General features: G+C 66.3%; 431 protein-coding genes, 7 tRNA genes, 6 pseudogenes and 5 riboswitches (2 of these 449 cut by a window edge). Of the genes and pseudogenes, 201 read left to right on the top strand and 243 right to left on the bottom strand.

The annotated features are described in order from the left end of the window. Both ACI766_RS11740 and ACI766_RS11735 read right to left on the bottom strand, forming a co-directional pair. A protein-coding gene (locus ACI766_RS11740) for an ABC transporter permease (RefSeq protein ID WP_412828501.1) crosses the window boundary here: on the bottom strand, window positions 1–603 show its 5' portion. It extends 201 nt beyond the left edge of the window; only the first 603 of its 804 coding nucleotides appear in the window; it begins with the start codon at window positions 601–603; its stop codon lies off the left edge, out of view. A gap of 589 nt (window positions 604–1192) precedes the next feature. Next, window positions 1193–1945, bottom strand: coding sequence for a class I SAM-dependent methyltransferase (locus ACI766_RS11735; RefSeq protein WP_003160456.1), 753 nt, complete (start codon window positions 1943–1945; stop codon window positions 1193–1195). 225 nt (window positions 1946–2170) lie between these two features. Here ACI766_RS11735 and ACI766_RS11730 point away from each other — a divergent pair, with 225 nt between their 5' ends. The 3 genes from ACI766_RS11730 (at window position 2171) to ACI766_RS11720 (ending at window position 5521) form a co-directional block, all read left to right on the top strand. Further along, the gene (locus ACI766_RS11730; protein WP_003097735.1) at window positions 2171–3145 is read left to right on the top strand and encodes a quinone oxidoreductase family protein; all 975 of its coding nucleotides are present in this window, start codon (window positions 2171–2173) and stop codon (window positions 3143–3145) included. Window positions 3146–3167: 22 nt separating this feature from the next. Next, window positions 3168–4097 (top strand): LysR family transcriptional regulator, encoded by a 930-nt coding sequence (locus tag ACI766_RS11725; RefSeq protein WP_023087236.1) that lies wholly within the window; start codon window positions 3168–3170, stop codon window positions 4095–4097. A 182-nt stretch (window positions 4098–4279) separates the two neighbouring features. Then, on the top strand, window positions 4280–5521 hold the full coding sequence (locus ACI766_RS11720) for a dienelactone hydrolase family protein (protein WP_087823720.1): 1242 nt from the start codon (window positions 4280–4282) through the stop codon (window positions 5519–5521). Between the two features lie 7 nt (window positions 5522–5528). Here ACI766_RS11720 and ACI766_RS11715 read toward each other — a convergent pair whose 3' ends face one another. The 4 genes from ACI766_RS11715 to tssI all read right to left on the bottom strand — a co-directional run bounded on the left by ACI766_RS11715 (window position 5529) and on the right by tssI (window position 12914). Then, window positions 5529–6491, bottom strand: a complete 963-nt coding sequence (locus ACI766_RS11715; protein WP_003090528.1) for a threo-3-hydroxy-L-aspartate ammonia-lyase — start codon at window positions 6489–6491, stop codon at window positions 5529–5531. 162 nt (window positions 6492–6653) lie between these two features. Beyond that, complete coding sequence (locus ACI766_RS11710; protein WP_003090543.1) at window positions 6654–6845, bottom strand: hypothetical protein; 192 nt, start codon at window positions 6843–6845, stop codon at window positions 6654–6656. Further along, window positions 6842–10795: a type VI secretion system effector Tse5 gene (tse5, locus tag ACI766_RS11705; RefSeq protein WP_023087235.1), complete on the bottom strand. Its 3954-nt coding sequence runs from the start codon at window positions 10793–10795 to the stop codon at window positions 6842–6844. Before tse5 ends, ACI766_RS11710 begins: the two co-directional genes overlap by 4 nt. Before the next feature lie 49 nt (window positions 10796–10844). Beyond that, window positions 10845–12914, bottom strand: a complete 2070-nt coding sequence (gene tssI / locus ACI766_RS11700; protein ID WP_003113401.1) for a type VI secretion system tip protein TssI/VgrG — start codon at window positions 12912–12914, stop codon at window positions 10845–10847. A 265-nt stretch (window positions 12915–13179) separates the two neighbouring features. Between tssI and ACI766_RS11695 the strand changes: the two genes are divergently transcribed. The 4 genes from ACI766_RS11695 to pfeE all read left to right on the top strand — a co-directional run bounded on the left by ACI766_RS11695 (window position 13180) and on the right by pfeE (window position 18509). Next, complete coding sequence (locus ACI766_RS11695) at window positions 13180–13896, top strand: response regulator transcription factor (RefSeq protein ID WP_003101494.1); 717 nt, start codon at window positions 13180–13182, stop codon at window positions 13894–13896. Continuing rightward, entirely contained in the window at window positions 13896–15236 is a 1341-nt protein-coding gene (gene pfeS, locus ACI766_RS11690) for a two-component system sensor histidine kinase PfeS (protein WP_003162120.1), read from the top strand. The genes ACI766_RS11695 and pfeS overlap by 1 nt, the downstream gene beginning before the upstream one ends. A gap of 98 nt (window positions 15237–15334) precedes the next feature. Continuing rightward, window positions 15335–17575: a siderophore enterobactin receptor PfeA gene (pfeA, locus tag ACI766_RS11685; RefSeq protein ID WP_003090548.1), complete on the top strand. Its 2241-nt coding sequence runs from the start codon at window positions 15335–15337 to the stop codon at window positions 17573–17575. Window positions 17576–17594: 19 nt separating this feature from the next. Beyond that, the gene (gene pfeE / locus ACI766_RS11680) at window positions 17595–18509 is read left to right on the top strand and encodes a ferric enterobactin esterase PfeE (protein ID WP_003090549.1); all 915 of its coding nucleotides are present in this window, start codon (window positions 17595–17597) and stop codon (window positions 18507–18509) included. A gap of 158 nt (window positions 18510–18667) precedes the next feature. On the opposite strand, the gene ACI766_RS11675 is transcribed toward pfeE, so the two are convergent. Continuing rightward, window positions 18668–19873 (bottom strand): NAD(P)/FAD-dependent oxidoreductase, encoded by a 1206-nt coding sequence (locus ACI766_RS11675; protein WP_003122579.1) that lies wholly within the window; start codon window positions 19871–19873, stop codon window positions 18668–18670. Between the two features lie 268 nt (window positions 19874–20141). Between ACI766_RS11675 and ACI766_RS11670 the strand changes: the two genes are divergently transcribed. Next, complete coding sequence (locus ACI766_RS11670) at window positions 20142–20666, top strand: RrF2 family transcriptional regulator (RefSeq protein ID WP_003090553.1); 525 nt, start codon at window positions 20142–20144, stop codon at window positions 20664–20666. A gap of 170 nt (window positions 20667–20836) precedes the next feature. Continuing rightward, window positions 20837–21337: an acyl-CoA thioesterase gene (locus tag ACI766_RS11665; protein WP_003090555.1), complete on the top strand. Its 501-nt coding sequence runs from the start codon at window positions 20837–20839 to the stop codon at window positions 21335–21337. 27 nt (window positions 21338–21364) lie between these two features. Here the strand turns inward: ACI766_RS11665 and ACI766_RS11660 are convergent, their stop codons facing one another. The 5 genes from ACI766_RS11660 to ACI766_RS11640 form a co-directional block, all read right to left on the bottom strand. After that, the gene (locus ACI766_RS11660) at window positions 21365–21691 is read right to left on the bottom strand and encodes a thioredoxin family protein (protein WP_009313971.1); all 327 of its coding nucleotides are present in this window, start codon (window positions 21689–21691) and stop codon (window positions 21365–21367) included. Between the two features lie 80 nt (window positions 21692–21771). Beyond that, on the bottom strand, window positions 21772–22875 hold the full coding sequence (locus ACI766_RS11655) for a DUF1615 domain-containing protein (RefSeq protein WP_023087234.1): 1104 nt from the start codon (window positions 22873–22875) through the stop codon (window positions 21772–21774). A gap of 113 nt (window positions 22876–22988) precedes the next feature. Then, on the bottom strand, window positions 22989–23882 hold the full coding sequence (locus ACI766_RS11650) for a helix-turn-helix domain-containing protein (RefSeq protein ID WP_003119473.1): 894 nt from the start codon (window positions 23880–23882) through the stop codon (window positions 22989–22991). 169 nt (window positions 23883–24051) lie between these two features. Continuing rightward, window positions 24052–24333 (bottom strand): XapX domain-containing protein, encoded by a 282-nt coding sequence (locus ACI766_RS11645; RefSeq protein WP_003101509.1) that lies wholly within the window; start codon window positions 24331–24333, stop codon window positions 24052–24054. A gap of 56 nt (window positions 24334–24389) precedes the next feature. After that, window positions 24390–25070, bottom strand: coding sequence for a hydrolase (locus tag ACI766_RS11640; protein WP_023087233.1), 681 nt, complete (start codon window positions 25068–25070; stop codon window positions 24390–24392). 607 nt (window positions 25071–25677) lie between these two features. On the opposite strand from ACI766_RS11640, the gene ACI766_RS11635 reads away from it, so the two are divergent. The 6 genes from ACI766_RS11635 to ACI766_RS11610 all read left to right on the top strand — a co-directional run bounded on the left by ACI766_RS11635 (window position 25678) and on the right by ACI766_RS11610 (window position 31614). After that, window positions 25678–27516 (top strand): amidohydrolase, encoded by a 1839-nt coding sequence (locus ACI766_RS11635; protein WP_003101513.1) that lies wholly within the window; start codon window positions 25678–25680, stop codon window positions 27514–27516. 48 nt (window positions 27517–27564) lie between these two features. Continuing rightward, on the top strand, window positions 27565–28872 hold the full coding sequence (locus ACI766_RS11630) for an OprD family porin (protein WP_023087232.1): 1308 nt from the start codon (window positions 27565–27567) through the stop codon (window positions 28870–28872). A 2-nt stretch (window positions 28873–28874) separates the two neighbouring features. Further along, window positions 28875–30464 carry an MFS transporter gene (locus ACI766_RS11625; protein ID WP_023087231.1) on the top strand — a complete coding sequence of 530 codons (1590 nt, stop codon included), beginning with the start codon at window positions 28875–28877 and terminating at the stop codon, window positions 30462–30464. 146 nt (window positions 30465–30610) lie between these two features. Then, window positions 30611–31087, top strand: a complete 477-nt coding sequence (tse2, locus tag ACI766_RS11620) for a type VI secretion system effector Tse2 (RefSeq protein WP_003119469.1) — start codon at window positions 30611–30613, stop codon at window positions 31085–31087. Between the two features lie 9 nt (window positions 31088–31096). Then, window positions 31097–31330, top strand: a complete 234-nt coding sequence (tsi2, locus tag ACI766_RS11615) for a type IV secretion system immunity protein Tsi2 (RefSeq protein WP_003114383.1) — start codon at window positions 31097–31099, stop codon at window positions 31328–31330. 155 nt (window positions 31331–31485) lie between these two features. Further along, window positions 31486–31614 carry a DUF6434 domain-containing protein gene (locus tag ACI766_RS11610; RefSeq protein WP_308706248.1) on the top strand — a complete coding sequence of 43 codons (129 nt, stop codon included), beginning with the start codon at window positions 31486–31488 and terminating at the stop codon, window positions 31612–31614. An 8-nt stretch (window positions 31615–31622) separates the two neighbouring features. Here the strand turns inward: ACI766_RS11610 and ACI766_RS11605 are convergent, their stop codons facing one another. From ACI766_RS11605 to ACI766_RS11585, 5 genes are all read right to left on the bottom strand, one after another. Then, window positions 31623–32642: an AraC family transcriptional regulator gene (locus ACI766_RS11605; protein WP_003101519.1), complete on the bottom strand. Its 1020-nt coding sequence runs from the start codon at window positions 32640–32642 to the stop codon at window positions 31623–31625. Window positions 32643–32755: 113 nt separating this feature from the next. Beyond that, window positions 32756–33937, bottom strand: a complete 1182-nt coding sequence (locus tag ACI766_RS11600) for a vWA domain-containing protein (RefSeq protein WP_087823974.1) — start codon at window positions 33935–33937, stop codon at window positions 32756–32758. Between the two features lie 48 nt (window positions 33938–33985). Further along, window positions 33986–34381: a GFA family protein gene (locus ACI766_RS11595; protein ID WP_003101529.1), complete on the bottom strand. Its 396-nt coding sequence runs from the start codon at window positions 34379–34381 to the stop codon at window positions 33986–33988. Window positions 34382–34445: 64 nt separating this feature from the next. Continuing rightward, a complete protein-coding gene (locus ACI766_RS11590) occupies window positions 34446–35291 on the bottom strand; it encodes an AAA family ATPase (protein WP_003090571.1) in 846 nt (281 codons plus the stop codon). A 162-nt stretch (window positions 35292–35453) separates the two neighbouring features. After that, a complete protein-coding gene (locus ACI766_RS11585; protein ID WP_003090572.1) occupies window positions 35454–36539 on the bottom strand; it encodes a DUF748 domain-containing protein in 1086 nt (361 codons plus the stop codon). Window positions 36540–36659: 120 nt separating this feature from the next. Here ACI766_RS11585 and cysK point away from each other — a divergent pair, with 120 nt between their 5' ends. The 4 genes from cysK (at window position 36660) to ACI766_RS11565 (ending at window position 40880) form a co-directional block, all read left to right on the top strand. Further along, a complete protein-coding gene (gene cysK, locus ACI766_RS11580) occupies window positions 36660–37634 on the top strand; it encodes a cysteine synthase A (RefSeq protein ID WP_003090573.1) in 975 nt (324 codons plus the stop codon). 58 nt (window positions 37635–37692) lie between these two features. Then, on the top strand, window positions 37693–38307 hold the full coding sequence (locus tag ACI766_RS11575; protein WP_003122576.1) for a LysE family translocator: 615 nt from the start codon (window positions 37693–37695) through the stop codon (window positions 38305–38307). Between the two features lie 198 nt (window positions 38308–38505). Beyond that, window positions 38506–39597 carry a polyamine ABC transporter substrate-binding protein gene (locus ACI766_RS11570; protein WP_003090575.1) on the top strand — a complete coding sequence of 364 codons (1092 nt, stop codon included), beginning with the start codon at window positions 38506–38508 and terminating at the stop codon, window positions 39595–39597. A gap of 419 nt (window positions 39598–40016) precedes the next feature. Then, window positions 40017–40880, top strand: a complete 864-nt coding sequence (locus ACI766_RS11565) for a DMT family transporter (protein WP_003119465.1) — start codon at window positions 40017–40019, stop codon at window positions 40878–40880. Window positions 40881–40927: 47 nt separating this feature from the next. On the opposite strand, the gene ACI766_RS11560 is transcribed toward ACI766_RS11565, so the two are convergent. Beyond that, window positions 40928–41407, bottom strand: coding sequence for a winged helix-turn-helix transcriptional regulator (locus ACI766_RS11560; RefSeq protein WP_003090577.1), 480 nt, complete (start codon window positions 41405–41407; stop codon window positions 40928–40930). Window positions 41408–41760: 353 nt separating this feature from the next. Here ACI766_RS11560 and ACI766_RS11555 point away from each other — a divergent pair, with 353 nt between their 5' ends. Together ACI766_RS11555 and fdxA are read left to right on the top strand one after the other, a co-directional pair. Beyond that, window positions 41761–44070 (top strand): molybdopterin oxidoreductase family protein, encoded by a 2310-nt coding sequence (locus tag ACI766_RS11555; protein ID WP_031652646.1) that lies wholly within the window; start codon window positions 41761–41763, stop codon window positions 44068–44070. Window positions 44071–44086: 16 nt separating this feature from the next. Beyond that, window positions 44087–44425, top strand: a complete 339-nt coding sequence (gene fdxA / locus ACI766_RS11550) for a ferredoxin FdxA (RefSeq protein ID WP_003090580.1) — start codon at window positions 44087–44089, stop codon at window positions 44423–44425. Window positions 44426–44439: 14 nt separating this feature from the next. On the opposite strand, the gene ACI766_RS11545 is transcribed toward fdxA, so the two are convergent. Beyond that, the gene (locus ACI766_RS11545; protein ID WP_031652645.1) at window positions 44440–45675 is read right to left on the bottom strand and encodes an NADH:flavin oxidoreductase/NADH oxidase family protein; all 1236 of its coding nucleotides are present in this window, start codon (window positions 45673–45675) and stop codon (window positions 44440–44442) included. A 127-nt stretch (window positions 45676–45802) separates the two neighbouring features. Then, entirely contained in the window at window positions 45803–46633 is an 831-nt protein-coding gene (locus tag ACI766_RS11540) for an alpha/beta fold hydrolase (protein ID WP_031652644.1), read from the bottom strand. A 232-nt stretch (window positions 46634–46865) separates the two neighbouring features. On the opposite strand from ACI766_RS11540, the gene ACI766_RS11535 reads away from it, so the two are divergent. Next, window positions 46866–47354, top strand: a complete 489-nt coding sequence (locus ACI766_RS11535; RefSeq protein ID WP_023105237.1) for a MerR family transcriptional regulator — start codon at window positions 46866–46868, stop codon at window positions 47352–47354. A gap of 99 nt (window positions 47355–47453) precedes the next feature. Then, window positions 47454–48140 (top strand): type 1 glutamine amidotransferase domain-containing protein, encoded by a 687-nt coding sequence (locus ACI766_RS11530; protein ID WP_412828500.1) that lies wholly within the window; start codon window positions 47454–47456, stop codon window positions 48138–48140. Window positions 48141–48301: 161 nt separating this feature from the next. Here ACI766_RS11530 and ACI766_RS11525 read toward each other — a convergent pair whose 3' ends face one another. Next, window positions 48302–48940 carry a DUF6348 family protein gene (locus tag ACI766_RS11525; RefSeq protein ID WP_023105236.1) on the bottom strand — a complete coding sequence of 213 codons (639 nt, stop codon included), beginning with the start codon at window positions 48938–48940 and terminating at the stop codon, window positions 48302–48304. A gap of 192 nt (window positions 48941–49132) precedes the next feature. On the opposite strand from ACI766_RS11525, the gene ACI766_RS11520 reads away from it, so the two are divergent. The 8 genes from ACI766_RS11520 to ACI766_RS11485 all read left to right on the top strand — a co-directional run bounded on the left by ACI766_RS11520 (window position 49133) and on the right by ACI766_RS11485 (window position 61215). Next, entirely contained in the window at window positions 49133–49612 is a 480-nt protein-coding gene (locus ACI766_RS11520; RefSeq protein WP_003090600.1) for a VOC family protein, read from the top strand. Between the two features lie 31 nt (window positions 49613–49643). After that, window positions 49644–50036, top strand: coding sequence for a GFA family protein (locus ACI766_RS11515; protein ID WP_003114392.1), 393 nt, complete (start codon window positions 49644–49646; stop codon window positions 50034–50036). Window positions 50037–50065: 29 nt separating this feature from the next. Then, window positions 50066–50344 (top strand): hypothetical protein, encoded by a 279-nt coding sequence (locus tag ACI766_RS11510; RefSeq protein WP_023105235.1) that lies wholly within the window; start codon window positions 50066–50068, stop codon window positions 50342–50344. Between the two features lie 74 nt (window positions 50345–50418). Further along, window positions 50419–50958 (top strand): hypothetical protein, encoded by a 540-nt coding sequence (locus ACI766_RS11505; RefSeq protein WP_023105234.1) that lies wholly within the window; start codon window positions 50419–50421, stop codon window positions 50956–50958. A gap of 76 nt (window positions 50959–51034) precedes the next feature. After that, window positions 51035–52918 carry an AAA family ATPase gene (locus tag ACI766_RS11500; protein ID WP_087823975.1) on the top strand — a complete coding sequence of 628 codons (1884 nt, stop codon included), beginning with the start codon at window positions 51035–51037 and terminating at the stop codon, window positions 52916–52918. A 1-nt stretch (window position 52919) separates the two neighbouring features. Continuing rightward, on the top strand, window positions 52920–53558 hold the full coding sequence (locus tag ACI766_RS11495) for a 4Fe-4S cluster-binding domain-containing protein (RefSeq protein WP_004344339.1): 639 nt from the start codon (window positions 52920–52922) through the stop codon (window positions 53556–53558). A 14-nt stretch (window positions 53559–53572) separates the two neighbouring features. After that, a complete protein-coding gene (locus tag ACI766_RS11490; protein ID WP_115282359.1) occupies window positions 53573–59869 on the top strand; it encodes an AAA domain-containing protein in 6297 nt (2098 codons plus the stop codon). Continuing rightward, entirely contained in the window at window positions 59866–61215 is a 1350-nt protein-coding gene (locus ACI766_RS11485) for a hypothetical protein (protein ID WP_087823977.1), read from the top strand. Before ACI766_RS11490 ends, ACI766_RS11485 begins: the two co-directional genes overlap by 4 nt. 230 nt (window positions 61216–61445) lie before the next feature. On the opposite strand, the pseudogene ACI766_RS11480 reads toward ACI766_RS11485, so the two are convergent. The 3 genes and pseudogenes from ACI766_RS11480 to ACI766_RS11470 all read right to left on the bottom strand — a co-directional run. After that, a pseudogene (locus ACI766_RS11480) lies at window positions 61446–62816 on the bottom strand (IS30-like element ISPa37 family transposase); the annotation flags it as partial. Window positions 62817–62854: 38 nt separating this feature from the next. Next, window positions 62855–63708, bottom strand: a pseudogene (locus tag ACI766_RS11475) (IS3 family transposase); the annotation flags it as partial. Between the two features lie 205 nt (window positions 63709–63913). Beyond that, entirely contained in the window at window positions 63914–65593 is a 1680-nt protein-coding gene (locus tag ACI766_RS11470) for a DNA cytosine methyltransferase (RefSeq protein ID WP_226341671.1), read from the bottom strand. Between ACI766_RS11470 and ACI766_RS11465 the strand changes: the two genes are divergently transcribed. Continuing rightward, the gene (locus ACI766_RS11465) at window positions 65586–66065 is read left to right on the top strand and encodes a very short patch repair endonuclease (protein ID WP_307753571.1); all 480 of its coding nucleotides are present in this window, start codon (window positions 65586–65588) and stop codon (window positions 66063–66065) included. The two genes, ACI766_RS11470 and ACI766_RS11465, sit on opposite strands and share 8 nt — an antisense overlap. A gap of 21 nt (window positions 66066–66086) precedes the next feature. On the opposite strand, the gene ACI766_RS11460 is transcribed toward ACI766_RS11465, so the two are convergent. From ACI766_RS11460 to ACI766_RS11445, 4 genes are read right to left on the bottom strand one after another with little or no spacing between them, the layout of a single operon-like run. After that, complete coding sequence (locus ACI766_RS11460; RefSeq protein WP_052048826.1) at window positions 66087–68150, bottom strand: AIPR family protein; 2064 nt, start codon at window positions 68148–68150, stop codon at window positions 66087–66089. Continuing rightward, window positions 68143–69114, bottom strand: coding sequence for a PD-(D/E)XK motif protein (locus ACI766_RS11455; protein ID WP_031755768.1), 972 nt, complete (start codon window positions 69112–69114; stop codon window positions 68143–68145). Before ACI766_RS11455 ends, ACI766_RS11460 begins: the two co-directional genes overlap by 8 nt. Beyond that, window positions 69101–71854: a Z1 domain-containing protein gene (locus ACI766_RS11450; protein WP_047691463.1), complete on the bottom strand. Its 2754-nt coding sequence runs from the start codon at window positions 71852–71854 to the stop codon at window positions 69101–69103. The genes ACI766_RS11455 and ACI766_RS11450 overlap by 14 nt, the downstream gene beginning before the upstream one ends. Beyond that, entirely contained in the window at window positions 71844–73325 is a 1482-nt protein-coding gene (locus ACI766_RS11445) for an ATP-binding protein (RefSeq protein WP_049955995.1), read from the bottom strand. Before ACI766_RS11445 ends, ACI766_RS11450 begins: the two co-directional genes overlap by 11 nt. 234 nt (window positions 73326–73559) lie before the next feature. Here ACI766_RS11445 and ACI766_RS11440 point away from each other — a divergent pair. Then, window positions 73560–74474 (top strand): annotated as a pseudogene (locus ACI766_RS11440) (integrase core domain-containing protein). Between the two features lie 21 nt (window positions 74475–74495). Continuing rightward, a pseudogene (locus tag ACI766_RS11435) lies at window positions 74496–74843 on the top strand (tyrosine-type recombinase/integrase); the annotation flags it as partial. A gap of 375 nt (window positions 74844–75218) precedes the next feature. On the opposite strand, the gene ACI766_RS11430 reads toward ACI766_RS11435, so the two are convergent. The 10 genes from ACI766_RS11430 to ACI766_RS11385 form a co-directional block, all read right to left on the bottom strand. Then, window positions 75219–75295, bottom strand: a tRNA-Pro gene (locus tag ACI766_RS11430). Between the two features lie 89 nt (window positions 75296–75384). Then, on the bottom strand, window positions 75385–75741 hold the full coding sequence (locus ACI766_RS11425; RefSeq protein WP_003090655.1) for a MerR family transcriptional regulator: 357 nt from the start codon (window positions 75739–75741) through the stop codon (window positions 75385–75387). Further along, window positions 75722–76024: an integration host factor subunit alpha gene (gene ihfA, locus ACI766_RS11420; protein WP_003090661.1), complete on the bottom strand. Its 303-nt coding sequence runs from the start codon at window positions 76022–76024 to the stop codon at window positions 75722–75724. Before ihfA ends, ACI766_RS11425 begins: the two co-directional genes overlap by 20 nt. A 3-nt stretch (window positions 76025–76027) precedes the next feature. Beyond that, the gene (gene pheT / locus ACI766_RS11415; RefSeq protein ID WP_003451893.1) at window positions 76028–78406 is read right to left on the bottom strand and encodes a phenylalanine--tRNA ligase subunit beta; all 2379 of its coding nucleotides are present in this window, start codon (window positions 78404–78406) and stop codon (window positions 76028–76030) included. Window positions 78407–78440: 34 nt separating this feature from the next. Continuing rightward, window positions 78441–79457, bottom strand: a complete 1017-nt coding sequence (gene pheS, locus ACI766_RS11410; protein ID WP_003090666.1) for a phenylalanine--tRNA ligase subunit alpha — start codon at window positions 79455–79457, stop codon at window positions 78441–78443. Window positions 79458–79554: 97 nt separating this feature from the next. Continuing rightward, window positions 79555–79911 carry a 50S ribosomal protein L20 gene (gene rplT, locus ACI766_RS11405; RefSeq protein WP_003099086.1) on the bottom strand — a complete coding sequence of 119 codons (357 nt, stop codon included), beginning with the start codon at window positions 79909–79911 and terminating at the stop codon, window positions 79555–79557. 23 nt (window positions 79912–79934) lie between these two features. Further along, window positions 79935–80129 carry a 50S ribosomal protein L35 gene (rpmI, locus tag ACI766_RS11400; RefSeq protein ID WP_003090673.1) on the bottom strand — a complete coding sequence of 65 codons (195 nt, stop codon included), beginning with the start codon at window positions 80127–80129 and terminating at the stop codon, window positions 79935–79937. Between the two features lie 61 nt (window positions 80130–80190). After that, a complete protein-coding gene (gene infC / locus ACI766_RS11395; protein ID WP_003119938.1) occupies window positions 80191–80742 on the bottom strand; it encodes a translation initiation factor IF-3 in 552 nt (183 codons plus the stop codon). Next, window positions 80742–82664 (bottom strand): threonine--tRNA ligase, encoded by a 1923-nt coding sequence (gene thrS, locus ACI766_RS11390; RefSeq protein WP_003090677.1) that lies wholly within the window; start codon window positions 82662–82664, stop codon window positions 80742–80744. Before thrS ends, infC begins: the two co-directional genes overlap by 1 nt. Before the next feature lie 249 nt (window positions 82665–82913). Further along, window positions 82914–83777, bottom strand: coding sequence for an alpha/beta fold hydrolase (locus tag ACI766_RS11385; RefSeq protein WP_003116601.1), 864 nt, complete (start codon window positions 83775–83777; stop codon window positions 82914–82916). 191 nt (window positions 83778–83968) lie between these two features. Here ACI766_RS11385 and ACI766_RS11380 point away from each other — a divergent pair, with 191 nt between their 5' ends. Beyond that, window positions 83969–84295 (top strand): hypothetical protein, encoded by a 327-nt coding sequence (locus ACI766_RS11380; protein ID WP_003090681.1) that lies wholly within the window; start codon window positions 83969–83971, stop codon window positions 84293–84295. Window positions 84296–84379: 84 nt separating this feature from the next. Beyond that, the gene (locus ACI766_RS11375) at window positions 84380–84556 is read left to right on the top strand and encodes a hypothetical protein (protein ID WP_003099098.1); all 177 of its coding nucleotides are present in this window, start codon (window positions 84380–84382) and stop codon (window positions 84554–84556) included. A 326-nt stretch (window positions 84557–84882) separates the two neighbouring features. Here ACI766_RS11375 and ACI766_RS11370 read toward each other — a convergent pair whose 3' ends face one another. The 4 genes from ACI766_RS11370 to ACI766_RS11355 all read right to left on the bottom strand — a co-directional run bounded on the left by ACI766_RS11370 (window position 84883) and on the right by ACI766_RS11355 (window position 86656). Then, a complete protein-coding gene (locus tag ACI766_RS11370; RefSeq protein ID WP_003090684.1) occupies window positions 84883–85170 on the bottom strand; it encodes a DUF3509 domain-containing protein in 288 nt (95 codons plus the stop codon). 198 nt (window positions 85171–85368) lie between these two features. Beyond that, a complete protein-coding gene (locus ACI766_RS11365) occupies window positions 85369–85602 on the bottom strand; it encodes a hypothetical protein (RefSeq protein ID WP_003090686.1) in 234 nt (77 codons plus the stop codon). A gap of 53 nt (window positions 85603–85655) precedes the next feature. Next, a complete protein-coding gene (gene map, locus ACI766_RS11360) occupies window positions 85656–86438 on the bottom strand; it encodes a type I methionyl aminopeptidase (RefSeq protein WP_014602757.1) in 783 nt (260 codons plus the stop codon). Next, window positions 86435–86656, bottom strand: a complete 222-nt coding sequence (locus ACI766_RS11355) for a ParD-like family protein (protein ID WP_003090688.1) — start codon at window positions 86654–86656, stop codon at window positions 86435–86437. Before ACI766_RS11355 ends, map begins: the two co-directional genes overlap by 4 nt. A 156-nt stretch (window positions 86657–86812) precedes the next feature. Between ACI766_RS11355 and ACI766_RS11350 the strand changes: the two genes are divergently transcribed. Then, entirely contained in the window at window positions 86813–87526 is a 714-nt protein-coding gene (locus ACI766_RS11350) for an endonuclease (protein WP_003099106.1), read from the top strand. Window positions 87527–87544: 18 nt separating this feature from the next. Continuing rightward, complete coding sequence (locus ACI766_RS11345) at window positions 87545–88063, top strand: thermonuclease family protein (RefSeq protein WP_003114413.1); 519 nt, start codon at window positions 87545–87547, stop codon at window positions 88061–88063. On the opposite strand, the gene ACI766_RS11340 is transcribed toward ACI766_RS11345, so the two are convergent. Further along, window positions 88038–88268 carry a hypothetical protein gene (locus ACI766_RS11340; protein ID WP_003090795.1) on the bottom strand — a complete coding sequence of 77 codons (231 nt, stop codon included), beginning with the start codon at window positions 88266–88268 and terminating at the stop codon, window positions 88038–88040. The genes ACI766_RS11345 and ACI766_RS11340 overlap by 26 nt on opposite strands. A gap of 65 nt (window positions 88269–88333) precedes the next feature. Beyond that, window positions 88334–88567, bottom strand: coding sequence for a DUF3509 domain-containing protein (locus ACI766_RS11335; protein ID WP_003090796.1), 234 nt, complete (start codon window positions 88565–88567; stop codon window positions 88334–88336). A gap of 222 nt (window positions 88568–88789) precedes the next feature. Here ACI766_RS11335 and ACI766_RS11330 point away from each other — a divergent pair, with 222 nt between their 5' ends. After that, window positions 88790–89689, top strand: a complete 900-nt coding sequence (locus ACI766_RS11330; RefSeq protein ID WP_003090797.1) for a YihY/virulence factor BrkB family protein — start codon at window positions 88790–88792, stop codon at window positions 89687–89689. Here the strand turns inward: ACI766_RS11330 and ACI766_RS11325 are convergent. Both ACI766_RS11325 and ACI766_RS11320 read right to left on the bottom strand, forming a co-directional pair. Further along, complete coding sequence (locus ACI766_RS11325) at window positions 89679–89996, bottom strand: hypothetical protein (protein ID WP_003108875.1); 318 nt, start codon at window positions 89994–89996, stop codon at window positions 89679–89681. The two genes, ACI766_RS11330 and ACI766_RS11325, sit on opposite strands and share 11 nt — an antisense overlap. 155 nt (window positions 89997–90151) lie before the next feature. Further along, window positions 90152–90595 carry a YqaA family protein gene (locus tag ACI766_RS11320; RefSeq protein WP_003099113.1) on the bottom strand — a complete coding sequence of 148 codons (444 nt, stop codon included), beginning with the start codon at window positions 90593–90595 and terminating at the stop codon, window positions 90152–90154. Between the two features lie 135 nt (window positions 90596–90730). Between ACI766_RS11320 and ACI766_RS11315 the strand changes: the two genes are divergently transcribed. Together ACI766_RS11315 and ACI766_RS11310 are read left to right on the top strand one after the other, a co-directional pair. Next, window positions 90731–91105: a DUF5064 family protein gene (locus ACI766_RS11315; protein ID WP_003090800.1), complete on the top strand. Its 375-nt coding sequence runs from the start codon at window positions 90731–90733 to the stop codon at window positions 91103–91105. A gap of 110 nt (window positions 91106–91215) precedes the next feature. Continuing rightward, a complete protein-coding gene (locus tag ACI766_RS11310) occupies window positions 91216–91545 on the top strand; it encodes a DUF883 family protein (protein ID WP_003090802.1) in 330 nt (109 codons plus the stop codon). A gap of 65 nt (window positions 91546–91610) precedes the next feature. Here ACI766_RS11310 and ACI766_RS11305 read toward each other — a convergent pair whose 3' ends face one another. Beyond that, a complete protein-coding gene (locus ACI766_RS11305; protein ID WP_003090804.1) occupies window positions 91611–91808 on the bottom strand; it encodes a hypothetical protein in 198 nt (65 codons plus the stop codon). A 178-nt stretch (window positions 91809–91986) separates the two neighbouring features. Between ACI766_RS11305 and ACI766_RS11300 the strand changes: the two genes are divergently transcribed. Both ACI766_RS11300 and eco read left to right on the top strand, forming a co-directional pair. Next, entirely contained in the window at window positions 91987–92217 is a 231-nt protein-coding gene (locus tag ACI766_RS11300; protein WP_003090806.1) for a DUF2789 domain-containing protein, read from the top strand. A gap of 347 nt (window positions 92218–92564) precedes the next feature. Beyond that, on the top strand, window positions 92565–93035 hold the full coding sequence (gene eco, locus ACI766_RS11295) for a serine protease inhibitor ecotin (protein WP_003090808.1): 471 nt from the start codon (window positions 92565–92567) through the stop codon (window positions 93033–93035). Between the two features lie 52 nt (window positions 93036–93087). On the opposite strand, the gene ACI766_RS11290 is transcribed toward eco, so the two are convergent. Both ACI766_RS11290 and ACI766_RS11285 read right to left on the bottom strand, forming a co-directional pair. Beyond that, the gene (locus tag ACI766_RS11290) at window positions 93088–93474 is read right to left on the bottom strand and encodes a hypothetical protein (protein ID WP_003114417.1); all 387 of its coding nucleotides are present in this window, start codon (window positions 93472–93474) and stop codon (window positions 93088–93090) included. A 186-nt stretch (window positions 93475–93660) separates the two neighbouring features. Beyond that, the gene (locus tag ACI766_RS11285; RefSeq protein WP_003090812.1) at window positions 93661–94104 is read right to left on the bottom strand and encodes a PACE efflux transporter; all 444 of its coding nucleotides are present in this window, start codon (window positions 94102–94104) and stop codon (window positions 93661–93663) included. Window positions 94105–94206: 102 nt separating this feature from the next. Here ACI766_RS11285 and ACI766_RS11280 point away from each other — a divergent pair, with 102 nt between their 5' ends. Next, the gene (locus ACI766_RS11280) at window positions 94207–95094 is read left to right on the top strand and encodes a LysR family transcriptional regulator (protein ID WP_003099119.1); all 888 of its coding nucleotides are present in this window, start codon (window positions 94207–94209) and stop codon (window positions 95092–95094) included. Between the two features lie 210 nt (window positions 95095–95304). On the opposite strand, the gene ACI766_RS11275 is transcribed toward ACI766_RS11280, so the two are convergent. Continuing rightward, window positions 95305–95619 carry a hypothetical protein gene (locus ACI766_RS11275; RefSeq protein WP_003090814.1) on the bottom strand — a complete coding sequence of 105 codons (315 nt, stop codon included), beginning with the start codon at window positions 95617–95619 and terminating at the stop codon, window positions 95305–95307. Between the two features lie 364 nt (window positions 95620–95983). Here ACI766_RS11275 and ACI766_RS11270 point away from each other — a divergent pair, with 364 nt between their 5' ends. Both ACI766_RS11270 and ACI766_RS11265 read left to right on the top strand, forming a co-directional pair. Further along, window positions 95984–97261 (top strand): OprD family porin, encoded by a 1278-nt coding sequence (locus tag ACI766_RS11270; RefSeq protein WP_003099122.1) that lies wholly within the window; start codon window positions 95984–95986, stop codon window positions 97259–97261. A 156-nt stretch (window positions 97262–97417) separates the two neighbouring features. Further along, window positions 97418–97789, top strand: a complete 372-nt coding sequence (locus tag ACI766_RS11265; protein WP_003160518.1) for a hypothetical protein — start codon at window positions 97418–97420, stop codon at window positions 97787–97789. Between the two features lie 42 nt (window positions 97790–97831). Here the strand turns inward: ACI766_RS11265 and ACI766_RS11260 are convergent, their stop codons facing one another. Further along, window positions 97832–98176 (bottom strand): cupin domain-containing protein, encoded by a 345-nt coding sequence (locus ACI766_RS11260; protein WP_003090818.1) that lies wholly within the window; start codon window positions 98174–98176, stop codon window positions 97832–97834. Window positions 98177–98287: 111 nt separating this feature from the next. Continuing rightward, on the bottom strand, window positions 98288–98497 hold the full coding sequence (locus tag ACI766_RS11255; protein WP_003090820.1) for a hypothetical protein: 210 nt from the start codon (window positions 98495–98497) through the stop codon (window positions 98288–98290). A gap of 269 nt (window positions 98498–98766) precedes the next feature. Between ACI766_RS11255 and ACI766_RS11250 the strand changes: the two genes are divergently transcribed. Next, window positions 98767–98955, top strand: a complete 189-nt coding sequence (locus ACI766_RS11250) for a hypothetical protein (RefSeq protein ID WP_003090821.1) — start codon at window positions 98767–98769, stop codon at window positions 98953–98955. A 14-nt stretch (window positions 98956–98969) separates the two neighbouring features. On the opposite strand, the gene ACI766_RS11245 is transcribed toward ACI766_RS11250, so the two are convergent. Then, window positions 98970–99161: a hypothetical protein gene (locus ACI766_RS11245; protein WP_003099127.1), complete on the bottom strand. Its 192-nt coding sequence runs from the start codon at window positions 99159–99161 to the stop codon at window positions 98970–98972. Window positions 99162–99509: 348 nt separating this feature from the next. Here ACI766_RS11245 and ACI766_RS11240 point away from each other — a divergent pair, with 348 nt between their 5' ends. Then, the gene (locus tag ACI766_RS11240; protein ID WP_003119904.1) at window positions 99510–100205 is read left to right on the top strand and encodes an alpha/beta hydrolase; all 696 of its coding nucleotides are present in this window, start codon (window positions 99510–99512) and stop codon (window positions 100203–100205) included. A gap of 47 nt (window positions 100206–100252) precedes the next feature. Here the strand turns inward: ACI766_RS11240 and ACI766_RS11235 are convergent, their stop codons facing one another. Both ACI766_RS11235 and ACI766_RS11230 read right to left on the bottom strand, forming a co-directional pair. Further along, window positions 100253–101152 carry a Dyp-type peroxidase gene (locus ACI766_RS11235; RefSeq protein WP_087823734.1) on the bottom strand — a complete coding sequence of 300 codons (900 nt, stop codon included), beginning with the start codon at window positions 101150–101152 and terminating at the stop codon, window positions 100253–100255. A gap of 341 nt (window positions 101153–101493) precedes the next feature. Next, a complete protein-coding gene (locus ACI766_RS11230; RefSeq protein ID WP_017002104.1) occupies window positions 101494–102075 on the bottom strand; it encodes a TetR/AcrR family transcriptional regulator in 582 nt (193 codons plus the stop codon). 87 nt (window positions 102076–102162) lie between these two features. Here ACI766_RS11230 and ACI766_RS11225 point away from each other — a divergent pair, with 87 nt between their 5' ends. Both ACI766_RS11225 and ACI766_RS11220 read left to right on the top strand, forming a co-directional pair. After that, window positions 102163–103131, top strand: coding sequence for an enoyl-CoA hydratase/isomerase family protein (locus ACI766_RS11225; RefSeq protein WP_087823736.1), 969 nt, complete (start codon window positions 102163–102165; stop codon window positions 103129–103131). 5 nt (window positions 103132–103136) lie between these two features. Next, on the top strand, window positions 103137–103619 hold the full coding sequence (locus ACI766_RS11220) for a DUF6632 domain-containing protein (protein WP_023115905.1): 483 nt from the start codon (window positions 103137–103139) through the stop codon (window positions 103617–103619). A 150-nt stretch (window positions 103620–103769) separates the two neighbouring features. On the opposite strand, the gene ACI766_RS11215 is transcribed toward ACI766_RS11220, so the two are convergent. The 3 genes from ACI766_RS11215 to ACI766_RS11205 all read right to left on the bottom strand — a co-directional run bounded on the left by ACI766_RS11215 (window position 103770) and on the right by ACI766_RS11205 (window position 105307). Beyond that, the gene (locus ACI766_RS11215) at window positions 103770–104180 is read right to left on the bottom strand and encodes a nucleotide triphosphate diphosphatase NUDT15 (RefSeq protein ID WP_003099138.1); all 411 of its coding nucleotides are present in this window, start codon (window positions 104178–104180) and stop codon (window positions 103770–103772) included. Window positions 104181–104201: 21 nt separating this feature from the next. Then, the gene (locus ACI766_RS11210) at window positions 104202–104981 is read right to left on the bottom strand and encodes a PhzF family phenazine biosynthesis protein (protein WP_003114424.1); all 780 of its coding nucleotides are present in this window, start codon (window positions 104979–104981) and stop codon (window positions 104202–104204) included. Between the two features lie 86 nt (window positions 104982–105067). Then, the gene (locus ACI766_RS11205; protein WP_003114425.1) at window positions 105068–105307 is read right to left on the bottom strand and encodes a hypothetical protein; all 240 of its coding nucleotides are present in this window, start codon (window positions 105305–105307) and stop codon (window positions 105068–105070) included. A gap of 331 nt (window positions 105308–105638) precedes the next feature. On the opposite strand from ACI766_RS11205, the gene ACI766_RS11200 reads away from it, so the two are divergent. Then, a complete protein-coding gene (locus ACI766_RS11200) occupies window positions 105639–106664 on the top strand; it encodes a diguanylate cyclase (RefSeq protein ID WP_016562042.1) in 1026 nt (341 codons plus the stop codon). Window positions 106665–106670: 6 nt separating this feature from the next. On the opposite strand, the gene ACI766_RS11195 is transcribed toward ACI766_RS11200, so the two are convergent. Further along, window positions 106671–106892 carry a hypothetical protein gene (locus ACI766_RS11195; protein WP_003114427.1) on the bottom strand — a complete coding sequence of 74 codons (222 nt, stop codon included), beginning with the start codon at window positions 106890–106892 and terminating at the stop codon, window positions 106671–106673. A gap of 263 nt (window positions 106893–107155) precedes the next feature. Between ACI766_RS11195 and ACI766_RS11190 the strand changes: the two genes are divergently transcribed. Next, the gene (locus tag ACI766_RS11190; protein WP_003099153.1) at window positions 107156–107326 is read left to right on the top strand and encodes a hypothetical protein; all 171 of its coding nucleotides are present in this window, start codon (window positions 107156–107158) and stop codon (window positions 107324–107326) included. 92 nt (window positions 107327–107418) lie between these two features. Here ACI766_RS11190 and ACI766_RS11185 read toward each other — a convergent pair whose 3' ends face one another. The 4 genes from ACI766_RS11185 to ACI766_RS11170 all read right to left on the bottom strand — a co-directional run bounded on the left by ACI766_RS11185 (window position 107419) and on the right by ACI766_RS11170 (window position 109436). Then, a complete protein-coding gene (locus ACI766_RS11185; RefSeq protein WP_003122551.1) occupies window positions 107419–107940 on the bottom strand; it encodes a hypothetical protein in 522 nt (173 codons plus the stop codon). Window positions 107941–108138: 198 nt separating this feature from the next. Next, window positions 108139–108726: a type IV secretion system toxin Tse4 gene (gene tse4, locus ACI766_RS11180; protein WP_003099160.1), complete on the bottom strand. Its 588-nt coding sequence runs from the start codon at window positions 108724–108726 to the stop codon at window positions 108139–108141. Between the two features lie 4 nt (window positions 108727–108730). After that, window positions 108731–109168 (bottom strand): type VI secretion system immunity protein Tsi4, encoded by a 438-nt coding sequence (gene tsi4 / locus ACI766_RS11175; protein WP_004344428.1) that lies wholly within the window; start codon window positions 109166–109168, stop codon window positions 108731–108733. A 191-nt stretch (window positions 109169–109359) separates the two neighbouring features. Then, window positions 109360–109436 (bottom strand) — tRNA-Val (locus ACI766_RS11170). A gap of 183 nt (window positions 109437–109619) precedes the next feature. On the opposite strand from ACI766_RS11170, the gene ACI766_RS11165 reads away from it, so the two are divergent. After that, on the top strand, window positions 109620–110903 hold the full coding sequence (locus ACI766_RS11165) for an NAD(P)/FAD-dependent oxidoreductase (protein WP_003114430.1): 1284 nt from the start codon (window positions 109620–109622) through the stop codon (window positions 110901–110903). A 50-nt stretch (window positions 110904–110953) separates the two neighbouring features. Here ACI766_RS11165 and ACI766_RS11160 read toward each other — a convergent pair whose 3' ends face one another. The 3 genes from ACI766_RS11160 to ACI766_RS11150 all read right to left on the bottom strand — a co-directional run bounded on the left by ACI766_RS11160 (window position 110954) and on the right by ACI766_RS11150 (window position 113349). After that, window positions 110954–111910, bottom strand: a complete 957-nt coding sequence (locus tag ACI766_RS11160; RefSeq protein WP_023118596.1) for a formate/nitrite transporter family protein — start codon at window positions 111908–111910, stop codon at window positions 110954–110956. A gap of 81 nt (window positions 111911–111991) precedes the next feature. Further along, window positions 111992–112921: a PA2778 family cysteine peptidase gene (locus ACI766_RS11155; RefSeq protein WP_087823740.1), complete on the bottom strand. Its 930-nt coding sequence runs from the start codon at window positions 112919–112921 to the stop codon at window positions 111992–111994. A 32-nt stretch (window positions 112922–112953) separates the two neighbouring features. Next, window positions 112954–113349, bottom strand: a complete 396-nt coding sequence (locus ACI766_RS11150; RefSeq protein ID WP_412828499.1) for a PA2779 family protein — start codon at window positions 113347–113349, stop codon at window positions 112954–112956. A 407-nt stretch (window positions 113350–113756) separates the two neighbouring features. Here ACI766_RS11150 and ACI766_RS11145 point away from each other — a divergent pair, with 407 nt between their 5' ends. Then, window positions 113757–114101 carry a helix-turn-helix domain-containing protein gene (locus ACI766_RS11145; protein WP_003115217.1) on the top strand — a complete coding sequence of 115 codons (345 nt, stop codon included), beginning with the start codon at window positions 113757–113759 and terminating at the stop codon, window positions 114099–114101. Between the two features lie 53 nt (window positions 114102–114154). On the opposite strand, the gene ACI766_RS11140 is transcribed toward ACI766_RS11145, so the two are convergent. Continuing rightward, window positions 114155–114763: a flavodoxin family protein gene (locus ACI766_RS11140; protein ID WP_071535782.1), complete on the bottom strand. Its 609-nt coding sequence runs from the start codon at window positions 114761–114763 to the stop codon at window positions 114155–114157. Window positions 114764–114917: 154 nt separating this feature from the next. On the opposite strand from ACI766_RS11140, the gene bamI reads away from it, so the two are divergent. The 6 genes from bamI (at window position 114918) to ACI766_RS11110 (ending at window position 120296) form a co-directional block, all read left to right on the top strand. Beyond that, window positions 114918–115577: a biofilm-associated metzincin protease inhibitor BamI gene (bamI, locus tag ACI766_RS11135; RefSeq protein ID WP_003124476.1), complete on the top strand. Its 660-nt coding sequence runs from the start codon at window positions 114918–114920 to the stop codon at window positions 115575–115577. A 77-nt stretch (window positions 115578–115654) separates the two neighbouring features. Then, window positions 115655–117454 carry a metalloendopeptidase Mep72 gene (gene mep72, locus ACI766_RS11130; RefSeq protein WP_023122016.1) on the top strand — a complete coding sequence of 600 codons (1800 nt, stop codon included), beginning with the start codon at window positions 115655–115657 and terminating at the stop codon, window positions 117452–117454. Window positions 117455–117624: 170 nt separating this feature from the next. Then, on the top strand, window positions 117625–118182 hold the full coding sequence (locus ACI766_RS11125; RefSeq protein ID WP_003090849.1) for a DUF2975 domain-containing protein: 558 nt from the start codon (window positions 117625–117627) through the stop codon (window positions 118180–118182). 8 nt (window positions 118183–118190) lie between these two features. Beyond that, a complete protein-coding gene (locus ACI766_RS11120) occupies window positions 118191–118409 on the top strand; it encodes a helix-turn-helix domain-containing protein (protein WP_003104033.1) in 219 nt (72 codons plus the stop codon). Window positions 118410–118523: 114 nt separating this feature from the next. Continuing rightward, the gene (locus tag ACI766_RS11115) at window positions 118524–118991 is read left to right on the top strand and encodes a GAF domain-containing protein (RefSeq protein ID WP_003104034.1); all 468 of its coding nucleotides are present in this window, start codon (window positions 118524–118526) and stop codon (window positions 118989–118991) included. Window positions 118992–119057: 66 nt separating this feature from the next. Next, entirely contained in the window at window positions 119058–120296 is a 1239-nt protein-coding gene (locus tag ACI766_RS11110; protein WP_017149136.1) for a M20/M25/M40 family metallo-hydrolase, read from the top strand. A gap of 21 nt (window positions 120297–120317) precedes the next feature. Here the strand turns inward: ACI766_RS11110 and mcpN are convergent, their stop codons facing one another. Further along, window positions 120318–121913, bottom strand: coding sequence for a nitrate chemoreceptor McpN (gene mcpN, locus ACI766_RS11105; protein ID WP_003114783.1), 1596 nt, complete (start codon window positions 121911–121913; stop codon window positions 120318–120320). Window positions 121914–122156: 243 nt separating this feature from the next. On the opposite strand from mcpN, the gene ACI766_RS11100 reads away from it, so the two are divergent. Next, window positions 122157–123236 carry a hypothetical protein gene (locus ACI766_RS11100; RefSeq protein WP_003104038.1) on the top strand — a complete coding sequence of 360 codons (1080 nt, stop codon included), beginning with the start codon at window positions 122157–122159 and terminating at the stop codon, window positions 123234–123236. A 434-nt stretch (window positions 123237–123670) separates the two neighbouring features. Further along, on the top strand, window positions 123671–124156 hold the full coding sequence (locus ACI766_RS11095) for a hypothetical protein (protein WP_025982355.1): 486 nt from the start codon (window positions 123671–123673) through the stop codon (window positions 124154–124156). Between the two features lie 88 nt (window positions 124157–124244). Here the strand turns inward: ACI766_RS11095 and ACI766_RS11090 are convergent, their stop codons facing one another. From ACI766_RS11090 to ACI766_RS11075, 4 genes are all read right to left on the bottom strand, one after another. Next, window positions 124245–124535, bottom strand: coding sequence for a hypothetical protein (locus ACI766_RS11090; RefSeq protein ID WP_023122015.1), 291 nt, complete (start codon window positions 124533–124535; stop codon window positions 124245–124247). 93 nt (window positions 124536–124628) lie between these two features. After that, on the bottom strand, window positions 124629–125225 hold the full coding sequence (locus tag ACI766_RS11085) for a hypothetical protein (protein WP_003114780.1): 597 nt from the start codon (window positions 125223–125225) through the stop codon (window positions 124629–124631). Between the two features lie 80 nt (window positions 125226–125305). After that, entirely contained in the window at window positions 125306–126340 is a 1035-nt protein-coding gene (locus ACI766_RS11080) for a hypothetical protein (RefSeq protein WP_003090863.1), read from the bottom strand. A gap of 266 nt (window positions 126341–126606) precedes the next feature. Next, the gene (locus ACI766_RS11075) at window positions 126607–127263 is read right to left on the bottom strand and encodes a GntR family transcriptional regulator (protein ID WP_003116580.1); all 657 of its coding nucleotides are present in this window, start codon (window positions 127261–127263) and stop codon (window positions 126607–126609) included. Window positions 127264–127367: 104 nt separating this feature from the next. Between ACI766_RS11075 and ACI766_RS11070 the strand changes: the two genes are divergently transcribed. The 4 genes and pseudogenes from ACI766_RS11070 (at window position 127368) to ACI766_RS11055 (ending at window position 130591) form a co-directional block, all read left to right on the top strand. Continuing rightward, the gene (locus ACI766_RS11070) at window positions 127368–128582 is read left to right on the top strand and encodes an MFS transporter (RefSeq protein WP_003090864.1); all 1215 of its coding nucleotides are present in this window, start codon (window positions 127368–127370) and stop codon (window positions 128580–128582) included. A 27-nt stretch (window positions 128583–128609) separates the two neighbouring features. After that, complete coding sequence (locus tag ACI766_RS11065; protein WP_016562049.1) at window positions 128610–129203, top strand: cysteine hydrolase family protein; 594 nt, start codon at window positions 128610–128612, stop codon at window positions 129201–129203. A 591-nt stretch (window positions 129204–129794) separates the two neighbouring features. Continuing rightward, window positions 129795–129896: pseudogene (locus tag ACI766_RS11060) on the top strand (hypothetical protein); the annotation flags it as partial. 284 nt (window positions 129897–130180) lie between these two features. Beyond that, window positions 130181–130591 (top strand): hypothetical protein, encoded by a 411-nt coding sequence (locus ACI766_RS11055; RefSeq protein WP_016562050.1) that lies wholly within the window; start codon window positions 130181–130183, stop codon window positions 130589–130591. A 158-nt stretch (window positions 130592–130749) separates the two neighbouring features. On the opposite strand, the gene ACI766_RS11050 is transcribed toward ACI766_RS11055, so the two are convergent. Together ACI766_RS11050 and ACI766_RS11045 are read right to left on the bottom strand one after the other, a co-directional pair. Next, window positions 130750–132033 (bottom strand): SMODS domain-containing nucleotidyltransferase, encoded by a 1284-nt coding sequence (locus tag ACI766_RS11050; RefSeq protein ID WP_023086084.1) that lies wholly within the window; start codon window positions 132031–132033, stop codon window positions 130750–130752. Then, window positions 132026–132646 (bottom strand): SLATT domain-containing protein, encoded by a 621-nt coding sequence (locus tag ACI766_RS11045; protein ID WP_016562052.1) that lies wholly within the window; start codon window positions 132644–132646, stop codon window positions 132026–132028. Before ACI766_RS11045 ends, ACI766_RS11050 begins: the two co-directional genes overlap by 8 nt. A gap of 1221 nt (window positions 132647–133867) precedes the next feature. Between ACI766_RS11045 and ACI766_RS11040 the strand changes: the two genes are divergently transcribed. Next, a complete protein-coding gene (locus ACI766_RS11040; protein WP_124122656.1) occupies window positions 133868–135424 on the top strand; it encodes a hypothetical protein in 1557 nt (518 codons plus the stop codon). Window positions 135425–135525: 101 nt separating this feature from the next. Here ACI766_RS11040 and ACI766_RS11035 read toward each other — a convergent pair whose 3' ends face one another. The 6 genes and pseudogenes from ACI766_RS11035 to ACI766_RS11010 all read right to left on the bottom strand — a co-directional run. Beyond that, entirely contained in the window at window positions 135526–135786 is a 261-nt protein-coding gene (locus tag ACI766_RS11035) for a hypothetical protein (protein ID WP_016562054.1), read from the bottom strand. Next, window positions 135783–136151, bottom strand: a complete 369-nt coding sequence (locus ACI766_RS11030) for a hypothetical protein (RefSeq protein WP_016562055.1) — start codon at window positions 136149–136151, stop codon at window positions 135783–135785. The genes ACI766_RS11035 and ACI766_RS11030 overlap by 4 nt, the downstream gene beginning before the upstream one ends. After that, window positions 136148–136777, bottom strand: a complete 630-nt coding sequence (locus ACI766_RS11025) for a glycoside hydrolase family 19 protein (RefSeq protein WP_016562056.1) — start codon at window positions 136775–136777, stop codon at window positions 136148–136150. Before ACI766_RS11025 ends, ACI766_RS11030 begins: the two co-directional genes overlap by 4 nt. A gap of 245 nt (window positions 136778–137022) precedes the next feature. Next, window positions 137023–137259, bottom strand: a complete 237-nt coding sequence (locus tag ACI766_RS11020; protein ID WP_003096116.1) for a hypothetical protein — start codon at window positions 137257–137259, stop codon at window positions 137023–137025. Further along, the gene (locus ACI766_RS11015) at window positions 137259–138515 is read right to left on the bottom strand and encodes a hypothetical protein (protein WP_016562057.1); all 1257 of its coding nucleotides are present in this window, start codon (window positions 138513–138515) and stop codon (window positions 137259–137261) included. The genes ACI766_RS11020 and ACI766_RS11015 overlap by 1 nt, the downstream gene beginning before the upstream one ends. Window positions 138516–138614: 99 nt before the next feature. After that, window positions 138615–139079 (bottom strand): annotated as a pseudogene (locus tag ACI766_RS11010) (site-specific integrase); the annotation flags it as partial. A gap of 142 nt (window positions 139080–139221) precedes the next feature. Here ACI766_RS11010 and dusA point away from each other — a divergent pair. Next, window positions 139222–140202, top strand: a complete 981-nt coding sequence (dusA, locus tag ACI766_RS11005) for a tRNA dihydrouridine(20/20a) synthase DusA (RefSeq protein ID WP_016562059.1) — start codon at window positions 139222–139224, stop codon at window positions 140200–140202. A gap of 79 nt (window positions 140203–140281) precedes the next feature. After that, window positions 140282–141205, top strand: coding sequence for a transaldolase (gene tal / locus ACI766_RS11000; protein WP_003090868.1), 924 nt, complete (start codon window positions 140282–140284; stop codon window positions 141203–141205). An 87-nt stretch (window positions 141206–141292) separates the two neighbouring features. On the opposite strand, the gene rssC is transcribed toward tal, so the two are convergent. After that, window positions 141293–141775, bottom strand: a complete 483-nt coding sequence (rssC, locus tag ACI766_RS10995) for an anti-sigma factor antagonist RssC (RefSeq protein ID WP_003104052.1) — start codon at window positions 141773–141775, stop codon at window positions 141293–141295. Then, window positions 141772–142956, bottom strand: a complete 1185-nt coding sequence (rssB, locus tag ACI766_RS10990) for a two-component system response regulator RssB (protein ID WP_003119890.1) — start codon at window positions 142954–142956, stop codon at window positions 141772–141774. Before rssB ends, rssC begins: the two co-directional genes overlap by 4 nt. Window positions 142957–143202: 246 nt before the next feature. On the opposite strand from rssB, the gene pilZ reads away from it, so the two are divergent. After that, the gene (gene pilZ, locus ACI766_RS10985; RefSeq protein ID WP_087823744.1) at window positions 143203–143502 is read left to right on the top strand and encodes a cyclic di-GMP-binding protein PilZ; all 300 of its coding nucleotides are present in this window, start codon (window positions 143203–143205) and stop codon (window positions 143500–143502) included. Between the two features lie 57 nt (window positions 143503–143559). On the opposite strand, the gene ACI766_RS10980 is transcribed toward pilZ, so the two are convergent. Then, window positions 143560–144264, bottom strand: coding sequence for a VacJ family lipoprotein (locus ACI766_RS10980; protein ID WP_003114777.1), 705 nt, complete (start codon window positions 144262–144264; stop codon window positions 143560–143562). 102 nt (window positions 144265–144366) lie between these two features. Here ACI766_RS10980 and ACI766_RS10975 point away from each other — a divergent pair, with 102 nt between their 5' ends. Beyond that, on the top strand, window positions 144367–144771 hold the full coding sequence (locus ACI766_RS10975) for an acyl-CoA thioesterase (protein WP_003138775.1): 405 nt from the start codon (window positions 144367–144369) through the stop codon (window positions 144769–144771). Window position 144772: 1 nt separating this feature from the next. Here ACI766_RS10975 and ACI766_RS10970 read toward each other — a convergent pair whose 3' ends face one another. Beyond that, on the bottom strand, window positions 144773–145492 hold the full coding sequence (locus ACI766_RS10970) for a UTRA domain-containing protein (protein WP_003104061.1): 720 nt from the start codon (window positions 145490–145492) through the stop codon (window positions 144773–144775). A 133-nt stretch (window positions 145493–145625) separates the two neighbouring features. On the opposite strand from ACI766_RS10970, the gene ACI766_RS10965 reads away from it, so the two are divergent. From ACI766_RS10965 to ACI766_RS10955, 3 genes are all read left to right on the top strand, one after another. After that, a complete protein-coding gene (locus ACI766_RS10965) occupies window positions 145626–146369 on the top strand; it encodes an HAD family hydrolase (RefSeq protein WP_003108944.1) in 744 nt (247 codons plus the stop codon). Beyond that, complete coding sequence (locus ACI766_RS10960; protein ID WP_003090877.1) at window positions 146366–146947, top strand: phosphonate degradation HD-domain oxygenase; 582 nt, start codon at window positions 146366–146368, stop codon at window positions 146945–146947. The genes ACI766_RS10965 and ACI766_RS10960 overlap by 4 nt, the downstream gene beginning before the upstream one ends. A gap of 73 nt (window positions 146948–147020) precedes the next feature. Continuing rightward, the gene (locus ACI766_RS10955) at window positions 147021–147284 is read left to right on the top strand and encodes a DUF4404 family protein (protein ID WP_003090878.1); all 264 of its coding nucleotides are present in this window, start codon (window positions 147021–147023) and stop codon (window positions 147282–147284) included. A gap of 66 nt (window positions 147285–147350) precedes the next feature. Here ACI766_RS10955 and queF read toward each other — a convergent pair whose 3' ends face one another. The 3 genes from queF to ptrA form a co-directional block, all read right to left on the bottom strand. Then, window positions 147351–148181 (bottom strand): NADPH-dependent 7-cyano-7-deazaguanine reductase QueF, encoded by an 831-nt coding sequence (queF, locus tag ACI766_RS10950; RefSeq protein ID WP_003090879.1) that lies wholly within the window; start codon window positions 148179–148181, stop codon window positions 147351–147353. A 117-nt stretch (window positions 148182–148298) separates the two neighbouring features. After that, on the bottom strand, window positions 148299–148916 hold the full coding sequence (locus ACI766_RS10945) for a plastocyanin/azurin family copper-binding protein (RefSeq protein ID WP_003119888.1): 618 nt from the start codon (window positions 148914–148916) through the stop codon (window positions 148299–148301). A gap of 171 nt (window positions 148917–149087) precedes the next feature. Next, window positions 149088–149279 carry a T3SS anti-activator PtrA gene (gene ptrA / locus ACI766_RS10940; RefSeq protein ID WP_003090881.1) on the bottom strand — a complete coding sequence of 64 codons (192 nt, stop codon included), beginning with the start codon at window positions 149277–149279 and terminating at the stop codon, window positions 149088–149090. A gap of 125 nt (window positions 149280–149404) precedes the next feature. Between ptrA and ACI766_RS10935 the strand changes: the two genes are divergently transcribed. Together ACI766_RS10935 and ACI766_RS10930 are read left to right on the top strand one after the other, a co-directional pair. Then, on the top strand, window positions 149405–150085 hold the full coding sequence (locus ACI766_RS10935; RefSeq protein WP_003098784.1) for a heavy metal response regulator transcription factor: 681 nt from the start codon (window positions 149405–149407) through the stop codon (window positions 150083–150085). After that, window positions 150082–151413, top strand: a complete 1332-nt coding sequence (locus ACI766_RS10930; protein WP_003090883.1) for a sensor histidine kinase — start codon at window positions 150082–150084, stop codon at window positions 151411–151413. The genes ACI766_RS10935 and ACI766_RS10930 overlap by 4 nt, the downstream gene beginning before the upstream one ends. Before the next feature lie 49 nt (window positions 151414–151462). Here ACI766_RS10930 and ACI766_RS10925 read toward each other — a convergent pair whose 3' ends face one another. The 4 genes from ACI766_RS10925 to ACI766_RS10910 all read right to left on the bottom strand — a co-directional run bounded on the left by ACI766_RS10925 (window position 151463) and on the right by ACI766_RS10910 (window position 154653). Further along, window positions 151463–152242 (bottom strand): ABC transporter permease, encoded by a 780-nt coding sequence (locus tag ACI766_RS10925; RefSeq protein WP_003090884.1) that lies wholly within the window; start codon window positions 152240–152242, stop codon window positions 151463–151465. Further along, window positions 152239–153171 carry an ABC transporter ATP-binding protein gene (locus ACI766_RS10920; RefSeq protein WP_087823746.1) on the bottom strand — a complete coding sequence of 311 codons (933 nt, stop codon included), beginning with the start codon at window positions 153169–153171 and terminating at the stop codon, window positions 152239–152241. The genes ACI766_RS10925 and ACI766_RS10920 overlap by 4 nt, the downstream gene beginning before the upstream one ends. Before the next feature lie 75 nt (window positions 153172–153246). Then, window positions 153247–153867: a glutathione S-transferase family protein gene (locus ACI766_RS10915; protein ID WP_003108953.1), complete on the bottom strand. Its 621-nt coding sequence runs from the start codon at window positions 153865–153867 to the stop codon at window positions 153247–153249. Between the two features lie 114 nt (window positions 153868–153981). Further along, window positions 153982–154653, bottom strand: a complete 672-nt coding sequence (locus tag ACI766_RS10910; RefSeq protein ID WP_003098789.1) for a transglutaminase-like domain-containing protein — start codon at window positions 154651–154653, stop codon at window positions 153982–153984. A 152-nt stretch (window positions 154654–154805) separates the two neighbouring features. Between ACI766_RS10910 and ACI766_RS10905 the strand changes: the two genes are divergently transcribed. From ACI766_RS10905 to ACI766_RS10845, 13 genes are all read left to right on the top strand, one after another. Further along, window positions 154806–157253, top strand: coding sequence for an acyl-CoA dehydrogenase (locus ACI766_RS10905; protein ID WP_003108955.1), 2448 nt, complete (start codon window positions 154806–154808; stop codon window positions 157251–157253). A 128-nt stretch (window positions 157254–157381) separates the two neighbouring features. Continuing rightward, on the top strand, window positions 157382–157762 hold the full coding sequence (locus ACI766_RS10900) for a PA2816 family glutamine-rich protein (protein ID WP_003090889.1): 381 nt from the start codon (window positions 157382–157384) through the stop codon (window positions 157760–157762). Window positions 157763–157820: 58 nt separating this feature from the next. Then, window positions 157821–158231 (top strand): PA2817 family protein, encoded by a 411-nt coding sequence (locus ACI766_RS10895; protein WP_003090890.1) that lies wholly within the window; start codon window positions 157821–157823, stop codon window positions 158229–158231. 264 nt (window positions 158232–158495) lie between these two features. Then, entirely contained in the window at window positions 158496–159221 is a 726-nt protein-coding gene (locus tag ACI766_RS10890; RefSeq protein ID WP_003108957.1) for a Crp/Fnr family transcriptional regulator, read from the top strand. 65 nt (window positions 159222–159286) lie between these two features. After that, complete coding sequence (locus ACI766_RS10885; protein ID WP_003090892.1) at window positions 159287–159880, top strand: RNA polymerase sigma factor; 594 nt, start codon at window positions 159287–159289, stop codon at window positions 159878–159880. 68 nt (window positions 159881–159948) lie between these two features. Continuing rightward, a complete protein-coding gene (locus ACI766_RS10880) occupies window positions 159949–160191 on the top strand; it encodes a RebB family R body protein (RefSeq protein WP_003090893.1) in 243 nt (80 codons plus the stop codon). Between the two features lie 30 nt (window positions 160192–160221). Next, the gene (locus tag ACI766_RS10875) at window positions 160222–160848 is read left to right on the top strand and encodes a hypothetical protein (RefSeq protein WP_003116571.1); all 627 of its coding nucleotides are present in this window, start codon (window positions 160222–160224) and stop codon (window positions 160846–160848) included. 50 nt (window positions 160849–160898) lie between these two features. Next, a complete protein-coding gene (locus tag ACI766_RS10870) occupies window positions 160899–163040 on the top strand; it encodes a hypothetical protein (protein ID WP_016253301.1) in 2142 nt (713 codons plus the stop codon). Window positions 163041–163050: 10 nt separating this feature from the next. After that, window positions 163051–163245: a hypothetical protein gene (locus tag ACI766_RS10865; protein ID WP_003116569.1), complete on the top strand. Its 195-nt coding sequence runs from the start codon at window positions 163051–163053 to the stop codon at window positions 163243–163245. Window positions 163246–163268: 23 nt separating this feature from the next. Continuing rightward, complete coding sequence (locus tag ACI766_RS10860; protein WP_003116567.1) at window positions 163269–163508, top strand: hypothetical protein; 240 nt, start codon at window positions 163269–163271, stop codon at window positions 163506–163508. 53 nt (window positions 163509–163561) lie between these two features. Continuing rightward, the gene (locus ACI766_RS10855; protein ID WP_003090901.1) at window positions 163562–164107 is read left to right on the top strand and encodes a hypothetical protein; all 546 of its coding nucleotides are present in this window, start codon (window positions 163562–163564) and stop codon (window positions 164105–164107) included. Window positions 164108–164257: 150 nt separating this feature from the next. Further along, on the top strand, window positions 164258–164578 hold the full coding sequence (locus ACI766_RS10850; protein ID WP_003108980.1) for a RebB family R body protein: 321 nt from the start codon (window positions 164258–164260) through the stop codon (window positions 164576–164578). A gap of 62 nt (window positions 164579–164640) precedes the next feature. Continuing rightward, window positions 164641–164961 carry a RebB family R body protein gene (locus ACI766_RS10845; protein ID WP_003108983.1) on the top strand — a complete coding sequence of 107 codons (321 nt, stop codon included), beginning with the start codon at window positions 164641–164643 and terminating at the stop codon, window positions 164959–164961. 209 nt (window positions 164962–165170) lie between these two features. Here ACI766_RS10845 and ACI766_RS10840 read toward each other — a convergent pair. The 3 genes from ACI766_RS10840 to ACI766_RS10830 all read right to left on the bottom strand — a co-directional run bounded on the left by ACI766_RS10840 (window position 165171) and on the right by ACI766_RS10830 (window position 165484). Next, window positions 165171–165246: transfer RNA gene (locus ACI766_RS10840), tRNA-Gly, on the bottom strand. Window positions 165247–165330: 84 nt separating this feature from the next. After that, a tRNA-Gly gene (locus tag ACI766_RS10835) sits at window positions 165331–165406 on the bottom strand. Between the two features lie 2 nt (window positions 165407–165408). Continuing rightward, window positions 165409–165484: transfer RNA gene (locus tag ACI766_RS10830), tRNA-Glu, on the bottom strand. A gap of 217 nt (window positions 165485–165701) precedes the next feature. Here ACI766_RS10830 and ACI766_RS10825 point away from each other — a divergent pair. Together ACI766_RS10825 and ACI766_RS10820 are read left to right on the top strand one after the other, a co-directional pair. Further along, the gene (locus tag ACI766_RS10825) at window positions 165702–166475 is read left to right on the top strand and encodes a hypothetical protein (protein WP_003090903.1); all 774 of its coding nucleotides are present in this window, start codon (window positions 165702–165704) and stop codon (window positions 166473–166475) included. Window positions 166476–166536: 61 nt separating this feature from the next. Then, window positions 166537–167199: a glutathione S-transferase family protein gene (locus ACI766_RS10820; RefSeq protein ID WP_003114770.1), complete on the top strand. Its 663-nt coding sequence runs from the start codon at window positions 166537–166539 to the stop codon at window positions 167197–167199. A gap of 9 nt (window positions 167200–167208) precedes the next feature. Here the strand turns inward: ACI766_RS10820 and ACI766_RS10815 are convergent, their stop codons facing one another. Beyond that, window positions 167209–167691 carry a GAF domain-containing protein gene (locus tag ACI766_RS10815; protein ID WP_003090905.1) on the bottom strand — a complete coding sequence of 161 codons (483 nt, stop codon included), beginning with the start codon at window positions 167689–167691 and terminating at the stop codon, window positions 167209–167211. After that, window positions 167688–168578 carry an ATP-binding protein gene (locus ACI766_RS10810; RefSeq protein ID WP_003143737.1) on the bottom strand — a complete coding sequence of 297 codons (891 nt, stop codon included), beginning with the start codon at window positions 168576–168578 and terminating at the stop codon, window positions 167688–167690. Before ACI766_RS10810 ends, ACI766_RS10815 begins: the two co-directional genes overlap by 4 nt. An 82-nt stretch (window positions 168579–168660) precedes the next feature. Here ACI766_RS10810 and sagS point away from each other — a divergent pair, with 82 nt between their 5' ends. Then, entirely contained in the window at window positions 168661–171021 is a 2361-nt protein-coding gene (gene sagS / locus ACI766_RS10805; RefSeq protein ID WP_003158678.1) for a two-component system sensor histidine kinase/response regulator SagS, read from the top strand. An 18-nt stretch (window positions 171022–171039) separates the two neighbouring features. On the opposite strand, the gene ospR is transcribed toward sagS, so the two are convergent. The 3 genes from ospR to msrB form a co-directional block, all read right to left on the bottom strand. Beyond that, on the bottom strand, window positions 171040–171531 hold the full coding sequence (gene ospR / locus ACI766_RS10800; RefSeq protein WP_003114767.1) for a hydroperoxide stress response transcriptional regulator OspR: 492 nt from the start codon (window positions 171529–171531) through the stop codon (window positions 171040–171042). Next, a complete protein-coding gene (locus tag ACI766_RS10795) occupies window positions 171528–172013 on the bottom strand; it encodes a glutathione peroxidase (protein ID WP_003090910.1) in 486 nt (161 codons plus the stop codon). Before ACI766_RS10795 ends, ospR begins: the two co-directional genes overlap by 4 nt. Window positions 172014–172124: 111 nt before the next feature. Beyond that, window positions 172125–172523, bottom strand: a complete 399-nt coding sequence (gene msrB, locus ACI766_RS10790) for a peptide-methionine (R)-S-oxide reductase MsrB (RefSeq protein WP_003090911.1) — start codon at window positions 172521–172523, stop codon at window positions 172125–172127. Between the two features lie 184 nt (window positions 172524–172707). Between msrB and ACI766_RS10785 the strand changes: the two genes are divergently transcribed. From ACI766_RS10785 to ACI766_RS10770, 4 genes are all read left to right on the top strand, one after another. Further along, window positions 172708–173919 carry a pyridoxal phosphate-dependent aminotransferase gene (locus ACI766_RS10785; RefSeq protein WP_003098808.1) on the top strand — a complete coding sequence of 404 codons (1212 nt, stop codon included), beginning with the start codon at window positions 172708–172710 and terminating at the stop codon, window positions 173917–173919. A gap of 51 nt (window positions 173920–173970) precedes the next feature. Beyond that, a complete protein-coding gene (locus ACI766_RS10780) occupies window positions 173971–174423 on the top strand; it encodes a hypothetical protein (RefSeq protein WP_003115276.1) in 453 nt (150 codons plus the stop codon). 133 nt (window positions 174424–174556) lie between these two features. Next, complete coding sequence (gene htpX, locus ACI766_RS10775) at window positions 174557–175432, top strand: protease HtpX (protein WP_003090915.1); 876 nt, start codon at window positions 174557–174559, stop codon at window positions 175430–175432. A gap of 140 nt (window positions 175433–175572) precedes the next feature. Further along, window positions 175573–176700, top strand: a complete 1128-nt coding sequence (locus ACI766_RS10770; RefSeq protein WP_003122530.1) for a M14-type cytosolic carboxypeptidase — start codon at window positions 175573–175575, stop codon at window positions 176698–176700. A 31-nt stretch (window positions 176701–176731) separates the two neighbouring features. On the opposite strand, the gene ACI766_RS10765 is transcribed toward ACI766_RS10770, so the two are convergent. Together ACI766_RS10765 and ACI766_RS10760 are read right to left on the bottom strand one after the other, a co-directional pair. Then, on the bottom strand, window positions 176732–177388 hold the full coding sequence (locus ACI766_RS10765; protein ID WP_003109680.1) for a thiopurine S-methyltransferase: 657 nt from the start codon (window positions 177386–177388) through the stop codon (window positions 176732–176734). A 55-nt stretch (window positions 177389–177443) separates the two neighbouring features. Next, the gene (locus ACI766_RS10760) at window positions 177444–177890 is read right to left on the bottom strand and encodes a universal stress protein (RefSeq protein WP_003106084.1); all 447 of its coding nucleotides are present in this window, start codon (window positions 177888–177890) and stop codon (window positions 177444–177446) included. A gap of 129 nt (window positions 177891–178019) precedes the next feature. On the opposite strand from ACI766_RS10760, the gene ACI766_RS10755 reads away from it, so the two are divergent. From ACI766_RS10755 to ACI766_RS10730, 6 genes are all read left to right on the top strand, one after another. Beyond that, entirely contained in the window at window positions 178020–178979 is a 960-nt protein-coding gene (locus tag ACI766_RS10755) for a LysR family transcriptional regulator (RefSeq protein ID WP_003143729.1), read from the top strand. 137 nt (window positions 178980–179116) lie between these two features. Next, complete coding sequence (locus ACI766_RS10750; RefSeq protein ID WP_003106090.1) at window positions 179117–180709, top strand: MFS transporter; 1593 nt, start codon at window positions 179117–179119, stop codon at window positions 180707–180709. A gap of 11 nt (window positions 180710–180720) precedes the next feature. Further along, window positions 180721–181785 carry an HlyD family secretion protein gene (locus ACI766_RS10745; RefSeq protein WP_009876715.1) on the top strand — a complete coding sequence of 355 codons (1065 nt, stop codon included), beginning with the start codon at window positions 180721–180723 and terminating at the stop codon, window positions 181783–181785. Beyond that, window positions 181782–183221 (top strand): efflux transporter outer membrane subunit, encoded by a 1440-nt coding sequence (locus ACI766_RS10740; protein ID WP_016562062.1) that lies wholly within the window; start codon window positions 181782–181784, stop codon window positions 183219–183221. The genes ACI766_RS10745 and ACI766_RS10740 overlap by 4 nt, the downstream gene beginning before the upstream one ends. Window positions 183222–183257: 36 nt before the next feature. Then, the gene (locus ACI766_RS10735) at window positions 183258–184229 is read left to right on the top strand and encodes a LysR family transcriptional regulator (RefSeq protein WP_073669744.1); all 972 of its coding nucleotides are present in this window, start codon (window positions 183258–183260) and stop codon (window positions 184227–184229) included. A gap of 90 nt (window positions 184230–184319) precedes the next feature. Next, the gene (locus ACI766_RS10730; protein ID WP_003452376.1) at window positions 184320–185090 is read left to right on the top strand and encodes a DODA-type extradiol aromatic ring-opening family dioxygenase; all 771 of its coding nucleotides are present in this window, start codon (window positions 184320–184322) and stop codon (window positions 185088–185090) included. A gap of 366 nt (window positions 185091–185456) precedes the next feature. Here ACI766_RS10730 and ACI766_RS10725 read toward each other — a convergent pair whose 3' ends face one another. Continuing rightward, the gene (locus ACI766_RS10725) at window positions 185457–187160 is read right to left on the bottom strand and encodes a DEAD/DEAH box helicase (RefSeq protein ID WP_003119873.1); all 1704 of its coding nucleotides are present in this window, start codon (window positions 187158–187160) and stop codon (window positions 185457–185459) included. Between the two features lie 310 nt (window positions 187161–187470). Here ACI766_RS10725 and ACI766_RS10720 point away from each other — a divergent pair, with 310 nt between their 5' ends. Next, complete coding sequence (locus ACI766_RS10720; RefSeq protein WP_003104155.1) at window positions 187471–188262, top strand: crotonase/enoyl-CoA hydratase family protein; 792 nt, start codon at window positions 187471–187473, stop codon at window positions 188260–188262. A 25-nt stretch (window positions 188263–188287) separates the two neighbouring features. Here ACI766_RS10720 and ACI766_RS10715 read toward each other — a convergent pair whose 3' ends face one another. Beyond that, window positions 188288–189037: a spermidine synthase gene (locus tag ACI766_RS10715; RefSeq protein ID WP_003119872.1), complete on the bottom strand. Its 750-nt coding sequence runs from the start codon at window positions 189035–189037 to the stop codon at window positions 188288–188290. A gap of 175 nt (window positions 189038–189212) precedes the next feature. On the opposite strand from ACI766_RS10715, the gene ACI766_RS10710 reads away from it, so the two are divergent. Continuing rightward, complete coding sequence (locus ACI766_RS10710) at window positions 189213–190559, top strand: class II 3-deoxy-7-phosphoheptulonate synthase (RefSeq protein WP_003117352.1); 1347 nt, start codon at window positions 189213–189215, stop codon at window positions 190557–190559. Window positions 190560–190599: 40 nt separating this feature from the next. Here the strand turns inward: ACI766_RS10710 and ACI766_RS10705 are convergent, their stop codons facing one another. After that, complete coding sequence (locus ACI766_RS10705) at window positions 190600–191808, bottom strand: winged helix-turn-helix domain-containing protein (protein ID WP_003110986.1); 1209 nt, start codon at window positions 191806–191808, stop codon at window positions 190600–190602. Window positions 191809–191890: 82 nt separating this feature from the next. Then, a complete protein-coding gene (locus ACI766_RS10700; RefSeq protein ID WP_003104163.1) occupies window positions 191891–192124 on the bottom strand; it encodes a DUF1127 domain-containing protein in 234 nt (77 codons plus the stop codon). 96 nt (window positions 192125–192220) lie between these two features. Between ACI766_RS10700 and ACI766_RS10695 the strand changes: the two genes are divergently transcribed. Further along, entirely contained in the window at window positions 192221–193075 is an 855-nt protein-coding gene (locus ACI766_RS10695; protein ID WP_003090936.1) for a LysR substrate-binding domain-containing protein, read from the top strand. A gap of 1 nt (window position 193076) precedes the next feature. Here ACI766_RS10695 and ACI766_RS10690 read toward each other — a convergent pair whose 3' ends face one another. After that, entirely contained in the window at window positions 193077–193826 is a 750-nt protein-coding gene (locus ACI766_RS10690; RefSeq protein WP_003104166.1) for a sulfite exporter TauE/SafE family protein, read from the bottom strand. 100 nt (window positions 193827–193926) lie between these two features. On the opposite strand from ACI766_RS10690, the gene ACI766_RS10685 reads away from it, so the two are divergent. From ACI766_RS10685 to ohrR (ACI766_RS10675), 3 genes are all read left to right on the top strand, one after another. Then, window positions 193927–194883 (top strand): LysR family transcriptional regulator, encoded by a 957-nt coding sequence (locus ACI766_RS10685; RefSeq protein ID WP_003104167.1) that lies wholly within the window; start codon window positions 193927–193929, stop codon window positions 194881–194883. Between the two features lie 85 nt (window positions 194884–194968). Next, complete coding sequence (gene ohrR / locus ACI766_RS10680; protein WP_003090940.1) at window positions 194969–195424, top strand: hydroperoxide stress response transcriptional regulator OhrR; 456 nt, start codon at window positions 194969–194971, stop codon at window positions 195422–195424. 144 nt (window positions 195425–195568) lie between these two features. Next, window positions 195569–195997 (top strand): organic hydroperoxide resistance protein OhrR, encoded by a 429-nt coding sequence (gene ohrR / locus ACI766_RS10675; protein ID WP_003104171.1) that lies wholly within the window; start codon window positions 195569–195571, stop codon window positions 195995–195997. 87 nt (window positions 195998–196084) lie between these two features. On the opposite strand, the gene efp is transcribed toward ohrR (ACI766_RS10675), so the two are convergent. Together efp and earP are read right to left on the bottom strand one after the other, a co-directional pair. Beyond that, on the bottom strand, window positions 196085–196651 hold the full coding sequence (gene efp, locus ACI766_RS10670; RefSeq protein WP_003090942.1) for an elongation factor P: 567 nt from the start codon (window positions 196649–196651) through the stop codon (window positions 196085–196087). 42 nt (window positions 196652–196693) lie between these two features. Beyond that, on the bottom strand, window positions 196694–197824 hold the full coding sequence (gene earP, locus ACI766_RS10665) for an elongation factor P maturation arginine rhamnosyltransferase EarP (RefSeq protein ID WP_087823748.1): 1131 nt from the start codon (window positions 197822–197824) through the stop codon (window positions 196694–196696). 155 nt (window positions 197825–197979) lie between these two features. Here earP and ACI766_RS10660 point away from each other — a divergent pair. Both ACI766_RS10660 and oprI read left to right on the top strand, forming a co-directional pair. Then, window positions 197980–198069: transfer RNA gene (locus ACI766_RS10660), tRNA-Ser, on the top strand. A gap of 413 nt (window positions 198070–198482) precedes the next feature. Beyond that, window positions 198483–198734, top strand: coding sequence for an outer membrane lipoprotei OprI (gene oprI, locus ACI766_RS10655; protein WP_003090944.1), 252 nt, complete (start codon window positions 198483–198485; stop codon window positions 198732–198734). A gap of 123 nt (window positions 198735–198857) precedes the next feature. Here oprI and ACI766_RS10650 read toward each other — a convergent pair whose 3' ends face one another. From ACI766_RS10650 to tesA, 3 genes are all read right to left on the bottom strand, one after another. Next, window positions 198858–199829, bottom strand: a complete 972-nt coding sequence (locus ACI766_RS10650; protein ID WP_003090946.1) for a L,D-transpeptidase family protein — start codon at window positions 199827–199829, stop codon at window positions 198858–198860. 77 nt (window positions 199830–199906) lie between these two features. After that, window positions 199907–200185 (bottom strand): hypothetical protein, encoded by a 279-nt coding sequence (locus ACI766_RS10645; protein ID WP_003090947.1) that lies wholly within the window; start codon window positions 200183–200185, stop codon window positions 199907–199909. 55 nt (window positions 200186–200240) lie between these two features. After that, complete coding sequence (tesA, locus tag ACI766_RS10640; RefSeq protein WP_003114753.1) at window positions 200241–200846, bottom strand: esterase TesA; 606 nt, start codon at window positions 200844–200846, stop codon at window positions 200241–200243. 10 nt (window positions 200847–200856) lie between these two features. Here tesA and ACI766_RS10635 point away from each other — a divergent pair, with 10 nt between their 5' ends. The 3 genes from ACI766_RS10635 to greB are packed head-to-tail and all read left to right on the top strand — an operon-like array spanning window position 200857 to window position 204599. Then, a complete protein-coding gene (locus tag ACI766_RS10635) occupies window positions 200857–201540 on the top strand; it encodes an ABC transporter ATP-binding protein (protein ID WP_023087190.1) in 684 nt (227 codons plus the stop codon). A gap of 8 nt (window positions 201541–201548) precedes the next feature. Then, window positions 201549–204041, top strand: a complete 2493-nt coding sequence (locus ACI766_RS10630; protein ID WP_087823750.1) for an ABC transporter permease — start codon at window positions 201549–201551, stop codon at window positions 204039–204041. Window positions 204042–204092: 51 nt separating this feature from the next. Then, the gene (greB, locus tag ACI766_RS10625) at window positions 204093–204599 is read left to right on the top strand and encodes a transcription elongation factor GreB (RefSeq protein ID WP_003090951.1); all 507 of its coding nucleotides are present in this window, start codon (window positions 204093–204095) and stop codon (window positions 204597–204599) included. A 12-nt stretch (window positions 204600–204611) separates the two neighbouring features. Here the strand turns inward: greB and ACI766_RS10620 are convergent, their stop codons facing one another. Beyond that, window positions 204612–204929 (bottom strand): hypothetical protein, encoded by a 318-nt coding sequence (locus ACI766_RS10620; RefSeq protein WP_003104187.1) that lies wholly within the window; start codon window positions 204927–204929, stop codon window positions 204612–204614. A 176-nt stretch (window positions 204930–205105) separates the two neighbouring features. Between ACI766_RS10620 and thpR the strand changes: the two genes are divergently transcribed. From thpR to ACI766_RS10605, 3 genes are all read left to right on the top strand, one after another. After that, window positions 205106–205654, top strand: coding sequence for an RNA 2',3'-cyclic phosphodiesterase (gene thpR, locus ACI766_RS10615; RefSeq protein ID WP_060628159.1), 549 nt, complete (start codon window positions 205106–205108; stop codon window positions 205652–205654). Window positions 205655–205849: 195 nt separating this feature from the next. Continuing rightward, window positions 205850–206785 carry a triacylglycerol lipase gene (lipA, locus tag ACI766_RS10610; protein WP_003143713.1) on the top strand — a complete coding sequence of 312 codons (936 nt, stop codon included), beginning with the start codon at window positions 205850–205852 and terminating at the stop codon, window positions 206783–206785. A gap of 49 nt (window positions 206786–206834) precedes the next feature. Continuing rightward, window positions 206835–207857, top strand: coding sequence for a lipase secretion chaperone (locus ACI766_RS10605; protein WP_115282356.1), 1023 nt, complete (start codon window positions 206835–206837; stop codon window positions 207855–207857). Window positions 207858–208023: 166 nt separating this feature from the next. Here the strand turns inward: ACI766_RS10605 and ACI766_RS10600 are convergent, their stop codons facing one another. Beyond that, complete coding sequence (locus tag ACI766_RS10600; protein ID WP_003090958.1) at window positions 208024–208458, bottom strand: DoxX family protein; 435 nt, start codon at window positions 208456–208458, stop codon at window positions 208024–208026. 98 nt (window positions 208459–208556) lie between these two features. Continuing rightward, window positions 208557–209987, bottom strand: a complete 1431-nt coding sequence (locus tag ACI766_RS10595) for a transglycosylase SLT domain-containing protein (protein WP_003114749.1) — start codon at window positions 209985–209987, stop codon at window positions 208557–208559. A 246-nt stretch (window positions 209988–210233) separates the two neighbouring features. Here ACI766_RS10595 and ACI766_RS10590 point away from each other — a divergent pair, with 246 nt between their 5' ends. From ACI766_RS10590 to ACI766_RS10570, 5 genes are all read left to right on the top strand, one after another. Next, the gene (locus ACI766_RS10590; protein ID WP_009876725.1) at window positions 210234–211037 is read left to right on the top strand and encodes a TatD family hydrolase; all 804 of its coding nucleotides are present in this window, start codon (window positions 210234–210236) and stop codon (window positions 211035–211037) included. Window positions 211038–211175: 138 nt separating this feature from the next. Beyond that, complete coding sequence (locus ACI766_RS10585) at window positions 211176–212648, top strand: methyl-accepting chemotaxis protein (RefSeq protein WP_003110283.1); 1473 nt, start codon at window positions 211176–211178, stop codon at window positions 212646–212648. 125 nt (window positions 212649–212773) lie between these two features. After that, window positions 212774–213133 (top strand): Mpo1-like protein, encoded by a 360-nt coding sequence (locus ACI766_RS10580; RefSeq protein ID WP_009313874.1) that lies wholly within the window; start codon window positions 212774–212776, stop codon window positions 213131–213133. Window positions 213134–213219: 86 nt separating this feature from the next. After that, window positions 213220–213708, top strand: coding sequence for a hypothetical protein (locus ACI766_RS10575; protein WP_003119860.1), 489 nt, complete (start codon window positions 213220–213222; stop codon window positions 213706–213708). Window positions 213709–213717: 9 nt separating this feature from the next. Beyond that, window positions 213718–215295 carry a sensor domain-containing diguanylate cyclase gene (locus ACI766_RS10570; RefSeq protein WP_003114745.1) on the top strand — a complete coding sequence of 526 codons (1578 nt, stop codon included), beginning with the start codon at window positions 213718–213720 and terminating at the stop codon, window positions 215293–215295. Between the two features lie 8 nt (window positions 215296–215303). Here the strand turns inward: ACI766_RS10570 and ACI766_RS10565 are convergent, their stop codons facing one another. From ACI766_RS10565 to ACI766_RS10535, 7 genes are all read right to left on the bottom strand, one after another. After that, window positions 215304–216101: an acyl-CoA thioesterase gene (locus ACI766_RS10565; RefSeq protein ID WP_003090970.1), complete on the bottom strand. Its 798-nt coding sequence runs from the start codon at window positions 216099–216101 to the stop codon at window positions 215304–215306. Between the two features lie 80 nt (window positions 216102–216181). After that, complete coding sequence (locus tag ACI766_RS10560; RefSeq protein ID WP_003117634.1) at window positions 216182–216952, bottom strand: CHAD domain-containing protein; 771 nt, start codon at window positions 216950–216952, stop codon at window positions 216182–216184. Continuing rightward, window positions 216949–218955: a protein-glutamine gamma-glutamyltransferase TgpA gene (gene tgpA, locus ACI766_RS10555; RefSeq protein WP_010793174.1), complete on the bottom strand. Its 2007-nt coding sequence runs from the start codon at window positions 218953–218955 to the stop codon at window positions 216949–216951. Before tgpA ends, ACI766_RS10560 begins: the two co-directional genes overlap by 4 nt. Then, window positions 218952–219905, bottom strand: coding sequence for a DUF58 domain-containing protein (locus ACI766_RS10550; protein WP_003122519.1), 954 nt, complete (start codon window positions 219903–219905; stop codon window positions 218952–218954). The genes tgpA and ACI766_RS10550 overlap by 4 nt, the downstream gene beginning before the upstream one ends. Further along, on the bottom strand, window positions 219905–220822 hold the full coding sequence (locus ACI766_RS10545) for an AAA family ATPase (RefSeq protein WP_003090974.1): 918 nt from the start codon (window positions 220820–220822) through the stop codon (window positions 219905–219907). The genes ACI766_RS10550 and ACI766_RS10545 overlap by 1 nt, the downstream gene beginning before the upstream one ends. Before the next feature lie 229 nt (window positions 220823–221051). Further along, entirely contained in the window at window positions 221052–221750 is a 699-nt protein-coding gene (pyrF, locus tag ACI766_RS10540; RefSeq protein ID WP_003090975.1) for an orotidine-5'-phosphate decarboxylase, read from the bottom strand. A 96-nt stretch (window positions 221751–221846) separates the two neighbouring features. Next, window positions 221847–222740 (bottom strand): LysR family transcriptional regulator, encoded by an 894-nt coding sequence (locus ACI766_RS10535; protein WP_003101696.1) that lies wholly within the window; start codon window positions 222738–222740, stop codon window positions 221847–221849. Window positions 222741–222785: 45 nt separating this feature from the next. Here ACI766_RS10535 and ACI766_RS10530 point away from each other — a divergent pair, with 45 nt between their 5' ends. Beyond that, a complete protein-coding gene (locus ACI766_RS10530) occupies window positions 222786–223427 on the top strand; it encodes a DUF924 family protein (RefSeq protein WP_003122518.1) in 642 nt (213 codons plus the stop codon). Window positions 223428–223449: 22 nt separating this feature from the next. Here the strand turns inward: ACI766_RS10530 and ACI766_RS10525 are convergent, their stop codons facing one another. After that, window positions 223450–224340, bottom strand: coding sequence for a LysR family transcriptional regulator (locus tag ACI766_RS10525; protein ID WP_003090978.1), 891 nt, complete (start codon window positions 224338–224340; stop codon window positions 223450–223452). A gap of 91 nt (window positions 224341–224431) precedes the next feature. Between ACI766_RS10525 and ACI766_RS10520 the strand changes: the two genes are divergently transcribed. Further along, the gene (locus ACI766_RS10520; protein WP_115759511.1) at window positions 224432–224896 is read left to right on the top strand and encodes a multidrug/biocide efflux PACE transporter; all 465 of its coding nucleotides are present in this window, start codon (window positions 224432–224434) and stop codon (window positions 224894–224896) included. An 8-nt stretch (window positions 224897–224904) separates the two neighbouring features. On the opposite strand, the gene ACI766_RS10515 is transcribed toward ACI766_RS10520, so the two are convergent. Both ACI766_RS10515 and ACI766_RS10510 read right to left on the bottom strand, forming a co-directional pair. Continuing rightward, on the bottom strand, window positions 224905–225816 hold the full coding sequence (locus tag ACI766_RS10515; protein WP_003122517.1) for a response regulator: 912 nt from the start codon (window positions 225814–225816) through the stop codon (window positions 224905–224907). A 1-nt stretch (window position 225817) separates the two neighbouring features. Continuing rightward, on the bottom strand, window positions 225818–227119 hold the full coding sequence (locus ACI766_RS10510) for a sensor histidine kinase (RefSeq protein WP_003160587.1): 1302 nt from the start codon (window positions 227117–227119) through the stop codon (window positions 225818–225820). 236 nt (window positions 227120–227355) lie between these two features. Between ACI766_RS10510 and ACI766_RS10505 the strand changes: the two genes are divergently transcribed. Beyond that, on the top strand, window positions 227356–227523 hold the full coding sequence (locus tag ACI766_RS10505) for a DUF2897 family protein (protein WP_003090984.1): 168 nt from the start codon (window positions 227356–227358) through the stop codon (window positions 227521–227523). Between the two features lie 232 nt (window positions 227524–227755). Further along, window positions 227756–228520 carry a CPBP family intramembrane glutamic endopeptidase gene (locus ACI766_RS10500; protein WP_003090986.1) on the top strand — a complete coding sequence of 255 codons (765 nt, stop codon included), beginning with the start codon at window positions 227756–227758 and terminating at the stop codon, window positions 228518–228520. Here ACI766_RS10500 and atuR read toward each other — a convergent pair whose 3' ends face one another. Then, window positions 228521–229144 carry an atu genes transcriptional repressor AtuR gene (gene atuR / locus ACI766_RS10495; RefSeq protein WP_003117641.1) on the bottom strand — a complete coding sequence of 208 codons (624 nt, stop codon included), beginning with the start codon at window positions 229142–229144 and terminating at the stop codon, window positions 228521–228523. A gap of 253 nt (window positions 229145–229397) precedes the next feature. Here atuR and ACI766_RS10490 point away from each other — a divergent pair, with 253 nt between their 5' ends. The 8 genes from ACI766_RS10490 to ACI766_RS10455 all read left to right on the top strand — a co-directional run bounded on the left by ACI766_RS10490 (window position 229398) and on the right by ACI766_RS10455 (window position 240753). Beyond that, window positions 229398–231200 carry an acyclic terpene utilization AtuA family protein gene (locus tag ACI766_RS10490; RefSeq protein WP_076938903.1) on the top strand — a complete coding sequence of 601 codons (1803 nt, stop codon included), beginning with the start codon at window positions 229398–229400 and terminating at the stop codon, window positions 231198–231200. Between the two features lie 69 nt (window positions 231201–231269). After that, entirely contained in the window at window positions 231270–232148 is an 879-nt protein-coding gene (locus ACI766_RS10485; protein WP_003090991.1) for an SDR family oxidoreductase, read from the top strand. 1 nt (window position 232149) lies between these two features. Further along, window positions 232150–233766 (top strand): geranyl-CoA carboxylase subunit beta, encoded by a 1617-nt coding sequence (gene atuC / locus ACI766_RS10480; protein ID WP_003114738.1) that lies wholly within the window; start codon window positions 232150–232152, stop codon window positions 233764–233766. A 116-nt stretch (window positions 233767–233882) separates the two neighbouring features. Further along, window positions 233883–235043 (top strand): citronellyl-CoA dehydrogenase, encoded by a 1161-nt coding sequence (atuD, locus tag ACI766_RS10475; protein WP_003101733.1) that lies wholly within the window; start codon window positions 233883–233885, stop codon window positions 235041–235043. 20 nt (window positions 235044–235063) lie between these two features. Beyond that, window positions 235064–235858, top strand: a complete 795-nt coding sequence (atuE, locus tag ACI766_RS10470; protein WP_003143706.1) for an isohexenylglutaconyl-CoA hydratase — start codon at window positions 235064–235066, stop codon at window positions 235856–235858. A 45-nt stretch (window positions 235859–235903) separates the two neighbouring features. Next, window positions 235904–237889: a geranyl-CoA carboxylase subunit apha gene (gene atuF, locus ACI766_RS10465; protein WP_023086071.1), complete on the top strand. Its 1986-nt coding sequence runs from the start codon at window positions 235904–235906 to the stop codon at window positions 237887–237889. A gap of 51 nt (window positions 237890–237940) precedes the next feature. Further along, on the top strand, window positions 237941–238765 hold the full coding sequence (locus ACI766_RS10460) for an SDR family oxidoreductase (protein ID WP_003101741.1): 825 nt from the start codon (window positions 237941–237943) through the stop codon (window positions 238763–238765). A gap of 161 nt (window positions 238766–238926) precedes the next feature. After that, entirely contained in the window at window positions 238927–240753 is a 1827-nt protein-coding gene (locus ACI766_RS10455) for a long-chain-acyl-CoA synthetase (protein ID WP_003117644.1), read from the top strand. 13 nt (window positions 240754–240766) lie between these two features. Here ACI766_RS10455 and ACI766_RS10450 read toward each other — a convergent pair whose 3' ends face one another. The 13 genes from ACI766_RS10450 to cobG all read right to left on the bottom strand — a co-directional run bounded on the left by ACI766_RS10450 (window position 240767) and on the right by cobG (window position 252653). Further along, a complete protein-coding gene (locus tag ACI766_RS10450) occupies window positions 240767–241189 on the bottom strand; it encodes a hypothetical protein (protein ID WP_003091000.1) in 423 nt (140 codons plus the stop codon). A gap of 345 nt (window positions 241190–241534) precedes the next feature. Further along, on the bottom strand, window positions 241535–242299 hold the full coding sequence (sbrR, locus tag ACI766_RS10445; protein WP_021204757.1) for an anti-sigma factor SbrR: 765 nt from the start codon (window positions 242297–242299) through the stop codon (window positions 241535–241537). Further along, on the bottom strand, window positions 242296–242880 hold the full coding sequence (gene sbrI, locus ACI766_RS10440) for an ECF family RNA polymerase sigma factor SbrI (RefSeq protein WP_031628350.1): 585 nt from the start codon (window positions 242878–242880) through the stop codon (window positions 242296–242298). Before sbrI ends, sbrR begins: the two co-directional genes overlap by 4 nt. A gap of 328 nt (window positions 242881–243208) precedes the next feature. Further along, on the bottom strand, window positions 243209–244648 hold the full coding sequence (locus ACI766_RS10435; protein ID WP_003091003.1) for a PLP-dependent aminotransferase family protein: 1440 nt from the start codon (window positions 244646–244648) through the stop codon (window positions 243209–243211). A gap of 221 nt (window positions 244649–244869) precedes the next feature. After that, a complete protein-coding gene (locus ACI766_RS10430; protein WP_003114734.1) occupies window positions 244870–245238 on the bottom strand; it encodes a hypothetical protein in 369 nt (122 codons plus the stop codon). 85 nt (window positions 245239–245323) lie between these two features. Continuing rightward, window positions 245324–245962 carry a response regulator transcription factor gene (locus ACI766_RS10425; RefSeq protein ID WP_003091005.1) on the bottom strand — a complete coding sequence of 213 codons (639 nt, stop codon included), beginning with the start codon at window positions 245960–245962 and terminating at the stop codon, window positions 245324–245326. 193 nt (window positions 245963–246155) lie between these two features. Further along, window positions 246156–246965, bottom strand: coding sequence for an OmpA family protein (locus ACI766_RS10420; RefSeq protein ID WP_003091007.1), 810 nt, complete (start codon window positions 246963–246965; stop codon window positions 246156–246158). Then, complete coding sequence (locus ACI766_RS10415; RefSeq protein ID WP_003091008.1) at window positions 246965–247324, bottom strand: DUF4398 domain-containing protein; 360 nt, start codon at window positions 247322–247324, stop codon at window positions 246965–246967. Before ACI766_RS10415 ends, ACI766_RS10420 begins: the two co-directional genes overlap by 1 nt. Continuing rightward, window positions 247321–248169, bottom strand: a complete 849-nt coding sequence (locus tag ACI766_RS10410) for a substrate-binding periplasmic protein (RefSeq protein ID WP_003091009.1) — start codon at window positions 248167–248169, stop codon at window positions 247321–247323. Before ACI766_RS10410 ends, ACI766_RS10415 begins: the two co-directional genes overlap by 4 nt. Before the next feature lie 69 nt (window positions 248170–248238). Then, on the bottom strand, window positions 248239–249918 hold the full coding sequence (gene cobJ, locus ACI766_RS10405) for a precorrin-3B C(17)-methyltransferase (protein WP_023086070.1): 1680 nt from the start codon (window positions 249916–249918) through the stop codon (window positions 248239–248241). Beyond that, on the bottom strand, window positions 249911–250663 hold the full coding sequence (locus tag ACI766_RS10400) for a precorrin-2 C(20)-methyltransferase (RefSeq protein ID WP_003091011.1): 753 nt from the start codon (window positions 250661–250663) through the stop codon (window positions 249911–249913). The genes cobJ and ACI766_RS10400 overlap by 8 nt, the downstream gene beginning before the upstream one ends. After that, complete coding sequence (locus ACI766_RS10395) at window positions 250660–251286, bottom strand: precorrin-8X methylmutase (protein ID WP_003107929.1); 627 nt, start codon at window positions 251284–251286, stop codon at window positions 250660–250662. Before ACI766_RS10395 ends, ACI766_RS10400 begins: the two co-directional genes overlap by 4 nt. Next, window positions 251283–252653, bottom strand: coding sequence for a precorrin-3B synthase (cobG, locus tag ACI766_RS10390; RefSeq protein WP_023086069.1), 1371 nt, complete (start codon window positions 252651–252653; stop codon window positions 251283–251285). The genes ACI766_RS10395 and cobG overlap by 4 nt, the downstream gene beginning before the upstream one ends. A gap of 89 nt (window positions 252654–252742) precedes the next feature. Beyond that, window positions 252743–252994: riboswitch (cobalamin riboswitch) on the bottom strand. An 85-nt stretch (window positions 252995–253079) separates the two neighbouring features. Here cobG and ACI766_RS10385 point away from each other — a divergent pair. Genes ACI766_RS10385 through ACI766_RS10375 form a run of 3 tightly spaced genes read left to right on the top strand, consistent with a single transcriptional unit; the run spans window position 253080 to window position 256145 of the window. Continuing rightward, window positions 253080–254327: a bifunctional cobalt-precorrin-7 (C(5))-methyltransferase/cobalt-precorrin-6B (C(15))-methyltransferase gene (locus ACI766_RS10385; RefSeq protein ID WP_023085379.1), complete on the top strand. Its 1248-nt coding sequence runs from the start codon at window positions 253080–253082 to the stop codon at window positions 254325–254327. Further along, the gene (locus ACI766_RS10380; RefSeq protein WP_003114022.1) at window positions 254320–255420 is read left to right on the top strand and encodes a cobalt-precorrin-5B (C(1))-methyltransferase; all 1101 of its coding nucleotides are present in this window, start codon (window positions 254320–254322) and stop codon (window positions 255418–255420) included. Before ACI766_RS10385 ends, ACI766_RS10380 begins: the two co-directional genes overlap by 8 nt. Next, entirely contained in the window at window positions 255417–256145 is a 729-nt protein-coding gene (locus ACI766_RS10375; RefSeq protein WP_003160595.1) for a cobalt-precorrin-6A reductase, read from the top strand. Before ACI766_RS10380 ends, ACI766_RS10375 begins: the two co-directional genes overlap by 4 nt. 54 nt (window positions 256146–256199) lie before the next feature. On the opposite strand, the gene mntP is transcribed toward ACI766_RS10375, so the two are convergent. Continuing rightward, the gene (mntP, locus tag ACI766_RS10370; RefSeq protein WP_003091017.1) at window positions 256200–256769 is read right to left on the bottom strand and encodes a manganese efflux pump MntP; all 570 of its coding nucleotides are present in this window, start codon (window positions 256767–256769) and stop codon (window positions 256200–256202) included. 9 nt (window positions 256770–256778) lie between these two features. Then, window positions 256779–256944: riboswitch (yybP-ykoY riboswitch) on the bottom strand. A gap of 156 nt (window positions 256945–257100) precedes the next feature. Further along, window positions 257101–257306, top strand: a riboswitch (cobalamin riboswitch). 98 nt (window positions 257307–257404) lie between these two features. On the opposite strand from mntP, the gene ACI766_RS10365 reads away from it, so the two are divergent. From ACI766_RS10365 to ACI766_RS10350, 4 genes are read left to right on the top strand one after another with little or no spacing between them, the layout of a single operon-like run. Continuing rightward, window positions 257405–259561 carry a TonB-dependent receptor gene (locus tag ACI766_RS10365; protein WP_087823890.1) on the top strand — a complete coding sequence of 719 codons (2157 nt, stop codon included), beginning with the start codon at window positions 257405–257407 and terminating at the stop codon, window positions 259559–259561. A 52-nt stretch (window positions 259562–259613) separates the two neighbouring features. Next, entirely contained in the window at window positions 259614–260387 is a 774-nt protein-coding gene (locus tag ACI766_RS10360; protein WP_003101422.1) for an ABC transporter ATP-binding protein, read from the top strand. After that, complete coding sequence (locus ACI766_RS10355) at window positions 260384–261355, top strand: ABC transporter substrate-binding protein (RefSeq protein WP_023109850.1); 972 nt, start codon at window positions 260384–260386, stop codon at window positions 261353–261355. Before ACI766_RS10360 ends, ACI766_RS10355 begins: the two co-directional genes overlap by 4 nt. After that, window positions 261352–262383, top strand: a complete 1032-nt coding sequence (locus ACI766_RS10350) for a FecCD family ABC transporter permease (protein ID WP_034022724.1) — start codon at window positions 261352–261354, stop codon at window positions 262381–262383. Before ACI766_RS10355 ends, ACI766_RS10350 begins: the two co-directional genes overlap by 4 nt. Here ACI766_RS10350 and ACI766_RS10345 read toward each other — a convergent pair whose 3' ends face one another. The 3 genes from ACI766_RS10345 to ACI766_RS10335 all read right to left on the bottom strand — a co-directional run bounded on the left by ACI766_RS10345 (window position 262384) and on the right by ACI766_RS10335 (window position 264850). Further along, window positions 262384–263250 carry an MBL fold metallo-hydrolase gene (locus ACI766_RS10345; RefSeq protein ID WP_003101427.1) on the bottom strand — a complete coding sequence of 289 codons (867 nt, stop codon included), beginning with the start codon at window positions 263248–263250 and terminating at the stop codon, window positions 262384–262386. 119 nt (window positions 263251–263369) lie between these two features. Further along, complete coding sequence (locus ACI766_RS10340) at window positions 263370–263963, bottom strand: LysE family translocator (protein ID WP_003114018.1); 594 nt, start codon at window positions 263961–263963, stop codon at window positions 263370–263372. 50 nt (window positions 263964–264013) lie between these two features. Further along, window positions 264014–264850 carry an AraC family transcriptional regulator gene (locus ACI766_RS10335; protein ID WP_003160598.1) on the bottom strand — a complete coding sequence of 279 codons (837 nt, stop codon included), beginning with the start codon at window positions 264848–264850 and terminating at the stop codon, window positions 264014–264016. 210 nt (window positions 264851–265060) lie between these two features. On the opposite strand from ACI766_RS10335, the gene ACI766_RS10330 reads away from it, so the two are divergent. Both ACI766_RS10330 and ACI766_RS10325 read left to right on the top strand, forming a co-directional pair. Then, entirely contained in the window at window positions 265061–265834 is a 774-nt protein-coding gene (locus tag ACI766_RS10330) for an SDR family oxidoreductase (RefSeq protein WP_003101432.1), read from the top strand. A gap of 50 nt (window positions 265835–265884) precedes the next feature. Further along, a complete protein-coding gene (locus tag ACI766_RS10325; RefSeq protein WP_003101434.1) occupies window positions 265885–266142 on the top strand; it encodes a hypothetical protein in 258 nt (85 codons plus the stop codon). Window positions 266143–266150: 8 nt separating this feature from the next. Here ACI766_RS10325 and ACI766_RS10320 read toward each other — a convergent pair whose 3' ends face one another. Next, the gene (locus ACI766_RS10320) at window positions 266151–267788 is read right to left on the bottom strand and encodes a methyl-accepting chemotaxis protein (RefSeq protein ID WP_003114016.1); all 1638 of its coding nucleotides are present in this window, start codon (window positions 267786–267788) and stop codon (window positions 266151–266153) included. Window positions 267789–267872: 84 nt separating this feature from the next. After that, a complete protein-coding gene (locus tag ACI766_RS10315) occupies window positions 267873–268862 on the bottom strand; it encodes a LysR family transcriptional regulator (RefSeq protein ID WP_012613913.1) in 990 nt (329 codons plus the stop codon). A gap of 100 nt (window positions 268863–268962) precedes the next feature. Here ACI766_RS10315 and ACI766_RS10310 point away from each other — a divergent pair, with 100 nt between their 5' ends. Genes ACI766_RS10310 through ACI766_RS10290 form a run of 5 tightly spaced genes read left to right on the top strand, consistent with a single transcriptional unit; the run spans window position 268963 to window position 273220 of the window. Then, on the top strand, window positions 268963–270132 hold the full coding sequence (locus ACI766_RS10310) for a M20 aminoacylase family protein (protein WP_003114014.1): 1170 nt from the start codon (window positions 268963–268965) through the stop codon (window positions 270130–270132). 59 nt (window positions 270133–270191) lie between these two features. Beyond that, on the top strand, window positions 270192–270977 hold the full coding sequence (locus ACI766_RS10305; RefSeq protein ID WP_003114013.1) for an ABC transporter substrate-binding protein: 786 nt from the start codon (window positions 270192–270194) through the stop codon (window positions 270975–270977). A 55-nt stretch (window positions 270978–271032) separates the two neighbouring features. Then, window positions 271033–271722 carry an ABC transporter permease gene (locus ACI766_RS10300; RefSeq protein WP_003091034.1) on the top strand — a complete coding sequence of 230 codons (690 nt, stop codon included), beginning with the start codon at window positions 271033–271035 and terminating at the stop codon, window positions 271720–271722. After that, window positions 271719–272432 (top strand): ABC transporter permease, encoded by a 714-nt coding sequence (locus ACI766_RS10295; RefSeq protein ID WP_003091035.1) that lies wholly within the window; start codon window positions 271719–271721, stop codon window positions 272430–272432. Before ACI766_RS10300 ends, ACI766_RS10295 begins: the two co-directional genes overlap by 4 nt. A gap of 20 nt (window positions 272433–272452) precedes the next feature. Then, complete coding sequence (locus ACI766_RS10290) at window positions 272453–273220, top strand: ABC transporter ATP-binding protein (RefSeq protein ID WP_003091036.1); 768 nt, start codon at window positions 272453–272455, stop codon at window positions 273218–273220. Between the two features lie 9 nt (window positions 273221–273229). On the opposite strand, the gene ACI766_RS10285 is transcribed toward ACI766_RS10290, so the two are convergent. Then, complete coding sequence (locus tag ACI766_RS10285) at window positions 273230–273412, bottom strand: hypothetical protein (RefSeq protein WP_009876742.1); 183 nt, start codon at window positions 273410–273412, stop codon at window positions 273230–273232. 129 nt (window positions 273413–273541) lie between these two features. On the opposite strand from ACI766_RS10285, the gene ACI766_RS10280 reads away from it, so the two are divergent. Continuing rightward, complete coding sequence (locus ACI766_RS10280) at window positions 273542–274873, top strand: esterase/lipase family protein (RefSeq protein WP_003110295.1); 1332 nt, start codon at window positions 273542–273544, stop codon at window positions 274871–274873. Window positions 274874–274924: 51 nt separating this feature from the next. On the opposite strand, the gene ACI766_RS10275 is transcribed toward ACI766_RS10280, so the two are convergent. Both ACI766_RS10275 and ACI766_RS10270 read right to left on the bottom strand, forming a co-directional pair. Further along, a complete protein-coding gene (locus tag ACI766_RS10275) occupies window positions 274925–276433 on the bottom strand; it encodes a PA2928 family protein (protein WP_034022721.1) in 1509 nt (502 codons plus the stop codon). A gap of 122 nt (window positions 276434–276555) precedes the next feature. Further along, the gene (locus tag ACI766_RS10270) at window positions 276556–277170 is read right to left on the bottom strand and encodes a LysE family transporter (RefSeq protein WP_003091040.1); all 615 of its coding nucleotides are present in this window, start codon (window positions 277168–277170) and stop codon (window positions 276556–276558) included. A gap of 65 nt (window positions 277171–277235) precedes the next feature. On the opposite strand from ACI766_RS10270, the gene ACI766_RS10265 reads away from it, so the two are divergent. Continuing rightward, a complete protein-coding gene (locus ACI766_RS10265; RefSeq protein WP_003110292.1) occupies window positions 277236–278162 on the top strand; it encodes a LysR family transcriptional regulator in 927 nt (308 codons plus the stop codon). A gap of 10 nt (window positions 278163–278172) precedes the next feature. Here ACI766_RS10265 and ACI766_RS10260 read toward each other — a convergent pair whose 3' ends face one another. Next, window positions 278173–278763, bottom strand: a complete 591-nt coding sequence (locus ACI766_RS10260; protein ID WP_003119828.1) for a TetR/AcrR family transcriptional regulator — start codon at window positions 278761–278763, stop codon at window positions 278173–278175. A 125-nt stretch (window positions 278764–278888) separates the two neighbouring features. Between ACI766_RS10260 and ACI766_RS10255 the strand changes: the two genes are divergently transcribed. The 3 genes from ACI766_RS10255 to cif all read left to right on the top strand — a co-directional run bounded on the left by ACI766_RS10255 (window position 278889) and on the right by cif (window position 282223). Beyond that, the gene (locus ACI766_RS10255; RefSeq protein ID WP_034022719.1) at window positions 278889–279998 is read left to right on the top strand and encodes an alkene reductase; all 1110 of its coding nucleotides are present in this window, start codon (window positions 278889–278891) and stop codon (window positions 279996–279998) included. Window positions 279999–280063: 65 nt separating this feature from the next. Then, entirely contained in the window at window positions 280064–281242 is a 1179-nt protein-coding gene (locus ACI766_RS10250) for an MFS transporter (protein WP_034002324.1), read from the top strand. A gap of 21 nt (window positions 281243–281263) precedes the next feature. Then, window positions 281264–282223 (top strand): CFTR inhibitory factor Cif, encoded by a 960-nt coding sequence (cif, locus tag ACI766_RS10245; protein WP_003091045.1) that lies wholly within the window; start codon window positions 281264–281266, stop codon window positions 282221–282223. Window positions 282224–282242: 19 nt separating this feature from the next. Here the strand turns inward: cif and ACI766_RS10240 are convergent, their stop codons facing one another. Continuing rightward, window positions 282243–282374: a hypothetical protein gene (locus tag ACI766_RS10240; protein ID WP_003091046.1), complete on the bottom strand. Its 132-nt coding sequence runs from the start codon at window positions 282372–282374 to the stop codon at window positions 282243–282245. Window positions 282375–282831: 457 nt separating this feature from the next. On the opposite strand from ACI766_RS10240, the gene ACI766_RS10235 reads away from it, so the two are divergent. Together ACI766_RS10235 and ACI766_RS10230 are read left to right on the top strand one after the other, a co-directional pair. Further along, complete coding sequence (locus tag ACI766_RS10235; RefSeq protein WP_034022714.1) at window positions 282832–283413, top strand: cytochrome b; 582 nt, start codon at window positions 282832–282834, stop codon at window positions 283411–283413. A gap of 155 nt (window positions 283414–283568) precedes the next feature. Further along, complete coding sequence (locus ACI766_RS10230) at window positions 283569–283817, top strand: hypothetical protein (RefSeq protein ID WP_003091048.1); 249 nt, start codon at window positions 283569–283571, stop codon at window positions 283815–283817. Window positions 283818–283872: 55 nt separating this feature from the next. Here ACI766_RS10230 and ACI766_RS10225 read toward each other — a convergent pair whose 3' ends face one another. Then, the gene (locus tag ACI766_RS10225) at window positions 283873–285402 is read right to left on the bottom strand and encodes a nucleobase:cation symporter-2 family protein (protein ID WP_003162544.1); all 1530 of its coding nucleotides are present in this window, start codon (window positions 285400–285402) and stop codon (window positions 283873–283875) included. A 428-nt stretch (window positions 285403–285830) separates the two neighbouring features. On the opposite strand from ACI766_RS10225, the gene paaP reads away from it, so the two are divergent. Beyond that, complete coding sequence (paaP, locus tag ACI766_RS10220; RefSeq protein WP_003101464.1) at window positions 285831–287441, top strand: aminopeptidase PaaP; 1611 nt, start codon at window positions 285831–285833, stop codon at window positions 287439–287441. 86 nt (window positions 287442–287527) lie between these two features. Here the strand turns inward: paaP and ACI766_RS10215 are convergent, their stop codons facing one another. From ACI766_RS10215 to ACI766_RS10205, 3 genes are all read right to left on the bottom strand, one after another. Then, complete coding sequence (locus ACI766_RS10215) at window positions 287528–288667, bottom strand: thiolase family protein (RefSeq protein WP_023088202.1); 1140 nt, start codon at window positions 288665–288667, stop codon at window positions 287528–287530. 121 nt (window positions 288668–288788) lie between these two features. Then, window positions 288789–289433, bottom strand: a complete 645-nt coding sequence (locus ACI766_RS10210; protein WP_003119819.1) for a vWA domain-containing protein — start codon at window positions 289431–289433, stop codon at window positions 288789–288791. Between the two features lie 20 nt (window positions 289434–289453). Continuing rightward, window positions 289454–290470, bottom strand: coding sequence for an ATP-binding protein (locus ACI766_RS10205; RefSeq protein WP_412828498.1), 1017 nt, complete (start codon window positions 290468–290470; stop codon window positions 289454–289456). Window positions 290471–291040: 570 nt separating this feature from the next. Between ACI766_RS10205 and ACI766_RS10200 the strand changes: the two genes are divergently transcribed. Beyond that, the gene (locus ACI766_RS10200; RefSeq protein ID WP_003114000.1) at window positions 291041–292135 is read left to right on the top strand and encodes a 3-deoxy-7-phosphoheptulonate synthase; all 1095 of its coding nucleotides are present in this window, start codon (window positions 291041–291043) and stop codon (window positions 292133–292135) included. A gap of 28 nt (window positions 292136–292163) precedes the next feature. Here ACI766_RS10200 and cobN read toward each other — a convergent pair whose 3' ends face one another. Both cobN and cobW read right to left on the bottom strand, forming a co-directional pair. Next, window positions 292164–295910: a cobaltochelatase subunit CobN gene (cobN, locus tag ACI766_RS10195; protein ID WP_023115238.1), complete on the bottom strand. Its 3747-nt coding sequence runs from the start codon at window positions 295908–295910 to the stop codon at window positions 292164–292166. 75 nt (window positions 295911–295985) lie between these two features. Next, entirely contained in the window at window positions 295986–297038 is a 1053-nt protein-coding gene (gene cobW / locus ACI766_RS10190; protein WP_003102922.1) for a cobalamin biosynthesis protein CobW, read from the bottom strand. Between the two features lie 120 nt (window positions 297039–297158). Further along, a riboswitch (cobalamin riboswitch) is annotated at window positions 297159–297350 on the bottom strand. Between the two features lie 58 nt (window positions 297351–297408). Then, window positions 297409–297559: riboswitch (cobalamin riboswitch) on the top strand. A 101-nt stretch (window positions 297560–297660) separates the two neighbouring features. Between cobW and ACI766_RS10185 the strand changes: the two genes are divergently transcribed. The 5 genes from ACI766_RS10185 to ACI766_RS10165 all read left to right on the top strand — a co-directional run bounded on the left by ACI766_RS10185 (window position 297661) and on the right by ACI766_RS10165 (window position 300888). Then, entirely contained in the window at window positions 297661–297843 is a 183-nt protein-coding gene (locus ACI766_RS10185) for a CbtB domain-containing protein (RefSeq protein WP_003091059.1), read from the top strand. Window positions 297844–297860: 17 nt separating this feature from the next. Next, on the top strand, window positions 297861–298562 hold the full coding sequence (locus tag ACI766_RS10180) for a CbtA family protein (protein WP_003091061.1): 702 nt from the start codon (window positions 297861–297863) through the stop codon (window positions 298560–298562). A 72-nt stretch (window positions 298563–298634) separates the two neighbouring features. After that, complete coding sequence (locus tag ACI766_RS10175; RefSeq protein ID WP_016562082.1) at window positions 298635–299063, top strand: cobalamin biosynthesis protein; 429 nt, start codon at window positions 298635–298637, stop codon at window positions 299061–299063. Next, window positions 299060–299812 (top strand): precorrin-4 C(11)-methyltransferase, encoded by a 753-nt coding sequence (cobM, locus tag ACI766_RS10170; protein WP_003102926.1) that lies wholly within the window; start codon window positions 299060–299062, stop codon window positions 299810–299812. Before ACI766_RS10175 ends, cobM begins: the two co-directional genes overlap by 4 nt. Window positions 299813–299940: 128 nt before the next feature. Next, window positions 299941–300888 (top strand): alpha/beta fold hydrolase, encoded by a 948-nt coding sequence (locus tag ACI766_RS10165; RefSeq protein ID WP_003091085.1) that lies wholly within the window; start codon window positions 299941–299943, stop codon window positions 300886–300888. A 72-nt stretch (window positions 300889–300960) separates the two neighbouring features. On the opposite strand, the gene fabV is transcribed toward ACI766_RS10165, so the two are convergent. The 3 genes from fabV to ACI766_RS10150 form a co-directional block, all read right to left on the bottom strand. Next, window positions 300961–302157, bottom strand: coding sequence for an enoyl-ACP reductase FabV (gene fabV, locus ACI766_RS10160; RefSeq protein WP_003102929.1), 1197 nt, complete (start codon window positions 302155–302157; stop codon window positions 300961–300963). Window positions 302158–302341: 184 nt separating this feature from the next. Continuing rightward, window positions 302342–303271, bottom strand: a complete 930-nt coding sequence (locus ACI766_RS10155) for an electron transfer flavoprotein subunit alpha/FixB family protein (protein ID WP_003091099.1) — start codon at window positions 303269–303271, stop codon at window positions 302342–302344. Continuing rightward, on the bottom strand, window positions 303271–304020 hold the full coding sequence (locus ACI766_RS10150; RefSeq protein ID WP_003091107.1) for an electron transfer flavoprotein subunit beta/FixA family protein: 750 nt from the start codon (window positions 304018–304020) through the stop codon (window positions 303271–303273). Before ACI766_RS10150 ends, ACI766_RS10155 begins: the two co-directional genes overlap by 1 nt. Before the next feature lie 320 nt (window positions 304021–304340). Between ACI766_RS10150 and ACI766_RS10145 the strand changes: the two genes are divergently transcribed. After that, window positions 304341–305996, top strand: a complete 1656-nt coding sequence (locus tag ACI766_RS10145; RefSeq protein WP_003102932.1) for an electron transfer flavoprotein-ubiquinone oxidoreductase — start codon at window positions 304341–304343, stop codon at window positions 305994–305996. Window positions 305997–306044: 48 nt separating this feature from the next. Here ACI766_RS10145 and ACI766_RS10140 read toward each other — a convergent pair whose 3' ends face one another. From ACI766_RS10140 to ACI766_RS10125, 4 genes are all read right to left on the bottom strand, one after another. Then, window positions 306045–306614, bottom strand: a complete 570-nt coding sequence (locus ACI766_RS10140) for a DUF1285 domain-containing protein (protein ID WP_004350889.1) — start codon at window positions 306612–306614, stop codon at window positions 306045–306047. Next, complete coding sequence (locus tag ACI766_RS10135; protein WP_023087171.1) at window positions 306607–307239, bottom strand: DUF4823 domain-containing protein; 633 nt, start codon at window positions 307237–307239, stop codon at window positions 306607–306609. The genes ACI766_RS10140 and ACI766_RS10135 overlap by 8 nt, the downstream gene beginning before the upstream one ends. 64 nt (window positions 307240–307303) lie before the next feature. Beyond that, a complete protein-coding gene (locus ACI766_RS10130) occupies window positions 307304–308200 on the bottom strand; it encodes a radical SAM protein (protein ID WP_023087170.1) in 897 nt (298 codons plus the stop codon). Window positions 308201–308366: 166 nt separating this feature from the next. Then, window positions 308367–309005: a TetR/AcrR family transcriptional regulator gene (locus ACI766_RS10125; protein ID WP_003091114.1), complete on the bottom strand. Its 639-nt coding sequence runs from the start codon at window positions 309003–309005 to the stop codon at window positions 308367–308369. A gap of 85 nt (window positions 309006–309090) precedes the next feature. Here ACI766_RS10125 and ACI766_RS10120 point away from each other — a divergent pair, with 85 nt between their 5' ends. Then, entirely contained in the window at window positions 309091–310224 is a 1134-nt protein-coding gene (locus tag ACI766_RS10120) for an aminotransferase class V-fold PLP-dependent enzyme (RefSeq protein ID WP_003104119.1), read from the top strand. A 225-nt stretch (window positions 310225–310449) separates the two neighbouring features. On the opposite strand, the gene ACI766_RS10115 is transcribed toward ACI766_RS10120, so the two are convergent. The 13 genes from ACI766_RS10115 to ACI766_RS10055 form a co-directional block, all read right to left on the bottom strand. Continuing rightward, complete coding sequence (locus tag ACI766_RS10115; protein WP_003091117.1) at window positions 310450–311226, bottom strand: TatD family hydrolase; 777 nt, start codon at window positions 311224–311226, stop codon at window positions 310450–310452. A 14-nt stretch (window positions 311227–311240) separates the two neighbouring features. Continuing rightward, entirely contained in the window at window positions 311241–311597 is a 357-nt protein-coding gene (locus ACI766_RS10110) for a PilZ domain-containing protein (protein ID WP_003091119.1), read from the bottom strand. Window positions 311598–311630: 33 nt separating this feature from the next. Further along, a complete protein-coding gene (locus ACI766_RS10105; RefSeq protein ID WP_003104126.1) occupies window positions 311631–312617 on the bottom strand; it encodes a DNA polymerase III subunit delta' in 987 nt (328 codons plus the stop codon). Beyond that, on the bottom strand, window positions 312610–313242 hold the full coding sequence (gene tmk, locus ACI766_RS10100) for a dTMP kinase (protein ID WP_003091125.1): 633 nt from the start codon (window positions 313240–313242) through the stop codon (window positions 312610–312612). The genes ACI766_RS10105 and tmk overlap by 8 nt, the downstream gene beginning before the upstream one ends. Before the next feature lie 28 nt (window positions 313243–313270). Next, entirely contained in the window at window positions 313271–314320 is a 1050-nt protein-coding gene (gene mltG / locus ACI766_RS10095; RefSeq protein WP_003104128.1) for an endolytic transglycosylase MltG, read from the bottom strand. Window positions 314321–314325: 5 nt separating this feature from the next. After that, window positions 314326–315141, bottom strand: coding sequence for an aminodeoxychorismate lyase (gene pabC, locus ACI766_RS10090; RefSeq protein WP_023122001.1), 816 nt, complete (start codon window positions 315139–315141; stop codon window positions 314326–314328). Beyond that, window positions 315141–316385: a beta-ketoacyl-ACP synthase II gene (gene fabF, locus ACI766_RS10085; protein ID WP_003104132.1), complete on the bottom strand. Its 1245-nt coding sequence runs from the start codon at window positions 316383–316385 to the stop codon at window positions 315141–315143. The genes pabC and fabF overlap by 1 nt, the downstream gene beginning before the upstream one ends. Before the next feature lie 128 nt (window positions 316386–316513). Next, window positions 316514–316750 (bottom strand): acyl carrier protein, encoded by a 237-nt coding sequence (gene acpP, locus ACI766_RS10080; RefSeq protein ID WP_003091135.1) that lies wholly within the window; start codon window positions 316748–316750, stop codon window positions 316514–316516. A gap of 195 nt (window positions 316751–316945) precedes the next feature. After that, the gene (fabG, locus tag ACI766_RS10075; protein WP_023087168.1) at window positions 316946–317689 is read right to left on the bottom strand and encodes a 3-oxoacyl-ACP reductase FabG; all 744 of its coding nucleotides are present in this window, start codon (window positions 317687–317689) and stop codon (window positions 316946–316948) included. A 22-nt stretch (window positions 317690–317711) separates the two neighbouring features. Next, window positions 317712–318650 carry an ACP S-malonyltransferase gene (fabD, locus tag ACI766_RS10070; protein WP_003091139.1) on the bottom strand — a complete coding sequence of 313 codons (939 nt, stop codon included), beginning with the start codon at window positions 318648–318650 and terminating at the stop codon, window positions 317712–317714. A 105-nt stretch (window positions 318651–318755) separates the two neighbouring features. Further along, complete coding sequence (gene plsX / locus ACI766_RS10065) at window positions 318756–319766, bottom strand: phosphate acyltransferase PlsX (RefSeq protein WP_071533934.1); 1011 nt, start codon at window positions 319764–319766, stop codon at window positions 318756–318758. A gap of 3 nt (window positions 319767–319769) precedes the next feature. Continuing rightward, the gene (gene rpmF / locus ACI766_RS10060; protein WP_003091143.1) at window positions 319770–319952 is read right to left on the bottom strand and encodes a 50S ribosomal protein L32; all 183 of its coding nucleotides are present in this window, start codon (window positions 319950–319952) and stop codon (window positions 319770–319772) included. A gap of 13 nt (window positions 319953–319965) precedes the next feature. Next, on the bottom strand, window positions 319966–320502 hold the full coding sequence (locus ACI766_RS10055; protein ID WP_003091144.1) for a YceD family protein: 537 nt from the start codon (window positions 320500–320502) through the stop codon (window positions 319966–319968). A 109-nt stretch (window positions 320503–320611) separates the two neighbouring features. On the opposite strand from ACI766_RS10055, the gene ACI766_RS10050 reads away from it, so the two are divergent. Further along, window positions 320612–321190 carry a Maf family protein gene (locus ACI766_RS10050; RefSeq protein WP_023086059.1) on the top strand — a complete coding sequence of 193 codons (579 nt, stop codon included), beginning with the start codon at window positions 320612–320614 and terminating at the stop codon, window positions 321188–321190. Window positions 321191–321272: 82 nt separating this feature from the next. On the opposite strand, the gene sppA is transcribed toward ACI766_RS10050, so the two are convergent. The 3 genes from sppA to rluC are packed head-to-tail and all read right to left on the bottom strand — an operon-like array spanning window position 321273 to window position 323887. Continuing rightward, on the bottom strand, window positions 321273–322253 hold the full coding sequence (gene sppA / locus ACI766_RS10045; protein WP_003091146.1) for a signal peptide peptidase SppA: 981 nt from the start codon (window positions 322251–322253) through the stop codon (window positions 321273–321275). Next, entirely contained in the window at window positions 322246–322938 is a 693-nt protein-coding gene (locus tag ACI766_RS10040; protein ID WP_023104545.1) for an HAD-IA family hydrolase, read from the bottom strand. Before ACI766_RS10040 ends, sppA begins: the two co-directional genes overlap by 8 nt. Beyond that, window positions 322931–323887, bottom strand: a complete 957-nt coding sequence (gene rluC / locus ACI766_RS10035) for a 23S rRNA pseudouridine(955/2504/2580) synthase RluC (protein WP_003104143.1) — start codon at window positions 323885–323887, stop codon at window positions 322931–322933. Before rluC ends, ACI766_RS10040 begins: the two co-directional genes overlap by 8 nt. A gap of 576 nt (window positions 323888–324463) precedes the next feature. On the opposite strand from rluC, the gene rne reads away from it, so the two are divergent. Then, window positions 324464–327637 carry a ribonuclease E gene (rne, locus tag ACI766_RS10030; RefSeq protein ID WP_031628358.1) on the top strand — a complete coding sequence of 1058 codons (3174 nt, stop codon included), beginning with the start codon at window positions 324464–324466 and terminating at the stop codon, window positions 327635–327637. A 157-nt stretch (window positions 327638–327794) separates the two neighbouring features. On the opposite strand, the gene murB is transcribed toward rne, so the two are convergent. From murB to ACI766_RS09990, 8 genes are all read right to left on the bottom strand, one after another. Continuing rightward, window positions 327795–328814, bottom strand: a complete 1020-nt coding sequence (gene murB, locus ACI766_RS10025; protein ID WP_023104547.1) for a UDP-N-acetylmuramate dehydrogenase — start codon at window positions 328812–328814, stop codon at window positions 327795–327797. Beyond that, window positions 328811–329275 (bottom strand): low molecular weight protein-tyrosine-phosphatase, encoded by a 465-nt coding sequence (locus ACI766_RS10020; protein ID WP_003106924.1) that lies wholly within the window; start codon window positions 329273–329275, stop codon window positions 328811–328813. Before ACI766_RS10020 ends, murB begins: the two co-directional genes overlap by 4 nt. Continuing rightward, window positions 329275–330039 carry a 3-deoxy-manno-octulosonate cytidylyltransferase gene (gene kdsB / locus ACI766_RS10015; protein ID WP_412828497.1) on the bottom strand — a complete coding sequence of 255 codons (765 nt, stop codon included), beginning with the start codon at window positions 330037–330039 and terminating at the stop codon, window positions 329275–329277. Before kdsB ends, ACI766_RS10020 begins: the two co-directional genes overlap by 1 nt. Beyond that, the gene (locus ACI766_RS10010; protein ID WP_003091157.1) at window positions 330039–330224 is read right to left on the bottom strand and encodes a Trm112 family protein; all 186 of its coding nucleotides are present in this window, start codon (window positions 330222–330224) and stop codon (window positions 330039–330041) included. The genes kdsB and ACI766_RS10010 overlap by 1 nt, the downstream gene beginning before the upstream one ends. A 37-nt stretch (window positions 330225–330261) precedes the next feature. Beyond that, entirely contained in the window at window positions 330262–331260 is a 999-nt protein-coding gene (lpxK, locus tag ACI766_RS10005; protein WP_031756493.1) for a tetraacyldisaccharide 4'-kinase, read from the bottom strand. After that, window positions 331260–331700, bottom strand: a complete 441-nt coding sequence (locus ACI766_RS10000) for an ExbD/TolR family protein (protein ID WP_003091161.1) — start codon at window positions 331698–331700, stop codon at window positions 331260–331262. Before ACI766_RS10000 ends, lpxK begins: the two co-directional genes overlap by 1 nt. Then, entirely contained in the window at window positions 331697–332332 is a 636-nt protein-coding gene (locus tag ACI766_RS09995) for a MotA/TolQ/ExbB proton channel family protein (protein WP_003091163.1), read from the bottom strand. The genes ACI766_RS10000 and ACI766_RS09995 overlap by 4 nt, the downstream gene beginning before the upstream one ends. A gap of 72 nt (window positions 332333–332404) precedes the next feature. Beyond that, window positions 332405–334630 carry a DNA internalization-related competence protein ComEC/Rec2 gene (locus ACI766_RS09990; RefSeq protein WP_003119806.1) on the bottom strand — a complete coding sequence of 742 codons (2226 nt, stop codon included), beginning with the start codon at window positions 334628–334630 and terminating at the stop codon, window positions 332405–332407. A gap of 130 nt (window positions 334631–334760) precedes the next feature. Here ACI766_RS09990 and ACI766_RS09985 point away from each other — a divergent pair, with 130 nt between their 5' ends. Then, window positions 334761–335294, top strand: a complete 534-nt coding sequence (locus ACI766_RS09985) for a DUF2062 domain-containing protein (protein ID WP_003091165.1) — start codon at window positions 334761–334763, stop codon at window positions 335292–335294. Between the two features lie 87 nt (window positions 335295–335381). Here ACI766_RS09985 and ACI766_RS09980 read toward each other — a convergent pair whose 3' ends face one another. The 3 genes from ACI766_RS09980 to ACI766_RS09970 form a co-directional block, all read right to left on the bottom strand. Next, on the bottom strand, window positions 335382–336626 hold the full coding sequence (locus ACI766_RS09980) for a lipoprotein-releasing ABC transporter permease subunit (protein WP_023086056.1): 1245 nt from the start codon (window positions 336624–336626) through the stop codon (window positions 335382–335384). A gap of 69 nt (window positions 336627–336695) precedes the next feature. Further along, window positions 336696–337379 (bottom strand): lipoprotein-releasing ABC transporter ATP-binding protein LolD, encoded by a 684-nt coding sequence (gene lolD / locus ACI766_RS09975; RefSeq protein WP_003091168.1) that lies wholly within the window; start codon window positions 337377–337379, stop codon window positions 336696–336698. Next, entirely contained in the window at window positions 337372–338622 is a 1251-nt protein-coding gene (locus ACI766_RS09970) for a lipoprotein-releasing ABC transporter permease subunit (RefSeq protein WP_023086055.1), read from the bottom strand. Before ACI766_RS09970 ends, lolD begins: the two co-directional genes overlap by 8 nt. A gap of 102 nt (window positions 338623–338724) precedes the next feature. Here ACI766_RS09970 and ACI766_RS09965 point away from each other — a divergent pair, with 102 nt between their 5' ends. From ACI766_RS09965 to ACI766_RS09955, 3 genes are read left to right on the top strand one after another with little or no spacing between them, the layout of a single operon-like run. Further along, window positions 338725–339324 carry a PilZ domain-containing protein gene (locus tag ACI766_RS09965; protein ID WP_087823893.1) on the top strand — a complete coding sequence of 200 codons (600 nt, stop codon included), beginning with the start codon at window positions 338725–338727 and terminating at the stop codon, window positions 339322–339324. 9 nt (window positions 339325–339333) lie between these two features. Further along, window positions 339334–339642: a hypothetical protein gene (locus tag ACI766_RS09960; RefSeq protein ID WP_003105194.1), complete on the top strand. Its 309-nt coding sequence runs from the start codon at window positions 339334–339336 to the stop codon at window positions 339640–339642. Continuing rightward, the gene (locus ACI766_RS09955; protein ID WP_003113986.1) at window positions 339639–340361 is read left to right on the top strand and encodes a glycerophosphodiester phosphodiesterase; all 723 of its coding nucleotides are present in this window, start codon (window positions 339639–339641) and stop codon (window positions 340359–340361) included. The genes ACI766_RS09960 and ACI766_RS09955 overlap by 4 nt, the downstream gene beginning before the upstream one ends. Window positions 340362–340403: 42 nt before the next feature. On the opposite strand, the gene sthA is transcribed toward ACI766_RS09955, so the two are convergent. The 11 genes from sthA to ACI766_RS09900 all read right to left on the bottom strand — a co-directional run bounded on the left by sthA (window position 340404) and on the right by ACI766_RS09900 (window position 352301). After that, window positions 340404–341798 carry a Si-specific NAD(P)(+) transhydrogenase gene (gene sthA, locus ACI766_RS09950; RefSeq protein WP_003091177.1) on the bottom strand — a complete coding sequence of 465 codons (1395 nt, stop codon included), beginning with the start codon at window positions 341796–341798 and terminating at the stop codon, window positions 340404–340406. Window positions 341799–341976: 178 nt separating this feature from the next. Further along, the gene (gene nqrM / locus ACI766_RS09945; protein WP_003091178.1) at window positions 341977–342204 is read right to left on the bottom strand and encodes a (Na+)-NQR maturation NqrM; all 228 of its coding nucleotides are present in this window, start codon (window positions 342202–342204) and stop codon (window positions 341977–341979) included. Further along, window positions 342201–343229 (bottom strand): FAD:protein FMN transferase, encoded by a 1029-nt coding sequence (locus ACI766_RS09940; RefSeq protein WP_003105187.1) that lies wholly within the window; start codon window positions 343227–343229, stop codon window positions 342201–342203. The genes nqrM and ACI766_RS09940 overlap by 4 nt, the downstream gene beginning before the upstream one ends. After that, a complete protein-coding gene (nqrF, locus tag ACI766_RS09935; RefSeq protein ID WP_003113984.1) occupies window positions 343222–344445 on the bottom strand; it encodes an NADH:ubiquinone reductase (Na(+)-transporting) subunit F in 1224 nt (407 codons plus the stop codon). The genes ACI766_RS09940 and nqrF overlap by 8 nt, the downstream gene beginning before the upstream one ends. Before the next feature lie 10 nt (window positions 344446–344455). Next, a complete protein-coding gene (gene nqrE, locus ACI766_RS09930; protein WP_003091182.1) occupies window positions 344456–345064 on the bottom strand; it encodes an NADH:ubiquinone reductase (Na(+)-transporting) subunit E in 609 nt (202 codons plus the stop codon). Beyond that, window positions 345064–345738, bottom strand: a complete 675-nt coding sequence (nqrD, locus tag ACI766_RS09925; RefSeq protein ID WP_003119802.1) for an NADH:ubiquinone reductase (Na(+)-transporting) subunit D — start codon at window positions 345736–345738, stop codon at window positions 345064–345066. Before nqrD ends, nqrE begins: the two co-directional genes overlap by 1 nt. Continuing rightward, window positions 345735–346520 carry a Na(+)-translocating NADH-quinone reductase subunit C gene (locus tag ACI766_RS09920; RefSeq protein WP_003091184.1) on the bottom strand — a complete coding sequence of 262 codons (786 nt, stop codon included), beginning with the start codon at window positions 346518–346520 and terminating at the stop codon, window positions 345735–345737. Before ACI766_RS09920 ends, nqrD begins: the two co-directional genes overlap by 4 nt. After that, window positions 346513–347724, bottom strand: coding sequence for an NADH:ubiquinone reductase (Na(+)-transporting) subunit B (locus ACI766_RS09915; RefSeq protein WP_003109478.1), 1212 nt, complete (start codon window positions 347722–347724; stop codon window positions 346513–346515). The genes ACI766_RS09920 and ACI766_RS09915 overlap by 8 nt, the downstream gene beginning before the upstream one ends. A gap of 3 nt (window positions 347725–347727) precedes the next feature. After that, window positions 347728–349065: a Na(+)-translocating NADH-quinone reductase subunit A gene (locus ACI766_RS09910; RefSeq protein WP_023129654.1), complete on the bottom strand. Its 1338-nt coding sequence runs from the start codon at window positions 349063–349065 to the stop codon at window positions 347728–347730. A 258-nt stretch (window positions 349066–349323) separates the two neighbouring features. Beyond that, window positions 349324–350733: an amino acid permease gene (locus ACI766_RS09905; RefSeq protein ID WP_003118089.1), complete on the bottom strand. Its 1410-nt coding sequence runs from the start codon at window positions 350731–350733 to the stop codon at window positions 349324–349326. Window positions 350734–350834: 101 nt separating this feature from the next. Next, window positions 350835–352301: a glyceraldehyde-3-phosphate dehydrogenase gene (locus ACI766_RS09900; RefSeq protein WP_010793199.1), complete on the bottom strand. Its 1467-nt coding sequence runs from the start codon at window positions 352299–352301 to the stop codon at window positions 350835–350837. A 139-nt stretch (window positions 352302–352440) separates the two neighbouring features. Between ACI766_RS09900 and mfd the strand changes: the two genes are divergently transcribed. Continuing rightward, window positions 352441–355887, top strand: coding sequence for a transcription-repair coupling factor (gene mfd / locus ACI766_RS09895; protein ID WP_003091189.1), 3447 nt, complete (start codon window positions 352441–352443; stop codon window positions 355885–355887). 10 nt (window positions 355888–355897) lie between these two features. Beyond that, on the top strand, window positions 355898–356527 hold the full coding sequence (locus ACI766_RS09890; RefSeq protein ID WP_003091190.1) for a CsiV family protein: 630 nt from the start codon (window positions 355898–355900) through the stop codon (window positions 356525–356527). A gap of 45 nt (window positions 356528–356572) precedes the next feature. On the opposite strand, the gene ACI766_RS09885 is transcribed toward ACI766_RS09890, so the two are convergent. From ACI766_RS09885 to psrA, 3 genes are all read right to left on the bottom strand, one after another. Beyond that, the gene (locus ACI766_RS09885) at window positions 356573–357310 is read right to left on the bottom strand and encodes an S-methyl-5'-thioinosine phosphorylase (protein WP_003091193.1); all 738 of its coding nucleotides are present in this window, start codon (window positions 357308–357310) and stop codon (window positions 356573–356575) included. Window positions 357311–357321: 11 nt separating this feature from the next. Further along, window positions 357322–358320: a beta-N-acetylhexosaminidase gene (gene nagZ / locus ACI766_RS09880; protein WP_003118092.1), complete on the bottom strand. Its 999-nt coding sequence runs from the start codon at window positions 358318–358320 to the stop codon at window positions 357322–357324. Window positions 358321–358521: 201 nt separating this feature from the next. After that, on the bottom strand, window positions 358522–359223 hold the full coding sequence (gene psrA / locus ACI766_RS09875) for a transcriptional regulator PsrA (protein ID WP_087823894.1): 702 nt from the start codon (window positions 359221–359223) through the stop codon (window positions 358522–358524). Between the two features lie 231 nt (window positions 359224–359454). On the opposite strand from psrA, the gene lexA reads away from it, so the two are divergent. Both lexA and sulA read left to right on the top strand, forming a co-directional pair. Next, the gene (gene lexA / locus ACI766_RS09870; RefSeq protein WP_003091196.1) at window positions 359455–360069 is read left to right on the top strand and encodes a transcriptional repressor LexA; all 615 of its coding nucleotides are present in this window, start codon (window positions 359455–359457) and stop codon (window positions 360067–360069) included. 11 nt (window positions 360070–360080) lie between these two features. Beyond that, complete coding sequence (gene sulA / locus ACI766_RS09865) at window positions 360081–360566, top strand: SOS-induced cell division inhibitor SulA (protein ID WP_003091197.1); 486 nt, start codon at window positions 360081–360083, stop codon at window positions 360564–360566. Window positions 360567–360587: 21 nt separating this feature from the next. On the opposite strand, the gene ACI766_RS09860 is transcribed toward sulA, so the two are convergent. From ACI766_RS09860 to fadB, 6 genes are all read right to left on the bottom strand, one after another. Further along, on the bottom strand, window positions 360588–360821 hold the full coding sequence (locus ACI766_RS09860; protein ID WP_003109483.1) for a hypothetical protein: 234 nt from the start codon (window positions 360819–360821) through the stop codon (window positions 360588–360590). Window positions 360822–361026: 205 nt separating this feature from the next. Beyond that, window positions 361027–361545 (bottom strand): DUF6586 family protein, encoded by a 519-nt coding sequence (locus ACI766_RS09855; protein WP_003113979.1) that lies wholly within the window; start codon window positions 361543–361545, stop codon window positions 361027–361029. 106 nt (window positions 361546–361651) lie between these two features. After that, window positions 361652–364258, bottom strand: a complete 2607-nt coding sequence (gene topA / locus ACI766_RS09850; RefSeq protein ID WP_003091201.1) for a type I DNA topoisomerase — start codon at window positions 364256–364258, stop codon at window positions 361652–361654. 90 nt (window positions 364259–364348) lie between these two features. Further along, a complete protein-coding gene (locus tag ACI766_RS09845) occupies window positions 364349–364612 on the bottom strand; it encodes a DUF1653 domain-containing protein (RefSeq protein WP_019371623.1) in 264 nt (87 codons plus the stop codon). A 193-nt stretch (window positions 364613–364805) separates the two neighbouring features. Continuing rightward, entirely contained in the window at window positions 364806–365981 is a 1176-nt protein-coding gene (gene fadA / locus ACI766_RS09840; protein WP_003091203.1) for an acetyl-CoA C-acyltransferase FadA, read from the bottom strand. 30 nt (window positions 365982–366011) lie between these two features. Further along, complete coding sequence (gene fadB, locus ACI766_RS09835) at window positions 366012–368159, bottom strand: fatty acid oxidation complex subunit alpha FadB (protein ID WP_003091204.1); 2148 nt, start codon at window positions 368157–368159, stop codon at window positions 366012–366014. A 427-nt stretch (window positions 368160–368586) separates the two neighbouring features. Here fadB and ACI766_RS09830 point away from each other — a divergent pair, with 427 nt between their 5' ends. Continuing rightward, the gene (locus ACI766_RS09830) at window positions 368587–369405 is read left to right on the top strand and encodes a hypothetical protein (RefSeq protein WP_003119795.1); all 819 of its coding nucleotides are present in this window, start codon (window positions 368587–368589) and stop codon (window positions 369403–369405) included. 16 nt (window positions 369406–369421) lie between these two features. On the opposite strand, the gene ACI766_RS09825 is transcribed toward ACI766_RS09830, so the two are convergent. Then, window positions 369422–369856: a hypothetical protein gene (locus ACI766_RS09825; protein WP_003109487.1), complete on the bottom strand. Its 435-nt coding sequence runs from the start codon at window positions 369854–369856 to the stop codon at window positions 369422–369424. 207 nt (window positions 369857–370063) lie between these two features. Between ACI766_RS09825 and ACI766_RS09820 the strand changes: the two genes are divergently transcribed. Beyond that, a complete protein-coding gene (locus ACI766_RS09820) occupies window positions 370064–370501 on the top strand; it encodes a universal stress protein (RefSeq protein ID WP_003091210.1) in 438 nt (145 codons plus the stop codon). A 29-nt stretch (window positions 370502–370530) separates the two neighbouring features. On the opposite strand, the gene ACI766_RS09815 is transcribed toward ACI766_RS09820, so the two are convergent. Next, window positions 370531–371217 (bottom strand): DUF6901 family protein, encoded by a 687-nt coding sequence (locus tag ACI766_RS09815; protein ID WP_003091213.1) that lies wholly within the window; start codon window positions 371215–371217, stop codon window positions 370531–370533. 149 nt (window positions 371218–371366) lie between these two features. Beyond that, window positions 371367–373289 carry an ATP-binding cassette domain-containing protein gene (locus tag ACI766_RS09810; RefSeq protein WP_003118098.1) on the bottom strand — a complete coding sequence of 641 codons (1923 nt, stop codon included), beginning with the start codon at window positions 373287–373289 and terminating at the stop codon, window positions 371367–371369. 225 nt (window positions 373290–373514) lie between these two features. Between ACI766_RS09810 and slt the strand changes: the two genes are divergently transcribed. Next, window positions 373515–375443 carry a lytic transglycosylase Slt gene (gene slt, locus ACI766_RS09805; protein ID WP_016253193.1) on the top strand — a complete coding sequence of 643 codons (1929 nt, stop codon included), beginning with the start codon at window positions 373515–373517 and terminating at the stop codon, window positions 375441–375443. A gap of 56 nt (window positions 375444–375499) precedes the next feature. Beyond that, window positions 375500–375886, top strand: a complete 387-nt coding sequence (locus ACI766_RS09800) for a lysozyme inhibitor LprI family protein (protein ID WP_003118100.1) — start codon at window positions 375500–375502, stop codon at window positions 375884–375886. A gap of 43 nt (window positions 375887–375929) precedes the next feature. On the opposite strand, the gene ACI766_RS09795 is transcribed toward ACI766_RS09800, so the two are convergent. The 5 genes from ACI766_RS09795 to ACI766_RS09775 all read right to left on the bottom strand — a co-directional run bounded on the left by ACI766_RS09795 (window position 375930) and on the right by ACI766_RS09775 (window position 382583). Next, the gene (locus ACI766_RS09795) at window positions 375930–376736 is read right to left on the bottom strand and encodes an MOSC domain-containing protein (protein ID WP_003113973.1); all 807 of its coding nucleotides are present in this window, start codon (window positions 376734–376736) and stop codon (window positions 375930–375932) included. Window positions 376737–376838: 102 nt separating this feature from the next. Next, complete coding sequence (gene yegS / locus ACI766_RS09790; RefSeq protein ID WP_019681480.1) at window positions 376839–377747, bottom strand: lipid kinase YegS; 909 nt, start codon at window positions 377745–377747, stop codon at window positions 376839–376841. 74 nt (window positions 377748–377821) lie between these two features. Then, window positions 377822–379381 (bottom strand): FGGY-family carbohydrate kinase, encoded by a 1560-nt coding sequence (locus ACI766_RS09785; RefSeq protein WP_003109491.1) that lies wholly within the window; start codon window positions 379379–379381, stop codon window positions 377822–377824. A gap of 20 nt (window positions 379382–379401) precedes the next feature. Then, the gene (locus ACI766_RS09780; protein WP_004344729.1) at window positions 379402–380982 is read right to left on the bottom strand and encodes a glycerol-3-phosphate dehydrogenase/oxidase; all 1581 of its coding nucleotides are present in this window, start codon (window positions 380980–380982) and stop codon (window positions 379402–379404) included. A 5-nt stretch (window positions 380983–380987) separates the two neighbouring features. Continuing rightward, on the bottom strand, window positions 380988–382583 hold the full coding sequence (locus tag ACI766_RS09775) for an FAD-binding oxidoreductase (protein WP_023113187.1): 1596 nt from the start codon (window positions 382581–382583) through the stop codon (window positions 380988–380990). Between the two features lie 176 nt (window positions 382584–382759). Between ACI766_RS09775 and ACI766_RS09770 the strand changes: the two genes are divergently transcribed. Further along, window positions 382760–383791 (top strand): AraC family transcriptional regulator, encoded by a 1032-nt coding sequence (locus tag ACI766_RS09770; RefSeq protein ID WP_003116474.1) that lies wholly within the window; start codon window positions 382760–382762, stop codon window positions 383789–383791. A gap of 28 nt (window positions 383792–383819) precedes the next feature. On the opposite strand, the gene glp is transcribed toward ACI766_RS09770, so the two are convergent. Together glp and moaB are read right to left on the bottom strand one after the other, a co-directional pair. Continuing rightward, the gene (glp, locus tag ACI766_RS09765; RefSeq protein ID WP_003122464.1) at window positions 383820–385037 is read right to left on the bottom strand and encodes a gephyrin-like molybdotransferase Glp; all 1218 of its coding nucleotides are present in this window, start codon (window positions 385035–385037) and stop codon (window positions 383820–383822) included. Continuing rightward, window positions 385034–385573 (bottom strand): molybdenum cofactor biosynthesis protein B, encoded by a 540-nt coding sequence (moaB, locus tag ACI766_RS09760; RefSeq protein WP_023113188.1) that lies wholly within the window; start codon window positions 385571–385573, stop codon window positions 385034–385036. The genes glp and moaB overlap by 4 nt, the downstream gene beginning before the upstream one ends. Window positions 385574–385639: 66 nt before the next feature. Between moaB and mobA the strand changes: the two genes are divergently transcribed. From mobA to ACI766_RS09745, 3 genes are all read left to right on the top strand, one after another. Continuing rightward, window positions 385640–386236: a molybdenum cofactor guanylyltransferase MobA gene (mobA, locus tag ACI766_RS09755; RefSeq protein WP_003109495.1), complete on the top strand. Its 597-nt coding sequence runs from the start codon at window positions 385640–385642 to the stop codon at window positions 386234–386236. 131 nt (window positions 386237–386367) lie between these two features. After that, window positions 386368–386589, top strand: coding sequence for a YgdI/YgdR family lipoprotein (locus ACI766_RS09750; protein WP_003091247.1), 222 nt, complete (start codon window positions 386368–386370; stop codon window positions 386587–386589). Window positions 386590–386742: 153 nt separating this feature from the next. After that, window positions 386743–386819: transfer RNA gene (locus tag ACI766_RS09745), tRNA-Pro, on the top strand. A gap of 57 nt (window positions 386820–386876) precedes the next feature. On the opposite strand, the gene ACI766_RS09740 is transcribed toward ACI766_RS09745, so the two are convergent. From ACI766_RS09740 to ACI766_RS09730, 3 genes are all read right to left on the bottom strand, one after another. Then, window positions 386877–388280, bottom strand: coding sequence for a cytochrome b6 (locus ACI766_RS09740; RefSeq protein WP_012613897.1), 1404 nt, complete (start codon window positions 388278–388280; stop codon window positions 386877–386879). Between the two features lie 367 nt (window positions 388281–388647). Next, window positions 388648–388887 (bottom strand): glutaredoxin family protein, encoded by a 240-nt coding sequence (locus ACI766_RS09735; RefSeq protein ID WP_003113967.1) that lies wholly within the window; start codon window positions 388885–388887, stop codon window positions 388648–388650. A 45-nt stretch (window positions 388888–388932) separates the two neighbouring features. Continuing rightward, window positions 388933–389490 carry a TetR/AcrR family transcriptional regulator gene (locus ACI766_RS09730; RefSeq protein WP_003103255.1) on the bottom strand — a complete coding sequence of 186 codons (558 nt, stop codon included), beginning with the start codon at window positions 389488–389490 and terminating at the stop codon, window positions 388933–388935. Between the two features lie 165 nt (window positions 389491–389655). Here ACI766_RS09730 and ACI766_RS09725 point away from each other — a divergent pair, with 165 nt between their 5' ends. The 4 genes from ACI766_RS09725 (at window position 389656) to opdQ (ending at window position 393501) form a co-directional block, all read left to right on the top strand. Then, on the top strand, window positions 389656–390252 hold the full coding sequence (locus ACI766_RS09725; protein WP_003116471.1) for a glutathione S-transferase family protein: 597 nt from the start codon (window positions 389656–389658) through the stop codon (window positions 390250–390252). A 16-nt stretch (window positions 390253–390268) separates the two neighbouring features. Continuing rightward, window positions 390269–391201 (top strand): pyridoxamine 5'-phosphate oxidase family protein, encoded by a 933-nt coding sequence (locus tag ACI766_RS09720; RefSeq protein WP_003119784.1) that lies wholly within the window; start codon window positions 390269–390271, stop codon window positions 391199–391201. Further along, a complete protein-coding gene (locus ACI766_RS09715) occupies window positions 391201–392067 on the top strand; it encodes an MBL fold metallo-hydrolase (protein WP_023104553.1) in 867 nt (288 codons plus the stop codon). Before ACI766_RS09720 ends, ACI766_RS09715 begins: the two co-directional genes overlap by 1 nt. Before the next feature lie 168 nt (window positions 392068–392235). After that, window positions 392236–393501 (top strand): porin OpdQ, encoded by a 1266-nt coding sequence (opdQ, locus tag ACI766_RS09710; protein ID WP_003091257.1) that lies wholly within the window; start codon window positions 392236–392238, stop codon window positions 393499–393501. A gap of 184 nt (window positions 393502–393685) precedes the next feature. Here opdQ and ACI766_RS09705 read toward each other — a convergent pair whose 3' ends face one another. Beyond that, complete coding sequence (locus tag ACI766_RS09705; RefSeq protein WP_023104554.1) at window positions 393686–394894, bottom strand: ammonium transporter; 1209 nt, start codon at window positions 394892–394894, stop codon at window positions 393686–393688. 469 nt (window positions 394895–395363) lie between these two features. On the opposite strand from ACI766_RS09705, the gene ACI766_RS09700 reads away from it, so the two are divergent. The 4 genes from ACI766_RS09700 (at window position 395364) to ACI766_RS09685 (ending at window position 397862) form a co-directional block, all read left to right on the top strand. Further along, the gene (locus tag ACI766_RS09700; RefSeq protein WP_003091262.1) at window positions 395364–395693 is read left to right on the top strand and encodes a DUF883 family protein; all 330 of its coding nucleotides are present in this window, start codon (window positions 395364–395366) and stop codon (window positions 395691–395693) included. Between the two features lie 3 nt (window positions 395694–395696). Continuing rightward, entirely contained in the window at window positions 395697–396077 is a 381-nt protein-coding gene (locus tag ACI766_RS09695) for a phage holin family protein (RefSeq protein ID WP_003091263.1), read from the top strand. A 13-nt stretch (window positions 396078–396090) separates the two neighbouring features. Further along, on the top strand, window positions 396091–396414 hold the full coding sequence (locus ACI766_RS09690) for a hypothetical protein (protein ID WP_003103249.1): 324 nt from the start codon (window positions 396091–396093) through the stop codon (window positions 396412–396414). A 116-nt stretch (window positions 396415–396530) separates the two neighbouring features. Beyond that, window positions 396531–397862: a deoxyguanosinetriphosphate triphosphohydrolase gene (locus tag ACI766_RS09685; protein WP_003091265.1), complete on the top strand. Its 1332-nt coding sequence runs from the start codon at window positions 396531–396533 to the stop codon at window positions 397860–397862. Window positions 397863–397872: 10 nt separating this feature from the next. Here the strand turns inward: ACI766_RS09685 and ACI766_RS09680 are convergent, their stop codons facing one another. From ACI766_RS09680 to ACI766_RS09670, 3 genes are all read right to left on the bottom strand, one after another. Beyond that, window positions 397873–400098 (bottom strand): ATP-binding protein, encoded by a 2226-nt coding sequence (locus tag ACI766_RS09680; protein ID WP_017001926.1) that lies wholly within the window; start codon window positions 400096–400098, stop codon window positions 397873–397875. Window positions 400099–400111: 13 nt separating this feature from the next. After that, a complete protein-coding gene (locus ACI766_RS09675; protein ID WP_003091268.1) occupies window positions 400112–400735 on the bottom strand; it encodes a response regulator transcription factor in 624 nt (207 codons plus the stop codon). Between the two features lie 425 nt (window positions 400736–401160). Next, complete coding sequence (locus ACI766_RS09670; RefSeq protein WP_003091271.1) at window positions 401161–401505, bottom strand: YggL family protein; 345 nt, start codon at window positions 401503–401505, stop codon at window positions 401161–401163. Window positions 401506–401813: 308 nt separating this feature from the next. Between ACI766_RS09670 and dacB the strand changes: the two genes are divergently transcribed. Next, a complete protein-coding gene (dacB, locus tag ACI766_RS09665; RefSeq protein ID WP_003091272.1) occupies window positions 401814–403244 on the top strand; it encodes a D-alanyl-D-alanine carboxypeptidase/D-alanyl-D-alanine-endopeptidase in 1431 nt (476 codons plus the stop codon). Window positions 403245–403312: 68 nt separating this feature from the next. On the opposite strand, the gene rlmKL is transcribed toward dacB, so the two are convergent. Then, entirely contained in the window at window positions 403313–405490 is a 2178-nt protein-coding gene (rlmKL, locus tag ACI766_RS09660; protein ID WP_023091164.1) for a bifunctional 23S rRNA (guanine(2069)-N(7))-methyltransferase RlmK/23S rRNA (guanine(2445)-N(2))-methyltransferase RlmL, read from the bottom strand. 460 nt (window positions 405491–405950) lie between these two features. Here rlmKL and rmf point away from each other — a divergent pair, with 460 nt between their 5' ends. Beyond that, a complete protein-coding gene (rmf, locus tag ACI766_RS09655; protein ID WP_003103238.1) occupies window positions 405951–406163 on the top strand; it encodes a ribosome modulation factor in 213 nt (70 codons plus the stop codon). Between the two features lie 87 nt (window positions 406164–406250). Here rmf and ACI766_RS09650 read toward each other — a convergent pair whose 3' ends face one another. Beyond that, entirely contained in the window at window positions 406251–407279 is a 1029-nt protein-coding gene (locus ACI766_RS09650) for a quinone-dependent dihydroorotate dehydrogenase (RefSeq protein WP_003091275.1), read from the bottom strand. Between the two features lie 56 nt (window positions 407280–407335). Then, window positions 407336–407557: a DUF2835 domain-containing protein gene (locus ACI766_RS09645; RefSeq protein WP_003103227.1), complete on the bottom strand. Its 222-nt coding sequence runs from the start codon at window positions 407555–407557 to the stop codon at window positions 407336–407338. A gap of 152 nt (window positions 407558–407709) precedes the next feature. Here ACI766_RS09645 and ACI766_RS09640 point away from each other — a divergent pair, with 152 nt between their 5' ends. The 3 genes from ACI766_RS09640 to ACI766_RS09630 all read left to right on the top strand — a co-directional run bounded on the left by ACI766_RS09640 (window position 407710) and on the right by ACI766_RS09630 (window position 411736). Beyond that, complete coding sequence (locus ACI766_RS09640) at window positions 407710–408591, top strand: DUF6685 family protein (RefSeq protein ID WP_003113960.1); 882 nt, start codon at window positions 407710–407712, stop codon at window positions 408589–408591. Between the two features lie 71 nt (window positions 408592–408662). Then, a complete protein-coding gene (locus tag ACI766_RS09635) occupies window positions 408663–409664 on the top strand; it encodes an alpha/beta fold hydrolase (RefSeq protein ID WP_003103224.1) in 1002 nt (333 codons plus the stop codon). A 167-nt stretch (window positions 409665–409831) separates the two neighbouring features. After that, on the top strand, window positions 409832–411736 hold the full coding sequence (locus ACI766_RS09630; protein WP_003103223.1) for a M14 family metallopeptidase: 1905 nt from the start codon (window positions 409832–409834) through the stop codon (window positions 411734–411736). 116 nt (window positions 411737–411852) lie between these two features. On the opposite strand, the gene ACI766_RS09625 is transcribed toward ACI766_RS09630, so the two are convergent. Then, complete coding sequence (locus tag ACI766_RS09625) at window positions 411853–412329, bottom strand: helix-turn-helix domain-containing protein (RefSeq protein ID WP_003115353.1); 477 nt, start codon at window positions 412327–412329, stop codon at window positions 411853–411855. A gap of 37 nt (window positions 412330–412366) precedes the next feature. Further along, window positions 412367–412843, bottom strand: coding sequence for a helix-turn-helix domain-containing protein (locus ACI766_RS09620; RefSeq protein ID WP_009313801.1), 477 nt, complete (start codon window positions 412841–412843; stop codon window positions 412367–412369). Window positions 412844–412968: 125 nt separating this feature from the next. On the opposite strand from ACI766_RS09620, the gene ACI766_RS09615 reads away from it, so the two are divergent. After that, window positions 412969–413199 carry a hypothetical protein gene (locus ACI766_RS09615; protein ID WP_003091282.1) on the top strand — a complete coding sequence of 77 codons (231 nt, stop codon included), beginning with the start codon at window positions 412969–412971 and terminating at the stop codon, window positions 413197–413199. A 40-nt stretch (window positions 413200–413239) separates the two neighbouring features. On the opposite strand, the gene pelG is transcribed toward ACI766_RS09615, so the two are convergent. From pelG to ACI766_RS09555, 12 genes are all read right to left on the bottom strand, one after another. After that, complete coding sequence (gene pelG, locus ACI766_RS09610; RefSeq protein WP_003091283.1) at window positions 413240–414610, bottom strand: exopolysaccharide Pel transporter PelG; 1371 nt, start codon at window positions 414608–414610, stop codon at window positions 413240–413242. Between the two features lies 1 nt (window position 414611). Then, the gene (gene pelF, locus ACI766_RS09605; RefSeq protein WP_047689118.1) at window positions 414612–416135 is read right to left on the bottom strand and encodes a GT4 family glycosyltransferase PelF; all 1524 of its coding nucleotides are present in this window, start codon (window positions 416133–416135) and stop codon (window positions 414612–414614) included. Beyond that, on the bottom strand, window positions 416132–417121 hold the full coding sequence (locus ACI766_RS09600; protein ID WP_003116464.1) for a tetratricopeptide repeat protein: 990 nt from the start codon (window positions 417119–417121) through the stop codon (window positions 416132–416134). The genes pelF and ACI766_RS09600 overlap by 4 nt, the downstream gene beginning before the upstream one ends. Continuing rightward, window positions 417099–418466: a PelD GGDEF domain-containing protein gene (locus tag ACI766_RS09595; protein ID WP_003143627.1), complete on the bottom strand. Its 1368-nt coding sequence runs from the start codon at window positions 418464–418466 to the stop codon at window positions 417099–417101. The genes ACI766_RS09600 and ACI766_RS09595 overlap by 23 nt, the downstream gene beginning before the upstream one ends. A 5-nt stretch (window positions 418467–418471) precedes the next feature. After that, window positions 418472–418990: a pellicle/biofilm biosynthesis outer membrane protein PelC gene (locus ACI766_RS09590; protein ID WP_003091288.1), complete on the bottom strand. Its 519-nt coding sequence runs from the start codon at window positions 418988–418990 to the stop codon at window positions 418472–418474. A gap of 39 nt (window positions 418991–419029) precedes the next feature. Next, on the bottom strand, window positions 419030–422611 hold the full coding sequence (locus tag ACI766_RS09585) for a tetratricopeptide repeat protein (RefSeq protein WP_003452527.1): 3582 nt from the start codon (window positions 422609–422611) through the stop codon (window positions 419030–419032). Then, complete coding sequence (locus ACI766_RS09580) at window positions 422589–425435, bottom strand: bifunctional glycoside hydrolase 114/ polysaccharide deacetylase family protein (protein ID WP_087823956.1); 2847 nt, start codon at window positions 425433–425435, stop codon at window positions 422589–422591. The genes ACI766_RS09585 and ACI766_RS09580 overlap by 23 nt, the downstream gene beginning before the upstream one ends. A 481-nt stretch (window positions 425436–425916) precedes the next feature. Continuing rightward, a complete protein-coding gene (locus tag ACI766_RS09575) occupies window positions 425917–426903 on the bottom strand; it encodes an FUSC family protein (protein ID WP_003103485.1) in 987 nt (328 codons plus the stop codon). A gap of 12 nt (window positions 426904–426915) precedes the next feature. Then, on the bottom strand, window positions 426916–427488 hold the full coding sequence (locus tag ACI766_RS09570; RefSeq protein WP_003103486.1) for an isochorismatase family cysteine hydrolase: 573 nt from the start codon (window positions 427486–427488) through the stop codon (window positions 426916–426918). A 42-nt stretch (window positions 427489–427530) separates the two neighbouring features. Next, the gene (locus ACI766_RS09565) at window positions 427531–427974 is read right to left on the bottom strand and encodes a MarR family winged helix-turn-helix transcriptional regulator (RefSeq protein WP_003109601.1); all 444 of its coding nucleotides are present in this window, start codon (window positions 427972–427974) and stop codon (window positions 427531–427533) included. A gap of 147 nt (window positions 427975–428121) precedes the next feature. Continuing rightward, on the bottom strand, window positions 428122–432984 hold the full coding sequence (gdhB, locus tag ACI766_RS09560; RefSeq protein WP_003103491.1) for an NAD-glutamate dehydrogenase GdhB: 4863 nt from the start codon (window positions 432982–432984) through the stop codon (window positions 428122–428124). 272 nt (window positions 432985–433256) lie between these two features. After that, the gene (locus ACI766_RS09555) at window positions 433257–434027 is read right to left on the bottom strand and encodes a hypothetical protein (protein ID WP_023087158.1); all 771 of its coding nucleotides are present in this window, start codon (window positions 434025–434027) and stop codon (window positions 433257–433259) included. 339 nt (window positions 434028–434366) lie between these two features. Here ACI766_RS09555 and ACI766_RS09550 point away from each other — a divergent pair, with 339 nt between their 5' ends. The 6 genes in view from ACI766_RS09550 to ACI766_RS09525 are tightly spaced (at most 10 nt apart) and all read left to right on the top strand, a layout consistent with a single transcriptional unit that may run on beyond the window. Then, window positions 434367–435347, top strand: a complete 981-nt coding sequence (locus tag ACI766_RS09550) for an AAA family ATPase (protein WP_003103494.1) — start codon at window positions 434367–434369, stop codon at window positions 435345–435347. Window positions 435348–435357: 10 nt separating this feature from the next. Further along, complete coding sequence (locus ACI766_RS09545; protein WP_003116458.1) at window positions 435358–436296, top strand: DUF58 domain-containing protein; 939 nt, start codon at window positions 435358–435360, stop codon at window positions 436294–436296. Next, entirely contained in the window at window positions 436293–436787 is a 495-nt protein-coding gene (locus tag ACI766_RS09540) for a DUF4381 domain-containing protein (RefSeq protein ID WP_003113947.1), read from the top strand. The genes ACI766_RS09545 and ACI766_RS09540 overlap by 4 nt, the downstream gene beginning before the upstream one ends. Further along, a complete protein-coding gene (locus tag ACI766_RS09535) occupies window positions 436780–437802 on the top strand; it encodes a vWA domain-containing protein (RefSeq protein WP_004350938.1) in 1023 nt (340 codons plus the stop codon). Before ACI766_RS09540 ends, ACI766_RS09535 begins: the two co-directional genes overlap by 8 nt. Next, the gene (locus tag ACI766_RS09530) at window positions 437799–439559 is read left to right on the top strand and encodes a VWA domain-containing protein (protein WP_058877039.1); all 1761 of its coding nucleotides are present in this window, start codon (window positions 437799–437801) and stop codon (window positions 439557–439559) included. Before ACI766_RS09535 ends, ACI766_RS09530 begins: the two co-directional genes overlap by 4 nt. Next, a protein-coding gene (locus tag ACI766_RS09525; protein ID WP_003113945.1) for a BatD family protein crosses the window boundary here: on the top strand, window positions 439556–440408 show its 5' portion. Its footprint extends 779 nt past the window's final position; the window shows 853 of its 1632 coding nt (coding positions 1–853); its start codon is at window positions 439556–439558; its stop codon lies beyond the right edge, outside the window. Before ACI766_RS09530 ends, ACI766_RS09525 begins: the two co-directional genes overlap by 4 nt.

The following is a 440408-nucleotide window of genomic DNA, read 5'->3' as shown; positions in this document are numbered from 1 at the left end:
AGACAGCGGATAGAACACCGGGCTGATGAATAGCAGAAGCACCAGGAGAAACTGGACGAACTGCCCTATGTCGCGAACATAGACGCCGAGCCCCGCGAGGAACCACGCCAGCCCCGTCACGCAGAGCAGGAAGGGGAGCAGGGCAAGCGGTAGCAGGACCAGTTGCCAGCCCGGCTCGACGCCGCTGAAGAGAAGAAAGATACAGAGCACCAGGTAGCCGAGCATGGCGTTGAAGAAAGCGGCCAGCAGCGGTGTGAGGGGGAGTATCTCCAGGGGAAAAACCAGCTTCTTCACGTAGTTGGCGTTGGCCTGGATGATAGTCGGGGCCCTGGACAGGCTTTCAGCGAGGATCCCGTTCAGCAGGAGTCCGGAAAACAGGGTCAAGGCGGAGGAAAGCGTGCTCTGGCTTCCGCCCCAGCGCGACTTCAGCACGAAGCCGAAGACAAACGTATAGATCAGCAAGAGCAGGAACGGCGAGACGATGATCCAGATGCGGCCCAACATGGCGTCGCGATAACGCAGTTCGACCTCGCGCCGGGTCATGACCAGCAGGAGCCTGATGCGACTGGCGAGACTGGCCGGTACCAAGAGGGAACCACTCACAGAAAAACTCTCCACGGCGAAGAAGAACAGAACCCGCTAACCATGAAGGATCGAAGCGAGCGGGGCCATCAGCCCCCACTACTTCTGGCGTAAGGTTTTTCTGATTCAAGAAGAGCCTTCAGAAGGCCGGAGCAAGCCGGCACTCTCGCCAACTCGATCTCCCATCGGCTCCGTACCTGCTGGAAAGCACGTGGGTAACCCCGACAATGGCAACGGCTCTCAAGGTGAGGGGCCGGACTGCGCGGAGTGCACCCTCGATTCAGCAGCCAGCGGCAGGGAAACCGGGACGAAAGCAAGACTCATCCTGCAATCGGGGCGATTTCTTCATAGCGCTGGAAAACCTCGCTCAGTGAAACGAAAGCACGCACTGAGCGCCCCGTACGCCAGGGACTGGCAACCTGCACGCCGACCCGGCCTGGGGCGGCATGGCGAGTTCGACGAATACGACTCGGCGCACCACCTGCCCCCTGCCCGCGCTCAAGCGACGCCGCGGCTGCCAGGGGGTTGCAGCGACCTGCGTAGACGGCAGGCGGACGCGATCGGCGCTCTCCCCGCCGTCATGGTTGAGTTTCGGATTGCGTCCGATGGCTCAGCGGATCACCCCGGCGCGCACCGTCAGCGGCCAACTGACCCGATAGCGCGTCTGCGGGTCGCCCCAGGCTTCGCGCAGCTCATCGACGAACGCGGCGCCCGGATCCTGGCCAAGGGCCTTGCCGGCCTCCTTCACCGCCGACCAGGTACCGACATAGCCCAGCAGTTCGTCCAGGGTCCAGGCCACCTCGATGGCCAGGTCCGGCAGGCGACGCTCCTCGAAGGGGAACGGCAGACTGCGGTAGCCCTCCTCCACGTGGCGCCGCTCGGCAGGCCAGTAGGGGCCGACGACCTGGTGGTAGAAGTGCTGGACCAGCGGTTCCATGGGTCCGTCGACATGCAATACGCCATAGGTAACCAGGGCCAGGATGGCGTCCGCGCGGGCCACACGCCGGACTTCCTCGTAGAAGCGCGGCAGGTCCAGCCAGTGGGCGGCCTGGGCGACCGTCACCAGGTCGGCGCTGGCCGCCGCCAGTCCGCTGTCCTCGGCCAGGGCCACGCGATACTCGACCCGCTCGCGAGCCTGCGCCTTGTCGATCTGCGCGGCGCTGGCGTCGGTACCGACCACCCGTTCGAAACGCTCGGCCAACAGCACCGTGAGCTGTCCGGTGCCGCAGCCGCAGTCCAGGGCCAGGCGGGTGCCGGGGCAGAGCGCGGCCAGCTCGTCGACCAACTGCGCCGGGTAGGTCGGACGATGTGCGGCGTAGTTCGCCGAACCCGTGGAGAAATGATCCTTGAAAGGTGCCGTCATGGGACTCTCCCGAAATGATCCCGGCGACCACAGGGACCATGGCCGTCCAGGCTGCCGCCTTACACTAGGCGAATCCTGTCGATACGGAAACACGACTTTCGGTCACCTTGGAGCACCGTCTCACTACTGCATGCGGTGCAGCAATAAACTGCAAAGAACCTACCTGGTCATCCCCGGATGCTTCATTAGACTGCCGGAACGACGAACGCAGCCAAGGAGACCGCCATGCCCAGTCGCATCACCCTCAACGCAAACGGAGGCCCCGAGGTCCTGCGCCTGGAGCAAGTCCAGGCGCAGCAACCGGGCCCCGGCGAGGTCTGGCTGGAGCAGGCCGCCATCGGCGTCAATCCGCTGGACCTCGGCCAGCGCTCGGGAGCGGTACCGATTCCGCTGCCGTCCGGCCTCGGCCTGGAAGGCGCCGGAGTGGTCGCCGCGCTGGGTCCGGGAGTCTCCGGACTGGCGCCGGGCGACCGCGTCGCCTATGCCACCGGCCCGCTGGGCGCCTATGCCAGCGCCCGGCTCTACCCCGCCGAGCGCTTGCTGAAGCTGCCCGACACACTCGCTTTCGAGGACGCGGCGGCGCTGCTGTTCAAGGGCATCACCGCGCACTACCTGCTGCACGCCACCTACCCCGTCGGGCCCGGCACACGCATCCTGCTGTACGGCGCGGCGGGCGCCGTCGGCCAGTTGATGGCGGCCTGGGCCCGGCACCTGGGCGCCTGGGTGATCGGCGTGGTGTCGAAGGCGGAAAGCGTCGAGCGGGCCAGGGCTGCCGGCTGCGACGAGGTGCTGGTGTTCGACGCGGCCAGTCTCGCCGCCCAGGTCGCCGAGCTGACCGCCGGGCGCAAGGTCGATGTGGTCTACGACCCCATCGGTCGCGCTACCTTCGAGGCATCCCTGAACAGCTTGCGTCCGCGCGGCCTGCTGGTGTCCTTCGGCGCTACCTCCGGCGTGCCGCCAGCCGTCGAAGTCGCCACCCTCAACGCCAAGGGTTCGCTGTTCCTCACCCGTCCCTCGCTCGCCGCCCACACCGCCAACCCGGAGGAATACCGGCTACGCGCGCAGGCTGTGCTGCGCGCCCATGCAGACGGTGTCATCCAGCCCCGGGTCTGGCGGCGCTACCCGCTGGCCGAGGCGGCCGTGGCGCATACCGATCTGCTGGAGGGACGCTCGCAAGGCGCGCTGGTACTCTTGCCCTGACCCACTCGCAAGAGGCGCATGCATGCAACCGTTCGACAGCCGGCAGGCCGATGAAGTCGCCACGCTCCTGGCCCTGGCCGAGCACGGTTCGTTCGCCGCCGCCGGCCGCGCCCTGCAACGACATCCCTCGGTGCTCTCGAAGCGGCTCGGCGCACTGGAGCGTCGCCTCGGCATCCGCCTGGTCGAACGCACCACCCGGCAACTGCGCTTCACCGATGAAGGCGAGCGCCTGGCGAGCCGCTTCCGCCAGGCCGTCGACCTGCTCGACGAGGCCGAGCACGAAGCCAGCCTGGGCGCCGCGCAACTGCGCGGACGCCTGCGCATCGCCCTGCCGTCGGCGATGGGCCGGCTCTGGCTCGGTCCGCTGCTGGCGGAGTTCGCCCTGGCGCATCCGCAGGTGGTGCTGGAAACCGACTATTCGGAGCGCTTCGTCGACATCATCGCGGAAGGCTTCGACCTCGCGATCCGGGTCGGCGAACTGGCCGACAGCCGCCTGGTGGCCAGGCGGCTGTGCGCCCATCGGCGCATCCTCGGTGCCGCTCCCGACTACCTGGAGCGGCATGGGGTACCGCGTATCCCGGCCGACCTGGCGGCACACAACTGCCTCGGCTTCAGCGGACTGCACTCGTACCCGGAATGGAAGCTGACCCGCCAGGACGAACAGCGGCCCGTGCGGGTACGCGGCTCGATGGTCAGCAACGACAACGAAGCCCTGCTCTGCGCCGCACGCCAGGGCCTGGGCATCTTCGCCGCCGGCGAGTGGCTGATGAGCCGCGACCTCGAAGCCGGCAGGCTGGTACGGGTGCTGCCGGAGTGGCAACTGGACGCCGACGCCGGCGTCTACCTGGTGCGCCCCTCGGCGCGCTACGCCACGGCGGCGGCCAGCGCGTTCCGCCAATGGGTGGAAGCGCGGTTCGCCGCTGGCCCGCCCTGGCAGCGCCAGCGGGCCTGAGCGGTATCCGCGAGCGGCTCGCCGAGGAGCGCGCCGCCTCCCGCCCCTCGCTCCCGGACAATCCGGATACCCTCCCGCCAGCATGCGGATAGCCAATGACCCGCCGACCGGTTCCTACTAGGCTGGTTCGCTTCGCTTTCCCGTTTTCCCACTCCAACAACAACCCGATGAGGAATCCAGGCATGGGACAGTACGTCAGCATCGCCGCGTCCGACGGCAGCGGCCGGTTCGACGCGTATCTCGCGCTCCCCGCCAGCGGCAAGGGGCCGGGCGTGGTGATCGGTCAGGAAATCTTCGGCGTCAACGCGAACATGCGCGCGGTGGCCGACCTGTACGCCGAAGAGGGCTACGTGGCCCTGGTCCCCGACCTGTTCTGGCGGCTGCAGCCGGGGGTCGACCTGGGCTACGACGAAGCGGCCTTCGCCAAGGCCATCGAGCTGTTCCAGCGCATCGACCTGGACGCCGCGGTGGACGACATCGCCGCCTGTATCGAGCACCTGCGCCAACGCGAGGAGGTGGTCCACGCCGGGATCGGCTTCGTCGGCTTCTGCATGGGCGGCAAGCTGGCCTACCTCGCCGCGACGCGCACCGACGTCTCCTGCTCGGTGGGCTACTACGGCATGGGCATCGAGGCGCTGCTCGACGAGGCGAAACAGATCAAGGGCCGGCTGGTGCTGCATTTCGCCGAACAGGACGCCTACTGCCCGCAGCAGGCCCGCGACGCGATCCTGCCCTGCCTGCGCAACCTGCCCAAGACCGAGTTGTACCTCTACCCCGGCGTCGATCACGCCTTCGCCCGCGTCGGCGGCATGCACTTCGACAAACCGGCCTACCTGATGGCTCACGAACGCAGCATCGCCGCCCTGAAGCGGGAGATCGGGCCGAACTTCGACCTCTCCGCGCTGTGGGACGAGCATGTGCGCCACGAGTTCGATACCCGCGACGTAGCCGCGACCATGGCGACCATGGTCGCCGAGCCCTACGTCAACCATGTCCCGACCCTCACCGGCGGCGTCGGCCAGCGCGAACTGAGCCGCTTCTACCGCCATCACTTCATCCACGGCAACCCGCCGGACATGACCCTCACGCCGATTTCGCGGACGGTGGGGGCGCTGCAGGTGGTCGACGAGTTCGTCATGCGCTTCACCCACAGCTGCGAGATCGACTGGCTGCTGCCCGGCGTCCCACCCACCGGGCGCTTCGTGGAAATCCCCATGCTCGGCGTGGTGCGCTTTCGCGGCGACCGCCTTTACCACGAGCACATCTATTGGGACCAGGCCGGCGTGCTGGTGCAGATCGGCCTGCTCGACCCGCAGGGCCTGCCGGTCGCGGGGGTGGAAAGCGCGCGCAAGCTGCTCGACGAAAGCCTGCCGTCGAACCGCCTGATGGCGCGCTGGGCAGCCCGCGAAGGACTCGGCCTCTAGCGGCCGGCTAGCCGCCGAGCAAGGCGCAGAAACGCGCCAGGTCGACGTTACCGCCGCTGAGCAGGATCCCGACCCGCTTGCCGCGCAATTCGTCCTTGCGCTGGCGGGCGGCGGCCAGGCCGAGGCAACCGGTGGGCTCGACCAGCAGCTTCATCCGCGCGGCGAGGAAGCGCATGCCATCCACCAGTTCGGCGTCGCTGGCGGTGAGGATGTCATCGACGTTGCGCTGGATCAGCGGGAAGGTGAGATTGCCCAAATGCTGGGTCTGGGCGCCATCGGCGAGGGTCTGCGGCGTATCGATATGCACGATGGCGCCGCTGCGCAGCGAACGCTGGCCATCGTTGCCGGCCTCCGGCTCCACCCCGTAGATCCGGCAGGCCGGCGCCAGCGCGCGGATCGCCAGGGCGCAGCCGGAGAGCAAGCCGCCGCCGCCGAGGGGCGCGAAGAAGGCGTCCAGCGGACCGACTTCTTCGAACAGTTCCTTGGCCGCGGTGCCCTGCCCGGCCAGCACGTCGGGGTGATCGTAGGGCGGGATCAGGGTCAGGCCATGGCGCTGCGCCAGGTCGCGGCCGATCTGCTCGCGATCTTCCGTATAGCGGTCATAGAGCACTACCTGCCCGCCGTAGCCACGGGTCGCCTCGATCTTCACCGCCGGCGCGTCGGCCGGCATCACGATGGTCGCCGGGATCCCCAGCAAGCGCGCCGAGAGGGCGATGGCCTGGGCGTGGTTGCCGGAGGAGAACGCCACCACCCCGGCGGCACGCTGCTCGGCGGAAAACCGCGACAGCGCGTTGAAGGCGCCGCGGAACTTGAACGCTCCCATGCGCTGCAGGTTTTCGCATTTGAAGAAGACTTCCGCGCCGAGTTCTTCGTCAAGGGTACGCGAGGACATCACCGGCGTGCGGTTGGCATGCCCGGCGATCCGCGCGGCGGCGGCGATCACATCGTCGTAGGTAGGCAGGTCGTGCATGGTCGGCTCCTCGGACCTTGGCAAAGAAGACAGGCAGGTCGCCAGGTTACCAGGCGAACGCCGCCAGCAGCGCCTGCGCGACAGCATCGGCGGCGGAAGACTGGCGGAGCCATTGACGAAGAGGCCCTGCATGGGTCGATGCTCCGCGATGCCGGGTCGGCCTCACTCGTCCAGGTAGCCGTCCCTGATGCCCTTCGAGCGGCGGTAGAGGTAGAGCCCGAGGCGCAGCACGACGAGCACGCCGAAGAACACCCCGACGGTCACCCAGGTGTTGCCGAAGAACCATTCCAGGCAGACGTAGAGCAACGCCAGCGGTATGCAGACGAGGGTCATCAGCAGGTAATGCTTGATCATTGCGGCGGACACTCCTCTTCTTCGTCCTTCAGTGGGCATTTGACGATCTGCTTGCCCGTCTGCCAGGCGGCCTGGGTGGCCACGGCCTTCTTGATGGTATCGGCATGGGCGGCCTTGCGCGCGGCCAGCTTGGCCGCGCGGTTGGCGGTGTTGGCCGCCTGTCCGGAAAGGGTCCTGATCGCCTTGGCGGACTGCACCACGGTCTTGCCGGTGCTGAGCATGCCCGGCGCCACGGTGCCGATGGCCGCCGAGGCGCCGACGTGTTTCCAGTTGATGTCGATGCACTTCCACTTGATATCGGTGAGGTCGCGATCGCTGTCCCAGTTGTCCTTCATCTGCCCCAGCACCTGCTTGCCGGTCTGCATCCCCAGCTCGATGCCGGCGCCCAGCGCCGCTCCGATCGCGGCGCGGGCGGCGAAGGCGCCGATCACCACCAGCGGGATGATCAGGCCGGTGGGATCGTAGGCCAGCGTGGGCGCGTTCAGCGCGTAGGCATAGGGGTTGGGGCCACCGCCCAGGCCGAGCGGGTCCTGGCTGGCATAGCGCCCGGCTTCCGGCAGGTAGTAACGGTAGCGGTTGTAGTAGAGGCCGCTTTCCTCATCGTGGTACTGCCCCTGGAAGCGGATCGGCTGCGCACCCGGCTGTCGTTCCGGCGCTACCGCCCGCCAGTCGTCCGGAACGCCCTGCCAACGCAGTTGGCCACGTTCGTCGCTCAGCTGCAGGGGGGTACCGAGGTGATCGGTGTGGAAGAAAGCGATCCGCGCCTCGCCCAGCGCCGGCACGCATTGCGCCGGCAGCGGCTGGCCTTCGGCGGCGAACGCCTGGCGCAGTTGCAGCAGCTCCGGGGGATCGGGCTCGCAGGCCTGCTCCAGGCGCAGCAACGGGACGAAACCGCCCGGTTCGTGAACGGTGGTGCGCAGTTCCCGCGCAAAGGCTTCGGCGCATTGGCGATCGCCGTCCCAACCGAAGCGCACCTGCTGCTCGACACCGTCGCGCAGCACCACCTTGGCGATCCGTCGCGACAGCGCGTCGTAGCGGTAGCGCGCCTCCAGCCGCGTGCCGTCGGCGTAATCGCGCGTCAGATGGACCAGGCGCTGCGCGCCGTCGTAGGCCAGGCGCAGGCGCTCGCCGTCGGCGCCGATACGCTCGACCAGGTTGCCCAGCGCATCGAAGCGATAGCGGTTGCCGGCGATCCTCTCCACGCGGTTGCCGGCCCAGCGCGCCGGGCCTTCGCCGGCCTGGCTCGCGCGCGCCTCGGAGCGACTGAAACCGGAGCGGTACAGTTCGTTCTCGGCGAATGCCTGGCGAGCGTCCTCGCGCGCGTACTCGCCGACGCCCTCCAGGCGGTTGCCGGCGGCATCGTAGCGGTAGGTGCTGGCCGCCGCGCCAGCGCGCCGGCTGGCCAGCAGGCGACCGCCGAGGTCGTATTCGTAGCGCACCGACGGATACTGGTTGTCGTCGATGCCGACCAGTTGTCCAAGTCCGTCGTAGCGATAGCCGCGCTGCCAGTCGAAACCGCCGGCCAGACGCAGGCGGCTGCGCTGCAGGCGTCCCAGCGGCGCGTGCTGGCGCTCCTGGGTGAACAACGCGTCATCCTGCCCGTCGCGGCGGGCGTCGCGACGCACCTCACGGTGCAGGGCATCGCGCTCGAAGGCCAGCTCGACCGCACCGACCAGCGCGCCGTGCAGATGACCCGGGCCATAGGTCAGCCAGGCGACCGGCGGCGCGTCGCCGTAGCGGCTGGTCTGGCGCACGCCTAGCGCGTCGTGGCTGTGCTCGACGCTGTAGACCCAACCGTCGGCATGTACCTGGCTTTCCAGGCGCAGGTTACCGACCTCGTCGTACGTGTAGCGCACCTCGCAATCCGCCCCGCCGGCGCTGGCCAGGCGGCCGTCGGCCAACCAGCGGTAACGCTCGACCAGGGCCGGTGCGTGCTCGGTGGCGGGAACCCGGATGCTCGCCAGGCGGCCGTCGCGGTCGTAGGCATAGGTGGTCTCGCGACCGTCGGCATCCTCGCGGGCGATCAGTTCGTCAGCGGCGTTGTAGCGATAGCGTTGGCGACGACCGTCGAAGCCGGTCTCTTCCACCAGACGGTCCAGCAGGTCGTAGCGGAACTGCGCCTGGACGCCGTTCTCGTTGGTCAGGGCGACCAGCCTGCCGGCTTCGTCGTGCAGGTAGGACAATTCGCCGCCGCCGGCGTCGGAAACCCGCGCCAGCAGATCGCCGTGCCCCCAGGAAAACAGCGTGGCGTGCCCCTCGGCATCGGCGATACGGGTCTGCCGCCCAAGGGCGTCGTATTCATAGCTCAGGGCGCTGCCGTCGGCCAATTCCAGGCCGATCAGTTGCCCCAGCGGGTCGTAGCGGCGCCGGGTCAGTTGTCCCAGCGGGTCGCTGCTGGCGACCAAACGTCCTTCGTTGTCGTAGTCGTAACGCCAGACCTGGCCGGAACAATCGGTCAACGCGGCCAACAGGCCGAAGCGGTTCCACTCCAGGCGCCGCTCGCCGCCGCGCGGGTCGACGATTCGCGTCGGCCGGTCGGGCAGGCGCGGGTCTTCGTAGGCGTAGCGGGTGCTGCCGGCCGGGCCGCGCACCGTCGTCGCATTGCCCCGTTCGTCGCGCTCGAAGGTCCAGCGGCGCTGCATCGCGTCCTCCAGCTCGACCAGCAGCCCGGTCTCTTCGTCGACGCGCTTGCGATAGCGCGCCTTGCCCGGCGACTCCTCCTCGAGCATCCGCCCCTGGCCATCGCGCCGGCGCCGCGTCTCCCGTCCCAGCGGATCGCGCATGGCGACCAGGCGGCCGAACAGGTCGTAGTCGAACTCGCTACGGCTGCCGTCGGCCCTGACCAGCGCGGTCCAGCGCCGCTGCCCGCCCTCGCCGGCGAACTCGTAGCGTTCGACGCGGCCGAGGCTGTCGCTGACCTCGGTGGCATCGCGCAGGTAGCGGAAGGTACGGGTCAGGCCGCCCGCCTCGATCTGCTTCACGACCCGCCCGTGCGGAGCATGGACATCCCACTCGTAGCGAACCTCCAGCCCGCCCGGTTCGCCGTGGGCGACCAGCATGTGCTCGCGCCAGGCGAATACCCGGACCACCTGGCCAAGACGGTCGCGCACGGCGATCAGATCGCCGCTGTCGCTGAACTGGTAGCGCACCAGCCAGTCGAGCCCCGGGCTCTGCGGATCGATGTAGTCCGGAGGCGGTCCGTCGTGGCTGGCCAGGATCACGCCGAACAGACGCAGGCCGTCGTCGCCCTCGCTCGGCTCGCAGGCTTGCTGGTAGACCAGCGCATAGCTGCGCCCGGCGCTGTCGCGCACGCCGGTGAGCAGGCCACGTCCGCTCCAGCGGAACTCGGTGCGGTAGCCGGCGCGGCCGAAGCTGGCCTGCAGGCGCCAGATACCGTCGGGGCAACGCTGGAAATGCAGGTAGCTGTGGCCGGACAGCACCAGCACGGAGCCCTCCTGCGTCTGCAGTTCGGCCGGCACCGCCGCCCAGCGCCCGCGCCAGGCCTGCGCTTCGCCGCCGCTCGAACCGCCGCGGCGCAGCCACAGCTCCTCGCTGCCGGAATAATGCTGGGCGCCGGGAGCCAGCGCAGGAAAGCCGATCCGGCGGCCCTGGGCGTCGACCAGCACGCAGGCGTCTTCGCTCAGTTCCAGGTGCATGCTCTCGCCCGGCAGCCACCAGCCCCGGCCGAGCCGGCCGATACGGGGGTTGCTCGACAGGTAGCCACGGGCGAAGGTGAAGGTGTCCGGCGCCGCCAGGGCGAAATCGACCTCTTCCGGCAGCAGCTTGCTGCCGAGCATCGGGTTGACCGGCTTGCCCACCAACGGCACGCAGGCGGACACCCGGTCGGCCAGGCCGACCGCGCTGCTGCCGACGTGCACGGTGGGCGAGCCGGTGGAGATAACCCCTCCCGAGACTTTCTCGCCGACATGGGAAACCGGTAGGCCGCTCATCTATCCATCCTTCCTTGGGAAAAGCCGCGACAGGACATCCGCCCGCCGCTCAACAGTTGATATCGACATTGGGCGAGAGGATCTCGATCTCCCCCGGCGTCAGGCGGATCGTGCTCTGGCCGCAGCGCAAGAGGATCTCGCGGTCGGCGGTCAGCTCGATGCGCTGGCTGCCGAGGGTGATGCTCTGACCGTCCAGGGTGATCTTAGAGCCATCGTCGCTGCCGCCCACGCTCACTTCGTAGCTATCGCCCACCGACAAGGTCTTCTTCTTCATCACCTGGGTGCTCTGGTTCAGCCCGACCACGGTGTTCATCATCATGCCGACGTTCAGGCTGTAGCCGAGCCCGACGTTTTCCATGCGCCCCATGCCGACGTTCTGCAACGAGGCCATGAGGATGGTTTCCGTCTTGTTCATGCCGATCCTGACCGTCTCGTTGCGGTCGACCGTCTTGCTGCGGTTGGCATGCACGGTGATGGTCTCGTTGTTGTCCACGGTCTCGGTGCGATCGTGCTTCACATGCACCGTCTCGTCGTGGTCGATGGTCTTGGTCCGGTCGTGGCCGACCCAGTGGCTCTCGTCGTTCTCGACCTCGATGTCCTGGTTCCTCTCGGCATGGATGAACAACTGCTCGGCGCCCTTCTTGTCCTCCATGCGGATCTCGTTGAAGTTGGCCGGCGTGCCGCCCTTGCTCGAACGGCTCTTGGTGCCGCTCTGGGTAGCGTTCGCCGGCAGCTCGTAGGGCACCGTCTGCTCGGCGTTGTAGACCCGCCCGGTGATGATCGGCCGGTCCGGGTCGCCTTCGAGGAAGCTGACGATCACTTCCTGGCCGATCCGCGGGATCTGGATCGAGCCCCAGTTCTTCCCGGCCCAGGCCTGCGAGACGCGCATCCAGCAGGAGCTGTTCTCGTTGGACTGGTCGTGGCGGTCCCAGTGGAAATGCACCTTGACCCGGCCATACTGGTCGGTCCAGATCTCCTCGCCCTTGGGCCCGACCACCACCGCGGTCTGCGGGCCGCGCACCACCGGCACCGGGGTCGACGGCAAGGGGCGGAAAGCCTGGCCGGCGTCGATACAGTCCAGCTCGCTCTCGAACTGCGCGCCGCCCCCGCCATTACCGGTCTCGTAGAGTTCCTGGACTACCCGGTACTCGGCGCCAACCACCAGGTATTCGCGGTTCTGGTCCAGGCGCGGGTAGTTGCTCAGGTGGAACAGATGGCCCGCCCCGATACCCCTGGCGCATCCCCGCAGGCGAACTCGCTCGTACTGGGTCTGGATCGCCTCGATGCGGGTCCGTGCATAGTGTTCGCCGTCCTGGCTCTGCACATACTCGCCAGGGTAGTCGTAGAGCGGGTAGTCGGCCGCGGCATGGGCGCGCCCGACATTGGAGCGCACTTCCAGGCGGGTGCCGGGACGCTGGAAGTCGTAGTCGTTGAGGCTCAGCGAGCCGGGCTGGACCTCGCGCGCCATGTGCCAGTCGAAGAAGTGGTCGCGCTCGCGATGGCCGAGGCTCGGCGGGTAATAGGGCACGCTGGTGTAGCCGGCCGGGCTGTGGTGCGCGCCGTAGGCATCGGAGAGCACCAGGATGTGGCGCTTCTTTTCGTGGCGGAACCAGTAGTAGATGCCTTCCTGCTCCATCAGCCGGCTGACGAAATCGAAGCTGGTCTCGCGGTATTGCACACAGTATTCCCACTCGCGGTAGGAGCGGCTCAGGGCGTCCTCGAAGTCGGAGAAGCCAAGGTCGCGGAACACCTGCTTGATGATGTCCGGGACCTTCTGGTTCTGGAAGATGCGGCAGTCGGAGGTGCGCGTCAGCAGCCACAGCCAGGGCCGCAGGGTGACCTGGTAGCTGGCGAACTGGCCGGCGCCGGCGCCCTGGCTACAGCGCGCGACGATGCCGTGGAAATACCGCCGGCTGCCGCCGGGGAGTTCCAGCGCGAGGCTCATCGGCTTGCCCAACAGGGCATCCAGAGGCAAGGCGGGATTGCTCGAGACCAGTTCGAGCTCGTGGCTGAACAGCCGGCCCAGCTCTTCGCGACCCTCCAGCCGTTGCAGTTGCAGGACCTCGGGTCCCAGCGGGGAGTCCACGTGTACCAGGCGGGTGTGTTGGGAGAACAGCATGGGGAATCTTCCTTGATAGTCACCTGCGGCGGGCGGCCCGAACAACGCGCCAGCAGCGCGCCAGATGATCGTACAACCCAGTGCCGTCGCGAAAGGCTGGCCAATAGCCACGACACTCCTGCCCGCCTCCTGCGGACCCGCCGACCCTAAGCCAGAACCAAAGCCGAAGCAACGACGGCTTTGTCGAAAAGTATTTCCGCTCCGAGCACGCTGCGGCGCATTGGCCCATTGCCCGATACCCGGCAAAAATGAGATATTCACGAACGTGAATCATTCTCATATTTCAATCCCATCTCCCCGCCTGCTGCTGGTCGAAGACGACCCGCGCCTACGCGAGGATCTCGACGCGCATTTCCGCCGGCGCGGCTTCCGCGTAACCGTCTGCGGCGATGGCTCGCACGGACTGGAAGCCGCCGGGCGCGAAGCGTTCGACCTGGTGTTGCTGGACATCATGCTACCCGGCCTCGACGGCCTGGCGCTGCTGGAGTCGCTGCGCCGCGAGCAGGCCACGCCGGTGATGCTGATGTCGGCCCTGGGCGCCGAACAGGATCGCATCAGCGGCTTCACCCGCGGCGCCGACGACTACCTGCCGAAGCCGTTCAGCCTGGCCGAGCTGGATGCCCGCACCGACGCCCTGCTGCGCCGCGTACGACTGGACCGCCTGCCGTCGGCGCAGCGGCGGGATACCCGGCTGGTGTTCGACGACCAGGCCCAGGATGTGCTCCACCAGGGCCTTCCGGCGGGGCTGACGCCATCCGAGTACCGCCTCCTGGCGACGCTCCGCGAACACGCTGGCGAGGCGCTGAGCAAGCCGTTCCTCTACCGGAGCGTGCTGCACCGCAGCTACACGCGCCTCGACCGCGGTCTCGACGTGCACGTCTGCAACCTGCGGCGCAAACTCGCCGCGGTCGCCGTCCGTCACCTGCAGATCCAGGCGGTACGCGGCCAGGGCTACCTGCTGGTGGAGACGGAACACCCCTGATGCGCAGGCACCCGCTGTTATGGAAACTGGCGCTGCTGCAGGTCGGCTTCTGCCTGCTGCTGACCTGGCTGATCTACACCTGGGGCCTGTCGGTGGAGCGCAGCACCTACTTCCTCGCCCCGGCCGACCGCAGCTACCTGGCGGACTACGCGCGGCAGGCGGAGGATGCCTGGCGCAGCGAGGGTGCCGCGGGCGCCGAACGCTTCCGCAAGGAACTGTCGGCGAAGGAAGATACCTGGGTGGCGCTGGTCGGACCGCACCTGGAAAGCCTCGGCAGCACGCCGCTAAGCGCCGAGGAGTCGAGCCACCTGACCTTCATGCGCAAGCTCGACTGGCCGATGAGCCGGCGCCTGCAGGACGAACTGCCGTACGTCAGCATCGAGTTCCCCGGACATCCCGAGCAGGGCCGGCTGGTAATCCAGTTACCGGAGCGCCTGCTGCCCGGCGGGCTGACCCCCTGGACCCACCTGGTCACCCACGGCATAGTCCCGACCCTGCTGGCCGCCCTGCTCGGCCTGCTGCTCTATCGCCACCTGGTGGTGCCGCTGAACCGCTTGCGCGATCGCGCCGACGCCCTGCGCGCCGACGAACTGGAAAGCACTCCCCTCGCCGCACCGCTGGCGGCCCGCCGCGACGAACTGGGCGAGCTGGCCCAGGCCCTGGAGCACATGGCCGAGCGCCTGCGCCTGAGTCTCGCCCAGCAGCGCCTGCTGCTGCGCACCCTGTCCCACGAACTGCGCACGCCGCTGGCGCGCCTGCGCATCGCCCACGACAGCGAGCTACCGCCGGAACAGTTGCGCCAGCGCCTGGATCGCGAAATCGGCGACATGCAACGACTGCTGGAAGACACCCTCGACCTCGCCTGGATGGACACCGAGCGCCCGCAACTGCCCACCGAGCCGGTGCTGGCGCTGTCGGTGTGGGAAGCGCTGCGCGATGACGCCTGTTTCGAAAGCGGCTGGGACCCGGCGCGGCTACCCTGCCGCTTGGGCGTCGACTGTCGCGTCGAGGTACACCTGGACAGCCTGGCCCAGGCCATGGAAAACCTCCTGCGCAACGCCATCCGTCACTCGCCCGAGGACGGCACGGTCAGCCTCGACGGCGAGCGCGAGGGCGACTTCTGGCACCTGCGCCTGCAGGACCAGGGCCCTGGCGTGGCGGAAGACCAGTTGGAACGCATCTTCCTCCCCTACCAGCGCCTGGACGATAGCGCCGGCGAAGGTTTCGGCCTCGGCCTGGCGATCGCCCGGCGCGCCATCGAGCTACAGGGCGGCCGGCTCTGGGCCAGCAACGGCAAGCCCGGATTGTGCCTGCACCTGTGGCTGCCGGCGGCCGCCTGAGGGCGAAGTGTTTAGAAAGTTAATGCGCTTTACTATCAAATAACAATCAATATCATTTGTGATCTCTTGCATTTCGCTGCATTGCCCGGAGATCACCGATGTCCTCACGCGCCCTTCCCGCCGTTCCCTTCCTGCTGCTGTCCAGTTGCCTGCTCGCCAACGCCGTACACGCCGCCGGCCAGGGCGACGGCTCCGTCATCGAGCTGGGCGAGCAGACCGTGGTCGCCACCGCCCAGGAGGAAACCAAGCAGGCGCCGGGGGTTTCCATCATCACCGCCGAGGACATCGCCAAGCGACCGCCGAGCAACGACCTGTCGCAGATCATCCGGACCATGCCGGGGGTCAACCTGACCGGCAACAGCTCCAGCGGCCAGCGTGGAAACAACCGGCAGATCGACATCCGCGGCATGGGCCCGGAGAACACCCTGATCCTGGTCGACGGCAAGCCGGTCAGCTCGCGCAACTCGGTGCGCTACGGCTGGCGCGGCGAGCGCGACAGCCGCGGCGACACCAACTGGGTGCCGGCCGACCAGGTCGAGCGCATCGAAGTGATCCGCGGCCCGGCGGCGGCGCGCTACGGCAACGGCGCGGCGGGCGGCGTGGTGAACATCATCACCAAGCAGGCCGGCGCGGAAACCCACGGTAATCTCAGCGTCTACAGCAATTTCCCGCAACACAAGGCCGAAGGCGCCAGCGAACGGATGAGCTTCGGTCTCAACGGGCCGCTCACGGAAAACCTCAGCTACCGCGTCTACGGCAACATCGCCAAGACCGACTCGGACGACTGGGACATCAACGCCGGCCACGAATCCAACCGCACCGGCAAGCAGGCCGGCACCCTCCCCGCCGGTCGCGAAGGCGTGCGCAACAAGGACATCGACGGGCTGCTCAGCTGGCGCCTGACGCCCGAGCAGACCCTCGAGTTCGAGGCCGGCTTCAGCCGCCAGGGCAACATCTACACCGGCGACACGCAGAACACCAACAGCAACAACTACGTGAAGCAGATGCTCGGCCACGAGACCAACCGCATGTACCGCGAGACCTACTCGGTCACCCATCGCGGCGAATGGGACTTCGGCAGCTCGCTGGCCTACCTGCAGTACGAGAAGACCCGCAACAGCCGGATCAACGAAGGCCTGGCCGGCGGCACCGAAGGTATCTTCGACCCCAACAACGCCGGCTTCTACACCGCCACCCTGCGCGACCTGACCGCCCACGGCGAGGTCAACCTGCCGCTGCACCTGGGCTACGAGCAGACCCTGACCCTCGGCAGCGAGTGGACCGAGCAGAAGCTCGACGACCCCAGCTCCAACACCCAGAACACCGAGGAAGGCGGCTCGATCCCCGGTCTCGCCGGAAAGAACCGCAGCAGCAGTTCCTCGGCGCGGATCTTCTCGCTGTTCGCCGAGGACAACATCGAGCTGATGCCCGGCACCATGCTCACCCCAGGCCTGCGCTGGGACCACCACGACATCGTCGGCGACAACTGGAGCCCATCGCTGAACCTGTCCCACGCGCTCACCGAGCGGGTCACCCTGAAGGCCGGTATCGCCCGCGCCTACAAGGCCCCCAACCTGTACCAGCTGAACCCCGACTACCTGCTCTACAGCCGTGGCCAGGGTTGCTACGGGCAAAGCACCAGTTGCTACCTGCGCGGCAACGACGGCCTCAAGGCCGAGACCAGCGTGAACAAGGAACTGGGCATCGAGTACAGCCACGACGGCCTGGTAGCGGGGCTGACCTACTTCCGCAACGACTACAAGAACAAGATCGAATCCGGCCTGTCACCGGTCGACCACGCCAGCGGCGGCAAGGGCGACTACGCCAACGCGGCGATCTACCAGTGGGAGAACGTGCCCAAGGCGGTGGTCGAGGGCCTCGAAGGTACCCTGACCCTGCCCCTGGCCGACGGCCTGAAGTGGAGCAACAACTTCACCTACATGCTGCAATCGAAGAACAAGGAAACCGGCGACGTGCTCTCGGTGACGCCGCGCTACACCCTCAACTCGATGCTCGACTGGCAGGCCACCGACGACCTCTCGCTGCAAGCCACGGTCACCTGGTACGGCAAGCAGAAGCCGAAGAAATACGACTATCACGGCGACCGTGTCACCGGCAGCGCCAACGACCAGCTCTCGCCCTACGCCATCGCCGGCCTCGGCGGCACCTATCGGTTGAGCAAGAACCTGAGCCTCGGCGCCGGCGTCGACAACCTGTTCGACAAGCGCCTGTTCCGCGCCGGCAATGCCCAGGGCGTGGTCGGCATCGACGGGGCCGGCGCGGCGACCTACAACGAGCCCGGACGGACCTTCTATACCAGCCTGACCGCGTCGTTCTGAGCCATAACGAGAAAGCCTGATGAGAACCTCCCTGCTCGTCGCCGCCCTGGGCCTCGCCCTGGCGGCGGCCCTGCCCGGCGGCGCGCCGCTGGCGCAACCGGACCCCGAGGCGACCATGGACCGCAGCCTGCTGCAACGCCAGGACCTGCCCTATCGCTTCAGCGCCGTGGACCTGGACTCCGTCGATGGCCAGCGGCATTACCGGCTGTGGCTCGGCCGACCGCTGCAGGCACCGCCCGCCGCCGGCTACCCGGTGGTCTGGATGCTCGACGGCAACGCCGCCGTCGGCGCCCTCGACGAGTCAACCCTGAGACGCCTGGCCGACGGCGACGCACCGCTGCTGGTCGCCATCGGCTACCGCACGCCGCTGCGCATCGACCGCGCCGGGCGTACCTTCGACTACACCCCCGCGAGTCCCGGCCAGGCCGATCAGCGCGACCCGCTCAACGGCCTGCCCAGCGGTGGCGCCGACGCCTTCCTCGACCTGCTGCGCGACGGCATGCGCCCGGCCGTGGCGGCGCAGGCGCCCCTGGACACCGCGCGACAAACCCTCTGGGGACACTCCTACGGCGGCTTGCTGGTGCTCCACGCACTGTTCACCCGTCCCGGCGAGTTCGCCCGCTACGCCGCGGCCAGCCCGTCGCTGTGGTGGCGCGACGGGGCGATCCTCGGCGAACGAGCGGGGCTCGAACAGCGCCTGCGCGGAAAGCGCGCGGAACTCCTGCTCTGGCGCGGCAGCGCCGAACCGGCCAGCCCGCGCGGCTCGCTGAAAGCCGAGCCGGGCCAGGCGATGGCGCGGCTGGTAGATGACCTGCGCCGGGTTGCCGGGCTCACGCTGGACTTCCAGCCGCTCGACGGCCTGGGTCATGGCGAAACGCTGGGGGCCTCGTTGCGCCTTCTGCTCGCCCGTCCGGCGGTGGAACGCCAGCGCTGAAGACGCACGCTCCCAAGAGAACCGAGGCAACGGCGGATAACCGCTTCGCGGTTATTCGCCCTACCGGAAGCCAGGCATCCGCGCGCCGCTGCATCCCTCTACGCTGCACGGCATCCTCTCCCGCCTGCGGGAGAGGGTTGGGGTGAGGGAAAATCGCCCTACGCCACCACCGGAATCAGCGGGTCGGCCGCCGCCAGCGCCACGGCGCGGTCCGCCGCCGGCGGGTAGATCCACACGCCATTGATCTCGGTCTTGATCTTCTTGCCCTCCTCGCGCACGAACCGTACCTGGCGGTCCCAGCCCTCGGTGAACACCGCGCCCCAGCCGCCGAGGTCGAGACAGGTCACGTACTTCACCTGGCTGTAGGGAATCGGCTCGACGCCGAGCAGGTCGGCGGCCACGTTATTGCCGGCCGAGCGACCCAGGGCGATGGCGTGCTGGCAGGTCATCAGGGCATGGTTGCCGAGGTCGTCGGTAGCCGCGCGGGCCACGTCGCCGGTGGCGTAGACATCGTCGAGACCGAGCACCTTGAGGTTGCGGTCGACATGCAGGCGACCCTGGGCATCGCGCTCGCCCGGAATCTGCCCGGTCAGGGTGCTGGCCCGCACGCCCACGGTCCAGACCACGGTCTTCGCCTCGATCCGCTGGCCGTCGTCGAGCGTCACGCCCTCGGCATCCACCGCCGCCACCGAACGCCCCAGGCACCACTCCACGCCCAGTTCCGCCGAGGCCTCGGCGATCAAGCCGCTCAGGTCCGCGCCCATCGATGCGCCGATGGCGGCGCCGCGGTCGACCACGATCACTCGCAGCGCCGCTTTCTCGCCGAGGATCGCCCGCAGGCGCGCCGGCATCTCGGTGGCAGTCTCGATGCCGGTGAAGCCGCCGCCGGCGACCACCACGGTGTTGCGTGCCGGCGAATCCGGCAAGTCGCGCAGGGCATGCAGGTGTGCCTCCAGGCGCAGGGCGTCTTCCAACTGGTCGACATCGAAGGCAGCGTCGATGCCGACGACACTCGCCGGACGCCACACGCCGCTGCCGGCCGCCAGCACCAGGCGGTCGTAGTCCAGTTGCGCCAGCGTGCCCTCGGCATCGCGGTACTCCACCCACTTGCCGGCCACGTCGATGCGCTGCGCGCTGCCCTGCACGAAACGCACGCCGACCGCGGCGAACAATTCGCCCAGCGGCGCCGCCATGCGCTGCACGTCAGGCTCGTAGAAACGCGGGCGGATGCGCAGCTCGGGCTGCGGCGCGAGCACCGCGACCTCGACGTCGTCGCGGCCCTGGCGGTCGAGCTGGCGCACTGCGCTCAGCGCGCTCCACATGCCGGCGAATCCGGCACCGACGATCAGGATACGTTGTTTCATTGGGGGCTCCTGGAGGGAAAGGACGGGATATCCGGAGAAAAGCCTCTCCGTAACTACGACTATATTTGTCGTAGTTAAGAAGATCAATCCCCGAAAAGCGTTCCGAGAGGCAATCGCCCCTCGCCGTGAAAGAGAGGAAAAGACGTCGAAAACATACGAAAAGGATCGGAGATAGAGCGCTTCGAGGCGGAAGACAGCGAACGACCTGTCCTTGTGAGCGACCTGAAAACCGCGCAGAATATTGCGAATATTTCTGTCGGAGTTAGTGATGGCTCTCTATAGCGCCGGCGTCGAATACGGCATCCACTGCCTGTTGTTCCTCGCCGACGAGAAAGGCGACAGCCGCGAGTCCAGCGTACGCACCCTCGCCGAGTTGCAGGGCGTGCCGCCGGAACTGCTGGCCAAGGTCTTCACCCGCCTGGCCAAGGCCGGCCTGGTGGCTGCCACCGAAGGCGTGCGCGGTGGCTTCCGCCTGGCACGGCCGGCCAACGAAATCAGCGTGCTCGACGTGGTCCGCGCCATCGACGGCGACAAATCGATCTTCGAATGCCGCGAGGTCCGCGAGCGCTGCGCGATCTTCGAAGGCAACCCGCCTTCCTGGGCGACCCGCAACACCTGCTCGATCCACGCGGTGATGCTCACCGCGCAGAAGCGCATGGAAGAAGCGCTGGCCCAGCAGACCATCCTCGACCTGGTACGCCGGGTGGGGCGTATCGCGCCACCGGAGTTCGGCGAAGAAGTGCTGCGCTGGATGGATGCCAGCCGGGAAGGACGCGGCGGCTCCCGCGACTAGCCCTTGGCGCATACGGAGCGGCGCCGCAAGCCCGTTTCGCGGAAAACACCATTGTCGACTGCGGTGCTAATCGCGCCGGCGTTTCTCCCTACCCTATCGCCAGAGGCCGCCGCAGAGCGGCCGCCGGCCCACTGCAATGGCCCGTGACCAACTTGCGTGATAGGTGAACGATGGAACCTGGCAGCTACCAACTGACCATGAGCGTGCTCATGACCCCCGACAAGGCGAACTTCTCCGGCAACGTCCACGGCGGCGCGCTGCTCAAGCTACTCGACGAAGTGGCCTTCGCCTGCGCCAAGCGCTACGCCGGACGCTACGTGGTGACCCTGTCGGTGGATCAGGTGATCTTCCGCGAGCCGATCCATGTCGGCGAACTGGTGACCTTCCTCGCCTCGGTGAACTACACCGGGCGCACTTCGATGGAGGTCGGGGTGAAGGTGATGACCGAGAACATCCACGAGCGCACCGTGCGCCATACCAACAGTTGCTTCTTCACCATGGTGGCGATGGACGACCAGCGCCGGCCGGTGGCGGTGCGTCCGCTGGAACCGGAGACCGCGATCGAGAAACGCCGCTACGCCCAGGCCCTGGCCCGGCGCGAGCAGCGCAAGCTGATGGAACTGCGCTACCAGGAGATCCGCGAACAGGTGGATCACGCGATGCCGGCCTGAACGCCGCCCGGCCCGCGGGCCGGGTCCTCAGCCCTCGCCGACCAGGCTCTCGAACGCTTCTTCCAGCACGCTGGCGCTGCCGGGGCGGACTACCCGCGCCACCTCCCGGCCGTCGCGAAGAAAGACGAAGGTCGGCCACAGCTTGACCTGGAACGAGCGCCCCAGGCGGCGCCCGGGACCGTCCTCGACCTTCAGGTGGCCGACCTCCGGATAGTCGTCGAATACTTCCGCCAGCAGCGGCTGGGCGGCCTGGCAATGGCCGCACCAGTCGGTACCGAACTCCACCAGCGTCGGACCGGCGAGCCGGTCCAGTTCGTCGCGCGCCGGTGCCTCGGCGCTGTATCGGGTCTTCATACGCTGCTTCTCCATGAGCTTGGCTGACAGGACGGCAGACTCCCGCGGCGGCGCCAGGTTCGACCCGCGCGACGATGGACTCAGCGTTTCCGCACGCGCGCCATGCAACGCTGGTAGCGTTCGTCGACGCGCTTGGCGAACCAGGCGGTGGTCAGCTTGCGGGTGATCTTCGGGCTCTCCAGGGCGATCCCCGGCAGCACGGCGCGGGGCAGCGTCTTGCCGATGGCGCTTTCGGCCAGGGCGAAGACCTTGCGGTACAGCGCGCTGTCGGCGAACTCCGGGCTGTCGCCCTGCTCCAGCGCCCGGCGGATCGCCGCGTCGCTCATGTCCAGGCGCTTGCCGAGGCTGCGCACGGCCAGTTCGGTGGAGCCCGGCGTGCGCGTACCGTAGCGGATCAGATCGCCATCCAGCGCCAGCGGAATCCCCGAGACGCGACTCACCGCATTCTGGAACGCGGCGTTGCGACTGGCATACCAGCCGGCGTTGAAGTCGGCGAAGCGGTACAGCGGCGCCGGGTAGTCCGCCGGATAGCCAAGCAGGTGGGCGATGCCGAAATACATGCCGCCGCGCCGGCTGAACACCTCGCGGCGGATGCTGCCGTCCAGCGGATAGGGATAGCCGTCCGCGTGCTGCTCGGCGAAAGCGATGCTGACCTGCATCGGCCCGCCGGTGTGTACCGGGTTGAAGCCGCCGAACAGCTTGCCGCCCATGGGCACGATGGCGATGAAATCGTCGAATGTCTCGCTCAGTTCCTTCTCCGTGCGCGCCGCGGCCAGGCGCTGGCTGTAGGTGCGGCCATCGGGCGACTTGATATTCAGCGCCGAGCTGACCAGGAACGCCGGCACGTGCAGCTTGCCGGCACGACGCTCGACCTCGCGGGTGGCGATCCTGCCCAGGCCGGCCACCGGCGGGTCGACCTGGTAGGTGGACTCCTGCTCGGTCACCGCCAGCACCGCACAGAGATTCTCGTCGCTGGGGTAGATCTGCTGGGCGGAAAAGGCCGCGTAGATATCGCTGGCCCACCCTTGGCGATCGCGCACCGTGGCCGGCATCAGGCGGACGATCTTCGCCCGTACTTCGTCGGGGTTGGGCGGCGGCGGCTCCGCCGACCGCGAACTGCACCCGGCCAGCGCCAGGAGCATGAGCAACCCCGTTACGCCGCGACCCTGGCGTACTGCTTTCATCTGCGATTCCCTGTTCCGTTGCGAAGTGGGCGGCCGATGGCGACCGCCGAAGCCAGGGCATTCTAGCCGAGCATCCGGCGGCTTCCGTACCGTCCGTCACGCACGGTCGCGGTTCACAGCGCTGCGTCGGTGCGCTGCCGCTTGACCCGACGCCAGGTCGAGGGCGAGGCGCCGGCCAGCCGGAGAAAGATCCGCGAGAAATGCGGCTGGTCGGAAAAGCCGCAGGCGACGCCGATCTGCGAAAGCGGTTCGTCGCTGCCCAGCATCAGCTCCTTGGCCCGGTCGACGCGCATGCGCATCAGCCATTCGTGGGGCGAAACACCGGTGCTGCACTTGAAGGCCTTGGTGAAATAGCTGCGCGAGAGCCCGCACTCCTCGGCCAGGCGCGCCACCGACACGCCCTCGGCCAGATGCCCGGCGATCAGCTCCTTGGCCCTGCGCAATTGCCAGGGCGCCAGGCCCTTGCCGGTGCAGACCGGGACCTGGGTCGAAGCGAAGCGATCCTGAACGTGGGTCAACAGCGCCAGCATGACCTGCTCGATGAACAGTTCGTTGCGCTCGCCCGCCCTGGCGAAGCTGGGCAGCAGCGCCAGCGCCAGGTGATAGACCACCGGATCGTCGACACCGATGATCCGCTCCGGCTCGGCGGACGCGCGTTGCCCTTCTTCGTAGAGAAACTCCTTTATCGAAGCGCGCGGCAACATGAAGCGGACATTGTCGTAAGTTGTCCGGTGCTGGCACTTTATTTCATCGCCAAGATAGGCGATGGAGATACTTTTCCGTGGATGTCCGCCATCGAAAACCAGTTTGTTTCCATTCCAGAGACGATGGGAATTGAAATCGCGCAACTGCACGATGACGGAAAACGAATCGGCACAAGGAATATGGATCACCTTGTCCGGATCGGGAGTCGCCTCACTATTGCGAATCAAGGCGTACCCCTCTCCCCTTATGATGTTCCCTGGCGTGGATTGGTCGCCCTTTGTTCTGTCTATGGCAACAGTCATGACTCCCCCTGATTCCATGCGCCTGATGATCTCGTGACACTTTTCTCTCGACGCGAAAAACGACGCACGAAAGCTCCCCCAGAGATTAATCCGAGGGAGCCGTTCCGGGGAAATCTAACCGACGAAGATAACTACCAGATTACTGCGCTGTTACTCGATGATATAACGCTCAACCCTTTTCCTTTTCCGACGGGCCAGCGGCCTGGTCGAGGCGATGCCGACCCGGTAGTTGCCCCAGCACATGGCCGACCGAACCCGCCTTGTCGCAGGCCGAGGCGAACGCGCAACCGCCGAGCAATTGCTTGCCGACCGGGATGACCTGCTCGCCGAGCAGGATGCCGAGCAACCCCACCAGCGCCACCAGCGGCGGAGCCGGCGAACGCACCTGCAGCAGGCTGTAGACGATCCCCACCAACAGTCCGGCGCCCAGCGACAATACGTAGAGCTTCATCTTCGTTCTCCTTCGCGGCCGTGCCGCCCGGCGGACCGGAGCGGCACGGCCGGCATTCACTTGGCCGGATTCGGGCCGATGCGTTCGCCGTGGGTCACCCGCTCGGGCGCCTTGTGCACCATGGTGTAGGCGTAGTCCACGCCCATGCCGTAGGCCCCGGAATGCTCCTTGGCGATGGCCATCACGGCGTCGTAGGTATCCCGGCAGGCCCAGTCGCGCTGCCACTCCAGCAGGACCTGCTGCCAGGTCACCGGTACCACGCCGGCCTGGACCATGCGGTCCATGGCGTACTTGTGGGCGTCGCTGGAGGTGCCGCCCGAGGCATCGGCCACCATGTAGATCTCGTAGCCGCCCTCGAGCATGGCGCAGAGGGCGAAGGTGGTGTTGCAGACCTCGGTCCACAGCCCGGCGACCACGACCTTCTTGCGGCCCGCGGCGGCCAGCGAGTCGCGCACGTTCTGGTCGTCCCAGGAGTTCATCGAGGTGCGTTCGAGGATCTTCTGTTCGGGGAACACCGCCAGCAGCTCCGGATAGGTCGGGCCGGAGAAGCTGTCGGTTTCCACCGTGGTGATGGTGACCGGGATGTCGAATACCTTCGCCGCCTTGGCCAGGCCCACTACGTTGTTCTTCAGCGTCTGGCGATCGATGGACTGTACGCCGAATGCCATCTGTGGCTGCTGGTCGATGAAGATGATCTGGCTGTTCTGCGGAGTTAGAACTTCGAGATAGTGGCTCATGATTGTTTCCTGACAACGAACGATGAATTCCAGCTGTTGCGCACAACAGCACGCGGGCCAACAGATAATTTCCCGTGGCCGGCCAGACTATGAAGCATGAATATTGGAAAAAACAAACTTTTCGAGAAAATAAATCACTGAACTGCGGCCCTGGATAAAGTTGAACGGCGATATTCAAAATATTCGACACATCCATACAAAAAGCGCACACAGAGACAATAAAAGAAGGATTACCAGCTAGCAGAATCGACAGTCCGCCCTATAAGAAAAAGCCCCCATGAAGTTCAGGACATGTCTCGCGCCTTACTTGCTATCGACCACCAGCAAGTTGCGCTTGCAGGAGGATGCGTCATTCGGGAAAACCGCTCTTTCGTCCCGTACGTTTTCCGCCGCACCTATCCTGTCCGGTGGCCTCTCTCGCCGCCGCCCTCGCTGACCGATTCCGCCCCGCTGCCAGGAGCACGCCATGAGCCACGATCCGCCGAGCAAGGACCGCCGCCATTTCCTCACTACCAGTTCGGTGCTGGGCGCCGCCGGAGTCCTGTGGTCCGCCCTGCCCTTCGCCAACGCCGCCAGCCTTTCTCCCGCAAGCAACCCAGGAGGTTCCATGACCGCCGACCTGATCCTGCACAACGGCCGTTTCCACACCGTGGACCGCGACAACCCCACCGCCACCGCCGTGGCGATCAAGGACGGCAAGTTCCTTGCCGTCGGCAACGACGCCGAGGCGATGCTCCATCGCGGCAGCGCCACCCAGGTGATCGACCTGCAGAAGCGCACCGTGATCCCCGGTCTCAACGACTCGCACCTGCACCTGATCCGCGGTGGCCTCAACTACAACCTGGAGCTGCGCTGGGAAGGCGTGCCCTCCCTGGCCGACGCCTTGCGCATGCTCAAGAACCAGGCCGAACGCACGCCCAGCCCCCAGTGGGTGCGGGTGGTCGGCGGCTGGAACGAGTTCCAGTTCGCCGAGAAGCGCATGCCGACCCTGGAGGAATTGAACAAGGCCGCGCCGGACACCCCGGTGTTCGTCCTCCACCTGTACGATCGCGCCCTGCTCAACCGCGCCGCCCTGCGCGTGGTCGGCTACACCAAGGACACGCCCAACCCGCCCGGCGGCGAGATCGTCCGCGACAGCAGCGGCGAACCCACCGGCATGCTGATCGCCCGGCCCAACGCGATGATTCTCTACGCCACCCTGGCCAAGGGACCGAAGCTGCCGCTGGAATACCAGGTCAACTCCACCCGCCAGTTCATGCGCGAACTCAACCGCCTCGGCCTGACCAGCGCGATCGACGCCGGCGGCGGCTTCCAGAACTACCCGGACGACTACCAGGTGATTCGCGAACTGGCCGACCAGGGCCAGCTCACCGTACGCATCGCCTACAACCTGTTCACCCAGAAACCGAAGGAAGAACTCGCCGACTTCAAGAACTGGACCGGCAGCGTCAAGTACGGCCAGGGCAGCGATTTCTTCCGCCATAACGGCGCCGGCGAGATGCTGGTGTTCTCCGCCGCCGACTTCGAGGACTTCCTCGAACCGCGCCCGGACCTGCCGCAGACCATGGAGCAGGAGCTGGAGCCTGTGGTCCGCCACCTGGTGGAGCAGCGCTGGCCGTTCCGCCTGCACGCCACCTACGACGAATCGATCTCGCGGATGCTCGACGTGTTCGAGAAGGTCGACCGCGACATTCCGTTCAACGGCCTGCCCTGGTTCTTCGACCACGCCGAGACCATCACCCCGCGCAACATCGAGCGGGTGCGGGCACTCGGCGGCGGCATCGCGATCCAGGACCGCATGGCCTTCCAGGGCGAGTACTTCGTCGACCGCTACGGTGCCAAGGCCGCCGAGGCCACGCCGCCGATCCAGCGCATGCTCGCCGAGGGCGTGCCGGTGGGTGCCGGCACCGACGCCACCCGGGTCTCCAGCTACAACCCCTGGACCTCGCTGTACTGGCTGGTCAGCGGCCGCACCGTCGGCGGCATGGCCCTGTATCCGCAGGGCCTGCCGCGGGAAACCGCGTTGCAGCTGTTCACCCACGGCAGCGCCTGGTTCTCCAGCGAGCAGGGCAAGAAAGGACAGATCAAGGTTGGCCAGCTCGCCGACCTGGCGGCGCTGTCGGCGGACTTCTTCGGCGTCGAGGAAGAGGCCATCAAGTGGATCGAGTCGGTGCTCACGGTGGTCGACGGCAAGGTCGTCTATGCCGCCGCCGAGTTCGACAAGCTCGGTCCGCCGGCGCCGCCGGTGCTGCCGGACTGGTCGCCGGTGGCCAAGGTACCCGGCCACTGGCGGCAAGGCGCGCCGCTGACCGCCCAGGTCCACCAGTGCGTCGGTGCCTGCGCGGTACACGCCCACGAGCACAACCGCGCGCGCCACTCCAACGTACCGGTGAGCGACTTCCAGGGTTTCTGGGGCGCATTCGGCTGTTCCTGCTTCGCTTTCTGACGTACCCGGGCGGGCCCTTCGCGGCCCGCCTAGCCCGGAGTTTTCCCGATGATCCGCGTTCGACCGGTCGGCCGCCTGGCCCTTTTCCTGGCGCTGGGCGGCACCTCGCCGTGCCACGCCGCGACAGAGGAAGCCAAGGCACCCGACTACCTGGAGTGGCGCCTGCTCAACCGCAACTACTTCCTCTACAACGACTATCGCCGCGCGGACGCCGGGCGCGGCTACCGCAAGGAATGGGCACACGGCCTGATCGTCGACCTGGAGTCGGCCTATACTCCCGGCCGCGTCGGTTTCGGCCTCGATCTCCAAGGCTTCGCCGGCTTCAAGCTCGACGGCGGACGTGGCCATGCCGGCACCGGCCTGTTGCCGCTGGACTCATCCGGCGATAACGCCAGCGAGTATTCCGACGCCGGCGCCGCACTCAAGCTGCGGCTCGGCGAGAGCCTGCTCAAGGTCGGCGAGATGACCGTCGAGACCCCGGTCTTCGATACCAGCGACAAGCGCCTGCAACCCCAGTACGCCAGGGGCTTCTTCCTGCAGAGCGACGACCTCGACCGCGTGCGGATCCAGGCCGGGCGCTTCACCGCCTTCAAGGAACAGGCCTCCAGCTCCGGCCATGGCGACTTCGACGGCTACGGCGCGAGCACCGCCGGCAGCGCCATCGGCTTCGCCGGCGCCAGCCTGGCGGCCAGCGACAACCTGAGCGGCTCGCTGTTCGCCGCGCAACTGGACAACGTCTGGCGCCAGGTCTATCTCAACATGAACCTGCAACGTGCCGCGTTCAGCCTGGATGGCAACCTCTATCGCACGCGCGACCAGGGCCGCAGCCGGGCCGGCGCGATCGACACCCTGGCCTACAGCCTGCAACTGAAGTACCGCGTCGGCGCGCAGGGTTTCTCCCTGGCCTACCAGCGTGTCCATGGGGATACGCCGTTCGACTTCGTCGGAGGTGACTCCATCTACCTCGCCAACTCGATCAAGTACGCCGATTTCAACGGTCCGGGCGAACGCTCCTGGCAGGCCCGCTACGACCTCGACCTGGCCCCGTTCGGCCTGCCGGGGCTGAGCTTCATGGCGCGTTACGTCAGCGGCCGCGCCATCGACGGCAGCCATGCGCCGGCCGGCGGCGCCTACAACCCGCTGGGCGCCGATGGCCGCTACCGGCCCTTGCAGGGCAGCGGCGGCAAGCACTGGGAGCGCGACCTCGACCTGCGCTACCTGTTCGCCTCGGGCCCGCTCAAGGACCTCTCGCTGAACGTCTCGCACCTCAGCCACCGGGCCAACGCGGCCCAGGCCGGCGACGACATCGACCGCCTCTACCTGATCGTCGAATACCCACTCAAAGGCTCGCTCTGACCATGACCGCACCCGCCGCCTCACCCTGGAGTCCCCTGCGCCAAGCCACCTTCCGCTGGCTATGGCTGGCCAGCATCGCCTCGAACATCGGCACCTGGATGCACGAGGTGGGCGCCGGCTGGCTGATGACCTCGCTCTCCGCCAGCCCGCTGAACGTGGCCCTGGTGCAGGTCGCCGGATCGCTGCCGATGTTCTTCCTGGCCCTGCCGGCCGGCGCCCTCGCCGATATCGTCGACAAGCGCCGCTACCTGCTCGGCGTGCAATTGTGGATGGCCTTGGTGGCCACCCTGCTGGCCAGCCTCACCCTGCTCCAGTTGACCAGCGTCTGGCTGCTGCTAGGCCTGACCCTGTGCATGGGCATCGGCACCGCGCTGATGATGCCGGCCTGGAGCGCCACCACTCCGGAACTGGTGGGCAAGGACGAACTGCCGGCGGCGGTGGCGCTGTCCAGTGTCGGGGTCAACCTGGCGCGGGCGGTCGGACCGGCCATCGCCGGGGTGCTGGTGAGCCTGGTCGGCCCCTGGCTGACCTTCGCCCTCAACGCCCTCTCCTTCTTCGCGGTGATCGCCGTGCTGCTGGCCTGGAAACGCGAGGCCGTGCCCTCGGTGCTGCCGGCGGAACGCCTGTTCGGCGCCCTGCGCGCCGGCTGGCGCTACAGCCGCAGCTCGAGGCCACTGCAATCGGTGCTGGTGCGCGCGGTGGCGTTCTTCCTCGGCGCCAGCGCCGGCATGTCGCTGCTGCCGCTGATCGTGCGCGGCGAACTGCATGGCAACGCCATGGACTTCGGCCTGCTGCTGGGCAGCGTCGGCGTCGGCGCGGTGCTCGGCGCCGCGTTCCTGCCGCGCCTGCGCGAACGCCTCGGCAGCGACCGCCTGGTGCTGCTCTCCAGCGTGCTCTACGCACTGGTGCTGGTGGCCCTGGCGCTGCTGCGCAACCTCTATTTGCTGGTGCCGGTGATGCTGCTCAGCGGCGCGGCATGGATCGCCGTGCTCTCCAGCCTGCAGGTCGCCGCGCAGACCTCCGTGCCGGCCTGGGTCCGCGCCCGCGCGCTGGCGGTCTACATCCTGGTGTTCTTCGGCAGCATGGCCGCCGGCGGCGCCCTGTGGGGTCTGGTCGCCAGCCACCTGTCGATCACCTTCGCCCTGCTCTGCGCCAGCGCCGCGCTGCTGCTCGGCCTGTTCGCGTCGCTGCGCTGCCGGCTGCCGGTCACCGAGGCCGAGGACCTCGCGCCGTCGCTGCACTGGCCGGCACCACTGGTCGACGAAGAGGTGGACCAGGAACGCGGCCCGGTGATGGTCACCCTTGAGTACGACATCGACCCGCAGGACGCCGCGGCATTCGAGGCGGCGATGGTCGAGGTGCGCGCCATGCGTCGGCGCAACGGCGCGGTGTCCTGGGGACTGGTCCAGGACAGCGGCAACCGTCGCCTGTGGCTGGAGTTCTTCATCGACGAATCCTGGCTGGAACACCTGCGCCACCACCAGCGGGTGACCCGCGGCGAGTTGCGGGTCGAGGCCGCCGCCCGGCGCTTCCAGAGCGCCGGCGTGGAGGTGCGCATCCGCCATTACCTGCACGGCGCGGCCAGGCCTTGAGCCTCCCGGGCGACGGTCGTCGCCTGCCCCTGGCGGATCCGCCCACGGCTGTTATCCTGCTCGCCGATGGCGCCACAAGGACGGTGGCCGGTAGCGATGCCGCGCACCCGCGGCGCCGCGAACGCAACCCACAGGGAAGTCCACGCATGTCCTACGACTACGAGAAAACCAGCCTCACCCTCTACCGGGCGGTATTCAAGGCCAACTACGACGGCGATGTCGGTCGCTACCTGCGTCCCGACAAGGAACTCGCCGAGGCTGCGGAAGTCGCCCCGCTGCTGCATCCGACCTTCGACAGCCCCAACACCCCTGGCGTCCCCGCCCGCGCGCCGGACATCGTCGCCGGCCGCGACGGCCTCTACGCCCCGGACACCGGCGGCACCTCGGTGTTCGACCGCGCCGGCGTGCTGCGCCGCGCCGACGGCGACTTCGTGATACCCGACGGCACCGACATCCCGCCGGACCTTAAGGTGAAGCAGGACAGCTACAACAAGCGCCTGCAAGCCACCCACTACACCATCATGCCGGCCAAGCCGATGTACCGGGAGGTCCTCATGGGCCAACTGGACAACTTCGTGCGCAACGCCATCCGCCGCCAATGGGAAAAAGCCCGCGGGCTCTAGGAGTGAACCATGAACCTGAAACCCCAGACCCTGATGGTGGCGATCCAGTGCGTCGCCGCGCGCACCCGCGAACTCGACGCGCAGTTGCAGAACGACGACCCGCAGAACGCCGCTGAACTCGAACAGTTGCTGGTCGGCTACGACCTCGCCGCCGACGACCTGAAGAACGCCTACGAGCAAGCCCTGGGCCAATACAGCGGCCTGCCGCCCTATGACCGGCTGATCGAAGAGCCGGCATCCTGACGGCCCGTGGGCAGGCCATCGTTGGCCTGCCCGCTCCAGCGCGCGCAGAGAAACGACAGATGGTCTTCGGCTGGCACGGCGACACCATCACCCGCGACACCGCAGTGTGCCGCGACTAGCGCAACGCCCAGGACGTACGGCGCTTCCTCGTCGGGCTGTGCGGCGCCGACTTCCGCTTCGATCGTGCCTTCATGGCCTGGATTGGCGACGGCGCGGCAAAATCCCTGAGTGAGGTGGCGAACGAACGGCGACGGCGCCACGCCGACACCAGCCCCTCCGCCTGAGCGAGCGCTCAGGCGCGGAAATGGCTCGGCGGCTGGCCGCTCCAGCGCTGGAAGGCATGGCGCAGGCTGGCGGTCTCGCTGAAGCCGAGTTCCTCGGCGATCCGGTAGATCGGCATGTCGCCGCTCTGCAACAACTCCTTGGCGCGGGCGAAGCGCAACTCGTCGAGCAATTGCTGGTAGCTGGTGCGCTGCTGCTGAAGGTGCCGGCGCAGGCTGCGCGACGAACAGTTCAGGCGCCTGGCCAGTTCCTCCAGGCCGGGCGGGTCCTGCAAGCGCTCGGCGAGGATCGCCCGGACCTTGTCCAGCCAGGCACGACGCGCGGCCAGGTCGATGTTCTGCCGCCGGCACTGTTCCAGCATCTCCCGGTGGGTCACCGGGTCGGCCAGCGGCAACGGGCGCTCCAGCCATTCGGCGGCGAAGCCGATGGCGCTGCGCTCGCGTTCGAAGTGCAACTCGCAGGCGAAACCCTCGGCGTAGGCCCGCGCCATCGCCTCGTCGCCGGCATAGTCGAAGGCCGCTTCCAGCAAGGGCAGCGGCTGGCCGAGCAGGTCGGCGCAGGTGACCTTCAGCGAGCCCAGGCAAAGCTCGGTGTTGAATGGCCGCAGCGCCTCGTCCTCGCCGTAGCCGGTGGCCACCAGCCAGGCGCGGCCGTCGGCGACTTCCAGCGACAGGTGGAAGTAGGTGCCGAGCAAGACCGGATAGCTGAGGCCGATGCGCAGCGCCTCGCCGAGGGTCGGCGCGGAGAGCAGCGCGTAGCCGAGCAGGCCGTAGGCGGAAATCCGCGTGCGCAGTCCCAGGCGCAGGCCGAGGGCAGGCTCGTCGCTGAGCCGGCAGGCGTTGGCGAACACCTGCTGCTCCTGCCAGGGGCTGATCAGGCGCCGCAGGTCGAGCAGGTCGGCGGGGGTGATGCCACTGCCTTCGAGCAGTTGCTCGCGGGCGAACCCTTCCTTCTCCAGCAGCGAGAGAGTGAGGGTCGACATGTGCAGCGAGTTGAGCCAGGTGGCGCGGGAGAAGGTCGAGTCGATCATGGCGTGCCCATCGTTACCGGTGGCCGCGCCGCGCTGTTACCGCGCGGACGGGATACACAGGGTAGGCAAGTTGCGTGCCGCCGCGCCTGTCGCCGGTCCCGCAGGCAGTTGGCTCAACCGCGCGAGAGGAAGCGCATGCCCTCCTCCAGGCCGCTCAGGGTCAACGGATACATCTGTTCCTTGACCAGTTCGCGGACCAGGCCGGTGGACGCCGTGTAGTTCCAGGTGTCCTTCGGATAGGGGTTGATCCAGACGAGCTTCTTGTACTTCTCCATGAAGCGCTGCATCCAGACGTAACCGGCTTCCTCGTTCCAGTGCTCGACGCTGCCGCCGGCCTGGGTGATTTCGTAGGGCGCCATCGCCGCGTCGCCGACGAACACCACCTTGTAGTCCGGACCGTACTTGTGCAGCAGGTCGAAGGTGGCGGTGCGTTCGCTGCTGCGGCGCAGGTTGTTCTTCCACACCGACTCGTAGATGAAGTTGTGGAAGTAGAAATACTCCAGGTGCTTGAACTCGGTCTTGCAGGCCGAGAACAGCTCCTCGCAGACCTTGACGTGGGCGTCCATCGAGCCGCCGATGTCCAGCAGCAGCAACAGCTTCACCGTGTTGCGCCGCTCCGGGCGCATCTGGATGTTGAGCAGCCCGGCGTCCTTCGCGGTGTGGTCGATGGTGCCGTCGATGTCCAGCTCCTCCGCCGCGCCCTCACGGGCGAACTTGCGCAGGCGCCGCAGGGCGATCTTGATGTTGCGCGTACCCAGTTCGACCTGGTCGTCGAGGTTCTTGTATTCGCGCTGGTCCCAGACCTTGGCCGCCTTGCCCTGGCGCTTGCCGGCGTCGCCGACGCGGATGCCCTCCGGGTTGAAACCGCCGGAGCCGAACGGACTGGTACCGCCGGTACCGATCCACTTGTTACCGCCGGCATGGCGCTCCTTCTGTTCCTCGAGGCGTTTCTTGAACTCCTCGATCAGCTTGTCCAGGCCGCCGAGGGACTGGATCTGCGCCTTTTCCTCGTCGGTCAGCAGGCGCTCGAACTCCTTGCGCAGCCATTCCTCGGGGATCAGCGCCTTGAGGTGGTCGTCGAGCTTCTCCAGGCCCTTGAAGTAGGCGCCGAAGGCCCGGTCGAACTTGTCGAAGTGGCGCTCGTCCTTGACCATGATGGTGCGCGCGAGGTAGTAGAACTCGCCCATGTCGGCGAACACCACGCGGTGCTTCAGGGCATCGATCAGGTCGAGCAGCTCGCGCACCGACACCGGCACCTTGGCTGCGCGCATTTCGTTGAACAGGTTGAGCAGCATGGCTGCGACCTCGTCTGTTGTCCGTTGATCCCGGCGCGCGAGCGCCGGTCAGTATTGGTGTTCTTGCGGCAGGTCGTCGGCGATGACGTACCAGTCGGCTTTCGAACCCACGTAGATGTGCCGCTGCGCTACCGATGGCAGCGGCGAGTCGAGGGTGCCGAGGGCGATAGAGGTGTACGTCGGGTCCTCGTTGCCGCCAAGCCACTGCAGGTTCGATCCGCAGTGGCGGCAGAAGGTACGGGTGACGCCTGGCGACGAGTGGTATTCGGCCACCGCGTCCGCTCCGGCGACATAGCGGAACGCCTCGCGGCGCACCTTGCCGTAGGTGGCGAACGCCGCGCCGTGGGCCTTGCGGCACTGGCTGCAATGACAATGACTGGCCGACTCGATGGGCGCGTCGATTTCATAGCTTACCGCGCCGCACAGGCAACTTCCGCTGAGCATGGGATGTTCCTCCGCTGTCTGGCGTGCCGCCCCGCAGCCCTTTCCCCGGAAAGGGCCGACGCACTCAGCGGCTGGCGCGGCGGCTCATGAACGCCAGGCGCTCGAGAAGCTGCACGTCCTGCTCGTTCTTCACCAGGGCGCCGGCCAGCGGCGGGATCGCCTTGGTCGGGTCGCGTTCGCGCAGCACCGCTTCGCCGATCTCGTCGGCCATCAGCAGCTTCAGCCAGTCGACCAGCTCGGAAGTCGAAGGTTTCTTTTTCAGGCCGGGCACCTTGCGCACGTCGAAGAAGATGTCCAGCGCCTCGCTGACCAGCGACTGCTTGATGTTCGGGTAGTGCACGTCGACGATCTTCTGCAACGTCTCGCGGTCGGGGAAGGCGATGTAATGGAAGAAGCAGCGGCGCAGGAAGGCGTCGGGCAGTTCCTTCTCGTTGTTCGAGGTGATGATGATGATCGGGCGCTGCTTCGCCTTGATGGTTTCGTTGGTCTCGTAGACGTAGAACTCCATCTTGTCGAGTTCCTGCAGCAGGTCGTTGGGGAACTCGATGTCGGCCTTGTCGATCTCGTCGATCAGCAGGATCACCCGCTCCTCGGCCTCGAAGGCCTCCCAGAGCTTGCCCTTCTTGATGTAGTTGCGCACGTCGTGGACCTTGTCCACGCCCAGCTGCGAATCGCGCAGGCGGCTTACCGCATCGTACTCGTAGAGGCCCTGGTGGGCCTTGGTGGTGGACTTGATGTGCCAGGTGATCAGCTTGGCGCCGAAGGACTCGGCCAGCTGCTCGGCGAGCATGGTCTTGCCGGTGCCCGGTTCGCCCTTCACCAGCAGCGGCCGCTGCAGGGTGATGGCGGCGTTGACCGCGAGCTTGAGGTCGTCGGTGGCGACGTAGGACTGGGTGCCTTCGAACTTCATCAGGAAATCCTCGAACGGTAACGCCCTGGCTGGAAAACCGGGCAGTTCAGTATTGTTTGAAAACCCGACTATAACGCGGGGACAAGCGCACTGTGAACGCAGACGGGTCATTCAGTCACTGAATGCCCGGCCACCTCGCGACCCGCCGTTCCGCCCGCGTCTTCAGCCGTCGTCGTCGCGCGTCGCCGGGGAACGCTCGAAACGAGCGTTGAACGCCTCGACGAACGCGTTGCGGAGAATCCCGAGGAACGCCTGGAACGCGCTGACGTCCCGCTGGTGGATATTACCGCTCAGGCTCACACGGGTTGCGAACTGGTCTTTGCGCTGGTTCTTCAGCACCGTCTCGCCACCGCCGACCAGCGCCTCCCACACCGAGCGGAACAGGTTCTTGTCGCCATCCTCCACGTCCTGCCGCCAGTTGAATACGTCCACGTCGCGCAGCAGCGGCTTGATGTAGCCATCCAGCTGACCGCGCTTAGCCTGGGCCTCCAGCACCAGGTCGCCGGTGCCGGCATTGAAGTCGAACTTGCCATAGGCGCTGGCGAAGTCGTTGAGCCGCTTCAGCTCGACGCGGGTGACCCGCAGGCGCAGGTCGAAGTCCTCGAAGTCGCTCAGCGGGTCGAAATGCGCCGCCACTTCCAGCGGCGCCTGGCCGAGTATCCGCGCCGTGCCTTCGAGACGCGCCGGCCGCTCGCCCCGGGCGTCGGCCACGTTGGTCAGGTTATAGATGCTGGCGTTGAGCGCCGAGGCGTGCAGGTTCACCGGCGGCTTCGAAGTGAAGTTGCGGAAACGCAGGGTGCCGTCCACCACCCGCACCTCGTTGAGGGTGATCGGCAGCAGCTTGTCCAGTTGCTCGCGCCAGTCGGTGCCGGCACCGGTCTGCGAGGCGTCGCGGTCGCCGCCGGCATCGACGAAGTTGAGCTGCGGACGCTCGAAGACCACCCGCGCCACTACTGCGTGATCATCCCAGAGCGCCTGCCAGCTCACCGACAGGTCGATGCTCGGCGCGTCGAGGAACGGCACCGGCACCTTGCCGTTGTCCTTGACGATGCTCAGCCCGTCGATCCGATACGCGCCGCGCCAGAGCGCCAGGTCGACGTCGGCGATGTGCCCACGGTAGTCGCCCATGTCGGCCAGCTTGCCGTTCAGGTAGTCGCGCACCAGGTACGGCAGCGCCAGGTGCAGCGCCAGCAACAACAGAAGCAGCGCCGCCAGGCTGCCCAGGGGAATGGCATAGCGTTTCTTCATCGGTACGGCCCTCCTGGACAGTGGACACGCGCGGCGCGCCGCTGGTTCGAACGCGTCTGGACGCGCGGGCGGGGGCGGAATAGGCTGATTGATCTTTCTCCATGCGACAAGGACACCATCATGAGCCGCATCTTCGCAGACAACGCGCAGTCCATCGGCAACACGCCGCTGGTCCAGATCAACCGCATCGCCCCGCGCGGCGTCACCATCCTGGCCAAGATCGAAGGGCGCAACCCCGGCTATTCGGTGAAGTGCCGGATCGGCGCGAACATGATCTGGGATGCCGAAGCCAGCGGCAGACTGAAGTCCGGCATGACCCTGGTCGAGCCGACCTCCGGCAACACCGGCATCGGCCTCGCCTTCGTCGCCGCCGCACGCGGCTACAAACTGATCCTGACCATGCCGGCGTCGATGAGCCTGGAGCGACGCAAGGTGCTCAAGGCGCTGGGCGCGGAGCTGGTCCTGACCGAACCGGCGAAGGGCATGAAGGGTGCGATCCAGAAGGCCGAGGAACTGGTCGCGGGGGATCCCGGGAAGTACTTCATGCCGCAGCAGTTCGACAACCCGGCCAACCCGGCGATCCATGAGAAGACCACCGGCCCGGAGATCTGGAACGATACCGAGGGCGCGGTGGACGTGCTGGTCTCCGGGGTCGGCACCGGCGGCACCCTCACCGGCGTCTCGCGCTACATCAAGAACACCCGGGGCAAGCCGATCCTCGCCGTGGCGGTGGAGCCGGTGACCTCGCCGGTGATCAGCCAGACCCTCGCCGGCGAGGAGGTCAAGCCCGCCCCGCACAAGATCCAGGGCATCGGCGCCGGCTTCGTGCCGAAGAACCTCGACCTGTCGCTGGTCGACCGGGTCGAGAAGATCGGCGACGACGAAGCGAAGAACATGGCGCTGCGCCTGATGCAGGAAGAAGGCATCCTCTGCGGCATCTCCTCCGGCGCGGCGATGGCCGCCGCGGTGCGCCTGGCCGAGGAGCCGAACATGCAGGGCAAGACCATCGTGGTGATCCTCCCCGATTCCGGCGAGCGCTATCTTTCGAGCATGCTCTTCGACGGCCTGTTCAGCGAACAGGAACTGACCCAGTAACCACCGACCCGCGGCGCCGCAGCGAACCGGCGCCGCCTTGCGCCAGGCGTATCGAATCATGCTGGAAACCTCGCTCTTCGTAGCCACCCTCGCCACCCTGGGCATGCTCTCGCCCGGCCCGGACTTCTTCCTGATCATCCGCAACGCGGCGCGCTACCAGCGCTCGGCGGCGATGATGACCTCGCTGGGGGTGATCCTCGGCGTGGCCACCCACATGGCCTACTGCGTCGCCGGCCTGGCGGTGCTGATCACCACCACGCCGTGGCTGTTCAACGCGCTGAAGTACACCGGCGCGGTCTACCTGATCTGGATCGGCATCCAGGCCCTGCGCTCGCGCGGCGGCGGCACGCTCGACCTGGCGGTCGGCGGCGTGCAGCGCATCGGCCACTGGAGCGCGTTCCTCCAGGGCTACCTGTGCAACCTGCTCAACCCCAAGGCCACGCTGTTCTTCCTCGCCGTGTTCACCCAGGTGCTGAGCCTGGACTCCAGCTTCGCCGAGAAGCTCTGGTACGCCGGCATCATCGTCGGCCTCGCCGCACTCTGGTGGCCGCTGCTGGTGGTGCTGATCCAGAGCGCGGTGGTGCGCCGCGGCCTGGCCAGGGCCCAGGGGGTGGTGGACAAGCTGCTCGGCGGCCTGCTGATCGCCCTCGGGGTCAAGGTCGCCCTGAGTTGAGGCAGGCGGGCGGAGCGACGCCCCGCTGCAGTGCCGGCGCCTGTCTGCGGGCCCGCAGGTAAAAGCCGCCCCTTTCCTCGCTTCCGGCAACGCGGGATAAAACCCGGGTGCCGGCCAGCGTTGCCGGCGCCCCCTGAGCGCCGGCGGCGAACCAGTCCGTCGCCGACGCTGTCGTCAGCCGACAGGACACCTACAACAATGAAGACCCGCATCGCTTCCCTCACCCTCCTCGCCCTCGCTTGCGGCAGCGGCGCAACCCTCGCCGCGGACAACCTGAAGATCTACAACTGGTCCGAATACATCGCTCCCGAAACCGTGGCGAACTTCGCCAAGGAAACCGGCATCCAGGCCACCTACGACGTCTACGACAGCAACGAGACCCTCGACGGCAAGCTGATGACCGGCCAATCCGGCTACGACGTGGTATTCCCGTCGAACCACTTCATGGCCAAGCAGATCCAGGCCGGCGCCCTGAAGAAGCTGGACAAGTCCCAGCTGCCCAACTGGAAGAACCTCAACCCGGTGCTGCTCAAGGCCCTGGAGGTCAACGATCCGGGCAACCAGTACGGCTTCCCCTACCTCTGGGGCACCACCGGCATCGGCTACAACCCGGCGAAGATCAAGGCGGTGCTCGGCGACGACGCGCCGCTGGACTCCTGGGATATCTTCTTCAAGCCCGAATACATGCAGAAACTGAGCAAGTGCGGGGTGGCGGTGCTGGACAACGGCCCCGAGCTGCTGCCCATCACCCTCAACTACCTCGGCCTGCCACACCACAGCCAGAAGGCCGACGACTACAAGCAGGCCCAGGCGGCGCTGCTGAAGGTGCGCCCGTACATCCGCTACTTCCACTCCTCGAAGTACGTCAGCGACCTGGCCAACGGCGAGATCTGCATGGTGGTCGGTTTCTCCGGCGACATCCTGCAGGCCGCGACCCGCGCCAAGGAGGCCAACAACGGCGTGGAAGTGCGCTACTCGACGCCGAAGGAAGGCTCGCCGCTGTGGTTCGACATGGTCTCGATGCCGGTCGACGCGCCCGACGAGAAGGCCGGCTACGCCTTCATGAACTACCTGCTGCGTCCCGAGGTGATGGCCGCGATCAGCAACCATGTGCACTACGCCAACGGCAACCTGGCCGCCGACCCACTGGTGGACGCCGAGATCAAGGCCGACCCGGCGATCTACCCGCCGCAGGAGAAGATGGCCAAGCTGTTCGCCCTCGAGTCCATGCCGCAGAAGATCGACCGCGTGCGCACGCGCACCTGGAACACGGTGAAGACCGGCAAGTGAAGCCCGGCGCCGGCCCGGTTTGTCGCCGGGCTGGCGTTTTAGCGCAAGGCTCGCCCACAGGCTCGTCAAATCCCGGACGGCCCGCTATAGTCCCTCTCGTTGTCTTCATCGACCGGATAGCCTCCATGAACCAGCGCTCGCACAGCTCGCTCCCCGCCCTTCCGGTAGCCACCGGCGAGGTCGGCGCGCTCCAGCCGTGCGCCAGCCTGGGCTGCGTTTCCCCTCCTGTAGTCGCCTCGCCTCCGCCTCCCCCTCCCGGTTCGGCCGCCTGCCCGCCGCCGGGCGTCAGTCCCTGACGAGCGCGGTAGCGCCCCAACTCTCTTCCACAGCCCGCCGCAAGCAGCGCCATCCGCTGCCGAGGCGTGCCGTCCGCCGCCGGCCCGAGCCCGCGGCATGCCCGACTACAAGGTGGCAGATCCATGTTTGCACTGAACAAATCCGCGCTAGCCGGCCTGGCCAGCACCAGCCTCTTCGTCCTGCTCTGGAGCAGCGGGGCCATCGCCTCGAAATGGGGCCTGGCGCACTCCTCGCCGTTCGCCTTCCTGGTGTTCCGCTTCGGCATCGCCCTGGCCTGCCTGCTGCCGCTCGCCCCGCTGCTCAGGCTGCGCGCGCCGCGCAGCGCGCGTGAGCGCGGCAAGGCCCTGCTCACCGGCCTGGTGATGCTGGGGATCTATCCGATCTTCTATATCTTCTCGCTGAAGCTGCAGGTCACTCCCGGCATGATGGCGACCATCCTCGGCGTGCAACCGATCCTCACCGCCGTCATCCTCGAACGCCGGCAGTCGCCGGCGCGCCTGTTCGGCCTGCTGCTGGGCCTGGCCGGCCTGGTGCTGGTGGTCTACCAGGGCATCGGCCTGGCCGGGATGTCCACGGCCGGCATCCTCTGCGCACTGCTGGCGCTGGCCGGCGTCACCGGCGGCTCGATCATGCAGAAGGGCATCCGCGAGAACCCGCTGGGCACCCTGCCCCTGCAGTACCTCGCCGGCCTCGGCCTGTGCCTGGCGTTCGTGCCCTTCCAGCCGTTCGAGTTCGAATGGAACGCCGGCTTCCTGGTCCCCGCGCTATGGATGGGCGTCGTGGTCTCGGTGGGCGCGACCCTGCTGCTCTACCGGCTGATCGCCCAGGGCAACCTGGTCAACGTCACCAGCCTGTTCTACCTGGTGCCGGCGGTGACCGCGATCATGGACTTCATGGTCTTCGGCAACCGCCTCGGCTGGCTCAGCCTGCTGGGCATGGGGCTGATCGTGGTGGGGCTGATGTTCGTCTTCCGCAAGGCCGGCTGAGCGAACCGAGCGGGTCGCGGCCCGCCCTTGGCAGAGCGCGCGCGGATTCAGTTCTGCGCGAGCTTGCCAGCCATCGCCGCGAACCCCGGCCCCGGCACCGCCGTCACATCGCGCGACCCCACCGGCTCGCCGCACTCCGGGCAGACCATGGTCGGCCGGAACTTGTGGCCACAGGCCTTGTGCACATACTCCACCGGAGCGCCGCGGCCCTCGTCGAGCCAGCGGTCGCCCCAATTGGCCAGGGCCAGCAGCACCGGATGCAGGTCGTGGCCCATCTCGGTGAGGCGGTATTCGTAGCGCGGCGGTCGCTCCTGGTAAGGCACCTTCTTCAGCGCGCCCGCCTCCACCAGCCGGCTCAGGCGGTCGGCCAGTACCTGGCGGGTGACCCCGAGGCTGGCCTGGAACTCATCGAAGCGGCGCATGCCGAGAAAGCAGTTGCGCAGGATCAGCAGCGTCCAGCGATCGCCGAGGATCGCCAGGCTGCGCGCCATCGAACAGGGCGTTTCGCCGACTTCTTGCCATTTCATGGGGTTCTCCCGGAAAAACCTCCGTCCATTCTAGGGGGCCGCTTCGGAGCTTGACCAGTTCCAAATTGGAACTTAGTATCCGGCCGAAAAGGTCATGGACCCGGCGCGCTCCTGCCAGGATCGGACAAACCAGCACTACGGACGGGTCCCATGTCAGCGCCCGCGTAATAAGTTCCGATTCGGAACTGTAGAAGCGTCGAGCATGAGAGGGAAAGGCCGATACGACGGGGTTCCGTGTGCCGCCCGCGCGTCGTCCTTGCAGCACAGCGTCAGGCAGTCCCGAAAGAACGAAGCCCGCACGGCTGGGGTGCGCCCCAGGTTGCGCCGGCAACGACAACAACGAGGAACACACCGTGACTACGCCGTCCCCGCAATGGAAGAAGACCGCCTGTATCCTCTGCAGCCTCAACTGCGGGCTGGAAGTGCAGACCGAGAATGGCCGCATCAGCAAGATCCGCGGCGATGACGACCACCCCGCCTCGCAGGGCTACGTCTGCGAGAAATCGCAGCGCATGGACTACTACCAGAACGGCGCCGACCGCCTGGACACGCCGATGCGTCGGCGCCCCGATGGCAGCTACGAAGCCATCGACTGGGACACGGCGATCCGCGAGGTGGCGGAGAAATTCCTCGCCATCAAGCGCAGGCATGGCGGCGAAAGCATCCTCTACTACGGCGGCGGCGCGCAGGGCAACCACCTCGGCGGCGCCTACGGCGACAGCACGCTGAAGGCCCTCGGGGTGAAGTACCGCTCCAACGCCCTGGCCCAGGAAAAGACCGGCGAGTTCTGGGTCCAGGGCAAGATGTTCGGTACCGGCGTGCACGGCGACTTCGAGCATTGCGAGGTGGCCATCCTGATCGGCAAGAATCCCTGGCAATCCCATGGTTTCGCCCGCGCCCGCGTGCTGCTCAACGCCATGGCCAAGGACCCCGCACGCTCGATCATCGTGATCGACCCGCGCCTGAGCGAAACCGCCGCCCTGGCCGACTTCCACCTGCAGATCCGTCCGGGCACCGACGCCTGGTGCCTGGCGGCGCTGGTCGGGATCATCGTCCAGGACGGGCTGCTGGCGCGCGACTGGCTGGCCGAACACACCAGCGGCTACGAGCACATCGTCGACGAACTGAACGCCATCCCGGTGGCCTACTGCGCCGAGACCTGCGGGGTGGCGGAAGACAAGCTGCGCGCCGCCGCCCGGCGGATCGCCAGCGCCAGCAGCGTATCGGCGCTGGAAGACCTGGGCATGCAGATGAACCTGCACTCGACCCTCGGCAGCTACCTGCAACGCCTGGTCTGGTTGCTCACCGGCCATTACGGGCGCCCCGGCACCAGCAACGCCTTCGTGCCCTTCCTCTCGCTGTCCAAGGCGAGCAAGGGCGATACCTCGATGGGCAAGAAGGGCGCGCCACGCGTCGAGAAGCGCAGCCCGGTGGCCAATGCCAAGATCATCATCGGCCTGATTCCCTGCAACGTGATTCCAGAGGAAATCCTCACCGACCATCCCAAGCGCTATCGCGCCATGCTGGTGGAGACCGGCAACCCGCTGCATTCGCTGGCCGATAGCCAGCGCATGCGCGAAGCCATGCGCGCCCTGGAGTTGTCGGTGGTGATCGACGTGGCCATGACCGAGACCGCGCGCCACGCCGACTACGTGCTGCCGGCGGCGAGCCAGTTCGAAAAGGCCGAGGCGACCTTCTTCAACCTGGAATTCCCGCGCAACGCCTTCCACCTGCGCGCGCCGCTGTTCCCGGCGCGCCCCGGCACCCTGCCGGAAGCGGAGATCCACGCCCGCCTGCTGGAAGCCATGGGCGTGCTCGGCGAGAAAGACTACCGGCCGTTGCGCCTGGCCCTGAAGCTCGGGCGCAAGGCATTCTCGGCGGCCTTCCTCGCCGCCGCGGCGACCCGCCCCAAGGTCATGAAATACGCGCCGGTCCTGCTCTACCGTACCCTCGGCCCGACCCTGCCCGCCGGCATGGAAGCGGCCGCGGCGATCTGGGGCATCTGCCAACTGCACGTGCTGAACAACCGCAAGACCGCTGCCCGCGCCGGCTTCGACGGGTTGCCGCCGCTGGCCGCCGACCACCTGTTCCAGGCCATGCTCGACAACCCGTCCGGGGTGGTCTTCGCCGAAACCACCTACGCCGAAAGCTGGCAGGCCGTCGCCCGTCCCGAACAGCGGATCAACCTGCACATCCCCGAACTGTTGCCGGAACTGGCCAAGCTCGCCCACAGCGCGCCACCCCACGATCCGGCCTACCCGTTCATCCTCGCCGCCGGCGAGCGGCGCAGCGACACCAGCAATACCGCCGTGCGCGACACCGGCTGGCACCGCCGCGGGCGCTACGGCACCCTGCGCATCAGCCCGCAGGACGCCGAGGCGCTGGGCTGCGCCGACGGCGAGGTGCTGCGCGTGGTGACCCGCCGCGGCGACGTCGAGGCGGAAGTGGAGATCAGCGACATGATGCAACCGGGCAATATCTCCCTGCCCAACGGCCAGGGCCTGGACTACCGCAACGCCGAGGGCGAGGTGGTGCGCCGGGGCGTGGCGCCCAACGAGGTGACCGACTGCACCCAGCGCGACTTCCTCGCCGGCACGCCCTGGCACAAGTACGTGCCGGCGCGCCTGGAACGGCTGGCGACGCCCGCCGCTACGAACGCCTGAGCCAGGGAGGACGATCATGACCTTCGTCGTGCTGGAAGAATGCATCCGCTGCAAACACACCGACTGCGTGGAAGTCTGTCCCGTGGACTGCTTCTACGAAGGCCCCAACTTCCTCGTCATCCACCCCGATGAATGCATCGACTGCGCGCTCTGCGAGCCGGAATGCCCGGTCGCCGCGATTCGCGCCGAGGACGAGGTGCCGCTCGGGCAACGGCAGTTCATCGCCCTCAATGGCGAACTCGCCGCGCATCCCAACTGGACGCAGATCACCCGCAAGAAGCCGGCGCCCGACGACCACGACGCCTGGTTCGGCCTGCCGGGCAAGCTGGCCGAACTCGACCGCAACGGCGCCTGAGGCGCTGACGGCGCTCAGGCTTCGGCGCGCGAACGCATGAGCCGCCGGTAACGGCGGGTCTGCAGCAGCGCGCCGGCCTGCTGCGCGAGCAACGCGCACAGCGGCGACACCCGTGGGTTGGTCGCCCTGCCCCGGCTCAGCTTGCGCAACTGGAACTTCACCGCGGCCATGTTCGCCAGCGAGGCCAGGGGTTTGTTCCTCCAGGTTATCGGCCGCAACTGCGGCGCCGAGTCCTTGCCGGCGCGCCAGTCGCGCGGCAGGTTCGGCTCGATCGCCAGCGCCGTGCCGATGCCGACCATGTCCACCCCGCTGGCCAGCACCTGCTCGGCCACCGGCCGCCGGCGGATGCCGCCCGTGACCATTACCGGCATCCGCGCCGCCGCGCGGATGTCGCGGGCGAACTCGACGAAGTAGGCCTCGCGGGCCAGGGTCCGCCCGTCGCGCGCTTCGCCCTGCATGGCCGGCGCCTCGTAGCTGCCGCCCGACAGCTCGACCAGGTCGACGCCCAGGCCATCGAGCATCCGTACCACCTCGCGGGCATCGTCGGCGCTGAAGCCGCCGCGCTGGAAATCGGCGGAATTCAGCTTCACCGCCACCGCGAAGCCAGGGGCAACCTCGGCGCGCACCGCCCGGACGATCTCCAGCAGCAGGCGCGCGCGATTCTCCAGGGAGCCGCCCCAGGCGTCGCTGCGGCGGTTGCTCAGCGGCGAGAGGAACTGGCTGAGCAGGTAACCGTGGGCGGCATGGATCTCCACCCCGCTGAAGCCGGCCCGCTCGGCCAGGCCGGCGCTGCGGGCGAACCGCTGGATCACCTCGGCGATCATCGCCTCGTCCATCGCCTTCGGCGTAGCGAAGTGCCTGGACATCCCGCCCAGTTCCAGCGGCACCGCCGAGGGTGCCCAGGCCTGCTGGCCGAGATTGGCCTGCAGCTGCCGGCCGGGATGGTTGATCTGCAACCAGAACTGCGCGCCGGCGGAACGCCCGATGCGCGCCCAGCGGCGGAATTTCTCCAGTTGCGCGTCGTTTTCCAGGACCACCCCGCCGGGGCCGGTCATGGCACGGCTGTCGACCATCACGTTACCGCTGATCACCAGCCCGGCGCCGCCGTCGGCCCAGGCCTGGTAGAGGCGCATCAGGCGTTCGGAGGGGGCCTGCGCGGCATCGGCCATGTTCTCCTCCATGGCGGCCTTGGCGAGGCGATTGGGAATGGTCGAGCCGTTGGGAAGCGTCAGCGTGTCGAACAGGTTCATGGGCCTACCTCATGAGGACAGTGGCCCGACGATAAGATTGAAGTCGACTTCAAGGTCAACGCTTTTTTTGCCGCGCCGCCCGGGCCCTGACCGGGTGCCGGGAGCGCGCCCCCGGCACCCGGCGCGCTCAGCCGCGGATGAAGGCCAGCAGGTCGGCGTTGATCACCTCGGCCTGGGTGGTCGGCATGCCGTGCGGGAACCCCGGATAGATCTTCAGCGTGCCGTTGCGCAGTAGCTTCGCCGAGAGTACGCCGGAATTCTCGTAGGGCACGATCTGGTCGTCGTCGCCATGCATCACCAGCACCGGGATGTCGATGCGCTTCAGGTCATCGCTGAAGTCGGTCTGGGAAAAGGCCACGATCCCATCGTAGTGGGCCTTGGCGCCGCCCATCATGCCCTGCCGCCACCAGTTGCGGACGATCCCTTCCGAGGGCTGCGCCCCGGGACGGTTGTAGCCATAGAACGGGCCGGCGGGAATGTCCTGGTAGAACTGCGCGCGATTGGCCGCGAGCTGCGCCTGGAGATCGTCGAAGACGCTCTTCGGCAGGCCGCCCGGATTGCCCTCGGTCTTCACCATCAGCGGCGGTACCGCGCTGATGATCGCCGCCTTCGGCACCGGGTCGTCGGGATAGCGGGCGATGTAGTGGACAACCTCGCCGCCGCCGGTGGAATGGCCGACATGGATCGCCCCGCGCACCCCGAGGCGCTCGACCACCGCCGCCACGTCGTCGGCGTAGTGGCCCATGTCATGGCCGTCCCAGACCTGGCTGGAGCGACCGTGGCCACGGCGGTCGTGGGCCACTACGCGAAAGCCCTCGGCGAGGAAGAACAGCATCTGCGCATCCCAGTCGTCGGAACTCAGTGGCCAGCCATGATGGAAGTAGATCACCTGGGCGTCGCGCGGCCCCCAGTCCTTGTAGAAGAGTTCGACGCCATCCTTCGTTGTCACGTAACCCATGTCGCTTCTCCCGATCGGTGTGGATGCAGGCAACGGCGCCACCCTGCGGCCGCCGTTCCCTGTGTAGAGTAGAAAGCCGCCTGCGTTGCGCCGCCTGGACGAGGAAAACGCGACCGGCGGTAGCGCCCATGCGGCCTGGCGAACCCGTCGATGGAGGCGAGTTCGTCGCCCGGCCGTGAAACCACCCTAGGCTTGAAGTAGGCTTGAAGGTCAACGCGTTTCGAGGTGCGACATGAAAATCGGCGAACTGGCCAAGCTCACCGGCCTGGCGACATCGCGCATCCGCTTCTACGAGGCCAGCGGCCTGATCCGCTCGCAGCGCAAGGCCAACGGCTACCGCGACTATGCGGCAGACACCGTGTGGATCCTGGAGCTGGTCACCGGCGCCCAGGGCGCCGGCTTCTCCCTGGAGGAGATCGCTCGCCTGCTGCCGAGCGGCGACGGCGCCTGGCAGCACGGCGAGCTGCTCGAAGGCTTGCGCCGCAAGGTGGCCGAGATCGAGGCCCTGCAACGACACCTGGAACAGAACAAGGCGCAATTGCTGGTGGCCATCGAAAGCATCGAGAACAAGCCGGACGGTCTGCAGTGCACGGAAAACACCCAGCGCGTGCTGGAGCGCCTGCGCGAGGAAGGCCCTCCACAGACGGTCGGGCGTCCACGGCAAACCCGCTCGCGGGGAGCCTCTTCCACGCCGGCGGAGCAGCGGCTTTCCGACGCTTGACCTTGAAGTCGACTTGAATCTTAGAGTGACGCCAACCCACCCGGACAGCCTGCCGAAACCGGCTGCCGACGGGATCACTCACCGAGGAAGGTCAACGCAATGACCAAGCGCATCCTGCACGTCGTCACCAACGTCGCCCACTATGCCGATCCGACCCAGCCCACCGTGCTGTGGCTGTCGGAGTTGACCCATGCCTACGAGATCTTCGCCGCTCGGGGCTACCAGCAGCGCCTGGTCAGCCCCCGCGGCGGCGAGTCGCCGCTGGAGCCGCGCGCCCTCGGCTGGCCCCACGCCGACGCCAGCGCCAAGGCCTGGCTGGCCGACGAGACACGCCTGGCGCTGCTGGCCGACACTGCCGCTCCCGAGCAGGTCGACGCGGAGGCGTTCGACGCCATCTATTTCACCGGCGGCCACGGCGTGATGTGGGACTTCCCCGACGACGCCGGGCTGCAGCGCCTGACCCGCGAGATCTACCAGCGCGGCGGCATCGTCTCGTCGGTCTGCCACGGCTATTGCGGCCTGCTCAACACACGCCTGGACGATGGCCGCCTGCTGGTCGCCGGGCGCCGCCTCACCGGCTACTCCTGGATCGAGGAAGTGCTCGCCGGGGTCGCCCGCAAGGTGCCGTACAACGTCGAGGAAGAAATGAAACGACGCGGCGCGCTCTACGAAAGAAGCCTGCTGCCGTTCACCAGCAAGGTGGTGGTCGACGGCCGCCTGGTCACCGGGCAGAACCCGCAGTCAGCCAAGGCCACGGCCGAGCAGGTGGCCGCCCTGCTCGGCTGAACGCACGGCGCGTCAGTCCTGCGCGCGCCTCATCTGGAAGTCGTGGCGCCGCTTGCCGATGAAGAACGATTCTGCATCGTCCCGTCGGCCAGGGGCCGCAGGATCGTCGCAGTGCTGGTCGTGTGGTAGGGATCGAACTCGTCGAAGGGCGACGCGGCGGCCTACGCCAGCGGCTTGAGCATGAGGAAGTTGCGCACGCTGTAGTAACCCTGCGAATCCTGCCAGTCGAGAGCGGCCAGGTTCTGCATGCCGGCCTCCCACGGCTGGTTGTCGAACAGCGCTTCCACCGTGCGCTGGTTGCCGAAGGCACAGAAGAAATGCCGGAACCAGTGCAGGCGCGCGTCCAGCGGCTCGGTGCGGATCGCTCGCTCGATGCTCGGGAACAGCCCGGCCGGCAGCGGCGGCGCCTTGCCTTCGGCGCCGCGCAGGCCGAGGTTGCCGATATGCACCTCGAAACGCCGCTCGCCGATCTCCCAGGTCTCCACCATCACCTGGTCCTCCTCGGCCTGGCCCCAGAGCGCGGAAAGCAGCACGTGGAAAGAGTTGGAGGCGAAGTTACGCAACGCGTCCTGCAAGCCGTCCTCGCCGCTGCCGATGCCGGCGAAGGCTTCCTGCAACTGGCGCTCGTCCTCCAGCAGCACGTCGACATCCAGCCGTCCGGTCTTCTCCCCCGCATACCAGGTGGCGCGGATCGCCGGTAGCCGCCTGGCTGGCGCCACCCATTCGCCGTGCACGACGCAGTCGATCCGGTGGGATTCGAACAGAACAGCCAGATGCTGCGAGACGGAGACCGCTTCCATGGGTTGTCCTTGCATGGTCGAGGGCGCGCCGCCGAGGCGCTGCCCGGAAAGCCCGGCGAGGCCGGGCGAAACGCGGCATAGGGTAGCGCAGATCGGCACTCGCGGCGCGACCTCCCGTTCGGCGCCTGCCCAGGTCGCCGCACGCCAGCCGACTAGACTGGCGGGGTCGCCCCCGCCCATGGAGACCCAGCCATGATCAGCAAGAACACCATCTGCCTCTGGTACGACAGTGCCGCCCTGGAGGCCGCGACCTTCTACGCCGAGACGTTTCCCGACAGCGCCGTGCTGGCTGTCCATCGCGCGCCCGGCGATTACCCTTCCGGCAAGGAGGGCGACGTACTGACGGTGGAGTTCCGGGTGATGGGCATTCCCTGCCTCGGGCTCAACGGCGGCCCGGCCTTCCGCCACAGCGAAGCGTTCTCCTTCCAGGTCGCCACCGACGACCAGGCCGAGACCGACCGCCTGTGGAACGCTATCGTCGACAATGGCGGCGAGGAAAGCGCCTGCGGCTGGTGCCGTGACAAGTGGGGCATCTCCTGGCAGATCACCCCGCGCGTACTCAGCGAAGCCATCGCCAGCCCCGACCGCGCGGCGGCCAGGCGCGCCTTCGAGGCGATGATGACGATGGGCAGGATCGATATCGCCACCATAGAGAAGGCCTTCAAGGGCTGAACGCCCCAACGCCTTGCAAAGGAGTCACGAAATGGATCGATTCACCGGCGGCTGCCTCTGCGGCAAGGTCCGCCTGGTGGCGAGCGGCCGCCCCTACCGGGTCGGGCTCTGCCACTGCCTCGACTGCCGCAAGCACCACGGCGCGCTATTCCACGCTTCGGCGATCTTTCCCGAGGAGGCGGTGAGCATAGAAGGCGAGACCCGCGACTATGCCGGGCGTTTCTTCTGTCCGCAGTGCGGCTCCTCGGTATTCTCGCGCAGCGCCGACGAGATCGAGGTCAGCCTCGGCGCCCTCGACGCTCCCGACCGGTTCCAGCCCACCTACGAACTCTGGACCGTCCGCCGCGAGGGCTGGTTGCCGGCGTTTCCGCTGGCACGGCACTATGAAAGGGATCGCGAAGGCGACGGACGCAGCGAAGAGTGACGTTGTTCCAGCAGGAGAAGAGAGGCAGCATGGACGAACTGCTCGAAGAGCACCTGGAGATCGCCAAGGCGCTCTTCGCGCAGCGCTTGCCGTACTGGTGCGATGTCTTTCTGCGCCCGGCCGACCAGGCTTTCAACGCCTACCTGAATGCCCGCGGCCAGGCCTCCACCTACCTGGTGCTCGAAGGCTTCGATCCGGTCTATGTTCCTCGCGGCTGCGACCTAGACGCCGTGCGCGCGACCGCCAGGGCCAGGGCTCGATTGAGGGAAGCGGGGCTGGGCGAAGACGCGCTGCCCGTACTGCTCTGAGCGCAGGCCGCCAGTATCGCGGAAGCGTCTGCTGGCAATTTCTCCCACCGCACTGTCCGCCAACGGAAGGCTACATGACCCGCCCCTACCTGCTCCGTCTCGCCGCCGGCCTGGCGCTTCTCCTGCCGGCCGCCTGCACGTCCCCTGCCCCGCCAGCACCGAACCTGACCGCGCTGTTCGCCGACGCCCTGCACTGCCGCGTCGACTTCCCCGACGCCCGCGACCGCGCAACCGCCGAGCGCCTGCGCGCCGAGGGCGTCGAAGTGCTGGATCGCGCGCCCGGCGAGACCCTCGACCTGCTCTACCGCTTCGCCACCCCGCTGCGCATCGACGGTAGCCTGGTGAACGCGGTGCGGGTACGCGGCGACAGCGGCGTGCTGGTGATGGCCTACGCCGAGGGCGACCTCGAAGACTTCGCCCGGCGCCAGGGCGCGACGCCGCACCCGGCGGAACGCGCCGCGCTGGATGGTTTCGCCGAGCTGGAGGTGCTCTACAGCCGGCCGCTGTCGCCGCGTCCCGGCCTCGACGAAAGCCCGCCGCGCCTGGTGATCGGCCGCGGGATCGAGGCGGCGGCGCAGGCGTTCCGCTGGGGCTGCCGGAGCTACGACGGTTGAGCAGGCGCTCCGCCAAGTCTGGCACCCGGAACTCGTAGCGGTTTTCGTCGCCTCCGGCGAGGTCAGGGTTGGAGACATGGCCCTCGGGGCAATATGCTGTGGCCATGACACACGCTGTGAGCGACTATCGATGCCAGGGACTGCACTGTTCGAAAAGCCACGCTGGTTGCGCGACCTCCTGCGCTTCCTGCCCCTCAAGAGTCAATTCGTCCTCTCCGGGAACATCCGCGACCTGCAAGCCTGCGAAGTGGTGCTGGGTACGGTCACCGCGCAGAGCTTCAACCAGACCCTCTGCGACGCCCTGCTGGACGCCGGCTACACCCAGGTGCTGGCCTGGGATCCGCTGGCCGGGTTCCGCGTGCTCGGCCGGCCGGGCATCGAGGCGGGGGCCACTCCGCAGGTGCTTCTCGACCTCGGCCTGACCCCGGTGGAGGGCGCCGCGCCGGCCGGCATCGACCTGCTCGGCGCGACCCTGCAACGCCTGGTCAACCGTAGCGGCGAGCCGATCGCCCTGATCGTCGACTTCGCCTCGCGCCTGGCGGTGCGCAACGACGCCCTGAGCGCCGCCGAGCATCAGTTGTTCACCCAGGCCCTGGTGCTCTCCCACCAGGCCCGCAGCCGTCCCGCCGGGGAACAGCGCAAACCGTTCTTCAACAGCGTGCTGTGGGTGGTGGAAAAGGAAGGCGACCTGCCCGACTGGCTGCTGGTGGACAACCCGCGCCTGCGCCATATCCCGGTGTCGAAGCCCGACCAGCCGGCGCGCCGGGCCCTGGCCCCGGCGCTGCTCCGCGGGCTAGGCGGCGCGGGCGTCGCCGAGGAGGCCCTGCAACAGGCCGCCGCAACCTTCGTCGAGAACACCGAAGGCCTGCTACTCCTCGATCTCAACGCCATCGTCCAGTTGGCGCGCGTGGAAGGCCTGGCCATGGAACGCATCGCCGACGCCGTGCGCCGCTACAAGGTCGGCGTCACCGAAGACCCCTGGCTGAAGATCGACCGCCAGCGCATCCGCCAGGCCGACGAGATCGTCCGCCGCCGGGTCAAGGGCCAGCAGCACGCGGTGACCCACATGCTGGACATCGTCAAGCGCGCGATGACCGGGGTCGGCGCCAGCCGCAAGGGCAACCGCCCGCGCGGCGTGGCCTTCCTCGCCGGGCCCACCGGGGTCGGCAAGACCGAGCTGGCGAAGACCGTCACCAGCCTGCTGTTCGGCGACGAGAGCGCCTACATCCGCTTCGACATGTCCGAGTTCAGCGCCGAGCATGCCGACCAGCGCCTGATCGGCGCGCCGCCCGGCTACGTCGGCTACGACGTCGGCGGCGAACTGACCAACGCGATCCGCGAAAAACCCTTCAGCGTGGTGCTCTTCGACGAGATCGAGAAAGCCCACCCCCGGATCCTCGACAAGTTCCTGCAGATCCTCGACGACGGCGTGCTCACCTCCGGGCGCGGCGATCGCGTGTACTTCTCCGAGGCGCTGATCGTGTTCACCTCGAACCTGGGCATCTACCGCCAGGGGGAAAACGGCGAACGGGTCGCCAACGTGCTCCCCGGCGAGCCCTTCGAGGCGGTGCAGGGCAAGGTCCACGGCGAGATCGAGCGCTACTTCAAGCTGGTTCTCAACCGCCCGGAAATCCTCAACCGGATCGGCGAGAACATCATCGTCTTCGACTTCATCCGCGCCGACGTCGCCGAGCAGATCTTCACCCAGATGGTCGACGGCACCTTCGCCGACCTCCGCGAGCAGCGCCTCGTCATCGAACTGGCCGAGGCGCCGCGCCAGGCGCTGCACGACCTCTGCCTGGGCGACCTGTCCAACGGCGGCCGCGGCATCCGCAACCAGCTCGAAGCGCGCCTGCTCAACCCGTTGTCGCGGGCACTGTTCGACCAGGACGCGCAGCCGGGCGAGCGCTTCCTGATCAGCGCCCTGGACGCCGACGGCCTGACCCTGGAACGCCGCTGAGATGGAACTGAGCCTGTCGCGGGTGCATTTCCCGGTGACCACCCTGGGCCCGGGACGGCGCCTGGGCATCTGGTTCCAGGGCTGTAGCATCCGCTGCCCCGGCTGTATCTCCGCCGATACCTGGGGGCCGGGACGGCGGCGCATCGCCCTGGCACGCCTGCTCGCCGACATCCAGCCATGGCTGGAGCAGGCCGAGGGCATCACCGTCTCCGGCGGTGAACCCTTCGAGCAGTTCGCTGCCCTCCTCGCCCTGCTCGGCGAACTGCGCCGGCGCAGCCGCGCCGACATCCTGGTCTACAGCGGCTACCCGCTGGAGCATCTGCACGCGCAACTGGAACAGGCCGCCGGGCTGATCGACGCGCTGATCAGCGACCCCTACCAACAGCACGCCGAACAGAGCCTGGCCCTGCGCGGCAGCGACAACCAGCGCCTGAGCCTGCTCACCGAACTCGGCCGCGCGCGCCTCGGCGGCTACCAGCGGCCACTGCGCGAAGACGACAAGGCCCTCGACCTGATGTTCGACCATGACGGCAGCGTGTGGATGGCCGGCATCCCGCGCCGCGACGACCTGCTGCGGCTACAGGACCTGCTGCGCGACCAGGGCCACCAACTTAGCGTCAGCGCCCACCGGCCGCGCTGAATGGATCGATACCGATGATACGTTTCTGCCCCAACTGCCAGAGCGAACGCTCGCTTTCGGAAATCTTCTGCGAAGGCTCGATCCAGGGCCAGCCCTGCGGCTGGGACCTTTCCGCCGAAGCCATCCATCCCGCCGGCTGGCGACCGCAACCGGTGCTGACCCAGGAAGCCATCGCGCCGCCCGCCAGCGAGCCGCCAACGGCGTCCGCCCCGCTCTGCGCCAACGGCCACCCGCTGCAACCCGGCGACCTGATGTGCCTGGAGTGCGGCGCCGCGCCGGCCGAAGGCCCGCTGCCGATGCAGGCCGAGGCCACGCCGCAGCCCGCCGTCACGGAAACCCTGATCGACGGCTGGCGTCTGCTGCGGCAGATCGCCAGCAGCGACGGCGTGCGCGAGCGCTACCTGGCCGAACACGCGGAAAGCGCCCGCCAGGCGGTGCTCACCCTGTATCGCCCGGGCGCCGAGCCGGACCCGGCGATCTACGACGTGATCCGCCGCCTGCCGCGCGAACACGTACCGGAAATCCTCGCCACCGGCCGCTGGGACGAGCGCGCCTACGAAGTGGTCGAGGAGCTCACCGGCGGCAGCCTCGCCGACCTCGGCACCGTGCTGGAGGACCGCGAGGCGGTGCGCCACGTGGTCCGCGAGCTGGGCCACGCCCTGCACGTGTTCAACGAAGCCGGCCTGCGCCACCGCGACCTGCGCCCGGCCAGCCTGCTGGTGCGCAGCCACGAGCCACTGGACCTGGTGATCAGCGGCTTCGGCTCGGCGCGCCTGTCGGAGTTCGACCTGGATATCGTCTCGCCGCTGGAGACCAGCCGCTACATGGCCCCCGAGGCGATCGCCGGCGGCGTGGCGGCGGCTTCCGACTGGTGGAGCCTGGGCATGATCCTGCTGGAGCAGTTGACCCGCGGCGCCTGCTTCGAAGGAGTCAACGCCAACGCCTTCCTGATCCACGTGCTGGCCAACGGCGTGGCGCTGCCCGACGACCTCGACCCGCAGTTGCACCTGCTGCTGCGCGGCCTGCTTGCACGCGACCGCCACCAGCGCTGGCAGTGGCCGCAGGTACAGGCCTGGCTGAACGGCGAGGCGGTGGACGCGCCGGCCTCGGCGGACAGCGAAAAGGACGACGCCGAAGGCGCCAGCATCGCCCTCGGCGCACGGCGCTTCCGCAAGCCGACGGTCTTCGCCCTGGCCGCGGCCCAGGCCGAGCACTGGGCGGAGGCCCTCGACCACCTGCTGCGCGGGGCGATCGTCACCTGGGCCGAGCACATCGGCCTGTCGCCCAGGCTGCTCGCCGGCCTGCGCCAGGTGGCCCAGCACGAGGGGCTGGAGGACGACTTCCGGCTGATGCTGGCGCTCAAGCTGCTGAACCCGGAAATCCCGCTGATCCAGCGCGGCGAGATCGTCACCCCCGGCTGGCTGCTGGAGCATCCGCTGGAGGGCTACCGGCTGATCAGCGGCTCGGTGCCCGACCTGCTCGAACAGTTGCACACCGAAAGCTGGCTGTCGCGGCTCAAGACCCGCGCCGAGAACGTCCGCCAGCGCGCCCTGCACCAGCACATCGAACTCGCCGAAGAACAGTTGCGCATCTACCTGCTGTCGACCTCGCGGGCGCGCCTCGCCGCGCAGTGGCAGGAGCGCCAGCGCCTCCTGCCGGACACCGAGCACCCCGGCCTGCTGGCCCTGGCCGAGCGCCGGGTGATCGCCGAGGAAGACCTGATCGTCCTGCTCAGCGCCAACATCGGCCAGTTCCGTGCCGCCGAGGCGATCGTCGAGGAAGCCGCCGGCCTGGCCCGCGACGCCGATGTGCACCTGTTCGACGCGGAGACCGCGCGCGGCCTGTTGCAGCACTCGCGGCAGGAGCTGTACCGCCGCGTCGACGAACGCATCAGCGGCTTCGCCCGCAGCGGCGTGCCCAGGGTCGACGAATGGGCCGAGCAGTTCCGCCTGGAGCGGCGCATGCCGTTGGCGAGGGTCCTGGTGCTGCTGGCGATCCCGCCGGAACAGTGGCTGGAACCGCAGAAGCAGCAGTACGTGTCGCAGATCCTCGATTTCTTCGAGAAGAAAGTGGTCGCCGCAGTGATGCGCGGGCCGCTGGTGCGCATGAGCATCGGCAAGAGCACTCCACGCATCGACCTCAACGAACTGGATAGCGCGCGACGCCCCGCCGCCGCTCTGCTCGACCACCTGCTGCAACGCAACGCCCGCGCGGTGAGCCTCGACCCGGACAGCTTCCTCGCCAACCCGCAACTGGAAGTGCGGCTCAACGCGCTGTCCCGGCAAAGCTCGCTGTACAAGCGTGACACCGGCATCGACGGCCTCTACCTGGGCTTCCCCTTCCTGCTCAACCGCGACCCGCGCGGCACCACCCGCACGCGCATCGTGCCGCTGCTGCTGTGGCCGCTGAAGCTGCAACTGGAAGTCGGCAGCCGCGGCCAGGTGGCGCTGGCCTTCGACGGCGAGCGCGAGGAAGTGCGCCTCAACCCGGCCCTGGAAAGCCTGCTCGGCCCCGAGCCGTGCAAGCGCTGGCGCAAGGTCGCCGACGAATTGCTCGGCCGCTCCGCGCTGCGCGCCGCCGATGTGATGGATGCCTTCGGCCTGCTCGCCACGCCGCGTGCTAGGGTGCTGGAAGGATTGCCACCGAGTTCCACCGAGGTCACGCCCTACCAGGACCAACTGGCCTGCGCCGCGGTGCTGTTCCACGTCACCTTCATGGGCCAGGCGATCGGCGAGGACCTGCGCCAGCTGAAGAGCCTGCCGCCCTCCGGCACCGGCCTGGAGACCGCGCTGCGCCTGCGCGAGAACGGCGAGCCGGAAGCCCGCGAGAGCCCGCCGGAGTTGCAGCGCTACTTCACCGTGGCCAGCGACCCGTCCCAGGAGGCCGCCGTGCTGCAGGCCCGGCAGAGCCCGGGGCTGCTGGTGGAGGGCCCGCCCGGCACCGGCAAGAGCCAGACCATCGTCAACATGGTCGCCGACGCCATCGGCCGCCAGCGCAGCCTGCTGATCGTCTGCCAGAAGCACGCCGCCCTGGAAGTGGTGCACAAGCGCCTGGTGGCCGAGGGCCTGGGCCAGCGCATCGTCATGCTCAACGACGTCAACCGCGACCGCGAACCGGTGATCCGCAACATCCGCGAGCAGCTCGAAGCGCTGTTCGCCGAAGCCGGCGGCGCCCAGGGCTGGGAGCGCCAGCGCGAGCGCCTGGCGGCGCGTATCGAGGCGCTGGAAGGCGAACTGGACCGCTACCACCAGAGCCTGCACCGCGTGGACGAGGCCACCGGGCTGAGCTACCGGCGCCTGCTCGGCGAACTGATCGAGCTGGAGAAAGGCTCGCCGCCGCTGGACTTCCCGGCCCTGCGCCAGCGCCTGGCGGCGCTGGACATCGGCAGCCTGGCGCGCCTGGAGGAAAACTGCGCGCCGCTGGTCCGCCTCTGGCTACCGGCCCGCTACGAAGGCAGCCCGCTGGCGCAACTGCGCGCCTTCGCCACCGACCAGGCCACCCTGCACGCCTTCGCCGACAGCCTGCGCGCCTTCGGCGAAGCGGAGAACGCCCGGCAGAAAGCCCTCGACGAACACCCGGCGAGCTTCGAGGTCGACGACCCGACGCCCTACCGCGCCTGGCTGGCAAGCCAGGTGGGTACCCTGCTGAATTTGCGCGAGGAGCAGCGCCAGCGCCTGGCCCACTGGCTGCCGCTGTTCCGCGACGCCACGCCAGGGCAGCCGAGCCGTGGCGACGGCCTGTTGGCGGAGGCCGAGCAGATCGAACGGCAACTGCGCCAGCTCGACCTCGAACGGCATGCGCCGCTGCTTTCGCCGGCTCTCGCCATGCTCGAAGAGAACAACCTCGAACGCTTCCAGGCCCACGCCCGCCAGGTGCTCGAGGCACGCACCTGGCTGGCCCGGCTCAACCCGCTGCGCCTGCTGCGGCGCGGCCGCCTGCGGCGCTTCCTGCGCGAGCACGGCGAGGCCGACGACGACAGCCGCCTGGCCGCCCTCCTCGGCGCCTGCGACCTGGAGCGCCAGTGGCGGCCGCTGCGCCGGCAACTGGCGGCGCTGCAACAGAGCCTGGGGCTGGCGACAGTCACCACCGATGCCGGTCCGGAACTGACCGGCCTGGCCGGCAGCGCCAGCCAGCAACTGCGCGAGATCCAGACCCTGGCTCGCGGCCTGGCCCAAGCGCCGCGCGCCGAGCAGCTCGACGCGGTGATCCTCACCGGCGAGAAACAGCGCTTCGAAGCGCTGCTCGGCGACCTCGACGCCGCGCTGATCCGCCAGGCCGCACGCCAGCTCAGCCTGGACAAACTGAAGGTGCTCGCCGACTGGCTCGGCGACGAACTGCTGGAACAGCTGCACCGCGCCATCGCCGGCAACCAGAGCAACCTGCCGGCCCTCGGCCGCCTGCGCGAGGCGCTACCGCAACTGGTCGCCTACCAGCGCTTCCGTGGCCGCGCCGGCCAGCTCGAAGCCACCGACCTGGAATTCCTGGCCCTGCTGCGCCAGCGCCAGGAACGACTCGACGCGATTCCCGCCGAAGCACTCGAAGCCACGGTGCGCCGCATGCTCAACCGCGAAGCGCGGCTGGGCTGGAAGCAGCGCCTGGAACAAGACAATCCGGAACTGCTGTTCAGCCAGGACGAAGCCAGGGCCAGGGTCGCCAGCCTCGCCGAAGCCGACGTGCAGATGCGCGCGCTGAACCGCGAACTGCTCGGCAAGGGCATCGACGCCGCGCGCCTGGGCAGCCGCAAGCAGTGGGAAGACGTCACCCGCCTGACCGGCAAGCGCTCGCGGCGCCTGCGCGAGTTCATCGAGCTGGGCGCCGAACTCGGCCTGATGAGCCTGCGCCCGGTCTGGCTGATGAACCCCGACCTGGCCAGCCGCGTGCTGCCGCTCAAGGCCGGGCTGTTCGACATGGTGATCTACGACGAAGCCTCGCAGATGCCGGTGGAGTTCGCCCTGCCGACCCTCTATCGCGGGCGGGTCACGGTGGTTAGCGGCGACGAGAAGCAGATGCCGCCGACCGCGTTCTTCTCCAGCCGCGTGGAAAGCGACGAGGCCGAGCTGTTCGACGGCGAAGCGCCCGACGAGGACGCCGACGAGGAGCAGCGCGAAGCCTACGAGGACACCTGGAACCGCCGCGAGATCAAGGACTGCCCGGACCTCCTGCAACTGGCGCGCAACGCTCTGCCCAGCACCACCTTGCAGATCCACTACCGCTCGGCCTACCGCGAGCTGATCGGCTTTTCCAACGCCTCGTTCTACGGCAACCGCCTGAGCGTGCCGGTACGCCATCCGCAGGCCAACATACTGCGCATCAAGCCGCTGGAACTGATCCAGGTGAACGGCCTGTACCAGAACCAGAGCAACGAGCGCGAGGCCGAGCGAGTCGTCGACTACCTCGCCGAACTCTGGCGCCAACCCTACGCGGCGCGGCCGTCGGTGGGCGTGGTCACCTTCAACCGCAAGCAAGCCGACCTCATCGAGGAGCGCCTGGAACTGCGCGCCGAGCAGGACGAGGCGTTCCGCGCCGCCTACAGCGAGGAGCGCGAGCGCAGCGAAGACGGCGAGGACATGGGCGTGTTCGTGAAGAACGTGGAGAACGTGCAGGGCGACGAGCGCGACGTGATCGTCTTCTCCTCCACCTTCGGCCGCAACGGCCAGGGCAGCTTCCGGCGCAACTTCGGCGTGCTCGGGCAGACCGGCGGCGAGCGCCGCCTCAACGTGGCGGTGACCCGCGCGCGGCGCAAGGTGGTGATGATCACCTCGATGCCGATCGGCGACATCTCCGACATGCTCGGCACCCAGCGCTCGCCGAGCAGCCCGCGCGACTACCTGCAAGGCTACCTGGAATACGCCCGCGCACTGTCCGCCGGCGAGTTCGCCGGTACCGGCCAACTGCTCGAGCGCCTGCACACCGACCGCAGCGACCAACGCCGCCAGCCCTACCAGCGGCACGACGGCTTCAGCGAGATCGTCGGCGAGTACATTCGCTCGCTGGGCTGGTCCGCCGCGCACGCCAGCGAAGGCGACGCCTTCGGCCTCGACTTCGCCATCGAGAACCCGGCCACCGGCCTCTACGCCATCGGCATCGAATGCGACGCCCCCTGCCACCCGCTGCTGGAACGCGCCCGCGCCCGGGAAATCTGGCGACCCTCGGTGCTGCGACGGGCGATCCCGCACCTCCACCGGGTTTCCTCCCAGGGCTGGTACCACGACGGCGACAACGAACGCGCACGGCTGCGCGCCGCCATCGAGAAGGCCCTGGCGCCCAGCGCGGAAACCCATCCCACGGCAGCAGCGGAGGCCTCCCAATGAGCGGACCGAAAGTTGTAAGAATCGTCACCCGGGAAGAAGCCATCGCCACCTGCGAGCGCGACCTGCAACGCCTGGACAAGGCCCTCGCGCGCTGGGAAAACCAGGCCAGCCGGCTCGCCCAGCTCAGCGACGCCGAGCGCGCCGCCGCCCACGCCCGCCGCGCCAGCCTGCACGCCCTGCTCGAACAGGAACGCTGGCTGGACGTGCAACTACAGGTGAAGATCGAAAGCGAATTCCTCAAGCGCGACCTCGCCGAACGCGAAGAGCGCGCCATCCGCCAGGCCGCGGAAACGCGCCAGCAACACCGCCGCCTCCAGGAAAACGCCAGCGCCCTGTTCCAGGCCCTCGACGCCAGGCCCGATGCCGCCAGCGCGACACTCCGGCAAACCCTGCAAGCGCTGGCCGACGGCGCCCTCCGCGACGACGCGGAAGCCCTGCTCGCCCAAGGCTTCGCCGCCCTCGCCAGCGCCCCCGCCGAGGAACGCCTCAGCGCAGCCCAGCACGAACTCGCCCAGCGCCTGAAGACCGACGAAACGCCCATCACCCTGGAACAGTGGCGCGCCCGCCAGCAACAGGACGCCCCGCGCGAACAGCGCCTGGCGCGCATCGACCGGCACATCGCCGAACTGCAACTGCTGCAAGGCGAGGCCAGCGCCCAAGCGTTCCTCGAGCGACTGGCCCGCGCCGAAGCCGAACAGCGCCCGGAGCGCCGCAACCTGCTGCTCGACAGCCTGGTCCTCGACCTCGCCCAGGCCGCCCGCGAACACCAGCAGCAACGCCAGCGCCTGGAACACCTGCAAGACCTCGCCAGCGAAGTCGCCGCCCTGGGCGCCGCCGAACACGCCGAACTGCTCCAGCGCGCCGCCGCCTGCCAGCCCGACAGCGATCCGCAGCAACTCGCCGAACTCACCGAGCGATGCAACGCCATCCTCACCGCCCACCTCCAGCAACAGGCCGCCCTCGCCCGCCGCCAAGCCGTGCTCCAGGGCCTCGCCAGCCTCGGCTACGAAGTCCGCGAAGGCATGGCCACCGCCTGGGCGCAGACCGGCAGGGTCGTCCTGCGCAAACCCGCCACCCCCGGCTACGGCCTGGAAGTCGGCGGCAAGGCCGACAACGGCCGCCTGCAACTGCGCGCCGTCGCCCTCAACGCCAACCGCGACAGCCAGCGCGACCGCGACATCGAAACCCTCTGGTGCGGCGAATTCCAACGCCTCCAGGCCCTGCTCGCCGCCCAGGGCGGCGAACTCAGCGTGGAACGCGCGCTGGGAGTGGGAGAAGTGGCGTTGAAGGAGATTGGCGAGGAGGAGCAGCGGGAGATGGGGGTGGCGCGGCAGAGGGGGTTGTGAGGGGGGCCGGCTGGCGCCGCGGCAAGGCATTCGATCCGGGCAGTCCATCGCTTGACCCCTGGATGTAGTGGTCAACCCATCCCGGACAGTGGGTTGAGTTTTTCTTCGGCCACTGCAGGTGGTAACCCGTCGTTGAATTGATGCGGCCTGATCCAGTTGTAGCGGTGCATCAAGTAATGACTGATGTCCCGTTGGGCCTCCTGCGCCGTCAGGGGTGGATTCAATCGGCCGGCCGTCGCAACACTGGGTTGCTGAATAGATGTTAGATAGTCGTTCAGTACCTCGGCAGGTGTTTTCCAGCCGAGCGTTTTCCTGGGTCTAGTGTTCAGCGTATGGGCTACGGCTTGGATCTCTTGGTAACTCCAACGAGACAGGTCGGTGCCTTTCGGGAAATATTGCCGTAGAAGACCGTTTGTATTCTCGTTCGTACCGCGCTGCCATGGACTGTGAGGGTCGGCAAAGAAGACTTTTACTCCAGACTCAATGGTAAAGCGGACGTGATCCGATAACTCCTTTCCACGATCCCAAGTCAATGATCGCCACAGCTGAACGGGTAAGCCAGTCACGGCCCTCTTCAATGCATTGGTCATGGTGACAGCACCGTAGCCAGCAAGAGCGGGACCGTTCTTCGTCCGGGGAGTCAGCCCGTAACCTTCCTCGCGAGGCAGATGAACGAGCATGGTAAATCGGCTTGAGCGCTCGACCAGCGTCCCGATGGCGGATCGGTTCAGGCCAATGATCAGATCACCCTCCCAATGCCCTGGTAAGGCACGATCCTCCACCTCAGCAGGACGGCTGGAAATCATGACATCCTCGCTGACATGTGCCCATGCTTTGGCCTGCGCCCTGGCTCTTGGTACGCGCAACGGCCGCCCAGTACGCAGGCAACTCACCAGTTCATGCTTGAGAGCGCCTCGCCCTTGAATGTAGAGAGCCTGATATATGGCTTCGTGAGAAATACGCATGGACTTGTCATCCGGGAAGTCGATTTGCAGCCGGTTGGCAATCTGTTCGGGTGACCAACCATTGACCCATTTACGGTCACCACGATGTGGTTTATTTCGTCCCTTGAATGGTGCCTGTAGAGGACCGGCAATCTCACGGCCATTAGCGTTATGAACCTTGCCTTCCAAGCGCTCTTGCACGTAATGGCGCAGTTGCGGGTTGGTCACCAATCTCGCCGGCTTCGGTCTCTTGGCAACCAATTCAGCCTTCCACTGCGCGACTGAAGCGCGATACTCGAGCTGGCCGCTACGAGTTGCTGCGTTACGAGTCAGCTCCCGTGAAATGGTCGACGGACTTCGTCCAAGACGGCGAGCAATCTCACGCACACCAACACTTTGCGCCCGGAGCAGCCCGATCTCTTCTCGCTCAGCGAACGACAAGTACCTTCCTGATATGTGGTTCGACATGAATAATGGCATTCCGCCGCGATGACGGAACCAGCGTGTGCCTACCGCTGACGATACGCTAATAGCCTCTGCCGCCCTTTCGCTTGTGATCCCGGTTGCGATCTGTTCCCAAAATAGCCGCTCGATCTCTCGGCGAAGTGACGGGGCACCTGGCGAGCGCATTGCCCCTCGCCCCGTCAACTCCTGCATCCACCCTGCAGGTCGCCCCATAAACACCTCCACGATCAAAGGTGTTGCAACGACCGGTTGAATCCACCCTGGCTGCCCTGGTCTGAATGGAACAGCACCTGCTGTGGCTTGCCGCGCTGTTCGTAGGCCATGTTCAGGGCCTTGATCACCAGTTCGGCATCCGGCTTGGCCGAGAACGCCCAGCCGATCACCCGCCGGGTATGCAGATCCAGCACCGCGGCCAGGTAGTGCCAACGGCCTTGCGCCCAGACGTAGGTGATGTCGCCACACCACACCTGATTGGGATGCTCGGTCGCGAATTCGCGGTTCAGCCGATTCGGGATATCCGGCCGCTCAACCGTGGCCTGTTTGTAGGCGTGCGAGCCCGGTTGCTTGCTGACCAGGCCCAGCTCACGCATCAACCTACGCACTCGGAAACGGCCGATGGTCACGCCCTCTTCGCGCAGCATGCCCAGAATGCTGCGGCTGCCGGCCGAGCCCCGACTCTGGCTGAACAACTGGTTGACCTGGCTGCGTAGCGCCACGCGGCGAGCATCGACACGCCGCCGTCGAAGACGGTGGACGTAGTAGCAAGACCGCGCCACATCGAAAGCTGAACAGACCACTTCCACCGATTCCTGCTCACTCAACTGGTCTATCAGCGCGTACGATCGAGTTCGTCCGACATCAAGAGAGCGGTAGCCTTTTTTAGGATCGCTTTCTCCCGCTCCAGCCGGTTGATCCGGGCCTCCAGTTCCTGGATCTTCTGCTGTTCGGGCGTCAGCGCCTTGCTCTTCGGGATCACGCCTTGGCGTTCCGCCTGGAGCTGTTTCACCCAACGGCGCAAGGCCGAATCCACCACCCCCAGCGAACGGCAGGCCTCGATATGGCTGTAGCCCTGGTCCAGCACCAGGGCGGCGGCCTCTCGCTTGAACTCGGCGGAAAATGTACGTCATTGCTTGCTCATCAGACACCTCTCTCAGGGCGAGGATTCTCGCCTAAATCGGTGTCCGGGATCAGTAGACCACTACAAGGCATCCACAGAGAACCAACGAATCAAATACGAGTAACAATAAGCACATTGAAAATCTGCCGATCGCCCACATCGGCAGATTTCTTCATACATTTTTTAATCGCCTACCACGCCCCCACACGCAAGAAAAATTGCTAGACTTCTCTTTTGATGCCTTTTCACACACAACATTGAAAACAATCCCCGCAATTTTATTTGCCAGAAGCGGAGGCACCGCATTACCTACCTGCTGAAATTGCTGAGTTCTATTTCCCTGGAAAAAGTAGTTATCGGGAAAAGTTTGTATCCTAGCGGCTTCACGGACAGTCAGGCTACGGCACTGTTTTGGATCATAATGGATAAAATAGTGCCCATCTTTTGAAATGTGACTAGTGATGGTTGTGGCAGGCTGATTCGCCAGTTGAACTCGAAACCTGTCGCTGAACTTTCCAGTTTCCCAGTTCTTGTGTGCCGGAGCCAACCCCTTCAGAGAAAACTGCTGATGCCCTTTAGGAGATACCCCATGAGCTCGGGCAAACAGACTTGCAAATATATAGCGACGTAGATCCGAAGGCATATGTCCACGCGCATCATGGTTCAGCCAATAGTCCAAGTCGTCATCCAGATACCACTCATCCAAAGAAGAAAGGCCCGTCCTTCCATCTTTTCCGACTCGGGCAACCCGGATATCTCCAACATCAATCGAAGCGGACAGTAGACCGCTTCTGACAATATCCATCTCTGAAGCCAGTTTCGGATCAGCTCTCTCATCGAGTTCTGATCTCAGCTCGTCCAGCTGATCTGCAACCACTCGGTACCAGGCTTCATTTCCATCGCGCTGCCGGGTCAGTCGGCTACGCAGCATCGGGAGGTCGCCCAGAACCTGTTTGACCACTACCTTCTCCTCCGCCTTTGCCAGCAGCGCATGGGATGGAATGCTGCCCTCCTCATCCAGAGCTATGCCGAGGAGAATCACTCGATGCCTAGCTTGAGGAATGCCGTGCTCCTCTGCCCTGATGACGAAAGCATGAGGATCTACCTGCTCGACATCATCCCCTGGACCATAGGTTTGCCCGCTCACGAGCGAACAGATGCGGTACTTGATGCCGGGCTCGGCATCTCCGAGAGCCTTGTTGGGATCTGAGAGATCTTTCAGTATCTGGGAGAAGATTCTCTCCCCTCCCACTTTGGACGAAAGAATACCCTTCACATTCTCCATGACGAAGACTGCAGGCTTTCTCTCCTTGATGATTCTCAGATATTCCTTGTAGAGGAAATGGCGATCATCCTCTTCGGCACTATAGTTTGCCTTTGCCTGATTACGCGCACGGCCGACAACCGAATAGGCTTGGCAGGGCGGACCACCTATCAGTACCCAGGGTCGACTGCTGTCAAGCCGTACATCGAGGATCTCATCAAGCTCTCGATCTCCCTCCTTCGTGCCAAGCGTTATGCATCGTGCCTCTGCCTCTGCCTCTTTCCACTCGGCTTCGCTCGCATCCGAGTAGGGCCGGTCCGTAGTACCGTTGCAAAAACTGTAGTAGTCGATCAGCCGCTTCGGATTCTTTGTTTTCAGAAGACGGTAGAATGCCCTCAGTCTGAGGGTTTGCCATGCCGCAAGATCCTTTTCGGCAGACACGACGATCTCGAACTGCTTGCCATCCCCAGAAGCCGAAAACCCCTCACCCAACCCCCCCGGCCCTGCGAAGAGATCGACGACCTGAATCGGCCTGGGAAGCACTGCCACAGCATCAATAGCTGTATGCTCCCTGAAAATCATGTTCATCTGGATTTCTGTCATGGATGTAGTCAGCAAAGAAGTCAGGTCTCGCATGATGGCCGGGATTCGCGGTAGCGACACGTTGCCGGAAATGAAGGTTCGGCGACTGTTGCATAGGCACGGCTTCAGGTATCGCTTGCATCCGCGGGAGCTTCCGGGCAGACCCGATGTGGTTCTCCCCCGCTACCGCGTCTGCATATTCATTCACGGGTGTTTCTGGCACAGGCATCCAGGGTGTAGGTATACCACTACCCCGTCCACTCGAGAGGACTTCTGGCGTCTGAAATTCGAGCAGAACGTGAAACGGGATCTCAGAAACCGGAACGAGCTGTTGCAACTTGGATGGCGCGTCATCGAGCTCTGGGAATGTGGAACACGCCGTCCGGAAACGGACATGCACTGGTTGCTGGAAACGATCCCGGATTGTAATCAAAAATTCGTGGCCTGGCCCGAGTTTCCCGATACTGCCCCTTCCTGACAGAGGCGGCTCGCGCGGGCTTTAGTATTCGATTTCCAGTCGCTCCAGCAGATATTTCAGCGCGCCCTTCTCCCCCTTCGAGAGGCTGGTGAGACGCCCAGCCGCAAGCTTCTTGAGCGCATCCATGTTCTTGGGCGAAGCAGCCCCGCTCTGTCGGGCCTGCTCCATGATCTCGACTGCTCTGTCAGCCAGACCGAAAAGGGCAATATCGAAATCGATCTCCTGATTCCTGATCGCTTCTCGCTGCCCCTGCCTTGTTTCGTCTGCGTATTCCTGCAGAGAAACCCCATACTGCTTCACGGCGGAGCCGGGTAACCCCACCCTCCCCTTGACATACTGCGCCCAGCAGAACTCCCGCTTGGCGAACTCGGATACGTTTCGCACGCTTTCCGGAGGCGACTTGAGAATTTCGGACACTCTCCAGGCCTCCACGAACATCCAGTCCAGGAGAGTCCGAGGAACCTCTTGCTCCCGCCAGATCCTGTCCAGATCGATCTGAAGCTCTGCAGCCCGAAACCCCTCGGCACATGCCGCAATCGTGTAGGTAACTATCTGGGCCTTGTAGCCACGGTCACTGCGATACCATTCCGATTTCTGCACAATCTCATCGAGCCGGAGAAAAAGCAGAGCCTTGGCCACGGCCCGGCGAAACCACGTCTCTGTGATCTTCGAAGCATCATCGAGCCCAGCAAGCACTGATGTAAACCTGCTGAAGCATTTCTGAGCCCCTTCACTGACATGATGGGGCTTGCCTTCAAAAGCCAACTCGTATTTGGCCAAGTCGGTCTTGGTCAGTAGCTGGGATTTCGGATAGGTCAGTTCCAGCCTGCTGCGCTCGGCCTTCGACTTGTAGGCAAAGAGATTCTTGTACTGCCCCCGGGCACGCTCGTAGAACCATTTGCTGCTGTGCAGGGCTCCTGCCCTCTGTGGCACAGATACGTCCTTGGAGAGACGCTCGATCCTGATCTGAACCGGGCTGTTGGAGGCCAGGTCGGCAAGGGAAACCTTGTTCTGGGTGTTCGCATATTCGGAGATGCAGGGAACCACCTCCTCGAGACGCCCCTCATCGACAACCGACAGTTTGACCTGAACGTACACCTGATCGAGATCCCGCCCCAGCCCATCTCTGGCGTATAGCAGGGAGGCTGTAGTCTGGCCACCATTGACGATCTGGAAATCCCTGATATGGGAGATGGCCGGCCCACCTTCTTCCAGTCTACGGATATCGACCGATGAAGCCGTGGCAGTGATTCCGTTGTTGTAGGCGAAGAACATTCCGGGTTCTTCGGCAATGGTTCGCAGAATGCCCTTGTTGACACTGGTTCTCGCCTGCAGATAACTCCTGACATTCTGCTCCAGCAGGCGATTGCCGAAAGCTGCAAATACCTTCGCCAATGCGCTGCCAGACATGGCAAATAGATAACTCTGATAGCTCTCAGCTCCGGTCGATACAGGCAGACATTCGATCGCCCCACCGAAGTCCTCATCGAAGTCAATCTCGACCGGCTCGCCACCGACGGACGAGATTCTTGCATAGCGCTCGAGATCCAAGACGTTGACGTGCAATGTCACCGAACCGACATCCCGGGTCTCGAAGAGACTTTTGCGGACACGGAGATGACAGTTGGTGAAGAGAATGACGCGCAGGCGCCTGATTCTGCTGCCGTACTGCTGAATCAGTGCAGCAAGCTGATATGCAGGGCTGGCCTCCTCCAGACTGGCCAGGAACTTCTGGCTCATGGCCGCCTTGAAGAACCGCTCGACACCATCGACGGCCCTGTCCACATCCCGGCTGTTGACGGCAGGCATATCCGCCTCCTGCCGATAGTCGCAGACTGCGAGATAGAGATCGCCGGCCTCGGAGCTGTCATCACTGAGCATACCCAGTGCGTACCCATCGACACGGTATCCTCCAGAACCTTCCTTCAGCACCGGACAATAGTCCATGTCCGGTGTATCCCCATTTTCTGCAGCCAGAGTCGAATAGATCCGGAAGAACTCGGTGATCTGCAATTCGTGACCGGCAACGCTGCCTACACGCACCTCCTCGAGCAGCTCTTCGTACTCATCCTGGAGATCAGCCATTGATGAACATCTCCAGTTCCATCTGATCTATCCGGTAGTCGTCTATGGCTTCGCAAGCGATGTCGTACTTCACTCGAACGATCCCGTCAGGAACGGTAGAAGGGACTAGCCGCGGAAACCCCTCGGCAACACGATAGACCCGTACGGCGTCCAGGTTGAACGCTTCACTGACATAGCCGGCGTCATGCTGATATCCAACGAGGAACAACTTCCGCTGGAACTCCATCAGACCAGAATGGGTACCAGAAAGCCGGAAGGATATGTCCGCCACGAGCGACGCCAGACTGACTCCACTTTCCGAAACGGTGAATCGGTGCAGAGCAACGCAGAGCTCTCGTCCATCACCGTCAAGCTGTTCCAGCGAGGACACCCTGATCATGAACGGCTGGGTCGAAAGCTGCGACTTGACTTCTATACGAACGTTGTTGAGGCCGATATCGTTGGTATCACCATCCGGCCCTCGCCACCCGCGGGTGACCACCTCTGGAGCAACCTCACAAACGTCGATCAACCACTTCACCAGACAGAGCTCACCGAGCAGGCCGAGCCGCTCCCTGAACGACATTTCCCGCGATCGCCCTCGGCGCAGCAGGTCTGCCCAGCGATTCAGCCGTACGGCGAATATGTTCGCGGCTCCGGCAGGGCTTTCCGATCGCGAAGAGGCATCCGCGAGGTCGGCACACATGATCGAAAAGAGATCCTTCAACTGATGGTCTGTCAGGCAGAGCACAAGACGGTGCCCCCCGTCGATCTCGCAGTGACGAACGGCCACATTCTCGAACTCCGGCAAGTTCGAGCCATTCAGCTCCGATGCGCTGGACTCCAGAATGAATTCTCGCTCGCCTGCACTGGAGTAGCTGATGAACAGATCGAGGAGATGATCCGGACAAACCCTGAAGCGCCCGGCGCCTCGGCCGAGATGTGCGATCTCGTCCCACTTGGCAATGAAGTCATTCGTCACCATCAAGATCCTCGTCCGACTCTGCCTCCTGACGTTGCCGCTCCATCATCTGAGCCAGACGCTTGGTCACCGCATATTCGCGCGGCTGTGGAGCCACACCCGTGTCTGGAAATGCCAGACTGATCGACACGACAGGCCTGCCAGCCTCGAAGTCGAGCTTCTTGCTCTTCTCGTCGGATTTCTTCAGCCTGAAATCCAGCAGATGTATCAACAGGAGAGGCCGTGTTCTGGCCATCAGGTACTGCATCTCTGGGCTGAAATCCGGAAATTCGCTCTCTATTTTTGCAATCTGCTCACGCAGTTCCTCTCTTTCGCCATACTGAAGGTCGGTTCTTGCAGCATCTGCGACAACGTTCTTTGCCGTTATCTTCACGACATTGGGGTCATCCGATTTGGAAACCCCGGAATGTCGTACTCGACAGTAGATATTCTTCCCCTCCCCTCGCCCGAACGGAAAATCTATTCCCGGCTCACCAGTTCGCCGGAACGGGATCGCAATGTCCCATAGTGCCAGTTCGCCGCTGGCACGATCAGCAATGTAGTCCGATGTGAGACTTCGGCCTTCGTATCCCAAAGCAAAATGCAGTTGCGGAAGCTTGAACTCTCGAAGCAGCTCCTGAACCAGAGCAACGCCAACGCCCTTCCAGACCAGAGCTCCATCATCTGACACCTCATGCTCAACCCAGCCTGTTCCAAGCTTCTCCACGAGGGACGTCACGGCAGCGAAATGCTCAGCATTGATGCTCCCGTCGTTGAACAGCTCGAACGCCTGAAGATGCTTGGTGGAAAGATCCACTGCCATCAGCACAGGCTTGGCGGCCCGCATCTTGTTCGCGGCGGTAATGGCTATACCTGTTGGACTTTGGCGGACCTTGAGACCGAACTCGTTAGGCGTGATCCCCATCCGCTCCATGCGAACAAGGTCCTCCCGCAGCTCTTCAACCGCGTTGCTTACCTCACGAAAGTCCCCCAGCATCTCGCCGGTAGCATGGATCCGACACAGTCGCTCATAGCCCGGCCGATAGCCGAACCAGCGCCCCATCTGCAGCAGTGTGTCAGCAGCACCGACATTCCTCAGTACGTACGATACCGCCAACCCCTCGAGAGTCAGTCCACGGGCCAGGGCCAGACCACCGACTGCAATCACATGCATGCCTGACTCGGGGGCTTTCGTATAGTCCAGACCACCGCCCTGCATGTTTACCAGCCGGACCTCGACAGGTGCCAGGCCACGCCGCAAGGCACCACGAACATCGTCCCAGTCGAAATCGCAGTGCTCCGCATATTCCTTTTCCCAGATCTCGTGCAGCCTTAAAAGCAGCCGCGAACTACCCCAGGAGCTGCTGGATGCCCAGGCATCAACAGCAGCCTTCAGATCCTGCAGCAGCAGGTAGATGAGATCGTGGATCTGGCGCTGAATGGCATTGAATCTGCTGACATTCACCAGCATCGATGAATGCCTGCGGCTCTCGCCGGCAAGAACCCGAATGGACCTGAATACAGTGAATTCGAGAACTGCATCCTCGAGACTTTCCGGCAGTTCACTGACCGGATCTCCGGACTTGTGGCTCAGTGGAAGCAGATCAAGGTAGTCGCCTGGTATTTCGCGGATGCAAGCCTCGAACAGCTCTCCGCCGTCGGAAAAGAGCTTCTCGGCGCCGATATAGTTTCCTGGCGGCTCAAGAGACTTGATGAAGTGCTCCGGAAAAAGGTCATCCTTGAGCATGCTGTCTTCGGTATCCGGATCGATGAAGATGTTGGCAAATGGCGTAGCCGTATAGCCAACGTAGGAAGAGCGCCGCGAACAGCTCAGCAATTCACGTATCCGAGCGTTGATGCGCGTGGTAACACCCGGATCCTTTGCGGTATTGACCGATGCATTGTCCGCTTCGTCATCGATCAGCAACATCGGCCCCTCGAGTTGCCCGTCCTGACGAAGCCCTCTCAACCAGTCGGCAAGACGAGCCAGAACCTTCTCGTTCTTCTTGGTAACAAACAGTATTGGATCAGCAAAATTGCCCTCTGTGGCACCGACACTTTTCGCCGTTTTCACACTGAAGTCAGCACTCTGCGTAGTCCCACAGAAGGGATGCCTTATCTCCCCTCCCTCCCCCTCAAGCCCCTTGAGAACATAGGAGACCGGATATATTTCCGAAACAAAATTGTCTCCGAGGGATGATTTTCCGACAAAAGTCTGATCCAGCCTGACCTGAGTCTGATATCTCAGTGAATTGGTCAGCCCAGCGAGAACCACGATTACCCGATAACCTGCATCTGCCGCCTTGGCAATCAACGCGGAATAGTTCGTGGTCTTTCCCGACTGCACATGCCCCATGACCAGACCTCGGCGCCGCCAAGAGTCGCCCTCAAGAGGGTCACCCAGATATCCCAGAATCTCGTCGGTAACCTTGTCGACGGACTGGACGACCTGAACAGGCAGGATCGAATGATCCAGCCAGTACTTCTGCAGCCTGCGCCAGTAGTAGAAGTCGACTTCTCCCTTCCGCCCGGGGTACCACTCCTGGAAATCGGTCTTGAGAACGTGACCCTCCCCCTGCTGGGTACCATATATCGTTTCCAGATGCCTGATCAGGCGACTCGCCAGCTCTTCATCAAGAATACTTGCAAGAGCAGAAACTTCCTTCACATGTGTGTCCAGAAACCCCTGAGGTACTGGAAACCGCCCCTGAATCCGTCTGTCTATCTCCACTCGCAGAAAGCTCAAGCTAGCATCAAAGTCCATTCGACATCCCCCACTTCCTGGCCGTATTTTTACGAACATAGCTTTCCGTATAGGTCCATTGGCTTGCAAATGGCTCCATTACGGCAATGAACTTCAGAAAGCCCTCGATCTCCGGGGCACCATCACAGTCCTGCAGGTAATTGATCATGCACTGGTCAACCAGCGACTCGAACTCCTCGACAGAGGTGGAACACTGATTCACCCCTGCTTCGGCATCTTTCAGAAACATGTCAGTCGGAAAATAGGACTCAAGCAGCCGGAGTACCGCATCGAAATCCGCAGAGAAGTCCGGCTGCCCCAAAAGCCGGGCCACCATTGGGTGCTCGCGGTTCACGCGATAACGAATCTGGCCGTTCTTTACGTATCGTCGCCAGACCGAATGGATCTCAAGCCGATCCAGAGCAACACCTTTATTGCGATGTACTCGAATCGAGCGTCGATTGAAACGCCTCACAACCTCCTGCAGTCTGCGCTTCAAGACTGCGGGTAGCTGAGCGTCAGACTTGTCCACAGTTATTCGCCAATCGGCATCCAGAGTATTCGGCAGATCCACCCGGACCCGCGTCAGTTGAGTGAGCTCCCCATGCGGCACCAGACGGAACCAGGTTCCGTAGATAATGAGGCGTCGATTCCGATATACATAGAACCCTTGATTTCGAACCATGCCCTCTGGCCCGCCCAGCTTCTCTTGGTCCTCGGTCGACAACTTGGAGAAATGAGGCAGTACATAGGGTTGAACCCTGATCTGCTCCCCACTGGGCATGACGATGTTCTCTGCATCCAGTGTCTGGGTTGCATCATGTGAGGTCATGAACGGGTCGATCGGGAAAAGCTGATTGCCATTGATGACTATCGTCAACCGTCGCTTGCCCTCACCGGCAAGGTAACGATGAAATATCAGGGAAAGTTTCTGAATGGCGTGGGCAATTGTGTGGGTAAGCGACTCGTCAACTGAAACACTGTGTTCCCGATCCAGAAGCCTGTCCGAGCGACTCCATATCACCTCGGTTCCCGAAGGGGTACCCGGCTTCCCGTCAAGCAAGTGCAGAGCCTCAGCTCCTTCCACGACATTCATGCTCCAGTCGTCGATATCATCGATATCCCAGCTTGCGGCAGTAATGGCGCTCTGCTGCCAGGAAACAACCGTCAAGATGCGTGCTTGGGAAAGCGATGCAGACTTGAGCCCCCATCCGAACCGGCCCAGATCATCAGGCTCACGCTCTGCCTGAGGATTGGCACTGGCTGGGCGCATAGCGACGGTCAGGGTCTCCCTGTCCATACCGACACCGTCATCCCTGATCCTCACCTGCACATCATCCGGCTTCGGAATGAAGGTAATGTCCACCCGTTTCGCCCGTGCCTTGATGCTGTTATCTATCAGGTCAGCCAGAGCTGCGGCCAAGTCATAGCTACCAAAGCTTCTGGCGGTAGCCATAAGATCCTTGGCCAAAGGCGGATTCGGGATCCTCATGTCCTCTCCTAGATTCGAACTGCGTCCTAAGACTACAAGTCGACGACAACACTAGCCGGAACACACCGGCCTAGTAAACAAATTCAAGAGCATAGTGCCATCACCTCGAGTCCCACTGTTCTCTATGAGCCGTGTCAATTCAGCACCGAGTAAGAGATGTCTATGACCTGCCCCCCCCCGATTTCAGTACCACGTCAAACTTAGTAGAGTCCGTTTTCCGAGCAGGAGACGGCAGTGAAAAAGCGTTTTACCGAAGAGCAGATTCTCGACTTCCTCAAGCAGGCGGAGGCCGGTGTGCCGGTGAAGGAACTGTGTCGCCGACACGGCTTCAGTGATGCCTCGTTCTACACCTGGCGGGCCAAGTTTGGCGGTATGACCGTGGCGGACGCCAAACGGTTGAAGGATCTTGAACTGGAAAATAGCCGATTGAAGAAGTTGCTCGCCGAGGCCCACCTCGACATCGAGTCGCTGAAAGTGGTCGCCCGGGGAAAAGGGTAAGCCCGACAGCACGGCGGGAGGCGGTGCAGGAGATGCAAGCGCGAACCGGCATCTCCGAGCGTCGTGCCTGTCAGTTGATCGGGCTATCCCGCTCGGTGTTGCGCTACCAGCCGCGAGCCAGTGTGCAAAACACCGAGCTGCAAGCCCAACTGGTGGAACTGGCCCAAGAGCGCCGGCGCTTTGGCTATCGCCGCCTGCACATCCTGCTGCGGCGTGCTGGCGCACGGTATCAGCGGCTTTCGCGTCACACGGGCGCTGGACGAGATGGCGCGGTTTCGCGGCTACCCGAAAGCGATCCGCACCGACCAGGGGCCCGAGTTCACCGGCAAGGCACTCGATCAATGGGCCTATCAGCGCGACATCAAGCTGAAGCTGATTCAGCCTGGTAAGCCCACGCAGAATGCCTTCATCGAGTCGTTCAACGGTAAGTTCCGGGACGAATGCCTCAATGAGCACTGGTTCTGTTCGCTGGCCGAAGCGAGAATCCGCATCGCGGCCTGGCGGCGGGATTACAACGAACACCGACCGCACAGCACGATTGGCAATCTCACCCCGGCAGAATTTGCTGCAAGTTGGCGAACTCGCCAGCAGCAGCTGAAGCAGGAAAAATTGATATCAACCCCAGGGCCATTAACTAGGCAGCGGTACTAAAGCTGGGGGCAGGTCAGTAACGATGGCATCCCCTCCCCCTTCCTGATCCATCGGCGACCGGATCGGAAACTGGGGCTTGCTGACCGAAAGGAGCATTGGACGAAGATCGATGAGCGTTATCTGTCCAGAGCATTCAAGGAAGCGCGGGAGGCTGCAGCCTGCTATTCAGGATGGAAAGACGAAGAGATGCCGGGCTTCCATGAGATCAGAGCCCTCTCGCTGCATCTGTATAAGAAGGCCGGGAAAGATGGCCAAAAGATCGCTGGGCATGCCAGCGCGGAGATGACGAAGAACTATCTGCGAGACCACACGGATGTGGTCTGGTCAGATGCGATTCCTGATCTGGATATCAGCCAGATCAGTAGCTAATGGTGCGGAGGCAGGGAATCAAACCCTGCAGTGTACCTCTTGGGTAGGCATGACAGCTCTTTCTCTAAGCCAACTCTCGATCGGGGGCATGTTCACCATCAGGTCTCCGCAGGGACACTACACACACCAGAACGCTTTTAATTGCATTGCTCAGTTTTGCCATGACAAATACCTCCAGATGGAATTGAAGTTGAACAACAAACCAACCGAAGACCTTGACGGAGACCCCGAGCGAGATGGTCAAAGAGAACGCCAGCCACACCTTTATTGCCAAGCCGGTGTGAAATAGTTTTGCGCGTATTTTGCGCCTGTTTTGCGCAACCGCTAAACGAAAACGGCCCAAATACTGTAAGTGCTTGAGCCGTTTCGAGAATTTGGTCGGGACGGAGTGATTCGAACACTCGACCCCTTGCACCCCATGCAAGTGCGCTACCAGGCTGCGCTACGCCCCGACTGTACTTCCGAGCTCAGTGGCTGTGCTTCCGAAGTGAGCCGCACTATATACTAAGCTTCTGATAAGTGGAAGTTTTTTTTGCTTCCGTCACTTCTTCAGGACCAGTAGGACTTCCTCCAGCTCGGCGATCATCTGGCGGATGAGCTGCTTGTACTGGGTGACGTCGTCCTTGGCCTCGTCGCCGGAGAGGCGCTGGCGCGCCCCGCCGATGGTGAAGCCCTGGTCGTAGAGGAGCGCGCGGATCTGGCGGATCATCAGCACGTCCTGGCGCTGATAATAGCGGCGGTTTCCGCGGCGCTTCACCGGGTTGAGCTGCGGGAATTCCTGCTCCCAGTAGCGCAGCACGTGGGGCTTGACCGCGCACAAGTCGCTGACTTCGCCGATGGTGAAGTAGCGCTTGCCGGGAATCGGTGGCAGCTCGTCGTTATGACTTGGTTCCAGCATATGCCTCAACCCTGGCCTTCAGTTTCTGCCCTGGACGAAAGGTGACAACGCGGCGGGCCGTGATCGGGATTTCTTCGCCGGTCTTCGGGTTGCGTCCGGGGCGCTGGCGCTTGTCGCGCAGGTCGAAGTTGCCGAAACCGGACAACTTGACCTGCTCGTTATGCTCCAGCGCCTGGCGGATCTCTTCGAAGAACAACTCCACCAACTCCTTGGCTTCCCGTTTGTTCAGGCCCAGCTCTTCGTACAGACGTTCCGCAATTTCAGCTTTCGTCAGAGCCCCCATACGCTATTTCCTTAACGTGGCATTGAACCTTTCTTCCAACGACGTGACGATGTTCTGCGTCGTGCTATTGACTTCATCGTCATTAAGAGTGCGCGATGGATGCTGCCAGGTCAAGCCGACGGCAAGGCTTTTTCTATGCGGATCAATGCCTTTACCGTGATACACATCAAACAGCCTGAGGTCCGTCAGCCATTCGCCGGCCGCCGCACGGATTTGTGTCAGGATGTCTTGTGCCGGCACGTCCTGATCCACCAGCAGCGCCAGGTCGCGGCGCACTTCGGGGAAGCGCGACAGCTCGCGGAACTTCGGCAGGTGGCCGTCGACTACTTCGGCCAGCAGCAGCTCGAAGAGGAACACCGGCTGCTCGAGGTCGAGCTTCTTCGCCAGTTCCGGATGCAGCGCGCCCAGGTAGCCGACCAGCCGCCCGTCCCGCTCGATGCGCGCGGTCTGCCCCGGGTGCAGCGCCGGGTGCTCGCCGGGCACGAAGCTGAAGTCGCCGAGGGCACCGGCACTGGCCAGCACTGCCTCGACATCGGCCTTGGCGTCGAAGAAGTCCACGCCGTCACGACCATTGGCCCAGCCTTCCGGCAGGCGCTTGCCGCAGATGGCGCCGGCGAGCATGGCTTCCTGCTTCAGGCCTTCCAGTTGACCGACGAAGCGCAGGCCACTTTCGAACAGGCGGACCCGCGACTGCTGGCGGTTGAGGTTGTGCTGCAGCGCCTTGACCAGGCCCGGCCAGAGGCTGGAACGCATCGCCGCCATGTCGGCGGAGATCGGGTTGGCCAGGGTCAGCGGCTGGGTGCCCGGATCGAACAGCTCGAACAGGGCCGGATCGATGAAGCTGAAGGTGATCGCTTCCTGGTAGCCGCGGGCGACCAGCAGGCGCCGCAGCAGCGGCAGCGCGGCGCGCGCTTCCGGCTTGTTGTTCGGCGCCAGGCGCGCCTGCGGGTAGCGCACCGGCAGGCGATTGTATCCGTAGAGACGGGCCAGTTCCTCGATCAGGTCGACTTCCAGGGAAATGTCGAAGCGATGGCTCGGTACGCCGACCGACCACTGCCCTTCCCCGTCGGCTACCACCGTCAGTTCCAGGGCTTGCAGCAGGCGCACGATCTCGTCGGCGTCCAGCGGCATGCCGAGCATCTGGGTCACGCGCTCGGCGCGCAGGGTGATCGGCGCGACCTTCGGCAGGTGCGCTTCGCTGACCTGCTCGACGATCGGCCCCGGCTCGCCGCCGACGATGTCGAGGATCAGGCGCGTCGCACGCTCCATGGCCTTGCGCGCCAACTGGCTGTCGACGCCGCGCTCGAAGCGATGCGAGGAGTCGGTGTGCAGGCCATAGGAGCGGGCCTTGCCGGCCAGGGCGATGGTGTCGAAGAACGCGGCTTCGAGGAACAGGTCGCGGGTGCTGTCGCTGACGCCGCTGTGCTCGCCGCCCATCACCCCGGCGATGGCCAGGGCGCGCTGGTGGTCGGCGATCACCAGGGTGTCGGCGCGCAGGGTGATTTCCTGGCCGTCGAGCAGGACCAGCTTCTCGCCGTCCTCGGCCATGCGCACGCGCACGCCGCCGTTGATCTCGGCAAGGTCGAAGGCATGCATCGGCTGGCCCAGTTCGATCATCACGTAGTTGGTGACGTCGACCACCGGGTCGATACTGCGAATGTCGGAACGGCGCAGGCGCTCGACCATCCACAACGGGGTCGGCCGGCTCAGGTCGACGTTGCGGATCACCCGGCCGAGGTAGCGCGGGCAGGCAGCCGGCGCGGCGAGCTCGACCGGACGGGTCTCGTCGTGCTGCGCGGCGACCGCGTCCACCGCCACCGGCGCCAGCGGGACGTCGTAGATGGCGCTGACTTCGCGGGCCAGGCCGGCGAGCGACAGGCAGTCACCGCGGTTCGGGGTCAGGCCGACCTCGATGGTGTAGTCGTCCAGCTCCAGGTAGGTGCGGACGTCCTGGCCGACCGGCGCGTCGGCCGGCAGCTCGAGCAGACCGGCGTTCTCTTCGCTGATCTGCAATTCCTTGGCCGAGCAGAGCATGCCGAAGGACTCGACGCCACGCAGCTTGGCTTTCTTGATCTTGAAGTCGCCCGGCAGTTCGGCGCCGATCATGGCGAAGGGAATCTTCAGGCCCGCGCGCACGTTGGGCGCGCCGCAGACGACCTGGAAGGTCTCGCTGCCGTTGCTGACCTGGCAGACGCGCAGCTTGTCGGCGTCCGGATGCTGTTCGGTCGAGAGCACCTCGCCGACCACCACGCCGCTGAAGGCGCCGGCGACCGGCAGGTCGGCGTCGACCTCGAGGCCGACCATGGACAGGCGAGCGACCAGCTCGTCATGGGAAACCTGCGGATTTGCCCAGCTCCGCAGCCACTTTTCACTGAATTTCATCCTGTTCTCCTAAGGAATCCGGTTGCGTTCTGGCCTAGCGGAATTGTCCGAGGAAGCGCAGATCGTTATCGAAGAACAGACGCAGGTCGTTCACCCCGTAGCGCAGCATGGCCAGGCGCTCGGCGCCCATGCCGAAGGCGAAGCCCTGGAATTTCTCGGGATCGATGTTGGACATGCGCAGCACGTTCGGGTGCACCATGCCGCAACCCATGACTTCCAGCCAGCCGGTCTGCTTGCACACGCGGCAGCCGTTGCCGCTGCAGATCACGCACTGAATGTCCACTTCGGCCGAGGGCTCGGTGAAGGGGAAGAAGGACGGACGGAAGCGCACTTCAAGCTGCTTCTCGAAGAAGGCGCGGAGGAATTCCTCGATGGTGCCCTTGAGGTCGGCGAAGCTGACACCCTCGTCCACCAACAGGCCTTCCACCTGGTGGAACATCGGCGAGTGGGTCAGGTCGGAGTCGCAGCGGTAGACGCGCCCCGGGCAGACAATGCGGATCGGCGGCTGCTGGGACTCCATGGTCCGCACCTGCACCGGTGAGGTGTGGGTACGCAGCAGCATGTTCGCATTGAAATAGAAAGTGTCGTGCATGGCACGCGCCGGGTGGTGGCCCGGAATGTTGAGCGCTTCGAAGTTGTGGTAGTCGTCTTCGACTTCCGGGCCTTCGGCGACTTCATAGCCGATGCGGCTGAAGCACTGCTCGATGCGCTCCAGCGTGCGGGTGACCGGATGCAGGCCGCCGCTCAGCTGGCCACGACCGGGCAGGGTGACATCGATGCGCTCCGCGGCCAGCCGGGCGGCCAGCGCGGCCCCTTCCAGCTCGGTCTTACGCGCGTTCAGCGCATCCTGGACCTTTTCCTTGGCCACGTTGATCAGCGCGCCAACCTTCGGCCGCTCTTCGGCCGGCAGGTCGCCCAGGGTCTTCATCACCTGGGTCAGTTCGCCTTTCTTGCCGAGGTAGTGAACCCGGATCTGCTCCAGGGCATTGACGTCTTCGGTGTGTCGCACAGCCTCCAATGCTTGAGAGACCAGCGCATCCAGGTTTTCCATGTATGGACTCCAGATACAAAATAGGGGAAGAGCGGTAAGGCTCTTCCCCTATCGGTGACGTTACGTCCGGACCGAAGTCCGGTGATTGTCGTAGGGCTTAAGCCAAGCTTGCCTTCGCTTTCTCGACAATCGCGGTAAACGCCGCTTTTTCGTTCACTGCCAGATCGGCCAGGACCTTACGGTCGATCTCGATGGCCGCCTTTTTCAGGCCAGCGATCAGACGGCTGTAGGACAGACCGTTCTGACGAGCACCAGCGTTGATACGGGCGATCCACAGTGCGCGGAACTGACGCTTGCGCTGACGACGGTCACGGTAGGCGTATTGGCCAGCCTTGATCACCGCCTGCTTGGCAACGCGGAACACGCGCGAGCGTGCACCGTAGTAGCCCTTGGCGAGCTTCAGAATTTTCTTGTGACGACGACGGGCGATAACGCCACGCTTAACACGAGCCATGAATTAATCCTCTACCTTAATAATCAGCGCAGACGCAGGGAGCGTTCTACGCGCGCAACGTCAGACTTGTTCAGCATCGAGGTGCCGCGCAGTTGACGCTTACGCTTGGTGGTCATCTTGGTCAGGATGTGGCTCTTGAAGGCGTGCTTGTGCTTGAGGCCACCAGCAGTCTTCTTGAAGCGCTTGGCCGCGCCACTTTTGGTCTTCATCTTTGGCATGTTCGGATACTCCGCATTGAGTGATTACGCATAACCGCAAGGCCTGCCAGTGCCCTGGTGGTTACTTTTTCTTCTTGGGAGCGATGACCATCATCAGCTGGCGTCCTTCCAGCTTAGGATGCTGCTCGACGGTGCCGTACTCCACGAGGTCGGCTTCGACCCGCTTCAACAACTCCATCCCCAGCTCCTGGTGAGCCATCTCACGGCCGCGGAATCGCAGGGATACCTTGGCCTTGTCCCCTTCACTAAGGAAACGTACCAGGTTGCGTAGTTTTACCTGGTAATCCCCTTCTTCCGTCCCTGGACGAAACTTGATTTCTTTGACCTGCGCCTGCTTCTGGTTCTTCTTGGCGACCGCAGCCTGCTTCTTCTTCTCGAACAGGTGCTTGCCGTAGTCCATGATGCGGCAGACAGGAGGCACCGCGTCGGCCGAAATCTCAACCAGGTCCAGCTTCGCCTCTTCGGCTAGGCGGATCGCCTCATCGATCGAAACAACACCAACCTGCTGGCCATCAGCTCCAATCAACCGTACCTCACGAGCCGAGATGTTCTCGTTGATCGGGGGTTTCGGTTGAGCTCGCTTATCCTGTCTCATTTCACGCTTAATAATGATTACTCCGAGTCTTGGCGACCACGCCGGGAAACCGCCTGTGCCAACAGCTCAGCGAACTGGGTGACGGGCATGGAGCCCAGGTCTTCCCCTTCGCGCGTACGCACCGCGACGGCCTTCGATTCAACTTCCCGATCTCCAATAACCAAGAGATAGGGAACCTTGAGCAAAGTATGCTCGCGGATTTTAAAGCCGATCTTCTCGTTTCTCAAGTCGGACTTGGCACGGAATCCGCTTTCCCCGAGGATCCGCACCACCTCGGCGGCGAAATCGGCCTGCTTGTCGGTGATATTCATCACCACCGCCTGGGTCGGCGCCAGCCAGGCCGGGAAGGCTCCGGCGTAGTGCTCGATGAGCATGCCGATGAAGCGCTCGAAGGACCCGAGGATCGCACGGTGCAGCATCACCGGGCGCTTGCGGTTGTTGTCCTCGGCGATGTAGCTGGCGTCCAGGCGCTCCGGCAGGTTCGGGTCGTACTGCAGGGTGCCGCACTGCCAGTTACGGCCGAGGCAGTCCTTCAGGGTGAACTCGATCTTTGGCCCATAGAACGCGCCCTCGCCCGGCTGGTATTCCCAGGCCAGGCCGGATTCGTTCAGCGCATCGGCCAGCGCGCCTTCGGCGCGATCCCACAGCTCGTCGGAACCGACGCGCTTGGCCGGACGGGTCGACAGCTTCATGGCGATGTCGGTGAAACCGAAGTCGCGGTAGACCTGCAAGGTCAGCTTGATGAAATCGGCCGCTTCCTTCTTCACCTGCTCTTCGGTGCAGAAGATATGCGCGTCGTCCTGGGTGAAGCCGCGTACGCGCATGATCCCGTGCAGCGCGCCGGACGGCTCGTTGCGGTGGCAGGCGCCGAACTCGGCGAGGCGCAGCGGCAGGTCGCGGTAGGACTTCAGGCCCTGGTTGAAGATCTGCACGTGGCACGGGCAGTTCATCGGCTTGACCGCGTAGTCGCGGCTTTCCGAGGAGGTGGTGAACATGTTCTCGGCGTAGTTCGACCAGTGGCCCGAACGCTCCCAGAGGATGCGGTCGACCACCTGCGGGGTACGCACTTCGACGTAGCCATGGTCGCGCTGGACCTTGCGCATGTACTGCTCGAGCACCTGGTAGACGCTCCAGCCATTCGGGTGCCAGAACACCATGCCCGGCGCTTCTTCCTGCAGGTGGAACAGGTCGAGCTGCTTGCCGATGCGGCGATGGTCGCGCTTCTCGGCCTCTTCGATGCGCTGGATGTAGGCCGCCAGTTGCTTCTTGTCGGCCCAGGCGGTGCCGTAGATGCGTTGCAGCTGCTCGTTCTTCGAGTCGCCGCGCCAGTATGCGCCGGAAATCTTGGTCAGCTGGAACGCCTTGAGGAAGCGGGTGTTCGGCACGTGCGGGCCGCGGCACATGTCCACGTACTCCTCATGGAAGTACAGGCCCATGGCCTTCTCGTCCGGCATGTCGTCGATCAGGCGCAGCTTGTAGTCTTCGCCACGGGACTTGAACAGCTCGATGACCTCGGCGCGCGGGGTCATCTTCTTGATCACGTCGTAGTCCTTGTCGATCAGCTCGCGCATGCGCTGCTGGATCGCCGCCATGTCCTCGGGGGTGAAGGGGCGCTCGAAGAAGATGTCGTAGTAGAAGCCTTCCTCGATCACCGGGCCGATGACCATCTTCGCGGTCGGATAGAGCTGCTTGACCGCATGGCCGACCAGGTGGGCGCAGGAGTGGCGGATGATCTCCAGTCCTTCCTCGTCCTTGGGCGTGATGATCTGCAGGGTCGCGTCGCGATCGATGGTGTCGCAGGCGTCGACCAGGCGGCCGTCGACCTTGCCGGCGAGGGTCGCCTTGGCCAGGCCCGCGCCGATGGATTGGGCCACCTCGGCCACGGAGACCGGGTGATCGAAGGAACGTTGACTGCCGTCGGGAAGAGTAATGATGGGCATGGCGCCTCCTCTCCTAGTGGTGACCCCTACCAAAGGCCACGTGGGTTGGGATGTGCCAGTAAGCGTCGCCCGCCGGGCCGGCCTGCCTCACAGTGGCAGGCGCCTTGCGGCACCCCTGCGCCGAAGCGCGCGGACGGAGATCACTGGGAATGGATACTGACGAAAAACGCCGGAGCTGATCCGGCGCGAAGCGCCCATGGTAAAGCATCCGCGGCGAGCTGACGAGCGGTCAGTTCGCCCGGCCTCGCTTCAGGACGTTTCCACGTCCGGCGCAACGCCATCGACGCGCGCCAGGAACTCCAGTACCGACCGGTTGAAAGCCGCCGGACGGGTGGCATTGAGGCCATGGGACGCGCCCTGGATGCGTTGCAGCTCGGCGCGCGGCAGGGCCGCCGCCAGCGCCTCGGCGGTGGCCGGGAATGGCAGCGGGCTGCGTTCGCCATTGAGGATCAGGCTCGGCAGGTCGATCGAGCGCAGTTCCGTCAGCGCCAGCGCCGGCGGCTGGTCGGCCACCTGCCCGACCAGGGTCATGGCGTTGTCCAGGGTCATTCGGCGGAACGTCGCCGACGAGCGTTTCCATACCCCGGCGCCGCTCACCGTATCGACGAACAGTTCCAGTCCCCGTTCCGCCTCGCCGCCACGGATCAATTCGAGCGCCTGGCGCCGGAACTGGTTGCGTTCCAATGGCTCCTCGGGCGCAGGCAGGCCGGCGTGGGCGTAGACCTCGGCGGCATAGTCGCCGCCGGGATCGGCCAGGCTCAGCGAACGCAGGGCGTCCGGAGCGGCCAGCGCCAGGCGCAACGCCAGGTTGCCGCCACGGGAATGGCCGAGCAGGTGTACCGGCTCGCCGAGCCGCTCGACCAGCGCCAGCAGGTCGGCGACGTGGCGGGCGCTGGTGAAGTCCGCGCCCTGCCCGTCCCAGCGCTCGGGGTAGTAGTGACGCAGGCTCGGCACGATCAGCCGGTGGTGCTCGCCGAGGCTGCGCAACTGCCATTGCCAGTAGCGGTAGTCGCACAGCGAACCGTGGACCAGTAGCACCGGCGTGCCCTCGCCCAGGTCCTGATAGACCAGTTGATACCCATCCACCTCGAACGAGGCGAGTTCGCCACTCATGCACGCAACCCTTTCGGTTTCTTTTTCGACTCAGCGCGACGAACGGTGAGCGGGCCCACAGCCCGATGCACGGCATCGCCTGGAAAAGATGGATGTTAACGGCCTGAGGTCACGCCCCGTAATGACAAATAGGTCTAGGGCCGTCTCGCCCGCTGGACTAGGCTGGAAGTTCCCTTGCGGAGGTGACGCCGATGAATACGCCGATCTTCTACGAGCTATTCCGCAACCACCCGCTGCATGCCCCGTCCGCCCGGACCCTGGCGAGCATGCTGGCCCTCGGCCTGGCACTGGCCGGGGTATGGGCCCTGCTGCTGGGCTGGGGCATCGGCCTGGGCATCGACAACTTCGCCATGTACTTCGGCTGGACCGCCCTGCTCATGACCATCCTCCTGGTCGCGCTGTTCCTCGGCGCCACGCTGTTGCGCATGGAGGCCATCTGGCTGGCTTTCCTGCTCGCCCTGCCCCTGCTGACCAGCCTGACCGGCTGCCTGGCCCTGGTCGGTGCCGGCCCCGAATGACCGCGTTTCAGACCATGGTCGAAGACCGATTGCAGTAATTCCCCTTCCCGCAGGGTCTATCCTTGGGTAAGAGGAGGACGAACCATGACTCCCGAATCCTTCGTCACATTGCTGATCGTCGCCTGGCTGGGCCTCGCCGGCGTCACCCTGTGGGCCTTCCTGCGCGTGCCGCGTCGGCGCGCACGCCTGCAACGCAAGGCACGGCAAGCCGAAAACCGGCATCCCGCACGGCCGCCACAGCCTCTTCCGCAGCGCAGCTGAAGCCGCCATGCCGACCGGTCACGGCAGGAAGGCGTGCTGGGAAACCCCCAGCAACAGATAGGCCGCCAGCACGGTGAACGCGAGAAAACCCACGACGTAACGCAGCATCCCGACTCCTGTCAGTCATTTCATCCCTGATGCTGACCCGAACGACCTTGCATCGTTCTGCGCCAGCCTGCCGAAGCACCGAACGGGCAGGCCAGCCCTGGCCTTCCCTTCCGACACGAGCGGGGGCCGGTCGATCCTCGCCCAGCCCCCTCGAAGCTTCACTCTAGCACTCTCGCCCGCCCTGCCGGAGGTCTCCGCCAGGATTCCGGACGAACCGTTCAGCCCGCCATGTAGCTCGGCAGGCCGCGCTCCTGCAGACGACGCAGGGTGCCGACCACATCCACCGGCAGGCTCCCCGCCTCCAGGGCCAGGTCACGGCGCACGGCGTTGATGAACCAGTACATGCGCTTCTCGTCGGCCAACTGGGCGGCGGACACCACGCGACGGGTCACGATCTCTTCGCCGTTGCGCAGGGTCAGCAGGGCGCCGCCGTCCGGACGCATCTGGGTGGATACGGCAAAGGTGGCCTGGAAGGCATCGAACAGCATCTTGATGGACTTTTCCATGATCGTTTATCCCCTCTTGCATGAAAACCGACCGCGAACTTCAGCGCAGCCGCAACACGGGGAAAGGTGGCAGCTTTCATGCCAGCCACATGGAAAATTAAAACCATTCAAAATCAATAACTTACGAAAAGACTCAGCGAAGCGGTCCGTGCAAACTGCAAGATCGTGCGAAATGCATCATGCGATTTGCCAGCAGGCTCAGTCGGAAAACAGCGGCCGGCCCCGCGCATCGAAGCCGCGCACCCGGTACAGCGCCGCTTCCGCCAGCGACAGCGCGGCCGCCGGACTCTCGCACGGCGGCTGGCCCGGCAGCACCAGCCATTCGGTGCGTCCGTCGTCGATGCTGGTTATCTCGATCTCGGCCAGATAGCCACTGTCCTCGCGCAACCAGGTGGCGCGCAGTTCGAACTCGCCAAAACGCCTGCCGGACACCCGCCAGCCTCCCTTCGGAAAAGTCGTCTCAGTGTAACCAGGCCGGGCGTCGATCAGCCAGCCAGGTCGGCCAGCGCCTCGCGCTCCTCGTCGCGCAGGGTCAGGACCCGGCAACCCCGCTCGGTGACCAGCACGGTGTGCTCGTACTGGGCCGACAGGCGGCGGTCGCGAGTGGTCACGGTCCAGCCGTCCTTGTGCAGCTTCACCGCGTGGCCGCCCTGGTTGATCATCGGTTCGATGGTGAAGGTCATCCCGGCCTTCAGCCGCGCACCCGCGCCAGCGCGACCGAAGTGCAGGACCTGCGGCGCCTCGTGCATCTTGCGGCCGATGCCATGCCCGCAGTATTCGCGGACCACCGAATAACCGTTGGCTTCGGCGTGACTCTGGATGGCATGCCCGATATCGCCGAGGGTGGCGTCCGGGCGCACCACGCGGATCGCCCGGTACAGGCATTCGCGGGTGACGTCGAGCAGCTTCTGCGCCTGGCGGTCGATGGCGCCGACCCGGTACATCTTGCTGCTGTCGCCGAAATAGCCGTCCTTGATCACCGTGACGTCGACGTTGACGATATCGCCGTCGCGGAGGATCTGCTGCGCCGACGGCCAGCCATGGCAGACCACCTCGTTGACCGAGGTGTTCACCGTGAACGGATAGCCGTACTGCCCCTTGCTGCCGGGAATCGCCGCGAGGGTGTCGACGATGTAGCGCTCGCAGAAGCGGTCGATCTCTGCCGTGCTGATGCCTGGCCGCACCACCTCGTCGAGGGCTTCGAGGACTTTCGCGGTGAGCGCGCCGGCCACGCTCATGCGCTGGACTTCCTCCGCGCTCTTGATCATCCCGAGATCCTCGCCGCGTCCTGCTCGCGGCGGTCGCTTTCGCGCGCTTCGTCCATCAATTGGCGTAGCACCTGCGCATAGGTCAGGCCGGGATTGGCTTCGATCAGCATGCCGATGCGCATCCAGTGCTCGGCCTGGGCATTGATCGAGCGCGACATGGCCTTGCAGGCGATGCGCGCCTCTTCGTGCAATTGCTCGGAAATCTTCACCAGGCCCACACTACACCTCGACTACAAAACATATACGGAACGCATACTAACCATCGCATGGACGCGGCGCAAACGGGAAGGTCCGCCCTCGCCTGGCCATGGACTGGCCACGATTGGCATCTCCTGCAAAATCAGTAACATGCGGATTTTTTTGGAAGTTGCCGCATGCTTTCCCGTTTGTTTGTAGGCCTTTTCGCCCTCCTCCTCGCCAGCGCCGGCCAGGCCAACGCCCCGCGCACGTTCTCCGAAGCGAAGAAAATCGGCTGGAAGCTCTACGCCCGGCAATCCGTGGAGTTCTACTGCGGCTGTCGCTACTCGGGAAATCGTGTCGACCTCGCCAGTTGCGGCTACAAGCCGAGGAAGAACGCCAACCGCGCGCGGCGCATCGAGTGGGAACACATCGTCCCGGCCTGGGTGATCGGTCACCAGCGACGCTGCTGGCAGAACGGCGGGCGGAGCAACTGCGCGAGGCACGACAGCACCTACCAGCGCGCCGAGGCCGACCTGCACAACCTGGTGCCGAGCATCGGCGAGGTCAACGGCGACCGCAGCAACTTCGGCTTCGGCTGGCTGCCGCAGAAACCCCAGCAATACGGCGCCTGCCCGATGGTGGTGGACTTCAAGGCGCGCAAGGCGATGCCACGCCCGCAGATTCGCGGGATGATCGCCCGCACCTACTTCTACATGAGCGACCGCTACGGCCTGCGCCTGTCGAAGCAGGATCGCCAGCTCTACAACGCCTGGCACAAGCAGTACCCGCCACAGACCTGGGAGCGCCAGCGCAACCACATGGTCGGCTGCGTGATGGGCTGGGGCAATCCCTATGTCGGCCCGGTGGACCTGGCGACCTGCAGCAACCTATCCTCGCGTCGACGCTGACCTCCGCCGGAGTAGCCCATGATCTTCCGCACCCTCGCCCTGTTGCCGCTCTGCGCCGCCCTGGCGTTCGCCGCCGACGCCGGGGAGCGCCGCTTCGACTGCACGGTGGTGGCGATACATGACGACGCCAGCCTGGGCTGCCGCCTGCCCGGCGCGAACAAGGCGCTGCGCATCCAGCTCAATGCCGTCGAGCTACCGGCCGCCGAGCCCTGGCGTCGGCGCGCCCGGGAAGCCCTGGAAGACATGCTGCTCGGCAAATCGGCGACCATCCGCGAGCAAGGCCGCGACGCGCGCTTCCGCATCCTCGGCGCGGCCTGGGTCACCCCGGCCGACTGCCCCACCTGCGGACATACCCTGGATGCCGGGCTGGCCCTGCTGACCATTGGCCTGGCCAGCTGGCGCGACGCGCCGGACAGCGGCCAGACGGCCGAGGCGCGCGGCCAGTACCGGTTCGCCGAGGAAGAAGCGCGGGCGCGCAAGGCTGGCCAGTGGCGACCGCGCGACGCCGCTCCTAGAGATGGATCTCCGCGAACTTGATGCCCAGCCCGCGCAGCTCCTTGACCGCGTCGTCGAGCCGGCGGAACGACATCACCTCGTCGCTCTCGTCGACCAGGAAATAGCTGCGCCCGCCGTCCTTCTTGAAGAACACGATCCATTCCCTGGCCAGGGTGGGATTGGCGATGATGTGGGTCGCCGAGATCTTCCCTGCCGCCTGCCTGTCCCGAACCTTCTCGCGCTTCATTGCCTTCCCGTCAGCTGTGTGGAAAGGCGGAATTATCGCATCATCGGTTCCCGCGGCGAAAAAACTCAGCGTGCCGCCATCGCCATTTCCATGCCCGGCACGGCCAGTTCCCGGCGGATGCTGCGGATCAGCCACTCGGTCTCCGGCGGCGCGCTGAGCTGCGGCGAGGGTATGGTGCGAGCCACGTAGCGGCCGTCGGCGGCCTGCAACTGCAACAACAGCGCGCCGTCATGGCGGCTCTTGCTGGACAACTGGAACTCGGGAAAGGCAGCGGCGATTTTCTTCAGGTCGACAGACATGGTGCGCTCCATTTCTGAGAAGTTGGACGGAGGCCCGCCGCGCGGCGGGCAGGCGCAGTCTGGCTAACGGATGCGACCGAATGATGACGCCGGCGACGAACCAATTCGCCCGCCGTGGCGTCCCAGAAAGGACGCGACGAATTTCACCCAACGGAAAATGCCTGGCGGCAAGCGGCCATCGGTGGTCGATCGTCATCGGCACGCACACAGCAAGGAGATGGAATGTTCCGTACGGCTTATCGGGAAATAGGCCTGTTCGGCCTGGTCAAGCGCACAGTGAACGAGTTCCTCGAGGACGACATGCCGACCTACGCCTCGGCCCTCGCCTATCAGATGCTGTTCTCGCTATTTCCGTTCCTGCTGGTGCTGATCACCCTCGTAGGCTACCTGCACCTGCCGGAGTTCTTCGCCTGGCTGCGCGAGCAGGCGGCGTTGCTGCTGCCGCCCGAGGCGATGGATCAGGTCAACCCGGTGATCGACCAGTTGCAGCAGCAGAAAGGCGGCCTGCTGTCGATCGGTATCGCGGTGGCGCTGTGGACCTCCTCGGCGGGCATCCGCTCGATGATGATCGCGCTCAACGCCGCCTACGACGTGAAGGAGAGCCGCCCGGTATGGAAGCGCTTCTCCCTGTCGATCCTCTACACCCTCGGCATCGCCCTGTTGTTGCTGGTGGCGGCCGGCCTGATGGTCACCGGGCCGCAGGTGATCGCCTGGATCGCCGGCCTGGTCGGTCTGGAACAGTACCTGGTGACGCTCTGGACCTGGCTGCGCTGGCCTCTTGCGGTGTTCCTGCTGATGCTCGCGGTGGCGCTGTTCTACTACCTGGTGCCGGATGTCGAGCAGCGTTTCCGCTTCATCACTCCAGGCTCGGTGCTCTCGGTGATCGCCTGGATCGCCGCGTCCCTCGCCTATGGCTTCTACGTGAAGAACTTCGCCAACTACAACGCCATGTACGGCAGCATCGGGGCGATCATCATCCTCCTGCTGTACTTCTACCTGTCGGCGGCAGTGGTGCTGTTCGGCGCCGAGCTGAACGCGGTGATCGAACACCATTCGGAAGACGGCAAGGACCCTGGCGAGCGCGAACTTCCGGACAACGACGACCCCGAACTCAAGGCTTGAGCAGGGCGTCGGCCTCGCTGACGCTGGCCTTGCCGGTGGCGCGCCGGTACAGACACAGCTCGCGGCCCTGGCGGCCCTGCATGTGCGGCTGCGGATAGCGGCCCTGCAGGAGCAGCGCCGAATAGCCCACCTCATCGTCGAAGGGCAGTACCTGCCCCACCGCGCGCACCTGGCGCAAGCCGCTGGCTTTCAGGCAGGCGGCACGCACCATGGCGTCGTGCGCCTGCCACGCCTCGGCCGTGGAAGCCCAGGCCGGCGCCGAACCGAGCAGCAGGCAGACCAGCGATCCCGCAACCACCCTCGACATTGCGCACCTCGCATCGCCGGAAACAGGCAGGAAAAGAGAAGCCCCCGGGACCACAGCGGCAACTAAAGGCCCCGGGGGCGATGAGGCGGCAGTTACACCTCGCAGCAATGGACATTGCCCCGCGAAAAATAGTTCTACGCTCGCCGACGAAGCGCTCAGCCGGCCCAGCCCAGCACCAGCGCAGCCAGGGCCAGGTAGCGGAGCGTCTTGGCCAGGCCGACGATCAGCAGGAAACTCCAGCAGGGCTCACGCATGATGCCGGCCACCAGCGTCAGCGGATCGCCGATGACCGGCACCCAACTGAGCAGCAGGGTCCAGCGGCCGTAGCGGCGATAGTGTCGCTGCGCCCTGAGCAACTGCACCTCGCCCACGGGAAACCAGCGGCGACCGCGGAAATGCTCGAGGTAGCGACCCAGCCACCAGTTGACCCAGGAACCCAGCACATTGCCGACGATGGCCAGCGCCAGCAGCCACGCGACCGACTGGCCGCCGCGCAGCAGCAAGGCGGCCAGCACGGTTTCCGACTGCAACGGCAGCAGGGTCGCCGAACCGAACGCCGAGAGGAACAGCCCGGCGTACGCGGCCCAGTCAGTCAACACCCGAACGCTCCCAGCGCCATTCGCATCCCCGCTCCAATCCGGAAAAAACTGACCTGGGACAGCCGTCCCGAGGCCGGCGAAGCATACCCTGGCAGGCAAGGGCATTTCCCCGGTTATCCGAAAAGGAGGCAGGCCATGTTCATTCCCGGCCATCTGCATCTCGCCTCGGCCAGCGAAGTCGACCGCCAGGCATTCGATATCCACCTGCGCTACCGGGTCCTGGAGGCCGAGGCCCGCCCGGTGGCCGTACACTTCGACATGGAGGGCCGGATCGACGGCCAGCCTTTCAGCGAAAGCTTCGAACTGCCGCGCGACGCCGCCGTGCATTTCGCCAGCCGTGCCAGTCGCCTGGCCCGGCGCCACGGCCTGCGCTTGCGGCAGGGACCGATCGTGCGCCAGCGCCGCGAGTACGACGCTATGTTCGACGACCTGCGCCGACGCCTGAAACTCAAGAGCGGCGAAGCGATCGACCTCGACCGCTACCTGCGCGGCGAGGCCGGGGCATCCTGAAACGGCTCTCCCGCATGCTACGGAAGCCCCCGACGCAGGCCATGCCGTGCAACTTTCAGCGAAGCGGGCGACTCCATACCTAGGTAACCATCCTCGTCAAGGAGACCGACATGACTCTGAAAACCCGCTCCGCTCGCGCCAAGCAGGCTATCCAGGACCAGGCCATGGCCGAACTGCAGGACCTGATCGCCGAGGTGGACCAGTTGATGAGCGGCACCGGCAGCCTGGCCGGCAAGGAGGGCGCGAACCTGCGTGAACAGATCAATTCCGTGCTGCATCGTGGTCGCGACGCCATCGAGCGCACCCGCCGCGGCGTGGTGCAACGCAGCCAGGCGGCCGCCGAAGCGACCGAGGAATACGTCGAGGACCATCCCTGGCAGACCATCGCCGTATCGGCCGGCGCCGGCTTCCTCCTCGGCCTGCTGGTGGGCCGCCGCTAGGGCGTTTCCGCAGGCAACAGAAAGCCCGCGCTCGGCGGGCTTTTCGGCAAGGCAAGGGCCTTGGCTCAGGCGGAGATCGCCGCCTCCAGCGGCCAACTCAGTTCCCAGGTTCCCTTCAAGGCTTCCGCCTCGTCACGGCTGGTGAAGGGGCCGGCCCACATGGCGCCGTCCACCATCAGGATCCAACAGGCCAGCAATCCCTTGCTGCGCAGCGATTCGGGAACGGACGTCCCCACCAGCACGGCGACTTCGATTCTGGACATAGGCTGACTCCGGCTATCATTAGCTTGCTAATAATAAGCGCCCGCCCCTTCGCCATGAAGCACGCCGCGCACAACAGTCTTTTTCATCTGCGACAAAATTACCCACCCCCGGCTCCCACGGCGGCCCTGCCGTCCCGCCGGCTATAGTGGAAAAACAGCGAATCCAGGAGGAACCGTCATGGACACCAGCCCGCACACCTTTTCCAACCTGTTCCGCCAGTTGGGGCTCCCCGCTGGGCGGGACGACATCGTCGCCTTTCTCGCCCGGCACCACCTCGAGGAGGGCACGGCGCTGCCCGATGCGCCATTCTGGAACCCTGCCCAGGCCAGCTTCCTGCGCGAGGCCCTGGCCGAGGACTCCGACTGGGCCGAACAGGTCGATGAACTGGCCTTGCAACTGACCCGCTGAAAAAACGCAAACTGATGCGCTGACGGCTCTATCGTGCGGAACTTGCTATGAGTTGGCGGGGAATTTCAAGTCACCGGCATCGATAGCCACTATCAGTCCAAAGCATTTTTCCCCAGCGGAGCGGCGTGAGATCGTAGCGGCGTCGGGAGAACCCCAAGTCCCCGACGCTCCTTTGAAGACCATCGCCCTCCCCCCGCAGATGGTCTTTTTTTTGCCCGCGATTCGGCCGTGCCCTGACCGGCTGGCCCAGGACATGGAACATTCCGTTACGTCCCCCACTGAACTTTTCACCCGTGCCTCGGTGTCTTACCCTGCTCGCGTTACCACGTAAGGAGAACCTCAAGGACATGAAAGCACTACTGATCGCCGCCGGCGTTGCCGCTCTTTCCAGCACCGCCATGGCCGCCAAACTGGATGAAAAGGTTCCCTACCCGAAGGCAGATGCCGGCTTCACCCGCCAGGTCATCCACCTGCCGAAACAGGACGCGGAAGACGCATTCAAGGTCGAGATCATCGCCGGCAAGACCCTCGAGGCCGACTGCAACCAGCAGCGCCTGGGCGGCGAGCTGGAAGAACATACCCTGGAAGGCTGGGGCTACTCCTACTACCGCCTGGACAAGGTCAGCGGGCCGATGAGCACGATGATGGCCTGCCCCGGCCAGAAGAAGGAGCAGCGCTTCATCCCGGTGGTCGGCGAAGGCTTCCTGCTGCGCTACAACAGCAAGCTGCCGATCGTGGTCTATGCGCCGAAGGACGTGGAGGTCCGCTATCGGATCTGGTCGGCGTCCGAAAAGGTCGAGAAAGCGGTCAGCGAATAAACGCCGCGCATGAAAAAGCCGCCCACGGGCGGCTTTTTTCGTTGCGCCGGCGTCAGCCCGGCACCAGGCCGATGTTCAGGCCGGAGTCCACGGTGATCCGGTAATGCGTGGTCTGCCCGTTCTGCACATGCACCACCTGCTTGGGCGCCTCGCCGCGGCAGATCCCATCGCCCTGCACGGATACCACCCGCAGCCCCGCCGGAAGACGGAAACGCGCGCTCTCGCCGGCCTGGATCTCGGCGGCCAGGCGGCTATCGATGATCAAGCGGGTATTGCAGACGCTGCCGAGGAACTCGCGGTCCCGGGAAACCACCAGGAAGGCGTCGCCGTCGTCACGGAACTGGTAGTTGTACAAACGCTCCTTCGGTACCTGGTCCGTCTCGTCGAGCGAGGGCGTCGATGTCGAACAACCCGCCAGCAAGACGGTCCCCAGTAGCATCCCCAAAATCCGCATAGTGACCCCAATCCGTTCATCGAAATGCCGCACCCCATCCTCGCCGGGGCAGACCTTCATGGCTTGCGGTCGTACTTCCTCCCTGAACCGGCACCACAGCGCACGTCCGTCTAAGGTAGGCGATTTGCCCCGGCCAAGGCGAGCGCGAATGGCGCTGAAGAAAAAAAATCCTCAGACGGAGGCCGCCTCGCCGGCCGGCAACGCGGAAGTCGGGAGGCCGAACAGGCGATCGAAGGCCCAGTTGAAGAGGAAGGTGTAGCACGGGATCAGGACGATCAGCGCCAGGTCCAGCCAGAACGCCTCCAGCAGGGAAATCCCCATCCACCAGGCGATCAGCGGGATCAGGTAGACCACCAGGGTCAACTGGAAGCCGATGGCGTGCGCCACCCGCCGCGCAATGCTGCGTCCGCGCACGGCCTGGCGCCGCTCCCAGAACTCGAACAGGCAGTTGTAGATGAAGTTCCAGGTCACCGCGACGGTGGTGATCACCACCGCCAGGGGGCCGGTGGTAGTGGGCGTGGAACCGGCGAGCAGGGCCAGCCCCAGGGTCGAGATACTCATCCCGATCAATTCGTAGGCGGTCACGTAGACCAATTTGCGCTTGATGCCTTGCACGTGGACCTCTCGGGCGTGATAGCGGAAAGGCGGGCAAGGTTGGATCAATTTTCTTGACAGAAAAAGTCAGCAGCTTTCAGATCTGCTGATAGGAGAATTGCCATGAACTTTTCCAGCGATACCATCGAGCTGTTCCTCGCCGTCCTCGACCGCGGCTCCTTTTCCGGCGCCGCCCGTGCCTTGGGTCGAGTGCCTTCGGCGGTGAGCATGGGCATCGCCAACCTGGAGGCGGAGCTGGGTTTCGCCCTTTTCGAGCGAACCCACCGCGAAGCCCGTCCTACGGCGCTGGCCAGGGCCCTGGCACCGCAAGCGCGGATGATCGCCGAGCAGCTCGCCCAGTTGCAGGTGCATGCGCTGGAACTCTCCCAGGGATTGGAAAGCCGCCTGTCGCTCGGCGTGGTTGCGGACATCGACAGCGGGCGGCTGTTCGGCGCCCTCCGCACCCTTTCCGAGCGCTACCCGCTGCTCGATGTCGAGGTGCTCAGCGCCGCGCAGGACGATGCCCTCGCCCTGCTCCATGGCGGCCGCATCAGCCTGTGCTTCGGATTCGCCGGCATCAGCGTGAACCCGCAGGAGCGCTTCCAGTATGTCGGCGCGGAATCGCTGGTCGCGACCATCTCGCCGCGCCATCCCGCCCTGCAGAAGCCGGGGCAGGCGCTGTACCTGGAAGAGCTGGTGAACGTGCGGCAGATCCTGGTGGCCAGTTGCGACCTGCCGTTGGCCGACACCCGTCCGCTGATCGCCGGCGCCTGCTGGCGCACCGACAGCCTGGGCACGGCGCTGGAAATGGTCGAGGCGGGGATCGGCTGGGGCAATTTCCCGTTGTCCCGGGTCGCGCCGCTGCTGGCAACGGGAAGGCTGGTACGCCTGGACTTCAGGAATACCAAGAACGAGCTGAAACTGCCTGTCCACGCTATCTGGCTGAAAAACCAGCCATTGCGCAAGGCCGCCCAGGAACTGGTTGGCATGCTGGCCACCCGTCCCGATTGAAGCGTTATGCAATGCACTTCACAGAAAAAACGAGACCCGCCACGCGAATCGCCGCACACGCCGGCTCCCCGGCCTCCAGTACTTGATCTCGATCAAGCGCAGCGCCGGCCATAGGCAGATGATCGTTCTGCGGCCATCCTCCGTTTGCGGCCGTAGAGCTCCGGACACTTCATGCTAGGGGGGCCGGAGCTCTTCCCTCTTCCTCGCGGCTCAGGAACAGGTCCTGGCCGCATCGATGAAGGCCCCGCGGGTGACCCAGGGCTGCTGATCATGGATTCGCACCAGGCTGCCACCCCTCGCCGGCTGCACCTCCAGCCACTGACCGGCGTCCGCCAGGCGATAGCCGCGGCCTTCCTCCACCAGCGCCACGCCCGGCGCCTGGCGTTGCCACTTGGGCAAGACGCACATCGCGTAATCGTAGGGAGCCTTGCTGGTGCTGGCGGCCAGCGCCGGGGCGTTCGAAGCGGGAGGCGAGGCACAGGCGGACAGGGCCAGGGCGGCGAATACAGCGATAAGAATCTTCATGTCACGTCCCTCTTTGTCGATCCGTTCACGATTCGACGGTATCACCGCCCAAAGCGAGAACTGCAGCGACTTCGCGGCATGGTACTTATCGATAAGGTTGATATTGCAGGCGCATGACGAAGCGATCCGGCAACGCCCGATTCAGAGCCTATGGAAGGGGCTTTCCTTGCACTTTGGTTATTAGCAAATGACTCGAAGCTTTCTTGGATCGAACAATGTTCTGGTATTGTTGCGCCGCCAACGGGAGAAACAAGAAACCAGAACCGCCACGCACGGTAAATGGGACAAATGACTCCCGTGCACTTCGAACCTTGCGCTTCCTTCAATTTCAGCGCACATCAAGCCAACAACCAGGAACAATAAGATGTTGAAGAAAAGGATTTGCCTGCTGGCACTGGGCATCGCGACTGCAAGCCAGGCGATGGCCAATGACCAAGAAGCAGCAAAGGGGTTTGTCGAGGACAGCCACCTCGATCTGTTCTTCCGCAATGGCTACATCAGCCGTGACTACAAACATGGCCGGCAGGACAAGGCCGAATGGGGCCAGGCCGCCACTGCCACCTTCACCTCCGGCTTCACCCAGGGGACGGTGGGCGTCGGTGTCGACGCGTTCGGCCTGTACGCGGTACGCCTGGACGGCGGCAAGGGTCGTAGCGGCGCCGCCGGTATCGACTTCTTCAAGCAGGGCGACAGCGGCTCCGCGGCGGACGATCTGTCCAAGGGCGGCGCGGCGGTGAAGTTCCGCATCTCCAACACCGTGCTCAAGTACGGCGACCAGATGCCCAGCCTGCCGGTGCTCAGCTACGACAACTCGCGCCTGCTCCCGGAAAGCTACAGCGGCACCCTGATCACCTCCAAGGAGATCGAGGGCCTGGAGCTGAACGCCGGTCGCTTCACCGCGGAATCCCGCAAGAGCGCCGAAGGGCGCGACAGCGGCGGCCTGAAGAGCATCAACGTGTTCGGCGGCAAGTACGCCTTCACCGATCACTTCAACGCCTCGCTGTACGCTTCCGACGTCGAGGACGTACTGAAGAAGCAGTACATCAACCTGAACTACACCATCCCGCTGCAGGCCGACCAGTCGCTGAACTTCGACTTCAACGGCTATCGCACCAAGCTGGACAGCGACTTCGCCGACCAGAACTTCAACGGTAACCGCGACAACAAGATCTGGAGCCTGGCGGCGTCCTACACCATCGACGCCCACACCTTCATGATCGCCCACCAGCGCAACACCGGCGACACCGGCTACAACTACGGCTGGTACCAGAACGCCGGCGGCATCGGCGACGGCGGCACCACCATCTGGCTGGCCAACTCCTACTGGTCGGACTTCAACGCCGAGGACGAGCGTTCCTGGCAGGTCAGCTACGCCCTGGACTTCGCCAAGTACGGCGTGCCCGGCCTGACCTACCGCGTAGCCTACGTGCGCGGCGACAACATCAAGACCGCCGAGACCAGCAACGGCAAGGAGCGCGAGATCTTCAACCAGGTCCAGTACGTGGTGCAGAGCGGTCCGGCCAAGGACCTCACCCTGCGTCTGCGCAGCTCGTTCCTGCGTGTCTCCAACGACGCTCGCTCGTACAACGACGACGGCAACGAAATCCGTGCCTTCGTCGAGTACCCGTTCAGCGTGTTCTGATCGAACCCACGAGCGCGACGAGAACCCCGGGCCAGTCCCGGGGTTTTCTTTTTTGCGTTTCGTGCGCCAGTTCAACCTTATCGGGTGGCGCCGTACAGCATCGGAAAGCCGGTGATAGCATTCGCTCTCGCTTGCCATTGCTTATCGATATCGACAATGCCGTTCCGGAAACACCTTCTGCTCCCCCTCCTCGGTCTTGCCCTGCTGCTCGGCGGTTGCGGCCCTAGCGTCAGTTACTCCTACATTCCGCCGACCAGCGATGCCGGCCTGCACTGCGTGAGCCAATGCAATGCCGAGAAGCGCCAGTGCAAGACCCTCGCCAAACTGCAGCAGCGCCAGGACGAGGCGCTCTACCAGGCGCAGAGCACGGCCTACAACTACTGCATGCAGAACAGCGACAAGAAGAAGCGCAAGTCCTGCCCCTACCCGCAGCGCAACTTCGATTTCGGCGACGACTGCCAGGACGAGTACCGCAGTTGCTACCAGTCCTGCGGCGGCACCATCCGCCGCATCGTCCACCAGGACTGAGGCGCGACGCCCGGCAGGGATGCCGGACGTCCGGCAATACCGTCAGGCGAAGACGAAGTACTTGCGCACCGTCTCCACCACCTCCCAGGTACCACGCAGGCCCGGCTCGATGACGAACACGTCGCCCGCCCTCAGGTGCACCGGCTGCTCGCCTTCCGGGGTGATGATGCAGTAGCCGTCGAGGAAGTGGCAGAACTCCCAGCGTTCGTAGTTCACCTCCCACTTGCCCGGCGTGCAGATCCAGGTGCCCATCAGCTTGCTGCCGTCCGCCGAGGCGTATGCGTTGAGGTTGACGGTATGCGGATCGCCGTCGATCCGCTTCCACTTGGTGGCGTCCAGCACGGGTACGGGACAGGTATCGCGCAGTACGGTGATGAAATCTGACATGGTCGCTCCAGGAAGGCAGTGGATGAATGCCTCACCATAGGGCCACGCGCGGGGCGCCGGTTGTCTGGGTTCGACATCGGCCTAGCTGAAAGCGCTAGGCAGCCCGGGCGCTCAGCGACGCCTGCCATTCAGCGCTGCCAGCAGGTCGCAGACCATGATCAGCAGCAGCATGGGTACGGCGAACGGAAAGAACGCCAGCGCCGCGTATTCGTAGGCCTGGCCCGTCCACCACAGGCAAAGGCTGGCGACCGCCACCAGCAGGAAGCTGGCGGCGACGATGAACTTGCACAAGCGCGAGGCGAACCTGAGCGTATCGTCCACGACGAATCTCCTTCGGCGACTCCCCCGCAGTCTGCCGAAACCGCTCTGTCCCGGCGGTGACGCAAGAATGACGATTCGGACAGAATTGTTACGCCTGCCGCAAAACTTCATTCCACTTTGTTAGCTGGCTAATCAAATTCCCCCTTGATATCGTCTTTTTCGCCAGATCCCCAAGGCCTGGCAAATGTCCCTTGTACAGGCCATTACCAACCCTCCCCCCGCTTGGTAATGGCCTTTTTTTCCCTTCTGCCGTAGTCCATGGAGATCGCATGCCACGCATTGCCCTGGTCCTGGGCGTGCTGCTGGTCAGCGCCTGCGCACAGCCTGTCACGCCGGACTCGATAGTCGAGGAATCGTTTTCCCGCAGCGCCAGCGAACGCCAGCTGGAAGAGCTGAACCGCCAGGGCCTTCCCTACGAGCAGTACCGGCTGCGCCGCCAGCGCATTCTCGGCCGCTGATCCCGGCCCCGCGCCTAGCGCTTCTTCGGCACCACCGCCCGCACCGCCTCGCAGACGACCAGCCCGACCATCAGCGGGATCAGCAGCGGCAGGATCGACATCGAGAGGTTTTCCGCTCCCGAGCTGAGGAGAAACGGAAACTGGCTGAGGAAGGCGACCATCGCCAGGCTGAGCAGGATCAGCAGGCCGTAGAGGCATGACGCCAATTTCAGAGCTTTTTCCATGACCGGGTAGAAAGTGAAGGATTCGGAAGAAAATCTACCCGCCCCGCTCTCCCGGTATGGCGAGAAGCAAGATTTTTTCAGATTCGGGTGCCCCGAAAAGACGCGAACCCGACCGACCGATCACCCCTCCATGCCCGTCGCGACAACCCGATCGGTCGGGTCCGGACTTGCAACATACCGCCGCGCCGATAACACGTCGCCTACCGGAACAAGGAGTTGTTCTTTTCGACGAACGTCCTCGACTCCCGCTATCGCCCGCCCATCGCGACCTCGTATGCTCGCCGGGCGATGCCTCATGCCAGCAACCCCCACCCACAAGGGAGCAACACGATGAGCAACCTGCCTGCAATCATCCTGGTCCACGGCTTCTGGGGCGGCGCCGCCCACTGGAGCAAGGTCATTCTCGAACTGAAACGCCTCGGCCACGACAACCTGCATGCCGTCGAACTACCGTTGACCTCGCTGGCGGACGATGCCGAGCGGACGCGCAAGATGATCGCGCAGCAACAGGGGCCGGTCCTGCTGGTCGGACACTCCTATGGCGGCGCGGTGATCACCGAGGCCGGCAACCAGCCGAATGTGGTCGGGCTGGTCTATATCGCCGCCTTCGCCCCCGACAGCGGCGAAAGTCCCGGTGGCATCACCCAGGAGCACTTGCCCCTGGCCGCAGCGAACCTGGCGCCGGACAGCGATGGCTATCTCTGGGTGAAGGCGGACAGGTTCCACGAAAGCTTCTGCCAGGATCTCGCTGCGGACGAAGGGCTGGTCATGAGCATCACCCAGAAGGCTCCGCTGGCCAGCACTTTCGGCGATGCCATCGGCAGCCCGGCCTGGAAGAGCAAGCCCTCCTGGTACCAGATTTCCAGCGCCGATCGCATGATTGCGCCGGAGAACCAGGAGCGGATGGCCGCGCGGATCGCACCGAGGAAGATCGTCACCCTCGATGCCAGCCACGCGTCACTGGCCTCGCGAGCGAAGGAAGTAGCGGCGCTGATCGACGAGGCCGCCGTGGCCACCGCCCACTAGCGCCGCGCAGGACGCGGCAGCAGGCCTGGCCTGCTGCCGCGGCGGGCTCAGAGGCCGAGGGCGGACAGGTCGAGGCGGCCGTCGGCCATGGGCGGACACCAGAAGTAGCTGCCGCTGATCGGCCGGGTGAAACGCAACAGGCCATCGAGCACCCCGTCTTCCACGCCGATCATCCGTAGCCACTGGACCTCGAAGGCCTCGAACGAGCGGCCGAAGGCGGCGAACAACAGCCCCGCGCGGTGCTCGTCGGACCAGGGCGCGCCGCGCCGCAGGAGGAACGCGGCGGGCTCGAAGCTTTCCTGCTCGGTGCGCTTGACGTGGGCGTAGGCCGGCGCGTCTTCCAGTTCTTCGTCGTCGGACTTGCGGCGGCCGATGATGTTGTCCATCTCCTCGCCGGGGATCGCCTGCATCCGGTCGAAGTCATGCAGCCACTGCTGGACAGCAACGAAACTGCCGCCATCCAGGCCCGCACCGCGCCCGGAGACCAGCGCGGCTTCGAGCGCCGCATCGCCCTTGGGGTTCTCGGTGCCGTCCTTGTAGCCGGACAGGTCGCGGTCCTCGCCGTAGAGGAACGCATCCACCGCGCCGGTCCGCTGGAAGGCCGGCGCCAGCGACCGTTCCAGCGCGTGCGAGCGCAGCGTCACCTCGCCGCGATCCTCGCCGCGCAGCCAGCACCACAGCGCGGAGGGCGTGGACGGCAGGTCGATGCCGGGCGCGGCGAGCACCGGATAGTCCTTCATGCCCTCGACGGTCTTGCCGAGGCTGAGCATCAGCGAATGGCCGATACCCACCACCAGCTGGTAACCATCGGTGGCCGCGGCCAGGCTGGCCAAGGTCGCGGCCACCTGCTCGGGTTGGGAAATGCTGAAAAACAGGTAGCGACCCACCACCGGAATCGGGGTGAGAATGCCTGGCTGAGCCGCGCTCATGTTGCCTCCATCTATCATCAGGCCGTGCGCCGCTCGTGGCGATGCACCTTCGATCTCGTTCTGGTTCGAGCAATGCTCGGTTTCGGAGCGCAGCGGCGGGCGACGCCAAGCGAAGCGGCTCCGAAATACCCGCGCATCCTAAACCGGTGCAACGCCAGAGACCACTCGAAGACGAGGGAAAAGCGCGAAGCCGGACCTGCGTCGCTCAGAACTCCATCGGCATGAGACCGACCACCAGGCCGGCGACGGCAAGGGCAAACACCAGCAGGGCCTTGGCGAGTTCGAGATGATGGGCGTTCATGGGCTTACCTGTCGGAGGGAAAGCCTGACGCTAGACGCCGAACATTGCAGTTGTGCAATCAGTCCCGGTCCGCTTGCGGCGAAACCGCTCCGCTCGCCGAAAGCAGGACCAGCGCATGCTCCAGCGCCGCATCCAGGACCTTGTCACGCGCCACCTCGCTCGCCTGGGCACGCGCGAGAAGCACCGCGCCGACCGACAGGCAGGTGAGCACCCAGGCCCGGTTCTCGTCGCCCATCAGTTCGGCCAGCCGCCGTTGCCGTTGTTCCAGGGCGCGTTCGAAGGTTTCCCGCACCTCGGGCCCTGCCCGGCCCACCTCGGCGGCCAGCGCCGGAATCGGGCAGCCCATGTCGGCATGCTGCGCATGACCGCGACTGAGATAGAGACGGGTGGCGCCGGCCAGTTGCTCCAGGCTGTCCAGCGGAAAGGCATCGTGCTGGGCGCTCAGCTCGCGCTGCAGGATCGCTTCGAGCAACTCCGCCTTGCTGGAGAACTGCGAGTAGAACGCCCCGGTGGTAAGACCAGCCGCCTTCATCAAGGTGTCCAGGCCGGTGCTGGCGAAGCCCTGGCGCTTCACCAGCGGAGCGGCCTTGCTCAACAACAGGGCGCGGGTGGCCTGTTTCTGTTCCGGTTTGTAGCGCATGCCGACTATCCGTTGGTTGGGGAGACGATGTCGTCACATTGGATAATGATCTTTATATAACGCTCGTTATCCAATGAGGAAGCCGCAATGACTCTAGCACCGCGACACCTGCGCATAGAACAACGAGGACGCGTCCTGCAAGTCCTGCTCGACAATCCCCCGGCGAACTTCCTCACCACGGCGGTGATGCAGGAACTGGCCGACCTGCTGGACGACCTTGAGCAACGCCAGGACATCGGCGCCGTCATCCTTTCCGGAGCGGCGGACGGGGTCTTCCTGACCCACTTCGACGTCGACGAGATCGAGCGCGCCGTCGCCCCCATCACCTTTTCCATGCCGGCCTGGCTGACACGCCTGCTGCTGGAAAGCGAAAGCCTCCTGCGCCACTTGCCTGGGGCGAGGAAGCTGCTGCGGCGCACCCTGCTGGCAGGCGTCGCCGACATGAACCTGTTCCATGAGGTCACCGCGCACATGCGCCGCATGGACAAGGTGTTCATCGCCGCGATCAACGGCCTGGCCCTGGGTGGCGGCTGCGAGCTGGCGCTGGCCTGCGACCTGCGCCTGATGGCCGAGGACGACCAGGTGGAACGCTTCCTCGGCCAGCCGGAAGTACTCATCGGCCTGATACCGGGAGGCGGCGGCACCCAGATGCTGGCGCGCAGCCTGGGCGTAGCCAGGGCCCTGGAGCTGTGCCTGGAAGGGCAACTGCTGGAGCCGCGCCAGGCCCTTGCGCTGGGCCTGGTCAACGGGCTGGCGCCAGCGGAGGAGCTACTGGAAGCCGCCGACGCGCTGGCGCAACGCCTGTCCCGGCGCTCACCGCAAGCGGTGCGCCTGATCAAGCGTTCGATCTACCAGGCGGCTTCCCGCGACTGGACGGAGGGCATGGCCAGCGAAAAGGCCGGCTTCCTCTCCGCCGCCTCCCAGGGCAATACCCGCCGCGCCATGCGCGAATACATTGAACGGGTGCGCACCATCGTCCGGGAAGAGCGCCCTTTCCGCCGTGCGGATTTTGACGACCTGACCGAAGGCAACGCCATCGACATGGCCTACAGGTGATCTGCATGACTGCCTCCTCTTCCCCGGTTTCCGCCACGCCTTGGCTGACCCTGAGCATTCGCCTGATGGCCGGCGGCTTCCTGCTGTTCTTCGGCCTGGCCCTGGCCACGCTGCTCCTGCGGCTCGACCAGTCGCTGCTCGACTCCGACGCCGGGCGCCTGCTGCTCCGCCTGGTTCGCTGGGGCGACCAGCAAGGCGGCGGACAGCACTATGAGCTGATGATCTCGACGATCTACCTGGTCTGGGGCGGATTCCTCTGGCGCGCCGCCAGCCAGCCCTTCCGCCACCGGCTGTTCATCGACTTCACCGTGGCAGCCAATGCCGCGCACTTCGGCCTGATGTTCCTGCAGGGACTGTTGATGCCCGGCGAACACATCCACCTGGCCGGCGATGTCCTGCTGGGCTGGGCCTCGCTGCTGCCGCTGATGCTGTTCTGGATACCGCAACGCAAGCGGGCAACCCCTTCGCTCGCCGTCGAGCGGAGGTGACGACAGTGGAACGGCCCCCAAAGGGGCCTAGCAGTTCGAACAGGCTCCTCTTGATGCCGTTGCGGACTGGCCTATGCTCACGGTGTGTGCGAACCCCAAGGGTATTTCCCGACCAGCTCCCCCGCGGTCGGGATTTTTTTTGCCTGTCGCTCAGCGCTTCGGGTCGAAGGGCGAATAGCCCCGCCGGCGCAGGCTCGCCAGGGGCGCGAACAGCGGCTCCGGCAGATCGGCCCAATCGAACCAGGCCCAGCCGTCGCACTTGTCCGGCTCCATGAGGCGCGCCTCGGCATCCTCCGCGCAACCGGCCAGGATGAACGCGGTGAGGTAGTGGCGCCCCTCGAAGACGTCATTGCTGAACGGGCCGTGGCGCAGTTCGCTCAGCGCCAGGCCGGTCTCTTCCAGGGCTTCGCGCAGGGCGCAGTCCTCCACCGCCTCGCCGAACTCGAGATGGCCGCCGGGCGCCGACCAGCAGCCAGCGCCATGACTGCCCTTGCGGCGCCCCAGCAACACCTTGCCGTCCCGCAAGATCAGGACGCCCACGCCTACCTGCGGTGCCGGCATCGTCGTACTCCTGCTTCGGGATCAGAGATGGAGCGTACCGCTCATGTACAACGCCGCCTTGCCGGAGATGACCACCCGCTCGCCGCGCACGTCGCATTCCAGGCGCCCCTTGCGCGCCCCGCCCTGCTCGGCGCTCAGCCGGGTCTTGCCCAGGCGCTGCGCCCAGTACGGCGCCAGGGAGGTATGCGCGGAACCGGTCACCGGGTCTTCGTTGACGCCGACGTTGGGCCCGAACCAGCGCGAGACGAAATCGAAGCGCTGGCTGCGCGCGGTCACCGCCACCCCGCGGCACGGCAAGCCCTTCAGCCGGGCGAAGTCAGGCGCCAGGGCGGCGATCGTCTTTTCGTCGTCGACCACCACGAGGTAATCGTCGGTCTTCAGCACTTCCGCCTCGGCAATACCCAGCGCCTCCAGCAGTCCGTCCGGTGTCGCGCAAGGCTCCGGACGCTTGGCCGGGAAGTCCATCGCCAGCGAGTCGCCCTCGCGCCGCACGCTCAGCTCACCGCTACGGGTAGCGAAACGCAGTACCGGGGAAGCGTCGTCGAGCTTGTGGATCAGTACCCAGGCCGTCGCCAGGGTCGCATGACCGCACAGGTCCACCTCGACCTGCGGCGTGAACCAGCGCAATCGATAGTCGCCGTCGCGGCCGACGACAAAGGCGGTTTCCGAAAGATTGTTCTCTTCCGCGATGGCCTGCAGGCGCTCGTCGTCCAGCCAGGCATCGAGGGGGCAGACCGCCGCCGGATTGCCCTGGAAGGGACTGTCGGCGAATGCGTCTACCTGGAAGATCGTCAGTTCCATGTTCCGGACTCCTGTATCGATGGGCTGCGCACCTTAGCAGCCGGACCGAGACCAGGACAATGCCGCGCCCCGCGCAGGCGCCTCGCTCAGATCTGACGGATATCCAGCAGCGCCCAGACCTGGTAACCCTGGCGCTTGGCTTCCTTCTCCGCTTCCAGTTGCGCGGTGACCTTGCTGATGGAGCGCGAGCGATGTTCGAAACGCAGCGGCAATCCCGCCCCGCCCTTGCGCACGCTCAGTTCGACGATGGTGTAGCGGACCGGCTGGCTGGCCTCGGTCCGGACCTTTTTCGGTCGCGTTTCGGCAAGGCCCAGCGCCTTGCGCATCTGTTCTTCAGAGTAGATTTCCTGCACGCATTCACCCAGATTGAATAAAACCCGCAAATCCTATTGGTTCGCGACCCCACTTGCCAGGATAGTCGGCGAAGCGGGTCACACATCGACGCGAAAATCGCGCCTACCAGATCCGGCAGCTTCATCGAAACCGCCGCCGACATAAGCTGTGGGCGCTGTACATCCCTGGATCCTTTCCCGGCCTGCTCCACGCGGCCGGGATTTTTTTTGCCCTCTTCACCCTTGCGCCGACTGCGGACGCCAGGCTGGCCTTCAGCCTGTCCGGCAGCTATAACGAAAGTCTCCACCGTGATCAGGATCCAGTATGCTCGCCTGCCCCCTCCCTCCCGACGAAGCCCTGCGCCAGCAGGCCCTGGACGACATGGCGCTGGTCGACACCCCCGCCGAACACTACCTGGACGCCCTGGTGGAACTGGCGCGGGAAACCTTCGGGGTGAAGACCGTGCTGATCAGTCTGATCGACCACGACCGCCAATGGTTCAAGGCCCGTATCGGCCTGGATGCCGATCAGACGCCGCGCGACCTGTCCTTCTGCGGCCACGCCATCCTGGCCAGCGAACCGCTGATGGTGACGGACGCCTCCAGGGATCCGCGTTTTCACGACAATCCGCTGGTCACCGGGCCGCCCTTCATCCGCTTCTACGCCGGCGAGCCCCTGCACGCCAGCAATGGCCAGGCCATCGGCACACTCTGCCTGATCGACCCGAGCCCGCGGCTGCTGAATCTCCGGGAAGGACGCCAGCTCAATCGACTGTCGATCCTGGCCGAAGGATATCTCCAGCTACGCAGCCTCACCGAGCACACCCGCTTCCTGCGCCAGGAGATCGACCGGGAGCAGCGCAAGTCACTGCTCGACCCCCTCACCCAATTGTGGAACCGGGCCGGCTTCCACGCGCTGCACCAGCATGAACTGGAGTTGGCGCGGGCCAGCGACCAGCGCATCGGCATCATCTACAGCGATATCGACCATTTCAAACGTATCAACGACACCCTGGGGCACCGGGCCGGCGACAGCGTCCTCCGCGAGGCGGCTTCGCGACTGCGCGCGGCGCTGCGGCCGGAATATCTCCTGGCGCGTTTCGGCGGCGAGGAGTTCGTGGCGATGGTCCGGGTCCGCGAGACCACGGAACTGACCATGATCGCCAATCGCATCCGCGAACTGATGGAAGCGACCCCGATCGACTGTGCCGGCACGTCCGTGCCGGTGACCATCAGTGCCGGCTGTACCCTGGCCGGCAGCGGCGAAGAACCGGAACAGGCACTCGCCCGGGCGGATGCCGCGCTGTACGACGCCAAGCGTGCCGGACGCAACCGGGTGGTCAGCGTCTGACCAGGGCTAGTCCTCCAGCCCTGCGCAATCGGCGCAGATAGAGAAACCCTCGCTATCGACTGGCACCTGGACCGCGTCGCAATATTCGCAGGAACGTCGCCTGCCGGTTCCGCAGGCATCGGGCTCGTCGAGCGCGCCGAACGTATCTTCGTCACGCTCGTCCTCGAGGTAATCGTTATCCAGCAGGTGATCGTGTTCGGGTTCGTGAATATCGTCTTCGTCGCTCATCTTCGACTGCCTGCCGGCTGCGTGAGGCGGTCTTATAAAGGCAGCGACAGCGCCCGTCAACGGCTCAACCCAGGTACAGACGCAGTTGCAGCCGGATTCGCTCCGGCTCGCCGTCGATCGGCGCAGGGCGACTGTCGAATCGCTGGGCGCCCTGGACCATGTAGAACGCTTAGGCATGCAAATCGGCTCCTCCCCCTGCCTCATTGCACTAGAATCGCCCGGCGCAGCGCCTGCGCCCTCAAGCCTCTTTCGTAGAAAACACCATGAGCAAACTGCAACATATCGGCCTGTTCCTGTTCGTTCTTCTCTCTGCCGGCCTGGCGCTCGGCTACCGAGTCGACTGCCCGGACGGCAGCCATGTCGAGACCTACCTGCTTCGCGGCCTGGGCGCGCGCCTCCTCGGCAACGATCTCTGCGAGCAGGCAGCGCCCTGACGCCGGGCGTTCCCGGATCCGACGGCGCCCGCCTATCGAGCCGGCAAGCCTCCGCCAACGCCAAGCCTTGCCGAAGCGATGGGCCACCAGCGCTAACCGGCCAGTTGCAACCAGAGCGAAAACACGCCCAGCGCACACCAGAAGCCGGCGAACAGGAACGGCACGCGTCGCGAGAACAGCAAGGTTTTCTCGAAGCTGCCGCGGTTGACCTCGCGTTCGCTGAACAATGGCGAATCATCGTAGGCCAGGCCGATCTCCGGATCGCTGTGCAACAGGCAGGACTGCTTGAACTGCCAGTGGCAGATGATCTCCGAGGATGCCTGGATGCCCGGCCAGGCATGCAGGGAATTGACGATCCCGAGCAGTGCTAGGAGCGCCGGCACCACCAGGGTGAACAGCTCGCCCCAGGCCGGGTTCAGGTTGGCCATCGACGAGGCATAGGCGATGACCAGGAACGACTGCGCCGTCAGGTAGGCGTTGGTCCGACTGGATAGCTGGCCCGTCTCGTAGTGGATTTCCCGCCGGTAGAAGTCCAGCCGCTCCTTGGGTGAACAGAAGATCCGGACATCGGATTCTTGCGACAACGGCCCTCCGGGCATGATCAACCTGGACACAAGCACGACACCTCGAACGAGTGGATGGGCTTGTTTGGAAAGAACCGATCCACGCCGGTTCGGAATCTCCGACGACCGTTCCCCGCGCCGGTAACGATTTCCGCCACCGCCCCGCTGGCCATGGAACTCAACGGAGCCCTGGCCGCCGCACGCCTGCGCAAGGTAAAAAGGGCGATCCTCCCGGATCGCCCTCCTGCATCAGAACAACGCCCCCAGGTAAGCCGCCGCGCCGCCGCCGAACTGTGCACCGACGTTGACCCCGGCCATCAACAGGGCGCCACGGGACGATTGCAGTAATTGCCGCGACATGCTGGCGCCCAGCGCGGCGGTCAATGGCGAGGCGCTCGCCAGCGCCACCGCCGCCAGCAGCTTGGGATCGAGGCCGAAGAGAATCGCCGTGCCCGAACCGCCGGCGATGACTCCCGCGCCGAGTTCGACGTACATGCAGGGCCCGGTGAAGTCGCCGCGGGACAGGTCGCGCCCCACCAGGCCGTCCGCGACCAAGACGGTTCCGGTGCTCGGCAACGCCTCCAGCGCACCGGCCCCGCCAACGCTCTTGCCCTTGACATTGAGGTTGACCTTGCCGAAGCGCGGCAGGCGCATGCCCAGTCCGATCCCGCCGCCCACCCCGCCATAGCGGAAGGACACGTTCTCACCCTCCGGCGAGAGCAACGTGATGGAGCCGCCGCTACCCGCCAGGAAGGCCACGGTCATGCCTCCGCCACTGGCCGTCACGTAGCGCCAGCGACTCTCGTTGAGGGGCAAGGGAATGGGAAGTTGCGACATGACTTCAATGTCCTTTTGAGGTCGGTTGGGAAGAACGCAGGCCCAGCAATCCCCTGAACCCGACAATACCGAAGAGTGCGCCGAAGCCGCAGAGGAAAGCGCTGGTTCCCCAGAGCGCGCCGGCATCGTCGACTATCGCGCTGGCCGCCGGCCGCCCAGCCTCGTAGAGGACGCGAACCGACTCGCCCACCTGGTAGCCGAAGATGAAGCCGCCCTGGGGATAGGAAATCCGCTCGCCGGAAACGCTGGTGAAATCGATCTGCGGATGCGAACCGCCGGCATTCAAGGCGCTGACCGTCCCCTGGGCTTCCTGCGCAGTACGCAGGAAATGGTACCGCTCGACGGTCTTGAAACCGCCGGCGAGCAGGAGACCGAGTCCGAGCAGGGAAAAAAGGGAAGCGTGAAGAAGTCCGCCGATACGCGAACCGGAAGAGGTCGTCATGAGCCTTGTCGCCTGAATCATCCGTGAAGGCGCTAGGGTCGGAAAAGACCGCCCCCGCTGTCAATAGCGGCTATGCGATGAAGCGCGAGCCCAGGCGAGCACGGGCCGAGCGGCCTTTTTCGGGGCGCAAACGAAAAAAGGCGACCCTTTCGGATCGCCTTTCTTGCCCCGCCAGCAGCGCGGGATTTGTTTGGTAGGCACGATTGGATTCGAACCAACGACCCCCACCATGTCAAGGTGGTGCTCTAACCAACTGAGCTACGTGCCTGCTGATGGCGCGCATTCTACAGACCCCAAAAACACCGTCAAGCTTTTTTTTCGCTAACTCTCTGAAAAAGTGGAATTTTTATTTTCTGGGGGTCCGTTGAAAATTTTGCACGGAGGCTAGCCGGCCGATTTCGACTCGGGTAGCATCCGGGCATCCGTAAAAAATAAAAAACAGAGGTGCAAGATGCCGCACACCCCCTACCCCTCCTCCTATTACGCCGCGTCGGCCAATCCCGCGCCGCCCCGCCCGGAACTCCAGGGCGAGGTCGAAACCGACGTCTGCGTGATCGGTGCCGGCTATACCGGCCTCTCCACCGCCCTGTTCCTGTTGGAGAATGGTTTCAAGGTCACCGTACTGGAAGCCGCCAAGGTCGGCTTCGGCGCTTCCGGGCGCAACGGCGGCCAGATCGTCAACAGCTACAGCCGCGACATCGACGTGATCGAGCGCACCGTCGGCAAGCGCGAAGCGCAGTTGCTCGGCGAGATGGCCTTCGAAGGCGGGCGCATCATCCGCGAGCGCGTGGCCCGCTACGGTATCCAATGCGACCTGAAGGACGGCGGGGTGTTCGCCGCCTTCACCGAGAAGCAGATGGATCACCTGCGCGCGCAGAAACAGTTGTGGGAACGCTACGGCCACAACCAGTTGGAGATCATGGACGCCAAGCGCATCCGCGAGGTGGTGGCGACCGACAACTATATAGGTGGCATGCTTGACATGAGCGGCGGCCACATCCATCCGCTGAACCTCGCCCTCGGCGAAGCGGCGGCGGTGGAGTCGCTCGGCGGCAGAATCTACGAGCAGAGCCCGGCGACCCGCATCGAGCGCGGCGCCAGCCCGGTGGTGCATACCCCGCAAGGCAAGGTGAAGGCGAAGTTCATCGTGGTCGCCGGTAACGCCTACCTCAACGGCCTGGTCCCGGAACTGGCGGCCAAGTCGATGCCCTGCGGCACCCAGGTGATCACCACCGAGCCGCTGAACGAGGAACTGGCCCACAGCCTGCTGCCGCAGGACTACTGCGTGGAAGACTGCAATTACCTGCTCGACTACTATCGCCTCTCCGGCGACAAGCGCCTGATCTATGGTGGCGGCGTGATCTATGGCGCTCGCGATCCGGCGGACATCGAGGCGATCATCCGGCCGAAGATGCTCAAGACCTTCCCGCAACTGAAGGACGTGAAGATCGACTTCGCCTGGACCGGCAACTTCCTGCTGACCCTCTCGCGCCTGCCCCAGGTCGGCCGCATCGGCGACAACATCTACTATTCCCAGGGTTGCAGCGGCCACGGCGTGACCTACACCCACGTCGCCGGCAAGGTCCTGGCCGAAGCCCTGCGCGGCCAGGCCGAGCGCTTCGACGCTTTCGCCGGCCTGCCGCACTACCCCTTCCCCGGCGGCAAGCTGTTCCGCGTACCGTTCACCGCCATCGGCGCCTGGTACTACAGCCTGCGCGACAAGCTCGGGGTCTAGTCCGCGTCGACAGAACGGCACCCCGGGGTGCCGTTTTTTCCATCCGCTCCTCAACCTTCGCTACGGATCTGCGCATGACTGATCAGGGCGAAGATCAGGCTACCGCCGACGATGTTGCCGCCCAGGGTAGGCAGGGCGAACTTCAGCAGGAACTCGGTCCAGCCGATTTCCCCGGCGAACGCCAGGTAGCCTACCTCCGCCGAGCCCACCACGATGTGGGTGAAGCTGCCCAGCGCCATCAGGTAGGTGACCATCGCGATGATCCAGATCTTCGCGCCCTCCGCCGCCGGGATCAGCCAGACCATGGTGGCGATCATCCAGCCGGAAACGATGCCCTTGGCGAACATCTGCGCCAGGTCGTTGTGCATCACCTCGCGGCCGATCTCGAGGAACGCCGCGTCGGCCGCTTCATTGAAGATCGGCAGATGCAGCACCGCCCAGGCGAACAGCAGCGTACCGACGATATTGCCGAACAGCACCACGCTCCAGAGACGCAACAGTTGCCAGGCCTTTTCCAGGGTCGGCTCGGTCATCACCGGCAACACGGCGGTCAGGGTGTTTTCGGTGAACAGTTGCTGGCGGGCGAGGATCACTGCCAGGAAGCCCATGGGATAGCCGAAGCTGCTGACGATGATCGCCCACTCCTGCTCGGGCAAGGCAGCGCGGAACAGGCCCATGCCCATCAACGAGAGGCCGATGGTCAGCCCCGCGGCTACCGCCGACCACCAGAGTGCCGCCAGCGTGCGCTGCAACTCGTGTTCGCCCTGGACGCGAATCACCTCGTGCAGGACAGCGGCGCGCGGTGGCTGCTTGTCGTCGATCTCCCGCCGCTCGTTGGCGGTCAGCGCCGTGGCCGAACGTCCGTCGGCCGGTTTCTCTTTCCGCTCCTCGCCGCGCGCACGCGGCTTGCGCGCGCCCTCCGCTGCACGCCCCTGGCGCTTGCCCGCCGCGCCGCCCTTGGCCGGTTGTCGGGGGCCGGGAGTCGAAGTCTGCTTGTCGTTGGCCATGCTCTGCACCTGAGTGGGGTCCTCCCAGGTATAGAGCCGTCTCGCTGGAACGGGGTTCCGACAACCTTCGGCTCGGCCGCCTCAGCGGGGCGGTGCGCCAACGGGACAGGCCGGCAGCTCGGCGCACCGAGCCGCGGGTGCGACGGCCTGTGGCAGGGCCGCAGCGAAGCGGGCTTCCCCAGGCTGCAATGCCCGCGCGCAGGCCTGCGCCTGGCGCGCCGGCGCCGCGCAACCGCGTTCCGCCAGCAACTGGGACAGGTTGAACCAACCCGCGGCGAAATCCACGCGACGCTCGACGCTGGTGAGCATGGCCTGTTCGGCAGCGGCGGAATCGCCTGCGGCGTAGCGACTGTTGCCCAGGGCAAACCAGGCGAAGGCGTCCTCAGGCCAGCGTCGCACGGCTTCTTCGTAGGCGCGCCGGGCAACCTTGGGGTGGCCGGTTTCCTCGCTGTCACTGGCGGCCGTGAGCCACGGGACCGCCGCTGCCGTGGCCGGCAGGCGGTCACCCGGCAGGGTCAGCACCGCCCAGCGCCCCGAACGCTTCCAGGTCGACTCGAAGCTGGTGAAGTCGGTAACCCAGCGCCGGGTGATGCCCGAGCGCAGCACCAGTTCGCGGCGCTCCCGATCGAAACCGACCACCACCGCGAAGTGCCAGCGCGGCCACCAGGAGAAAGCCTGGTTCTGTAACACCAGCACCGGGTTGCCCGCCGCGACCTCCTCGAGCACGCTCTCCAGTCCGCCTTGCAGCGGATAGACCAGCATGCCGTGGCGGCGCGCCGCGGCGACCATCTCCAATTGCAGGCTGCCCTCGCGACCGGGAATGAACACCTCGTCCTTCAATTGCCCCGGCGTCAACGCCAGGCCGCGCTGGCCGAGCATCGTGGCCAGCGCGGCGGGACCGCACTGGTAGGCTTCCTGGGGGAAGAACGGCACTTCGCGCAGCTCCACCCGCGCGGGCAGCGCCGCGCTTTCCGGCGGCAGTCTCGGCGGCTGCGCGCAGCCGCCGAGCATTGCGGAGACCAGCAGTGCCCCTGCCAGCCGCCTCACCGATTGATGCATTTGATGAAGCTGAAGATATCCGTGGCGCAAAGCATGTCGGTGATGATGAAGATCACCAGGAACAACACGATGATGCCGATGATGCCGCCCGCCGGCGCCTGGTCCAGCTGCTGGTTGAACTGCGCCAGCTCGGCGTTGGTCAGGCTGTTGATGCGACTCGCCACCTGGTCGCGGGGCACGCCCATGGCCTCCAGCTTCTTCTGGACGCCCTGGTCGTCGAGCATCTTCAGCAGTTGCTGGCGATCGAGGTTGTGCTGTTGTTGCTGCATGACTTCCGCAGTACCGATCATCGCTGCCTGGGCGAGCGGAATCTCGGCGAAGGTGAGCAGGTGCAGCGCTGCCAGGACGGCAGCGACACGGCGGATGCTTGTTGTTCTCATGGGAATGACCTCTGCGTGAAACCCGGCTATTAGTCCTGGAAGGCGAGGCTTGGTTCCGCAACGCCCACCTTTCCTGAGTATCGTCCCGATCGCCGTTTTCCGCCGCCTCGGCGCCGATGCCCGCCCCTCTGGCGAGACGACGACCCGCCGCCCCCAGGCGACGAAACGGCGTCCGCCTTTATGCAATTCGCATATACTCCGGCTCGCCGCGAGAAAACCGGAGCATGCGCGATCTCGGCGACATCGACGCATATCCCCGCCGCAGCCTCGTACACGGCGTCGAAACCGCGCGCCGCCCCGGACGACAGAGCCTCCGGCACGGCGAAAACTAAGGATTCCTGAGCTTCCATCTTGTCCAGATTTGCCCAACCTTGAGCGAGCGGGCCAACGGGACGGGAGTTGTATGGATGCTAGGTACCCGGCTAAAAGCCGCAAGAATCAGAGCGGGATACTCGCAGAAACAGTTGGGCATGCTGGTGGGAATGGACGAGTTTTCCGCCAGCGCACGGATGAACCAATACGAACGCGAACGGCACTCCCCCAACATGCGGACTTCCGAACAGCTGGCCATGGTCCTCCAGGTCCCCATGGCCTACCTCTATTGCCCCGAGGACGAGCTGGCCGAGCTCATCCTCAAGGTGTCCAGCCTGACACCCGAGTTCAAGAAAGAGCTGACGCGTTTCATCGAACAGTTGCTCGCGGCCCAGGGATCAACCAGCCGCCAGCCTGTACGCACAAGGAGTGAACTGTGAACAAAAGCTTGGATTCAGACTCGATAACCACCGCCATAATGGCCCTGCGTCGCCTACGCGACACGCACCCGGAGCAGTACCGGGAGCTGCTGCCGTTGTGCGCCTCGGGGCTGGTGGAGACCCTGGTCGGACAGAGCGACGGGGACGACCGCAGGAAGGCCGAGACGCAGAGCGAGACCATCGCCCGCTGGACCTGGCTGCAGTTGCTCGGCTGGGCCCAGAACAACAGCCTCAGCCAGCAGCAGATCGAAAGCCTCTACAGCATCGTCGAAGGCATCCGCAGTTGCCGGCCGCTGATGCAGGAGCGCGCCCGTCTCCTGCAACTGGCGCGAGGCTGAGGCCCCGGCGCGGCTAGAGGCCGTACCGGGTTGCCTGGAGATGAGCGAACATGCCACCGTCGGCCGGGATGTCGACACTCCATAGCCAGCGCGAGGCGTCAGCGAAGCCAGCTGGACGAACCAGGGCTTTGAGGTGGCATCGGCGAACTTCTTGAACTGCCAGGCCGGTCCGCCCATATAGGTGGGGCTGCCGTAGACGATGGCATCGGCTTCGACGAGCCGAGCAACTTCGTCCAGTTCTTCAAGCGCGAGGACGGCCAGGTGCGCCGAAGCCTTCCGCCGCGAACAGCATGGCGGCCGAACGCCAGCCTTGCCGCAGCGCACAGAGCGCACGTGACCTGGCGCCCGCAGCGCTCCGGCCTGATTCGCAGTTTCGTCACGCCGGCGCGCGGCCTGGCGCAAATGTGAACGGTTGCCGCCACGCTGGGAGAGGCTTCTTCCTAGACTCCGCGCCACGTTCACTCAGAGGAGAAACAACGTGGCCAAGACATGGATCTACGCAGCCTCGGCCGCCGCCATCGGCGGTGCGCTGATCGGCGGCTGGCTGCTCGACCCGGCTCCGCCCGAGGCATCGCCGCAGGCCCGCCAGTCCCCCGCCGCCCAGGCAGCCGCCGCCCCGACAGCGGCGCTCGCGGCGCCGGCGGCGGACGCTACCCGCATGCTCGCCCCGACCCCCGTCACGACGCCCGCGCCACGCGAGCGGGTGACGCTCTGGCAAGGCGAACTGCGCAGCCGCGAAGGCGCCCAGGGCATTCCCGAATACCTGGCGCAGGTCGAACCCGCCCTGCTCGACACGCTGGCGCTCGGCCAGGTGCTGGAAATGAGCCTGCCGGGTCGCGAGCGGCCCTTGCAGGCACGCCTCGCCAGCACCCATAACAGCGCCGGCCTGCCGGTCTGGCGCGGCGGCCTGGTGGACGGCGACGAGGCGGAAAGCCTGACCGTGGTGCGTGGCAGCCTGGAAACCCACATCAATGTCGCCACCCTCGACGGCAGCTACTCGATCATCGTCGACAACCGCAGCGGCAAGACCCGGGTGATCGACGAGAACGACATCGCCGCGCGTAGCGACCCGCACGGCGATCATGTCGACGCGCCGCTCGCCGAGCTGCCACCGATGCCGCCGCCCGCCCAGGGCTGAGCCCACCTTCCCAGCATGTTTCCCCAGCGGTGCCCTCGGGGCGCCATGGCTTCCTATTGTCCGAACACAGGCAACCCATGAAGAAATCCCTGCTCTGCTCCACCCTAGCCCTGGCGGTAGCCTCTGCCGCCCAGGCCGCGCCGAAGACCGTCGACATCATGGTCCTCTACACCACCGCGGCGACCCAGACCGCAAATGGCCGCGACATCGATGCGCGGATCGCCAGCTACATCGAGTTCGCCAACACCGCCTACGAGAAGAGCGGCGTCAACCTGCGCCTGCGTCTGGTGCACAAGCAGCGCCTGGACTGGGCCGACTACCCGACGGTGACCGGCGCCAACCTCGATCGCTTCATGCGCGACCCGCAGGTGCAGCGCCTGCGCGAGCAGTACGGCGCCGACCTGGTCAGCCTGGTCAACCGCTCGCAGAACAGCGGCAACGGCTACATCACCTGCGGCATCGGCTACATGGGCTCGGGCGATAAGAACAGCGGGCGCTTCCACGGCAACGCCAAGGACATTGCCTACAACCTCACCGGGGTCGACTGCGGGCTCAACACCTTCGCCCATGAAGCCGGCCACAACATGGGCCTGCGCCACTCCTACGAACAGGACCTGGAGTCCAGCTACTACGATCCGCGCTACGCCCACAGCGGCACCTACGAATGGAGCCGCGGCTACGGCGTGCAGGGGCGCTTCGCCACCGTGATGGCCTACCCGCATGCCTTCGGCACCAACAAGCAGGCACCGTTCTTCGCCAACCCGCGCCTGGTCAACGCCGAATGCGCCAACCAGCCCTGCGGCCGCGAAGAACACGCCGACGCCGTACGCGCGCTGAACAGCATGGCCACGCAGATCGCCGACTTTCGCCCGACCAAGGTACCCGGCACGCTCAACCCGGGCTCCGGCGGCGACACGCCGACCCCGCCGGACCTGCCATGGTGCACGAAAGCCAAGCTCGGCGGCCTGCTCGGCGATGGCGAGTTCGCCAGCATGGAAGGCTGGCGCGCATGGTCCGGCAACGCTCAGCTGAGCCTGGTGAACGTCGCCAAGGGCTGCCGCGACAATGCCTTGCTGGTCGACGTGCGTGGCTTCGATCTGCTGGTCCGCCCCATTGCCCCCCTGCGCGCCGGCAGCGGCTACCGGCTGAGCGGCAAGGTCATGCTCAAGTCCGCCAATACCCGTGAAACCGTGCGCATGGCGCTGCTCAGCGAACGCGCCGATGGCGCCCTGGCCTACAACCCGGCGCAGAGCGTCGAACTGTCGGTCAGCGGCAACGAGTTCAGTCGCCTGGAGAAGACCTTCGACTACCGTCCCGCCGCCGACCAGCGCAACCTCTACGTGGCGGTCTGGAGCGACAGCGGCGCCAGCCTGCTGGTCGACGAGATGAACCTGCAGGAAGCCCAGTCCGCGCCGCCGAGCGTACCGCCGGCGCCGAAACGCATCGCCTACGACTTCGAGAGCGGCATCGGCGGCTGGAGCGGCGTGCATGCCAGCACCCGCGCCACGCGCGTCGCCAGCGCCGGGCGGCTGGCCCTGGAAGCCTACCAGCGGCGCTACGCCGGCACCGGCGCGAGCACCAGCCTGCTGGGCAACCTGGAAGCAGGCCGGACCTACGCGTTCAGCGCGGACGTACGGGTCGGCGACGGTCGCGGCTCGCAGGCCATGACCTATGCCTACCTCTACCTGGAAAGCCAGGGTCGGCCCGGCGAATACCTGCCCCTGGGCTACAAGGTGGTCGAGAATGGCCGCTGGGCCAGCCTGCGCGGCCAGGTGCAATTGCCGAAGGGGCCGATCAAGCGTGCTGAACTGATGATCCTCAGCGGTAACCAGCAGGAGTCGATGTTCATCGACAACGTCCAGTTGCTGCAGAAGTAGGACGCTTCCCCTCCGTGCCCCCGGCAGGCACGGGGGGATTTTGCGGAGCGCTCCAGGCTGGATGCAGCGATCATGAAATTATCGTTTTACGATAATTTATTATTAAACTATGATCACTCCAATTTCCCTCGTTTCCGAGGGGCCTGCCCACCTTCCCAGGAGTACCCCCGATGACAAGCGACCGCCTGGCCGGCTACAGCCGCCTGATGGCTACCCTGACCCTGCTGTTGATCGCCGGCATGCTGCTGCTCAACGCCGCGTGCTGGATCTTCCCCGACCTCGCCAGCGAGCACGGCCTCGGCTTCGCCCTCACCGCCACCGGTGTCGCCGGCGACCTCGGCGTTGTGGCGCGGGACATGCCGCTCTGGCAGGCCCTCGGCGGCATCCTCCTGTCGAGCCTGCCGCTGCTGGTCCTGGCCAGTGGACTGCAGGCGCTGCGAAGGCTGTTCCAGCACTACGGGCGCGGCGAGTATTTCTGCGAAGACGCCGCGGCGCTGCTCGGCAAGGTCGGCCTGTGCCTGGCTTGCTGGGTGCTGGCGAACTTCCTGCTGGAACCGCTGCTGACAGTCTGGGTCACCTTCCTCCAACCCCAGGGGCAACGCATCGTCAGTCTCAGCTTCGGTTCGGCGGAACTGGTCAGCCTGTTCGCCGCCGCCTCGGTGATGGTGATCGCGCGCATCCAGCGCAAGGCCGCCCTGCTCGCCGAGGAAAACCGCCAGTTCGTCTGAGGTCCGCCATGCCCATCGAAATCAGGCTGGACGTCATGCTCGCCCTGCGCAAGGCCAGGTCCAAGGACCTGGCCCAGGCCATCGGTATCACCGAACAAAACCTGTCGCTGCTCAAGCAGGGCAAGGTAAAGGGCATTCGCCTCGCTACCCTGGAGGCCATCTGCGCCTACCTGGCGTGCCAGCCGGGAAACCTGCTGGAGTACCTGCCCGGCCCGACCGAGGAGTGACAGCCGGGCGCTTATGCGCTCGAGCGAGGGGGAGCGCACCAAAGGGTATTTAGGCCAAGCCCCCTTTCGCCGCTACAGTCGCGGTTCATCCACCAGACATGGGCGAGGCCGGGCATGGCGAAATCCTCCGAACGATTCGAATCCCTGCGCCGGGATATCGACGCACTGGCCCGCCGGCTCGACGTGCCGTCGGTGCTGATCATGCGTTCCCTGCCCCGGCACATGCGCGTCGAGGCTTCCGCCGGACGCCTGGAGGACACCTACCCGATCGGCGCCGAAGGCCGCAAGAGCGTCCATGAAGACGGCGCCAAACCCCTCTACTGCGAACGCGTGGTCGACCGCGACGCCCCATTGCACGTGCGCGACTCGCGCCAGGAGACGGAATGGGCCGGCAACGAGGATGAAGTCGAGTTCGGCCTGAGCAACTACCTTGGCTATCCGGTTCATGCGCCCGACGGCACCCCGTACGGCACCGTCTGCGTACTCGACAGCCGACCGCGCGACTATTCGGCCGAGGAACGGGCCCTGCTGGAAGAATTGCGGCGCAAGGTCGAGGCGCTGCTGGCGGAAACCGTCTCATGACCTAAGGTCAATCGGATACCGCGGCGCACAACCGCGCCGCCTCCGCCCACCAGACGAGGACCTTCCGTGCACGCCAGCCGCCTGCCCCGCCTCTTGCCGTTCGCCCTCGCCTTCCTGCTTTCGCCCCCCGCCTTCGCTGCCGACACGCCAGCCGCCGAACTGCTGCGCCAGGCCGAAGCCGAACGCCCGGCCTACCTCGACACGCTCCGGCAACTGGTCGCGGTGGACAGCGGTACCGGCCAGGCCGAAGGCCTCGGCCAGTTGTCCGCGCTGCTCGCCGAACGCCTGCAGGCGCTCGGCGCGCAAGTCCGCAGCGCACCGGCGACGCCCTCGGCCGGCGACAACCTGGTGGCCACCCTCGATGGCACCGGCAGCAAGCGCTTCCTGCTGATGATTCACTACGACACCGTGTTCGCCGCCGGCAGCGCGGCGAAGCGTCCGTTCCGCGAGGACGCGGAGCGCGCCTACGGACCCGGCGTGGCCGACGCCAAGGGCGGCGTGGCGATGGTGCTGCATGCCCTGGCGCTGCTCAGGCAGCAAGGCTTCAGGGACTACGGACGGATCACCGTGCTGTTCAATCCCGACGAAGAGACCGGCTCCGCCGGCTCGAAGCAACTGATCGCCGAGCTGGCCCGGCAGCAGGACTACGTCTTCTCCTACGAGCCGCCGGACCGGGACGCAGTGACGGTAGCCACCAATGGCATCGACGGCCTGCTGCTCGAGGTGAAGGGTCGCTCGTCCCATGCCGGCTCGGCACCCGAGCAAGGCCGCAACGCCATTCTCGAACTGTCGCACCAGTTGCTGCGTCTCAAGGACCTCGGCGATCCGGCGAAAGGCACCACGCTGAACTGGACCCTCGCCAGGGGCGGCGAGAAGCGCAACATCATTCCCGCCGAGGCTTCGGCGGAAGCCGACATGCGCTACTCGGACCCGGCCGAGAGCGAGCGGGTACTGGCCGACGCCCGGAAGCTGACCGGCGAACGCCTGGTCGCCGATACCGAAGTCAGTCTGCGTCTCGACAAGGGTCGTCCGCCTCTGGTGAAGAACCCCGCCTCGCAGCGCCTGGCGGAAACCGCACAGACGCTCTACGGCCGAATCGGCAAGCGCATCGAGCCGATCGCCATGCGCTTCGGCACGGACGCCGGCTACGCCTACGTGCCCGGCAGCGACAAACCGGCGGTGCTGGAAACCCTCGGCGTGGTCGGCGCCGGCCTGCACAGCGAGGCGGAATACCTCGAACTATCCAGCATCGCCCCCCGCCTGTACCTGACGGTGGCGCTGATCCGCGAGCTGTCCGCCGACTAGCGCCGACGCCCGCAGCCAGCCTCAGGTACGGAAGCGACCGAGCACCACGCGCAAGCCAGCCATGTGTTCCTTGACCCTCTGGTTGGCCGAAAGCACTGCGGCGGTCCCTTCGTGGGCCTGCTCGGAGAGTCCGGAGACGTTGGTGATGTTGCGGTCGATGTCCTGGGCCACCTGGCTCTGTTCCTCGGCGGCGGTCGCGATCTGCTGGTTGAGGCCGTCCAGTTCTTCCACCGTGGCGACGATGCGCCCCAGCGCCTGGGCCGCGCTGTCGGCCTCGACGAGGTTGCTCTGGGCATGGCTGGCGCTACCGCGCATGGCGGCGACCGCATCGTTGGCGCCGTCCTGCAACTGCTCGATCAACCCCTGGATCTCCTGGGTCGACTGCTGGGTACGGTTGGCCAGCGAACGCACTTCGTCCGCCACCACGGCGAAGCCGCGCCCGGCCTCCCCGGCCCGCGCCGCCTCGATGGCGGCATTGAGCGCCAGCAGGTTGGTCTGCTCGGCGATGCTGCTGATCACCGTAAGCACCTGGCCGACACTGCCCGCATGCTGGTGCAGGGTGTTCAGCGCCAGGGCGGTCTGCTCCAGTTCCTCCGCCAACGCACCGGTCTGGCTGCTGGCGTGCTCCACCAGACGCCGTCCCTCGTGGGCCAGGGCCGCGGCGTCGCGCGTGGAGTGCGCCGCATGGTTGGCGTGGCGGGCGACCTCGGCCACGGTGGCGCTCATCTCGTTCATCGCGGTGGCCACCTGGTCCAGGTCCTGGTGCTGGCGCGCCACCTGGTCGCCGGCGCCGAGCGCCTGCTCCAGGGCCTCGGCCACGTCCTTGTCGGTCTCTGCCGCGCTGCGCTTGACGTTCGCCAGCAAACCGCTGACGTCCTGGCGCATCCGCTCGTAGCCAGCGACGATGCGGCCGATCTCGTTGTCCGCATGGCCCGCCGCCAGGGCATGGGTGAAGTTCGCCGCGCCGACCTCGGTCAGCGCCACTTCCAACCCACGCAACTGCCGCATCAGCGGCGCCAGGCCGAACTGCCGGCCGAGCACCACCAGCACCAGGATCGCCAACAGGCAACCGAAGGCGATCCACATCTGGGTGTGCTGGACACTGTCGGCGCGCGCGCTCATCAGCGAGACCAGGTTGTTCAGCTCGCCCAACAGCTCGGTGGAATACTGCGAGAAGCCGCGCAGATCGACCTGGCTGGCAGGCTGTGCCACCTGGTCGAGCATGGCCCGGTAGCGGCCCCAGATCTGCGCCACCTTCTGCCGCTGGGCGGCGATCTCCGGCGCGCCCATCCGGCTCACGTTGCGCTCGGCATTGCCCGCATCCAGATCGGCGGCCGAGCGTTCGTACTGGGCGATGGTCGCGGCCAGGGCCTTTGGGTCGCCGGCGCCGAGTCGCAATTGCAGCGCCTCGCGGGCCATCTTCTGGCTGAGCATGCGCTGCGCGCCGGCCACGTTGATGGTTTCCGGCGAGATCGACATGCTCAGGTACAACGCCACCGAGGCGCAGGCGGCCAGGCCGAACATCAGTGCATAGGACAGCAGGAACTGGGCGTTCAGGGTCTTCAACCCGAGCCCCCGTAGAATCCGATCGAACACCCTGGCGACGCTTTCGTTCATTGGTTTTTCCCCACTGGACTACAGAAACCGATAACCACCCCATCGGCCCGTCGCGCCTGGGCTTGAATCGGCACTTCGCCGACTCCATCCCCGTGCGCCTCCCTCTCCAGAGCGTGGCCCCCGGCGGACAAGGCCTGAAGACAGTTTGCCGCTGCGGCATCGGGACGCGCCCTGTAAACTCTGGCAGGTACCCGGCACGCCGCGCCGGAGACGTCATGGAACCCAACCCGCAAGGACGCCCGCGTGATCCCCGTCGCCCCTCTTCCCCTGATCGTCCCGCTCATCTACCTGTCGTCGTTCGTCGCCGGCATCTGGCTGCTGGTCTGGCTATCGCTCCTGGCCTTCAGCCCGCGCGCGCGCCAGCGCTTGCGCCGCCGCTGGCCGAGCCGCGGCCTGCTGATGCTGCTCCTGCTGATCCCGTTGGGACTGCGCGCCTGGCTGGAGATCGGTCTCTGGCAGTACGAGCGCGAACGTGCACGCGAGGAAGCCGCGCACAGCGCCGTGCTCGAGCGCCCTACCCGCCTCGGAGGAATCGAGATGCCTGCCGGCACCCGGCTGAAGCTGGAACTCAAGCACCAGCCGGAAAGCTTCCGAGAAGCCGAATTCCCCACCCCGGTGACGATCCGCGGCGTCGCCACCCGCCACCTGCAACGCTGGCTGCAGAGCGAGCAGGACAACCCGCAGGACCCATGGAAAACCACCGGCGTCCATCCCACTTCGCTGCGCCTGCGTGGCGAGGGAGTCGCCGAGATCGAAGGCTGGCGTTGCGACGCCAGCCAGGAAATCGCCTTCGCCAGCGAGCGCGACGGGCGTCCCGCCGCCTTCGAAGGCTGTAGCCTGGCGACCGGCAACCGCGCCGACGACATCGACTTCCCCGCCGGTGCGCGATTGTTCGCCAGCGATGGCATGGTCTACACCGACGGCTACCGCGACGCCGAGCGCTGGCGGGTAATGCCGGAAACCGGGCAACGGGTGTCGGTGCGCGGCATCGCGCTGAGCGGCGGCGCCCTGGCCTTCGACCGCGACCGCCGCCTGTACGGCCTCGGCGGTACGGTCCTCGCCGAGGCCTTGCAACTGGGCGCCTGGCACTACCCGGCAGGCACCGAGGTCAGCCTTTCACCCCGCGCCGCCTGGCGCGCGCAACATCCGCACGCCTGGCTGTTCAGTCCTACCCGCGAAGCCGCTTCGCATGCCTCCGGCGAGCGCCTGGAACACGGCGTCTCGCTGTTGCAGACGCTGGACGGCCAGGAACTTGAGCGCCTCGACAACCGCGCGGCAGGGGTCATCGACTTCATCGAACTGGAGATCGGCGACGAACGCTGAACCTGCGCCGCGCGGTTATCTGAGGCTCAGCCAGCAGCGCGGCGGAAAGGGCAATCAGGAAATGGACGAGGCGCATGGACCCTCCGTGGCCATCACTGCGGTATGGCTAGGCATTTTCCCGATCCTGCGGGAAAAGCGATGCCGCTTCGCTTGCCGCACAGCGAAACAGGGCTAGCCTTATCAATGTGACTTTCTCCTATGGTGGTCACCAAAGCCCCGGGGGCCGCTCATCCCTCCGGGGCTTTCCCCCCGCCTGCTGCCTCTCCCCTCCTTGATACAGCAGCCCATCGCAGTTCAACGAGGAAACCCGATGAAACTCAGCATTGTCGCCCTGGGCCTGTTGTCCATGGCAGGGGTGCTCATCTGCACCTATCTGATCCTGAAATCGCTCAGCGCCATCTGATATCGCTCGTGCACGAAGCTGTGGATCGCCCATGGGCAGATCCAGCAGTCCGCGCGTAGGATGGGCAGGCCCGCTTCCTGCCCATTTTCCGCCAGGAAAAGAGAGGAATTCCTTTCCGAGATTTCCACAGAGGTCATGGATGAAAAAAAGCCCCCTGCTGATACTGAGCGTACTCCTCGCCGCGTGCGGCCCCGACAAGCTGATTTCCGACCTGCCGTCGCCGAACGGGCAATACCACGTCGAGGTTCGGAAATGCCCGGAGAAAGGTTCGATCACCTGGGGCGAAGAAATACAGGTCTCCCTCCTCGAAACCGGGAAATCGGAAAAGTGCCATGCAGTCGTGCGGTCGCTGGCGCAATTCGACCTGCGCGCATCCGCGGACCAATTGCAACTGGAGTGGCTGTCCGATACGGAACTCAGGGCCTGGCACCCTAGCTTCGAGCCCGGGAACCAACCGAACGACTCGCGCCTGAAGCGCGATGCGCCGGTGAAGATGGTCTTTGCGCCGAAGCGCTGAGCGACTCAAAGGACGCACCTGTATTCCGCCGCAGCAGGAGATGTCAAAGCAGTCCGCTTACTCGAGCTACACACCCGCGAGTGCCTGATTAAAGACTGGCAAATATGAAACAAAGCGGCGCCATCCACAGCGCCAGGTTGATCGTCCATTGCAGCGCTCTTTCGCGAGCGCTTCCCAGCTTTCGCTGCTGGAGCACGAATGCCAACGCAGTGGAATGCAGCAACAGGGCGCAGGCAGGAAAGACCAGCAGGTAGGCGATCAGCCCAGGCGCATTCATATTGGGATAGCTATGGCTGTCGAGCGATCGCCAGTACGCCACCAGGAAAGCGCTCGCGACCGCGAGGCTGAGTCCCAGGCTGATGCGGCTATACCACTTCATCGAGACCCTCCCGACGCGCCTTCCGGACCTACGCCGATCGCTCCGGAAAACGGCCCGATCCGCCTCGCCTCACCCTGCTTCAGTCAGAGCGGCTCAGGGCTTCCGGGGTTCGTTGCCGAGCAGACGATCGAGTTCGCCCATGACGCGATCGCTCTTGGCCTCTTCGAGCTTGCGCCGGGCCTCGGCGAGATTGGCCTGGGCGCGCTCCATCTCGACCATGCCGACGGCGGTGATCACCGCCTGCAATGGCACGCCCCTGCCGGTGGAGCGCATGCCATTGCGTTCGCGCTCCTGCGGCGCGCAGATGAACTGGAGGACAGCCTCATGGCTTTCGTTGGGCAGCGGGGTCCAGCCCTTGGCGAAGGTGAACTGGAGGTTCGTGGGTTGCCCGTTGTTGGAGAAGGTCTTGGCGTTGACCACCTTCACCTCTCGCGTATCGCAGCGGTACTGGTGCGCGCTGAGCAGATGGAAGGAGTCGAACAGCATGGCGATCTGCACCTGCCAGGCGTTTTCGATACCCGGCACGGGTGCCAGCGAATCGGCATCGGCCAGGAACACGTCAAGCTCGGCAGGGTCGTCGCCCTTGTGTACCACCCACCAGTCTTCGGCCCAGGCATGGCCGGATGCGGCCAGCAGCGCGGCGCACAGCCAAGTCGCGGCACTGCGGGAAACCTTGCGATATACGTTCATGTCACCTTCCTTGTGGGGAAATGCTTCCCTGCCGATCGTGGATAGGGGCGGCACCCGGCGCGCCCCTGAGCGAACACCCGCTATTTCAATGACAGCGGCACGCCCCAGACCGGGTCTTCCATGCCCTGCTTGCGCAGCGGCGTGATCTGCAGGGGCTGGAGCCTGGACAGCAGTTGCCGGTGCTTGTCGCTCAGGGCCCGCTGGGCGATCAGGGACTGGCTGAAGTCCATCGGCGCCGGCCAGGTGTAGACGGTCAGGTTTTCCAATGGGCATTCGATCTTCTTCGGATCGATCGCCCGGCACTTCGACTGCTGGTACTTGTAGCCGGGGGTCTTCAGGTGCATGCGCGGGGCCAACAGCAATTGCCCGCCCTGCACGGTGAAGCTGGCCAGCGCCTTGTCGACCGGCAGGCGCGCCTGGACCTTGATCGAGGGCACGTCGCGGGAATCGGTCTGCTGGTAATAGCCGGCCTGGGAGCCCTGGGTCGTCTGCGTGTATTGCTGCTCGCCCCAGCTCACGCAGGCGCCCGAGGCCACATGCACGGCGGTGCAGACCTTCTCGGTCTTGATCTCGCTGCCATAGGTGGCATCTTTCCAGACTTCTTCCCGGTAGTACTCGCGATACAGCTCGGGGGACAGGTACGCGGTGCCGTTGGCGCCATGGCCCGAACCGGGCGGACCGCTGCGGGCGCCGACCTGGTCGAGCAAGCCATGGATCTGGTAGTCGTCGCCGCCGGTCAGCAGGTACTTGCCGGGCGGCAGGATATGCACCTCGAAGGCCTTGAACAGATAGGTCTCGTCGGGCTTCCGCTGCAGCGCGTTGGTCTGGAACTTGCGGCCGAAGGTCACCTTCGGGTCCTTCTCGTACTCCCAGATCGCCGTTGGCGTCCACTGGGTCATGGTCAGGGCATCGCTCAGGGACTTGTGCGGCATCACGTCGGCCACCAGTACCACGGCCATGTTCCCCTTCAGCGCCTGGTCCACCAGGTCCAGCATCTGCGCGTTGCGCGGATCGTCCATGCTGCCATAGGCGCCCGAATCGAGTTCCGACACGCAACCGGAAAGGCAAAGCAGCAAGGCGGCGGAAAGGGCAAAACGCGGGCGGGGCAGTCTCATGCATCGATCCTTGATAGAGGCTGGTGCGGGTCGTCGGACGGCCCATCTTACTGGCCCCAGCCTGGATCGCAATATTTCAAATGAACTAGGTCGGCAGGGGCACACCGGCAGGGCCAGGAGCTGCCACGGCCCGCCGGCCCTCGTTGGTTCGGCTCCTCCCGATCAGACTGCCCACAACCGGCTGCAGACCTTCAGGCGTCGGAATCGGCGCCGCCTGGCATGCCCCTCCTCGGGAAACGAGACCGAATCGCCCTGCCCAGCCGGCATCACTCAGGAAGAATGGTGATTCCGCGTGCCCTGAGACTGCGCCGGTCTTTTCGGAGAGTTTCCAGCAACCGGTCCCTTGTCTCCCGGACGTGCGATTCGACCATCCCCGCGGCGCGTTCGATATCGCATGCCCTCAAGGCGGCGATGATGGCGCGATGCTCGGCCCAGCCGTGATGTTCCGGTTGGCTCTCCAACCATCTGACACGCTGGAGGCGCGTCAGGGCCTCGCCGAGCCCCCGACTGATGAATTCATTGCGGGCCAAACCGGCAATCCAAAGGTGGAATTGGCGTCCGGCAGACTCGGTCTCTTCTGCCGAGGCATTTATCGGCACCGCATCCAGTATGGCCTCCCCCTCCCGGAGATAGCTTTCTTCCGCCTCTTTTCCACCGAGGCGAACTGCCGTTACCTCAAGCATCTCCCGGTATACGAACAATTGTTCTATTTCCTGAAGATCGATGGGCGGCACCAGCCATCCCCGGCCCTCCCTCGCAACGAGACCTTCAGCCTCAAGACGAACCAGTGCCGTGCGGATAGAGCTTCGCGAGGCCCCTGTCTGCCCTTCGAGCCAGCGCTCCGTCAGGCGCTCTCCAGGGCCGATCTCCATATCCAGAATCAAGCGGCGCAGCCGCTCTTCAGCCTGCTGAATGACCGTCATTAGGTGCCTCCGATTGACAGATCCATTGGCCAACGTCAATGTATACCAAATTGGTATACCAAATTGACTGTGTGGTATCGAGTGTCTCTGATCGGAGTCTGCTGATGCAAGGCAACATGAACGAACCCGCTATCGACTGCTGGCAACGCAACCTCGCCGTGTGCTTGTTCGGAGCCTTCACCACCGTCTTCGCCATGACACTTATCCTGCCGTTCCTCCCGGTCTACATAGGTCAACTCGGGGTATCGGGCCACGCTGCAATCGTGCAGTGGTCGGGTATCGCCTACGCCGCCACTTTCGTCACCGCCGGGTTGGTAGCACCGCTTTGGGGGATGCTTGGCGACCGCTACGGTCGCAAGCCCATGCTGGTCCGAGCTAGCCTGGGAATGGCGATCACCATGTTGCTGATGGGGCTGGCCTCCGATATCTGGCAATTCATCGGCTTGCGCTTGTTGGCGGGAATCGCCGGCGGGTACTCGTCGGGGGCAACGATCCTGGTCGCGGTGCAAGCTCCGAAATCCCGTTCGGCATGGGCATTGGGTCTTCTTTCCTCGGGCGTGATGGCCGGCAATCTGTTAGGGCCGCTGGTTGGCGGCTTCCTGCCTCCTCTGATCGGCATACGAGCCACATTCTGGGGCGCCAGTGGATTGATCTTCATTGCGTTTGTCTTCACGACCTTCATGTTGCGCGAGACTGCACGCCCCTCCGTCCCCGCCGTCGAAGAACCTCCCAAGGTCGGTTGGTCGAATATGCCCAACAAGGCGGTGATCCTCGCCATGCTGGCGACAGGCCTGCTGCTGATGATTGCCAACATGTCGGTCGAACCGATTATCACCGTCTATATCGAAACGCTGCTCGAGGACTCGAGGCGGGTGACGTCTGTGGCGGGTCTGGCCATGTCGGCGGCAGCGCTCGGAAGCATCATCTCCGCGACCTATCTGGGTAAGGTGGCCGACCGGATTGGCTACGGCGTCATCATGATAGCCGCGCTGAGCGTCGCGGCCGTCCTGCTGATTCCCCAGGCTTTCGTATATGCGGGGTGGCAACTCATCGCCCTGCGCTTCCTGATGGGCATGGCGCTTGGCGGCCTGCTTCCGTGCATGGCCGCTGTAATCCGCCATAGCGTCCCGGAGCGATTCGTCGGCTCGGCAATGGGCTGGTCGCTATCCGCGCAATTCGCCGGCCAGGTAATCGGGCCGGTAATCGGAGGGTTCGTCGGTGGCCAGTTCGGGATGCGCAGCGTTTTCCTGGTAACCAGCCTGTTGATGCTGGCAGGGGCGCTATTCAACTGGCGAGCCCTTGGGCACTCCACCCGCTAGACGGTTTTCCACCACCCAGAGGTCGTCATGACTGAGCTCGTGCTTGAATCTCCCTTTAATTCCGCCCTGCTGCTGATGGATTTCCAGGAATTCGTGCTGAACAACTTCGTGCCCGCACCTCGCGCAGCCGAGGTAGTGGCCCGCACCTCCAGATTTCTTTCCAGGGTACGGCAAACCGATATGCTTGTAGTTCATGTAACGGTGGGCTACCCGCCCGATGGTCCGCCAATGGACAGGCGCAACAGGCTATTCCGCGAGCTACGTGAAAGTGGCTTGATCGAACCGGGAAGCCCCGGGTTGGCGATCACCGCCGCCTTGCAGCCGATCGAAAGCGAACCGGTCATTACGAAGAGTCGCGTCGGCGCCTTCACGGGTACGGAACTGGACGAGCTTCTCTGGGCGCATGATATTGAAACATTGCTCATCGCTGGAGCCACTACCTCAGGCGTAGTGCTGACGACGGTTCGCCAGGCGTTCGATCTGGACTACCAGTTGGTTGTGCTCAGAGACGGCTGTGTCGATGGCGATGCAGAGTTGCATGACTACCTCATGGCCAGAGTCATTTCCGACCACGCCACGATCACCGAAATCGATGAAGTGGCGAAAACTCTACGCATGTAGAGTGCGCCAGCCATACAGAAGCAACGGTCGTTCCCGAGTACCGCCGCCCAGACCCTTGGCAACTTCCCTCGCTCGATCCCACCTCCGATAAAAGCATCGGCGATGTGCTCGGCGACTCCTCGGGGCTATCGAAGCTGACCATCAGTAGCGTCAAGGCCACTCACCGGGAACGCTCCTTTGGGCTGGAACCCGCCTCCCTGCCAAAAGGCTTTCAAGATCCGGGAGCTCGATACTATCGTCGAGCGCATGTAGAGAGGCCCAGTGGAGGGTAACGACTACCTCCTCGGGTCTGGCAACCATTTTGCCTGGCAGCGCCCCAGAAAATGGCGATCGAGTCCATCCCCACGAAAGATGTACCAGGGGCGGAGATTCTGGTCAGTGACTGAAAAACGGTGGCGGCCCAGGTCGAGAGGCTGATGGAGACATCATCCGAATCGAAGTACTGATGACAGCCTACCAGCCGTGCTGGAAAGCCTCGGGTTATCGGACACCGACGCTGGGCGGGTGGAACTGCTCATTACCGACGATATGGCAAAGGCCCCATCCCTGATAAAATCCCCGCCCTGCTCCGCTCCCCCTACCGAAGTCCCGATGCGCCCAGAACCGACCAACGCCCCCGCCGCCCTCTCACGCCGCTTCTCCGTTGCGCCGATGATGGACTGGACCGCTAGTTCTCTACACCCCCATTTTTTCTAAGCCTTCAAAACACTCGCAACTTTCAACTTACCACTTTCTTACCACTAGTCAGTCTAGCTCCAGCAGCAACCCATTCCAGGGAACACCTGCGCCCGTTGCAGAATGAGCATTTTGCGGTATCACCTTCGGCCTTGACGAGCTTCTGCCGGATGACCTCGCCCGCGCACCTCTAGCACACTTGTTATTCCATCGCGTTCCTTGTATTTCACCAGTATGAACTCCCTGCTCAGACGGACATCCACCCGCCCCTCACAATTTCAAACCACTTAAGGATAAAGACGATGGCATCAGACAAGAAGAAAGCCAAAAGGGCCAAGCGAGCCAAGCTCAAAGCAAAGGAAATCAGGGTCGCACGACGTGTAATCAACGATAACGGCTCAGAGACACTGGATGCTCTTGCACGGAACATGGTGAGCTTACTGAGGAAGCTGGGCGAAGCAGAAGAGACCAGCATGGTAGAAATGTTGAAGACACTCATGATGGAGACGAGTAAGTCAGAAGTGGCTTATTTGGATGATGAAATTGATTATCAGATCGTCGTGTTGAAGGTTTACGGCAAGCGTACTGAAGGGCGGGCCGAGGATTGGATGGAACAGCCCGACTTCTTGCAGGCTTATGCTGAGGCCGCGCGGGGGGTTGGGCGCCCTGAACTCATTGAAGCTTGGCAGGATGCCTACGCGTTGGGGGACTGATCAGAATCAGCTTTTCTGGTAGAAAGCCAGAGTGCGAACGGTCAACACGAAAATTTGGGGCTGCCTCGAGCACGTCTGGTACAGACACGCCCGGGCTTTAGAACGGCTGATGTAAGGTGCGGTTGGCTGAGCCGGGCAAGCAGGGTAAGGCTCAACCGTTAGATGGGCACCACAATCCTGCCGCGGGCCACGCAAACGTTCTCTTTGACCGCATAGCATTCAACGTAGTGGTCGCCTTCAAAGTTTGAATGCTCAGTGATTTGGTTGTGACCACTGTCGATGCGGATATTGCCTCTGATCATGTTCCGCTCGATTGCCTGGGGGCCAACATTCTTGACCTTCCAGTAGATTTTGTATGGCGGCGGTACATTGATCTCTGCTATCCAGAAGGTAAGCTCTCTCTGTCTAGGGATTCGGTAGGAGATGACCCGAGACATGAGGTTGCGCAAGCGATCCTCTTCGTTTTTGATGGTGCAGTCAATGCGTAGGGTGTACTGAATATCGAGGCTGAATTTCTCGCTGATGAACTCTTCTGTATTTTTGACTCTGTTTTCGGCGATCGCTTGCTTCTTCTCTTGTTCTATATACTCAGGGAAATGTTCGCCAAATACAGTACTCCACCGCTCATGTGCAACCGCTGCATCGTCCAAGGCATCTTGCAAACGGCTCAGTGCTTTTTTTGCTTTGGGGTGGAAGTTTCCCGACTTAGTGACTATGGAGCCGCTACCCGGGGCCCTCCACTGCTCCTTATCTCCGTCAACTTGTACTAAGTAGGCAAAGAAATCTCGAGTCATCTCCCCGTAGGCAGCATAGGACTTCATGTCGTAGTCCGATGTATTTTTTAGGAACTGGTAGCACAGCGTATCGATTAGCATTCCCTTCATCGGCACGCCATGGTCGTTTTTCCACGCGCGCACCATTTTGCAGAGGCGTTTTAGATTGTGGTTCTTGTCTTTGTTAAGATTGTTAATCTCCTCAATCTCGGCTACCGGATTACAGGTTCTCCAATTCCCTCCGTCGTTGGCGTCGGGGTAAGTGTAGCTGCCATCACCCTGTTCGAATGCAGGGAGAACCTCAACAACGTAGTCGGAGAAGTCTACCGAGACGACCTGCTGCTGAGCTTTCACCGTCCGGTGGGGAAAGCGCTCCTTGAGTGCAGCTCGGATCTCACCCAGTAATGAAGATTGCCCATTGCTTTCATATCGCTGGAAGCGATCGTAAACCGACCATGGTAGCACAAAGACCATGTCCAAATCACTGACACCATGGACCGCCGTATGCCGCCCGTAAGACCCTACTTGCCGGCAGTTTTGAGTGTCCGAGACATTATTGTAATACTTTTCGTTGAGCTTTTCCGTGATCTTACGATAGCTCTTGGATATTTCATCAGCGTTCTTTACTGCTAGATTTTTTCGAAACTGCTCAAATAGATCTTTACTCATGTAGGCATTTCCCTGCTAGCACTGAAAGGAGATCTGGGTGAGTGTCGCACCATGACACTACAGCGATGGTAAGCAGAATCGTCACAAGCGTCGTATAAGCAGAGAAAGGAATCTTGTCTCTAAAAAATGAGAATTTCCGGTGCTCAGCAATCCAGTCAATCTGTTGATCCCAGAAGAACTTCTTGTGCGCTAACCAACTGGAGAAAAGGATATGCTTTCTCTGGCAGGCTGCTCTGAAATCCTTGGTGATTTGGTCCATCTCTGCTTCATTCTCTGGAGTGAACTCCCCTGAGGATTTGCATTGAACTAACAGGATCCTCAGTTTATCAAGAAGTTCGGTCAGCACGTTACCTGCTTGGAAGTACTGTTCTTTCGTATCTGAGTAGTAAGCTATGTACAGACTGCAGATCCCGATCACCGTGATGACTGCCGACACGTGTTTGGCGGCAAGAGCCTCAATGTAGAGAGACAGAACACCGATTACCAAAGAGATCATCCCGATCCAACCTGGTGCTTTCTCAACGATGTCGTAGGTGGAGAAATGAAGCTTAGCGGAATACCCAACGTCATACGCTTTCTCAGCGATCAAACTAAGTGCTACCTGCTGATCCATTTTTCGTCCCTTAAAATTTTTTATGGGTGGCCTATTCCAGTCTTGATTTACCTACGGACAGTCAAACGCATGGAGGCAATCGCTTTCCCCTGCTTGGGCGACAGATCTGTAACATGGCAGGTCAAAATGACATTACCACACGACGGAACTTGCTCAAGGCATCCACGTCAGGACCTAGCTCAATCCCAGGAAACGGTAGACGGGTAAATCCTAGGTTCTCGGGGCCTCCGCCACCCACCAAGAGTACGCGCAGTTCCTCGCCACCCGCTGGCATATCGGGCCCCTCGAATACTGTATAAAAATACAGAAAAAAGAAAGCAGAAACCGTGATCCACTTTCCCCGCAACGCAGCCATCTGGCACATCGCGCTAGACGACAAGCAAGCCTTGATGTCCTCCTCTGAATGGCACTGCGAGATGCTGCGCAGAGCTGCCGTCTCCCCAGGCTGGCGATGTCAACCAATCAGACTATCTCGATATGCACGACCAGGCCGCCGGTGCCCTCTCGTATGCTCAGGAGGAACGCGCAGCGCCGTGGTACAAGCCTAACCGGACGTACAGGGTAGTATTGAACAGCCGCGAGGTTGAGCTGATCGCCCGCGGTGCCTTCAAGCCTTCGGTGCCGGAATTAAGTGACGGGTTGATTCGATACGACAAGCGCGGGCAGCTAGCAGTGTTTCACCAGTAAACCATTTATAGAGGAGATATTCGAGGACGACACTGGACATGTACGAGCGGCCAGACCTATGCACTGACGGTGATTGGCCGCGCCTGGCACGGTAAAGAGTGGTGAGCACTCAACCGACCAGATGAATATCGCCTTGCGGTAGATCTAGCCGAACAGGCCGAAGAAGACGGGGATAGTGCAGCCGCGACACTGTGGCGGGAACGGCTGGAGGCCTGCGAACTGCGGGCATGCAGCACTTGCAGGGGGCACTTTGCTTTGATGGAGACCTGCGATGACTGCCACGGGACAAGCGTGATGGCAGTCGAGGCTATGCTGGGGAAATTTGACGCGAGGGTAATAGGGTGTGCGGACGACTCAATCAATACACCGGTCTGTATGAATTCGTATCAGTCCTGAGCCTACCGAATATGCTGGGCGATCCCATTGACGATCAGCTGGCATGCAAGGACATCGCGCCACCCGGTGCTTGACACTGCACAATGAGGTTTTCTCCTTGGTAAGATACCCCCACAGCTTTACAGGGACATGGCCGAAATGCGAGATAGGCAGAACAATTTTAAAGCGAGTATCCGCCAAAAGCTTAGAGATAGGGCTGGAAATATTTGCTCTAACCCTTCCTGTTACGCACCTACTAGTGGTGCAAAAGCTGGTGAGGATGGTGCGCTTGATATGGGGGTTGGAGCGCACATCTGCGCAGCCTCCCCTTTAGGCCCTCGCTACAATGCTGATATGACGCCAAAACAGCGCTCGGCTTACGAAAATGGTATTTGGCTTTGTACTCCTTGCTCAATAAAGATTGACAAGGACTTTCACGCATACCCAGAGGAACTACTCCGAGAGTGGAAGCGCAACGCTGAAAAACGTAGCAACTCAAGAATTGGTATTCCTGCCATTCCGGATTCCGCTCCTCAGGATTTGCTAGTGACAGCCCTACATGGAGCGCCTCTTAAGTCCGGCATTGCTCAAGCAATAAGCAATGTTCACAGCGCAGTAGAAACAGTATTAAGCAGTCTCGACAATCGATTCCAAATACAGTCCTCACACAATCTTGGCCAGACTACATACCGTATTGCTGCCCGCGAACACCAGAACATTGATCTTACAGTAGAATTCAAAAATCCACAGCGATACGCAAAAGACTATCAACGCCTTATTGAAGAGGGAAAATCTTTAACAATCGACACCAGCGACATAAATTTAAAAGGCTCCCCCCTATTCGAAAAAATTACTGCTGAAAGCAGTAAGTTACAGATTGGCAGCTTGTCGAAGCCCTGCACAGTAAGAGTTTCCACCGTTCACGAAGAGACTGGACATCTTGAGACATTCAATGACATAGAAGGGAACTTCTCTTATGGTACCAAAGGAGGCACATTCACAGGTCTAACCATGGGGAAGATGTTAAAATTTGAATTTGACATTAACTTCAAAGAACTCGACAAATTCAATATAAAAATCACCCCTCTCACCGACCTCTGGAGTAATACCCCCATCGACAGCCTTCCTTATTTTTCAAAAATAAAGAACCTACTACTCAACATAAACTCTGGACACACCCTAAATATAACCGCTGAGTACCAAGGCGAGCAGCTATTTTCAGGAAAAAGCCACGCACTTTCATTCAAGGGACAATTCGACAACATAAAAATGCTCTTTCTATATCTAGATGCAGCTAGAGAAATATCTAAAAAAATTAGCTCAACAATACTTTTCAAAGACAACCAGCACATTCCCAGCGAAGACATTGAAAAACTAATAAAAATTGCATCCATGATGAATCACAAATACTTCAAAGAAGCAAGAAATCTTTCAAAACCAATACGTTTTAAACTAAAAAAAGAAAAAGACTCAAAAAAGCAAATAGAAATGCTTGAAAAAGAAGAAGACCTTCAGCTACGTATCACCCAAGAAGAAGGGGACACAATATCAATTCTAGGACAAAAAATAAAACTTCCGCGCCAAATCATAGAGTTAAATTGCGCCCGAATTAAAATAACCAACAAAAAAGAAAACCCGAAAAATTCTATGCTTGAGTGCGAAATAGTACCAAGGAAAAATTTTTCTCTAAAAATATTCTACAGCACCGAAGTATAGAAGTTGGCTGCGACCCCAATAGAATCTAGCCATCCCACAGTCAAGCCTAGAGGAAATTCTTTTACTATTTAATTCTTCGCCTCTTCGAAAACACTATTTAATTATTGGCATGCGAGGATGGCAGCAAGCATCTTGGCTTCATACCCTCGATGCTGACGAATTTCGGCCAACAAGGCTCGAACTTTTATCTGTAGATCATCATCTGCCTTTAGCCCTTTTGTAGCCCAAGCGGGCACATCTACAACCGCCACTCTACACGGCACCACCACAGGCACCTCCACCCGCACCATGCGCGACTCGTCTTCTTGCCAGCCGGCGCATCCCACTAGCACGACCATCACCAGCATCAGCACCACCCTCATAGACCCAACTCCTGATCGATCACCGCCTCGGCGGCCACACACTGCTCGCCGGCCGTGCGCTCTAGCAGTAGGCGCTGTGCCGCAGCATAGTCACCGTCGGCGCGCCTCCGCGCTTGCTCCACCGCCTGGGCTGCATCCCGGGCGCGCTGTTCGCCGGCCAGTCGCAGCGCGGCGACCTGCCTACCCTGCTCCGCTACTGCGGCCTCCAAGCTCCCACGAGCGGAACGGCAGGCGGTCAGATCCGCGCGCGCGGTATCGACCAGTGGCCGGTAATGACGCGCGCTGAGCCAGACACCACCGGCGGCTCCCACGCCGATCAGCAGCATGCAGCCCAGCACGATCGAGACAACACGGGTCGAGATCACGACAGCACCCTCTTCGCCCGCTCCCACAACGCCATGCGCTCCGCCTGGCCGTTGAGCCCGCCGTTGATCTGGCGGGTAATCGCAGCGAACTCTCCCCGGTCGGCCAGTTCGTTCAAGCCACGCGTCGACCACCACCAGGCTGCGGACAGCGCCGCCCACTCAGGCTGCTCGAGTAGTTCTGGCTCCGCTTCCAGCGGCTGGCCCAGCCCGCCGCCGGCAGCGCGGTAGTTCGACCGGCCGGTGATCTGTAGCAGTCCGCGCCCGCGGTACCGCCAGCCGTCGCCGGACGCCTCGTCTCCGTTGCCGTTGCGCGAGGCATAGGTGTTGTTCGCGATAGCCTGCGGATGCCGCGCAAGGTTCAGAGCCAGAGCGTTCGGGTTGCCGTCGGCACCGCGGTACCGGCTCGGCCAAGTCGCAGCCAGGCCACGGGCGCTGTAGTTGAGGTTCTCCACCAGCCGAGTCAACTGGCTGCTCTCGTGGCCGACCTGGGCGAGAAACGCGGCGACTCGCACGGGCGAAGTGATACCGAAGCGAGTCATCCCGCGGTTCAACACACCAACAAAAACGCCGGCTTGCGGGCCGGCGTTCGGAAATATCTGCAGCAGCTGCTGCTCGGTAATCAGCATCGGTTCTCTCCAGTAACGTTAATGCTCTGCTATCGGTAGGCGTGAAGGGGGTCCGGTTTGCTATCGTTCGCCTGCCAGGTAGGAGGCGAACCACGATGAATAAACGGATGTTGCCCGGGCTGCGCGCCCATGTTGATCAGCTCTTGCGCGATGGCTGGTGGATCTCCGCACGCGATCCGCTCACCTTGAAACGCGGGTCCGACCGCCTGCAGTGCCTGGACGGCATGCTGGTCGGCTCGGCTCAGTCAAACCTCGATATCGAACTGGGGGAGCTGCGGCGCCGGCCCGGTCACCAGACCATCGCTGATGAACGCCATCTGCCCGGCCGGCACCGCCGTGCCCCGGGCCGCGATCACGACGTTGTTTCGCAGGCGGACGCGGCAGGTGCCGGCGCCCTCGTCGACGTCGATCACCTCCCCCACCGTGCGCGCGCCGCCCGGTAAGAGCCCGATGAACCGACGCCAGGGATTGACCGTCGCCATCAGGAGCCTCCCGGGTAGTGGCGCTCGATGCGCAGGGTCTGCCACACGCGGCTAGCCCCTACCCCCTCGGCCGAGATATCGGTGGCCAGGCAGAGCCCGCGCCAGGTCGCCTGTTCGTCTCTCACCTCGACCAGCATTCCCGGCTGCACCAGGCCCGGTACCCCATCATCCTTCTGGAACAGCGGGATACGGCGCGTCTCGATCGCCTGGTTGCCTCCCTTAGACAACTCGCAGATCCCGCGCGAGCGCGCCACCTCGGTGCCGGTCATCCAGTCCTCCATGACGTCGGGCGCCGACTCCTCGCCGGCGGTACCGGCGCGCCGCACCTGCACGCTGACGCCGTAGCTGGTACCGCTGACGTAGACGAAATTCCATGCTGGCTGGGGACTCCACTCGCTGCCCCACTCGGCGACGATGGCGGCCGGGATGATCCGGTCGGGAATCGCGGTGTCCCAGTACCAGGTCGCCTCACGATACCGCGGCAGGATCGTCACCGAGTCGTCCATCAGGCCCGGCCGCACGATGCCGCCGGCGACCTCGGCCAGCTTGACGATGACCTGCATCGGCGTCTGGTCCTGGTAGCTGAAGGCGCCGGCCGGCAGCGTCCAGTCCGGCGGCCCCATGTTCTCGACGTCCCAGGACACTGAAAAGCCGGTGTACTGCAACTGGTCGTCGACAACCTGACGTGCGTTCAGCGGCGCCGTGTTCACCGCGCTGCGCTTCGGCGCATAGGGCGCGTCCAGCAGTTGGGTGCGGCTCGCGCCGCTGATGGTGTAGCGCTCGCTCGGATGCTTGCCGCTGCCGCTGTAACGCTCGACCAGAAACCGCCAGGTCCAGCCGTTGATCTCCAGCTCTACCGTCTTCGGCCCGTTGGCATCCGGCGCCGCCAGGTCCAGCGAGGTGCGACCGAAGAGGTCAGCCGAGAACGACCAGGCGAACGAGTCGATATCCAGGCCGATGCGAATGCTGGTCGCATCCAGCGGCGTGCGACTCGGCAGCACCACCAGGGTGACCGTGTTTCCTATCATGTAGGTCTCCAGTATCTCGGGCTCGGCGGGTGGATCTATCGGTACCACCGGCCCCGGATAGTCGGGGTAGACAATGCCCGTCGGCACCGGATCGGTCGGCCGCCCCCATGCCCAGGGAATCCGCCGCAACGCATCGAAGCGGGCCGGACTGCCGTAGCTGCTGCGCGCCCCGGCGTCCACCGGCCGGATACCACGGACCGGCGCCACGTAGCGGAAATCGAAAAACACGTCGGGCGTGTTCGCCGGGGTGTAGCGGGTCGGGCCGAAATTGAAGTCGAGCAGGCCGGTCGGGATGTAGAGACTGGCACGCCTCTCCGGGTCGACTTAATACCCCCAGGCTGCCTCCGCCACTCCTAACACCGACCCCAAATGTGCCAGGTCATTGGCAACTGTCTGCGCCTTCACATCTCCCCCGCCCGGCCCCATGCGCCACAACGCATAGTCAACCAGTACCTGGCTGGTGATATCCCGGTCAATGGTATCGCCCAGGTGGGAAGCGGCGACGGCGGTCAGCGTGGCGATCTTGGTCTTACCCAACGGGCGAGTCTTATCCCGGTCGGCCAGGTACTGCGCGATGATGTTCCGAAGCAGTACCCCCTTTTTCGTCGCCCGTTCCAAGCCACCGGGCTCGGCCAATTCGGCCTCCCGACGGAGCGCCCATGCTTCAGCGGCCTTTTTCCGGCTGAAACTTGTGCTCTCCTGATAGACTTGCGCGCCTCCGTGCTTGATACGAATCTGCGCGGTGTATATCACCGTTCCATCGGCGTTGCGCCGAGCGCGAATAGTGGCCATCGTGACTCCCGGTCCCGATGGTAAAAGGCGTTAGGCGAGTGGTAATTTTTACCACCAACCCGCCAAATATGCCCAAAACCCCGAAAAACGCACCGATAAAGCGCACACGAAAGACCTGATGAATCAAGCTTCAACGCCAGTAATGACGCGCCCTACACTGTCTCGCCGCTTTTCCGTTGCGCCGATGATGGACTGGACCGATCGCCACTGCCGCTTCTTCCTGCGCCAGTTGTCCCGTCACACCTTGCTCTACACCGAGATGGTCACCACCGGCGCGTTGCTGCACGGCGATCGCCAGCGCTTCCTCCGCTACGACGAATGCGAGCACCCACTGGCGCTGCAACTGGGCGGCAGTGTGCCGGCGGAACTGGCGGCCTGCGCGCGGCTGGCGGAAGAGGCCGGCTACGACGAGGTCAACCTCAACGTCGGCTGCCCCAGCGACCGGGTCCAGCACAACATGATCGGCGCCTGCCTGATGGGGCATCCGGCGCTGGTGGCGGACTGCGTGAAGGCAATGCTGGATGCGGTGGAGATAGCGGTGACGGTGAAGCACCGCATCGGTATCAACGGGCGCGACAGCTATGCCGAGCTCTGCGATTTCGTCGGCCAGGTGCGCGAGGCCGGCTGCCGGAGCTTCACGGTGCATGCACGGATCGCCATCCTCGAAGGGCTCTCGCCCAAGGAAAACCGCGAGGTGCCGCCGCTGCGCTACGAGGTCGCGGCGCAATTGAAGAAGGACTTCCCGGACCTGGAGATCGTCCTCAACGGCGGCATCAAGACCCTCGAGGCCTGCCGCGAGCACCTGCAGACCTTCGACGGCGTGATGCTCGGTCGCGAGGCCTACCACAACCCCTACCTGCTGGCCGCGGTGGACAGCCAGTTGTTCGGCAGCGAAGCGCCGCCGCTCAGTCGCAGCGAGGCCTTGCTCCGTCTGCGTCCGTACATCGAGCGACACCAGGCCGAAGGCGGCGCGATGCATCACGTGACCCGCCATATCCTCGGCCTGGCCCAGGGCTTCCCCGGCTCCCGGCGATTCCGCCAACTGCTCTCGGTGGACGTGCACAAGGCCGCCGATCCGCTGCGGGTTTTCGACCAGGCGCTGGAACTTCTGGCGGGGCGATAGCTCCCATTGAGCCGCGCCTGCGGCTCGGGTAAGGTCGGGGAATTCTTCTTCCCAAGAACCCACCTGACAAGACCTCGCCATGACTTCGAAGCTGGAACAACTCAAGCAATACACCACGGTGGTCGCCGACACCGGCGACTTCGATGCCATTGCCCGCCTGAAGCCGGTGGACGCCACCACCAACCCGTCGCTGCTGCTCAAGGCCGCCGCCCTGCCGCGCTACGCCGAGCACCTTCGACAGGCTACCGCGGGTAGCGGCGGCGACGCCGGACTGGCTTGCGACCGCTTCGCCGTGGCAGTCGGCAAGGACATCCTCGGAGTCATTCCCGGACGTATTTCCACCGAAGTCGACGCGCGCCTGTCGTTCGACAGCGAGGCCACCCTCGCCCGCGCCCACCGCCTGATCGAGCTGTACGACGAACAGGGCATCGACCGCGAGCGGGTGCTGATCAAGATCGCCTCCACCTGGGAAGGAATCCGCGCCGCCGAGATTCTGGAACGGGAGGGCATCCAGACCAACCTGACCCTGCTGTTCTCCTTCGCCCAGGCGGTGGCCTGCGCCGACGCCGGGGTGTTCCTCATCTCGCCGTTCGTCGGGCGCATCTACGACTGGTACAAGAAGAGCGAGAACCGCGACTACGCCGGCGCCGAGGATCCCGGCGTGCAGTCGGTCTCGCGCATCTATCGCTACTACAAGGCCAACGGCTACAAGACGGTGGTGATGGGCGCCAGCTTCCGCAATCTCGGCCAGATCGAGCAACTGGCCGGCTGCGACCGCCTGACCATCAGTCCCGACCTGCTGCAACAACTGGCTGACGCCCAGGGCGAGCTGCCGCGCCTGCTGCTGCCAGGCGAAGGCGAGCCGCGCCAGGTGCTCGACGAGAGCGCTTTCCGTTGGCAGATGAACGAGGACGCCATGGCCACCGAAAAGCTCGCCGAAGGCATCCGCCTGTTCGCACGCGACCAGGAAAAGCTCGAATACCAGTTGGCGACCCGCCACTGATCGCCGCTGCCGGCGGGACGCGCATGCAGGGCGTCCCGTTCCGGCGCAGCGGAGGATTCAGCAGGAATTCGGGAAGGGATCGACCGGTTAATGGCGCTCCAGGGCGCTGACCAGGTCGTGGAAGGCTTCGCGGTTGGATTCGTTGAGGCCCATCAGGATGCGGTGCGCCTCCAGGACCTTGTCGCGCACCACATCTTCCGACTGGTCCTGCGGCGGCAGGTCGGACAGGCATTCCGGGCACGGAATCGGACGATCGACGATATTGAACACCTGATCGAAGCCCATCGACTGCAACAGACGGGTAATGTCCGGATTGGTGGTCACCAGCGTGGGCAACAGGCCGATTTTCTGCCGCGACAGGATGGACAGCTTGGCCAGCAGGCCGAGCGTGGTGCTATCGATGCTCTGGGTTTCCGTAAGATCGATGATGATCGCCGAAAAATTCAGCGCAGCGAAGATCTTTTCGATGGTGGAATCCAGGGCCGAGCACAGGGTGAGGCGGACCTCACCGACGAATTTCAGAACGAAGGAGCCGTTCTGTTCGGCAAACTGGATTTTACCGGTACTCATGCAAGGTTCCTGCTCAACACCAGCAAGGCGATATCATCCGGCATCTCCGCCAGGTTGGCCAGCCCGAAGACCTGGCGCAGCCCGTCGAGGGTGCCTCCGGCGGCTGCCACCTGTTCCGGTAGCGAAGCCTCTTTCTCCTTCAGCGTAGCTCCTGGCAGCACATCGAGGATGCCATCGGAAAACAGCGACAGGCTGAAGGAAGGCGGCAACTCCATGACCCGGTCGTCATAGGTCGCATCGTCGAACAGGCCCACCGGCAGGCCACGGCCCTCCAGGTAGCTCGCCTGCCCTTCGACGAACAACACAGGAAGCGGCAGGTGGCCGCCGATGCTGTAGGTCAGGCTGTTCTTCTCCAGGTCGATGACCCCGCCGAGCATGGTCACGTGCTTGCCCAACTTGGTGTTGATCAGGCCGCGGTTGATGTGCGCCAGCACCTCGGACGGCTTGAACTCCGGGAGCGTGCCGTTGCGCCTCGACTCATAGAGCAGGCGCGTGGTCATGAACTTCAGCAGCACCGTGACGAAGGCCGAGGAAGCGCCATGGCCGGAAACGTCGGCCAGGTAGAACGCCACGCGTCGCTCGTCGACCCGGAAGTAGTCGACGAAGTCGCCGGAGAGATACAGCGACGGAATGATCCGGTGGGAAAACTCCAGCCCCTCGATGCTCCACGGCGTCACCGGAAGCATGTTCATCTGCACCTGGCGGCCGGCGTTCTGGTCTTCCTGGAGCAGGTTCAGGCTGGCCTGCAATTCGCGGTTGGCGGCTTCCAGCTTGTCGCGGTAGCGCTGGTTCTCGACCCGCAGGTAGGCGCGATCCAGGGCCCGGCGCACCGAATGCTCGAGCACCGCGAGGTCTTCCAGGGGCTTGATCAGGTAGTCGGCGGCGCCCAGGCGCAAGGCTTCCACCGCATCGCTCATCACGCCGGCTCCGGAAAGTACGATGATCGGCGTTTCCGAAGCGGTCTGGCGGATGCGGCGGATCAGTTCGAGGCCGTCGATCTGCGGCATGCGCAAATCGCAAATGACCAGGTCCGGCTGTTCGCTTTCGAAGATCTGCAGGCCCTGCAGACCGTTGAGGGCCTGCAACACCTTGAAGTTGCTGTCTTCCAAGTAGGCGGCGAGGCTTTCGCGCACCACCTCGTCGTCATCGATGATCAGCAGCGTGGCACTGACTTTATGCATGGGTCATCCAGGCAAACGGCGCCGGAAACAGTGGGTCCTAGGCGCTTATTGTAAGTGACAACAGCGCGGCTACGGGGTTCGACAAGGCGCAGACGGTACTCCCATCCGTTGAGCAGTTCAAGCCGTTGACCTTTGCCGGAAAATCCGCCTTTGTCCGTCCGATCCCGTCCGCACGGTATAAACTTTGACGATAATCGCCAGGATTGCCAGTCGCCCTCCCATCGCCCCGACCATGAGGATCAGCCCATGCAGCCCATCGAGCACAACTACAGCGAGAAGCGCGACTTCATCCGCATGAAGCTCGACACCCCGGTCACCATCCGCTGCGAAGGCCGCGAGTCGCTGGCCCTGTGCCGGGACCTGTCCGCCAGCGGGCTGCTGCTGGAAGCGCAAAGCGAACTGGCTCCGGGCGACCACCTGCGGGTGAGCATCCCGTCCACCCACGAGACGCTCACCGGCCTGGAACTGGAAGCCCGCGTGGTGCGCTGCGAACGCCTCGGCCCGGGTCGGCATAGCCTGGGGCTGAGCATCGTCGCGATCCACTGAAACGACGAAAGGCGACCCAAGGGCCGCCTTTCCAGGTGTCGCACGAAGCGGGTCGACTTAGAAGTCGTCCTCCACCTCGCCGTCCTTGACCTTGAACTCGCGGTTCTGCAGATAGGCGTTGCGGATGAAGATGTACTTGTCGCCGCTGATCAGTTTTTCCGACTTCAGCAGGTTGGCACGGGTGTCGACGGTATTGATGCCGAACATCACGTTGCGCGCGCGTACGTCGTCCATGTAGTGGTAGGGACTGACATAGATGTCCGGGATCTTCGCCGGGGCATCGCGCAGCGTGCTCGGGCCGAGGAACGGCAGCATCACGTACGGGCCGCTGCCGACGCCCCAATAACCCAGGGTCTGGCCGAAGTCCTCATCGTTGCGCTGCAGGCCCATCGGGGTCGCCACGTCGATCAAGCCGGCCAGGCCGAAGGTGCTGTTGAACAGCAGGCGGCTGGTGTCCACGCCGGCATTGTGGAACTTGGCCTGCAACAGGTTGTTGGCCAGGTTCTTCACGTCGCCGAGGTTGTTGAAGAAGTTGTGCACGCCGTCCTGAACGAAGTTCGGGGTGACCTTCTGGTAACCCTGGGCCAGCGGTTTCAGCGCATAGGTGTCCAGGGTGTCGTTGAAGGTGAAGATGGGACGGTTGATGCTTTCCCAAGGGTCTTCTTCACTGGCCGCCAGGGACAGCGTGGGTGCCAATGCGAGGCTGGCGCAAGCCAGGATTCGGGCACTACGTTCGATCCAGTTCACGCCGCGGGCGCGCATTGCTGTATCTCCTTTGCATGACTAGTCTTGGCCGCCAGCGCGGCTTCAGCGTGCGCGCAGTATATAGGCTCGCATTGAATTTGAGACTAGAAGAGTTACGAGATGGCTGACAGACAATTGCTACACACGGCCCATATCCCGGTGCGCTGGGGCGACATGGACAGCTACGGGCACGTCAACAACACCCTCTATTTCCAGTACCTGGAAGAGGCCCGGGTGGCCTGGTTCGAAACCCTCGGCGTCGACCTGGAAGGCGCTGCCGAGGGGCCGGTGGTGCTGCAAAGCCTGCACACCTACCTGAAGCCGGTGGTGCATCCGGCCACCGTGGTGGTGGAACTGTACGCCGGCAAGCTGGGCACCAGCAGCCTGGTACTGGAACATCGCCTGAGCACCCTGGAAGATCCGCAAGGCACCTATGGCGAAGGCCACTGCAAGCTGGTCTGGGTGCGCCACGCAGAAAACCGCTCGACGCCCGTGCCGGACAGCATACGCGCCGCGATCGCCTGACTCAGGCGCCCGGATAGGCCGCGTCGAGCACGATCTCCAAGGCGTCCGGGCGCCAGAACTCCTGGTCGAACTCGACCACCCTCTGCCCCTCCGCGTAACTCAGTCGCTCCAGGTACAGCGCCGGCGAACCCGGCGCCAGTTGCAGCGGCTCGGCCTGGGCCGCGTTCAGCGCGGTCGGGTGCATCGCCAGTTGGCAGCGCGTCGGCTGCAGGCCGAAACGCTCGCGCAGCAGGCTCATCAGCGAAGTATCGAGGTCGTGGTCCAGCAGGCCTGGGCACCACCCGGCATCCAGGGCGATCAGTTCGATCAGCACCGGACGCTCGTCCACCCAGCGGCGCCGTTGCAGGAAATACACCGGCGCGCTGTCCTCCAGCCCCATCCGCTTGGCCAGCCAGGCGCCGGCTGCTCGCCGCTCGGCGTGCAACGTCTCGGTACGCGGCTGGCGTCCCTGGGCGCTGACGTATTCCATGAAGCCGGTGGTACGGGTCGGGTTGTAGCGGATCCGCGGCGGCGCGACGAACCAGCCGCGGCGGTTCTCGCGATAGACCAGGCCTTCGGTTTCCAGTTGCTGCAGGGCTTCGCGAAGGGTGATGCGGGTACACAGGAAGCGCTCGGCCAACTCCCGCTCGGAGGGAAGTTTCACCTGCAGCACGCCCTGGGCGATATCCGCGGCGAGCTGGTCGCGGATGCGCAGGTACTGACGAGATTGATCGACCGGCATGACGGCCTCGCTGATTCAGACCGGCCGATTATAACGGCAGCCCGTCGGCCTATCGCCACTGCCACGAAAACGTCACGGCAGCGTCACAAAACCCCTCTAGGCTGGCCTAGACCATTTGCCAGACGCCTTTCGCATGCCCAGCTCCGACCAACTCCCGCGCTTCACCGCCCTGCTCTTCGGACTCTCCGGCGGCCTGGTGGATTTCGGCGCCCGGACCCTGTCCCTGGCGCTGCTGCGCAGCCATCCGCATAGCCCTGCCGAACACCTCCGCGACGCCAGTCTGCTGCCCTTCGCCGAGGCACAAAGCTTCCTGTTGCGGCGCAAACCGAACAAGAGCGAGCGCCAGCGCCTGGAGCAAGCCCTCGACGAAGCCGCCGGGGAACAGGCCGAAGCTATCGCCGGTGCCGTGGCCCTGTTGGAGAGCCTGGACGAACAACGGATTCCCTACGCCTGGCAGGACGAGCTACCGGAATCGGTCTGCCAGCGCCTTGCCGCGCCGCTCGGCCGAGCGGACGCCCTGATCCCCCTCGCCGGCGCGCGCCCCTGGCCGGCCCCCGATGGCTGCTGGCAGGCCCTCGCCCGGCTGGGCATCGAGCGCCTCGACGGCTGCGTGCTGGTCAGCGCCCAACCGCGTCAACTCCAGGCCGGACTCAATGCCGGGCTATGGACCATCGGCCTGGCCGCCAGCGGGCCGTCGTGCGGCCTCTCGCCGGCCGACTGGGACGCTCTCGGACACACCGAGCGCGACCGCTTGCGCGCCGACGCCACCCTGGAACTGTACCGCCTGGGCGTGCATTCCGTGATCGATCACCTGGGCGAGCTGCAACCCTGCCTGCACGACCTCGCCGTCCGCCGCCTGAAAGGAGAAAAACCATGAGCCGCGCCCGTCACCGCTTTCTCGACGAACTGGCCGAACGCTTCGCCAGCCATGGCGCCGAGCCCTATGGCGAGGCAGTCAGCCAGGCCGAGCACGCGCTGCAGTGTGCGACCCTGGCCGAGCGCGCCGGCTGCTCGGACAGCCTTGTAGTCGCCGCCCTGCTGCACGATATCGGCCACCTCTACGAAGACCCGGCGCAGATCGACGAGGAGGACCTGCGCCACGAGGAATTCGGCGCACGCCTGCTGCGCGAGCTGTTCCCAGAGTCGGTCTGGCAGCCGGTGCGCCTGCACGTATCGGCCAAGCGCTTCCTCTGCGCGGTGGACCCGAGCTACCACGCCAGCCTGTCGCCGGCCTCCCGGCACAGCCTGGTGCTGCAAGGCGGGCCGTTCGACGAGCGTGCCGCCGCGGCCTATATCAAGGCGCCCTATGCCCAGGACGGCCTGACCCTGCGCCGCCTCGACGACCTGGCCAAGGACCCGGCCATGCGCACCCCCGAACTGACGCACTTCTTCCCGCTGCTGGAACGCCTGCTGCGGATTGATCCGGATCGCGCACATCTGCGCCCGACAGGTTAATCTGTTCGGCATGGACGGACCTTTCGGCGCCCGCCGGAGGTCCACCGAAGACTTGTACGTCGAGGGAAATACCATGCCGAAAGAGAGTCTGCTGCGCGAACTGTCCGCCCTGCGCGAGCAACTGGAGCAACAACCGCCGCTGAACGAAGAGCAGCGCGCCGAACTGGAACTCCTGATCAGGGACATCGAACTGAAACTGGCCAACGAGGACGCCCTCAACGAAGGCAGCCTGGTCGATGGGGTCAACCTCGCCGTCGAGCGCTTCGAGGTCAGCCACCCGACCCTCGCCGGCACGCTCCGCTCCATCGTGCAGAGCCTGGCCAACATGGGTATCTGAACGACTTGCCGAAATGAAAAGCCCCGGCATGGCCGGGGCTTTTTCGTATCCGCGTGTTGCGAGGCGTTACTGGCGCACCAGGCGTCGGTTGTCCGGTGCGACCTCCGCCAGGCTGCGGTAGGGATTGATATCCAGGCCGCCACGGCGTACGTAGCGCGCGTAGACGCTGAGCGCCTGCGGCTGCAACAGGCGCTGCAGGTCGAGGAAGATGCGTTCGACGCACTGTTCGTGGAAGTCCTGGTGCTGGCGGAAGGAAACCAGGTAGGCCAGCAGGCTGGCCGGGTCCAGCGCCGGGCCCTGGTAGTCGACCACCAGGGTGCCCCAGTCGGGCTGGCCGGTGACCGGGCAGTTGGACTTGAGCAGGTGGCTGTAGAGCTGCTCCTCGACGATCCGCCCGGCGTCGCAGCGCAGCAGTTCCGGGCGCGGCTGCTCGTAGCCGTCGACGGCGATGTCCAGCTCGTCGATGCAGCGCCCCGGCAGACGCCCGATGCCCTCCTCGGCCACCTCGTCGAGGCTGCGCAGGCGCACGCCCACGGGCGCCCCGGCAGCGGACGAGAGATCTTTCTCCAACACCGTACGGAGCGCCTCGCGACTGTCGAAGGCGGACTGGTTGAGGGAATTGAGGTAGAGCTTGAACGACTTCGACTCGATGATGTTCGGCGAGTCCGCCGGGATCGAGAACTCGCCGATCGCCACCACCGGCTTGCCGGCCGGGGTCAGCCAGGACAGCTCGTAGCAATTCCAGATATCCACGCCGCGATAAGGCAGAGTCTCGGCGCTCAGGCCAAGCTCGGCCCATTTCGCCGTGCGTGAAATGGGGAACAGCAGCGACGGCGTGTAGCTGGAGACGTATTCGCTGGTCTTGCCCAGCGGCGAATGTTCGGCGGGATGCTGCATGCGGGAAACCTGCTGGATGAATCGCGCAGGGCCCTTCCCCGCGCGCCGCGCCGCACTGGCGGGCGGCGGCAAGTGTATACGGATCGGCCGGCATCTTCACGCCGGCCGTCCGCCGGCTCAGGGCTGCACGGTCAGTTGACCGACCATCCCGGCCTGGTAGTGGCCGGGGATGTTGCAGGCGAACTCCAGCCGGGTGGCTTTGGCGAAGGTCCAGGTCAGCTCGGCGCTCTTGCCCGGCTCGACCAGCACGCTGTTGGGGTCGTCGTGCTTCATCATCCGGCCATGGTCCATGCCGGCCATGCCGTGGCCCATCTGACTATGGTCCATCGACGCCATGCCGGTCGGGGTAAGCATCCCGGACTGCTGCATCTCCAGCATCTCCTTCTGGTGCTCGGCATGCATCGCCGCGTCTCCCAGGTTGAACTCGTGCAACAGCTTGCCTTCGTTCTTCAGCACGAAGCGGACCGTCTCGCCGGCCTTGACCTCGATCGCCCGCGGCTTGAAGTACATGTCGCCGAGCACCACCTCGATGCTGCGGCTGGCCTGCGCGGCCTGGGCCGGCTTGCCGAAGGCCTGGCCGTGGGCCGGTGAAGCCTGGGCGCTGGCACCGAAAAGCACGCCGAGGACGATCAGGGAAGCGGGAAGCAGGCGGCGCGGAAACATACGGGGAATCTCCATCGGGTTGATGTCGCCTATCCTGTGTCGCTGCGCCTGCCGGCTGGCTGTCGGGAGCATTACATCTTTGTCAGCTTGCCGCCGTTGCGGACCGCGAAGGCTAAGATCGCCCAGCGCCACCGACGGGCATAAAAAACCCGCCGACCGGAAACCAGGGAACCGGTGGCGGGTGAAGACGGGATCGGAGCCCTCCGTCATCCCGTGTGGAGCCGGGGGTGGAAGAACTGGCGATCAGCAGTTTTCCTTGTCCTTCTTCGTCGCTTCGGCCTGCTTCGCCAGTTTTTCCTGGTGCGCGGCACGAGCCTTGGCGGCCTGGGCCTGCATGCGCTCGAAGACGATGTCGCCGCCGCTGTCGGCCATGGCCGGAACGGTCGGGGCGAGGACCAGCAGGAAAGCGAGGGTGGAGGCAGTGAAGGTACGCATGGGAAGTCTCCTCGAATGAGTTCCCCTGTAGTCTGCGCGGGGGCCACTGTCGCCCCCGTTACCCACTGATTACGATGCTGTCAGAAACAGGTCGGCATGGCCGGCAAATGTAACGAGGGATGAACATGAAACTGCTGATCGTCGAAGACGAACCGCGCATCGGCCAGTACCTGCGCCAGGGGCTCGCCGAGGCAGGCTTCGCCGTCGACCTGAGCGACGATGGCAACGAGGGCGAGCAACTGGCCCTGGGCGGCGACTACGACCTGCTGATCCTCGACGTCATGCTGCCCGGCCGTGACGGCTGGCAGATCCTGCGCAGCGTGCGCGACGCCGGGATGACCGTACCGGTGCTGTTCCTGACCGCCCGCGATGCCGTAGAGGACCGCGTGCGCGGCCTCGAACAAGGCGCCGACGATTACCTGGTGAAGCCGTTCGCCTTCGTCGAACTGCTCGCCCGGGTGCGCACCCTGCTGCGCCGGGGCAGCCAGCAGTTGCAGGAGACCACCCTGCAACTGGCCGACCTCGAACTCGATTTGCTGCGCCGCCGGGTGCAACGCCAGGGCAAGCGGATCGACCTCACCGCCAAGGAGTTCGCCCTGCTCGAACTGCTGCTGCGGCGCAGCGGCGAGGTGCTGCCCAAGTCGCTGATCGCCTCGCAGGTCTGGGACATGAACTTCGACAGCGATACCAACGTCATCGAGGTGGCCATCCGCCGCCTGCGCGCCAAGGTCGACGACGACTACCCGCAGCGCCTGATCCATACCGTGCGCGGCATGGGCTACGTTCTCGAAGAGCGCGACGAATGAGCGCCGGGTTCGGCTCGCGGATGTCCCTCGGCGTCCGCCTGAGCCTGCTGTTCGCCGCCTGCACGGCGGCGGTCTCGCTGATCGCCGGATTGATCTTCAGCAGGGCCATCGACGAGCATTTCGTCGAGCTCGACCATATGGCGATGTCCGCCAAGCTCGCGGTGTTTCGCGATGAGCTGCGCGGCCTCGGCTCGGAACAACAGATGCGCCGCCGCGAAGCGGAACTGCTGCGCGAACTGGCACGCCATCCCGACCTCGGCCTGCGTCTGAACGGCCCGGATGGCAACCTCTGGTTCGAGCGCCTGCCGCAGCCTGCGCATCCCGGCCTGCCCGCCAACCGCGAACTCGGCGCCCCGCTGGAGCCCGGCAACGACGCTTCGCCGCGACTTACCGTGATCCTCGACATCAGTCATCACCAGCACTTCCTGCAACGCATGCGCCAGTTGATCTGGCTGACCATGAGCCTGTCGGCGCTGGCCACGGCGCTGCTCGGCGCCTGGGCCACCGGCGCCAGCCTGGCGCCGCTGCGACGGATGCGCGAAGTCGCCGCGCGGGTTTCCGCCAACTCCCTCACCACCCGCCTCGACGCCAGCCGGATGCCAGAGGAGCTGCGCGGACTGGCCGGCGAGCTGAACGCCATGCTGGCGCGCCTGGAAGAAGCCTTCCAGCGCCTCTCGGCGTTCTCCGCCGACATCGCCCACGAGTTGCGCACCCCGCTCACCAGTCTGCTGACCCAGACCCAGGTGGTATTGTCCCGCCCACGCTCGCTGGAGGATTATCGCGAGGCCCTGCACGGCAACCTCGAGGAGCTGGAACGGCTCACCGCGATGGTCAACGACATGCTGTTGCTGGCCAAGGCCGACCACGGCCTGCTGGCGCCCAGCCGCCAGGCCCTGGACCTGGGCGCGGAAGTCGACTCGCTGCTGGAGTTCTACCAGCCGCTGGCGGAAGACCGCGACATCCGCCTGCTGCGCGAAGGCAGCCTGAGCCTGCCCGGCGACCGCGGCATGCTGCGGCGGGTGCTGGCCAACCTGCTGGACAACGCCCTGCGCTTCACCGCCGATGGCGGCGAGATACGTATCCGTCTCGGCGACCGACGCCTGAGCGTGGAGAACCAGGGTCCGGCGATTCCTCCCGAGCGCTTGCCGCGCCTGTTCGACCGGTTCTATCGTGCCGATCCGGCGCGCCGCGAAGGCCAGGGTGAACACGCCGGGCTCGGCCTGGCGATCTGCCGCTCCATCGTCCAGGCCCACGGCGGCGAGATCCGCTGCGAGTCTGCCGACGGCTGGACCCGTTTCGTCATCGATTTCGCTCGCCCGCGCCGATGAAACGCGAAGCCCCCATGACGGGGGCTTCTGTTTCATGCCTTCGAGCGTTTCATTGGCGCATGCCACGCCCGCTCACCAGCAGCCTTACGCAGCCGAGATAGAGCACCGCGGTGGCCAGCAGCATGAAGCCGATGGCCACGCCGATGCGAATGTCGGAGACGCCGAGGATGCCGTAGCGGAAGGCGTTGACCATGTGCAGGATCGGGTTGGCCAGCGACACGGTCTGCCAGAACGGCGGCAGCAGGTTGATCGAGTAGAACACCCCGCCCAGGTAGGTCAGCGGCGTCAGCACGAAGGTCGGGATGATCGAGATGTCGTCGAAGTTGCGCGCGAACACCGCGTTGATGAAACCGCCCAGGGAGAAAATGGTCGCGGTAAGCACCACCACCAGCACCGTGATGCCCAGGTGGTGCACCTGCAGCTTGGTGAAGAACAGCGACAGCATGGTCACGATCACCCCCACCGCCAGGCCGCGCAGTACGCCGCCGATGGTGTAGCCGAGGAGGATGGTGTGCGGCGATACCGGCGACACCAGCAGCTCCTCCACCGAGCGCTGGAACTTGCTGCCGAAGAAGCTCGACACCACGTTGCCGTAGGCGTTGGTGATCACCGACATCATGATCAGGCCGGGCACGATGTATTCCATGTAGGTGAAGCCGCCCATATCGCCGATCTGGCGGCCGATCAAATTGCCGAAGATCACGAAGTACAGGACCATGGTGATCGCCGGCGGCAGCAGGGTCTGCGGCCAGATCCGGGTGAAGCGGCGCACCTCGCGGTAGACGATAGTGTTCAGGGCGACCAGGTTGGCGCTCAGCTCGCTGCTCATCGGGCGATCCTCGTCAGGTTCTTCTCCACCAGCGACACGAACAGCTCCTCCAGGCGATTGGTCTTGCTGCGCAGGCTCAGTACCTCGATGCCTTGTGCGCCCAACTGGGCGAACAGATCGTTGATGCCCTGGCTTTTCTCCACCTGCACTTCGAGGGTGTGATCGTCCACCAGCCGCGTCGGGTAGCCGTCGAGAGTCGGCGGCAGGGCCTGGACGTTCTTCAGGTCGAGCAGGAAGGTTTCCGAATGCAGGGTCATCAGCAGGTCACGCATGCTGGTGTTCTGCACGATCTCGCCGTGGTCGATGATGGCGATGTTGCGGCAGAGCTGCTCCGCCTCTTCCAGGTAGTGGGTGGTGAGGATGATGCTGATGCCTTCCTGGTTGAGTTCGGTGAGGAAGCTCCACATCGAACGACGCAGCTCGATGTCGACCCCGGCGGTGGGCTCGTCGAGGATCAGCAGGCGCGGCTGGTGGACCAGTGCGCGGGCGATCATCAGGCGCCGCTTCATGCCGCCGGAGAGCATCCGCGAGGCTTCGTTGCGCTTGTCCCACAGGCCCAGTTGGGTCAGGTAGCGCTCGGCGCGCTCCTTGGCGATCTTCGCCGGGATGCCGTAGTAGCCGGCCTGGGTCACGACGATGTCGAAGACCTTCTCGAACTGGTTGAAGTTGAACTCCTGCGGCACCACGCCAAGGCAACGCTTGAGGCCGGCCGGGTCCTTGTCGAGGTCGTGGCCGAACACCGAGACCGAACCGCTGGTCTTGTTCACCAGGGTCGAGAGAATCCCGATGGTGGTGGACTTGCCCGCGCCGTTGGGGCCGAGCAAGGCGAAGAAATCACCTTCGGCGACGTCCAGGTCGATGCCCTTGAGGGCCTGGAAACCGTTGCCGTAGGTTTTCGTCAATTGACGGATGGACAGGGCGGAACTCATTAGGCTTCCCGTGTCGGAAGGTGAAGAGGAAGAGCTAGATAAGGCTACGGGTAACAAAATGCAACAGTAGCCGGCTCAGGTCAGTTCGGTCATTACCGCGGTGCGGAACGCCGGGCGCTCACGCAAGCGCAGGTACCAGGCCTCGAGGTGGGGCAGCGGCGGGCGCTCGATGGGCATCTCGAACCAGGCGTAGATGAAACAGCCCAGGGGAATGTCACCCATGCCGAAGCGTTCGCCGGACAGCCAGGGTTGGCCGGCCAGGGTCTGGTCCGGCACCCGCAGCAACTCGCCGCAGGTCTGCAACGCCTTTGCGATCAGGGCCTCGTCGCGTTGCTCCGGCGGCGTACGCAGCGTTCCCCAGAACAGGTCGCGGAACGGCCCGGCGAGAGTCGAGGTGGTCCAGTCCATCCACTTGTCGGCGTCGGCGCGGCGCACCGGGTCCTGCGGATAGAGGTCGCCCGGCGCATAGCGGGCGGCCAGGTAGCGGACGATGGCGTTGGACTCCCAGAGGACGAAGCCGTCGTCCTCGATCACCGGCACCCGACCGTTCGGGTTCATCGCGCGGAACGCCGGCTCATCCACCAGGCCGAACGCCCCGCCGGCATCCACCGTCCGGTACTCCAGGCCAGCCTCCTCGGCGCACCACAACGCCTTGCGCACATTGCTCGAGTTCTTCCGGCCCCAGATGGTCAACATACTCTGCGTTCCCTCTTCGGTTGATGCGGCGGATGGGTCGCCGGAGCGCCCGGACGACATGCCGCACCCTACCGAGGATGGACCGAAGAAGGAAGACGCGCCGGCTGATGGTGACTATCGACGCCCTTCATCTTGCCCGGCCTCGGCCTGGAAATCGCCGTCCAGGGCCAGCGGGCGGCCGGAGAACAGGTGCGGATAGTGCTGCTGCAAGTGGGAGAAGAACAGTTCCTCCGGCAGGTCGGCGAACTGGCCGTGATCGGCCAGGTATTCCATGTAGCGCTCGCCCTGGCGGTTGAACGGATGGAAGACGCTGTCGGCGACGCCGTCGAACTCCAGCGGAGCGACGTCGAAGGCGCGGCACAAGGCACGGTTGAACGCCGGGGTGGCCTTCACCCAGCGGCCCTCGAGGTACAGCTCGGTATAGCCGTGCATGGCGAACACCTCGCTGCGCAGCGCCTCCAGCAGGCGCGGCGTGGCCAGGTGGTTGCGCACGTCGGCCAGGCCGATCCGCGCCGGAATCCGGCAATGCCGGGCACAGGCGGCGAGCAGGATGGCCTTGGGCACGCAATAGGACTCGCCCTGCTGCAGCGCGTGGCTGGCCTTCAGGGTCTGCGGATCGCGGCTGAACACGTAGGGGTTGTAGCGCACCCCGTCGCGTACCGCGTAGTACAGCGCGACCGCCTGGTCACGCGGTTTCGCCGAATTCCCCCGGGATTTTTCCGCGAACTCCACCACCACCGGGTGGTCACTATCCACGAAGCGGCCGGATTGTAGGTAGGACTGCATGGCGGGCTCCCGGCGGGCAATTTGTCCCAGTCTAAACGGGAAGTTTTCGCCTATAACGTGACAAACCGGCCAAGCTGACCGGCCCTGCCGCCAAACGGCGGCAAACGGGCTAAGCTCGAGACGCCGCCTGGCGTCTTCATGGAGGATTCCGCATGTTGTTGCTCTGGTTAGTCGTACTGGTACTCGGTGTCGCTTACCTCGCCCATCGGCGTACCCCACCCGCTCCCGCGCTCGGCATCAGCGCCGCCTACCTGATCCTGATGGGCGTGTTCAGCCACGCGCCCGGCTGGCTGCTGCTGGTCTTCTGGCTGCTCTGGCTGGCGGTGGCGCTTCCCCTCGCCCTGCCCGACCTGCGCCGGCGCGTGCTCAGCGGTCCGCTGTTCGCCTGGTTCCAGAAAGTCCTGCCGCCGATGTCCGACACCGAGCGCGAGGCCATCGAGGCGGGCACCGTGTGGTGGGATGGCGAATTGTTCAGCGGCCGCCCGGACTGGCAGAAACTGCTCGACTACCCCAAGGCGCAACTCACCGAAGAAGAGCAGGCCTTCGTCGACGGCCCGACCGAAGAACTCTGCGCCATGGTCAGCGACTGGGACATCGGCCAGCGCATGGACCTGCCGGAAGAAGCCTGGGCCTTCATCAAGCAGCACGGCTTCTTCGGCCTGATCATTCCCAAGGAGTACGGCGGCAAGGGCTTCTCCGCCTTCGCCCACTCGCAGGTAGTGATGAAGCTCGCCACCCGTAGCGGCGACCTGGCCTCGACGGTGATGGTGCCGAACTCCCTCGGCCCGGCCGAGCTGCTGCTCCACTACGGCACCGACGAGCAGCGCCAGCGCTACCTGCCGAGCCTGGCCAAGGGCGACGACATCCCCTGCTTCGCCCTCACCGGCCCCTACGCGGGCTCCGATGCCGGCGGCATGACCGACGTCGGCATCGTCTGCAAGGGCGAATGGGAAGGTCGCGAGGTGCTCGGCCTGCGCCTGACCTGGGAAAAGCGCTACATCACCCTCGGCCCGGTGGCCACCCTCCTCGGCCTGGCCTTCAAGTGCCACGACCCGGACCATCTGCTGGGCGACGAGGAGGACCTGGGCATCACCCTGGCGCTGATTCCCACCGACACCCCCGGGGTCGAGATCGGCCGCCGCCACGTGCCGCTGGGCGCCGCCTTCATGAACGGTCCGAACTCCGGCAAGGACGTGTTCGTGCCGCTGGAGTACATCATCGGCGGGCAGGAAATGATCGGCAAAGGCTGGATGATGCTGATGAACTGCCTGTCGGTCGGACGCTCCATCTCGCTGCCGGCGGTGGGCACCAGCGCTGGCAAGGCCAGCAGCTACGTCAGCGGTCGCTACGCTCAGGTCCGCGAGCAGTTCAACGTGCCGATCGCCGCCTTCGAAGGCATCCAGGAGGCGCTCGCCCGCATCGGCGGCAACGCCTGGCTAATGGACAGCGCGCGAATCCTCACCGCCAACGCGGTGGACCTCGGCGAGAAGCCCTCGGTGCTTTCGGCGATCCTCAAGTACCACCTCACCGAGCGCGGCCGCGAGTGCATCGCCCATGCCATGGACATCCATGGCGGCAAGGGCATCATCATGGGCCCGAACAACTACCTGGGTCGTTCCTGGCAGGGCGCGCCGATCTTCATCACGGTGGAAGGCGCGAACATCCTCTCGCGCAACCTGATGATCTTCGGCCAGGGCGCGATCCGTTGCCATCCGTACGTACTCAAGGAAATGGAACTGGCCCAGCGCGAGGACAAGGACCAGGCCGCCCGCGAGTTCGACGCGCTGCTGGTGAAGCACATCGGCTTCGCCGTCGGCAACGCCGCCAGCAGCTTCCTCCTCAGTCTCAGCTGCGGCCACCTCGGCAACGCGCCCGGCGACCGCATCAGCCGTCCCTACTTCCGCGCGCTGAACCGCCTGGCGGCGTCCTTCGCCCTGCTCGCCGACTTCAGCATGATGCTGCTGGGCGGCGAACTGAAGCGCAAGGAACGCCTCTCCGCGCGTCTCGGCGATGTCCTCAGCTATCTCTACCTGGGCTCGGCGGCGCTCAAGCGCTACCACGACCTGGGCAACCCGGACTACCTGCATCCGCTGCTGCGCTGGGCCATGGAGGAAAACCTCGGCAAGGCCGAGGCGGCGCTGGAGGACCTGCTGAACAACTTCCCCAGCCGCTTCTTCGGCTGCGCGCTGAAGGTCCTGGTACTGCCGTTCGGCCGCCGGCACAAAGGGCCGGGCGACGAACTGGACGCCGAGATCGCGGAAATCCTCGGCCGTCCGGACGACGACCCGGCGTTGCAGGCGATCCTCGCTGGCGCGTTCCTGCCGAAGGACCCACAGGACCCGGTCGGTGCCCTCGCCCACGCCTTCGACGCGGTACGCGAAAGCGCCGCGCTGGAGAAAACCCTGCACAAGGCGATCAAGGAAGGCAGGGTCCAGCCGCAAGCGGGGCAGAACCCGATCGATGCCGGCGCCGCCGCCGGCGTGCTGAGCGCCGAGCAGGCGCAGGCCCTGCACCAGGCCGAAGCGGCACGGCGCAAGGTGATCGACGTCGACGACTTCGCCAAGGAGGAACTGCAACTGGCCGACGGCAGGATCCGCTGACACTCCGCGGCAAAGCGACGGTCGCAACCGACAAAGGCGCCTTCCGGCGCCTTTGTCGTCTTCACCCACCCAAACCCGGGCGATTGGCTAGAATCGACGGGCACATCCCTGACGTACGGGAGGCCATCATGCTCAAGCTATTTGCCACCGGCCTGGCAGCCTCGTTTCTCCTCCTGCCCCCGGCGCAGGCCGCACCGCCTGCGCCCTATGGCGTGCAGCCGCACCAGCAGGCGGTGCAGCGCGCTGGCGAACAGCGCCAACGCCAGCTCCAGGAACAGCGCCAGCGCTTCGACGAACAACGCCTGCAACTGCAGCAGGATCAACTGCAACGCCAGCAGCAGAACCTGCAGCGGCAACGGCAGCAGCGACAGATGCAGGACAACCTGATCCGCCAGCAGCAACTGGACCAGCAGCGCTGGCGCCTGGAGCAGGACCAGCGGCGCCTCGACAGCGAACGCCGGCAACTGGAAAACCGCCGGCGCCAGAGCCAGTCCCCGGCGATCCGCTGAAACTGGCCGGCGCCGCGAAACCCTTTATACTGCCCAGCTTTTTTCCAGAGGACCCGTCATGGCCAACTCCTACCTCGAGCACCACCTCGCCCTGCTCCAGCACCTGCGCAACATCCTCGGCGCCCTGGGCGAGGCCGAGCAGGTGCCGGAAGAAAACCACGGGCTGTTCCTCGAGCGTTTCGACGAACTGATGGACGAACTGCCGCGCGACCCGGAAGGCGCCCAATACCTCGGCCAGGACCTGATTTCCCAGGTCTTCCACCGCTATCCGCAGATCGCCCACCTGGTACCGCGCGACCTGCTGTGGTTCTTCGGCGGCGATTGCCTGCACTTCATGCCGGACGAAGAGATCGACCTGTTCCAGCGCCTCGACGAGCGCCGCTACGAAGCCGAAGAGCGCGGCGAAACGTTCGACTGGAACCGCGAAAAGCAGTTGCTCGCGCTGCCCGAGGACAGCCCGCGGCACTGAGCCCGCCACGGCCACCGGCCGTCCCGCCCCGACCGCCATCCGTGCGCTCGGGGCCGCCTCCCGCCAGCCCAAACCTCGCTACCCTTTCCGAATAAAAAACGGACCGCCCGCCCGATTGCCGGAGCGCGCCGAGTCCGTACCTAGCAGTTCTGCCGGGTAGCCGGAGCTTCACACCCCTTCGCCGCACACGTCCCCACTGATTGCTCTGCAGCGAGCATGTCGTACCTCGCCGGAGCTGCCGATCAATCTGGCGAAGGCGCAGGCATGCACTCGAACGAGTCAACGGAAGACCGCTGTTCACGCCACTACACCCTGCTGCAACGGTGCCCGCTGCTGCACGGGCTGCCCGATCTGCTGCGGCACGTGGCGACCCATGCGTCGGAGCGCCGGTTGCGCGACAAGGACGTCCTGTTCCTCAAGCACGACCCTGAAGACTTCATCGGCCTGGTCCTCGGCGGACACCTCTATACCGTGCTCTACGGGCCGGACGGGCGGGAGCTGATCGTCAATGATATCCGTCCTGGCGAAGTGATCGGGGAAACCGCGCTGATCCAGCCGAACCGCCGCGAGACCTCTGCCTACGCCTCCGGCGCGGCGTCGGTGCTGATCCTCCACCGACGTCACTTCGCCCCGTTGATCGCCGACACGGAATTCCTCAACCGCGCGCTGGCCCTCCTCTGTTCGCGCCTGCGCGAAGCCTCCGGTTTCGTCGAGAGGGTCTGCCTGCATCGCCTGGAGTCGCGCCTGGCGCGCCATCTCCTGGCCAGCCTGGCGAGCGAACAACCCGAGGGAGCCTGCGCGACGCTACCGACCAACCAGAGCATCCTAGCAGCGATGCTCAACGCCAGCCGGCCGAAGCTCAACGCGCAACTGCAAATATGGAAACGCGAAGGGCTGATCAGCTGCCGCAACGACCGGATCCTGATCAACGACCTCGGTCGCCTGCGACGCAAGGCCGAACTACCAGCCGCGCCCCTGTCACCCAGGTAACAGCCTCGCCCACCGCCCGCCTCACAGACTGCTCGCCGACACGAGCAACCAGGGAGGTAGCGGTTATGGATCGTCCGAATCAGCCAGGCGGCAACGAAACCGGTTCCGATCGCCTGTTCGAGGAAAGCTGGCGTGCCGCGCAGGCTGGCCTGCGCAAACGCGCACAACGCCTTGCGCGCGGCAACAGCCATCGGGCCGAAGAATGGCTGTCGAGCACCGCGGTCAAGGCGCTGCTGTTCCTGCGCCAGTCACCGGAGCGGGTACGCGACCCCCAGGGCTTCCTGTTCCTGGTCCTGGAACACGTCTACCTGGACAGCGCGCGCCACCAGATCCGCGAGGACCGCCTCATCGACCGCGGCATCGACCTGCACGATGGCCAGTTGGAGCGCTTCGCCGCCGTCGGCTCGCCGCTGGAACGCCTGGAGCAGCTGGAACGTCTCGACCAGGTGGACAAGGCCCTGGCCTCGCTGTCGCGCCAACAGCAGCAGCTCTTCGAACTGCGCTTCATCGAGGAACTGCCCTATGCCGACATCGCCAGCCAGCTCGGCATAGCCCCGCCGCTGGTGCGCAAGCGCGTGCAGTTGCTGCGCTCGCGGCTGAGCGCCGACTTTTTCGCCGGCGACGTTTCACAAGACAGACGCAGCCGCGTTCATTCCTGACAAGCGAGTCGAGGCCCGTGCGACCGGCCCCCTGCCCGACGAGCACCTGCCCATTCAAGGAGAGTCCCATGGCTGACCCCACGGCTGTGAATGCCCAGATCACCGATGCCGTCACCCAGACCAACGTCAAGGTGGTCGCCGAAGCCCCGGCCCAGGCCATCGCCGCGCTCTACCAGATCGCCAGCCATTCCGCCGGCCTGTCCCTGCAGAACGCAGTCTACAGCCAGCAGGCCCTGAACCAGATCTCCACCGCGGTGGTTTCCAAGGCGGTGTCGATGATCATGGCGATAGAAGACAAGAAAGGTATCTGACCCGCCCCTTGATCCCAGGAGTGCCCAGACATGTTCGGCTTCGGCAAGAAATCCGCGCCCGCGCCATCCGGCGACAGCGAGCAAGCCGCCGCCCCCGGCGAGGCCGGCCGGCAGACGCCAGCCAGCGGCGGCAGGGCGTCCGCCAACGGCGACGTGAAGCTGCCGTCGCGCCCTTCGCCGCTGGCCGGCATGAGCGAGCGCCTGCTCAAGCAGACCGAGGCGCCGCCGCCGGACACCAGCGCCCTGAACAGTCAAGTCGTGCAGGCGGTGCAGATGAGCAACAGCGAAACCGCCGGCTATGCGCCGTCGCAGATCGCCATCGCGCCGAACATGATGATCAGCCAGGCCTCCGGGCTGGTGGCGCAATCCGCCGCCAGCTACTTCGACGGAGTCAGCAAGATCGCCCTGGCCAGCCAGGCGATCCTGCTCCGGCAGATGACCCAGAACATCGCCGAAAACAAGCTGGCCCAGGCTGCCGAGGACGCGCTCGGCGCCCTCGCCACCGACCTGCTGATGGGCGCCGCCGCCGCGGTAGCCGCGGCGGCCGGAGCGATCGAGGCGGAATCGGCCAGCTTCGCCATCGACAAGATCGACCAGAGCATCGCCAAGTACAGCGAGACCCTCGCCAGTCGCGGCGGCAAGGACACCCAATCGTAGCCACCACCGGCGGGGCCGGCGGCGTCCGGCCCTGGCACAGGAGAGCCGTCATGGCCTATTTCAAGCTGGAAGAACCGGTCAGGTTCCATCGCTATCCCTTCGACTTCCATAGTCACTTCGCCGGCATCCTGCCGGTGGAAAGCAACAGCCGCTGGACGCGCGACCGCCGGGTCTTCCGCGTCGGCGAGCGGCAGGTGAGCCTGGAGAAAGGCCAGGAGCTTTCCCTGATCGGGCTGCTGATGAGTGCCCGCGGCGTCGCCCCGGACGTCGACGGCAAGGCGCTGGAGGAGGCTCGCCAGGCCGCGCACTATGAGCTGTTCGAACTGGCTCTGCAGCGGATGGTCAGGCGCAATCCGTTCGCCGCGACCGACCGTCAGGGCTACCTGCGCGGCGAATGCGCGGCGGAGAACATCTATCTCGCCTGCCTCATCCTGGCGCAACGTTTTGGCCGGACCTCGCCGCCAGCGGCCATCGACCAGCCGGCGATCTACCTCGGCACCCTGGAACTGCTCGATGCGAGCGCGGTTCGCGACAGCGAGACGGACCAGTTCGTCCGCTACTTCAACCGCAAGATCTGGAGCGGCAACAAGTACACGCCGTTCGACGACGCCTACTGGGCCCGCGGCGCCATCCGCGATCGCCATCCGGGCGAATTCGCCTGCCTGACGCTGGGGTTCCTCCTCCACGAAGGAATCAGCCATACCCAGACGGCGACGGGGGAAGACGAGGTGGCCTTCCTCGATTCCCTGTTCGAACAATTCAACGCCTCCGAGAAGACCGCCTACCGCCTGCTCGCCCACACCGCGCATGGCTATGCCAGCGAAGCCGCCTTCGATGCCGAGCTGCACAGGATCCTCCGTCATTTCGAAATACAGCAGGGGCAGCCACCGCAGGCCCGGCTGGTCGGCATCGACCTGCTCGGCATGGAGACCGCTACCGGCCTGTACCGACAGTTCTTCGACTTCCTCCTCGGACAGGCCGCGGTGTTTCGCCACTACCTGGACGGCAAGCCGGAAACCCGCAAGGTGGTCCTGCACATCCATTGTGGAGAGGGGACCGGGGTGTCCGACGACAACCGGTCGCTGTGCGGTTACTTCCTGCGCAACGCCAACGCGCTGGACGATTTCTACGCAGCGCTCTCCGCCTATGCCTGGAAGTGCTATGGCAACACCATCCGCCAGGGCAAGGCGCGGCTACGCGAACGGGAGAACCTGCAGGACCGTGACAAGGCGCCCAGCGCCCTCGCCGGCCTTTTCGACGAACTGTTTTTCGGCAACAGCCTGACCGCCTCCGGCCTGCGGCTACGCCGCTTCGACATCACCAGCGGGACTACCCAGGCCCTGGTCGCCTACTACGCCCGCACCAACGTCGTGAACCTCTGCCAGGCGCTGGCCAGCCGCGACGCCGACGGCAACAGCTACTACCGCCGCCTGCTGGAGAGCGATCTGTTCAGCCTGCGCATCGGCCATGCCTACTACTACCGCAACTATCTGGCCAGCAAGTTCCCCGAGCTGTGCTTCGACACCAACCTGGGAAGCAATTTCATTACCGGCGCCTCCGGCCTCTTCGACTCGCTGCAGGAATACCGCCTGAACCGTGGCCTGCGCCATCTCGACGGATACGTCGGCACCGACCAGCTCAAGGAGCTCAGCCTGGCCATCGCCTACCAGGGCGAACAGCGCCTGGACCCACAACAGATGCAGTACGTCCATGCCCTGGCGGAAAGCCAGAGCGGCTTCGACGAACTGGGCGAACACCTCCCGGGTACACCCGGCTGGGCGAAACCCGCGCTGGAACAGTTCTTCGCAAGTCAGTGCGCGCTCTACCGCTCCGAGGAGGATCGCTACTTCCAGTTCGAAGCCTACCGGCGCCTCTTCGCCCAGGTCCTCAACTGGCGCTCCTATCTGCTGGGCGCCGACGGCCAGGGTGTCGAGCACTCCAACGTACAGGACGAAGCGATCCGCATGGCGCTCCTGCTCAACTATGCCGCCGCGGACCGCCACGGCCGGGTACCGGTCGCTTCGCTGGAGAATGCCCAACGCCTGCTGGTGCAACTGGGCAGCGCCTACTGGGAGGAAACCATCGGCGCCGTCGACCTGGCCGGCGCGCCCCATCGGGACCGAGAGCTGCAGCGCTTCGAAGGGTTCGCCGCCCCCGCCTCGGTCGTGCGCATCTCCACCCGCAGCAGTTGAGGAGCGACCGATGAGCGCCTACGCACGCTACATCAGACGCCGCGCGCTCGCCGCCGCGGACCGCCCGGCGCAGCGTTCGCCGGACGCCAGCGAGGAGACACGGGACCAACCGCCCCCCAGCAGGCCGGCGAGCGGAAAGCGCCTGCTGGAAATATCGGACAGCGATGCGGCCAAGCTCTTGGCCGTGCTGAAACTGCTCGGATGAGCACCCACCCCAGGAGAAGCGTCATGAAGGAAGAACTCGAAACCCTCGTCACCCAGGTCAAGGCACTCCTCACCGAATGCCTGCAAGGCTGGCTCCAGGCCCTGTCCCAGGGAGACAGCGTGGACGACCCGGCCAGCCTTGGACAGTTGGCGGTGCAGTTGAGCACCGCCTACAGCACCCTGCAGGCCGCTGCCGCCGCCTACCCCGGCGATACCGGCGGCAGCGCGCAGGCCCCCTCGGCGGACGGCACGCAGCAGTACTGAAGCCTCGCCACGACACCCCGCGCACCGCGCGTCTATCGCAGAGGAGTCCGCGCATGTCGATCTCGGAAGAATTGGGAAGGAATCTGGTCCAGCTGGCGCAACGCTGGCTGAAACGCCCCCTCACCAGCGAAGAACACGAGCAGTTGAGACAGTTCCAGCTCGGCCTCGGCAACGACGCCAGCAGCGATCCGGCCGTGCACGCGCGACAGCAGGCCGAACAGGTGATCGAGAACGGCCGGCAGCGTTCCGAAGGCTCCATCCGCCAGATCCTGCAGAACGTCCAGCAGGCCTCGACCCAGGCCCTCCGCGCCCAGGACAGCGGCGAGCAGGCGATTCTTGAGGCGGTCAATGCCGCCGGCAGCCTGGCCGAACTGCGTCCCGGCCACCTGCAGAGCGGCCAGGCAAGCGCCAACCAGTTGGTGATGTCGCAGATTGCCGACCGCCTGGCCAACCTAGTGAAGAGCGAGGTACGCCTGTGCTTCGAGCAGAACTTCGGCTCGCTCAAGCAGCAACTGGAGAACGCTATCGCCATCTTCAACCAGAGCAACCACAACACGTCCGCACCGCCGCCGGACAAGCCCGACCCGCCCGCCGCATGAGACCGCACCGACAAGCGCCCCGCCTCGCGGGGCGCTTGCATTTTCGCCGCCCGCCAGGCCTGGCGCCGACGGATTCACAACTCCCTGGCTGGAGCGTTCATCAAGACAGCACGACATGAGCCGTGCCGTTCACTCACAGGGAGTCACATCATGAGTTTTCCGACCGCAGTCAACGACCAGATCACCGATGCCGTCACCCAGTCCAACGTCAAGGTCGTCGGTGAGGCGCCAGCCATGGCGCTGGGCACCATCTACCAGACCATGGCCCACTCCACCGGGATTCTCTTCGAGAACGCGGTGAGCGCCCAGCAACAGCAGAACGCCCTGGCCCTGGCCGCCTCCAACATGGGCGTGATGCAAATCTACAGCCTCGACACCGCCGCCGATGCCGGAGCCACCGAGAAAGTCGGCCAGTTGGGCGTGGCCGACAACCTCACCAGCCTGCTGACCGTACTGAAATCCTTCACCTGAGCCTGACCCGCCGGGTCCAAGCAATCGCCGTACATCCTTCGCAATGATTCAGGAGAATCACCATGAGCTTCCCAACCGCAGTAAACAACCAGATCACCGATGCCGTCACCCAGTCCAACGTCAAGGTGATCGGTGAAGCCCCGGCCATGGCGCTGGGCTCGATCTTCCAGACCATGGCCCACTCCACCGGCATCCTGTTCGAGAATTCGGTAGCTGCCCAGCAACAGCAGAACGCCCTGGCCCTGGCCGCTTCCAACATGGGCGTGATGCAGATCTACAGTCTGGATACCAGCGCCGCCGGCGGCGCCACCGAGAAGATCGGCCAGCTGGGCGTGGCCGACAACCTCACCAGCCTGCTGACGGTGCTCAAAGCGCTGCCCTGATCGCCGCCGTCGCTCCACCAGAGAAGGCCACTCCACGAGTGGCCTTTTTCGTCTCGACGATCGAGCAAGCAGATGCGGCGGGACAGCGGCCTGCCGAGGGGAACATGGGGGGAATCGGGAAAAGCACCAGGGCGGTGCGGATCGCAGAAACGAAAAAAGGGCCCGAAGGCCCTTTTCTCTTCGACCCAGGCCGAAACCTGGATCATGTTTGGAGCGGGAAACGAGACTCGAACTCGCGACCCCGACCTTGGCAAGGTCGTGCTCTACCAACTGAGCTATTCCCGCGTTACAACTTGTTGCCCGTTCGGCCGAAACCGAACCTTTGACGCCTAACTTTCACCAACCCCGCCGAAGCCAGGTTGTAGAATTTGGAGCGGGAAACGAGACTCGAACTCGCGACCCCGACCTTGGCAAGGTCGTGCTCTACCAACTGAGCTATTCCCGCAATGGCGTCCCCTAGGGGACTCGAACCCCTGTTACCGCCGTGAAAGGGCGGTGTCCTAGGCCACTAGACGAAGGGGACGCGGCCCGGAACTTACAACAGATCTTTCCGGCTTCCAGTGTTTCGCGTTTGGCTTCACGCTGGAAGTGGCGCGCATTTTATGGAGCGTCCGGGGAGGCGTCAACCCTTCTGAGAAAATTTTTTTAAATCAAAGACTTCTGTGCAAATAATGAGCTGCTGCTATCAGTGGTAGCACCAAGACATTAGACTGAGAAAATTCTTACAGCGGAGTCCCAAGGTGTCGCCACTCCTCATTACCGCCCTCATCATCGGCGGGATCGCCCTCCTAATCGCCATTGGCTATATCAACCACGTGGTGGAAAACAGCAAGCTGGAGAAAGCGCGCCTGAAAGCCGAACTCAACGACCGGGTCCGGCGCTGCGCGCAGATTTCCGAGAGCCTTCCCGGCCAGTTCGTCAGCCCGTCGCTGAAGCTGTTGATGAGCCAGATCGAGCTCAGCCTCAGCGAGCAGCAACTGGCGCTGGAGAAGAAAGCCGATGCCGGGCTCAAGGCTCGTATAGAAGAGTTGCGCGCGCTGGTCGCCAAGGGCGAGTCGATCCCGGTGCGCAATCCGCCCCAGGCGATCCTGACCGAGGACAAGGCCAAGGAAGTCCGCTTCCTCTTCGAAGCCCTGCATGCCCAGCTCACCCGTTTCACCCAGGACGGCCACCTGCCGCGCAGCGAGGCGCAGATCTGGGTCAAGGAGATTCGCCACCTCCTGGTGCGCCTGCATATCGAGTTCTTCGGCAATCTCGGCCAGCAGGCCCTGCAGCAGAACGAACCGCGCCAGGCGCGCCTGGCCTTCGAACGCGGCGCCCAGTACCTGCGCAAGCAGCCCGAGCTGGCGCGCTACCAGGCGGAGCTGCAGCAGATGGAAGCGCAGCTGGCCCGCGCCAACGCGATGGTGCTGAACAACAGCCAGCCGGCGAGCGAGGAGCCCAGCGAACTCAACGAGGGATTGAAGGCCCTCGATGCAGACGACCTGTGGAAGAAGAAGAACGTCTACGACTGATTCCGGCCTGCCTACGGCAGCCGTGCTATAACCCAGGCTCATATCGACCGAGGAAATCGTTATGAGCCTGACACTCTACGGAGCCCCGCTGTCTCCGTTCGTCCGCAAGGTCCGCCTGCTCCTGGCCGAAAAGGGCCTCGACTACCAGTTGGAAGCGATCGCCCCTTTCGGCCAGCCGGCCTGGTATCGCGAGATCAGTCCGCTGGGCCGCATCCCGGCGTTGCGCGACGGCGACCTGGCCCTCGCCGACTCCAGCGTGATCTGCCAGTACCTGGAAGAACGCTATCCCGAACCGCCGAATCTCCAGGGCGACGCCCCCGCCAGCCGCGCAGCGGTGCGCTGGCTGGAAAAATACGCCGACTACGAGATCGCTCCCCTGGCCACGCTGACGATCTTCCGCAACCGGATACTCAAGCCGGCGATGGGCCAGGCCTGCGAGGAGAACGACGTGCGTCGCGCGCTGGAGGAAAAGCTGCCAGCGCACTTCGATTACCTGGAAAACCATCTCGACGGCCGGGCCTTCTTCGTCGGCGAGCGACTGACCCTCGCCGACCTGGCGATCGCCAGCCAGTTGGTCAACCTGCGTCACGCCGGCGAAAACCTGGACGAGCAACGCTGGCCGGCCCTCGCCGCGCATTTCGCGCGGATGCTCGAACGCCCGGCGATGCAAGCGCTGCTGCCGGGGGAACGACGGACCCTCGACAAGCTCGCAGCGAAAGCCTGAACGCGTCGCTCAGCAGTCCGTCAGGCGCAGGAATATCTCCACCAGGCCTTCGATCCCGGCCTGGTCCTCGGCGCTGAAGCGTCCCACGCTCGGGCTGTCCAGATCGAGCACAGCGACCAGGCGGCCGTCCTTGAGCAGAGGCACCACCAGTTCGCTGCTGGAAGCGCTGTCGCAGGCGATGTGGCCGGGAAACGCGTGGACGTCGTCGACCCGCTGGGTCAGCCGGGTACGCGCCGCGGCGCCGCAGACGCCCTTGGAGAAGGGGATGCGGACGCAGGCGACCTTGCCCTGGAACGGTCCCAGGACCAGCTCCTCGTTGCGGTTCAGATAAAAGCCGGCCCAGTTCAGGTCGCCCAGCTCATGGAAGAGAAAGGCGGAGAACTGCGCGGCGTTGGCGATGAAATCGCGCTCGTCGGCGAACAGCGCCTCGGCCTGCGCCGCCAGCAGGGCGTAGCCGGCCAGCCCGGCGCCAGATTGCTGCAGATCGATCATGCCTGGCGCTCCAGCAGTTGCTTGCCCACCCAGTAGCGGGAGAACTGATAGGCGCAACGGCCGTTGCGGTTGCCGCGGCCAAGCGCCCAGCGGATCGCTTCCTTCTCCAGTTCCTCGCTCCAGCTCCAGGCCAGCCCGGCCTTCTCCGCGAGCACGTCCACCCAGTGGCGAACCACGCTGAGGAAATGCTCCTGGGTGAAGGGATAGAACGACAGCCACAGGCCGAAACGGTCGGACAAGGCGATCTTGTCCTCCACCGCTTCGTTGGGATGCAGCTCGCCGTCCACCATCTTCCAGTTCTCGTTGTCGCTCTGCTTCTCCGAAACCAGGTGCCGGCGGTTGGAGGTGGCGTAGAGCAGCACATTCTCCGGCGCCTGTTCCAGCGAGCCGTCGAGCACGCTCTTGAGTACCCGGTAGTCGCCTTCCCCGGCATCGAACGAGAGGTCGTCGCAGAACAGCACGAAGCGCTGCGGCAGGCCTTGCAGTTGCTCCACCACGCGCGGCAGGTCGGCCAGGTGGTCGCGCTCGATCTCGATCAGGCGCAGCCCGGCGCCGGCCAGCTCGGCCAGCAGCGCACGGACCAGGGAGGACTTGCCGGTCCCGCGGGCCCCCCAGAGCAAGGCGTGGTTGGCCGGCTGGCCGGCGACGAACTGGCGGGTGTTGCGTTCCAGTTGCTCGCGCTGCCGCTCTACGCCCAGCAGGTCGGCCAGGCGCAGGTCGAGGCTGACCTCCAGCGGCTGCAGGTAGCCGCTACGGCCGTCGCGGTGCCAGCGCGCCGCCAGGCTGCGCTCCCAGTCGACGGCTTCGCGTACGGCCGGCAGCAGCGGCTCCAGGCGCGCGAGCACGCTTTCGGCGCGGGCAAGAAAATCGCTCAATCGGGAATCCACTCTGTTCTCCTCGGATCGGACTGACGTCACGGATCGATCATCGGTTGCGCCCAGGAACCCCGACAGACGGTCGGGATGGGCTATGCTAGGCGGCAGAACCTCGCCAAGGCTGATCCCCGCCCCCATGGATATAGCGCTGACCCATCGCCTGTCGTTCAAACAGGCCAGCCTCACCGTGCTGGTGGCCTTTATCCTGGGAACCCTGCTCAGCCTGATTCAGGTTGGCGTCGATTATGCCAGCCAGGACGCATCCATCAATCGCGAAGTGCGCGCGCTGCTGGACGTCAGCCACAACCCCGCCGCGCGAATCGCCTACAACATCGATGCGGAGCTGGCCCAGGAGCTGGTCCTCGGCCTGCTGCGCTCGCCCGCCGTGGTCCGCGCGGAAATCATCGACACCTCCGGCCTGCCGCTGGCCAGCGCCTCGCGCGAATCCGCCGAAAGCCGCCTGCGGCCGCTCAGCGACTTCCTCTTCGGCCACAAGCGGGTCTACGAGGACCCGTTGCATGTCGACCATGCGCCGGGCGAGGCCCTCGGCGTACTGCACCTGGAAATCGACACCTTCGTGTTCGGCAACGACTTCCTCCGTCGCGCCGGCATCACCCTGCTCTCCGGCTTCGTGCGCAGCCTGCTGCTGTCGCTGATCCTGCTGGTGCTCTTCTATACCCTGCTGACCAAGCCCCTGGTCAGCCTGATCCAGGCCCTCAGCGGACACGATCCACGCTCGCCGGCACGCATGCGCCTGCCCTGCCCCAAGGGCCACGAACGCGACGAGATCGGCGTGCTGGTGGAAGTCATCAACCGCCAGCTCGGGCGCATCTCGGTAGAGATCGAACAGCGCCGGGAGGCGGAGAACCGCCTGACCCAGTACCTGGAGGAGCTGGAAAGCATCGTCGCCGCCCGTACCGCCGAGCTGAAGGCCGCCAACGCGCGCCTGACGCTATCCAACCAGGAACTCGAAGAAGCCCGCCAGACCGCTCTCGATATGGCCCAGGCCCGCGCCAGCTTCCTGGCCAACATGAGCCACGAGATCCGCACGCCGCTGAACGGCCTGCTCGGCATGCTCTCGCTGAGCCTCGACGGCCCGCTCACCCCGGAACAGCGCCAGCAGCTGTCGATCGCCCACGACTCCGGCAAGGTGCTGGTGGAATTGCTCAACGACGTGCTCGACCTCTCCAAGTTCGAGGCCGGGCAACTGGTCCTGGAACAGATCCCGTTCGACCTGGGCGTCCTGGTGGAAGACACCGCCAGCCTCCTCTCGCAGAACGCCGCGGCCGGCGTGGAGCTGACCTGCCTGGTCGACCCCGCCCTGCCCGCCCAGGTTTCCGGCGACCCGACGCGGATTCGCCAGGTCGTCAGCAACCTGCTGTCCAACGCGCTGAAGTTCACCCGCCTGGGGCGGGTCGACGTTCGCGTGGAAGCCACCGCCGAGGGTGTGCGCATCAGTGTGCGCGACACCGGCATCGGCATCGCCCAGGAGGCGCTGGATCGCATCTTCCAACCGTTCACCCAGGCCGACGCGGGTATCACCCGCCAATACGGCGGCACAGGCCTCGGCCTGGCCCTCACGCGCAAGCTGTGCGAGGCCATGCAGGGCGAGCTGACGGTGGAGTCGACGGTCGGCCTGGGCAGCCTGTTCAGCGTCGGCCTGCCGCTGGCGCCGGTCAGCCCTCCGCTGCAGGCGCTGCCGCTGCGCGGCCGGGTGATCGCGCAATGCTCGGCCAACAGCGGGCTGGCGCAGCTGCTGCAAACCTGGCTGCCGCGCTGGGGCCTGGAGTACAAGCGTCTGGAGACCGACGACAGCCTGCTCGGCCACTCGCTCGACGTACTGATATCGGATTGCCCGGACTGTCTGATGGGACTGCGTCCGAGCATCGGTACGCCGATCCTGCTGGTCACCGCCTACGGCAGTTTCCTCGAACCGGAGCTGGCCCGCCGCCTGTCGCCGCTGCGCCAACTGGCCAGGCCGCTGAGTCGCAACCAGTTGTACCAGGCCCTGAAACACGTGCTCGAACACACTGCCATAGCCCCGTCGAGCGCCTCGGACACCACGGGAGAACAGCGCAACACCCGGGTCCTGCTGGTGGAGGACAACCCGGTCAACCAGTTGGTCGCCAAGGGCCTGCTGCACAAGCTCGGCTGCCAGGTATGGATCGCCGAACACGGGCTGAATGCCCTGAAGATGCTGGAGGAGCATCCCATCGACCTGGTCCTGATGGACTGCAACATGCCAGTGATGGACGGCTACGAAGCGACCCGGCAGATCCGCGACAGCGGACGCTGGGGCGGCCTGCCGATCATCGCGCTGACCGCCAACGCCCTGCCGGACGAGCGCGAACGTTGTCGTGCCGCCGGCATGGACGACTACCTGGCCAAGCCTTTCCACCGCGACGAACTGAAAGCCATCCTCGACCGTTGGTGCCCGCTCACCGCGAGCGACTAGCCGGCCTCGCGACGACGGCTAGCCTCCTACCACCAGACGGAAGCGCGACAGCAATCCGCCCAGGCGCTGGTGCAGGTCGAACATCTCGTTGAGGTCGAAACCGGTGCTGCAGATCAGCTGCTGGCGCAGCGGAATGACCCGTTCGCGCAAGGTGATCCCCGGCACCGTCAGCGTCAGGTGCACTTCCCGCTCATCGTGACTGGCGCGACGGCGATCTACCAGGCCGAGCTGTTCGAGACGCTTGAGCAAGGGCGTCAGGGTTCCGGAGTCGAGCAGCAGGCGGTCGCCCAAGGCCTTCACCGTCGGCTGCTCCGGCGGGCTCGCATGCCACTCCCAGAGCACCAGCATGACCAGGTACTGCGGGTAGGTCAGGCCGATCTGTTCGAGCAGCGGCCGATAGCCGCGGATCACCGCGCGCGAGGCGGCGTACAGCTTGAAACACAGCTGGTTGTCGAGCAGCAGCGACTCTTCGACGCCATCCGGCCTGGCGACTTTTCCCCGGGTGCTCATTCAAGCAGCGCCTCGATCGCCGAGCTCAGCTCCTCCGGCTTGGTGGTCGGCGCATAGCGCTTCACCACCTGGCCATCGCGGCCGATCAGGAACTTGGTGAAGTTCCACTTGATGCCCTGGCTGCCGAGCAGGCCCGGCGCGCGCTTCTTCAGGCTGACGAACAACGGGTGGGCGCCGGCGCCGTTGACCTCGATCTTCCTGAACAGCGGGAAGCTCACCCCGTAGTTCAGTTCGCAGAACTGCGAAATCTCGCCCTCGTCGCCCGGTTCCTGCTTGCCGAACTGGTTGCAGGGGAACCCGAGCACCACCAGTCCGCGCTCACGGTATTTTTCCCACAAGGCCTCCAGCCCCTGGTACTGCGGGGTGAAGCCGCACTTGCTGGCGGTGTTCACCACCAGCAGCGCCTTGCCGCCGAAGTCGGCCAGGGTCTTCTGTTCGCCCTTGATGGTGGTGCAGGGAATGCTCAGCAGCGAATCGCTCATGGCTTGTCTTCCTTGTTGAGGGTGGGTCTCGAAATAAAGTATCTCGCAATTCAATTGCACACAACTTGATTGAATGAAAAACGACCCGAACCAAAGACGGGTCGTCGCTCTCTAGCTCTCCCGCGGCACCAGCTTCAGCGAGGCCGAGTTGATGCAGTAACGCAACCCGGTGGGCCGGGGGCCATCCGGGAAGACGTGCCCCAGGTGAGCATCGCAGCGACCGCAGCGGACTTCGATGCGATGCATGCCGTGGCTGAAGTCGTCCAGTTCGCGGACCGCCTCGGCGTCCACCGGCTGGAAATAGCTCGGCCAACCGCTGCCGGAGTCGTACTTGGCGTCGGAGTCGAACAACGCCGTGCCGCAGCAGGTGCAATGATAGATCCCGGGGGTCTTGGTGGCGTGGTATTCGCCACTGAAGGCGCGTTCGGTACCGCCCAGGCGACAGATGTGGAACTGCTCTTCGGTCAACTCCTCGCGCCAGGAGTCCAGGGGTTTGTCGATCTTGCTCATCGGCTCTACCTCGCGATCTGAAAAATGCCCGGCGCTCCCTTTTCCGGGGGACGGGCCGCACGTATCATGCGTGCTCCTTATAGACGCCAGTCTGTCATCCGCGTTACAGCCTGCCAAGCCGCGATCCAGCGGGCTTTTCGCAGCCTGTTCCACGGTGTTCGCTCACTTCGGGACTCGACACATCATGCAGGTCAGCAAATCGAACAAGCTCGCCAACGTCTGCTATGACATTCGCGGGCCGGTGCTCAAGCACGCCAAACGCCTAGAGGAAGAGGGTCACCGCATCCTCAAGCTGAATATCGGCAACCCGGCGCCGTTCGGTTTCGAAGCTCCCGAGGAAATTCTCCAGGACGTCATCCGCAACCTGCCGACCGCCCAGGGCTACAGCGACTCCAAGGGCCTGTTCAGCGCGCGCAAGGCAGTGATGCAGTATTACCAGCAGAAGCAGGTGGAAGGCGTCGGCATCGAGGACATCTACCTCGGCAACGGCGTGTCGGAACTGATCGTGATGTCCATGCAGGCGCTGCTGAACAACGGCGACGAGGTGCTGATCCCCGCTCCCGACTACCCGCTGTGGACCGCCGCGGTCAGCCTCGCCGGCGGCAAGGCGGTGCACTACCTGTGCGACGAGCAGGCCAACTGGTGGCCGGACCTGGAAGACATCAAGGCGAAGATCACGCCGAACACCAGGGCGATGGTGATCATCAACCCGAACAACCCCACCGGCGCGGTGTATTCCAGGGAAGTGCTGGAAGGCATGGTCGAACTGGCCCGCCAGCACAACCTGGTGCTGTTCTCCGACGAGATCTACGACAAGATCCTCTACGACGGCGCCGTCCACGTCTCCACCGCCTCGCTGGCGCCGGACGTGCTCTGCCTGACCTTCAACGGCCTGTCCAAATCCTACCGGGTGGCCGGCTTCCGCTCCGGCTGGGTGGCGATCTCCGGGCCCAAGCAGCGGGCACAGAGCTATATCGAAGGTCTCGACATCCTCGCCAACATGCGCCTGTGCGCCAACGTCCCGGCGCAGCACGCGATCCAGACCGCCCTGGGCGGCTACCAGAGCATCAACGATCTGGTCCTGCCGCCGGGGCGCCTGCTGGAGCAGCGCAACCGCGCCTGGGAACTGCTCAACGACATCCCCGGCGTCAGCTGCGTGAAGCCGATGGGCGCGCTGTACGCCTTCCCGCGGATCGACCCGAAGGTCTGCCCGATCCACAACGACGAAAAGTTCGTCCTCGACCTACTGCTCTCGGAAAAACTGCTGATCGTCCAGGGCACCGCCTTCAACTGGCCGTGGCCCGACCACTTCCGGGTGGTCACCCTGCCCCGCGTCGACGACCTGGAGCAGGCGATCCTGCGCATCGGCAGCTTCCTCAAGGGCTACCAGCAGTAACCCCCCCGCTCCCGCGGCGCCGCTGGCGCCGCCCTGCCCGGCGACCCATCCATGGACCTGCAGATCGACGACTTCCACAAGGACGCCGCTGGCGGCCTCCTGCTTCTCTACCAGGCGTTTCCGCGCAAGACCGCGCTCTACGTCGAAGACCTGATCGGCCGCGAGGCGCCGGACGAGTTCGGCCTGCCGAGCAAACGTCACCAAAGTTGTCTGGGCGCGTTACTCTGGCTCGCCGAGGAAGGCTACCTGCGCTTCGCCAACACCATTCATTACGAGGCTCTCGACCAGGCGGTGCTCAGCGAAAAGGCCTTCCTAAGACTTACCCGTATCGTCCCCCGGGCCGCGGCGGCGCTGGCCGAGGCGCCGGCCAGCGTGCGCCGCGAACAGGCCAGCCTGGCCAACCAGTTGCGCCAGGCGCTGGCGCAGGGCGACGGCGAACGCCTGGCCGGGCTGACCCGCCTGCTGTTCGAGGGCAACCTGGGCGCGCAAGGCGACACAGTTTGAAATAGTCCCTCGATTGAATCGCCATGGACCGCCCCTTATATAACCCCGCATGATTATCAGGAGCCCGTTCGCCCGCCCCGGCGGCCTGCGAACCGCGCTCCGTGCCTTCAGCCGTGAGGAGAAGCTTTACACCATGATGCGCATCCTGTTGTTCCTGGCCACCAACCTGGCAGTCCTGGTGATTGCCAGCATCACCCTGAAACTGCTCGGGGTGGACCGCTTCACCGGCCAGAATTACGGCAGCCTGCTGGTCTTCTGCGCCGTGTTCGGTTTCGCCGGTTCGCTGGTCTCGCTGTTCATCTCCAAGTGGATGGCGAAGATGAGCACCGGTACCGAAGTCATCAGCCAGCCGCGCACCCGTCACGAACAGTGGCTGCTGCAAACCGTCGAAGAGCTGTCCCGCGAAGCCGGCATCAAGATGCCGGAGGTCGGCATCTTCCCCGCCTACGAGGCCAACGCCTTCGCCACCGGCTGGAACAAGAACGACGCGCTGGTCGCGGTCAGCCAGGGCCTGCTCGAACGTTTCTCGCCCGATGAGGTGAAAGCCGTCCTCGCCCACGAGATCGGTCACGTCGCCAACGGCGACATGGTCACCCTGGCATTGATCCAGGGCGTGGTGAACACCTTCGTGATGTTCTTCGCGCGGATCTTCGGCAACTTCGTCGACAAGGCCATCCTGAAGAACGAGGACGGCCCGGGCATCGGCTACTTCGTCGCGACCATCTTCGCTGAACTGGTGCTCGGCATCCTCGCCAGCATCATCGTCATGTGGTTCTCGCGCCGCCGCGAGTTCCGCGCCGACGCCGCCGGCGCCCACCTGGCCGGCACCGGCGCGATGATCGCCGCGCTGCAACGCCTGCGTTCGGAACAGGGCGTGCCGGTGCAGATGCCCGACACCCTGAACGCCTTCGGCATCAATGGCGGCCTCAAGCACGGCCTGGCCGGCCTGCTGATGAGCCACCCGCCGCTGGAGGATCGTATCGAAGCGCTGCGCGCCAGCGCACGCTGATCCGCTTTCACACTTGGGACAGGGCGACCATCGGTCGCCCTTTTTTTATGCCCGGGAAAGCCACCTATCCATGGTCGCTTTGACAGCCGCGAGCCAGCCCCGGAACATGCGGGTCCGTGATTTCGCCCGATGAGGTTCCCATGCAGATCCGCGCCGATTTCGACAGCGGCAACATCCAGGTCATCGATGCCAGCGATCCCCGCCGGATCCGCCTGGCGATCCGTCCCGACCTGGCCAGCCAGCATTTCCAGTGGTTCCACTTCAAGGTCGAGGGCATGGCTGCCGCCACCGAGCACTGCTTCACCCTGGTCAACGCCGGCCAGTCGGCCTACAGCCATGCCTGGAGCGGCTACCAGGCAGTCGCCTCGTACGATGGCGAACGCTGGTTCCGCGTGCCGTCGCAATACGACGCCGACGGCCTGCATTTCCAGCTGGAACCGGAGGAAAGCGAAGTCCGCTTCGCCTACTTCGAGCCCTACAGCCGCGAACGGCATGCCCGCCTGGTCGAACGTGCGCTCGGCATCGAGGGCGTCGAACGGCTCGCCGTCGGCACCAGTGTGCAAGGCCGCGACATCGAATTGCTGCGGGTCAGGCGCCATCCCGACAGCCACCTGAAGCTGTGGGTCATCGCCCAGCAGCATCCCGGCGAACACATGGCCGAATGGTTCATGGAAGGCCTGATCGAGCGCCTGCAGCGGCCGGATGATACGGAAATGCAGCGCCTGCTGGAAAAGGCCGACCTGTACCTGGTGCCGAACATGAACCCGGACGGCGCGTTCCACGGCAACCTGCGCACCAACGCCGCCGGCCAGGATCTCAACCGGGCCTGGCTGGAGCCGAGCGCCGAGCGCAGCCCGGAAGTCTGGTTCGTCCAGCAGGAGATGAAGCGCCATGGCGTCGACCTGTTCCTCGACATCCACGGCGACGAGGAAATCCCCCACGTATTCGCCGCCGGCTGCGAGGGCAACCCGGGCTATACGCCCCGCCTGGAACGGCTCGAGCAACGCTTCCGCGAGGAACTGATGGCGCGCGGCGAATTCCAGATCCGCCATGGCTACCCACGCAGTGCGCCGGGCCAGGCCAACCTGGCGCTGGCCTGCAACTTCGTCGGGCAGACTTACGACTGCCTGGCGTTCACCATCGAGATGCCGTTCAAGGACCACGACGACAACCCGGAGCCCGGGACCGGCTGGTCCGGCGCCCGCTCCAAGCGGCTCGGCCAGGACGTCCTGAGCACCCTTGCGGTGCTGGTCGACGAACTCCGCTGAAAATGGACGGGGCGCCGCGCGGCGCCCCGTTTCAGCCTCTCTCCAGCAGGTAGACGGCCTCGTTCAGCCAGGACACCCCGCGCTCGAGGAATTTCCAGTTGACGCCGAGCACGTCGCCGCGCTCCAGTTCCTCGATCCGCCAACCGCCAGCGTAGTAGCCACGCACCTCCTCGTCGGGCACGGCGAACGGCGGACCGGCCATCTCCGCCTGCGGGTAGTCGATGGTGACCAGCAAGCCGAGGCTGCGCGTCGGCAGGACCGCCTGGAGATGCCCGGCATAGCGCTCGCGCATCTCCGGCGGCAGGGCGATCAGCGCGGCGCGGTCGTAGAACGCCCTGCACTGCGCCAGGTGCTCTGCCTGCAAGGCGAAGAAATCACCCTGCAGCAGGGTGATGCCGGCGACTCGGTAGCGGCGGAAACCACCCAGTTGATCGATCTCGGGGCGCAGGTCGTGCTCCTCGAAGAAGTCGCTCACGGCCTTTTCCGAAAGCTCCACCCCCAGCACCTCCAGTCCCTGGGCGGCCAGCCAGGCCAGGTCCAGGGTCTTGCCGCACAACGGCACCAGGATCCGTTCGCCCGCTTGCAGTCGCAGCCGCGACAGGTGGCGCATCAGGTAGGGATTGATCTCGTCCAGGTGGAAGCCGATCTGGTTGTTCGCCCAGCGGGCGTGCCAAAAATCCGCCTGCATCCTGTCCTCCGCATTCGTGGGAAAAACCGCAAGGTGGCGACAATCGGCCGGGAGGTCAACTCCCCTGCGCATCTCCCTCGCGCACTTCCACCAGCACCGGACACGGCGCCTCGCGGATCACCCGGTCGCCGACCGAAGGATCGAGCAGGCGCTCCAGCCGTCCCAGGTGCCGATGGCCGATGACGATCAGCTCGCAGCCCAGGCGCCGCGCCTCGCCCAGGATCACCTGCACCGGGTCGCCGGCACGCAGCTCGGCCCGTACCTCCAGCTCGCACCCGGCTAGCAGCGCACAAGCCTCGTCGAGCACCTGCCGGGCCTCTTCGCACTCGTGCGCGGCGGGGGGATAGTCGAGCAGCGTCGGCCGGCCCGGCAACGCATAGCCGGCGTCCACCGCGCACAGCAGGTGGACCCGCGCGCCCGGCGCGGCGGCCTGCCGCGCCAGCTCGGCAATGCGACGGGTCTGCGGGCCGCCGTCGATGGCGACCAGGAGCGTATGGAACATCGGCAAATCCTCGGATAGAGCGTGCACCGGCATTCTTCGGCAGCCACCGGTGCGCGTAAAGGCACCGCGAACGCAATCCAGCAATGCAGCGAACGCACGCCTGGGAGAACGAAAGACTGCACCCTGCGCATGCCAGCGTGCTTATACTTCCACTCCATGCATCTTCCCGATCTGAATCTCCTGGTCGCCCTCAACGTTCTTCTCGAAGAGGGCAGCGTGGTCGGAGCCGCGCGCCGCATGCACCTCAGCCCACCGGCGATGAGCCGTACCCTGTCACGGATCCGCGAGGCGGTAGGCGACCCGATCATGGTCCGCGCCGGCCGCAAGCTGGTGCCCACGCCCCGTGCCCTGGAACTGCAGGAGCAGGTCCGGCAACTGGTGGACCAGGCCCGCGACCTGTTCAACACTCGCGAGACCATCCAACTGGACAAGCTGGAGCGCTGCTTCACCCTGCGTTCCAACAACACCCTGGTCGGCGGTCTGTCGATACGCCTGCTGGAGATCTTCGCCGAGGAGGCGCCGCGCTGCACCCTGCGCTTCGTGCAGGAGTCGGACATCGACGACGAGGCACTGCGGCAAAACCGCATCGACCTCTACATCGGCGCCTCGTCCTGGATGGAACCCGAGGTCAAGACCCAGCAGTTGCTCACCACCCGCTTCGTCGGCCTGGCCCGCCAGGGGCACCCGATCTTCGACGGCGAGATCACTCCGCAGCGCTTCGTCGCTTTTCCGCATATCGCCGTCTCGCGTCGTGGCCTCAACCATGGACCGCTGGACCAGGCCCTGGGAGAACTCGGCCTGAAGCGCGACGTCAAGCTGATCAGCCCGACCTTCCACTCGGCGATCTTCGCCCTGCCCGGCTCCGACCTGCTGCTGCCGATCGCCGAGCATTCCCTGTGGCGGGCCAACCGACTGGGCCTGGGCCTGCGCCAGTTCGACATCCCGGTGCCGTTGAAGACCGTGATGGTGGTCCAGGCCTGGCATCCACGCTTCGACAACGATCCCGCGCACCGCTGGTTCCGGCAAACGATCAAGCGGATTTGCGAGGAAGTGCAGAGCGATCCCCATCCGCTGCTTGGCTCCAACTGAAACAGATGCACAAAATGCACTGATTCATTTCGATCATTTCAATTTTCACACTACCGGGACGCTCCTAGACTGCGGCGGAAATCAGAAGAGTTTCCGCCCATGCCTTGTTTCCCCACCCTCGCCGTAGCGAGGTCGCGATGACTTCGCTCGCCACCCCGCTCGGCCAGCCGACGCCAACCGCAGCCCCCGCCGCCCAGCCTTTCGGCGCGCGCATCGTGGTCGGCCTGCTCGGCGTGCTGCTCGCCTCGCTCACCGCCGGTCTCAATGGTCATGTCACCGAGATCGCCATGACCGATGTGCGCGGCGCACTCGCCATTGGCCATGACGAAGGCACCTGGCTGACCGTGCTCTACGAAGCCACCCAGGTCGCCGCCATGGCATTCGCGCCCTGGTGTTCGGTGACCTTTTCCCTGCGCCGCTTCACGCTCTTCGCCATCGGCGGCTTCGCCCTGCTGGCCCTGCTCTGTCCGTTCGCGCCGAACCTCGAGAGCCTGCTGGTCCTGCGCACCCTGCAAGGGCTGATGGCCGGCTGCCTGCCGCCGATGCTGATGACCGTGGCGCTACGCTTCCTGCCACCCGGGATAAAGCTCTATGGCCTGGGCGCCTATGCCCTCACCGCGACCTTCGGGCCCAACCTGGGCCTGCCACTGGCGGCGTTCTGGTTCGAATACGTCGGCTGGCAGTGGGTGTTCTGGCAGGTCATTCCACTGTGCCTGGTGGCGATGGCCGCGGTGTCCCATGGCATCCCCCAGGACCCGGTGCGCCTGGAACGCTTCCGCCAGTTCGACGGCATCGGCCTGCTCACCGGCTTCCCGGCGATCTGCGCCCTGGTGATCGGTCTGCTGCAAGGCGAACGCCTGGACTGGTTCGAGTCGCCGCTGATCTGCCTGCTGCTGGGCAGCGGCAGCCTCCTGCTGGGGCTGTTCCTGGTCAACGAATGGAGCCACCCGCTGCCGTTCTTCCGCCTGCAGTTGCTGAAGCGCCGCAACCTGACCTTCGCCCTGATCACCCTGGCCGGCGTGCTGGTGGTGCTCGGCGCGAGCATGGGCGTGCCGACCGAATTCCTCGCCGAGATCCGCGGCTACCGCCCCCTGCAGAGCGTACCCATGGTGTTGCTGGTGGCCCTTCCGCAGCTCGTCGCGCTGCCGCTGGTGGCGGCCCTCTGCAACATCCCGCGGGTCGACTGCCGCTGGGTGCTGGCCTGCGGCCTGTGCCTGTGCGCCGGTGCCTGCCTGAGCTTCAGCCAACTGACGGCGGACTGGGTGCGCGAGGACTTCTACCTGCCGATGCTGTTACTGGTGGTCGGCCAGCCGATGGCGGTGATTCCGCTGCTGATGCTCTCCACCAGCGTCATCGCGCCCATCGAGGGACCCTTCGCCTCGGCCTGGTTCAACACCGTCCGCGGCTTCTCCGGGGTAGTCGCCACCGCGGTGATCGGCGCCCTCGGCACCGCCCGCGAGCACTACCACTCCAACCGCCTGGTGGATCACCTGGGCAATGCGCCCCAGGCCGTCGAACTGCGCCTGCAACAGATCGCCGGCCTGCAACCGGGCGCCGACTCCGGCGCGCACTGGCAGCACCTGGCCGAACAGGCCCGCCAACAGGCCCAGGTGCTGGGCAACGCCGACGTGCTGCTGGCGATGGCCGGCCTGGCCTGCGCCCTGCTGATCCTGATTCCGATCCTGCCGCAACGGGCCTACCCGCCCCGCCCGGTCGCTCCCACACACTGAAAGGTCGCTGTATGTCGTTCATCACTTCGCGCAAGGGCAGCCTGCTGCTCGCCGCCCTGCTGGTCCTGACCCTACTGGTCTACCTGCTGTTCCACCTGCTCGCCCCACGGGTCGTGCAGAGCACCGACGACGCCTATGTGCACGCCGATTTCACCCTGGTCGCGCCGAAAGTCGCCGGCTTCGTCCAGGACGTTCTGGTCGAGGACAACCAGCCGGTCAAGGCCGGCCAGTTGCTCGCCCGCCTCGACGACCGCGACTTCCGCACCGCCCTGGCCGCCGCCGAAGCCGACGTGCTCGGTGCCGAGGCCAACCTGGCCAATGCCGAGGCCAACCTGCAACGCCAGCAGGCGCTGATCGAACAGGCGCGGGCCAAGGTCCGCGCCGAGCAGGCCGAGCTGGTCTTCGCCCGTCACGAGCAAAGCCGCTACCAGACCCTCGCCAGCAAGGGCGCCGGCAGCCTGCAGAACGCCCAGCAGGCGCAATCGCGGATCGATACCGCCAGCGCCCGGCTGGCCGAGGGCCAGGCCGCAGTGGATGCCACGCGCAAGCAGGTGAGCGTCCTCGAAGCCCGCGTCGGCCAGGCCCGTGGCGACCTGCAACGCATGCAGGCGCGACGCGACCAGGCCCGCCTGGACCTCTCCTACTGCGAACTCCGCGCCCCCTTCGACGGCCAGGTCGGCCGCCGCCAACTGCGCGTCGGCGCCTATGTCACGCCGGGCAGCGCGCTGCTGGCAGTGGTGCCCCTGCAGCAGGCCTACGTGGTCGGCAATTTCCAGGAAACCCAACTGACCCACGTCTCTCCCGGACAGGCCGTGGAAATCCGCGTCGACACCTTCCCCGGCAAGGTTCTGCGCGGCCATGTCGACAGCATCGCACCGGCCACCGGCCTGAGCTTCGCGCCGATCGCCCCGGACAACGCCACCGGCAACTTCACCAAGGTGGTCCAGCGGATCCCGGTGAAGATCGTTCTCGAGCCGCGCCAGGCCATGGCGGGCAAGTTGCGTGTGGGCATGTCGGTGGAAGCACGGATCGACACCGCGACCGGCACCCGCTCCGCCGAGGTTGCCCAGCAATGAAAGGCACTCCGCTCCTGCTTATTGCCAGCCTTGCGCTCGGCGCCTGCAGCCTCGGCCCCGACTTCACCCGCCCGGACCGCCCTGCGCCCGGCGAATGGTCGCTCCAGGCCGCTGCCGGCAACCCCAGCCACCTCGCCGCCGCGCCGCTCGCAGCCCAATGGTGGACGCTGTTCGACGACGCGCAATTGAACGCCCTGCTGCAACGGGTCCAGCGTGCCAACCTCGACCTGCGCAGCGCCACGGCGCGCCTGCAGCAGAGCCGCGCGATCCGTCGCAGCCTCGGCGGCGACGCCCTACCCTCGGTGGACGCCAGCGGCAACTACCAGCGCCAGCGGACCACCAGCGCCGGCCTGTTCGATCCTTCCGGCAAGGCCGGCAAAGGCAACTACAACCACGCCCTGGCCGGCTTCGACGCCTCCTGGGAGCTGGACTTCTGGGGCCGCGTGCGACGCGAGCTGGAAGCCGCCGACGCGACGGTGGAAGCCAGCGAGAACGAACTGCGCGACGTGCAGGTCTCGGTGCTGGCGGAAGCCGCGCGCAACTATATCCAGTTGCGCGGCGAACAGAACCGTGCGGCGATCATCCGCGACAACCTCGAGACCGCACGGCGCAGCCTGGAACTCACCCGCACGCGCCTGGCCAACGGCGTCGCCACCGACCTCGAGGTAGCCCAGGCGCTGGCCCAGGTGGCCAGCATGGAGGCACGCCTGCCCGAGGTGGAAAAGAACCAGGCGCACCTGGTCAACGCCCTCGGCTACCTGATCGGTGCCAGCCCCGGCAGCCTGCTCGCCGAACTCGGCCCGGCGCGGGCGATTCCGCGTCCGCCGGGCAGCGTGCCGGTCGGCCTGCCGTCCGAACTGGCCCAGCGCCGCCCCGACATCCGTCGTGCCGAAGCGCGCCTGCACGCCGCTACCGCCAGCATCGGCGTGGCCAAGGCGGACTTCTATCCGCGCATCACGCTCAACGGCAACTTCGGTTTCGAATCCCTGCAACTGTCCAGCCTGGGCGACTGGGACCATCGCCAGTTCGCCATCGGCCCGGCGTTCAGCCTGCCGATCTTCGAAGGCGGACGCCTGCGCGGACGCCTGGAGCTACGCGAGGCACAGCAGCAAGAAGCCGCCATCGACTACCAGCGCACCGTGCTGCGTGCCTGGCAGGAAGTCGACGACGCGATGCACGACTACGCCGCCAACCAGCGCCGCCAGGAGCGCCTCGGCGAAGCCGTGGCGCAGAACCGCCGCGCCCTGCAGAGCGCCCGCGAGCAATACCGCGCCGGCGCGGTGGACTTCCTCAGCGTGCTCGACAGCCAGCGGCAACTGCTGGACAACCAGGAACAGCAGGTCGCCAGCGACGAAGCGGTGTCGCTGACCCTGGTCAACCTCTACAAGGCGCTGGGCGGCGGCTGGAGCCCAACGTCCGACCCGGCGTCGGGCTGAGACGGCGCCGGGCGCGGACCGGCGAAGGAGTTGGAAATGGACCTGCTGCAAGGTATCCGGACCTTCGTCCGCGTGGTGGAGCACGGCAGCTTCACCCAGGCCGCCCAAGCGCTGGGGACCTCTCCGGCGACCGTTTCGCGCCAGGTCGCCGGGCTCGAACAGGCGCTCTCGGCGCGCCTGCTGCAACGCAATACGCGCAGCGTCGTGGTGACGGAAAGCGGTCTGCGCTATTACGAGCATTGCAAGCAGATCCTGCGCACGGTCGCCGCCGCCGCGGCGGACGTCGAAGACAGCCAGTCCCACGCCAGCGGTCGCCTGCGCCTCCACGCGGTGACCGAACTGGGCCTCGAGCACCTGATGCCGCTACTGGTGGACTACCTGGACGGCCATCCGGACGTCTCCGTCGACCTCACGCTGGCCCAGGGCACCCCGGCCCTGCTCGAGGAAGGCCTGGACGTGCTGATCACCCTCGGTCGAACCTTGCCGGACTCGACCCTGGTCGCCCGCGATCTCGGCCAGGTGTTCAGCGTGGTCTGTGCCGCGCCGGAATACCTGGCACGGCATGGCGTGCCACGCACGCCGGAGGACCTGCTGCGGCATCGCTGCCTGAACGTGGCCGCGCCGTCCTGCCCGCAGGGCTGGGCCTTCGTCGGCGAACGCGGCGAAACGCTGCTTAATCTCGACGAGGCGCTCAAGGTCAACCTTCCCGAGGCCGCCTGCGCCGCCGCCGCGGCCGGGCTCGGCGTCTGCCTGCTGCCCGGCTTCGTCGCCGCCCGCGCGCTGCAGGAAGGCAGCCTGTTGCGGCTACTGCCGGGCCATCGACTGCATGTCCGCGAGGTGTTCGTGCTGTACTCCTCGAGGCGCTACCTGGACGCCAAGATCCGCACCTGGGTGGACTTCCTCAGGGAACGCCTGCCCCTGGCGTTCGAGCGTGACCGGGCGATCCTCGACGATCGGCGCTACTGGGCGGAAAGCCCAACCGGCGTAGCGCGCGAGACCGCGACCTAACGCCTGGGTCGATAGGTATCCTCAAAAACATATACTGGTTTTCGATTGATCGAGGGAGGAACATGGCTCATCCGAGTCATGAGGTGAATCATGCTACCGACTCTCTATATTTCCCACGGCTCACCGATGCTCGCCCTCGAACCGGGCGCCAGCGGTGTACAACTGCGCCGCCTGGCTACAGAGCTGCCGCGGCCGAAGGCGATCCTGGTGGTTTCCGCGCACTGGGAAAGCGACGACCTGCGGGTAACCGGCGCCGCGGCGCCGGATATCTGGCACGACTTCTACGGCTTTCCGCCGCCCCTCTACGCCGTGCGCTACCCGGCCAAAGGCGAGCCGGCGCTGGCGCAGCGGACGATCGAACTGCTCCAGGCCGCCGGCCTGCCGGCCCAGGCCGACCCACAGCGACCATTCGACCACGGCACCTGGGTGCCGCTGAGCCTGATGTACCCGCAGGCGGACATCCCGGTGCTCCAGCTGTCCCTGCCGAGCCGCCTCGGTCCGGCCCTGCAGAGCCGCGTCGGCCAGGCCCTGCGCCAACTGCGCGGGGAAGGCGTGCTGCTGATCGGTTCCGGCAGCATCACCCACAACCTGGGCGAACTGGACTGGCGCGCCGGGCCGGAAGCCATCGCGCCCTGGGCGCGGGAGTTCCGTGACTGGATGGTGGAAAAGCTCCAGGCCGACGACCAGGCCGCGCTTCACGACTACCGCCGGCAGGCGCCCTGGGCGGCGCGCAACCACCCCAGCGACGAGCACCTGCTGCCACTGTTCTTCGCCCGCGGCGCGGGCGGCGGCGGGATGCGCGTCGAGCACAGCGGCTTTACCCTGGGCTCGTTGGGGATGGATATCTATCGCTTCGATTGACAGGGTTTCTCGTGGGACTGGCGGAGAGCATCGGCTTCCCGCCGCAAGCTGGGTGGACTCGGCTGGCAGCCAGGAAATCGCGAGCGATATAGTCCTGTAGTGCGGATAACGCCATAGGCGTTATCCGCGATGTCATGGATAGGCGGCGGATCAGGGCTTCGGTATGTGCAGGTCTGGCATGCACGACGTGGTGCCTGCCCTGGCGGCTGGGCGAGTCCTTTGTTTCCTTTAGACGCTTGCCAAAGGGACTCGCCCGGGGTGACGAAGCGAGAAGCCGGGGCAGGCGCGAAAAACAGCCTGGCCAGCAAACATCAAGCCCATGAAAAAGCCCCGCCGAAGCGGGGCTTTTGTTCATCGCGCTGGACCTCAGTCCTCGCGATAGCGGCGCAGGCGCAGGGCCTTGCCGGCGACGCGGGTGTCCTTGAGCTTGGTCAGCAGGCGCTCGAGATTGGCCTCGGGCAGCTCGATCAGGCTGAAGGTATCGCGAATCTGGATGCGACCGATGTCCTCGCGGGACAGGCCGCCCTCGTTGAGGATCGCGCCCAGCAGGTTCTTCGCCGCAACCCCGTCGCGCGCGCCGAGGGCAGTGCGGCAGCGGGCACGGCCTTCGCTCGGCGGCGCCATCGGACGACGCTCGCCGCTGCGCTCCGGACGCTCGCCGCGTTCGCCACGGTCGGCACGCTCGCGCGGTGCCGATGGGGTCAGCGGCTGTTCGCGGCGCACCGACTCCAGGTCCAGCGCCTTGCCGGCGGTCAGGCGTGCCAGCAATGCGGCGGCCAGGGTCTCGGCATCGCAGCCGAGGCGACGGCACAGCTCGTCGCGCACCGCGCCGCGCTGCTCGACGGCGCTGTCGAGCAAGGGCGTCAGGCTCGCGGCCAGGCGCGCCAGGCGGGCCTCCAGCACGGTCTCGGCATCCGGCAGGCGGACTTCGCCGACCTTCTGCCCGGTGACCCGCTCGATCACCTGCAGCATGCGCCGCTCGCGCGGAGTCACCAGCAACAGCGCGCGCCCTTCCCGGCCGGCACGGCCGGTACGGCCGATGCGGTGCACGTAGGACTCGGGGTCGTACGGCATGTCGATGTTCAGCACGTGGGTGATGCGCGGTACGTCCAGGCCCCGGGCGGCAACGTCGGTGGCGATGACGATGTCAAGCGAACCGTCCTTCAGCGACTCGATGACCCGCTCGCGCTGGGCCTGCGGCATGTCGCCGTTGAGCGCGGCGGCGCGGTAGCCCTGGCGCTCGAGCAATTCGGCGTAGTCGAGGGTGGCCTGCTTGGTGCGGACGAAGGCGATCAGCGCGTCGAACTGCTCGACTTCCAGCAGACGCTGGATCGAACCGGCCTTCTGGTCGGCATGGACCATCAGGTGGACCTGCTCGATGCGCGCCACGGTCTGGGTCTTGGCGGCGATCTTGACGTGCTTGGGCTGCTTCAGGTGGCGCTCGGCGATGCCACGGATGGACGCCGGCAGGGTCGCCGAGAAGAGCACGGTCTGGCGCGATTCGGGAAGCGCCTCGAAGATCACTTCCAGGTCGTCCATGAAGCCGAGCTTGAGCATCTCGTCGGCTTCGTCGAGCACCAGGCGCTGGACGGTGGCCAGCAGCTTCTCGTCGCGGCGCAGGTGGTCGCACAGGCGGCCGGGGGTAGCGACGAGGATCTGTGCGCCCTGGCGCAGGGCCTTCAGCTGCGGCCCCATGGGCGCGCCGCCGTAGACGGCGACCACGCCGACGCCCGGCAATTGCTTGGAATAGGTTTCGCAGGCGGTGGCGACCTGCAGGGCCAGCTCGCGGGTCGGCACCAGCACCAGCATCTGCGGCTCGCGGCGGCTCGGGTCGATGCGCGACAGCAGCGGCAGGGCGAACGCGGCGGTCTTGCCGGTACCGGTCTGCGCCTGGCCGATCATGTCGTGGCCTTCGAGGATCAGCGGAATCGATTGAGCCTGGATAGGCGAAGGCTCTTCGTAGCCTACGGCGACGATTGCCGCGAGCACATTGGGGTGAATACCGAGCGCGGCGAAGCCGACGGTTTCCTGAGTCATGGGTTTGCCTCGTATACATCCGCAAAGACCCATGACCCATGGCTGCTCATGCCCTGTACGGCCGAAACGGCCACCCAGGCAGCTGGGGCGGGGATTTGCGAGATTGCTTTTGAATTAGAAGATTACGTAAAGGAAATCCGCAGAGCGGATACACAGCCAGAGCACAGCGCTCCGAAAAATGCAGGTCCTGAACGGGGTCAGTTTTGACCGGCGCGCATCATACCGGAATTTTGACGTTTGTGTGCGTTTTTTCCGACATGCGTCATCGGAGAGACTGACAATGGACATCCCGATTCCAGACGTCTATACCGACGTTGCCCGCCCCCCGCCAGGAAACCGCCGCATGAACGACACCCTCCCAGGACGCATCAGCCGCGAACGGCGCGGCCACCTGCTGCTGCTCGGCCTCGACCGCGTGGCCAAGCGCAACGCCTTCGACCTGCCGATGCTCGACGACCTGGTCGCCGCGCTCGGCGAATACGAGGCCGACGACCAGTTGCGCTGTGCCCTGCTCTTCGCCCACGGCGAGCATTTCACCGCCGGGCTGGACCTGGCCAATGTCGGCGAGACCTTCCGCCAGGGCTGGAAACTCCCCGAAGGCGCCGTCGATCCCTGGGGCACCTTCGGCGGCCGGCGTCCAAGCAAGCCGCTGGTGGTGGCCGTGCAAGGCTACTGCTACACCATCGGCATCGAACTGATGCTGGCGGCCGACATCAACCTCTGCGCCAGCAACGCGCGCTTCGCCCAGCTCGAAGTGCAGCGCGGAATCCTCCCGTTCGGTGGCGCGACACTGCGCATGCATCAGGTCGCCGGCTGGGGCAACGCCATGCGCTGGCTGCTCACCGGCGACGAATTCGACGCCCACGAAGCCTATCGTCTCGGCCTGGTGCAGGAAGTCACCGCCCCGGAGGACCTCCTCGACCACGCCATCGCCCTCGCCGAACGGGTCGCGGCCCAGGCGCCGCTGGGCGTGCGCGCCACCCTCGGCTCGGCGCGCCAGGCCCTGCTGGAAGGCGAAGCGGTCGCCGCCGCTGCGTTGCCGGAAGCCGCCAGGCGCCTGCTCGACAGCGAGGACGCCAAGGAAGGCCTGCGCGCTCTCCAGGAACGCCGCCCGGGACGCTTCGAAGGACGCTAGCCGGGCCCTTGTCCGCGCGCCCTGGCTACTGGGCCGGGCGCAGGCTGTCGATATAGCCCTGCAACGAATAGCCGAGTTGCGGCTCCAGCGCCGCGGCACGCGTCCGCAGGGCTTCCTGGTCGAGTTCGAGGGCCAGGTTCGCCGGCACCAGCATCACCACGTTGCCCTCGGCCACCGGACACTCCCAGTAATGATGGTGATAGCGCCCGCGCAGCAGCGGCGCGCCCAGCGGCTTGCCATCGGTGCCGCTCCACTGGTTGATCACCAGCCAGCCATCCTCGGCGAGGCGCTCCTGGCAGGCACCGAGGAAATTCCAGGCCAGGTGCGCGGCCGACGGGCCGGTATCGGTATAGAGGTCGAGGAAGATCAGGTCGGCCTCCGCGCATTCGCCCAGGCTCTCCAGTGCGTCGCCGATGCGCAATCGCAGGCGCGGGTCGTCGCGCAGCCCCAGATGCTCGCGGGCCAGGCGCGGAATCGCCGGGCGCAGCTCGATGGCCTCGGCCTCCTCCAGCGGCAGGTGGCGCAGGCAGGCCTGGGTCAGGCTGCCGGCGCCGAAACCGAGGAACAACGCGCGACGCGGTTGCGAATGGCAGAGCCCGCCGAGCAGCATGGCGCGGGTGTAGTCGTATTCCAGCCAGGCCGGATCGGGCATGAACACGCAGCTCTGCTCGACACCGTCGCCGAACTCGAGGAAGCGATAGTCGCCGGACTCGATGACCCGGATGACCCCGTATTCGTCGCGCTCCTCGACCAGCAGACGTTCTTCGCTCACCACTCACCTCCCCCCGCCGCTTCGCCGGCTATCGCCAGGCGCTCCGGCAAAAGCACCGCAGCATAGCAAAGCCGGCCCGACGATGGATTTCCGCTATTGCAACGATCGCTGGCGGCGCTGCGGCGAGCTGCTCTACCATGCCGCAATCCGCTTTCCCGAGCATTGCCAAGAGTCGTAGATGAGCCAGTCCTGGAGCCCCGAGAGCTGGAGGGCCAAGCCGATCCAGCAACAACCCGAGTACCCCGATGCCGCGCACCTGGCCAGGGTCGAGCAGACCCTCGCCGGATACCCACCGCTGGTCTTCGCCGGCGAGGCTCGCGAGCTGCGCCGGCAGTTCGCCGAAGTCACCGCCGGACGCGCCTTCTTGCTCCAGGGCGGGGATTGCGCGGAAAGCTTCGCCGAATTTTCCGCGGCGAAGATCCGCGATACCTTCAAGGTACTGTTGCAGATGGCGGTGGTAATGACCTTCGCCGCCGGCTGCCCGGTAGTGAAGGTCGGGCGCATGGCCGGCCAGTTCGCCAAGCCGCGCTCCTCCGGCGACGAAACGCAGAACGGCGTGACCCTGCCTGCCTATCGCGGCGACATCGTCAACGGCATCGGCTTCGACGAGAAGAGCCGCGTGCCGGACCCGGAGCGCCTGTTGCAGGCCTACCACCAGTCCACCGCCAGCCTCAACCTGTTGCGCGCCTTCGCCCAGGGCGGCTTCGCCGACCTGCACCAGGTGCACCGCTGGAACCTCGACTTCATCGCCAACTCGGCGCTGGCCGAGCGCTACCAGCAACTCGCCGACCGCATCGACGAGACCCTCGCCTTCATGCGCGCCTGCGGCCTGGACAGCGCGCCGCAGCTCCGCGAAACAAGCTTCTTCACCGCCCACGAAGCGCTCCTGCTGAACTACGAGGAAGCCCTGACCCGCCGCGACAGCCTGACCGGCGAGTGGTACGACTGCTCGGCGCACATGCTCTGGATCGGCGACCGCACCCGCCAGCTCGACGGCGCCCATGTCGAGATGCTGCGCGGCGTAGGCAATCCGATCGGGGTCAAGGTCGGGCCGAGCATGGACAGCGAGGAGCTGATCCGCCTGATCGATATTCTCAACCCGGACAACGATCCGGGCCGCCTCAACCTGATCGTGCGGATGGGTGCCGACAAGGTCGGCGACCACCTGCCGCGCCTGATCCAGGCCATCCAGCGCGAGGGCCGCCAGGTGCTGTGGAGTTCCGATCCTATGCACGGCAATACCATCAAGGCCTCCAGCGGCTACAAGACCCGCGACTTCGCCCGCGTGCTCGCCGAAGTCCGCCAGTTCTTCGAGGTGCACCAGGCCGAAGGCAGCTACGCCGGCGGCATCCACATCGAGATGACCGGGCAGAACGTCACCGAGTGCATCGGCGGTTCGCGACCGATCACCGAAGACGGCCTCAGCGACCGCTACCACACCCACTGCGACCCGCGGCTGAACGCCGACCAGTCGCTGGAGCTGGCCTTCCTGATCGCCGAAACCCTGAAGCAGGTGCGCCGCTGAGCGCGCCGCGGCCGCTCCCGCCGCCCGGCGGGAGCGCTCGCTAGAGCAGCACCCCGCGCAAGCGTACCGCCAACTCCCCGCGCCCCTCGATCGCCACCGTCGCCAGGCCCAGCCAGGCGGCCATGCTGCGCAGTTGCTCGGCCAGCTCGTGCAGGGCGGCATCGTCCATGCCGTTCGCCTCGGCATGCAACGCATGCACCGCCAGGCGCTCGCGCGCCCGCTCGGCGCGGAGGTCGACGCGGCCGACCAGACGGCCGTTGTACAGGAATGGCAGCACGTAGTAGCCGTACACGCGTTTTTCCTTCGGCGTGTAGATCTCCAGGCGATAGCGGAAATCGAACAGGCGCTCGGCCCGCGCCCGCTCCCAGACCAACGAGTCGAAGGGCGAGAGCAAGGCACTGGCGCCTAGCCGCCGCGGCACCTGCGGTTCGCCGGGGCAGTAGGCCGGCTGGCTCCAGCCCTCGACCCGGACCGGCAGCAGCTCGCCAGCCTCCACCAGTTCGGCGAGGCGCGCGCGGCTCTGCGCCGGGCTCAGCCGATAGTAGTCGCGCAGGTCCTTTTCGGTGGCCACGCCCAGGGCGCTCGCCGCCATCCGCAACAGCTCGCGCTGGGCCTGTGCCTCCGAAAGCTCGGGGCGCGCCAGCAATTCCGCGGGAAACACCCGCTCCGGCAGGTCATAGAGCCGCTCGAAGCCGCGCCGTCCGGCCACCGTCAGCTCGCCGGCGGCGAACAGCCATTCCAGCGCATGCTTTTCCGCGCTCCAGTCCCACCAGGGACCGGCCCGCTCCTGCCGCGTGCTCAGGCTGCCGGCACCTAGCGCACCTTGCTCGCGCACCGCCTGCAACACCTGGCGGATCAGTGGCTGCTGTTCCCGGCCGAAACGTGCCAGTTGCTGGTAGATGCCCTGGCCGTCGGCGGCCTGGCGCATCCGCCAGCGCATCAACGGGTAGTGTTCCAGCGGCAGCAGCGAGGCCTCGTGCCCCCAGTATTCGAACAACTGGCGGTGACGGCCGACACTCCAGGCCGCCTCGTCGAGCAGCGTCATGGAGTAGGGACCGAGACGGGAAAACAGCGGCAGGTAGTGCGAGCGCACCAGCGCATTCACCGAATCGATCTGCAACAGGCCAAGGCGCGCGAGCATTTCGCGCAGATGCCGCCGCTGCACGCTGCGGCGCGTCCGCCGACCGTCGAAGCCCTGCGCGGCCAGGGCCAGGCGGCGGGCTTCGGCGAGGGAAAGCGAAAGACTCATGGAGCGCCCCAGTCGATGAAGGAGACTGCGAGTCTATCGCGCCTCCGCCGCCGTGCCAGCCTGGCGCGCCGCTGCGGTTCGCTCAATGCCGACGCAGCGGGTCGTCCCAGAAATGCCGCTCGCCCTCCTGGAAGATATCCGCTCGACTCAGGCCGAGGTCCTTCAGCGCTTCGTCGCTCATCCTCAGCAGTTCCCGGCGCTCGCGGGCCAACTGCAACCAGCGCCGCCAGCGACGCCACAACGACGGCGCAGCGGTCGAGGCGGGATGGGATGCAGCGTGGAAGTGACTGCCGAAATAATCCTGTTGACCTTTCATCGTCTTGCCCTCCGTTCGGGATAGGCACAGTGTCCCGCCAGGCATAGGATCAATCCAACGAATCATTCTTATGCAATGCATCTTGGAGATTGATGAATGAGCTACCAGCCCGGCATCGATACGGAATTGCTCCGCACCTTCGTCGCCATCGCCGAGCACGGTGGTTTCACCCGCGCCGCGGAGGCGGTGAATCGCACCCAGTCGGCGGTCAGCATGCAGATGAAGCGGCTCGAGGAGGACGTCCTGCAGCGCTCGCTGTTCGAGCGCGACGGAAGGCAGACCCGCCTCACCGCCGAAGGCCAGGTGCTGCTCGGCTATGCCCGGCGGATCCTCAAGCTGCACGGCGAGGTGTTCAACACCCTGCGCCGCCCGCACATGGTCGGTTCGGTGCGCATCGGCACCCCGGACGACTACGTGATGCGCTTCCTCCCGGCGATCCTGTCGCGCTTCGCCGAAGCCTATCCGCTGGTGCAGGTCGAGGTGCATTGCGACACCTCGCTCAACCTGCTGGCGCGCAACGACCTCGACCTGTCCATCGTCACCCGCGAGCCGGGCACCGAGATCGGCCAGTTGCTGCGCCAGGAGCCCTTCGTCTGGATGGCCGCCGAGGGCTTCTGCCCCCACGACCAGCGGCCGATCCCGCTGGCCATGTTCAACACCACCTGCTTTTGCCGGGCCTGGGCCTGCAACGCCCTGGAGGCGGCGGAACTGGACTACCGCATCGCCTACAGCAGCCCCAGCCTGTCGGCGCTGTTCGCGGTGGTCAGCGCCGGCCTCGCCGTGACCGTGCAACTGCGCAGCCTGCTCACCGGCAACCTGCGCATCCTCGACGAGAGCGAGGGCCTGCCCGCCCTGCCCTCGGCCAGCATCATGCTGATGCGCAACCCGCACAGCCAGTCACCGGTCACCGAGAAGCTCGCCGAATACATCGGCGAGGGCTTCCGTCTCTGACTCAACCGCGCACCAGCAGGAGCACCGCGCACGATGCGAGGAAGGCGCAGAAGGCCATGCGCAGGCTGCGCTCGGGCAAGGCGTGGGCCAGCCTCACGCCCCAGGAAATGCTCAGCAGGCCGCCCAGCGCCAGGGGGATCCCCATCCGCCAGTCGACATGGCCGTGCATGGCGTAGGTCCCCAGCGCCACCGCCGTGCTCGGCGCGGCCAGGGCCAGCGCGAGGCCCTGGGCGACGACCTGGGCGAGGCCGAACACCGAAGTCAGCACCGGTGTCGCCAGCACCCCGCCACCGACCCCGAAAAGCCCGCCGAGCGAGCCCGCGCCAAGGCCCAGCACGCCCATCCAGGGCAAACCGTAGCGCGGCGTCGCGCCGCCCTGCGGCGGGCGCCGGAACAGGCGCCAGAACATGTAGCCGGCCAGCGCCAGGAGGAAGATCACGAACGCTTCGCGCATCCGCGCCGCATCGATCCGCGCGGCCACGCTGGACGCCAGGAACGCGCAAAGCAGGCCGGTCAGGGCAAGGACTCCGGCCTGGCGCGGATCGATGCGGTTGCGCTGGTGGTAGCGCCACAACGCCAGCACCACGTTCGGTACCACCATCACCAGCGCGGTACCCTGCGCCAGTTGCTGGTCGAGACCGAAGATCACCCCCAGCGCCGGGATCGCCAGCAAGCCGCCGCCTATCCCGAACAGACCGCCCAGGCAACCGAGCACCATCCCCAGCAGGAAATCGAGAAATACATCCAGCATGTCAGCCCCTCTTTCGACGCCTCCATGCTAGGCAAGCGTGGCTGGATGGGAAACGCACAAGAAAGCACAATGGCTATGCCAATTACGCAAAGGCATGAGCATGTTGCCCGATACCCTCAGCGAACAGTTCGTTCTCTACCTCGATGTCCTCGATGGCGGCAGCTTCTCCGCCGCTGCGCGCAAGCACCCGCTCACCCCGTCCGCCGTGGCGCGCCGGATGGACGCCCTGGAACGCGCCGTCGGCAGCACTCTGCTGGTGCGCACCACCCATGCGGTGCGCGCTACTCCGGCCGGCCTGGCCTTCGCCGACCGCGCCCGGCGGATCGTCACCGAACTGCGCCTGGCCCGTGCCGAAGCGGTGTCCCTGAGCACCGCGCCGCAGGGCCTGATCCGTATCGATGCGCCGGTGCCCTTCGGCCGCCGCCACCTGGCCCCGGCGGTCGCCGACTTCCTCAAGGCCAACCCCGGCCTCGACGTGCAATTGCGCCTGATCGGCAGCTTCATCGACCTGCAGGGCGAACATCTCGGCGAGGTCGACCTGGTGTTGCGCGCCGGCCCGCTACCCGACAGCCGCCTGGTGGCCACCTCGCTGGCGCCGATGGTGCGGGTGGTCTGCGCCAGCCCGGAATACCTGCGCGAACACGGCGTTCCCGCATCCCCAGGCGAACTGCCGGAGCATGCCGGCATCGATTGGGACAACCTGTCGCCACCCTATGCCTGGCGCTTCCAGCACGACGGCAAGCTCCAGCACCTGCGGCCGAAACGGGCGCGGCTGGCCACCAATAACGCCGAAGCGATGGTCGACGCGGCGCTGGCCGGCCTCGGCATCGCCCACCTGCCGACCTGGTTGTGCAGCGAGTACCTGCTACGCGGCGAACTGCAGGCGCTGTTCTGCGACGACGGCTTGCCCGCCGCCGAGCCCACCTGCATCTATGCCCTGCGCCTGGAACGCGAAGCCAGTTCGCGAACCCGTCTGCTGCTGGCTTTCCTCCGCGAGCGCTTCGGCTTTCCGCCGCCCTGGGACCAGGCCCTGCAGCAGCGTCTCGGCGAGCGCTGAGGACACCACCCGGCGGGAAACCTGGAAAGCCAATAGCCACTACGCTAAATTCATGCACAGTGCCCTACTTACTTGGAAGACAGCCATGTCCCGACTGCCCACCACCCCTTGCGAGCAGCTCAAGCTGGACAACCAGCTGTGCTTCGCCCTGTATTCCACCTCGCTGCAGATGACCAAGGTCTACAAGCCCCTGCTGCAAGCGCTCGGCCTCACCTATCCGCAGTACATCGCCATGCTGGTGCTGTGGGAACGCGACGGCCTGACCGTGGGCGAAATCAGCGCACGCATGCTTACCGACCCGGGATCGCTCACGCCTCTGCTCAAGCGCCTGGAGGGCGAAGGTCTGATTACCCGCACTCGCAGCAGCGAAGACGAGCGGGTAGTCCTGCTGCGCCTGACCGACAAGGGCCGCGCCCTGCAGCGACAGGCCGAGAGCATTCCCGCCTGCATCCTGGAGAGTACCGGCCTCGATTTGCCACAACTGGTCGCCCTAAAGGATGAGCTGCTGGCCCTGCGCGGCAACCTGCAAGCACCGGATTGAGGGGCTTATACCTACCTGTCTGGTTTTTATCGCCAAATCTTCCAACGATTTATCTTGCGCACAAAATAACATGGCGATAAATTTCGCTTCACGCACTTACTTAGCGCGCAAGAACTTAACGTACAAATCAGACAGGTGACCCTCATGCAAACCATCAAGGCTCTCTACACCGCAACCGCAACCGCCACCGGAGGCCGTGACGGCCGTGCGGTATCCTCGGACGGCGTGCTCGACGTGAAACTCAGCACTCCGCGCGAACTGGGCGGCCAGGGCGGCGCGGCCACCAACCCGGAACAACTGTTCGCCGCCGGCTACTCCGCCTGCTTCATCGGAGCCCTGAAGTTCGTTGCCGGCCAGCGCAAGCAGACCCTTCCCGCCGACGCCTCGATAACCGGCAAGGTCGGCATCGGCCAGATTCCCGGCGGCTTCGGCCTGGAGGTCGAACTGCACATCAACCTGCCGGGCCTGGAGCGCGAAGCCGCCGAAGCGCTGGTAGCCGCCGCCCACCAGGTCTGCCCCTACTCCAACGCTACCCGCGGCAATATCGACGTACGCCTGAACGTGTCGGTCTGAAGCTTCCGACTCTCCGCGCCGCGGCGGCGGACAGCGGAAACGAAAAAGCCCGGCGAATGCCGGGCTTTTTCTCGTCGCACGAAAGGATCAGGCCTTGACGCGGGACTTGTACTCGCCGGTGCGGGTATCGATCTCGATCGAGTCGCCGATTTCGCAGAACGCGGAAACCTGCAGCTCGGCGCCGTTGTTCAGGCGCGCGGTCTTCATCACCTTGCCCGAGGTGTCGCCGCGGACGGCCGGCTCGGTGTAGGCGATCTGGCGAACGATGGTGGTCGGCAGCTCTACCGAGATCACCTTGTCGTTGTAGAACACGGCTTCGCAGATGTCGGTCATGCCGTCTTCGATGAAGGTCAGCACGCCTTCCAGATCGTCTTTCTCGATCTCGTACTGGTTGAACTCGCTGTCCATGAAGACGTACAGCGGGTCGGCGAAGTAGGAGTAGGTCACTTCCTTGCGATCGAGGATGATCGGCTCCAGCTTGTCGTCAGCCTTGAACACGGTCTCGGTACCGGCGCCGGTCAGCAGGTTCTTCAGCTTCATCTTGACGACGGCAGCGTTACGGCCGGACTTGTTGAACTCGGCCTTCTGGATGACCCAGGGAGCGCCATTGATGTTGGCAACCTGGCCGGCGCGGAACTCTTGAGCGGTTTTCATACGAATATCCGATGGATGAAAGACAAAAAATCAGGCCGCGTATCATAGCCAATCTGCGTAAAATTGCACCAGCCTTGCCGCAAGATCCGGACGCATGCCCTGTTCGTCGGCCCAGCGCTGCGCTTCCCGACGCCACTCGGGCAGTTGCCTCTCCAGCCCCTCCCAGGCCCCGGCAAGTCCACCGCCGGCGTTCCACGCCAGCCAGAAGGTGCGCAGGTTTTCCGCCAGGTCGGCGGGCAGGCCGGCGCAATAGAGTTCGAGGAATGCCTCGAGCTTCGCCAGGTGCGCCTCCTCTTCCTGTCTATAGATGTGCCAGAGCAGCGGCCGTCCCGCCCACTGCGCGCGAACGAAGGAATCCTCGCCGCGCACCGCGTTCAGGTCGCAGCACCACAACAGGCGATCGTAGTCGTCCTGCGCCATGAACGGCAGCACCTGGACCCGCAACGCGTCGCGCACGTGGACGTCCCCGACGGCCAGGGTAACCACCCGCAGCCAATCGGCGACATCCGCCAGCACCCGCCCCTCCGGCACCAGCAGCAGGCTCGGCTGGCGGGCGTCGCGCAGTTGTTCCAGCCAACCAGGCAGCGCCGGGTTTTCGTAGGCAAACAGCGAAATCAGTCGCTCGCCAACCTTCCGCCGCACGCCGAGGGAGGCGAGAAACTCATCCTGCGCCGAGACGGAGGCCTGGAAACGGCGCCGACGTTCCAGCAGGCCGGCCTCGCGCAACAGGCCGCCACTGGGCTCGCGGAACCCGGGAAAGAAGAAGTACTTGGAAAGCCCGCACGCCTGCAGCGACGGCAATGCGTGGCAACTGCCGATCCATTCCTCGGCACTCAGGTACTCCAGGTTCAGCCACAGGGACGGCCGCTTGCGCTCGCGCATGGCCTGCCGGTGCGCCTCCGGCAGTTCGCAGGCGAAGGCCTCTATCACCACATCGGCGGCCGCCACCGGTGCCCACGGTCGGCCCCAGGCACGCACTTCGACCCCATCCAGGCACTGCACGTGCGCCGCCGGGTCCGCCCGCGGACAGATCCGGGCGAAGGCCTGCGGCTCGTCCACCCACAGGCGCACGGCCTGACCGTGCTCGGCGGCCAGTTGGCGAGCCAGGCGCCAGGTGACGCCGATGTCGCCATAGTTGTCGACCACGCTACAGAAAATGTCCCAGCTCGCCATCCGCCTCTCCTCTTCGTGCCCGGCAGTCTACCAAGGCACCCCGCGGACTTTCCTCCGACGACCTAAGCCGATGAAAAAGTTAAAAAAATATTTGCCAAGCGGGAAATGTTCGAGTAAATTGCGCGCCTCGACAGACACGGCGCTGTCGAGAACCTGGTGAGGTGTCCGAGTGGTTGAAGGAGCACGCCTGGAAAGTGTGTATACGGGAAACCGTATCGAGGGTTCGAATCCCTCCCTCACCGCCAGATCGCAAGAAGGCCCGGCTAATCAAGTTAGCCGGGCCTTTTTCATTTCCGCACCAATACTTACGGCATTTCCGGCAACATGCTGGCAACTTAGTTGTTACTTGCCACTCCCCGCCAAGTCGATAAGCGCCAGCCACTCCGGAACATTCTCGACAACCCGGCAGCCCTCATCCCCCGCCTCTTGCAGCAACTCTAGCCAAGGTCCGGGAAATTGCTTACTTGCGCCGCACGCTGGATATTTTTTGAACAAACGACACTCCAACTACTGCTAAAGTCGGGGGGACTAAAAAAAAAGTTGCTCGGCTTGCGCTTGGTCAGTTTACTTACTACAAGTAATGGGTAGTATGTAGCCGGCTAATTTCCCCGGCTGGGGAGATTGCTGTTATGGAAATGTCCACCTTAAGGGGAACACGATGAACAACGTTCTGAAATTCTCTGCTCTGGCTCTGGCTGCTGTTCTGGCCACCGGTTGCAGCAGCCACTCCAAAGAAACCGAAGCTCGTCTGACCGCTACCGAAGACGCAGCTGCTCGTGCTCAGGCTCGCGCTGACGAAGCCTATCGCAAGGCTGACGAAGCTCTGGGCGCTGCTCAGAAAGCTCAGCAGACCGCTGACGAGGCTAACGAGCGTGCCCTGCGCATGCTGGAAAAAGCCAGCCGCAAGTAATAGGTCTCACGACCTGTTGAAAACCGGTCCCTCGGGGCCGGTTTTTTTATGCCTGCGTTTCGCCGGGCATGAAAAAACCCGCGTCCCTTGCGGGTACGCGGGCCTCTGCCTCGACGCTCTCCGTCAGGGCGTAAGCTGGGTAGGATCGCTATCCACCGTCGCGGTCATCGCCGGCGCCGATTCCTGGGCGATTTCCACCGGCACGCCATCCTCCGAGGCCACCACTTCGCGGACCACGTCCCAGTTCAACTGGATACGCTTGGCCAGGTCGTCGCGCTTGAGCAGGGTGTTGATCACCGCGGTGTGCTTGTCCACCACCGACGGGTCGCCATGGTCGTTCAGCGGCGTATGCGCCTCCAGGTAGACCTTGCCGTTGCTCACGCCGAACTTGTAGGGCTCGTTGATGATACGCACGCTGGTGCCGACGCTGATCATCGAGAACAGGTGGGTCACGTCGGCGTTGTACATGCGGAAGCAGCCATGGCTGGTGCGGGTGCCGATGCCGAACTTCTTGTTCGAACCATGGATCAGGTAGCCCGGCACGCCCAGGGTCAGCTTGTACGGCCCCAGCGGATTGTCCGGGCCCGGCGGCACCACGGTCGGCAGCGGATCGCCATCGGCGGCGTGCTCGGCGCGGATCGAGGCCGGCGGATACCAGGCCGGGTCCTTGGTCTTGGCGGTGATGCGGGTGTTCGCGATCGGCGAACCCCAGCCCTCGCGGCCGATGCCCAGCGGATAGGTGTGCACCACGTTCTGCCCTTTCGGGTAGTAGTACAGGCGGTATTCGGCCAGGTTGATCACCACGCCTTCGCGCGGGCCAGGCGGCAGCACGAAGCGGGTAGGGATGATCACCTCGGTGCCGACGCCCGGCAGCCAGGGATCGACACCGGGGTTGGCGGCGACCATTTCGCTGTAGCCCAGGTTGTACTGCTCGCCGAGGTCGGCGAAAGTGTCCTCGTACTTGGCCTTGATCACCTGGACCTGGCCGACGACGTCCTCGCCCGGAGGCGGGAGCTGCAGTTCCAGGGCCGATGCGGAGCCGGCCGAAAGCAGCGCGGCGAAAGACAGTGAGACAACGGGTACGCGCGACAACATTCCGGAGAATCCTTGGCGAGTGCGATGAAGGAGTAGGAAAGACAGTGTAACACCCCGCCAGGTTTCACCGGGAGGGCTCAGACCAACCAGGACAGGCGCTCCCCGCGCTTTTCCGCCTCCAGTTGTTTCCGGCAATCGGGACACAGCAGCCGGTCGCGCAGACGCGCCCGTTCCAGCGGCTGCCAGCGCGGCTGGGCCGGCAGCAGCTTGCCGCAAAGCGTGCGGTCCGCCGGGGTATCCAGCTCCAGCTGACGCGCCACCACATGCACCCGGACCTCGCGACAGGCGAACAGGTCCAGCTGATCGTCGGGCTCGATCAGTTGATAGGCATAGAGGGTCCAGGCGGGACGCGGCATGGGGGGCTCCTGAGGGGTGCGCAACCTTAGCCGAAAGCGGTTTCCCGGGGAAGTCTCAAAGCAGCGGTTTCAGCGTCGGCCAGACATTTTCCAGGAGCCTCGGCTGGGCGGCGAGCGCCGGATGGATGCCATCCGCCTGCATCATCCCCTGGACCCCGCCGACCCCTTCGAGGAAAAACGGCACCAGGGCGGTCTTTTCCTGCGCCGCGACCGCGCCGTAGACCCTGGAAAAGGCCTCGATGTAGCGCGGGCCGTAGTTCGGTGGCAACTGGATACCCAGCAGCAGCACCTTCGCTCCTTCCGCCCGGGCCTTTTGCGCCATGCTGGCAAGATTCTGTTGCAATTGCGCCGGTGCCATTCCGCGCAGCCCGTCGTTGCCTCCCAGCTCGATCACCACCAGCGCCGGCTTCTCCTCGGCAAGCAGCGCCGGCAGGCGCGCCAGGCCGCCCGCGGAGGTGTCGCCGCTGATCGAGGCGTTCACCACCCGGTAGTCGTAACCTTCGTCGGCGAGGCGCTTCTGCAACAGGGCGACCCAGCCCTGGCTGGTATCCAGTCCCAAAGCGGCGCTGATACTATCGCCCACGACCAACAGCGTCTGCGCCGCGGCCTGCTGGGTCAGCAGGACCAGGGCCAGGCAGCCGCTCAACAGCAATGCACGCATCGGAACCTCCATGAGCGCCAGCATTCTCAACGCGCAGAACCTTAGCAAGGTTGTCGGTAGCGCGGAAGGCAAGTTGACCATCCTCCACGACCTCTCCCTCGACCTCGCCCGCGGCGACAGCCTGGCGATCATCGGCAGCTCCGGCTCCGGCAAGTCGACCCTGCTCGGCCTGCTCGCCGGGCTCGACCAGCCCAGCGGCGGCGAGGTCCGTCTCGCCGGGCACGCCCTCGGCGACCTCGACGAGGACCAGCGGGCGCGCGTCCGCGCGGCCCATGTAGGCTTCGTATTCCAGTCGTTCCAGTTGCTCGACAGCCTCGATGCGCTGGAGAACGTGATGCTGCCCCTGGAGCTGGAAGGCCGCGCCGACGCTCGCCAGCGCGCCAGAGAACTGCTCGAGCGAGTCGGCCTCGGCCAACGCCTGGGCCACTATCCGCGCCAGCTCTCCGGCGGCGAGCAGCAACGGGTCGCCATTGCCCGTGCCTTCGCGGCGGAGCCGGACGTGCTGTTCGCCGACGAACCCACCGGCAACCTCGACAGCGCCACCGGCGAGCGGATCAGCGACCTGCTCTTCGAACTCAACCGCGAACGCGGTACCACCCTGGTCCTGGTTACCCACGACGAGCGTCTGGCGCATCGCTGCCGGCGCCTGATCCGTCTGGAAAGCGGTCGCCTGATCGACCGGGTCGAACCCTGATGAAGCCGGTGCCCCTCTCCCGCCTGCTGAGCCTCGCCGGTCGCCAATTGTTCCGCGAGTCGCGCAGCGGCGAGCTGCGCGTGCTGTTCTTCGCCCTGCTGATCGCGGTCGCCTCGAGCACCGCCATCGGCTATTTCAGCGCCCGCCTGAACGGCGCCATGCTCGCCCGCGCCGCCGAGTTCCTCGGCGCCGACCTGGTGCTCAACGGTACCCAGCCGGCAAGCGCCGAACAGATCGAACGCGGCACCCGTCTGGGCCTGCGCCACGCCGACAGCGTCGAGTTTTCCAGCGTGATCGCCACCGACCAGGGCATCCAGCTCAGCAGCATCAAGGCGGTCGGCGACCGCTACCCCCTGCGCGGCCAGCTCAAGAGCGCTGCCGCGCCGTTCGCCGCCGAGCAGGCCGGCGGTCGTCCGCAGGCGGGCGAGGTATGGGTCGAATCGCGCCTGCTGGTCAGCCTCGACCTGAAGGTCGGCGACAGCATCGAGATCGGCCGCAAGCCGCTGCGCATCGCGCGCATCCTTACCTACGAGCCGGACCGCGCCGGCGACTTCTACAGCCTGACGCCCCGCGCCATGATGAGCCTGGCCGACCTCGATGCCACCGGGGTGGTCCAGCCGGGCAGCCGGGTGCGCTACCGCGATCTGTGGGAAGGCCCGCCGGAAGCCCTCCAGGCCTATCGCCAGCAGGTCAAGGGCAGCCTCGCCGCCAACCAGCGCCTGCAGGATGCCCGCGACGGCAACCGCCAGGTGGGCGATGCCCTCGGCCGTGCCGAGCGCTACCTGAACCTGGCCAGCCTGGCCGCGGTGCTGCTCGCCGGCGTCGCCGTGGCGCTGTCCGCCGCCCGTTTCGCTGCACGGCGCTACGACGCCAGCGCGCTGCTGCGCTGCCTCGGTCTGTCGCGCAGCGAAACCCTGCTCCTCTACGCGCTGCAACTGTTGCTGCTGGGCCTGCTCGCCAGCGCCATCGGCGCCCTGCTCGGCTGGTTGGCACAGCTCGGCCTGTTCCGCCTGCTCGCCACGCTGCTGCCGCCGGACGTACCAGCCGGCGGCCTGTTCCCCGCCTTCGCCGGGATCGCCACCGGCCTGGTAGCGCTGGCCGGCTTCGCCCTGCCGCCGCTGGCAGCCCTGGGCCGGGTACCGCCGTTGCGGGTCCTGCGCAGCGACCTGCTGCCGGTGCCGATGCGCACCTGGATGGCCTACGCCTGCGCCCTGCTCGCCCTGGGCCTGATCATGTGGCGGTTGAGTCTCGACCTGAAGCTGACCCTCGCCCTGCTCGGCGGCGGCCTGGTCGCCACGCTGGTGCTCGGCGCCCTCCTGCTGCTCGGCCTGAACGGCCTGCGCCGGGCACTGGCGCGTGCCAGCCTGCCATGGCGGCTGGGACTCGGCCAGTTGTTGCGGCACCCGCTGGCCGCCGCCGGACAGAGCCTGGCCTTCGGCCTGATCCTGCTGGCCATGGCCCTGATCGCCCTGCTTCGCGGCGAACTGCTGGATACCTGGCAGGCCCAGTTGCCGCCGGACGCCCCCAACCATTTCGCCCTGAACATCCTGCCGACGGAAAAGGACGCCTTCGAACGTCGCGTGCAAAAGCTCTCCCCCGGCGCCGAGCCGCTGTTCCCCATGGTTCCCGGGCGCCTGGTAGCGGTGAACGGCAAGTCGGTCCAGGCGCTCGACGAAGACGTGCGCAGCGAGCGTGCCCTGCAGCGCGACCTCGGCCTGACCTGGTCGGAGCGACTGCCCTCCGGCAACCAGCTCACCGCCGGACACTGGTGGAGCGCGCCGCAGCCGGGGGCGCTGCCGGGCGTGTCGGTGGAAGAGAAGCTGGCCGCCAACCTGCGTATCCAGGTCGGCGACCGGCTCACCTTCAGCGTCGCCGGGCAGAATCGCGAGGTCCAGGTCCAGAGCCTGCGCAAGGTGAAGTGGGACAATTTCCAGCCGAACTTCTTCATGGTCTTCCAGCCCGGCACCCTGACCGACCTGCCGGTGACCTACCTGACCAGCTTCTACCTGCCGGCCAGCCAGGAACGCGACCTGATCGAACTGGCCCGCGCCTTCCCCACCGTCACCCTGCTGCCGGTAGACGCCCTGCTGAGCCAGCTGCGGAGCATCCTCGACCAGGTCACCCTGGCCGTGGAGTACGTGCTGGTGTTCGTTCTCGCGGCGGGCTTCGTGGTGCTCTTCGCCGGTCTCCAGGCGACCCTCGACGAGCGCGTGCGCCAGGGTGCCTTGCTGCGCGCGCTGGGTGCCGAGCGCGAGTTGCTGCAACGTACCCGGCGGGTCGAGTTCGCCCTGCTCGGCGCAGTCAGCGGCCTGCTCGCGGCGCTCGGCTGCGAGGCGGTCAGCCTGCTTCTCTACCGACTGGTCTTCGACCTGCCGTGGCAAGCGCATCCCTGGTTGCTCGCGCTGCCTCTGGTGGGCGCCGTGCTGGTAGGCGGCGCCGGCCTGCTGGGCACCCGTCGCGCCCTCAACAGCAGCCCGCTGCGGGTCCTGCGCGAGGGCTGATCGGATACACTGGCAGGCTTTCATCCGTTCATTTGTGGAACCACCCGAACCATGAGTCGCTATCGTCCACCGCGCACCGCCGGCACCCCGCTGATCACTCCGGAGGGCGCCGCGCGGTTACGCGCAGAGCTGCATGAACTCTGGCACGTGCGCCGTCCCCAGGTGACCCAGGCGGTCAGCGAAGCCGCCGCCCTCGGCGATCGCTCGGAAAACGCCGAATACATCTACGGCAAGAAGATGCTCCGCGAGATCGACAGTCGCGTGCGCTTCCTGCGCAAGCGCCTGGAGAACCTGAAAGTGGTCGGCGAGCGGCCGGCGGATCCGAACCGGGTGTACTTCGGCGCCTGGGTGACCCTGGAAGACGAAGACGGCGAGCAGGCCCGCTATCGCATCGTCGGCCCCGACGAACTGGACCTGCGCAACAACCAGATCAGCATCGACTCGCCGCTCGCCCGCGCACTGGTCGGCAAGGAGCTGGACGCCGAGGTGCTGGTGCGCACCCCGGCCGGGGAAAAGCTCTGGTTCGTCGTCGAGATCGAGTATCCGCCGGCGCCCTGAGAGGCCACGCGCTCAGCGCAGGATGCGGCGGGTGATCAGGCCCTGGCGGGCGACCCGGATCAGTTGCCGGACCACCAGGTCCAGGTCTTCCGCCTCGGGGGCCTGGACCACGGCGAAGTCGAACGCGTCGCTGGGGAAGCGCGCCAGGTCCTTGCCGTCCTGGGCGAACTGGATAAGGAAGGTACGCGAACCGTTCCAGCGCTTCGGCCAGCCTTCGAGGTAACGGACGAGGGTCGGCTGGTGCGGGCCGCTGAGGAGAATCCTCGGGTTCCGCCGGACCAGGCCGGTGGTGATGGGTGCCAGGCGCAATTGCGTGCTGGGACAGGTCATGACGTCATGTCTCCGCCTCTTCGGTCCCGCTGGACAGCGGTGAGAGGCAACACCGAGCCAGCGCTTTAGCGGTATTTCGGCTGCTGCCGGGCGCCCCGCAAGTTGCTGTTTAAATCGGCGCACGCGCATCCTAGAAAAGCCGCATGGAGACTGTCAAGAAACACGCGGAGGCGCCCATGCCCGATCGCTCTCTTCGCCTGTTCTTCGCCCTGCCCTGCCCACCTCCCCTCGCCGAGCGGATCGGCCGGTGGCGCGATGGCCGGCCACTACCCGGACGCCAGGTGGCGACGGCGAACCTGCACCTGACCCTGGCCTTCCTCGGGCAGGTCCCGTCCGCTCGGCTCGAGGCCCTGCTGGACATGACCGCGGCCATCGAGGCCGCGCCCTTCGACCTGTGTCTCGACCGCCTGCTGCGCTGGAGAAACGGCATCCTGCTGCTGGCCCCCAGCCAACCGCCCGGCGCCCTCCTGCGCCTGCGCCGCGCCCTGCACTCCGGCCTTGCCGAACTGGAGCTGCCCGTGGAAACCCGCCCCTTCAGCGCCCATCTGACCCTGGCTCGCGATGCCGCGCCGCTGGAGGACGCCCCGCCACCCCCAACCTTCGTATGGCAGGTCGACCATTTCAGCCTGTTTTGCTCGCAAAACGACGCCGCGGGCGTGCGCTACCGCACACTCGGTCGCTGGGCGTTGTGCGGGGAAGATTCAAACGAGCGTTTCGCGCCGTAACAACCCGCCTCTTCCGCTCTGCCACGCAGGTTATGACCGGCCGCCAGGAAGCCGCGGATTTCCTGGCCTGGAGGAAAAAAGCCGAAGCTGGCACGGTTCCTGCGCAAGGGACAGCGAAGCGGTTCTCCCGGAAGGATTCGGGCGATGGCTGGCAGGACGCGCCCCTCGGCCCCATCAACCTGAGATGAGAACAACATGAAGAAGAAGTCTCTGCTCCCCCTCGGCCTGGCCATCGGCCTCGCCTCTCTCGCTGCCAGCCCTCTGATCCAGGCCAGCACCTACACCCAGACCAAATACCCCATCGTGCTGGCCCACGGCATGCTCGGCTTCGACAACATCCTCGGGGTCGACTACTGGTTCGGCATTCCCAGCGCCTTGCGCCGTGACGGTGCCCAGGTCTACGTCACCGAAGTCAGCCAGTTGGACACCTCGGAAGTCCGCGGCGAGCAGTTGCTGCAACAGGTGGAGGAAATCGTCGCCCTCAGCGGCCAGCCCAAGGTCAACCTGATCGGCCACAGCCACGGCGGGCCGACCATCCGCTACGTCGCCGCCGTACGTCCCGACCTGATCGCTTCCGCCACCAGCGTCGGCGCCCCGCACAAGGGTTCGGACACCGCCGACTTCCTGCGCCAGATCCCACCGGGTTCGGCCGGCGAGGCAATCCTCTCCGGGCTGGTCAACAGCCTCGGCGCGCTGATCAGCTTCCTTTCCAGCGGCAGCACCGGTACGCAGAATTCACTGGGCTCGCTGGAGTCGCTGAACAGCGAGGGGGCCGCGCGCTTCAACGCCAAGTACCCGCAGGGCGTCCCCACCTCGGCCTGCGGCGAGGGCGCCTACAAGGTCAACGGCGTGAGCTATTACTCCTGGAGCGGTTCCTCGCCGCTGACCAACTTCCTCGATCCGAGCGACGCCTTCCTCGGCGCCTCGTCGCTGACCTTCAAGAACGGCACCGCCAACGACGGCCTGGTCGGCACCTGCAGTTCGCACCTGGGCATGGTGATCCGCGACAACTACCGGATGAACCACCTGGACGAGGTGAACCAGGTCTTCGGCCTCACCAGCCTGTTCGAGACCAGCCCGGTCAGCGTCTACCGCCAGCACGCCAACCGCCTGAAGAACGCCAGCCTGTAGGACCCCGGCCGGGGCCTCGGCCCCGGCCCTTTCCCGGAAGCCCCCTCGCGTGAAGAAAATCCTCCTGCTGATTCCACTGGCGTTCGCCGCCAGCCTGGCCTGGTTCGTCTGGCTGGAACCTTCCCCCGCCCCCGAGACGGCGCCCCCGGCCAGCCCGCAGGCGGGCGCAGACCGCGCCCCGCCAGCAGCCTCCGCGGGAGAAGCGGTGCCGGCCCCCCAGGTCATGCCGGCCAAGGTCGCGCCGCTGCCAACCTCCTTCAGGGGCACCAGCGTCGATGGCAGTTTCAGTGTCGACGCCAGCGGCAACCTGCTGATCACCCGCGACATCCGCAACCTGTTCGACTACTTCCTCAGCGCCGTCGGCGAAGAGCCCCTGCAGCAAAGCCTGGACCGCCTGCGCGCCTACATCGCCGCCGAACTCCAGGAGCCGGCGCGCGGCCAGGCGTTGGCGCTGATGCAGCAATACATCGACTACAAGAAGGAACTGGTGCTGCTCGAACGCGACCTGCCGCGCCTGGCCGACCTCGACGCCCTGCGCCAGCGGGAAGCCGCGGTGAAAGCCCTGCGCGCGCGGATCTTCAGCAACGAAGCGCACGTGGCGTTCTTCGCCGACGAGGAAACCTACAACCAGTTCACCCTGGAGCGCCTGGCGATCCGCCAGGATGGCAAGCTCAGCGCCGAGGAAAAGGCCGCCGCCATCGACCGCCTGCGCGCCAGCCTGCCGGAAGACCAGCAGGAAAGCGTGCTGCCGCAACTGCAAAGCGAACTGCAGCAGCAGACCGCCGCCCTCCAGGCCGCTGGCGCCGGCCCGGAAGCCATCCGCCAGATGCGTCAGCAACTGGTGGGCGCCGAAGCCACCACCCGCCTGGAGCAACTCGATCGGCAACGCTCGGCCTGGAAGGGCCGGCTGGACGACTATTTCGCCGAGAAGAGCCGGATCGAAGGCAATGCCGGGCTGAGCGAAGCCGACCGCCGCGCGGCGGTCGAACACCTGGCCGAGGAGCGCTTCAGCGAACAGGAACGCTTGCGCCTGGGCGCGCTGGAACAGATGCGCCAGGCCGAGCAGCGCTGACCGGCACGGAAACGCCGAGAACGCGGCGAAGGGCGCTTCGGCGGATAACGCTACCCTCAGGGGTGCAGCCCTGGCGTGGCCAGCGAGGCGGAAACCTGTGCTGCGCGCCGCAACGAAAAAGGGCGGCCACCCGAAGGTGTCCGCCCTTTTTCGTCGCCAGCCCGGTTCAGCGGGACAGCTTGCCGTCCAGCGAGAACTTGCCGGCGCCATCGATCAGCAGCGCCACGCTGATCATCAGCAGGGTCAGGGCATATTCATAGCCGTTGTCGGTGATGAAGAAGCCATTGCCGATGTGCACGCTGAAGATCGCCACGATCATGGTGAAGCCCACCACCACCGACGCCGGACGCACCAGCAGGCCGATCACCAGCGCCAGGCCGCCGAAGAACTCGGCGCTGCCGGCCAGGGTCGCCAGCAGGTAGCCAGGGGTCAGGCCGATGGATTCGAACCACTGCGCCATGCCGTTCAGGCCGGCGCCGCCGAACATGCCGAAGAGCTTTTGCGAACCGTGGGACATCAGGGTAAGACCGGTGACGATACGCAGGATGGCCAGGCCGGCACCGGCGTTGGTCGACAGGATGGTCTTGATCAGTGGATTCATGGTGCGTCCTCAGGTGTGGGATAAGATGGGCACACTATAGGCAAGATAATTCGATATTAAAACCGTAAAAAACGCGTTATCAATATCGAATTTATAGATTATTTTTGAGCCGTCGCCGTCTTCGCACGCACCCCGGGCTCCAGGCGAACCCGTTCGCGCTCATATGCAAGGTAGTACTTGTTGACGCTGCTGACATAACTCACCACACCCATGCCTATCTCTTCCGCAGCCACCCGCTCGACCTGGAAGAACCAGCGATTCGGATCGAGCCCCCGGCGACGCGCCTGGGTGCGCAGGTTCTGTACCCGCTCCGGGCCCATGTTGTAGGCCGCCAGGGTGAACGCCAGGCGCTCGCGTTCGTCGAGGTGCTTGCTGGAGAAGAACTGCTTGCGGATCTTGGTCAGGTAGCGACTGGCGGCCAGCACGTTGCTGTCCTTGTCGTGCACATTGCCGACCCCGACGCTGCGCGCCGCCGCCGGGGTGATCTGCATCAGCCCGCTGGCGCCGCCGGAACCGCGCGCCTTCGGGTTCAGATGCGACTCCTTGTAGGCCACCGCCGCCAGCGCCAGCCAGTCCATGCTGCTCTGCCGCGCGTAGCGCTGCAGCAGTGGACGGACCGCTTCCAGGCGCTTGCGGTCCGCCGCGCCGAGGGGGTTGCGGACCTTGTAGGCGCGCCGGTAGACGCGCTGGAAAGCCACGTCCTGGTCGGCCGGCGCGCGGTAGTCGGCGAGGAAGCGGTCGATGGTCGCGCGCAGGGTGCTGGCATCGCGGCGCACGTACCAGGCCATGTCGGCGCGATTGTCCAGCACCAGGTGGCGGTCGACGCGCAGCTTCGGCAGCACCTTGGCCCAGCGTTCGGCGATGGGCTGCTCGACCACGGTGAAGCCGAGGATGCCTGCCTGGACCATTTCCATCACATCCTCGACGGCCAGGGAAGCGTCCAGCTTTTCGATACGGATCGGTGCCATGCGGCGTTGCGCCAGGCGCTGGTTGACCAGTTCGATGGCGCCCTCGGCGGCGCTGCCGGCCGGCAGCGGGATGGTCCGCCCGGACAACTGCTCCAGGCGCGTGTAGCGCCGGTTGCCTTTGCGCGCCACCAGCACCAGCGGCACATCGGCGCGCACCGGCGCGCTCGGGCTGACCTGCAGGCCGTCGTGCGCCGGCAGCAGTTCGCCGGGGGCGACCAGGTCGCCTTCGCCACGCTGCAGGGCGGCAAGCAACTGGTCCTTGGGCTTGGGTATGAGCTTGAGGGTGAGGTTCCGCGCGGACGGCGAGCGGCTGTTGAGGTATTGCTCGAAGGCGCGCAGGCGACGGTACTCGACGCCGATCGGCTCGCCCTTCACCTCGCCCGAGCTGTTGCGGCTCTGGTTGACCAGCACCTTGAGCACGCCAGCGCGGCGGATGCTCGCCAGGTCGCGGGTCTCCGGCTGTTCCCTGTGCCAGTTGTCCGGCTGGCCGGTGATGCGCGCAGCCGCCGGCAAGGGTGCGAGCACCAGCAGGCAAAGCGAAAGCAGCAACAGACGCGTCATCCAGGTCTCCAGAGGCCAGGCTCGATGTCCCTCTCCGGGGGACCGGATCAATCAGAGCATGGCAGTCTTGGCAAGTTCCTCTCCGACAGCGGCTGCAAACGGAGGCATTGGGTAGATAATCCGGGCGCCGAAGAACCCGATCTGCGATTATAACGGATTGTTCTACAAGCGGTTTGCCACCCATCTCCCGGCGGGTCCGGCGCGATCGAGGGGGCGCCGCCTCGCTGCGAATTCCAGGAAGGCACCATGCAACTCATCGATATCGGCGTCAATCTGACCCACGCCAGCTTCGCCCCGGAACGTGAAGCACTGCTCGCCCGCGCGCGCGCCGCCGGGGTGGTGCAGATGGTCATCACCGGCACCAGCCTGGCCGACAGCGAACAGGCGCTGCAGCTCTGCGGCGAACTCGACGAGGGCGGCCGGCTGTTTACCACCGCCGGCGTCCACCCCCACGAGGCCAGCCACTGGAACGCCGACACCGCTCGCGGCCTGCGCGCCCTGTTCGACGACCCGCGGGTACGCGCGGTGGGCGAATGCGGCCTCGACTTCAATCGCGACTTCTCTCCCCGTCCGGCCCAGGAAAAGGCCCTCGAGGAACAACTGGCACTGGCCGTCGAGCTACAGCGTCCGGTGTTCCTCCACGAACGCGACGCCAGCGAGCGCCTGCTGGCGATCCTGCGCGACTTCCGCGATCGCCTGCCGGCCGCCGTCGTACATTGTTTCACCGGCGAGCGCCGGGCGCTGTATGGCTACCTCGACCTCGACCTGCACATCGGCATCACCGGCTGGATCAACGACGAGCGCCGCGGCACCCACCTGCATGATCTGGTAGGCGAGATCCCGGTCGGCCGTCTCATGCTGGAAAGCGACGCGCCCTACCTGCTGCCGCGCAGCCTGCGGCCGAAGCCGAAGAACGGGCGCAACGAGCCGGCCTACCTGGTCGAGGTGCTCGACTGCGTGGCCCGCCATCGCGGCGAGAGCTCAGAGCGCCTGGCCGCTCACACCAGCGCCGCGGCGCGGGCGTTCTTCGGCCTGCCGACGATCGACTGAGATCGCCCTCAAGCTCCCGGCGGATCGGCCGCTAAGCTGACGAACGGTCTCGTTGACCCGCATCAACGATTGCCCCTTACTCAGCTTTCAAGATAATGGCGCCTTGCCATTAGCTTGCCGATAAGAAGAAATCCCCCTATGGGCACCTGGATCAGCGACATTCCACTGAAATACAAGTTCTGGGCCGTCAACGCGGTGGCCTTCTTCACCACCCTGCTGCTGGTGTTGTTCGCCATGCAGCAGGAAGCCGCCGGGCGCAACGCTTCCGCCCAGCGCGCCGCCGCCGCCGAGGGCGAGCTGGTTCAGAGCTGGCCAGCCGGCAGCGCCCTGCCCGCCCGCAGCAACCTGCTGCCGCTGGAACAGGCCGCGAGCCTGGGCGGCACCGCTGCCCAGGCGCTGGGCAAGGGGCAGGGTTGGATCGAGTTGTCCGGCGCGCGCCAGGGCGATACCCCGCTGCTCGGCGCCTGGGTCGGCCAGACCGGCTCCGGCCAGCGCTTCGCCGTGCTCGCCCCGGCCAGCGACCTGTGGCAGGTCTTCGCCGACCGGGCCGGCGCCTACGCCGTCGCCGTGCTGGTGCTGATGCTGGCGCTGCTGGCGGCCTCGCAACTGCTGATCCGCTTCATCCTCACCCACCTGCATACCCTCAAGGACGTGATGCTGCACGTCGAGAAGAGCGGCGACCTGTCCGCTCGCGTACCGCTGCAGGGACGCGACGAAGTCGGCCAGATGGCCAGTGCCTTCAACGCCATGCAGGCCGGCTACCAGCGCATCGTCGGCACCGTCGCCGCGGCCGCTACCAAGCTCGACGAAGGCGCCCAGGCGCTGGCCCGCAGCATGGGCCAGGTACGCCAGGGCATGCTCGGCCAGCAGAGCGAGACCGACCAGACCGCCACCGCGATCAACGAGATGTCCACCACGGTCTTCCATATCGCCCAGCACGCCGCCGACACCCGTGACCAGTCGCAGGAAGCCGACCGCCTAGCCGGCGCCGGCCAGCAGGCGGTGAGCCGGGTCAGCGCGTCGATCGCCGGGTTGTCCCAGGGCGTCCAGGACACCGCCGAGATGATCCAGAAGCTGGCCGAGGACAGCCAGAAGATCAGCGGCGTGGTCAACGTGATCCACGGCATCGCCGAACAGACCAACCTGCTTGCCCTCAACGCCGCCATCGAGGCCGCGCGGGCCGGGGAAATGGGCCGCGGCTTCGCCGTGGTGGCCGATGAGGTGCGCAACCTCGCCCGTCGCGTGCAGGACTCCACCGACGAGATCACCCAGATGATCCTCGCCCTGCAGTCGGGTACCCGCGACGCCGTGGAGTTCATGCAGGAAAGCTCGCTCAAGGCCGACGGTTGCGTCAGCCAGGCCGGCGACGCCGGCGAGGCGCTGGCGGCGATCGCCAACGCGGTGGCGCAGATGCGTGAAAGCAACACGCAGATCGCCGTCGCCGCGGAACAGCAGAGCCAGGTCGCGGAAGAGATGACCCGTTCGGTGGTGGGCATCCGCGACGTCACCGAACTCACCGTGCAGCAGACCGTCGAGTCGGCGGCCACCAGTCAGCAACTGGTCGACCTGGCGGGCGATCTGACCCGCGCCATCGGCCAGCTACGCCTCTGATCCGCAGGCGCACCTGCCTATCGCCCGGATAGGCAGGAACCATTCGCCGCGCTGCCGCACCCCGCCTAGACTCGACGACATGCAAGGATCCGCCCCGCGGGTCGCCGTCACGGAGTACCGAGAACATGGGCAAACGTCATCCCAACCTGCTCGCCTGGCAATGGCGCGGCTATGCCGCCAACCACCGCAACCCGACCAACCTGGTCCTGCACCTGATCGCCGTGCCGCTGTTCGTCGTCGCTGCGATCCTGCTGCTCGGCGGCCTGTTCGGCCTGGACCTGCTGCAGGTGGTGCTCGGTGTCATCGGCATCGGCGCCGGCCTGGCGATCCAGGCCAAGGGACACGCGCTGGAGGAACAGGCACCCGAGCCATTCAGCGATCGGCGCGACGCTGTCAGTCGCCTGCTCGTCGAGCAGTTCGTCACCTTCCCCCGCTTCGTCCTCAGCGGCGCCTGGTGGCGGGCTTGGCGCGAACGGCATAAGTGACAGTTCGTCCGGGATTTTGCACAGCCCTTCAGTTTTAGCGCGACGCTGCCGATATAATCGACGGAATCCTGTCGTGGACCGACAACATGCCGTCAACGCGTCAATTAATCGTCTTTCTCTGTTGCCTGGGGCTGCCTCTTGCCCAGGCCGCGGAGCCCGTGCCGCTGGGCGGACGTCCGATCGTCACCCTGCAGCGGTCCGGCGACGCTCCCGTACGGCTGACCCTGTCCGACCTCGAAGCCCTGCCCAGCGAGACCCTGGAAGCCCAGCTCCCCGGCGAGGCCAACGCCCGCTGGCAAGGCGTGCGCCTCAGCCTGTTGCTGCGCCACCTGGACCTGGCGCCGCCCACGCGCCTGCGCGTGCTGGCGCTGAACGACTACTCGGCGATCATCCCGTACAGCGACCTCGACAGCTACCAGCCCATCCTCGCCTATCGCCGCAACGGCGCCTACATGGCGATCCGCGAACGCGGACCGCTTTTCATCATCTACCCGATGGCCCGCTATCCTGAGTTGAGAAACCAGGTCTACTACAACCGTACCGTCTGGCAGGTCAGCTCCATCACTCTTGAGTAAGTAACGGACATGACTGTGCCGCTGCTCGATCCGACAAAGCTGCGCCGGCAACGCCAGATCATGGGGCTGTTGCTCGGCCTGGTGCTGCTCATGGCGCTGATCGCCGGGGCTGCGCTGTGGCTGGCGGTGCGCCAGGCCCAGCAACTGGCCCAGCCGAACCTGCACAACGAGCTGTGGCAGACCTACTCGCTGCGCGCCGAACTGGATCGCACGCTGGACGCCGCGCGGCACACCGAGAGCGGCGAAGGCCAAGCCGACGACCTGGCGATCCGTCTCGAAGTCCTCGCCAGCCTGATCGCGCCGCTGCGCCGCCAGTCGTTGTTCAGGCATCTCGCCGAACCGCGTCCGGAGGTACAGGCCACCCTGCAACGCCTGATCGAGCTCAGCGATCGCTGGTCGGACCAGGCCCCCTGGGGCGATCCCGTCGCCGCGCGCCGCCTGGCCGCGGAGATCGTCCAGCAGGTTCCGCCCTTGCTCGAACCGACCCACCAGATCGTCGTCGCCAGCAACATCGCCCTGACCAACCAGTTGGACGTCGACCGCAAGCGCCTGCACCGGGCGTTCTACGCGTTGTTCTGGGCCCTGCTCGGGATCGGTGCCGGCGGTGCCCTGCTGGTGCTGCGCCTGGTCGCCGACTTCAAGCGCGCACAGCAACTGGCCGGGCATCTGATCGAGCTTAACGCCACCCTGGAGAAACGCGTCGGCGAGCGCACCCGCCAGCTCAGCGAAGGCAAGGCGCTGCTGCATTTCATCCTCGAGGCCAGCCCGAGCGACGTGGTCCTGCTCAGCGCCTGCGGCGCCAGCATCCATTACGTCAGCCCACGCCTGCTCAAGCGCCTGGGTTGCCAGGCCCAGGACGACTTCAACCTGCCCCGGCTGTTCGCCAGCGCCAGCGAATACAGCCGCCTGCAGAACGCCCTGGAGGCGCGCGGCCAGGTGGATGGCTGGGAAGCCCAGCTATGCGGGGAAACGCCTTGCTGGGCGGTGATCTGCGCGCGCCACCTGGAAATCGACGGCGAGCCGGCGACCCTGATCTGGTGCTACGACATCAGCCGGCGCAAGGCCATGGAGCAGGAACTGCGCCTGCTGGCCAGCACCGATACCCTCACCGGCCTGCACAACCGCCACTCGTTCCTGCACCAGGCGGAGCTCATGCTCAAGGCCGCCGAACGCTTCCGCCACCCCTGCGTGGCGCTGATGCTGGACATCGACCACTTCAAGAACATCAACGACAGCCACGGCCACCTGACCGGCGACCGCGCCCTGCAACGTGTCGCCGAGACCCTGCGCCAGGGCCTGCGCGAGGTGGACCTGCTCGGTCGCCTGGGCGGCGAGGAATTCGCCGCGCTGCTTCCAGAGGTCAGCCTGGACCAGGCGCTGGACGTCGCCGAACGGCTGCGCGCCGGCGTCGAGGCGCTACGGGTGAGCAATCCCGACGGCGAACCGCTGCGGATGACCGTGAGCATCGGCGTCGCCCTGCGCAGGGACGCCGGGGACGACCTGGAAAGCCTGCTGGTGCGCGCCGACAGCGCGCTCTACCAGGCCAAGAGCGGCGGGCGCAACCGCACCGAGTACGCGCCCGCCTGACATGCGCCTCAGCCGAACACCGTGACCATCTGCCGGCTGATCGCCAGCAACTGGCCGTCGGCGCTCCACATCCGCGCCGCCACGTGACCGTAGCCGTCGCGCGCCTCCTCGATCTCCGCCAGGTAACGGCACCAGTCGCCGCTGCCCTGCTGCGGCAGCGGCTGGAGGAACTCGGCGGTCCAGGTCAGCGAGCTGGCCATCGCCGGGGTGCCCAGGTGCGGCAACAGCGCCGGCGGCCAGGAGTCGAGCAGCGCCAGCAGGTGGGAAACCTCCATGGGCTCTCCCTCGGGTTCGTCGCGGAAACGCATCCAGCCGCCCATCTGGCGCGACTTGTTCGAAGAGAACGGCAGGCCGCCCACTGCCCAGCGCATGGCGATGTAGCGAGTGAACTCCGGGGTCACGTTACGGATATAGGGCAGCTCCTGGCTCTCTTCGGGGCCCTTCATCCCGGCCGCCGGCAACGCTTCCACCGCCACCGCCGACGCGCGGGCGACGCCGAAACTGGCCTGGACCAGCGTCACCACCTGCTCGCCCTGACGGACCTCGACCTGTACCTGGCTCACCGCCTTGCCCTCGCGCAACAACCGGGCGCTGAAGCTCGCCGGCTGCTCGGGGGCCAGCGGTCCGACGAAGCTGACGCCGATGGAGCGCAACGGACGCCCCGCCTCGACCACCGCAAGCATGGCCTCGTAGGCCAACGCCACCACCAGGCCACCGAAGGTGGCGCGGCCCTGGCCCCAACTGGCCGGTACTACCACCGAGGAAGGGTCGCGGCGGACCGCCTGGATCAATTCGGAAAAATTCATGTGTGCCTCGCGAGGGGATTCGAGGGCCCATCTTAGGCGAGGCGATCCTTGGGAAAAAGCCGATCGGAATACCGGCGGCCTCAGTGCTCGGCAAGCGCCTGCTGCAATGTCGACAGGGCCCGTCCGGCACGCTCCCGGGCCAGTTCGAAGCGTGCCGTCCAGACCTCTCGCACGGGCGCCAGGTCCGGCTCGCGCTGGCATCGCAACAGCCACTGCTCGAGGTCGTGCCAATCGCCCAGCGCCGACTGGGCCGCCTTGAGCGGCGCCAGCAGCGAGCCGGGAATGCTGCAATCGTGCGGATAGGCCTCCAGCCCGTAGCGCACGCGCTTGATCCGCAGCCGTAGCGGGTGCCAGTGCTCGTAGGTGGTGTCCGCCAGCTCGGCGCGCAGGGTCTTCCATTGCCGGCGCAGGCGCTTGCGCACCCGGCCGTGCAGGCCATCCAGCACGGCATGCCGCTGGGCCGTACGCAACAGGGCCGGCCAGACGTCCAGGCAAAGCTGCAGGCGGTGCAGCGGCTGGCTGGCGAGAACCGCCACGTAGCCGGACTCCAGCACCGGCCGGCGCACCGCCAGCGCATCCCGCAGCCCTTCGGCGGCGAGCGCCGGCAGCAGCACCTCCAGGTCGCGGATCGGCCCGCTGAGCCGCCCGACCTCGGCGGCGGCATGCTCCAGCTCCTCGACGCCGGGGACTCCGCGGATCGGCCGCAGCAGGCTGCGCAGACGGCGCAGGGCGATGCGCAGGTCGTGCAGTGCCTCGCCATCCGTGCGCGCCTCCAGGCGGGCGACCGCCGACATCAACGCCACCTGCTGGCCGATCACCTCGGCCAGCAGTTCATCGATGAACCCCGTCATGCCTGCTCCTCTCCCCGGCCATCCCGCGTGGGCGCGCGCACCAGGCGCCAGGGCAGCGCCCGGCGCAATGCGCGCAGACGCAACCCTGGATCATCGGCACCGCCATGTCCATAGCGTTGCGCTTCGAACGCGCCGACGAAGGCCGCGATGGCTGGCGCCTGCGCCGGCAGGACGCGGGCGGCGCGCTCGCCGTAGGAGCGTAGCCCTTCGCCGGGGGAACGGCGCAGGCCATGCATCTCCAGCAGGCGTTCGAAGCGGCGCAGTTGGCGGCTGCGCAGATCGCCACGGCCTTGCCAGGGCTTGAGCAGGAACAGCGCGAGCAGACCGACCGACAATATCGCCGCGGCACCGAGCAACAGGCCCAGTCGGGTCGGATCGAGCCCGCCGAACCAGCGCTGCAGGAAGGCGCCCTGCTGCTCCCCCTGGTAGGCCAGGACCCAGCGTTGCCAGCCATAGTTCAGGCTGTCCCAGGCCAGACGCATGTCGTTGAGCCAGGGCAGGCCACGGTAGCGCAACGGCGACAGCGGTGCGTCGGCGAGGTACTCGCTGTCCCCGGCCAGGGCCTGCTCCAGCCCCTGTTCGATCCGTTCGGGCGCCACCTGGTAGGTCGGGTCGACGCTCAGCCAGCCCTGCTCCGGCTGCCAGTATTCGACCCAGGCGTGGGCGTCGAACTGATGCACCAGCAGGTAGTTGCCCGCCGGATTCAGCTCGCCGCCCTGGTAGCCGGCCACCACTCGCGCAGGAATGCCCGCGGCGCGCAGGACGAAAGCCATCGCCCCGGCGTAATGCGCGCAGAAGCCGCTGCGCGTGTCGAACAGGAAATCGTCCACCCCGTCGGCACCGGTCGCTGGCGGTTTCAGGGTGTAGGCGAAAGGCTCGCGGTTGAAGCGCTGCAACAGGGCCGCGACCAGTGCCTGCGGTTGCGCATGGGCCTGGCGCAGTTGCTCGGCCAGGGCGCGCGCGCGCGGATTGCCGTGCATCGGCAACTGCAGGTTGCGCCAGCGCATGCGCGGATCGATGCTGGACTCGCGCAGCGCCTGTGGCCAGGAACTGGCTCGGTAGAACAGACGTTGCTCGACCGGCTGCCGTCGCTGCAGGTGGAAATCGCTCATCAGGCGCGTGTCGGTCTGGTCGGTCTGCGCCACGTCGAGGGCGAACAGCCAGGACTGCGAACTGGGCTGCATGATCACGTCGTAGCGCAGCTCGGGGCCACGCTTCTGCCAGTGCATAGCATCCTCGCCCGACCATTGCGGCGCCTGAGCCCAACGTCGTCCGTCGAAACGCTCCATGGTCAAGGCGCGCCAGTAGAGCTGCTCGCGCGGCGGCGGTGCGCCCTCGAAGCGGACCCGGAACGCCAGTTCGGCGGAGCGCCCAAGCTCGGCGATATCCCCTGGCGCCATGCTCTCCGAGAGTCCGGTGACCCCCTTGTTGCCGGGCATCGGCAACGACCACAGCGGCCCCAGGCGGGGGAAGAACAGGAACAGCAGGAGCATCAGCGGCAGCGCCTGCAGCAACAGCCCGCCGGCCAGCCGCAGGGTCGGCCAGGGCCGGCTGGCGAAAGCGCTCTGCTGCAAGCCGATCAGCGCCGCCAGCAACGCGGTCACCGGCAGCAGGCTGTACAGCGCGGCGAGGAAACCGTCGTCGAACAGGTAGCCCACCACCACTGCGAAGAAACCGAGGAACACCAGTACCAGCGCATCGCGGCGGGTCTTCATTTCCACCAGCTTGAGGATGAACGCGGCGATCAGCAGCACCGCCCCCGCGTCCAGGCCCACCAGGCTGCCGCGCGACAACCAGACCCCGGCCCCGGCGAGCAGCGCCAGGGCCAGCTTGACCCAGGCGCGCGGATAGCCGGCACGCATGCGGAAGACCTGCACCCGCCAGGCCGCGCAACCGAGCCACATGGCCGCGATCCACAGCGGCATGTAGGCCAGGTGCGGCAGGATCACCAGTACCTGCGCCACCAGCAGCCAGACCAGCGCGACCCGCGGAATCGCGTTCATCGCGCCGCTCCGAACAACGCTAGCGCACGCAGGCAGGCCTCGCGCTGGGCCTCGCCGCTGGCCGGTTGCAGGCGTGTGCCGGGCAGCGCCAGGCCATAGGGCTGCTGCCGCGCGGAGAGTTCCAGGACTGCATGGCACAAGCGGCCCAGGCGACTTTCGAGATCCCCGCCGAGGCGCTCGAATTCCAGCCACAAGTCTTCCCCACCGAGCGCGGCGAAGTCCTTCACCAGCAGCCCCTGGCCACGGGAAAACGCCTTCCAGTGCAGGCGCCGCCGCGAGTCGCCCGGCTGGTAGGCGCGCAGTCCCTGGTAGTCGTCGACGCCCGCGCTCGCCAGCGCGCGCCCCTGGTCCTCGGCATCCTCCGCGCCCGGCGCGAGGAACGGCTCGCCGGCCTGCGGCCGAGGGTAGACCAGCGCCTGCTGGCGCAGGTCGACCCAGCTCCAGGCCACCAGCAGGCCGAGGGGAAAGCGACTCTCCACCCGCAGGCGCCCCGGCCGCAGCCAGCCGCGTCGCTCGGTCGGGTGGAACAGCAGCACCTCGGCAGCCGCGTCGCCTGCCAGGTCGGCGTATTCCAGCGGCCGCTCCGGCCAGCCGACGGCGATGGCCTGGCGCGCCCGCCGCGGGCTTTCCAGGCGCACCCGGAAACCGGCGCGCTCGCCGGCGAACACCGGGTCCGCTCCCAACGCGGTGAGGCGCAGGCCAGCAAGGTTGCGATAGGTATGGAGGATGGTCACCACGCCCAGAGACAGCAGCAGGAAGGTCAACCCGTAGGCCAGGCTGTTCTGGTAGTTGATCGCCGCCAGCAGCATCACCAGCAGCGCCAGGCCGAAAGCGCCGCCCTGGCGGGTCGGCAGGATGAATACGCGACGCTGGTTCAGCTCGACGCTGCTCGCCGGCGGTATCCGCCGGTTCAGCCAGCGCTGCCAGCGCGGCCAGTTGCGCAGGCGCATCAGAGCGCCGGGACTTCGCGCAACAGCCATTGCACCAGCGCGCCGCCACCGTGCCCGGTGGGGTCCGCCTGGTCGCGCAGGCGATGCCCGGCGACCGCCGGCAACACCGCCTGGACGTCTTCCGGAATCACATAGTCGCGTCCCGCCAGCAGCGCCCAGGCACGCGCCGCGGCGAGCAACGCCAGGCTACCGCGCGGCGACAGGCCGAGGGCGAAGGCCGGCTGCGTGCGGGTCGCTTCGACCAGGCGCAGCACGTAGTCCACCAGCGCATCGCTGGCGCGGACCTTCGGCACTTCGGCCTGGAAAGCGGCCAGCGCCGCGTGGTCGAGCAAGGGTTCCAGGCGCGGCAGCAGATCGCGCCGGGCTTCGCCGAGCAACAGCGAGCGTTCCGCCGCGCGCCCGGGGTAACCCAGCGACAGGCGCATCAGGAAGCGATCCAGCTGCGATTCCGGCAGGGAGAAGGTGCCGCCCTGGCTGGCCGGGTTCTGCGTGGCGATGACGAAGAACGGTTCCGGCAAGGGCCGGGTGGCGCCCTCGATGGTCACCTGGCCTTCTTCCATCGCCTCGAGCAAGGCGCTCTGGCTTTTCGGCGTGGCGCGGTTGATCTCGTCGGCAAGCACCAGTTCGGCGAAGATCGGCCCGGGATGGAAGACGAATTGCCCGCTGTCCTTGTCGAACACCGAGGTACCGAGGATATCGCCCGGCAGCAGGTCCGAGGTGAACTGGATGCGCTGGAAACTGAGCCCGAGCACCCGCGCCAGGGCATGGCTGAGGGTGGTCTTGCCCATCCCCGGCAGGTCTTCGATCAACAGGTGCCCACGGGCCAGCAGGCAGGCCAGGGCCAGGCGCACCTGGCGGTCCTTGCCCAGGAGAATCTCATCGACCGCCTTCAGGCAGGCTTCCAGGGTGTTCAGCATCCCGACCTCGCGTTTCCGGGGAAAACAGCGATCCTACTGGCCTGGGGCCAGCCGGCAAGGCACTTGCAATTTTTCCTCACGAAACTGTGAAACCGTTGCCACCGGTACTTGCCGGAGTGCCCGCTACAAGCCTAGACGCTGGGGAGGGACAGGCGCGGATGATGCCTGCGCCAGTCCGGCTCGACACGGCGCGCGACGGTCGCCGACGGCAGGCGTGGGGGAAGCCGCCTCAGCCCAGTTCGGCGACGATCGCCGCCAGCGCCTTGGCCGGGTCGGCGGCCTGGCTGATCGGCCGGCCGATCACCAGGTAATCGGAGCCGGCGTCCAGGGCCTGGCGCGGGGTGAGGATGCGCCGCTGGTCGTCCTGGGCGCTGCCGGCCGGGCGGATGCCCGGCGTGACCAGTTGCAGGCCCGGATGGGCGGCCTTCAGCGCCGGCGCTTCCTGGGCCGAGCAGACCAGGCCGTCCATTCCGGCCTTCTGCGCCAGGGCGGCGAGGCGCAACACCTGCTCCTGGGGCTCGATGTCGAGGCCGATGCCCGCCAGGTCCTCGCGCTCCATGCTGGTCAACACGGTCACGCCGATGAGCAACGGCCTGGGCCCGCTGAAGGCCTCCAGCGTCTCGCGGCAGGCGGCCATCATGCGCAGGCCGCCGGAGCAGTGCACGTTGACCATCCACACGCCCATCTCGGCGGCGGCCTTCACCGCCATCGCCGTGGTGTTCGGGATGTCGTGGAATTTCAGGTCGAGGAACACCTCGAAGCCCTTGCCACGCAAGGTCTCGACTATACCCGCGGCACAACTGGTGAAGAGTTCCTTGCCGACCTTCACCCGGCACAGTTTCGGGTCCAGCTGATCGGCCAGCGCCAGGGCGGCCTCACGTGTGGGGAAATCCAGGGCGACGATGATGGGGGACTGGCAGGCGGACATGGGCTCTCTCGCGGCGAATCGAAAACGGCGCGCATTGTCGCAGAATCCGGCCGTTTGCCGTAGCCCGGAACGCGCCGGGGAGATGAACGTCGTGGACTAGAGGCGGGCGCGGAGCAGTTGCTCCAGCCAGTCGACGAATGCCCTGACCCGCCGCGACAGATGCCGCCGGTGCGGATACAGGGCGTACGCCGGCATCGCTTCGGCCCGCCACTGCGGCAGCACCTCGCGCAGCTCGCCGCGTTGGAGGTGCTCGCGCACGTCGTAGGCAGGGATCTGGATCAGGCCCAGTCCGGACAGGCAGCAGGCGATGTAGCTTTCCGCGTTGTTCACCGTGACCCGGCTGCGCAACGCGCGGGTCAGGGTGCGCCCATCCTCGCGGTACTCCCAGGGCAACACCCGGCCGCTGCTGGGCGAGGCATAGTTGACCGCCCAGTGCCGGTCGAGGTCGGCTGGCGTCCGTGGCTCGCCATGCTCTTCCAGGTAGGCGGGACTGGCGCAATTGATCAGTTGCATCTCGCCGAGGCGTCGCGCCACCAGGCTGCTGTTGCCCAACTGGCCGACCCGCAGGACGCAGTCGACGCCCTCCTGCACCAGGTCCACCGAACGGTCGCTGGAGCCCAGTTCCAGTTCGATGTCCGGATGCTGGCGGAAGAATTCCGGCAGCGCCGGGGCGATCAGCAGTCGCGCCACCCGGCTCGGCACGTCGACCTTGAGCCGGCCGCTGGCGCGGCTGCCGTCGTGGAACAGGCTCTCCAGCTCCTCCATGTCTTCCAGCAGGTGGCGGCAACGCTCCAGCACCACGCTGCCGTCGTGGGTCAGCTGGACCTGCCGGGTGGTGCGATGCAGCAGCCGGCTGCCGAGTTGCGCTTCGAGCTGCTGGACCGCCGCCGAGACCGTCGCCCGCGGCATGTCCAGCAGGTCCGCGGCCTTGGTGAAGCTGCCGGTTTCGGCAACGCGCAGGAACACGCGCATGCTGTCCAGACGATCCATGGGCAGGACCCTTCTCTCTATTCGGGATGGCTGGACAGTCTATCCATGCCACCTACGTTTATCCAAAGAACCCGGACCAATAGCCTGGAGTCCCTACTCTACTTCCTGGATCCGCAGATGCCCCATGCAGCGCTTTTGCTTCCTCCCAGCGCGTCCCCGCTGCCGGAAGTGGTCGGTTTCTGGCGCGATGCCGGCCCTACCCTCTGGTTCGCCAGGAACGCCGATTTCGACCGGCGCTTCCGCGAGCGCTTCGCCCACCTCTACGAGCTTGCCTGCGCCGACGCGCTGCGCCCGGCTGCCGATGAAGCCGAGGACCATCTCGGCCTGCTGTTGCTGCTCGACCAGTACCCGCGCAACGCCTTCCGTGGAACCCCGCGCATGTACGCCAGCGACGCCCAAGCGCGGCGCTGGGCGGAGCGGGCTCTGGGACAAGGCCTCGACCGCCAGGTCGGGGACGCGCTGCGGCTGTTCTTCTACCTGCCGTTCGCCCATGCCGAGAACCTTGCCGACCAGGATCGCTCGGTAGCGCTGAACCACGGACTCGGCCAGCCCTTCCTCGCCCACGCTCGTGAGCATCGCGAGATCATCCGCCGCTTCGGGCGCTTTCCCCATCGCAATCCGATCCTCGGTCGCCCGTCCAGCGCCGAGGAACTCGCCTTCCTCGCCGCCGGCGGCTTCGCCGGCTGAACCGGGGCTCAGCCGGCCCTCCCTAGATAGGCAGGTCGCGATCCAGCAAGCGGTCCAGCAACCAGTTGGCCGCCGGTCCCAACGGCCGCTGCCGCGACCAGACCACGTCCACCGCCTGGCTGCGCGGCCAGCCGGACACCGGCAACTCCTTCAGCCGTCCGTTGGCGTAGCCGCTGACCAGCCAGCGCGGCAGCTCGGCCCAACCGAAGCCGTGGGTGGCCATTTCCAGCAGCAACAGGTAGTTGGGCGCCGACCAGCAGCGCCCGCCGCTGGACGGCAGGCCGTCGTTGATCGCCGCGCCGGTCTCGCTATAGGTGTTCAGGCGCAGCAGACGCCATTCGGAAAGGTCGCGCTCGCTGACCCGCTCCAGACCCGCCAGCGGATGGTCGACGGCGGCGAACAGGCCGAACTCGGCACGCTCGGCGACCGCCGCCACGCCCAGCTCCGGCGGGTAGTGCGGCTGCGCGGCGAGCAGGCCGAGGGTGGCGCGGCCGCGGCTGACCTGGGCGATCACGTCCTGGTCCTCGGCGATCAGGCATTCGAACTCCAGCTCAGGGTAACGCTCGTCCAGTTCGGCCAGGCGCGCCTCGTAGCGCGCCGAATGGTAGGTGTCGGATAGCGCCAGGGTCACCCGTGGCTCCGAGCCGCCGGCGAGCAGCGCGGCGACCCGGCGCAGGCGGTCGGATGCGCCGAGGACCTCCTCGACCCGTCCCAGCAGGGTGCGTCCGGCCTCGGTCAGTTGCGGCTGGCGGCCACTGCGATCGAAGAGTTCCAGGCCGAGGTCGATCTCCAGCCGGGCAATGGCCTCGCTGACGGTCGACTGGCTCTTGCCCAGCTTGCGCGCGGCGGCGCTGAAGGAGCCGAGGGAAACGGCCTGGACGAAGGCCTCGAGGGATTCGGGCGACAAATGCATATCGGTTTTTCCGATGGTATCCAACTTAACCCTATCCCAAAGACCGATGACAATACAGCCCGACTTCAACGACGAACCGGGAGCGTTCGCCATGACCCACACCGCCCTCGACAAGACTCTCAAGGAGCGGATCTTCCACGCCCTGGCCTTCGAGGGCCTGGCCGTCCTCCTCACCGCGCCGGTGCTGTCGCTGGTGATGAACAAGCCCCTGGCGCACATGGGTGCGCTGACGCTGATGTTCTCCACCGTGGCGATGCTCTGGAACATGCTCTTCAACAGCCTCTTCGACCGCGCCCAGCGGCGCATGGGCTTCCAGCGCACCCTGCAGGTCCGGGTGCTGCATGCGATGCTCTTCGAGCTGGGCCTGATCGTGGTGCTGGTACCGCTGGCCGCCTGGTGGCTGTCGATCGGACTGGTCGAGGCGTTCCTCCTCGACATGGGCCTGATCCTGTTCTTCCTGCCCTACACCATGGCCTTCAACTGGAGCTACGACGTCCTCCGCGCACGCCTGGTGGAAAGCCGCCAGGCCAAGGCCGCCGGTTGCGACGCCGGCTAGGCCGGCGTTCAGGCCGTCAGCCGCTCGCGCAGGCGGCCGAGCATGCCGAGCAGGCTGCCGACCCGTTCCTTCTCGCGCTCGTCGCGCGGCACCTCGGCCAGCCGGTCGACCTCCGGCAGGCTTCGCCCGCGCCACAGCAAGGCCTGCTCGGCGGCCGCCTTCAGGCCTTTCTCGAACAATCCCCTGCGGATCGGCTTGGGCAGGTAGCGGAATATCTGCGCCTGGTTGATCAGTTCGAGCAGGGCCTGGGTGTCGCGGAACGGCGTAACCACCAGGCTGAGCAGGCGCGGATGGGCCTGGGCCAGGGATTTCAGCAGCGGCGCGGTATGCTCCCCGGCCAGCTTCAGGTCGCTGACCAGCACCTCCACCGGTTCGGTGTTCAGCCACACCAGCGCCTCGGCCAGGTTGCGCGCGCGCAGCAGGCGATGCCCGCCGGCATGGCAGAAGGCCCCGACGCAGTCCAGGGTTTCCGGGTCGTCGTCGAGCAGCAGCACGCTCAGCGGCGCCGCCAGCGTGGCCGCGGGCGGCGCCGGCAGGCCCTGGCGGCTGGCGATCTCCGCCGCCTGGCGCAGGGTGAAGGCCATTTCCTGGGGATTCCAGGGCTTGGTCAGGTAGCGGAAGATGCCGCCATCGTTGAGCGCGTCGACGGCGGCATCGAGGTCGGAATAGCCGGTGAGGAGAATCCGCAGGGTCTCCGGATAGCGCTCGCGAGCCTGCGCCAGCAGCTCGGCGCCGCTCATCTGCGGCATGCGCTGGTCGCTGACCAGCACCTGTATCCGTTCCGTCTTCAGGCGCTCCAGGGCGCGCCGCGGGTCGCTCTCGGTGAACACCTCGTAATGGCGGCGGAACTGCATGGCCAGGCTGCGCAGGATGCGCTCCTCGTCATCGACGAAGAGAATGCGGACGGGAGATGGGCTCATGTCAGGCGCTCCGTTTCAGTTCGCGGGCCTGCTCTCGCGGCAGGCTGATGAGGAAGCGGGTTCCGCGGCCCGGTTCGGAGGCCACGCGGATGGTCCCGCCATGTTGCTGGATGATCTTGTAGCTGATCGACAGGCCGAGCCCGGTGCCCTGCCCCACCGGCTTGGTGGTGAAGAACGGGTCGAAGATCCGCCCGAGGACCTCGGCGGGCATGCCCTTGCCGTTGTCCTGCACGGAGAGGAACACCTGGCGCTCGTCGGCCCAGCTCTTCAGCAGGATGCGGCCGAAACGCTCCATGGCCTGCGCGGCGTTGGTCAGCAGGTTCAGCAGCACCTGGTTGATCTGCGACGGCGCGCAGGCGATAAGCGGCAGCTCGCCGAGCTGGCTGCTGATCTCGGCCTTGTCCTTGATGGCGGTGCGGGCGATCAGCACGGCGTTGCGCACGCAGTCGTTGAGGTCGACCTCCTCGCTGAAGGCGCGGTCCAGGCGGGCGAAGTCCTTGAGCCCGGAAACCAGCTCGCCGATCTGGCCGAGGCCGTAGCGGGTATCGACGAACAATTGCCGCAGGTCCTCGCGCAACTGTTCGACGGCGGCTTCGCGGCGCACCGCGTCGGCCGCCTGCAGCGCCTGCGCCAGGCGCGCTTCGTCGCACTGCGGGTCGCCCAGGCAGTCGACCAGCGCCGCCTGGGCATCGGCCAGGCGCAACAAGGGATCGCTCAGCTCCTCCAGCAGCGCCAGGTTGTTGCCGACGTAGCCGAGCGGCGTGTTCAGCTCGTGTGCGACCCCGGCCACCATCTGCCCGAGCGAAGCCATCTTTTCCGACTGCACCAGTTGCGCCTGGGACTCCTTGAGGTCCACCAGCGCTTTGCGCAGCACCCGGTTGCGCTGGGCGATGCGCGCCTCCATGGCCTTCAGCAGGTCGAGCACGGTGCCCAGGCCACGGTAGCGGCCCTCTTCGTCGACCAGGGCGAAGTCCTCGGTGATCGGATACTGCAGGCGACCGGTGACCTGCTGCGCCGCCTCTTCCAGGCTGGCGCCGAGGGAGACGCTGAGGGGCGCCCGGTTCATGACGTCGCGCACCGGATGGCGGCCCCAGAGGTCGCGGCCGAAACGCTGCATGAAGATGTCCTGGAGGGTGTAGCGGCTGACCAGGCCGAGGACCCGGCGCTCGTCGTCGACCACCGGCAGCGAGAGGAAGGCACGGTGCTCCGGCATCAGCAGGCGGTCGGCGACGTCGCTGATGCTCATCGCCGGAGTCAGGGGTTCCACCGGGCGCAACAGACGGGACAACGCGCTCGGAGACATCGGCAACCTCTCGCTGGCAGGCCCGGACGGGGCAATGAAGGGATACCCGCCAGTTAAGCAATGTCAGATTGCCAACATGTGACAGGCATCACGCCGGCCAGGCTCAGCGTTTTCTCCGCCCGCAACTTCCGAGCGCCGCCGGGAGTCTCAACCACAGGGCCTTGCGCCGGAGCGTTGTCTGACAGAAAGGCAAACCCGGCGTATGGTGAACATTCATATCGATGAGGGAGAACAACATGCCCTGGTACGCCTGGTTGATCATCGTCCTCGCCCTGGGCTCCATCGTCGGCGGACTCCTGCTGCTACGCGACTCGGCGAAGAAGCTGCCGTTGAGCGAGGAACAGCTCAAACGCATCCATGAACGCAACGCCGAGCTGGACGCGCAGGAGGCGAAGGACCGCTGAACCTATTGGCCTGCCGGCGGGTCACTAGGTCTCGTAGGAAAACCCCGGCGGGCGAAAAACCGGCGAGGCGAAGGCTCGCGGGGCGGAGTCATGCGGGCCGCGCGTGGTTTTTCCTGCGCAACCTGGGGTTCGTTCCCCGTGTGTTTCCCTCTGGCAGAAGGTTCGTTCCTTGCGCTTTTCCCATCCGCGGGTCGAAATGCCTTTAGAATCCCTCCTTTAAACGGGAGGCTGCATGCTCGGGCGTCTGATACCGCTTCTACCCATTCTGTTCCTGCTCGGGGGCTTCTTCACCGGGCACATCGCGCTGCTGACGGCGGTCATCGTCCTGCTCTACATCATCTGGGTGACCTACGCCGAGCGCTGGCTGCCGACCCTGCTCTGGTGGCCGGTGAGCCTCGCCGCCAGCGCCCTGATCGCCATCCACTACCTGCCCGGCTTCATTCCCCTGCGCCTGTTCCCCTGGGACCTTGCCAGCGCCAGCCCGCCGATCCAGATGATCTGGCTGCCCTGGGACAAGGCCCTGGTCGCCCTTACCCTGCTCGCCTGGTGGCTACGCCGGCCGAAGCAGCCGCTGGTGTCGCTGGATATCACCGCGCTGGCCTTCTGCCTGACCTTCTTCGTGGTGCCGCTGCTGTCGATCATGACCAATGCCGCGAGCTGGCAGCCGAAGTGGCCGGATGCCTTCTGGTGGTGGCTGGTACTGAACGTCGGGGTGGTCTCGCTGGCCGAGGAGGCGTTCTTCCGCGGCCTGCTGCAAAGCCAGTTGATCCGCTGGTTCGGCGCCTGGCCGGGAATCATCGTCGCGACCCTCGCCTACGCCGCGCTGCACCTGCTGGTGAACCCGGTGTATGCGCTACTGGCCGGGATCGCCGGGCTGGGCTACGGCATGGTCCTGCACTTCAGCGGGCGGCTGTCGCTGGCGGTGCTGCTGCACGCCTCGATCAACACCCTGCACTTCCTCCTGCTGAGCTACCCGTTCCGCCTGATCTCCGAGTGATCAGGCGTCCTTGATCACCAGCGCCAGGGCCTCCTCGGCGAGCTGGTCGAGACTCATCGGTCCTTCCGGACGGAACCAGGTGGTGGTCCAGGACAGCGCGCCGGTGAGGAAGCGCCGCAGGATGAACGGATCGCCCTGGCAGTAGCCGGCCAGCCGCGCCTCCCCCAGCACGTCCAGCCACATCTGCTCGTAGATGTCGCGCAGGCCGAGGATGTACGCCTGGCCTTCGGCGGACAGCGAGCGCCACTCGTAGACCAGCACCGCCATCGCCTCGCCGGTACCGCCCATGATCGATTGCAGCTCGCAGCGGATCAGTCCCAGCACCCGCTCGCGCAGGTCCTCGGCGTCGGCCAGGGCGGCGCGCATCAGCGCGGTGTTGTAGAGGATGGTCTCTTCCATCACCGAGCGCAGGATCTCGTCCTTGCTCTTGAAGTGATGGAAGATGCTGCCCGACTGGATGCCCACCGCGCTGGCCAGGTCGCGCACCGTGGTGCGTTCGTAGCCTTTGCTGCGGAACAGGTGGGCGGCGGTCTGCAGCAGCTTGCCGCGGGCGCTTTCCGGATCGGTGAGCTGTCCGGTAGCCACCAGCTCCAGCATCACTTCCCGGGCTTTCTGATCGTCCAACGCTGAGTACCCCTTTTCCGGATCGTCGGCGGCTCGGTGCCGCTCATCCGCGCGCCCGGCCGCTCCGTATTTGCCGACCGGCCTCGGGATTGCCCCGCAAGTGCTTGTCGGCATTCATGAAATGTATGCCTGCGAAGACGACCGAGCAAGCGCTTGGGTAACAGCCGAGAACGGATTTGTTTCCGCCCTCTTCTCAACCAAGCGCTTGCTTGGTAATGTCGCCCCACACTTCCGCCGTCACGGGTCAAGAACAATGCAAAAGACCGTACGCATCGGCTGCGCCTCGGCCTTCTGGGGCGACACCTGCACCGCGGCCGCCCAGCTGGTGCGCGGCGCGCCGCTGGACTACCTGGTGTTCGACTACCTGGCCGAGATCACCATGTCGATCATGGCCGGCGCCCGCCTGAAACAGCCGGACGCCGGCTACGCCACCGACTTCGTCGAGGTCCTCGCACCACTGCTGGGCGAGATCGCCGAGAAGAAGATCCGCGTCATCAGCAACGCTGGCGGGATCAATCCGCAGGCCTGTGCCGCCGCCCTCGCCGCGGCCTGCGAGAAGGCCGGGGTGCAGCTGAAGATCGCCGTGCTCCATGGCGACAACCTGCAAGCGCGCCAGGCCGAACTGGCCAAGGCCGGCATCCGCGAGATGTTCAGCGACGCGCCTTTCCCGCCGATGTGCGTCTCGCTCAACGCCTACCTCGGCGCGCCGGGCATCGTCGAGGCCCTGCGCCTGGGCGCGGATATCGTGATCACCGGCCGGGTGGTCGACAGCGCGGTGGTCAGCGCCGCCCTGGTGCACGAGTTCGGCTGGGCCTGGGACGACTACGACCGACTGGCCCAGGCCGCCCTCGCCGGGCACATCGTCGAATGCGGCGCGCAATGCACCGGCGGCAATTTCACCGACTGGGAGCAGGTGCCGGACTATGAGCACATCGGTTTCCCCATCGTCGAGGTCGAGGCCGACGGGCGTTTCGTGGTGACCAAGGCGCCCGGCACCGGTGGCCTGGTCAGCGAACTGAGCGTCGGCGAACAGATGCTCTACGAGATCGGCGACCCACGCGCCTACCTGCTGCCCGACGTGGTCTGCGACTTCACCGAGGTGCGTCTGCGCCAGGCCGGTCCCGAGCGGGTCGCGGTGGAAGGCGCGCGCGGCCTGCCGCCCACCGACCGGTACAAGGTCAGCGCTACCTATCCGGACGGTTTCCGCTGCACCGCCAGTTGCCTGATCGCCGGCATCGATGCGCTGAAGAAGGCCGAGCGGGTCAGCCAGGCGATCATCGCCAGGACCGAGGAAATCTTCGCCGAGCGCGGCTGGGAGCCCTACCGCGAGGTCAATGTCGAACTGCTCGGCAGCGAAGCCACCTATGGTCCCCATGGGCGACGGCAGGACAGCCGCGAAGTGGTGGTCAAGCTGGCCGTCCGGCATCCGCGCAAGGAAGCCCTGGTGCTGTTCTCCCGCGAGATCGCCCAGGCCGCCACCGGGATGGCGCCCGGCCTGACCGGCATCGTCGGCGGCCGGCCGACGGTGTATCCGGTGATCCGCCTGTTCTCTTTCCTGATCGACAAGGCGCAATGCGCGTTGAGCGTAGAGATCGACGGCCAGCGCCATCCGCTGGAACTGCCGGTCCTCGAAGCCTTCGACCCGGCACGATTGGCCGAGGCGCGCCAGCCGCCACGCCCGGAGCAGCCCGCCAGCGCCAGCGTGCCGCTTGTGAAGCTGGCGGTGGCGCGCTCCGGCGACAAAGGCAACCACAGCAACATCGGGGTCATGGCGCGGCGCCCGGAGTACCTGCCGTGGATCGCCGAGGCGCTGGAGGAAGGCGCGGTGGTGGACTGGATGCAGCATGTGCTCGACCCGCAGACCGGCCGGGTCGGCCGCTGGTACCTGCCGGGCAGCCACAGCCTGAACTTCCTGCTGGAGAACGCCCTCGGCGGCGGCGGCGTCGCCAGCCTGCGCATCGACCCGCAGGGCAAGGCCTTTGCCCAGCAGTTGCTGGAGTTCCCGGTGGCGGTGCCGCAGGCGCTCGCCGACGCGCTGGAAACGCAAGGCAGATAACCACAACCAGGAACGGCGAATGCGGCGTTCCGCTGCCCCTCTACGGGATTCATCGGAGTCACCAGAACAATGAGCTACGACTCGATCTTCCGACCTGGTCTGTTCGACGGCCAGACCATCATCGTCACCGGCGGCGGCAGCGGCATCGGCCGCTGCACCGCCCACGAGCTGGCGGCCCTCGGCGCCCACGTGGTGCTGGTCGGACGCAAGGCGGAAAAGCTGGAGAAGACCGCCGGCGAGATCGTCGAGGACGGCGGCAGCGTCAGCTGGCACGCCTGCGACATCCGCGAGGAGGAAGCGGTGAAGACGCTGGTGGCGAATATCCTGGCCGAACGCGGGACCATCCATCACCTCGTCAACAACGCCGGCGGCCAGTATCCCTCGCCCCTCGCCTCGATCAGCCAGAAGGGCTTCGAGACCGTGCTCCGCACCAACCTGGTCGGCGGCTTCCTGGTCGCCCGCGAAGTGTTCAACCAGTCGATGAGCAAGACCGGCGGCAGCATCGTCAACATGCTCGCCGACATGTGGGGCGGCATGCCCGGCATGGGTCACTCCGGCGCCGCACGCTCGGGCATGGAGAATTTCACCAGGACCGCCGCCGTCGAGTGGGGCCATGCCGGCGTGCGGGTCAACGCGGTGGCGCCGGGCTGGATCGCGTCCAGCGGCATGGATACCTACGAAGGCGCGTTCAAGGCGGTGATCCCGACCCTGCGCGAGCACGTGCCGCTCAAGCGCATCGGCAGCGAGTCGGAAGTCGCCGCCGCCATCGTCTTCCTGCTCTCCCCCGGCGCCGCCTTCGTCAGCGGCAACACGATCCGCATCGACGGCGCCGCCAGCCAGGGCAGCCGCGCCTTCCCGCTATTCAAGGGCAAGCCGGGACAGAGCCGCGCGTACAACGGCTTCCACCGCGCCTACCTGCCCGACGTACTGAAGGACCAGGAGGACTGACATGCCCGCGATCCAGTCGGAACTCGACGTCAACGGCGAGGACTTCGCCCGCAACCGCGAGGCCATGCTCGCCGCCGTGGCCGGCTTCCGCGAGTTGGAGCAGAAGGTCCTGGACAAGGCCGCCGAGGCCAGGCCGAAGTTCGAGAAACGCGGCCAGCTGCTGCCGCGCGAACGCCTGGCGCTGCTGCTCGACCCGGGCGCGCCGTTCCTCGAACTGTCCTCGCTGGCCGGCTACAAGCTGCACGACGACAAGGACGGCACCCAGGCCGGCGGCGGGATCATCGCCGGGATCGGCTACATCGCCGGGGTGCGCTGCCTGGTCAGTGCCAGCAACAGCGCGATCAAGGGCGGCACCATCTCCCCGACCGGGCTGAAGAAGACCCTGCGCCTGCAGCAGATCGCCATGGAGAACAAGCTGCCGGTGGTGACCCTCACCGAAAGCGGTGGCGCCAACCTCAACTACGCGGCGGAGATCTTCGTCGAAGGTGCGCGCGGCTTCGCCAACCAGGCGCGGATCTCCGCCATGGGCATTCCCCAGGTCACCGTGGTGCATGGTTCCAGCACCGCCGGCGGTGCCTACCAGCCGGGGCTGTCGGACTACGTGGTGGTGGTGCGCGGCAAGGCCAAGATGTTCCTCGCCGGGCCGCCGTTGCTCAAGGCCGCCACCGGCGAGATCGCCAGCGACGAGGAGCTCGGCGGAGCCGAACTGCACGCGCAGGTCGCCGGCACCGCGGAATACCTGGCGGAAAACGACGCCGACGGCGTGCGCCTGGCCCGCGAGATCGTCGGCATGTTGCCGTGGAACGCACAACTGCCGGCGCGCCCGGCGCGTTCCTGGCGTGAACCGCTGTACCCGGTGGAGGAGCTGCTCGGGGTGGTTCCGGCCGACCCGAAGAAGCCCTACGACGTCCGCGAGATCGTCGCGCGCATCGCCGACGGCTCCGAGTTCCTCGACTTCAAGAACGAGTTCGACGGCCAGACCGTCTGCGGCCACCTGCGCATCGAGGGCCACGCCTGCGGCCTGATCGGCAACAACGGACCGATCACCCCGCAGGGCGCGGCCAAGGCGGCGCAGTTCATCCAGCTCTGCGAACAGAGCAACACGCCGCTGCTGTTCCTGCACAACACCACCGGCTTCATGGTCGGCACCGAGTCGGAGCGCCAGGGCGTGATCAAGCACGGCTCGAAGATGATCCAGGCGGTGGCCAACGCCCGCGTGCCCAAGCTGACCCTGGTGGTCGGCGGCTCCTACGGCGCCGGCAACTACGCGATGTGCGGACGCGGCCTCGACCCGCGCTTCATCTTCGCCTGGCCGAACAGTCGCACCGCGGTGATGGGCGGTGCCCAGGCCGGCAAGGTGCTGCGCATCGTCACCGAGGAGAAACACGCCAAGGAAGGCAAGGAAGCCGATCCGAAGATGCTCGAGATGCTGGAAACCGTCACCGCGCAGAAGCTCGACAGCCAGTCCACCGCGCTCTACGGCACCGCCAGCCTGTGGGACGACGGCCTGGTCGACCCGCGCGACAGCCGCAGGCTGCTCGGCTACCTGCTGGATATCTGCGCGGAAGCCGAGGCGCGGCCGCTGAAGGGCAACAGCTTCGGGGTCGCGAGGTTCTGACTGAAACAGGCGAGCCGGCGACAGCCCCTCTCCCCGCTCTCCCTGAAGGAAGAGGGTTGGGAGAGAGCAAGCGGATCCTGCCGGAAAACAATGATGCCCAGGAGGAAAGACAACCCATGATCTTCACCCAGGAACACGAGGAACTCCGCCGCACCGTTCGCAGCTTCGTCGAGCGGGAAATCAACCCCAACGTCGACCAGTGGGAAAAGGACGGCCGCTTCCCGATCCACGAGATCTTCCGCAAGGCCGGCGAACTCGGCCTGCTGGGCATCTCCAAGCCGGAGAAGTTCGGCGGCATGGGCCTGGACTACAGCTACTCGATCGTCGCCGCCGAGGAATTCGGCAGCATCACCTGCGGCGGCATCCCGATGGCCATCGGCGTGCAGACCGACATGTGCACCCCGGCCCTGGCCCGCTTCGGTTCCGACGAGTTGCGCGAGGAGTTCCTCCGCCCGGCCATCGCCGGCGAGATGGTCGGCTGCATCGGCGTCTCCGAGGTCGGCGCCGGCTCCGACGTCGCCGGCCTGAAGACCACCGCGCGCAAGGACGGCGACGACTATGTGATCAACGGCAGCAAGATGTGGATCACCAACTCGCCGTCGGCCGACTTCATGTGCCTGCTCGCCAATACCTCCGACGACAAGCCGCACGTCAACAAGTCGCTGATCGTGGTCCCGATGAAGACCCCGGGCATTACCCTCAGTCCGCACCTGGACAAGCTCGGCATGCGCAGTTCGGAGACCGCCCAGGTGTTCTTCGATAACGTCCGCGTACCGCAGCGCAACCGCATCGGCGCGGAGGGCGCCGGCTTCATGATGCAGATGCTGCAGTTCCAGGAAGAACGGCTGTTCGGCGCGGCCAACATGATCAAGGGCCTGGAGCACTGCATCGACGTCACCATCGAGTATTGCAAGGAGCGCAGGACCTTCGGCCAGCCGCTGATCGACAACCAGGTCATCCACTTCCGCATGGCCGAGATGATGACCGAGGTCGAGGCGCTGCGCGCCCTGGTCTACCAGGCCACCGAGCTGTACGTGAAAGGCAGGGACGTGACGCGCCTGGCTTCCATGGCCAAGCTCAAGGCCGGCCGCCTCGGCCGCGAGGTCAGCGACGCCTGCCTGCAGTACTGGGGCGGCATGGGCTTCATGTGGGACAACCCGGTCTCCCGCGCCTACCGCGACACCCGCCTGGTATCCATCGGCGGCGGTGCCGACGAGATCATGCTCGGCATCATCTGCAAGCTGATGGGCATCCTGCCGGGCAAGAAGAAAGGCTGACGTTCCAGGAGGAAACCGGCATGAGCCTGCCGCATTGCGAGACCCTGCTGCTGGAACCCATCGAGGGCGTCCTGCGGATCACCCTGAACCGCCCGCAAAGCCGCAACGCCATGAGCCTGGCGATGGTCGGCGAACTGCGCGCGGTGCTCGCCGCCGTGCGCGACGACCGTAGCGTGCGGGCGCTGGTGCTGCGCGGCGCCGGCGGGCACTTCTGCGCCGGCGGCGACATCAAGGACATGGCCGGTGCCCGCGCCGCCGGGGCGGAAGCCTACCGCACGCTGAACCGCGCCTTCGGCAGCCTGCTGGAGGAAGCCCAGGCCGCCCCGCAACTGCTGGTGGCGCTGGTGGAAGGCGCGGTGCTCGGCGGCGGTTTCGGCCTGGCCTGCGTGTCGGACGTAGCGATCGCCGCCGCCGATGCGCAGTTCGGCCTGCCGGAAACCAGCCTCGGCATTCTCCCGGCGCAGATCGCGCCTTTCGTGGTCCGCCGCATCGGCCTGACCCAGGCCCGCCGCCTGGCCCTCACCGCCGCCCGCTTCGACGGCCGCGAGGCGCTGCGCCTGGGCCTGGTGCATTTCTGCGAGGCCGACGCCGATGCCCTCGAACAGCGCCTGGAGGAAACCCTCGAGCAACTGCGCCGCTGCGCGCCGAACGCCAACGCCGCCACCAAGGCCTTGCTGCTGGCCAGCGAAAGCGGCGAACTCGGCGCCCTGCTGGACGATGCGGCGCGACAGTTCGCCGAAGCGGTGGGCGGCGCCGAAGGCAGTGAAGGCACCCTGGCCTTCGTACAGAAACGCAAGCCGGTCTGGGCCCAGTGAGCCACGACCGCGAAACAGGGCAACAGCCTCCAGGAGCCGAACGACATGCCCAGCTTCAACAAGATCCTCGTCGCCAACCGCGGTGAAATCGCCTGCCGGGTGCTGCGCACCGCCCATGAACTGGGCTACCGCAGCGTTGCCGTGTACAGCGAGGCGGACGCCGAGGCCCGCCATGTGCAACTGGCCGACGAGGCCGTGTGCATCGGCCCGGCAGCGGTGACGCAGTCCTACCTGAATATCGAGGCGATCCTCGACGCCGCCCGTCGCAGCGGCGCCGAGGCGATCCACCCCGGCTACGGCTTCCTCTCCGAGAACGCCGAATTCGCCCGTGCCTGCGAAGCCGCCGGGATCGTCTTCATCGGCCCGGATGCGGAAGCCATCCACCTGATGGGCAGCAAGCGCCTGTCGAAGATCGCCATGCTCGCCGCCGGGGTGCCGTGCATCCCCGGCTACGAAGGCGCCGAACAGGACGACGCGACCCTGCGGCGCGAGGCCGAACGCATCGGCTACCCACTGATGATCAAGGCCAGCGCCGGCGGCGGCGGCCGCGGCATGCGCCTGGTGGAGGAACCCGACCAACTGCTGGAGCAGTTGCGCACCGCACGCTCGGAAGCGCTGGGCGCCTTCGGCAGCGCCGAACTGATCCTGGAGAAGGCCGTGCTGCGCCCGCGCCATGTGGAGATCCAGGTGTTCGGCGACCGCCACGGCAACCTGCTCTACCTCGGCGAACGCGACTGCTCGGTGCAGCGCCGCCACCAGAAGGTCATCGAGGAAGCTCCCTGCCCGGTGCTCGATGCCGACCTGCGTCGCGCCATGGGCGAGGCGGCGGTGAAGGCCGCGGCTTCGGTCAACTACGTGGGCGCCGGCACCGTCGAGTTTCTTCTCGGCGAGGATGGCCGCTTCTACTTCCTGGAGATGAATACCCGCCTGCAGGTCGAACACCCGGTCACCGAACTGGTCACCGGCCAGGACCTGGTGGCCTGGCAGATCCGCGTCGCCGAGGGCCATCCGCTGCCGCTGCGGCAGGAACAGGTGGAACTGCGCGGGCATGCCATCGAGGTCCGCCTCTACGCCGAGGACGCCGGTCGCGGCTTCCTGCCGCAGACCGGCACGGTGCTGCGCTGGGACCCGGAACTGCTGCCCGGCGTACGCATCGACCATGGCCTGGTCGAGGGGCAGGCGGTGACGCCCTTCTACGACCCGATGCTGGCCAAGCTGATCGCCTACGGGGCGACCCGCGACGAAGCCCGGCGCAAGCTGATCCGCGCGCTGGAGCGCTGCGTGCTGCTGGGGGTCGACGGCAACCAGCGGTTCCTCGCCAACCTCCTGGCGCATCCGGACTTCGCCGCCGGCGAGGCGACCACCGCCTTCATCGGCGAACGCTTCGCCGAAGACCCCAGCCTGCAACCGCGCCAGCCGGGCGCCGAGGAACTGGCCCTGGCCGCCGCCCTGCTCTACCAGGCCGGCGCCGAGGCCAGTGCGCACCAGCCCGGCCTGGCCGGCTGGCGCAGCGCCGCCGGGGCACCGTGGAAGATCGTCCTGAAGCACGCCGAACAGCGCCTGGAGATCGGCCTGGACGTCCTCGAAAGCGGTCGCCGGCCGCGACTGCTGGCGCGCCTGGAGCGACGCGAGATCGCCGTGCGCCTGCTCGACTGCGACGGACGCTGGGCCAGCGCCGAACTCGACGACATTCGCCGCCGCCACGCCTACCACCTGGACGGCGGGCGCCTCTGGCTATACGGCCACGGCGGCAACCTCGAACTGCTCGACGTCACCCACGCCGGCGCCAGCGCCCAGGTCGGCGCCAGTTCCGGCACGCTCAAGGCGCCGATGGACGGCGCCATCGTCGAGGTGCTGGTCGGCGAGGGCGAACGGGTCGGCAAGGGCCAACTGCTGCTGGTGCTGGAGGCAATGAAGATGGAACACCCGCTGAAGGCCGGAGTCGACGGCGTGGTCCGCCGCGTCCAGGTCGGCCGTGGCGAGCAGGTGCGCAACCGGCAGGTGCTGGTCGAGGTGGAAGCCGACGCCTGAGACACCCCGCCGCTCATCCGCAACGACAACGACAAGAAAACGGAGACGCCCATGTCACTGCACGGCAAGACCCTGTTCATCACCGGCGCCAGCCGCGGCATCGGCCGGGAGATAGCCCTGCGCGCCGCGCGCGATGGCGCCAACCTGGTGATCGCGGCGAAGAGCGCCGAGCCGCATCCGAAGCTGGAAGGCACCATCTTCAGCGTCGCCGCCGAGGTCGAGGCCGCCGGCGGCCAGGCCCTGCCGCTGCAACTCGACGTGCGCGACGAGCAGGCCGTGGCGGCGGCCATGGCCCGCGCCGCCGAACGCTTCGGCGGGATCGACGCGCTGGTCAACAACGCCGGGGCGATCCGCCTGGTCGGGGTGGAGAAGCTGGAGCCCAAGCGCTTCGACCTGATGTACCAGATCAACACCCGCGCGGTGCTGGTCTGCAGCCAGGCCGCCCTGCCCTACCTGCGCAGGAGCGCCAACGGCCACATCCTCAGCCTGTCGCCGCCGATCAACCTGGCCGGCAGGTGGTTCGCCCAGCACGGCCCCTACACGGTCACCAAGTACGGCATGAGCATGCTTACCCTGGGGATGCACGAGGAGTTCGGGAAATACGCCATCAGCGTCAACGCGCTGTGGCCGAAGACCATGATCGCCACCGCCGCCATCGAGTTCGAGCTGGGCAGCCGTGACGCCTTCCGCCGCGCGCGCACCCCGGCGATCATGGCCGACGCCGCGCACGCCATTCTCACCAGCGAGGGGCGCAGCCTCAGCGGGCGCCTGCTGGTCGACGAGGAATTGCTGCGCGAGCGCGGCCAGAGCGATTTCGAGCAGTACCGCTACGACCCGGAGGGTGGCGCGCTGGTGCCCGACCTGTTCCTCGACTGAGGTCTCCGACGAAAGGCGCGCGGCGCTCTGCGGCGGGCTTCCGGGCTATTTGCCGAAGTGCCCCGGGGCGACCGCGCAACGGTCATAGCCGAGGCGGCGGCTGCGGTCTAGAGTCGCGGGAGCGTCCTACGCCCCGCACAACAACGACAAGCGCGAGAGCCATGACCCACGCCGACCTGATCACTTTCAACCGTTTCGTTGCCCGCCTGCCTGCCACCTTCGGCCGCGTGCCGCGCATGCTGCGCGGCCTGTACTACACCGCGATCCGTAACCGCGAGAAGAGCCTGTCCCTGGGCTGGGCGCTGGAGCGCGCGGCACGCCTGTACCCGGACAACCCGGCGGTGCTCGACGGCCAGCGGCGGATCAGCTACGCCCTGTTCAACGGCTGGGCCAATCGCCTGGCGCGCGCCTTCAAGGCCGAGGGCGTAGGCCACGGCAGCGTGGTCGCGGTGATGCTGGAAAACCGCGTCGAGCTGCTGGCGATCCTCGCCGCCCTGGCCAAGCTCGGCGCCATCGGCGCACTGGTCAACACCACCCAGCGCGGCAAGGTCCTGGTGCACAGCCTGAACCTGGTGAAGCCCGGCCACTTCGTGGTCGGCGAAGAGTTGCGCGAGGTGTTCGAGGAAGTCCGCCAGGAGGTGCTCGGCAACGCCGGCCATTGCTACTGGGTCGACGACGGCGACACCCTCGGCGATCCCGGCTCGCCGCCGATGGGCTGGCGCAACCTGATGCGCCTGGCCCAGGGACAGACCTCGGAGAACCTCGAGGACACCGGCAGGGTGCGGCTCAAGGACTCCTGCTTCTACATCTACACCTCCGGCACCACCGGCCTGCCGAAAGCCTCGATCATGAGCCACGGCAAGTGGATCAAGGCCTACGGCGGCTTCGGCCATTCCGGCCTGGGCCTGGGCCGCGACGACGTGCTCTACCTGACCCTGCCCTGCTACCACAACAACGCCGTGACCGTCTGCTGGAGCGCGGCGCTCGCCGGCGGCGCGGCCATGGCCCTGCGCCGCAAGTTCTCCGCCAGCGGTTTCTGGAAGGACGTGCAACACTACCGGGCGACCTGCTTCGGCTACATCGGCGAGCTCTGCCGCTACCTGCTGAACCAGCCACCGTGCGCCGAGGAACGCGGCAATAGCCTGACCTGCATGATCGGCAACGGCCTGCGCCCGTCGATCTGGGCCGAGTTCAAGCAACGCTTCGAGATCCAGCGGATCACCGAGTTCTACGCTTCCAGCGAAGGCAACATCGGCTTCACCAATGTATTCAATTTCGACAATACGGTGGGCTTCTCCCCAGCCACCTACGCCATCGTCCGCTACGACCTGGAGAACGACCATCCGGTGCGCGACGCCAAGGGCTTCATGGAGAAGGTCGGCAAGGGCGAGGTCGGCCTGCTGATCAGCGAGATCAGTGCGAAGTGGCCGTTCGACGGCTACACCGATCCGGCCAAGAGCGAAGCGGTGATCCTCCGCGACGTGTTCAAGAAGGGCGACGCCTGGTTCAACACCGGCGACCTGATGCGCGACATCGGTTTCAAGCACACCCAGTTCGTCGACCGTCTCGGCGACACCTTCCGCTGGAAGGGCGAGAACGTTTCCACCACCGAGGTGGAAAACGCCCTCGGCGCCTTCGACGGGGTCGAGGATGCGGTGGTCTACGGCGTGGAGATTCCCGGCACCAACGGCCGCTGCGGGATGGCCGCGCTGCGCCTGGCCGATGGCGTCGAACTGGACCGCGACGCTCTCGCCGCGCACCTCGACCGCGAGTTGCCGGCCTATGCCACACCGGTGTTCCTGCGCCTGCTGCGCGAAGTCGAGACCACCGGCACCTTCAAGTACAAGAAGACCGACCTCAAGCGCGACGCCTACGATCCCGCGCGGGTCAGCGACAAACTCTTCGTCAGGTTGCCCGGCAGCGCCGGCTACCAGCCGCTGGACGCGGAGCTGTACCAGGCGTTGCAGGAGCAGCGCTACCGCTTCTGAGCACCGTGGCGGCCTACTGGCGGAACTCGAACTGCAACTCGGCCCCTTCCAGGGGCCGCGACACGCCCAGTTCGCGGTCGCGATAGAGCAACTGGCCGTTGAGGCGGAAGTCGCTGTCGTCCTTTTCCTCGAACATCGGCGGCAACAGCGGCTTGGGCTTATGGGTCTCTTCCGTGCCGGGCGGCGCCATCTTCTGCACCAGTTCCTTCGGCAGGCGCAGGTCCAGCTTGGCGCTCGGCAGCGGCTTGCGTACCTCGGGGTCGAGACGAGCGGTGGAAGCGCGCTTCGCCGGCGCCGGCTTGTCCTTGGCGACCGGCCTGCTGGCCGGCTTCGGCGGCGCAGCCGCAGGCTTCGGCTTGGCCGGCGGCTTGGGTTCGGCAACCTGCTCCGCGGCTGGCGCGACCTTCTTCGAAGCTGTTTTCGGCGCGGCAGGCACGGCAGGCGCTGGCTCCGCTCGTGCAGGCTTCACTGGCTTGGCAGGGGCGCGCTGCTCCTGCGGCGGTGCTTCCGGGGCTTTCTTTTCCGGTGCCTTGGAGCCGTCATCGCAGGCCGCCAGGAAGCAACCGAAAAGAACAACGACGCAAATTCGGCAAAGACGTTTCATAGTCACGCAGGTATGGCCAATTGCGGCAATGCTGACGGCAGACTGCAACCAAGGCAAGGGGTCACTATCGTCATCCTGGCACTCTCTCTGTTGTTCGCCCCATGTCTAACCTGTCATGCGCGGGTAACCGCTTGATGTCAGCCCGCGACGCCGCCGCCGCGTCGCGGGCCATGGTCGTCACGGCCGTTTCCTGGCGCTCGCGGCTATCGTCGCGAGGCGTTCCAGTCGTTCCACCAGGTTCTCTCCGGGGAAACGTTTCTGCAGCTCGGCCAACTGGGTCGCGGCCTGCTCCGTCTTGCCCTGCTCACGCAGGGCAAGGACCGCCCCGAGCGCCTCGTCGAGCACCTCCGGCTTCACCGCAACCGCCTTGCCCCTGGCCTGGGCGACGAAGTCGCCGGCCAGCGCCGCCTGGACCTTCGCCTGCTGCGCGGCCTGGGCCGGCGGTCGGTCGGCCAGGGCAGCCGGAGCCGCCGGCGCGGCCTCGGCCATCAGTTGCGGCGCCTCCCCGGACGATGCGTAGCTGGCCAGCAAGGCCGGGGGCTCCGACATCTCGCCGGACAGCGGAGCCGGCGCCGCCGGCGCGCGCATGGCCCGCTTCGCCGCAGCGGCCCCGGCGACTCCGTCGCGCAGGGGCACATCGCTGAACGCCACTTCGGGGCGGGCCTGGCGCTCGGCGTCGTCCAGCACGTTGTGGCTGACCAGCCCCAGCACCAGCGCCACGCCCAGCAGGCTGGCGAAAGCCGCCTGCCAACGCGGCCTGCGGGAGGCTTCCAGCCAGCGCCGCCACCAGGACCGGGCGGGTTCGACATGCGCCGCCTGGCGTCGCGCGGCGGCGAGGATCGCCTGGTCCAGCGCCGGCGCCGGCTGCTGCGACGCGTGGGCGCGGAAATGCGCCAGCATCTGCTCTTCGGCGACGCTCGCGGAATGCTTCTGTGGGTTCATACCGCCACCTCCTCGGCCAGCAGCCGGCGCAGCTTCTGCACCGCGTAGCGGAAACGGCTCTTCACCGTCTCCAGCGGCGACTGGGTGAGCGTGGCGATCTCGGCCAGTTCCAGTTCGCCGTGGGCGCGCATCAGGAATACCTCGCGCTGTTCCTCGGGCAGGGTCTCCAGCGCGCTCTGCAAGCGCTCGCCGTCGCGGCTCAGGCTGAGCTGCTGCTCGGGGCCGGCGCCCTGGTCGGGTTGCGCGTGCAACTGTTCGTCGTAGCTGTCCTGCAACGGCTGGCGCTGGCCATGCTTGCGCCAATGATCGATCAGGCGGTTGCGGGCGATCTGGTAGAGCCAGGTGCGGAAGCTCGCCCGGCCCTGCGGCTGGCTCTCGCTGCGGATCAGGCTGAGCCAGGTTTCCTGGTAGATCTCGTCGGCCAGTTCGGTCTGTCCGGCCAGGCCGCAGAGAAAACGGTAGAGACCTTGCCGATGGCGCTGGTAGAGCACCTCGAAGGCCGAGCTGTCGCCCTTGCGGTAACGCGCCAGCAGCGTTTCGTCGCTGCCGGCGGCCGTCGTGGCGCTGGTGGAGGCATGCATGCCGCTGGTCGACTCCTGTCCTGTGTCAAAGGCGACCGAGAGCAGGCTCATCGGCCACATCCTTCGCGGCACGCATCGGCGTCGCCACGAAACGCCCGGGCCGTCGCCAGAAGCGCGGCCGGAGCGGCTATCGGTAGACATTTTCCAGCGTCGGACAGTTCGGCGAAAGTGCCGGTCCGGATGGAAGCCGGGAAAAACATCGAGACGACCTCGTCGTGCAGCGGAGATACCCGCTGAGACGAAGCTGTCGGTGGATTCGGGTTAATCCCCGGGAAAATTCTTCGCGGACTGTCGCGGGGCGCCCCTCAGCCAGGGGAGCGCCTCGCGCTCAGGCGGCGATAAGGCCTTCCTGGCAAAGCTGCCCGGCAAGCATGCCGAGGGTCATGATCGCCCGCTCCGCCTCGCGGTTCCAGGGAATCCCGCAGGTCAGCCGCAGGCAGTTGTTGAACTGCTCGGTGTTGCTGAAGATCAGCCCCGGGGCGATGCTGATGCCCTGCTCCAGGGCCCGCACGTGGAGTTCCTTGGTGTTGACCTTGGCCGGCAGGCTGACCCAGAGGATGAAGCCGCCCTTGGGCCGGGTCATCTGCGTACCTTCCGGGAAGTACTGCTGCACCGCCAACTGGTAGGCGGTCATGTTCTTCCGGTACTCCTGGCGGATGTAGCGCAGGTGGCGGTCGTAGCCGCCGTTCTCCAGGTAGGCGGCGACGCCCATCTGGGTCACGGTGCAGGCCGAATGGGTGGTGAAGGTCTGCAAGCGACGGATCTCCTCCTGGTAGCGCTCGGCGATGATCCAGCCGATGCGTACGCCGGGCGAGATGGTCTTGGAGAAACTCGAGCAGTAGATCACCCGGCCGTCGCGGTCGTGGGACTTGAGCGAGCGCGCCTGGCCCTGGTCGAACATCAGTTCGCCGTAGATGTCGTCCTCGACCACCCCGATGTTGTGTTCGGCGGTCAGTTTCAGCAGTTGCTTCTGGCGATCCTCGGGAATCGTCCCGCCGAAGGGATTGCTCAGCCGCGCGGTCAGCACCAAGGCCTTGATCGACCACTGGTTGGCCGCCAGTTGCAGCGCTTCAAGGCTGATCCCGGTGCGCGGGTCGCTGGGGATCTCGATGACCTTCAGGCCCAGCACGTCGGCCAGTTGCAGCAGGCCGTAGTAGCTCGGCGACTCGGTGGCGATCAGGTCGCCGGGACGGGTCAGCACCCGCAGGGCCATGTGGATCGCATCCACGCAGCCGTGGGTGATGGTCACCTGCGACGGGTCGACCACCACGCCGGCGTCGCGCATGCGGATCGCCACCTGCCGCCGCAGCGGCTCGAAACCGGGGCTGAACATGTAGCTGAACGCCCGTGGGCTCTGGAAGCGGGTGACCTTGGCCAGTTGCTGGTGCAAGGCGCGCACCGGCAGGTAGTCCACGTGCGGCACCGCCGCGCCGAGCGGGAATACCCCTTCGCGGCGGGACTCGGCGAGCACCTGGTTGATGATGCTGCTGCGGGTGACCAGGCCGGGACGCTCGACCCGCGCGATATCCGGGGTCGGCGCGGTCAGCGCCGGGGTGCGGTGGACGTAGAAGCCGGATTGCGGACGGGCGCGGATCAGTCCCTGGTCCTCGAGGGTGGCGTAGGCCTGCAGCACGGTGGCGTGGCTGACGTTCAACTGGGTACTGAGCTTGCGCACCGACGGTACCCGCTCGCCCGGCTGGTAGACGCCACGGCGAATGTCCTCGGCCAACTGCTGGGCGATGCGTTGGTAAAGCAGCAGATTGGTCATGGCGGGTTTTCCTCGGCGATTGAACCGAAACAGTAGCTCAATTCGTGAAACTGCTCCAGAACAGTTCGGCCGACAACCAGGCATACAGTCGCAAAACTGTACGGGTCGGTCGCAGAGACGGCGCGTTCGCGAGGAAAAGAAAACCCGGTCGGTCGCCACCGGCCGGGTGCGGGCGGGAAACAGTCCGCCAAGAGCCGCCTGGGGAGCGGCCATAGGGAAAGTCAGAAACGCAACGCGTCCGCCGCCGCGCTCTCGCCGGTCAACGCTTGCCAGGCGAAGGGGCTTGGCGCCAGGCCGAGATCGCCGAACAGGCGGTAGTCCGGGACGGCGGCGGGCTGGCGGGCGGCCGGGGAAAAATCATCGCGGCCGAGGCGGGTGACCAGAACCCGGGCCTGCACCTGCAACGCCACCAGGCTGAGGCTTTCCCGCGCCGTGCAGCCCACCTCGCCGCACGCCACCGGCGAGTCCTCCAGCAGGAGTTCCTGGCGGCGTGCTTCGGCAACCGCGCGGAGTTCGGCGGCGAAGGACGGCTGGCACAGGCTCAGCAACAACGGCAGGACGAAACGGGCAAAGCGGGGCTGGCGGATCATGCGGATTCCTCGGCTGCGGCGGGATGGCTCCCGGGGGCTGGCGAGGATTGTTCCGCAACTGGCGGTCGAGATGTTTCGAACCCGGTCAGGCGAGTTCGTGGAGCCAGTTCATCACGCCCAGGGCGATCAGTTCGGCGTCACTGTTGAGGCCTATCTTGACCATCGCGTTCTTCTTGTGGGTGCTGATGGTCGACACGCTGCGCATGGTCCGCTGGGCGATCTCGCTGACCGTGTCGCCACGCGCCAGGCGCCGGAGGATGTCCACCTCGGTGGGGCTCAGCGGCTTGCCGGTATGCCGCTGCGGGTGCAGGCCGGGGTCGAGGAAGGTCTGTCCGAGCGCCATGCACTCCAGCGCCGCCTTCAACGTCTCCAGCGGGCTGCGCTTGCTGATGTAGGCCGAGGCGCCGCTGCGCAGGACCGCCTTGGCCAGCAACGGCGCGCTGAACACCGAGTAGACCATCACCTTCATTTGCGGGCAGTGCCGGGTCAGCCATTCCACCAGGTGGATACCGTCGCGGCTGCGCTGGCCAGGCAAGCCCAGCTCGGTGATCAGGATGCTTTCCGGCGGCAGGTCGGCCAGGCGCTCCACCAGGCTGTCGCTATCGCCGACCACCGCCAGCACCTGGCGTCCGCACTCCTCGCTGAGGTAGCGCTGCAGCGCCCACTGCATGACCGGGAAGGAATCGGCGATCACCAGCCCCGGCAGGGTTTCGTTCGAACTCATTGCGCCTCTCTACTCGTTATAACGAAATACAAGGTGCTTATGCTGCACGGATTGCTGCTCGAACTAGTTCGATCCCGATGATAGCCCGCTCTTGCGCAAGGTCTGACAGAGAAATCCGGCGCCACCCGGTTCGCCAGGCGAAAAAAGCCCCGGACCCTTTGGGGTACCGGGGCTCCCTGCGGCAGCGCGGGACTCAGCGCGGCGCGCTGAGCTGGCCCTTGTCGTTGGAGAAGACGATCTCCACCCGGCGGTTCTGCGCCCGCCCCCGGTTGGAGGCGTTGTCGGTGACCGGGAAGGCTTCGCCGTAGCCGACCACCTGCATGCGCGCGGGATCCACGCCGAGATCGGCGAGCACGTCGGCCACCGCCTGGGCGCGCTCGCGCGACAGGTCGAGGTTGGCCTGCCTGTCGCCGACGCTGTCGGTATAGCCTTCGATGCGGATCACCCGCCGCGGATTGAGCTGGAGGAACTGCACCAGCTTCAGCGCGGTGCGGTTGGCCGCCGGCTTGAGTTCGGCGCGGTTGAAGTCGAACAGCACGTCGCCAAGGGTGAGCACCAGGCCACGCTCGGTTTCCTCGGTGCTGAGACTGGCGATCTCCTCGCTCAGGCGCTGGCCCTGCTCCTGCACGCTGAGCAGCTTGGCTTCGCGCAGGGCCAGTTGCAGGCGCTCGCGCTCCAGTTGCAGGCGGGTCAGGCGCTCCTGGTTGAGGTTGAGCAAGGCGTGCTGGCGAGCGATCTCGCTGTAGCGCTGGCTCAGGTAGGCATACTGGATCACGTCGCTGCTGCTGCCCCAGTAGCTGGACAGGCGTTCGGCGCGGGCCAGCGATTCGCCGGCGCGGATCACATCCTTGGGCGCCGCGCGGAGCACGTCGGAATCTTCCTTGACCTGGTCGAACTCGCTCTGCGCCTTGGCCAGCGACTGTTCGCTGAGCTTGTGGTCGGCGCAGCCAGCCAGCGCGGCGCAGGCCAGCAGGGTGGCGAAGAGAGTCGCTTTGCCCGGCATCAGTCGGTCTCCCCCAGTTGCTTGCGCAGACGTTTCAGGCTCTTGTCCAGCTCGCCGAGCTGGTCCTTGCTCTTCTGCGTCAGCACCTTGGACTCGGCGAGGCGTGCGTCCAGCTCGGCCTGCTCGGCCAACAGGCGCGCCTTCTTGTAGGACTCCGCGGTCATCGCGATCTGCGCCGCGGCGTACTTGTCCTGGGCCAGTTTCAGCTCGGCCACGTCGTCGGTGGCACCCACCGCCTTGGCCTGCTCCAGCGCCTGTTCGGTCAGGCGCATCTGCTCCAGCGGAGCCGGGTCGTTGCTCGCACAACCGCTCAGGGTCAGCGCGGCGAGGCCTGCGGCCATCATCCATCGAATGCTCACAAGTCACTTTCCTGCGTAGTCGAACTGGCGCCGGAAGCCGGCAATTGCTGGGCTTTCCAGCGTTCGAGATTGTCCTGCAAGAGCGTTACGGGAACGCCGGCAGCCGACAATTCTGTCATCTTTTTCGCCAGTTGTCCGCGCAGCCACGGATCGTTGCAGGCGGAGTTGTGCGACAGCGTCAGGTACAGCCCCTCGCTGCTCAGCACCGGTTCCAGCGCCTCCAGGTCGTCGGCCATGCCCAGCGCCTCGACCTGGGCCTGCCCGGGCAACGCCTGGTAGAGGAGGAACTCGCTGCGCTTGAGCATCAGGTCCTGCAAGCCCTGGGTCAGGCTCGGCACCGGCTTCAGGTCGAGACTAGCCTTGGCGAAGCGGTCGAACTCCTCGCCCAGGCTGCTGCCGGCCAGCACGCTGCCCTTGTGCCCGATCAGGTCGTCGCGGCCGATGAACGGGAACGCGGCGTCCTTGTTCACCCAGACCACCCCGCTGGTCATCAGGAACGGCGGATGCACATAGTCCATGCTGCCGAGCCGTGCCAGGGTCAGGTAGGCCCCGGCGAGCAGGTCGGCGCGACCGCTGGTCACCTCTTCCTGGGCCTTCTCCCAGGAGCCGCTGTAGAGCACGTCGATGCGCACGCCGAGCTCCTTGCCCAGGCGCTGCAACAGGTCGGCATTGGCTCCGATCAGGCGCTTCGGATCCTGCGGGTCGCGCCACAGGTAGGGGGGGTACTCCGGGTTGCCGGTGGCCACCAGGCGCTCGCAGGAGCCGGCCGCCGCGGCCAGCCCCGGAACGAACAGCGCCGCCAGCAGGATGCCGGCCAGGCGGCACGGGGAACAGCGAAAGGACATGGATTCAGGCTCCGCGGTACAGGGATGCGCGCAGCAGTCTGCCACATTTCCGCGCGCGCTCCCGCCCCGCTATTCCGATGGGTACCAGCGCGGCGTGTAGACCCAGGCTTCGCCGTCGGCGCGCGGGAAGCTGCGGGTAGTGGACGAGCCGATGATCACCAGGGTGCGCATGTCCACCTGCTCCGCACGCAGCTCGCCCAGGGTGGTGCGCAGCAGGCGCTCACCGGGCCGCCCGATGTCGCGACCGAGCACCACCAGGGTCTGCGGCGAACGATGGCGGGCGACGATCTCCAGCGCCCGTCCCAGTTGCCAGGGCCGCGCCCGCGAGATCGGATTGTAGAAAGCCATCGCCAGGTCGGCGGCGCCGGCCAGGTCCAGGCGCCGCTCGATCACCTCCCAGGGCTTGAGGTTGTCGGACAGCGACAGCAGGCAGAAATCGTGGCCCAGAGGCGCCCCCGCCCTGGCCGCGGTGGCCAGGGCCGCCGAGACGCCAGGGAAGATCCGCAGCTCGACCGCGTCCCAGGCCGGCTCGCCAGCGCCATGCAGGGCTTCCAGCACCGCGGCGGCCATGGCGAACACGCCGGGGTCGCCGGACGATACCAGCACCACCGCCCTGCCCGTCGCCGCCAGTTCGAAGGCATGCCGGGCGCGCTGCAATTCCTCGCGGTTGTCGCTGCCATGCAGCACCTGTCCGGCGCGGAAGGGTCCGGCCATGTCGACGTAGGTCTGGTAGCCGAGGATGTCCTCGGCCTCGTCCAGTGCCCGCCGCGCCGCAGGCACCATCAGCTCGGCGCAGCCGGGCCCCAGGCCGATCACTGTGAGTCGGCCGCGACGCTGGCCGATGCGGTCCATCGCCAAGGGCGCGGCGGCCACCGCCAGCCGGTCGCCGACCTGCTCGGCGGCGGGCAAGGCCTGGCGCAGGCGCGCAGCGGGATCGGTCTGCGGCAGGAAGCGCAGCGGTACGCCGAGCGCATCGGCGGCGGCCTGCAGGCGCGGATCGGCCATCCGCGCGCTGTCGGCCAGCAAGCCGCCGAGCGCCGCCGCGGCCAGGCCGGCATCGACCAGCGCCTGGCGCACCGCGTCCGCCGCCGCGTCGGCAGGTTCGACCGCCGCCAGCACGCAGCGCGGATGGATCAGCAGTTCCTCGGCCCGCGGCGCGCGCGCCGAGGGCGTCACGTGAATCGCCAGCGCCGCCGCCGGGTCGCGCGGCAAACGGGCCGCGTCGAGCCAGTCGGCGGCACCCTCGACGCGCACCGGCTGGCCACCGAGCAAATCGGCAACGAAGCGCTTGCCCTGCTCCAGGTCGGCCAGGACATAACCGGCGGGCGGGTTGAGCACGCAGGTGCCGAAGCGCAGCTCGCCGCTGGTGGTGATCGCCGGCGCCACGGCCAGCACCTCGCCGATTTCCCGCGCCAGCCGGTTGACCCCGGCCAGCCCGCCGAGCAGCGGCACCACCGCGCTACCGTCCTCGGCCAGGGCCAGCACCGGCGGCTCCGCTCCCTTGCGTTGCAACAACGGCGCCAGGCTGCGAATGACGATGCCGGCGGCGCACAGGGCGACGATCGGGCGGTCGGCGCAATACAGTTCGCGCAGGGTGTCGCCGAAGTCCGTATAGGAACGGTCGGCCTCGACCCGCCCGGCGAGCCCGTGGACCAGCGCCCCGGGATAGAGCGCCTGGACCCGCCGCGCGGTATCCAGCGCGCCCTGGCCGAGGATGACGATGGCCGGAACCTGCTGGGCGTCACTCACCGCCGGCCCCTCCCTGCCACTTGTCGCCGGGAACGACGATCAGCGAGAAGTACGGCGAGGCCATCGGCTCCACCCGTTCCAACGGCACGATCCGCTGGTTGGCCATGGTCGCCCGCTCGACGTACAGCGCGCGGCGCTCGAGGCCAAGCTCGACCAGCACGCGGCGGACCTTGTCGAAATTGCGGCCGAGCTTCATCACCACCGCCGCGTCGGCATCCGCCAGGCGCCGGCGCAACTCCTCCTCGGGCAGCACTCCGGAGAGCACCGAGAGGCTCTGGTTGCGGTACACCAGCGGCGCACCGAGCACCGCCGCGCCGCCGAGCATCGAGCAGACGCCAGGCACCACTTCGCTTTCGTAGCGCGTCGCCAGGCGGTCGTGCAGGTACATGTAGGAACCGTAGAAGAACGGGTCGCCCTCGCAGATCACCGCCACGTCGCGGCCGGCGTCCAGGTGCGCGGCCAGCTGTTCGGCGGCGGTGTCGTAGAAATCGCTGATGATGGTCTCGTAGCACAGCGGCGGTTCCAGCTTCTCGGTGGTCACCGGGTAGACCAGCGGCAGGCGCACCTGGGCCTGGTCCAGGTGCGCCTCGATGATGCCGAAGGCGTTGCCCTTCTTGCCCTTGGCCACGAAATAGCCGACCACCGGCGCCGCGCGCAGCAGGCGCAGGGCCTTGAGGGTGATCAGTTCGGGATCGCCGGGCCCGACGCCCAGGCCCAGCAGGCGGCCCTTCACGACACTCATCATTCGCGCTCCGTGGCCAGGGCGTTCACCGCCGCGGCGGCCATGGCGCTGCCGCCACGGCGACCGCGGACGATCACGTAGGGCACCCCGCGGCTATCGGCGGCGAGCATCTCCTTGGATTCCGCGGCGCCGACGAAGCCGACCGGGAAGCCCAGGATCAGCGCCGGTTTCGGCGCGCCGGCGTCGAGCATTTCCAGCAGGTAGAACAGCGCGGTCGGCGCGTTGCCGATCACCACCACGCTGCCCTCCAGGTGCTCGCGCCAGTGCTCCAGGGCCACCGCCGAGCGGGTATTGCCGAGTTCCGTGGCGAGCGCCGGCACGTCCGCTTCGTTGAGGGTGCAGATCACCCGGTTGGCGGCGGGCAGCCGCGAGCGGGTCACGCCTTCGGCGACCATCCGCGCGTCGCAGAGGATCGCCGCGCCGGCGGCCAGCGCGGCGCGGCCGGCGGCGCCGGCGCCGGGCGAGAAGCGCAGGTCGTCGACCACGTCGACCATGCCGCAGGCGTGGATCACCCTGACCGCGAGCTTTTCAAGGTCGGCCGGGATGCCGGCGAGGTTCGCTTCGGCGCGGATGGTGGCGAACGACTGGCGATAGATCGCCTGGCCATCGCGGATGTAGTCAATCATGCGGATTTTCCGGAAGTGGGCTGGGAAGGCAGGGCCGCCAGGTAGTCGGCGGCCGTGGCGAAAGTCAGGCGGCTGGCCAGCAACTGGCCGAATCCGGGGTGGCATGGGTCGTGCCGGTACAGGTCGTAGAACCCGCCGCTGCGCGCCAGCAGGGTGAGCGGCGCGCGGTGGGCGGCGGCGCAGGACCGTTCGCAGCCGCACAGGTGCAGTTGCGGCAGGTCGCTGCGCGGGCCGAGGCGTTCGGCCAGGCGCAAGGCGTCGCCCTTGGTGTCGGCCAGGCCCCTGGCGCAGGCGCTGGAACCGCTGCAGGCGATCAGCCGCGCCAACGGCGCATCGGGCTCGGTCAGCAGGCCGAGTCCGCGCAGGCCGAGCAGCGCCTGGTCGGCCTCGGCGTGCGCCAGGTTCGGCAGGAGCACGCCTTGCCAGGGGGTCAGGCGCAGGCTGCCGTCGCCATGGCGTTCGACCAGCTCGGCCAGGCCTTCCAGGCAAGCGCTGTCGAGCCGGCCGAGCGGCGCCGCCGCGCCGACCATCACCAGGCCCGGCTGGCGTTGCGGCTGGACGCCGAGATGACTCCACGGACGCCCCGGCGAACGCCGCCAGGCCGCCACCCGCTCGTCACGCCGCAGAGGGAAATCCAGGCGCGCCTGCAAGGCCTCCAGCAAGGGTTCTCCGGCCAGCTCCTGCAACAGGTGGCGCATCCGCGTCTGTTGCGGCTGGGCGCGCTCGAGGAACAGGTCGAGCAACGCCAGCACCAGGGACTCGCCCCGCTCCGCCGGCAACGCCGCCAGGGGGCGGTCGCGGGCCGGGCAGCCGGCGAGTCCGAAGACCAGCGTCGCGGTCGGCGCCGCGGGCATCGGCGAGAGCCAGATGTCATGGGGATGTTCGAGCATCGCCAGGTCTTCGCCGCCGTCCAGCTGGATGGCGAACTTGGCCGACAGCGCGTGGTAGCGGCTGTCCGCCTGGAGCCGCAGCAACAGCCGAGCGGCCAGCGGGCGCACGTCCAGCGACAGGTGCGGATCGAGCCCGGCGGCCGGGCTGAGCATCAGGTTGCGCACGTCGTCGGCGCCGGCCAGGGACCCATGCCGGGGACCGAGGCCGGCGTCCAGCAGGCGGCGGACAAGCCGCTCTTCCTCGCCGCGACGGACGCCGCGCAATTGCAGGTTGGAACGGTTGGTCGTCTCGATCACGCCGCTGGCGCAATCCCGCGCCGCGGCCGCCACGGCGCGTGCCTGGGCGGCGTCCAGGCGGCCGGCGTCGAGCTTGATGCGGCAGATGCCGCCGTCCAGCGCCTGGACGATACGCAGCAGGCCGGGACAGGGCGACGGACGTGGTACGGGCAGGGGCGCCGGGGTCTGGTCGTCGTTCAAAAACGCTACTCGAATCGGCGTCGCGGCGACCGCACCGCTGTCCCCCAGGGACAGACCACGGCATCGGTACACCCCGCCCGATGTTGGCACTCGCGACTGGTTTCGGCGGCAGGTCTCCTGGCTCGCAGCCCGGCGTTCCACCCGGGGGAGGAACCTCCGCTTCGCGCCGCCTTCCCGGTAATCCAGTGGCGAATGGCGCGAATACAGGCTGCATACAGTTGCGGGGGCAGCCACGGCTAGGCCCGGGCTTCGAAAAGACCGTGGCTCCGTGTTCCCTCTTCGGCCCTCGTTGGCCCCGCGCTAACGCGAAAGGGCCGGGCACCGACGAACGCGCTATTATGCCGCCCAGCCCGGGGCCGGGAAAACCCATTCCGTCCGGAAGCCGTCGCGGGCCCTTCACAGACGCATTTCAGGAGTATCGGAACCGTGTCATCGGCAGACTCGACGCCGCCCTGGCTGACCCTGGTGGGCATCGGCGAGGACGGTTATCCCGGCCTCGGCAAGCAGGCCCGGCGTGCCCTGCTGCAAGCCAGCCGGATCGTCGGCGCGGCGCGCCAGCTGGAACTGCTGCCGCCGTGCATCGGCGCCGCCCGCGAAACCTGGCCGACGCCGTTCTCCCTGGAACCATTGCTGGCCCGGCGCGGCCAGCCGACCTGCGTGCTGGCCAGCGGCGACCCGATGCTGTTCGGCGTCGGCGCCAGTCTCGCCCGGCAACTGCCGGCGACCGAACTGCGGGTCCTGCCGGCGCCCTCCTCCCTCTCGCTGGCCGCCGCCCGCCTCGGCTGGGCCCTGCAGGAGGTCGCCTGCCTGTCGCTGGTGGCGCGCCCGCTGGCAGCGCTGCAGGCACAGGTCCACGACGGCCGGCGCCTGCTGGTCCTCAGCAACGACGGCGACAGCCCGGCCGCCATCGCCCGCCTGTTGAACGCCCGTGGCTTCGGCGCCAGTCGCCTGAGCGTGCTGGAACACCTCGGCGGGCCGCTCGAGCGCCGTCTCGACGGCCTCGCCGGCGACTGGTCGCTGCCGCGCGCCGCCGATCTCAACCTGGTGGCGGTGGAATGCCGCGCCGGCGCCGGCGCCGTGCGCCTGCCGCTGACCCCGGGCCTGGCCGACGAAGCCTATCGCCACGACGGCCAGTTGACCAAGCGCGACGTCCGCGCCGTGACCCTGGCGCACCTGGCGCCCTGCCCCGGCGAGCTGCTCTGGGACGTCGGCGCCGGTTGCGGCTCCATCGGCATCGAATGGATGCGCGCGCACCCCAGTTGCCGGGCGATCGCCATCGAAGCCAACGACGAGCGCCAGGAACATATCCGCCACAACCGCGACGCCCTCGGCGTACCGACCCTACACCTGGTCGCCGGCAGCGCCCCGGAGGCGCTGCTGGAACTGCCCGAGCCGGACGCCATCTTCATCGGCGGCGGGGTCACCGCCGAGGGCGTGCTGGAAACCTGCTGGGAGCGCCTGCGGCCCGGCGGCCGCCTGCTCGCCAACGCGGTCACCCTGCAGAGCGAACGGGTGCTGCTCGACTGGCAGCAACGCCTGGGTGGCGACCTCACCCGCCTCGGCGTCGCCCACGCGCGACCGCTGGGCGGTTTCGACACCTGGCGCCAGGCCTTGCCGATCACCCTGCTGGAATTGCGCAAGCCCGCCGCCAGGAAGCCTCCCCGCGATGCGTGAGGAAACCCCCGAGCAGCCCGCGCCGTTGCGCAGCGGCTACACCACCGGCAGTTGCGCCACCGCCACCAGCCTGGCGGCGGCGCGCCTGCTGCTGGGCGGCACGATCAGCGACGCGGTGCAGATCGTCCTGCCCAAGGGCCAGCAGGTGCTGATGCGCCTGGAATTCTGCCGCGCCTGGGAAAACGGCGCGGAAGCCGGCACCCTCAAGGATGCCGGCGACGATCCCGACGTCACCCATGGCGCCCTGGTGTTCGCCCGGGTGCGCCTGAGCGCCGAGCCTGGCGTGCGCTTCCATGCCGGCCCCGGGGTCGGTACGGTGACCCGCCCGGGGCTGACCCTGGCGGTCGGCGAGCCGGCGATCAATCCGGTGCCGCGACAGATGATCGAACGCCACCTCGCCCAGCTCGCCGCCGAACGGGGCTACGCCGGCGGCTTCGAGGTCGCCATCGGCGTGGAGGGCGGCGCCGAGCTGGCGCTGAAGACCATGAACCCGCGCCTGGGCATCCTCGGCGGGCTGTCGATCCTCGGCACCAGCGGCATCGTCCGGCCGTTCTCCTGCTCGGCCTATATCGCCTCGATCCATCAGGGCATCGATGTCGCTCGCGCCAACGGCGTCCGTCACATCGCCGCCTGTACCGGCAACGCCAGCGAGGACGCCATGCGCCGGCGCTATGCGCTGCCGGAGATCGCCCTGATCGAGATGGGCGACTTCGCCGGCGCGGTGCTCAAGCACCTGCGCAGGGCGCCGGTGGAAAAGCTCAGCCTGTGCGGCGGCTTCGGCAAGATCAGCAAGCTCGCCGGCGGCCACCTCGACCTGCACAGCCGCCATTCCAGCATCGACCTGCCGCAATTGGCCGGCTGGGCCGCCGCGCTCGGTGCCAGCACCGCGCTACAGGACAGCATGCGCGCCGCCAACACCAGCCAGCAGGCGCTGGCCCAGGCACACGCCGAAGGCGTGGCCCTGGGCGATGCGGTCTGCGCCCACGCCCTGCGCTTCGCCCGCGGCATCGTGCCCACCGAGGTGGCGCTGGAAGTCTTCGCCATCGACCGCCAGGGCAACCTGGTCGGCCAGGCCTGCGAGGAGCGCCGATGAAGCGCCTGTTGCTGCTCGGCGGGATCGGTGAGGCCCTGGCCCTCGCCCGCCGGCTCGGTCCGGCGCATCTCTACAGCCTCGCCGGGCTGGGCAAGGTGCCCGGCGACCTGGCCTGCCGGGTCCGGGTCGGCGGCTACGGCGGCGCCGAAGGGCTGGCGGCGTTCATCGACGAGCAGGGCTTCGACCTGCTGGTGGACGCCACCCACCCCTACGCCGCACGGATCAGCCAGAACGCCGTGCGCGCCGCGCGACTGGCCGGAGTGCCCTGCTGGGCGCTGCGCCGGCCCGGCTGGCAGGCCGGGCCCGGCGACGACTGGCGCGAGGTAGCCGACTGGCGCGAGCTTATCGCCGCCCTCGCACCCTTCCGCCGTCCGCTGTTCACCCTCGGCCGCGAACCGCTGGAGCATCTCGGCCAGGTCCCGCCGCACCAGCACTGGACCGTGCGCTGCCTGCAAGGCCAGCCGGCCGCGCCGCGCGCCGAGGTGATCGGCGCGCGCGGGCCGTTCAGCCTGGATGGCGAACGGGCGTTGTTCGAGCGCCTCGCCTGCGACGTGCTGGTGAGCAAGAACAGCGGTAGCCAGGCCACCGAGCCGAAGCTCCAGGTGGCGCGGGAAATGGGCCTGCCGGTGCTGGTCCTGGCGCGTCCGGCGCTGCCGCCGGCGGACCGCGAGTTCGCCGACGGCGAGGCGCTGCTGACGGCGATCCGCGATTGGGAAAGCGCCTGAAGCGAACGCCCACCCACTCGCCGCGACCTGTCCCGCCTCCATCTCCGGCGCCGCTCACGCCGCGCTGAGATGCTCGTAGAGAATGGTCGCGCCGACCAGGATCAGCACCACCCCGCCGACCATCTCCGCGCGCTTGCCGGTCACCGCGCCGAGCGCCCGGCCGAGCATGGTGCCGAGGGTGACCATGGTCATGGTGGCCAGGCCGATGGCACCGGCGGCGAGGAAGATGTTGACGTCGACGAAGGCCAGGCCGACGCCCACCGCCAGCGCGTCGATGCTGGTGGCCAGCGCCGTCACCGCGAGAATCCAGAACGAATGCTGGCCGGGCTTTTCCTGTTCCGTCGCATGATCCGCGCGCAGGCCGTTGTGGATCATGTGCAGGCCGAGCAGCACCAGCAGGACGAAGGCGATCCAGTGATCCCAGTCGGCGACGAACTGGCTGGCGGCCTGGCCAAGCAGCCAGCCGACCAGAGGGGTGATGGCCTCGATCACGCCGAAGATTATCCCGGTGCGCAGCGCCTCCGACAGGCGCGGCCGATCCAGGCTGGAGCCCTTGCCGATGGCCGCGGCGAAGGCATCGGTGGACATGGCGAAGGCGAGGAAGATCAGGGAAACGGGATTCACGCGGATACTCCAGCCGGGCATGAGTCAACGACATGACCCCGCGGCCCGGCTTCGGCGCAGGAATGTCGTTGGTCTCACCAATCCGGTTGGATGCGCTGGCCATGGCAGGTTGCCAAGAATGTTGACCAGCGCGCCGTCAACGGGTGACGGCAGGCTACTCCCCAAGGAAGGCCGGCAGCATAGCAGGCCGGCGTGAAGAAAATGTGATGACCCGGGAAGCTGCGCCAGGGCGTGGGGTCCGCGAAGAAAGACTGCACAAGCGAATTGTTATAGTATAACATTTTATTCAATCCAGATCGTTCAAGGCTTGACTGGAAACGGTGCGGATGTTCCCATCCGGCCCGTTCCAGGTGCCTCCTGCCGCCGCGCAGGAGGTGAAACGGGAAGCCGGTGCGTCACTTCGGTGATCAGTCCGGCGCTGCCCCCGCAACGGTAAGCGAGCGAAATCCTCTTCAGGCCACTGTGCTCCAGCATGGGAAGGCGAGGATTTCACGACCCTCGCAAGCCCGGAGACCGGCCTGCAACGCCCTGTTGGCACACCCGCGGTGGGCGGGAGCGAGCCGGTTGTTCGAGGCGCTGTCGCGCCTGCGATTTCCTGCGCGTTCCGTCCTGCCCGGTCATGAGATGGAACGCCCATGCCCCGCTTCAGCCGTTTGCGCACCGAGCCTTTCGCCCTCGGCCTCTCCACCAGCCTGCTGCTGGTACCGCCCGCCCTCGCCGAAACCGAGGAAGCCGCCCTCGCCCTGCCCAGCCAGTTGGTCAGCGTTCGCCAGGATCCCGCCGAACTCGACCACATCGACCTCGCCACTCCGGTCAGTGCCGGTTCGCGCCTGGGCCTCAGCGCCCTGGACACCCCGGCGAGCACCAGCAGCATCAGCGGCGAGGAAGTTCGCCGACGCAACAACCCCAGCGTCCAGGCCGCCGTTACCCGCAGCCCCGGCATCAGCTTCATCGGCACCCCCGGAGATGGCGGTACCGGCCTCTCGGCGCGCGGCTTCAGCGGCCATGCATCGGTGATGCAACTGTTCGACGGCACGCGCCTGTACACCGGCATGGGCACGGTGAACTTCCCCAGCGATCCGTGGATGGTCGAGCGCATCGACGTGATCCGCGGCCCGGCCTCGGTGCTGTACGGCGAAGGCGCCACCGGCGCGGTGATCAACGTGGTGCCGAAGAAGCCTTTCGCCGGCGAGATCCGCAACCACCTGCGCCTCGGCTACGGCTCCTACGACAACCGCCAGTTGGCCCTGGACAGCGGCGGCTCGCTGACCGACAGCCTCAGCTACCGGCTCAACCTGAACCAGCAGCAGAGCCACGGCTGGATCGACCGTGGCGACTCGCGCAACCTGGGCATCAGCGCGGCGCTGCGCTGGCAGGCCAGCGACGATCTGGCCTTCACCCTCGCCCACGACTATGGCGACCAGGAGCCGATGAACGACTTCGGCACCCCGCTGGTCGGCGGCAAGTACCACAAGCGCCTGCGCGAGAAGAACTACAACGTGCGCAACGACGTGCAGCGCTACAACGACCAGTGGACCCGCCTGACCAGCGACTGGAGCCTTTCCGACAGCGTCACCGCGAGCAACCAGTTGTACTACATCAAGGCCCGCCGCCACTGGCGCAACGCCGAAACCTACGAATGGGACGTCCCGCGCGAAGAGCTGTTGCGCAGGGACTACCTGCGCATCAGCCACGAGCAGGAGCAGATCGGCGACCGCCAGACCTTCGCCTTCCAGCACGCCCTGTTCGGCCTCGACAGCCGCACCCTGGTCGGCGCCGAGTACAACCGCATCCGCTTCCGCCTGAGCAACAACTCGCCCTATACCGATGTCGGCGGCGACTACATCGACCCCTGGCATCCCGCGCCCGGCTACTTCGAAAGCCGCTCGCCCTACCGGCCGCACTCGCGCAGCCAGACCCGCACCTTCGCCCTGTTCGCCGAGAACCGCCTGCAGCTCAACGAGCGCCTGTCGCTGGTGACCGGGGTGCGCCGCGACCAGAACCATATCGACCGCGACGACCTGCGCGCCGGCACCCGCAGCGACCGCAGCCTGCAGGGCGGCAACTGGCGCGCCGGGATGGTCTTCGCGCTGACCCCGGAACTGTCGCTGTACGGCCAGTACTCCACCAGCGAGGACGGTGTGAGCAACCTGATCACCCTCAACGCGGCCCAGCAGCAGATGGACCTGACCCACTCGAAGCAGACCGAGGTCGGCCTCAAGCAGCTGTTCCCGGACGGTCGCGGCGAATGGACCCTGGCCGCCTACCATATCGTCAAGAAGAAGCTGCTCAGCGCCAGCCCGCTGCCGCCGCACGACGCGCAGCAGGTCGGCCAGCAGAGTTCGGACGGCCTGGAGGCCAGCCTGGAACTGAACCTGGCCCAGGACTGGCGGCTGTCGGCGAACGCCGCGCTGGTGCGTGCCGAATACGACGACTTCGACGAAACGATCGACGGACAGACCTACTCGCGCAACGGCAACCGCCCCAGGAACGTGCCACGGCGCACCGCCAACCTCTGGCTGGACAAGTCCTTCGCCGAGACCCTGCGCGTCGGCGCCGGGCTGCGCTACGTCGACCGGCGCTACGCCGACGCCGCCAACCAGGCCAGCCTGCCCGGCTACACGGTGGTCGACGCCAACCTGGGCTGGCGGGTACGGCCGGACCTGACCCTCGGCCTTGAGCTGTACAACCTGTTCGACCGCCAGTACGCCCTGGCTGACAACAACAACGGCCAGCAATGGATCATGGGCCAGCCGCGCTCGTTCAACGTCACCGCCGACTTCAGTTTCTGAAGCCGGCGCCGCGGCAATCGTCTCTGCTGAACCACCGGACCTGCGAGTAGCCATGTCGTCCCTTCACCTCGATGCCCTGCACTGGTCGCCCGACGCCTCCACCGAGTTGCTGCGCGGCGTGCATCTGGAAGTCCCGGCCGGCAGTTTCGTCGGCCTGATCGGCCCCAACGGCAGCGGCAAGACCAGCCTGCTGCGCTGCGCCTTCCGCTATGCGCGACCGCAGCGCGGCCGGGTGGTGCTCGACGGCGACGACCTCTGGCGCCAGCCGCCGCGCTGGGCCGCCCGGCGTATCGCGGTGGTGTTGCAGGAGTTCCCCGAGGACTTCGGCCTTGCCGTCGAGGACGTGGTCGCCATGGGCCGCACGCCGCACAAGGGCCTGTTCGACGGCCACGGCGCGGACGACCGCCAGCGGGTCCGCCAGGCGCTGCTCCAGGTCGGTCTCGAAGGGCGTGCCGCGAGCCCCTTCGCCAGCCTCTCCGGTGGCGAGAAGCAGCGCGCCCTGCTGGCTCGCGCGCTGGTTCAGGAGCCGCGCCTGCTGATCCTCGACGAACCGACCAACCACCTCGACCCGCGCTACCAGCTGGAGCTTCTGCGCCTGCTGCGCAGCCTCGGCCTGAGCACCCTGGCGAGCTTCCACGACCTCAACCTGGCGGCGGCCTTCTGCGACCGCCTCTACGTGCTCGACGGCGGCCGCATCGTCGCCCAGGGCACGCCGACCGAGGTGCTCGACGCCGACCTGCTGTGGCGGGTGTTCGGCGTCCGCGCCCTGGTCGACCGCCACCCCCTCGCCGACCACCCGCGCCTGACCTGGATTACCCAAGCATGAAGCACCCGATCCTGCACCACCTGCTGCTCGGCGCCCTGCTCGCCTGCGCCGATGCCGCGCTGGCCGAGCGCTACCCGCTCAGCGTGCGCAGCTGCGAGCGCGAAGTGACGTTCGAGCGCGCGCCGTCGCGCGCGGTCAGCCACGACATCAACCTCACCGAGATGATGGTCGCCCTCGGTCTGCAGACGCGCATGGTCGGCTATACCGGCATCAGCGGCTGGTGGAAGAATGCCGATCCCGGATTGATCGCCGCGCTCAAGCCGCTGCCCGAGCTGGTGGCGCGCTACCCCACGGCGGAAACCCTGCTCGATGTCGACGCCGACTTCTTCTTCGCCGGTTGGGGCTACGGCATGCGCGTCGGCGGCGACCTCACTCCGGCCAGCCTGGAGCCGCTGGGGGTGAAGGTCTACGAGCTGAGCGAATCCTGCGCGCAGATCGGCGAGCCGCGCCGCGCCAGCCTCGACGAGCTGTACCGCGACCTGCGCAACCTGGGACGGATCTTCGACGTCGAACCGCGCGCCGAGCGCCTGGTCGCCAGCCTCCAGGCACGCATCGAGCGCGCCCGCGCCGGCATCCCGGCGAACGCCGAGGCGCCGCGGGTGTTCCTCTACGACAGCGGCGAGGACCGCCCCTTCACCTCTGGCCGCCTGGGCATGCCGCAGGCGCTGATCGAGGCCGCCGGCGGTCGCAGCGTGACCGACGACGTGGCGGCCAGCTGGACCCAGGTCAACTGGGAAAGCGTGGTCGCCCGCGATCCGCAGGTCATCATCATCGTCGACTACGGCGAGACCAGCGCCGCGCAGAAGCAGCGCTTCCTCGAAGAGAACCCGGCGCTGCGCAGCCTGACCGCGATCCGCGAGCGACGCTTCATCGTCCTGCCCTATAACCAGGCCACGCCAGGCATCGGCAACGCCGCGGCGATAGAAACCCTGGTCGCCGGCCTCCACCCTCGGGCGCCACGTCCATGACCCTGTTCCGCAGCCCTCGCGCCTATTGCCTGTTGCTGGGCGGCCTGGTCATGTTGCTCGGCCTGTCCTGCGTGGTCGCCCTCGGCTTCGGTCCGGCGCGACTGGACAGCGGCCTGGTCGGCCGCATCGTCCTCCAGCGCCTGTTCGGCGTGGCGGCGGAGGCCGGTGCCTGGAGCGCCGGCCAGGAGCACATCGTCTGGCTGATCCGCGCCCCGCGGGTACTGCTCGGTGCCTGCGTCGGCGCCGGCCTGGCGCTGGTGGGAGCGGCGCTGCAGGCGGTCACGCGCAATCCGCTGGCCGATCCGCACCTGCTCGGCGCCACCTCCGGCGCGACCCTCGGCGCGGTGTTGGTGGTGCTCTACATCGGCGAGGTGATCGGCCTGCTGACCCTGCCGCTGGCGGCCTTCCTCGGCGCCCTCGGCAGCATGCTGCTGGTGCTCGGCGTGGCCAGTCGCGGCGGCCGCCTGGGCAGCGACCGGCTGTTGCTGGCGGGGGTCGCGGTGTCCTTCGTGCTCCTGGCGCTGGCCAACCTGCTGCTGTTCCTCGGCGACCACCGCGCCGCCTCCTCGGTGCTGTTCTGGATGCTCGGCGGCCTCGGCCTGGCGCGCTGGTCGCTGATCTGGCTGCCGGCGCTGTGCGTGGCCGGCTGCCTGCTGGTGCTGCTCGGGCTGGGCCGTGCGCTGAACGCGCTGATGGCCGGCGAACAGACCGCCGTGACCCTCGGCCTGGACGCCCGCCGCGTACGCCTGTGGGTCTTCATCTGCTGCTCGCTGCTGACCGGCGTGCTGGTCTCGGTGAGCGGCGCCATCGGCTTCGTCGGACTCATGCTGCCGCACGCCGCGCGCCTGCTGGTGGGCGCCGAGCACCGCCGGCTGCTGCCGGTGTGCGCCCTGCTCGGCGCGCTGTTCCTGGTCTGGATGGATGTCGCCGCGCGCACCCTGATCGCCCCCCAGGACCTGCCCATCGGCATCGCCACCGCGGCCATCGGTGGGCTGTTCTTCATTCTCCTGCTACGTCGCCGCAGCTGATCAGAACAGATCCAGCGGGATCTTCAGGTAACGCACCCCGTTGCCTTCCACCGGCGGCAGGTTGCCGCCGCGCATGTTGACCTGGATCGCCGGCAGCATCAGGGTCGGCATGCCGAGGGTGGCATCGCGCTGCTGGCGCATGGCGACGAACGCCTCCTCGTCGACGCCTTCGCGGACGTGCACGTTGTGCCGGCGCTGCTCGCCGACGCTGGTTTCGCAGCGGTGCTCGTCGCGGCCGGGAGCCGTGTAGTCGTGGCACATGAACAGGCGGGTCGCGTCGGGTAGCGCGAACAGGCGCTGGATCGAGCGATACAGCTGGCGCGCGTCGCCGCCGGGAAAATCGCAGCGGGCGGTGCCGTAGTCGGGCATGAACAGGGTATCGCCGACGAAGGCGCTGTCGCCGACCAGGTAGGTCATGCACGCCGGGGTATGCCCCGGGGTATGCAGCGCGCGGCATTCCAGGGCGCCGATGCGGAACGACTCGCCGTCCTCGAACAGGTGCTCGAACTGGCGGCCGTCCACCGGGAACGCCTCGCCGAGGTTGAACAGGCCGGAGAATTTCGCCTGCACCTGGGTGATTCGCGCGCCGATGGCCAGGCACCCGCCCAGTTCGCGCTGCAGGAAGATGGCCGCCGACAGGTGGTCGGCGTGCACGTGGGTCTCCAGCAGCCATTCCACCTGCAGGTCGTGCTGGCGAACATGGGCGATCAGGCGTTCGGCGCTGGCATGGCTGGTGCGCCCGGCGGCCGGGTCGTAGTCGAGCACCGGGTCGACGATGGCGCAGGCGCGGCTGGACGGGTCGCGCACCACGTAGCTGTAGGTGGAGGTGGCCGGGTCGAAGAAGGCAGTGATGTCGGGTTTCAACATGGAGGTTCCTTGCGCGGCGTGCTGACGGCGACCGCGCCATGGCTACGGATCGTCCCACCATAGCCAACCCGGGCCCGGCGTACCAACCCACAGGTTTGTCAGGAAGCTACCGGACCGCCTCAGAGCAGCAGGGCGGCCCAGGCCGATGCCAGCAACAACAGCGCCATGCCTTGGTTGAAGCGTTTCATCAGCGACGGCGAGCGCAGCAGCCGCGCGCTGCCGACGCCGAGCAAGGCCCAACTGGCCAGGCACGGCAGCGAAACCAGGAAGAACAGCAATGCCAGCAGGCCGATCCGCCCGGCCTGTCCGGCGCCTTCCCCGGCGAACAGTGCCAGCGCGGCGAGGGCCATCATCCAGGCCTTGGGATTGACCAGTTGCAACGCCGCGCCGCCGAGCACGCCGAGGCGCCGCGGCGGCTCCGCGCCGTCGATGCCGCCCGCGCTGCGGAACAGGCTCCAGGCCAGGTAGCTGAGCCAGCCGACGCCGAGCCAGGCGAGCCCCTGCTGGAGCAGCGGATGGCGTCGCAGCAACTCGCCCAGGCCGAGCCCGAGCAGCAGGATCAGCGCCGCCACCGCCGCGCAGGCGCCGAGCACGATCGGCCAGGCGGCGGCCAGGCCGTGGCGCTGGCTGTTGCTCAGGACCAGGATGTTGGTCGGTCCGGGGGTGATCGAGGCGACGACGGCGAACAGCAGGAAGGGCACGAGGGATTGCATGGACGGGCTCCTGTGGCGGGGGAGCCTTCATCCTGGCGACGCGCCGGGCCTCAGTCTGGAAGCTGGGTGCACTGCCGGCGGTAGGCCGCCGGGGTCATCCCGTAGGCGCGCCGGAACCAGCGGCCGAGATGGCTCTGGTCGGCGAAACCGAGAGCGCTGGCGAGGTCCGCCGGTTGCCCGCCGACAGCGAGCATCTGCCGCGCCTTGGCCAGGCGCAACTGGACCAGGTAGGCGTAGGGTGGCAAGCCGTAGGCGGCCTTGAATGCACGGTTCAGGCGGAAGCGGTCGGTGCCGCAGGCGCTGGCCAGCTCGTCCAGGCCGATGTCCTCGTAGAAGTGCGCATGCAGGTAGTCGCGGGCTTTCTGCGCCACCAGCGGCAGGCGCGGATCGAATGGCTTCGCCTCGCGCCAGCCGAGGTGCACGCGCAGCCGCTCCAGCACCAGCTCCAGGGCGGTCTGCCGCAGCAGTCGCAGCTCGCGGCCATGCAGGACGCGGAAGGCCTGGGCGATGGCCAGGGTCAGGCGCGGGTCTTCGGTGAGGTTGGCGTGGAAGCCGGGGTCGCGGTCGCTGGGCGCATCGTCGAAGGTCGCCCGCAGTTCGCGCCGCAGCCAGTCCGGCTGCAGGTACAGCATCGAGTAGGTGAAGCCGCCGGCGATCGGCGCGCGACCGTCGTGGATCTCCCCCGGTTCGACCAGGAATACCTGGCCGGCGGTGCTGTCGTGTCGGCGTCGGCGGCAGTTGAATTGCTGCACGCCGATCTCGGTGTAGCCGATCAGGTAGCTGTCGTGCCAGTGCGGATCGTAGGCGTGGCCCTCGAAATGGGCGCGCAGGGTCTCGATCCCGGTCTCGGCGTCGCGGGCCAGGTCGATCCAGTCTCGGCTCCCCATCGTGCGTCAGGTCTTCCCACTCGTTGGTTTCATCGCCGCGACTATAACGCGCCCGTCCCGGGGTTCTAGAAGATTCGTGCAGGCGGCTGCGCTCCTCCGGAGGCGGGAATTGATCGGCGTTTCTGGACAATCTATCCAGGCCGCCGCGATTACTCCGCAAGGCCGCCCTCCCTAGACTGGGTTCTCCACTCACCGCAGGAGAAACACCCCATGGTCGACCACTCCATCAAAGGCAAGACCGTCCTCATCACCGGCGGCGCCAAGAACCTGGGCGGGCTGATCGCCCGTGATCTCGCCGCCCACGGCGCGAAGGCGATCGCCATCCACTACAACAGCGCCGCGAGCAAGGCCGATGCCGACGCCACCGTCGCCGCGCTGCAGGCAGCCGGAGCCAAGGCGGTAGCGCTGCAGGGCGATCTCACCAGCGCCGCGGCCATGGAAAAGCTGTTCGCCGACGCCATCGCCGCGGTGGGCAAGCCGGACATCGCCATCAACACCGTCGGCAAGGTGCTGAAGAAACCCATCACCGAGATCAGCGAGACCGAATACGACGAGATGAGCGCGGTCAATTCCAAGTCTGCGTTCTTCTTCCTGCGCGAAGCCGGCAAGCACGTCAACGATAACGGCAAGATCTGCACCCTGGTGACCTCCCTGCTTGGCGCCTATACCCCGTACTACGCCGCCTATGCCGGCACCAAGGCGCCGGTGGAGCACTTCACCCGTGCCGCTTCCAAGGAGTTCGGCGCGCGCGGCATCTCGGTCACCGCGGTCGGCCCGGGCCCCATGGACACGCCCTTCTTCTACCCCGCCGAAGGTGCCGATGCGGTGGACTACCTGAAGAACGCCGCGGCCTTGTCGCCGTTCTCCAAAACCGGCCTGACCGACATCGACGACGTGGTGCCGTTCATCCGCCACCTGGTCAGCGAAGGCTGGTGGATCACCGGCCAGACCATCCTCATCAACGGCGGCTTCTCGACCAAGTGAGCCACGCAGCGGCCGCCACGGCGGTCGCTGCCTGCCTGCGGAAACCCTTCATGCACGTGACCCTAGTAATCGCCGGCGGCATCGTCCTGCTCGGCCTGTTCCTGCTCTTCGGCAAACTCTGGGATGCCGGGCCGGCGCTCGCTGCCGGCCTGTTCCTGCCGACCTGGCTGGCCGTCGCGCTGGTCAACCTGTGGGTCGGCGTCCAGCACGCCGGCTACGGCTTGCGCGAAGAACTGCCGATCCTGCTGCTGGTCTTCCTGGTCCCGGCGGCACTGGCAGGCGTGGCGATCTGGCTGGCGCCGCGCTAGGCGGCGCTTCAGACGCGGAAACGGCCGACCAGCCGCGCCAGTTCCGAGGACAGCTCGGACAGCCGGCGGCTGGCCCCGGTACCCTGCTCCGAATGTTCCGCCGCCTGGGCGGAAAGCTCGCGCACCTCGCTGATGTTGCGGGCGATTTCGTCGATTACCCGGCTCTGCTCCTCGCAGGCCGAGGCGATCTGCGCGGCGAGGTCGTTGATCCGCCCCACCGCGTCGCCGGTGGCGGCCAGCACGCCGTCGACCCCGGCGGCGCGCTCGACGCTGTCGCGCGCCTTGAGGCTGCCCGACTGCATGGCCCGCACGGCGTTCTGCACCCCGGCCTGGAGGCGCTCGATGCGCGCCTGGATGTCCTTGGTCGAATCCTGGGTACGCGCCGCCAGCGCCCGCACCTCGTCGGCCACCACGGCGAAACCGCGACCCTGCTCGCCAGCCCGCGCGGCTTCGATGGCGGCGTTGAGGGCGAGCAGGTTGGTCTGTTCGGCGATGCCCTTGATCACCGTCAGCACCGCGTCGATGCTGGCGGTTTCCTGGGCCAGTTGCTGGATGCTCTCGGAACTGCTCTCCACTTCCTGCGCCAACTGGCGGATCACCTCGATGGTCGCTTCCACCACGTTGGCGCCCTCGCGCGCCTGCCGGCGGGCGTCATCGGCCACCTGCGCGGCGCTCTGGGCATTGCGCGCCACCTCGTGGACGGCGCTGCTCATCTGCGTCGCGGCGGTGCTGACCTGGTCCACCGATGCGTGCTCGCTGTTGATCAGACGATCGTTGGCGGCGGTCATGCCGGCCAGCGAACCGGCTGAATCGGCGACCTCGCCGGTGACCCGGCCGACCTCGCGGATCAGCGGCTGCAACTTGTCGAGGAAGGCGTTGAAGGCGCTGCCGAGACGGCCGGGTTCGTCGCGCGAAGTGACCTCCAGGCGCACGCGCAGGTCGCCATCGCCGTTGGCGATCTCTTCCAGGCGTTGCAGCAGACGCTGCAACGGACGGGTCACCAGGCCGGGGAACACCAGCACCAGCGACAGGCACACCAGCAGGCCGAACGCCACCAGCGCCACCTGCTGCCAGCGGTGGCGCTCGCCCAGCGCGGAGGACGCCTCGCCGTCAGCGGCCGCGGCCGCCTCTTCCATCTCGTCGAGCTGGTTGATCACCTCGCGCATCGCCCCGAACTGGCGATCGCTGTCACCGTAGCTGAGCTGCGCCGCGGCGCTCGGATCGCTGGCCGCCAGGCTCAGCACCCGCGCCGAGGTCGCGCTCCAGAGGGCATAGCCGCGCTCGAACTCGGCGACCTTGGCCAGTTCCGCCTCGCCCGGCTGCATCGCCGCGTACTGGCGCACCCGATCCAGGGCCTGCTGCAGGTTTTCCGCGTGATCGTTCCTCAGGCCGGCGATCTGCTCGGCGCTCAGGTGGCCCTCGAGCAGGCTGCGCTCGGCGACGAAGGCCTGGTAGAGATCACGGTCGGCGTTGAGCAGCAGGGCGATGCCGGGGAGAAAACGCTTGCCCAGGCGCTGGTTGGATTCGTTCAGCTGGGCGATGCCATGCACGCCGAGCGCGCCCACCAGCAGCAGAAGCACCGCGAGCAGGAGGATCGGCAGGGCGATTTTCCTGCGGAACGACAGGTTAGCGAACCATTGCAGCATGCCGGCATCCTCGCTCGTGGCTTTCCAGGCTATCGGTCGCAGCACGACCGATCTTGAGCGACCGTACGTCCGTGCCAGTAGGAATCAGACTAGCAGGCGCAGGGTTTCGAACAGGCGCCGGTCATCCTTCTTCGCCGAGCGGGCGTGGCGGCGGATCGCCTGCAGCAGGCACTCGACGAAGCATTGCGCCGGATTGCTGAGGGCTCCGCCGCGCCGGGTGATGATGCCCAGCCGTCGTGGCTCGAAGGTTTCCCGCAGCGCCAGCGGCACCACCCGGCCGAGCAACGGCGGGGCGGCGCCTATGATCGCCGGCACCCAGGTGCACATGTCGGCCTGCTCCACCAGGGTCTGCAGGATCGCCACGGAGTGCGCGCGGACGATGCGCCGCTCGTCGATCAAGGCGCCGTGGCGCCAGAACAACTCGCGCATCAGGGCGTCGTGGCCGTCGCCGGTGTAGTTCAACGCCCAGTCCTGTTCCAGCAGCTCGTGGATCGAGCCGCAACCCGCCAGCGGATGCCCCTGGCGGACCAGCACCGCGGTGTCGTAGTCGAGCAGCTTCTCGCAGGCGAACTCCTGGGCCGCCTGGGCGCCGTGCAGCGGGCCGATGGCGAAATCCATGCTGCCGTCGCGAAGCAATGGCTGGGCCACCGCCATCAGGCTTTCGAAAAGCTCCAGGCGCACCTCCGGCATGCGCTCGCGGAACGCCTGCACCGCCTCCGAGAGGAAGGTCAGCGCCACCCAAGGCGTCACCCCGATGCACAGCCGGCCGCTGGCCTGGCCACGCAGGTGGTCGAGTTCGACCTGCGCGTGCTCCAGTTGCTTGAGCACCAGCCGGGCGTGGATCAGCAGCGCCTTGCCGTATTCGGTGAAGGTCAGGCCGCTGGGCGTGCGGACGAACAGCGGCAGATGCTGTTCGGTTTCCAGTTCGCGCAGCGCGCGGGTCACGGCCGCCTGGGAAATCCCCAGGACGCGGGCGGCGGCGCGGATGCCGCCCGCGTCGGCACTGGCGACCAGGGCTTGCAACTGGTGGAGTTTCACGGGCTTACCGAGGTGACAACGAAAGGTTGTCATCATAGCCAAAGCGAGCCTCCCCGCCAGTCCCCCGCTTGCCTACCATCGGCTTCGACAACGCCCCGCCGCCCACCGGTCGGAGCCCTTGAGGAGAACAAGAAGAATGACCGAGCCTGCCGTCCTGCCCGCCATCGCGGCGCTGCGGGAAGAGATGGTTACCTTGCGCCGCCATATCCATGCCCACCCGGAGTTGGGTTTCGAGGAACGGCGAACCGCCGCGCTGGTCGCCGAATGCCTGGAGGCCTGGGGCTACCAGGTCAGCCGTGGGGTGGGTCGCACCGGCGTGGTCGGCACCCTGTGCCGCGGCGAGGGCCCAGCGCTGGGCCTGCGCGCCGACATGGACGCGCTGCCGATCCAGGAAGCCACCGGCCTGCCCTACGCCAGCCAGGTGGACGGCGTGATGCACGCCTGCGGCCACGACGGCCACACCGCGATGCTCCTCGCCGCGGCCAGGCACCTGGTCGAGTCGCCGCACTGGCGCGGCACCCTGCAACTGATCTTCCAGCCTGCCGAAGAGGGCCTCGGCGGTGCCCGCGCGATGCTCGACGACGGGCTGCTGGAGCGCTTCCCCTGCGACGCCATCTTCGCCATGCACAACGTCCCGGGATACCCCGTCGGCCACCTGGGCTTCCATCCCGGCCCCTTCATGGCCTCGGCCGATACCGTGGTCATCCGCGTGATCGGCAGTGGCGGCCACGGCGCGGTGCCGCAGCGCACCGTCGACCCGGTGGTGGTCTGCTCCGCCATCGTGCTGGCCTTGCAGAGCATCGTCTCGCGCAACGTCGACCCGCAGGACACCGCGATCGTCAGCGTCGGCGCGATCCATGCCGGGACGGTCTCCAACGTGATCCCGGCCAGCGCCGAAATGATCCTCAGCGTCCGGGCCCTGACCGCGGAAACCCGTGCCCTGCTGGAGCGCCGCATCGGCGAACTGGCCCGCGGCCAGGCCGCCAGCTTCGGCGCGCGGGCGGAGGTCGACTACCGGCATTGCCATCCGGTGCTGGTCAACCATCCCGGGCAGACCGCGTTCGCCCGCGAGGTGGCCCGCGACTGGCTGGGCGAGGAATGCCTGATCGACGGACTGCGGCCGTTCACCGCCAGCGAGGATTTCGCCTTCATCCTCGAACGCTGTCCCGGCAGCTACCTGGTGATCGGCAATGGCCAGGGCGAGAGCGGCTGCCAGTTGCACAACCCCGGCTACGACTTCAACGACGACTGCCTGGCCGTCGGCGCCAGCTACTGGGTGCGACTGGCCGAGCGCTTCCTGGCCTGAGCCAGGGTTTTCAACGGGCGCGCGGCCTGGCGCGCGCGGATCGACAGAGGACAACCACAATGACAAGAACCCTCGGCAGCATCGCCCTCTCCCTCCTCCTCGCCGCACCGGCCGGCGCCGCCGACTGGACCGGCAAGGTCCTGCGCCTGGGCGTCGACCCGACCTACCCGCCGCTCGAATACAAGCAGCCGGACGGCCGCCTGGCAGGCTTCGGCATCGAGATCGGCGAAGCCCTCTGCGCGGAGCTGCGAGCCCGCTGCGAATGGGTCGAAAGCAACTGGGACGGCATCATCCCGGCGCTGCTGTCGCGCAAGATCGACGCCATCGTCTCGTCGATGACCATCACGCCGAAACGCGCACAGCACATCGCCTTCACCGACCGCGTCTCCAACGCGCCGAGCCGCCTGGTGGTACGCCGTGGCTCGGCGCTCCTGCCCGACGCCGAGAGCCTGCGCGGCAAGCGCGTGGGGGTCGGCCAGGGCTCCAACCAGGAGGCCTACGCCAAGGCCGAATGGGCCGCCAAGGGGGTGCGGGTCGTCTCCTACCAGAACCAGGACCAGGTCTACGCCGACCTCGTCATGGGCCGCCTCGACGCCTCGCTGCAAGGCGCGGTGCAGGCCAGCTACGGCTTCCTCGACAAGCCGGTCGGCAAGGATTTCGAACTGGCCGGAGCGGTGCTGGACGACCCTCGCTACTTCGGGGTCGGCGACGGCATCGGCCTGCGCAAGGAGGACGTGGCGCTGCGCGAGGACCTGAACAAGGCGCTGGCGACGATCCGCGCCAACGGAACCTACGCGCGAATCAACGCCCGCTACTTCGACTTCGACCTCTACGGCACGCCCTGAACGGCGTCCGGCCGCTTTTCACCTCGACCGACAACAACAAGCAATGGAGAGTGAAATGTTCCTCGACGGCTTCGGCCCGCAGATACTCGCCGGCACCCTGGTGACCCTGAAACTGGCGCTGGGCTCCCTGCTCGGCGCCGTGCTCATCGGCCTCCTCGGCGCCAGCGCCAAGCTCGCCGCCAACCGCCCGCTGCGCGCCCTGGCCAGCGGCTATACGACGCTGATCCGCAGCGTCCCCGACCTGGTCATCATGCTGTTGCTGTTCTTCAGCCTGCAGATCCTCCTCAACCGCGTCACCGACGCCCTCGGCATCGGCCAGGTCGACATCGACCCGTTCGCCGCCGGCTGCGTCACCCTGGCGTTCATCTATGGCGCCTACTTCACGGAAACCTTCCGCGGCGCCTTCCAGGCGGTCCCGGCCGGCCAGGTCGAAGCCGCGCAAGCCTACGGCATGGGGCGCTGGCGAGTGTTCCGCCGGGTACTCCTGCCGCAGATGCTGCGCTACGCCCTGCCGGGCATCGGCAACAACTGGCAGGTGCTGGTCAAGTCCACCGCGCTGGTCTCGATCATCGGTCTCGGCGACCTAGTCAAGGCCACCCAGGACGCCGGCAAGGGCACCCTGCAGTTCTTCCACTTCACCCTGGTCTGCGGGCTGATCTACCTGGCCATCACCGCAATCTCCAACGCCGCGCTGCTGTGGCTGGAGCGGCGCAGCTCGCTGGGCGTCAGGAGGCCGCTGCCATGAACGCGGTACTCGACGAATACTGGCAGGCCTACCTGTGGACCGACGGCCTGCAACTGACCGGACTGGCGATGACCCTGTGGCTGCTGATCCTCGCCGTGGCGCTTGGCTTCCTGCTGGCCATCCCGCTGGCAGTGGCGCGGACCTGCGGCAACCCGCTGCTGCGCTACCCGGTCTGGCTCTACACCTACGTGTTCCGCGGCACCCCGCTGTACATCCAGTTGCTGTTCTTCTACACCGGCGTCTACAGCCTGAATGCCATACGCGCCCAGGACTTTCTCAACGCGTTCTTCCGCGACGGCTTCAACTGCACGGTGCTGGCCTTCGTCCTCAACACCTGCGCCTACATGACGGAAATCTTCGCCGGCGCGATCAGGAACACGCCCCACGGCGAAGTGGAAGCGGCGCGCGCCTACGGCATGGGCGGCTTCACCCTCTACCGGCGCATCGTCCTGCCCTCGGCGCTGCGCCGGGCACTGCCGTACTTCAGCAACGAAGTGATCCTGATGCTGCACTCCACCTCGGTGGCGTTCACCGCCACCGTGCCGGACCTGCTCAAGGTGGCCCGCGACGTCAATTCCGCCACCTATGCGCCGTTCCTGTCCTTCGGCATCGCCGGCGCGCTCTACGCCGGCACCGCCTTCCTGCTGATCTGGCTGTTCCGCCGCGGCGAGCTGCGCTGGCTGGCCTACCTCAGACCGCAAACCCACTGACCTCTCCCGGAGACACGCGCATGTACAGCCTGCAGGTCGAAGACATCCACAAGCGCTACGGCAGCCATGAGGTGCTCAGGGGCGTTTCGCTCAGGGCCGGCAAGGGAGACGTGATCAGCATCATCGGCTCCTCCGGCTCGGGCAAGAGCACCTTCCTGCGCTGCGTCAACTTCCTGGAAAAGCCCTGTGCCGGGCGCATCCGCGTCGGCGACGAGGAACTGCGCACCCGTCCCGGCGCCCTGGGCGAGCTGCGCGCCGCCGATCCCCGGCAGTTGCAGAGGATCCGCAGCCGGCTGGCGATGGTCTTCCAGCATTTCAACCTGTGGAGCCACCTGACGGTGCTGGAGAACGTGGTCGAGTGCCCGGTCAACGTCCTGAGAATGAACCGCGACGACGCCGTGGCCCGCGCGCGCCACTACCTGGCCAAGGTCGGCCTGGCGGAGAAGGTCGAACGGCAGTATCCCTGCGAACTCTCCGGCGGCCAGCAACAGCGCGTGGCGATCGCCCGCGCCCTGGCCATGGAGCCGCAGGTGATGCTGTTCGACGAACCGACCTCGGCGCTCGATCCGGAACTGGTCGGCGAAGTGCTGAAAGTCATGCAGCAGTTGGCCGAGGAAGGTCGCACCATGGTCCTGGTCACCCACGAGATGGCGTTCGCCCGCCAGGTTTCCAGCCATGTGATCTTCCTCCACCAGGGCGTGATCGAAGAGCAAGGGACGCCGGACCAGGTGTTCGGCGCGCCGCGCAGCGAGCGCCTGCGCCAGTTCCTCGCCGGCAACCTGAAATGAGCCCGGGACTCAGCGCGACGGCGCGAGGAAACGCACGAAGACCAGCTCCGGATCGCCTTCGTCGAGGTTGTCGATCACCCCGCTCGGCTGGAATCCCTCGCGCTCCAGCAGGCGCCGCATCGGCAGGTTGGAGCGGTTGCGGGAAGTGAACAGGCGGTCGCCGCGACAGTCGTCCCGCGCCTGCCGCAGCAAGGCGCTGGCGATGCCGCGCCGGCGGTAGTCGGGAGCGACCGCCGCATCCTAGACGTTTTCACAGGTCAGGGCACATCGCCGCGGCGCATGATCTATAGTCGCCCGGATCAGCCCCAGAGGATGCCGGACATGCCCCGTTCGATCGTCATCGTCCACGGCTGGAGCGACGATTCGAAGTCGTTCCGCCGCCTCGCCGAGCAGCTGGAAGCCTGGTTCGGCAGCGCGCCGACGCAGATCCGCCTCGCCGACTGGATCTCCCTGCAGGACGACGTCACCTACGCTGACCTCGCCGCCGCCCTGGATCGCGCCTGGACCGCCCAGGGACTGTCGCGGGCACCGCGCACGGTGGACGTGGTGGTGCACAGTACCGGCGCCCTGGTGCTGCGCGACTGGCTGACCCGCCACTTCGACCCCGCCAGCGCGCCGGTCAAGCGCTTCCTGATGCTCGCCCCGGCCAACTTCGGCTCGCCGCTGGCGCACAAGGGACGCTCCTTCATCGGTCGCGTGCTGAAAGGCTGGAACCGCTTCGTCGGGCAGACCGGCACCCAGGTGCTGAAGGGACTGGAGCTGGGCTCGCCGTACTCCTGGCAACTCGCCGAGCGCGACCTGTTCGGCGCCGAGGCCTGGTACGGCGCCGGCCGCCTGCTCGCCACGGTACTGGTGGGCAATGTCGGCTACAGCGGCGTCGAAGCCATCGCCAACGAAGCCGGCGGCGACGGCACGGTGCGGATCGCCACGGCGAACCTCAACGCCTGCCGCCTGAGCCTCGAACTGGATGTCCGCCAGCGCGCCAGGCCCGGCTGGCGCCTGGAAGAATCGCGCGGCGAGATCGCCTTCGCCATCGTCGACGGCGAGAACCACGCCAGCGTGGCGCTGAAGGACCGCGGGCCGAAGAACCCGCGTACCCTGGAGCTGATCCGCGCCGCACTGGAGGTCGAGGACGCCGATTACCGGAGCAGCGGCGCAAGCTTCCCCTGGCAGCGCCGCATCGATCAGCTCGACCCCGGCATCGAGCGCCGCTCGCCGCGCTACCTGAACCTGGTCAGCCACGTCTGCGACGACCTCGACCAGGAGGTGCGCGACTACTTCATCCAGTTCTTCCGCAAGTTGAACAGCGACCGGCGTTTCGAACAGCGCTTCTACGAGCAGGTCATCGCCGACGTCCATCCCTACGAGGACAACCCCGCCTACCGCTCGCTGTACCTGTCGATCGACTCCCTCGACGACCTGCTCGCCGGCTTCGCCGTGGACACCCTGTCGCTCAGCGTGTCGGCCCAGCCGCCGTTCGATCCGCCGCGCCAGCCGGTCGGCTATACCGCGGTGGGCCCCGGCGACAGCGAAGGCCTGGCAATTCCGCTGGCGCAGGTGCCGCGCTTCCTCGCCGCCCACCGCACCCTGCTGCTGCGCATCCGCCTGACGCGCCTGGTGGACAGCGGCGTATTCGTCTTCAGGAACCCCTGAATCGGCGCCCGGCCCCCCCGTTGGGCAGCCACCCAGGCCGGGCGCAGGCGATCACGGTTGGCCTTCGGGCCACTCGACCCGCTGCAATGGCGCGCCGCCGCGCCCGAGGCGATGGACGATGCCGCTGCCCCGGCGCAGATCGACCCGCACCAACCGCCCGCCTTCCTCTCCACGGCCGCTGAGAAGCAGGTTGTGGGCATCCAGGCGGAACAGCCGCTCGGGACGCTCGATGGGCAGCTCCAGGGTCCAGAGCAAGCTGCCGTCGGCAGACACCGAGCTGAGCAGCAGCTCGCTACGCTCGGCCAGGCTGCGCCGGTGCAGCACCAGCCAGTTGCCGTCGACTCGCCAGGGACGGCGCGCCAACCAGGAATCGCCGCCCGGCAGCGCCGAGGCATAGCGACGGTACAACGCCTCCTCGCGCGTCTGCTCGTCGCGCCGGCGACGGTACTCGGCATCCGCCGCCGCATCCAGGTCGGCGACCCGTTCCCGCCAGGCGTCGTGCGCGGCGATCCAGCGTCGCCGTTCCTGGCGGTAGGCGTCGCGCGCCGCGAGGAACGCACGGGTACTGGGAAAACGCTCCACGCGCTCATCGAACTCTTCCGGCGGCTGCGGCTCGGGCGGCAGCGACGGACGCTGGCGCTGCCGCTCGGACGGTCGCTCGAGCAGCCGCTGCGGCTCTTCGGCAGCGGCTGGATCGGGCAGCAGGCCAGCCTGCAGGAAGGCCGCGTCGAGCAGCGGACGCAGTCGATTCTCCGCCGGCGACCGCCAATCCAGGGTGCCCAGTGACAGGCGCTGGCGTCGCGCCCGTTGGTTCGCTGCCGGCAGCGCCTCGCCACGCTCCAGCGCTCGGGCCTCGTGATCGCTGGCGAGGATCAGCAGGCGTCCGTCGGGCAGGCGCGTCAGGCCCGGCGCCTGCCAAGCGATCCCGGCACTCGCCGGCGGCGGCGGGTCGCCCTGGAAATACCGCGCGGCATCGACTTCCGGAGCTTCGCGCAGAGCCAGGCTGTCGCCGTCGAGGAACCAGACGCGGCCGTCCAGCGCGAGCATCAGCAATCCGCCCCGGCCTTCGTCGTAGCGATAGGCGTCCTTCCCCCAGGGCGCCGACTTCAACGGCAGGCCGCCAGTGCGCCGCTCCAGCTCGTCGAACGCCAGCGCAGGGGCGGCGTCGCGCCGGTCGAGTACGTAGAGTTCGTTGCGCAGGAAGAACAGGTAGCGCGACGACTGGCCCAGCAGTTCGCCGGAACCCCAGTCGTCGCCGCGCTCGTTGTCGGCATCCAGGCGCGCGCTCCAGCGCAGGCTGCCGTCCTCCAGGTCGACCACCTGGGCATAGCTGCGGCTGCTGCCATGCACTACGCCGTTGTCCACTTCGTTGGCGCGATAGTCGTCGAGGGTGAACGCCAGGTAGGAATGGCCCTGTTCCTCGAAGACCAGTTGCGGCCCGCTGAACCCGGCCTCGTCGTACTGGCCGAGAATGAAATGGATGGCCACCGGCAAACCGACCAGCAGGCCCAGGCCGAGTACCGCCCAGAGGACGGCGAAAAGCGTCGCTCCCTTCTTCATGCAACTCCCATGCGTCCCGCGATCCTGGGACCGTCCCTCAACTGGCGACGGCATGAACGGCGCATTCTAGGGAGCCGCCGGCCTCGCTTCAAAGGCGGCAAGCGGCCATCAGTGGTCCATGCTCATGGGCTTTTCGCCCCCAGCAGGACGCCGAAACCGACCAGCAGGGCGCCGAAAAACTGGTCGATGCGCCGGCGGAAACGCAGGAGTCGGCCGCGCACCGCCGGGCTCGAGAGAAAGCAGGCGACCAGGCCGAACCAGGCCACGTGGGCGAGCGCGATGAAGGCCCCGTAGCCCAGTTGCGCCGGCAACGCGGTATGCGGATCGATCACCTGCATGAACAGGCTGACCACGAACAGGCAGGTCTTCGGATTGAGCGCATTGGTCAGGAAGCCGCTGCGCAACATCGCCCAGGACGAAACCCCGGCGCCGCCCGCCGCCTCCTCCGCCACCGTGTCCTCTCGCGCCAGCAGCATGCGCAGGCCGAGGAACACCAGGTAGGCGGCGCCCGCCAGCTTCAGCGCGGTGAACAGCGCCAGCGACTCGCGCACCAGCACGCCGACGCCGAGGATGCTGTAGCCGACATGTACCGTCACCCCCGCGCCGATGCCCAGCGCGGTGAGCAGGCCGGCGCGGCGGGAATACAGCAGGCTGTTGCGCGAGACCATGGCGAAATCGGCGCCGGGGCTGATCACCGCAAGCACAGTGATGGTCAGGAAAGCTAGCAACTCTGTCATGCCTGGAAGGCTCCAAGGTAGAATGGACGACACAATCTACCGGTCTCCAGCGCCGAGCGAGAACGATGAATACTGACAATCATGGTGAGGAAAACTCACCATTCAGGCGCCGTCGCCTGCCCTCGCTGAACGCCCTGCGCTGCTTCGAGGCCGCCGCCCGCCTGGAGAACTTTTCCCGTGCCGCCGAGGCCCTGTGCCTGACCCACGGTGCCATCAGCCGCGCCGTGCGGACCCTGGAGGAGGAACTCGGTTGTGCGCTCTTCGAACGCCGCGGCCAGCGGGTTTTCCTCAGCGAGGCCGGCAGGCGCCTGCTCGCCGGCACCGGCCCGGCCCTCGACCTGATCGAGCGCACCGGCGAGGCCCTGCGCGCGGAGGCCGGACCCACCGCGCTGGTGCTGTCCTGCGAACCGACCTTGCTGATGCGCTGGCTGATCCCGCGGATCGCCGGATTCATGCAGGAACAGCCACGACTGTCGATCCAGCTGGTCGCCGGCGGCGGGCCGTTCGCCTTCGGCCGCGGCATCGACCTGGCGATCCGCCGCAACGACTTCCCCTGGCCGCCCGGCAGCCATGCCCACTGGCTGTTCGACGAGCAGGTCGGGCCGGTCTGCCGGGCGAGCGACGTCGAACGGCATTTCCACCTCGATGCAGGACCGCCCGGGCTTCGCGCCGTCGCACCGCGCCTGCACACGGCGACCCGCCCGCAAGCCTGGAACACCTGGACCCGTCTCGCCGGACAGGCGCCGGCGACGACCGAAGGGCAGCGCTTCGAGCACTTCTACCTGAGCCTGCAGGCGGCCGGCGCCGGACTCGGCGTAGCCATCGGCCCCTGGCAACTGGTGCGCGACGATCTGTCCGCCGGCCTGCTGGCGGCGCCGCTGGGATTCCTCGCCGACGGCAGCAGCTATCACCTGCTGACCCCGCGACCGTTGCAGGCCGGAGAGCCTGCCACCCTGCTGCTGGAATGGCTGCGCCGCAGCGCGGCGGCCTGATGCGGCCCGCTCAGGGCCAGGCGCGCAGCGCCCGTTCGACCACCGCCAGCAGGCGCTCGCAAGGCACCCGGTCCTTGGCCTGCACGCTGAGGCCGAACAGCACGGTGGCATAGAAGGTCGCCAACTCCTCCACGTCGGTGTCCGCCGCCAGGTCGCCGTCAGCGATGCCGCGCCGCATGCGCTCACGGAACAGGCGGATCGACTCGCCGCGCTCGGCGCTCAACGCGTCCCGCACCGCCTCGCTTTCCGGGGTTCCGGTCAGCGCCGCGAGCACCACCAGGCAACCGCGCGGGAACTCGTCGGAACAGAAGCGCGCGACGGTCTCGCGGAGCAGCTCGGCCACGCCCTCGCGGGCGCTCGGCGCGCCATCGAGGACATCCCGGCGATAGCGGCCGTGCTGGCCGAGATAGTGGGCCAGGGCTTCGCGGAACAGCCCTTCCTTGCTGCCGAAGGCGGCGTACAGGCTGGGCGGCCTGATTTCCATCGCCTCGGTCAGGGCCGCCAGCGAAGCGCCTTCGTAGCCACGCACCCAGAACACGTCCATGGCTCGCTGCAGGGCGGTGTCCCTGTCGAATGCCCGTGGCCTGCCTCGCGTTGCCATCCTGACCTCCATTATTTGTATCGATCACTATAAATTTACTTGACGAGCGTTGCCGTCGCCATATTATTTAGCGACCGATACAGATATTCAAGCCATCTCCCTGCCGCCTTCGAAAGGAAAAGACCATGTCCAAATTGCTCCTCTCCCCGCTCGCCGTAGGCAACCTGGCCTTGCGCAACCGCATCGTCATGGCGCCGATGACCCGCTCCCGGGCGCAACAGCCGGGCGACGTGCCGACCGCCCTGAACGCTCTCTACTATGCGCAGCGCGCCGGCGCCGGGCTGATCGTCAGCGAGGGCACGCAGATTTCCCGCCTCGGCCAGGGCTACGCCTACACCCCCGGTATCTACAGCGAGGCGCAACTGGCCGGCTGGCGCCAGGTCACCGAGGCGGTGCACGCCGCCGGCGGACTGATCGCCGCGCAGCTCTGGCATGTCGGGCGCATGTCGCATCGCTCGCTGCAGGCCGGCGGCGAGGCGCCGATCGCGCCCTCGCCGATCCAGGCCAAGGCCCAGGTGTTCATCGCCGATGGCCAGGGCGGCGGGTCCATGGCGCCCGCCGACGCGCCGCGGGAAATGACCCTGGAAGACATCCGCCGGGTCCGCGACGAATTCGTCCGCGCCGCACGCAACGCGCTCGACGCCGGCTTCGACCTGGTCGAGCTGCATGGCGCCAATGGCTACCTGATCGACCAGTTCCTCGCCAGCGCCAGCAACCGGCGCAGCGATGCCTATGGCGGTAGCCTGGAGAACCGCGCGCGGTTCCTGCTGGAGATCGTCGACGCGCTGGTCGCCGCGGTCGGTGCCGAGCGCATCGGCCTGCGCCTGTCGCCCTGGGGCACGATCAACGACATGCACGACGACGAGCCGGAAGCGATGACCCTTTACCTTGCCGAAGCCCTGCAGCGACGCGGCATCGCCTACCTGCACCTGGCCGAGTGGGAATGGAGCGGCGGCCCGGCCTACCCGCAAGGCTTCCGCGAGCGCCTGCGCGAACGCTTCCGCGCGCCGCTGATCGTCTGCGGCAACTACGACGCCGAGCGCGCCGAAGCGATACTCCAGGCCGGACTGGCCGACGCGGTGGCGATCGGCCGGCCGTTCATCGCCAACCCCGACCTGGTCGAGCGGATCCGTCTCGGCGCGCCGCTGGCCGAGGCCAACCAGGCGCGGTTCTACGGTGGCGACGCCGCCGGCTACACCGATTACCCGACCCTCGGCCAGTCCGCTACGGCCTGATTCCCTTCCCTCCCATGCATCGTTCCCGGGCGCGGCCACGGCTGCGCTCGCGGAGGAGTCTTGCCGTGCTATTGCCGATCCTCCTGCTGGCCGCCGCCGGCTTCACCATCCTGACCACCGAGTTCGTCATCGTCGGCCTGCTCCCGGCGCTTGCCGCAGACCTCCAGGTCAGCGTCGCCCAGGCCGGCCTGCTGGTCAGCCTGTTCGCCTTCAGCGTCGCCGCCTTCGGTCCGTTCCTCACCGCCGCGCTGGCGGGCGTCGAACGCAAGCGGCTGTTCGTCGCCTGCCTGCTGCTGTTCGCCGCGGCCAATGCGCTGGCCGCCGTGGCCGGCGATATCTGGACGATGGCCGTGGCGCGCTTCGTCCCGGCCCTGGCGCTCCCGGTGTTCTGGGCCATGGCCAGCGAAACCGCCGCGCACCTGGCCGGCCCCTCGCGCGAAGGGCGCGCCGTGGCGCTGGTGTTCTTCGGCATCGTCGCCGCCACCGTGCTCGGCATTCCCATCGGCACGCTGATCGCCGACGCCTGGGGTTGGCGCCTGGCATTCGCCGCACTCGCCGCGCTGGCCCTGGCCAAGGCGCTGCTGCTGGCCGCCTGGCTGCCGCGCATTCCCGGACGGCCGGGCGTCTCGCTGCGCAGCCAGGCGAGCGTGTTGCGCCAACCGCTGGTGCTCGGCCACCTGTTGCTGTCGCTGCTGGTCTTCACCGGCATGTTCACCCCCTACACCTACCTGGCCGACATCCTCCAGCGCCTGGCCGGCTTCAGCGGTTCGCTGGTCGGCTGGACGCTGATGGGCTTCGGCGCGGTAGGCCTGCTCGGCAACTGGCTCGGCGGGCGCCTGGTGGATCGCAGCCCACTGGGCGCAACCCTGCTGTTCGTCCTGCTGATGGCGCTGGGCATGCTCGCCCTGGTGCCGACCCTCGGCAACGCCTGGCTGCTCGCCGCCACCCTGGCGACCTGGGGCGTGGCCCAGGCAGCACTGTTCATCGTCGGCCAGGTGCGGGTGATGAAGTCCGCGCCGCGGGCCCCAGCGTTCGCCGCCTCGCTGAACATCTCCGCCTGCAACGCCGGGATCGGCATCGGCGCCCTCGCCGGCAGCCGGGTGATCGACGGCAGCGGCCTGGCGCCGCTCGGCGAGGTCGGCGCGCTGGTCTGCCTGGCGGCGATGGCCGTGGCCCTGCTGCTGATGCTGGCGCCACGCCAAGCTGCCACCGAGCCGTCCCTCGGCGGCCAAATCCCTCACTGAGCCCACCAAGGAAGCACAACCATGATCCTCGATAGACTCTGCCGCGGCCTCCTGGCCGGCATCGCCCTGACCTTCTCCCTGGGCGGCTTCGCCGCCGAGGAATTCCCCGTCCCGAATGGCTTCGAAAGCGCCTACCGGGAAGTCGACGGCGTGAAGCTGCACTACGTGAAAGGCGGCCAGGGGCCGCTGGTGATGCTGGTACACGGTTTCGGCCAGACCTGGTACGAATGGCACCAACTGATGCCGGAACTGGCCAAGCGCTTCACCGTGATCGCGCCGGACCTGCCCGGCCTCGGCCAGTCCGAGCCGCCGAAGACCGGCTATAGCGGCGAACAGGTCGCCGTCTACCTGCACAAGCTGGCCCGGCAATTCAGCCCGGATCGCCCGTTCGACCTGGTGGCCCACGACATCGGTATCTGGAACACCTACCCGATGGTGGTGAAGAACCAGGCCGACATCGCCCGCCTGGTGTACATGGAAGCGCCGATCCCGGACGCGCGGATCTACCGCTTCCCGGCCTTCACCGCCCAGGGCGAGTCGCTGGTCTGGCACTTCAGTTTCTTCGCCGCCGACGACCGCCTGGCGGAAACCCTGATCGCCGGCAAGGAACGCTTCTTCCTCGAGCACTTCATCAAGTCCCATGCCAGCAACACCGAGGTGTTCAGCGAGCGCCTGCTGGATCTGTACGCCAGGTCGTACGCCAAGCCGCACAGCCTGAACGCCTCGTTCGAGTACTACCGCGCGTTGAACGAGAGCGTGCGGCAGAACGCCGAACTGGCGAAGACCCGCCTGCAGATGCCAACCATGACCCTCGCCGGCGGCGGCCACGGCGGCATGGGCACGTTCCAGCTGGAGCAGATGAAAGCCTATGCGGACGACGTCGAAGGCCATGTCCTGCCCGGCTGCGGCCACTGGCTGCCGGAAGAGTGCGCCGCGCCGATGAATCGCCTGGTGATCGACTTCCTCAGCCGCGGTCGCTGAGTCGTCCCGGTCCGGGCGATCAGAACTGCTCGCCCGGGCAGAACAGGCAGCGCAGCAGCAGGGTCATGAGCACGACAGCGCCGGAAACCAGCAGGTAAGGCAACGGGGAGAACAGGTCGTCCTGGTCCTTGCCATCGTGCTCACTACTCATGCTCTCACCTCGAGAATCGTCATGGCGGAAAAGACGCAGGATATGCACTTGCCGTCCTTGAAAGTGCACGGCGAAGTGTTCGAAGACTATAGAAACGAAGCGATCGAGTTCAATTACATCTGTGTCAGCTTGCTGTCGGCAAAACGTCAGCGGAAAGACAACGGAATATATTTCCCGATAATGCTTGGGGGTCAGCCGCGCCCCGCCCCAGGCTCTGCCGGCGTGGCGCGAGTGCCGGGGCGAAGGAAAAACCAACTTACAATGATCCCGACCCGGAATTATTCCGCCAAGTAGCTTCCGTTTCGGAAAAAAGCGACTCGCAGCACTGTTTCGGTGCAATAACGTCACATTTGAAAGTTTCGATTAAGTTTTCCGTTATCGATTATCCATAAATACGTTTGATCGCTCTCCGGACGTTTCATAGATTGCACGCCTTCACTCTCTGCGAGGCATTCCCGTGACGCATCCAGCGACCGTCTACAGCCTGTCCACCCGCCTGCTGCACTGGAGCATGGCGTTCTGTTTCATCGGCGCGATCGTGCTGGCCTATTTCGTCATCTGGGTGCTCGGCCACGACCACCCGCAGCGCCTGCCGGTACTCAACCTGCACTGGGTGCTGGGCCTGCTGGTCGGCCTGCTGCTGATCCCTCGGATCGTCTCGCGGCTGCGCGGGCCGCGCCTGCCAGCGGTCCCCGGCACGCCGCTGGAGCACCGCCTGGCGCACTACGCGCACCTGTCGCTGTATGCCTTGATGCTGGTGATGCCGCTCACCGGCTACGTCGGCACCCGCCTGCCCACCGACTTCGGCCTGTTCGTGGTACCCAGCTTCAAGGACACCGCGCTGTTCGCCTGGATTTCGCAAACCTGGAACCTGAGCTGGGAGGCGTTCGAGAAGCCCTTCGACGCCGTTCACCGCGCGGTCGGCCTGTGGCTGAGCACCTCGGTGGTGCTGCTCCATGCGCTCGCCGCCGGCTACCACCAGTGGGTCCGCCGCGACGGCACCCTGGAGCGCATGCTCGGCCGTCGCCAGCGCCGCTGAGCGGGGCCCTTCGTCGGCTCTCGCGGCGGCTCGGCGACGATCTGCTATAGAGGTAGGGACACGCAGGGAAAACCTCGCCGCCCCGAGGCTCCTCCGTGGCAACCACAGGCGTCGCGCAGGTAGCCGGGTCGGCCTCCGACAGAGAGGAGCATGCCATGGCCAGCCTGCACTGCCAGCACCGCAGCTACACCATCACCGCCGACGTCGTCGAGCATCCGGGCATTCCCACGCCCTGGGCCGGCGGCTGCCACATCACCGATCCCGAAGGCCACACCAGCAAGCGCATCGCCCTGCCCGTGCGCTTCGCCTTCCTCGCCGACCTGGAAAACGCCCAGCGCGCCTCCATCGCCCACGGCAAATGGCTGGTGGACCAGCGCCTGGACCGCGGCAAGGCGCTGTTCTGAAGCGCACAACGAAAACGGCCCTCGCAAGGAGGGCCGTCGTTCATCGCGGCGCGGCTCAGGCGCTGCCGGCTTCAGCGGTTTCGCTGCGCCGTCGCGGCGGCGCGCCATGGCTGTCGTCGCCGGCCAGCGGCACTTCGTTGCCCTGGGCGTCGTACAGCTTGCCGTCGAGGAAATAGTCGCCTTCGTGCAGGGCGGCGATGTCCTGGTAGCGCAGGGTCCGCTCGCTGGCGGCGACGAACACCGACTGCTGGTCGGAGTTGCCGGCGGTGAAGTGGTTGAACGCCAGGTTGAGCAGGATCGCCATGATCGCCGAGGAACTGATGCCGGAATGGAAGATGGTGGCGAACCAACTGGGGAAGTGATCGTAGAAGGTCGGCGCGGCGATCGGGATCATACCGAAGCCGATCGAAGTGGCGACGATGATCAGGTTCATGTTGTTGCGGTAGTCCACCTTCGACAGGGTGCGGATGCCGCTGGCGGCGACCGTGCCGAACAACACGATGCCGGCGCCGCCGAGCACGGCGGTGGGCACCGCGGCGATCACCCGGCCCATCACCGGCAGCAGGCCGAGGATCACCAGGAACAACCCACCGGTGGCGACCACGTAGCGGCTCTTGATCCCGGTCACCGCCACCAGGCCGACGTTCTGGGCGAAGGCGCTCTGGGTGAAGGAGCCGAAGATCGGCGCCAGCATGCTGGAGAACATGTCCGCGCGCAGGCCGTTGCCCAGGCGCCGCGAGTCGACCTTGGTGTCGATGATCTCGCCTACCGCGAGGATGTCCGCCGAGGTTTCCACCAGGGTCACCATGATCACGATGCACATCGAGATGATCGCGGCGACCTGGAAGGTCGGCATGCCGAAGTGGAACGGCGTGGGAAACGCCACCAGCGGGCCTTCGGTGACCTTGGAGAAGTCGGCCATGCCGAGGAACACCGCGATGACGGTGCCGATGACCATCGCCAGGAGGATCGACAGGCGCGAGATCGAGGCGCTGCCGAGCTTGCTCAGCAGCAGCACGATGACCAGGGTGATCGCCGCCAGGCCGATGTTGGCCATGCTGCCGAAGTCCGGCGCGTGGCTGTTGCCGCCCATCGCCCAGCGCGCGGCGACCGGCATTAGGGTCAGGCCGATGGTGGTGATGACGATGCCGGTCACCAGCGGCGGGAAGAATTTGGTGATGCGCGAGAAGATCGGCGTGATCAGCAACCCGATCAGCGAGGCCGCCATCACCGCGCCGAGCACTGCGGGAATGCCGCCGCTGCCACCGCTGCCGATGATCGCCACCATGGTCGCCACGCCAGCGAAGGACACCCCCTGGACCAGCGGCAACTGACAGCCGAAGAACGGCACGCCGAGGGTTTGCAGCAGGGTCGCCAGGCCGCCGGCGAACAGCGAAGCGGCGATCAGCAGGCCGATGTCGCCGGGCGCGAGGCCAGCGGCCTGGCCGAGGATCAGGGGGACCGCGACGATACCGCCATACATGGTCAGCACATGTTGCAGGCCGTAGGCCATGTTGGCGCCGACACCGAGGTTCTCGTCTTCAGGCCGTGGAACGGGTGGGGTTCCGGAGGACGTCGTTTTCATGGTGCGCTGTTCTCGCTTTTATTGTTGTGCGCACACTGTAGACAATTCGATCCGAAAATATCCAGACAAATGTATACAAAATTTCCGACAAATCTGTGACAGCGCTGGTGCCAGCCACTTCCGCTCGCGCGCTTATCCGCGCGCCAGACGGTTTCCTTCCTGCTGCACCATCCTCCCAGCCCCGACCAACGGCCATGGGCCCGCGCCGAAGGGCATTAACGATAGAAAGCCGCCCTCCATCCCGCCAGCGAGCTATCAGCAATTCTTCCACAAAAAGTTGATGAAATTCACATTTCAGGAATTACGCCAGGACAGCCCGGAAAGCGCTCCTAGTCTGGCAGTCAGGCCGTGCCCGAGGCGGCATTTCGGGCAATAGCGCCATGCCATCAACGGCTTATCGATCATCGCCTCACAAGGAACGGAGTCTCATGAGCAACAAGAACAATCTCAGATACGCACTCGGCGCCCTCGCCCTCTCGGTTTCCGCCGCATCCCTGGCGGCACCTTCGGAAGCGCAACAGTTCACCGAGTTCTGGACGCCCGGCAAACCCAACCCGTCGATCTGCAAATCGCCGTTGCTGGTCAGCACCCCGCTTGGCCTGCCGCGCTGCCTGCAAGCCAGCAACGTGGTCAAGCGCCTGCAGAAGCTGGAGGACATCGCCAGTCTCAACGACGGCAACCGCGCCGCCGCCACGCCGGGCTACCAGGCCTCCGTCGACTACGTGAAGCAGACCCTGCAGAAAGCCGGCTACAAGGTCAGCGTGCAGCCCTTCCCGTTCACCGCCTACTACCCGAAAGGCCCGGGTAGCCTGAGCGCCACCGTGCCGCAGCCGGTCACCTACGAATGGGAGAAGGACTTCACCTACCTGTCGCAGACCGAGGCAGGCGACGTCACCGCCAAGGTGGTCCCGGTGGACCTGTCCCTCGGCGCCGGCAACACCTCCACCAGCGGTTGCGAGGCGGAAGACTTCGCCAACTTCCCGGCCGGCTCGATCGCGCTGATCCAGCGCGGCACCTGCAACTTCGAGCAGAAGGCCGAGAACGCCGCGGCCGCCGGCGCCGCCGGGGTGATCATCTTCAACCAGGGCAACACCGACGACCGCAAGGGCCTGGAGAACGTCACCGTGGGCGAGTCCTACGAGGGCGGCATCCCGGTGATCTTCGCCACCTACGACAACGGCGTGGCCTGGTCGCAGACCCCGGACCTGCAGTTGCACCTGGTGGTCGACGTGGTACGCAAGAAGACCGAGACTTACAACGTGGTCGCCGAGACCCGTCGCGGCAACCCGAACAACGTGGTGATGGTCGGCGCGCACCTCGACTCGGTGTTCGAAGGCCCCGGTATCAACGACAACGGTTCGGGCAGCGCCGCCCAACTGGAGATGGCCGTGCTGCTGGCCAAGGCGCTGCCGGTCAACAAGGTGCGCTTCGCCTGGTGGGGCGCCGAGGAAGCCGGCCTGGTGGGCTCGACCCACTACGTGCAGAACCTCGCCCCGGAAGAGAAGAAGAAGATCAAGGCCTACCTGAACTTCGACATGATCGGCTCGCCGAACTTCGGCAACTTCATCTATGACGGCGACGGTTCCGACTTCGGCCTCCAGGGTCCGCCCGGCTCGGCCGCCATCGAGCGCCTGTTCGAAGCCTACTTCCGCCTGCGCGGCCAGCAATCGGAAGGCACCGAGATCGACTTCCGCTCCGACTACGCCGAGTTCTTCAACAGCGGCATCGCCTTCGGCGGCCTGTTCACCGGCGCCGAGGGCCTGAAGACCGAAGAGCAGGCGCAGAAGTACGGCGGCACCGCCGGCAAGGCCTACGACGAGTGCTACCACAGCAAGTGCGACGGCATCGCCAACATCAACCAGGACGCCCTGGAGATCCACAGCGACGCCATGGCCTTCGTGACCAGTTGGCTGTCGCTGTCGACCAAGGTGGTCGACGACGAGATCGCCGCCGCCGGCCAGAAAGCACAATCGCGGTCGCTGCAGATGCAGAAGAGCGCCAGCCAGATCGAACGCTGGGGTCACGACTTCATCAAGTAACCGCGACTACCCTGCGCCGGGCCGCCGGCGCAGGTTCCCCATCCAGGCCCGGCTCATCCACCGGGCCTTTTTTCATCGGCGCGCGATCACTCCACCGCTTCCAGCAGGGTCGCCACGCCCTGGCCGCCGGCGATGCACTGGGTGGCGATGGCATAGCGCCCGCCGGTGCGCCGCAGCAACGCAGCGGCCTTGCCGGTGATCCGCGCGCCGGTGGCGCCCAGCGGATGACCGATGGCCAGGGCGCCGCCATCCAGGTTGATCCTGTCCATGTCCAGCCCCAGTTCGCGGATGCAGGCGATGGATTGGCTGGCGAAGGCCTCGTTGATCTCCACCAGGTCGATGTCGGCGATGCCCAGCCCGGCCCGTTGCAGAACCTTGCGCGTCGCCTGCACCGGCCCCATGCCCATGATCTCCGGCGCACAACCGGCCACCGCCACCGCCTTGATCCGCGCCAGGATCGCCAGCCCGTGGCGGCGCGCGAATTCCTCGCTGCAGACCAGCAGCGCGGCGCTGCCATCGGTGAGCGGCGACGAGGTGGCGGCGGTGACGCTGCCGCCGAACGCCGGCTTCAACTGGGCCAGGCTCTCCAGGTTGGTACCCGGGCGGATGCAGCCATCCTCGGCGACCCGGCCGGCGGGGGTGTCGATGGCGACGATCTCCTCGCGCAGCAAGCCGGCCTCGCGCGCGGCGACTGCCTTGGCGTGGGAGCGTACGGCCATCTCTTCCTGCTCGACGCGGCTGACGGCGTAGCGCTCGGCGACATTCTCGGCGGTCTGCCCCATGCTCATGTATACCGCCGGATAGTCCTGCAGCAACGCGGGATTGGGCGACAGGTTGAAGCCGCCCATCGGCACCCGCGTCATCGACTCTACCCCGGCGGCGATGAAGGCTTCTCCGGCGCCCAGCAGGACTTGCCCGGCGGCGTAGTGGACGGCGCTCATGGACGAACCGCAGAAACGGTTGAGGGTCGCACCGCCGAGGCTCTGCGGGAAGCCGGCACGGAAACTGGCGATGCGCGCGATGTTCATGCCCTGTTCCGCCTCCGGATAGGCGCAGCCCATGACCACGTCCTCCAGCAGCGCAGGGTCGAGATCGAGTTTCTCCACCAGCCCCTTGAGCACCGCGGCGGCCAGGTCATCCGGGCGGATATCGACCAGCGCGCCTTTCCTGGCGAAGTGGAACGGCGAACGGGCGTAACCGGCGATAACGACTGAAATCGGCGACATGAGGATATCTCCGTGAGATGGATTGGCTGGATCGCAGGAAGATATTACGCGTATAATATTTATTGAATTACAGTCGAAATACAATTTGACCGAAAAAGCCGCAGGACTCGCCGAAACGCCCTCAGACTTCGTTCAATTCACTGATATGCCGATACTCGGCCCCCAGTTCCCGGGCCAGGCGCTCGGCCTTGCCCAGGCGCAACGGGCCGCTTTCGAGGTCGACCAGCAGGCTCGGGCAGGCAGCCTCCGGCAGCGCCGGCCAGTCGCGCAGACGGCCGTCGGTAAGCACCAGCAGACGCTGATGCTCGGCGGGTTTCTGCCGCTGTCGGCGCGCCAGCCAGCCAGCGGCCTGGTGCAGGGCGTCGAGCAGCGGCGTACCGCCGCCGGCGCCCAGCTGGCGCAGCCAGTCCTGCAACTCCCGCGAGGCCTTCTGCCCCTGCCAGAGCCATTGCGCCTGCTGCCCGGTGGCATGCAGCACGGCCAGGCGGATGCGCTGCCGATAAGCCTCCTCGAACAGCGTCGCCAACACTCCCTTGGCCTGGGCCAGGGCGCCGTACCGGCGGGTGCTGGCGGAGGCATCGACGATCACCAGCCAGAGTTCGCCCGGGCGCCGGCTGCGCGGCTGGCGAAGCAGGTCGCGACGCTGTCGGGGACGTCCACGCAGCAGGGTCGGCAACCATTGGATGGCGCCCTCCGCACCCTGGCTCAGGGCGCCGCCAAGTCCGCCGCGCAGGGCTCCGGGTCTGCTCCTGGCATCCGCACCCATGACCGAGCGCGGGCGGATGCTCAGGGCTTTTTTGGCCAGCGCGGCAGCTCGCGGGCGGTCCCCATGGCCACCGGCCGAGCCGGCAATTCGCCCCACTGCCCTTCGCCGTCGCCGGTGCGCTCCGGGAGCGCGACAGGGGCCGCCGCGGGCGGTGGCGGTGGATTGGCCGCCGATGATGGCGGGTTCGACTGGCGACGGCGATGCAGCAGGGCGAAATGTTCCACCGCATCGATGTCCTCCGCCTCGATCCGCTCGCCGCCGCGCCAGGCCGCATGGGCGCGCGCCGCGCGCAGCCAGACCAGGTCGGCGCGCAGGCCATCGACAGCCGCCTCGAAGCAGCGTCGAGCGATGCTGTCCAGCGCCGCATCGTCCAGGGGAATCCGCGCCAGCCGCCGGCGCGCCTCGGCGCAACGGCGGCGCAGGGTGTCCTGCTGGCCTTCCCAGCGTTCGACGAAGGCCTGCGGGTCGGCATCGAAGGCCAGCCGGCGACGGATGATCTCTGCCCGCTCGGCCGGCGGCGGCTGGGTATCGAGACGCACGTTGAGGCCGAAACGGTCGAGCAGTTGCGGGCGCAGTTCGCCCTCTTCCGGGTTCATCGTGCCGATCAGCACGAAACGCGCCGGATGCCGGTGGGAAATGCCATCGCGCTCGACCAGGTTGACGCCGCTGGCGGCGACGTCGAGCAACAAGTCCACCAGGTGGTCCGGCAGCAGGTTCACTTCGTCGACGTAGAGCACGCCGCCGTCGGCCTTGGCCAGCACGCCTGGGGAAAACCGCGCGCGACCTTCGCCGAGGGCGGCGTCCAGGTCGAGGCTGCCGACGATGCGCTCCTCGCTGGCGCCCAGCGGCAGGGTAACGAACACGCCCGCCGGCAGCAGTTCGGCGACGCCCCGCGCCAGGGTCGACTTGGCCATTCCGCGCGGCCCCTCGATCAGTACCCCGCCGATCGCCGGATCGACCGCGGCCAGGCACAGCGCCAGCTTCAGTTCGTCGGCGGCGACCACGGCGGACAGGGGGTAATGCACGGTAGCGCTCATGGGGATTCCTGCGGCGGACGGACGGAAATACGGACCGCCAAGTCTATCAGGCCGGCGGCGCCGGTATCGAACCGTGAAACAGTCGTTGAACCGGCCGCCTCGCTTGCAGTAAGCTCGGGACTCGTTCACGGGAGAAACCCATGCCGCACACCCGCCATCCGCACCTGCATTCCAGTGCCTTGCGCCCTGGCTTGTCGTTGCGCGCGCGTGCGCCGCAGGCACCCCGTGCCGCGTATTTCTTCGGGTATTGGTTTAGCCACTCCGGCGCCTGATACCCCAACGGCGCCCACGGTATACGGGACGCCTACCCTGCACACGCAAACCCCCGGTCGGCTCCCCGACCGGGGGTTTTGTTTTTCCGGCCCGTTTTTCCGGCCCACAAGGCCACAACCACAGACCAACGCACAGGACATCGATCATGACCGCATACCGCTACCGCACTGGCTACCCGCTCAACACCTGGCGATTTAGCGACGGCCGCCAGCCGCTCGCCAACCCACGACATTGCCGAACACCTCGATAGGGCACGACGCGCGCGGGATGCCCGCCGCCAGCCCAGGAAGCCAGACCATGAACTCATCCGTATCCGCACTGACCACCCTTTCGCCGAACGTCCAGGCCGTCGCCCTGCCCAGCGCCACCGCCCGTACCGCCCTGGAACGCCTGCCCAGCCCGCTCGAACTCAAGGCCCGCCAGCCGTTGCCGCTGGAGCTGGCCAGCCAGGTCGCCGCCAGCCGCGACGCCATCCGCGCCATCCTCGACGGCGACGACCCGCGCCTGCTGGTGGTAGTCGGACCCTGTTCGATCCACGATCCCCGCTCCGCCCTCGAATACGCCGAACGCCTCGCGGCGCTGAGCGACGAACTCGACGGCCAGTTGCTCCTGGTGATGCGCGCCTACGTGGAAAAGCCACGCACCACGGTGGGCTGGAAGGGCCTCGCCTACGACCCGCATCTGGATGGCAGCGACGACATGGCCGCCGGCCTGGCGCTGTCCCGGCAACTGATGCTGGACATGCTGCGCCTCGGCCTGCCGCTGGCCACCGAACTCCTGCAACCTCTGGCCGCCGGCTACTTCGACGACCTGCTGAGCTGGGCGGCGATCGGCGCGCGCACCAGCGAATCGCAGATCCACCGCGAGCTGGTCAGCGGCCTCGGCCTGCCGGTGGGCTTCAAGAACGGCACCGACGGCGGCGTCGGCATCGCCTGCGACGCGATCCGTTCGGCGGCCCACGGCCACCGCCATTTCGGCCTCGACCCGCACGGTCACCCGGCGCTGATCGAGACCCGCGGCAATCCGGACACCCATGTGGTGCTGCGCGGCGGCCGCCACGGTTCGAACTACGGCCCCGAGCAGGTGCAGGCCGTGCGCCAGGCCCTGGAAAGCCAGGGCATCGCCACGCGGATGATGGTCGATTGCAGTCACGCCAACAGCGGCAAGAACCCGCTGAACCAGCCCGGCGTCCTCGCCAGCGTGCTGGACCAGCGCCTGGCCGGCGCCAGCGACCTGGTCGGGGTAATGCTGGAAAGCCACCTGTTCGACGGTTGCCAGGCGCTTGGCGGCGAACTGCGCTACGGCGTCTCGATCACCGACGGCTGCCTCGGCTGGGAAGGCACCGAGCGGATTCTCCGCGACGCCGCCCGGCGGCTCGCCGAGCGGCGCTGAAAGCGGCGCGAGCGGCCATGCCGCTCCGCTATTCCTCTTCGACGTCCAGCAGCAGGTTCTCCAGGGCCTCGCGATAGGCCCCCGGCTCCTGCCAGAGCCCGCGCCGCTGCGCCTCCACCAGGCGCTCGGCCATGTCGCGCAGGGCCTGCGGATTGTGCTGGCGGACGAACTCGCGGGTCTCCGCATCGAGCAGGTAGGCGTCGGCCAGCAGCGCGTACTGGTGGTCGTCGATCAACTCGCTGGTGGCATCGAAGGCGCACAGGTAGTCCACCGTCGCCGCCAGTTCGAAGGCGCCCTTGTAGCCGTGGCGCTTCATCCCGGCGATCCACTTCGGATTCACCGCCCGCGCCCGCACCACCCGGTTGAGCTCTTCCTTGAGCGTGCGGATGCGCGGGTTGTCCGGCTGGCTGTGGTCGCCGTGGTAACTGGCCACCGGCGCGCCGCGCAGGGTTTCCACCGCCGCCAGCATGCCGCCCTGGAACTGGTAGTAGTCGTTGGAATCGAGCAGGTCGTGCTCGCGGTTGTCCTGGTTGTGCAGCACCGCCTGCAGGCGTTCCAGGCGCTGGGCGAAGCGTTCCCGCGCCGGCGTGCCGTCGTCGGCGGCACCGTAGGCGTAGCCGCCCCAGTTCAGGTAGACCTCGGCAAGGTCGGCGCGGGTCTCCCACAGCCGCTCTTCGATTGCGCCCTGCACGCCGGCGCCGTAGGCACCCGGCTTGGCGCCGAAGATCCGCCAGCCGGCCTGCCGGCGCGCCTCCGCCGGCGCCGTGCCCTGCGCCTCGAGGCGCTGGCGCTCCAGGCGTACGCGAGCGGCCAGCGGGTTCAGCTCCTCCGCCTCGTCCAGCTCGGCGACCGCCTGCACCGCCGCATCGAACAGGCGGATCAGGTTGGCGAAGGCGTCGCGGAAGAACCCGGAGACCCGCAGCGTCACGTCGACCCGCGGGCGGTCCAGCAGGGAGACCGGGAGGATCTCGAAATCGGCGACGCGCTGGCTGCCGGCCTGCCAGACCGGTCGCACGCCGAGCAGGGCCAGGGCCTGGGCGATGTCGTCGCCGCCGGTGCGCATGGTCGCCGTGCCCCACACCGAGAGGCCGAGCTGGCGCAGGTGATCGCCATGTTCCTGCAGGTGACGCTCGAGCAGCAGGTTGGCCGACTGGAAGCCGATGCGCCAGGCGGTCGGGGTCGGCAGGTTGCGCACGTCCACCGAGAAGAAGTTGCGTCCGGTGGGCAGCACGTCGAGTCGCCCGCGACTCGGCGCGCCGCTCGGACCGGCCGGTACGAAGCGCCCTTCGAGGGCTGCCAGCAGCCCGTCGATCTCGGCCCCGCCACAGGCGTCCAGGGTCGGTGCCACCTGTTCGCACAAGCCGCGCAACACCTCGCCGCTGGCACGCCAGGTGGCAGGCGGCGATTCGCCGCCCAGGCAGCGTTCTATCCAGTGCAACGCCAGCAATTCCAGGCGTTCGCGGGTATCCCCGAGAGTACGCCAGGGCTCCCCGCCCCGCTCTTCCAGGCAGGCCGGCCGCGCGCCCTGCCAGGCCTCGCCCATGTCGCAGGCCAGCGGATCGAAGCCCAGGCCAAGGTCGTCCGCCAGGCTCTTCAGCAACCCGGCGTTGGCGCCCTTGCCATCGCCGCGCGGAACCCGCAGCAGCGCCAGCAGGGTATCCAGGCGCAATCGCCCGCTCGGCGACTCGCCGAACACATGCAGGCCGTCGCGGATCTGCGACTCCTTCAGGTCGCAGAGATAGGCGTCCAGCTGCGGCAGCCAGCTGTCCGGATCGTCGCTGAGCTGCAAGCCGATCTCGCGGTCGAGACGGTTGTCGCGCAGGAGGACGAGAATCTCGCCGCGCAACTGTTCGGCGCGGCGTGGGTCGAGCAGCGAGGCATCGTAGAACTCGTCGGCCAGGCGCTCCAGGTCGCGCAGCGGGCCGTAGCTCTCGGCGCGGGTCAGCGGCGGCATCAGGTGGTCGATGATCACCGCCTGGGTGCGGCGCTTGGCCTGGGCGCCCTCCCCCGGATCGTTGACGATGAACGGATAGATGTTCGGCAGCGGACCGAGCAACGCGTCCGGCCAGCATTCGGCGGACAGGCCGACTCCCTTGCCCGGCAGCCATTCCAGGTTACCGTGCTTGCCGACGTGCAGCAGGGCATCGGCGCGGTAGGCGTGGCGCAGCCAGAAGTAGAACGCCAGGTAGCCGTGCGGCGGCACCAGGTCGGGATCGTGGTAGACCGCCGCCGGATCGAGCTGATAGCCGCGCGCCGGCTGGATGCCGACGAAGGTCAGGCCATAGCGCAGGCCGGCGACCATCATCCGTCCGTCGCGGAACATCGGGTCCTGTTGCGGCTCGCCCCAGCGCGCCAGCACCGCCTGGCGATTGCGCTCCGGCAGGCGTGCGAAGCAGGCCAGGTAGTCGTCCAGCGCCAGGCTCTGGGCGCAGGGCCGTAGGTCGAGATGCTCCAGGTCGTTGCTGACGCCGCCGAGCAACTGGCGGATCAGCTCGGTTCCGCTGGCGGGCAGTCCGTCGACCGGATAGCCCTGCTGGCGCAGGGCACGAAGGATGTTCAGCGCCGCCGCCGGGGTGTCCAGGCCGACGCCGTTGCCGATCCGGCCATCGCGGGTCGGGTAGTTGGCCAGCACCAGCGCCACCCGTTTTTCCGCGTTTGGCTTGCGCGCCAGCTCGGCCCAGCGCCGCGCCAGTTCGGCGACGAAATCCATGCGCTCGTCGTCGGCGAGATAGCAGACCACGTCGCTCTCGCTGCGTTCGCTGCGCCAGGCCAGGCCCTTGAAACTGATCGGCCGGGTGACGATGCGCCCGTCCAGCTCCGGCAGCGCCACGTGCATGGCCAGGTCGCGCGGCCCCAGGCCTTGCGGGTTGTCCAGCCAGAGCGGGCGGTTGTCCAGCGAGCAGATCGCCTGCAATACCGGCACGTCGCGACGGAACGGACGCAACTCGGGCGCCTCCGGATTGGACTGGGCGAAACCGGTGGTATTGACGATCAGCGCGGCGTCGCTGCGCTCCAGCCAGTCTTCCACCTGCGCCAGGCAGGCGCTTTCCTTGAGGCTGGCCAGCGCGATCGGCAACGGGTTGAGCCCCTGCGCCGCGAGGCGTTCGCAGAAGCGTGCGATGAAGGCGGTGTTGGCTGCCTGCAGGTGGGTGCGATAGAACAGCAACGCGACCACCGGACGCCCGGCCTGCCAGTCGGCACGCCAGTGTTCCAGGGTCGCCTCGGCATGCCGTGGATGGAACAGTGCCACCCGCGGCAGCGCCTGCGGTTCGCGCCAGGCGTAGCCGCGGCCGAGGCACTGGCTGGCCAGGCAGCGGTAGAACTGCCCGGCGTTCTCCAGGCCGCCCTGGCGCAAGTATTGCCAGAAGCGCTCGGCCTGCTCCGCCGGCAGGTTGCCGAGGGCGCTCAGCTCCGGGTCGGGGCGGTCGTCGCCGGGCACCGGGATCAGCAGCGCGCCGCGCTCGGCCAGCGCCACCAGTTGCTCCACGCCGTAGCGCCAGTAGCCGATGCCGCCGTGCAGCGAAAGCAGGATCACCCGCGCGTGCCGCAGCACTTCCTCGACGTAGAGGTCCACCGAGGCGTGGTTCTGCAACTGCATGGGGTTGGCCAGGCGCAGGCTCGGGTAGTCGTCCGGCAGCGCACGGGCGGCCTCGGCCAGCAATGCGAGGTGCGAATCGCCGCTGCAGAGGATCACCAGCTCGGCGGGAGTCTGGGCCAGGTGGGCGATGCCGTCGTCGGGAACGAAGCCGCCGGGTTGGGTGCGCAACAGGTGCATGGACGTTCTACCGGTAGGACGCAAGAAGCTGGGGCCGGCGAATCGCCATCGCCGGCCCCGGCCGGGGATCACGGATCAGGCAAGCGCTGTGCGCAGCTGGTTGGCAATGGCGGCCTGGTCCAGCTCCTGGCCGATCACCACCAGCCGGGTGCTGCGGACTTCGTCGGCCAGCCACTTGCGGTCGAAATGCCTGTCGAAGCGCTTGCCGACGCCCTGTACCAACAGGCGCATGGGCTTGCCCGGAATGGCGGCGAAACCCTTGATGCGAAGTATGTCGTGACGCTCCACCAGCTCGCCGAGGGCCTCGAGCAGCGCAGCTTCCTCCACCTCGGGGAGATCGACGTGGAAGGAGTCGAACTCGTCGTGGTCGTGGTCCTCGTGGCCTTCGTGGTCGTGGTGGGTCGGCCGGCCGTCGATGTGCAGCTCGGCCTCGGCGTTGAGTCCCAGCAAGACCGGCAGCGGCAGCTCGCCCCGGCTCGCCTCGACGATCTTCACCGCCGCCGGCAGCTCCCCGGCGATCTCCGCGCGGACCCGCGCCAGGGCCTCGGCGTCGAGCTGGTCGGCCTTGTTCAGGATCACCAGGTCGGCACTGGCCAACTGGTCCTCGAACAGTTCGTGCAGCGGCGATTCATGGTCGAGGTTGGGGTCCTGGCGGCGTTGCTGGTCCACCTGCTCGGGATGGGCGGCGAAGGTACCGGCCGCCACCGCCGGGCTGTCGACCACGGTGATCACCGCGTCGACCGTGCAGGCGTTGCGGATTTCCGGCCACTGGAAAGCCTGCACCAGCGGCTTGGGCAGGGCCAGGCCGCTGGTCTCGATGAGGATCTGGTCAAGGTCGCCGCGGCGCGCCACCAGCTCGCGCATCACCGGGAAGAACTCTTCCTGCACGGTGCAGCACAGGCAACCGTTGGCCAGCTCGAAAACGCGGCCCTGCGCCTCTTCTTCGCTGCAGCCGATGGAACATTGCTTGAGGATCTCGCCGTCGATGCCGAGTTCGCCGAACTCGTTGACGATCACCGCGATGCGCCGGCCTTCGGCGTTGTCCAGCATGTGCCGGAGCAAGGTGGTCTTGCCGGCGCCGAGGAAGCCGGTGACGATGGTGACGGGGAGTTTCGCCAGGGTTTTCATGGGCAGCCCTTGTTCAGCTCGGCGGGCATGCGGACGAGTGGCGCGGACGCAGGGGCCGCGCAACGGATTCGCCACCGGATCACCCCGCCCGGTTGTATGGAAGTCTTGTCCCCGGGCATCGCGCCACGGGATCGACGAGGCAGGTCTCCTGGCTCACGGTCTGGCGTCTCCGCCGGTTCCCCGCCTTCCCGCGTCACGCAGTGGCATTGGGGAACGATCGCCGTTCACAGTTGCGGGGGCAGCCGCGGCATCGACCGCGTTCCCTCTTAGCCCCGCCGTCGCCGGCGAGGAACCTCGAACCGGCAAGGCTACGCAGTGCGCGGGCCAGGGTCAATCGGGCCGGTTGACGCCCGGCGGTCCTTCATGCTGTCCTAGGCGGGTTGTCCCAGGTGTCTCGTGCCGGCGCGCACGAGGTGAAACGGGAAGCCGGTGACGCTCTCCGAGCCAGTCCGGCGCTGCCCCCGCAACGGTAAGCGCATCGCGCGCGAGCCCGGAGACCGGCCTGGAACCTTTCGTTTGATTCACCCGCGGTGGGCGGGCGCAAGCGTGAAGCGGGCCGTCCGGGCCTGTTCCTCGTGCGTACTCCTCTGCCACGCCCATGCCAATCCAGAGGGAACGCACCATGTCCAGCAGCACCCTGGCGCACGCCAGCTCCACCACCTCCCTGTCGAAGCGACTGAGCCTGGCCATCGGCGCCGGCCTGCTCGGCGCGCTGCTGGTCTATTTCGCCGGTTTCTCGCACATCGACGCGGTACACAACGCCGCCCACGATACCCGGCACAGCTCCGGCTTCCCCTGCCACTGAGTCGCGAGGGAACCAGGATGATCAAGCGCATCGCCCAGACCGCCGGCTTCGCCGGCCTGCTCGCCGCCCTGCTGCTGACCCTGCTGCAGATTCTCTGGGTCACCCCGCTGATCCTCGAGGCGGAGACCTACGAGAAGAGCGAGCCGGTCGCGGCCCAGCCCCACGAACACGCCCCCGGCGTCGCCGCCCATGTCCACGACGAGGAGGCCTGGGAGCCGGAGGACGGCTGGCAGCGTACCCTCTCCACCACCGGCGGCAACCTGGTGGTGGCGGTCGGCTTCGCCCTGATGCTCGCCGGCCTCTTCACCCTGCGCGCGCCGGGCCAGACCTGGCAGGGCCTGCTCTGGGGCCTGGCCGGCTACGCGGTGTTCTGCCTGGCGCCGTCGCTGGGCCTGCCGCCGGAGCTGCCGGGTACCGCCGCGGCCGACCTGGTGCAACGCCAGTACTGGTGGATCGCCACCGCCGCCGCCACCGCGGTGGGCCTGGCCCTGCTGGTGTTCGGCGGCAACTGGCCGCTGAAGCTGGTCGGCGCCGTCCTGCTGGCGCTGCCGCACCTGTTCGGCGCGCCGCAGCCCGAGGTCCATGCCAGCCTGGCGCCGGAAGCCCTGGCCCAGCGTTTCGTGGTCGCCTCGCTGGTCAGCAATGCGCTGTTCTGGGCCGCCCTCGGCCTGGCCGCTGCCTGGCTGTTCCGGCGCAACCGGGGCGGCGTCGACGCCTGACCGCCTGCCACCCGCGACCCTTGCCGGTCGCGGGTCCATAGTGCCTCTCCTTCCATTTCCTCCGGTGCGCGCATGCCCCTGCCCATCCCCAGCCTGCTGATCGCCGGCATCGGCTGCCGCCGAGGCTGTAGCGCCGAGCATCTGCGCGCGCTGCTGGAGCGAACGCTGGGCGAATACGGGCGCAGCCTGGCCGAGCTGGACGCCCTCACCAGCATCGACGGCAAACGCGACGAACCCGGCCTGCGGCAACTGGCCACGCTGCTCGAACGCCCCGTGCATTTCCTCGCACCCGCCGTCCTGCACGACTACGAGCCGCGCCTGCTCAGCCCCTCCGCCGTCGCGCTGCGCGAAACCGGCTGCTCCAGCGTCGCCGAGGCCGCCGCCCTGGCCCTGGCCGAACGCCTGGGTGGCGGTCGCGCCGATCTGCTCGGGGCGAAACGCAGCGACGATCGGGCGAGCATCGCCCTGGCACGTCTTCTCACCGAACGAGAACTCCCATGACCGTCTATTTCATCGGCGCCGGTCCCGGCGACCCCGACCTGATCACCGTCAAGGGGCAGCGCCTGATCCGCCAGTGCCCGGTGATCCTCTACGCCGGCTCGCTGGTTCCGCAAGCGCTGCTCGAGGGGCACCAGGCCGGCCAGGTGGTGAACACCGCCGAGCTGGACCTCGAACAGATCGTCGAGCTACTCGCGCAAGCCCATCGCCGCGGCCTCGACGTAGCCCGCGTGCATTCCGGCGATCCCTCCCTGTACGGCGCCATCGGCGAGCAGATCCGCCACCTGCGCGAACTCGGCATCCCCTATGAGATCGTCCCCGGGGTCACCGCCACCGCCGCCTGCGCCGCCCTGCTCGGCTGCGAGCTGACCCTGCCCGAAGTGTCCCAGACGCTGATCCTGACCCGCTACGCCGCACGCACGAAGATGCCGGAAGGCGAGAGCCTGGGCGACCTGGCGCGGCACCGGGCGACCCTGGCGATCCACCTGGGCGTCGCCCACCTGGCGAAGATCGTCGAGGAACTGCTGCCGCACTACGGCGCCGACTGCCCGGTCGCGGTGATCCACCGGGCCAGTTGGCCCGACCAGGAACAGGTTCGCGGCACCCTCGGCGACATCCTGCCCAAGGTCGCCGCCAGGAATTTCCGCCGCACCGCGCTGATCCTGGTCGGCGAGGTGCTGGCCGCCGAAGGCTTCGCCGACTCTTCGCTGTACCGCGCCGAGCATCGACATCTCTATCGACCCGGCGAATGAACCGCCGTCCTTAGGTTCGGCGCCGACCACCGGCAGCACGCCTAGACTCGTCACAAGGCTTGCGACAGCGGGCCGGCACGGCTAGCGTTCAGCGCTGGCCCCTTTTTTCCTGAAGCCTTCGGACACCCATGAAACGATTCCTCCTCGGTCTGGTTCTGCTGCTGGCGGTCGCCGCCGGCGTCCTCTACTTCGTCCCGGCTACCCTCCTCGCCAGCGTACGCACCGTCGAGCGCGGTCTCGCCGGTCTCAGCGAGCACAGCGTGCAGGTCGACAACCTGGAGATCGCCTACCTGGAAGGTGGCTCGGAGAAGAACCCGACCCTGTTGCTGATCCACGGCTTCGGCGCCGACAAGGACAACTGGCTGCGCTTCGCCCGGCCGCTGACCGAGCGCTACCATGTGGTCGCCCTCGACCTGCCCGGCTTCGGCGACAGCAGCAAGCCGCAACAGGCCAGCTACGACGTCGGCACCCAGGCCGAGCGAGTCGCCAATTTCGCCGCCGCCATCGGCGTGCGCCGCCTGCACCTGGCCGGCAACTCCATGGGCGGGCACATCGCCGCGCTCTACGCGGCGCGCCATCCGGAACAGGTGCTATCGCTGGCGCTGATCGACAACGCCGGGGTGATGCCGGCGCGCAAGAGCGAACTGTTCGAGGATCTGGAGCGCGGCGAGAATCCCCTGGTGGTGCGCCAGCCGGAAGACTTCCAGAAGCTGCTCGACTTCGTGTTCGTCCAGCAACCGCCGCTGCCGGCGCCGCTCAAGCGCTACCTCGGCGAGCGCGCGGTAGCCGCGTCGGCGTTCAACGCGCAGATATTCGAACAACTGCGCCAGCGCTACATCCCGCTGGAGCCGGAACTGCCGAAGATCGAGGCACCGACCCTGCTGCTATGGGGCGACCGCGACCGCGTGCTGGACGTCTCCAGCATCGAGGTGATGCGTCCGCTGCTGAAGCGGCCCAGCGTGGTGATCATGGAAAACTGCGGACACGTGCCGATGGTCGAACGCCCGGAGGAAACCGCGCAGCACTACCAGGCCTTCCTCGACGGCGTACGGAACGCCCAGGTGGCCGGTCGCTGAAAACGCGAACCGGCGCCTGGGCGCCGGTTCGGGGGAGCGGGAGCCGTCGCGAGGACGGCTCGGATACAGGCCTCAGGCCTGGATCAGGTTGGCGATCTGCACGTCCGGGTTGACGTCCTGCTCGTAGTCGACCCCAGCGACCTCGAAACCGAACAGGTTGAGGAACTCGCTCTTGTAGCCGGCGAAGTCGGTCAACTCGTAAAGGTTCTCGTTGGTTACCTTGTCCCACAGCTCCTCGACACGGGACTGCACTTCCGGCTGCAGTTCCTTGTAGTCGGCACGCAGGCGGCCTTCCTCGTCGAGGCGCGGCTCGGCGCCGTACAGGCTCTCCCGGTACAGGCCGTCGACCTGCTCGATGCAACCTTCGTGGGTGCCCTGCTCCTTCATCACCTTGAACAGCAGCGACAGGTACAGCGGCATCATCGGGATCGCCGAGCTGGCCTGGGTCACCACCGCCTTGAGCACCGACACGCGCGCGTCGCCGCCCAGCGGGGCGAGCTTGTCGCGGATACCGAGGACCTTCTGGTCGAGATCCTTCTTGGCCGCGCCGATGGAACCGTTCCAGTAGATGTCGTGGGTGATCTTCTCGCCCAGGTAGGTGAACGCGGTGGTCTTCGCGCCGTCGGCCAGCACGTCGGCCTCCAGCAGCGCGTCGATCCACATCTGCCAGTCCTCGCCGCCCATCACCGCAACGGTATCGGCGACCTCCTGGTCGCTGGCCGCCTCCAGGACCACGTCCTTGATCACTTCCTTGTCGGTGTCCAGGCCACGGAAGCTGACCGACTTGCCGATCGGCTTGAGGGTCGAGGAGAACACTTCGCCGCTCTTCGGATGGGTACGGCGCGGCGCGGCCAGGCTGTAGACCACCAGGTCGACCTTGCCGAGATCGCGCTTGATGGTCTCGATGGTCAGCCGCTTCACCTCGTCGGAGAAAGCGTCGCCATTGATGCTGCGGGCATACAGGCCTTTCTCGTGGGCGAACTTCTCGAAGGCCGCCGAGTTGTACCAGCCGGCGGTGCCCGGCTTGCTCTCGCTGCCCGGACGCTCGAAGAACACCCCGAGGGTATCGGCGCCGGAACCGAACGCGGCGGTGATGCGGGCAGCCAGGCCATAGCCGGTGGAGGAACCGATGACCAGGACCTTCTTCGGTCCGTTGACGACGGGGCCCTTGGCCTCGACGTAGTCGATCTGTTGCTTGACGTTGGCCTCGCAGCCTGCCGGATGGGTAGTGACGCAGATGAAGCCACGCACGCGCGGTTTGATGATCATGAAAACCTCGGTTGCTAGATGCCGGAAAAGCACATTCAGGAGCTAGAGACGTCGCGCATTGTAAATGAGACACCTCCGCTTGGGCGGACCGAAGGCAGGAATCGTGACCAAAGGGTCACGCGTCGCAGCCCGGACATAAAAAAACCCGCTCCGGGGAGCGGGTCTTGTCGGCTTGGAATCGGGCTCAGACGGCCTTTTCCAGCTCCGGTACGGCGTCGAACAGGTCGGCGACCAGGCCGTAGTCGGCGACCTGGAAGATCGGCGCCTCTTCGTCCTTGTTGATCGCGACGATCACCTTCGAGTCCTTCATGCCCGCCAGGTGCTGGATGGCACCGGAGATACCCACCGCGATGTACAGCTGCGGGGCGACGATCTTGCCGGTCTGGCCGACCTGCATGTCGTTCGGCACGAAACCGGCGTCGACCGCGGCGCGGGAAGCGCCGACTGCGGCACCCAGCTTGTCGGCCAGGGCGTAGAGGATCTTGAAGTTGTCGCCGTTCTGCATGCCGCGGCCGCCGGAGACCACGATCTTGGCAGCGGTCAGTTCCGGACGGTCGGACTTGGCCAGCTCTTCGCCGACGAAGGCGGACTTGCCGGCATCGGCCGGGCCGGAAACCTGCTCGACGGCAGCCGAACCGCCTTCGGCGGCGACGGCGTCGAAGCCGGTGGTACGCACGGTGATCACCTTGACCGCAGCCGAGGACTGCACGGTAGCGATGGCGTTACCGGCGTAGATCGGACGCTTGAAGGTGTCGGGGCTGACCACTTCGACGATCTCGGAGATCTGGTCGACGTCCAGCAGCGCGGCGACGCGCGGCAGGAAGTTCTTGCCGTTGGTGGTAGCCGGGGCCAGCACGTGGCTGTAGTTCTTGCCCAGCTCGGCGATCAGCGGTGCGACGTTTTCCGGCAGTTGGTGGGCGTAGGCGGCGTTGTCGGCGACCAGCACCTTGGAGACGCCCTCGACCTTGGCGGCGGCTTCGGCCACGGCGGCAACGTTCTGTCCGGCGACCAGCACGTGGATGTCGCCGCCAATGGCCTTGGCAGCGGCAACGGTGTTCAGGGTGGCAGCCGCCAGGGCCGCGTTGTTGTGCTCAGCGATAACCAGGATAGCCATTAGATTACCTTCGCCTCGTTCTTCAGTTTCTCTACCAGTTCAGCCACGGACTTGACCTTGATGCCAGCGGAGCGTGCAGCCGGCGCCTCGACCTTCAGGGTCTTCACGGTGGAAGCGGTGGAAACGCCCAGGGCGTCCGGGGTCACCACGTCCAGCGGCTTCTTCTTGGCTTTCATGATGTTCGGCAGCGACGCGTAGCGCGGCTCGTTCAGGCGCAGGTCGGTGGTGACGATGGCCGGCAGGTTCAGCGCGACGGTCTGCAGACCGCCATCGATCTCGCGGGTCACGTTGACCTTGTCGCCAGCGACCTCGACCTTGGAGGCGAAGGTGCCCTGGGCGTAGCCGGTCAGCGCGGCGAGCATCTGGCCGGTCTGGTTGTTGTCGCTGTCGATGGCCTGCTTGCCGAGGATCACCAGCTGCGGCTGCTCCTTGTCGACCACGGCCTTGAGCAGCTTGGCCACGGCCAGGGAGTTCAGCTCGTCGTTGCTCTCCACCAGGATCGCACGGTCAGCGCCCAGCGCCAGCGCGGTGCGCAGTTGCTCCTGGGCGGCGGTCGGGCCGACGGAGACAGCGACGATCTCGGTAGCCACGCCCTTCTCTTTCAGGCGCACGGCTTCTTCCACGGCGATTTCGCAGAAGGGGTTCATGGACATCTTGACGTTGGCGAGGTCGACGCCGGAGTTGTCCGCCTTGACGCGGACCTTGACGTTGTAGTCGACCACTCGTTTGACTGCTACAAGAACCTTCATGGATTCCTCGTTATTCTCCGGTGAATAAGGATGTCGCCAGACAGGCCTGGCCGGTGATGCTCGCCGGCCGGAAACCGACACTCTGCTAGACAGCGACCGCAAAACCGCCCGTATCTTGACCGGATCACCCTTTTCGGTCAATACGGCAAAAGGGTGGTTTCCCCCCCTCGAATGCCGATTCTATCAGGCTTCCAAAGAATTCAAACAAACGTTTGTATTGGACCTGCCCATGCAGCTATATATAATGCGCCCGCTCTGATCAGGGAAAGATCTCAGCCACCAATAAACAGATACCGTGAGCCTTGAGTAGGAGATCGATAGTGGAACGCGAATACATGGAATTCGACGTCGTCATCGTCGGCGCCGGCCCCGCCGGTCTGTCCGCCGCATGCCGACTGAAGCAGAAGGCCGCCGAAGCCGGTCAAGAGATCAGCGTCTGCGTGGTCGAGAAGGGTTCCGAAGTGGGCGCCCACATCCTCTCCGGCGCGGTGTTCGAGCCGCGCGCGCTGAACGAGCTGTTCCCCGACTGGAAGGAACTCGGCGCGCCGCTCAATACCCCGGTGACCGGCGACGACATCTACGTCCTGAAGAGCGCCGAGAGCGCTACCAAGGTGCCCAACTTCTTCGTGCCCAAGACCATGCACAACGAGGGCAACTATATCATCTCCCTGGGCAACCTCTGCCGCTGGCTGGCCCAGCAGGCCGAAGGACTGGGCGTGGAGATCTATCCGGGCTTCGCCGCCCAGGAAGCGCTGATCGACGAGAACGGCGTGGTCCGCGGCATCGTCACCGGCGACCTCGGCGTCGACCGCGAAGGCAACCCGAAAGAAGGCTACTACACCCCCGGCATGGAGCTGCGGGCCAAGTACACCCTGTTCGCCGAAGGCTGCCGCGGGCACATCGGCAAGCAACTGATCAAGAAATACAACCTGGACAGCGAGGCCGATGCCCAGCACTACGGTATCGGCATCAAGGAAATCTGGGACATCGACCCGTCCAAGCACAAGCCCGGCCTGGTGGTCCATACCGCCGGCTGGCCGCTGAACGACGAAAATACCGGCGGCTCGTTCCTCTACCACCTGGAGAACAACCAGGTGTTCGTCGGCCTGATCATCGACCTGTCCTACAGCAACCCGCACCTGTCGCCGTTCGACGAGTTCCAGCGCTACAAGCACCACCCGGTGGTCAAGCAGTACCTGGAAGGCGGCAAGCGCGTGGCCTACGGCGCCCGGGCCATCTGCAAGGGCGGCCTGAATTCGCTGCCGAAGATGGTCTTCCCCGGCGGCGCGCTGATCGGTTGTGACCTCGGCACCCTGAACTTCGCCAAGATCAAGGGCAGCCACACCGCGATGAAGTCCGGCATGCTCGCCGCCGACGCGATCGCCGAGGCCCTGGCCGCCGGCCGCGAAGGCGGCGACGAGCTGTCCAGCTACGTCGATGCGTTCAAGGCCAGCTGGTTGTACGACGAACTGTTCCGCAGCCGCAACTTCGGCGCGGCCATCCACAAGTTCGGCGCTATCGGCGGCGGCGCGTTCAACTTCATCGACCAGAACATCTTCGGCGGCAAGATCCCCGTCACCCTGCATGACGACAAGCCGGACTACGCCTGCCTGAAAAAGGCCAGCGAAGCGCCGAAGATCGACTACCCGAAGCCGGACGGCAAGCTCAGCTTCGACAAGCTGTCCTCGGTGTTCCTCTCCAATACCAACCACGAGGAAGACCAGCCGATCCACCTCAAGCTGGCCGATGCGAGCATTCCGATCGAGAAGAACCTGCCGCTCTACGACGAGCCGGCCCAGCGCTACTGCCCGGCAGGCGTGTACGAAGTGGTGGCCAACGACGACGGCAGCAAGCGCTTCCAGATCAACGCGCAGAACTGCGTGCACTGCAAGACCTGCGACATCAAGGACCCGGCGCAGAACATCACCTGGGTGGCGCCGGAAGGTACCGGCGGGCCGAACTACCCCAACATGTAAGGCAAACGAAAAAGGCTCCCTCGGGAGCCTTTTTTCATGCTGCGCCTGTCAGTCCGGCTGCGGGCCGAGGGGAAAGAACTCGCCGTGGCTCCAGACGCCGAGCCATTCGATGCCGTCGATCCGGCGCGGCACCGCCAGCTCGACCAGCTGGTAGAACACGTTGCGATGCACCAGCGCCTCGAGGTTGTCGCGCACCCGCAGGTAGGGCGTGGGTTCCTGGGTGCGGGGGTCGATCTCGACGCGCAGCGGATGCCCGGCGTCCGCCTCGACCTCGTCCTCGACGTTGGTGGCGAAGCGCAGTACCTGCGCTCCGCCCTCGCCCTGCACCTGCAGGGTCACCGCGACGAAGGGCGCATCGTCGACGCGGATACCGACCTTTTCCACCGGAGTCACCAGGAAATAGTCGTCGCCGTCGCGGCGAATGATGCTGGAGAACAGCTTCACCATCGGCTTGCGTCCGATCGGCGTGCCCAGGTAGAACCAGGTGCCGTCGCGGGCTATGCGCATGTCGATGTCGCCGCAGAACGGCGGATTCCACAGGTGCACGGGCGGCAGGCCCTTCTTTTCGCCCCTGGGGATCTGCGCCAGCAGGTCGTTGGCCTTGCCGGTATCACTCATAGCCTGTTCCTCGACTGTTCAGGCCCAGCAATTCCTGGGCGTATTGCTCCAGCGGGGGACGCAGCAGGTCTTCCGGGGTGGCGTCGTAGAACGTCAGGAAACCGCCGCGGCTGCGGATGGTCGCGCTGTCCACCAGGAAACGGGTGCTGGTCTCGATCAGCATGACCTGGATGACACTGCGATCGCGCCCGACCCGGCCGAGTTCCTCTTCGTCTTCCCACTCCTCCCAGTTGCCGATCCTGTTGTCGCCCCGGGCGAAACGGCAGTACAGCAGGTAGTGAGCGCCGGCGGCACGCGCCTCGCGCATCGCGTCGTCCAGACCGAGCGGCGCCTTGGCGCGGCGCACCAGCGGGAAATACTCGACGAAACCTTCGAAGGCCTGCTCGGCCACCACGTTCGGCCGCGCGTACCGGTAGCCCGGCGGCACGAACGGGCCCTGGCCGATGTAGATGAAGGAGTCGGCCTGGATCCGCCGGTTGTTGCTGCGCTGGCTGGCGCTGTGATCGAGCACCCCGGCGTCGCGCAGGTAGTAGTCGGCGCCGTCGGCCAGGTCGCTGGGCTTCATGCAGGCGGACAGGCTGCCCAGGAGGAGCATCGCCAGGGCGATACGGAACAGGTGCGACATCGGTCATCTCCCCTGCCGGCGTCGGAAAACCGGCGAATGACGAGCCGATGCAGCTTCCGCGCCATCACGGGCCACGCTGCCACTCCTGGCGCAGGGCAGCGTGCTGCGGCTGCTCGATGGCCTGGCGGACCTCGGCCAGCAGGCGCGCCTTGTCGGCACCCAGTTCGCCCTTGAGCACCAGATAGTTGGAAGCGTGGTCGCTGCGAAATACCGTGTCTTCGAGCTCCAAACCCTGCAACAGGCGTTCGACCTCGACGAACAGGGCACGCCGATCCAGCGCCTCGAAATCGGCGAAGCCAGCACGGAAACGCTGCTCGCCGGTAGGGAAACTCACCACCAGGGTCGACAGGTACTCCGGCTGGGCGGCGTTCATCAGGCGCGCGGAGTTGTCCGCGTGCTGCGCGCTCAGGGTCATTCCGCCCAGACCGTTGAGGATCATCACCGAACGACTGATCCCCGCCTCGCCAAGCTTTTCCAGCGCATCCAGGGTAGAGGAATAGGTCTCGCCCTTGTTGACCCGCGCCAGCACTTCGTCGTCGCCGGACTCGGCGCCGACATAGGCCATTCGCAGCCCGGCGTCGGCCAGTTCGCGCAACTCGTCGACCGACTTCCTGCGCAGGTTGCGCGGCAGGCAGTAGCTGGATACCCGCTCCACCTCCGGCAAGTGCTCGCGAATCGCCTGCAGCACCGCGAGCAGCCGGCGGGTCGGCAATACCAGGGCGTCGCCATCGGCGAGAAACACCCGCTTGACGATCAGGCGCTCGCCGCAGCGGCGGATCTCCTCCAGTACCTCGTTCTCGTCGCGGGCGCGAAATTTCTTTTGCGGCTGGGTATACATCTCGCAAAAGCCGCATTTGTTCCAGGAACAGCCATTGGTCACCGGGAGGATCAGCGAATGCGCCTCGCTCGGGGGCCGGAACACCGGTTCGATGTAGTGGATGGGGAATTCACGGACACTCATCGGAGAACTCCTGAACGAACGTGGAGCCGCCACCGGGACGGTGCCACCGGCGGATTCGCCGGAAATGGGCAGCCGACGTCCCGCCGGCGGATCGATGGGCGACGAGTATATCCCTGCCGGCAAAGAGTGCGCGGGGCGCAGTGACTGCGTCCCGGCACCACAGGTATCAGGCGCTGGGAGCGTCGCCTTCGCGCTTGCGCTTGTTGCCCATGCGCACGCCGATATCCATCAGGAAGTGGAAGAAACCTTCCTGGTCTTCCAGCACCTCGCGCCAGAACGGCGAGTGGTACAGCGCCACGGCGCCATGCACCAACGCCCAGGCAGCGCAATAATGGAAGTACGGCGGAACGTTCTCCAGCTTGCCGTCGGCGATACGCTCCTTGATCAGTTGGGTCAGGCGTTCGAAGTTGGAGGCGCGGATCTTGTGCAGCTCCTCGACCATCTCCGGCACCTGGCTGGTCTTCACCACCTTCTCTTCCAGGCGGTCGAACAGGCGGTAGCGCTGCGGATCGCGCATGCGGAACTCGAAGTAGGCGCGCGACAGGGCCTCCTTGTCGCGGGCTACGTCTTCGGAATGGAACAGGGCGGCGAGATCGCGCTCGTAGTCCAGCATCAGGCGCAGGTAGATCTCCGCCTTGGACTTGAAGTGCTTGTAGATCGTGCCTTTGCCGATGCCGACGGCATCCGCGATCATCTCGACCGTTACGCTGTCTTCCCCCTGTTCGAGGAACAGCTTGAGGGCGGTATCGAGAATCTCCTGTTCACGGCGACGAAATTCACGAACTTTGCGAGGCTCTTTCTGCATAAAAAGACTGTCAGGTCAAAATGAGTCAAAAATCGAAGCCGCGTATTATGCCTATTCAGCACGAAAATGCACGGAACATCCGACGATGAATTGTTACCAGGACGAATTCGACCAGACCAACGGTCTGCGCTACCTCAACCACGCAGCGGTCGCACCCTGGCCTAGACGCGCCGCCGACGCGGTGAGCGCCTTCGCCCGGGAGAACGTCGCCCACGGCGCCAGCGACTATCCGGAATGGCTGAAGATAGAACATCGCCTGCGCGAGCGCCTTGCCCGACTGCTCAATGCGCGCGCCGGCAGCGACCTCGCCCTGGTCAAGAACACCTCCGAGGCGCTTTCCTTCGTAGCCTTCGGCCTGGATTGGCGAGAGGGCGACCAGGTCGTCATCGGCAACGAGGAGTTCCCCTCCAATAGAGTGGTCTGGGAAGCCTTGCGCCCGCGCGGCGTCGAAGTGGTCGAGGTCGGTCTCGCCGGCGACGATCCCGAGAGCGCCCTGCTCGCCGCCTGCGGCCCGCGCACCCGCCTGCTGTCGATCAGCGCGGTGCAGTACGCCAGCGGCCTGCGCCTTGACCTGGAGCGCATCGGCGCGGGATGTCGCCGCCGCGGGGTGCTGTTCTGCATCGACGCGATCCAGCAGCTCGGCGCCCTGCCCTTCGACGTACAGGCCTACGATTGTGCCTTCGCCATGGCCGATGGGCACAAGTGGATGCTCGGCCCCGAAGGGCTGGGCGTCTTCTATTGCCATCCCGAGCAGCGCGAGCGCCTGGCGCTGCACGAATATGGCTGGCACATGCTGGAACATGCCCTCGATTACGAGCGTCGCGACTGGCAGCCGGCGCGCAGCGCCCGGCGCTTCGAATGCGGCAGCCCGAACATGCTCGGCGCGATGGCCCTGGAGGCCAGCCTGGGGCTGTTGGAGGAGGTCGGCATGGAGCGGGTCGGCAGAGACATCGCCGAGCGCGTCCAGTGGCTACAGGACGGTCTGTCGGGAATTCCCGGGGTACGCCTGCACAGCCCGCGGAACCCGAGCCGACGCGCGGGCATCCTGACCTTCAGCCTGGACGGCCAGGACAATCGGACACTCTTCGAAACGCTTCGCCAGGAACGGGTCATTTGTGCCCAGCGTGGCGGAGGTATCCGTTTTTCCCCGCACTTCTACACGAGTTCGACGGTGATCGACGATACCCTGGCGATCTTGCGCCAGGTCGCAGGCACCTAGGTACTCAAGGACGGCAAGGGTATTCCAAATCTGTTTAAAAAACCGCCAGCCCTGTCTGGACGCCCCACGAACATGACCAATACTGAAAGGTACTGGCGCGCGGTATCTCCCCCCAAGTACCCAGCCAGTGAAGGTACCGAGGAATGCGTACCTTTGTTCCACTCCTAATGGTCTTGACCCGGATTCATCCCCCAGAACCCGGGTTTTTTTTATCCGTGCGCCGGCCTAGCGGGCCAACGGAAACAGCCGATGGAAATTGGCGGTAGTCTGCTCCGCCAGGGTTTCCAGGCTGACGCCACGCAACGTCGCGAGGAATTCGGCGACATCGCGCACGTATTCCGGCAGGTTCGGCTTGCCGCGATGGGGAATCGGCGCCAGGTAGGGCGAGTCGGTCTCCACCAGCAGCCGGTCGGCTGGTACCTGGCGAGCCACCTCGCGCAGGGCATCGGCATTGCGGAAGGTGACGATGCCGGACAGGGAAATGTAGAAGCCCAGGTCCAGCGCCGATCGCGCCATCTCCCAGTCCTCGGTGAAGCAATGCAGCACGCCGGCCTGCGGCAACGCCGCCTCGCGCAGCAGCGCCAGCGTATCGGCGCGCGCCTCGCGGGTGTGCACGATCACTGGCTTGGCGGTGATCCGCGCGGCTTCCAGGTGCAGGCGAAACGCCTCCTGCTGCAACTCGGCGGCTTCCGGTTCGTAGTGGTAGTCGAGGCCGGTCTCGCCGATCGCCACCACCCGCGGATGCGCCAGTTCGCCCAGCAGCCAGTCCAGCGCTGGCGCGCTTCCGGGCTCCAGGTCCAGCGGGTGCACGCCCACCGAACAGTGCACGTCGGCATAGCGCTCGGCCAGGGCCTTCACCGCCTGGGCATTGTCGGCGCTGACGCCGATGCAGAGGAATTGACCGACGCCACGCGCTCGCGCGGCATCCAGCGCCGCATCGAGCGAGCCGCCATGGGCGGCCAGGTCGAGGCGATCGAGGTGGCAGTGGGAATCGACCAGCATGATCCTGTCTAGCGTTACATCGTGTGGGTCGGCCGGTCCGACTTCAGCGCCCCGGCCAGGTAGGTTTCGATCTTGTTGCGGGCGGTGTTGTCACCGTCGTTGAACTGCACGCCGATGCCAGCCGCACGGTTGCCCTGGGCGCCCTTCGGGGTGATCCAGACGACCTTGCCGGCCACCGGGATCTTCTCCGGCTCTTCCATCAGGTTGAGCAGCATGAAGACTTCGTCGCCGAGCTTGTAGTTCTTGTTGGTGGGAATGAACAGCCCGCCGTTCCTGATGAACGGCATGTAGGCGGCGTACAGCACGGACTTGTCCTTGATGGTCAAGGACAGGATGCCGTTACGCGGCCCCAGATTGGGTGGCAAACTCATGCAGGTTCCTGCCAGTCGAATATCAGCGGGATTCTAGCCCGGCCCGGGCAGGCTTGCCCACTGCACCAGCAGGGCTTCGAGAAGCAGGACACGGTTGAGGTTGGCCTTGTTCAACACTTTCTGCCGCTGTTGCAGCAGCCAGTCCTGCATGGCCAGCACCTTGGCCTGCCCGGATTTGTCGCCCAGGTACTGGATCACCTTGCGCATGTCGGCCAACCCCAGCCCCTCCTCGTCGTGGGTCAACTGGTAGCGCAGGATGCCCAGCGTCCAGTCGCAGAACCAGTCGAAGAGCAATGGCAACGGCACGCTGTTCCAGCTTTCGGCCAGTGGGCTGGCGGCGATCTGCTGCTTGAGCAGCTTCTTCACCCCCTCGACCACCTGCGCGCGCTGCTCGCGCACGCCCTGGCCGTGCAGGCGCTGGGCGGTGAGCGGCGAGCCGCCGGAAAGCGCCAACAGTTCCTCCAGGGCCTCGGCCGGCTCGTCGGGCAGGGCCCGCGCCAGCCATTCCAGACTCGCCGCCGCGCCCGGCAAAGGGCAGGCCTGCTGCACGCAGCGGCTCTTGATGGTCGGCAACAGGCGGCTGGGCTGGTGGCTGATCAGCAGCAGCACGGTATCGCCCGACGGCTCTTCAAGGCTTTTCAACAGGGCGTTGGCGGCGTTCACGTTCATCGCCTCGGCGGGTTCGAGCAACACGACCTTGCGCCCGCCCAGTTGCGCGGTCTGCACCACGAAGCCAACCAGGTCGCGGACCTGGTCGACCCGGATCGGTTTCTCCGCCTCCTCCGGCTCCAGCACGAAGTAGTCCGGATGGGTACCGGCGGCCAGCAACTGGCAGGCCTTGCACTCGCCGCATGCGCCAGCGGCGGCAGGCCGCTGGCAGAGCAGTTGGGCGGCCCAATGCTCGGCCAGGGCACGCTTGCCGATCCCGGCGGGACCGTAGAGCAGATAGGCGTGGGCGTGCTGGGCGCGGCCGCCCAGTTGGCTCCAGAGCGCCTGCTGCCAGGGATAGATATCAGCCATTCAGACGCTCCAGCAGATTCGGCAGCAGCCGATCCAGGCCAGCCTGCACCTCGGCCAGCGGCAACCCGGCATCGAGCACCTGGTAACGCTCCGGGGCCTGCGCGGCGCGCTGCAGGTAGGTCTGACGCACGGCCTCGAAGAAGCGTCGGTCCTCCTGCTCGAAACGGTCGAGCCGGCCACGCGCCGCCGCCCGCGCCAGGCCGATTTCCACCGGCAGGTCGAAGACCAGCGTGAGGTCGGGCCGCAGGTCGCCCTGGACGAAGCTTTCCAGCGCGGCGATGCGCGCCTCCGGCAAACCGCGCCCGCCGCCCTGGTAGGCATAGGTGGCATCGGTGAAGCGATCGCAGAGCACCACGGCCCCGCGCGCCAGCGCCGGGCGGATGACCCCGGCGAGATGCTGGGCCCGCGCGGCGAACATCAGCAACAGCTCGGTATCGGCGGCCATCGGCTCGTCGCTGGGCGCCAGCAGCAGTTCACGGATGCGCTCGGCGAGAGGCGTGCCGCCAGGCTCGCGGGTCAACTGCACCTCGATGCCGCGCTCGCGCAGGCGCTCGGCCAGGTAGTCGCGGTTGGTGCTCTTGCCGGCCCCTTCCGGGCCCTCCAGGGTGACGAACAGGCCGGTCACACGGCACTCCTTATCTTGGCTGCGCCGCTCATTGTGGCGGCGGGGTGATGGGCGCGGGGCTGGAGCGATAGTCCGAGCGACGCTTCAACTGGTACTCGCGGACCGCCTTGTTGTGTTCGTCCAGGCTGCTGGAGAACACATGGCTGCCATCGCCGCGCGCCACGAAATACAGGGTCTCACCCTCGGCCGGATGCAGCGCGGCGCGAATCGCCTCGCGCCCGGCCAGGGCGATCGGGGTCGGCGGCATGCCCGGCACCACATAGGTATTGTAAGGGGTCGGTTCGCGCAGGTCGGCGCGGGTGATCTTGCCGTTGTAGCGCTCGCCCATGCCATAGATCACCGTCGGATCGGTCTGCAACAGCATGCCGCGCTGCAGGCGGCGGACGAAGACGCCGGCGATCTGCGAACGCTCTTCCGGCACGCCGGTTTCCTTTTCCACCAGCGAGGCCATGATCAGCGCCTGGTAGGCGTCGCGATAAGGCAGGTCCTGGCTGCGGCCATCCCATTCCTTGGCGAGGATGGTCTGCATGCGCTGGTAGGCCTTGCGCAGTATGTCGATGTCGCGCATGCCACGGGTGTAGCGGTAGGTATCGGGGAAGAAGCGCCCTTCGGCCACTTCGTCGGGCTTGCCGAGGCGTTGCATGATCTCGCCGTCGCTCAGGCCGGCCAGGGTCTGCTCCAGCTTGCCCTGCCTGGCGAGCGCTTCGCGCACCTGGCGGAAACTCCAGCCCTCGACCAGGGTCAGGCTGTACTGCACCACCTCGCCTTCACGCCAGAGTTCCAGCAGGTCGGCGCCCTTCATCCCCGGCAAGAGGCGGTATTCGCCGCTGTGCAGGGCCTGGCCCGGCAGGTTGAAACGCCAGTAGAGGCGCAGCCAGAACGCGCCATGGAGCACCTTTTCCTGCTCCAGACGCGCGAGCATGCCGCCCGGCGTGGAGCCCGAGGAAACGTCCAGCAGGCGCTCCTCGGTCAATTGCAGGGGCTGCTCCAGCGCCCGCTGCTGCTGCCATGCAGCCAGGCCGACGCAGAGGCCAACGAACAACAGGCCACTCTCCAGCAGCACCAGCAGTTTGCGCATCAAAGTCAGAAATCCAGGTCGTCGCGAAGTTGGTCTTGCAGTTTACGGGTCAGCTTGCCGACCGGCCAGACGTGCTCGTCCAATGCCCGGACCGGCCAGATGCCGAACTGGCTGTTGCACAGAAAGACCTCGTCGGCCGTCGCCAGTTCAGCCATGGAAACATCCCGTATCGCCAGCGGGACGCCGATTCCTTCGGCGCGCTCGAGCAATTCCGCGCGCATCACTCCAGCGACGCCGCAGCGCCACAGGTCAGGCGCTACGAGGGTGCCGTCGAGAACCAGCAGCAGGTTGCTGAACACCCCCTCCACCACCCGCTCGTGCACGTCCAGCATGAGCCCTTCGGCATGCCCGGCGTCGCTCCACTCGGCACGGGCGAGGACCTGCTCCAGGCGATTGAGGTGCTTGAGGCCGGCCAGCAGGGGCTGCTCGGCCAGGCGCGTGCGGCAGGCGAACAGGCGCACGCCTTGCTGCCAGTGGCGCTCGGGATAGGCCGGACGCGGCGATCCGGAGAGGATTCGCCGCGGCGAGGCCTCGGCAGGCGGCGCGTAGCCACGCAAACCCTCGCCGCGGGTGACGATCAGCTTGGCGACACCGTCGCCCAGCGCCGCGCAGAACGCCAGCAACTCCTGGCGCAACGCCGCGGTGTCGAGAGGGATCGCCAGGCGCCGACACCCCTCTTCCAGGCGCGCCAGGTGGCGCTCCAGAAGACGCGGCGTGCCGGCGCGCACCGCCAGGGTCTCGAACAGCCCGTCGCCATAGGCCAGTCCGCGATCGCGCACGGACAGCTCGGCGGCGGGCCGGCCGTCGACCCAGTCCAGCATCAGTCGGCGAACCTGCGGAACACCAGGGTGCCGTTGGTCCCGCCGAAACCGAACGAGTTCGACAGGGCCACGTCGATCTTGCGCGGCTTGGCTTCATGGGCCACCAGGTCGAGGTCGCAACCTTCGTCCGGGTTGTCCAGGTTGATGGTCGGCGGGGCAACCTGGTCGCGCAGGGCCAGCACGCTGAAGATCGCCTCCACCGCACCGGCGGCACCCAACAGGTGGCCGGTCATCGACTTGGTCGAACTCATCGACAGCGCATGGGCATGCTCGCCGAACACGCTCTTCACCGCGGCGATCTCGGCGATGTCGCCGGCCGGGGTGGAGGTGCCATGGGCGTTGATGTAATCGACCTGGCGAGGATCCAGGCCGGCATCGCGCAGCGCGTTCTTCATGCAGCGGGCGGCACCGGCGCCGTCTTCCGGCGGCGCGGTCATGTGGAAGGCGTCGCCGCTCATGCCGAAGCCAACCAGCTCGGCATAGATCCGCGCGCCGCGGGCACGGGCGTGCTCCAGTTCTTCGAGCACCAGGGCGCCGGAACCGTCGGACAGGACGAAGCCGTCGCGATCCCGGTCCCACGGACGGCTGGCACGGGTCGGCTCGTCGTTGCGAGTGGAGAGCGCGCGAGCCGCGCCGAAACCACCCAGGCCGAGACCGCAGGCAGCCATTTCGGAACCGCCGGCGACCATCACGTCGGCCTCGCCATAGGCGATGTTGCGAGCAGCCATGCCGATGCTGTGGGTACCGGTGGTGCAGGCGGTGGTGAGGGCGTAGTTGGGCCCCTGCAGACCCAGGTGGATCGACAAGAAGCCGGAAACCATGTTGATGATCGAACCGGGCACGAAGAACGGCGAGATGCGCCGCGGCCCCTGCTCGAACAGGGATCGGCAGTTGTTCTCGATATTGGTCAGGCCGCCGATACCGGAACCCATGGATACGCCGATACGCTCACGATTGGCGTCGGTGACCTCCAGGCCGGAATCGCGAACGGCCTGGAAGCTGGCGGCGAGACCGTACTGGATGAACAGGTCGAGCTTGCGGGCTTCCTTGGCGGACAGGTATTCCTCGACATTGAAACCCTTGACCGAACCACCGAAGCGGGTGGAATAGGCGGACAGGTCCATATGCTCGATCGGGGCGATCCCGCTGCGACCGGCGAGAATACCTTCCCAACTGCTCGGGACATCCAGGCCCAGCGGCGACAGCATGCCCATGCCAGTAATGACGACGCGTCTACGCGACACTACGACTTCCTCTTTCTCATTTCACGGGGTTGCGCCGACAGACTACCAGAGTAGGTAAGGCGCTAAAGAAAAGCCGCACGCCCTTACAGGCTGTGCGGCTTTTCCACGTCGGAAAATCCGACGACTACTTATTGCTGGTGAGCAACGATGTAGTCGATGGCTTCCTGAACGGTGGTGATCTTTTCAGCTTTCTCGTCAGGGATTTCGGTCTCGAATTCCTCTTCCAGAGCCATCACCAGCTCGACGGTGTCAAGGGAGTCGGCGCCCAGGTCTTCGACGAAGGAAGCGCTGTTGGTGACTTCTTCTTCCTTCACGCCGAGTTGTTCAGCGACGATCTTCTTAACGCGTTCTTCGATGGTGCTCATACCTTGTTTTCACTCCTATGGAAAATCCGAGCAGCTGGGCTGCGGGTAAGTGTATAGAAAGGGTTTTCTGCTTTTCAAGCTGAACGCCTCACCTTCCCACGGCCACTTCGATAATTCTATCTAATAACCCGGCTGCAATTCCGCAACGAATTCTAGACAGCGCTTATGACAGACCCGAGAAAGGTAACGTCACATTCAGCTCATGTACATCCCACCATTGACCGGCACGGTGGCCCCGGTCACATAGGCTGCGCCGTCCGAAGCGAGGAAGCCGACCACCTTGGCGATCTCTTCCGCCTGCCCCAGGCGACCCAGCGGAATCTGGCCCAGCAGCGCTTCGCGCTGGGCTTCCGGCAGCTCGCGGGTCATGTCGGTGTCGATGAAGCCCGGCGCCACCGCATTCACGGTAATGGCACGCGAACCGACTTCCCGGGCCAGCGCACGGGTGAAGCCCTCCAGGCCGGCCTTCGCCGCGGCATAGTTGGTTTGCCCGGCATTGCCCATGGCGCCGACCACGGAACCGATGTTGATGATGCGCCCCCAGCGGGCCTTGGTCATACCGCGCAGAACGGCTTTCGACAGACGGTAGAGACTGTTCAGGTTGGTGTTGACCACATCGAACCACTCGTCGTCTTTCATGCGCACCAGCAGATTATCGCGGGTGATGCCGGCGTTATTGACCACGATCAGCGGTTGGCCGAGATGCTGCTGGATGTGCTCCAGGGTCGTGGCTACGGATTCGTCGCTGGAAACGTCCAGGACCAGGCCCGCACCCTCGACGCCATTGGCCTTGAGGGTTTCGGCGATCTTCTCGGCGCCGGACGCGCTGGTCGCGGTGCCGATGACCACGGCACCCAGGCGCCCCAGTTCCAGCGCAATCGCCTGGCCGATGCCACGGCTGGCGCCGGTTACCAATGCGACCTTACCTTGCAGACTCATGGGATTCTCTCCTTTCTCTCTCTCAGGCCAGGGCGGCGCGCGTGGCGGCGAACGCCTCGACGCCATCCAGGCCATGGGTATTGATGCCCTTCGCGCAGCGCCTGTTGAGGCCTGCCAGGACCTTGCCCGGCCCGCACTCGACCAGCTCGGTGACGCCCTTTTCCGCCAGCAGCTGGATGCTCTCCACCCAGCGAACCGGGCTGTACAGCTGTGCCAGCAGGTCGCGGCGCAGCGTATCGAGATCAGCCGGCACGGCGGCGCTGACGTTCTGCACCAGCGCAATCTTCGGCGCCTGCCACTGCAGGCTTTCGACCGAGGCGGCGAACTGCTCGGCGGCCGGACGCATCAGTTCGCAATGCGACGGCACGCTGACTGGCAGCGCCACCGCGCGCTTGGCGCCGCGTGCCTTGCATGCCTCGATGGCACGCTCAACGGCAGCCGCAGCACCGGCGATCACTACCTGCCCCGGCGCGTTGAAGTTGACCGCGCTGACCACCTCGCCCTGGGCCGCCTCGGCACAGGCCGCCAATACATCGGCGTCTTCCAGGCCAAGGATCGCGGCCATGCCGCCCTGCCCCGCCGGAACCGCCTGCTGCATCAGTTGGCCCCTACGCTCGACCAGCTTGACCGCATCGGCGAACGCCAGGCTTTCGGCCGCGACCAGCGCGGAATATTCGCCCAGGCTGTGCCCGGCGACGAACGCTGGGCGCGCACCGCCCTCGGCCAGCCAGAGGCGCCAGAGCGCGATCGAAACCGTGAGGATGGCCGGCTGGGTCTTGTCGGTCTGGTTCAGGCGCTCTTCAGGACCATTCTGGACCAGCGCCCAAAGGTCGTAACCGAGCGCCTCAGAGGCCTCGGCGAAGGTATCGCGCACCAGCGCCTGCTGGGCGCCCAGCTCGGCCAGCATGCCGAGGGATTGCGAACCCTGGCCAGGGAAGACGAATGCGAGGGATGCAGACATTGAATAGGTCCCTTGTGGTCTTTTGCTCGTCGGAGATAACGCGCCAGCCGCGACTGGCGCAGGAAACTGAGTGTTGGATGGCTGCCTGGACCGCCCGGTCACACATTAGAGCAGCAGATGCTCGAGACGGCCATGCAATCGTTGCGGCAGGTTTTCCCGGACTTCCAGTGCCGCGCGACGCAAGGCGCTCTGGAAACCCTCCTCGGCGGCAGACCCATGGCTTTTCACCACTATCCCCTGCAATCCGAGGAAACTGGCGCCGTTATAGCGTGCCGGAGCGATATCGCCGCGCAGCCGGCGCAGCAGCGGCAACGCCAGCGCACCGACCAGCTTCGCCGCCAGTCCATCGCGGAAGCGCTGTTCGATCCGCGCCGACACCATGGCAGCCAGGCCTTCGCTGGCCTTCAGCAGGATGTTGCCGACGAAACCGTCGCAGACCACCACGTCGGCCTCGCCGCGATACAGGCCATCGCCCTCTATGTATCCGCTGAAATTCAACCCCTGCGCCTTCTGCAACAGACTCGCCGCCAGCTTGACCTGCTGGTTGCCCTTGATCTCCTCGGTCCCCACGTTGAGCAGGGCGACCCGGGGCGAGACGCAGCCCAAGGCCTCTGCCGCCACCGCGCCCATCACCGCGAACTGATAGAGATGCTCGGCACTGCAATCCACGTTGGCGCCGAGGTCGAGCAGATGACAATGCCCCTTCTCGGTCGGAACCGCCGTCACCATCGCAGGGCGGTCGATACCGGGCAGGGTCTTCAGCAGGTGCCGCGACAGCGCCATCAACGCCCCGGTATTGCCGGCGCTGACGCACGCGTGCGCCCGGCCGTCGCGGACCAGCTCCAGCGCCACGCGCATGGAAGCGTCCGGCTTGCCACGCAAGGCCTGGGAGGGACGTTCGTCTGAACCTATCACTTCGCTGGCCGCATGCACACGCAGGCGCTGCCGGTCGAGCGACGGATAGCGGGAAAGGAGTTCTTCGAGGAGGGCAGGCTGACCGACGAGGATCAGTTGCGAAGAGGAATTCTCGGCCAGGAAGGCAATAGAGGCCGGAACAACGCAGTGGGGACCGAAGTCCCCACCCATTGCATCAATCGCGATGATTGGTGCGGACAAGGATTACTCGTCGGAGCCCTTGTCTACTACCTTACGGCCGCGATAGAAGCCGTCCGGGGATACGTGGTGGCGCAGGTGGACTTCACCGGTGCTCTTTTCCACGGACAGAGCATTGGACTCGAGCGCATCGTGGGAACGACGCATGTCACGAGCGGAACGAGACTTTTTGTTCTGCTGAACAGCCATGATTGATTAACTCCTAAACGTTTGGGTCACGCTTCAACTGTGCCAGTACGCTGAACGGATTAGGACGCTTGTCCTCGACTTCGCTCGACTCCGGCTCGTCTTCGACGACGAATCCAGCCGGGTGCTGACATACTTCGGGGTCATGGGCCGGAACGATGGGTAAGGCGAGCAACAGCTCGTCCTCGACCAGCGCCAGCAGGTCCAGGGGTTCCTCCCCCACTTCCAGCGCATCGTACCCCTTCGGCAGACCGTCGGCGGACTGACCTTCCCGAAGAATGGCGTAGGTATATTCGCCATGCACGGGAATGGCCGCCGCATCCAGGCAGCGTTGGCATACCATGCTCACCTCGGTATCGAGCTGCATATGCATGACCGCCAGCTTCTGGTGGTCGCGCTCGAAGGAAACCTTCACGCGCACCTCACCGGCATCGCTGGTCAGTTGCTCGCATACACGCGGCATATCGGCGAGCGCGTACACACCCTCGAGGGTGGCGCCGCGGTCGACCAACTTGCGCGGATCGATATGAGGTGGAATCGGCCCATTCAACATAAGCGCGCCATTATAGGGACGCCCCCGCGCCTGTCAAAGGAAATTAGCCATAAACCGCTGTAAGGACGAGTCTTTTCGTTAAAATCGGCCGCTCGCCATGGAGAACCTCATGCCCGACCTGATCCTCGCCTCCAGCTCCCCCTACCGACGCGAACTCCTGACCCGCCTGCGCCTTCCCTTCGAAAGCGCCAGCCCCGATATCGACGAAAGCCATCGCGCCGGGGAAAGTGCCGAGGAACTGGTGTGCCGCCTTTCCGCCAGCAAGGCCGAAGCGCTGGCCGGACGCTATCCGCAACACCTGGTGATCGGCTCCGACCAGGTCGCCGTACTCGACGGCAACATCCTCGGCAAGCCGCACACCCCCGAACGCGCCATCCAGCAGCTACGGGACGCCAGCGGCAAGAGCGTGACCTTCCTCACCGGAGTGGCCCTCCTCAACAGCGCCAGCCGACGCATCCAGGTGGCATGCGTGCCGTTCACCGTGCACTTCCGCCACCTCGACGAGAGCCGCATCCGCCGCTACGTCGAAGCGGAACGCCCGCTGGACTGCGCCGGCAGCTTCAAGGCGGAAGGCCTGGGCGTCAGCCTGTTCCGCTCCACCGAAGGAGAGGACGCCACCAGCCTGGTGGGACTGCCCCTGATCCGCCTGGTCGACATGCTCCTCGAGGAAGGCGTCGAAATCCCCTGAGCCGGCATTCCCATATCCGGCATTCCCATATAAAGAAGCCCGGCTTCAGCCGGGCTTCTTTATATAAGGAAGGGAAACGCTCTCAGCGCAGTACCGGCCCCTGCCAGCCCATCCAAAGCGCGAGGCGCTCCGCCACACTGGCACCGAACTTCTTGGCGAAGCGATCGAACGGCGACTCCTGCACGGTGTAGTCCTCGATCTTCTTCTCCTTCACCACTTCGCGCGCCACATAGCTGGCATTGCCCAGACCGTCGATCAAACCGAGCTGCAATGCCTGTTCGCCGGACCAGACCAGACCCGAGAACAGCTCCGGATGCCCCTCGACCTTGAGCCGGTCGCCGCGCCCTTTTTTCACGCTGTCGATGAACTGCTTGTGGGTGGTATCCAGCACCTGCTGCCAGAACTGGGTCTCCTCGGGCTTTTGCGGCTGGAAAGGATCGAGGAACGACTTGTGCTCGCCGGAGGTATAGACGCGCCGCTCGACACCGAGCTTCTCCATGGTGCCGACGAAACCGAAGCTGGCCGCCGTCACGCCAATGGAACCGACCAGACTGGCCTTGTCGGCGTAGATCTGGTCGGCGGCGCTGGCGATGTAGTAGGCGCCGGAGGCACCCAGGTCGCTGATCACCGCATAGACCTTGACGTTCGGGTGCTCGCCGCGCAGGCGACGAATCTCGTCATAGATATAGCCCGACTGCACCGGACTGCCGCCCGGACTGTTGATCCGCAGGACGATCCCCTTGGTACCCTCATCCTTGAACGCCGCGCGCAGGGCCGTGACGATATTGTCGGCGCTGGCCGGCTCATCGTCGGCGATCATGCCCTTCACCTCGATCAGCGCCGTGTGGCTACCGCTGCGCGAGGCCGATTTCTCCAGGCTGCCGAACGGACTGAAGGCCAGCAGCACGACAAAGAGATAGATGAAGGTCAGCGACTTGAAGAATATCCCCCAGCGCCGCGCCCGCCGCTGCTCCTGGACCCCGGCGAGGACCGCCTTCTCCAGCAGCTTCCAGCTCTTGTCGTCATTCGCCTTCGGCGTTTCCGACTTCCACTCGTCAGACATGCTCAACCACTCCTGAAACCGCCTCACGTCGAGCACCGCCCAACCAGGCGCGCAACTCGGTGAAATGCTCAACTTCCAGCCGCGGCGCATAAGGCCGCAACTGCTCCAGCGATTGGGCGCCATAGGCCACCGCAACCGAATCCATCCCCGCCCGTCGCGCCATTTCCAGGTCGAACGGCGAATCACCGATCATCAGCGCCCGCCCCGGCTCGACCCGGCAGTGCGCCAGGATCTCGTGGAGCATCAACGGGTCCGGCTTGCTGGCCGTTTCGTCGGCGCAGCGGGTGATATCGAAGAAATCGCTCCAGCCATGCCCCGCCAGCACCCGGTCCAGGCCGCGCCGACTCTTGCCGGTGGCGACCGCCAGGCGGAACCCGGCCTCGCGAAAATGCATCATGGCTTCGGCCACGCCGGGGAACAACCGCGACGGCTGCACCTCCTGCGCCAGGTAATGCTCGCTGTAGGCACGCCGGAAACGCTCGACCAGAGCAGGATCGCCAACCTCCGGATAGAGCGAAGCGATCGCCTCGGGCAAGCCGAGGCCGATGATGCCCTTGATCCGGGTATCGTCCCGCTCCGGCAGAGCGGTTTCCCGCGCCGCTGCCTTCATCGAATCGACGATGCGCGCGATCGAGTCGACCAGGGTGCCGTCCCAATCGAATACCAGCAACGCGTAGTCAGTCATTCAAACGCTCCAGCGAACGCTGCCACATCTCGTCCACCGGCGCCTCCAGCTCCAGCACCTGCCCGTCGGGCAGCGGCACGCGCAACTGCGCGGCATGCAGGAACAGGCGCTTGCCGCCCAGCTCGCGGATCTCGCGGGAGAAATCCTCGTCGCCATACTTCGGGTCGCCGGCGATGGCATGCCCGGCGTGCTTGGCATGCACGCGGATCTGGTGGGTCCGCCCGGTGATCGGGCGCGCTTCCACCAGGGTGGCGAAATCGCCGAAGCGACGCAGCACCCGGAACTCGGTCAGCGCGTCCTTGCCCTCGACGTTCACCTCGACCATCCGCTCGCCCGAACGCAGGTTGTTCTTCAGCAGCGGCGCGCGCACGTTCTTCTTGCCAGCCGGCCAGTGGCCACGGACCAGGGCGTGATAGCGCTTGTCGACGATCTTCTCGCCCCGCAGGGCCTCATGCAGGTGACGCAACATGCTGCGCTTCTTGGCGATCATCAGCAGGCCGGAGGTATCGCGATCGAGACGATGCACCAATTCGATATCCTTGGCATCGGGGCGCAACTGGCGAAACACCTCGATGACCCCGGCGCTCACGCCGCTGCCGCCATGCACGGCGATCCCGGCGGGCTTGTTGACCACGATCAGCGCCTTGTCCTCGTAGACGATCGCCGCCTCCATCCGCTCCAGCAGCCCCTGCGCCAGCGGCGCCGGCTCATCACGCTCGGCCAGGCGCAGCGGCGGCACGCGCACCTGGTCTCCGGCCTGGAGCCGATAGTCGGGCTTGATCCGCCCCTTGTTCACGCGCACTTCGCCCTTACGCAGGATGCGATAGATCAGGGTCTTGGGCGCACCCTTGAGACGGGCGATAAGGAAATTGTCGATACGTTGACCAGCCAGTTCCGGCGGCACATCGAGCAGCTGGACACCGGTGGTCGGAGAGGCGGGAGTAGTCATCCGTACATCATAACAATTTTTCATTCAATTGAAGCACTTAATCATTGCTGCTATAGTCGGGAAGCCGCCATAAGCGGCCTGGCCTGCGGATGATTGCCAACCTGCATTTCCCCCTCGCCTGCAAACACTTTGAACGGACGTCAGGCCGTCCTACAGAGGCGTTTCAGCGGAAATACGAAAATTTCCAACCCGCTAACGACTCGAAACCAAAGCCTTGAAACATGAGCCGCGACCACTTCGGTGAGCGCGAGATGCCAACCCGCTCCGGATACTGCGAGCGGCGCCCGATTCTTAAGGAACATGTGTAGGGTGGAGATGTACGGCTGTTGGACTGCGTAGCTTCTAGCTTGATCCAGACGCATTTTTCGTCCGCCTCCGACAGCCGATTCCTCCTCCTGACTCAAGTGCTTCTGAAACACAGGAAGCAGGAGACGTAGTCGCGGACCGGCACCCAGTGCCGAGCGCCGCTGGACACGGGAATGGCCCGCCATTCCTGAATACGCGCCCGAGCACCGACCGTGAGAGTCGTGTGTGCCGATCGCCGTTTCCGGTAGCCCCGGAAACCATTGGTACTACATGAAAAGAATGCTGATCAACGCGACTCAACCCGAGGAGTTGCGTGTTGCACTGGTCGACGGCCAACGCCTGTTCGACCTCGACATCGAGTCGGGCGCCCGCGAGCAGAAGAAGGCCAACATCTACAAAGGCCGCATCACTCGCGTCGAACCCAGCCTCGAAGCCGCCTTCGTCGACTTCGGCGCCGAACGCCACGGCTTCCTCCCCCTCAAAGAAATCTCCCGCGAATACTTCAAGAAATCCCCCGAAGGCCGGATCAACATCAAGGAAGTCCTGAGCGAAGGCCAGGAAGTCATCGTCCAGGTCGAGAAGGAAGAGCGCGGCAACAAGGGCGCCGCCCTGACCACCTTCATCAGCCTGGCCGGCCGTTACCTGGTGCTGATGCCGAACAACCCGCGCGCCGGCGGCATCTCCCGCCGTATCGAAGGCGAAGAGCGCAACGAGCTGCGCGAGGCCCTGAACGGCCTCAACGCACCGGCCGACATGGGCCTGATCGTGCGCACCGCCGGCCTCGGCCGCAGCACCGAGGAACTGCAGTGGGACCTCGACTACCTGCTGCAACTGTGGAGCGCGATCAAGGAAGCGTCCGGCGAACGTGGCGCGCCCTTCCTGATCTACCAGGAAAGCAACGTCATCATCCGCGCCATCCGCGACTACCTGCGCCAGGACATCGGCGAAGTGCTGATCGACAGCATTGACGCCCAGGAAGAAGCCCTGAACTTCATCCGCCAGGTGATGCCGCAGTACGCCAGCAAGGTGAAGCTGTACCAGGACAGCGTTCCGCTGTTCAATCGCTTCCAGATCGAGAGCCAGATCGAGACCGCTTTCCAGCGCGAAGTGAAGCTGCCGTCCGGCGGCTCCATCGTCATCGACCCGACCGAGGCCCTGGTTTCCATCGACATCAACTCGGCGCGCGCCACCAAGGGCGGCGACATCGAGGAAACCGCCCTGCAGACCAACCTGGAAGCGGCCGAGGAAATCGCCCGCCAGCTGCGCCTGCGTGACATCGGCGGCCTGATCGTCATCGACTTCATCGACATGACCCCGGCGAAGAACCAGCGCGCCGTGGAAGAGCGTGTCCGCGAAGCCCTCGAGGCCGACCGCGCGCGCGTCCAGGTCGGTCGCATCTCGCGCTTCGGCCTGCTGGAAATGTCCCGCCAGCGCCTGCGTCCGTCCCTCGGCGAGACCAGCGGCATCGTCTGCCCGCGCTGCAACGGCCAGGGTATCATCCGCGACGTCGAGTCGCTGTCGCTGGCCATCCTGCGCCTGATCGAGGAAGAAGCCCTGAAGGACCGCACCGCGGAAGTCCGCGCCCGCGTGCCCTTCCAGGTCGCCGCCTTCCTGCTCAACGAGAAGCGCAACGCCATCACCAAGATCGAACTGCGTACCCGCGCGCGCATCTTCATCCTGCCGGACGATCATCTGGAAACCCCGCATTTCGAAGTCCAGCGTCTGCGCGATGACAGCCCCGAACTGGTTGCCGGCCAGACCAGCTACGAAATGGCCACCGTCGAGCACGAAGAAGCCCAGCCGGTCAGCTCGACCCGCACCCTGGTCCGCCAGGAAGCAGCAGTCAAGACCGTCGCTCCCCAGCAGCCCGCACCGCAACACACCGAAGCACCAGTCGAGCCGGCCAAGCCGATGCCCGAGCCGAGCCTGTTCCAGGGCCTGGTGAAGTCCCTGGTCGGCCTGTTCGCAGGCAAGGATCAACCTGCCGCCAAGCCTGCTGAAACCAGCAAGCCGGCTGCCGAGCGCCAAACCCGCCAGGACGAGCGTCGCAACGGCCGCCAGCAGAACCGCCGCCGCGATGGCCGCGATGGCAATCGCCGCGACGAAGAGCGCAAGCCCCGCGAGGAACGCGCAGAGCGTCAACCGCGCGAAGAGCGCGCCGAACGCCCGAACCGCGAAGAGCGCAGCGAACGTCGCCGCGAAGAGCGCGCCGAGCGCCCGGCTCGCGAGGAGCGCCAGCCGCGCGAAGGCCGTGAAGAGCGCGCCGAGCGGACACCTCGCGAAGAGCGCCAGCCGCGCGAAGGCCGCGAAGGTCGCGAGGAACGCAGCGAACGCCGCCGCGAAGAGCGCGCCGAACGCCCGGCTCGCGAAGAGCGCCAACCCCGCGAAGGCCGTGAAGAACGCGCCGAGCGCCCGACCCGCGAAGAGCGCCAGCCGCGCGAGGATCGCCAGGCTCGCGACGCCGCGGCCCTGGAAGCCGAGGCGCTGCCGAACGACGAGAGCCTGGAGCAGGACGAGCAGGACGATACCGATGGCGAGCGCCCGCGCCGCCGCTCCCGCGGCCAGCGTCGTCGCAGCAACCGCCGCGAACGCCAGCGCGAGGTCAGCGGCGAGGTGGAAGGCAGCGAGGCGACCGATAACGCCGCCGCGCCGCTGAACACCGTCGCAGCCGCCGCCGCTGCCGGTATCGCTGTCGCCAGCGAAGCCGTAGAAGCAAACGTGGAGCAAGCCCCGGCCACTACCAGCGAGGCTGCCAGCGAAACCACGGCAAGCGATGAGACCGACGCGTCGACCAGCGAAGCCGTCGAAACCCAGGGCGCGGACAGCGAGGCCAATACCGGCGAAACCGCCGACATCGAAGCGCCGGTGACCGTCAGCGTGGTCCGGGACGAAGCCGACCAGAGCACCCTGCTGGTCGCGCAAGCCACTGAAGAAGCTCCCTTCGCCAGCGAAAGCGTGGAAAGCCGCGAAGACGCCGAGAGCGCCGTGCAACCGGCAACGGAAGCGGCCGAAGAAGTTGCCGCCCCGGTGCCCGTCGAAGCAGCAGCCCCTAGCGAGCCCGCAACCACCGAGGAGCCGACCCCGGCCATCGCGGCGGTGCCGGCCAACGCGACCGGCCGTGCCCTCAACGACCCACGGGAAAAACGTCGCCTGCAACGCGAAGCCGAGCGTCTGGCACGCGAAGCCGCAGCAGCAGCCGAAGCGGCAGCTCAGGCCGCTCCCGCCGTCGAGGAGGTCCCGGCTGTAGCGAGCGAGGAAGCGTCGGCCCAGGAGGAACCTGCTGCACCCCAGGCTGAAGAAATCGCCCAGGCCGACGTTCCGTCCCAGGCGGACGAAGCCCAGGAAGCGGTACAGGCCGAGCCTGAAGCTTCCGGCGAAGACGCCACCGACACGGAGCACGCGAAAAAGACCGAGGAAAGCGAAACCTCGCGCCCGCATGCCTGAGTGACAGACTGAAAAAAGGGGATGCCATGGCATCCCCTTTTTTTGCGTGTCATTCCGCGGCACTCCGGCATACCGCCCGTCATGACCAGAGCCGCCGAACACGCACAATGAAAAAGGGATGCCGCCGGCATCCCTTTTTCATTCTCCAGCCGCACCCTCAGTAGAGATTGGGTTCAGGCTCCAATTCGACGCCGAAACGCCGACGGACGTCCTCCTGGATACGCTCCGCCAATGCCCGGACCTGGGCACCGGTGGCACCGCCATGGTTGACCAGGACCAGCGCCTGCTGCGCGTGTACCCCCACCGGGCCATCGCGAAAGCCCTTCCAGCCGCCCTTGTCGATGAGCCAGCCTGCGGCCAGCTTCAACCGACCGTCCGCCTGCGGATAGCCAACCAGATCCGGGAAGGCCTGACGCAAGCGCTCGGCCTGCGTCGCATCCACCAGCGGGTTCTTGAAGAAGCTGCCGGCATTGCCCAATACGGCGGGGTCGGGCAGCTTCTCCCGGCGAATGGCGCAGATTACCCGGCTTACGTCCCTGGCCGTCGGACTGGCGATGCCCTCCTCCTCCAGGCGCTGGCGTACCGGCCCGTAGTCCAGGTGCAGCCTATCCCGCCGTGTCAGGCGCAGGCGCACGCGGAGGATCAGCCAGCGATCAGGCTCCTGCTTGAACAGGCTGTCGCGGTAGCCGAAACGGCAGGCCTGGCGATCGAACTCACGCAGGGTTCCATCCTGGCGATCCAGCGCCGTCAGGCTGTCGAAGACATCCTTCAGCTCCACGCCATAGGCGCCGATGTTCTGCATCGGCGCCGCACCCACGGTGCCGGGAATCAGGCTGAGATTTTCCAGACCGGCCAGGCCCCGCTCCAGGCTCCATTGTACGAATGGGTCCCAGGCCTCGCCCGCCTCCGCCTCGACCAACACCGAATCCGCGGCATCGGAAACAATTCGCCGCCCCTGGCTGGCCATGCGCAAAACCAGCGCCTCGACGTCACGGGTCAGCAGCAGGTTGCTGCCACCACCGATCACCAGCAGCGGCAATCCACGCTCCCGAGCCAGGGCCAGGGCCTCGCGCACATCAGCCTCGTCCCGGGCGTGGGCCAGCAGGCGGGCGCGCACGTCGATGCCGAAGGTGTTATAGGGCTTCAGCGAGCAATGCTCTTGCAGTTCCAGGCTCACAGTCGCCCCTTGGCTTCGATCAACAGACGGTCGCAGGCATGTTCGATCAGGTCGAGGACCTGCTCGAAGCCTTCTTCGCCGCCATAGTAGGGATCGGGCACTTCGTCCCGCTCGGATCCGTAGCGACGCAGGAACAGATCCAGTTCGGCGGCACCGCGCCCGGCACGCAGGGTCTCGAGGTCAGCCAGGTTGGACAGGTCCATGGCCAGGATCAGGTCATGGCGGGAGAAATCCTCGATGCCGACCTGGCGTCCACGCAGTGCCGACAGGTCGTAGCCACGCCTTTGCGCGGCCAGGCGGGTGCGCTGGTCAGGCGCCTTGCCGACATGCCAGCCGGCGGTACCGGCGGAATCGACATGGATGCGGGAAGCCAGCCCGGCCTCCTCGACCTTGCGCCGGAACACGCCTTCGGCGGTGGGCGACCGGCAGATGTTGCCCAGGCAGACGAACAGGACGCGCATCAGCCCCCCAGCACGCGGCGAACGCGTTCGAGGTCTTCCGGCGTATCCACGCCCGGAAGCATGGTTTCGCGGGCATCGGCCACATGGATTCGCACCCCGTGCCAGAGCGCGCGCAATTGCTCGAGGCTTTCGGCGTTCTCCAGCCAGCACGGTCCCCAGGCGACGAAATCGGCAAGGAAACCCACGCGATAGGCGTAGATGCCGATGTGGCGACGATAGGGCACGCCCTCCGGCAGGCTGTCGCGATCGCGGGCGAAGGCGTCGCGAGCCCAGGGCAAGGGCGCACGACTGAAAGTCAGGGCCAGGCCGTCGATGTCGGTGGCGACCTTGACCACGTTCGGATTGAACAGCGCGGAGACCTCATGGATCGGCTCGGCCAGGGTAGCGATGGCGGCCTCCGGGTGCGCCGCCAGGTTGGCCGCCACCTGGTCGATGAGCGCCGGGGGGATCAGCGGCTCGTCGCCCTGGACGTTGACCACGATGGCATCGCTGGCCAGGCCGAGCCGGGAAGCGACTTCCTCCAGGCGATCGGTGCCGGAGTTGTGCTCGGCACGTGTCAGCAGCGCCTCGGCGCCGAACCCCTGGCACGCCGCCAGGATGCGTTCGTCGTCGGTGGCGACGACCACGCGGCTGGCGGCGCTCTTGCGGGCCTGGTTCCAGACGCGCTGGATCATTGGCTGGCCGGCGATATCCTGCAATGGCTTGCCGGGCAGACGAGTAGAGGCGTAGCGGGTGGGAATGACGACAGTGAACGCCTGGGTCATTACTTGTCCAGCCGCTCGTCCACGTTCAGGGAGCGAGCCTCGCTCTCCAGCATCACCGGGATGCCGTCGCGGATCGGATAGGCCAGGCCGGCCTGCTTGCTGATCAGTTCGGTCTTGTCTTCGCTGAGCACCAGCGGGCCCTTGGTCAACGGGCAGGCAAGAATATCGAGGAGTTTCGGGTCCATGGCGGAGTCCTTCATACAATGGCGGCACGGCCGCCGGTCAGCGCGCCAGGAGATGCTCGAGTCGGGCGTCGAACCAGGCGACGAATGCAGGGGAAGGCACCGCATCGACCGCCAGGTACCACCAGTCGGCCGCTGCGAAAGCCCGGCATTTAACGGCATCCTTCTCGGTCATCAGCAGCGGCAGCGGCGGGCTGAACGCCAGTTCGGCCGCCGTGTAGGTCGCGTGATCCGGGAAGGCATGCGGAATCGCTCGCCAGTGTAGCGCCTCGAGCGTCCTGAAGAAACGCTGCGGATTGCCGATCCCGGCCAGGGCGTGGACTTCCTGGCCCGCGGGAAAATGCTCCAGCGGTCGGCGCTCGCCGCTCTGCAGGTTGATCAGCGCAGTAGGCTGCAAGCGGAATGCGTAACCGCCGTCAGGATCCTCGTCGGCGCCGTTGTAAAGCAGCGCGTCGACGCTTTGCAGACGCTCCGCCGGTTCGCGCAACGGACCGGCCGGCAGGCAACGACCATTGCCGAGACCGCGCGCGGCATCGATCAGCACCAGCTCCAGATCGCGCGCCAGACGATAGTGCTGCAAGCCATCGTCGCAGAGGACAAGGTCCAACTGCTCTTCGGCGAGCAGCGCCTGCAGGGCGCGCGGACGATCCGGGTCGATCATCAGCGGCACGCCGCTGCGCCGGACGATCATCAGCGGTTCGTCGCCGGCCTCCGCGGCGTCCTGCTCGGCCCGCACCCGCCACGGCGTGGTGGGCGGCCGGGCACCATAGCCGCGGCTGATCACGCCAACCCGCAAGCCGCGAGCCCTGCAGTGCTCGATCATCCAGAGGATCATCGGCGTCTTGCCGGTTCCGCCGACGGTGATATTGCCTACCACCAGCACCGGCAGCGGTGCCCGGTAAGCGGGCTTGCGCCCGGACAGGAAGTCCGCCCGGCGGCCGTTCGCCACCCGACGATAGAGAGCCTCCAGCGGACGCAGCAGCGCCAGCGCCGGATGCCCCTGGTACCAGGCGGCGATCAGTCGCTCGGAGAACGACATCAGGGCTTGGCCGCCGTGTTCTCGACCGTGGTGATGCGCAGGTGGACGAAGCCCAGCTTGCCCGCTGCGTCCATCGCCGTGACCACCGACTGGTGGGTGGACTTGGCATCGGCGCTGATCACCACCGGCAGGTTGTTGTCGCCCGCCGATTCACGCTGCATCGCCGCCATCAGGGTGGCCAGGTCGCTCTTGGCCAGCGCCTGCCCGTTCAAGGCGTAGTGCCCCTCGGCATCCACCGAGAGTTCCAGTTGCTTCTGCTCGGTGCCGGCGGTTTCGCCGCTCTCCGCCGATGGCAGCTCGATGTTGAGCTGCTCGGGGCGGGTGAAGGTGGTACTGACCACGAAGAACAGCAGCAGGACGAAGATCACGTCGATCAGCGACGCCAGGTTGATGAAGACGTCTTCACGGGCGGCACCCGCCCGTCTGCGGCGGAATTTCACGCTTTGCCTTCCTCGACGTAGTCGACTTCACGATCGCCCTGCACCACTTCCACCAGCTTGATGGCCTCCTGCTCCATGGCGATCACCAGTTCGTCGACCCGCCGCAGCAGGTAGCGATGGAAGAACACCGCCGGAATCGCCACCAGCAGGCCGGCGGCGGTGGTGATCAATGCCTTGGAGATGCCCGCGGCGAGCATCGGCGAGTTGGCCATGCCGTTGTCCATGAAGGCGCCGAAGATCTGGATCATGCCGAACACCGTACCCAGCAGGCCCAGCAGCGGCGCCATCGCGGCGATGGTGCCGAGGGCGTTGAGGTAGCGCTCCAGCTCGTGGATGACACCGGAAGCAGCCTCCTCGATGCACTCCTTCATGATCTCGCGACCGTGCTTGGAGTTGGCCAGACCGGCGGCGAGGATCTCTCCCAGCGGCGAGTTGGCGCGCAGGTCCTTGAGCTTCTGGGCGCTCAGTTGCTTGCCCTTGATCTGCTTCCACACCTGGCCGAGCAGCTCGGGCGGCGCGACGCGGCTCTTGCGCAGCGTCCACAGGCGCTCCGCGACGATGGCGGTGGCGGCGATCGAACTCAGAATGATCGGCAGCATCATCCAGCCGCCGGCTTGAACCAGTTCCCACACAGTGGCATATCCCCGAAAAAAAAGTGGCGCCACTCTAGCACAGCGACCCTTTTCCGCCGACCGCCACGGTTCTCATTTTTCCCGCCAGAAGTGCGCCGAATCACGCTCCCGGCGTGCGCCGCCACGGCTTCCGAGGAGAAACGTCAGGGCACCGTCGCGTGCCGTGTCGTGGACCTGCGCGGCGACCCTCGCGTAACGCTCCATCACTTCGCCATGGGGATGGCCGAAGGCGTTGCGCCAACCTCGCGAGACCAGCACATGGCGAGGCCGCGTACGCAACACGAAGGCGACTCCGGAGGAACTGCGGCTGCCATGATGCGGCGCCAGCAACCAGTCGACCCGGGGATCGGCCTGTCGCGCCAGCCAGGCATGCTCGGCCGCACGCGAGATGTCCCCGGTCAGCAGCAGGACTTCGCCATCGGCCTCGACCCTCAGCACACAGGAGCGGTCGTTGCTGTCGCCGGCCTGTGCCCATGCCCACTGTTCGAAAACCACGCCATCCCAGGACCAGCTCCGCTCGTCGCAGCTGTCCGCGAACAACGGCGAAGGCAGGCGCGCGGGTTCGCCGCTGACCAGCCAAACCGGCGGGAATCGGGAAGCGACCGTAGGAGCACCGCCTGCATGGTCGTTGTCGGCATGGCTCAGCAACAGGCCGTCCAGGCGCCGCAGGTCCAGGCTGCGCAGCACCGGCACCACCACCCGCTCGCCCATGTCGAACGCCCCCTGCCGCGCACCGCTGTCATAGAGCAAGACATGCTCTCGGGTACGCACCAGCACGGCCAGCCCCTGGCCGACGTCCAGCACCCGCACTTCCGCCCGCCCCCATTCGACAGGCGGCGATGACGGCAACAATGCCGGCAGTAGCAACGCGGCACCGAGGGCACGCAACGGCAAGCCAGCCGGCGCCAGCCAGCAGAGCGCGCCGAGCATGCCCAGCGCTACGCTCCAGGCCGCTGCGGCGGGTGGCTGCCAGGCCTCGGCCAGGCCCGCCAGCAGGCCAAGCGCACGAAACAGCAGGTCCAGCGAAACGCCAGCGGCGCGAAGCAGCCCCTCGCCCAGCCCGGGCACCCACAGCAGCAGGCTCCCCGCCAGGGCCGGGGGCACTACCAGCAGTTCGATCCAAGGCACCGCCAGCAGGTTGGCCGGCGCTCCGCTCAGGCTCAACGGCAGTCCCAGCGCCAGCAGCGGCATCGCCAGCCCCAGCGCCATCCCCCACTGCGCCCGCCCCCAGGCCGCCCACCAGCGCCAGCGCCCAAGGCGCCCGGCGAACAGCCAGAGCAGCAGGGCAACCGCCAGGAACGACAGCCAGAACCCCGCCTGCAGGCTGGCCAGCGGCTCGACCAGCAAGACCAGCACCAGCGTTGCCAGCAGCGGGGTCAGCAAGCCCAGGTGGCGGAAACGCAGGCGCCAGACCAGCGCCAGGCTGACCATCAGGCAGGCGCGCCGCACCGGGACCTCGAAACCCGCCATCAACCCGTAGCTCCAGGCACCAAGCAAACCCAGGGCGCAGGCACAGGGCAGCCAGGGCAGGCGCCGCGGCCAGCAGCCCAGGCGATGCAAGGCCGCCACCAGGCCATAGAGCATCCCCGCCAGCAACGAGATATGCGAACCGGAGATGACCATCAGATGCACGGTGCCGGTGTCCTGGAACATGCGCCACTCGGCCGCGCTCAACCCCGAGCCATCCCCCAGCACCAGCGCCGCCAGGGCGGCGCCGCGCCCCTGTGCGTCGACCGCCAGCAGGCGCTGGCGCCAGGCATCGCGCCAGGCATCCAGGCCGCTGGCCGGCTGCAGGCGCTGGCCCGCCTTCACCGTGCCCACAGCACCGACCCGCTGCGCCAACAACCAGGCCTCGTAGTCGAAACCCGCCGCGTTCACCAGGCCGCGGGGGCGTTTCAGGGTCACCGCCAGGCGCCAGCGTTCGCCGCCCATCAGCGGCGGTGCGCCGCGCCAGCTCAGGCGCAGACGCTCGGGAAGAAGCACGCCCCGCGCAGCGCGGACCTCCTCCAGCCGGAAGCGCGTGACGCCCTCGCCGCTCGCCGGCAGATCGACCACACGCCCCTCCAGCCAAAGGGTGCGACCATCCAGCTCGGCGGCCAGGCGTCCGTCCAGGGCGACTTGCGCCGAGCCGCAGGCCCAGGCGAACCCGAGCAGGAACAACCCCAGCCAGTACAGCCGGCCGAACAGCAGCAACAGTCCGGCGGCGGCCATGCCCAGCAGCCAGCCGACCGACGGCAATTCCGCCAGGAAGCGCAGGGCCAGCAGCCCCGCGGCGAGGGCTGGCAATCCCAGGCGCATGAACGGTTCCTCCCATCCCCGTGGCGTGCCCTCCGCTCCCCGACATGTCACATGGGGTCATACAATGGGCAACGAAATCCTGTCATCTTGCTTGGCATAATACGCAAGCCTATATCCACCGAGAGCCCACATGCCGCGTCGCCTGTTCAAGCGCTACATGCCCGATCCGGAAAGCATCCGCTCGCAGAAGTCGCTGCGCTTTCTCGGCAAGTTGACGCACGATCCCAACCTTTGGCATCTCAATCGCCACTCGGTATCGCGCGCCATGGCCGCCGGGCTGTTCGCCGCCTTCATCCCGATGCCGATGCAGATGCTGCTGGCGGCCGGTCTGGCGGTGTGGATTCGGAGCAATCTGCCAATCTCCGTCGGATTGGTCTGGCTGACCAATCCGATCACGATGCCCCCGGTCTTCTATTGCACCTACAAGCTGGGCGCCTGGTTGATGCAGGTGCCGCCGCGCACCCTGCCGGACCATCTCACCTGGGAATGGATCAGCCAGGAGCTGTCCAGCCTCTGGCAGCCCTTCCTGCTCGGTTCGGTGGTGTGCGGCATCATCGCCGCCATCCTCGGCTACGCGCTGACGATGCTCTACTGGCGCTGGTGGGTGCAGCGCAGTTGGAGCCGACGCTGCCGGCAACGTCGCGAACGGGTCGCCGCGAAGTGATCCGCCGGACATGAAAAAGCCGCCTCGAAGGCGGCTTTTTCGTGGGCCTTGTCCGCCCCGTGCTGGGACTGGCGCAGGCCTTCTCGCTCACTCGTAGCGCAGCGACTCGGCCGGTTGTGTCCGCGCCGCGCGCCAGGATGGGTACAGGGTGGCGAGGAAGCTCATCAGCAATGCAGCGCTGCAGATCAGCACCACGTCCAGCACCTGCAGATCGGAAGGCAGGTAGTTGATGAAGTACACATCCGAGCTGAAGACCTTGTGTCCGACCAACCGTTCGATGCGGTCGATCATCCCGGTGATGTTCAACGCCGCGAACACCCCGAGTACCCCGCCGATGACCGTCCCGATCACGCCGATGACGGTGCCCTGGACCATGAAGATCGCCATGATCTGCCGCGGCGTGGCGCCGAGGGTACGAAGAATCGCGATGTCGGTGCGCTTGTCGGCGACCACCATGATCAGGGTGGCGATGATGTTGAAGGCGGCGACCGCGATGATCAGCAGCAGGAGCAGGCCGATCATGGTCTTTTCCATCTTCATCGCGTTGAACAGGCTGCCCTGGGTCCTGGTCCAGTCGCTGGACCTGAAGCCCTGCCCCAACTCCTTGACCACCTTGGCGGCGACCTGCGGCGACTGGTAGAGATCCTTCAGCTCCAGGCGCACGCTCGGCACCTGGCCCGGTTGCAGGCGCAGCAACTGGCCGGCATCGGCGATGTCGATCAGCGCCAGCGAGTTGTCCAGTTCGGCGCCGACCTTGAACAGGGCGACGATGGTGAAGCGCTGCATGCGCGGAGTGATGCCGCCCGGCGCACTGGTGGCTTCCGGGATGATCAGGGTCAGCTTGTCGCCGACATTGACATGGAAGCGCCGCGCGGTGATCTCGCCGAGGACGATGCCGAACTCGCCAGGCTTGAGGTCGTCCAGGCTGCCCTGGACGATGTGCTCGCCGATGATGGAAACCTTGCGCTCCTCCTGCGGGTCGATGCCGTTGACCAGCACCGGCAGCATGTTGCCCTTGTACGACAGCATGCCCTGCAGTTCGGCGAACGGCGCCGCGCCGACCACCTCGCGGTGCCGCAGCGCCGCGTTGGCGACGGTCTGCCAGTCGTCCAGCGGCTGCGTCGCGCTGATAGTGGCATGCGGCACCATGCCGAGGATCCGCGTGCGCATTTCCTTCTGGAAGCCGTTCATCACCGAGAGCACGATGATCATCGCCAGCACGCCCAGCGCCAGGCCGATCATCGAGGTCAGCGAGATGAACGAGATGTAGTGGTTGCGGCGTTTGGCGCGGGTGTAGCGCAGGCCTATGAAGAACGGTAACGGTCTGAACATGTCGCGGATGCACCGAGTCGATGGGGGATTCGCCGGACGGGAGCGGACGGCGGGCACGCCGTCGCCCCGCTACGCGGCGATCAGTCGGCCTTCTTCCAGGCGCAGGATGCGATCCATGTGCCCGGCCAGCTGGAGATCGTGGGTTACCACCAGGAACGAGGTCTGCAACGAACGGCTCAGTTCCAGCATCAGCTCCTGGATACCCTGGGCGGTATGCTGGTCAAGGTTGCCGGTGGGCTCGTCGAGCAGTACCAGCTGCGGACGGTTGACCAGCGCGCGGGCGATCGCCACCCGCTGGCGCTCGCCGCCGGACAGCTCGGCCGGCTTGTGCGACAGGCGATGACCCAGCCCGACCCGCTCCAGCAGCTCGGCCGCCCGCTGGCGGGCTTCCGCGATCGGCGTGCGGCCGATCAACAGCGGCATGCAGACGTTCTCCAGGGCGGTGAACTCCGGCAACAGGTGGTGGAACTGGTAGACGAAGCCCAGCGCGCGGTTGCGCAGCAGCCCGCGGGCCGTCTCGTTCAGCGCCGAGAGTTCCTCGCCGGCGAGCCAGACGCTGCCGGCGGAGGGCGTGTCCAGGCCGCCGAGCATGTTCAGCAAGGTGCTCTTGCCCGAACCGGAGCTGCCGACGATAGCCACCCGCTCCCCAGGCAGCAGGTTCAACTCGACGCCGGACAGCACCTGCACCGATTGCGGCCCCTCGTCGTAGCTCTTGCTCAGGTTGCGGCAACTCAGCACCGACTTGTCATTCATAACGCAAAGCCTCCGCAGGCTGGGTGCGCGCCGCACGCCAGGCTGGATACAAAGTGGCGAAGAAGCTGAGGACCAGGGCCGCGCCGCAGACCAGCACGACATCGTCGAGCATCAGTTGCGACGGCAGGTAATCGATGAAGTACACGTCGGACGCGAGGAACTGGTGGCCCAGCAGCTTTTCCAGGGCGGAAATCCAGGCGCTGACGTTGAGCGCCGCGACCACCCCGAGGACCCCGCCGACCAGCGTGCCGATCACCCCGATCACCGTGCCCTGGACCATGAAGGTAGCCATGATCTGCCCCGGCGTGGCGCCGAGGGTACGAAGGATGGCGATGTCCGACTTCTTGTCGGTGACCACCATCACCAGGGTGGAAATGATGTTGAACGCGGCGACCGCGACGATCAGCAGCAGCAACAGGCCGATCATGGTCTTTTCCATGCGGATGGCCTGGTACAGGTTGCCGTGGCTGCGCGTCCAGTCGCGGGCGTAGAAGTCATTGTCGGTCAGGGTCCGGGCGATCTCCCAGGCCACCCGCGGCGCCTGGAACAGGTCGTCGAGCTTCAGGCGCAGCCCCTGTACCTGGTTGGTCTTCCAGCGCTGCAGGCGCGCGGCGTCTTTCAGGTGGATCAGCGACAGGCCGCCATCCAGTTCGCCGGCGCCGACGCGGAAGGTGCCGACCACGGTGAAACGCTTCATCCGCGGGAACACCCCGGCCGGGGTGACCGCCACCTCGGGGAGGATCAGGGTGACCTTGTCGCCGATGCCGACGCCGAGCTTCTGCGCCGCCAGTTGGCCGATGACGATGCCGAAGCCGCCGGCCTTGAGTTCCGCCAGCGAGCCCTGCTTGAAGAAATCGGGAATGATCGAGACCTTGGCCTCTTCCAGCGGATCGACCGCATCGACCATCACCGTCTGCACCGCGCCATTGGCGCTGAGCATGCCCTGCATCTGGGTGAACGGCGCTACCGCGGTGACATGCTCGTGGGCCTTGACCTTCTCGGCCAGGGCGCGCCAGTCATCGATGGGCTGGTACGACTCGACGGTGGCCTGCGGCACCATGCCGAGGATGCGGGTACGCATTTCGCGATCGAAGCCGTTCATCACCGAGAGCACCACGATCATCACCAGCACGCCCAGTGCCAGGCCGATCATCGAGGTCAGCGAAATGAAGGAGACGAAATGGCTGCGACGTTTGGCCCGCGTATAGCGCGTGCCGATGAAAACGGACAGGGGTCTGAACATGTCGCCCTTAGCTGGCAGAAAATGGATGCGTCGGGATGGCGAAGTGGCGAGGCATCGCCGGCGGCCTTACACTCTGACCATCACTGCCGCCGTGGGTTCGCCATGTCCACTCGTGACGCGGATGACCGCCGCGAATACTACCGTATCGAAGATACCCTCGCACTGGAATTTCGCCCTGCCGGGGCCGTCAAAGACGGCCTGGAGAGCGAGCCGGGGGCCACCCTGTTCAGCCTGCTCAGCGACCTCCACCTGATGGATTACGAGTCGCAGCACCTTCTGCGCCACATCAGCGAACGCGACCGCACGCTGGCCAACTACCTGAAGGTGATGAACAAGCGCATCGACCTGCTTGGCCAGGTCATGGTGCAGAGCCTGCTCAAGGAGATCGGCGAACCGCGCAAGGTCAGCCTGTCCGAGGGGGGAGTCAGCTTCCGCCACGACCGCGCATTGCCGGTCGGCCAGTTGCTCGTCCTGCGCATGGTCCTGTTGCCGCAGGGGTTCGGCCTCGAACTGCGGGCCCGGGTAATCCACGCCCAGCCACACGACGACGAATTCGAGATCGGCACCGAGTTCGAAGCGTTGAGCGACGCACAGCGCCAGTTGCTGGCCCGGCATATCCTCCAGAAGCAGGCCCAGCAGCGCCGCCTGGCACGGGCCGGACAGGGCCCGCTCGGCGAGCCGGGCCAACCTTCTTCGACCTGAGATGTGCCGATGCTCCGTTCGCTACTGCTGTGCTCCCTCCTCCTCGCCCCGCCGCTGTTCGCCGACACCCTGAGCATTCCGCTGGGCGCCCAGGGCGATACCCGGGTCGCCCTGCCCGCGCACGGCGAAAGCCGCGAAGCCGTGCTGCAACGCTTCGGCCTGGCCGACGAGGAACATCCCGCGGTCGGCCAGCCGCCCATCGTGCGCTGGGATTACCGCGACTTCTCGGTATATTTCGAAAGCGGCCGGGTGCTCGACAGCGTTCGCCATCATCGGCCGCGGAATCCCGCGCAACCCTCGAACAAGGAGCCACAGTGACTCTCATCTATGGACATCGCGGCGCCAAGGGCGAAGCGCCGGAAAACACCCTGGCCAGCTTCCAGCGCTGCCTGGAGCATGGCGTCAACCGTTGCGAACTGGACCTGCACCTGTCCCGCGACGGCGAACTGATGGTGATCCACGACCCGACCCTGAAGCGCACCACCGGCCGCCGCGGCAAGGTCGCCGAACACGACGCGGCCACCCTGGCCACCTACGACGCGCGCAAGGGCGGCCCCGGCTGGGTACGGCCGACGCCGATCCCGCGGCTGGAGGAGCTGTTCGAGAAGTGCCCGTTCGAGCACTGGCAGCTGGAAGTGAAGAGCGCCTCGCGCGAACGCGCGGCGCGGACGGTAACGCGGATCAGGGAGCTGACCGAGCGCTTCGGCAACCGCGACAAGGTCACCGTCACCAGCGGTTCGCGGACCGTGCTCAAGGCCCTCAACGAACTGACCCCAGAGCTGTCGCGCGGGCTGGTCGCCGAATACGCCTGGCTCGACCCGCTGAAGGTCGCCCAGCACTATGGCTGTGCCCTGCTCGCCCTGAACTGGACCCTATGCACCCCGGAACGCCTGCTCAAGGCCCAGCGCCAGGGGCTTCACGTCTCGGTGTGGACGGTCAACGAACCGGCGCTGATGCGCCGGCTCGCCGACTTCGGCGTGGACAGCCTGATCACAGACTTTCCCGGTTTGGCCAGCGCCACCCTCGGGAATCGCTGAGCACATCCCCTCCGGCCGGCTCAGGCCGCCGGCCGGAGTCCTTCAAAAAAGCCGGTTGAGGCCGTCGAACGCCGCTACCCGATAGGCTTCCGCCATGGTCGGGTAGTTGAAGGTGGTGTTGACGAAGTACTTCAGGGTATTCAGCTCGCCCGGCTGGTTCATGATCGCCTGGCCGATGTGGACGATTTCCGAAGCCTGGTCGCCGAAGCAGTGCACGCCGAGGATCTCCAGGGTCTCGCGATGGAACAGGATCTTCAGCATGCCCACCGGCTCGTTGGAAATCTGCGCCCGGGCCATGCCCTTGAAGAACGCCTTGCCCACTTCGTAGGGAATCTTCGCCGCGGTCAGTTCGCTTTCGTTCTTGCCGATCGAGCTGATCTCCGGAATGGTGTAGATGCCGGTCGGCACATCGTTGACGAAGCGCCAGCTGTCGCTCTCGACGATGTTGCCGGCGGCCGAGCGGCCCTGGTCGTAGGCAGCGCTGGCCAGGCTCGGCCAGCCGATCACGTCGCCGGCGGCGAAGATGTTGCTCACCGAAGTACGGTAGTTCTCGTCCACCTCGATCTGGCCACGGCTGTTGACCTTGATGCCGACGTTCTCCAGGCCGAGCTTGTCGGTGTTGCCGGTCCGGCCGTTGCACCAGAGCAGCGCGTCCGCCTTGATCTTCTTGCCCGACTTCAGGTGAAGGATGACACCGTTGTCCAGCCCCTCGACGCGCTCGTACTCCTCGTTGTGGCGGATCAGCACGTTGTTGTTGCGCAGGTGGTAGCTCAGCGCATCGGAAATCTCGTCATCGAGGAAGCTGAGCAACTGGTCGCGCGTATCGATCAGGTCCACCAGCACGCCCAGGCCGCTGAAGATCGACGCGTATTCGCAGCCGATCACCCCGGCTCCGTAGATGATCAGCCGGCGCGGGGTGTGGCTCAGGGACAGGATGGTGTCGCTGTCGTAGACCCGCGGGTGGTTGAAATTGATGTCCGAAGGACGATACGGGCGCGAGCCGGTGGCGATCACGAACTGGTCGGCGACCAGGCGCTCCACCGCGCCGCTCGGCGTCACCACTTCGACGGTGCGTTCGTCGACGAAGCTGGCGGTGCCGGTGAACATGTCGATGCGATTGCGCGCGTAGTAGCCGGTACGCGAAGCGACCTGCTTGGAGATCACCCGGTCGGCGCTCTTCAGCACGTCGGGAAAGGAGAACCAGCGCGGCTCGCCGATCTGGCGGAACATCGGGTTGGTGTTGAACTCGATGATCTGCTTCACCGAGTGGCGCAGGGCCTTGGAAGGAATGGTGCCGAGGTGCGTGCAGTTGCCTCCGACCACGCGACGGCTGTCGACTACCGCCAGCTTGCGTCCGTACTTGGAGGCGTTCATCGCCGCCCCTTCGCCCGCCGGACCCGTGCCCAAAATCACCACGTCGTAGTTGTAGACAGCCATGCGTACTCCTCAGAACAGGCCGAGGCGCCCACTGGCGCCTCCGGCAAAGCCGCTGCACAACATGTGCGCGGCGGATCGATTCGATCATCGGGTCGGTGCGAACGACGGCATTCGCCGGGCAAGGCTCGGTCCGACCTCGAGGCGGGCATATGTTACGCCCTGTGCGAAATGTCGCACATTAGCGTTTGGTCGCGTCGTAGGCGAGTTTTCCGGGCACTACAGATTCGTCGCGGTTGGCTTCCTCGCATTTCTGCCGGTCGCCGCCGCAGATCGAGCATTCCTTCTCGATCCCCAGGTTGGCGATGCCGCCGCAGGAACCGGCGATCGGCTTGCGGCCCATGATGACGCCGATGGACATGCCGAAGACCACCAGCAGCATGATGACGAAGACCAGTAGCCAGGTCATGGACGTTCTCCTTGGTTGCCGAACAGTTGCTCGTAGCGTGGCGTGGTGCGGCTGTCGAAACCGTTGCCCTGGCGACTGACGAACAGCGCCGCCAGTCGGTGCTTCTCGGCGAAACGGTAGCCCTCCTCCGGACCGAGCACCATCAGCAGGGTCGACAGGCCGTCGGCGTTGCGCGTCGACGGATCGATCACCGTGACCGAAGCCAGGTGATGGTCGATCGGCGCGCCGGTGCGCGGGTCGAAGGTGTGCGAATAGCGCTGGCCGTTCTCTTCGAAATAGTTGCGGTAATCGCCCGAGGTCGAGACGCCGTAGCCGTCCAGCGCCAGTACCTGCTGGGCGACCCGCTGGCCCTCGCGCGGCGCTTCGATAGCGATGCGCCAGGGCGTGCCGTCCGGCTTGCGCCCTTCGGCTTTCAACTCGCCGGTGATTTCCGCCAGGTAGCTGCGCACGCCGAGCTCCTTCAGGCGTTCGCCTACCGCGTCCACCGTATAGCCAGCGGCGATGCTGTCGAAGTCCAATTGTACGGCGGCGTCCTTGCACAGGCGCTGGCCGTCGATGCGCAGGTGTCGATGGCCGACGTCACGGCGCACCGCGGCGATCTGCTCGGCGCTGGGAACCTTCTCTACCCGCGCCTGCGGACCGAAGCCCCAGAGGTTCATCAGCGGCTCGACGGTCATGTCGAAGGCGCCCTGGCTCTGCTCCGACAACTCGCCGCCGTAGCGCAGCAACTCCAGCATCGGTGGCGGCAGCTCCATGCAGGACTGCGCCGGCAGCGCATTGAAACGCGAGACCAGGGAATCGTCGCGGTAGGTGGACATCTGCCGGTCGACCTCGGCGAGGATCGCCTCCACCGCGGCTTTCGCCGTCTGGACGTCGGGCGCCGAGGCGCCGCGCACGTACTTGATCGAATAGGTGCTGCCCATGGTCGGGCCGCCGAAGCTTTCCAGGGTGTCGCCGCAACCGGCCAGGACCAGCGCCAGCGCTGCCAGTCCGGCCATGGCAAGCGGACGGAAACGCTCAGCCACCGAAATCGTCCAGCAGGATATTCTCGCGCTCCACGCCCAGGTCGGTGAGCATCTTGATCACCGCGGCATTCATCATCGGCGGGCCGCACATGTAGAACTCGCAGTCCTCGGGCGCCGGGTGGTCCTTCAGGTAGTTCTCGAACAGCACGTTGTGGATGAAACCGGTCAGGCCGGTCCAGTTGTCCTCCGGCTGCGGGTCGGACAGCGCCAGGTGCCACTGGAAGTTGGGATTCTCCGCCTGCAGCTGGTCGTACTCCTCGGTATAGAAGGCCTCGCGCAGCGAGCGCGCGCCGTACCAGAAGCTGATCTTGCGGTTCGACTTGAGCCGGCGCAACTGGTCGAAGATGTGCGAACGCATCGGCGCCATGCCGGCGCCGCCGCCGATGAAGACCATCTCGGCCTCGGTGTCCTTGGCGAAGAACTCGCCGAACGGCCCGTACACGGTGACCTTGTCGCCCGGCTTGAGGTTGAACACCCAGGACGACATCTGCCCCGGCGGCAGGTCGCTGCCCGGCGGCGGCGAGGCGATGCGGATGTTGAACTTGACCACGCCCTTCTCTTCCGGGTAGTTGGCCATCGAGTAGGCGCGGATCACCGTCTCGTCGACCTTCGACACGTAGCGCCACATGTTGAACTTGTCCCAGTCGCCGCGATATTCCGGCTGGATATCGAAGTCCTTGTACTCGACCACGTGCGGCGGGCATTCCAGCTGCACGTAGCCGCCGGCACGAAAGTCCACGCTCTCGCCGTCCGGCAGGCGCAGGGTGAGTTCCTTGATGAAGGTGGCGACGTTGGGGTTGGACTCCACCGTGCACTCCCATTTCTTCACCCCGAAGACCTCTTCAGGCACGCGGATCTGCATATCCTGCTTGACCGGCGTCTGGCACGACAGGCGCCAGCCTTCCTTCGCCTGGCGCCGGGTGAAGTGCGACTCCTCGGTCGGCAGCATCTCGCCGCCGCCCTCGACCACCACGCATTTGCACTGCGCGCAGGTGCCGCCGCCGCCGCAGGCGGAAGACAGGAACACGTTGTTCGCCGCCAGGGTTTGCAGCAGCTTGCCGCCGGCCGGCACGGTCAGGCTGTGCTCGCCGTTGATCTGGATGGTCACGTCGCCACTCGACACCAGCTTGGCGCGGGCGACCAGGATGATCGCCACCAGGCCCAGGACGATGGCGGTGAACATGCCGATGGCCAGGAAAATCTCGAATCCGATCACGGGCCTCTCCTTACAACTGCACGCCGGAGAACGACATGAAGCCCAACGACATCAGGCCGATGGTGATGAAGGTGATCCCCAGGCCCTGCAGGCCCTCGGGGACGTCGCTGTACTTGAGCTTCTCGCGGATACCCGCCAGCGCGGCGATCGCCAGCGCCCAGGAAAAGCCCGAGCCGACGCCGTACACCGTGCTCTCGGCAAGGTTGTAGTCGCGCTCGACCATGAACAGCGAGCCGGCCATGATCGCGCAGTTCACCGTGATCAGCGGCAGGAACACGCCCAGCGCGTTGTAGAGGCTGGGTACGTACTTGTCGAGGAGCATCTCGAGGATCTGCACGATGGCGGCGATCACCCCGATGTAGCTGAGCAGGCCGAGGAAACTCAGGTCCACCTCGGGCAGCCCGGCCCAGGCCAGCGCGCCGTCCTTGAGCAGGTAGGTGTAGATCAGGTTGTTGGCCGGCACGGTGATGGTCTGCACCACGATCACCGCGATACCCAGGCCGATGGCGGTCTCCACCTTCTTCGAGATGGCGATGAAGGTACACATGCCGAGGAAGAACGCCAGCGCCATGTTCTCGACAAACACGGCCTTCACGAACAGGCTGATGTAGTGCTCCATCAGTAAGCCTCCTTGCTGGATACCTGCGGGGCCATCTTGTAGGTCGGGGCCTCGACCTGGTCTTTCTTCCAGGTCCGCAGGGCCCAGATGATCAGGCCGATCAGGAAGAACGCCGAAGGCGGCAGCAGGAGCAGGCCGTTCGGCTGGTACCAGCCGCCATCGTTGACCGTCGGCAACACGCTGATGCCGTAGAGCTTGCCGGCGCCGAACAGCTCGCGGACGAAGCCCAGCACCAGCAGCATGGCGCTGTAGCCGAGACCGTTGCCGATGCCGTCGAAGAACGACACGAGCGGCGGGTTGGCCATGGCGAAGGCTTCGGCGCGGCCCATCACGATGCAGTTGGTGATGATCAGCCCGACGAACACCGAGAGCTGCTTGCTCAGGCTATAGGCATAGGCCTTGAGCACCTGGTCGACGACGATCACCAGCGAGGCGATGATCACCATCTGCACGATCATCCGGATCGAGCTGGGAATCTGCCGGCGGATCATCGAGATGAACAGGTTGGAGAAGCCGGTCACCAGGGTCAGGGCGATGGCCATGACGGTAGCGGTCTTCAGGTTCGAGGTTACCGCCAGCGCCGAGCAGATCCCGAGGATCTGCAGGCCGATCGGATTGTTCTGGAAGACCGGATTGAACAGGACTTCGCGGATCGTGGGTTGAGCAGCCATCACGCCTCCCCTTTGCGCAGATTGGCGAGGAAGGCGTCGAAACCGTCCTTGCCGAGCCAGAAATGCAGCAGGTTGTCGACACCCTTGCTGGTCAGGGTGGCGCCGGCCAGGCCGTCGACCTGGTGGGTCGCCTTCGCCGATTGCGGGTCCACCGAGCCCTTGATGATCTGTACGGCAAGATCGCCCTGGGCGTCGTAGAGGGTCTTGCCGACCCACAGCGCCTTCCATTTCGGATTGTCGACCTCGCCGCCGAGACCGGGGGTCTCGCCATGCTGGTAGAAGCCGAAGCCGGCGACCGTGTTGAGGTCGCCCTTGAGCGCCAGGAAGCCGTACAGGGTCGACCACAGACCGTAGCCGCGCACCGGCAGGATCAGGGTGTCGAGCTTGCCGTCGGTCTCCACCAGGTAGACCGTGGTGTAGCGCTCGCGGCGCTTGATCGAGGCGATGTCCTCGGCGGCGGGCAGCGCCTCCGACAGCGCCGGGTCCTTGGCCGCTTTCAGCGGGTCGTAGCCGAGCGGGTCCTGGGCATCGCTGAAGGTGCCGCTCTGCAGGTCGACCACCTTGGCGGTGATGCGACTGTCGAACAGCGCCTTGACCTCTTTGCCGGACATGCCCGGCTCGCCGAGACCGGCGATGGCGAGGATGCTGCGCTGCTTGTCGAGCAGGCGGTTTTCCGCCTGGGTCGGCTTCAGCGCCACCGCCGCGCCGGCGACGAACACCGAGCTGACCAGGCACACCACCAGGGCTACCAGCAGTGTGCGGGTGGTGGATTCTTGATTAGCCATTGCGCGCCAGCCTCCGCTTGATGTTGGCCTGAACGACGAAATGGTCGATCAGCGGTGCGAACAGGTTGGCGAACAGGATCGCCAGCATCATGCCTTCCGGGAACGCCGGGTTGACCACCCGGATCAGCATGACCATCACTCCGATCAGGGCGCCGAACAGCCACTTGCCGGTATCGGTCATGGACGCCGAGACCGGGTCGGTGGCCATGAAGATCATGCCGAAGGCGAAGCCGCCGGTGACCAGGTGCCAATACCAGGGCATGGCGAACATCGGGTTGCTGGCCGAGCCGATGGCGTTGAACAGGTAGCTCATGGCGACCATCCCCAGCATCACCCCGGCGACGATGCGCCAGGAGGCGATGCGGGTCAGCAGCAGCACGGCGCCGCCGATGAAGATCGCCAGAGTGCTGGTCTCGCCCATCGACCCCTGCATGTGGCCGAGGAAGGCATCCATCCAGGTCAGGCCGTGGCCGAGGATGTTGTCCACCCCGCCGGCGGCGGCCAGGCTCAGCGAGGTGGCGCCGGCGAAGCCGTCCACCGAGGTCCATACCGCGTCGCCGGACATCTGCGCCGGGTAGGCGAAGAACAGGAAGGCCCGGCCGACCAGTGCCGGATTGAGGAAGTTCTTCCCGGTGCCGCCGAACACTTCCTTGCCCAGCACCACGCCGAAGCTGATCCCCAGGGCTACCTGCCACAGCGGGACGGACGGCGGCAGGGTCAGGGCGAACAGCACCGAGGTGACGAAGAAGCCTTCGTTGACCTCGTGGCGGCGGATGCTGGCGAACAGCACCTCCCAGAAACCGCCGACGATGAAGGTGGTCAGGTACACCGGCAGGAAGTACGCGGCGCCCTGGACCAGGCAATCCCACAGGCTGTTCGGGTCGAACCCGGCCAGCGCGCCGATCAGGGCGAAGCGCCAGCCATCCTGGGCGCTCAACAGGTCGGGGCTCTGGGCGAAGATCAGGTTGGCCTGGTGGCCGACGTTGTACATGCCAAAGAACATCGCCGGGAAGGTGCACAGCCAGACGATGATCATCATGCGCTTCAGGTCGATGCCGTCGCGCACGTGTGCAGTGGTGCGGGTGACGCTGCCGGGACGATAGAGGAAGGTGTCCACGGCTTCGTACAGCGGGTACCACTTCTCGTAGCGCCCGCCCTTCTCGAAATGATGCTCGACCTTGTCGAGCAGGTTACGCAAACCCATGGCTCAGCCCTCCTGCTCGATGCGTGCCAGGTTGTCCCGCAGAATCGGGCCGTATTCGTACTTGCCGGCGCAGACGTAGCTGCACAGCGCCAGGTCCTCTTCGTCGAGTTCCAGGGCGCCGAGCTTCTGGGCCATTTCCGTGTCGCCGACGATCAGGTAGCGCAGCAGTTGGGTCGGCAGGATATCCAGCGGCATCACCGCCTCGTAGTTACCTACCGGCACCATCGCCCGTGGGCTGCCGTTGGTGCTGGTGGTGAAGGCGAAACGCTTGCCACCGAGCAGCCTGGAGACGAACACGTTGAGCAGCGAATGCTTTTCCACCCCGGCGCGCAGGTAGTGGAGGAACTCGCGCTGGTCGCCCTCCTTGAGACAGGACAACTGCAGGTGGTAGCGCCCCAGGTAGGCGTAGGCGCCATGGGCGGTGCGACCGCCCAGCACGGAGCCGGAGATCAGCCGGTTGTTGCCCGGCTGCAGCTGGCCGGCGGCCAGTTCGTCGAGGTTGGCGCCCAAGCGGGTGCGCACCAGACGCGGCTTTTCCACCACCGGACCGGCCAGGGCGATCACCCGCTCGGTCCACAATTGCCCGGTCGTGAACAGCTTGCCGATGGCGATCACGTCCTGGTAGTTCAGGTTCCACACGCTCTTGCCGGCACCCACCGGGTCGAGGAAGTGGATATGGGTGCCGGGCAGGCCCGCCGGATGCGGACCGGCGAAGGCTTGCGCGGTCACGCCGGAGAGCGCCTCGCCGGGTAGCGAAACGCCTTCCGCCTTGCACAGGAACACCCGGGCCAGGCGCCCGAGCACCGTCAGCCCGGCCTGGAAGGCCTCGCCCTGCTCCGCGATAACCACCTGCGGATCGGCGGCCAGCGGCTGGGTATCGATGGCAGTGACGAAAATCGAACTGGGGCTGGACTCGGGATCGGGCACCTTGCTGAACGGCCGGGTCCGCAGCGCGGTCCACAGGCCCGACTGCAACAGGTTGTCGCGGACCTGCTCGGCGCTCAGCGTGGCGAGTTTGTCAGCGGGATAACGGGCGAACTCCAGTTGCTCGTCGCCGTCGAGATCGATGACCACCGATTGCAGGACGCGCTTCTCGCCACGATGGATGGCACTGACCACACCGGCGCCGGGTGCGGTATAGCTGACGGAGGGATTCTTCTTGTCGGTGAACAGCACCTGCCCCAGCTTCACCCGGTCGCCTACCTGCACCGCCATGGTCGGCTTCATGCCGTGGTAGTCGAAACCGATCAACGCCACGCTGCGTACCGGGCGTGCTGCCTCGATGCGCTGTTCGGGGGCGCCGCTGATGGGCAGGTCCAGGCCACGTTTTATCTTGATCATGTCTAGTGCCTAGTGGTCGTGGACAGAAAAGACGAGGCCCAAGTCAGAAAATGACCATCATCGCGCGCAACGTACTGAATTGGCACGATTGATGAATGGCCCCGCAAGGTAACCCCGGGATTATAAAGAGCCACCTCCCCGGGAGCCACCCAAGCCGCACACCGGGTCTTGAAACGCGTAACAGAAAACGACAGAAAAACATGCCCGTGCGAAATGAAAAACGGGAGCCGAAGCTCCCGTCCTGCGCCACCCGCAGGCTCAGGCCTGCTGGCCGAGCCCGCGCCTTTCCGCCAGCGACAGCTTGACCCGGTAGCACAACCACATCAGCAGCAGCCAGAATGGAATGGCGTACACCGAGATGTTGATCCCGGGGATCATCAGCATGATGCCAAGGATGAACACCACGAAGGCCAGGCACAGGTAGTTGCTGAACGGCGACCAGAGCGCCTTGAAGAAGGTGTCCACGCCCTGGCGCTTCATCGCCGCGCGGAACTTCAGGTGCGACAGGCTGATCATCGCCCAGTTGATCACCAGCGCCGCCACCACCAGCGACATCAGCAGCTCCAGCGCCTTGTGCGGCAATACGTAGTTGACGATCACGCAGAGGAAGGTGATCAGCGCCGAGACCAGGATCGACAGCACCGGCACGCCCCGGCGGTCCACCGACATCAGCACCTTCGGCGCGTCACCCTGGGCGGCCAGGCCGTAGAGCATCCGGCTGTTGCAGTAGACGCCGCTGTTGTAGACCGACAATGCCGCGGTGAGTACTACGAAGTTGAGGATGTTGGCCGCGGTGCCGCTGCCGATCAACGAGAAGATCTGCACGAACGGGCTGCCGCTGTAGTCGTCGCCGGAAGCGTTGATGGTCTCCACCAACTGGTCCCATGGATACAGCGAGAGCAGCACCGCCAGGGCGCCGATATAGAAGATCAGGATCCGGTAGATCACCTGGTTGATCGCCTTCGGGATCACCTTCCGCGGCTCGGACGCCTCGGCGGCGGTGATACCCACCAACTCCAGCCCCCCGAAGGAGAACATGATGATCGCCAGGGTCATCACCAGGCCGCTGAGACCGTTGGGGAAGAAGCCGCCGCGGTCCCACAGGTTGCTCACCGAGGCTTGCGGTCCGCCACCGCCGCCGACCAGCAGGTAGATACCGAGCAGGATCATGCCGACGATCGCCGCTACCTTGATGATCGCGAACCAGAACTCGGTCTCGCCGAAGGCTTTCACGTTGGCCAGGTTGATCGCGTTGATCAGCACGAAGAACGCCGCCGCCGTCGCCCAGGTCGGCACGTCCGGCCACCAATACTGGATGTACTTGCCCACCGCGGTCAGCTCCGACATGCCCACCAGGATGTACAGCACCCAGTAGTTCCAGCCGGAAAGGAAACCGGCGAATCCGCCCCAGTACTTGTGTGCGAAGTGACTGAAGGAGCCGGCCACCGGCTCCTCGACGATCATCTCGCCGAGCTGGCGCATGATCAGGAAGGCGATGAAGCCGCCAATGGCGTAACCGAGGATCATCGACGGGCCGGCCGTCTTGATGACGCCCGCCGAGCCGAGGAACAGCCCGGTGCCGATCGCCCCGCCCAGCGCGATCAACTGGATGTGGCGATTCTTCAGGCCACGCTTCAGCTCGCCCTGGTGCAGATGTTGACCATCCATTGAAAAACCCTAAATCGAAGTGAGTAGTTTCTTGTTCTGGTTATCCACAGAAATGAAAAACGGGAGCCCGAGAGCTCCCGTTTTCCTCTACGCCTTGCGCATCAACGCGGGAAGGCCGGCGGGTTGACCCCAGCCATGTCTTCCATCACGCGCACTACCTGGCAGCTGTAGCCGAACTCGTTGTCGTACCACACGTACAGGACGACACGGTTGTCGTTGCAGATGGTCGCCTCGGCGTCCACCACGCCGGCATGGCGCGAACCGACGAAGTCGGTGGAAACCACTTCCTGGGAGCTGACGAAGTCGATCTGCTTCTGCAGGTCCGAGTGCATGGCCATCTGGCGCAGGTACTCGTTGATCTCTTCGCGGGTGGTGGCCTTTTCCAGGTTCAGGTTGAGGATCGCCATGGACACGTTCGGCGTCGGCACACGGATCGCATTGCCGGTCAGCTTGCCTTTCAGCACCGGCAGGGCCTTGGCCGCGGCGGTGGCGGCACCGGTCTCGGTGATCACCATGTTCAGCGGCGCGCTGCGGCCACGACGACTGCCCTTGTGGAAGTTGTCGATCAGGTTCTGGTCGTTGGTGTACGAGTGAACGGTCTCGACGTGACCGTTGACGATGCCGTACTGGTCGTTGACGGCCTTCAGCACCGGCACGATGGCGTTGGTGGTGCAGGAGGCGGCCGAGATGATCTTGTCGTCGGCGCCGATGTCGGTGTGGTTGATACCGTGCACGATGTTCTTCAGCGCACCCTTGCCCGGAGCGGTAAGGACCACGCGATCGATCCCCGGGCACTTCAGGTGCTGGCCGAGGCCTTCGGCGTCGCGCCACTTGCCGGTGTTGTCGACCAGCAGGGCGTTCTTGATGCCGTACTGGGTGTAGTCGATCGACGCCGGGTCGTTGGAGTAGATCACCTGGATCAGGTTGCCGTTGGCGGTCAGCGTGTTGTTTTCTTCGTCGATGGTGATGGTGCCGTCGAACGGACCGTGCACCGAGTCCCGACGCAGCAGGCTGGCCCGCTTGACCAGGTCGTTCTCGGCGCCCTTGCGCACGACGATCGCGCGCAGGCGCAGGCCGTCGCCGCCGCCGGTCTTCTCGATCAGGATGCGCGCCAGCAGGCGGCCGATGCGGCCGAAGCCGTAGAGCACGACGTCGGTGCCTTCGCGGGCATCGCCGTTCTGCTTGCCGACCACCTCGGCCAGCTCGGCCTTGACGAAGTCCTCGATGCTGCGGCCGTTACCTTCTGCCTTGAACTTGGCGACCATCTTGCCCAGATCGACGGAAGCGGCGCCCAGCTTGAGCTCGCTCATCGCCTTGAGGATCGGGAACGTCTCGTGAACCGACAGCTCGGCGTCATCAGCCATGCGATGACGGGCGAAACGATGCGCCTTCATGATCGCGATCACCGAGCGGTTGATCAGACCACGGCCATGGATCGAGGTCACCACATTGTTATTGCGGTAGAGCTGGCCAATCAGCGGGATCATGGCTTCCGCGATGGCTTCACGATCGATCCATTCACCGAGACACTGGTCGGGCTTCTGAGTCACGGGCAATACCTTCCACATGTAGGGGATGAAAAAAGGGGCTACATTATGACCGCGCCGGCCAGGCTCGGCAATCTGCAGCAGTCGGAAGACTGACATCCAGCAGTCGGGAAAGTTACAATCCGGCGGGTCAAATTCCCGACCGGAGCCCAGCTTGCCCGTGTCCGTACTGCGTCTTCCCAGCCTGCCGGCCAGCGCCGGCAAGCAACACTGGGGCAACCTCCCCGGTGCCGCGCTGAGCCTGGCTGTCGCCGAGGCCGCCAGTTCCGCCAAGCGCTTCACCCTGCTGCTGACCGCCGACAGCCAGAATGCCGAACGCCTGGAACAGGAACTGCGGTTCTTCGCCCCCGACCTGCCGGTATTGCATTTCCCCGATTGGGAAACCCTGCCCTACGACGTCTTTTCACCGCACCAGGACATCATTTCCCAGCGCATCGCCGCCCTCTACCAGTTGCCGCAGCTCAAGCACGGCGTGCTGGTGGTGCCGATCTCCACCGCCTTGCACCGCCTGGCGCCGACCCGCTTCCTGCTCGGCAGCAGCCTGGTCCTCGACGTCGGCCAGAAACTCGACGTCGAGCGGATGCGCCTGCGCCTGGAAGGCGCCGGCTACCGCTGCGTCGACACGGTCTACGAGCACGGCGAATTCGCCGTCCGCGGCGCGCTGATCGACCTGTTCCCGATGGGCAGCGAGTTGCCCTTCCGTATCGACCTGTTCGACGACGAGATCGAGACCCTGCGCACCTTCGACCCGGAGACCCAGCGCTCCATCGACAAGGTCGAGTCGATCCGCCTGCTGCCGGCACGCGAATTCCCCCTGAACAAGGAAGCGGTCACCGGTTTCCGCGGCCGCTTCCGCGAGCGCTTCGACGTTGACTACCGGCGCTGCCCGATCTACCAGGACCTCGCCAGCGGTTTGACACCCTCGGGAATCGAGTACTACCTGCCGCTGTTCTTCGAGGAAACCGCGACCCTCTTCGACTACCTGCCGCAAGACACCCAGGTATTCTCCCTGCCCGGCATCGAACAGGCCGCGGAGCAGTTCTGGAATGACGTACGCAGCCGCTACGAGGACCGCCGGGTCGATCCGGAACGGCCATTGCTGCCGCCGGCGGAAGTGTTCCTTCCGGTGGAAGACTGCTTCGCCCGGCTGAAGAACTGGCCACGGGTGGTCGCCAGCCAGGAGGACGTCGAGCCGGGCGTCGGGCGCGAGCGCTTCCCGGCCCTGCCGCTGCCGAACCTGGCGATCGAAGCTAAGGCCGCCGAGCCGCTGGCCGCGCTGCGCCGGTTCATCGAGGAGTTCCCCGGCCGCGTACTGTTCTGCGCCGAATCGCCAGGACGCCGGGAAGTCCTGCTGGAGCTGCTGGCCCGACTGAAGCTGCGCCCCGAGGAAGTCGACGGCTGGCCGGCCTTCCTCGCCAGCCAGGCACGCCTGGCGATCAGCATCGCGCCGCTGGACGAGGGCCTGCTGCTGGACCATCCGGCACTCGCCCTGGTCGCCGAAAGCCCGCTGTTCGGCCAGCGCGTCATGCAGCGCCGGCGCCGGGAAAAGACCCGAGACGGCGGCGACGCGGTGATCAAGAACCTCACCGAGCTGCGCGAAGGCGCGCCGGTGGTGCACATCGACCATGGCGTCGGCCGCTACCTGGGCCTGATCACCCTCGAGGTGGACAACCAGCAGGCGGAATTCCTCATGCTGCAATACGCCGAGGACGCCAAGCTCTACGTGCCGGTCGCCAACCTGCACCTGATCGCCCGCTACACCGGCGCCGACGACGCCCTGGCGCCGCTGCACCGGCTCGGCTCGGAAACCTGGCAGAAGGCCAAGCGCAAGGCCGCCGAACAGGTTCGCGACGTCGCCGCCGAACTGCTCGACATCTACGCCCGCCGCGCCGCCCGCGAAGGCTTCGCGTTCAAGGATCCGCAGGCCGACTACGCGACCTTCTCGGCCGGCTTCCCGTTCGAGGAGACGCCGGACCAGCAAAGCGCCATCGAGGCGGTGGTCGCCGACATGCTCGCGCCCAGGCCCATGGACCGCCTGGTCTGCGGCGACGTCGGCTTCGGCAAGACCGAAGTGGCGATGCGCGCGGCGTTCGTCGCCGTGCATAGCGGCAAGCAGGTGGCGGTGCTGGTGCCCACCACCCTGCTCGCCCAGCAGCACTACAACAGCTTTCGCGACCGCTTCGCCGACTGGCCGGTGAGCGTCGAGGTGATGAGCCGCTTCAAGAGCGCCAAGGAAGTCGAGAACGCCGCGCGGCTACTGGCCGAAGGCAAGATCGACATCCTCATCGGGACCCATAAGCTGCTCCAGGAAGACGTGAAGTTCGCCAACCTGGGGTTGGTCGTGATCGACGAGGAACACCGCTTCGGGGTGCGCCAGAAGGAGCAGCTCAAGGCCCTGCGCAGCGAAGTGGACATCCTCACCCTCACCGCCACGCCGATCCCGCGGACCCTGAACATGGCCGTCTCCGGCATGCGCGACCTGTCCATCATCGCCACGCCGCCGGCGCGCCGCCTGTCGGTGCGCACCTTCGTCATGGAGCAGCAGAACGCGGTAATCAAGGAAGCGCTGCTCCGCGAACTGCTGCGCGGCGGCCAGGTGTACTACCTGCACAACGAAGTGAAGACCATCGAGAAGTGCGCCCGCGACCTCGCCGAACTGGTCCCGGAGGCGCGCATCGGCATCGGCCACGGACAGATGCACGAGCGCGAGCTGGAACAGGTGATGAGCGACTTCTACCACAAGCGCTTCAACGTGCTGGTGGCCTCGACCATCATCGAGACCGGCATCGACGTGCCCAGCGCCAACACCATCCTCATCGAGCGCGCCGACAAGTTCGGCCTGGCCCAGTTGCACCAGTTGCGCGGCCGCGTCGGTCGCAGCCACCACCAGGCCTACGCCTACCTGCTGACACCGCCGCGCCGTCAGATGACCCCGGACGCCGAGAAACGCCTGGAAGCCATCGCCAACGCCCAGGACCTGGGCGCCGGCTTCGTCCTCGCCACCCACGACCTGGAGATCCGCGGCGCCGGCGAGTTGCTCGGCGATGGCCAGAGCGGGCAGATCCAGGCGGTCGGCTTCACCCTCTACATGGAAATGCTCGAACGGGCGGTGAAGGCCATCCGCAAGGGCGAGCAACCGAACCTCGAGCAGCCACTGGGCGGCGGGCCGGAGGTCAACCTGCGGGTGCCTGCGCTGATCCCCGAGGATTACCTGCCCGACGTGCATGCCCGGCTGATCCTCTACAAGCGCATCGCCAACGCCCCTGACGAGGAAGGTTTGCGCGAGTTGCAGGTGGAGATGATCGACCGCTTCGGGCTCCTGCCCGATCCGGCGAAGAACCTGATGCGCCTGACCCTTCTGAAACTGCAGGCGGAAAAACTTGGAATACTCAAGGTCGATGCCGGACCGCAGGGCGGTCGTATAGAATTCGCCGCCGATACCCAGGTCGACCCGCTGGTATTGATCAAGCTGATCCAGGGCCAACCGAACCGCTACAAGTTCGAAGGCGCAACCCTGTTCCGCTTCCAGGTGCCCATGGAACGACCGGAAGAACGCTTCAATACCCTGGAGGCGCTGTTCGAGCGCCTGACACCGCAAACCACCTAAGGATTAGCCTATGCGCTTGTTCCGTTGCCTTGCCCTGCTGCTCTCACTGGCCGCCCCCGCGGCATTCGCCGGCGGTCCCTACCAGGTGGAACTGGTGGTGTTCCGCCAGGCCGGCGATGCCGTGCCGTCCAGCCAGCCGGCCCCGGACGACTGGGCCACCGGCGCACAGCCGCTGGCCAGCGACGCCCTGCGCGCCACCGCGCTCGACAACCAGCTCGCCAAGCTCAGCCAGGACAACGGCTACACCGTGCTGCTGCACAAGGCCTGGCGCCAGGACATCGGCGAGACCCCGGTGAAGATCGCCCTCAGCGAAGGCCAGGAACAGGATCATCATTTCCCGGTGGAAGGTACGCTGACCCTCAGCCAGGTGCGCTTCGTCGACATGGAGGCCGATTTCTGGGTCAATCGCTTCGGCGACGACGGTTTCCTCGCCGGCAGCCAGCACATCAGGCAGGGCACGCGGCTGAAGAATGGCGAACTGACCTATCTCGACCATCCGAGCCTGGGCATCCTGATCAAGGTGGTGCCGGTCGGCGCCCGTCCCGCCGCCCCCAATCCCATGGAAATGGAAGAACAGCAGGCACCGGCGGACGCGCCCCCCGTCGAAGGCGGCTTCGACGCCGCACCTCCTGCGCAATAGCGAAAAAGGCCGCAATAGCGGCCTTTTTTTCGTTGCGATGGCCGCCTAGCCGGCCAGGACCCGCGCCAACACCTCGCGCACCTTGCCGATGCCATCGTGCAACGCCTGTTCGATTTCGGCCATGGTGATGATCCCCGCCGACTTGCCCGCCGCGGGATTGACCACCAGCGCCAGGCAGGCGTAGGGCAGGTCCAGCTCGCGGGCCAGTGCCGCCTCGGGCATGCCGGTCATGCCGACGATATCGTTGCCGTCCCGCTCCAACCGGGCGATTTCCGCCACCGTTTCCAGGCGCGGCCCTTGGGTGCAGGCGTAGACCCCATGGCTGCTGTGCGCCAGCCCCAACGCACGCAACGCCTCGATCAGGCGCTGGCGCAACGGCTCGTCATAGGGGTGGCTGAAGTCGATATGGGTGACATGCTCGATATCGCCGGCGAAATAGGTGTGCTCGCGTCCCGAGGTGTAGTCGATCAACTGGTGCGGCACGCACAGGTGCCCCGTTCCCATCGCCGCATGGATGCCACCCACCGCGTTGACCGCGATCACCGCCTCGGCACCCGCCTGCTTCAGCGCCCAGAGATTGGCCCGGTAGTTCACCTGGTGCGGCGGGAAGCGGTGCGGATGACCGTGACGTGCCAGGAACAGCACCTCGCGCCCGGCGTAGCGGCCACGCTGGAGCGGCGCGGACGGCGCGCCATACGGCGTTTCGATCGGCAGGGACTCGCTCAGCGTCAGCCCTTCCAGCTGGGTCAGGCCGGTTCCTCCGATAATCGCGTAGACACTCATCGACAGCTCCCTCAATCAATCAGTTGCGCAGCGCGCAACGCGGACAGTGCTTCCAGCCAGCGCGGCTGCTGGCGATAGTCGGTATTCGCGTAGCCCTTGCCACGCATGCGTTGCAGACGCGACGGCGGGGTCACCTTCAGGCGTTGCAGGGCAGCCAGGGCCAGCTCGGCGGAAGCCCGGTCGTTGCACACCAGGCCCATGTCGCAGCCCGCGGCCAGGGCGGCCTCGATGCGGCTGGCGGCGTCGCCGACCACATGGGCACCGGCCATCGACAGGTCGTCGCTGAATATCACCCCGTCGAACTTCAGCTCGCCGCGCAGGATCTCCTGCAACCAGCGCCGGGAAAAGCCGGCGGGCTGCGGGTCGACCTGCGGATAGATGACATGGGCCGGCATCAGCGCGTCGAGCTGTCCGGCCAGGCGGGCGAACGGAACCAGGTCGCTGCGCCGGATTTCCTCGAGACTGCGCGCGTCTTCGGGAATCGCCACATGGGAATCGGCCTCGGCCCAGCCGTGACCGGGAAAATGCTTGCCGGTGGCGGCCATCCCGGCGGCATGCATGCCGCGAATGAAAGCACCGGCAAGCAGCGCGGCACGCTCCGGGTCGCCCTCGAAGGCGCGGCTACCGACCACGGCGCTGCGCTGGTGGTCGAGATCCAGCACCGGCGCGAAACTCAGGTCGAGGCCGACCGCCTGCACCTCGGTCGCCATCAGCCAGCCACAATGCTCGGCCAGCTCTTCGGCATTGGGGTTGTCGGCGATCGCGCGCATCGCTGGCAGGCGCACGAAGCCCTGGCGCAGGCGCTGCACGCGCCCTCCTTCCTGGTCGACGGCCAGCAACAGGTCGGGACGGATGGCGCGAATGGCCGCACACAGTTCGCGAACCTGGGCAGGATGCTCGATGTTGCGAGCGAAGATGATCAGCCCGCCCACCTCGGGGTGGCGCAGGATTTGGCGGTCCTCGGCGGTCAGCCAGGTGCCGCCGATGTCGAGCATCAGAGAGCCTTGCATGAAGAGTCCTATGGCCTGGAAATCAGCGAAGCCCGCCGTCACGGGCCTCAGACAGCGCACACTGTACTGCACCCGGCAGAAAGACTTAAGTCCCGGGGCGGTACCGCGCGCCTGCCAATGGAGCCGGCCCGGCGCATGGAGTTCCGCCCGGAGCACAGAGAAAGGAGAAAGAAAAACGGCGCCCTGGGGCGCCGTCTGCAATCAGGCCTTGGCGGGCGTCTTGTTCCGCGGGCGCAGTTGCGCCCCGGCCAGCAGCGGATCGTCGATGCCGCTCTCGGCGCGCATGCCGGCAGCGAAGAACGGCACCATCAGGTGCATCACCTGCTCGGTGGAAGTGTTCACGCCGAAATCGGTTTCCGCCATCGCCCGCAGGGCCTTGATCCCCGACATGCTGAAGGCGGCCGCGCCGAGCATGAAGTGCACGCGCCAGAACAGCTCGATGGGCGGCAGCTTCGGCGCAGCCTCGTTGACCAGCAGCATGTAGCGCCGGAAGACCTTGCCGTAGACCTCCTCCAGGTACTTGCGCAGGTGCCCCTGGCTCTGGCTGAAGGCCAGGCCGAGCAAGCGCATGAAGATCGACAGGTCGTTGCCGCTGCGCGGCTTCACCGCCATCGCCTGGGACACCAGCAGGTGCAGGAGGTCCTCCAGGGTGGCGTGCTGGGCCTCGGGCTTGGCCTGGCGACGATCCATCTCCTTTTCCAGGCTGACGCAGAATGGCCCGAGGAAGCGCGAGAACACCGCCTGGATCAGCGCCTTCTTCGAACCGAAGTGATAATTCACCGCCGCCAGGTTGACCCCGGCCTTGCTGGTGATCAGACGCAACGAGGTTTCGGCGAAGCCTTTTTCCGCGAACAGCTGTTCCGCCGCATCGAGAATGCGTTCGACGGTTTCCGACTGGGCCATGGTTTCTCCGCCTGACAAACACTTGTTTGAAACATACGTTTCAGCCACATCCCTTGTCAAGCGGCAGATGACGCACCAGTCAGGAAAATTACAGAGAAGTCCCGAAAAACGGAAGCAAGACACTGGCCAACTTCATCGTGACGCAGGACGAAATGTCATGCGGAAAATCATTGCCACGCCCCGCTCACTGTATATAATCCCAGTCACTGGATAAAAACACAGAGCGACGACATGCAGAAGCTGACGCCCCGCCAAGCCGAGATCCTCTCCTTCATCAAGCGCTGCCTGGAAGACCACGGCTTTCCGCCGACCCGGGCGGAAATCGCCCAGGAACTCGGCTTCAAGTCGCCGAACGCCGCCGAGGAGCACCTCAAGGCGCTGGCACGCAAGGGCGCCATCGAAATGACTCCGGGCGCCTCTCGCGGCATCCGCATTCCCGGCTTCGAACCGCATGCCGCCAACGACGATGAGGGCCTGCCGGTGATCGGACGGGTCGCCGCCGGCGCACCGATCCTCGCCGAACAGAACATCGAGGAATCCTGCCGTATCAATCCCGCCTTCTTCAATCCTCGCGCCGACTACCTGTTGCGCGTGCGCGGCATGAGCATGAAGGACATCGGCATCCTCGACGGCGACCTGCTGGCCGTCCACGTCACCCGCGAAGCGCGCAACGGCCAGGTGGTGGTCGCGCGGATCGGCGAGGAGGTCACGGTGAAACGCTTCAAGCGCGAAGGCAGCAAGGTCTGGCTGCTGGCGGAAAACCCTGAGTTCGCTCCGATCGAAGTCGATCTGAAGGAGCAGGAACTGATCATCGAAGGCTTGAGCGTCGGCGTGATCCGGCGCTGACAGGAGATACCATGCAGACCTCCCACTCGCTGCCCAGCGCCCAGTTGCCACTGTTCCAGGAAGCGTTCTGGGCCAGCAACGGCGCACCCTTGCTCGACGATGTCATCGACAGCCCTTCCAGCGCCTCCATCGAGGAACCCGCTGCCTTTAGCGAACTTTCGCTCAGCGGCCTGCCGGGGCACTGCCTGACCCTGCTCGCACCGATTCTCCGCGAGCTCAGCGAGGAACAGGATGCCCGCTGGCTGACCCTGATCGCTCCGCCGGCGAGCCTGACCCATGAATGGCTGCGCCGCGCCGGCCTGAACCGCGAGCGCATCCTGCTACTGCAGGCGAAGGACAACGCCGCTGCCCTGGCGCTCAGTTGCGAGGCCTTGCGCCTGGGCCGCAGCCACACCGTGGTCAGTTGGCTGGAACCGCTGAGCCGGGCGGCGCGCAAGCAACTGTCCCGCGCCGCCCAACTGGGCCAAGCACAGAGCCTGAATATTCGTCTGGGTTGAAAAAACGGCGGGGGACAGCGTTCAGTGCAGGACGCGGGGGCCTTCGTCGTGTTCCATCTCGCCCTCGGCAAGACGACCGGCCATTTGCACGCCGACATTGAACATGGCCTTGGCCACTTCGACATGCTGGCCTTGCAGGAAATTCTTCGCGTCCCCGGAGAACTCCAGGGTCACCAACGCCTCCTCGTCATCGGCGCGACGCAGCACGATGCGCCCGTCGGGCATTTCTACGATTTCAAGGAAGGATGTTGGCATGACAGACGCTCTCTACGAAGACGCGACATTGTAACAGCCCATCCAGTGCATCCCTAGCCCGCATCCGCCTTCCGGTTCCCCTCTCGCGCCTGTAACGGCGGTTCCAGAGCGCCCGGACGGCATCCGCTAAATTTTTTTGCTGGCAAATCAACCGAGTGGAACGGTAGGAAAATGTCCTACCGCTGATCGGCGAATGACGACGGCGTTACAGCTCCGTCAGGCTCTCGCGAAAACGCAGGACCAATTGCTTCAGCGACTGCCGCCATTCCTCGAGGGTTTCGCGAGAAAGCAAGGGGGCTTCTTCGTCGATACTCACGGCAACGATCAACGGTGTGCTGGGGTCGATCTTCGCTGCCTTGGTCGGTCGCGGCGGCAGGAACAGCTCGGAGTAGGCGCCCAGCAACTGGCCCAGCCAGGTTTCCGGCTGCGACGCCAACTCCACCAGTTCAGCCAGCTCGGGGCTGGGCGCGGCCGCCAGCACTTCGGCATTCAGCAATGCATCCACGCGAGGAGCGGCAGCCTGCGGCAGACGGTAGTAACCGGCGATCTCATGGCATACACCGAGCACTGCGCCATAAAGGTGGAACAGCGCCGACTCGCGCTCCCCCTGGATGATCGCCTGGGCATTCATCGCCCGCTCGGCATCGGCTCGCTTCCAGGCCTCCAGAGCCAACCCGGCGAAATACAGCTTCTGGTTGGTGCGGGTATAAAGCTCTTGGGCCATGCCGGTACTCCCGATTAAAACTGGAAGGAATGCGGAGCGCAGGCCAGGTCAGCGCCCGGCCTTCGCGCAGTATAAGCGCGCCCCATGCAAGCGGGCGCGCCATCCATCAGCGCTTGTCTTCGACCTTCCACTTGCCGCCATCGTAGAAGGCGCGCCAGCCGGTGGGCTTGCCATCGACCTCGGACTGCACGTATTGCTCCTTGGTCTTGCGGCTGAAACGGATCACCGCGGGACGGCCGTCCGGGTCTTTCTGCGGGGCGTCGCAGAGGTAATGGTACTTGGGATCCAGCTCGGCCTTGTGCGGGATGATCTCGCTCACCAACGGCGCGCGGGTCTCGCGGTTCTTCGGGAACTGGCTGGCGGCCAGGAACATGCCCGAAGCGCCGTCGCGCAGCACGTAGATATCGTCCACCTTCTCGCACTTCAATTCAGGCATGCGGATGGCGTCCATCTTCGGCGGCGCCGCCTCGCCATTCTTCAGCAGCTTGCGGGTATTCTTGCAGGTCGGATTGGTGCAACCGAAGAACTTGCCGAAACGGCCGGTCTTCAACTGCATCTCGCTGCCACACTTGTCGCATTCCAGACTCGGCCCTTCGTAGCCCTTGATCCGGTACTGGCCTTCCTCGATCTCGTAGCCCGGACAGTCGGGGTTGTTGCCGCAGATATGCAGCTTGTGTTTCTCGTCCAGCAGGTAGGCGTCCATCGCGGTACTGCAGATCGGGCAGCGATGCTTGCCACGCAACACCCGCGACTCGGACTCGCCCTCGTCGTCCGCGGCGATCTCGTCGCCGGGAATCAGGTTGACGGTCGCCTTGCAACGCTCCTTCGGCGGCAGGCTGTAGCCCGAGCAGCCGAGGAACACGCCGGTGGAGGCGGTACGAATCATCATCGGCCGGCCGCACTCGCGGCAGGGAATGTTGGTCAGGGTCGGCTGGTTGGCGCGCATCCCCTTCTCGCTGACTTCGGCCACCTCGAGCTTCTTCTTGAAATCGCCGTAGAACTCGTCGAGCAGGTGCTTCCAGTCGCGCTCGCCCTGGGCCACGTCGTCGAGATGCTCCTCCATCCCGGCGGTGAAACCGTAGTCCATCAGGTTGGCGAAGCTCTCGTTGAGCCGATCGGTGACGATGTCGCCCATCTTCTCCGCATAGAAGCGGCGGTTGTGGGTGGTTACGTAGCCGCGCTCCTGGATGGTGGAGATGATCGCCGCGTAGGTCGAGGGGCGGCCGATACCGCGCTTCTCCAGTTCCTTGACCAGGCTCGCTTCGGAGTAGCGCGCCGGCGGCTTGGTGAAGTGCTGGCTCGGATCGAGCTTGATCAGCTTGAGGTTCTCGCCTTCCTTCATTTCCGGCAGGACGTCGTCCTCGCCCGGCTTGCTCTGCTGCGGCAGTACCCGGGTATAACCGTCGAACTTGAGGATGCGGCCCTTGGCGCGCAGCTCGAAATCGCCGGCGGTGACGCTCACGCTGGTCGAGAGGTATTCGGCCGGGGTCATCTGGCACGCCACGAACTGGCGCCAGATCAGGTCGTACAGGCGCTCGGCGTCACGCTCCATGCCGGACAGCTGGGTCGGCTTGAGGTTGACGTCGGAAGGACGGATCGCCTCGTGCGCTTCCTGGGCGCCCTCCTTGCTCGAGTAGACGTTGGCCTTGCCCGGCAGGTACTTCTGGCCGAACTCGTCCTCGATGAAACCGCGGACCATGCCAATGGCATCGGCCGACAGGTTGGTCGAGTCGGTACGCATGTAGGTGATGTAGCCGGCCTCGTAGAGACGCTGGGCCATCATCATGGTCTTCTTCACCCCGAAGCCCAGGCGGTTGCTCGCCGCCTGCTGCAGGGTGGAAGTGATGAACGGCGCCGAGGGTCGGCTGGAGGTCGGCCGGTCCTCGCGCTTGGCGACGCTATAGGCCGAGGCCTTGAGCTTTTCCAGGGCCGCCATGGCCTGGGCTTCGTTGAGCGGCTTGAAGGCCTCGCCCTTCTCACGGGTAACCTCGAAGCGCACGTTGGCGCCCTTGGCGGTACCGAGGTCGGCATGCACCTCCCAGTACTCTTCCGGGACGAAGGCGCGGATCTCGCGTTCGCGCTCCACCACCAGCTTCACCGCCACCGACTGCACGCGGCCGGCGGACAACCCGCGGGCAATCTTCTGCCAGAGCAGCGGCGAGACCATGTAGCCGACCACGCGGTCGAGGAAACGCCGCGCCTGCTGGGCGTTCACCCGGTTGATATCGAGCTCGCCGGGCTGGGAGAAGGCCTCCTGAATGGCCTTCTTGGTGATTTCGTTGAATACCACGCGCTTGTAGCGGCTTTCGTCACCGCCGATGGCTTCCCGCAGGTGCCAGGCGATGGCCTCCCCTTCGCGGTCCAAGTCGGTCGCGAGATAGACGGTGTCGGCGTCCTTGGCCAGGCGGCGCAGCTCGTCGATGACCTTTTCCTTGCCGGGCAGGATCTCGTACTTGGCCTTCCAGCCATGCTCGGGGTCGACCCCCATGCGCGAGACCAGTTGGCGCCTGGCCTTCTCCTTCGGTGACAGCGCCGGCGCCTCGGAGGCGCTCTTGCGGCCCTTGGCCGCCGGCTCCTTGGAACTCGACGAACCACTGGTGGGCAGGTCACGGATGTGGCCGATGCTCGACTTCACCACGTACTGGCTGCCCAGGTACTTGTTGATGGTCTTGGCCTTGGCCGGGGATTCCACGATGACCAGCGATTTACCCATGGATCGGAAGGTTCCTGCGTCGAAAAGATGAATATAAAGGAGGGAGCGACTAGCGCGGCACCGCTATATATAGTGGCGAACGAGCCAAGGTCAAGCGCGGTCTTCCCCGCCGGGAGCTTTCTGCAAGCCCAGGGGATCGGCCTCGGGACTCACCAGAACGAAGCGCGGCACCCACTCGCCATCGAGCTCCACGGCCTCGGTGAACATCTCCAGCGGACGCACCCAGAGACCGAATTCGCCGTACAGCGCCTGGTAGATCACCAGCGCCTCTTCCGTCTCCGAATGCCGCGCGACACCCAGGACCCGGTAGTTCTGTCCCTTGTAATGACGATAGAGCCCAGCCTGCAGGTCCATGTTCCTTACCCTGTCTCGAAAATCGGAAAACAACGGCACAATGCCGACATACAACAGCCCGGTATAGGCACGGATCGCACAATAGGCAAACCCGCGCTCCCGGGGCGTCATTCGCTCGATGCAGCCGGAAACGACTGACACTGAAAAACGAAAGCCGGGGCACGAGGCCCCGGCTTTCCCCTTCCACGAACGCTTAGACGCGCTCGAAGACGGTGGTGATACCCTGTCCCAGGCCCACGCACATGGTGGACACGCCAAGGGTACCGCCGTTCTGCTTCATCACGTTCAACAGGGTGCCGGAAATGCGTGCACCGGAGCAACCGAACGGGTGACCCAGGGCAATGGCGCCGCCGTGGAGGTTGACCTTCTCGTCCATCTTGTCGAGCAGTTTGAGGTCCTTCAGCACAGGCAGGGCCTGGGCGGCGAAGGCTTCGTTGAGTTCGACGAAATCGATGTCGGCGATGGTCAGGCCGGCACGCTTGAGCGCCTTGTTGGTCGACGGCACCGGGCCGTAGCCCATGATCGCCGGGTCGACACCCGCCACGGCCATGGAGCGGATCACCGCCATCGGCTGGATGCCCAGGTCCTGGGCGCGCTGGGCCGACATCACGATCATGCAGGAGGCACCGTCGGTGATCTGCGAGGAGGTCCCCGCGGTCACGGTGCCGCCTTTCGGATTGAACGCCGGCTTCAACTCGGCCAGGGTCTCGACGGTGGTTTCCGGACGAATGGTCTCGTCGAAGTCGAAGACTTTCAGGAAACCGTTCTCGTCATACCCTTCCATCGGGATGATCTCGTCCTTGAACTTGCCTTCCTGGGTGGCCTTCCAGGCCAGTTGGTGCGAACGCGCGCCGAACTTGTCCTGCGCCTCACGGCTGATACCGTGCATCTTGCCGAGCATTTCCGCAGTCAGGCCCATCATGCCCGAGGCCTTGGCGGCGTACAGGGACAGGTGCGGGTTCGGGTCGACGCCATGCATCATGCCGACGTGGCCCATGTGCTCCACGCCGCCGATGACGAATACATCGCCATTGCCGGTCTGGATCGCCTGGGCGGCGGTGTGCAGCGCGCTCATCGACGAACCGCACAGGCGGCTGACGGTCTGCGCGGCGCTGGTGTGCGGGATCTGGGTCATCAGCGACGCCATGCGCGCGATGTTCCAGCCCTGCTCCAGGGTCTGGTTGACGCAGCCCCAGATCACGTCTTCCACTTCGGCCGGGTCGACCTTCGGGTTACGCTCCAGCAGCTTGCTGATCAGGTGCGCCGACATGGTCTCGGCGCGGGTGTTGCGGTGCATGCCACCCTTGGAACGACCCATCGGGGTGCGGCCGAAGTCGACAATGACGACGTCTCTCGGATTCAGGCTCATAAATTCACTCTCGCTCTAGTCGTTCCGCGATTAACCGAAGAATTTCTGACCGTTCTTGGCCATTTCACGCAGCTTCGCGGTCGGGTGGTACAGCGCGCCCAGCTCGGCGTACTTGTCGGCCAGGGCCACGAACTCGGCGACACCGATCGAATCGATGTAGCGCAGAGCACCACCACGGAAGGGCGGGAAGCCGATGCCGTAGATCAGGCCCATATCGGCCTCGGCAGCGGTCTCGACGATGCCGTCTTCCAGGCAACGCACGGTTTCCAGGCACAGCGGGATCATCATGAAGTTGACGATGTCCTCGTCGGTCACTTCGCGCTGCTCGACCACGATCGGCTTGAGCACTTCGTAGGCCTGCGGATCGGTGACCTTCTTCGGCTTGCCGCGCTTGTCGGTCTCGTAGGCGTAGAAGCCCTTGCCGTTCTTCTGGCCCAGGCGGTTGGCCTCGTACATCACGTCGACGGCGGTCTTGCCCTCGACCGCCATGCGGTCCGGGAAGCCCTCGGCCATGACGTCGCGGCCATGGTGGCCGGTGTCGATGCCGACCACGTCGGACAGGTAGGCCGGGCCCATGGGCCAGCCGAACTTCTCCATCACCTTGTCGATGCGCACGAAGTCGACGCCGAAGCTCAGCAGCTTGGCGAAGCCGCCGAAGTACGGGAACAGCACACGGTTGACCAGGAAGCCTGGGCAATCGTTGACCACGATCGGGCTCTTGCCCATCTTCTTGGCGTAGGCGACGGTGGTGGCGATGGCGGTTTCACCGGTCTTCTCGCCACGGATCACTTCCACCAGCGGCATCATGTGCACCGGGTTGAAGAAATGCATGCCGCAGAAGTTTTCCGGACGCTTCAGCGCCTGGGCCAGCAGGCTGATGGAGATGGTCGAGGTGTTGGAGGCGATGATCGCGTCTTCCTTCACCGCGCCTTCCACTTCGGCGAGCACGGCTTGCTTGACCTTGGGGTTCTCGACGACGGCTTCGACGACGATGTCGACGTTGCCGAAGTCGCCATAGGACATGGTCGGACGGATGCCATTGAGCGCCTCGGCCATCTTCGCCGGGGTCAGGCGACCCTTCTCGACGCGCTTGCCGAGCAGCTTGGCGGCCTCGTTCAGGCCCATCTGGATACCCTCTTCGCGGATATCCTTCATCAGGATCGGGGTGCCCTTGAGCGCCGACTGATAGGCGATGCCGCCGCCCATGATGCCGGCGCCGAGCACGGCGGCCAGTTTCACGTCCTTGGCGACTTCGTCGTATTTCTTGGCTTTCTTCTTCAGTTCCTGGTCATTCAGGAACAGGCCGATCAGACTCTGCGCGACCGAGGTCTTGGCCAGCTTGACGAAGCCGGCGGCTTCGACTTCCAGCGCCTTGTCGCGGCCGAAGTTGGCGGCCTTCTGGATGCTCTTGATGGCTTCCACCGGCGCCGGGTAGTTCGGACCGGCCTGGCCGGCGACGAAGCCCTTGGCGGTTTCGAAGGCCATCATCTGCTCGATTGCATTCAGCTTCAGCTTTTCCAGCTTCGGCTGGCGCCGTGCCTTGTGGTCCAGCTCGCCGGCGACGGCGCGCTTGGCCAGGTCGAGGGCAGCGGCCTGCAGTTGCTCGGGAGCGACCACGGCGTCGACGGCGCCGACCTTCAGGGCGTCCTCGGCCTTGTTTTCCTTGCCCGAGGCGATCCACTCGACGGCGTTATCGCAGCCGATCAGGCGCGGCAGGCGGACGGTGCCGCCGAAGCCCGGGTAGATGCCCAGCTTGACTTCCGGCAGGCCGACCTTGGCGGTCGCGCTCATCACGCGGAAGTCCGCGGCCAGGCACATCTCCAGGCCGCCGCCGAGGGCGATGCCGTTGATCGCGGCAACGGTGGGTACGTCCAGGTCTTCGAAGTCGCTGAAGATCTTGTTGGCTTCGAGGTTGCCCGCCATCAGTTCCTCGTCGGGCAGCTGGAAGTTGTCAACGAACTCGGTGATGTCGGCACCAACGATGAACACGTCCTTGCCGCTGGTCACGATCACGCCCTTGACCGATGCATCGGCCTTGATCGCATCGACTGCCGCACGCAACTCACTGAGGGTGAGACGGTTGAACTTGTTGACGGACTCGCCCTTGAGATCGAAATTCAACTCGACGATGCCGCCCTCAAGAGGCTTAACCGTGATGGCTTTACCTTGGTAAATCATCAACTGATCTCCACGCTATTATGGAAGCTTGAACTTACACATCGGACGCCGTGTCGGGACCCTTTCGGCAACCGCCGAGCATAGTCCCAAACCCTTCGGCACACCCGCCGACGCGATAACCGGGTCTCTATTGTCGAGGCCTGCGCGAGGCAAACGCTCGATTCATACGCCCGTTTGACTTGGGTGCGCACACATTCCGGCAAAAGCCGGGAATTGTCAATCAGCCATCCGGAAAACACCTGCCCTCCTCCAGGCCCTCTGCGCAGGGCCATTCAGCCAGCCTCTGTCGGACCATTCAGATGTTCGATGATCGGCGCCGTGGGCGCTTGTCCCGGTGCGGAAAGGCAGGCTAGAGTCGCCGCAGATCGCCATGCATGATCGGCCACGGGCCGTTACAAAAGAACAACAAGAAGGCCTCCAGGGCCACATGGAGATGGAACCCATGATCTGCCGTCCGTTCACTCTTTGTCTGGCCCTGCTCGGCCTGCTGAGCCTCCCCGTCTTCGCGGCAGGGACCGCCGATGACCTGCTCGCCCTGCACCAGATGCGGCTCGCCACGCAGAAATCCCTGAACGCCTTCTTCATGTACGTCGGCCAGGAAGGCGATCAACGCTACGCCAGCCTGATCGAAAGCTCGGCGCAGACGGCGGAAGCCCGCCTGCAGCGACTCGACGGCGTGAACGGCAGCGAATCCCGGCGCCTGCTGGGCCAGCTTCGCGAGCAATGGCGGGACTATGCGCAAGACCTCGACAAGCTGACCGGCGCGGTGCGCAACAAGGGCTACAGCGACCTGCAACCGGTCGCCGACCTGGCACGACGCAACCAGCAACTGATGGACCTCGGCGGCCAGTTGTATCGCAGCCTGCAACGGGAAAACGCCGCCACGGTGCCGACGCTCACCGAGCAGAGCCGCGAACAGAGCCTGCTGATGCAGGACATTGCTCTGGACTATGCCTCGCGCAACGCGTCGGTGGGCGCCAGCTTCTTCGGCGGCGGCGAGGAGCGTCCACTGGACGACCTGGCCAGCCGCTTTTCGGTCAACCTGTTGAAGCTGCAGCAGGCGCCGCAGAACGACGAGGAGATCGCCAGGGCGCTGCGCAGCGTGGCGATCAAGTGGCACTACATCGAGAAGTCCCTGCGCAACTACAACCAGAACAGCGTGCCGTTCCTGGTCAACAAGAATGCAGACCGGATCATCGATGGCCTGGAGAAGGTCGCCGCGCTGTATGCCGCGCGCAACCAATGAACCTCGGCGCGCCGCCTCAGGCGCGCTGGCGGAGAAACTCGGCGATGCGCCCGAGGTCGGCGCTATCGCCGCGCTCGCCCCAATACAGGGCAAGGAACTGGGCGGTCGCCTCCACCTTGTAGACATCCCCGGGGAGGCTGCGCAGGGCGTCCAGCAACTCATCGTCCGCGCACGGCTCGCGCCACTGGTTCAGCCACTGGCCCGGGGTATTCTGCCAATAGCACCAGGCCTCCCGGCCGCGTCGGCGCGGGCAGTGGAACTGCGCGCAGGACGTCGGCGGAGCGCTCTCCAGCCAATGCGGCCAATCCTGGCGCGCGAGCTGCATGGCCAGGCCGAGACGGCGCGCCTCGAGGCGCAGGGCCATCTTGCCGCGCTGCCTGTTGGACGGCATCAGCCAGGCCAGGGGACTGAGCATGACAGCCAGCAGCAGGATCACCAGCCAAGTGGTCATAAGGAACGGACACTCGAAAAACGGTTAAGGCATTTGCCTCGATCCGCGCGCGCAGGCAGGATCGGTCGCAGTCGCCAAGGGAGGCGCAGTTTACAGGCGAATGCGACCACGGCGGAGCAGCTTTTTGCCCAGCGCAACGGAACAGGTTCCACGCGCGGCGCGAAAGTCCATAATGAAAACACTATCCCCTTCTGGGAGGAGACGTTCATGCCCTATCAACACATTCTGGTCGCCGTCGACCTGACCGACGAATGCGACCCGGTGATGAAGCGTGCGGCGGCCCTGGCCACCAGCAACCAGGCCCGGCTCTCGGTGGTGCATGTGGTCGAGCCCATGGCCATGGCCTTCGGTGGGGACGTGCCGATGGACCTGTCGATGTTGCAGCAGCAGCAGTTCGACCAGGCCCGTGAACGCCTGGATGCCTTCGCCGTACGCTATCCGGACCTCGGCAGCGAGCAGCGCCACCTGGTCTACGGGCAACCGCGCCAGGAAATCCACCGCCTCGCCGCGGAACAGGCCTGCGACCTGATCGTGGTCGGCAGCCACGGTCGCCACGGCCTGGCGCTGCTGCTCGGTTCCACTGCCAACGACGTGCTGCACGGCGCGCCCTGCGACGTGCTCGCGGTGCACCTGAAGAAAGCCTGATCTCTCCCCGCTCGGCCGGGGCCTGCGCCTCAGCCGAGCGTTTCCTCGGCGCTCATCACCAGCGGGCGGATCTTCTGCAACTGGGTTTCCAGCGAATAGCTGATGCTCGACGACAGCGAGAAGAAGGTCAGGAACGCCTTCAGGTTGGAATCGCTGACACAGGTGTCGTGGATTCGCTGCCAGAACGCCTGGTTGACCAGTTGCAACTGCTGGAACAGCCGCACCAGCCCTTTCAGTTCCCAATCGGCATGCCGCCCCTCGCGGAAGTTGAAGTACTGGCGCATCAGGTACAGCGGCACCACCCGCAGCACGAACTCCTGGTTGCTGGCGAACGGCAGGTGCTGCATGGCCATCGGCCTCAGCGGCGCCAGCAGCGGACAGGCGCTGCTGGCCATGATCAAGCCGATCAGCGCGCGCAGTCCTTCCTCCAGGCCCGCCTGCTTGATGTACTCGCGCTCCGGCGTGCGCACGCAGATGCCGGCCTTGCGGAACGCCGGCAGGTTGCGGAAATCCTCGATCACCCCATGCAGGTCGACCGCCGCCGGACAATGGCTGTAGCGTTCGCGATCGAGCGGGCAGTTGCTGCAGCGATTGTGTTCCAGGCGCGTCCAGCGCGGCGCTGCGGCAGCCGCCTGCGGGTCGTAGTGCCGCTCCAGCTCGATGCGATAGTTGAGCTGATGCTGGTCGTCCAGCGTGATGCGGTACTCGATTGCCATGGACTGATCCTTTCTCGGGAGACGGCCGGCCCGTCAATGACGCCAGCCAGAGGGACCGACGGGGGACTGCACCCACCGCCGGCAAGGCCCGCAAGGATCATCGAGATGAGCCGCTATCACATTGATGCAGCTCACTTTTTCGAGATAGATCAGTCTTCCAGTTCGGCCCAGCGCTCGAGCAAGGCATCGAGTTCCTGCTGCAACGCGTCCAGCCGCGCCAGGGTTTCGCGCTGCTCGTCCTGCGGGCGCAGATAGAAATCCTGCTGCGCGATGGTTTCCTGGACACCCGCCAGCTCCGCCTCGACCGCGTCGATCTGCCCGGGCAAAGCCTCCAGCTCGCGCTGCAACTTGTAGCTGAGCTTTTTCTTCGCCGGCGCCTCGCTCGGCGCCGCAGCAGCCGGCGCGGGTTCGGCGGCGGGCGCCAGCGCGGTATTCAGCTCGGCCTTGCCGCTCTTCGACTCGCTTACGCCGAGCAGGCGCGGCGTGCCCCCTTGGCGCAGCCAGTCCTGGTAGCCACCGACGAATTCGCGAACCTTGCCCTCGCCCTCGAAGACCAGGGTGCTGGTCACCACGTTGTCGAGGAAGGCCCGATCGTGGCTGACCATCAGCACGGTGCCCTGGAAGCCGAGCAGGACTTCCTCCAGCAGTTCCAGGGTTTCCACGTCGAGGTCGTTGGTCGGTTCGTCGAGCACCAGCAGGTTGGCCGGCTTGCTGAACAGCTTGGCCAGCAACAGGCGCGCGCGCTCGCCGCCGGACAACGCCTTCACCGGGGTGCGGGCGCGCTGCGGACTGAACAGGAAGTCGCCGAGATAGCTGAGCACATGCCGGTTCTGGCCGTCGATGGTGATGAACTCGCGGCCTTCGGAGATATTGTCGATCACCGTCTGCTCGGGTTCGAGCTGATGGCGCAACTGGTCGAAGTAGGCCACTTCCAGCTTGGTGCCCACCTCGATCTTGCCCGAGGTCGGCAGCAGGTCGCCAAGCAGCAGCTTGAGCAAGGTGGTCTTGCCGGTACCGTTGGCGCCGAGCAGGCCGATACGGTCGCCGCGCTGCAGGACCATGGAGAAGTCGCGTACCAGCGGCTGGCCGCCGGGATGGGCGAAGCTGACGTGCTCCACCACGATCACCTGCTTGCCGGACTTGTCCGCGCTTTCCAGCTGGAAGCTGGCCTTGCCCTGGCGCTCGCGGCGCTCGGCGCGTTCGCGACGCATTTCCTTCAGTGCCCGAACCCGCCCTTCGTTGCGCGTGCGGCGGGCCTTGATGCCCTGGCGGATCCACACTTCTTCCTGGGCCAGGCGCTTGTCAAACAATGCGTTGGCAGCTTCTTCGGCGGCCAGTTGCTGTTCCTTGTGCACCAGGAAACTGGCGTAGTCGCCGTTCCAGTCGATCAGGTGGCCACGATCCAGCTCGAGGATGCGGGTCGCCAGGGATTGCAGGAAGGCGCGGTCGTGGGTAATGAACAGCACCGCGCCGTTGAAGCCCAGCAGCGCTTCCTCGAGCCAGGCGATGGCGCCGATGTCCAGGTGGTTGGTCGGTTCGTCGAGCAGCAGCAGGTCCGGCTCGGCGACCAGCGCCTGGGCCAGCAGCACGCGCCGACGCCAGCCGCCGGAGAGTTCGGCGAGGGTCTTGTCGGCCGGCAACTGCAGGCGGCTGAGGGTGCTGTCCACCAGTTGCTGCAGGCGCCAGCCATCGCGCGCCTCGAGTTCCTGCTGGACCCGCGAGAGGCGCGCCAGGTCATCGTCGGTATGGATGTTCAGGCTCAGGTGGTGGTACTCGGCGAGCAGCTTGCCGACTTCCGCCAGACCCTCGGCCACCACGTCGAACACTGTCCGTTCGTCGGCACGCGGCAGTTCCTGGGGCAATTCGCCGATCTTCAGCGCCGGTGCGCGCCAGACTTCGCCGTCGTCGGCCTGCTGTTCGCCCTTGACCACCTTGAACAGGCTGGACTTGCCGGTACCGTTGCGCCCGATCACGCAGACCCGCTCGCCACGGCCGATCTGCCACGACACCTTGTCCAGCAAGGGAGTGGTGCCAAAGGCAAGGGATACATCGGTGAACTTGAGCAGGGTCATGGGCGCCTCCGGAAACAGGGCGCGCATTTTACGCCGGATAGGCATCGGATGGCACGGCGCTTTCACCGCCATGCCGCAACGGCTAAGCTTAGGCGAGCCATCCGCCCGGCTTCGGGCGCGCCCCGCGACAGCGGTCGCGCGCCAGTCCCGCGAGCGGTCGAAACGCCCGTAGGCAGCCGTTGCGGACCTGCCGACGTTACCCGACATCACCTGCCCGGATAAGTCATGCGCGGTCGCCTGTTCACTCTCGTTTCCTGCCTTTTGCTCAGTATTTCCTCCGTCGACGCGGTCCACGCCGCTTCCCTGACCGAACAACGCCGTCTCTACGACCAGGCCAAGGCCGCCCTGGCCAAGGGCAACAGCGCGCCCTACATGGCCTCGCGCAGCGCCCTGCGCGATTACCCGCTGGAACCCTACCTGGCCTACGACGAACTGACCCACCGGCTGAAGTCCGCCAGCAACGAGGAGGTCGAGCGCTTCCTCACCGAACACGGCGACCTGCCGCAGATCGGCTGGCTGAAACTGCGCTGGCTGCGCCTGCTGGCCGACCGCGGCGACTGGAAGACCTTCGTCAACTACTACGATCCGAAGCTGAACTTCACCGAACTCGACTGCCTGTATGGCCAGTACCAGCTGGGCCACGGCCAGAAGGCCGAAGGCTACGCCACCAGCGAACGCCTGTGGCTGGTCGGCAAGTCGCAGCCGGCTGCCTGCGACACCCTGTTCGGCCTCTGGCAGGGCGAAGGCCAGCTCACCGAGGAAAAGGTCTGGAAACGCCTCAAGCTGGCCGCCGAAGCGCGCAACTACAGCCTCGCCTCGCACCTCGCGCAGCGCCTGCCGACCCTCGGCAACCAGGGCGCGCTGATGGTCAGCGTGGCGCAGAACCCCGCCCAGCTGAGCCAGACCGGCCGCTTCAGCCAGCGCGACCATGCCACCGCCGACGTGGTCGGTCTCGGCCTGCGCCGCCTGGCGCGGCAGGACCCGGAAAAGGCCCTTAGCCTGCTCGACTACTACAGCTCGGCGCTACCCTTCTCCAGCGACGAGAAGGTCGCCATCGCCCGCGAGATCGGTCTCAGCCTGGCCAAGCGCTTCGATCCGCGCGCACTGCCGCTGATGACCCAGTACGATCCCGGCCTGCGCGACAACACCGTCACCGAATGGCGCACCCGCCTGCTGCTGCGCCTGGGCCGCTGGGACGAAGCCTACGCGCTGACCCGCAAGCTGCCCCAGGATCTTGCCGCCACCAGCCGCTGGCGCTATTGGCAGGCACGCAGCCTGCAACTGGCGCAGCCGAACAGCAAGGAGCCGATCGCGCTGTACCAGAAGCTCGCCGGCGAGCGCGACTTCTACGGCTTCCTCGCCGCCGACCGCCTGAGCGTGCCGTACAAGCTCGGCAACCGTCCTGCGCACATCGACCCGCGCGTCCTGCAACGCGTACGCAACGCCGCCAGTACGCGCCGGGCCATGGAGTTCTTCAACCGTGGCGAAGTGATCAACGCCCGCCGCGAGTGGTACCACGCCGCGCGCCTGTTCGATCGCGACGAGCTGATCGCCCAGGCCAGGCTGGCCTACGACATGCAGTGGTATTTCCCGGCGATCCGCTCGATCAGCCAGGCGCAGTACTGGGACGACCTGGACATCCGCTTCCCGATGGCGCACCGCGCCACCCTGGTGCGCGAAGCGAAGAACCGCGGCCTGCACTCCAGTTGGATCTTCGCCATCACCCGGCAGGAAAGCGCGTTCATGTCCGATGCCCGTTCCGGAGTCGGCGCCACCGGGCTGATGCAGCTGATGCCCGGCACCGCCAAGGAGACCTCGCGCAAGTTCGGCATCCCGCTGGCCTCGACCCAGCAACTGATCGTGCCCGACGTCAACATCCGCCTCGGCGCCGCCTACCTGAGCCAGGTGCATAGCCAGTTCAACGGCAACCGGGTACTCGCCTCGGCCGCCTACAACGCCGGTCCGGGCCGCGTCCGCCAGTGGCTGAAAGATACCCGCCACCTGGCCTTCGACGTGTGGATCGAGACCATTCCGTTCGACGAGACTCGCCAGTACGTGCAGAACGTGCTGTCCTATGCGGTGATCTACGGGCAGAAGCTCAATGCGCCGCAGCCCATCGTCGACTGGCACGAACGCTACTTCGACGATTTCTGACCCCCAACCCGGCCCGGACGCCCGGGCCTTTCCAGTACCTTGAAAAGGACCTCAAGATGAACAAGCCCCTCGCCACCGCCCTGCTCGCCACCTCCAGCCTGCTGCTCGCCGACGGCGCCCTGGCCGCCGACGCCTGCGGTACGCCGCGCAACGCCTTCGACAGCGTGTACTGCCGCAGCGGCGAGTTTTCCCAGGCCGACCGCGAGCTGAACCAGCAGTTCGGCACCCTGCGCAAGCACCTGAACGACGGCCAGAAAGCCCTGCTGAAGAAGAGCCAGATCGCCTGGATCAAGGAGCGCGACGCGGCCTGCAGCGAAAGCAAGGACAACGGTTATTTCGTCAACCTCGACTGCGCCACCGAGAAGACCCGCCAGCGCCTCGACTTCCTCCGCGAACGCGAGCGCGAGTGCCTGAGCACCGGTTGCGTCGACGCCAAGCTCTGATCGCCGGCAATGGCCGCCCGCCGCAACGGCGGGCGACCGTTCCTCAGTCGAGGATTTCCACCGGCATCCCCACCTCCAGGCTGCCCTGCCCCAGCGCAATCAGGTTCTGCCCGAACAGCACCGCGCCATCCTTTTCCCGGTAGGTCTTCAGGGTCGTCAGCGGCTCGCGGTCCTCGTTGCGCTCGCCGGTCGCCGGATCCAGGGTGGTGAGGATGCAGCGGGAACAGGGCTTGGCCACGACGAACTCGACCGAGCCGATGCGGATGCGTTTCCAGCCGTCCTCGGCGAACGCGGCGCTGCCTTCCACCACCAGGTTGGGACGGAAGCGCAGCATCTCCAACGGCCGGCCGACCCGCTGGCTGAGGTCGTCGAGCGAAGCCTGGCCGATCAGCAGCAGCGGGAAACCGTCGGCGAAATGCACCTTCTGCCCCGGTTCGGCGTAGCCGGTATCGACCTGCCGCGCGCGCGCCTCGGGAATGTGCACCAGGCGCGTCGGGCGGCCGAGGAAGCGCGTCAGCCAGTCCGCTGCGGCGTCGCCGGCATCCGGCGCCTGCAAGGTATCGCGCCAGACCGTGACGCCACGCAGGTTGGCGTCGGCTGCCGGTACTTCGAGGCTCAGCTCGGACATCCCCGGCGCATTCAGCCGCAGGACCTCCGGCGCCGCCCAGCGCGCCTGGATACGCCCCAGCTGCGGCAGCAGGCGCTGGGTGAAGAAACGTCCGGTTTCGGTGTCCACCGCCATCCAGCGTCGGTCGCCGACCACGCCCAGCGCATCGAGCGCGACGCGCTCCAGGGACTCGGCGGCGGAAGACTTGATCGGATAGCGGTACAGCGCGGAGAGACGGAACATGGAACCAGCATCCTTGGTGGAAAGATGCTGTTATACGGTGTCGCGGGAAAGGCCGACAAGACACAGACGCCACTCCAGGCAGCGGATCAGTCGGCCCCGCCCTCAGTCCTCGCGCGGCGGCTCGCGCAACAACGGCGAGCCGGCCGGCAAGTGCACGCGCAGCGCGCCCGGGGAAACCGAGAAACGCAGCTTGCGTCCTTCCAGCGGCTCGCCGTCGAGATTGACGTCGAGACCTTCCGCCGCCTCCACTTCCAGCCATGGCACCCGCGCGCGGACGAACAGGCTTTCCACTCCGTTGCCACCGCCGAGCAGGGTGCCCAAGGTACCGACCATGTCCTGCGGCGTCGGCAGGATGCTCACGTCCAGCAGGCCGTCGTCCACTCGCGCTTGCGGACACAGTACGTGCCCGCCGCCGGCCTGGCGCCCGTTACCGATGCCCAGGGCGAGGAACTCGCCTTCCCACTGGAAGTCCGGGGCGCTGAAACGGCCCTGGGCGGCATGCACTTCGGAAAAACGGGTCAACCCGGTCAACAGGTAGGCGGCACCGCCGAGAACCTTCTTCAGGTCCTCCGAGGTATTCGCGGTGACCTTCGAACCGAAGCCGCCAGTGGCCATGTTGAGGAACAGCTTGCCGTCCACCTCGCCCAGGTCGATCGGCCGCGCAGTCTGGTCGAGCAGCGCCAGCGCCGCGGCCGGTTCCAGGGGAATCCCGGCGGCGCGGGCGAAATCGTTGGCGGTGCCCAGCGGCAGGATCGCCAGGCTCGCCTCGCCTCGCCCGCGCGCCAGCGCTTCGGCCACCTCGCGCAGCGTGCCGTCGCCACCGCCGGCGACCAGCGTCGCATAGCCGGCCGCCAGCGCCTCCTCGACGATGCGCCGGGCGTCGCCGTCCTCCCAGGTTACCCGCACCGCCAGCTCCCGCCCGGCCTCGCGCTGTGCCGCGACCGCGGCACGAACCTCTTCGTTGCCCGCCTGCTTGCCGTGCAGGACCAGCAGAACCTTGTCCTTGTCCATCGAACCGAACCCCTCGTCGTGGCCTTGTCTTTGCCTATTGACCGCGTATCCGGGACGGAAGTGCGGCGCCTGGTTCAGGCAGGGTAGCCGGTAATCTCGCGAATGCTGCGGTAGAGCGGGCGCAACTGGCGATACATGCGCAGGTAGACCTCGCCATAGAGCCGCTGGTAGATCTGCCGGGCTTCCGCCTGGGGCAGGAAAACCCGGCCGACGCGGGTCATCCCGGCCACCGCGCTGGCGACGTCCGGATAGAGGCCGAGCCCCACCGCGCAGTCGATCGCCGCACCCAGGCCGGACGCCTCGTAGACATGCGGGCGCTCGGCCGGCAGGCCGAAGATGTCGGCGGTGAGCTGCATCGCCGCGTCGCTCTGCGAGCCGCCGCCGGCCACGCGCAGGCGCACGATCGGCGTGCCCGAACGCTTCTCGATGCGCTCCTTGCCCTGGCGCAGGGCATAGGCCAGGCCCTCGAGGATGGCCCGGTAGATGTGCGCCCGGGTATGCACGTCGCCGAAACCGATCATCGCCCCCTTGGCCTCCAGTCCCGGTTCGCGGATTCCCGGCGACCAGTAGGGTTGCAGGGTCAGGCCCATCGAGCCGGGCGGCACGCCGTTGACCAGTTCGTCGAACAGTTGCTCCGGCTCGACCCCCTGCTCGCGCGCCTGCTGCATCTCGCGCAAGCCGAACTCGCGCTTGAACCAGCTGACCATCCAGTAGCCGCGATAGATCATCACCTCGGTATTGAAATGATCGGGAATCGCCGCCGGATAGGGTGGAATCAGCGGCACGGTTTCCAGGTAGCGGGCGCGAGTGGTGTTGATGGTCGCCGTGGTGCCGTAGGAGAGGCAGGCGATGGTGGGCTCCAGCGCACCTGCGCCGAGCACCTCGCAGGCCTTGTCGGCCCCCGCGGCGATCAACGGCAGGCCTTGCGGAATGCCGGTGTGCCGGCTGGCCTCGGCGCTGATCTCGCCGAGCCGCTCGCCCGGCTTGAACAGCTCCGGCAACTGCTCGCGGCGTACCGCCAGCGCCTGCCATTTCCAGTCGCGCGGCGCGGCCCAGCGCAGGCGCTTGTAGTCGAACGGCAGGTAGGCTACGCAGCACCCCACCGAATCGACGAAACGGCCGGTCAGGCGGTGGCTGAGAAAGCCGGAAAGCAGCAACACCTTGTCGGTCTTCGCGGCGATCTCCGGCTGCTCCTGGGCCACCCAGTTGACCTCGGCCTGGGCGCGGAAATGCTCCACCGCGCCCTCGGCGCCGACCAGCTTGAACAGCCAGCCCCAAGGCCCCCTGATGCGCTCGCGGACCTCCGCCCGGCGCTGGTCGAGCCAGAGGATCGCCGGACGCAACGGCCTGCCCTCGGCATCGACGTGGATCACCGTGCCACGCTGGGTGGTCAGCGACACCCCGCGGATGAGCCCGCGATCGATGTCCACCTGGTCCCAGAGCCGCCGACAGGCCTCGCCGAGCATCGCCCAGTAGTACTCGGGGTCCTGTTCGGCCCAGCCCGGATGCTTCGAGTAGTAGGCCTCCAGCTCCACCTTGCCCTTGCCCAGCAGGTTGCCCTGCAGGTCGAACAGCAGGGCGCGCACGCTCTGGGTGCCATTGTCGATCGCCAGCAGATAGTTCTTGTCGTTCATCTCGTTCTCGTCTCGGCTGGTCAGACGGGCAGGCTGTAGTGCCGGCGCCAGAGGTCCAGATAGGCCTGTTGCTCACGTTCCCAGCGCGGGTCGTCCCAGCCCAGGCGCGCTTGGCAGAGCGCGCGGATACGCGGCAGGTATGCCGCGCCGCCTCCGGGCAACAGCAGGCCGAGGCGGGTGCGGCGCAACAGCAGGTCATCGAGATGCAGCACCATTTCCGCCTCGGCGGCGAACGCCAATTCGGCCCAGAGCGTTTCGCTGGCACCCACGCAGTCCGTTCCGAGGGTGTCCACCAGCCGCTTGAGGCGGACCAGGTCGCGTCCGTAGCGACCGGCCAGGCGGCGTCGCTGGCCACTGCCGAGCCCGTCGATGAGCGGACCTTCGCAGGCGCCGAATACCGCCGCGCCATCGTCCGTGACCGTGCGCCCGAGCAGCGGCGCGCAGGCTTGTAGCACCTCCACCGCCAGCGGCCGGAAGGTGGTCAGCTTGCCGCCGGCCAGGGTCACGCAGCCCGGCTCGCGCCAGAGCACATGCTCGCGTTTCTCGTCGGAAGGCTTGCCGCTGTCGTCGCCGCTGCTGACCACCGGTCGCACGCCGGCCCAGGTCGACAGCACGTCGCGCGCCTCGATGGCGGCGGCGGGAAACTGCTGGGCGCAGGCCGCCAGCAGGTAGGCGAGTTCGGCGCGGCTGATCCGCGCGTCCTCCCCAAGGCCGTCGCGATGGTCGAGATCGGTGGTGCCGACCACCGTCGCGCCCTCCCAGGGGAACACGAACACCGGTCGCCGGTCCGTGGCGTGCATGAAGCTGAAGGCATGGGCCACCGGCAGGCGCCAGGCCGGCAGCAATAGATGGCTGCCGCGCAGCGGGCGGATGTGCTCGCTTCCGCCGGGCTGGCGCAACTCATCGGCCCAGGCCCCGGTGGCCACCGCCAGGGCGCGGCAGCGGAAGTCGAGAAGCTCGCCGCTCTCGCGGTCCTCGGCGCGCAGGCCGACCACCTGGCCGCCCTCGCGCAGCAATTCGCGCACACGCATGCCGTTGAATGCCTCGCCGCCGTCGTGACGCGCCTCGGCCAGCACCCGCAGCACCAGGCGCGCATCGTCGGTCACCGCATCGAAGAAACGCGTGCCGCCGAGCAGCCGTTGCTCCTTCAGGCCCGGCGCCAGGTAGCGCAACGCGGCGGCGTCGTAGAAACGGTGGTTGCGCCGCCCGGCAAGGGCGTCGTACACGCTCAGCAGGCCGCCGAATAGCCGCGGGCCGGGAAAGCCGCCGCGGTAGTGGGCCATCACGAAGCTCAACGGCTCCACCAGCCCAGGCGCCTCGCCGAGCAGGCGCTGGCGCTCGCGCACCGAGTCGCGGGTCAGCCGCCATTGGCCCTTGGCGATGTAGCGCAGGCCGCCATGGACCATCTTCGACGAGCGGCTCGAGGTGCCCCAGGCGAAGTCCCGCTGCTCCAGCAGCAGGCAGCGCCAGCCGCGCCGCGCGGCTTCGCGGAGGATGCCGGCACCGCTGATGCCGCCGCCGACCACGATCAGGTCCCACTCCTGCCCCGCCAGCGCCGGTAGGCGGCGGCGACGCCACTCCTCGTTCCAGGCTGAAGTCATTCCGCTCAGTCCTGCAGCAGGGTGCCGCGGTTGAGCCGCCCGGCCGGGTCGAAGTGACCGGCCATGGCACGCAGCGCGGCGACGCCCAGTTCGCCCTTCTCGCGGGGCAGGTAGGGTGCGTGGTCCTTGCCGACGCCATGCTGGTGGCTGATGGTGCCACGATTGTCGACGATCGCCTGGCTGGCCGCATGCTTGAGACGCTTCCAGCGCTGCAGCGTCGCCGCATAGCTCGCGGCCGGACGGAACACGTAGGTGGTATAGATGCTCGACCCCTCGCCATAGACATGCGAGAGGTGGGTGAACACATGGACTTTCTCGCCCTCGGCGGCCAGGCCGTCTCGCAGGCTGGCCTCGATCTTCTGCAGCAGGCCGTCGACGTTGCTCCAGTCGGTGGCGGTCTCCAGGGTGTCCACGGCGTAGCCCGCCTGCCACAGGGCCTCGCGCAGGTAGGGGAAGCGGAAGCGGTTCTGCGCCCACTTGCGCCCCAGCAGGGTGCCGGTGAAGACCCCGCCGAAGCGTTTCAGCAAGGCCTTCGCCTGGCTCAGCGACAATCCGTTCTGCCGACGGTTGCCGGTCACGCCGAAGGTCAGCATGCACTTGCCCTCGCCCGCGCCGCGCAGTGCCAGGTATTTCTCCAGCCAGGCGATCTGTCCGGGATGGCCGGCCAGGGCCAGCTGGGTCATGGTTTCCACGGCGTTGGACAGGCGCAGCATCGACAGCGGCACGCGCGCCTGGGCCAGCTCGCGGGTGGCTTGCAGAGCCTGCTGCCAGTTCGGCAGGAAGACGCTGTAGAAGCGCTCGTCCTCGGCCAGCGGCGAGACCCGCACCTTCACCGAGGAAATGATCCCGAAGCGTCCCTCAGAGCCCAGCACCAGTTCGCGCAGGTCCGGTCCCGCCGCGGATGCCGGGAAGGTAGCGATTTCAAGCGGCCCGGCGAAGGTCTCCAGGGTCCCGCCGGCGAAAAGTTGTTCGATCCGCCCGTAGCGCAGCGACTGCTGGCCACTGGAGCGGCTGGCGACCCAGCCACCGAGGGTCGACAACTCCCAGGACTGCGGGAAATGCCCGAGCGTGTAGCCCAGCGCACGCAACTGGCTCTCCACCTGCGGGCCGGCGGCGCCGGGGCCGAAGGTCGCGACCAGGCTCTCGCGGTCCAGATCGATCAGGCGGTTCATGCGCTCCAGCGAGACCGTCAGTACCGGCCGCCGCGAGGCTTGCGGATTGATATGGCCGGCCACGGAAGTACCGCCGCCATAGGGAATCAGTTGCAGGTCGCGGGAGTCGGCCAGGGCCAGCAACTCGCGGATCTGTTCGGCGGTTTCCGGATAGGCCACGGCGTCCGGGTAGACGCCGAAGTCGCCCTCGCGCATCGCCAGCCAGTCCGGCAGGCTCTGCCCGCGGGCATGCAGCAGCCGCTCACGGGGGTCGATGCTGTAGCGCGGATCGGCCTCCAGGCGCGACGCCGGGACCTTCGCCAGCGCCGCCTCCAGGCTGGCGTCCGGCAAGCGTGCGCCCTGCCCGACCAGTTCCGCCAGGAACCCACGGGCGCTGTCCGGCAATTCGACCACGGTGCTTTCTTCGCCCCAGCCATTCCAACGGCGCATGAACCTCTCCCCTCGCTTGTCGCGGCAACCTGTTTATCGGAACCTTTCTGGCTGCCTATACTAGCCAGCCGCTCTCGCCTGTCACTGTCGGATCGAGACACTCCCTGTGACCGATCAAGACAGCCGGCACGCACGCCGGACGGCCTGTTCCACCCGCCACGACAAGAACAACGACCATGCAGACCCTTGGCTCCACCTCGGTTCCGGCCCTGCTGAAATACCTGCGCCATGCCGAACGGCTCGGCCTGGACATCGCCCCTGCCCTGGCCGCCGCCGGCCTCCAGGCCGACCAGCTCAACGACAATCGCCAGCGCCTGCCGGGCGAAGCCCACGAGCGCCTGCTCGGCTATTTCTGCGAGCATTCCGGCGATCCCCTGTTCGGCCTGCATTCGGCGCGTTTCGTCCAGCCCGGCTCCTGGAGCGTGCTCGGCTACATCGCGATGAACTGCGCCACCCTGGGCGAGGCCATGAGCCGCATCACGCCCTACGAGAAGCTGGTCGGCGACATGGGCACCAGCCGCATCGAGGCGGCCGGCGGGCAGGTCCGGCTGATCTGGAACTGCCGCCACCAGACACCCCTGGTACGGCGCCACATGGTCGAGCACGTCCTGGCTTCCTGGGTCCTCTACGCGCGCTGGATCGCCGACCTGGAAGGTTCGCCGGACGAGGTCTGGCTGGAACACGACCTGCCGGACGGAACCCGCGTGGAAGACTACGAGACCTTCTTCGGCTGTCCGGTACGCTTCGCCCAACCCTGCTCGGCGCTGCTGGTACCGCTGGACTACCTGGCGCTGCCGCTGCGCCAGGCCGACGCGACGCTGCTGCGCACTCTGGAGGAACATGCCCTGGCGCTGATGGCCGAGCTGGACGATGACGAGCCGCTGCCGCTGCGGGTGAAGAACGCCCTGCGCCAGCTACTCAAGGACGGCCTGCCGCGCAAGGAACGGGTGGCGGAGAAGTTCGGCATGACCGTACGCACCCTGCAACGCCACCTGCAGCAAGCCGGCAGCAGCTACCAGCAGACCCTCGACGAACTGCGCCGCGAACTGGCCGAGCACTACCTGCTGCATAGCGAGCTGCCGATCCAGGACATCGCCCAGTACCTGGGCTTTACCGAGTCGCGCTCGTTCCATCGCAGTTTCAAGGGTTGGACCGGGCAGACGCCCGGCGAGTACCGGCAACGGCGCAAGGAGCCGGCGGCGCAATGAGAACGGCGGCCATCCGGCCGCCGTCGGCTCAATCGAGCAGTTCGCTCAGCGGAATGAACGCCACGCCCTCGCCCTCCACGAGGGTACGTCCCTCGCGGACCTCCACCAGCCCCTCGGCCCAGGAAGCGCTGCGCAGTACCCCGGAACTCTGGTTCGGATAGAGCACCGCGCGGCCCTGCTCCAGGCGACCACGCAGGTACTCGCGACGCTGCCCCGCCTTGGTCCAGGCAAAGCCGGCCGGTACCTCCACCCGCAGCGGCGCGACCTGCGCCACACCAAGCCGGCGCAGCAGGTAGGGACGCGCCAGCAGGGCGAAGGTGACCAGGGTCGAAGCCGGATTGCCCGGCAGGCCGATCACCGGGATGCCCTGGAACTGGCCGACGGTCAGCGGCTTGCCGGGTTTTATCGCCAGCTTCCAGAGGGTCAGCTCGCCGGCTTCGCGCAGCGCCATGCCAAGGAAGTCGGCCTCGCCCACCGATACGCCGCCGGTGGACAGGATCAGGTCCACCCCGGCCAACCCGGCCAGGCGCTCGCGAGTACGTGCCAGGTCGTCGGGAAGGATGCCGGCGTCGAGCACGTCGCAGCCCAGGCGTTGCAGCCAATCCTTGAGCAACGGACGGTTGCTGTTGTAGATCTGCCCGGCCTGCAGCGGCTGGCCCGCCTCGACCAGCTCGTCGCCGGTGGACAGCAGCGCCACCCGCGGCTTGCGTCGCACCTCCAGGGCCGCGTAGCCGAGCGAAGCCGCCAACCCCAGTTCGATGGAGCGCAGGCGCGTGCCGGCCGGCAGGACCAGGTCGCCCTGGCGGATTTCCTGGCCACGCGGGCGCACATGCTGGCCCGCGCGCAACGGCTGGGTGAAGCGCACGCGGCCATCGTCGAGCGCTTCGGCGTTTTCCTGCATCTCTACCAGATCGGCGCCTTCGGGCAGCGGCGCACCGGTGAAGATCCGCGCACAGGTACCCGCTTGCAGCGGCTCCGGCGCCTGTCCGGCAAAGATCTTCTGGCTGACCGGCAGTGGCTCGCCGTTCCAGTCGGCGAGGCGCAAGGCATAGCCGTCCATGGCGCTGTTCGGCCACGGCGGCAGGTCCAGGCCGGCCAGCAGGTCGACCGCCAGCACGCGGCCGCCAGCCTGCTCCAGGGGCACCTGCTCACACGTATCGATAGGCGTTTGCGCGGCCAGTTCGAGGAGCCGTTCCAGCGCCGTCTCGACCGGCATCAGCCCCGGATGCTCGCAGCAGCCGCTCACCCGCGGCTCTCGCAGGGCGCCGCCTGTTTCAGGTGCGGGACGAAGTTGCACGGGCGATGACGGGCGTCCAGTTGCTCGACGAGGATGCCTTCCCAGGCAGTGCGGCAGGCGTTGGTGGAGCCCGGCAGGCAGCAGACCAGGGTGCCGTTGGAAAGCCCGGCCAGGGCCCGCGACTGGATGGTGGAGGTACCGATGTCGGCCAGCGAAATCTGCCGGAACAGCTCGCCGAAGCCGTCCACCTGCTTGTCCAGCAGGCAGGCCACCGCTTCCGGGGTGCTGTCGCGGCCGGTGAAACCGGTGCCGCCGGTGATCAGCACGACCTGCACGCTATCCTCGGCGATCCAGGTCGCGACCTGTGCGCGGATCCGGTATAGGTCATCCTTCAGCAGCACGCGAGCGGCCAGGTTGTGCCCGGTCTCGGTCAGGCGGTCGACGAACAACTGGCCTGAAGTATCGGTTTCCAGGGTACGGGTATCGCTGACGGTCAGGACGGCGATGTTCAACGGCACGAATGCCGTTTCGGCCTTGTGGCTCATGGGGTTGGCCCTTGCTTGTGGACGTGATCGCGGTGTTATATCACAGGCCCGACACGGAGACCCCAGATGCCCGATAGCGCCCTGCCCCCCTGCTCCATCCTTCTCCTGGCGGGAGGCCGCGGCCAGCGCATGGGCGGTCGCGACAAGGGCCTGATCGAGTGGCAGGGCCTGCCCCTGATCGCCCACCTGCATCGCCTGGTGCGCCCGCTCACCGATGACCTGATCGTCTCCTGCAACCGCAACCAGGAACGCTATGCGGCCTATGCCGACCGCCTGGTGAGCGACGACAGCCGAGACTTCCCCGGCCCGCTCGCCGGCATCCGCGCCGGCCTGGCGGTGGCCCGGCATCCCTGGCTGCTGGTGCTGCCCTGCGACGCGCCGCGCATCGACCGCGCCTTGCTGGAAACCCTGCTGCAGGCCGCCGGCCGCACACCGGCGCGCCCCTGGATGCTGCGCTGCGGCGGCCAGTGGGAACCGCTGTTCAGCCTGATCCCGACGCACCTGGCCGAAGAGATAGAACACGCCTGGCGCCAGGGCGACCGTAGCCCACGCCACGTCCTGTTGCCGCTTGGCGCGGAGGCCATCGAGCTGGCCGCGGGCGATCCGCGGCTGGCCAACCTGAACACCCCCGAGCTGTTGGCTAATCACCGCGAACTGAAGTAAAACGGAAGGGACGTCGAGTCGAATTTTCTCGAAGGTGGGGGGAACACTCGTTTTTAGGGGGGAACTCTTCCTAGAACTCGTCTGTCAGAAACTCGTAACTTCAAAGTCTGACCGCACAGGAGAACTGCGCAATGATCAAGCGGATGCTACCCGCCCTCCTTCTCGCCGTAGGCCTCGGCGCCCTCGCGGGTTGTTCCAGCCCTACCGTGATCACCCTCAACGACGGACGTGAAATCCAGGCCGTAGACACCCCTTCCTATGACGAGGATTCCGGCTTCTACGAGTTCGAACAGCTCGACGGCAAGCGCGCCCGCGTGAACAAGGACCAGGTCCGCACCGTCAAGGAACTCTGATACCGTCGCGTAACAGGTTTTCCTGAAGACCCCGTCGACTCGAACGAGCGACGGGGTCTTTGCTTTTTCGCCCGGGGAAACCGGGGCTCGAAAAAAAATTCATCTAACCCCTTGTGTACCAAAACTTTTTCTGTAGAATGCGCCCCAACAAAACGGAGCGTAGCGCAGCTTGGTAGCGCGTCTCGTTCGGGACGAGAAGGTCGCTGGTTCGAATCCAGTCGCTCCGACCATATCCCGAAAAACCCGCCTCAACGGCGGGTTTTTTATTGCCTGCGATTCGGCCTTTCTCACAGGGTACGCAGGTAGGCCACCAGGTCGCCCTTCTCTTCCGCGGACAGCTTGCGCTCCAGCACCAGGTTGAAGAACTCCACGGTGTCCTCCAGGGTCAGCAGGCGGTCGTCGTGCAGGTACGGCGGCGAATCCTTGATCCCGCGCAATGGGAAGGTCTTGATCGGCCCGTCGGCGGACGCCATCACGCCATTGACCAGTTTCGGATCGTAGAAGCGCTCCACCTTCAGGTTGTGCATCAGGTTGTCGGTGAAGTAAGGCGGCGCATGGCACCCGGCGCAGGCCGCCTTGCCGTAGAACAGCTTTTCGCCACGCAATTCCTGCTCGCTGGCCTTGCCCGGATCGAGCCGCCCCTCCACATCCAGCTTCGGTGCCGGGGGGAAGTCCAGCAGCGCCTGGAACTCACCCATGAAATGCACTTGACTGCCACGCTCGAGCACGTTCACCCCCTTCTTGGTGGCGATTACCGGATCACCGTCGAAGTAGGCGGCGCGCTGCTCGAACTCGGTGAAGTCCTCGACGGTCTTCAGCGCCCTCTGCGAGCCGAACAACCGCTGGATGTTCACCCCGCGCAGCGTCGGCGTGTCGATGCGGTGGCGGAACGGCTGCGGGCGCACATCGCCGGCCAGGTGGGTAGCGGCATTGGTGTGGCCGTTCGCATGGCAGTCGAAGCAGGCTACGCCGCGGCTCGGATGCTCGCTACGGCGATCGTCGGTGAGGTTGAACTGCTGCTGCGGAAAGGCCGTTAGCAGCAGGCGCAGCCCTTCCAGCTGCTTGGGATTGAGAATCCCGTTGAACAACTCGAAATAGTTGTCGATGGTCACCAGCTTGCCCTTGGACACATCGCCCAGGTCAGGCCGGGTGGTAAGGAACATCGGTGCCGGGAATTCCGGCAGGAAGTGGTCCGGCAGGTCGTAGTCGAGGTCGAAACGGGTCAGGTCGCGGCTTTCCTGGCGCTTGATCTCGTCGATGAGGAACTTGGGAAAGACCATCCCGCCTTCGGCATGGTTGGGGTGCGGCAGCGGCAGGAAGCCACCGGGGAACAGCCCCTGCTTGCGGATTTCCTCGGGGCTCAGCCTGGCCAGTTCCTCCCAGCTGGTGCCGGCCGGCAGCTTCACCCGGATCCCCTCCTGCAGCGGCTTGCCGCGCGTCATGCTGGCGCCCTTGGCCGGCCTGTCGCTGAGATCGTAACGCTGCTCGAGAAGCGTCTTGTGGGCCTGTTCGATCGACGGCTTGTTCGCCGTCATGCGCTTCATGATGGTGGCGAAGTCCTCATTGATCACCACCGGCGAATAGCTGGAAGTCTTGCTTGGCTGCTCATCCCCCGCGCCCACGGCGGATTGCAGCCCCAGGGCGAGCGGCATGACCCAGAGGGCATGGCGCGTCCAGGCGGGCGTTTTCATCAGGCGTCCTCTTTCGTTATGAGGAAACGCCGAGCCTCGTCGTCCCGACCCCCACACCCCGGCGGTCCGCGACAGCGGACCGAACGACCTGCGACGCGTCCTGCGCCACGCGGGTTCCCGGCTGTTTCCAGTCAGTCCTGAAGGGAACTCAGGGTTTATCCATCGCCCTTAGGCCTAGCCGAACGCAGCCTGCCGAGCCAATAGACTCAGGCTATGAAAACCATTGAGAAACGCCTATGCATCGCTTCGCCAGCATCGCCGAAGCCAGGCACCGCGCGGCATGGGGGAAGGAAGCGGAACGCAGTCCGGTTTGCGCATAGAGCGCGGGGTTACCAGCGGTGCCGCGCTTAGCGCGAATGAATAGGCATCAGCAGCTGAGGAAGGCTGCGACCTGCTCGGCCTCGAACGGCCAGTTCAGCTCGGCGCCATTGTCGCAGCGGCGCAGCACCGGGATCCGCAGGCCATAGTGCTCGACCCAGGCTTCGTCGTCGGCGATGTCCACCAGTTCGACCAGCAGGCCATGTTCGACGAAGGGCATCAGCACCGCCTCCGCGACTTCGCAGAGGTGGCAACCGAGGGTTCCGAAGAGTTGGCATTCCGGGGGCATCGAAAGGACCTGTGCAGTGTTTCGCGGCGATGGTAGCACCCGCGCTCAGATGCCAGCGACCTGCAACAGACTTTCGGCCGCCTGCCGGGCCTCGCGAGCCTGATCCGCCGGCCCATGGATGTGCGCCATCACCAGGGCGCCCTCCATCAGGTATTGCAACTGCCGCGCAAGCAGTGCCGCCGAACGCGCGCCCAGGCGCTCCAGCTGGCGCTGGAAATAGGCTTCAACGAAGGCCTTTTGCTCGGCCGCCTGGCGATGGATCGGATGCGAGCGCTCATGGAACTCGGCGGCGGCATGGATGAAGGCACAGCCACGGAACGCCTCGTCCTGGAGGAACTCCTGCAGACCATCGAACACCGCCAGGATCGCCGCGCGCGGCTGCAACCGTGCCTCGGCTTCGAGCATGCGTTCGGCGGTGCGCTGCCGACGCACCTCCAGGGCGGCCATGATCAGTTCGTCCTTCGAGCGAAAGTGCTTGTACAGCGTCATCTTCGCCACCCCGGATTCGGCCAGGATGCGGTCGATGCCGGTGGCGTGGTAACCCTCGCGATAGAACAGGTCGACGGCGGTGCTGAGCAGTTGCTCGCGTTTGCGGGATGTCATGGAAAGCCTCCTGAGCGGCCCATTATGCGCGACCCTGCCGCCCCCTTGAACCGCTCTGCGTCGCTCCCCGGACGAATACCGACGGAAAAAGGCGAACGCGCGCCTTGAAATATACAGACCTGTCTGTCTAATATCCAGGCACCAATACCCGCCTGGAACCCTCAGATGAAACTGCATGACCTGGATCTCTCCGGCAACGCCTACAAGGTCCGCCTGTTCCTCTCCCTCATCGGCCGCGAGGCGACGCTGCGGCCGGTCGATTTCCTCAACCGCGAGCACAAGACCCAGGCCTTCCTCCGCATGAATCCCCGCGGACAGATCCCGGTGCTGGAAGACGGCGAGCTGCAACTGGGCGACTCCCACGCCATTCTCGTCTATCTGGCACGACGCCATGCCGGCCCCGAGTGGTATCCGCTCGACCCCGTCAGCCAGGGCCGCATCGCCTACTGGCTCAGCTATTCGGCCAACGAGGTGCAGAACGGCCCGGCCAGCGCCCGGCTGATCACTCGCTTCAACCTGCCGCTGGATCGCGAGCAAACCCACCAGCGAGGCCTGGAAGTGCTGCGCCTGGTCGACCGGCACCTGGCCGAGCATCGCTGGCTGGCCCAGGGCGAACAGCCGAGCATCGCCGACGTGGCCCTCTACCCCTACCTGGCCCTCGCCCCCGAAGGTGGCCTGGCGCTGGACCACTACCCGGCGCTGAACGCCTGGATCGCCCGCATCCGCGCGCTGCCCGGCTACATCCCGATGCCCGGCCTGTAGCTCGGCAGGAGGCAGCATGAGCCAGGAACAGAGTCCCTTCCACACCGGCGAACTGGCGATCCAGGAACGCGCCGGCGTTCGCGAACAGGTCGCCGGCTTCGGCAGCCGCGCGATCCGCACCTTCATGCCGGACCAGCACCGGGAGTTCTTCTCCCTGCTATCGCTGTTGCTGGTGGGCAGCCTCGACGCCGACGGCTACCCCAGCGCCTCGGTGCTCTGGGGCCCCCCCGGCTTCGCCCGTTCGCCGGAACCGACCCGCCTGCGCATCGACAACCTGCCGCAAGCGGACGATCCGCTGGCGGCCAATCTCGAGGCTGGCACCCGCCTCGGCATCCTCGGCCTGGAATGGCCGACCCGCCGCCGCAACCGCATGAATGGACGGGTCCTGGCGCGGGACGGAAAGGGTTTCACGGTCGGCGTCGAGCAATCCTTCGGAAACTGTCCCAAGTACATCCAAGCGCGCAGCCATCAGCCCGTCTCCAGGATCGCAAGTCCCGCATTGCAGGGCGAAGGACTCGATCCACGCTGGCTGTCGCTGGTCTCGCGCAGCGATACGCTGTTCATCGCCAGCCAGCATGCCGACCCGCTCAGAGGCGGCGTCGACGTCTCCCATCGGGGCGGGCCGCCGGGCTTTCTCCGGCTCGGCGCGGATGGCCGCCTGTGGTTGCCCGACTATGCCGGCAACCGCCTGTTCAATACCCTCGGCAACCTGCTCCAGGATCCTCGCTGCGGCCTCCTGTTCATCGATTTCGACAATGGCGACCTGCTGCACCTGCACGCCGAGGCCGAGCTGTTCTGGCCGGGTTCGCAGCCATCCATCCCCTGGCCCGCCGGCGCCGAGCGCCTGCTGGCGTTGCGCCCCGCAGGCTGGCGCTGGCGGCGCGGCCGCCTGCCGCTGGCATTCGGCGAGCCCCAGCCATCCCCTTTTCTTCCTGCCGGTGAATCTTGATGCCTTTCCTGTATCGCCTTGCCTCGTTGTTGATCGCCCTCCTCGTCCTGCCGGTGCAGGCGGCGGAAATGCGAGTCGCCCTGTTGCGCACCTCGGGAGTGGAAACCCTCGATGCGCTCACCGTCGACGGCGGCTCCTGGGTGCGCCGGGTGCCGCTCAGCCATACCGCGGTGCTGATCGAGCACCACGCCGCCACCCTGCTCTTCGACACTGGCCTGGGGCGCGACATCGACGCCCAGTTCCGCGCCGACATGCCTTGGTGGGCAGCGCCGCTGTTCGCTTACCAGAAAGTCGTCCCGGCGCGCGACCAACTGGACGCAGCCGGTATCCGCGTCGATCGCATCCTGCTGTCCCACGCACACTGGGATCACGCCTCGGGCCTGGTCGACTTCCCCAAAGTACCGGTCTGGGCACCCTACGAGGAGATCGCCTTCAGCCGCATCGCCACCCCGCCGGCCGCCTTCCCCAGCCAATTCCGCCATGGCGTGCGCTGGCGACCTTACAGCTTCGATCCGCGGCCGTTCATGGGCTTCGACGAAAGCCTCGACCTGTTTGGCGACGGCCGCCTGGTGCTGGTCCCCCTGCCCGGCCATACGCCCGGCTCGGTCGGTCTGTTCGTCACCCTCGACAGCGGGCGCCGGCTGTTCTTCAGCGGCGACACCAGTTGGCGACTCGAAGGCGTCGAAGGCCCGCGGCAGAAATTCTTCGCCGGCCGCGCCCTGGTCGATCGCGATCCCGCGCGCACCCTCGCGCAACTGGCGAAGATCCGCCTGCTGCTCCGCAGCGACCCGCGCCTGAGCGTGATTCCGGCGCACGATGCGCGGGTCCAGGCCGCCCTGGGCTACTTCCCGCACTGGCTGGAATAGCGGGAAAGCCCGTCCTAGACAGGGTTCGTGCCAATTCGCGGCCACCCTCGACTAATGTCTAACAGTGGCCGTCTTCCTGTAGTGCTTAAGTAACCGGGCTGTCACAGGCCGACGTGGCGTCACGCCGCCGCCATCGGCCTGCCCCAAGCGCTCGAGGAGACAATAACAATGAGCATGACCCCGATCGCCCGTGCCGTGGCTTTTGCCGCGCTGGGTTCCAGCATTACCGTCCCAACCCTGGCCCATGCCGAGTTCATCAAGGACAGCAAGGCCAGCATCGAACTCCGCAACTTCTACTTCAACCGTGATTTCCGCCAGGAAGGCGCCAGCCAGTCCAAGGCCGAGGAATGGGCTCAGGGCTTCCTCCTGCGCTACGAGTCCGGCTACACCGAGGGCACCATCGGTTTCGGCGTCGACGCCATCGGCCTGCTCGGGGTGAAGCTCGACTCCAGCCCCGACCGCAGCGGCACCGGCCTGCTCAAGCGCGACCGCGAGACCGGCCGCGCCCAGGACGACTATGGCGAGGCAGGGATCACCGCCAAGCTGCGGGCGTCGAAGAGCACCCTGAAGATCGGCACCCTGACCCCCAAGCTGCCGGTGATCATGCCCAACGACAGCCGCCTGCTGCCACAGACCTTCCAGGGCGGCGCGCTGAACTCCATGGAGATCGACGGCCTGACCCTCGACGCCGGGCGCCTGAAGAAGGTCAACCAGCGCGACTCCTCGGACAACGAGGACATGACCATCACCGGTGGCGGCAAGCGCAACATCGTGGTCCGTTCCGGGCTGACTTCGGACAAGTTCGACTTCGCCGGCGGCAGCTACAAGTGGACTGACAACCTCAGCACCAGCTACCACTACGGCAAGCTCGACAACTTCTACAAGCAGCATTACCTCGGCCTGGTGCACACCCTGCCGATCGCCGACAAGCAGTCGCTGAAATCCGACATCCGCTGGGCGCGCTCCACCGACGACGGTTCCAGCAACGTCGACAACAAGGCGCTCAACGCCATGTTCACCTACAGCCTCGGCTACCACGCCTTCGGCGTCGGCTACCAGAAGATGAGCGGCGACACCGGCTTCGCCTACATCAACGGCGCCGACCCCTACCTGGTGAACTTCATCCAGATCGGCGACTTCGCCAACAAGGACGAGAAATCCTGGCAGGCGCGCTACGACTACAACTTCGCCGGCGTCGGCATTCCCGGCCTGACCTTCATGACCCGCTACGTCAAGGGCGACAACATCGACCTGCTGACCACCTCGGGCGAAGGCAAGGAATGGGAACGCGACATGGACATCGCCTACGTGTTCCAGAGCGGCCCGTTGAAGAACCTCGGGGTGAAGTGGCGCAACGCGACCATGCGCACCAACTACACCAACGACTACGACGAAAATCGCCTGATCGTCAGCTACACGCTGCCGCTCTGGTAACGGCAGGCCCCGCGGATAGCCGCGCTACGGCCATCCGCCCCTCCCCAGAGCCCCGCGGCGGAACGAAGAGGCCACCCTTGGGTGGCCTCTTTCATGGCGGGATGCCTCGCTCGCAGCGTGCAGGACGGATAGCGCCTGGGGCGTTATCCGCCGATACCCCACCGGACCAAGGAAGTCCGCCCCCTCATTCGTGGCTGATCGCGCCGATCTTGTGGATCGACAGGTCCGCGCCGTAGTACTCCTCCTCCTGGCTCAAGCGGATGCCCAGCAGCGCCTTCATCAGCCCATAGACCAACAGGCCGCCGGCGAAAGCCACCGTCACCCCCAGCAGGCTGCCGAGCGCCTGGCTGGCCAGGCTCACCCCGCCGAGCCCACCCAATGCCTGCTGGCCAAAGATGCCGCAGGCAATCCCGCCCCAGACCCCGCAAAGACCGTGCAACGGCCAGACACCGAGGACGTCGTCGATCTTCCAGCGCACCTGGGTCGCGGTGAACGCCCAGACGAACAGGGCCCCCGCCACCAGGCCGGTAGCCAGCGCGCCGATCGGATGCATCAGGTCGGAACCGGCGCACACCGCCACCAACCCGGCCAGCGGACCGTTGTGCAGGAAACCCGGGTCGTTGCGGCCGATCAGCAGCGACGCCATGGTGCCGCCAACCATCGCCAGCAAGGAGTTGACCGCCACCAGCCCGCTGACCCCAGCGAGGGTCTGGGCGCTCATCACGTTGAAGCCGAACCAGCCGATGATCAGGATCCACGACCCCAGTGCCAGGAACGGGATGCTCGACGGCGCCATCGCCACCAGCTTGCCGTCGCGATAGCGGCCGTTGCGGCTGCCCAGCAATAGCACCGCCGCCAATGCCAGCCAGCCGCCCAGCGCATGCACCACCACGGAGCCGGCGAAATCGTGGAAGGGCGCGCCGAACTCCAGCTTCAGCCATTCCTGCAAGCCGAAATTGCCGTTCCACACCAAGCCTTCGAAAAACGGGTACACGAAGGCCACGATCAGCGCCGTGGCGCACAACTGCGGACCGAACCTGGCACGCTCGGCGATGCCGCCGGAGATGATCGCCGGGATTGCCGCGGCGAAGGTCAGCAGGAAGAAGAACTTCACCTGCGCATAGCCACTGTCCACGGTCAGCGCCGCCGCCGGATGGAAGAAAGTCACGCCGTAGGCAATCCAGTAGCCGACGAAGAAATAGGCCAGCGCCGAGATGGCGAAGTCGGACAGAATCTTCGACAGGGCGTTGACCTGGTTCTTCAGGCGCACGGTGCCCACCTCGAGGAAGGCGAAGCCGGCGTGCATCGCCAGCACCATCACCGCTCCGAGCAGGATGAACAGGGTATTGGAGCCGTGGATCAGGACTTGCACCGCACTATTCAGGTTATCCATGGATTGAGGCAGCCTTCGCGCGTAGAGAGAAAGCACCAGAAACGCCCACGCCCGCCCTTCAACGCACCATGACGAAGCAGTAGTCGTCGTGCGAACCGCCGCTTTTCTTCGGCAGACGTTTCGCAAGGTGCCTGAGGCAGCATGGAAAGCTCCCGGACTTTCCTTGATTTTCATTGGGTTGGACGTTCATCCCGAAGTACCCTCCGGGAGCGCCTGGCGCCCTCGCAAGGGGCATTCCGGCCGACGTGCGCACCAGGGAATTGCAAGCGCCATACCAGTTCGCGCCCCGTTGCGAGGCAGCCGGATGGGCGTCATCTCGCCGCAGCCGCGCCGACAGGCACGCTGTGGCAGTCTTTAATGAAAGGAACGCCGGGAGCGACCGGCAACGCGCGGAAATTACCCACCGGTTGAACCTTCCGCCCCGCGCTCGGCTCGAAAAAAACACACCCCATGACCAGAGGAGCTCGTCATGCCCCGCAAGACCACTGCAAACGCTGCAAAGGATGAACTGTTGGCTGAATTCCAGGCACTGGTCGCCGATACCGAGAAACTCCTGCAAAGCACCGCCGACGTGGCGGGCGACCAGGCCGAAGAAATCCGCGGCAAGATCCACGACAGCCTCAAGCGCGCTCGCGATACCTTGCGCGACACCAAGGACTCGCTGAAGGACAACGTCCGCGAACGCAGCCAGGCCGCGGTGGACGCCACCGAGGTGTACGTCGGCGAACACCCCTGGCAGAGCATCGGCATCGCCGCCGGCGTCGGCTTCCTGCTTGGCCTGTTGGTCAGCCGGCGCTGAGCCATGAGCGAAGGAAAGGACCCGGCGGACGGCCGCCCCTCCCTGCGGCGCTTCGGCGCCGCCTTCCTCGGCCTGTTGCACGGTCACGTCGAGCTGTTCGGCATCGAGCTGCAGGAACAGAAGGCCAACACCCTGCGCCTGCTGCTGTTCGCCGGGCTGGCCCTGGTATTCGCCCTGCTCCTGCTGGTCGGCCTGTCGCTGCTGGTGCTGATCGTGTTCTGGGACACCAACCGGCTCGCAGCGGCGCTCGGGTTGTGCCTGTTCTACGTGATCGGCTCGCTGTTCTGCGGCTGGCGCCTGTACCAGTCGATCAACGACGAAAGCTCGCCGTTCAGCGCCACCCTGGAAGAACTGGCCAACGACCGCGAGCGACTGCTGCCATGACAAGGAAACGCGCATGAGCCAACTACCGGTGAACGCGACCGGCCTGTCGCGTCGCGAATTGCGCAAGGCGGTGATCCGCCTGCGCCTGGAAATGCAGCGCCAGCAATTGCGCCGCGAAAGCCAACTGCTGGTGCAACCCTTCCGCCAGGCCCAGGGGCTGGGCCACAACCTCAGCCAGCAACTGTTCGGCGGTGGCAATGCGGCGCTCTGGGGCGCCGGCGGAGCCGCACTGCTGGGCGTACTGCTTGGCAAGGGCGGACGCTGGCAGCGTCTGCTGCGCCTGGGCGTCGCCCTGGCCCCGCTGTTGCTCGGCCTGCGCAAGCAGAAAGGCCGTTGAAGGACGCGCCGACCGGCAACGGTCGGCGCCCTCCGTTTCCCCAACGCGACGATTGAGCTTGCCGAGGCAAACCGTTAGCGTGTCCGCATCGCCTCAGCGCATCCCTGGAATTCCCGATGGACTGGCAGACCCTGCTCACCCGCGAACGGCTCGGAAAGCCGGTACACAGCAACGATGAACTGGGCCGCAGCGCCTTCCACAAGGACCATGACCGGATCATCTTCTCCGGCGCGTTTCGCCGCCTCGGACGCAAGACCCAGGTCCATCCGGTCTCCAGCAACGATCACATCCACACCCGCCTGACCCACTCCCTGGAAGTCGCCTGCGTCGGCCGCTCGCTGGGCATGCGGGTCGGCGAGATCCTCCGCGAGGAACTACCCGAGTGGTGCGACCCCAGCGACCTCGGGGTCATCGTCCAGTCGGCCTGCCTGGCCCACGACATCGGCAACCCACCATTCGGGCACTCCGGCGAAGACGCGATCCGCAACTGGTTCCAGCAAGCCGCCGGACGTGGCTGGCTGGACGAGATGAGCGACGCCGAGCGTTCCGACTTTCTCCACTTCGAAGGCAACGCCCAGGGCTTCCGGGTCCTCACCCAACTGGAATACCACCAGTTCGACGGCGGCACGCGGTTGACCTACGCAACCCTGGGTACCTACCTGAAGTACCCCTGGACCTCGCGCCACGCCGAAGCGCTGGGCTACAAGAAGCACAAGTTCGGCTGCTACCAGAGCGAACTGCCGCTGCTCGAGCAGATCACCCATAAGCTCGGCATGCCGCAACTCGACGACGAGCGCTGGGCTCGCCATCCGCTGGTCTACCTGATGGAAGCGGCGGACGACATCTGCTATGGCCTGATCGACCTCGAAGACGGCCTGGAAATGGAGCTGCTCGAATACAGCGAGGTCGAGGCGCTGTTGCTCGGCCTGGTCGGCGACGACCTGCCCGACACCTATCGCCAACTCGGCCCCAGGGACTCCCGCCGGCGCAAGCTGGCGATCCTCCGCGGCAAGGCCATCGAGCACCTGACCAATGCCGCCGCCCGTGCCTTCGTCGACCAGCAGCAGGCCCTGCTCGCCGGGCAGCTTGCCGGCGACCTGGTGGAACACATGCATGGCCCGGCCAAGCTCTGCGTGCAGCGGGCCAAGGCCATCGCCCGGGAAAAGATCTTCCAGGACAAGCGCAAGACCCTCCACGAGATCGGCGCCTACACCACTCTGGAGATCCTCCTCAACGCCTTCTGTGGCGCCGCGCTGGAGCAATACGGCGGGCATACGCCGTCGTTCAAGAACCGGCGCATCCTCGACCTGCTCGGACGCAACGCGCCCGACCCGCAGTGGCCGCTGTACCGCGCCTTCCTCCAGGTGATCGATTTCATCGCCGGCATGACCGACAGCTACGCCACGGAAATGGCCAGGGAAATGACCGGACGCTCGAGCCCCTCCTGAACGGAAGGGCTCATACCGCAGCGGCCGCCAACTGCTCCTGGAGTTCCTCCTGCAACGCCTCCAGGGCCAGCCGGAGTCTTTCGCCAGGCGCCTGCAGGCACTCCCCGTCGCCACTTCGCCGGCAGGCGTCCTCCAGGGCCTCGCAGGCCTCCAGCAGGGTACGCGCCCCGATCATCCGCGCGGCGCCCTTGATGCGGTGGGCATGCTCGGCGAGCCTGGTCCTGTCGCCCTCGCGCAGGAGGATGGCAAGGCGCTGGAGGTCCTGACGGTTGCTGCCTAGCAGGGTCTCCAGCAGTTCGCGCAGCCGTTCCGGGCGGTCGCCGCCGAGGCTGCTGAGAGCGGCTGCATCATAGAGCCCCCGGGGCTGCGCGGCGTCGCGTCCGAAAGAGGTCGCGAGGTAGTTGCGCAGGGTCTCCAGGCCGAGCGGCTTGAACAGGCAATCATCCATGCCCGCGTCGCGGCAGCGCTGTACCTCGTCCGGCTCCGCGTCGGCGGTATAGCCGAGGATCAGGATCGGCGCGCGTCGCTCGCACCGTTCCTGGATGCGTATCCTGCGTGCCAGCTGATAGCCGTTCAGGCGCGGCATGTTGCAGTCGCTGATCAGCACCTCGAAGCGCTCGTCGGCCCAGAGCTCCAGCGCCACCTGGCCATCCTCCGCTTCCGCCACCCGGTGGCCGAGAAACTCCAGTTGCTGGCGCAGCAGTACCCGGTTGGGCGGATAGTCGTCGGCGATGAGGATATGCAGGCGGCGAGACGGCTCCATGGATGCTGCCAGCGGGTCCTGGCCGGATTCAGGCATTTTCGGCCCGCACTGGCGCAAGAGCAGGTCGAGCGACACCCGGGTGCCTTTGCCCGGCTCGCTGTGCATCTCGACATCGCCGCCCATGAGGTCCACCAACTTCCGACAGATCGCCAGCCCAAGGCCGGTCCCGCCCTGCACCGTGCGTCCCTTGGCCACCTGGATGAAAGGCTGGAACAGGCGCGCCTGGTCCGCCGGAGCGATACCGATACCGGAATCCTCCACGTCCACCCGGACGATCGCCCTCCCCTCGTCCAGGCTCCTTTCCTGGAGACGGATCGTCACCTGTCCCCGCTCGGTGAACTTGATCGCATTGCTCACCAGGTTGGAGAGCACCTGCTTGAAGCGCAGGGGATCGATCAGCACGTCCCGTCCCGGGGCATCGTCCAGCTCCACAACGAGCCTCAGGCCTTTCTGCCGGGCCAGGCCTTCGAACATGCGGCGCACCGACTCCACGACATGGCGCAGGCGAACCCGCTCGGGCGTGAGGGTCAGGTGACCGGACTCGATCTTGGCGACGTCGAGGATGTCGCCGATGAGCAGTTGCAGCGACCCCGCAGCCTCGTAGGCGACCTCCAGCGAGGCGCGTTCGCGCTGCTCCGGCGCCAGGCGCTGCAGGACCAGTTCGAGGATGCCGATGACCGCATTCATCGGCGTACGGATCTCGTGGCTCATGGTCGCCAGGAAGACGCTCTTCGCCCGATTCGCCTCGTCCGCCTGGCGCATCGCCTCGCGCAACTGGCGGGCCAGGCGCTCCCGTTCGGTGATGTCGATCCAGCCGTTCATCAGGCCGAGCATCCGGCCCTGGCGATCCCTGTAGGGCGTGACCCAATGGTGGATCTCCAGCAATTGCCCGCCGATGCGCACCGCCATGTCGGTGAAGCTCGCCGTTCCTCCCCGAGCCACCGCCAGGCACTGCTGGTGCATGAGCCGTGCCTTGCTGCCCTCGACCCAGTCGGAATCGGTCAACAGGGTGCCGCGGGCCTGCTCACGGGTCATCCGCAGGCTTTCCAGGTAATTGCGGTTGCAGGCCAGCAGGCGACCGTCGAGCGTGCGGATGCTCACCGGGTAGGGAATCCCGTCGACCAGCGCCTGCTTCAATGCCAGGCGGCCGCTCAGGTCGGCTTCGGTACGTTGCCAACGCCTGAGCCTGAGCTGCAGGACGGTATTCCAGCCCAGGCATCCGACGCAGACCAGGCAGGCCACCAGCAGGCCGAGCACCAGGCTGGAAGGGGATGGCGAGCTCAGCCCGTCGGCAGCCTGGCGTAGCGGCGCTTCGTCGACCACATCGGCGTCCCCCGGACGATCCGGAGCGGGAATCCGGAGCATGGAAGAATATTCGCCAGCCGTCGCCCTCGCCGGAACGGCATATCCCGCCATGCAGGCGAATATGAGAAGCAGGCCGAGCATGCACGCACTGCGTTTCTGGAACTTCATTCGGTTCCGGCCCTTAGATAAGCGTATTGCGTTTGGCGAACTCGATGAGATCCACCAGCGAGCCGGCGTTCAACTTCAACAACAAGCGCGCCTTGTAAGTGCTGACGGTCTTGTTGCTGATAAACATCTGCTCGGATATCTGCTTGTTCGAATAACCCTGGCTGAGGTATTGCAATACCGATACTTCGCGATCGGACAGGCGTCCGAGCAATTCCACATCGTCGGAATAGGCGCCCTGTTGCACAGGACGCATGGCCGAGCTGGGAAAGTAACTGTATCCCGAGGCGACCGCATTCACCGCCGTCACCAGTTCGGCCAGTCCGCCCTGCTTGCAGACGAACCCGGCGGCGCCCGCCTGCATGCTGCGCAGGGCGAAGAGCGAGGCGCTCTGGCCGGTCAGGACGAGGATCTTCAGGGGCAACGCCAGCACCATCAGGCGGCTGATGACCTCGAGGCCGTCCAGCCTGGGAATGCCGATATCGAGGATGACCAGGTCCGGCTTCAGCTCCCGCCCGAGGCTGATGGCATCCACGCCATTATCGGTATCGCCGACGATCTGGTGCCCTTCGGCTTCCAGCAACATCTTCATGGCCATGCGAATCACGGGATGATCGTCGACTATCAGGATACGGCTCATTGTCTGATTTCCTTGCCAATAAAAATTCAGAAAAAATTCTCCTGAGCAAGATATAGACGGGAGCCATATTGTCGAGATACTCGATGGCAACTCATATACTTTAAGGAATATTCTCACGGAAACTTAATTTATTTCTTACGGCGAATTCAAAACCTCGTATATTGCCAAGCAATTGGCCTGGTTATCTGCATGAAAAACACCCGCATATATACGCGCCTTCCCGGCTCGTTATCTGCCAGAGCGAGTTGAATAGTTCGTCAGGGGTTTCGGAGTATTGCTATCCGCATGTACGGCCACAAGCCGCCGACATGCCTTGGCAGGGCAAAGGGAAGCACGACGGGCGCCGGGCCAGATAGCGCCGGAGCAGGATCGAAAGGGAGGGAAGACGCGACCGCCATCCTCGGGCGGGATGGCGGCGCTATCGCTTAGAGCTTCGGCAGGACAGGCTGTTCCGGGTACCAGGCGTCGACCAACGCGCCGACCTCGACGCTGGCCAGTTCCGGTTGCTGCTTCAACCAGGCCTCGATCAGGGCCCGCTGCTCTTCATTGACCGAGCCACGGCGCGCCAGGCAGACGAAACCGAATTCGTCGCAGCCGCCATAGGTCAGTTCGTTGGCTTCGATCGCCTGATCGATGAAGCGCAACATGAAAGCGTTCACCGCATCGGCATCCACGCCTTCCTTGTAGTGGAAGTTCAATTCGAAACCCAGCTCCTGGAATTCATCGACGCACAATTTCTTGCGCAGGCGGCGGGAACGATTCGTAGCCATGGCGGCATCTCCTGGATTGACGCTCCATTGGCGGAGCCTCGCATTACAGACAGTAGCCGACGCCGCTGGAGCCGCGGGCGAACCCCGGCAAGCCGCGCGACGCGGCCGGATTGCCGGCGCACTCTACCAGTTCCGACCATTCGGCGATATGACGGCGAACTCCGCGAAACTCCAGCGCATCGTTATCCGCCTTGCGGCATAATGAGCAAGACGGCCTCTTCGCGTGATGTCCGTCTCTTTTTTCAGGTTCGCTTCGTTTTTCATCTTCATTTCATTTTCTACCCTCCGTCTTCAAGGGTTCTTCATTAATGTTCAAGTCGCTGCGTACTCTTGCCTTCGCCACGCTCCTGCCTTTCGCCCTTCCCACCCTCGCCCAGGTCAACGCCACCCTGCCGGCCAACGTGCAGAAAGCCCTGCAGACCAACAAGCTGACCGGCAACGATCTGTCGCTGGTGCTGATTCCTCTCGACGGCCCGGGCAACCCCACCTACTACAACGCCGACGTATCGGTGAACCCGGCCTCGACCATGAAGCTGTTCACCACCTATGCCGCCCTGGAAATGCTCGGCCCGACCTACCAGTGGAAGACCGAGTTCTACACCGACGGCCAGCTCAAGAACGGAGTGCTCAACGGCAACCTCTACCTCAAGGGCGGCGGCGATCCGAAACTGAACATGGAGAAGCTCTGGCTGCTGATGCGCGACCTGCGCGCCAATGGCGTGACCAAGGTCACAGGTGACCTGGTACTCGACCGCAGCTACTTCAACATCCCGCAGTTGCCGGTATTCAACGACGACGGCGGCGACGACACCAAGCCGTTCCTGGTCGGTCCGGACTCGCTGCTGGTCAACCTGAAGAGCGTGCGCATGGTGGTGCGCACCGACGGCAACAAGGTCAACGTGCAGATGGACCCGCCGCTGGCCAACGTACGCATCGACAACCAGGTGAAGATGACCGCGCCGGCCACCTGCCCGGCCTGGCCGAAGCTGCGCTTCAGCCCGGTGACCCAGTTCGACGGCACCACCCTGCTGGCCACCGGACAGATTCCCCAGGGCTGTAGCGCGCAGACCTACATGTCGCTGCTCGACCACCCCGGCTACACCGCCGGCGCGGTGCGCGGCATCTGGCAGGAACTGGGCGGCAGCATCCTCGGCAAGGACCGCCAGGGCAGCGTACCGCGCAACGCCACGCTGATCGCCAAGGCCTTCTCGCCAGACCTGGTCGAGATCATCCGCGACATCAACAAATACAGTAACAACACCATGGCCCGGCAGTTGTTCCTCTCCATCGGCGCGCAGTTCCGCAACAGTGCCGACGGCGACGACGCCCAGGCCGCGCAGCGGGTGGTGCGGCAGTGGCTGGCGCGCAAGGGCATCACCGCGCCGCGCCTGGTGATGGAGAACGGCTCGGGACTGTCGCGCCAGGAACGGGTCAGCGCCCGTGAGATGGCGGCGATGCTGCAAGCCGCCTGGCACAGCCCCTATGCAGCGGAGTACATCTCCTCGCTGCCGCTGGCCGGCCTCGACGGCACCATGCGCAAACGCCTGCGGCGCACCGCACTGGTCGGCGAGGCGCACGTGAAGACCGGCACCCTCAACACCGTGCGCGCCCTCGCCGGCTTCAGCCGCGACGCCAGCGGCCACAACTGGGTGGTGGTGGCGATCCTCAACAGCCCGCGGCCGTGGGGCGCTTCGGCGATCCTCGACCAGGTACTGCTGAGCCTGCACGCGCGGAAATAAGGCGCAGTACGAAAAAAAGGCCGCCAGCGGTTGCCCGCCGGCGGCCTTTTGCATGAATGCCGCTCGCCTCAGCGAACGGTGATTCTCCAGGCCCGATGGATCTTCGGATTACGCGCGAAATCCGGATCGAGGGTTTCGCCAGTGATCTCTTCGACCGCATAGCGGGCCTGCACGCTCTCGTCCAGTTCGAACTTGCGGAAGTTGTTGGAGAAATACAGCACCCCGCCCGGCGCCAGCCGCGCCATGGCCAGGTCGAGCAGTTCGACGTGGTCGCGCTGCACGTCGAACACGCCTTCCATGCGCTTGGAGTTGGAGAAGGTCGGCGGGTCGATGAAGATCAGTTCGTACTGGCCATCGTCTTCCCGCAACCACTCCATCACGTCGCCGTGCACCAGGCGCTGCTTGTCGGAAAAGCCGTTGAGCGACAGGTTGCGGCGCGCCCAGTCCAGGTAGGTCTTCGACAGGTCGACGCTGGTGGTGCTGCGCGCGCCGCCCCTGGCCGCATGTACGGTGGCCGTGGCGGTATAGCAGAACAGGTTGAGGAAGCGCTTGCCGGCCGCCTCCTTCTGGATGCGCAGGCGCATCGGCCGGTGATCGAGGAACAGCCCGGTATCCAGGTAATCGGTCAGGTTCACCAGCAGGCGCACATCGCCCTCACCCACCTCGAGGAACTTGCCCTCGCTGCTCTGCCGTTCGTACTGCTTCTTGCCGGCCTGGCGCTCGCGGCGCTTGACCACCACTCGCTCCTGGGCAACGCCCAGGGTCTGCGGAATCGCCGCCAGGGCGTCGAACAGGCGCGCCTGGGCTTTTGCCGGATCGATCGACTTGGGCGCGGCGTACTCCTGGACGTGAACCCAATCGCCGTAGATATCCACCGCCAGGGCATACTCCGGCATGTCGGCGTCATACAGGCGATAGCACTCGATCTTGTCGCGGCGCGCCCATTTGCCCAGTTGCCGGAGGTTCTTCTGCAGGCGATTGGCGAACATCTGCCCGCCCTCGCTCAGCCGTGCCGGCTCGCTCGGCGCCCGCGCCAGGCCTTCGTCGTTGCGTTCGCCACGCTCGCCGGTGACGAACTGGCGCGGCTCGACCTGGATCATCAGCAGCTTGCAGGCCAGCGCGCCGTTCCAGAACGCGTATTGCTTATGGCTGCGGATGCCCATGCGCTTGCCCAGTTCCGGCGCCCCGGTAAACACCCCGGCGCTCCAGCCGATGCAGCTCTGGCGCAGGCGCTCGCCGAGGTTCTGGTAGAGATACAGCAGGCTGGCTTCGTCGCCGAGACGCTCGCCATAGGGCGGGTTGCAGATCACCAGGCCGGTCTGGCCCCTGTCCGGGCGCGGCTCGAAAGTCGCCAGTTCGCCCTGGTAGATCTTCACCCAGTCGGCCACTCCGGCACGCTCGATATTGTTGCGCGCCGGCTGGATCAGGCGCGGGTCGGCCTCGTAGCCGCGAATCCACAACGGTGGCCTGGCCAGGCCGGTCGCCGCGCGCTGCTGGGCTTCCTCGTGGAGCTTGCGCCACAGCGCCGGCACGTGACCCAGCCAATTGCTGAAGCCCCAGCGCTCGCGCCTGAGGTTCGGCGCGATATCGGCAGCCATCAGCGCCGCCTCGACCAGGAAGGTGCCGACGCCGCACATCGGGTCGGCCAGGGCACCGCCCTCGGCGGCGATCTTCGGCCAGCCGGCACGGATCAACACCGCCGCCGCCAGGTTCTCCTTCAGCGGCGCGGCGCCCTGCTGCAGACGATAGCCGCGCTGGTGCAGGCTATGCCCGGAGAGGTCCAGGGAGAGGGTCGCCTGGCCGCGGTCGAGGTGCAGGTGGACGCGCACGTCCGGATTGACCTTGTCCACCGACGGGCGTCGGCCGGAGCGCTCGCGCAGGTTGTCGACGATCGCATCCTTGACCTTCAGCGCCCCGAAATGGGTGTTGTCGATGCCCGAGCCCTTGCCGCTGAACTCCACCGCCAGCGTGCCGCCGGCGTCCAGGTGGTCTTCCCAGTTCACCGCGTGGACCGCCATGTACATGGACTCGGCGTTCTCCACCGGGAATCGCGCCAGCACCAGCAAGACCCGGTTGGCCAGGCGCGACCACAGGCAGAGGCGATAGGCCACCTCCAGGCTGCCCTGTCCGCGCACCGCCGACACCTGGGCGCGCGCCTCGTCCAGGCCGAGCCCCTGCGCCTCTTCGAGGAGCAGGCTTTCCAGGCCTTTCGGGCAGGTCAGAAACAATTCGTAAACATCAGCCATATCGCCTTCCCGGGCCGTAGCCCTTGTCAGTGGAAGCACCCTCATGGGCACTTCTTTGGCACCAGGTGCCGTGGTTCGATTGCCGGAACGCTCCCGGCGTTGCTCGCTGCGACCCCGAGTCGCAGTCTGGGCGACCCTTCGTCGGAATGCGAGGAAATCTCAATTGGTGGGGGTGCAAAACGTTATAAGGCGCAACCCCGCGACCCTACGGCGTTAGCGCCGGAAACCAGGCGTCATGAGCCTGCAACATATGGCCCTATCGACGAAAGCGTTAAGTCTTTATGACAAATCGGTCATTCACACGCCTGAACGCTTTGGTTAGAACTCCAGTTAATCCGCCACCGCAACGGTGTCGGGCGAGGGTCGTCACGCCGGCAACGACCCCTTTCGGCGAAAGCTTCGCCAGGCCTCCCCTGGGGGCCAACGGGACATAACAGTCAACAAGTGAGGGCAACACCCTATGAGAAGACTTAAGCGTGATCCGTTGGAAAGAGCCTTCTTGCGTGGTTATCAGAACGGCATAACCGGTAAATCCCGTGATCTTTGTCCGTTCACCCATCCTACGACGCGGCAGTCCTGGCTCAACGGCTGGCGCGAGGGCCGTGGCGACAACTGGGACGGCCTCACTGGCACGGCCGGCTTACAACGTCTCAATCAACTCCAGCACGTGTAAGCGACAACACGGATAGCACCGATTTCCCCAAGGCACGCCCCATCCGGGCGGCGGGCGCAAGCCCAAGGGCTCCGCAAGGAGCCCTTTTCAATTCCGCCGCGGCAATGCGGCGATGGCGTCCACCGCTTCGCGGATCAACGCCGGTCCCTTGTAGATGAAACCCGAATAGATCTGCACCAGGCTCGCCCCGGCGGCGATCTTCTCCGCCGCGTGCGCGCCCTCGGTGATACCGCCGGCGGCGATGATCGGCAGCCGTCCGCCCAGCTCGCCGGCCAGCACCTTCACCGTGTGCGTGCTCTTTTCCCGCACCGGCGCGCCGGACAGGCCACCCGCCTCGTCGCCATGCGGCAGGCCTTCCACGCCTTCGCGGCCGAGAGTGGTATTGGTCGCGATCACCGCGTCCATCCCCGCCTCGACCAGCGCCGCGGCGACCAGCGCGGTCTCTTCGTCGGTCATGTCCGGGGCGATCTTGATCGCCAGCGGTACCCGCCGGCCATGCCGCAGCGCCAGCGCTTCCTGGCGCTGGCGCAGTGCCTCCAGCAGTTGCTTGAGCGAATCGCCGAACTGCAGGCTGCGCAGGCCGGGCGTGTTCGGCGAGCTGACGTTGACGGTGACGTAACTGGCGTCGGCGTAGACCTTGTCCAGGCAGATCAGGTAGTCGTCGACCGCGCGCTCCACCGGGGTATCGAAGTTCTTGCCGATGTTGATCCCCAGTACGCCGCGATACTTCGCCGCGCGCACCCGTGCCAGCAGGTGGTCGACGCCGTGGTTGTTGAAGCCCATGCGATTGATGATCGCGTTGGCTTGCGGCAGGCGGAACAGGCGCGGCTTGGGATTGCCCGGCTGCGGTCGCGGAGTGACGGTGCCGATCTCGATGAAGCCGAAACCGAGCTGGCCGAACCCGTCGATGGCGTCGCCGTTCTTGTCCAGGCCCGCGGCCAGCCCCACCGGATTGGGAAACTCCAGGCCCAGCACAGAGACCGGCAGACTGGCCGGCTTGGGCGTCAGCAGGCGGTTCAGGCCCAGGCGGCCGCCGGCCCCGATCAGGTCGATGGACAGTTCGTGGGAGGTTTCCGGGGACAGTTTGAACAGCAGCTGGCGGGCCAGGGTGTACATGGTCGGGTATCGGTCGGCAGAATGAAGGGTGCCGATTATAGCCGTCGAGCGCCCGCTCAGGCGAGGCGTTGCAGCGCCAGCAGGCGGCCATCCTCGCTGAAATCGAGGCGGAACGTGCCATGCACGCCATCGTGGCCGATGAACGGACGCAGGTGATGGGCCGGCAGGTTCACCCGGCGACCGTCGCGGCTGCGCAGCAGGACCCGATTGGCCCTGCCGCCGTAGATGGCCTGCAGGCGTTCGCCGGACAGGGCGATATCCATGATGAGACTGGGCATGGAGCCCCCCGCTTGAATGAACCACGACAGCTTGCCACAAACCACGCGGTTGAATGTCACGCCCGAACCTGTGCTTCAATGGACGGACCGTCGCCGTCCCCTCCCACCCCTTTCCGCGTCGGTCGCCGAGCCCGAGGAGCCCTCCGTCGATCATGAGTTCCAACTCGCGTAGCAACAGCACCTTCACCGGTCGCCTTTCCGCACTCGCCAACCGCCTGCGCCTGGGTGCCGCGCGAAGCGATGGGCGGGAGCTGCGCGAACGGGCGGCCGCCCTCGAGCTGCCGTTCCAGCCATTGCGACGGCCGGAGCCGAGCGTCTGGTGGCAGGCCGGACCGCCCCTGCACACCCTGGTCGACCTGCCGCGCGGCGCGCTGTCCGGCCCGGTCCAGGAAGACAAGGCGGAAGCCCACGCGGTCCTCAAGCGCCTGGTGCGGGTCAGCCACTCCACCCTGGAGTCGGTCGACCTGAAGACCATCGAAGGCGTATGCAGCCGCGAGATCCTCGTCCAGGCACCTTGCCCACGCCTGGAAGACCTGGCCACGGCCGAGGTCTGTCGGGGCGTACGGATCATCAGCTACAAGGATTTCGTCAAGGCCCTGAGCCTGGCCCTGCCGCGTTTCACCAACGGCGACAGCATCCGCCTGCGCCAGGCCGCCTGGCACGGCGAGCGCCTGTTCTGGGCGGGCGAACGCCAGGCCTGCGCCTTCGCCGCGGCGATCGTCTACGCCCGCCGCCGCGAACTGGAACTGAAGCTGCCGGCACACCTGGAACGCTACGAACTGGAGCCCGGCGCGCTGGACGAACTGGAACAGCGCTACCACATGCTGCGGATTCCGACCGAGGCCTGGTCCGAGCCGACCTTCATGAGCCTGCTGCTGGATACCGGCCTGCCCTATGCGCGACTCGCCCTGTTCACCCCGGAAACCCCGGAATGCCTGTTGCTGCCCCGCAACGACGAACGCGCCGATGCCCTCGGCGAAGGTCTGCGGGCGGCGGGCGCGGCAGACGTGGTGAAGTATCTGAAGCAACTGTAGGCAACCGGCCAGGACTGGCCAGCTCGCGCCCTGACGTGCATCCTCCAGCAGACCCACACAGGAGCGATCGCATGTCCCTACCCCGCCTCAGCCTCTGTCTCGCCCTCGCCTGCGGGCCGGCGCTGGCCAGCCAGGCGCCGGTCTACGGCGAACGCCTGGAAGGCTTCGACTACGCCTATCCGGTGCATTATCTGGACTTCACCTCCCAGGGCCAGCCGCTGAGCATGGCCTACCTCGACGTCGCGCCGAAGAAAGCCAACGGCCGCACCATCCTGCTCATGCACGGCAAGAATTTCTGCGCCGGGACCTGGGAGCGCACCATCGACGTGCTCGCCGACGCCGGCTACCGGGTGATCGCCGTCGACCAGGTCGGTTTCTGCAAGTCGAGCAAGCCGGCCCATTACCAGTACAGCTTCCAGCAACTGGCAGCCAACACCCACGCCCTGCTGGAACGGCTCGGCGTCGCCCGGGCCAGCGTGATCGGCCACTCCATGGGCGGCATGCTCGCTACCCGCTACGCCCTGCTCTATCCGCGGCAGGTCGAACGACTGGTGCTGGTCAACCCCATCGGTCTGGAGGACTGGAAGGCCCTGGGCGTGCCCTGGCGCAGCGTCGACGACTGGTACAGGCGCGACTTGCAGACCAGCGCCGAAGGCATTCGCCAATACCAGCAAGCCACCTACTACGCCGGCGAATGGCGCCCCGAGTTCGATCGCTGGGTACAGATGCAGGCCGGCATGTATCGCGGCAAGGGGCGCGAGTCGGTGGCCTGGAACTCGGCGCTGACCTACGACATGATCTTCACCCAGCCGGTGGTCTACGAACTGGACCGGTTGCAGATGCCGACCCTGCTGCTGATCGGCGAGAAAGACAACACTGCCATCGGCAAGGACGCCGCGCCGGCAGAACTGAAAGCCAGGCTGGGCAACTACGCGCAACTGGGCAAGGACGCCGCCAGACGGATTCCCCAGGCGACCCTGGTGGAATTCCCCGACCTTGGCCATACCCCGCAGATACAGGCTCCGGAACGCTTCCACCAGGCACTGCTGGAGGGTCTGCAAACCCAGCCCTGAACCATCCACCGGCGGCGCTCTCGCCATCGGCTTCGCCGCGCCTTGCCCGGCGTCAACACCGATGCCTGCCGCCGGCGTTTCACTGCACTGGCTGCGCGACGACGCGTGGCTCGCGTCGCGCAGGCCCGCCCACGCCGCGGCCGTTCCCATCCACATGGAGGTTCATCGTGTTCCCTTGCCTACCCCGTTCGCTACTCGCCGGCGTCCTGCTGGCGAGCGCCCTGCCCGCTCACGCGGAGCTGCCCCACGCGCCCGCCTACATCGATGACAGCGCCTACCCGGCCGCGGCCCGCCAGCGCATCCTGCCACCGATGTTCGAGCAGAGGCTGGGCAGCCTGCGCTACCTCGCCAAGCCCGGCGACCCCTTGATCACCCAGGCCGAGAGCAGCGACTTTCAGCGCACCAGCGACTACCGTGAGACCCGCGCCTACCTGGAGAAACTGGTAGCCGCCTCCTCCGGCCGCATCGCCCTGCGCGAGTTGCCCGAGCGCAGCGCCGAGGGTCACCCGATGCTGCTGGTGACCGCCTCCACCGAGGCCGACAAGTCCGCCGCCGGCCTGAAGCGCTCCGCCAAGCCGACCTTGCTGGTGGAAGCCGAGATCCATCCCGGCGAGGCCAACGGCAAGGACGCCATGTTCATGCTGCTGCGCGACATGAGCGCTGCCGACCGCCCGCTCGCCGGGCTGCTGGAGAAGATCAACCTGCTGTTCATCCCGGTGGTCAACGTCGACGGCGACCTGCGCCGCAGCGCCTACGGGCGGATCAACCAGAACGGCCCGCAGGAGACCGGCTGGCGGGTGAACGGCCGCAATCTCAATCTCAACCGCGACTTCACCAAGCTCGACAGCGCGGAGATCCGCAACGTCGCCTGGGTGTTCAACCACTACGAGCTGAGCTTCTTCGCCGACACCCACTCCACCGACGGCGCCATGTATCCCTACGACAGCTCCTACTGCCACAACGGCAACGGCTGGTCACCGGCGAGCAGCGCCTGGATGGACCAGGTCATGCGCAAGCCGGTGTACCAGGCGCTGGAAAGCCTCGGGCACATGGTCCATGAATGCATCAGCCTGAACGACAACCAGGATCCGACCCAGGGCTACTACCCCTACCGCACCGACCTGGCGCGCTTCTCCAACCAGTACGGCGACATCCGCAACGTGCCGTCGATCCTCATCGAGCAACACGCCCTGCATCCGTACAAGACCCAGGTGCTGGGCAACTACGTGATGCTCAAGGCGATGTTCGAGGTGATCGGCGAGCAGGCCGCCAGCCTGCGCCAGGCCATCGCCAGCGACCGCGAGCGCCTGCTGCGGCAGAAGGAGGTGATCCTCACCTGGAAGCCAGGCGAGGCCGCCGAGACGCCGTTCGTGGTGGGCGACTACCGCTACGAGCAATCGCCGGTCACCGGGGCCCGCACCATCGTCTGGAGCAACCGGCCGAAGACGCTGAAGCTACCGGTGACCGACAACGGCGTACCCGACCTGGTGGTGCCGCGTCCCCAGCGTTTCATCGTCCCGGCGCAGTGGCACGAGGTGATCGCCCGGATCAAGGCCCATGGCATCCGCTATAGCACCCTGGAGCGTCCGACCGAAATCGCCGTGACCCTGTACCGCATGGACGACATCAAGCTCGCCGATGGCTTCGAACCGGATCGCGTGCAAGGCAACCGGATTCCGGGCTACGAAGGTCGCCTGCTGGTCAGCGGCACGCCGAAGCCGTTCCAGCGCCTGCAGACCTTCCCGGCCGGCTCGCTGTCGATCGACACCGCCCAGCCGCTGGGCGTCCTGGCCATCGACCTGCTGCAACCGCAGAGTCCGGATTCCTTCTGGTCCTGGGGCTTCTTCAATTCCACCCTGGTGGCCGCCGAGGAGCCGGAGGAATACGTGATGGAGCCGATGGCGCGCAAGATGCTGGCGGAAGACCCGGCGCTGAAGGCCGCCTTCGACAAACGCCTGCGCGAGGACAAGGCCTTCGCCGCCGATCCGCAGGCGCGCCTGCAATGGTTCTACCAGCGCACGCCGTTCTACGACGTGAACGCCTTCGTCTATCCGGTAGGAGTGGTGTTCTGAGGCCCACCTGGGGCTGACGGCGGATAACGCTGCGCGTTATCCACCCTACCGCTGGGCTTCGGGAGCCCCGTTGCCTCTCCCGCTTGCGGGAGAGGGCTGGGGAGAGGGAGCCGGTCTCAGGTACCGTCGGTGGGTGTGGGCAGGTTGCTTCTCGGCTTGCGCTTGCGCCTGGGTTTCGGTGGTTTTTCGGGTGGCGGCGACAACTCCCGCTTGCGCACCTTCTTGAGGATTTCCCGATGCTTCTCGCGCCAGGCCGGCACGTCGAGACCGTGGAGTTCGAGCAGCTCGGGGTTGCGCTCCACCAGATAGACCGCCGCTTCCTGGGCGGCCTCGGCGATCTTCCAGGCGATCGACTGCGGTTCGATGCTGCCTTCATAGGCGATCCAGTCGCTGAACTCCGGGAAGGTCCCGCAGACCTTCTCGAAATCCTCGTCGTGCATGCGCTGCCGGCCACTCTCGATGTTCTCAAGGCGTTTGGGATCCATGCCGACCACCTCGGAAAACTGCGGTCGGTTCAACCCCGTCAGCCCGCGCAACCCGAACAGGCGCTCGCCGGCGCGAAACAGGCAGCGCTTCCTCACTACATAGACCATGTACGGATACTTCCCTTCGTTTCTGGCGCGATGCGCCTCAGTCGCCCTTGCCGCTCGCGGGCGTTTTCCTCTTCCGCTGGCGCCTGGGTTCCGGCGGCTCTTCCAGGGGCGCCGGCTCCGCCTCCGGCGCCTGTTCCGCCGCCAGCAGCGCCTCGCGTATCTCGCGGTGGCGTTCGCGCCAGGCCTGCATGTCGATGCCGTGCCGCTCCAGCAGCACCGGGTTGCGCTCCACCAGGTAGACCGCGGCCGCCTGCGCCGAGTCGGCGACCTTCCAGGCGATCGACTGCGGCTCTATGCTGCCTTCATAGGCGATCCAGTCGCTGAACTCCGGGAAGGTTCCGCAGACCTTCTCGAAGTCCTCGTCGTGCATGCGCTGCAGCTCGTTCTCGATGTTCTCCAGGCGCTTGGCCGTCATCCCCACCAACTCGGCGAACTGCGGACGGCTCAAGCCCATCAGCTCGCGCAGGGCGCGCAAGCGCTTGCCAGCAGTGAACAAACGTCGATTCTTTACCATGTGTAGTCCGCGTCTGATGGTTCCCTATGCATATTGATTCACTAACTGTTAGTAGATCAATATGAATCCAAGCCCTCTAGACCGAGGGTTCCCCTCCAACATCGGACCATGGTGCAGGACGCCTGATGAAAGTGGAAGAACTCCCCCAAGAGGGTTTCGCCGAGTGCCCCCGCTATATAACCCTGATGCGTTTCGCCTTCCTGACCGGCCTCAGCGACCGGCCGGACCTGCTCTACGCCTGGATAGAGAGCGGCGACCTGCCGATGCGAACCTTCGGTACGCAACGCCTGGTGGATATGCAGAAGCTGCAAAAACGCATCGAGGAAGCAAAAAAAGGGGCCGATTCAACCGGGTGAATCGGCCCTTTCTGAAAGACCCTGCCGCCGGCGAAACCCCTCAGCGATTGAGCATGAAGGTCTCGTACTCCAGGTCGTCCAGCGCGGTGGTCAGGCGGTACAGCCCGACCAGCACGCAGACCAGCAGCGACAGGGTGAAGCCGTAGCCGAAGAAGCTCGGCCCGAGCAGCAGGCTGACGAAGGTCAGGGCGCCGTTGACGATCACGAACAGCACGCAGAGTTCGAGGACGATGCGGCGCTTGTCCAGGTAGAAGAAGACGTTGAGCAAGGCCATGAACACTACCTGGATGCTCACCCCGATCAGGTCGATGTAGAACAGCGGCAGGTAATAGCGGGAAATTCCCAGCCAGCCGAGCAGTTGCGGCGCCAGCAGGAACAGCAGGACCACCGCCAGCCCCTGCACCTTGCAGATTTCCAGCAGGCCCTGGCGGATGGCGAGGATCATCTGCTCCTTGAGCAGGCCGATGTGCTGCAGGGTCTCGCCGCCGCGGATCGCCTCGTAGACCCGCTCGTACCACTCGGCGAAGTCGGTCTCGATGCGCACCAGGAACACCGCCATGCCGGGAATGATCGACAGGTAGGCGAGGAAGATCGGCAGGTCGTAGAGGATCGAGGCGCGCAGCGGGCCGATCACCAGGTCCGAGGTGGATGGGTTGAACCAGAAGATGAACTTGTCGATCCAGATCCCCAGGTTGTAGCAGAGGCCGGTCAGCAGCAGGCTGACGAAGACCTGTCGGCGGTCGAGGAAGTCGAAGGCCACCATGCGCCTGGCCGGGTACTCGCGGAGGATGTCGTAGAGGAAGACGAACAGCAGGCTGGCGTGGCCGATCAGCAATGCCAGCAGCAGGCCGTCCATCTGCATGAAACGCAGCAGGTAGGCACAGGCGACCATCAGCGCGTAGCCGATGAACATCACCAGCAGGATGCGTTTGTAGGCCTTCATTCCCGACAGGAAGATGATCACCAGCCACAGGTTGCAGAGCACCACGAAGTTGGCCATCACCAGCAGGCGGTAGGCGAACGGCTCATCGAACAGGGTCGCCAGCAATATCGCCGAGAGCAGGCCCGCCGCCAACGTCACCAGCAACAGCACGCCCACCAGGTTGGGCAGGATCGCCTCGTGCTTGCGCTCGAACAGGCGATCGGAAATGAAGCGGGTGAAGAACAGTTGCAGTCCCCCGGTGAAGATCAGCGACAGCGCCATCAGGTAGGTCACCGTGATCAGGAACTGCCGGACCAGCACGTCCGGCACCACCACGCCGAGGCTCAGCACGCCGATCAGCATCACGCTGACGATCGACAGCACCCAGGGACCGGAGCTGATCAGCCCGGCGTAGAGGTAGGCGCGCAGGGTCGCCGTATAGGAATCGCGGGAAAGGATCTTCCGCAGTTCGAAGCCGATGCCGGCCATGTCATGCAATCTCCGTGGCTTCGCGGTACAGCCCGCGGTAACGTCCGAGCATCAGCGCCTCGGTGTAGTAGCGTTCGACCCGTTGCAGGCCGACCGCCTGGGCCGCCTGCCAGCGCTGCGGATTGCGCAGCAGGGCGAGGATCGCCCGCGAAGTGGCCTGCGGGTCGGCGATCGCCACCACCTCCCCGGCGCGACCCAGGGCGCGATCTTCGGCGTCGGCGCCTTCGATCAGTTCGCGGCAGGAGCCGACGTCGCTGCTCACCACCGGGGCGCCGGCAGCCCAGGCTTCGAGGATCACCAGCGGCTGCGCTTCGCTGATCGAGGTGAGGACCATCAGGCCGAGTTGCGGCAGGACCTCGCCGATCCGACGGAAACCGAGGAACTTCACCTTGTCCTGCAGGCCGAGGCTGGCCACCAGGCTGCGGCATTCGCTGACATAGTCCGGATCTTCCTCCTCCGGACCGACGATCCAGCCCTCCGCCTCCGGCATCGCGCTGACCACCCCGCGCATGGCGCGGATGAAGGTCTTCACGTCCTTGATCGGCACTACCCGGCCGACCAGCCCGACCACCGGCGGAATCCCCGGCGGCCGCCGTTCGAGGGCGCCGGCCCAGGCATCGAGGTCGATGCCGTTGGGGATCACCCGGGTGCGCCGTGGCTCGGCGCCATCGAGTACCTGGCGCTGGCGGTTGCCTTCGTAGAGGGCGACGATCGGATTGGCGGCGCGATAGGTGAGCAGGCCGACACGCTCGAAGAAGCGGATCCACAAGCGACGGATGTAGCTGACCTCGGCATCCAGTCCGGTACTCAGCTGCTCGTCGGGGTTCTCCGCGATCCAGTTGGCCTGGGCCAGGTCGATCTTGCGCTCCTTGGTGTAGATGCCGTGCTCGCTGAGCAGGTAGCGGCAGCCCCAGCGACGTTGCAGGATGCAGCCCAGCAGGCCGGCGTAGCCGGTGGAGATCGAGTGCAGCATGCGCGCCCGCGGCATCCGCCGGGCCGCCTCGGCGAGCATGAACACCGGCGCCTGCATCGAGCGCAGGGTCCAGAAGTAATTGACGAAGGACGGATCGGTGCAATAGCGCTCGTAGCCTGCGGTGATCGCCTCCCAACTGGCCTTGCTGTGGAGAAAGTCCTCGCGGCCGATGCGGCCCTCGGCGAGCAGGTCGAGCAGCGCGTCGCCCTCCTCCACGTCCGGCGTCTCCGGGTAGTGGAAGAAACGGTGCAGATCGCGCAACGCCTTTTCGGTCTCGCTACTGCCCTGTCGCGTCTGCGGGTTCGGCGAACTCCAGGCGGTTTCCAGGAAGTGTTCCTCGATGTGCAGCACATTGTCCGGGATCGGGTAGTGGCGCTTGCCGTAGGCATCCTTCTGGCCGCCGATGAAGAACACCGAGAAGGTCAGGTCGGGGAGACCGAGGATCAACTGGTTGACCCAGCTGGAGACGCCGCCGCGGACATAGGGCCAGGTGCCCTCCAGCAGCAGGCAGACATCGGCGACGGGCGCCGTCGGAGCGGTGTGTTCGGTCATGTCCAGTATCTCGCCAGGGCCGCGAAGGGCGGCCGTTGCAGCATGTCGTCGGGCATTCCGGCGAGAAGCCGGGGGATGTCCCGGTAGCGCCGCTGGAAGAACGCCACCTCGGCGCGGAACGGCGCCAGCTGGGCGCTATCGATTCCCGCCTCCTCGGCGGCCTGGAGGGCGCGTCCGGCATCCTCCAGGCGGCCTTGTTCGAGGGCGATGCGCCCGGCCAGCAGATGCAGGTCGGCCGAGGGTGCGCCGCGCAGCGCCTGGTCGGTATGCTCGCGCGCCTGCTCGAGGATGTGCTCCAGCACGCTGCCCTGGGCCAACCCCAGGTAGGCCAGTTCCCAGTACCAGCGCGCCAGGGTTCCGTGCAGCGCGCCGCGTCGCGCCGGCGTGGCGCCGGCGAGGCGGCCGAGGGCGGCCTCGATGCGCTGGTTGATCCGGCTTTCCTTCTGGTCGAGCATCGAGTAGGCCAGCAGGCGGACGTCGTCGGCGGGGTCGCGCAGGGCCAGCTTGAGGATCGGGATCGCCTCCTTGCCGGGCATCCGCCGGGTGGCGAAGATCGCCGTGAGCCGCTGGTTCGGGTCCGGCGCATGGCGCAGGACGTCCTGCAGACCGCCGTCGCTGAACATCATGTCGAGGCGCTTTTCCTTCGGCCGGAACGGCAGCTCGGGGACGCCCATCGCCTGCCAGGCCTGCTCGCCACGCTGGCGCGGCAGGTATAGCGCCGGGAATACCGCCGCGGCGACGCCGACCGCCCCGATCAGCGGCACGAAGAAGGCCAGGCTGAAGAGGAACAGCGGGCTCCACGGCAGCGGGAACTTGTAGCGCCGCGGCAGCAGCAGCCATACGCCGACGCACAGCAGCGCGCTGCCCAGGCCGTGGGCGAACAGGTAGAGCGCCAGCGCCTGGCCGAACGGCAGGTCGGCGAAGACACTCGCCCAACTGCTCAGCTCGAACAGGAAGGCGCCGCTAAACAGCCACTTGCTGATCATTCAGGCCGCACTCGTTGAAAAGGAAATGTCCCAGCGCCTGCCGATCGTTGCCGGCGTCCAGTTCGTACTGGCGGATGCGCACGCCCAGCGACTCCAGCTCGCGGGCCTGGCCGAAGCGTTCGGCGAAGAGAATCCTCAGGCGCTGCAGATACCCCTGGGAGCCTTCGGCGGAAGTCAGCGGCAACAACACCAGCAGGACCCGCCGGCCCTCGTCGTTGCGCAGTCGCAACTGCACGTCGAGGCCACGCTGGCTGCCTTCCAGCAGACGCTGGACCTCTTCGCCGTAGCGCGCATCGGTCAACTCGAAGGCATACAGGCAGGCCGGCAATCCATGGTCGCGGGCGTCCAGCAGGGAGCGCTTGAGGTACTGGGAGAAGCGCTGGGCGTCGATGTCGGCCAGTTGCAGTGCGCGACGGTCGCTCTGCAGCAAGTCGGCGATATGCCCGGCGAGGATCGCCAGCAGGCTGAAGGTACGTTCGTTGAAGACGAAGAACGGCATCTGCTCCACCGCCAGCAGGGCAAGGATCCGCCCATCGGTGTCGACCAGCGGCACGCACACCTGCAGCGCGCTGTGCGCACGCTGCTCGCCGCGCTCCAGCAGTTCCTGGCGCACGCTGACCAGTTCGCCGCGCTCCAGGCAGGTGCGCACCAGCAGATCGTCGGCGTCCAGCGCCGGCATCTCGCCGAGCGTCGCCAAGGGTTGCGGCTCCGGGGTGCGGTCGTGGCGCACCCGGTAGAGTCCGGCGATGCGCAGCGAACCGTACTGGGCCAGCAGCGCCAGCACGGTTTCCGCCAGCGCATCGAGCGGTGCCTCATCGCCCGGCAGCTCGCGCAGCAGTTGTCGCAGACCGAGCAGCGAACTGCGCAGGCTCTGGTCGTTGCCGGCGACCCGCTGTTCCAGGCGATCGTGGGAGATGCGCAGGATGTGATGGGCGCGGGTGAATTCGTCGAGGCGCAACTGACGGTACTCGTTCGCCAGCTCCAGGCGCTCCAGGCGGCGTTCCCAGATGTCGCGGAACTCGCCCACCAACATGGCGCAGAGCAGCACGCCGACGATGAAGGCCGCCGGTACCTGGGCATAGGCCTCGACGCCCTGGACGCGAAACGCGAACAGCGCCGCCACCAGCAGCGCCGCGCTGGCCAACCCGCGGACGAAGCCGTAGCGCATGCCCAGCAACAGGGGCGCGAGGATCACCCAGGGAAAGGTGGCGTTGACCTGCAGCGGGTCGTCCGGGCTGAACCACCAGCCCAGGCCCAGCGCGAGCGCGCTGATGACCAGCGTCTCGACCCAGGAGACGCTGCCGCTGGCGCGCGGTGCGAGGGCGAAATCCTTGTGCGCGGACATCGCCGTCACTCGAGCCGCAGGTCGCCGACCAGCTCGCGCAGGACTTTCTGCGCGGCGCCCGCCAGGCTTTCCCGGGACCAGCCGGCGCGCGCCCCGCTGGTGCTCCAGAGCACCCGCCCGGAGGCCGGCTCCAGCACCTGCAGGCTGACGCCCACCGCCGGCTCGCCGTCCAGGCCGTTCTTGTACTGCCACTCCTCGACGCTGCCGGTGACCACGTAGGCCAGCTTCTGCTGGCGTGCCCAGTCCAGCGCGCGCTGCTGGCGCTCGCGGTCGTCGACCAGTTGCAGGTCGCCTTGCGGCTGCGCCGGGTACAGGCGCGGCCGCACGCCCTCCTCGGCCAGCACGCTGAGCAGGATCTGCTCGGCACGCTCGCCGGCCTGCGGCGCCTGGGAGTAATTGAGCAGCGGCACCAGGCCCCACTGCGCGCCGCGCGCCAGCGGCGTAGCGCTTTCGCTGGTGAAGCTGGAGCAGCCCGCCATGAACAGGGCGACGGCCGCGAGAGCCAGGCAGCGGATGGATTGCATGTTGTGTTCCTCCTGTTGAATTCCGTATCCGGGCCGCGTTCAGCGGCCGAAGCGCGTGCTGTAGGTCACCCCGAGCGTGCCGCCGGCATCGCCGCCGCCGCCCTGGGGAGCCGACTGGTAGCCGAAGGTGAACGCCAGTTCGTCGTCGCCCAGCAGCTCCATGCCGATGCCGAGATCGATGCCGTAGTTGAACTCCTTCTCTGTCCACTGCCAGCCGGCCAGGGTGTCGACGATCCAGGTGTATTGCGGACGGCTGCGGTTCAGCGCGCCAGGGAAGCCACGGCGCCAGGTGCTGCCGAGGTAGACCTGGCCATAGCGGTCCTGCAGCAGGTCCTGGCTGCGCGCGCCATCGAGCGCCAGCGCACCGCCATGGGCCGCCAGCAGGTCGTCCGGCACGCGGTTCTCCAGGCGATTGCGCTGGTAGTCGATGCCGCCGCGCAGTTGCCAGGCCGGGCCGTCGAAGAACAGTGTGTGGGCCCATTCCAGGGACAGCGCCTCGCCGTTGCCGAGGTCGTCGCCCTGGCGGGTGGAGAAGCGGTTGTGCGCCAGCGACCAGCTCAACTGGTCGCGCCCGCTGAGGGTGTGGCGGCCGCCGAGCCGTAGGCTGTCGCGCATGCCGAGGGCTCGCATCAGGCCGGTCTCGTCGGTCTCGCGGTGCCAATCGAGGCCCGCTTCCAGTTCGTCGCGCGAGCTCAGCCGCCAATTGCGCAGCAACCCCAGACCGTGGCGGTCCTCGTCGTCGCGCCAGCTGCCATCGAGCGTCGCCGCGGCGAAGCCATCGGCCAGTTCGCGCCGCAACGTCAGCCTGGCGTTGCGTTCGCTACCGAGGAGCGAGCTATCCAGCGCATCGCCGTGATAGCGGCCACTGCCCAGTTCGAGATCGGCGTACCAGTCGTCGCCGAGGTGGCGCGCCGCGCGCAGCGTCGGCCCCTTGAAGTCGAGACCGCCGAAGTCGCGCTTGTTCCAACCCAGTTGCAGGCCCTGGGGAGTGCGTTCGAGGATTTCCGCCGCCTGCCGCCGCAGCTGCTCGCGGTTGTCGCGCGAGTGGCCGTCGCCCAGTGCGCCCAGGGCCTCGCCCAGCGCTTCGCCGCCATGGCCGAGACGCACCAGCGCCTCGACCCGCTGCGCCGGATCCAGCTCGCCGCGCTCCAGCAGGCGTTGCAGGGCGGCGCGATTCTGGCTGCGCAGGGCGGCCTGGATCTCTTCGTTGCGCCCGATCTTCAGGCCCCGGCCGCGCGCCCAGGCCAGCCAGTCATCCTTCAGCGGCTCCTGGTTGGTGGCGGCGAGCTGGTCGAGGAACTGCTCGAACCACAGCTGCAGCATCGCCGGCTCGCCATTCCAGGCCCGCCGCGCCTCGCCCTGGGCGAGCAGCGGCCCCTGGGCCACGGCGAGCAGGCGCAGGTAGGCGGCGAAGCTGTCCGGGGTGGCCCTGACCGCCTCGCGGTCGAGCCGCCGGAGCAGTAGTCGGCGCAGGCGCAGGGCCTTGTCCTGGTAGCCGCTGGCATCCAGTGCGTCGGCGTAGGCGGCCTGCACCAGCCAGTCGTTGGGATTGGACTTGAGGTACAGGCGGAACCAGGCCAGCGCCTGGTCGTTACGCTCGAGCAGCAGGCTGGCGCTGGCGAACGGCAGCCACAGCGTGCTGTCCCGCAGCGCCAGGCCATGCCACTGCGCCAACAGGGGCGCCAGGCTGTCGCGACGGCCACGGTCGATGTAGAACCAGAGCAGGCGTTCGCGCACCAGGTTCTCGCCGGGGAAACGCACCAGGGCTTCCCGGTACAGACGCTCGGCGACGTCGCCATGGCCTTCCTGTTCCGCCAGCCGCGCCCTGGCCACCCAGTAATAGGGGCTGCCCTGCGCTTCCGGCAGGCCTTCGGCCTCGGCCAGCAGGCTCTTCAGGGCCGGCCAGTCGTGGAGGTTCTCCGCCAGTTGCAGGGCGCTGGCCAGGCGCCGCGGATCGCGGCTGCGCTGCCAACTGCCGATAAGCACCTGCAAGGCCTGCTTCGGATTGCTGTCCCGGTACAGGGCGATCAACTGGTCCTCGTCGCTGCTGTTCAGGCGGATGTCCAGGGCCAGCATGCGCTCGTAGGCGGCGCGGGCATCGTCGTCCTGCTCCAGGGCCCAGGCCAGCGCCGCGCGCAGGCGCCAGAACTCCGGCTCGCGGATCGCGCGGGTATCCACGCCGGCGAGGACCTTCCAGGCCTGGCGCGGATCGAACAGGTTCCAGTGGGTTTCCGCCCACTGCATGCGTTCCTTGACACTCAGCGGGAAATGCCGGGCCATCCGCGCCCAGACCCCGGTCTCTTCCTGCAACTGCTGGGTGTGTTCGAGGATCTGTTGCAAGCGCTGCCAGGCCAGGCGCTGTTTCGGATAACGCTGCACGTAGCCGCGCAGCCATGCCTCGCCCTCTTCCGGCGTGCCGCGGGTTTCATGGCTGTAGACCAGCGCATCGAGTTCCTCGTCGGTCATCTGTCGCTGCGCACCGATGGGCGCCAGCAGCTCGATGGCGCTGTCGAAATCGAACATCTGCAGCGACAGGCGCCAGGCATGCTCGCGCAGGGCCGGGTCATCGGCGCCGGCCAGCAGTTGCTTCCACAGGCCCAGGGCCTGCGGGCCGTTGCCGGTCCATTCGCCAAGGCGCGCGAGATCGGCCAGCAGCGTCCTGTCCTCCGGGCGCAGGGCCAGCAGCTCCCGGCCGACCTCCCAGGCCCGCTCGACCCGCCCGGCGGCCATGTTCAGGCGCAGGTCGGCGGCCAGCGCCTCATGGTCCTCGGGGCGCAATTCGCGCCAGCGCCGGATGAAGCGTTCGGCCAGGTCGTAGCGCTGGCTGCCTTCGGCGGCGCGTACGCCCTCGGCGAGCCAGGCCAGGGTCGATTCATCCTCCGGCAAGGCGTCCAGCCGCTCGTCCAGCAACAACGCCGCCTGTTCGCCGCGCTCGCCAGCGAGCAGGCTGGCGAAGGCCTGGCGCAGATAGGCCAGGCGCTTCGCCGACTCGGTTTGCGCTTCGGCCAGTTGCCGCTGGATGTCCGCCGCCGGCAGCGGCTCGCCGGAAGCCAGGTACCAGCGCGCCGCCTCGTCCAGCCAGCGCTGCCGGCCCTGCGGGTCGCGGCCGGCCAGTTCGGCAAAGGTCCGCGCCGCCAGGTCCGGCGCGTCCAGGGCCAGGGCATGACGGGCAAGTCGTTCGAGCATGGCGTCGTTCAACGAAACATGCTCGATCTTGCGCAGGCGCTCCAGCAATCGGCGCGTCTGCTCCTCATCCATGCCCTCGGGCCTGGCCAGGGCGCCAAGGATGTCCAGTTCCACCTCGTAGAACGGCGTTGCCAGGCGGTCCTTGCCGCGCAGACGGGCGAGGTGATGACGCGCCTGCTCGAAGTCGCCGAGCTTGACCAGCAGGTCGATCAGGGTCAGGCGCAGCGCGTCGTTCTCCGGGTGCGCCTGCAACAGCAGTTCGGCGTAGTTCACCGAGACCGCGTCGGGCTCGCCATCGCCGCTGGGCATGAATACTTCTTCGCTGTTGAAGGTCAGCCACAGCACCAGCGCCACCCCGAGAGCGACCGGCAGCAGGGCCCAGGGATTCAGCAGGCGCGCCTGGGGATGCTTGTCAGCGGCAGACGAGTTGGCCATCGCGCACCTGCTCCATCGGCAACTCGAACGTCCACAGGCCGTTGCCGGCCTTTCCCGGGAAGGCCTTGCCGGCCGCACTCAGCCGGCAATCGCCCGCCGCGCGCACCACCAGGCGTAATGGCAGGTGCCCGGCGAAGGCGAACTCGACGCGGCCATCGTCGCGGTAGCGCCAGTGCTTCAGCGGCAGGTTGGCCTCCTCCAGCGCCGGCCGCGGATCGCGGCTGTCGCGCAGGACCAGGCGCGCATTCGCCGCACTCAGGTGCACATAGCGCCCCTGGGGCAGGTCGCGCACGCCCGCGACTCCCGTGGAGCGAGCGAGGTCCGGCCAACCCAGCGCCGGGTCCAGGCGCACCGTGCGCAAGGCGGCGAAGCCGCGCAACTGCCAGCTGCCATCGGCACGCTTGGCCAGGCTGGCGCGATGCAGGCCTTCCAGGCGCGGGATGTAGTCGCTCATCCACAGCGACAACGGACGCTCCGCCTGCATCGCCGCGTAGATCTGGTGCATGGTGCGGATCGAGGCCTGCTTGGTCCCCGAATAGAAGTGGTAGTACAGGTGCAGGCCGCGCAGGCGGCGCGGGCTGTCGGTCAGGGCGAAGGTATCGATGACGCCGCGGAAGCCGTAGTACGGCCCCTGCCAGAGATTGGTGTAGACGTTCTCGTTGATGATCGGCGCGTAGTACTGCACGCCGCCGCGGGTGGGCCGGATCAGCGGATAGAGTCCGGTCAGCGAGGGAAAGGCCCGGGTCAGCGCGGTATTGCCGCCGTTGACGTTCATCAGCCCGGCGTCGTAGGCGAGCTTGATGGTGGCGGCGTCGGGCAGCGCGTCGCCGGACCAGAAGATCATCTTGACCGGCTTCCGCGGGGTGGTCAGGCGCTGCTCGATGTAGTCGCGGGCGCCGATCACCTCGCGTACGAAGTCGACCTTGTCGTAGCCCGGGATGGCCATCTTGTAGCCATACTGGGCCTCGAAGTTCTCGCCCTGCTCGGCCAGTTGCGGCTGCCAGAAGAACGGATGGCTGAAGGTATGGCTGGCGACCTCCACCTTGTCGTCGGCGAAGATGCGCCGGGCGATCGGCTCCAGCTCCCTGGCCAGGTGCGGGTACATGCCCTTCGGCCCGACCTCACCTTCGATCACCGAGACCGAGGTGAGGAACGGATAGGGCTTGATGAAGTCCTCCAGCACCTGCTGGCCGGCATAGGGACTGCCGGGCACCTCGGCACGGGAGACGAAGCCGTCGCCATCGATGTGCACGGTGGCGATGCGCCGGCCATTCTCGGTGGTCGCGTCGGGACTCGGCAGCGGCACAAGACGCAAGGCCTTGCGCAGGAAGGCGAACGGATCGAGGATCCAGCGCCGGTGCTCGCTACCCTCCTCCAGCACATAGGGCGCCAGGGCGAAGCCGCCCCAGTCGGCGGTCGCCACCGGCACGTACTCCTTGCCGTCGCCCTTGAGCTTGAGCGCCGGGGTCACCCGCGCCGGATCGAGTACGGTGAGCGCCGGCAGGTCGCGGATCCGGATCACCAGCGGCGCTTCGAAGGAACCAAGCAGCGCCTGGTCGTGGGTCTCGGTACTCGGCTTGACCTTGAGTTTCTGCGACAGTCGGCGAATACCCAGGCGCTGCAACAGGCCGTCGTTCTCGGTAGGCAGACCGGCGAGGAACGCCACCGGCACCTTTTCGTCGAGACGTGCAGCGATCCAGTTGTCGAAGGCGTCGCTGGCCAGCGGCGGTCCACTGGTCATCCAGGTGACTACCCCCGCGTAGAGACCGCTCAGCGGACGTTCGGGCAGCGGCTGGTCGGTGGGCAGGTAGTCGACCCGATAACCGAGGTATTCGAGCAGGCCGCCGAGGTAGACGTGACCGGGGCTCAGGGTCAGGTCGCCCTCGCGCGGATCGTAGAGCAGCGCGATGCGTCGCGGTTGCACCTCGACGTCGCTCACCCCCAGGTAGTCCAGCGCCGGGGTGCTGACGAACGGCACGTAGCCTTCGCTACGCAGGCGCGCAGCGAGCGCGCGCGCCTCGTCGCGCCGCTCCGGCGGCAGGTAGTCGATGGCGACGATGGGCATGCCCTGGGCGCGCAGGGCATCCAGGTGACCCTTCAGCCAATCGCGATCCTCCTGGGTCACCTCGCGGTATTGCCCGGCAGCGGCGTCCCAACCGGCATGGATCGACTCCACGGCCACCGCCGACGCGACGCCGGGCAACTCCGGCAGCACTTCGAAACCGCGATTGAAAAACAGCTTGAGGCCCGGCTCCTGGCGATGCAGCTGGGCGAGGAAACTGGCCAGCGCCCGGCGCTGGCCCTCGCGGCGCTCCTCGGCCTGTAGCTGGAAGCTGTCCAGGGTATCGAGGAACAGGCCGGCGTAGCCCTGTTTGCGCAGCTCCGCGGCGCGCTTGAGCAGGTGCGCCCGCCAACTCGGCGCGGCGAGGTCCATTACCTGGCTGTTCCAGGCTTGGTTGCGGACCGCGCTCTTGCCCCGGGCCAGGCCGCTGTCGGCGATGGCGGCGGCGTCGCCGTCGAACTCGCCGACCGACAGATAGGCGAAGGGCGTGCTGCCCTGCTCTTTCAGATACCCGACATCGGCCGGCTTGAGGTGCGCCGCTTCGAGCACCACCCAGTCGAACTGGGAAAGCTCGGCCAGCGGCGGCCGCTCGGCGTACCAGAACGCCACGCTGGACGGCCCGCCGGCATCCCCTGCGGCAGTGCCGGCACAAAGCGCCAGCGCCAGGCCGGCAAGCCAGGCGAGCGGGCACTCGATGGGTCGAAGGATGTTACGGCGGGACGGCAGACGCAGCACGGCGATTCCTTTCTTGCTGAACCGCATGCCCAGCCTACGCGGCAGGGTCGATACCGACCGAAGCGGCAGGTCGGAAGCATGGATGCGGTTTCCGGTGGCAACGTCGAATCCCTGACAGTGCGGGCACAGCCAAAGCAGCCGCAGGCGATTAACGTCAATCTAATGACTAAATATGCTAATTGCTAAATTTTTAAGCGGAAACTGTCAATTTTTAGGCACATACATGACGCCATGGTGTCCTTTTGCCTGCCCGTGACGCTTTGCAGGTCAACTCCGCGCTTTCCGAGACACCGCTGTGGCAAAGTGGAAAGCCCAGGTTTCACGCACTTCATCAGGAAAGTCGACGGCCCTCCGGAAGCCCCCGGAAGTCACTTCGTCTAGAGCCATCGGTTCGGTAGACGCCGCTCGCTAATAACTAAATGTTTATTAAATCCGTGAAACAGGTTGTCTTTTCCGGCCAACGAAAGGCGCCGGGCATTTGGCGCACGCGCGTGCGGTCGCACCGCCTTCAGTTGCGTGCGAGGAACCGCACCAGCCACACCGAGGCGACGCCTATCGCCCCACCCGCCAGTACTTCGGCGACCCGCAGCGAGGCGACCAGGGGCGACTGCTGAATCGCCCAGGAGGCGCAGGCGATGCACGCGCAACGCGCGGCAAAACCTGTCGCGTAGTGACGGAATCCGACGAGGGTGAGGACCGAGGCAAGAGTCGCCAAGGTGTGGACCAATAGAACATGCGGTAGAGCGGCCCCTACCGCGAGGCCGAGCGGTACGCCGAGCAGCGCGCCAAGCCCGCGATCGCGCAGCTTCAGGTGCGCGCTGGCGGCATTGCCGGTAACCACGCTGGCGGACGACCAGATCGCCCACTGGCCGTATTCGATGTGCCGCCACGCCACCAAGGTCGCGCTGCAGGCTACGGCGAGTGTGACCGCCAACACAGCCTGGAGCAGCTCGTCATGCGCGGCCGCGTGGCCCGTCAAGTGCGCCCCACGCCAGCGCAGCAGGGTGCCGTAACGGCGTGCGAGCGCTGCGTGGCGCAAGGTATCGACACCGGCGAGCGCCACCGATGGTAGCGTCGCGACGACGAGATACGGCACCAGGGACAGCGCAGCGCGGTGCGTCGCGGCAACCTCGCAGGCCAGATAGAGCACAGGAATAAAGACGAAATTGCCCAGCGTGCGCAAGCGCGTATCCAGGCCGGATAGCGCGACAGCAGCAGCGGCGAGCGCTGCGCAAGCGATGGCAAACGCCGCTCCCCAGGCGAGCGCGAACGACAGGCCGAGAAAGCCGAGGATGATCGCCACCCCCTGGCCGAGCGCCGCGAGCGGTGCGCTACCGACCCGCTCGACGACGACCGCCACGGAGATCGTCGCGATATTCGCCAGCAGCCAGTTGGCATCGCCGCTGGCGCTGTAGAGCACGAACAGCGGCAGCGACACGGCGAGCGCGCGCCCCATGGCGCGGCCGTCGAACAGGCGTGTCAGCGAGGCGCACACACGACGCGCCGCCTAGAGCGCTGCCAACTGGTCGAGCGTGACGATCCGCGCGATGCCGCCCAGGACCTCGATGGAGCGCCGGTGCTCCTCGTCGCTGGCCGCCGCGCAGGCCTCCTCCAACACCAGCACTTGGTAGTCGCGATCGTGCGCATCGCGCGCGGCGGCCTGCACAGCCCAGGTCGTACTGACACCGGCGAGCACCAGTCGCTCGATCCGCCTCGCCCGCAACACGGCCTCCAGGCGCGTGGCATAGAAGGCGCTGATGCGCGGCTTGAGCACTTCCATCTGCACGGCATCCCGCTTCAGGTCAGGATGAAATGCGCAACCGCGCCCGCAGAGGTCGAGAGCGCCGAGTGCCTGCGCGGCAGCGAAGATCGGCGAATGTTCCGGCAGGTCCGGATAGCCGGGCTCGAAGCCCACCCTCACCGCGATCCGCAGCCAGCCACGCTGCTCGGCGACGGCGAGAGCGCGGTTGAAACGCGCGACCACGCCACGCAAGGCGGCCTGTTCTGCACAGCGGGCAATCCTACCGTCGGGATGCATGATATCGACGATGTAGTCGAGACCGATCAGTGCTGTGTTCATCGGGAACTCCTCTTCCATCTGCCGGAACCCAAAGCCCTGGATTCAGGGCTCCTCGAATTGCGCCAGGCGTGTCAGCAACGGACCGGCCGCCGCCAGCAGGGCGCGCTCGCTCTCGTCGAGACAGGCGTGCATGGCACGCACCAGCCATTCTTCGCGCTTGGCGCGGTTGCCGTAGAGATTTCGCCGGCCCTCCGAGCTCAGCGACACGCGGGTTCTGCGCCCATCTTGCGGATCGGCGTGACGGACGATCAGCCCTCCGCGTTCCAGTTCGCGCAGCAGCGCGGCCAGATTCGACGAGCGCATCCGCTCGGCGGCGGCCAGCTCGGAAGGTGTGACGTCGCCGCCAAGGCGGTCGATCGCGCCAAGCACGACCAGTTGCGAGAATTGCACCGGATCGGCCTGCGCCTCGCGACGCAGGCGGCGGGTCAGGGTGGTGACCTGGCTGCGCAGATGCGCTGCCAGTTGGAGATCCTGGTTGGTGGGCATATTTATCTACATAATCATAGCTATATTTTCATAGCAAAATAACACATCCAACGCCGCCCGCCATGGGACCCGACCGACGGCACGACAGCTGAAATGAAAGAGCCCCGCACTAGGGCGGGGCTCTTGCTTGCCGTCAGGCCGCTCGCATCAGGGGATGCAGACACCGTGCTGGCTGCTCTGCGCCAGGTCCATCAGCTCGCGGTTGGCCACGGCGTACATGGCGTAGTCGGTACCCGACGCGGCACGCAGTTCGACCAGCATCGCCCGCCAGCGCTCGACCAGCGGCAGGTGCTGTTCCAGCCACAGGCCGACGCGAGCCTCGACCTCCTTCGGTCCGTCCTGCATCTGCAACACCGAGACGGTGATCGCCCGCTGCTGCCAGTCGAGGTCGTCGCGGAACGCCTCGCGGGCCAGCGCCTGCCAGTTGTTCTCCACCGGCAGGTTGGTGATCTGTTGCAGGTACCAGGTCAGGTCCAGCGCGCTGCCCACGGCGAAATAGGCCTTGGCCACTTCCGCGGTGTCCTGGCCGGTCACGTCGGACGCCTCGATGATCGGCAGCAGCGTGTACAAGTGGCTGGTACCGGCCACCATGCGTGCCAGCAGTTCCGGCACGCCAGCGTCGACGTAGGTCTGGTAGCGCGCCTGCCACAGCTCGCGGGTCGGCCCTTCGAGCAGCTCGTTGAGCTTCAGGCCGAGGGCGGCGATGCGCGGGCCGAAGTGGGCCACGTCGCGCGCCGCGTCCAGCTCGTTGCGGCGGCTGCGGAGGAACCAGCGGGTGGCGCGGCGACCGAGACGCATCAGTTCGTCCATCAGGGTCAGCTGGATATCAGCGGGCACCTGGTAGTCGAGGTTCTCGATCTGGCGGAACCAGTGCGGCAGGTGGAACACGTCGCGGACGATCACGTAGGCCCCGGCGACGTTGGCCGCGCTCATGCCGGTGGACTCCTTCAGGCGCTGCACGAAGGTGATGCCCATGTGGTTGACCAGGTCGTTGGCGATCTGCGTGCTGACGATCTCGCGCTTCAGGCGATGGCGGCGCATGGCGTCGCCGAACTTCTCCGCCAGCAATGCCGGGAAGGCGGTCTCCATGTCGCGGGTCAGGTAGTCGTCGTCCGGCACCAGCGATTTCAGCAGCGATTCCTTGAGGTCGATCTTGCTGTAGGAGATCAGCACCGACAGCTCGGCGCGGGTCAGCCCCTGGCCGGCACTGATGCGTTCCGCCAGCTCCTCGTCGGAAGGCAGGAACTCCAGGGCGCGATCGAGCTTGCCACGCGCCTCGAGGTCGCCCATCAGCCGCTTGTACTCGGCGATCCGCTCGCGGGCCCGACGTTGCGCCAGGGACAGCGCCTGGGTCTGCTTGTAGTTGTTGCCCAGCACCAGGGCGCCGACCGCGTCGGTCATCTTCACCAGCAGCGCGTTGCGCTGCTTCTCGGTCATGTCGCCGGCCTGCACCACTTCGTTGAGCAGGATCTTGATGTTGACCTCATGGTCGGAGCAGTCCACGCCACCGGCGTTGTCGATGAAGTCGGTGTTGTTGGCACCGCCGTGCAGGCCGAACTCGACCCGCGCCAGTTGGGTCATGCCCAGGTTGCCGCCCTCGCCCACCACCTTCGCGCGCAGCTCGCGACCGTCGACGCGCAGACCATCGTTGGCCTTGTCGCCGACATCGGCGTGGGTTTCCTTGCTCGACTTCACGTAAGTGCCGATCCCGCCGTTCCAGAGCAGGTCGACCGGCGCCTTGAGCAGCGCATGGATCAGCTCGGTGGGCGCCAGCCTGTCGGCCTGGATGTCGAAGCGCGCCTTCATTTCCGGGGTGATGGCGATGCTCTTGGCGCTGCGCAGGAAGATCCCGCCGCCGGCGGAGATCAGCTTGGCGTCGTAGTCGGCCCAGCTCGAACGCGGCAGGTTGAACAGGCGCTGGCGCTCGACGAAGCTGCTGGCGGCGTCCGGGTTCGGGTCGATGAAGATATGCATGTGGTTGAAGGCGGCCACCAGTTGCAGCTTGTCCGACATCAGCAGGCCGTTGCCGAACACGTCGCCGGCCATGTCGCCGATGCCGATGACGCTGATGTTGTCCTTCTGCACGTCGATGCCGCGCTCGCGGAAGTGCCGTTGCACGCTGACCCAGGCGCCCTTGGCGGTAATCCCCATGCCCTTGTGGTCGTAGCCGGCGGAGCCGCCCGAGGCGAAGGCGTCGCCGAGCCAGAAGCCGTACTCGGCGGCGATGCCGTTGGCGATGTCGGAGAAGGTCGCCGTGCCCTTGTCCGCGGCGACCACCAGGTAGGGATCGTCCTCGTCGTGGCGGACCACGTTGGCCGGCGGCACCACTTCGCCTTCCTTGAGGTTGTCGGTGATATCGAGCAGGCCGGAAATGAAGATCCGGTAGCAGGCGATCGCCTCGGCCTGGATCTCGTCGCGGCTACCGCCAAGCGGCAGGCGGCGCGGGACGAAGCCGCCCTTGGCGCCGACCGGCACGATCACCGCGTTCTTCACCTGCTGGGCCTTGACCAGGCCGAGCACCTCGGTGCGGAAGTCTTCCTCGCGGTCCGACCAGCGCAAGCCGCCGCGAGCCACCTTGCCGCCGCGCAGGTGCACGCCCTCGACACGCGGCGAGTAGACGAAGATCTCGTACTTGGGCACCGGCCTGGGCAGCTCCGGGATGGCCTTCGGGTTGAACTTGAAGCTGAAGTAGCTCTTGTTCTGGCCGTTGCCGTCGGGCTGGTAGAAGTTGGTCCGCAGGGTCGCCTTGATCAGGTCGAGGTAGCGCCGCAGGATGCGGTCCTCGTTGAGCACCTGGACTTCGTCGAGGGCACCGAGGATCGCCTGCTCCAGCTTCTGTTGCTTGTCTTCCAGGTCTTCCGCGGTGAGTTTGCGCGCCAGGTAGAAGCGGGTCTTGAACAGCCGCACCAGCTCGCGGGCGATGTCGGTGTGGGCATTCAGCGCACTGGCGATGTAGCCGAGGTCGAAGCCCAGGCGGATCTGCTTCAGGTAACGCGCGTAGGCACGCAGCAGGGCGACGTCGCGCCACGGCAGGTTGGCGGTCAGCACCAGGCGGTTGAAGGCGTCGTTCTCGGCATCGCCGCTGACGATGTGGACGAAGGCGTCCTGGAGGATCTCGTTGAGCTGCTGGATGTCCACGTCCAGCCCTTCGGCGTAGGTGAAGGCGAAGTCGTGGATCCAGTATTCACGGCCGTTCTGGTGGCGCAGGCGGTAGGGGAATTCGCCGAGCACGCGCAGGCCGAGGTTCTCCAGGATCGGCAGGACGTCGGACAGGGCCAGCGGGGTGTCGGCGTGGTACAGCTTGCAGTGCAGTTGCTGCTCGCCCTGCGCCAGCGGCTGGTAGAAACTCATCACCAGCGGGCGCTGCTCGGAGAGGCTGAGCAGGTGCTGCAGGTCGACCACCGCGAAGTGCGGGGCGAAGCGCTCGCGATAGCCGGCCGGGAAGCCTTTCGGGAAGTCGGCCAGGACGTTGGTGCCCTTGGCCTCGCCGAGGTTTTCCACCACCAGGCTGCTGTAGTCGTCCTGCCAGGAACGGCAGGCCTGGATCACTTCTTCCTCCAGGCGCGCCGGGTCGATGTCGATGCGCGACTTCGGGTCGACGCGGAGGATGAACTGCACGCGGGCCAGCACCGACTCGGAGAAGAAGGTCCAGAACTCGCAGTCGCTCGCCTGCAGGCGCTCCATCAGGACCTGCTGGATCTTCAGGCGCGTCTCGGTGGAATACACGTCGCGCGGCACGTAGGCCAGGCAGTAGCAGAAGCGACCGTAGGGGTCCTTGCGCAGGAACACGCGGATCTTGTTGCGCTCCTGGATGCGGACGATCGCCAGGGCGGTGCTGAACAGCTCGTCCACCGGGGTCTGGAACAGGTCGTCGCGCGGCAGTACTTCCAGCACCTGGGCCAGTTCCTTGCCGAGGTGGGCCTTGGTGTCGAAACCGGAGCGCCGCATCACTTCGGCGACCTTGCCGCGGATGAAGGGGATGTCGTTGACGCTCTCGTTGTACACCGAGGAGGTGAACAGGCCCATGAAGCGGCACTCGCGGATCACCCGGCCCTTGCCGTCCAGCTCGCGGATCGACACGTAGTCCGGGTAGGCCGGGCGGTGCACACGGCTCGGATGGGCAGCCTTGGCGAAGGACAGCAGGACCGGTTCGCGCAGGTAGGCGACGGCATAGTCCTCGATGTGCAGGTCATCCTTGCTCAGGCCGGCACGCAGCAGACGGGTCAGGCCGAGGAAGGATTTCTCATCGTAGACCATGCGCCCGCCGTCGGCCTCGTCGGCGACGCTGAATTCCTCGTAGCCGAGGAAGGTGAAGTGGTTGTCCAGCAGCCATTCGAGATAGCTGCGTACTTCCTTCAGTTCCTCCGCCGGCACCTTCAGCTTGGCCTTGCCAAGCCAGGTCAGCAGTTCGCGGGCCTTGGCCTTCATCGGTTCGAAGTCGGCGACGGTCACGCGTACTTCACCGAGCACTTCCAGGATGGCCTTCTCCAGCGCCCGCAGTTCGCCGGCGTGGGCGCAACGGTCGATCTCCAGGTACATCAGCGATTCCTGGCTGACGTCCTTGCCCTGGCTACCCTTGGGCAGGATTTCCTTCAGCTCGCCCTTGGCCGAGCGGCGCACGCTGAGGACGTTGGTCTGCAGGGTATGGATGCTGTAGCCGCGGCGGTTCAGTTCCATGCGCACCGAGTCGACCAGGAACGGCAGGTCCGGGTGCAGCACTTCTACCGCGGTGTGGGTGGATTGCCAGCCGTGCTTCTCGTAGTCGGGGTTGTATACGCGGACTTCGGGCTGGTCGCGGTCGAAGCGCTCCAGCAGGCGCCAGGCGGAAAGGGTGCAACCGACCAGGTCGGAAAGCCGACGCTGGGTCAGTTCATCGAGGGAGATCAGGCTGAAGAACTGTTCGGCGAACAGCGTGACTTGTGGTAACGCCTTGTCGCCGAGGTGCTGCGCCAGTGCCGTCTGCAGTTGATGCTGGAAATCGGCTTTGCTGGCCGCGGTGAAGAACGCCATGGTTGTACTCCGCTTGGCTTGTTATTTCATGGAGGCGAGCGGTTCGCGGGAAAGGTCGCGAGCAACGCACCTTCGGACCGACCCTCGCTGCGTCCATGAAGTTCAGCAGAAGCTGAGCATTAATCCAGGCAGGCAGGCGCACAGCAAAGGCTGACCGGGAACCGCCCTTTTCGGCGAGCGACCCGCCGGTCATATCCGACAGAGCTTAACGAGCCGGCAAGGCAAAACACTTACCGTGCTGCGACATATTCGTTCACCCCGGGAGCATCGGCTCACTGCACCGGCAGGAAATGCATGAACAGCAGTCCCTGGGCGTAGTTCACGCTGATCCGCCGGTAGCGTTCGCCGAGCACCTCGGCGAGCAGGTCCAGGCGCGCGACGATCTTGGCGAACTCGCGGGCGTAGCTGAGGTTGCTGGCGTCGTCGGTGAGGGCGTTGGAAAGCAGCAACGGGGCACCCTTGTCGTCCTTGCGGGTAGCCAGCATCCAGGTGGCGACCTCGACGTTGCGCGCGGCGTTGTAGACGTACTGCGCGTCGATCCCCTGGTAGACGTAGAACTCGGTGCGCCCGCCATGGGCGGTGATCAGCATGCTGGCCAGGGAGTATATGAAGGCACCGACGCGGTCGCCCTTGAACGCCGGATCGAGGGAGTAGGACAGTGCGGCGATGTCGCGGCGGCCGCCCAGGTCGCTGAGTTCGCGGTTCTGCTCGATGGCCCGGCGGATCGCCAGCTCGGCGTCGGCCTGGCTCGGCAGGCCGGTCTTCTTCCATTCGGCGGGATTGCGCTTGTACAGCTTCCAGAGCAACTGGTAGAGGCTTTGCAGGTTGTCGCGCATGGCCAGGGTGGCCATGCGATCGGCATCGGTCTGGAGGAATTCGCCGGCGCGCATCGAACCCTGGCTGGTGTCCTCGCCGGCGGCGTTGCGCGGCGCGTTCGAACATCCGCTGGCGAGCGCGCCGAGCAGCAACAGCAGCCCACCGACCCAGCGCCGCCACCCACGCCGGGCGCGGCCCCCCCCCTTGCGCCGGGCAAGCCCCGGCAATGTCGCTCCTGACAAACGCTCTGTCCATTCGCTGTTCGCATCGCGGAAACCGACCCGCCTGAGCCGGCGAAGTTCCCCGGGCGCGTCGATCCGCCGCGCTTCGCGAGGCAGGTCACGGCGAGAGGCGGAGGCTTTTCACCGGCATACCCGCGCGGGTTCACGAATAGGCGCGGCACGAGCGTCGGAGAGTACGCTAGGCAGTCGCCGTGCGCTAACATGTGCGGGATCGGGGGGCGTCATCCGCCGCAGAGCGGAGCCTTCTCCCCGCCCGCGCGCGCCGGCCTCGCCGTGCGCCACCGAGCGACACCCCAGCAGGCCTTGGAACCGGTAGTCCAGACAATGAGCAACGAGCCAGAAAGCACGCAGCACAAGAGCGCCCTGCAGGGACTGAAGGGCTACCTGTCGAGCCAGATCCTCGGCCAGGAAAAACTCGTCGACCGCCTGCTGATCGCGCTGCTAGCCGACGGCCACCTGCTGGTGGAAGGCGCGCCGGGACTGGCCAAGACCAAGGCCATCAAGGACCTCGCCGAAGGCCTCGAAGCCGAGTTCCACCGTATCCAGTTCACTCCCGACCTGCTCCCCGCCGACATCACCGGCACCGAGATCTACCGTCCGGAGACCGGCACCTTCGTGTTCCAGCAAGGCCCGATCTTCCATCACCTGGTGCTGGCCGACGAGATCAACCGCGCCCCGGCCAAGGTGCAGTCGGCGCTGCTCGAAGCCATGGCCGAGCGCCAGGTTTCGGTCGGCCGCAGCACCTACGACCTGCCACAGCTGTTCCTGGTGATGGCGACACAGAACCCGATCGAGCAGGAAGGTACCTACCCGTTGCCGGAAGCCCAGCTCGACCGCTTCCTCATGCACGTCAAGATCGGCTACCCGGAGGCCTCGGTGGAACGCCGCATCCTCCAGCAGGCGCGTGGCGAGGCACTGAACGGCGAGGCCCGGCCGGAGCGCCGGGTGACCCAGGAAACCATCTTCGCCGCGCGCCAGGAAATCCTCGGCCTGTACATGGCCGACGCGGTGGAGGAATACCTGGTGCAACTGATCATGGCCACCCGCACCCCGGCCAAGCACGACGCGGAACTCGCCGAATGGATCTCCTACGGCGCCAGCCCGCGCGGCTCCATCGCCCTCGACCGCTGCGCGCGCGCCCACGCCTGGCTGGCCGGACGCGACTTCGTCAGCCCCGAGGACATCCAGGCGGTGCTGTTCGACGTGCTGCGCCATCGCCTGATCCTGACCTTCGAGGCGGAAGCCGCCGGCATCGACCAGGACCGGGTCGTGCAGCGCATCCTCGACGTGGTCGCCGTGGCCTGAGGCCGCCGCCATGCTGAGCGCCGCCCCGGGCGTCGAACTGGGCCTCGACGAGCTTCTGGAAATGCGCCACCGGCTCCACGAAGCGCGCCTGTTCTCCTCGCAGAACCGCCGCAGCCCGTTGGTCGGCCTGCATCACTCGCGCCTGCGCGGACGCGGCGTGGACTTCGACCAGGTGCGCATCTACCAGCCCGGCGACGACGTACGGACCATCGACTGGCGCGTCACCGCGCGCACCCGCGAGCCGCACACCAAGCTGTTCCACGAGGAACGCGAGCGACCGGTGTTCGTCCTGGTCGAACAGAGCCAGCGCCTGTTCTTCGGCTCCGGCCTGTGCTTCAAGGCGGTGCTGGCGGCACGCGCGGCGGCCTTCATCGGCTGGTCGGCGCTGGCCCACAACGACCGTATCGGCGGCCTGGTATTCAGCGACCGCGACTGCCACGAAATCAAGCCGCGACGCAGCAAGCACAGCCTGCTGCAACTGTTCAACCAGCTATTGCGGGCCAATCGCGAGCTGCGCGAGACGCCGGCCGAGCGGCCTGGCGAACTGTTCGGCCTGGCCCTGCGCCGCGCCCGCGAAGTGCTGCGCCCGGGCAGCCTGATCCTGGTACTGTGCGACGAGCGCACACTCAATGACGTCGCCGAGCAGCAACTCAGCCTGATCGCACGCCATACCGACCTGGTGCTGCTGCCACTGTCCGACCCGCTCGACCATGCCCTTCCCGCCGCCGGACTGCTGCGCTTCCGCGAAGGCGCCGCCGACCTCGAACTGGACACCCACGCCGACGAGCTGCGCCAGGCCTATCGCGAACAGGCCGAGGCGCGCCGCGCGCGCTGGCAGCGGCTGGCCCAGCGACTGGGCGTGCCGCTGCTGCCGCTGTCGACCCAGGAAGACCTGGTGGAGCAGTTGCGGGACCTGCTGGAACAACACCAGCCGGGGTATCGCGCATGAATCCGCTCGACCGGCTGGAACCGCTGATCGCTCCCCTGCCCGTCGGCTGGTGGCCGCCAGCGCCCGGCTGGTGGCTGCTGGCCGCCCTGCTGCCGTTGCTCGGCTGGGGGCTCTGGCGACTGCGCCGGCACCTGCCGCGGCGCACCATCGCCACCCGCGGCGAAGCGCCGCTGGATCCGCTGCGCGAAGCGGCCCTGGCCGAACTGGCCGCGCTTGCCAAGCCCTACGGCAGGGCTTCCGCCGGGCCCTGGCTGCAGGCCATCAACGGCCTGCTCAAGCGGGTCTGCAGGGCGCGCTGGCCAGATAGCGGCAGCCACGCCCTCAGCGGCCGCGCCTGGCTGGCGTTCCTCGACAACCGTTGCCCGGCCGCCGGCCTGACCCGCTGGATGATCCTGGTGGAAGGCGGCTACCGCGCCGACTGCACCCTCGACGACAAGGCCGTGGACGGCCTCGACGCCGCCGTCGCCACCTGGATTCGCAAGCATGTTTGAGTTCGCCTGGCCCTGGGTCTTCGCCCTCGCCCCGTTGCCCTGGCTGCTGCGTCTGGTGCTGCCGGCCGCCGACAGCGGCGAGGCGGCGCTCAAGGTGAGCTTCCTCGACGAACTCGAAAGCCTCGCCGGGCGTCGTGCCCGCGCACGCCTGCCGGCCTGGCGGCAGCAGGTGCGCTTCGCCCTGCTCTGGTTCCTCCTGCTGCTCGCCGCGGCCCGCCCGCAGTGGGTCGGCGACCCCCTGCCGCTACCCGCCAGCGGCCGCGACCTGCTGCTCGCGGTGGATGTCTCCGGTTCCATGGACTACCGCGACATGCGCTGGCAGGACGACGAGATCAGCCGCCTGGAACTGATCAAGAAACTCTTCGGCGACTTCATCGAAGACCGTCGTGGCGACCGCGTCGGCCTGATCCTGTTCGGCAGCCAGGCCTACCTGCAGGCGCCGCTGACCTTCGACCGGCACACCGTGCGGGTCTGGCTGGACGAGGCGCAGATCGGCATCGCCGGCAAGAACACGGCGATCGGCGACGCCATCGGCCTGGCGGTCAAGCGCCTGCGCCAGCGGCCTGCGGAAAGCCGGGTGCTGGTGCTGATCACCGACGGCGCCAACACCGGCGGACAGATAGCCCCGCAGATCGCCGCGCAACTGGCCGCCGAGCAACAGGTGAAGATCTACACCATCGGCATCGGCGCCGACCCGCAGCAAGGCGGCGTGCCCGGCCTGTTCGGCTTCAACCCGGGGCTCGATCTCGACGAGCCGACCCTGCGCGGTATCGCCGAGAGCACTGGCGGCGAATACTTCCGCGCGCGATCCAGCGCCGAGCTGGAAAGCATTTCCGCGACCCTCGACCGCCTCGAACCGGTCGCCCAGCAGACTACCCGGGCGCGCCCGGCCCTGGCGCTGTACAGTTGGCCGCTGGCCGCCGCCCTCGGCCTGAGTGTGCTGCTGGTGGCGCTGGAACTCTGGCCACGGGAAAACCGGACCTGGCCGCGCCGCCGTTCCGGGAGGCAACCATGAACCTGTTGCTGGATGCCTGGCCGCACTGGCTGCGCCCCTACTGGCTGCTGCTGGCGCCGCTGCTTGGCTGGTTGCTGTGGAAGCTGCTGCATCGCCAGCGTCGTGCCGGACGCTGGCAATTGCTGTTGCCGACGGCCTTCCAGCCCTGGCTGCTGGTCGGCGGCGCCGGGCGGCAGAACCGCATGCCCTGGATCTGCCTCGGCATCGCCTGGCTGCTGGCCCTGCTGGCCTTGCTCGGGCCCAGTTGGCAGCAACTGGAACAGCCCTCGATGAAGCGTAGCGACCCGCTGGTGGCGATCCTCCAGCTGACTCCCGGGATGCTTGCCGGCGACCTGTCGCCGACCCGCCTGGAGCAGGCCCGGCGCAAGCTGCTCGACCTGCTTCGCACGCGCAACGACGCGCAGACCGCGATCGTCGTCTACGCCGGCAGCGCGCATACCCTGGTGCCGCTGTCGGACGACCAGCTCACCGCGCGCAACCTGCTCGACGCCCTGAAACCTTCGATCATGCCCGAGCCCGGCCAGCGCGCCGACCTCGCCGTGCGCCAGGCCCTCGACCTGCTGGAACAGGGCGCCCAGGGCCGCGGCCGCCTGCTGCTGCTGACCAGCGAGCTGAGCGAACCCGAGCGCCAGGGCATCCGCAGCGCCCTCGAGCACCGGGTGGCGCGCCTCGCCGTGCTCGGCGTCGGCACGCCGAAGGGCGCTCCGGTGCAGCAGGAGGATGGCAGCTTCCTCAAGGACGACCAGGGCGGCATCCTCCTGCCCAGGCTCGACGAAAGCGGGCTGCGCCGCTTCGCCGCGGAGATCGGCGCCGGCTACCAGCGCCTGCGGCCGAACGACCGCGACCTCGACAGCCTCGGCCTGCTGGCCCGCGGCGGCACGCTGGAGGAAGATCGCGAGAACGCCCTGCTGCGCCTGCAGCGCTGGGCCGACCAGGGTTACTGGCTGCTCCTGCCGCTGCTCCTGCTGGCCGCCTGTGCCGGACGGCGCGGCTGGCTGTTCTGCCTGCCGCTGTTGATGCTGAGCCTGCCGCAACCGGCCATGGCCTTCCAGTTCGAAGACCTCTGGCTGCGTCCGGACCAGCAAGGCCAGCGCCTGTTGCAACGGGGCCAGGCGGACGAGGCGGCGAAGCGCTTCGAGGACTTCCGCTGGAAAGGCCTGTCGCTCTACCAGGCCCGCGACTACGCCGCCGCGGCCCAGGCCTTCGCCCAAGGCGACCAGGCCGACGATCACTACAACCGTGGCAACGCCCTGGCCCGCCAGGGCGAACTGGAAGCCGCCGTCGACGCCTACGAACAAGCCCTGGAGCGCCAGCCGCAACTGGTCGCCGCGCAACGCAACAAGGCCCTGGTCGAGGAACTGCTGCGCCAACGCCAGGAACAGGCGGCGCAGCAGCAGGCCGGCGAGAACAAGGAACAGCGCCAGGAAGCGAGCCAGCAGAGCCCGCCATCCGGAAGCAGCCAGCGGCCGCCGCGCGACGCGGCGACCGTCGATGCGCAGAAGGCCCAGGCCGCGGCGCCCTCGACCAGCCTGCCGGAAGACGAAGGCGAGAAGACCGCCGGAGCACCCGGCCAAGCGCAGCCGCAGCCCAACGCCGAGGACGAGCGGACGGGCGACGAGGAAGCCGACGACGGACTCGACGACGAACGTCGCCAGGCCCTCGAGCAATGGCTGCGACAGATTCCCGACGATCCCGCCGAATTGCTGCGGCGCAAGTTCTGGTACCAACAGCAGCAACGCCAGGAAGCCACGCCATGATCCGCCTGTTCTGCAGCCTGCTTCTCGCGCTCCTCTGCGTTTCCGCCCATGCCAGCTTCAGCGCCAGCGTCGACCGCGCCCGCCTGACCGAAGGGGAAAGCGTCGAACTGACGCTGGAATCGGACGACCCGACCCTCTTCGGCAAACCCGACCTGAGCCCGCTGGACGCCCTCTTCGAGGTCCTCGGCACGCGCCAGGTCAACCGTCTCGCCACGCAGAACGGCCGGGCCCAGGCCACCACCCGCTGGATCGTCACCCTCCTGCCGAAGCAGAGCGGCTACGTGGCGATCCCGCCGATCAGCCTCGGCGCCAGCAGCACCCAGCCGATCAGGCTGCACGTACTGGAGGCGCGCGACCGCGCCAAGAGCAGCAAGCTGGCGCCGGTCTTCATCGATGCCAGCGTCGACCAGGAGACAGTCTACGTGCAGGCCCAGGCGATCCTCACCCTGCGCATCTACCACTCGGTGTCGCTATACGACGACAGCAGCCTGACCCCGCTGGCGATGAACGACGCGAAGGTCGAACAGCTCGGCGAGGCGCGCACCTACGAGAAGGAGATCAACGGCATCCGCCACGGCGTGATCGAGGTGCGCTACGCGATCTTCCCGCAGAAGAGCGGCACCCTGGAGATTCCTGCGCAAGCCTTCAGTGCGACCCTGGTCGACCGTGGCAGCGACGACTACAACCCCTTCGGCCCGCGCCCCGGCCGGCAGATGCGGGTGACTTCGCCGAGCATCCCGCTGCAGGTCCGGCCCAAGCCCGCCGACTATCCGGCCGACGCGCCCTGGATGCCGGCCCGCGCGCTGAGCATCAGCGAAAGCTGGAGCCCGCAGCCGGAGCAGGCACAGG

Origin of the sequence: Pseudomonas sp. DL, from assembly GCF_047199225.1 — a bacterium.
In the GTDB taxonomy this organism is placed as follows: Bacteria; Pseudomonadota; Gammaproteobacteria; order Pseudomonadales; family Pseudomonadaceae; genus Pseudomonas; species Pseudomonas aeruginosa.
The sequence above is the reverse complement of the archived record's forward strand: the minus strand, read 5'-3'. Positions and strand labels throughout refer to the sequence as shown.

What these genes read in the sequence shown, in the direction of transcription:
- ACI766_RS10460 (WP_003101741.1), top strand. Translation starts at nt 237,941, where the DNA reads ATGTCACTGCACGGCAAGACCCTGTTCATCACCGGCGCCAGCCGCGGC.
- cobN (WP_023115238.1), bottom strand. Translation starts at nt 295,910, where the DNA reads ATGCACCTGTTGCGCACCCAACCCGGCGGCTTCGTTCCCGACGACGGC.
- ACI766_RS11635 (WP_003101513.1), top strand. Translation starts at nt 25,678, where the DNA reads ATGACCGCCGACCTGATCCTGCACAACGGCCGTTTCCACACCGTGGAC.
- ACI766_RS10140 (WP_004350889.1), bottom strand. Translation starts at nt 306,614, where the DNA reads ATGAGTGATACCGGCAAGGCCAACGACCTGCTGGCGCAGATCCCCAGG.
- ACI766_RS11470 (WP_226341671.1), bottom strand. Translation starts at nt 65,593, where the DNA reads ATGAACATGATTTTCAGGGAGCATACAGCTATTGATGCTGTGGCAGTG.
- queF (WP_003090879.1), bottom strand. Translation starts at nt 148,181, where the DNA reads ATGCAGCATCCCGCCGAACATTCGCCGCTGGGCAAGACCAGCGAATAC.
- ACI766_RS09570 (WP_003103486.1), bottom strand. Translation starts at nt 427,488, where the DNA reads ATGAACACAGCACTGATCGGTCTCGACTACATCGTCGATATCATGCAT.
- ACI766_RS09565 (WP_003109601.1), bottom strand. Translation starts at nt 427,974, where the DNA reads ATGCCCACCAACCAGGATCTCCAACTGGCAGCGCATCTGCGCAGCCAG.
- ACI766_RS09980 (WP_023086056.1), bottom strand. Translation starts at nt 336,626, where the DNA reads ATGTTCAGACCGTTACCGTTCTTCATAGGCCTGCGCTACACCCGCGCC.
- ACI766_RS10570 (WP_003114745.1), top strand. Translation starts at nt 213,718, where the DNA reads ATGACTGTGCCGCTGCTCGATCCGACAAAGCTGCGCCGGCAACGCCAG.
- ACI766_RS11020 (WP_003096116.1), bottom strand. Translation starts at nt 137,259, where the DNA reads ATGGCGACGGTCAATCCCTGGCGTCGGTTCATCGGGCTCTTACCGGGC.
- cif (WP_003091045.1), top strand. Translation starts at nt 281,264, where the DNA reads ATGATCCTCGATAGACTCTGCCGCGGCCTCCTGGCCGGCATCGCCCTG.
- ACI766_RS11300 (WP_003090806.1), top strand. Translation starts at nt 91,987, where the DNA reads ATGGACACCAGCCCGCACACCTTTTCCAACCTGTTCCGCCAGTTGGGG.
- ACI766_RS11050 (WP_023086084.1), bottom strand. Translation starts at nt 132,033, where the DNA reads ATGAGTAAAGATCTATTTGAGCAGTTTCGAAAAAATCTAGCAGTAAAG.
- rpmI (WP_003090673.1), bottom strand. Translation starts at nt 80,129, where the DNA reads ATGCCAAAGATGAAGACCAAAAGTGGCGCGGCCAAGCGCTTCAAGAAG.
- ACI766_RS10300 (WP_003091034.1), top strand. Translation starts at nt 271,033, where the DNA reads ATGTTCCTCGACGGCTTCGGCCCGCAGATACTCGCCGGCACCCTGGTG.
- ACI766_RS11465 (WP_307753571.1), top strand. Translation starts at nt 65,586, where the DNA reads ATGTTCATCTGGATTTCTGTCATGGATGTAGTCAGCAAAGAAGTCAGG.
- ACI766_RS10355 (WP_023109850.1), top strand. Translation starts at nt 260,384, where the DNA reads ATGAAGCACCCGATCCTGCACCACCTGCTGCTCGGCGCCCTGCTCGCC.
- ACI766_RS11380 (WP_003090681.1), top strand. Translation starts at nt 83,969, where the DNA reads ATGAATACGCCGATCTTCTACGAGCTATTCCGCAACCACCCGCTGCAT.
- ACI766_RS10900 (WP_003090889.1), top strand. Translation starts at nt 157,382, where the DNA reads ATGCTCAAGCTATTTGCCACCGGCCTGGCAGCCTCGTTTCTCCTCCTG.
- ACI766_RS10225 (WP_003162544.1), bottom strand. Translation starts at nt 285,402, where the DNA reads ATGAAAACGACGTCCTCCGGAACCCCACCCGTTCCACGGCCTGAAGAC.
- ACI766_RS10860 (WP_003116567.1), top strand. Translation starts at nt 163,269, where the DNA reads ATGAAGGAAGAACTCGAAACCCTCGTCACCCAGGTCAAGGCACTCCTC.
- ACI766_RS09530 (WP_058877039.1), top strand. Translation starts at nt 437,799, where the DNA reads ATGAACCTGTTGCTGGATGCCTGGCCGCACTGGCTGCGCCCCTACTGG.
- ohrR (WP_003090940.1), top strand. Translation starts at nt 194,969, where the DNA reads ATGTCCCGACTGCCCACCACCCCTTGCGAGCAGCTCAAGCTGGACAAC.
- thrS (WP_003090677.1), bottom strand. Translation starts at nt 82,664, where the DNA reads ATGCCCATCATTACTCTTCCCGACGGCAGTCAACGTTCCTTCGATCAC.
- ACI766_RS09550 (WP_003103494.1), top strand. Translation starts at nt 434,367, where the DNA reads ATGAGCAACGAGCCAGAAAGCACGCAGCACAAGAGCGCCCTGCAGGGA.
- ACI766_RS10885 (WP_003090892.1), top strand. Translation starts at nt 159,287, where the DNA reads ATGGATCGTCCGAATCAGCCAGGCGGCAACGAAACCGGTTCCGATCGC.
- pyrF (WP_003090975.1), bottom strand. Translation starts at nt 221,750, where the DNA reads ATGTCCGCCTGCCAGTCCCCCATCATCGTCGCCCTGGATTTCCCCACA.
- ACI766_RS11350 (WP_003099106.1), top strand. Translation starts at nt 86,813, where the DNA reads ATGCTTTCCCGTTTGTTTGTAGGCCTTTTCGCCCTCCTCCTCGCCAGC.
- ACI766_RS09675 (WP_003091268.1), bottom strand. Translation starts at nt 400,735, where the DNA reads ATGAGCCGTATCCTGATAGTCGACGATCATCCCGTGATTCGCATGGCC.
- ACI766_RS10635 (WP_023087190.1), top strand. Translation starts at nt 200,857, where the DNA reads ATGAGCGCCAGCATTCTCAACGCGCAGAACCTTAGCAAGGTTGTCGGT.
- ACI766_RS09960 (WP_003105194.1), top strand. Translation starts at nt 339,334, where the DNA reads ATGCTCCGTTCGCTACTGCTGTGCTCCCTCCTCCTCGCCCCGCCGCTG.
- ACI766_RS10360 (WP_003101422.1), top strand. Translation starts at nt 259,614, where the DNA reads ATGTCGTCCCTTCACCTCGATGCCCTGCACTGGTCGCCCGACGCCTCC.
- ACI766_RS11045 (WP_016562052.1), bottom strand. Translation starts at nt 132,646, where the DNA reads ATGGATCAGCAGGTAGCACTTAGTTTGATCGCTGAGAAAGCGTATGAC.
- ACI766_RS10880 (WP_003090893.1), top strand. Translation starts at nt 159,949, where the DNA reads ATGGCTGACCCCACGGCTGTGAATGCCCAGATCACCGATGCCGTCACC.
- ACI766_RS09645 (WP_003103227.1), bottom strand. Translation starts at nt 407,557, where the DNA reads ATGCCCAGTCTCATCATGGATATCGCCCTGTCCGGCGAACGCCTGCAG.
- ACI766_RS09695 (WP_003091263.1), top strand. Translation starts at nt 395,697, where the DNA reads ATGAGCGAAGGAAAGGACCCGGCGGACGGCCGCCCCTCCCTGCGGCGC.
- ACI766_RS09860 (WP_003109483.1), bottom strand. Translation starts at nt 360,821, where the DNA reads ATGCCAACATCCTTCCTTGAAATCGTAGAAATGCCCGACGGGCGCATC.
- ACI766_RS11165 (WP_003114430.1), top strand. Translation starts at nt 109,620, where the DNA reads ATGCCGCACACCCCCTACCCCTCCTCCTATTACGCCGCGTCGGCCAAT.
- ACI766_RS09820 (WP_003091210.1), top strand. Translation starts at nt 370,064, where the DNA reads ATGCCCTATCAACACATTCTGGTCGCCGTCGACCTGACCGACGAATGC.
- ACI766_RS10310 (WP_003114014.1), top strand. Translation starts at nt 268,963, where the DNA reads ATGACCGAGCCTGCCGTCCTGCCCGCCATCGCGGCGCTGCGGGAAGAG.
- pfeS (WP_003162120.1), top strand. Translation starts at nt 13,896, where the DNA reads ATGCGCAGGCACCCGCTGTTATGGAAACTGGCGCTGCTGCAGGTCGGC.
- ospR (WP_003114767.1), bottom strand. Translation starts at nt 171,531, where the DNA reads ATGAGCACCCGGGGAAAAGTCGCCAGGCCGGATGGCGTCGAAGAGTCG.
- lpxK (WP_031756493.1), bottom strand. Translation starts at nt 331,260, where the DNA reads ATGTCGTTCTCCGAGCGACTGATCGCCGCCTGGTACCAGGGGCATCCG.
- greB (WP_003090951.1), top strand. Translation starts at nt 204,093, where the DNA reads ATGAGTCGCTATCGTCCACCGCGCACCGCCGGCACCCCGCTGATCACT.
- ACI766_RS10055 (WP_003091144.1), bottom strand. Translation starts at nt 320,502, where the DNA reads ATGTTGAATGGGCCGATTCCACCTCATATCGATCCGCGCAAGTTGGTC.
- ACI766_RS11340 (WP_003090795.1), bottom strand. Translation starts at nt 88,268, where the DNA reads ATGAAGCGCGAGAAGGTTCGGGACAGGCAGGCGGCAGGGAAGATCTCG.
- ACI766_RS10925 (WP_003090884.1), bottom strand. Translation starts at nt 152,242, where the DNA reads ATGAGCAGCGAGCTGAGCGCCAACCTGGTCGCCCTGAACACTATCGTC.
- moaB (WP_023113188.1), bottom strand. Translation starts at nt 385,573, where the DNA reads ATGAGCCACAAGGCCGAAACGGCATTCGTGCCGTTGAACATCGCCGTC.
- ACI766_RS11730 (WP_003097735.1), top strand. Translation starts at nt 2,171, where the DNA reads ATGCCCAGTCGCATCACCCTCAACGCAAACGGAGGCCCCGAGGTCCTG.
- ACI766_RS10210 (WP_003119819.1), bottom strand. Translation starts at nt 289,433, where the DNA reads ATGGGTGCGGATGCCAGGAGCAGACCCGGAGCCCTGCGCGGCGGACTT.
- ACI766_RS11640 (WP_023087233.1), bottom strand. Translation starts at nt 25,070, where the DNA reads ATGAGCCACTATCTCGAAGTTCTAACTCCGCAGAACAGCCAGATCATC.
- ACI766_RS11270 (WP_003099122.1), top strand. Translation starts at nt 95,984, where the DNA reads ATGTTGAAGAAAAGGATTTGCCTGCTGGCACTGGGCATCGCGACTGCA.
- ACI766_RS11565 (WP_003119465.1), top strand. Translation starts at nt 40,017, where the DNA reads ATGTTTGCACTGAACAAATCCGCGCTAGCCGGCCTGGCCAGCACCAGC.
- ACI766_RS11055 (WP_016562050.1), top strand. Translation starts at nt 130,181, where the DNA reads ATGGCATCAGACAAGAAGAAAGCCAAAAGGGCCAAGCGAGCCAAGCTC.
- ACI766_RS10890 (WP_003108957.1), top strand. Translation starts at nt 158,496, where the DNA reads ATGCACTCGAACGAGTCAACGGAAGACCGCTGTTCACGCCACTACACC.
- tse2 (WP_003119469.1), top strand. Translation starts at nt 30,611, where the DNA reads ATGTCCTACGACTACGAGAAAACCAGCCTCACCCTCTACCGGGCGGTA.
- ACI766_RS11650 (WP_003119473.1), bottom strand. Translation starts at nt 23,882, where the DNA reads ATGACTGTTGCCATAGACAGAACAAAGGGCGACCAATCCACGCCAGGG.
- ACI766_RS10620 (WP_003104187.1), bottom strand. Translation starts at nt 204,929, where the DNA reads ATGACCTGTCCCAGCACGCAATTGCGCCTGGCACCCATCACCACCGGC.
- ACI766_RS11150 (WP_412828499.1), bottom strand. Translation starts at nt 113,349, where the DNA reads ATGAGAACAACAAGCATCCGCCGTGTCGCTGCCGTCCTGGCAGCGCTG.
- ACI766_RS09740 (WP_012613897.1), bottom strand. Translation starts at nt 388,280, where the DNA reads ATGAAAACGCCCGCCTGGACGCGCCATGCCCTCTGGGTCATGCCGCTC.
- ACI766_RS11310 (WP_003090802.1), top strand. Translation starts at nt 91,216, where the DNA reads ATGACTCTGAAAACCCGCTCCGCTCGCGCCAAGCAGGCTATCCAGGAC.
- ACI766_RS10040 (WP_023104545.1), bottom strand. Translation starts at nt 322,938, where the DNA reads ATGACTGACTACGCGTTGCTGGTATTCGATTGGGACGGCACCCTGGTC.
- fabV (WP_003102929.1), bottom strand. Translation starts at nt 302,157, where the DNA reads ATGATCATCAAACCGCGCGTGCGTGGCTTCATCTGCGTCACTACCCAT.
- ACI766_RS09670 (WP_003091271.1), bottom strand. Translation starts at nt 401,505, where the DNA reads ATGGCTACGAATCGTTCCCGCCGCCTGCGCAAGAAATTGTGCGTCGAT.
- ACI766_RS10960 (WP_003090877.1), top strand. Translation starts at nt 146,366, where the DNA reads ATGAGCCGCGCCCGTCACCGCTTTCTCGACGAACTGGCCGAACGCTTC.
- ACI766_RS10690 (WP_003104166.1), bottom strand. Translation starts at nt 193,826, where the DNA reads ATGCTGGATGTATTTCTCGATTTCCTGCTGGGGATGGTGCTCGGTTGC.
- ACI766_RS11655 (WP_023087234.1), bottom strand. Translation starts at nt 22,875, where the DNA reads ATGAAAGCAGTACGCCAGGGTCGCGGCGTAACGGGGTTGCTCATGCTC.
- mep72 (WP_023122016.1), top strand. Translation starts at nt 115,655, where the DNA reads ATGAAGAAATCCCTGCTCTGCTCCACCCTAGCCCTGGCGGTAGCCTCT.
- rssC (WP_003104052.1), bottom strand. Translation starts at nt 141,775, where the DNA reads ATGAGTACCGGTAAAATCCAGTTTGCCGAACAGAACGGCTCCTTCGTT.
- ACI766_RS11500 (WP_087823975.1), top strand. Translation starts at nt 51,035, where the DNA reads ATGGCCCTCGGGGCAATATGCTGTGGCCATGACACACGCTGTGAGCGA.
- ACI766_RS11595 (WP_003101529.1), bottom strand. Translation starts at nt 34,381, where the DNA reads ATGCTCAGCGGAAGTTGCCTGTGCGGCGCGGTAAGCTATGAAATCGAC.
- ACI766_RS09965 (WP_087823893.1), top strand. Translation starts at nt 338,725, where the DNA reads ATGTCCACTCGTGACGCGGATGACCGCCGCGAATACTACCGTATCGAA.
- ACI766_RS10105 (WP_003104126.1), bottom strand. Translation starts at nt 312,617, where the DNA reads ATGGCTGATATCTATCCCTGGCAGCAGGCGCTCTGGAGCCAACTGGGC.
- ACI766_RS09845 (WP_019371623.1), bottom strand. Translation starts at nt 364,612, where the DNA reads ATGGACCTGCAGGCTGGGCTCTATCGTCATTACAAGGGACAGAACTAC.
- fabG (WP_023087168.1), bottom strand. Translation starts at nt 317,689, where the DNA reads ATGAGTCTGCAAGGTAAGGTCGCATTGGTAACCGGCGCCAGCCGTGGC.
- psrA (WP_087823894.1), bottom strand. Translation starts at nt 359,223, where the DNA reads ATGGCCCAGTCGGAAACCGTCGAACGCATTCTCGATGCGGCGGAACAG.
- ACI766_RS09825 (WP_003109487.1), bottom strand. Translation starts at nt 369,856, where the DNA reads ATGACCACTTGGCTGGTGATCCTGCTGCTGGCTGTCATGCTCAGTCCC.
- mobA (WP_003109495.1), top strand. Translation starts at nt 385,640, where the DNA reads ATGCCCGATAGCGCCCTGCCCCCCTGCTCCATCCTTCTCCTGGCGGGA.
- ACI766_RS11035 (WP_016562054.1), bottom strand. Translation starts at nt 135,786, where the DNA reads ATGAGGGTGGTGCTGATGCTGGTGATGGTCGTGCTAGTGGGATGCGCC.
- rlmKL (WP_023091164.1), bottom strand. Translation starts at nt 405,490, where the DNA reads ATGGCTGATGTTTACGAATTGTTTCTGACCTGCCCGAAAGGCCTGGAA.
- ACI766_RS11575 (WP_003122576.1), top strand. Translation starts at nt 37,693, where the DNA reads ATGCTGGAAACCTCGCTCTTCGTAGCCACCCTCGCCACCCTGGGCATG.
- ACI766_RS11210 (WP_003114424.1), bottom strand. Translation starts at nt 104,981, where the DNA reads ATGGAACTGACGATCTTCCAGGTAGACGCATTCGCCGACAGTCCCTTC.
- ACI766_RS10280 (WP_003110295.1), top strand. Translation starts at nt 273,542, where the DNA reads ATGCCCCGTTCGATCGTCATCGTCCACGGCTGGAGCGACGATTCGAAG.
- ACI766_RS10010 (WP_003091157.1), bottom strand. Translation starts at nt 330,224, where the DNA reads ATGGACCCGAAACTCCTCGATATTCTTGCCTGCCCGTTGACCAAGGGC.
- ACI766_RS10905 (WP_003108955.1), top strand. Translation starts at nt 154,806, where the DNA reads ATGTTGTTGCTCTGGTTAGTCGTACTGGTACTCGGTGTCGCTTACCTC.
- ACI766_RS10120 (WP_003104119.1), top strand. Translation starts at nt 309,091, where the DNA reads ATGAATTGTTACCAGGACGAATTCGACCAGACCAACGGTCTGCGCTAC.
- map (WP_014602757.1), bottom strand. Translation starts at nt 86,438, where the DNA reads ATGATCAAGAGCGCGGAGGAAGTCCAGCGCATGAGCGTGGCCGGCGCG.
- ACI766_RS10255 (WP_034022719.1), top strand. Translation starts at nt 278,889, where the DNA reads ATGTCCAAATTGCTCCTCTCCCCGCTCGCCGTAGGCAACCTGGCCTTG.
- sagS (WP_003158678.1), top strand. Translation starts at nt 168,661, where the DNA reads ATGCTAGGCGGCAGAACCTCGCCAAGGCTGATCCCCGCCCCCATGGAT.
- rssB (WP_003119890.1), bottom strand. Translation starts at nt 142,956, where the DNA reads ATGCATAAAGTCAGTGCCACGCTGCTGATCATCGATGACGACGAGGTG.
- ACI766_RS11600 (WP_087823974.1), bottom strand. Translation starts at nt 33,937, where the DNA reads ATGCTGCTCAACCTGTTCAACGAAATGCGCGCAGCCAAGGTGCCGGTG.
- ACI766_RS09770 (WP_003116474.1), top strand. Translation starts at nt 382,760, where the DNA reads ATGCAGACCCTTGGCTCCACCTCGGTTCCGGCCCTGCTGAAATACCTG.
- ACI766_RS10820 (WP_003114770.1), top strand. Translation starts at nt 166,537, where the DNA reads ATGAGCCTGACACTCTACGGAGCCCCGCTGTCTCCGTTCGTCCGCAAG.
- ACI766_RS11445 (WP_049955995.1), bottom strand. Translation starts at nt 73,325, where the DNA reads ATGAGGATCCCGAATCCGCCTTTGGCCAAGGATCTTATGGCTACCGCC.
- tesA (WP_003114753.1), bottom strand. Translation starts at nt 200,846, where the DNA reads ATGCGTGCATTGCTGTTGAGCGGCTGCCTGGCCCTGGTCCTGCTGACC.
- ACI766_RS09690 (WP_003103249.1), top strand. Translation starts at nt 396,091, where the DNA reads ATGAGCCAACTACCGGTGAACGCGACCGGCCTGTCGCGTCGCGAATTG.
- atuE (WP_003143706.1), top strand. Translation starts at nt 235,064, where the DNA reads ATGAGCCTGCCGCATTGCGAGACCCTGCTGCTGGAACCCATCGAGGGC.
- ACI766_RS11660 (WP_009313971.1), bottom strand. Translation starts at nt 21,691, where the DNA reads ATGAAGACCCGATACAGCGCCGAGGCACCGGCGCGCGACGAACTGGAC.
- ACI766_RS10720 (WP_003104155.1), top strand. Translation starts at nt 187,471, where the DNA reads ATGAACGACACCCTCCCAGGACGCATCAGCCGCGAACGGCGCGGCCAC.
- ACI766_RS10410 (WP_003091009.1), bottom strand. Translation starts at nt 248,169, where the DNA reads ATGTCCTTTCGCTGTTCCCCGTGCCGCCTGGCCGGCATCCTGCTGGCG.
- ACI766_RS11605 (WP_003101519.1), bottom strand. Translation starts at nt 32,642, where the DNA reads ATGATCGACTCGACCTTCTCCCGCGCCACCTGGCTCAACTCGCTGCAC.
- ACI766_RS11720 (WP_087823720.1), top strand. Translation starts at nt 4,280, where the DNA reads ATGGGACAGTACGTCAGCATCGCCGCGTCCGACGGCAGCGGCCGGTTC.
- ACI766_RS09635 (WP_003103224.1), top strand. Translation starts at nt 408,663, where the DNA reads ATGTCCCTACCCCGCCTCAGCCTCTGTCTCGCCCTCGCCTGCGGGCCG.
- ACI766_RS11040 (WP_124122656.1), top strand. Translation starts at nt 133,868, where the DNA reads ATGCGAGATAGGCAGAACAATTTTAAAGCGAGTATCCGCCAAAAGCTT.
- ACI766_RS09830 (WP_003119795.1), top strand. Translation starts at nt 368,587, where the DNA reads ATGGAGATGGAACCCATGATCTGCCGTCCGTTCACTCTTTGTCTGGCC.
- rpmF (WP_003091143.1), bottom strand. Translation starts at nt 319,952, where the DNA reads ATGGCTGTTCAGCAGAACAAAAAGTCTCGTTCCGCTCGTGACATGCGT.
- ACI766_RS10785 (WP_003098808.1), top strand. Translation starts at nt 172,708, where the DNA reads ATGCAGGTCAGCAAATCGAACAAGCTCGCCAACGTCTGCTATGACATT.
- ACI766_RS10265 (WP_003110292.1), top strand. Translation starts at nt 277,236, where the DNA reads ATGAATACTGACAATCATGGTGAGGAAAACTCACCATTCAGGCGCCGT.
- ACI766_RS10350 (WP_034022724.1), top strand. Translation starts at nt 261,352, where the DNA reads ATGACCCTGTTCCGCAGCCCTCGCGCCTATTGCCTGTTGCTGGGCGGC.
- ACI766_RS11535 (WP_023105237.1), top strand. Translation starts at nt 46,866, where the DNA reads ATGAAAATCGGCGAACTGGCCAAGCTCACCGGCCTGGCGACATCGCGC.
- ACI766_RS10695 (WP_003090936.1), top strand. Translation starts at nt 192,221, where the DNA reads ATGAGCTACCAGCCCGGCATCGATACGGAATTGCTCCGCACCTTCGTC.
- ACI766_RS10435 (WP_003091003.1), bottom strand. Translation starts at nt 244,648, where the DNA reads ATGACCAATCTGCTGCTTTACCAACGCATCGCCCAGCAGTTGGCCGAG.
- ACI766_RS11080 (WP_003090863.1), bottom strand. Translation starts at nt 126,340, where the DNA reads ATGAGACTGCCCCGCCCGCGTTTTGCCCTTTCCGCCGCCTTGCTGCTT.
- ACI766_RS10760 (WP_003106084.1), bottom strand. Translation starts at nt 177,890, where the DNA reads ATGTTCCATACGCTCCTGGTCGCCATCGACGGCGGCCCGCAGACCCGT.
- ACI766_RS11260 (WP_003090818.1), bottom strand. Translation starts at nt 98,176, where the DNA reads ATGTCAGATTTCATCACCGTACTGCGCGATACCTGTCCCGTACCCGTG.
- ACI766_RS10875 (WP_003116571.1), top strand. Translation starts at nt 160,222, where the DNA reads ATGTTCGGCTTCGGCAAGAAATCCGCGCCCGCGCCATCCGGCGACAGC.
- ACI766_RS10585 (WP_003110283.1), top strand. Translation starts at nt 211,176, where the DNA reads ATGGGCACCTGGATCAGCGACATTCCACTGAAATACAAGTTCTGGGCC.
- ACI766_RS11090 (WP_023122015.1), bottom strand. Translation starts at nt 124,535, where the DNA reads ATGAAGTGGTATAGCCGCATCAGCCTGGGACTCAGCCTCGCGGTCGCG.
- cysK (WP_003090573.1), top strand. Translation starts at nt 36,660, where the DNA reads ATGAGCCGCATCTTCGCAGACAACGCGCAGTCCATCGGCAACACGCCG.
- ACI766_RS11305 (WP_003090804.1), bottom strand. Translation starts at nt 91,808, where the DNA reads ATGTCCAGAATCGAAGTCGCCGTGCTGGTGGGGACGTCCGTTCCCGAA.
- ACI766_RS10130 (WP_023087170.1), bottom strand. Translation starts at nt 308,200, where the DNA reads ATGAGTGTCCGTGAATTCCCCATCCACTACATCGAACCGGTGTTCCGG.
- ihfA (WP_003090661.1), bottom strand. Translation starts at nt 76,024, where the DNA reads ATGGGGGCTCTGACGAAAGCTGAAATTGCGGAACGTCTGTACGAAGAG.
- ACI766_RS09595 (WP_003143627.1), bottom strand. Translation starts at nt 418,466, where the DNA reads ATGTCCGCGCACAAGGATTTCGCCCTCGCACCGCGCGCCAGCGGCAGC.
- ACI766_RS10290 (WP_003091036.1), top strand. Translation starts at nt 272,453, where the DNA reads ATGTACAGCCTGCAGGTCGAAGACATCCACAAGCGCTACGGCAGCCAT.
- ACI766_RS10295 (WP_003091035.1), top strand. Translation starts at nt 271,719, where the DNA reads ATGAACGCGGTACTCGACGAATACTGGCAGGCCTACCTGTGGACCGAC.
- ACI766_RS11540 (WP_031652644.1), bottom strand. Translation starts at nt 46,633, where the DNA reads ATGGGTTACGTGACAACGAAGGATGGCGTCGAACTCTTCTACAAGGAC.
- ACI766_RS11370 (WP_003090684.1), bottom strand. Translation starts at nt 85,170, where the DNA reads ATGGAAAAGTCCATCAAGATGCTGTTCGATGCCTTCCAGGCCACCTTT.
- ACI766_RS11735 (WP_003160456.1), bottom strand. Translation starts at nt 1,945, where the DNA reads ATGACGGCACCTTTCAAGGATCATTTCTCCACGGGTTCGGCGAACTAC.
- ACI766_RS11725 (WP_023087236.1), top strand. Translation starts at nt 3,168, where the DNA reads ATGCAACCGTTCGACAGCCGGCAGGCCGATGAAGTCGCCACGCTCCTG.
- ACI766_RS10110 (WP_003091119.1), bottom strand. Translation starts at nt 311,597, where the DNA reads ATGAGTTTGCCACCCAATCTGGGGCCGCGTAACGGCATCCTGTCCTTG.
- ACI766_RS10965 (WP_003108944.1), top strand. Translation starts at nt 145,626, where the DNA reads ATGCCCAGCTCCGACCAACTCCCGCGCTTCACCGCCCTGCTCTTCGGA.
- ACI766_RS10535 (WP_003101696.1), bottom strand. Translation starts at nt 222,740, where the DNA reads ATGGATCGTCTGGACAGCATGCGCGTGTTCCTGCGCGTTGCCGAAACC.
- ACI766_RS11230 (WP_017002104.1), bottom strand. Translation starts at nt 102,075, where the DNA reads ATGCGCTACAAACCGGAACAGAAACAGGCCACCCGCGCCCTGTTGTTG.
- ACI766_RS10845 (WP_003108983.1), top strand. Translation starts at nt 164,641, where the DNA reads ATGAGCTTCCCAACCGCAGTAAACAACCAGATCACCGATGCCGTCACC.
- ACI766_RS09590 (WP_003091288.1), bottom strand. Translation starts at nt 418,990, where the DNA reads ATGCAATCCATCCGCTGCCTGGCTCTCGCGGCCGTCGCCCTGTTCATG.
- ACI766_RS11125 (WP_003090849.1), top strand. Translation starts at nt 117,625, where the DNA reads ATGACAAGCGACCGCCTGGCCGGCTACAGCCGCCTGATGGCTACCCTG.
- ACI766_RS09775 (WP_023113187.1), bottom strand. Translation starts at nt 382,583, where the DNA reads ATGCGCCGTTGGAATGGCTGGGGCGAAGAAAGCACCGTGGTCGAATTG.
- nqrM (WP_003091178.1), bottom strand. Translation starts at nt 342,204, where the DNA reads ATGACCTGGCTACTGGTCTTCGTCATCATGCTGCTGGTGGTCTTCGGC.
- tsi4 (WP_004344428.1), bottom strand. Translation starts at nt 109,168, where the DNA reads ATGACGACCTCTTCCGGTTCGCGTATCGGCGGACTTCTTCACGCTTCC.
- ACI766_RS11065 (WP_016562049.1), top strand. Translation starts at nt 128,610, where the DNA reads ATGACTGAGCTCGTGCTTGAATCTCCCTTTAATTCCGCCCTGCTGCTG.
- ACI766_RS09680 (WP_017001926.1), bottom strand. Translation starts at nt 400,098, where the DNA reads ATGAAGTTCCAGAAACGCAGTGCGTGCATGCTCGGCCTGCTTCTCATA.
- ACI766_RS09625 (WP_003115353.1), bottom strand. Translation starts at nt 412,329, where the DNA reads ATGGTCTATGTAGTGAGGAAGCGCTGCCTGTTTCGCGCCGGCGAGCGC.
- ACI766_RS09715 (WP_023104553.1), top strand. Translation starts at nt 391,201, where the DNA reads ATGCCTTTCCTGTATCGCCTTGCCTCGTTGTTGATCGCCCTCCTCGTC.
- ACI766_RS09640 (WP_003113960.1), top strand. Translation starts at nt 407,710, where the DNA reads ATGAGTTCCAACTCGCGTAGCAACAGCACCTTCACCGGTCGCCTTTCC.
- topA (WP_003091201.1), bottom strand. Translation starts at nt 364,258, where the DNA reads ATGGGTAAATCGCTGGTCATCGTGGAATCCCCGGCCAAGGCCAAGACC.
- ACI766_RS10185 (WP_003091059.1), top strand. Translation starts at nt 297,661, where the DNA reads ATGTCCAGCAGCACCCTGGCGCACGCCAGCTCCACCACCTCCCTGTCG.
- htpX (WP_003090915.1), top strand. Translation starts at nt 174,557, where the DNA reads ATGATGCGCATCCTGTTGTTCCTGGCCACCAACCTGGCAGTCCTGGTG.
- ACI766_RS10935 (WP_003098784.1), top strand. Translation starts at nt 149,405, where the DNA reads ATGAAACTGCTGATCGTCGAAGACGAACCGCGCATCGGCCAGTACCTG.
- ACI766_RS10955 (WP_003090878.1), top strand. Translation starts at nt 147,021, where the DNA reads ATGCCGAAAGAGAGTCTGCTGCGCGAACTGTCCGCCCTGCGCGAGCAA.
- ACI766_RS11200 (WP_016562042.1), top strand. Translation starts at nt 105,639, where the DNA reads ATGCTCGCCTGCCCCCTCCCTCCCGACGAAGCCCTGCGCCAGCAGGCC.
- ACI766_RS11715 (WP_003090528.1), bottom strand. Translation starts at nt 6,491, where the DNA reads ATGCACGACCTGCCTACCTACGACGATGTGATCGCCGCCGCCGCGCGG.
- sppA (WP_003091146.1), bottom strand. Translation starts at nt 322,253, where the DNA reads ATGTCTGACGAGTGGAAGTCGGAAACGCCGAAGGCGAATGACGACAAG.
- ACI766_RS11630 (WP_023087232.1), top strand. Translation starts at nt 27,565, where the DNA reads ATGATCCGCGTTCGACCGGTCGGCCGCCTGGCCCTTTTCCTGGCGCTG.
- ACI766_RS10485 (WP_003090991.1), top strand. Translation starts at nt 231,270, where the DNA reads ATGAGCTACGACTCGATCTTCCGACCTGGTCTGTTCGACGGCCAGACC.
- tse5 (WP_023087235.1), bottom strand. Translation starts at nt 10,795, where the DNA reads ATGAGCGGCCTACCGGTTTCCCATGTCGGCGAGAAAGTCTCGGGAGGG.
- ACI766_RS10525 (WP_003090978.1), bottom strand. Translation starts at nt 224,340, where the DNA reads ATGCATTTGTCGCCCGAATCCCTCGAGGCCTTCGTCCAGGCCGTTTCC.
- ACI766_RS10315 (WP_012613913.1), bottom strand. Translation starts at nt 268,862, where the DNA reads ATGATGACAACCTTTCGTTGTCACCTCGGTAAGCCCGTGAAACTCCAC.
- ACI766_RS10590 (WP_009876725.1), top strand. Translation starts at nt 210,234, where the DNA reads ATGCAACTCATCGATATCGGCGTCAATCTGACCCACGCCAGCTTCGCC.
- ACI766_RS10600 (WP_003090958.1), bottom strand. Translation starts at nt 208,458, where the DNA reads ATGAATCCACTGATCAAGACCATCCTGTCGACCAACGCCGGTGCCGGC.
- ACI766_RS10530 (WP_003122518.1), top strand. Translation starts at nt 222,786, where the DNA reads ATGCCACCTACGTTTATCCAAAGAACCCGGACCAATAGCCTGGAGTCC.
- ACI766_RS10135 (WP_023087171.1), bottom strand. Translation starts at nt 307,239, where the DNA reads ATGTCGCACCTGTTCCGTATCGCCCTGGCGATGCTCCTCCTGGGCAGC.
- ACI766_RS09725 (WP_003116471.1), top strand. Translation starts at nt 389,656, where the DNA reads ATGAAACTGCATGACCTGGATCTCTCCGGCAACGCCTACAAGGTCCGC.
- ACI766_RS10765 (WP_003109680.1), bottom strand. Translation starts at nt 177,388, where the DNA reads ATGCAGGCGGATTTTTGGCACGCCCGCTGGGCGAACAACCAGATCGGC.
- fabD (WP_003091139.1), bottom strand. Translation starts at nt 318,650, where the DNA reads ATGTCTGCATCCCTCGCATTCGTCTTCCCTGGCCAGGGTTCGCAATCC.
- ACI766_RS10945 (WP_003119888.1), bottom strand. Translation starts at nt 148,916, where the DNA reads ATGCTCCCGACAGCCAGCCGGCAGGCGCAGCGACACAGGATAGGCGAC.
- ACI766_RS10595 (WP_003114749.1), bottom strand. Translation starts at nt 209,987, where the DNA reads ATGACGCGTCTGTTGCTGCTTTCGCTTTGCCTGCTGGTGCTCGCACCC.
- thpR (WP_060628159.1), top strand. Translation starts at nt 205,106, where the DNA reads ATGCCCGATCGCTCTCTTCGCCTGTTCTTCGCCCTGCCCTGCCCACCT.
- ACI766_RS10215 (WP_023088202.1), bottom strand. Translation starts at nt 288,667, where the DNA reads ATGTCGCCGATTTCAGTCGTTATCGCCGGTTACGCCCGTTCGCCGTTC.
- ACI766_RS10330 (WP_003101432.1), top strand. Translation starts at nt 265,061, where the DNA reads ATGGTCGACCACTCCATCAAAGGCAAGACCGTCCTCATCACCGGCGGC.
- pelF (WP_047689118.1), bottom strand. Translation starts at nt 416,135, where the DNA reads ATGACCGAACACACCGCTCCGACGGCGCCCGTCGCCGATGTCTGCCTG.
- ACI766_RS11145 (WP_003115217.1), top strand. Translation starts at nt 113,757, where the DNA reads ATGCTAGGTACCCGGCTAAAAGCCGCAAGAATCAGAGCGGGATACTCG.
- ACI766_RS10125 (WP_003091114.1), bottom strand. Translation starts at nt 309,005, where the DNA reads ATGCAGAAAGAGCCTCGCAAAGTTCGTGAATTTCGTCGCCGTGAACAG.
- ACI766_RS11220 (WP_023115905.1), top strand. Translation starts at nt 103,137, where the DNA reads ATGACTGCCTCCTCTTCCCCGGTTTCCGCCACGCCTTGGCTGACCCTG.
- ACI766_RS11670 (WP_003090553.1), top strand. Translation starts at nt 20,142, where the DNA reads ATGGCTCTCTATAGCGCCGGCGTCGAATACGGCATCCACTGCCTGTTG.
- ACI766_RS10400 (WP_003091011.1), bottom strand. Translation starts at nt 250,663, where the DNA reads ATGATGAGTGTCGTGAAGGGCCGCCTGCTGGGCCTGGGCGTCGGGCCC.
- ACI766_RS09735 (WP_003113967.1), bottom strand. Translation starts at nt 388,887, where the DNA reads ATGCCCCCGGAATGCCAACTCTTCGGAACCCTCGGTTGCCACCTCTGC.
- ACI766_RS09810 (WP_003118098.1), bottom strand. Translation starts at nt 373,289, where the DNA reads ATGACCCTGCTCAAGTTCACCGATGTATCCCTTGCCTTTGGCACCACT.
- lexA (WP_003091196.1), top strand. Translation starts at nt 359,455, where the DNA reads ATGCAGAAGCTGACGCCCCGCCAAGCCGAGATCCTCTCCTTCATCAAG.
- ACI766_RS11330 (WP_003090797.1), top strand. Translation starts at nt 88,790, where the DNA reads ATGTTCCGTACGGCTTATCGGGAAATAGGCCTGTTCGGCCTGGTCAAG.
- yegS (WP_019681480.1), bottom strand. Translation starts at nt 377,747, where the DNA reads ATGGACAAGGACAAGGTTCTGCTGGTCCTGCACGGCAAGCAGGCGGGC.
- ACI766_RS10420 (WP_003091007.1), bottom strand. Translation starts at nt 246,965, where the DNA reads ATGCCGGGCAAAGCGACTCTCTTCGCCACCCTGCTGGCCTGCGCCGCG.
- ACI766_RS10560 (WP_003117634.1), bottom strand. Translation starts at nt 216,952, where the DNA reads ATGACGGGGTTCATCGATGAACTGCTGGCCGAGGTGATCGGCCAGCAG.
- ACI766_RS10115 (WP_003091117.1), bottom strand. Translation starts at nt 311,226, where the DNA reads ATGCTGGTCGATTCCCACTGCCACCTCGATCGCCTCGACCTGGCCGCC.
- cobW (WP_003102922.1), bottom strand. Translation starts at nt 297,038, where the DNA reads ATGAAAACCCTGGCGAAACTCCCCGTCACCATCGTCACCGGCTTCCTC.
- ACI766_RS10375 (WP_003160595.1), top strand. Translation starts at nt 255,417, where the DNA reads ATGAAGCGCCTGTTGCTGCTCGGCGGGATCGGTGAGGCCCTGGCCCTC.
- ACI766_RS10685 (WP_003104167.1), top strand. Translation starts at nt 193,927, where the DNA reads ATGTTGCCCGATACCCTCAGCGAACAGTTCGTTCTCTACCTCGATGTC.
- mltG (WP_003104128.1), bottom strand. Translation starts at nt 314,320, where the DNA reads ATGCGCAAACTGCTGGTGCTGCTGGAGAGTGGCCTGTTGTTCGTTGGC.
- ACI766_RS10930 (WP_003090883.1), top strand. Translation starts at nt 150,082, where the DNA reads ATGAGCGCCGGGTTCGGCTCGCGGATGTCCCTCGGCGTCCGCCTGAGC.
- ptrA (WP_003090881.1), bottom strand. Translation starts at nt 149,279, where the DNA reads ATGCGTACCTTCACTGCCTCCACCCTCGCTTTCCTGCTGGTCCTCGCC.
- ACI766_RS10895 (WP_003090890.1), top strand. Translation starts at nt 157,821, where the DNA reads ATGGCCAACTCCTACCTCGAGCACCACCTCGCCCTGCTCCAGCACCTG.
- ACI766_RS09650 (WP_003091275.1), bottom strand. Translation starts at nt 407,279, where the DNA reads ATGTACACCCTGGCCCGCCAGCTGCTGTTCAAACTGTCCCCGGAAACC.
- ACI766_RS10545 (WP_003090974.1), bottom strand. Translation starts at nt 220,822, where the DNA reads ATGCTGAACACCCTGGAAGCCTGCCTGAAGGCGGTCGATGAGATTCTC.
- ACI766_RS10020 (WP_003106924.1), bottom strand. Translation starts at nt 329,275, where the DNA reads ATGCGCGTCCTGTTCGTCTGCCTGGGCAACATCTGCCGGTCGCCCACC.
- ACI766_RS11095 (WP_025982355.1), top strand. Translation starts at nt 123,671, where the DNA reads ATGGGCAGATCCAGCAGTCCGCGCGTAGGATGGGCAGGCCCGCTTCCT.
- ACI766_RS11425 (WP_003090655.1), bottom strand. Translation starts at nt 75,741, where the DNA reads ATGCTGGAACCAAGTCATAACGACGAGCTGCCACCGATTCCCGGCAAG.
- paaP (WP_003101464.1), top strand. Translation starts at nt 285,831, where the DNA reads ATGAGCAACAAGAACAATCTCAGATACGCACTCGGCGCCCTCGCCCTC.
- ACI766_RS11485 (WP_087823977.1), top strand. Translation starts at nt 59,866, where the DNA reads ATGAGCGGACCGAAAGTTGTAAGAATCGTCACCCGGGAAGAAGCCATC.
- ACI766_RS09750 (WP_003091247.1), top strand. Translation starts at nt 386,368, where the DNA reads ATGATCAAGCGGATGCTACCCGCCCTCCTTCTCGCCGTAGGCCTCGGC.
- tsi2 (WP_003114383.1), top strand. Translation starts at nt 31,097, where the DNA reads ATGAACCTGAAACCCCAGACCCTGATGGTGGCGATCCAGTGCGTCGCC.
- ACI766_RS11315 (WP_003090800.1), top strand. Translation starts at nt 90,731, where the DNA reads ATGTTCATTCCCGGCCATCTGCATCTCGCCTCGGCCAGCGAAGTCGAC.
- ACI766_RS09855 (WP_003113979.1), bottom strand. Translation starts at nt 361,545, where the DNA reads ATGGCCCAAGAGCTTTATACCCGCACCAACCAGAAGCTGTATTTCGCC.
- ACI766_RS09990 (WP_003119806.1), bottom strand. Translation starts at nt 334,630, where the DNA reads ATGCGCCTGGGATTGCCAGCCCTCGCCGCGGGGCTGCTGGCCCTGCGC.
- ACI766_RS11590 (WP_003090571.1), bottom strand. Translation starts at nt 35,291, where the DNA reads ATGAAGTTCGAAGGCACCCAGTCCTACGTCGCCACCGACGACCTCAAG.
- pfeE (WP_003090549.1), top strand. Translation starts at nt 17,595, where the DNA reads ATGAGAACCTCCCTGCTCGTCGCCGCCCTGGGCCTCGCCCTGGCGGCG.
- ACI766_RS11525 (WP_023105236.1), bottom strand. Translation starts at nt 48,940, where the DNA reads ATGGAAGCGGTCTCCGTCTCGCAGCATCTGGCTGTTCTGTTCGAATCC.
- atuC (WP_003114738.1), top strand. Translation starts at nt 232,150, where the DNA reads ATGCCCGCGATCCAGTCGGAACTCGACGTCAACGGCGAGGACTTCGCC.
- dusA (WP_016562059.1), top strand. Translation starts at nt 139,222, where the DNA reads ATGACGCGCCCTACACTGTCTCGCCGCTTTTCCGTTGCGCCGATGATG.
- lipA (WP_003143713.1), top strand. Translation starts at nt 205,850, where the DNA reads ATGAAGAAGAAGTCTCTGCTCCCCCTCGGCCTGGCCATCGGCCTCGCC.
- ACI766_RS11530 (WP_412828500.1), top strand. Translation starts at nt 47,454, where the DNA reads ATGACCAAGCGCATCCTGCACGTCGTCACCAACGTCGCCCACTATGCC.
- ACI766_RS10150 (WP_003091107.1), bottom strand. Translation starts at nt 304,020, where the DNA reads ATGAAGGTTCTTGTAGCAGTCAAACGAGTGGTCGACTACAACGTCAAG.
- dacB (WP_003091272.1), top strand. Translation starts at nt 401,814, where the DNA reads ATGTTCAAGTCGCTGCGTACTCTTGCCTTCGCCACGCTCCTGCCTTTC.
- ACI766_RS10305 (WP_003114013.1), top strand. Translation starts at nt 270,192, where the DNA reads ATGACAAGAACCCTCGGCAGCATCGCCCTCTCCCTCCTCCTCGCCGCA.
- mcpN (WP_003114783.1), bottom strand. Translation starts at nt 121,913, where the DNA reads ATGAACGAAAGCGTCGCCAGGGTGTTCGATCGGATTCTACGGGGGCTC.
- rplT (WP_003099086.1), bottom strand. Translation starts at nt 79,911, where the DNA reads ATGGCTCGTGTTAAGCGTGGCGTTATCGCCCGTCGTCGTCACAAGAAA.
- msrB (WP_003090911.1), bottom strand. Translation starts at nt 172,523, where the DNA reads ATGAGCAAGATCGACAAACCCCTGGACTCCTGGCGCGAGGAGTTGACC.
- ACI766_RS09800 (WP_003118100.1), top strand. Translation starts at nt 375,500, where the DNA reads ATGAACAAGCCCCTCGCCACCGCCCTGCTCGCCACCTCCAGCCTGCTG.
- opdQ (WP_003091257.1), top strand. Translation starts at nt 392,236, where the DNA reads ATGAGCATGACCCCGATCGCCCGTGCCGTGGCTTTTGCCGCGCTGGGT.
- pheS (WP_003090666.1), bottom strand. Translation starts at nt 79,457, where the DNA reads ATGGAAAACCTGGATGCGCTGGTCTCTCAAGCATTGGAGGCTGTGCGA.
- ACI766_RS09535 (WP_004350938.1), top strand. Translation starts at nt 436,780, where the DNA reads ATGTTTGAGTTCGCCTGGCCCTGGGTCTTCGCCCTCGCCCCGTTGCCC.
- ACI766_RS10335 (WP_003160598.1), bottom strand. Translation starts at nt 264,850, where the DNA reads ATGGGGAGCCGAGACTGGATCGACCTGGCCCGCGACGCCGAGACCGGG.
- ACI766_RS10910 (WP_003098789.1), bottom strand. Translation starts at nt 154,653, where the DNA reads ATGCAGTCCTACCTACAATCCGGCCGCTTCGTGGATAGTGACCACCCG.
- ACI766_RS10380 (WP_003114022.1), top strand. Translation starts at nt 254,320, where the DNA reads ATGCGTGAGGAAACCCCCGAGCAGCCCGCGCCGTTGCGCAGCGGCTAC.
- ACI766_RS09780 (WP_004344729.1), bottom strand. Translation starts at nt 380,982, where the DNA reads ATGACTTCAGCCTGGAACGAGGAGTGGCGTCGCCGCCGCCTACCGGCG.
- ACI766_RS11665 (WP_003090555.1), top strand. Translation starts at nt 20,837, where the DNA reads ATGGAACCTGGCAGCTACCAACTGACCATGAGCGTGCTCATGACCCCC.
- efp (WP_003090942.1), bottom strand. Translation starts at nt 196,651, where the DNA reads ATGAAAACCGCTCAAGAGTTCCGCGCCGGCCAGGTTGCCAACATCAAT.
- ACI766_RS10175 (WP_016562082.1), top strand. Translation starts at nt 298,635, where the DNA reads ATGCCCCTGCCCATCCCCAGCCTGCTGATCGCCGGCATCGGCTGCCGC.
- pheT (WP_003451893.1), bottom strand. Translation starts at nt 78,406, where the DNA reads ATGAAATTCAGTGAAAAGTGGCTGCGGAGCTGGGCAAATCCGCAGGTT.
- ACI766_RS09615 (WP_003091282.1), top strand. Translation starts at nt 412,969, where the DNA reads ATGAAAGTGGAAGAACTCCCCCAAGAGGGTTTCGCCGAGTGCCCCCGC.
- ACI766_RS11520 (WP_003090600.1), top strand. Translation starts at nt 49,133, where the DNA reads ATGATCAGCAAGAACACCATCTGCCTCTGGTACGACAGTGCCGCCCTG.
- ACI766_RS10975 (WP_003138775.1), top strand. Translation starts at nt 144,367, where the DNA reads ATGGCTGACAGACAATTGCTACACACGGCCCATATCCCGGTGCGCTGG.
- tse4 (WP_003099160.1), bottom strand. Translation starts at nt 108,726, where the DNA reads ATGTCGCAACTTCCCATTCCCTTGCCCCTCAACGAGAGTCGCTGGCGC.
- ACI766_RS09705 (WP_023104554.1), bottom strand. Translation starts at nt 394,894, where the DNA reads ATGGATAACCTGAATAGTGCGGTGCAAGTCCTGATCCACGGCTCCAAT.
- ACI766_RS10575 (WP_003119860.1), top strand. Translation starts at nt 213,220, where the DNA reads ATGCCGTCAACGCGTCAATTAATCGTCTTTCTCTGTTGCCTGGGGCTG.
- cobM (WP_003102926.1), top strand. Translation starts at nt 299,060, where the DNA reads ATGACCGTCTATTTCATCGGCGCCGGTCCCGGCGACCCCGACCTGATC.
- ACI766_RS10970 (WP_003104061.1), bottom strand. Translation starts at nt 145,492, where the DNA reads ATGCCGGTCGATCAATCTCGTCAGTACCTGCGCATCCGCGACCAGCTC.
- ACI766_RS09915 (WP_003109478.1), bottom strand. Translation starts at nt 347,724, where the DNA reads ATGGGTTTGCGTAACCTGCTCGACAAGGTCGAGCATCATTTCGAGAAG.
- ACI766_RS10500 (WP_003090986.1), top strand. Translation starts at nt 227,756, where the DNA reads ATGCTCGGGCGTCTGATACCGCTTCTACCCATTCTGTTCCTGCTCGGG.
- pilZ (WP_087823744.1), top strand. Translation starts at nt 143,203, where the DNA reads ATGCAGCCCATCGAGCACAACTACAGCGAGAAGCGCGACTTCATCCGC.
- ACI766_RS11190 (WP_003099153.1), top strand. Translation starts at nt 107,156, where the DNA reads ATGAGCAAACTGCAACATATCGGCCTGTTCCTGTTCGTTCTTCTCTCT.
- ACI766_RS10230 (WP_003091048.1), top strand. Translation starts at nt 283,569, where the DNA reads ATGGCCAGCCTGCACTGCCAGCACCGCAGCTACACCATCACCGCCGAC.
- pabC (WP_023122001.1), bottom strand. Translation starts at nt 315,141, where the DNA reads ATGCTGGACTGGGTCGACGGCCGGCCCGCCGCCGAGCTGTCCGTGCGC.
- ACI766_RS11195 (WP_003114427.1), bottom strand. Translation starts at nt 106,892, where the DNA reads ATGAGCGACGAAGACGATATTCACGAACCCGAACACGATCACCTGCTG.
- ACI766_RS09580 (WP_087823956.1), bottom strand. Translation starts at nt 425,435, where the DNA reads ATGCGGTTCAGCAAGAAAGGAATCGCCGTGCTGCGTCTGCCGTCCCGC.
- kdsB (WP_412828497.1), bottom strand. Translation starts at nt 330,039, where the DNA reads ATGACCCAGGCGTTCACTGTCGTCATTCCCACCCGCTACGCCTCTACT.
- ACI766_RS10565 (WP_003090970.1), bottom strand. Translation starts at nt 216,101, where the DNA reads ATGAATTTTTCCGAATTGATCCAGGCGGTCCGCCGCGACCCTTCCTCG.
- ACI766_RS10645 (WP_003090947.1), bottom strand. Translation starts at nt 200,185, where the DNA reads ATGCCGCGTCCCGCCTGGACCCTCTATGCCTATCAACTGATCGAGCCC.
- ACI766_RS09545 (WP_003116458.1), top strand. Translation starts at nt 435,358, where the DNA reads ATGCTGAGCGCCGCCCCGGGCGTCGAACTGGGCCTCGACGAGCTTCTG.
- ACI766_RS11560 (WP_003090577.1), bottom strand. Translation starts at nt 41,407, where the DNA reads ATGAAATGGCAAGAAGTCGGCGAAACGCCCTGTTCGATGGCGCGCAGC.
- ACI766_RS10795 (WP_003090910.1), bottom strand. Translation starts at nt 172,013, where the DNA reads ATGAGCGATTCGCTGCTGAGCATTCCCTGCACCACCATCAAGGGCGAA.
- ACI766_RS11280 (WP_003099119.1), top strand. Translation starts at nt 94,207, where the DNA reads ATGAACTTTTCCAGCGATACCATCGAGCTGTTCCTCGCCGTCCTCGAC.
- ACI766_RS11675 (WP_003122579.1), bottom strand. Translation starts at nt 19,873, where the DNA reads ATGAAACAACGTATCCTGATCGTCGGTGCCGGATTCGCCGGCATGTGG.
- sthA (WP_003091177.1), bottom strand. Translation starts at nt 341,798, where the DNA reads ATGGCTGTCTACAACTACGACGTGGTGATTTTGGGCACGGGTCCGGCG.
- ACI766_RS10770 (WP_003122530.1), top strand. Translation starts at nt 175,573, where the DNA reads ATGCAGATCCGCGCCGATTTCGACAGCGGCAACATCCAGGTCATCGAT.
- earP (WP_087823748.1), bottom strand. Translation starts at nt 197,824, where the DNA reads ATGGCGAGCTGGGACATTTTCTGTAGCGTGGTCGACAACTATGGCGAC.
- ACI766_RS11115 (WP_003104034.1), top strand. Translation starts at nt 118,524, where the DNA reads ATGGCGAAATCCTCCGAACGATTCGAATCCCTGCGCCGGGATATCGAC.
- ACI766_RS11215 (WP_003099138.1), bottom strand. Translation starts at nt 104,180, where the DNA reads ATGCCGGCACCGCAGGTAGGCGTGGGCGTCCTGATCTTGCGGGACGGC.
- ACI766_RS10260 (WP_003119828.1), bottom strand. Translation starts at nt 278,763, where the DNA reads ATGGCAACGCGAGGCAGGCCACGGGCATTCGACAGGGACACCGCCCTG.
- ACI766_RS10650 (WP_003090946.1), bottom strand. Translation starts at nt 199,829, where the DNA reads ATGTTGTCGCGCGTACCCGTTGTCTCACTGTCTTTCGCCGCGCTGCTT.
- ACI766_RS09920 (WP_003091184.1), bottom strand. Translation starts at nt 346,520, where the DNA reads ATGGCTAATCAAGAATCCACCACCCGCACACTGCTGGTAGCCCTGGTG.
- sbrR (WP_021204757.1), bottom strand. Translation starts at nt 242,299, where the DNA reads ATGAACCCACAGAAGCATTCCGCGAGCGTCGCCGAAGAGCAGATGCTG.
- ACI766_RS10870 (WP_016253301.1), top strand. Translation starts at nt 160,899, where the DNA reads ATGGCCTATTTCAAGCTGGAAGAACCGGTCAGGTTCCATCGCTATCCC.
- ACI766_RS11505 (WP_023105234.1), top strand. Translation starts at nt 50,419, where the DNA reads ATGACCCGCCCCTACCTGCTCCGTCTCGCCGCCGGCCTGGCGCTTCTC.
- ACI766_RS09620 (WP_009313801.1), bottom strand. Translation starts at nt 412,843, where the DNA reads ATGGTAAAGAATCGACGTTTGTTCACTGCTGGCAAGCGCTTGCGCGCC.
- eco (WP_003090808.1), top strand. Translation starts at nt 92,565, where the DNA reads ATGAAAGCACTACTGATCGCCGCCGGCGTTGCCGCTCTTTCCAGCACC.
- ACI766_RS11495 (WP_004344339.1), top strand. Translation starts at nt 52,920, where the DNA reads ATGGAACTGAGCCTGTCGCGGGTGCATTTCCCGGTGACCACCCTGGGC.
- ACI766_RS10705 (WP_003110986.1), bottom strand. Translation starts at nt 191,808, where the DNA reads ATGAGTCTTTCGCTTTCCCTCGCCGAAGCCCGCCGCCTGGCCCTGGCC.
- ACI766_RS10725 (WP_003119873.1), bottom strand. Translation starts at nt 187,160, where the DNA reads ATGGGTCTTTGCGGATGTATACGAGGCAAACCCATGACTCAGGAAACC.
- ACI766_RS11225 (WP_087823736.1), top strand. Translation starts at nt 102,163, where the DNA reads ATGACTCTAGCACCGCGACACCTGCGCATAGAACAACGAGGACGCGTC.
- ACI766_RS10850 (WP_003108980.1), top strand. Translation starts at nt 164,258, where the DNA reads ATGAGTTTTCCGACCGCAGTCAACGACCAGATCACCGATGCCGTCACC.
- ACI766_RS09685 (WP_003091265.1), top strand. Translation starts at nt 396,531, where the DNA reads ATGGACTGGCAGACCCTGCTCACCCGCGAACGGCTCGGAAAGCCGGTA.
- ACI766_RS09795 (WP_003113973.1), bottom strand. Translation starts at nt 376,736, where the DNA reads ATGTTCCGTCTCTCCGCGCTGTACCGCTATCCGATCAAGTCTTCCGCC.
- ACI766_RS10180 (WP_003091061.1), top strand. Translation starts at nt 297,861, where the DNA reads ATGATCAAGCGCATCGCCCAGACCGCCGGCTTCGCCGGCCTGCTCGCC.
- lolD (WP_003091168.1), bottom strand. Translation starts at nt 337,379, where the DNA reads ATGAATGACAAGTCGGTGCTGAGTTGCCGCAACCTGAGCAAGAGCTAC.
- pfeA (WP_003090548.1), top strand. Translation starts at nt 15,335, where the DNA reads ATGTCCTCACGCGCCCTTCCCGCCGTTCCCTTCCTGCTGCTGTCCAGT.
- ACI766_RS11710 (WP_003090543.1), bottom strand. Translation starts at nt 6,845, where the DNA reads ATGATCAAGCATTACCTGCTGATGACCCTCGTCTGCATACCGCTGGCG.
- ACI766_RS10915 (WP_003108953.1), bottom strand. Translation starts at nt 153,867, where the DNA reads ATGTTGACCATCTGGGGCCGGAAGAACTCGAGCAATGTGCGCAAGGCG.
- gdhB (WP_003103491.1), bottom strand. Translation starts at nt 432,984, where the DNA reads ATGGCGTTCTTCACCGCGGCCAGCAAAGCCGATTTCCAGCATCAACTG.
- ACI766_RS09540 (WP_003113947.1), top strand. Translation starts at nt 436,293, where the DNA reads ATGAATCCGCTCGACCGGCTGGAACCGCTGATCGCTCCCCTGCCCGTC.
- ACI766_RS09585 (WP_003452527.1), bottom strand. Translation starts at nt 422,611, where the DNA reads ATGGCCAACTCGTCTGCCGCTGACAAGCATCCCCAGGCGCGCCTGCTG.
- ACI766_RS11515 (WP_003114392.1), top strand. Translation starts at nt 49,644, where the DNA reads ATGGATCGATTCACCGGCGGCTGCCTCTGCGGCAAGGTCCGCCTGGTG.
- ACI766_RS09905 (WP_003118089.1), bottom strand. Translation starts at nt 350,733, where the DNA reads ATGGATGGTCAACATCTGCACCAGGGCGAGCTGAAGCGTGGCCTGAAG.
- ACI766_RS11160 (WP_023118596.1), bottom strand. Translation starts at nt 111,910, where the DNA reads ATGGCCAACGACAAGCAGACTTCGACTCCCGGCCCCCGACAACCGGCC.
- ACI766_RS10325 (WP_003101434.1), top strand. Translation starts at nt 265,885, where the DNA reads ATGCACGTGACCCTAGTAATCGCCGGCGGCATCGTCCTGCTCGGCCTG.
- ACI766_RS10700 (WP_003104163.1), bottom strand. Translation starts at nt 192,124, where the DNA reads ATGAAAGGTCAACAGGATTATTTCGGCAGTCACTTCCACGCTGCATCC.
- ACI766_RS10855 (WP_003090901.1), top strand. Translation starts at nt 163,562, where the DNA reads ATGTCGATCTCGGAAGAATTGGGAAGGAATCTGGTCCAGCTGGCGCAA.
- sulA (WP_003091197.1), top strand. Translation starts at nt 360,081, where the DNA reads ATGCAGACCTCCCACTCGCTGCCCAGCGCCCAGTTGCCACTGTTCCAG.
- ACI766_RS09720 (WP_003119784.1), top strand. Translation starts at nt 390,269, where the DNA reads ATGAGCCAGGAACAGAGTCCCTTCCACACCGGCGAACTGGCGATCCAG.
- ACI766_RS09890 (WP_003091190.1), top strand. Translation starts at nt 355,898, where the DNA reads ATGCGCTTGTTCCGTTGCCTTGCCCTGCTGCTCTCACTGGCCGCCCCC.
- ACI766_RS11375 (WP_003099098.1), top strand. Translation starts at nt 84,380, where the DNA reads ATGACTCCCGAATCCTTCGTCACATTGCTGATCGTCGCCTGGCTGGGC.
- ACI766_RS10920 (WP_087823746.1), bottom strand. Translation starts at nt 153,171, where the DNA reads ATGAGTTCCGCCCTGTCCATCCGTCAATTGACGAAAACCTACGGCAAC.
- rluC (WP_003104143.1), bottom strand. Translation starts at nt 323,887, where the DNA reads ATGACTACTCCCGCCTCTCCGACCACCGGTGTCCAGCTGCTCGATGTG.
- ACI766_RS09730 (WP_003103255.1), bottom strand. Translation starts at nt 389,490, where the DNA reads ATGACATCCCGCAAACGCGAGCAACTGCTCAGCACCGCCGTCGACCTG.
- ACI766_RS11625 (WP_023087231.1), top strand. Translation starts at nt 28,875, where the DNA reads ATGACCGCACCCGCCGCCTCACCCTGGAGTCCCCTGCGCCAAGCCACC.
- ACI766_RS11335 (WP_003090796.1), bottom strand. Translation starts at nt 88,567, where the DNA reads ATGTCTGTCGACCTGAAGAAAATCGCCGCTGCCTTTCCCGAGTTCCAG.
- ACI766_RS10510 (WP_003160587.1), bottom strand. Translation starts at nt 227,119, where the DNA reads ATGTCTCCGAGCGCGTTGTCCCGTCTGTTGCGCCCGGTGGAACCCCTG.
- ACI766_RS10430 (WP_003114734.1), bottom strand. Translation starts at nt 245,238, where the DNA reads ATGATCCGCCAGCCCCGCTTTGCCCGTTTCGTCCTGCCGTTGTTGCTG.
- ACI766_RS09985 (WP_003091165.1), top strand. Translation starts at nt 334,761, where the DNA reads ATGCCGCGTCGCCTGTTCAAGCGCTACATGCCCGATCCGGAAAGCATC.
- ACI766_RS10270 (WP_003091040.1), bottom strand. Translation starts at nt 277,170, where the DNA reads ATGACAGAGTTGCTAGCTTTCCTGACCATCACTGTGCTTGCGGTGATC.
- ACI766_RS10455 (WP_003117644.1), top strand. Translation starts at nt 238,927, where the DNA reads ATGACCCACGCCGACCTGATCACTTTCAACCGTTTCGTTGCCCGCCTG.
- ACI766_RS11450 (WP_047691463.1), bottom strand. Translation starts at nt 71,854, where the DNA reads ATGGACTTTGATGCTAGCTTGAGCTTTCTGCGAGTGGAGATAGACAGA.
- ACI766_RS11205 (WP_003114425.1), bottom strand. Translation starts at nt 105,307, where the DNA reads ATGCGCAAGGCGCTGGGCCTTGCCGAAACGCGACCGAAAAAGGTCCGG.
- acpP (WP_003091135.1), bottom strand. Translation starts at nt 316,750, where the DNA reads ATGAGCACCATCGAAGAACGCGTTAAGAAGATCGTCGCTGAACAACTC.
- tal (WP_003090868.1), top strand. Translation starts at nt 140,282, where the DNA reads ATGACTTCGAAGCTGGAACAACTCAAGCAATACACCACGGTGGTCGCC.
- ACI766_RS10275 (WP_034022721.1), bottom strand. Translation starts at nt 276,433, where the DNA reads ATGAAGAAGGGAGCGACGCTTTTCGCCGTCCTCTGGGCGGTACTCGGC.
- ACI766_RS10365 (WP_087823890.1), top strand. Translation starts at nt 257,405, where the DNA reads ATGCCCCGCTTCAGCCGTTTGCGCACCGAGCCTTTCGCCCTCGGCCTC.
- fadA (WP_003091203.1), bottom strand. Translation starts at nt 365,981, where the DNA reads ATGAGCCTGAATCCGAGAGACGTCGTCATTGTCGACTTCGGCCGCACC.
- ACI766_RS11265 (WP_003160518.1), top strand. Translation starts at nt 97,418, where the DNA reads ATGCCGTTCCGGAAACACCTTCTGCTCCCCCTCCTCGGTCTTGCCCTG.
- ACI766_RS11570 (WP_003090575.1), top strand. Translation starts at nt 38,506, where the DNA reads ATGAAGACCCGCATCGCTTCCCTCACCCTCCTCGCCCTCGCTTGCGGC.
- ACI766_RS10755 (WP_003143729.1), top strand. Translation starts at nt 178,020, where the DNA reads ATGCCAGCGTGCTTATACTTCCACTCCATGCATCTTCCCGATCTGAAT.
- ACI766_RS10425 (WP_003091005.1), bottom strand. Translation starts at nt 245,962, where the DNA reads ATGAGTTCGAACGAAACCCTGCCGGGGCTGGTGATCGCCGATTCCTTC.
- ACI766_RS10865 (WP_003116569.1), top strand. Translation starts at nt 163,051, where the DNA reads ATGAGCGCCTACGCACGCTACATCAGACGCCGCGCGCTCGCCGCCGCG.
- ACI766_RS10050 (WP_023086059.1), top strand. Translation starts at nt 320,612, where the DNA reads ATGCCCGACCTGATCCTCGCCTCCAGCTCCCCCTACCGACGCGAACTC.
- ACI766_RS11025 (WP_016562056.1), bottom strand. Translation starts at nt 136,777, where the DNA reads ATGCTGATTACCGAGCAGCAGCTGCTGCAGATATTTCCGAACGCCGGC.
- ACI766_RS10730 (WP_003452376.1), top strand. Translation starts at nt 184,320, where the DNA reads ATGCTACCGACTCTCTATATTTCCCACGGCTCACCGATGCTCGCCCTC.
- ACI766_RS10320 (WP_003114016.1), bottom strand. Translation starts at nt 267,788, where the DNA reads ATGCTGCAATGGTTCGCTAACCTGTCGTTCCGCAGGAAAATCGCCCTG.
- ACI766_RS10515 (WP_003122517.1), bottom strand. Translation starts at nt 225,816, where the DNA reads ATGAGCCCATCTCCCGTCCGCATTCTCTTCGTCGATGACGAGGAGCGC.
- ohrR (WP_003104171.1), top strand. Translation starts at nt 195,569, where the DNA reads ATGCAAACCATCAAGGCTCTCTACACCGCAACCGCAACCGCCACCGGA.
- rmf (WP_003103238.1), top strand. Translation starts at nt 405,951, where the DNA reads ATGAGAAGACTTAAGCGTGATCCGTTGGAAAGAGCCTTCTTGCGTGGT.
- ACI766_RS10345 (WP_003101427.1), bottom strand. Translation starts at nt 263,250, where the DNA reads ATGTTGAAACCCGACATCACTGCCTTCTTCGACCCGGCCACCTCCACC.
- ACI766_RS11155 (WP_087823740.1), bottom strand. Translation starts at nt 112,921, where the DNA reads ATGCTCGGCGGCTGCGCGCAGCCGCCGAGACTGCCGCCGGAAAGCGCG.
- ACI766_RS11645 (WP_003101509.1), bottom strand. Translation starts at nt 24,333, where the DNA reads ATGAAGCTCTACGTATTGTCGCTGGGCGCCGGACTGTTGGTGGGGATC.
- tssI (WP_003113401.1), bottom strand. Translation starts at nt 12,914, where the DNA reads ATGCTGTTCTCCCAACACACCCGCCTGGTACACGTGGACTCCCCGCTG.
- ACI766_RS11545 (WP_031652645.1), bottom strand. Translation starts at nt 45,675, where the DNA reads ATGAACCTGTTCGACACGCTGACGCTTCCCAACGGCTCGACCATTCCC.
- ACI766_RS09900 (WP_010793199.1), bottom strand. Translation starts at nt 352,301, where the DNA reads ATGTGGAAGGTATTGCCCGTGACTCAGAAGCCCGACCAGTGTCTCGGT.
- ACI766_RS09785 (WP_003109491.1), bottom strand. Translation starts at nt 379,381, where the DNA reads ATGAACGACAAGAACTATCTGCTGGCGATCGACAATGGCACCCAGAGC.
- ACI766_RS09815 (WP_003091213.1), bottom strand. Translation starts at nt 371,217, where the DNA reads ATGGCAATCGAGTACCGCATCACGCTGGACGACCAGCATCAGCTCAAC.
- ACI766_RS10780 (WP_003115276.1), top strand. Translation starts at nt 173,971, where the DNA reads ATGGACCTGCAGATCGACGACTTCCACAAGGACGCCGCTGGCGGCCTC.
- ACI766_RS10750 (WP_003106090.1), top strand. Translation starts at nt 179,117, where the DNA reads ATGACTTCGCTCGCCACCCCGCTCGGCCAGCCGACGCCAACCGCAGCC.
- ACI766_RS10740 (WP_016562062.1), top strand. Translation starts at nt 181,782, where the DNA reads ATGAAAGGCACTCCGCTCCTGCTTATTGCCAGCCTTGCGCTCGGCGCC.
- ACI766_RS09700 (WP_003091262.1), top strand. Translation starts at nt 395,364, where the DNA reads ATGCCCCGCAAGACCACTGCAAACGCTGCAAAGGATGAACTGTTGGCT.
- ACI766_RS11275 (WP_003090814.1), bottom strand. Translation starts at nt 95,619, where the DNA reads ATGAAGATTCTTATCGCTGTATTCGCCGCCCTGGCCCTGTCCGCCTGT.
- ACI766_RS10340 (WP_003114018.1), bottom strand. Translation starts at nt 263,963, where the DNA reads ATGCAATCCCTCGTGCCCTTCCTGCTGTTCGCCGTCGTCGCCTCGATC.
- ACI766_RS09600 (WP_003116464.1), bottom strand. Translation starts at nt 417,121, where the DNA reads ATGATCAGCAAGTGGCTGTTTAGCGGCGCCTTCCTGTTCGAGCTGAGC.
- slt (WP_016253193.1), top strand. Translation starts at nt 373,515, where the DNA reads ATGCGCGGTCGCCTGTTCACTCTCGTTTCCTGCCTTTTGCTCAGTATT.
- nagZ (WP_003118092.1), bottom strand. Translation starts at nt 358,320, where the DNA reads ATGCAAGGCTCTCTGATGCTCGACATCGGCGGCACCTGGCTGACCGCC.
- ACI766_RS10205 (WP_412828498.1), bottom strand. Translation starts at nt 290,470, where the DNA reads ATGAGCGCTACCGTGCATTACCCCCTGTCCGCCGTGGTCGCCGCCGAC.
- ACI766_RS11490 (WP_115282359.1), top strand. Translation starts at nt 53,573, where the DNA reads ATGATACGTTTCTGCCCCAACTGCCAGAGCGAACGCTCGCTTTCGGAA.
- ACI766_RS11510 (WP_023105235.1), top strand. Translation starts at nt 50,066, where the DNA reads ATGGACGAACTGCTCGAAGAGCACCTGGAGATCGCCAAGGCGCTCTTC.
- ACI766_RS10240 (WP_003091046.1), bottom strand. Translation starts at nt 282,374, where the DNA reads ATGAGTAGTGAGCACGATGGCAAGGACCAGGACGACCTGTTCTCCCCG.
- ACI766_RS11290 (WP_003114417.1), bottom strand. Translation starts at nt 93,474, where the DNA reads ATGCTACTGGGGACCGTCTTGCTGGCGGGTTGTTCGACATCGACGCCC.
- ACI766_RS10815 (WP_003090905.1), bottom strand. Translation starts at nt 167,691, where the DNA reads ATGATCGATCTGCAGCAATCTGGCGCCGGGCTGGCCGGCTACGCCCTG.
- ACI766_RS11240 (WP_003119904.1), top strand. Translation starts at nt 99,510, where the DNA reads ATGAGCAACCTGCCTGCAATCATCCTGGTCCACGGCTTCTGGGGCGGC.
- ACI766_RS10395 (WP_003107929.1), bottom strand. Translation starts at nt 251,286, where the DNA reads ATGATTGACTACATCCGCGATGGCCAGGCGATCTATCGCCAGTCGTTC.
- fdxA (WP_003090580.1), top strand. Translation starts at nt 44,087, where the DNA reads ATGACCTTCGTCGTGCTGGAAGAATGCATCCGCTGCAAACACACCGAC.
- ACI766_RS11235 (WP_087823734.1), bottom strand. Translation starts at nt 101,152, where the DNA reads ATGATAGATGGAGGCAACATGAGCGCGGCTCAGCCAGGCATTCTCACC.
- ACI766_RS11460 (WP_052048826.1), bottom strand. Translation starts at nt 68,150, where the DNA reads ATGGCTGATCTCCAGGATGAGTACGAAGAGCTGCTCGAGGAGGTGCGT.
- ACI766_RS10735 (WP_073669744.1), top strand. Translation starts at nt 183,258, where the DNA reads ATGGACCTGCTGCAAGGTATCCGGACCTTCGTCCGCGTGGTGGAGCAC.
- pelG (WP_003091283.1), bottom strand. Translation starts at nt 414,610, where the DNA reads ATGGCCGGCATCGGCTTCGAACTGCGGAAGATCCTTTCCCGCGATTCC.
- ACI766_RS10520 (WP_115759511.1), top strand. Translation starts at nt 224,432, where the DNA reads ATGACCCACACCGCCCTCGACAAGACTCTCAAGGAGCGGATCTTCCAC.
- ACI766_RS09885 (WP_003091193.1), bottom strand. Translation starts at nt 357,310, where the DNA reads ATGAGTGTCTACGCGATTATCGGAGGAACCGGCCTGACCCAGCTGGAA.
- ACI766_RS10710 (WP_003117352.1), top strand. Translation starts at nt 189,213, where the DNA reads ATGAGCCAGTCCTGGAGCCCCGAGAGCTGGAGGGCCAAGCCGATCCAG.
- ACI766_RS11585 (WP_003090572.1), bottom strand. Translation starts at nt 36,539, where the DNA reads ATGAAGAAACGCTATGCCATTCCCCTGGGCAGCCTGGCGGCGCTGCTT.
- ACI766_RS11325 (WP_003108875.1), bottom strand. Translation starts at nt 89,996, where the DNA reads ATGTCGAGGGTGGTTGCGGGATCGCTGGTCTGCCTGCTGCTCGGTTCG.
- ACI766_RS10580 (WP_009313874.1), top strand. Translation starts at nt 212,774, where the DNA reads ATGGGCAAACGTCATCCCAACCTGCTCGCCTGGCAATGGCGCGGCTAT.
- ACI766_RS11385 (WP_003116601.1), bottom strand. Translation starts at nt 83,777, where the DNA reads ATGAGTGGCGAACTCGCCTCGTTCGAGGTGGATGGGTATCAACTGGTC.
- ACI766_RS09910 (WP_023129654.1), bottom strand. Translation starts at nt 349,065, where the DNA reads ATGATCAAGATAAAACGTGGCCTGGACCTGCCCATCAGCGGCGCCCCC.
- atuD (WP_003101733.1), top strand. Translation starts at nt 233,883, where the DNA reads ATGATCTTCACCCAGGAACACGAGGAACTCCGCCGCACCGTTCGCAGC.
- ACI766_RS11085 (WP_003114780.1), bottom strand. Translation starts at nt 125,225, where the DNA reads ATGAACGTATATCGCAAGGTTTCCCGCAGTGCCGCGACTTGGCTGTGC.
- oprI (WP_003090944.1), top strand. Translation starts at nt 198,483, where the DNA reads ATGAACAACGTTCTGAAATTCTCTGCTCTGGCTCTGGCTGCTGTTCTG.
- ACI766_RS11345 (WP_003114413.1), top strand. Translation starts at nt 87,545, where the DNA reads ATGATCTTCCGCACCCTCGCCCTGTTGCCGCTCTGCGCCGCCCTGGCG.
- ACI766_RS10980 (WP_003114777.1), bottom strand. Translation starts at nt 144,264, where the DNA reads ATGCGCGCCCGCGGCGTGAACTGGATCGAACGTAGTGCCCGAATCCTG.
- ACI766_RS10745 (WP_009876715.1), top strand. Translation starts at nt 180,721, where the DNA reads ATGTCGTTCATCACTTCGCGCAAGGGCAGCCTGCTGCTCGCCGCCCTG.
- ACI766_RS11120 (WP_003104033.1), top strand. Translation starts at nt 118,191, where the DNA reads ATGCCCATCGAAATCAGGCTGGACGTCATGCTCGCCCTGCGCAAGGCC.
- nqrE (WP_003091182.1), bottom strand. Translation starts at nt 345,064, where the DNA reads ATGGAGCACTACATCAGCCTGTTCGTGAAGGCCGTGTTTGTCGAGAAC.
- ACI766_RS10200 (WP_003114000.1), top strand. Translation starts at nt 291,041, where the DNA reads ATGAACTCATCCGTATCCGCACTGACCACCCTTTCGCCGAACGTCCAG.
- sbrI (WP_031628350.1), bottom strand. Translation starts at nt 242,880, where the DNA reads ATGCATGCCTCCACCAGCGCCACGACGGCCGCCGGCAGCGACGAAACG.
- rne (WP_031628358.1), top strand. Translation starts at nt 324,464, where the DNA reads ATGAAAAGAATGCTGATCAACGCGACTCAACCCGAGGAGTTGCGTGTT.
- ACI766_RS11070 (WP_003090864.1), top strand. Translation starts at nt 127,368, where the DNA reads ATGCAAGGCAACATGAACGAACCCGCTATCGACTGCTGGCAACGCAAC.
- atuF (WP_023086071.1), top strand. Translation starts at nt 235,904, where the DNA reads ATGCCCAGCTTCAACAAGATCCTCGTCGCCAACCGCGGTGAAATCGCC.
- ACI766_RS11075 (WP_003116580.1), bottom strand. Translation starts at nt 127,263, where the DNA reads ATGACGGTCATTCAGCAGGCTGAAGAGCGGCTGCGCCGCTTGATTCTG.
- ACI766_RS10165 (WP_003091085.1), top strand. Translation starts at nt 299,941, where the DNA reads ATGAAACGATTCCTCCTCGGTCTGGTTCTGCTGCTGGCGGTCGCCGCC.
- ACI766_RS10550 (WP_003122519.1), bottom strand. Translation starts at nt 219,905, where the DNA reads ATGCGCCTGCGCAACTGGCCGCGCTGGCAGCGCTGGCTGAACCGGCGG.
- ACI766_RS10490 (WP_076938903.1), top strand. Translation starts at nt 229,398, where the DNA reads ATGCAAAAGACCGTACGCATCGGCTGCGCCTCGGCCTTCTGGGGCGAC.
- fadB (WP_003091204.1), bottom strand. Translation starts at nt 368,159, where the DNA reads ATGATTTACCAAGGTAAAGCCATCACGGTTAAGCCTCTTGAGGGCGGC.
- ACI766_RS10155 (WP_003091099.1), bottom strand. Translation starts at nt 303,271, where the DNA reads ATGGCTATCCTGGTTATCGCTGAGCACAACAACGCGGCCCTGGCGGCT.
- ACI766_RS11455 (WP_031755768.1), bottom strand. Translation starts at nt 69,114, where the DNA reads ATGGTGACGAATGACTTCATTGCCAAGTGGGACGAGATCGCACATCTC.
- ACI766_RS09970 (WP_023086055.1), bottom strand. Translation starts at nt 338,622, where the DNA reads ATGTTCAGACCCCTGTCCGTTTTCATCGGCACGCGCTATACGCGGGCC.
- ACI766_RS10505 (WP_003090984.1), top strand. Translation starts at nt 227,356, where the DNA reads ATGCCCTGGTACGCCTGGTTGATCATCGTCCTCGCCCTGGGCTCCATC.
- tgpA (WP_010793174.1), bottom strand. Translation starts at nt 218,955, where the DNA reads ATGAACGCGATTCCGCGGGTCGCGCTGGTCTGGCTGCTGGTGGCGCAG.
- ACI766_RS11250 (WP_003090821.1), top strand. Translation starts at nt 98,767, where the DNA reads ATGCCACGCATTGCCCTGGTCCTGGGCGTGCTGCTGGTCAGCGCCTGC.